This is a genomic window from Natrarchaeobius chitinivorans, from assembly GCF_003841505.1.
GTDB lineage: Archaea > Halobacteriota > Halobacteria > Halobacteriales > Natrialbaceae > Natrarchaeobius > Natrarchaeobius chitinivorans.
The window spans coordinates 169521-501894 of record NZ_REGA01000001.1 but is presented as its reverse complement, the minus strand read 5'-3'; the positions used below and the strand labels follow the sequence as shown (position 1 = coordinate 501894).

The 332374-nt window shown below is 63.6% G+C and carries 315 protein-coding genes, 4 tRNA genes and 2 pseudogenes; 171 read left to right on the top strand and 150 right to left on the bottom strand.

The window, feature by feature from the left end:
* Nucleotides 1-165: pseudogene (locus EA473_RS02400) on the bottom strand (IS4 family transposase); the annotation flags it as partial.
* A gap of 149 nt (nt 166-314) precedes the next feature.
* On the opposite strand from EA473_RS02400, the gene EA473_RS02395 reads away from it, so the two are divergent.
* Together EA473_RS02395 and EA473_RS02390 are read left to right on the top strand one after the other, a co-directional pair.
* Nucleotides 315-659 carry a hypothetical protein gene (locus tag EA473_RS02395; RefSeq protein ID WP_124194054.1) on the top strand — a complete coding sequence of 115 codons (345 nt, stop codon included), beginning with the start codon at nt 315-317 and terminating at the stop codon, nt 657-659.
* 322 nt (nt 660-981) lie between these two features.
* Nucleotides 982-1287 carry a nickel-binding protein gene (locus tag EA473_RS02390; protein WP_124194053.1) on the top strand — a complete coding sequence of 102 codons (306 nt, stop codon included), beginning with the start codon at nt 982-984 and terminating at the stop codon, nt 1285-1287.
* Between the two features lie 329 nt (nt 1288-1616).
* Here the strand turns inward: EA473_RS02390 and EA473_RS22085 are convergent, their stop codons facing one another.
* The gene (locus EA473_RS22085; RefSeq protein WP_165875180.1) at nt 1617-1790 is read right to left on the bottom strand and encodes a hypothetical protein; all 174 of its coding nucleotides are present in this window, start codon (nt 1788-1790) and stop codon (nt 1617-1619) included.
* Between the two features lie 154 nt (nt 1791-1944).
* Between EA473_RS22085 and EA473_RS02385 the strand changes: the two genes are divergently transcribed.
* Both EA473_RS02385 and EA473_RS02380 read left to right on the top strand, forming a co-directional pair.
* Nucleotides 1945-2973, top strand: a complete 1029-nt coding sequence (locus EA473_RS02385) for an LLM class flavin-dependent oxidoreductase (RefSeq protein ID WP_124194052.1) — start codon at nt 1945-1947, stop codon at nt 2971-2973.
* 157 nt (nt 2974-3130) lie between these two features.
* Nucleotides 3131-3619: a PUA domain-containing protein gene (locus EA473_RS02380; RefSeq protein WP_124194051.1), complete on the top strand. Its 489-nt coding sequence runs from the start codon at nt 3131-3133 to the stop codon at nt 3617-3619.
* A gap of 27 nt (nt 3620-3646) precedes the next feature.
* Here the strand turns inward: EA473_RS02380 and EA473_RS22080 are convergent, their stop codons facing one another.
* Nucleotides 3647-3787, bottom strand: a complete 141-nt coding sequence (locus tag EA473_RS22080) for a hypothetical protein (protein ID WP_165875179.1) — start codon at nt 3785-3787, stop codon at nt 3647-3649.
* Nucleotides 3788-3964: 177 nt separating this feature from the next.
* On the opposite strand from EA473_RS22080, the gene EA473_RS22975 reads away from it, so the two are divergent.
* From EA473_RS22975 to EA473_RS02370, 3 genes are read left to right on the top strand one after another with little or no spacing between them, the layout of a single operon-like run.
* Nucleotides 3965-4090 (top strand): hypothetical protein, encoded by a 126-nt coding sequence (locus EA473_RS22975; protein ID WP_279387607.1) that lies wholly within the window; start codon nt 3965-3967, stop codon nt 4088-4090.
* 27 nt (nt 4091-4117) lie between these two features.
* Nucleotides 4118-4498 (top strand): nascent polypeptide-associated complex protein, encoded by a 381-nt coding sequence (locus EA473_RS02375; RefSeq protein ID WP_124194050.1) that lies wholly within the window; start codon nt 4118-4120, stop codon nt 4496-4498.
* Nucleotides 4499-4503: 5 nt separating this feature from the next.
* Nucleotides 4504-5358, top strand: a complete 855-nt coding sequence (locus tag EA473_RS02370) for a methyltransferase domain-containing protein (protein ID WP_124194049.1) — start codon at nt 4504-4506, stop codon at nt 5356-5358.
* A gap of 47 nt (nt 5359-5405) precedes the next feature.
* Here EA473_RS02370 and EA473_RS02365 read toward each other — a convergent pair whose 3' ends face one another.
* Nucleotides 5406-5858 carry a DUF1467 domain-containing protein gene (locus EA473_RS02365; protein WP_124194048.1) on the bottom strand — a complete coding sequence of 151 codons (453 nt, stop codon included), beginning with the start codon at nt 5856-5858 and terminating at the stop codon, nt 5406-5408.
* Between the two features lie 234 nt (nt 5859-6092).
* Between EA473_RS02365 and EA473_RS02360 the strand changes: the two genes are divergently transcribed.
* Nucleotides 6093-6506 carry a hypothetical protein gene (locus tag EA473_RS02360; protein WP_124194047.1) on the top strand — a complete coding sequence of 138 codons (414 nt, stop codon included), beginning with the start codon at nt 6093-6095 and terminating at the stop codon, nt 6504-6506.
* 96 nt (nt 6507-6602) lie between these two features.
* Here the strand turns inward: EA473_RS02360 and EA473_RS02355 are convergent, their stop codons facing one another.
* Nucleotides 6603-7400 carry a mechanosensitive ion channel family protein gene (locus EA473_RS02355; RefSeq protein ID WP_124194046.1) on the bottom strand — a complete coding sequence of 266 codons (798 nt, stop codon included), beginning with the start codon at nt 7398-7400 and terminating at the stop codon, nt 6603-6605.
* Nucleotides 7401-7957: 557 nt separating this feature from the next.
* Nucleotides 7958-8353: a DUF2267 domain-containing protein gene (locus EA473_RS02350; RefSeq protein WP_124194045.1), complete on the bottom strand. Its 396-nt coding sequence runs from the start codon at nt 8351-8353 to the stop codon at nt 7958-7960.
* 245 nt (nt 8354-8598) lie between these two features.
* Between EA473_RS02350 and EA473_RS02345 the strand changes: the two genes are divergently transcribed.
* Nucleotides 8599-10185, top strand: coding sequence for a succinic semialdehyde dehydrogenase (locus EA473_RS02345; RefSeq protein WP_124194044.1), 1587 nt, complete (start codon nt 8599-8601; stop codon nt 10183-10185).
* Entirely contained in the window at nt 10173-11285 is a 1113-nt protein-coding gene (locus EA473_RS02340; protein WP_124194043.1) for an SDR family oxidoreductase, read from the top strand. Before EA473_RS02345 ends, EA473_RS02340 begins: the two co-directional genes overlap by 13 nt.
* 123 nt (nt 11286-11408) lie before the next feature.
* Here the strand turns inward: EA473_RS02340 and EA473_RS02335 are convergent, their stop codons facing one another.
* From EA473_RS02335 to EA473_RS02315, 5 genes are all read right to left on the bottom strand, one after another.
* Nucleotides 11409-13265: an ATP-binding protein gene (locus EA473_RS02335; protein ID WP_243645172.1), complete on the bottom strand. Its 1857-nt coding sequence runs from the start codon at nt 13263-13265 to the stop codon at nt 11409-11411.
* A gap of 260 nt (nt 13266-13525) precedes the next feature.
* Nucleotides 13526-13897, bottom strand: coding sequence for a DUF7344 domain-containing protein (locus EA473_RS02330; protein ID WP_243645171.1), 372 nt, complete (start codon nt 13895-13897; stop codon nt 13526-13528).
* Between the two features lie 160 nt (nt 13898-14057).
* Nucleotides 14058-14717, bottom strand: coding sequence for a helix-turn-helix domain-containing protein (locus EA473_RS02325; protein ID WP_124194041.1), 660 nt, complete (start codon nt 14715-14717; stop codon nt 14058-14060).
* A 446-nt stretch (nt 14718-15163) separates the two neighbouring features.
* Nucleotides 15164-15472 carry a transcription factor S gene (locus EA473_RS02320; RefSeq protein WP_124194040.1) on the bottom strand — a complete coding sequence of 103 codons (309 nt, stop codon included), beginning with the start codon at nt 15470-15472 and terminating at the stop codon, nt 15164-15166.
* Nucleotides 15473-15623: 151 nt separating this feature from the next.
* Nucleotides 15624-15881: a DUF5789 family protein gene (locus EA473_RS02315; protein ID WP_124194039.1), complete on the bottom strand. Its 258-nt coding sequence runs from the start codon at nt 15879-15881 to the stop codon at nt 15624-15626.
* Nucleotides 15882-16026: 145 nt separating this feature from the next.
* Here EA473_RS02315 and EA473_RS02310 point away from each other — a divergent pair, with 145 nt between their 5' ends.
* A complete protein-coding gene (locus tag EA473_RS02310) occupies nt 16027-17310 on the top strand; it encodes an MFS transporter (protein ID WP_124194038.1) in 1284 nt (427 codons plus the stop codon).
* Between the two features lie 240 nt (nt 17311-17550).
* Nucleotides 17551-18054 (top strand): DUF5797 family protein, encoded by a 504-nt coding sequence (locus EA473_RS02305; RefSeq protein ID WP_124194037.1) that lies wholly within the window; start codon nt 17551-17553, stop codon nt 18052-18054.
* Nucleotides 18055-18169: 115 nt separating this feature from the next.
* On the opposite strand, the gene EA473_RS02300 is transcribed toward EA473_RS02305, so the two are convergent.
* The 4 genes from EA473_RS02300 to EA473_RS02285 form a co-directional block, all read right to left on the bottom strand.
* A complete protein-coding gene (locus EA473_RS02300; protein WP_124194036.1) occupies nt 18170-19207 on the bottom strand; it encodes a DUF5787 family protein in 1038 nt (345 codons plus the stop codon).
* Between the two features lie 214 nt (nt 19208-19421).
* A complete protein-coding gene (locus tag EA473_RS02295; RefSeq protein ID WP_124194035.1) occupies nt 19422-20174 on the bottom strand; it encodes a DUF4013 domain-containing protein in 753 nt (250 codons plus the stop codon).
* Nucleotides 20175-20180: 6 nt separating this feature from the next.
* Nucleotides 20181-22073 carry an ATP-binding protein gene (locus EA473_RS02290; protein WP_124194034.1) on the bottom strand — a complete coding sequence of 631 codons (1893 nt, stop codon included), beginning with the start codon at nt 22071-22073 and terminating at the stop codon, nt 20181-20183.
* 201 nt (nt 22074-22274) lie between these two features.
* Complete coding sequence (locus EA473_RS02285; RefSeq protein WP_124194033.1) at nt 22275-22886, bottom strand: DUF7344 domain-containing protein; 612 nt, start codon at nt 22884-22886, stop codon at nt 22275-22277.
* Nucleotides 22887-23148: 262 nt separating this feature from the next.
* Here EA473_RS02285 and EA473_RS02280 point away from each other — a divergent pair, with 262 nt between their 5' ends.
* The gene (locus tag EA473_RS02280) at nt 23149-23493 is read left to right on the top strand and encodes a DUF7113 family protein (RefSeq protein ID WP_124194032.1); all 345 of its coding nucleotides are present in this window, start codon (nt 23149-23151) and stop codon (nt 23491-23493) included.
* A 150-nt stretch (nt 23494-23643) separates the two neighbouring features.
* Here the strand turns inward: EA473_RS02280 and EA473_RS02275 are convergent, their stop codons facing one another.
* Both EA473_RS02275 and EA473_RS02270 read right to left on the bottom strand, forming a co-directional pair.
* Entirely contained in the window at nt 23644-24912 is a 1269-nt protein-coding gene (locus tag EA473_RS02275) for a DNA double-strand break repair nuclease NurA (RefSeq protein ID WP_124194031.1), read from the bottom strand.
* Between the two features lie 56 nt (nt 24913-24968).
* Entirely contained in the window at nt 24969-26663 is a 1695-nt protein-coding gene (locus EA473_RS02270; protein ID WP_124194030.1) for a hypothetical protein, read from the bottom strand.
* 210 nt (nt 26664-26873) lie between these two features.
* Between EA473_RS02270 and gpmI the strand changes: the two genes are divergently transcribed.
* The 5 genes from gpmI to EA473_RS02250 all read left to right on the top strand — a co-directional run bounded on the left by gpmI (nt 26874) and on the right by EA473_RS02250 (nt 34061).
* A complete protein-coding gene (gene gpmI, locus EA473_RS02265; protein ID WP_124194029.1) occupies nt 26874-28448 on the top strand; it encodes a 2,3-bisphosphoglycerate-independent phosphoglycerate mutase in 1575 nt (524 codons plus the stop codon).
* A 244-nt stretch (nt 28449-28692) separates the two neighbouring features.
* On the top strand, nt 28693-30465 hold the full coding sequence (locus tag EA473_RS02260) for a histidine kinase N-terminal 7TM domain-containing protein (RefSeq protein ID WP_124194028.1): 1773 nt from the start codon (nt 28693-28695) through the stop codon (nt 30463-30465).
* A 124-nt stretch (nt 30466-30589) separates the two neighbouring features.
* Nucleotides 30590-30757, top strand: a complete 168-nt coding sequence (locus EA473_RS22075) for a hypothetical protein (RefSeq protein WP_165875178.1) — start codon at nt 30590-30592, stop codon at nt 30755-30757.
* 263 nt (nt 30758-31020) lie between these two features.
* Nucleotides 31021-32718, top strand: coding sequence for a GAF domain-containing sensor histidine kinase (locus EA473_RS02255; protein ID WP_124194027.1), 1698 nt, complete (start codon nt 31021-31023; stop codon nt 32716-32718).
* A gap of 56 nt (nt 32719-32774) precedes the next feature.
* Nucleotides 32775-34061, top strand: a complete 1287-nt coding sequence (locus tag EA473_RS02250; RefSeq protein WP_124194026.1) for an O-acetylhomoserine aminocarboxypropyltransferase/cysteine synthase family protein — start codon at nt 32775-32777, stop codon at nt 34059-34061.
* A gap of 95 nt (nt 34062-34156) precedes the next feature.
* Here EA473_RS02250 and EA473_RS02245 read toward each other — a convergent pair whose 3' ends face one another.
* Nucleotides 34157-34813: a phospholipase D family protein gene (locus EA473_RS02245; protein WP_124194025.1), complete on the bottom strand. Its 657-nt coding sequence runs from the start codon at nt 34811-34813 to the stop codon at nt 34157-34159.
* Between the two features lie 120 nt (nt 34814-34933).
* Entirely contained in the window at nt 34934-35713 is a 780-nt protein-coding gene (locus EA473_RS02240; RefSeq protein ID WP_124194024.1) for an endonuclease/exonuclease/phosphatase family protein, read from the bottom strand.
* Nucleotides 35714-35931: 218 nt separating this feature from the next.
* Here EA473_RS02240 and EA473_RS02235 point away from each other — a divergent pair, with 218 nt between their 5' ends.
* Nucleotides 35932-36321 (top strand): DUF7522 family protein, encoded by a 390-nt coding sequence (locus EA473_RS02235; RefSeq protein ID WP_124194023.1) that lies wholly within the window; start codon nt 35932-35934, stop codon nt 36319-36321.
* Here EA473_RS02235 and EA473_RS22655 read toward each other — a convergent pair.
* The gene (locus tag EA473_RS22655; RefSeq protein WP_124194022.1) at nt 36287-36514 is read right to left on the bottom strand and encodes a hypothetical protein; all 228 of its coding nucleotides are present in this window, start codon (nt 36512-36514) and stop codon (nt 36287-36289) included. The two genes, EA473_RS02235 and EA473_RS22655, sit on opposite strands and share 35 nt — an antisense overlap.
* A 173-nt stretch (nt 36515-36687) precedes the next feature.
* Here EA473_RS22655 and EA473_RS02225 point away from each other — a divergent pair, with 173 nt between their 5' ends.
* Nucleotides 36688-37221, top strand: coding sequence for a DUF5813 family protein (locus EA473_RS02225; RefSeq protein ID WP_124194021.1), 534 nt, complete (start codon nt 36688-36690; stop codon nt 37219-37221).
* A gap of 200 nt (nt 37222-37421) precedes the next feature.
* Here the strand turns inward: EA473_RS02225 and EA473_RS02220 are convergent, their stop codons facing one another.
* Both EA473_RS02220 and EA473_RS02215 read right to left on the bottom strand, forming a co-directional pair.
* Nucleotides 37422-37652, bottom strand: coding sequence for an Lrp/AsnC family transcriptional regulator (locus tag EA473_RS02220; RefSeq protein ID WP_124194020.1), 231 nt, complete (start codon nt 37650-37652; stop codon nt 37422-37424).
* Complete coding sequence (locus EA473_RS02215) at nt 37652-38359, bottom strand: potassium channel family protein (protein ID WP_124194019.1); 708 nt, start codon at nt 38357-38359, stop codon at nt 37652-37654. Before EA473_RS02215 ends, EA473_RS02220 begins: the two co-directional genes overlap by 1 nt.
* Before the next feature lie 110 nt (nt 38360-38469).
* Here EA473_RS02215 and EA473_RS02210 point away from each other — a divergent pair, with 110 nt between their 5' ends.
* Complete coding sequence (locus EA473_RS02210; RefSeq protein WP_124194018.1) at nt 38470-38700, top strand: Lrp/AsnC family transcriptional regulator; 231 nt, start codon at nt 38470-38472, stop codon at nt 38698-38700.
* A gap of 82 nt (nt 38701-38782) precedes the next feature.
* Here EA473_RS02210 and pdhA read toward each other — a convergent pair whose 3' ends face one another.
* Nucleotides 38783-39826: a pyruvate dehydrogenase (acetyl-transferring) E1 component subunit alpha gene (pdhA, locus tag EA473_RS02205; RefSeq protein WP_124194017.1), complete on the bottom strand. Its 1044-nt coding sequence runs from the start codon at nt 39824-39826 to the stop codon at nt 38783-38785.
* A gap of 148 nt (nt 39827-39974) precedes the next feature.
* Nucleotides 39975-40592: a dTMP kinase gene (tmk, locus tag EA473_RS02200; RefSeq protein WP_124194016.1), complete on the bottom strand. Its 618-nt coding sequence runs from the start codon at nt 40590-40592 to the stop codon at nt 39975-39977.
* Between the two features lie 89 nt (nt 40593-40681).
* On the opposite strand from tmk, the gene EA473_RS02195 reads away from it, so the two are divergent.
* From EA473_RS02195 to cofC, 3 genes are all read left to right on the top strand, one after another.
* Nucleotides 40682-41569 carry a complex I NDUFA9 subunit family protein gene (locus EA473_RS02195; protein ID WP_124194015.1) on the top strand — a complete coding sequence of 296 codons (888 nt, stop codon included), beginning with the start codon at nt 40682-40684 and terminating at the stop codon, nt 41567-41569.
* 239 nt (nt 41570-41808) lie between these two features.
* Nucleotides 41809-42987: a tubulin/FtsZ family protein gene (locus tag EA473_RS02190; RefSeq protein ID WP_124194014.1), complete on the top strand. Its 1179-nt coding sequence runs from the start codon at nt 41809-41811 to the stop codon at nt 42985-42987.
* Nucleotides 42988-43334: 347 nt separating this feature from the next.
* Nucleotides 43335-43997 carry a 2-phospho-L-lactate guanylyltransferase gene (cofC, locus tag EA473_RS02185; protein WP_124194013.1) on the top strand — a complete coding sequence of 221 codons (663 nt, stop codon included), beginning with the start codon at nt 43335-43337 and terminating at the stop codon, nt 43995-43997.
* On the opposite strand, the gene EA473_RS02180 is transcribed toward cofC, so the two are convergent.
* The 4 genes from EA473_RS02180 to EA473_RS02165 form a co-directional block, all read right to left on the bottom strand.
* The gene (locus tag EA473_RS02180) at nt 43998-45038 is read right to left on the bottom strand and encodes a dipeptide epimerase (protein ID WP_124194012.1); all 1041 of its coding nucleotides are present in this window, start codon (nt 45036-45038) and stop codon (nt 43998-44000) included.
* Nucleotides 45035-46051, bottom strand: coding sequence for a DUF1611 domain-containing protein (locus EA473_RS02175; protein ID WP_124194011.1), 1017 nt, complete (start codon nt 46049-46051; stop codon nt 45035-45037). Before EA473_RS02175 ends, EA473_RS02180 begins: the two co-directional genes overlap by 4 nt.
* A gap of 76 nt (nt 46052-46127) precedes the next feature.
* Entirely contained in the window at nt 46128-47057 is a 930-nt protein-coding gene (locus tag EA473_RS02170; protein WP_124194010.1) for a Vms1/Ankzf1 family peptidyl-tRNA hydrolase, read from the bottom strand.
* 228 nt (nt 47058-47285) lie between these two features.
* Complete coding sequence (locus EA473_RS02165) at nt 47286-47690, bottom strand: DUF5802 family protein (protein WP_124194009.1); 405 nt, start codon at nt 47688-47690, stop codon at nt 47286-47288.
* A gap of 447 nt (nt 47691-48137) precedes the next feature.
* Between EA473_RS02165 and EA473_RS02160 the strand changes: the two genes are divergently transcribed.
* The 3 genes from EA473_RS02160 to EA473_RS02150 all read left to right on the top strand — a co-directional run bounded on the left by EA473_RS02160 (nt 48138) and on the right by EA473_RS02150 (nt 50503).
* Nucleotides 48138-48887: a hypothetical protein gene (locus EA473_RS02160; RefSeq protein WP_124194008.1), complete on the top strand. Its 750-nt coding sequence runs from the start codon at nt 48138-48140 to the stop codon at nt 48885-48887.
* 229 nt (nt 48888-49116) lie between these two features.
* Nucleotides 49117-49776: a metalloregulator ArsR/SmtB family transcription factor gene (locus EA473_RS02155; protein ID WP_124194007.1), complete on the top strand. Its 660-nt coding sequence runs from the start codon at nt 49117-49119 to the stop codon at nt 49774-49776.
* A gap of 130 nt (nt 49777-49906) precedes the next feature.
* Nucleotides 49907-50503: an HdeD family acid-resistance protein gene (locus EA473_RS02150; RefSeq protein ID WP_124194006.1), complete on the top strand. Its 597-nt coding sequence runs from the start codon at nt 49907-49909 to the stop codon at nt 50501-50503.
* Between the two features lie 73 nt (nt 50504-50576).
* Here EA473_RS02150 and EA473_RS02145 read toward each other — a convergent pair whose 3' ends face one another.
* The 7 genes from EA473_RS02145 to EA473_RS02115 form a co-directional block, all read right to left on the bottom strand.
* On the bottom strand, nt 50577-52253 hold the full coding sequence (locus EA473_RS02145; RefSeq protein WP_243645173.1) for a bacterio-opsin activator domain-containing protein: 1677 nt from the start codon (nt 52251-52253) through the stop codon (nt 50577-50579).
* Between the two features lie 50 nt (nt 52254-52303).
* Entirely contained in the window at nt 52304-52762 is a 459-nt protein-coding gene (locus EA473_RS02140; protein WP_124194004.1) for a response regulator, read from the bottom strand.
* Between the two features lie 336 nt (nt 52763-53098).
* Nucleotides 53099-55471: a DNA polymerase domain-containing protein gene (locus EA473_RS02135; protein ID WP_124194003.1), complete on the bottom strand. Its 2373-nt coding sequence runs from the start codon at nt 55469-55471 to the stop codon at nt 53099-53101.
* On the bottom strand, nt 55472-55831 hold the full coding sequence (locus EA473_RS22650) for a hypothetical protein (RefSeq protein ID WP_243645170.1): 360 nt from the start codon (nt 55829-55831) through the stop codon (nt 55472-55474).
* Nucleotides 55831-56502, bottom strand: coding sequence for a hypothetical protein (locus EA473_RS02125; protein ID WP_124194002.1), 672 nt, complete (start codon nt 56500-56502; stop codon nt 55831-55833). The genes EA473_RS22650 and EA473_RS02125 overlap by 1 nt, the downstream gene beginning before the upstream one ends.
* A 214-nt stretch (nt 56503-56716) precedes the next feature.
* Complete coding sequence (locus tag EA473_RS02120; protein ID WP_124194001.1) at nt 56717-57748, bottom strand: Cdc6/Cdc18 family protein; 1032 nt, start codon at nt 57746-57748, stop codon at nt 56717-56719.
* A gap of 473 nt (nt 57749-58221) precedes the next feature.
* On the bottom strand, nt 58222-59214 hold the full coding sequence (locus tag EA473_RS02115) for a CPBP family intramembrane glutamic endopeptidase (protein WP_124194000.1): 993 nt from the start codon (nt 59212-59214) through the stop codon (nt 58222-58224).
* Between the two features lie 501 nt (nt 59215-59715).
* Between EA473_RS02115 and EA473_RS02110 the strand changes: the two genes are divergently transcribed.
* Complete coding sequence (locus tag EA473_RS02110) at nt 59716-60102, top strand: hypothetical protein (protein WP_124193999.1); 387 nt, start codon at nt 59716-59718, stop codon at nt 60100-60102.
* Nucleotides 60103-60327: 225 nt separating this feature from the next.
* Entirely contained in the window at nt 60328-60594 is a 267-nt protein-coding gene (locus EA473_RS02105; RefSeq protein WP_124193998.1) for a HalOD1 output domain-containing protein, read from the top strand.
* A 270-nt stretch (nt 60595-60864) separates the two neighbouring features.
* Here the strand turns inward: EA473_RS02105 and EA473_RS02100 are convergent, their stop codons facing one another.
* From EA473_RS02100 to EA473_RS02085, 4 genes are all read right to left on the bottom strand, one after another.
* Nucleotides 60865-62199: a metallophosphoesterase gene (locus tag EA473_RS02100; RefSeq protein ID WP_124193997.1), complete on the bottom strand. Its 1335-nt coding sequence runs from the start codon at nt 62197-62199 to the stop codon at nt 60865-60867.
* Nucleotides 62200-62639: 440 nt separating this feature from the next.
* Nucleotides 62640-62712, bottom strand: a tRNA-Pro gene (locus EA473_RS02095).
* A gap of 70 nt (nt 62713-62782) precedes the next feature.
* Complete coding sequence (gene trmY / locus EA473_RS02090) at nt 62783-63376, bottom strand: tRNA (pseudouridine(54)-N(1))-methyltransferase TrmY (protein ID WP_124193996.1); 594 nt, start codon at nt 63374-63376, stop codon at nt 62783-62785.
* Between the two features lie 118 nt (nt 63377-63494).
* Nucleotides 63495-64064: a metal-dependent hydrolase gene (locus EA473_RS02085; RefSeq protein WP_124193995.1), complete on the bottom strand. Its 570-nt coding sequence runs from the start codon at nt 64062-64064 to the stop codon at nt 63495-63497.
* A 98-nt stretch (nt 64065-64162) separates the two neighbouring features.
* Here EA473_RS02085 and EA473_RS02080 point away from each other — a divergent pair, with 98 nt between their 5' ends.
* The gene (locus tag EA473_RS02080) at nt 64163-64345 is read left to right on the top strand and encodes an HVO_A0556 family zinc finger protein (RefSeq protein WP_124193994.1); all 183 of its coding nucleotides are present in this window, start codon (nt 64163-64165) and stop codon (nt 64343-64345) included.
* A gap of 58 nt (nt 64346-64403) precedes the next feature.
* Here EA473_RS02080 and EA473_RS02075 read toward each other — a convergent pair whose 3' ends face one another.
* The 7 genes from EA473_RS02075 to EA473_RS02045 all read right to left on the bottom strand — a co-directional run bounded on the left by EA473_RS02075 (nt 64404) and on the right by EA473_RS02045 (nt 72133).
* A complete protein-coding gene (locus EA473_RS02075; protein WP_124193993.1) occupies nt 64404-65138 on the bottom strand; it encodes a diphthine--ammonia ligase in 735 nt (244 codons plus the stop codon).
* 93 nt (nt 65139-65231) lie between these two features.
* On the bottom strand, nt 65232-66563 hold the full coding sequence (locus EA473_RS02070) for a DUF373 family protein (protein ID WP_124193992.1): 1332 nt from the start codon (nt 66561-66563) through the stop codon (nt 65232-65234).
* A 242-nt stretch (nt 66564-66805) separates the two neighbouring features.
* Entirely contained in the window at nt 66806-67798 is a 993-nt protein-coding gene (gene sppA / locus EA473_RS02065) for a signal peptide peptidase SppA (protein ID WP_124193991.1), read from the bottom strand.
* A 154-nt stretch (nt 67799-67952) separates the two neighbouring features.
* Nucleotides 67953-69182 (bottom strand): RNA-guided endonuclease InsQ/TnpB family protein, encoded by a 1230-nt coding sequence (locus EA473_RS02060; RefSeq protein WP_124193990.1) that lies wholly within the window; start codon nt 69180-69182, stop codon nt 67953-67955.
* Between the two features lie 3 nt (nt 69183-69185).
* Nucleotides 69186-69335, bottom strand: coding sequence for a DUF2080 family transposase-associated protein (locus EA473_RS02055; protein WP_006666493.1), 150 nt, complete (start codon nt 69333-69335; stop codon nt 69186-69188).
* Nucleotides 69336-69664: 329 nt separating this feature from the next.
* The gene (locus EA473_RS02050; RefSeq protein WP_124193989.1) at nt 69665-70546 is read right to left on the bottom strand and encodes a coiled-coil protein; all 882 of its coding nucleotides are present in this window, start codon (nt 70544-70546) and stop codon (nt 69665-69667) included.
* A 504-nt stretch (nt 70547-71050) separates the two neighbouring features.
* Nucleotides 71051-72133, bottom strand: coding sequence for a tubulin/FtsZ family protein (locus EA473_RS02045; protein WP_124193988.1), 1083 nt, complete (start codon nt 72131-72133; stop codon nt 71051-71053).
* Nucleotides 72134-72651: 518 nt separating this feature from the next.
* Between EA473_RS02045 and EA473_RS02040 the strand changes: the two genes are divergently transcribed.
* From EA473_RS02040 to EA473_RS02030, 3 genes are all read left to right on the top strand, one after another.
* Entirely contained in the window at nt 72652-73077 is a 426-nt protein-coding gene (locus EA473_RS02040) for a DUF5791 family protein (protein ID WP_124193987.1), read from the top strand.
* Between the two features lie 68 nt (nt 73078-73145).
* Nucleotides 73146-74030, top strand: coding sequence for an SDR family oxidoreductase (locus EA473_RS02035; protein ID WP_124193986.1), 885 nt, complete (start codon nt 73146-73148; stop codon nt 74028-74030).
* An 84-nt stretch (nt 74031-74114) separates the two neighbouring features.
* The gene (locus EA473_RS02030; protein ID WP_124193985.1) at nt 74115-75311 is read left to right on the top strand and encodes a DHH family phosphoesterase; all 1197 of its coding nucleotides are present in this window, start codon (nt 74115-74117) and stop codon (nt 75309-75311) included.
* Between the two features lie 107 nt (nt 75312-75418).
* Here EA473_RS02030 and EA473_RS22070 read toward each other — a convergent pair whose 3' ends face one another.
* The gene (locus tag EA473_RS22070; RefSeq protein WP_165875177.1) at nt 75419-75589 is read right to left on the bottom strand and encodes an HVO_0758 family zinc finger protein; all 171 of its coding nucleotides are present in this window, start codon (nt 75587-75589) and stop codon (nt 75419-75421) included.
* A 218-nt stretch (nt 75590-75807) separates the two neighbouring features.
* Here EA473_RS22070 and EA473_RS02025 point away from each other — a divergent pair, with 218 nt between their 5' ends.
* The 4 genes from EA473_RS02025 to EA473_RS02010 all read left to right on the top strand — a co-directional run bounded on the left by EA473_RS02025 (nt 75808) and on the right by EA473_RS02010 (nt 79468).
* On the top strand, nt 75808-76923 hold the full coding sequence (locus EA473_RS02025; RefSeq protein ID WP_124193984.1) for a glycosyl transferase family 2: 1116 nt from the start codon (nt 75808-75810) through the stop codon (nt 76921-76923).
* A gap of 51 nt (nt 76924-76974) precedes the next feature.
* On the top strand, nt 76975-77448 hold the full coding sequence (locus EA473_RS02020; protein ID WP_124193983.1) for a DUF7109 family protein: 474 nt from the start codon (nt 76975-76977) through the stop codon (nt 77446-77448).
* A gap of 1 nt (nt 77449) precedes the next feature.
* Nucleotides 77450-78061, top strand: coding sequence for an NUDIX hydrolase (locus tag EA473_RS02015; RefSeq protein WP_124193982.1), 612 nt, complete (start codon nt 77450-77452; stop codon nt 78059-78061).
* A gap of 216 nt (nt 78062-78277) precedes the next feature.
* Nucleotides 78278-79468, top strand: a complete 1191-nt coding sequence (locus EA473_RS02010; protein ID WP_124193981.1) for an NAD(P)/FAD-dependent oxidoreductase — start codon at nt 78278-78280, stop codon at nt 79466-79468.
* A 179-nt stretch (nt 79469-79647) separates the two neighbouring features.
* Here EA473_RS02010 and EA473_RS02005 read toward each other — a convergent pair whose 3' ends face one another.
* Both EA473_RS02005 and EA473_RS22065 read right to left on the bottom strand, forming a co-directional pair.
* The gene (locus EA473_RS02005) at nt 79648-80112 is read right to left on the bottom strand and encodes an Hsp20/alpha crystallin family protein (protein WP_124193980.1); all 465 of its coding nucleotides are present in this window, start codon (nt 80110-80112) and stop codon (nt 79648-79650) included.
* A 343-nt stretch (nt 80113-80455) separates the two neighbouring features.
* Nucleotides 80456-80626, bottom strand: coding sequence for a DUF7559 family protein (locus tag EA473_RS22065; RefSeq protein ID WP_165875176.1), 171 nt, complete (start codon nt 80624-80626; stop codon nt 80456-80458).
* A gap of 111 nt (nt 80627-80737) precedes the next feature.
* On the opposite strand from EA473_RS22065, the gene EA473_RS01995 reads away from it, so the two are divergent.
* Nucleotides 80738-82465 carry a radical SAM protein gene (locus EA473_RS01995; RefSeq protein ID WP_124193979.1) on the top strand — a complete coding sequence of 576 codons (1728 nt, stop codon included), beginning with the start codon at nt 80738-80740 and terminating at the stop codon, nt 82463-82465.
* Between the two features lie 171 nt (nt 82466-82636).
* Entirely contained in the window at nt 82637-83044 is a 408-nt protein-coding gene (locus EA473_RS01990; protein WP_124193978.1) for a TRAM domain-containing protein, read from the top strand.
* Between the two features lie 187 nt (nt 83045-83231).
* Here EA473_RS01990 and EA473_RS01985 read toward each other — a convergent pair whose 3' ends face one another.
* The 5 genes from EA473_RS01985 to EA473_RS01965 form a co-directional block, all read right to left on the bottom strand.
* Nucleotides 83232-83999 carry a heptaprenylglyceryl phosphate synthase gene (locus EA473_RS01985; RefSeq protein WP_124193977.1) on the bottom strand — a complete coding sequence of 256 codons (768 nt, stop codon included), beginning with the start codon at nt 83997-83999 and terminating at the stop codon, nt 83232-83234.
* A gap of 65 nt (nt 84000-84064) precedes the next feature.
* Nucleotides 84065-84787, bottom strand: a complete 723-nt coding sequence (locus tag EA473_RS01980; RefSeq protein WP_124193976.1) for a YkgJ family cysteine cluster protein — start codon at nt 84785-84787, stop codon at nt 84065-84067.
* Between the two features lie 101 nt (nt 84788-84888).
* Nucleotides 84889-85095 carry a hypothetical protein gene (locus tag EA473_RS01975; protein ID WP_124193975.1) on the bottom strand — a complete coding sequence of 69 codons (207 nt, stop codon included), beginning with the start codon at nt 85093-85095 and terminating at the stop codon, nt 84889-84891.
* A gap of 2 nt (nt 85096-85097) precedes the next feature.
* Nucleotides 85098-85889: an Lrp/AsnC family transcriptional regulator gene (locus tag EA473_RS01970; RefSeq protein WP_124193974.1), complete on the bottom strand. Its 792-nt coding sequence runs from the start codon at nt 85887-85889 to the stop codon at nt 85098-85100.
* A 176-nt stretch (nt 85890-86065) separates the two neighbouring features.
* Nucleotides 86066-86521 carry a universal stress protein gene (locus tag EA473_RS01965; protein WP_124193973.1) on the bottom strand — a complete coding sequence of 152 codons (456 nt, stop codon included), beginning with the start codon at nt 86519-86521 and terminating at the stop codon, nt 86066-86068.
* A 206-nt stretch (nt 86522-86727) separates the two neighbouring features.
* On the opposite strand from EA473_RS01965, the gene EA473_RS01960 reads away from it, so the two are divergent.
* Entirely contained in the window at nt 86728-89076 is a 2349-nt protein-coding gene (locus EA473_RS01960; RefSeq protein WP_124193972.1) for an amino acid permease, read from the top strand.
* Nucleotides 89077-89136: 60 nt separating this feature from the next.
* Here EA473_RS01960 and trkA read toward each other — a convergent pair whose 3' ends face one another.
* The 3 genes from trkA to EA473_RS01945 all read right to left on the bottom strand — a co-directional run bounded on the left by trkA (nt 89137) and on the right by EA473_RS01945 (nt 92022).
* Nucleotides 89137-90471, bottom strand: a complete 1335-nt coding sequence (gene trkA / locus EA473_RS01955) for a Trk system potassium transporter TrkA (RefSeq protein WP_124193971.1) — start codon at nt 90469-90471, stop codon at nt 89137-89139.
* Between the two features lie 332 nt (nt 90472-90803).
* Entirely contained in the window at nt 90804-91604 is an 801-nt protein-coding gene (locus EA473_RS01950) for an MBL fold metallo-hydrolase (protein WP_124193970.1), read from the bottom strand.
* A 139-nt stretch (nt 91605-91743) separates the two neighbouring features.
* Nucleotides 91744-92022 carry a MarR family transcriptional regulator gene (locus tag EA473_RS01945; RefSeq protein WP_124193969.1) on the bottom strand — a complete coding sequence of 93 codons (279 nt, stop codon included), beginning with the start codon at nt 92020-92022 and terminating at the stop codon, nt 91744-91746.
* Nucleotides 92023-92288: 266 nt separating this feature from the next.
* Here EA473_RS01945 and EA473_RS01940 point away from each other — a divergent pair, with 266 nt between their 5' ends.
* Both EA473_RS01940 and EA473_RS01935 read left to right on the top strand, forming a co-directional pair.
* Nucleotides 92289-92996: a class I SAM-dependent methyltransferase gene (locus EA473_RS01940; RefSeq protein WP_124193968.1), complete on the top strand. Its 708-nt coding sequence runs from the start codon at nt 92289-92291 to the stop codon at nt 92994-92996.
* Between the two features lie 85 nt (nt 92997-93081).
* Nucleotides 93082-93984, top strand: coding sequence for a glycosyltransferase family 2 protein (locus tag EA473_RS01935; protein ID WP_124193967.1), 903 nt, complete (start codon nt 93082-93084; stop codon nt 93982-93984).
* A gap of 45 nt (nt 93985-94029) precedes the next feature.
* On the opposite strand, the gene EA473_RS01930 is transcribed toward EA473_RS01935, so the two are convergent.
* Both EA473_RS01930 and EA473_RS01925 read right to left on the bottom strand, forming a co-directional pair.
* Complete coding sequence (locus EA473_RS01930; RefSeq protein ID WP_124193966.1) at nt 94030-94992, bottom strand: DUF368 domain-containing protein; 963 nt, start codon at nt 94990-94992, stop codon at nt 94030-94032.
* A gap of 181 nt (nt 94993-95173) precedes the next feature.
* Nucleotides 95174-96007 carry an amidohydrolase family protein gene (locus EA473_RS01925; protein WP_124194081.1) on the bottom strand — a complete coding sequence of 278 codons (834 nt, stop codon included), beginning with the start codon at nt 96005-96007 and terminating at the stop codon, nt 95174-95176.
* Between the two features lie 189 nt (nt 96008-96196).
* Here EA473_RS01925 and thsA point away from each other — a divergent pair, with 189 nt between their 5' ends.
* On the top strand, nt 96197-97738 hold the full coding sequence (gene thsA / locus EA473_RS01920; protein ID WP_124194080.1) for a thermosome subunit alpha: 1542 nt from the start codon (nt 96197-96199) through the stop codon (nt 97736-97738).
* 123 nt (nt 97739-97861) lie between these two features.
* Nucleotides 97862-98227, top strand: a complete 366-nt coding sequence (locus EA473_RS01915; RefSeq protein WP_124193965.1) for a HalOD1 output domain-containing protein — start codon at nt 97862-97864, stop codon at nt 98225-98227.
* A 30-nt stretch (nt 98228-98257) separates the two neighbouring features.
* On the opposite strand, the gene EA473_RS01910 is transcribed toward EA473_RS01915, so the two are convergent.
* On the bottom strand, nt 98258-99103 hold the full coding sequence (locus EA473_RS01910) for an SAM hydrolase/SAM-dependent halogenase family protein (RefSeq protein WP_124193964.1): 846 nt from the start codon (nt 99101-99103) through the stop codon (nt 98258-98260).
* A 253-nt stretch (nt 99104-99356) separates the two neighbouring features.
* Here EA473_RS01910 and EA473_RS01905 point away from each other — a divergent pair.
* Nucleotides 99357-99789, top strand: a pseudogene (locus tag EA473_RS01905) (zinc ribbon domain-containing protein); the annotation flags it as partial.
* Between the two features lie 492 nt (nt 99790-100281).
* Here EA473_RS01905 and EA473_RS01900 read toward each other — a convergent pair.
* Together EA473_RS01900 and EA473_RS01895 are read right to left on the bottom strand one after the other, a co-directional pair.
* The gene (locus tag EA473_RS01900) at nt 100282-101073 is read right to left on the bottom strand and encodes a hypothetical protein (protein WP_124193963.1); all 792 of its coding nucleotides are present in this window, start codon (nt 101071-101073) and stop codon (nt 100282-100284) included.
* 568 nt (nt 101074-101641) lie between these two features.
* Nucleotides 101642-102385 carry a hypothetical protein gene (locus tag EA473_RS01895; protein WP_124193962.1) on the bottom strand — a complete coding sequence of 248 codons (744 nt, stop codon included), beginning with the start codon at nt 102383-102385 and terminating at the stop codon, nt 101642-101644.
* Between the two features lie 374 nt (nt 102386-102759).
* On the opposite strand from EA473_RS01895, the gene EA473_RS01890 reads away from it, so the two are divergent.
* The gene (locus EA473_RS01890; protein ID WP_243645169.1) at nt 102760-103218 is read left to right on the top strand and encodes an ester cyclase; all 459 of its coding nucleotides are present in this window, start codon (nt 102760-102762) and stop codon (nt 103216-103218) included.
* A 218-nt stretch (nt 103219-103436) separates the two neighbouring features.
* Here the strand turns inward: EA473_RS01890 and EA473_RS01885 are convergent, their stop codons facing one another.
* Both EA473_RS01885 and EA473_RS01880 read right to left on the bottom strand, forming a co-directional pair.
* Nucleotides 103437-104849 carry an NAD(P)-binding protein gene (locus EA473_RS01885; RefSeq protein ID WP_124193960.1) on the bottom strand — a complete coding sequence of 471 codons (1413 nt, stop codon included), beginning with the start codon at nt 104847-104849 and terminating at the stop codon, nt 103437-103439.
* Between the two features lie 504 nt (nt 104850-105353).
* On the bottom strand, nt 105354-105872 hold the full coding sequence (locus EA473_RS01880; RefSeq protein ID WP_124193959.1) for a nicotinamide-nucleotide adenylyltransferase: 519 nt from the start codon (nt 105870-105872) through the stop codon (nt 105354-105356).
* A 450-nt stretch (nt 105873-106322) separates the two neighbouring features.
* Between EA473_RS01880 and lonB the strand changes: the two genes are divergently transcribed.
* The 3 genes from lonB (at nt 106323) to EA473_RS01865 (ending at nt 109957) form a co-directional block, all read left to right on the top strand.
* Entirely contained in the window at nt 106323-108530 is a 2208-nt protein-coding gene (gene lonB, locus EA473_RS01875) for an ATP-dependent protease LonB (RefSeq protein WP_124193958.1), read from the top strand.
* A complete protein-coding gene (locus EA473_RS01870) occupies nt 108531-109526 on the top strand; it encodes a CPBP family intramembrane glutamic endopeptidase (RefSeq protein WP_124193957.1) in 996 nt (331 codons plus the stop codon). It begins immediately after the preceding gene.
* Between the two features lie 86 nt (nt 109527-109612).
* Complete coding sequence (locus tag EA473_RS01865) at nt 109613-109957, top strand: hypothetical protein (RefSeq protein WP_124193956.1); 345 nt, start codon at nt 109613-109615, stop codon at nt 109955-109957.
* A gap of 121 nt (nt 109958-110078) precedes the next feature.
* On the opposite strand, the gene EA473_RS01860 is transcribed toward EA473_RS01865, so the two are convergent.
* On the bottom strand, nt 110079-110750 hold the full coding sequence (locus EA473_RS01860; protein ID WP_124193955.1) for an HAD family hydrolase: 672 nt from the start codon (nt 110748-110750) through the stop codon (nt 110079-110081).
* Between the two features lie 278 nt (nt 110751-111028).
* On the opposite strand from EA473_RS01860, the gene EA473_RS01855 reads away from it, so the two are divergent.
* The gene (locus tag EA473_RS01855) at nt 111029-112210 is read left to right on the top strand and encodes a 3-dehydroquinate synthase II (RefSeq protein ID WP_124193954.1); all 1182 of its coding nucleotides are present in this window, start codon (nt 111029-111031) and stop codon (nt 112208-112210) included.
* A 24-nt stretch (nt 112211-112234) separates the two neighbouring features.
* On the opposite strand, the gene EA473_RS01850 is transcribed toward EA473_RS01855, so the two are convergent.
* On the bottom strand, nt 112235-112690 hold the full coding sequence (locus EA473_RS01850; protein WP_124193953.1) for a zinc ribbon domain-containing protein: 456 nt from the start codon (nt 112688-112690) through the stop codon (nt 112235-112237).
* A gap of 279 nt (nt 112691-112969) precedes the next feature.
* Nucleotides 112970-113602, bottom strand: a complete 633-nt coding sequence (locus EA473_RS01840) for a hypothetical protein (protein WP_124193952.1) — start codon at nt 113600-113602, stop codon at nt 112970-112972.
* A gap of 485 nt (nt 113603-114087) precedes the next feature.
* Here EA473_RS01840 and EA473_RS01835 point away from each other — a divergent pair, with 485 nt between their 5' ends.
* Entirely contained in the window at nt 114088-114357 is a 270-nt protein-coding gene (locus tag EA473_RS01835; protein ID WP_124193951.1) for a HalOD1 output domain-containing protein, read from the top strand.
* Between the two features lie 128 nt (nt 114358-114485).
* Here EA473_RS01835 and EA473_RS01830 read toward each other — a convergent pair whose 3' ends face one another.
* On the bottom strand, nt 114486-115166 hold the full coding sequence (locus EA473_RS01830) for a type I 3-dehydroquinate dehydratase (protein ID WP_124193950.1): 681 nt from the start codon (nt 115164-115166) through the stop codon (nt 114486-114488).
* A 75-nt stretch (nt 115167-115241) separates the two neighbouring features.
* Complete coding sequence (locus EA473_RS01825; RefSeq protein ID WP_124193949.1) at nt 115242-116222, bottom strand: transcription initiation factor IIB; 981 nt, start codon at nt 116220-116222, stop codon at nt 115242-115244.
* 218 nt (nt 116223-116440) lie between these two features.
* On the opposite strand from EA473_RS01825, the gene yjjX reads away from it, so the two are divergent.
* Nucleotides 116441-116962, top strand: a complete 522-nt coding sequence (yjjX, locus tag EA473_RS01820) for an inosine/xanthosine triphosphatase (protein ID WP_124193948.1) — start codon at nt 116441-116443, stop codon at nt 116960-116962.
* A 208-nt stretch (nt 116963-117170) separates the two neighbouring features.
* Entirely contained in the window at nt 117171-117404 is a 234-nt protein-coding gene (locus EA473_RS01815; RefSeq protein ID WP_207890134.1) for a DUF7123 family protein, read from the top strand.
* 136 nt (nt 117405-117540) lie between these two features.
* On the opposite strand, the gene EA473_RS01810 is transcribed toward EA473_RS01815, so the two are convergent.
* From EA473_RS01810 to EA473_RS01800, 3 genes are all read right to left on the bottom strand, one after another.
* A complete protein-coding gene (locus EA473_RS01810; RefSeq protein WP_124193947.1) occupies nt 117541-118164 on the bottom strand; it encodes a winged helix-turn-helix transcriptional regulator in 624 nt (207 codons plus the stop codon).
* 83 nt (nt 118165-118247) lie between these two features.
* On the bottom strand, nt 118248-119351 hold the full coding sequence (locus EA473_RS01805) for an SPFH domain-containing protein (protein ID WP_124193946.1): 1104 nt from the start codon (nt 119349-119351) through the stop codon (nt 118248-118250).
* 221 nt (nt 119352-119572) lie between these two features.
* A complete protein-coding gene (locus EA473_RS01800; protein ID WP_124193945.1) occupies nt 119573-120754 on the bottom strand; it encodes an SPFH domain-containing protein in 1182 nt (393 codons plus the stop codon).
* A gap of 209 nt (nt 120755-120963) precedes the next feature.
* Here EA473_RS01800 and proS point away from each other — a divergent pair, with 209 nt between their 5' ends.
* A complete protein-coding gene (gene proS, locus EA473_RS01795) occupies nt 120964-122451 on the top strand; it encodes a proline--tRNA ligase (protein WP_124193944.1) in 1488 nt (495 codons plus the stop codon).
* 594 nt (nt 122452-123045) lie between these two features.
* On the top strand, nt 123046-127647 hold the full coding sequence (gene gltB, locus EA473_RS01790) for a glutamate synthase large subunit (protein WP_124193943.1): 4602 nt from the start codon (nt 123046-123048) through the stop codon (nt 127645-127647).
* Nucleotides 127648-128007: 360 nt separating this feature from the next.
* On the opposite strand, the gene EA473_RS01785 is transcribed toward gltB, so the two are convergent.
* The 3 genes from EA473_RS01785 to EA473_RS01775 form a co-directional block, all read right to left on the bottom strand.
* Nucleotides 128008-129216, bottom strand: a complete 1209-nt coding sequence (locus tag EA473_RS01785) for a hypothetical protein (protein ID WP_124193942.1) — start codon at nt 129214-129216, stop codon at nt 128008-128010.
* 235 nt (nt 129217-129451) lie between these two features.
* Complete coding sequence (locus EA473_RS01780; RefSeq protein WP_124193941.1) at nt 129452-130456, bottom strand: RAD55 family ATPase; 1005 nt, start codon at nt 130454-130456, stop codon at nt 129452-129454.
* Nucleotides 130457-130658: 202 nt separating this feature from the next.
* On the bottom strand, nt 130659-131024 hold the full coding sequence (locus EA473_RS01775; RefSeq protein WP_124193940.1) for a hypothetical protein: 366 nt from the start codon (nt 131022-131024) through the stop codon (nt 130659-130661).
* Nucleotides 131025-131467: 443 nt separating this feature from the next.
* On the opposite strand from EA473_RS01775, the gene EA473_RS01770 reads away from it, so the two are divergent.
* The 4 genes from EA473_RS01770 to EA473_RS01755 are packed head-to-tail and all read left to right on the top strand — an operon-like array spanning nt 131468 to nt 135088.
* Nucleotides 131468-132445, top strand: coding sequence for a PstS family phosphate ABC transporter substrate-binding protein (locus EA473_RS01770; RefSeq protein ID WP_165875175.1), 978 nt, complete (start codon nt 131468-131470; stop codon nt 132443-132445).
* An 8-nt stretch (nt 132446-132453) separates the two neighbouring features.
* A complete protein-coding gene (pstC, locus tag EA473_RS01765; RefSeq protein ID WP_124193939.1) occupies nt 132454-133395 on the top strand; it encodes a phosphate ABC transporter permease subunit PstC in 942 nt (313 codons plus the stop codon).
* Nucleotides 133395-134255, top strand: coding sequence for a PstA family ABC transporter permease (locus EA473_RS01760; RefSeq protein ID WP_124193938.1), 861 nt, complete (start codon nt 133395-133397; stop codon nt 134253-134255). The genes pstC and EA473_RS01760 overlap by 1 nt, the downstream gene beginning before the upstream one ends.
* Nucleotides 134252-135088: a phosphate ABC transporter ATP-binding protein gene (locus EA473_RS01755; RefSeq protein ID WP_124193937.1), complete on the top strand. Its 837-nt coding sequence runs from the start codon at nt 134252-134254 to the stop codon at nt 135086-135088. Before EA473_RS01760 ends, EA473_RS01755 begins: the two co-directional genes overlap by 4 nt.
* Nucleotides 135089-135203: 115 nt before the next feature.
* On the opposite strand, the gene EA473_RS01750 is transcribed toward EA473_RS01755, so the two are convergent.
* Complete coding sequence (locus EA473_RS01750; RefSeq protein ID WP_124193936.1) at nt 135204-136631, bottom strand: hypothetical protein; 1428 nt, start codon at nt 136629-136631, stop codon at nt 135204-135206.
* Nucleotides 136632-136868: 237 nt separating this feature from the next.
* Here EA473_RS01750 and trpB point away from each other — a divergent pair, with 237 nt between their 5' ends.
* Nucleotides 136869-138020, top strand: a complete 1152-nt coding sequence (trpB, locus tag EA473_RS01745; RefSeq protein WP_124193935.1) for a tryptophan synthase subunit beta — start codon at nt 136869-136871, stop codon at nt 138018-138020.
* A gap of 126 nt (nt 138021-138146) precedes the next feature.
* On the opposite strand, the gene EA473_RS01740 is transcribed toward trpB, so the two are convergent.
* The 3 genes from EA473_RS01740 to EA473_RS01730 form a co-directional block, all read right to left on the bottom strand.
* Entirely contained in the window at nt 138147-138554 is a 408-nt protein-coding gene (locus tag EA473_RS01740; protein WP_124193934.1) for an HIT family protein, read from the bottom strand.
* Nucleotides 138555-138637: 83 nt separating this feature from the next.
* A complete protein-coding gene (locus EA473_RS01735; RefSeq protein ID WP_124193933.1) occupies nt 138638-139699 on the bottom strand; it encodes a glycosyltransferase in 1062 nt (353 codons plus the stop codon).
* Nucleotides 139700-139939: 240 nt separating this feature from the next.
* A complete protein-coding gene (locus EA473_RS01730) occupies nt 139940-140821 on the bottom strand; it encodes a hypothetical protein (RefSeq protein WP_124193932.1) in 882 nt (293 codons plus the stop codon).
* A gap of 648 nt (nt 140822-141469) precedes the next feature.
* Here EA473_RS01730 and EA473_RS01725 point away from each other — a divergent pair.
* Both EA473_RS01725 and EA473_RS01720 read left to right on the top strand, forming a co-directional pair.
* Nucleotides 141470-143284, top strand: a complete 1815-nt coding sequence (locus tag EA473_RS01725) for a S9 family peptidase (protein WP_124193931.1) — start codon at nt 141470-141472, stop codon at nt 143282-143284.
* Between the two features lie 25 nt (nt 143285-143309).
* Nucleotides 143310-144335: a lysylphosphatidylglycerol synthase transmembrane domain-containing protein gene (locus EA473_RS01720; protein ID WP_124193930.1), complete on the top strand. Its 1026-nt coding sequence runs from the start codon at nt 143310-143312 to the stop codon at nt 144333-144335.
* Between the two features lie 42 nt (nt 144336-144377).
* On the opposite strand, the gene EA473_RS01715 is transcribed toward EA473_RS01720, so the two are convergent.
* The gene (locus EA473_RS01715; RefSeq protein ID WP_124193929.1) at nt 144378-145439 is read right to left on the bottom strand and encodes an NAD(P)-dependent glycerol-1-phosphate dehydrogenase; all 1062 of its coding nucleotides are present in this window, start codon (nt 145437-145439) and stop codon (nt 144378-144380) included.
* A 195-nt stretch (nt 145440-145634) separates the two neighbouring features.
* On the bottom strand, nt 145635-147320 hold the full coding sequence (locus EA473_RS01710) for an NADH-quinone oxidoreductase subunit D (RefSeq protein WP_124193928.1): 1686 nt from the start codon (nt 147318-147320) through the stop codon (nt 145635-145637).
* Nucleotides 147321-147526: 206 nt separating this feature from the next.
* Here EA473_RS01710 and EA473_RS01705 point away from each other — a divergent pair, with 206 nt between their 5' ends.
* The 5 genes from EA473_RS01705 (at nt 147527) to EA473_RS01690 (ending at nt 151410) form a co-directional block, all read left to right on the top strand.
* Complete coding sequence (locus EA473_RS01705; protein ID WP_124193927.1) at nt 147527-148486, top strand: ABC transporter ATP-binding protein; 960 nt, start codon at nt 147527-147529, stop codon at nt 148484-148486.
* Complete coding sequence (locus tag EA473_RS01700; protein ID WP_124193926.1) at nt 148483-149265, top strand: ABC transporter permease subunit; 783 nt, start codon at nt 148483-148485, stop codon at nt 149263-149265. The genes EA473_RS01705 and EA473_RS01700 overlap by 4 nt, the downstream gene beginning before the upstream one ends.
* A 1-nt stretch (nt 149266) precedes the next feature.
* The gene (locus tag EA473_RS22970) at nt 149267-149395 is read left to right on the top strand and encodes a hypothetical protein (RefSeq protein WP_279387606.1); all 129 of its coding nucleotides are present in this window, start codon (nt 149267-149269) and stop codon (nt 149393-149395) included.
* Nucleotides 149392-150174: an ABC transporter permease gene (locus EA473_RS01695; RefSeq protein WP_124193925.1), complete on the top strand. Its 783-nt coding sequence runs from the start codon at nt 149392-149394 to the stop codon at nt 150172-150174. The genes EA473_RS22970 and EA473_RS01695 overlap by 4 nt, the downstream gene beginning before the upstream one ends.
* 246 nt (nt 150175-150420) lie before the next feature.
* A complete protein-coding gene (locus tag EA473_RS01690) occupies nt 150421-151410 on the top strand; it encodes a hypothetical protein (protein ID WP_124193924.1) in 990 nt (329 codons plus the stop codon).
* 56 nt (nt 151411-151466) lie between these two features.
* Here the strand turns inward: EA473_RS01690 and EA473_RS01685 are convergent, their stop codons facing one another.
* From EA473_RS01685 to EA473_RS01660, 6 genes are all read right to left on the bottom strand, one after another.
* Nucleotides 151467-152549, bottom strand: coding sequence for a hypothetical protein (locus EA473_RS01685; protein WP_124193923.1), 1083 nt, complete (start codon nt 152547-152549; stop codon nt 151467-151469).
* 140 nt (nt 152550-152689) lie between these two features.
* A complete protein-coding gene (locus EA473_RS01680; protein ID WP_124193922.1) occupies nt 152690-153625 on the bottom strand; it encodes a thiamine pyrophosphate-dependent enzyme in 936 nt (311 codons plus the stop codon).
* 2 nt (nt 153626-153627) lie between these two features.
* A complete protein-coding gene (locus EA473_RS01675; RefSeq protein ID WP_124193921.1) occupies nt 153628-155529 on the bottom strand; it encodes a 2-oxoacid:acceptor oxidoreductase subunit alpha in 1902 nt (633 codons plus the stop codon).
* 157 nt (nt 155530-155686) lie between these two features.
* Complete coding sequence (locus EA473_RS01670) at nt 155687-156475, bottom strand: PHP domain-containing protein (protein ID WP_124193920.1); 789 nt, start codon at nt 156473-156475, stop codon at nt 155687-155689.
* A 382-nt stretch (nt 156476-156857) separates the two neighbouring features.
* A complete protein-coding gene (gene aroC / locus EA473_RS01665) occupies nt 156858-158009 on the bottom strand; it encodes a chorismate synthase (RefSeq protein WP_124193919.1) in 1152 nt (383 codons plus the stop codon).
* Between the two features lie 84 nt (nt 158010-158093).
* Nucleotides 158094-159164, bottom strand: coding sequence for a glucose 1-dehydrogenase (locus EA473_RS01660; protein WP_124193918.1), 1071 nt, complete (start codon nt 159162-159164; stop codon nt 158094-158096).
* Between the two features lie 149 nt (nt 159165-159313).
* Here EA473_RS01660 and EA473_RS01655 point away from each other — a divergent pair, with 149 nt between their 5' ends.
* The 8 genes from EA473_RS01655 (at nt 159314) to EA473_RS01620 (ending at nt 165695) form a co-directional block, all read left to right on the top strand.
* The gene (locus EA473_RS01655) at nt 159314-159871 is read left to right on the top strand and encodes a TlpA family protein disulfide reductase (protein WP_124193917.1); all 558 of its coding nucleotides are present in this window, start codon (nt 159314-159316) and stop codon (nt 159869-159871) included.
* A 4-nt stretch (nt 159872-159875) separates the two neighbouring features.
* Complete coding sequence (locus tag EA473_RS01650) at nt 159876-160592, top strand: cytochrome c biogenesis CcdA family protein (protein WP_124193916.1); 717 nt, start codon at nt 159876-159878, stop codon at nt 160590-160592.
* 111 nt (nt 160593-160703) lie between these two features.
* Nucleotides 160704-161936, top strand: a complete 1233-nt coding sequence (locus EA473_RS01645; RefSeq protein ID WP_124193915.1) for a mandelate racemase/muconate lactonizing enzyme family protein — start codon at nt 160704-160706, stop codon at nt 161934-161936.
* A gap of 266 nt (nt 161937-162202) precedes the next feature.
* Nucleotides 162203-162856 (top strand): bifunctional 4-hydroxy-2-oxoglutarate aldolase/2-dehydro-3-deoxy-phosphogluconate aldolase, encoded by a 654-nt coding sequence (locus tag EA473_RS01640; RefSeq protein WP_124193914.1) that lies wholly within the window; start codon nt 162203-162205, stop codon nt 162854-162856.
* Between the two features lie 83 nt (nt 162857-162939).
* A complete protein-coding gene (locus tag EA473_RS01635) occupies nt 162940-163671 on the top strand; it encodes a GNAT family N-acetyltransferase (RefSeq protein WP_124193913.1) in 732 nt (243 codons plus the stop codon).
* Between the two features lie 496 nt (nt 163672-164167).
* Nucleotides 164168-164476, top strand: coding sequence for a hypothetical protein (locus EA473_RS01630; RefSeq protein WP_124193912.1), 309 nt, complete (start codon nt 164168-164170; stop codon nt 164474-164476).
* A gap of 41 nt (nt 164477-164517) precedes the next feature.
* Nucleotides 164518-165177: a helix-turn-helix domain-containing protein gene (locus EA473_RS01625; RefSeq protein WP_124193911.1), complete on the top strand. Its 660-nt coding sequence runs from the start codon at nt 164518-164520 to the stop codon at nt 165175-165177.
* 92 nt (nt 165178-165269) lie between these two features.
* On the top strand, nt 165270-165695 hold the full coding sequence (locus tag EA473_RS01620; RefSeq protein WP_165875174.1) for a response regulator: 426 nt from the start codon (nt 165270-165272) through the stop codon (nt 165693-165695).
* 40 nt (nt 165696-165735) lie between these two features.
* On the opposite strand, the gene EA473_RS01615 is transcribed toward EA473_RS01620, so the two are convergent.
* Entirely contained in the window at nt 165736-166329 is a 594-nt protein-coding gene (locus EA473_RS01615) for a GNAT family N-acetyltransferase (protein ID WP_124193909.1), read from the bottom strand.
* A 413-nt stretch (nt 166330-166742) separates the two neighbouring features.
* Here EA473_RS01615 and EA473_RS01610 point away from each other — a divergent pair, with 413 nt between their 5' ends.
* On the top strand, nt 166743-167318 hold the full coding sequence (locus tag EA473_RS01610) for a cadmium resistance transporter (protein ID WP_124193908.1): 576 nt from the start codon (nt 166743-166745) through the stop codon (nt 167316-167318).
* Nucleotides 167319-167493: 175 nt separating this feature from the next.
* Here EA473_RS01610 and EA473_RS01605 read toward each other — a convergent pair whose 3' ends face one another.
* Nucleotides 167494-167847, bottom strand: a complete 354-nt coding sequence (locus EA473_RS01605; protein WP_124193907.1) for a 4a-hydroxytetrahydrobiopterin dehydratase — start codon at nt 167845-167847, stop codon at nt 167494-167496.
* A gap of 32 nt (nt 167848-167879) precedes the next feature.
* The gene (aroA, locus tag EA473_RS01600) at nt 167880-169169 is read right to left on the bottom strand and encodes a 3-phosphoshikimate 1-carboxyvinyltransferase (RefSeq protein WP_124193906.1); all 1290 of its coding nucleotides are present in this window, start codon (nt 169167-169169) and stop codon (nt 167880-167882) included.
* Nucleotides 169170-169399: 230 nt separating this feature from the next.
* Between aroA and EA473_RS01595 the strand changes: the two genes are divergently transcribed.
* The 3 genes from EA473_RS01595 to EA473_RS01585 all read left to right on the top strand — a co-directional run bounded on the left by EA473_RS01595 (nt 169400) and on the right by EA473_RS01585 (nt 171612).
* The gene (locus EA473_RS01595; protein WP_124193905.1) at nt 169400-169759 is read left to right on the top strand and encodes a MarR family transcriptional regulator; all 360 of its coding nucleotides are present in this window, start codon (nt 169400-169402) and stop codon (nt 169757-169759) included.
* Nucleotides 169756-170097, top strand: a complete 342-nt coding sequence (locus EA473_RS01590; RefSeq protein ID WP_124193904.1) for a PemK-like protein — start codon at nt 169756-169758, stop codon at nt 170095-170097. Before EA473_RS01595 ends, EA473_RS01590 begins: the two co-directional genes overlap by 4 nt.
* A 279-nt stretch (nt 170098-170376) precedes the next feature.
* Nucleotides 170377-171612, top strand: coding sequence for a M24 family metallopeptidase (locus tag EA473_RS01585; protein WP_124193903.1), 1236 nt, complete (start codon nt 170377-170379; stop codon nt 171610-171612).
* 221 nt (nt 171613-171833) lie between these two features.
* Here the strand turns inward: EA473_RS01585 and EA473_RS01580 are convergent, their stop codons facing one another.
* The 4 genes from EA473_RS01580 to EA473_RS01565 all read right to left on the bottom strand — a co-directional run bounded on the left by EA473_RS01580 (nt 171834) and on the right by EA473_RS01565 (nt 175981).
* Complete coding sequence (locus tag EA473_RS01580; RefSeq protein ID WP_124193902.1) at nt 171834-172340, bottom strand: DUF411 domain-containing protein; 507 nt, start codon at nt 172338-172340, stop codon at nt 171834-171836.
* A gap of 475 nt (nt 172341-172815) precedes the next feature.
* On the bottom strand, nt 172816-173376 hold the full coding sequence (locus EA473_RS01575; RefSeq protein WP_124193901.1) for an SHOCT domain-containing protein: 561 nt from the start codon (nt 173374-173376) through the stop codon (nt 172816-172818).
* A 109-nt stretch (nt 173377-173485) separates the two neighbouring features.
* On the bottom strand, nt 173486-175627 hold the full coding sequence (locus EA473_RS01570) for an OB-fold nucleic acid binding domain-containing protein (RefSeq protein WP_124193900.1): 2142 nt from the start codon (nt 175625-175627) through the stop codon (nt 173486-173488).
* Between the two features lie 90 nt (nt 175628-175717).
* On the bottom strand, nt 175718-175981 hold the full coding sequence (locus EA473_RS01565) for a hypothetical protein (protein WP_124193899.1): 264 nt from the start codon (nt 175979-175981) through the stop codon (nt 175718-175720).
* Between the two features lie 196 nt (nt 175982-176177).
* Here EA473_RS01565 and EA473_RS01560 point away from each other — a divergent pair, with 196 nt between their 5' ends.
* Nucleotides 176178-176900: a metal-dependent hydrolase gene (locus tag EA473_RS01560; RefSeq protein WP_124193898.1), complete on the top strand. Its 723-nt coding sequence runs from the start codon at nt 176178-176180 to the stop codon at nt 176898-176900.
* A gap of 114 nt (nt 176901-177014) precedes the next feature.
* Entirely contained in the window at nt 177015-177410 is a 396-nt protein-coding gene (locus EA473_RS01555) for an OsmC family protein (RefSeq protein ID WP_124193897.1), read from the top strand.
* Nucleotides 177411-178228: 818 nt separating this feature from the next.
* Here the strand turns inward: EA473_RS01555 and EA473_RS01550 are convergent.
* Nucleotides 178229-178660: a hypothetical protein gene (locus tag EA473_RS01550; protein WP_124193896.1), complete on the bottom strand. Its 432-nt coding sequence runs from the start codon at nt 178658-178660 to the stop codon at nt 178229-178231.
* 325 nt (nt 178661-178985) lie between these two features.
* Here EA473_RS01550 and EA473_RS01545 point away from each other — a divergent pair, with 325 nt between their 5' ends.
* Complete coding sequence (locus EA473_RS01545; RefSeq protein WP_124193895.1) at nt 178986-179486, top strand: gamma carbonic anhydrase family protein; 501 nt, start codon at nt 178986-178988, stop codon at nt 179484-179486.
* A gap of 311 nt (nt 179487-179797) precedes the next feature.
* Here EA473_RS01545 and EA473_RS01540 read toward each other — a convergent pair whose 3' ends face one another.
* Entirely contained in the window at nt 179798-180208 is a 411-nt protein-coding gene (locus EA473_RS01540; RefSeq protein WP_124193894.1) for a hypothetical protein, read from the bottom strand.
* A gap of 292 nt (nt 180209-180500) precedes the next feature.
* Here EA473_RS01540 and tsaA point away from each other — a divergent pair, with 292 nt between their 5' ends.
* The 5 genes from tsaA (at nt 180501) to EA473_RS01515 (ending at nt 184062) form a co-directional block, all read left to right on the top strand.
* Nucleotides 180501-180992: a tRNA (N6-threonylcarbamoyladenosine(37)-N6)-methyltransferase TrmO gene (gene tsaA / locus EA473_RS01535; protein WP_124193893.1), complete on the top strand. Its 492-nt coding sequence runs from the start codon at nt 180501-180503 to the stop codon at nt 180990-180992.
* Between the two features lie 207 nt (nt 180993-181199).
* A complete protein-coding gene (locus EA473_RS01530) occupies nt 181200-181628 on the top strand; it encodes a hypothetical protein (protein WP_124193892.1) in 429 nt (142 codons plus the stop codon).
* A 258-nt stretch (nt 181629-181886) separates the two neighbouring features.
* Nucleotides 181887-182393 (top strand): GNAT family N-acetyltransferase, encoded by a 507-nt coding sequence (locus tag EA473_RS01525; RefSeq protein WP_124193891.1) that lies wholly within the window; start codon nt 181887-181889, stop codon nt 182391-182393.
* 231 nt (nt 182394-182624) lie between these two features.
* Complete coding sequence (locus tag EA473_RS01520) at nt 182625-183338, top strand: DUF2270 domain-containing protein (RefSeq protein ID WP_124193890.1); 714 nt, start codon at nt 182625-182627, stop codon at nt 183336-183338.
* 280 nt (nt 183339-183618) lie between these two features.
* Complete coding sequence (locus EA473_RS01515; protein WP_124193889.1) at nt 183619-184062, top strand: DUF5799 family protein; 444 nt, start codon at nt 183619-183621, stop codon at nt 184060-184062.
* Between the two features lie 112 nt (nt 184063-184174).
* On the opposite strand, the gene EA473_RS22060 is transcribed toward EA473_RS01515, so the two are convergent.
* On the bottom strand, nt 184175-184318 hold the full coding sequence (locus EA473_RS22060; RefSeq protein WP_165875173.1) for a DUF7557 family protein: 144 nt from the start codon (nt 184316-184318) through the stop codon (nt 184175-184177).
* Between the two features lie 113 nt (nt 184319-184431).
* Between EA473_RS22060 and EA473_RS01505 the strand changes: the two genes are divergently transcribed.
* Nucleotides 184432-184719 (top strand): DUF7545 family protein, encoded by a 288-nt coding sequence (locus EA473_RS01505; RefSeq protein ID WP_124193888.1) that lies wholly within the window; start codon nt 184432-184434, stop codon nt 184717-184719.
* Nucleotides 184720-184731: 12 nt separating this feature from the next.
* On the opposite strand, the gene EA473_RS01500 is transcribed toward EA473_RS01505, so the two are convergent.
* Both EA473_RS01500 and EA473_RS01495 read right to left on the bottom strand, forming a co-directional pair.
* Nucleotides 184732-189177, bottom strand: a complete 4446-nt coding sequence (locus tag EA473_RS01500; RefSeq protein ID WP_124193887.1) for a DUF7282 domain-containing protein — start codon at nt 189175-189177, stop codon at nt 184732-184734.
* On the bottom strand, nt 189178-189384 hold the full coding sequence (locus tag EA473_RS01495; RefSeq protein WP_124193886.1) for a hypothetical protein: 207 nt from the start codon (nt 189382-189384) through the stop codon (nt 189178-189180). It abuts the gene before it with no gap.
* A 291-nt stretch (nt 189385-189675) separates the two neighbouring features.
* Here EA473_RS01495 and EA473_RS01490 point away from each other — a divergent pair, with 291 nt between their 5' ends.
* The 3 genes from EA473_RS01490 to EA473_RS01480 are packed head-to-tail and all read left to right on the top strand — an operon-like array spanning nt 189676 to nt 191678.
* A complete protein-coding gene (locus tag EA473_RS01490; RefSeq protein WP_124193885.1) occupies nt 189676-190263 on the top strand; it encodes a biotin transporter BioY in 588 nt (195 codons plus the stop codon).
* Between the two features lie 12 nt (nt 190264-190275).
* On the top strand, nt 190276-190974 hold the full coding sequence (locus tag EA473_RS01485; RefSeq protein ID WP_124193884.1) for an energy-coupling factor ABC transporter ATP-binding protein: 699 nt from the start codon (nt 190276-190278) through the stop codon (nt 190972-190974).
* The gene (locus EA473_RS01480; RefSeq protein WP_124193883.1) at nt 190974-191678 is read left to right on the top strand and encodes an energy-coupling factor transporter transmembrane component T family protein; all 705 of its coding nucleotides are present in this window, start codon (nt 190974-190976) and stop codon (nt 191676-191678) included. Before EA473_RS01485 ends, EA473_RS01480 begins: the two co-directional genes overlap by 1 nt.
* Nucleotides 191679-191713: 35 nt before the next feature.
* Here the strand turns inward: EA473_RS01480 and EA473_RS01475 are convergent, their stop codons facing one another.
* The 3 genes from EA473_RS01475 to EA473_RS01465 all read right to left on the bottom strand — a co-directional run bounded on the left by EA473_RS01475 (nt 191714) and on the right by EA473_RS01465 (nt 194274).
* On the bottom strand, nt 191714-192460 hold the full coding sequence (locus EA473_RS01475; protein WP_124193882.1) for a CatB-related O-acetyltransferase: 747 nt from the start codon (nt 192458-192460) through the stop codon (nt 191714-191716).
* Nucleotides 192461-193113: 653 nt separating this feature from the next.
* Nucleotides 193114-193187: transfer RNA gene (locus EA473_RS01470), tRNA-Thr, on the bottom strand.
* Between the two features lie 103 nt (nt 193188-193290).
* Complete coding sequence (locus EA473_RS01465) at nt 193291-194274, bottom strand: class I SAM-dependent methyltransferase (protein WP_124193881.1); 984 nt, start codon at nt 194272-194274, stop codon at nt 193291-193293.
* 153 nt (nt 194275-194427) lie between these two features.
* On the opposite strand from EA473_RS01465, the gene EA473_RS01460 reads away from it, so the two are divergent.
* Both EA473_RS01460 and EA473_RS01455 read left to right on the top strand, forming a co-directional pair.
* Nucleotides 194428-194850, top strand: coding sequence for a Rieske (2Fe-2S) protein (locus EA473_RS01460; protein ID WP_124193880.1), 423 nt, complete (start codon nt 194428-194430; stop codon nt 194848-194850).
* Nucleotides 194851-194885: 35 nt separating this feature from the next.
* Nucleotides 194886-195293: a RidA family protein gene (locus tag EA473_RS01455; RefSeq protein ID WP_124193879.1), complete on the top strand. Its 408-nt coding sequence runs from the start codon at nt 194886-194888 to the stop codon at nt 195291-195293.
* A gap of 339 nt (nt 195294-195632) precedes the next feature.
* Here the strand turns inward: EA473_RS01455 and EA473_RS01450 are convergent, their stop codons facing one another.
* From EA473_RS01450 to EA473_RS01435, 4 genes are all read right to left on the bottom strand, one after another.
* Entirely contained in the window at nt 195633-196613 is a 981-nt protein-coding gene (locus EA473_RS01450; RefSeq protein WP_124193878.1) for a metal ABC transporter permease, read from the bottom strand.
* 2 nt (nt 196614-196615) lie between these two features.
* Nucleotides 196616-197368 (bottom strand): metal ABC transporter ATP-binding protein, encoded by a 753-nt coding sequence (locus EA473_RS01445; protein WP_124193877.1) that lies wholly within the window; start codon nt 197366-197368, stop codon nt 196616-196618.
* A gap of 70 nt (nt 197369-197438) precedes the next feature.
* Nucleotides 197439-198446 carry a metal ABC transporter substrate-binding protein gene (locus EA473_RS01440; RefSeq protein ID WP_124193876.1) on the bottom strand — a complete coding sequence of 336 codons (1008 nt, stop codon included), beginning with the start codon at nt 198444-198446 and terminating at the stop codon, nt 197439-197441.
* 63 nt (nt 198447-198509) lie between these two features.
* Complete coding sequence (locus tag EA473_RS01435) at nt 198510-199199, bottom strand: metal-dependent transcriptional regulator (protein ID WP_124193875.1); 690 nt, start codon at nt 199197-199199, stop codon at nt 198510-198512.
* 206 nt (nt 199200-199405) lie between these two features.
* Between EA473_RS01435 and dph5 the strand changes: the two genes are divergently transcribed.
* The 11 genes from dph5 to EA473_RS01380 all read left to right on the top strand — a co-directional run bounded on the left by dph5 (nt 199406) and on the right by EA473_RS01380 (nt 211024).
* A complete protein-coding gene (gene dph5 / locus EA473_RS01430) occupies nt 199406-200194 on the top strand; it encodes a diphthine synthase (RefSeq protein ID WP_124193874.1) in 789 nt (262 codons plus the stop codon).
* 51 nt (nt 200195-200245) lie between these two features.
* Nucleotides 200246-201082 carry an NAD(P)/FAD-dependent oxidoreductase gene (locus EA473_RS01425; protein WP_341538981.1) on the top strand — a complete coding sequence of 279 codons (837 nt, stop codon included), beginning with the start codon at nt 200246-200248 and terminating at the stop codon, nt 201080-201082.
* A gap of 218 nt (nt 201083-201300) precedes the next feature.
* Nucleotides 201301-202461, top strand: a complete 1161-nt coding sequence (coaBC, locus tag EA473_RS01420; protein WP_124193872.1) for a bifunctional phosphopantothenoylcysteine decarboxylase/phosphopantothenate--cysteine ligase CoaBC — start codon at nt 201301-201303, stop codon at nt 202459-202461.
* 157 nt (nt 202462-202618) lie between these two features.
* Entirely contained in the window at nt 202619-203197 is a 579-nt protein-coding gene (locus tag EA473_RS01415; RefSeq protein ID WP_124194076.1) for a DUF7344 domain-containing protein, read from the top strand.
* A 177-nt stretch (nt 203198-203374) separates the two neighbouring features.
* Entirely contained in the window at nt 203375-203944 is a 570-nt protein-coding gene (gene hpt, locus EA473_RS01410; protein ID WP_124193871.1) for a hypoxanthine/guanine phosphoribosyltransferase, read from the top strand.
* A 64-nt stretch (nt 203945-204008) separates the two neighbouring features.
* The gene (locus EA473_RS01405; protein ID WP_124193870.1) at nt 204009-205649 is read left to right on the top strand and encodes an ABC transporter substrate-binding protein; all 1641 of its coding nucleotides are present in this window, start codon (nt 204009-204011) and stop codon (nt 205647-205649) included.
* A gap of 190 nt (nt 205650-205839) precedes the next feature.
* Nucleotides 205840-206793: an ABC transporter permease gene (locus EA473_RS01400; protein WP_124193869.1), complete on the top strand. Its 954-nt coding sequence runs from the start codon at nt 205840-205842 to the stop codon at nt 206791-206793.
* Nucleotides 206790-207920, top strand: a complete 1131-nt coding sequence (locus EA473_RS01395; protein ID WP_124193868.1) for an ABC transporter permease — start codon at nt 206790-206792, stop codon at nt 207918-207920. Before EA473_RS01400 ends, EA473_RS01395 begins: the two co-directional genes overlap by 4 nt.
* Nucleotides 207920-209101, top strand: coding sequence for an ABC transporter ATP-binding protein (locus EA473_RS01390; protein ID WP_124193867.1), 1182 nt, complete (start codon nt 207920-207922; stop codon nt 209099-209101). The genes EA473_RS01395 and EA473_RS01390 overlap by 1 nt, the downstream gene beginning before the upstream one ends.
* Nucleotides 209098-210462, top strand: coding sequence for an ABC transporter ATP-binding protein (locus EA473_RS01385; protein WP_207890133.1), 1365 nt, complete (start codon nt 209098-209100; stop codon nt 210460-210462). Before EA473_RS01390 ends, EA473_RS01385 begins: the two co-directional genes overlap by 4 nt.
* A complete protein-coding gene (locus EA473_RS01380; protein ID WP_243645168.1) occupies nt 210422-211024 on the top strand; it encodes a hypothetical protein in 603 nt (200 codons plus the stop codon). Before EA473_RS01385 ends, EA473_RS01380 begins: the two co-directional genes overlap by 41 nt.
* A 484-nt stretch (nt 211025-211508) precedes the next feature.
* Here EA473_RS01380 and EA473_RS01375 read toward each other — a convergent pair.
* Nucleotides 211509-211583 (bottom strand) — tRNA-Met (locus EA473_RS01375).
* Between the two features lie 66 nt (nt 211584-211649).
* Nucleotides 211650-212096 (bottom strand): GtrA family protein, encoded by a 447-nt coding sequence (locus EA473_RS01370; RefSeq protein WP_124193865.1) that lies wholly within the window; start codon nt 212094-212096, stop codon nt 211650-211652.
* Between the two features lie 151 nt (nt 212097-212247).
* Here EA473_RS01370 and EA473_RS01365 point away from each other — a divergent pair, with 151 nt between their 5' ends.
* From EA473_RS01365 to EA473_RS01350, 4 genes are all read left to right on the top strand, one after another.
* Nucleotides 212248-213081, top strand: a complete 834-nt coding sequence (locus tag EA473_RS01365; RefSeq protein WP_124193864.1) for a DUF7847 domain-containing protein — start codon at nt 212248-212250, stop codon at nt 213079-213081.
* A gap of 131 nt (nt 213082-213212) precedes the next feature.
* Nucleotides 213213-214127, top strand: coding sequence for an aminotransferase class IV (locus tag EA473_RS01360; protein ID WP_124193863.1), 915 nt, complete (start codon nt 213213-213215; stop codon nt 214125-214127).
* 74 nt (nt 214128-214201) lie between these two features.
* Nucleotides 214202-214684, top strand: coding sequence for an Lrp/AsnC family transcriptional regulator (locus EA473_RS01355; protein ID WP_124193862.1), 483 nt, complete (start codon nt 214202-214204; stop codon nt 214682-214684).
* Between the two features lie 906 nt (nt 214685-215590).
* A complete protein-coding gene (locus tag EA473_RS01350) occupies nt 215591-217018 on the top strand; it encodes an MATE family efflux transporter (RefSeq protein WP_394341288.1) in 1428 nt (475 codons plus the stop codon).
* A 177-nt stretch (nt 217019-217195) separates the two neighbouring features.
* Here the strand turns inward: EA473_RS01350 and EA473_RS01345 are convergent, their stop codons facing one another.
* From EA473_RS01345 to EA473_RS01335, 3 genes are all read right to left on the bottom strand, one after another.
* The gene (locus tag EA473_RS01345; protein ID WP_124193860.1) at nt 217196-218329 is read right to left on the bottom strand and encodes a saccharopine dehydrogenase family protein; all 1134 of its coding nucleotides are present in this window, start codon (nt 218327-218329) and stop codon (nt 217196-217198) included.
* A gap of 121 nt (nt 218330-218450) precedes the next feature.
* Entirely contained in the window at nt 218451-218831 is a 381-nt protein-coding gene (locus tag EA473_RS01340; protein ID WP_124193859.1) for a DUF7344 domain-containing protein, read from the bottom strand.
* Nucleotides 218832-219058: 227 nt separating this feature from the next.
* The gene (locus tag EA473_RS01335) at nt 219059-219349 is read right to left on the bottom strand and encodes a transcriptional regulator (RefSeq protein ID WP_124193858.1); all 291 of its coding nucleotides are present in this window, start codon (nt 219347-219349) and stop codon (nt 219059-219061) included.
* A gap of 161 nt (nt 219350-219510) precedes the next feature.
* Between EA473_RS01335 and EA473_RS01330 the strand changes: the two genes are divergently transcribed.
* Both EA473_RS01330 and EA473_RS01325 read left to right on the top strand, forming a co-directional pair.
* The gene (locus tag EA473_RS01330) at nt 219511-220485 is read left to right on the top strand and encodes a sugar phosphate nucleotidyltransferase (protein WP_124193857.1); all 975 of its coding nucleotides are present in this window, start codon (nt 219511-219513) and stop codon (nt 220483-220485) included.
* 97 nt (nt 220486-220582) lie between these two features.
* Nucleotides 220583-221242 carry an NfeD family protein gene (locus EA473_RS01325; RefSeq protein WP_124193856.1) on the top strand — a complete coding sequence of 220 codons (660 nt, stop codon included), beginning with the start codon at nt 220583-220585 and terminating at the stop codon, nt 221240-221242.
* Nucleotides 221243-221430: 188 nt separating this feature from the next.
* Here EA473_RS01325 and thiC read toward each other — a convergent pair whose 3' ends face one another.
* Complete coding sequence (gene thiC, locus EA473_RS01320; RefSeq protein WP_124193855.1) at nt 221431-222873, bottom strand: phosphomethylpyrimidine synthase ThiC; 1443 nt, start codon at nt 222871-222873, stop codon at nt 221431-221433.
* A 164-nt stretch (nt 222874-223037) separates the two neighbouring features.
* Here thiC and EA473_RS01315 point away from each other — a divergent pair, with 164 nt between their 5' ends.
* Nucleotides 223038-223736, top strand: a complete 699-nt coding sequence (locus tag EA473_RS01315; RefSeq protein WP_124193854.1) for a phosphoribosyltransferase — start codon at nt 223038-223040, stop codon at nt 223734-223736.
* An 86-nt stretch (nt 223737-223822) separates the two neighbouring features.
* Here EA473_RS01315 and EA473_RS01310 read toward each other — a convergent pair whose 3' ends face one another.
* Both EA473_RS01310 and EA473_RS01300 read right to left on the bottom strand, forming a co-directional pair.
* On the bottom strand, nt 223823-226570 hold the full coding sequence (locus tag EA473_RS01310; protein WP_243645167.1) for a heavy metal translocating P-type ATPase: 2748 nt from the start codon (nt 226568-226570) through the stop codon (nt 223823-223825).
* A 93-nt stretch (nt 226571-226663) separates the two neighbouring features.
* Nucleotides 226664-228136, bottom strand: coding sequence for an MATE family efflux transporter (locus EA473_RS01300; protein ID WP_124193851.1), 1473 nt, complete (start codon nt 228134-228136; stop codon nt 226664-226666).
* Between the two features lie 158 nt (nt 228137-228294).
* Between EA473_RS01300 and mtnP the strand changes: the two genes are divergently transcribed.
* Complete coding sequence (gene mtnP / locus EA473_RS01295; RefSeq protein ID WP_124193850.1) at nt 228295-229152, top strand: S-methyl-5'-thioadenosine phosphorylase; 858 nt, start codon at nt 228295-228297, stop codon at nt 229150-229152.
* A 171-nt stretch (nt 229153-229323) separates the two neighbouring features.
* On the opposite strand, the gene EA473_RS01290 is transcribed toward mtnP, so the two are convergent.
* Nucleotides 229324-230016 carry a bacterio-opsin activator domain-containing protein gene (locus EA473_RS01290; RefSeq protein ID WP_124193849.1) on the bottom strand — a complete coding sequence of 231 codons (693 nt, stop codon included), beginning with the start codon at nt 230014-230016 and terminating at the stop codon, nt 229324-229326.
* A 159-nt stretch (nt 230017-230175) separates the two neighbouring features.
* Here EA473_RS01290 and EA473_RS01285 point away from each other — a divergent pair, with 159 nt between their 5' ends.
* The 4 genes from EA473_RS01285 (at nt 230176) to EA473_RS01270 (ending at nt 235377) form a co-directional block, all read left to right on the top strand.
* Nucleotides 230176-231075 (top strand): PhzF family phenazine biosynthesis protein, encoded by a 900-nt coding sequence (locus EA473_RS01285; RefSeq protein ID WP_124193848.1) that lies wholly within the window; start codon nt 230176-230178, stop codon nt 231073-231075.
* A 352-nt stretch (nt 231076-231427) separates the two neighbouring features.
* On the top strand, nt 231428-233818 hold the full coding sequence (gene ppsA, locus EA473_RS01280) for a phosphoenolpyruvate synthase (protein ID WP_124193847.1): 2391 nt from the start codon (nt 231428-231430) through the stop codon (nt 233816-233818).
* Between the two features lie 132 nt (nt 233819-233950).
* On the top strand, nt 233951-235036 hold the full coding sequence (mfnA, locus tag EA473_RS01275; RefSeq protein WP_124193846.1) for a tyrosine decarboxylase MfnA: 1086 nt from the start codon (nt 233951-233953) through the stop codon (nt 235034-235036).
* Between the two features lie 5 nt (nt 235037-235041).
* A complete protein-coding gene (locus EA473_RS01270) occupies nt 235042-235377 on the top strand; it encodes a hypothetical protein (protein ID WP_124193845.1) in 336 nt (111 codons plus the stop codon).
* A gap of 411 nt (nt 235378-235788) precedes the next feature.
* Here EA473_RS01270 and EA473_RS01265 read toward each other — a convergent pair whose 3' ends face one another.
* Both EA473_RS01265 and EA473_RS01260 read right to left on the bottom strand, forming a co-directional pair.
* A complete protein-coding gene (locus EA473_RS01265; protein WP_124193844.1) occupies nt 235789-237744 on the bottom strand; it encodes a PAS domain-containing protein in 1956 nt (651 codons plus the stop codon).
* A gap of 195 nt (nt 237745-237939) precedes the next feature.
* Nucleotides 237940-239307, bottom strand: coding sequence for a sodium-dependent transporter (locus EA473_RS01260; RefSeq protein ID WP_124193843.1), 1368 nt, complete (start codon nt 239305-239307; stop codon nt 237940-237942).
* Between the two features lie 410 nt (nt 239308-239717).
* Here EA473_RS01260 and metG point away from each other — a divergent pair, with 410 nt between their 5' ends.
* Nucleotides 239718-241850: a methionine--tRNA ligase gene (metG, locus tag EA473_RS01255; RefSeq protein WP_124193842.1), complete on the top strand. Its 2133-nt coding sequence runs from the start codon at nt 239718-239720 to the stop codon at nt 241848-241850.
* Nucleotides 241851-241941: 91 nt separating this feature from the next.
* On the opposite strand, the gene EA473_RS01250 is transcribed toward metG, so the two are convergent.
* A complete protein-coding gene (locus EA473_RS01250; RefSeq protein ID WP_124193841.1) occupies nt 241942-244200 on the bottom strand; it encodes a serine hydrolase in 2259 nt (752 codons plus the stop codon).
* A 174-nt stretch (nt 244201-244374) separates the two neighbouring features.
* On the opposite strand from EA473_RS01250, the gene EA473_RS01245 reads away from it, so the two are divergent.
* Nucleotides 244375-245436 (top strand): winged helix-turn-helix domain-containing protein, encoded by a 1062-nt coding sequence (locus tag EA473_RS01245; RefSeq protein ID WP_124193840.1) that lies wholly within the window; start codon nt 244375-244377, stop codon nt 245434-245436.
* A gap of 23 nt (nt 245437-245459) precedes the next feature.
* Here the strand turns inward: EA473_RS01245 and EA473_RS01240 are convergent, their stop codons facing one another.
* Nucleotides 245460-245747 carry a GYD domain-containing protein gene (locus EA473_RS01240; protein ID WP_124193839.1) on the bottom strand — a complete coding sequence of 96 codons (288 nt, stop codon included), beginning with the start codon at nt 245745-245747 and terminating at the stop codon, nt 245460-245462.
* A gap of 128 nt (nt 245748-245875) precedes the next feature.
* Between EA473_RS01240 and pyk the strand changes: the two genes are divergently transcribed.
* The 5 genes from pyk to EA473_RS01215 all read left to right on the top strand — a co-directional run bounded on the left by pyk (nt 245876) and on the right by EA473_RS01215 (nt 250769).
* The gene (gene pyk / locus EA473_RS01235) at nt 245876-247624 is read left to right on the top strand and encodes a pyruvate kinase (RefSeq protein ID WP_124193838.1); all 1749 of its coding nucleotides are present in this window, start codon (nt 245876-245878) and stop codon (nt 247622-247624) included.
* Between the two features lie 51 nt (nt 247625-247675).
* On the top strand, nt 247676-248050 hold the full coding sequence (locus EA473_RS01230) for a DUF7312 domain-containing protein (protein ID WP_124193837.1): 375 nt from the start codon (nt 247676-247678) through the stop codon (nt 248048-248050).
* Nucleotides 248051-248165: 115 nt separating this feature from the next.
* On the top strand, nt 248166-248876 hold the full coding sequence (locus EA473_RS01225; RefSeq protein ID WP_124193836.1) for a hypothetical protein: 711 nt from the start codon (nt 248166-248168) through the stop codon (nt 248874-248876).
* 106 nt (nt 248877-248982) lie between these two features.
* Nucleotides 248983-249786, top strand: coding sequence for a shikimate dehydrogenase (locus EA473_RS01220; RefSeq protein ID WP_124194074.1), 804 nt, complete (start codon nt 248983-248985; stop codon nt 249784-249786).
* 293 nt (nt 249787-250079) lie between these two features.
* On the top strand, nt 250080-250769 hold the full coding sequence (locus tag EA473_RS01215) for a helix-hairpin-helix domain-containing protein (RefSeq protein WP_124193835.1): 690 nt from the start codon (nt 250080-250082) through the stop codon (nt 250767-250769).
* Between the two features lie 207 nt (nt 250770-250976).
* On the opposite strand, the gene EA473_RS01210 is transcribed toward EA473_RS01215, so the two are convergent.
* The gene (locus EA473_RS01210; RefSeq protein ID WP_124193834.1) at nt 250977-251243 is read right to left on the bottom strand and encodes an HAH_0734 family protein; all 267 of its coding nucleotides are present in this window, start codon (nt 251241-251243) and stop codon (nt 250977-250979) included.
* 192 nt (nt 251244-251435) lie between these two features.
* Between EA473_RS01210 and EA473_RS01205 the strand changes: the two genes are divergently transcribed.
* From EA473_RS01205 to EA473_RS01185, 5 genes are read left to right on the top strand one after another with little or no spacing between them, the layout of a single operon-like run.
* Nucleotides 251436-251717: a 50S ribosomal protein L44e gene (locus EA473_RS01205; protein WP_124193833.1), complete on the top strand. Its 282-nt coding sequence runs from the start codon at nt 251436-251438 to the stop codon at nt 251715-251717.
* Between the two features lie 5 nt (nt 251718-251722).
* Nucleotides 251723-251896: a 30S ribosomal protein S27e gene (locus tag EA473_RS01200; protein ID WP_124193832.1), complete on the top strand. Its 174-nt coding sequence runs from the start codon at nt 251723-251725 to the stop codon at nt 251894-251896.
* Nucleotides 251893-252693 (top strand): translation initiation factor IF-2 subunit alpha, encoded by an 801-nt coding sequence (locus tag EA473_RS01195; protein WP_124193831.1) that lies wholly within the window; start codon nt 251893-251895, stop codon nt 252691-252693. The genes EA473_RS01200 and EA473_RS01195 overlap by 4 nt, the downstream gene beginning before the upstream one ends.
* A gap of 23 nt (nt 252694-252716) precedes the next feature.
* Nucleotides 252717-252896 carry an RNA-protein complex protein Nop10 gene (locus tag EA473_RS01190; protein WP_124193830.1) on the top strand — a complete coding sequence of 60 codons (180 nt, stop codon included), beginning with the start codon at nt 252717-252719 and terminating at the stop codon, nt 252894-252896.
* A gap of 6 nt (nt 252897-252902) precedes the next feature.
* A complete protein-coding gene (locus tag EA473_RS01185) occupies nt 252903-253679 on the top strand; it encodes a proteasome assembly chaperone family protein (protein WP_124193829.1) in 777 nt (258 codons plus the stop codon).
* A gap of 134 nt (nt 253680-253813) precedes the next feature.
* On the opposite strand, the gene EA473_RS01180 is transcribed toward EA473_RS01185, so the two are convergent.
* On the bottom strand, nt 253814-254593 hold the full coding sequence (locus EA473_RS01180) for a DUF7839 domain-containing protein (RefSeq protein ID WP_124193828.1): 780 nt from the start codon (nt 254591-254593) through the stop codon (nt 253814-253816).
* Between the two features lie 236 nt (nt 254594-254829).
* Between EA473_RS01180 and EA473_RS01175 the strand changes: the two genes are divergently transcribed.
* On the top strand, nt 254830-256074 hold the full coding sequence (locus EA473_RS01175) for a digeranylgeranylglycerophospholipid reductase (RefSeq protein WP_124193827.1): 1245 nt from the start codon (nt 254830-254832) through the stop codon (nt 256072-256074).
* On the opposite strand, the gene EA473_RS01170 is transcribed toward EA473_RS01175, so the two are convergent.
* Together EA473_RS01170 and EA473_RS01165 are read right to left on the bottom strand one after the other, a co-directional pair.
* The gene (locus EA473_RS01170; protein WP_124193826.1) at nt 256071-256667 is read right to left on the bottom strand and encodes a cysteine hydrolase family protein; all 597 of its coding nucleotides are present in this window, start codon (nt 256665-256667) and stop codon (nt 256071-256073) included. The genes EA473_RS01175 and EA473_RS01170 overlap by 4 nt on opposite strands.
* A 425-nt stretch (nt 256668-257092) precedes the next feature.
* A complete protein-coding gene (locus EA473_RS01165) occupies nt 257093-257833 on the bottom strand; it encodes an SDR family NAD(P)-dependent oxidoreductase (protein ID WP_124193825.1) in 741 nt (246 codons plus the stop codon).
* Between the two features lie 236 nt (nt 257834-258069).
* Here EA473_RS01165 and EA473_RS01160 point away from each other — a divergent pair, with 236 nt between their 5' ends.
* The 11 genes from EA473_RS01160 to EA473_RS22055 all read left to right on the top strand — a co-directional run bounded on the left by EA473_RS01160 (nt 258070) and on the right by EA473_RS22055 (nt 267141).
* Entirely contained in the window at nt 258070-258528 is a 459-nt protein-coding gene (locus EA473_RS01160; protein WP_124193824.1) for a universal stress protein, read from the top strand.
* A gap of 126 nt (nt 258529-258654) precedes the next feature.
* The gene (locus EA473_RS01155) at nt 258655-259632 is read left to right on the top strand and encodes an ROK family protein (protein ID WP_124193823.1); all 978 of its coding nucleotides are present in this window, start codon (nt 258655-258657) and stop codon (nt 259630-259632) included.
* Between the two features lie 85 nt (nt 259633-259717).
* The gene (locus tag EA473_RS01150; protein ID WP_124193822.1) at nt 259718-261343 is read left to right on the top strand and encodes an LVIVD repeat-containing protein; all 1626 of its coding nucleotides are present in this window, start codon (nt 259718-259720) and stop codon (nt 261341-261343) included.
* Between the two features lie 54 nt (nt 261344-261397).
* On the top strand, nt 261398-261763 hold the full coding sequence (locus EA473_RS01145; protein ID WP_124193821.1) for a NifU family protein: 366 nt from the start codon (nt 261398-261400) through the stop codon (nt 261761-261763).
* A gap of 272 nt (nt 261764-262035) precedes the next feature.
* Nucleotides 262036-262623, top strand: a complete 588-nt coding sequence (locus EA473_RS01140; RefSeq protein ID WP_124193820.1) for an amino acid-binding protein — start codon at nt 262036-262038, stop codon at nt 262621-262623.
* Nucleotides 262620-263567, top strand: a complete 948-nt coding sequence (locus tag EA473_RS01135) for a homoserine dehydrogenase (RefSeq protein WP_124193819.1) — start codon at nt 262620-262622, stop codon at nt 263565-263567. Before EA473_RS01140 ends, EA473_RS01135 begins: the two co-directional genes overlap by 4 nt.
* A gap of 312 nt (nt 263568-263879) precedes the next feature.
* Nucleotides 263880-265142, top strand: coding sequence for a translation elongation factor EF-1 subunit alpha (gene tuf / locus EA473_RS01130; RefSeq protein ID WP_124193818.1), 1263 nt, complete (start codon nt 263880-263882; stop codon nt 265140-265142).
* Nucleotides 265143-265454 carry a 30S ribosomal protein S10 gene (rpsJ, locus tag EA473_RS01125; protein ID WP_124178671.1) on the top strand — a complete coding sequence of 104 codons (312 nt, stop codon included), beginning with the start codon at nt 265143-265145 and terminating at the stop codon, nt 265452-265454.
* Nucleotides 265455-265656: 202 nt separating this feature from the next.
* Nucleotides 265657-266319: a rhomboid family intramembrane serine protease gene (locus EA473_RS01120; protein ID WP_124193817.1), complete on the top strand. Its 663-nt coding sequence runs from the start codon at nt 265657-265659 to the stop codon at nt 266317-266319.
* Between the two features lie 213 nt (nt 266320-266532).
* Nucleotides 266533-266604: transfer RNA gene (locus EA473_RS01115), tRNA-Ala, on the top strand.
* Nucleotides 266605-266991: 387 nt separating this feature from the next.
* Nucleotides 266992-267141 carry a hypothetical protein gene (locus EA473_RS22055; protein WP_165875172.1) on the top strand — a complete coding sequence of 50 codons (150 nt, stop codon included), beginning with the start codon at nt 266992-266994 and terminating at the stop codon, nt 267139-267141.
* 853 nt (nt 267142-267994) lie between these two features.
* On the opposite strand, the gene EA473_RS01105 is transcribed toward EA473_RS22055, so the two are convergent.
* Both EA473_RS01105 and EA473_RS01100 read right to left on the bottom strand, forming a co-directional pair.
* Nucleotides 267995-268252 carry a hypothetical protein gene (locus EA473_RS01105; RefSeq protein ID WP_124193815.1) on the bottom strand — a complete coding sequence of 86 codons (258 nt, stop codon included), beginning with the start codon at nt 268250-268252 and terminating at the stop codon, nt 267995-267997.
* Nucleotides 268253-268499: 247 nt separating this feature from the next.
* The gene (locus EA473_RS01100; protein WP_124193814.1) at nt 268500-268706 is read right to left on the bottom strand and encodes a hypothetical protein; all 207 of its coding nucleotides are present in this window, start codon (nt 268704-268706) and stop codon (nt 268500-268502) included.
* A gap of 805 nt (nt 268707-269511) precedes the next feature.
* On the opposite strand from EA473_RS01100, the gene EA473_RS01090 reads away from it, so the two are divergent.
* The gene (locus tag EA473_RS01090) at nt 269512-270057 is read left to right on the top strand and encodes a CDP-2,3-bis-(O-geranylgeranyl)-sn-glycerol synthase (protein ID WP_124193812.1); all 546 of its coding nucleotides are present in this window, start codon (nt 269512-269514) and stop codon (nt 270055-270057) included.
* Between the two features lie 147 nt (nt 270058-270204).
* Here EA473_RS01090 and EA473_RS01085 read toward each other — a convergent pair whose 3' ends face one another.
* Nucleotides 270205-272955 (bottom strand): PAS domain-containing protein, encoded by a 2751-nt coding sequence (locus EA473_RS01085; RefSeq protein ID WP_124193811.1) that lies wholly within the window; start codon nt 272953-272955, stop codon nt 270205-270207.
* Nucleotides 272956-273260: 305 nt separating this feature from the next.
* Here EA473_RS01085 and EA473_RS01080 point away from each other — a divergent pair, with 305 nt between their 5' ends.
* From EA473_RS01080 to EA473_RS01065, 4 genes are all read left to right on the top strand, one after another.
* Nucleotides 273261-273782 carry an SRPBCC family protein gene (locus EA473_RS01080; RefSeq protein WP_124193810.1) on the top strand — a complete coding sequence of 174 codons (522 nt, stop codon included), beginning with the start codon at nt 273261-273263 and terminating at the stop codon, nt 273780-273782.
* A 167-nt stretch (nt 273783-273949) separates the two neighbouring features.
* The gene (locus EA473_RS01075; RefSeq protein ID WP_124193809.1) at nt 273950-274258 is read left to right on the top strand and encodes a DUF7518 family protein; all 309 of its coding nucleotides are present in this window, start codon (nt 273950-273952) and stop codon (nt 274256-274258) included.
* Between the two features lie 163 nt (nt 274259-274421).
* Nucleotides 274422-277994: a chromosome segregation protein SMC gene (gene smc, locus EA473_RS01070; protein WP_124193808.1), complete on the top strand. Its 3573-nt coding sequence runs from the start codon at nt 274422-274424 to the stop codon at nt 277992-277994.
* A complete protein-coding gene (locus EA473_RS01065) occupies nt 277987-279057 on the top strand; it encodes a segregation and condensation protein A (RefSeq protein ID WP_124193807.1) in 1071 nt (356 codons plus the stop codon). Before smc ends, EA473_RS01065 begins: the two co-directional genes overlap by 8 nt.
* A 333-nt stretch (nt 279058-279390) precedes the next feature.
* On the opposite strand, the gene EA473_RS01060 is transcribed toward EA473_RS01065, so the two are convergent.
* The 4 genes from EA473_RS01060 to EA473_RS01045 all read right to left on the bottom strand — a co-directional run bounded on the left by EA473_RS01060 (nt 279391) and on the right by EA473_RS01045 (nt 287202).
* Complete coding sequence (locus EA473_RS01060; protein WP_124193806.1) at nt 279391-279936, bottom strand: 8-oxo-dGTP diphosphatase; 546 nt, start codon at nt 279934-279936, stop codon at nt 279391-279393.
* A gap of 106 nt (nt 279937-280042) precedes the next feature.
* Complete coding sequence (locus EA473_RS01055) at nt 280043-283900, bottom strand: UvrD-helicase domain-containing protein (protein ID WP_124193805.1); 3858 nt, start codon at nt 283898-283900, stop codon at nt 280043-280045.
* The gene (locus tag EA473_RS01050) at nt 283893-285014 is read right to left on the bottom strand and encodes a hypothetical protein (protein WP_394341287.1); all 1122 of its coding nucleotides are present in this window, start codon (nt 285012-285014) and stop codon (nt 283893-283895) included. Before EA473_RS01050 ends, EA473_RS01055 begins: the two co-directional genes overlap by 8 nt.
* A complete protein-coding gene (locus EA473_RS01045) occupies nt 285007-287202 on the bottom strand; it encodes a hypothetical protein (RefSeq protein WP_124193804.1) in 2196 nt (731 codons plus the stop codon). Before EA473_RS01045 ends, EA473_RS01050 begins: the two co-directional genes overlap by 8 nt.
* A 129-nt stretch (nt 287203-287331) precedes the next feature.
* Between EA473_RS01045 and EA473_RS01040 the strand changes: the two genes are divergently transcribed.
* The 3 genes from EA473_RS01040 (at nt 287332) to EA473_RS01030 (ending at nt 289879) form a co-directional block, all read left to right on the top strand.
* Nucleotides 287332-287739 carry a CBS domain-containing protein gene (locus EA473_RS01040; protein WP_165875171.1) on the top strand — a complete coding sequence of 136 codons (408 nt, stop codon included), beginning with the start codon at nt 287332-287334 and terminating at the stop codon, nt 287737-287739.
* A gap of 187 nt (nt 287740-287926) precedes the next feature.
* A complete protein-coding gene (locus EA473_RS01035; RefSeq protein ID WP_124193803.1) occupies nt 287927-288280 on the top strand; it encodes a hypothetical protein in 354 nt (117 codons plus the stop codon).
* A 288-nt stretch (nt 288281-288568) separates the two neighbouring features.
* Nucleotides 288569-289879 (top strand): polysaccharide deacetylase family protein, encoded by a 1311-nt coding sequence (locus tag EA473_RS01030; protein WP_124193802.1) that lies wholly within the window; start codon nt 288569-288571, stop codon nt 289877-289879.
* Between the two features lie 109 nt (nt 289880-289988).
* On the opposite strand, the gene EA473_RS01025 is transcribed toward EA473_RS01030, so the two are convergent.
* Complete coding sequence (locus tag EA473_RS01025) at nt 289989-290924, bottom strand: CPBP family intramembrane glutamic endopeptidase (RefSeq protein WP_124193801.1); 936 nt, start codon at nt 290922-290924, stop codon at nt 289989-289991.
* A 206-nt stretch (nt 290925-291130) separates the two neighbouring features.
* Nucleotides 291131-291844 carry an EthD domain-containing protein gene (locus EA473_RS01020; protein ID WP_124193800.1) on the bottom strand — a complete coding sequence of 238 codons (714 nt, stop codon included), beginning with the start codon at nt 291842-291844 and terminating at the stop codon, nt 291131-291133.
* Between the two features lie 100 nt (nt 291845-291944).
* On the opposite strand from EA473_RS01020, the gene EA473_RS01015 reads away from it, so the two are divergent.
* Both EA473_RS01015 and EA473_RS01010 read left to right on the top strand, forming a co-directional pair.
* The gene (locus tag EA473_RS01015) at nt 291945-292910 is read left to right on the top strand and encodes an NAD-dependent epimerase/dehydratase family protein (RefSeq protein ID WP_124193799.1); all 966 of its coding nucleotides are present in this window, start codon (nt 291945-291947) and stop codon (nt 292908-292910) included.
* 149 nt (nt 292911-293059) lie between these two features.
* Nucleotides 293060-294337 carry a M24 family metallopeptidase gene (locus EA473_RS01010; RefSeq protein ID WP_124193798.1) on the top strand — a complete coding sequence of 426 codons (1278 nt, stop codon included), beginning with the start codon at nt 293060-293062 and terminating at the stop codon, nt 294335-294337.
* 175 nt (nt 294338-294512) lie between these two features.
* On the opposite strand, the gene EA473_RS01005 is transcribed toward EA473_RS01010, so the two are convergent.
* Nucleotides 294513-294953, bottom strand: a complete 441-nt coding sequence (locus EA473_RS01005; protein ID WP_124193797.1) for a DUF7522 family protein — start codon at nt 294951-294953, stop codon at nt 294513-294515.
* A 270-nt stretch (nt 294954-295223) separates the two neighbouring features.
* Between EA473_RS01005 and EA473_RS01000 the strand changes: the two genes are divergently transcribed.
* A complete protein-coding gene (locus EA473_RS01000; protein ID WP_124193796.1) occupies nt 295224-296228 on the top strand; it encodes an LLM class flavin-dependent oxidoreductase in 1005 nt (334 codons plus the stop codon).
* A 40-nt stretch (nt 296229-296268) separates the two neighbouring features.
* Here EA473_RS01000 and EA473_RS00995 read toward each other — a convergent pair whose 3' ends face one another.
* From EA473_RS00995 to paaA, 6 genes are all read right to left on the bottom strand, one after another.
* Nucleotides 296269-296658 (bottom strand): PaaI family thioesterase, encoded by a 390-nt coding sequence (locus EA473_RS00995; RefSeq protein WP_124193795.1) that lies wholly within the window; start codon nt 296656-296658, stop codon nt 296269-296271.
* A gap of 212 nt (nt 296659-296870) precedes the next feature.
* Nucleotides 296871-297038 (bottom strand): 1,2-phenylacetyl-CoA epoxidase subunit PaaE, encoded by a 168-nt coding sequence (gene paaE / locus EA473_RS22050; RefSeq protein ID WP_165875170.1) that lies wholly within the window; start codon nt 297036-297038, stop codon nt 296871-296873.
* A 13-nt stretch (nt 297039-297051) separates the two neighbouring features.
* On the bottom strand, nt 297052-297507 hold the full coding sequence (gene paaD / locus EA473_RS00990) for a 1,2-phenylacetyl-CoA epoxidase subunit PaaD (protein WP_124193794.1): 456 nt from the start codon (nt 297505-297507) through the stop codon (nt 297052-297054).
* Nucleotides 297504-298478 (bottom strand): 1,2-phenylacetyl-CoA epoxidase subunit PaaC, encoded by a 975-nt coding sequence (gene paaC, locus EA473_RS00985; RefSeq protein WP_124193793.1) that lies wholly within the window; start codon nt 298476-298478, stop codon nt 297504-297506. Before paaC ends, paaD begins: the two co-directional genes overlap by 4 nt.
* Nucleotides 298478-298795: a 1,2-phenylacetyl-CoA epoxidase subunit PaaB gene (gene paaB / locus EA473_RS00980; RefSeq protein ID WP_124193792.1), complete on the bottom strand. Its 318-nt coding sequence runs from the start codon at nt 298793-298795 to the stop codon at nt 298478-298480. The genes paaC and paaB overlap by 1 nt, the downstream gene beginning before the upstream one ends.
* 2 nt (nt 298796-298797) lie before the next feature.
* Nucleotides 298798-299733 (bottom strand): 1,2-phenylacetyl-CoA epoxidase subunit PaaA, encoded by a 936-nt coding sequence (gene paaA / locus EA473_RS00975; RefSeq protein WP_124193791.1) that lies wholly within the window; start codon nt 299731-299733, stop codon nt 298798-298800.
* Nucleotides 299734-299827: 94 nt separating this feature from the next.
* Here paaA and EA473_RS00970 point away from each other — a divergent pair, with 94 nt between their 5' ends.
* The 4 genes from EA473_RS00970 to EA473_RS00955 all read left to right on the top strand — a co-directional run bounded on the left by EA473_RS00970 (nt 299828) and on the right by EA473_RS00955 (nt 303881).
* Nucleotides 299828-300466: a helix-turn-helix domain-containing protein gene (locus EA473_RS00970; protein ID WP_124194071.1), complete on the top strand. Its 639-nt coding sequence runs from the start codon at nt 299828-299830 to the stop codon at nt 300464-300466.
* A gap of 136 nt (nt 300467-300602) precedes the next feature.
* Nucleotides 300603-301061 carry a MaoC family dehydratase gene (locus tag EA473_RS00965; RefSeq protein ID WP_124193790.1) on the top strand — a complete coding sequence of 153 codons (459 nt, stop codon included), beginning with the start codon at nt 300603-300605 and terminating at the stop codon, nt 301059-301061.
* Nucleotides 301062-301667: 606 nt separating this feature from the next.
* Nucleotides 301668-302195, top strand: coding sequence for an Lrp/AsnC family transcriptional regulator (locus EA473_RS00960; protein ID WP_124194070.1), 528 nt, complete (start codon nt 301668-301670; stop codon nt 302193-302195).
* A 390-nt stretch (nt 302196-302585) separates the two neighbouring features.
* Nucleotides 302586-303881, top strand: a complete 1296-nt coding sequence (locus EA473_RS00955) for an MFS transporter (RefSeq protein WP_124194069.1) — start codon at nt 302586-302588, stop codon at nt 303879-303881.
* A 116-nt stretch (nt 303882-303997) separates the two neighbouring features.
* Here EA473_RS00955 and EA473_RS00950 read toward each other — a convergent pair whose 3' ends face one another.
* Nucleotides 303998-304633 (bottom strand): TetR/AcrR family transcriptional regulator, encoded by a 636-nt coding sequence (locus tag EA473_RS00950; protein WP_124193789.1) that lies wholly within the window; start codon nt 304631-304633, stop codon nt 303998-304000.
* Nucleotides 304634-304727: 94 nt separating this feature from the next.
* Between EA473_RS00950 and EA473_RS00945 the strand changes: the two genes are divergently transcribed.
* The 3 genes from EA473_RS00945 to EA473_RS00935 all read left to right on the top strand — a co-directional run bounded on the left by EA473_RS00945 (nt 304728) and on the right by EA473_RS00935 (nt 307450).
* Nucleotides 304728-305732 (top strand): TIGR04024 family LLM class F420-dependent oxidoreductase, encoded by a 1005-nt coding sequence (locus EA473_RS00945; RefSeq protein ID WP_124193788.1) that lies wholly within the window; start codon nt 304728-304730, stop codon nt 305730-305732.
* A 132-nt stretch (nt 305733-305864) separates the two neighbouring features.
* Nucleotides 305865-306842, top strand: a complete 978-nt coding sequence (locus tag EA473_RS00940; RefSeq protein WP_124194068.1) for an AIR synthase family protein — start codon at nt 305865-305867, stop codon at nt 306840-306842.
* A gap of 215 nt (nt 306843-307057) precedes the next feature.
* On the top strand, nt 307058-307450 hold the full coding sequence (locus tag EA473_RS00935) for a hypothetical protein (RefSeq protein WP_124193787.1): 393 nt from the start codon (nt 307058-307060) through the stop codon (nt 307448-307450).
* Nucleotides 307451-307491: 41 nt separating this feature from the next.
* Here EA473_RS00935 and EA473_RS00930 read toward each other — a convergent pair whose 3' ends face one another.
* Both EA473_RS00930 and EA473_RS00925 read right to left on the bottom strand, forming a co-directional pair.
* Nucleotides 307492-308328, bottom strand: coding sequence for a phosphatase PAP2 family protein (locus tag EA473_RS00930; protein ID WP_124193786.1), 837 nt, complete (start codon nt 308326-308328; stop codon nt 307492-307494).
* A 96-nt stretch (nt 308329-308424) separates the two neighbouring features.
* The gene (locus EA473_RS00925; protein ID WP_124193785.1) at nt 308425-311256 is read right to left on the bottom strand and encodes an AAA domain-containing protein; all 2832 of its coding nucleotides are present in this window, start codon (nt 311254-311256) and stop codon (nt 308425-308427) included.
* Nucleotides 311257-311420: 164 nt separating this feature from the next.
* Between EA473_RS00925 and EA473_RS00920 the strand changes: the two genes are divergently transcribed.
* Nucleotides 311421-311981, top strand: a complete 561-nt coding sequence (locus EA473_RS00920) for an SPW repeat domain-containing protein (RefSeq protein ID WP_124193784.1) — start codon at nt 311421-311423, stop codon at nt 311979-311981.
* A 16-nt stretch (nt 311982-311997) separates the two neighbouring features.
* Here the strand turns inward: EA473_RS00920 and EA473_RS00915 are convergent, their stop codons facing one another.
* Entirely contained in the window at nt 311998-312276 is a 279-nt protein-coding gene (locus EA473_RS00915) for a hypothetical protein (protein ID WP_124193783.1), read from the bottom strand.
* 134 nt (nt 312277-312410) lie between these two features.
* Here EA473_RS00915 and EA473_RS00910 point away from each other — a divergent pair, with 134 nt between their 5' ends.
* The gene (locus tag EA473_RS00910; protein WP_124193782.1) at nt 312411-312962 is read left to right on the top strand and encodes a hypothetical protein; all 552 of its coding nucleotides are present in this window, start codon (nt 312411-312413) and stop codon (nt 312960-312962) included.
* A gap of 289 nt (nt 312963-313251) precedes the next feature.
* Here EA473_RS00910 and EA473_RS00905 read toward each other — a convergent pair whose 3' ends face one another.
* The gene (locus EA473_RS00905) at nt 313252-314376 is read right to left on the bottom strand and encodes an AI-2E family transporter (RefSeq protein ID WP_124193781.1); all 1125 of its coding nucleotides are present in this window, start codon (nt 314374-314376) and stop codon (nt 313252-313254) included.
* 243 nt (nt 314377-314619) lie between these two features.
* On the opposite strand from EA473_RS00905, the gene EA473_RS00900 reads away from it, so the two are divergent.
* The 3 genes from EA473_RS00900 to EA473_RS00890 all read left to right on the top strand — a co-directional run bounded on the left by EA473_RS00900 (nt 314620) and on the right by EA473_RS00890 (nt 316772).
* A complete protein-coding gene (locus EA473_RS00900) occupies nt 314620-315792 on the top strand; it encodes a mechanosensitive ion channel family protein (protein WP_243645166.1) in 1173 nt (390 codons plus the stop codon).
* A gap of 228 nt (nt 315793-316020) precedes the next feature.
* A complete protein-coding gene (locus EA473_RS00895) occupies nt 316021-316467 on the top strand; it encodes a nuclear transport factor 2 family protein (protein WP_124193780.1) in 447 nt (148 codons plus the stop codon).
* Nucleotides 316464-316772 (top strand): hypothetical protein, encoded by a 309-nt coding sequence (locus EA473_RS00890; protein ID WP_124193779.1) that lies wholly within the window; start codon nt 316464-316466, stop codon nt 316770-316772. Before EA473_RS00895 ends, EA473_RS00890 begins: the two co-directional genes overlap by 4 nt.
* A 245-nt stretch (nt 316773-317017) precedes the next feature.
* On the opposite strand, the gene EA473_RS00885 is transcribed toward EA473_RS00890, so the two are convergent.
* Both EA473_RS00885 and EA473_RS00880 read right to left on the bottom strand, forming a co-directional pair.
* Complete coding sequence (locus tag EA473_RS00885) at nt 317018-317980, bottom strand: zinc-dependent metalloprotease (RefSeq protein ID WP_124193778.1); 963 nt, start codon at nt 317978-317980, stop codon at nt 317018-317020.
* A 43-nt stretch (nt 317981-318023) separates the two neighbouring features.
* Complete coding sequence (locus tag EA473_RS00880; protein ID WP_124193777.1) at nt 318024-318338, bottom strand: hypothetical protein; 315 nt, start codon at nt 318336-318338, stop codon at nt 318024-318026.
* A gap of 126 nt (nt 318339-318464) precedes the next feature.
* Between EA473_RS00880 and EA473_RS00875 the strand changes: the two genes are divergently transcribed.
* From EA473_RS00875 to EA473_RS00845, 7 genes are all read left to right on the top strand, one after another.
* A complete protein-coding gene (locus EA473_RS00875) occupies nt 318465-318692 on the top strand; it encodes an LSM domain-containing protein (RefSeq protein WP_124193776.1) in 228 nt (75 codons plus the stop codon).
* Nucleotides 318689-318865, top strand: a complete 177-nt coding sequence (locus EA473_RS00870) for a 50S ribosomal protein L37e (RefSeq protein ID WP_124190840.1) — start codon at nt 318689-318691, stop codon at nt 318863-318865. The genes EA473_RS00875 and EA473_RS00870 overlap by 4 nt, the downstream gene beginning before the upstream one ends.
* A 234-nt stretch (nt 318866-319099) precedes the next feature.
* On the top strand, nt 319100-319798 hold the full coding sequence (locus tag EA473_RS00865; RefSeq protein ID WP_124193775.1) for a DUF4013 domain-containing protein: 699 nt from the start codon (nt 319100-319102) through the stop codon (nt 319796-319798).
* A 73-nt stretch (nt 319799-319871) separates the two neighbouring features.
* Nucleotides 319872-321062 (top strand): threonine synthase, encoded by a 1191-nt coding sequence (locus EA473_RS00860; protein WP_124193774.1) that lies wholly within the window; start codon nt 319872-319874, stop codon nt 321060-321062.
* Between the two features lie 476 nt (nt 321063-321538).
* On the top strand, nt 321539-324967 hold the full coding sequence (locus EA473_RS00855; protein ID WP_124193773.1) for an efflux RND transporter permease subunit: 3429 nt from the start codon (nt 321539-321541) through the stop codon (nt 324965-324967).
* Entirely contained in the window at nt 324964-325716 is a 753-nt protein-coding gene (locus tag EA473_RS00850) for a TrmB family transcriptional regulator (protein ID WP_124193772.1), read from the top strand. The genes EA473_RS00855 and EA473_RS00850 overlap by 4 nt, the downstream gene beginning before the upstream one ends.
* A 98-nt stretch (nt 325717-325814) precedes the next feature.
* Entirely contained in the window at nt 325815-326654 is an 840-nt protein-coding gene (locus EA473_RS00845) for an ABC transporter permease subunit (protein ID WP_124193771.1), read from the top strand.
* Nucleotides 326655-326724: 70 nt separating this feature from the next.
* On the opposite strand, the gene EA473_RS00840 is transcribed toward EA473_RS00845, so the two are convergent.
* Nucleotides 326725-327150 carry a hypothetical protein gene (locus EA473_RS00840; protein ID WP_341538980.1) on the bottom strand — a complete coding sequence of 142 codons (426 nt, stop codon included), beginning with the start codon at nt 327148-327150 and terminating at the stop codon, nt 326725-326727.
* Complete coding sequence (locus EA473_RS00835) at nt 327147-328214, bottom strand: mRNA surveillance protein pelota (protein WP_124193770.1); 1068 nt, start codon at nt 328212-328214, stop codon at nt 327147-327149. Before EA473_RS00835 ends, EA473_RS00840 begins: the two co-directional genes overlap by 4 nt.
* Nucleotides 328215-328450: 236 nt before the next feature.
* Between EA473_RS00835 and EA473_RS00830 the strand changes: the two genes are divergently transcribed.
* Nucleotides 328451-328882, top strand: a complete 432-nt coding sequence (locus tag EA473_RS00830; RefSeq protein ID WP_124193769.1) for a DUF4870 domain-containing protein — start codon at nt 328451-328453, stop codon at nt 328880-328882.
* 6 nt (nt 328883-328888) lie between these two features.
* Here the strand turns inward: EA473_RS00830 and rqcH are convergent, their stop codons facing one another.
* A complete protein-coding gene (gene rqcH, locus EA473_RS00825; RefSeq protein WP_124193768.1) occupies nt 328889-331048 on the bottom strand; it encodes a ribosome rescue protein RqcH in 2160 nt (719 codons plus the stop codon).
* Between the two features lie 189 nt (nt 331049-331237).
* The gene (locus tag EA473_RS00820; RefSeq protein ID WP_124193767.1) at nt 331238-332347 is read right to left on the bottom strand and encodes an OBG GTPase family GTP-binding protein; all 1110 of its coding nucleotides are present in this window, start codon (nt 332345-332347) and stop codon (nt 331238-331240) included.
* Nucleotides 332348-332374 lie beyond the last annotated feature (27 nt).

Genomic DNA, 332374 nt, shown 5'->3' with positions numbered 1-332374 from the left:
AGCGAAGCCGAGTGAAAGCGTGTAAAACAACGCGACGACGTCGAGTTTCCGCTCTCGCTGGATGAGATTCGTTGCGCGAGCACGCTCGCGCAACTCATCAGATGGAAACGCTCTTTGAATTCGGTTCACAACTACTGAGTCCGGTGGTTTGTACACACTTCCCACCGGATTCTCACATTCCTAGTTACTGACGATTCTAGCTTGGCGTCTCTGGATACCCCGATCTGTTAAACTAGAACGGATGGAACGGCTACGTACCTCAGTTCTTAGCTGTTTGTTCTCCTTCAGAAGAAGGTTATGTGGGAGTTCTCGATATGCCTGTAGAGGATGCTATAAATCATTTTGAGGATAAACAGTTCAAGGAATTTTATTTTTCATATCTTCATGCCTATGAGCGTGATGGTGATATCGTCTATGAACAAGGGAACCTCATCCGATTATCCGACGATGGTGACAAGCAACTCCACGTTCGATTGTTTCCATGCGGTGACCAGACAGAAGTTAGGGCTCATTGGGAACCCAGTGCGAAGCACAATCCTGTCGAACATATTGATGGAGGGGATGTTAATCACAGTAAAGGTGAATCGATGATACGTGAAGAATTCGATATTGTCGATAAGCCATTTTCTGGCAATTTATCCATGGATGATAGATGCTGATCTACATTGTTGATACAACCGTGTACAAATAGGTGGTAGACGTCGCGAATTTCATCCAAAAGAAGGGAGATGCGGTGAACAGTATGCACGTGTATTGGCCAACGAGTGTTCTATCCGGTTCAGGTGAAGTACGTAGCATCGTGGCAAACGTAGAGAGCGTATGGGTCATCGACCGGATATGCTACGACAGGTCACCCATCTAATCATACTCAGACAATTGTTCAGGAGATGGGGTTTATGCTACTGGTTCGCATAGTTCATGGGGGTGAATTGCCCGTCGGTCGGGCTACACCACCAAAGATCGGAACAGAGGGGACCTACAATGGCTGAATCCGAGATGGAGGACTTCCTTATCCTCCGAGAGTTAGAGGAACCGATTACCCAAGACGAACTCCAAGCAGTTGATAAGCGATCGACTGCGTGCCGTCGAGAACTCGACGATGAGGGGATGAAAGTGCGTGCAGTCGAGTCGGAGGTCCTGACGGACGAAGACGGAAACGTGACTGGCACACACTGTCACTACAGGGCAGAGAGTGAAGTGGCAGTCCGAGCACACGCGAACCGGGCTGAACTCCCCATCTCGCGTATTGATCGCCCCGGTCGCCCCCTTGGAGGCGACTTCGACTAACCTTTGGCATCGACCAATCCTTCTTTCGGGGTCATCGCAAAGTTACGGAATGATGGACTTATCAATTACGGCGTAAAACAAGTAGCGTCGTTGAACTCACCTTCTGTCTACAGCATACCGCACCTGGTATAGTAACAACTGAAACGAGTTACACACCGATCGCCGATCCGCCTGGCGATCGGGTGTGCAGTGACGTCCAGTGGCCACTATAGCTATCAGTGAGATCAAACGCCGTCCCGCTGCCTACTTGTCCTGTACTGACCGTTCACTACCGAGTTCAAAAGGGCACGTGGCCTATTTTGTGACACGCTCTTGACCGGCTTGCGCAACTAACTCCGCTGGGTGTCCCGTGCGACGCTTGCAAACACCGCGATCGAACCGATCGTCAACGCGGCTCCAGTCAGCAGAGCGACGGTCCGCGACTCGAGCACCGACGATCCGACGAACGTCAGACTGCTGACGAGGAGAAGCCCGATCCCGAGGCCGATCTGCGTGAGGTCCATCTCGAGTGGGTTATACTTCGCCACTCTATATAACGATCATCATTGTGAACGTTCGGCGTCGACGTACGAATCGATCGGTTCGGTCGAGAGCCTCTCTCACCCGTCACCGTTCCGGGAGCCAAACCGTTTTCTCCGACGATCCCCGAGATCGGCCGTGGAGCTTTCCATCGTCGACCTTTCGCCGGTTCCCGAGGGCGGAACTGCGACCGACGCCTACGAGAACACCGTCGAACTCGCCGCCCAGGCCGAACGACTCGGCTACGCTCGAGTCTGGGTAGCCGAACACCACGGAATGGCCGATACCATCGCGGGAACGACGCCAGAAGTGTTGCTCGGGCACCTCGCCGCCGAGACCGACACGATCCGCCTCGGCTCGGGGGCGGTGTTGCTCAACCACTACAGTCCGTTCAAGGTCGCCGAAGCGTTCGGCGCGCTGTCCGCGCTGGCGCCCGGTCGGATCGACGCGGGACTCGGCCGTGCTAACGGATCGCCGGCCGCAGACCGCGCTCTCGGAACCGATCGCCGCGTCCAGAATCCGGACGAAGACCACGCTGAGAAGATCGAAGCCGTCGTGAACCACCTCTACGACGACTACCCCGAGGGCCACGCCTACGCCGACCTCGAGATTCCCCGATCGGGCGCACAGCCACCCGAGCCGTGGGTACTCGGCTCGAGTCCCTCGAGTGCGGAAATCGCGGGCAAACTCGGACTTCGGTACTGCTTCGCGGCGTTCATCCGGCCGCAGTTCGCCACGCACGCGTTCTCGGCGTACCGCGAGCGGTTCCAGCCGTCGCGACTGCCCGGCGGCGTGGACGACCCCGAGGGGATGATCGCGGTGAACGCGGTCTGTGCCGAGACGGACGAGGAGGCGGCGCGGCGGCGCGCGGTGGCCGAGGCGTCGTTCCAGCGGATGCAACGCGGCGTCGTCGGGACCACGCCGACCGTCGAGGAGGCCGTCGACGAACTCGGCGGGGTTCCAGACCCGACGCCCGCCACTCTCGACGCCGACGAGTGGCCGCGGGCGATTTCGGGGAGCCCGGAGACGCTCGCGGGACTGCTCGAGCAACTCGCCGACCGCGTCGGCGTCGACGAGGTGATGATCCAGCACGTCGTCGCCGATCACGACCACGCGCTGCGTTCACACGAGTTGTTGGCCGACGGAGTCGGACTCGAGGGGCGTTGAACGGCCGAGGCTTCGATCCGGGCGAGTCAGCCGGACTGTCGTGGATTTTTATCGCTGATCGCTCGGATGAAGTCGGCGATCACCGCTCCAATGCGACACCAATCCGTATCGAACGGCGGTCGAAGGTCTTTCGACCAGTCGGATCGAACACCGACCGATGACTGACGCTGTCGACGGTGACGCGGATATTTCGACGCTGCGGACGATCGCCGATTACCAGTTCGGTGCCCGTGCGGGCCGGGCGCTGTTCCCACTCGAGGAGTCGCTGACGATCAAACGGACGACGTCCGGCCGTCCCCAGCAGGTCCACTGTACGGGCGGGCGCATCGTCTCGTTCGGCACCGACGGCCAGTTCACGCTTGGTCTCGAGGGCGGCCGTCGACTGTTCGGCGGGTTCGACGACGGGTCCTACCGCGTCGTCGTCGACGACGAGAGCGAACCGTTCGTCCGCGAGGAAAAGAACGTCTTCTCGAAGTTCGTCCTCGCAGCCGACGACGCGATCCGCCCGGGCGACGAGGTGCTCGTCGTCCACGAACGAGGGGAGTTGCTCGCGGTCGGCCGCGCCGAACTCGACGGCGCAGCGATCGAATCCTTCGAGACGGGAATGGCGGTCAACGTGCGCGAAGGTGCCCCTTCCGATCGGTGAAGTACCTCTCCGATCGCCAAAATTCGCTCAGTTGAGGTCGGTCTCTTCCGGCAAGTGATCGACGCCACACGCCTGGATCACCTGTCGGACGTGAAAATCCTTCTCGCTTGGATCGTCGCTCTCCAGTGCTTTCTCGAGGTGATCTTTGCACTGCTCGCTGAGTTTCATCGTTTCAATCCGTTATACTGATTCATATTATAAAAGCGTGGGTAGGATCCACCGCTCATTTCCGTTCGAAATTCCGACTCGAGCGGTCTCGGGGCCTCGCGGCCGAGTCGTCTCGAGCGGTGGACCGACTGTCGGCGTCGTGTCCGTCCGGAACCGTCCTACCGGCACGTAGTCGTCGTGTCCTTCCGTCCCCGTCACTACCGGTGGGTCAACATCTTCGCCGTTTCCGTCTGGGACCGCCACTACCGGAGCGTCGGCGTCCCCGCCGTTCCGTACTCGTCGCTACCGGAGACCGCAGGGTAAAAGGTCGCGGGAGTCGACGTGACGAGTATGTTTGGAGGAGGCGGCGGCGGACTCAACCCGCGCAAGATGGAACAGATGATGCAACAGATGGGTATCGACGTCGACGAAATCGACGCCCAGGAGGTCGTCATCCGGACCGAGGAGTACGACCTCGTCTTCGGCAATCCCGAAGTGACCAAGATGGACGCCCGCGGTCAGGAGACCTACCAGATCATCGGCTCGCCCGAGCAGGTCGAATCGGGAAGTGCCGGCGGCGACGCCGAGACCGAAGCCGACGCCGACGGAGCGATCCCCGACGACGACGTCGAACTCGTCGCGACCCGCGCCGACGTGAGCGAAGACGAGGCCCGCGAGGCGCTCGAGGCAAACGACGGCGATCTCGCCGCCGCGATCGGCGACCTCGAGTAACTCGCGTGACCGACGAGACCGACGCCGAGACGGTCGGAAACGGTGACGGCGACGACGAGTCGACTGGCGGGAGCGCCTCGAGCGAAACCGGGGACGATAGCGACGCCTCGAGCGACGATGAGAGCGATCGCGTTCCGGTTTTGCTCGTTCGCGAGGACCGCGAGTTCCTCGTTCAGCCGGGCGAGGAGATGGGGACCGACCTCGGCGTCCTCGAGGTGCCCGCGGACGTCGAACCGGGCGAGACCGTCGAGACGCATCTCGAGGAAGCGTTTACGGTTCGCAGGCTCCGGGGACCGGACCTGTTTCACCACTTCGAGCGGACGGGCGCGCCGATGGTCCCCCGCGACGTCGGACTGGTAATCGGCGAGACGGGGATCGCTCGCGGCGACCGGGTCCTCGACGCGGGAACCGGGACGGGCGTGCTCGCGGCGTCGATGGCCCGCGCCGGCGCGTCGGTGGTGACCTACGAGCGCGACCCCGAGTTCGCCGACGTCGCCCGCGAGAACATGGCGCTTGGCGGCGTCGAGGACGCGGTCGACGTCCGGACCGGCGACCTCCGAGAGGAACTCGAGTCGCTCGAGCCGTCGTCGTTCGACGTGCTCACGCTCGATACCGGCGACGCGGACGAAGTGATTACGCACGCGCCGGACCTGCTGGTCGACGGCGGTTTCGTCGCAGTCTACAGCCCGTTTATCGAATCGACCCGGGCGGTCGTCGAGGCGGCCCGCGAGGTCGGCCTGTCGAACGTTCGGACCCGCGAGACGATCCAGCGCGAGATGCAGTTCGACGACCGGGGCTCGAGGCCGTCGACGGCTCCCGTCGGGCACACGGGATATCTGACGATCGCTCGGAACGTGTGACGGCTTTTCGTCGTGAGTCGCCGATCACGCCGAATCGAACGCTCCAGTTACTTCTTTCGCCGATCCTCGAGGATGCGGTCTTCGGGAGCGGGCCGGCCCGGGTGAATCCCGTACTCCGCGAACCAGTAGAGTACCGTCACCGAGACTGCAGCGAGCACCGCCGCCCCGGCGACTGCCTCGAGCGCGGTGGTGGCGACGGGTCCGGAGATGGCGTCGGCGGCTTCGACGGCTCGATCGCTCGCGGGTGCGGTCGCGAGGGCGTACGGGAGGAACGCGACGAACGCGAGCGCCCACCACCGTCCTGCGAGCACCCGTAGCGAATCGACCGGTCGATCGCTCACGGAACTGGTCACGCCCACGAGACCGACGGCGATCAACAGGAGCGCCGGAATCGTCCTTACGGACGGAGCAAAACCGTCGTTAACCGCGACACCGAGTGCGACGAACCCGGTGGAAACTGCGGGAAAGAGCGTCGACGATGCGGGAGCGATCTGACGCATATCGATCGTCGGTAGTCAGTGGTCGTACAAAGCTCTCGCGAACGACGAACGGTCGGCTACAGTGACGAAACAGATCGTTGACCTCCCTCGGCGGACAACAAAGGACGTATTACCGATCCCACCGAGGGACGCGTAAGAACGTATGCGGCAGGTCACGACCTCGCTCCCGAACCGGCGCTCGACGATCGGACCGACGATCGACCGGTCGAGTCACTTCGACCCGACGCGGGAGCGATAACGATGTTGCGCCGTCTCTGGAAGCGACACGTTACGGGTCGTCCCGACCAGTACCGGGCGTACGTTTCGTTCCCATCGGCGACGGACGGAACGCTGGTCGCCGACGTCCACGAGCGAGTCGAAGAACTCGAGCACGCCTTCGAGGGCCGACTCGACGTTTACGCTCGATTGCAGGGTATCGCGGTCGTTACGGACCGCGTGCCGGCGGACGAGTTCGACGTAACCGCCTTCGAGGCGATCCTCGATCGAATCGAAGACGCGTACCGGGAGACACACCGGCTCGTGTGCCTCGAGAAGTGGCGATCGATCGACGGACGCCTCGTGCGGTCGTACGTCGTCGTCCCGGTCAAACCCCTCTTCCCGTCCGATCCGTCCGACCGACGCGAGATCGCATCTTCTTCGACCGAGTGATCCGGATTGCAGTCACTGTGTACCGAAGCGACCGGGCGCAGTCCCGCAGTCTTCGGAAATGACGTACAGTAAACCGTATGACTGATCGGACGGCGCTCAGTCGTCTTCGGCGCTCGGTCCGGGTTCGCCTGGCTCTCGACTGGAGCCACGCGACTCGCTGCCACGGCTCGGTTCGCTGCCCGCCTGGCTCTCGGTCGGCGTGACCGTACTGGTCCGGCCCATCCACCGATCGATATTGTCGGCGACGTAGTCCTTTCCACCCCACCCGAAGGCGATCCCGGCACCGATCGCGACGGCGGCCGCCAGTCCCCACGCGAGCGCTCGAGCGAACACGTACAGGATTCCGACGTCGATTCCCATCGTGTCCAGTCCGATGACGATCGCGGTAAAGTAGAGGAACATTCGAGCGCCGTTCGCGAACCACGACGCGTACGCCGTTTCCGCTGCCGCCCGCGTGCGTTCGATGACGTCACCGATGAAGTCGGCGACGACGAACCCGAGAACGATGACGAGCAGGCCCGCGATGAACGCCGGCAGGTACGAGACGGCCGTCGAGACCCACTCCGAGAGGGTCGGAATCGCGAGCGCGTTCGCTGCCGCGAGGATGGCGAGGCCGTAGACGAACCACTTTCCGAGCTTCCCGAACGCACCAGAGACGGCACGTTCGGTTCCGCCGAGAATTCTCCCGAGCGGCGTCTCGAGGACCATTCGATCCAGTTCGACCCCGTCGGCGATCCGACGCACTACCCGCGCGGTGAAACGGCCGACGATCCAGCCGATGAGAAGGATCACGAGCGCTCCGACCAGTCGAGGCAGGAACGTGACCAGTTCGGCAACCGGATCTTGCAGCCATTCGGGAACCTGTACTTGCTGGATGGGTTGGGTTTGCACCATACTATCGTCTTCGTCTTCTCCCGACCATCTATATTATGCAGGATATGGAAGGGATGGAATAAATCCGTACGGTAAAAGAATCAATGAGACGTGTGAATCGTGTATTATCGGGAACTATCGAAAAAGTGAACCGACGAATCCGAAATGTCACCGTCGACGTTCATCGATGGCGGACGGGTGCAAGTCACGTCCGAACGTGGAAGCCGGGTGTCGATAACGATCGATTGAGCGTGACCGCCGGTTTCATAGAGGCGATCCACGTTCGACTCCAGATAGCCATCGGAGTAGTAATCCGGGGAACGTGGCGGTTTTCGGTCACTACCAAAACGGAAACACGGCTGGTCGGCACCCGCGGGAGTCGATCCGCAGACGCGTTTTGCATACGACCGGAACCGTTTCCGGTCGGATCGTACCGGACCTCGACGACCGTCCCGTCGACCGGAAACGAGTCGACGAACTACGCTCGAACGCTCGCGCTTCTCGTCGACGTCTCGATCCTCGAGTGTCTGGTAGCGGAGTGTGAGCGGCCGTCCACGAGAGCGATCACCCGTCCCCAGTCACGGTTCCGCCTCTCGGTCATCGATCAACTCGAACAGTCCCTCGTAGTCCTCGGGGAGTTGTCCCTCGACTTTCTCGACGTTGCCCGGTGGGACCACCTCGGCGACGACGGCCAGCAGTTGCTGAGCGTGGTAGTTGGCGTCAGCGCGATCGACGCCCTCTCGCTCGGCGACCCGATCGAGAAACTCCTCGTAGTCGAAGCGCTGGCCGTGTTCGGCCGCCACGAGATAGCGGTCGATCTCCATCGGCAGCGGGCTCGCGAGGTCCGTCGCCTCCCCTTCCTGGAGGCGTTCACCGAGCGTCGTCAGGACCGCCCGGGTCGCCCGGACGGCGTGTCCGAACTGAGCGTACTCGAGTCGATGCTGTACCTGGCCGACGAATTCCTTGTAGTTCATCGTGTGGTGGGATGTCGACGCCACGGCCGGCGTGTCGTACTCGAGTCCGACCGATCCGTTTGGGCGACCGATACCGGACCCGGTCGGTCACGCCCTCTCGTGGCGCGTGTTCGATCGTCCGGACGATACACGTCCCTGTGCATCGACGTCGCAAATAAAGATGGGCCGAGGTTCCGGTAGTCGAGACCGTCCGGCGCATGGGAACGTCAGGAACCTACAGGACCCTCCGGTTCGATGGGACGGATATGTCACGATCTGCGACCGCATCGACGTTCGACGACGTCGGGCTCTCGGCCGACATGCTCGAGGCGCTCTCGACCCGCGTCGAGACGACCGGCGGCCGCGACGCGATTTCGGTTCGGACACCGGTCACGGACGAGCCGATCGGGACGGTCCCGGCGTGTACGGCTCCGGACGTTGCCGCCGCGGTCGACCGCGCTCGCCGGGCACAGTCGTCGTGGGCGTCCCGGCCCGTCTCCGAGCGGGCCGCGATACTCGAGCGGTTCGGCGACCTCGTCTCCGACCACCGAGACTGGCTACTCGATATCGTCCAGCTCGAGACGGGAAAGGCTCGCCATCACGCTCTCGAGGAGGTCCTCGACGTACCGCTTTCGTGTTCGTACTACGCTACCGACGGGCCGTCGATGCTCGCCGACGAGAGCAGGTCGGGAGCGATCTCACTCGTTTCGGACGCGACCGTCGGCTACGATCCGCTCGGGGTCGTCGGCGTGATCGCTCCGTGGAACTATCCGCTGACGCTCGCGATGGCCGACGCGATTCCGGCGCTGCTCGCCGGCAACGCCGTCGTCTGCAAGCCCGACGAGCGAACACCGTTTATCGCTCTCGCGCTGGCCGACCTGCTGGACGAGGCCGGGGTCCCGGAGGACCTCTTCGGGGTCGTCACCGGTGAGGGACCGACTGTCGGCCCGGCGCTGATCGATGCGGTCGACTACGTCGCGTTCACCGGCAGCACCGAAACCGGACGGGCCGTCGCCGAACGGGTGGGTCGAAACCTGATCGACTGCTCGCTCGAACTCGGCGGCAAGAACCCGATGATCGTCCTCGAGGACGCCGACGTGGAGACCGCCGCCCGCGGTGCGGTCAAAGGGGCCTTTACGAACGCAGGACAGCTCTGTCTCGCTCCCGAGCGGATCTACATCCACGAAAACCGCTACGAGCCGTTTCTCGACGCCTTCGTCGGCGCGACGCGGAAACTCCGTCTCGGCCTTTCGTTCGAGTACGGACCCGACGTCGGTTCGCTGATCGACGGCGACCACCTCGAGGGCGTCAGCGACGACGTGGACGAGGCCGTCGAAGCGGGCGCGTCGGTGCTCTCCGGTGGACGGGCTCGACCCGACGTCGGTCCCTTCTGTTACGAGCCGACGATTTTGACCGACGTCGATCCGGCCGCTCGGATCGCCTCCGAGGAGACGTTCGGCCCCGTCGTCTCCGTCTTCCCCGTCGCCGACGTCGACGAGGCGATCGAACGCGCAAACGACACGCCCTACGGACTCAACGCCAGCGTCTGGTCGTCGGATCGGGCTCGCGGTCGCGACGTCGCTCGCGAGATCGACTGCGGCACCGTTTGCGTCAACGATCCGTACACGGTCGGCTGGGCGGCCGTCGACGCTCCCATGGGTGGAACCGGCGACTCCGGACTCGGACGTCGCCACGGACCGGAAGGGCTTCGGCGTTACGTCGACGCGAAGACGATCGCGACCTCCCGGATCGGCCCCATCGACGCGCCGCCCGGCGTCCCGCCCGGCTGGTACGCCCGCGCCGTGTCGAGGATCACCACTCTCCAGCGACGCCTCTCGAGGTGGCTGCCGTGACCGAACCGGCCGTCTTCTTCACCGGATTCCCGGGGTTTCTAGGCTCGGCGCTGCTCGAGCGCGTCCTCGCTCGCGGCGACGGTCCGGTCGCCTGCCTCGTCCAGCCACCCTATCTCGAGACGGCCCGACGGCGAGCCAGAGAGATCACCGAGGAAGCCGCCAGCGGTACCCGGGCGGACGCCGACCGCGAGGACGCGATCAGGCTTTACGAGGGAGATATCACCGACCCTGATCTGGGACTCGACGACGCCGGCGGACTCGAGTCCATCCGCGAGGTCTACCACCTCGCCGCCGTCTACGATCTCGGCGTCGAGCGAGAACTGGCGGAGGCGGTCAACGTCCGGGGCACCGAACACGTCCTCGAGTTCGCCACGGACCGCGACGTCGAGCGCTTTCACTACGTCAGCACGTGTTACGTCAGCGGCCGTTACGACGGCGTGTTCACGGAAGCGCACCTTCGGGAGGGCCAGTCGTTCAACAACCACTACGAGGAGACGAAATTCCGCGCGGAAGTGGCGGTTCGAGAGCGGATGGCGGCGGGCATGCCCGCGACGGTCTATCGGCCCGCGATCGTGGTCGGCGACAGCCGGACCGGTGAAACCGACAAGTACGACGGGCCCTACTACCTCCTCCAGTCGATCCTCGCTCAACCGTCGTGGCTCTCTGCCACCGTCTCCGTGCCCGGCTCGAGCGACGCGGAACTGAACGTCGTGCCTCGAGATTTCGTCGTCGACGCCATCGCCTACCTCAGCGGCCGCGAGTCGTCCGTCGGCGAGGTCTACCAGCTATGCGATCCGTCACCGCCGTCGGTCCCGCGGTTCGTCGACGCGCTGGTGGACGCGACTGGCCACCGATGCGTAACGCTGACGATCCCGAAACCGCTCGCGCGAACGCTCCTCGATCGTCTCGAGGGGACGCGGGTATCGGTCGAACCGGCGACGATCGACTATCTGGATCACCCGACGCGGTACGCCTGCCCGGCGACGCGACAGGCACTCTCGGGCAGCGGACTCGAGGTCCCACCGTTCGAATCCTACGTCGACCGACTGGTCGGGTACGCCCGCGAGAACCCGGACGTTGGCGGCGAGCCGATGATTTGAGACGGACGTCCCGATGTCACGGCAAACGGGAGAAGGGGCGGGGCCCACCGGTACTGACGAGTCTGGGAAACCCCACAACCAATCGCGCGCGTGAGAGACGGTCGGCATAGTCACCTCGTTTCGCTACTCGTGATCCTGCGTTGTGGGCAGCGTAAACGAGAACGTGGCTCCCTCACCGGGTTCGGACTCGACCCAGATCTCGCCGCCGTGGCGCTCGACGATTCGTTCACAGAGGGCCAACCCGATCCCGGATCCTGGCTGATCGTCGTGCGGATCGAGACGGTGGAAGACGTCGAAAATACGCTCTTGTTCGCTGGGGTCGATGCCGACCCCTTCATCTCGAACCGAGACGGCCCACTCCGTGCCGTTCTTTTCGGCCGACACGTGAACCCGTGGTCTCCCGTCCCCGCTGTATTCGATCGCGTTTTTCACGAGATTCTGGAATACCTGTCGAAGTTGACTCTCGTCGCCTTCAACGCGAGGCAAATCCTCGATACGCACCTCGGCGTCGGTATCTGTTATTCTTGGCTCGAGATCCCTACGTACGTCCGAAGCCACGTCGTCGAGATCGATCCCTTCGAACGGCTCTCCCTGGGATTCGACCCGCGAGTACTCGAGCAATCCATCGATCATCGCGCGCATTCGATCGGCACCGTCGGCGGCGAATTCGAGAAACTCCCGTCCCTCGTCGTCGAGTTCGTCACCGTATCGGGTGTCGATGAGTTGAACGTACGACGAAACCATTCGGAGGGGCTCCTGTAAGTCGTGCGAGGCGGCGTGGGCGAACTGTTCGAGGCGTTCGTTCGACTCCTCGAGTTCTAGCTGGTAGTGGTGGCGCTCGATCGCCTCCGCGAGGACGTTAGAGATGCTCTGGACGAACGTGATGTCCTCCTCGGTGAATTCACGACTGTCAGTATCGTGTGTGCCCAGGATGCCCCACGGCTGGTCGAACGGTCCGATGACGGTGCTGATACCACTCCGGACGTCGTGGCTCGTCAGCAGTTCGGGGCCGGTAAACCGTGTTTCCGTCTCGAAATCTTCGACGACGATCGGCCGATCGTTCGCCAGCGTGTACGCGGCCTGGGACGCTTCTGCGACGGCCGGCTCTGTCGCCTCACCAACTAGCCCTTCCTCCCACCCAACGCCCTGACGGAGCAGGAGTTCCCCGCTCCCTTCATCCAGCTCGAGTACTTTACAGTAGTCGGTGTCGAGCGTGTCCGTCACGCGCCGGGCGGTTTCGAGCATGAGTTCGTCGAGATCGTCGGTTTCGAGGGCGGTCTGACCGAGGTCTGCCACGACCTGTTGTTGATGGGCCCGCTTTGTGAGCTCGCGTTCGCGGTCCATCCGCTCGGTGACGTCTCGGCCGATGCCCGCCAACACCGTCTCGCCGTCCGGGTCGGTGAGCGTCGACGCCGCGAACTCGTACGGGATGGAGGCACCGTCTTTGGTGAGTAACTCCGCTTCGACCTGCACACTCCCCGTTTCGAACCCCTCCTCGATTGCTTCGGCGATCGGGTCGTGATCGTTCTCGCCGAAGAACTCCAGTGCGTGCATCGATGTAATCTCCGAATCTTCGTATCCTGTAACCTCACAGAGACTGTCGTTCCAGCGGTGGAGCGTGCCATCGGTTTCGAGCACGTAGAATACGTCGCGGATCGCGTTCAGGACGTCGTCGGTGTACTCTCGATAGCGCTCGAGTTGCCGGTTGCGAGTTTCGACTTCGTACGTTCGCGTCCTCGCACGTCCGTCGTTGATACCCACAGCAAGGCCCGCAACGCTTGCAAGTGCGGTCAGGATCGGTGGCGCTCTGGTGGACACACTTTCCCCGGGCTGGAGGTGATAGACCACGAGGAGGCAGGCCATTACGCCGAACCCGGCGAGACACCAGCGAGCGATGCGTGGATAGAAGTCGGGATCGATATCGGCACGTGAGAGCCAATACGCACCAGAAACGAGGAGAAAACCCGGCACAGAAATCATCAGAGAGGTGACGAGAGTGGTTACGGTCGGCTGGCCTTGCCCACTCACAACAATCGCTCGTCCGACGGCAAACACGATGAAAAGGGTGCCTAAAAGGCCGATGGCGCGTCTCGCACCAGCAGCGGACAGCAGCCGTCGTCGAGGTAGCATTGCCCTCTTTATGAGGGGATCGGAGTATGAGTCTTGCGATGGGGAGCAATCAACTGCTCTTCAATTGCTACACGTGAAAATAAGCTCGGACCCCAGTGAGCCGAACGAGACTACAACTCGACTGGTGACTCGAGTTCCGGATCGGCTTCGAGGACAGTCGACAGATAAGGCTCCAATTCGTCGAATCGCTCCGTTGGTTCCACCAGTTTCCGGTGCTCATCGTAGGCGATGACCGACGCTTCTTCTAGCGCCGGAATATGTTTGTGATACAACGAGAGGCCAATCTCTGATATTTCGTCTTCAGAACCTGCTGTATCTTCGCGATGATGATCGTGTTTATTGACTGCTTCCACGAGGTCGTTCAGTGGTACCGACCGTTGCTGGTTGGTAAGGACCGCAAGGATGATTCGGCGTTGACGATTTCGACAGAGGTCGAGCACCGTGTCGTACTCGATGAAACGTTCACTCATGACGTTGTTCATAACGAGAGCCGGTTGCTGTTCGTATCGGGACTGCGCTTTCGACTGGACGCGATCCTGATGGGGGACCGACGGCGAGGTACTGACATCGAAGAGGTGTAGTCCCCTGCGTCAAGAAAGGATAATCATAGTCTCAACAACCCTTTTAAGTTATTTTCGAGATTCAGTCAAAGTCTGTCGCACTCGCCAGTAACACCTCGCTGAGAACCTGTTTCGTTCCTCGGCGAATCCGGTCTGACGTGGCCTGTTGTGAGATCTCGAGTTCGTCGGCGAGTTCGTCCAGGCTCACCTGACTCGGCGTATCGAAGTACCCCCTCCGAAGCCCGACGATGAGTGCCTCACGCTGTTCCTGAGAGAGGGCGAATTGCTTGACGCTCTCGGTTCGGTCTGTTTCCGTATACGTTCGAACGATGTGGATCGATATTCCGAGGTCCGTACAGGTGTTGTGAAAGCGTGAGAGCGAATCGTGGTCGGGAAATCGGAGTCGGAAATACCACCTGTCGTCGGCACGCCCTTCTAAAATCGTCCCCTCAGCCTCCGTGATTCCCTGGATAAGGTCGTTGTGTTTTCCGTGCCATTTCACGCGATAGAGCGTGCTATCCTCCACTTTGTCGAGCGCGAGAATGTCATCGACGAACTCGTGTGCAGTCACCTGTTGCTCGAAGGCTTCGAAATCGTCTCCCGTTACCCACAGGAATGGGACGACGGAGTTACCTGTGGGGACGATCCGCTCGAGTTCGATGCGCATCTGAGGCGGCCCGGCCAGTACCTCCCCGAGCATGAACTCTTCGTTCTCGATCGTATATTCGAGGATAACGCTCATCCGGCCGTTACAGGGTAGTCGGGGGTAAGAGTTGGCCTTTCTATCGCTGAATATGTCGATCACTATCCGAGAACGTACTGTCCCAATGGTTTCGTGGCAGTGCTTACAGGTTGAATTACTATGATGTCTATTTCCGTCACTACACTCCCGCTCGCGAATCGGCGGCCAGCACCACCAGTGCTGGCCACTCGAGTAGGGGTGGGAAGAACCGTTTCAGCGACTATGATAACAATTGAACCGATTTATACATTCTCGAGATCAGTCTGGCGAACAGGTGTGAGACGACTTGCAGCGGCTACTAACCGATCCCCATCGTCACAGATCGATCAGAATCCCGCGGGACAGTCGCGCTGTATCTGTCCCACGTCTCATACGCACTGCTGTACCAATGTACCGGCCCGATCGCAACGGGTCGCTGTCCCATCGGTACTGACGTACGGTCCGCGTCAGTTATCGTCTTCTCGCCACTTGTACTCACACTCGGTGCAAATGAAAAACCGCGTCTCGGACTCGTCGGCCGAGCGGATCTGTTGCATGTACCAGTACGCCCGGTCGTTGCCACACTCCGGACAGTGAGCATCGGTTTCGGGCAGCGACGTCTCCTCGGAGGACTCGATAATCTCGCTGGCTTCCTGGTCTTCGGTGAGCGTGTACTGATCCGTATCGCCTTTCGGCTTCGTAAAGCCACAACTTCCACACTCCCAGATGCCGTCGTCGGCTTTCATCATCGAACCGCACTCGTCGCAAAATTCCATCGGTATTCCGCCTACGTCCGCCGAACGACTTAAACGGCCCGTTTACCGTCGCCGTCGTCGACTGCAGCTAGTGGCGTCCCAAGCCAGAACTGATGAGCGAATTACTTCGGTGTGGTCCGATTTCGCTCAGCAGTCGACGCTTGGGAGGGTACTACCCCTCGCCTTCGGATTGGAACGGCTCGCCGACTGCCTCTCTGGGCAACACGTTGTGGAGTTCGGACTCGAGGTCTTCGGCCGACTCGAAGCGGTCGACGTCGCTCCTCTCGACGAGCGAGCCGAGATTTCGTTCTCCATCGGCGAGCAACAGCGTCGTGTCGCTGAATTCGGCCGCCGCTTCCTCGTTGCCAACCGGGTACTCGAGTCGATCGAACGCGGACTCGACTTCGTTGAGTTTGATCTCCGAGGCCATTCGTGGGCGACCGAACGTCGTCAGTCTGCTTGTAACTCGTTGTGGGTTCGACTGAGAGTCACTCGAGCGGACCAACCCGTCCATACTCCCCTGCTGATATTTCGATTCGAAATCCTAATCGGTCCCGACGATTCAGTTAGGACCGATGCGAGACCTCGCTCGTCGGGTCATCGCCCAGTTCGTCGTCGACCGACGAGTGCTCGCGCTCGCGTTCGCACGGATGGCCGACGGCGTGGGCAACTCGTTTCTGATCATCGTCATCCCGCTTTACGTCACCAGCGACGTCGTCGGCGGCGCGACATTCGGCCTCGAGGAGGCGATGATCATCGGGATCATCCTCTCGCTGTTCGGATTTCTCAATAGCAGCTTTCAGCCGTTTACCGGCCGATGGTCGGATCGTCTCGGGAAACGCAAGCGATTCATTCTGATCGGTCTCGGCGGTCTCACGGCCACGAACCTGGCGTACCTGTTCGCGGAGTCGTACCTCTCGCTCGTGGTGATACGCGGCCTGCAGGGGGTCAGCGTGGCGTTTATCGTTCCGACGTCGATCGCGCTCGTCAACGAACTCGCGACGACCCAGGACCGGGGCGGGAACATGGGGGTCTACAACACGTTTCGGCTGCTGGGATTCGGTGCCGGTCCGATCGCGGCGGGTGCCGTGGTCAATCTCGGCCCCTACAGGCTCTCCGGCGTGACGATAAGCGGCTTCGACGCCGCGTTCTCCGTCGCCGCGATCACGGCCGCGCTCAGCTACCTGCTCGTGACCGTCCTGATTACGGACCCGGAGGGGACGAACGCCAACGCGGGTGCCGACCTCTCGATTGATATCCGCGACCCGTCCGGTCGGCACCTGTTCGATCCGATCTTCACGCTCGGCGTCGCCTCGTTTTTCATGGCCGCGACGATCGCGCTGCTCGCGACGATCCAGCCGCAGGTCAACGCCCGACTCGAGCAGGGGGCGACCTGGTTCGGCCTCCAGTTCGCGGCGTTTATCATCGCCCAGATCGCTTTACAGACACCGATCGGACGGGCCTGTGATCGCTACGGCAGGCGGCCGTTCATCGTCGTCGGGATGATTCTGCTGATCCCGACGACGCTCGCACAGGGGTTCGTGACGAGTTCGGAGGCGATGTTCTTCGCCCGACTCGCTCAGGGCATCGCGGGCGCGATGGTGTTCGCACCGTCGCTCGCGCTCGCGGGCGACCTCGCGGGGGAGGGCGAATCGGGCTCGAAGCTGTCGGTACTGACGATGGCCTTTGGCTTCGGGATCGCGATCGGTCCGCTCGCTTCGGGCGCGCTGGTCGGCTACGGCTTCGCCGTCCCGTTCGTCTTCGGGACCGTCCTCGCGGTTCTCGGTGCGATCCTCGTGACCACCCAGATCGAGGAAACCCTCGAGACGGCGTCGAGTCCGATCGCGGGCGACGATTGAGACGGATTACTGTCACTGTGTACCGGCGCACCCGCCGCCCGGGTCGCGGGTGCGCCGGCAACGACGGACAGTAAACCGTATGAGAGGAATCGGTGTAGCGTGTTGTCGGTGATCGCCGACCTCGTCCGAGCGATCTCCGGTACCGATCTCCAACGATCGGTATGAACGAACGCACGATCCGACGCCGCCGGGCGCGCCGGGACGCAACGCAAAAGTACCGGATCCACATACGCTTCGACGATGACTCTCTCGGAGGAGACAAGAGACCGGCTGGCCGACGTGGTGGAGCTACAGCCGACGAAAAACGCCGAGCTACAGGACCGGTGGGGGATGGAAAGCGGCAGCGAGGTACACCAGTATCTGGAGGGGGAACTGAGTGACTACTACTTTCGCGACGACAACAGTCTGATCCGTGCGACCGAGGAGGCGGCGGATCTCGTCGACGTCGAACCGGGAATCGAAGCTGGACCGGACGACGGCGGTGCCCCCTCGAAGATCCGCGTCCCCGAGCGTCAGGCCCAGATCGTCGAGGTCCTCGCCGGACCGGACGAGAAGTCCGAAAGCGTCGTCTCCGTGTTGCACAAACTCAGAGAGCGATTCGACGTCGATCCGGACGCCGAGGACGTTCGATCCGATCTCCAGAGTCTCCGCCGAAAGGACGTCGTCGACGTCGAGTACCGAACCGTTCCCACGTTCCGACTCGCCGTCTCGAGGGAGGAACTCGAGGTCGGCGTCTCCGATTAACCGGCGATAGCCCGGAGTTTCGCGGAATATCCGAAACTTCACAGAAGACCCGAAACTTCGCGGCGATAGTCTCGAACGCCGTGCCGTCGGTTCGTTCTCCCGCAACCAGTCCCGTTCACTGTTCGGGACGGTGCCTGCGCCGGCGATCCTCGAGCAGCTGTCGATACCGCTTCCCGGGCCCGCCCTCGATCGGCCACCCGTTCGTCCGCCAGACGGGCGGCTCCGGCTCGACGTCCGGACAGGAACTCGAGCACTCGGCGGCGGTCTGACACCGTCCCTTCGCGTCGCAGTGGGGGGTCAGCTGGTTTCCCTCCCGCGATTGCAACTGGAAGTGTCGACAGTCGGGGCGCATCGTCTCGAGGAACGATCGCCAGCCGCGTTCGTACGCTCGCTCGGCGATTTCGAGGCGCACGTCGGCTTTCGTTTGTGGATCGACGTACTCGAATCGGGCGGCCGAGGCGTCACGGTCGTTCCCGGCCGGTCGCTCGAGGATCCGCGTTCCCGGCTCGTTCGCCGGAAGCGTTCGAGGGTACCACTCGATCTCGCCGGACAGCGACTCGGGGTCGAGCGCGATCACGCCGGCTTCGATCGGGAGGTCCTCGAGCAACACCGGTTCGACGCGGTCGCCGGTTTTTCGGGTGGCGACCCACACCTCGTCCGCAAGCGCCATCGCGACGTCGTACTCGAGTTGTCCGCCCAGCGCGCGGGCGGCGCTCGCGTCGAGGTCCGGCTTGTTCTCGATGGCGACGATCCGCTCGAGCCAGTCCGGGTAGGTCCACTTTCGTCGGATCTGGATTCGGTTCCCGTCACGTCGCGTCTCGAGGATCCCCCGATCGTCGGCCCGGTGGATCGACTCGCGGACGTACCGCCAGGGATAGCCGGGATGAGGGAGGACGTCCCTGTAGTAGCCCCATTCGGCCGGCGCGTTTCGAACGACGTGCAGGAGGTTCCCGTCGAGACGGTCGGGGCCGAAGTTCGCCCGCTCTCGAAGACCGTCGCGGTCGCACTCGAGGACGAGCGTATCCCAGCGTCGACGTTTCGTCCCGAGTTGGCGTGCGACGAAGACCGTCCGTTCGGCGTCGCTGCCGGCCGGCTCCCACTCCCGTTCGGCCCACCGGCAGGTTCGCAACTCGAATTCGAACTCGCTTGTCACGGCGGTTCCCGTCTCGAATCTTCGGGGGGACGACCAAGTGTACTCCGGTCGAGGGGGGAGGATCCGACGTCCCCACCTTCGGACCTCGAGTCACCACCCGGACCTCGGAGCGTCACCTCATACGGTTTGCTATGACTGATTGCCGGTCGATCGCCCACCGTTCTGCGATCGACCGGTAAAGACTCATAGCAGACCGTATCAGACCTCGGGGTTGCTACGAACGGCCGAACCTGGCGCGGTCGGTGACCGTCGTTCGGTCGGAGTCGGCCGATTCGGGGTTCGTCGCCCGGACGGCGGCGAGACCGATCAGTCGCGCACTGACCACGGCGGCGACGAACGGGATCGCCGGCACCGCGACGATGCCGACGATGGTGAGCAGACAGACGACGGCCACGACCGGCACGACGAGCGGGACCACCTGCAAGACGGCCATCGCGAGGAGGTACTCGCCGCTGGTCACGATCGGTCGCAGCGCCGTCCGGTCGAACGCGGCCCGAACCCGGCCCGTCCTCGCGTAGATCGCCAGTCCGGCCGGGAGGGTGTAGTAGACCACGAACGTAACGCAGGCGAACGCGAGTGCGAGGATTCCCACGAGGACCGCGGCGAGAGCGCTCGTGGACCAGACGAGCGTCTCGCTTCCGGCGACGAACGGGGCCAGCGCGGAGAGGGCGACGGAGCCGACGCCGCCGACTACCAGCGCCAGCACTGCCCCCGCGAGGAGCGGTCCGAGTAGATAGATGACCGCGATCACGACCGCTCGAGCCCCCGTCGTGGCGAGATTCGTCCAGCCCTCGAACGCCGGCGGCTGATCGTCACCCTCGATGGTTCGCTCGAGGATGCGGACGCAATACCCCGCGAGTACGAACGCCGGGAGGACGAACGCGGATGCGACGACGAGCAGGCTCCCGACGAACGCCCGTTCGACGTGGGGACCACGGACGGGATAGCTGATCGCGTCTTCGAGCATCGACTGTCAGTCCCGACCGTGGCGCGTCAGACACTTCGAGAGGCCGATCAGTTCGACGGGTTCGGAGTTGTCCGGCGAGTAGACGACCATCTGTCCTTTCTCCATGTACGGCACTTTCGACTCGAGGTTCGACGGAATGTTGACGCTCTTGATCGCGTCCTCGTCGCCGAGGTTGAGCACGACGGTCGTGTTGATCTGCTTGAAGACGGCGTCGTCGATGTCCTGGGGATCCTGCGTGATGAGAAAGAGGCCGAGCCGTTCCTTGCGACCCTGTTTGGCGGCCTCGGTGAACTTTTTGATGACCTTGCCCGCCTGCACGCTGTCGGCGTCGGTGAGGAAGTTGTGGGCTTCGTCCATCCCGAGAACGAGCGGCGTCTCCTTGATCCGGTCGTAGGTCGGATCGTTCGAGAGTTTCTCGTCGATCAACAGCGAGGAGAGCGCGAGGACGACGGCCTCGGTCGCCCGCGTATCGTTGATGTGGTAGGTCGGGACGACGCTCAGACCGCCGGGACGGACGAACTCGTGGATCAGATCGGTGATCGGCCGCGCGTCCTGATCGAAGACGTGGCCGAATCCGAGGACGCGCCGGCGGACGGCGTCGAAGGTCGCCTCGTGAACCCGTCCGGACTCGTCGAGTTCCTCCCGGAGGGCGGGGTCGTCGAGGAACGTCGTGAACTCGTCGTACGTCGCGCCCGGTCCGTAGTCGTCTCGAAACCGCGGCAGGAGGACGCTGACGAGCGCGCCGTACTGGTTGTCGTTCAGGCCGCTGCCCGCGACCAGCCACGGGTTGTCGTGGACCATCGAGAACGGGATCGTAAACTCGACCTGCTGTGCGCGGTGGTGGCCCGCCGAGTACGTCGCCGACCCGACCTTCGGGACGAACGTCGTCGTCTCGGACACGCCGCCGTGGGCGACGCCCTCCCGCTCGAGTCTGCGGGCGAACTCGTCGTCGAGGTCGGGGTTGTCGTCGTGCATCTGGGCGTACTCGTCCTGGGGGTCGAACTGGACGACCGCGGGGTTCACTTCGCGACCGTCTGCCATCGGGTACGTCCGGTCGTCCGCGAGGAACTGTCGGAGGACGTTCTTCGCGGCATGGGTCTTTCCCGACCCGGTGCCGCCGGCGATCAGCGTGTGGCGGAAGACGAGCGGATCGCCCGAGTCGTAGTCGTCTTTCAGCCGGTAGTCGATCGTCGGCGGCGAGGCTGCGGTCCTGACTTTCTCGCCGCCGACGGAGAGGTGACCGAGGAAGACGCCGTCCTCGGGGATCTTCAGCCCCGTTTTGATCGCCTCGGTGTCGTCAGCGGTCCGGATCACCGTCTGCGGTTTCGGCACCCGGTCGGGCATCCGCCGCTTGAGTTCGCTCTCCGCGCTGTCCGCGGAACGTGGTCCCGCGCTGTTCGGGGAACGTGGTTCCCCGCTGTCTTCGTACAACACCGCGATCGGCTCGAGCGAGGCGACGAACTTGTAGTCGGCTTCCTCGATGCCGTCAGAGCGCATCGCCCGCCTTGCGTGGATCTCGGTCGCGTCGTCGGCGTGGTACTGCTGGGCGTACTCGAGGGCCGTGATTCGGCAGAACAGCGTCTCTCCGTGCGAGTGGCCGTTTGGCCCACCGGCGGCTCCCTCCGTGGGGTAGGGAGCGAGCAGATAGCTTCCGAGTCGGATCGACGACCGGTTTCCACGAGTGACGTACGCTCGCAGTGCGGTATCGTCTTCGTCCTCGGCGATCCGAAGTCCCTGTGAAACGCAAAGTGCGCCGATACCGACGTCCGTTCCATCGGGTTCGACGGCCGTCCGTTCGAACCCGTCGCTCGCACTCGAGTCCCCGTCAGAACTCGAAGACGGCGACGGATCGTCGCCGGAGTCGGCGTTGAACTCGCCGAAGTCGCCCAGATCGGTCATACTCATGCAATCCGACCGGTTCCACAAACACGTTTCCCTCCGGATCGGCCGACCGTTCGACGCGTCGAACGTTCTCGACGCGTTTCACTTTCTCGGGGAGAACGCACGCTCGCGGTCGAGACCACGCTCGTATCGACGGTAGGCTCACAGAGACCGGGGAGAGCCCACGAATTCGGTCGTTGAAGGCGTCTGAAAAGGACGTTACTCGAGGAGAGGACTTTCCTCCGAGAGGGTGACCAGCTCGGATCGGTGGTCGTAGTCGACGACGCCGATATCGTCGAGTGCGGGGAGGTGCCTGTGATGCAGGCTGATCTTCGCCTCCGTGTTGTCGTCCAGGGGAGTCGTTCCGTTGCGCACGAGCGCGGACGCCAGTTGCTTGAGCGAAATCGGGCGATCGCCGTCGTCGAGTTCCCGGAGAATGGAGAGTCGAGTCGGTTCGACGAGGTGGTCGAGCGACTCGCGGTCGTACTCCCCGAGTACCGTTGCAAGCCAGTCCGGACGTACCAGTGACTCGTCGACGAGTTCGACCTCGTCGTCGGTTCGCTCGACGATATCGTACTCGGCGAGCCGCGGGAGGTGATTGTGGACGAGGGTGATTCGGACCTGCTGTCGTGTCTTCCCGGTCGGCCCGTCGAGAGACTCCCTCTCGATCACCTCGGTCGTTAACTCGTCGACTGCCAGCGAACGGTGCTCGTCGAGTATCTCGAGGAGACGGAGACGGCGAGGATGGCGAAGGATCTCGTATCGATCGGGTGGAACGTCGTCGAGGGGTCCCCGATCACCGCTACCAACGGGGTGAACGTCAGAGCTCATTAGATACACACACCAGTGCAACGTGGATAAGCACATTTCCAAAACGATTTGGGTCGGTAATCTGATGACAACTCTCGTAGTCCGCGAATACCGATTCGTGAACCCCTCATTATTGCGATTAATGATTATATTAGAGGGATTGTCGCGGTCACCGACGCCGACGCGGAACTCGGTCGGCGTGCGCGTCGAACGGACTCGATGGTCGACGACTCCTGGGAGCGCGGTCACGACATTTTTGCGTTCGCGCGCCGTACGGGATCGTATGCTCATCGTACGCGGTCTCGCGGGAGGGACCGATCTGACCGGTACACTGTACGAACGGGGTGAGCGAGCACCGTCGTTCCGCGGCGCGCCGGACGAAGATGCCGCGTACGTCTGGGTCTGCGACGAGTTCTACGAGGTCGCAAGCGGTGGGACCGCCCAGATCGTCGACGGCCGAGAGATCAATCTCGCCTTCGAATCGCCGATGCCACGCGGGTTCGACACCCGCAAGCAGGCCCTCGAGCGCGCCAAAGAACACATTCGGACGCAGTTCGCACGGATCGGCATCGACCCGACCGAGGTCGAGTTCGAGGTCGAGAAAGGAAACGCAGAAATGGATTCCTGATACGGATTACTGTAACTGTGTACCGGCGCACCCGCCGCCCGGGTCGCGGGTGCGCCGGCAATGACTTACAGTAAACCGTATGACGACGGTCCCCGCCGGCGACGACCGGCGGCATTTCCGATTGGTTCGGTCGATCCACCGAAACGACGTTCACTCGCCCCAGCGGTGATCGTCGTAACTCCGCCGGTGGGTGGTGTCGAACTGCTGTTCGAGCGTCTCCCGAAGCGAGCGTTTCTCCGACCGGCCGATTCGTGCGAGTTCGTCGGCCTTCTCGACGATCGTTGGCGGCCCGTGAGCGACGGCGACGTCCTGGAGCAACTGCAACGTCAACCGCTCGCGCAGGTCCGGGTCGCGAGTGAACGCGTACGGCGCTTCGATCCGGTAGACGAGATCGTCTCGAGGGTCGTAGACGACGAAGAACGTCACCTCGTAGGCGTCCGGATCGAGGCGGCGCTCGACGCCGAGGGCGTCACCGTCGATCGACAGCGGCCGGTCGACGCCGCCGCGCGACCGGAACCAGTTCGTATACGAGAGTTCGTCCGTCTCGCGCTGCCAGCGTTCGCCCTCGACGTCGTCGACGTACTCGCCGCGTTCGAGCAATCGGGTGAACAGTGCGGTGTCGTCGGCCCACGGAACGCTGACGCCGACGCTCCGATCGCTCTTCAGCGTTCGCGTGACGACCCGCGTCGCGGGGTTTTTGACGAACCCGACGAGCGGAACGCCCCGATCGACGAAGTTCTCGACCAGTCGGACGTAGTTCTCGAGGACCGTCGTCGGCCGTGGATCCTCGAGCAACAGGTCGGCCAGGTCGGGGTGTTGGTCCGTCCAGCGAAGCAACCCGCGAGGGTACAGCGGCCCGTCGAGGACGAGCAGGTCCGTGACGTCCTCGGCGTGATCCAGCGCGTGTTTGCTCTCGGCCAGATACAGCGCGAGCGCGTGGACGACCCCTTCCGCAAAGCGGGGAAGCTGTGGCACCTTCACCGCCCGGCTCCGGCTGTATCCCTCGTCGAACTTCCCCCACGTCTCGTCGACGGACATCGTCTCGTCGTTCGAGTGAACCGTCATCACCGTGGTCCGCGATCGGTGGAGGTCGAGATCGCTCGGGGTCGTACTCATCGCTGCCTGGGCGATGTCGATGACCAGCCCGTTTTTGAACGTCGTCGGGTTGATCGTCCCGGCGTCGAGACCGTGTTGGGTCGGAAACTCGGGATCGCACAACGCCACGTCCTCGCAGTCGACGAGACGGCGCGACTGGTCGTCGACCGGCTCGAGGATCGTCCGTTCTTCCGTCCGAAGCGGGTCGAGAAACTCCGCCCAGACCGTCTCGGCGAACGCCCGGCGGTCGCGCTCGTCGGCACCGTGGTCGATCCGCCTCGCGAGTTGTGCGATGCCGTCGAAGTGGACCGGATCGAGAGTCATGCCCCATCGCTCCCGGCGCACCCGCAAAAATCCAGCGCCATTCCGCGGCGGGCGAGTCACGAACACGAGCGGTTTTCGACGACGACCCGCGTCGTCGGTTCCGGCGTCTCCCCCTCGAGTTCGACCGGCTGGTGCGTGTAGGTCACGTTTACGCTCTCAACGGTCGCGTCGTGTTGGGTCGCTACGCGTTCGCAGGCGTATTCGGCGAACCGATCGTCACGGGCGTCGCTCTCCGCGAGCGTGTTCATGTACCGTCGCCAGCGAAAGTCGGGGATCGTCTCGGCGGCGTCGGGCGGAGGATCCGCCCGCAGTTCCGATCCGGCGAGGACGTCGACCGCCTCGTCCTCCTCGAGGTCGGCCGCGACCGTGTACCAGCCGTAGCTCGCGCTCGGATCGGGAGCGAACATCCCCCACTGGTGTTCTTCAGGATTCACCCCGTCTGCCAGTTCGAGGGCGGGTGTGGATCCGAAGAGGCCGACACACCACACCACGACGACGACGAGGACGAGCCAGCGACCGGCCGACCGAAGGCGTCGACGCACGCGGCGACTCGAGCCTTTCCCTTCCGGTTTCGCCGTCGACGTCTCCTTCGCTCCCTTCGAAAGTCGACCCGCCCCGCTCGAGAGTCTCTCGCGGGACGCCGACCCCGCGAACTCGAACCGGGTCCACGTTCGCGCCGACTCGAGACGGGTCCACGTTCCCACCGACTCGAGGCGGGTCCACGTTCGCGGCGGGAGAAAGAGGATCATCGACGCGGCCAGAAGCGGCGGGAAGAGACCGACGGCCATACTCAGCGCCATTCCGCCGACCGCCGCCAGAAAGACGCTCACGTAGCCGATTCGGAGTCGGTCGCCGAACGCGAACAGCAGCGGCGATCCGGCGAGCAGTCCGAACCAGACGTACGTGCCGACCTCGAGGAGAACCGGCTGGTTCGCGAGGTGGGTGCCGAGCAGGATCGTCAGGTGGTCCTGTCCGAGCGCGTACCGTAACGCGTCGCCGCCGACCCACGTCTCCCCCGCGAACTTGTGCACTGCGTTGTTGAAGAGGACGGTGACGACGTAAACCAGCACGGCTGCCGTCACCGGGGTCGTTGTTCGGCTTTCGACCGGATCGTCGTTCGCGTTCGTCCGGTCGTCATCGTTCGGGTTCGTTCGTTCGTCGTCGCTCGCACCGGCTGTGTCGTCGTCACCCGCGTCCACTGTGTCGACGCTCGAGCTGTTCGCCGGTTCGTCGTCGCTCGAGCCGTTCGTCGGGTCGTCATCGCTCGCGTCCGCTCCACCCGCGCCGATCGCCCACCGGGAGCCGATCGGGAGGAAGATCGAGAGAAACAGCAGTTCTCGAAACAGCCTGTCGGCACCGTTCAGGACGTGTGGGTTTCGCAGGTGGACCGAGACGAGCAGAATAAGCGAGAGGGCCGCCGCGAGTCGGGGACGGTAGCCCGCGATCAGCGCGACCGCGAGTATCGCAGACAGGCCGAACAAAAACGCCTGAAACCACGGTTCGCCCGACAACGAGTGTAGCGAGTAGACGCCGTCCCACCCCGCCCCCTCGAGGTGAACAGCCCGCGGAAGGACGCCGTCGTCGGTGTAGAACGCGACCAGATTTCGGGATCGGTGGACGACGTCGAACAGGAGGACGACTCCGAGCGTAATTCGAAACGTCGCGAGCGCGCGTTGGTCGATACCGACGCGTCGCTCGAGGGTGTCTCGCAGGCGTCTCGACTGGACGGCTGTCGGTAGTGAGGGGGTCATCGGTGGAGGGCGGGGAAGGTCGCGACTGGCCTGGGGTGGGGCTCGTGGAGAGCTGGCGTTTCTCCCGAGTCACCATCGAAGGATAATATGTCTTTTGTATCGACACGTTGGGCTCAACACACTCCGGTTCCGAAGCGAGGGGGCGACTCGAACGCGTTGCATGCAGAAGACAACGATAGGTAATTAGGCGAGGCTGGGTATCCCTCGGGTATGAACGCAGCGCTGGTCGTCCTCGACGGCTGGGGACTCGGAGACGATAGCGAGCGGGACGCGGTCGCGGCGGCCGAGACGCCGAATTTCGATCGCCTCGCCGAATCCGGCGCGGCCGGCCGCCTCGAGGTCGCCGGCCGTCGCGTCGGCCTTCCGGACGGACAGATGGGAAACAGCGAGGTCGGACACCTGAACATCGGGGCCGGGCGAGTCGTCTACCAGGAGTACACTCGGATCTCGGATTCGATCGCAGACGGCTCGTTTCGGGAGAACGACGCAATCAACGCGGCGTTCGACACCGCCCGCGACAACGACGGTCGGGTCCACTTCGTCGGTCTGGTCAGCGACGGTGGCGTTCACTCCGATCACGAACACCTCCACGCGCTGATCGAACTGGCAGCAGACCGCGACGTCGAGGCCGTCACCCACGCGATCACCGACGGCCGGGACACCTCGCCGACCGGGGGACGGGAGTACCTCGAGACGCTCGAGGACGTCGTCGCCGAGAACGGAACGGGAGACGTCGCCACCGTCTCGGGGCGGTACTACGCGATGGATCGTGACCAGAACTGGGACCGAACGAAGCGAGCCTACGACGCCATCGTCGACCGCGAGGCCGAGTTCGCGGCGGCGTCGGCACTCGAGGCGGTCGAGCAGTCCTACGAACGCGAGGTGACTGACGAGTTCGTCGCGCCGACGGCGATCGAGGGCGCGCCCGCACTCGAGGACGGCGACGCGGTCGTCTGGTTCAACTTTCGTTCGGACAGGGCCCGGCAGCTGACCCGGATGCTCGCGGACATCCGTTCGGACGACTGGGCCGACCGCGTCGAGACGAACCCACCGGCGGTCGAGGTCGTGATGATGACCCAGTACGACGAGACGTTCGACCTCCCGATCGCTTACCCGCCCAACCAACCCGAGAACGTCCTCGGAGAGGTGCTCTCGGAGGCGGGCAAGACCCAGCTTCGGATCGCCGAATCCGAGAAGTACGCCCACGTCACCTACTTTTTAAATGGCGGCCGGGAGGTCGAGTTCGACGGCGAGATTCGGAAGATCGTCGAGAGTCCTGACGTGCCGACGTACGACCTGCAACCCGAGATGAGCGCGCCCGAGGTGACCGACGCGGCGATCGACGTAATTCGCTCGGACGATCCCGACGTCCTCGTGCTCAACTACGCCAATCCCGACATGGTCGGACACACCGGCGACTACGAGGCGGCCATCGAAGCCGTCGAGGCCGTCGACGAACAGCTCGGTCGGCTGGTCGAGACACTCGAGGACGCCGGCGCGCACGTCCTGATAACCGCCGATCACGGTAACGCCGACGAGATGGGAACTGAAGACGAGCCCCACACTGCACATACGTACAACGACGTCCCCATCGTCTACCTCGCGCCGGGTACCCGGGAGGGGATAGCGGAGCCTCGAGGCGACGGTACCGCCGGCTGCGACGTGACCGGCGGTGGCCGGTCCGTCCGCGACGGCGGGACGCTCGCCGACGTCGCGCCGACGCTGCTCGAGTTGATCGGCGTCGACCGCCCGCCGGAGATGACCGGCGACCCCCTCCTCGAGTAATACTGCCGGCTCTAACTGTGTCAAGACTCTCGCCACACCGGATCGGCGAGAATCTTGAATGACTTGCAGCCGGTAGTATACCTCCCGCCGAAGCGATCCTGCCCGGGCCCGGTCGCCGATCGAGCCGGTGTCGGTCAGAACCAGTGTCGCTCGAGCGGTCTCGTCTCGCTCGAGCACGTTATTCGAGTCATGTGGTACCGGTGGCCACAACACCAAAGAGTGTGTGCTCAGAGATCCGACTAGTATGCTTCCGTACCCGTGGCCCGTGATCGGCTCGGTGCTTTCGGGAATCGGAACGGTGGTGCTCCTGGGATATCTCTGGAGATACCGTGGGAAGCCGAGTGCCGACTGGTTCTTGCTGACGCTTTTCGCGCAGGCGACGTGGTGTTTCTCGTACGGACTTTCGTTGCTCGTCTTCGATCCCGCGGTGCGCTGGGCGTTCGAAGTGGTGACCTGGATCGCGATGGCGTGGATCGGACTGACGTTTCTGGCGTTCAGCCTCGAGTACACCGGTCGCAGGAACGCCGTCCACACGGTCTGGTTCGGCGTACTGACCGCAGTTCCCGCGGTGACGACGCTGCTCGTCGTGACCAATCCGGCACACGAACTCGTCTGGAGCGGGTTCGCGATCGATCCGGTCTTCGAGGTTGCGACGACCTCCTACGAGTTCGAAACGTGGGCGTACGTTGCGATCGTCGTCGGAATGCTCTATGCCGTCTGGGGAACGTTCTTGCTGTTCGATACGGTCGTCAGCTACGGGCCGCTGTATCGATCGGAGGCACTCGCGGTCGTTCTCAGTACGCTCCCGCCGGGGGTCGCCCTCCTCGTGTGGCTGTTCGAACTGGGCCCCGTCACGCAGCTCAGTCTGGTCCCCATCGCGTTTCTCCCGCACGTCCTGCTGGACGCGTACGCGTTCGTCGGCGGAAACATGTTCACGTACAGTCCGGCCACCCGTCGAACGGCCGAGAAATCCGCGATCGAAGAACTCGAGATCCCGTTCGTCGTGGTCGACACGAACTGTCGTATCGTCGACCTGAACCTGGCTGCTGAACGCGAGTTCGACGTCGCTGCCCCGTCGGTTTTGGGTGACCGGCTCGAATCGACGATCGATCTGGACGTCGAACTGACCGGTGGCGACCGGATCGTCACCGACGACGGAGCCGGCGAGTTCAGGGAACTGGCCGTTTCGACGTCGAAACTCCGCGATTCCTCCGATACTCTCGTCGGATACACCGTGTTGCTCCAGGATATCACCGACCAGCGCCAGCGCGAGCAGCGCCTCGAGATCCTCAACCGGATCCTCCGACACAACTTCCGAAACGACCTCAACGTCGTCGAGGGATACGTGGATATCGCGGCTGAGCGGGCCGACGAGGAGGAACTTAGGGAAGTTCTCGCTCGTGCTCGAGCCGATATTACGAGCGTGATCGCCATGGCCGAGAAGGCCTGGTCGTTCGAACGGGCGCTCGAGGAGGTCGACGAATCGGACACGACAGTCGCCGTGTTCGACGTCTTCGCGGAAATTGCAGCGGACGTCGAAGCGTCGACGGACGGCCGCGTCGAGGTAGCCGTCCCCGAGGACCTCCTCCTGTGGACGCGGCGAGGACTGTTCGTCCAGTTGTTCGAAAACCTGGTGGAGAACGGAATCGAACACGCCGACTGCGAGTCCGCGACGGTCTCCGTCGAGTTCGAGGGGATCGAAGACGACCGACTCGCCGTGTTCTCCGTCGAAGACGACGGCCCGGGTATTCCAGGACACGAACTGGCGGTCATCGAACGCGGCGAGGAGACGGCGCTCGAGCACGGGAGCGGACTCGGACTGTGGCTTGCCACCTGGTGTGTTCGAAGCCTCGGGGGAACGATGGCCTTCGACACCGACGACGGGACGACTGTCACCGTCCGTCTCCCCACCGTCGCCGAACCGATCGGCCCAACGGCAGGGGAGGCTGACGACGATCGGAGGAGGTCGCCACCCCGTAATCGGAGTGAGACCGGCGGCGCTTCGTATTTCGGCTGATACGGACCGTCACAACCCACCGTAGGACGTTCGTGAAGCGTTACGACTGACGGGAGGGGAAGTTCGTAAGCGGCGCTCGACTGCGGACGCTACTATTATGTTCACGGGATCGGAACACGTCGGTATGAGCAACGAAGGTTCACTGATGGCGGACGACGACGAGGAGTTCGTCCGTCGGACCATGTACATCATGATCGTCTGGACGATCGTCGTCGTCCTCGCCGGAGTCGCACTAGTAGTACTTCGAGATCCGTTCGCGGCTATCTTCGGGTTCGCTGGCCTGGCGATATAGCCGTTATCTTTATCGTAAATCAGTCAACGCTTCTTACTATCGCTCGATCCGTTCGATTCGGCACGCGAAAGTCGTCGTCCGGTGACACAGTAGTCGTACTGTCGAGTAGATCGATCGGCGCGCCGTCGCGAGTCGTGGATCGGTACCACCGGTTCGGATCGATCGACTGCGACCGAGCAGTCGGCGACGGTCGGCTGGCGTGATCTCCGGACCGAATGCGTCCGATTTCGCGAGGCCATCTCCCGGTACCACGGAGAGTCAAGATGAGCCGAGAACCTCAGCATCCGAAGTCAGCCGAGTCCGATCGCGACTTCGACGAGTCCGGTACGTCCCGGCGTTCGTTTCGCGTTCTCTCCGTCGGGGCCAGCGAGAGCAGCCGTGACCGGATCGCCGACGAACTCGAGCCGACGTACTGCGTTGGGACCGCAAACTCACCTGCGGGCGTCCGCGATGCGATCGACGACGGCGTCGATTGTCTCGTCACCGCATCCGATCTGGACGCCGAGAGAACGGTCGAGTTACTCGAGTACGTCCGCAACCGTCGTCCTGAGCTCCCGGTCCTCTGCGTCGACTCCTCGTTCGAACCGGTCGTTCTCCGATCCCTGCTCGACGTCGAAATCGCAGAGATCGTCGCCGTCACCGACGCCGATTCGCTTACCGAGACGGACGTCGAACGGCTCCGCGCGCGGATAGACGAGTACTATCACCGGTCGATATCGGACATCAGGGAGACCGTTCTCGATATTTCGCGATCGTTGATGGGAGCTGCGCCCGACGAAACCGACATCGAAATCGAGTGGGGCCTCCAGCTGGTCGGCCGGCAACTCGACGCGGATCGATGTCTCGTGTTCGAGTACGACGGTGATCGCCTCGAGCCGACCCACAACTGGACGCGCGAGGCGGCTCGAACCGACCGAATCGAATCCGTTCCGCCGTCGTCGTTTCCCGGCTTCGAAACGATCTCGAAGTCGTTCGGTCCCTGTGCGGTGCCCGCGACGACCGACGACGACCTGAACCTCGACATCCCCGACGACTTCGTCGGTGATCTCGTCCCATCGCCGGGTCGCCACGAGAGAGACGGCGAAGCAGTCTCCACGTCGCATCCGTACCTTCGGGATCGGAACCTCGAGTCCTTTCTCGCGGTACCGATCGTCGTCGACTGGGAACTGGTCGGTATTCTCGCCATCGAACAGGAGATCAGACGGCCGTGGCCCCGGTCCCTCCGCCAGCAGATACAGACGTTCGCCGAACTCGTCGGCTACACGCTCGACCGAGAGCAGCGTCGTCGCGAACTCGCCAGACAGAACGACCGCCTCGAGCGGTTCGTCTCGGTCGTCAGCCACGACCTCCGGAACCCCATCAACGTCCTCTCCGGCTACGCCGACCTCATCGCGGAGACGGGCAACGTCGAGCACATCGAGGACGTTTCCGTCGCCGCAGATCGCATGGAGACGATGATCGACGACCTCCTGACCCTGGCGCGACAGGGGAACGAACTCGAAGGACGGGAGTCGGTCGATCTCGAGGAGACGGCCAGTCACGCCTGGAACGCCGTGGATACGGCGAACGCCACGCTCGAGATACGCGACCCCGGGACCGTGCAGGGCGATCCCGGTCGGCTCCAGCAGGCGTTCGAGAACCTGTTTCGAAACGCCGTCGAACACGGCGGGAGGCGGGTGACGGTCTCCGTCGTCGGAACTGACGACGGGTTCGCCGTCGAGGACGACGGTCCCGGAATTCCACCCGAACAGCGCAAACGGATTTTTCGGGAGGGGTACACCGGCGGAGACGGCACCGGGCTGGGCCTTTCGATCGTCGAAACCGTCGTCGACGCACACGACTGGTCGATCTCGGTCGAAACGGGCGACGACGGCGGAGCCCGGTTCGCGTTCGTCACCGCTTGCCCCGGACGGGACGGCGCGGACGGACCGGTCGCCAGCCACCGTGGAACCGAGCGCTGATCTCCGCTCGCGCCGTCACGATAACGTTTTACCCCTCCAGACGAGTTGAAACGGGTATGAGCGACGATAGCGACGATCACGAGTTCGCCACCAACAGCATCCACGCCGGTCAGGAAGCCGATCCGACGACCGGTGCCCGAGCGCCACCGCTGTACCAGACGACGTCCTACGAGTTCGAGGACACGGATCACGCCGCCGCCTTATTCGGCCTCGAGGAGTTCGGCAACATCTACTCGCGGATCATGAATCCGACGAACGCGATGTTAGAAGAGCGCATCGCGACGCTCGAGGGCGGCGTCGGCGCGCTCGCGACGTCTTCGGGGATGGCGGCGTTCGATCTGGCGACGTTCATCCTCGCGGACGTCGGCGACAACATCGTCTCCTCGTCGTCGCTGTACGGCGGGACCTACACCTACCTCACCCACACGGTCTCGAAACGCGGCATCGAGACGAAGTTCGTCGACACGCTCGATTACGACGCCTACGCCGAAGCGATCGACGACGACACTGCGTTCGTCCACCTCGAGACGATCGGCAATCCCGCGCTGGTGACGCCGGACATCGAACGGATCGCGGACATCGCCCACGACCACGACGTGCCGCTTTTCGTCGACAACACGTTCGCGACCCCGCACCTCTGCCGACCGCTCGAACACGGCGCGGACCTGGTCTGGAACTCGACGACGAAGTGGATCCACGGCGCGGGTTCGACCGTCGGCGGCGTCCTCGTCGACGGCGGATCGTTCCCGTGGGACGAGGGCGACTATCCCGAGATCACGGAGGCGAACCCGGCGTACCACGGCGTCAACTTCTACGAGACCTTCGGTGAGGCCGCGTTCTCGATCGTCGCCCGCACCCGCGGACTGCGCGACCTCGGCAACCAGCAGTCGCCGTTCGACGCCTGGGTCACCCTCCAGAAACTCGAGTCGCTGCCGCTGCGGATGGAGAAACACTGCGAGAACGCGATGGCCGTCGCCGAATACCTCGAGGGCCACTCGGACGTCTCGTGGGTCAACTACCCCGGACTCGAGAGCCACGAAACCCACGACGAGGCCAGCGAGTACCTCGAGGGCGGCTACGGCGGGATGATCACGTTCGGCCTCGAGGGCGGCTACGACGCCGCAGAGACGGTCTGCAACGAGGTCGACCTCTTCAGCCTCCTGGCAAACGTCGGCGACGCCAAGTCGCTGATCATCCACCCCGGGAGCACCACCCACCAGCAACTCACCGAGGAGGAGAAACTCGCAAGCGGCGTGAGCGACGACCTCGTCCGGATCTCGGTCGGTATCGAGGACGTCGACGACATCATCGCCGACCTCGATCAGGCCATCTCGAAAGCGTGATCGGGTCTCCAATCCCGCACTCGGGACACTGATACGGTCTGCCATGACTCGAGTGGCGGACAGTCGATCGTCGATCGCGGTCGAGAAGACGTCGATCAGACGAATCGAAAGAGCCCCGCGAGGACGAACAGAACCAAGAGTACGGGAACGACTCTGAGTGCGACGTTTCGCACCGGCAGCAGTCGGGCTTTGTTCGACCAGTTGACGAACGAACTCCCGACCTGAACCGGACCGAAGACGTCCCGTCGCCGAAGCGGCTCGGACGACGCGACGAGGTCGCCGGCCCACTCGAGAAACGGCTTCAGGTCCGGGTGGTCGCTCGTCTCCCGGCTCATCTCGAGGCCGAGTTCGACGTTGTATTCGAAGGCGACCTGCGTGATGTTGGCGGAGCCGATGATACACGTCGGCTCCGTACCGTCCCGGAGATAGAGCTTCGCGTGGAGGCCCCGCGATTGCTTGTAGAGGTGTACCTGATTGTAATCGTCGAGCGACCAGAGGTCGTAGGCGATCCGAGACGAGAACTGGTCGGAGGCGGGACCGACGACCGCCACCAGTTCGTTCTCGCGCGATCGTTCGAGAAACGAGACGACGTCGTCCCGTATCGAGAGGTAGCCCTGGTAGGTGAAGTAACCGCTGACGATGTAGATCGTGCCGTCGCCCGCGAACAGATCGGAAAGCGCCTCCTGGGTCGGGCGCTCGGAGTCGTTCGTCCCTACCAGTCGGACCGTCGATTCGCTGGCGATTTCGTTCATTGTTTCACCTCTACCGGCGAAGATATTGAATGACTGGTGTTTCGTTCGCGTGGCCGATTCACCCGAACCGATTCGGTCCGTTCGGTACGGCGGCTTCGAAATATCGCACCCCCGAGGCGATCACCGCCCGGTTTCGAGGACGATCGGCCGGTGGTCGGACAGCTGAACGTCGAGGACGTCACACCGTTCGACGTCGACGCTCGGCGAACAGAGAAATAGGTCGAGCGCTCTCGAGCCGACGAGCAGGTCGTCGAGCGGTCGGGACGGAACCGTCGCGCCAGGGATTCGCGTCTCGAGGTCCGCCCGGTCGGCGAAGCGAGCGAGTTCGTCGGTTCCGTCGTAGGTGTTGAAATCCCCGGTAACGATGACGTTCCGGCCGCCCGCTCGCCTGTCGATCAGGTCCGCGAGCTGGCGGAGTTGTCGTCGCCTGCTCCGCGTGCCGAGCGAGAGGTGGACCACGAACGCGACCGCGTCCGACGCGAGTTCGACCTCGATAACGAGACGTTTTCGTCCGGCCGACAGGTAGTGTGTCGCTGTCGGTTGATTCGAACGCGAGAGGACGCCGTTTCCGAGGTGGCCGAAGAACGGAAGCGAACCGACGAAACCGCCGTCGGTGTACTTGTTCGCCACGTCGCCGCCGTAGGACAGCCCCCGTTCACGGAGGGATTCGAGGAGCGCTCGAAACTGCCCACCTGTCACCGTCCGGTGGGAACCGCGATCGACCTCGAGAAGGGATACCACGTCCGGTCGTTCGCGCTCGATGAGCGCGACCAGTTGCTCGAGTTTCCGCCGTTCGACCTCGCCGTCGCCGAGTACGGAGCCGATCGGTGGCGGCACGTAGCCGCCGAGGACGTTCTGATATCCGAGCAAGTAGCCGGCGTTACACGAGAGGATCTTCATGGGGGTGTGGAGACGGACACATTGCCTCCTCGTTCGCCGGAACTCCGGGATTACCGAATATAAAGATTTTGCTACCGGGGAGATAGCACCGCTGACAGAACGGACGGTCCGGCTGATGACCGAATCGGAACGCGACCGCGTCGTCCCGCGGGTTCGTCGATCCGAACTCTTCGAGAATCTCCCCCGTCGTTAAGGTGGCACGATGCTATCTCTCGAGTATGGCCACAGGCCTCCTCACGTCGGAGCAAGCGGAGCAGATCGTAACGACATGTCGAACGGCGATCGGCGATAGTCTCCGGTCGGTGACGTACTTCACGCGCGACGACTACGAACAGGTGTACCTTCGGAACGACCTCGAGCGCGACGCCGATCTCTCGACGTTCATCGGCCACGAGTGGCGTGGGTTCAAGACGGCTCAAACGGCGTACGAAGGATCGGAACTCGGTGATTACAACTACACGATCAGGGTGTTCGACAACGGATTCTTGATTCGCGTAACGAACGAAAGTGAGGGCGTTTTCGCCACGACGGACGGACTGACGGTCAAAGACTTCGAAGAAGTCGCGACGGCGCTCAACTCGTTTCTCGGAGATCGCGAGGTTCGGTAACCTCCTCGTCGGAACCGGCGTTCGAACTCGACTCTCGCGTTCGGTCTGACGCTGTTTCGTTCGAAACCTCGTCGGATCGTTGAGATACCCGACCCGGTCCCTCTCCGATCGGAAGTCCCGATCCGAGTTCACCGTCGATCCCGAGAAGACGTGCAAAGCGTCGACGTTCCGCGGCGTGTCTGTCGATGGACATGCCGTCGAGAAACGTCGATATCCGTTGTAGTTATGCGGGGCGTTTACATCGGAAACGAACGACTGTGAACGCGAAACGATTCGAAATCGGAACCAACTCCGAGTTCGATCCCGCTTTTCCGGGCTCGGCCCATAGCGCAACACCCTTTTCCCTCACGCCCGTTCGGGACGGTAATGGCTTCCATTCCGACCGCCGTCGAACGCGCACTCGAGGCCCACGACGCGTTCGCTGTGTCGGGCGAGGGCTACGAACTCGAGACGACCGTCTTCGAGACGGCCGTGACCGCGACCGAGACGACGGACGAACGCGACGGCCGATTCACCGTCGTCGTCACCCTCCCGACGCTCGACGCCGCCGTGGCGAACGAGACAGTCGCACCGGTCGTCGAAGACGGCTGGTTCGAAACGCTCGAGCGCCGACTCGCGGACGTCTTCACCGTCGCCCACACGAACGCCCACGAGGATCCGATCGTCGAACGCGACGCGACCGACGTCAGCGTCACCCTCGAGTACGCGTCCTGGAACGCCCGCGAAGGCGTCGAGGACGCCAAGGCGCTCGTCGAGTACGTCGAAGGGACGTTCGCCCAGGGAATCGTGCCCGGGTACGAGTACCGCGGTCCGGCGGCGACACTGCTCGAGAGCGCTCAGAGCCGCGGCCAGCAGGCTGAGGAGGACGGGACCGGTGCCAACGGCGGCATGCCGATGTGAGAGCGAACACGCACGCCGCGTCTCGAGGCCGCGTGGTCCGGGCCGGTTTCGACGACGACTCGGTTCGCGGCGGTGACTTCAGTTTGCGGCGACAACTTCGGTCCGCTGTGACGACGTAGTACCCTCCCAAGCGTCGACTGCTGAGCGAAATCGGACCACACCGCGTGATTTCGCTCACCAGTTCAGGCTTGGGACGCCACTTAGTCCATCGCGATGTAGGTCTGTGTGTCCTCTACGCCGTCGATCCCCTGCATCTGGTTCGCCGCGATTTCCTTTACTTCCGCGGGGGTCTCCACTCGCGCCTTCGCGATGATGTCGACGTCTCCGGCGACGATGTGTGCCGATCGAACGCCGTCGATCCCCTCGATGTCGTCTCGAAGTCGGTCCGCCTCTCCCGTGTTCGCCTTGATCATGACGTACGCTGTAACCATCAGTGGACACCTCCGGCTTCCGACCCGGCGTTTGCGGCCGCCCGCTCGGGAGTTTCGCCGACGAGCAGTTGTCTGACCTCGCTCAGCACGTCGAAGTCCGCCAGCACGACGAGTCGATCGCCGATCTCGAGGGATTCGTCCTCGGAGGGGATCTCGAGCGGACGGTCCTGCTTTCCGAACGCGAGAATCGTCGCGTCGGCCGGCAGTTCCAGTTCACCCATCGTGTAGCCGTTGACGGGTGCCCGATCGGTGACCGTCAGTTCGACGACTTGCAGGTTCGGGGCGACATCGGCGACCGCGCGAATCGTTCCGCCCAGCAGGGCGTTTTTCGCGCCGATCGCGCCGAGGCGTTCGGGGTAGATCACCTCGTCGACCTCCTCGGCGTACTTGCGGTAGATCTCTTCGCGATAGGCTTCGTCGATGCGCATGACCGTCCGGCAGCCGTAGTGTTTGGCGATCATGCAGGCGGTAAAGTTGACGTTCAGATCGCCCGTCAACGCGCCGAGTACGTCCGCGTTCGTGATGCCGGCATCTTCGAGGGCCGACTCTCGAGCGCCGTCGCCCTCGACGACGGGAAACTCCTGGTTGCGGGCGCGTCTGATCGTGGCGTCGTCGCGTTCGATCAGCGTCACCTCGTGGCCTTCGTCGCGCAAGACGCGTGCCGCCCGCAACCCGACCCGTCCTGCGCCGATAATCACGAACCGCATGCCAACCGTTACGCCGCCCCCCATCAATAACCTTGCCCCACTGTACCACACCTGGCGCGTGCGACCGGGCAAAGCCTTTAGTCTTGTCAGGGAGTAACACACCAGCGTCGATGGTTCACGCGTTCATCATGGTGAAAACCGCCGCCGGAAAGTCCGAAGGCCTGCTCGCGGCGATCAGAGACCTCGAGACCGTATCCACCGCCCACATCGTCGCCGGCAACTACGACATCATCGCGGAGGTCGACGCCGAGGAGATGTACGACGTCCTCAAGGCGGTTTCCTCGAACATGCAGGGACTCGAGGGCGTAACCGACACGAAGACCTACATCGCGATGGACTAGTGGCGTTTCAAACGGGCACTGTGAGCGAAATCAACCGGTGTAGTCCGTTTTCGCTCGTCAGCCGTCGCTCGGGTTGGTGCTCTCACTCGAGGTCTTCGACTTCCGTGTCGCCGTCGAACGCCTCGAGTCGGGCTCGTTGTTCCTCGAGACGCGCTGGCAGTTCCTCGTAGACCGGATCGAACACCTCCGCTGGCTCCGGGTCCGGCGTCGCCTCGGCCGTCTCGACGGCGTCGTCGATTTCCGCGGCAGCCTCCTCGTGGATTCGCTCGAGAAACGCGTCCTCGAGAATGCCCTGTTCGCGGAGGTACCGTTCGTACCGCTCGAGGGGATCCGCAGTGCGCCAGTCGGGGAGGGTCCGTTCGTCGGTCCGGTATCTGGATGGATCGTCGCTCGTCGTGTGTGGACCCTGGCGGTAGGTCAGGCTCTCGACGAGGACCGGATCGCCGGCCCGGGCGGACTCGAGGGCGCTCGCGACGACGTCGAACGTCGCGAGCGGATCGTTGCCGTCGACGCGAACGCCCTCGAAGCCGTAGGCGTTTGCTTTCTTTGCGATCGTTTCGCTTGCGGTCTGGCGTTCGCGGGGCAACGAGATCGCCCAGCCGTTGTTCTCACAGAAGAAGACGACGGGGGCGTCGAACACCCCCGCGAAGTTGAGCCCCTCGTGAAAATCACCCTCGGAGGTCGCGCCGTCGCCGAAACAACAGCACACCGCTACGTCGCTTTCCGCGTCGGCCGCGGCCATTCCGATCCCCGTCGCGTGCGGGATCTGCGTCGCGATGGGAACCGCTTGCGGAAACACGTTTAGGTCGTGGTCGGAGCCGAACTCGGGGTGACCCCGGCGGAAGCGAAGGATGTCGGCCATCGGTACGCCGTGGGCGATCTGAAACGCGTTCGACCGGTACGTCGGGACGAGCCAGTCGTCGTCCGCGAGCGCGTGGGCGGCACCGACCTGGGACGCTTCCTGGCCGGCAAACGGCGGATAGCCGCTCATCCAGCCCCGCCGCTGGAGGGCGATCGCTCGCTCGTCGAACAGCCGCGTCCGGACCAGATCCCTGTAGATACCGAGCGCGTCTTCGATCGAAAACCGTGTCTCCTCGAGGTCGCGCTCGCCGACGATGCGGTGCATGCCGGACGAACACTGTCGATCCTGAAATCGGTTGTGCTGACGACAGGTCTCTCGCGTTCGCCCCCTGCCCCGTGATCGTCCCCACGTTCCTCGATCGTCCTCGCCTCCCCCGATCCTCCCTGCCTCTCCTGAATCGTCGTCGACGGTTTTACTCGGCCTCGAGGGCCGTATACACCGCCCCTTCGACGCGCTCGAGCACGTCGTCTGGGTCGCGGGTCGCGTCAATCCGGACGAACCGGTCCGAGTCGCGTTCGATCAGTCGCTCGTAGTTCGCCCGGACGGACTCGAGGTACTCGGCGCGTTCGAACTTGTTCGTCGCTCCCGCTCGAGCGGCGGCCGTCTCGGGATCGACGTCGAGATAGATCGTCAGATCCGGCACGATCGAGATCGGTTCGTGGACGTCGACGACGTACTCGAGCGGGTCCTCGAGCCGTCGCTTCCCTCCCGTGTGACGGTTGCTCCACGCCTCGAGCGTCGCTCCCTGGTATGCAAATCGGGAGTCGGAGTACCGATCCGAGATCACGAGGTCGCCACGCTCCAGGGCGGGTTCGATCACCCGTGAGAGGTGATCGGCGTGATCAGCGGTGTACAGGAAGAGTTCGGCGAGTGGATCGGCGTCGTCGTCCTCGATCGACCGATAGACGGCGTCGCCGTACCACGAGTTCGTCGGTTCTCGCGTGAACGTCGCGTCCGGGAACCGCTCTTCGAGCGCCGCCCGGACCGTCGTCTTGCCGCTACCGTCGAGCCCCTCGAGCGTGACGAGCATGCGCGTACGTCTGCGTGCCGGCTACATGTATCGTGCTGTTCGCAGCCTCGCAGAGAACATATTTGTCGCTCCGCGATCATTCTGTAACTATGAAGGTCCTCGTCGCTGGCGGAACCGGCTTTATCGGATCCAACCTCTGTACCGAACTCGCCGAACGCGGCCACGAGGTGACGGCACTCGCGCGCGACCCCGAGCGTGGAGGCCTTCCCGACGACGTCGAACTCGCGAGCGGGGACGTCACGACCTCCGAGTCGATCGCCGACACCGTCGCCGACCACGACGGCGTCGTCAACCTCGTCGCGCTCTCGCCGCTGTATCAGGCTCCCGACGGCGCACAGGAGCGCGTCCACCTCGGCGGCACGAAGAACCTCGTCCGGGCCGCCGAGGACGGCGATGTGGACCGGTTCGTCCAGATCAGCGCGCTGGGTGCCGATCCGGAAAGCGACATCGATCACATCCGGGCGAAGGGTCGGGCCGAAACGGTCGTTCGGGATTCGGACCTCGAGTGGACGATCGTCAGACCGTCAGTCGTCATCGGCGACGGCTGTGAGTTCGTTCCCTTCACGAAGAAACTGACGACGCCGTACGTGACCGGACTGCCTGGCGGTGGGCGCACTCGCTTTCAGCCGATCTGGATCGGCGACTTCGCGCCGATACTGGCCGACGCCATAACGGACGACGACCACGTCGGCGAGATTTACGAAGTCGGCGGTCCACAGGTCGTAACGCTGGCCGATGCGACGGAACTCGTCTACGAGGCGGAGGGCAAGCCCGTCACGATCCTCCCGATTCCGATGCCCCTCGCGAAACTCGGGCTGACAGTAGCTGATCCCGTTCCGCTCGTTCCGTTCGGAGCCGACCAGGGCCGCTCGCTCGAGATCGATAACACCGTCCGGGACAACGACGTTACCGCATTCGGCGTCGAGGAAGCGGAGTTGACGACGCTCGGGTCGTATCTCGGCGTACCGTCGCGCTGACTGCCCTTCGATTCTGTACTGGGCCCGTTCTCTTCGTCCTCCCCTTGTTCCTCAGCACTCATAATATAAAGAACACGATTCGGCCGGATATCTTATATATTGCCTATATACGTGATCTATTTACAGCCGTGCAGTCGCTCGATTTCGAGTAATCTGGAATTATGAGAGAAATTCACATCATCACAAGACTTATAGTCTTAATCGCACTGGTCCAATCCAACGGAGCCCCCTGACAAACAATGAAGCTGGCGATGATCGGATTCGGACAGGCCGGTGGCAAGATCGTCGATCGATTTCTCGACTACGACGATCGAACGAACAGCGGGATCGTCCGGGCTGCGATCGCGGTTAACTCCGCGAAAGCTGACCTTATGGGTCTCGATCGCATCCCCCAGGACAACCGCGTACTCATCGGGCAGGCCCGCGTCAAGGGCCACGGTGTTGGTGCGGACAACGAACTCGGCGCGGAAATCGCCGAAGAGGACATCGACGAGGTTCAGAACGCGATCGACGCGATTCCGACCCACGAAGTCGACGCGTTCCTGATCGTCGCCGGTATGGGTGGCGGAACGGGCTCCGGTGGCGCTCCGGTGCTCGCAAAACACCTCAAACGGATCTACACGATCCCGGTGTACGGTCTCGGCGTGTTGCCGGGAACGGACGAGGGCGGTATCTACACGCTCAACGCCGCGCGCTCGTTCCAGACGTTCGTCCGCGAGGTCGACAATCTACTCGTCTTCGACAACGACTCGTGGCGACAGACCGGCGAATCCGTCGAGGGCGGATACGACCAGATCAACGAGGAGATCGTTCGTCGGTTCGGCATTCTCTTCGGTGCCGGGGAGGTAACCGGCAACCAGGAGGTGGCAGAGAGCGTCGTCGACTCCTCCGAGATCATCAACACCCTCTCGGGCGGCGGCGTCTCGACGGTCGGATTCGCGAGCGAGAACGTCGAACTCTCGAGTGGCGGCGGCCTTCTCTCTCGATTTACGGCCGACGACGGGGGTGGCGACGACCTCGACGCGGCGAACACGACCAACCGGATCACGAGCCTCGTTCGAAAGGCCGCTCTCGGCCGGCTCACGCTCCCCTGTGAGATAGAAGGGACCGAACGCGCCCTGCTCGTTCTCTCCGGCCCCTCCGAGTACCTGAACAGAAAAGGGATCGAACGCGGGCGCAAGTGGCTCGAAGAGGAAACCGGCAGCATGGAAGTCCGCGGCGGTGACTTTCCGAGAAACGAACCGGAGGTCGCCGCAGCGATCCTGCTTTCGGGCGTCACGAACGTCCCGCGAATCAAGCGTCTGCAGCAGGTCGCGATCGAAGCACAGGACAACATCGACGACATCCAGGCCGAAAGCGAAGAAAACCTCGAGGAACTCGTCGAGGACGACGAGGACGAACTCGAGCCGCTGTTCTGATACGGTCTGGTGTACCGGTTTTCCGGCGAATCGGGGGCGGATCGCGCTCACACGGCGCTGACGAACACCGGCCCTACCGGAGACGACGGACACTGATCCGTCCGAGTACGCAATCGCCTTTCGGCGACTCGTTCGGGTGCGTTCGGCGACTCGTCTGGGTGCTTTCGGGTACCGCCCGTGGCTGCTCGAAGCCGACGACTCGCCCAACGCATTCGTCTCGAGCGAAATGGCGCGAGCCGACGGTTCGGAGTGTCGCGAGCTGAGGGTCCGGAGTGTCGCGAGCCGACGGTCCGGAGTGTTGCGAGCCGACGGCCTTTTGACTGCGTGCGGGTAACCGTCGCCGGAAGATGGAGGTCGTCGTCCCGTTTGCCGCCGAAACGCCGAAAACCCGTCTCGGAGACGTACTCACGAGTTCGGAGCGATCGACGTTCGCTCGAGCGATGCTCGCGGACGTTCTGGCGGCGATCGACGAAACGGGCCACGAGCCTACGGTCCTCTCGACGGCGACGCTTCCGTTCGAGGACGAACTCGCGTCGGTCCCGCCGTCCGCCTCGGTCGCCGTCGATACCCGGTCGTTGACCGACGCGGTCGACGCTCGCCTCCCCGACGAGGGGGACGACCCCGTGGCCGTCGTGATGGCCGATCTGGCGCTCGCGACGCCCGACGCGCTCGAGGCGCTTTTCGCGACCGACGCGGACGTCGCGATCGCACCCGGCCGGGGCGGCGGAACGAATGCACTCGTGGTCGACCACCCCGAATTTCGAGTGGATTACCACGGGATGTCCTATCTCGACCACCGGGCGATCGCTCGGGAGGCGGGCGCATCGCTCGCGGCGGTCGACTCGTTCAGGCTCGGAACCGACGTCGACGAACCCGAAGACCTCGTCGAGGTGCTCGTCCACGGAACGGGTCGCTCGCCGGCCCGTCTTCGGGAGTTCGGCTTCCGTCTCGCCGACGAGAGCGGGCGAGTCGGTGTCGTTCGCGACGGGGAGTCGACGCTGGAGTCGTGATTACTCGGGTACCGCCCCGGTTCCCGGCCGATCGAGCGCCTCGAGATCGATCCGGCCGCCTGGCATCGGAACCCCGTCCACGGGGTCGTCGTCGAGCAAGAGCGCGCCGTCGAGGTCGGCGTAGTCGAGCGCCGGCGCGAGGTGACAGGCCGCCGCGATCGAGGCGTTCGATTCGATCATACAGCCGAGCATGACCTCGAGGCCGTGGGCGCGGGCGGCGTGGATCATCCGCCACGCCTCCCGCAGGCCGCCACACTTCATCAGTTTGAGGTTGGCGACGTCACACCGGTCTGCGATCCGTGGCACGTCCTCGAGCGTGACGCAGGATTCGTCGGCAGCGATCGCAACCGACGAGCGCTCGAAGACGAACTTCAGTCCCTCGGGGTCTCCGGCCGGAACGGGCTGTTCGACGAACGCGAGGTCGTACTCCGCGAGTCGATCGATCGTCTCGACCGCCTCCCGCGGCGTCCACGCCTCGTTCGCGTCGACGAACAGTCGGGCGTCGGGGGCGGCCGACCGGATCGTTCGAACGATCTCGACGTCGCGATCGGTTCCGAGTTTGACCTTCAACGTCCCGTAGCCCGCCTCGACCGCGTCGGCGGTCTTCTCGCGCATCGTCTCCGTGTCGTCGAGTCCGATGGTGTAGGAGGATTCCAGGGTTGCAGACGGGTCGAGTCCCCAGTAGCGGTACAGCGGAACGTCGAGTCGCTTCGCCTCGAGGTCGTGCAGCGCGATGCTGACGGCCGTCCGCGCTGCCGGATTTCGGCCGATCGTCTCGCGCATTCGCCACTCGATTCGAGCGAGTTGGGCCGGGTCGCCGACGTCTTCGACGACCGCGAGCAGGTCCGGCAGAACCGCCTCGACCGTCGCCGCGGTTTCGCCGTAGTGTGATGCGGGCCCTGCCGCGCCGACTCCAACCGTGCCGTCGTCGTCTTCGATCCGTACGATGACGACCTCCGTTTCGGCCGTCGTCCCCCGCGAGATCGTAAACGGACGCTCGAGCGGAAGCGACCGCCGCTCGATGGACGTCTCGAGGCTCATAGCAGGACCTCGAGGACGTCTTCGGTTCCAGCGCGGATCACGTCCGTCGCCGGTGCGTCGAGGTCCTCGGCGTACGATTCGACGGCCGCGCGCGCCGACTCGTCCTCGAGTCCGGCGGTGTTGAGCGCGCCGGCGACGACGGTCCCCTCACAGATCGGCTGAGCCAGACGATCGTAGAGGTCGACACAGGTCGAAATCGGCGGAATCGGGAACGACTCGTAGCCGTGGATCGCGTCCCGACCGGCGCGGTGACAGAGGACGAGGGCGTCGGGCATCGCCCCGTGGAGGATGCCACAGGTGACCGCCGAGTAGGCGGGGTGGACGATGCTGCCCTGTCCCTCGACGAAGAGGTAATCGTACTCTTGGCCTTTTTCGACGATCATCTCCTCGACCGCCCCCGCGGTGAAGTCGCTGACGACGCGATCGATCGGCGTTCCCCACCCTTCGATCATGATCCCCGTCTGCCCGGTCGGGATCACGGCGGCGTCGTATCCCGCCTCGCGGGCGTCGCGGGCGAGTTCCATCGACACGGTCATCTTGCCGACCGAGCAGTCGGTGCCGACGGTCAACACGACCTCGGCGTCGACCTCGCCGGCGACGCCGTCGCTGACGGTGAGGTCTTCCGGCGGCCGACGGACGTCCCGCAGTTCACAGTCGTTCTCGTCGGCCAACCGGGCGAACTCCTCGTCCTCGGAGAGAAAGTAGTGCAAGCCGGCGATGACGTCGCAGCCGGACTCGAGCGCCGTCCGAACGTCGGTTCGCCAGCTCTCTTCGAAGCCGCCGCCGATGGGGGCGATGCCGATCAGGAGCGCATCGACGTCCGCCGCCTCGAGGTCGTCCATGCCGGCGACGACGGGGGCGTCCTGTACGTCCGAAACGAAGTCGGCGACGCGCCGTCCCGCTTCGGCGCGGTCGAGCACGGCGACGACCTCGTCGTCGGTGTACCGAAGGACGCCGAGGGCCGTCTTCGCCCGGTCGGGAAACCGGTCGTGAGCGAGAATTGCAACGCGCATATCCCCGATATAGTCGGCGCGAACTTATACTGTCGGACGGAACGTTCGCAGGATAGTCGCTCTCGTGGCCCGTCTATCAAAGAACCAGTACCTCCGTCGTCCAGAACGAATCGACGGCGTCCTCGAGCGCGGCGTCGGGAGCGCCGGTCGCGTCGACGGCAGCCGTCGCGTCCGCCTCGACGGTCGACTCCTCGAGGAGGGTATCGACGACGCCTCGCTGTCCGACCAGGTAGAGGGGATCGCCGCCGGAATCGGACGCGCCGTACTCCTCGAGGACTTCCTCACAGCGCTCGAGGTGGTCGTCGATCTGATCGTCGCGGATCCGTTCGAACCGGGCCTGGGAGAAGCCGCCTTTCGAGTGGCTTCCTTTGACGTCGCTCTCGAAGCCGCGGTACTCGACGCGTTCGTCGTCCTCGTAGACGCCGAGGGCGAACAGATCGGCCCGTACCAGCGCCACCGCGTGGCGTCCGCTCGGGAGGAACCACTCGCGGTCGAGGCGGAACCGGTCGTCCCACGTCGGGTCGACGTCGGGACGTATCGGCGGTTTCAGCGCGACCGAGAGGAGTCCGGCGTCGTCGACACAACAGACACACGGCGCGGCGTCGTCGACGAGGGCGATCCGGTCGCCGAGGACGTCCTCGAGGTCGACCTCGAGATCGCGGCTCCGCTCGTCCTCGCCGAGAACGGCGGTCAGCGCACCCTCGGGTCCGGTTCGAACCGACGACAGTCGATCCAGTACGTCCGCGAGTTCGGTCCGCCCGATCCGGTCGCGACGGCGAAACTCGAGTCCGACGTCGTCGTCTTCGAGCCGGTCGAGCTCCCCTTCGAGTTGCGCGATGCGGTCCTCGAGGCGGTTCACCCGCTGTTCGGCCTCCTGTCTCGCCGTCGTCGCCTCCGCGCGCCGGTCGGCTTCGGCCTCGTACCGCTTTTCTAACCGCTCGTTTTCCGCTTCGAGTTCGTCGATCCGTTCTTTGAGCGATGCGCGACCGAGCAACTCGTCGAACATCCGACCGAACACGCGAAGCGGAGCTACTTTTAGATTCCGGGGCTCGCGGGGAAGCGACGGTGCTATAGTAACAACTGAAACGATGTACACACCGATCGCCGATCAGTCTGGCGATCGGGTGTGCAATGACGTTCAGTGGCTACTATAGTGACGTCCCAGGCCTGAACTGGTGAGCGAAATCACGCGGTGTGGTCCGATTTCGCTCAGCAGTCGACGGTTGGGAGGGTACTAGCCTGCGGTTTCGTCGTCGGTCGCCGTCGGATCGTACTCGCCGGAATACGATCCGCCCGGCTGCCAGCCGCCAGCGAACTCGAGCAACTGCCGTGCGCGGTCGCGACGGGCGAGAAACACCTCGCGAAGCGACGGTGGATTCTTGACGTCGGTCTCTTCGAGCATCGATTCCGGCACTGCGAGCGTGTTCGCCGGAACGGCTTCGTCGCCGTGAACCGGGAAGTGCCGGGACTCGAGTTTCATCACGAGCGGTGCGTCGAGCCGTTCGACGCCTTCGCCGGTCGCATACACTTCCTCGTTGATGCGCTCGTGTTGATCACGGTGCATGGCCGCACGGTCCCCGGCGGTGGGGGTCACGTACAGTCGTCCGAGATAGTAGCTGCCAGAGAACACCTCGAACATGCTAGCTAATCACACGGTCTCGAGCGGCATAACTATTTGCGAACAGATTTACAACGAATCGCTATCAACGTCATCGGTGATTCGGGTTTCTAGCTGATCCGATTACAGTACCGATGGGACTGCGCCCCGTCGCCGGTTGGGCCGAGGATGGAACACACCAGATCGTTCGACGGCCTTCGGACGACGAGTCGATGGCACCGATCGATCGAGATCTTTCGATAGTTAACATTCGTGTCCGGCGTCCGCGTTCGTCGGAGTCGGCGTCCGCGTTCACTGGGGGAGTGTTGCTCGTCGTTCGACCGATGTTTAGTGTCGGAGTTCTTCACCGAATAAAACCGAATGAACGGAAAGTAAACGCTTTTGAATACGCTCGAGCCGTAGACCGATTCCGTGAACGGTCCGAACGACTGTTCGCATTTTTAGTGTATTCGGCCTCACGGAGAGCTGATGAGAGCTACTCGGGCCCTCGCCGTCCTCGTTCTCGCCACGGTAGTCGGGCTGACGATTGCACCCGTCGCAGGTGGCGCGGTCGCGAGCTCGCCCGCCGACACCGAGTCGCCATCGAACGAAACCGTCGACTCGGAAGCGAATCACACCGTCTCGTCGTTTATGCAATCGAGCGCCGCTGACACCGCGAACACGGTCGAGTCGGGTCTGTTCGAAACGAAGTACGAACGGGCTAGCGACGACGACAGGGCGACGCTCGTCGACGACCGCGTGGCCGAACTCGAGGTCCGACTCGAGGCGCTCGAGGCCGAACGCGACGAACTCAGCGAGGGGAACGAGACTCTCTCCACGGGAGAGTATCACGCACGGATGGCGAAACTCGCGGTCGAAATAGCGGCACTCGAGCGATCGATCGATCGAACCGTTCCGCGAGCGGCCGACGCTGGCGTGGACCACGACCGACTCGACGGACTTCAGTCGAACGCCACGGATCTCTCGGCATCGAACGTTTCAATGGCTGCGCGTGGCCTGACGGGATACCACGGTCAGTCGCCGGCTCCCGCATCTAACGTCAGTGGCGGCGACGACGTGACGCCACCAGGTCACGACGACGACGCGACGGGGCCCGAACAGGGCGAGAACGCGACGGTGCCCGAACAGGACGCGAACGCGACGGTGCCCGGACAGGGCGAGAACGCGACCGTGGCTGAGCAGAGCGAAAACGCATCAGCACTTGCCGACGGGGAGTAACGGTAGTCCGACGGGAGTACTCTCTGATGCGGATTGCTGTCCCGATGTCCCGCCGAAGCGGCGATGGGATGACGGACGATTCCTCGGTCGGTGATACGGTTTACTGTACGTCATTGCCGGCGCACCCGCCGCCCGGGTTACGGGTGCGCCGGTACACAGGTACAGCAATCCGTATGAGTCGTCGGTCGAGCAGACACGCTTTTCAGCGCCGAAACCATACGCTCGGTCGATGGACTCCGCCGCGTTGTTGGATTTACTGGGAAACGAAAATAGGCGACGGATTCTCCGATTGCTCGCCCGTAAACCGTGTTACGTGACCGAAATTTCGGAGTACCTCGGCGTGAGTCCCAAAGCGGTCATCGAACACCTCCGAAAGCTCGAGGAGGCGGGGCTCATCGAGAGCCGAGTCGACGACCAGCGCCGAAAGTACTTCCACATCGCCAGAAACGTCCGACTCGAGGTCAACGTCTCACCGTACGGGTTCGCGAGCAAGAGCGCCTATCCCGCCAGCAGCAGCTTCGATATCACGACCTGTCGACACCTCTCGCTCGACGTCGCCTGGGAGGACGCCGACGAACTCGACGAGTTGCTCCAGTCACTCGAGAACTTAGAGCAACTCGAGAACGAACTCTCGCTTGCCCAGCGGTGGGTCCAGGGGCGGCTCTGTGACGTCCTCGATCAGATATCCGAGACGGCCGGCGATGGGCCCGAGAGTCGGATCTACGCGGATCTTCTGGCAAGCGTCCGTTCGGAACCCAAATCGGTTGGCGAACTTAGCACCGATATCGGAGCCTCCCGGGAGATCGTCGCGGAGTTGCTCGAGCGGATGGCCGACGAGGGGATCGTCAGACGAACCGAACGCGGCTGGGAGCTGACGTCGGGATCTTAGCGAAACGGAAGAACTCACTCAGATAACTGCTTCTCGAGTACCTAATAAACAGATCTAGTGGACGGACTTACTGTAGTTTCGTATATCGAGTTTAAATCCTTTGCTAGCGTATATTGGTTTGGTGACTCACATGAACTCAGTTACAGCAACCGATGAATCGTACGGATACTCCCTCGAGCGCGGATGGCGAACGCTCGCTATCGCCGGCGGCGTCGTCGGTCTGCTCGGTATACTCGCTATCGCGTTTCCGATGGTGACTGGGCTTTCGGTAACGGTCGGCCTCGGCGTCTTGCTCCTCGTCGGGGGGATCGTCCACGGCGCACACGCGTTTACCGCACGCGGCTGGAGTGGCTCCCTCTGGCAGGCCGCACTCGCCGCGATTTCGATCGTTGCAGGGGTCGCTCTGGTCGTCAACCCGGTCGTCGGGCTCGTGTCGCTTACGGCCCTCGCGATCGCGTACCTGCTGGTCGACGCCGCCGCCGAACTCTGGATGTCGATGCGGATGGACGATCAGCCCGGACGGGCATCGGTCGCCGTCAGCGGCCTCCTCTCGCTGGTCCTCGCCGGCCTTCTCTGGACCGGATTCCCGGCCAATGCCGGCTGGGCGATCGGCGTCCTCGTCGGTGTCGGCCTCTTCGTGACCGGTCTCTCGATGGTCATCGTCGCGTTCACCGGCCGAAGCGCAGCGGAGACGACGTCCGCCGCAACCGAGCCACGAAGTGCGTAATCCGTTTTTTCGACGCTACTGCCGATACAGCGGATACTGACCGCGCTCGAGACCCGGGTGGGAGAGCGGGAAGCTACTCCTCGAACACCGAGTCGAAGAACTTCCGCTCTGCAGTCCGGAGGTGCTGATTGAACGTTGCCGGCGCGATGCCGAGTCGATCCGCGATATCTTCGCCGGTACTCTCTCGAGGCCAGTCGAAGTAGCCGGCGAAGTAGGCCGTCTCGAGTGCCGCCCGCTGTTTGCTGGTGAGTTCGTTCTCGAGTACCGAGGGCGTACTCACGTCGCTTCGGTCGCTCCGTTCTGTCGTACGCTGTGCGAGGTACGTGACGTCGTTGTGATCCTCTTTGATGACCTCGATCATCTGGCGAGTGTCTCTTCCACGCGGCAATTCGACGACGAACCGAAACTCGCCGTTTTCGATCGTCGCCGACTTGACCCGTCCCCCGTGCGTTGCGATCGATTCGAGCAACGACACCGCAGCGGGTGCGACGAGTTCGAACTCGAACCCGTCGCGTCTGGCTGCGAGAAATCGGACCTCACCGATTCCGTCGCTTTCGTCGACCGCTTCGCTGAACGCCTCCTGGGAGACGTCGTGTGCCGACCCGTACGCGAGTAAGGTGTCGTCTCCGCGGATCAACTGTTCGATCTCGACTCGACACGACTGGTCTCCCGAAAGTGCGATCAACGGCTCGGCGAGGTCGTCGATGCGGAACTCGAGTTCGATAACCGAATCGGTCACGAGTGCGTCCCGCCGTTCGATCGCCGTAATGGCGTGAGCGACGACGTCGCCGATCCGGGCGAGGATCGTCGTTTCGGGGCCGGTGAACGCGTTCGGTAACGTCGAATACACGTTCAGAACGCCGTAGACCAGATCTTCGTGAATTATCGGAATCGCGACGGACGACTGGTAGCCGCGGTCTTTCGCCTCCTCGCGCCACGGTTCGTAGTCGGGATCGCTGTGGACGTCGCTCATCACCTGCACGGAGCCGGTTCGAATCGCCGTTCCTGACGGTCCTCGCCCGGAGTGGGAGTTCTCGTCGACCGTAATCTCGACGTCTTCGAGATAACCGTCTTCGACGCCGGCCGCCGCATTCGGAACCACGCGGTCGCTGCCGGGGTTGACGCCGCCTATCCAGGCGAACCGGTAGGCGTCGGGTTCGGCGAGTCGATCACAGACTCGCTGCTCGAGTTCCTCTCGGGTTTCGGTCGTGATTACGGCGTGGGTGATGTCGTGTCCGATCCGGTTCAATCGGTTGAGCGCTTCCAGTTGTTCTCGTTGCTGTCGTCGCTCTCGTTTCTGACGGGCCCGTTCGATCGCGTGATGGATCGTCCGAATCAACAACTCGCTCGTCACCTCGTCTTTGACGAGGAAGTCCTCCGCCCCTCGCTGAATCGCCTGGACGCCGACCTGTTGATCCCGAAGTCCGGTCAACACGACGACCGGCGTCTCGTCGTCCCGGTCGGAAACCGTCTCGAGCGTATGCAGCCCCTCGCTGTCGGGAAGGTTCAGATCGAGTAACACGAGATCGACGGGGTCTGACTCCAGGGTTTCGATCCCGTCCTCGAGGCGGGTTTCTCGGGTCGTCTCCGGTGCCCCGTCGGCGGATTCGTCGATGCTGATACGTTGGGCAAGCTCTTCTGCGTCTTTGAGCATCTCCTCGATTAGCCGGGCATCGCCCGGGTTGTCCTCGATCAGGAGAATCTGGAGGTTCCCGTCCTCGCGATCGACGTCCTGGCTTCGCTCGTGGATGTCTTCGAACCCGTCGATGGATCCTGCCTGGGTATCGGATTCGTTCACGATCACTCGACCTCCGGAGGAAGTCTGACGACCGAAAACCAGAACTGTTCGAACGCTCGGACCGCCTCGATGAATTCGTCGGGATCGACCGGTTTCGTCAGGTAGGCGTTCGCGTGCAGTTCGTAGGATTTGACGATGTCCTCTTCGGCTCGCGAACTCGTCAGGACGATTACCGGAATCGACCGAAGATCCGGATCCTCTTTGAGTTCCTCGAGGACCTCCTCGCCGTCCGTCCGCGGAAGGTTGAGATCGAGCAAGATGAGGTCCGGACGCGGTGCGTCGGCGTACTCTCCTTCTCTGTTGAGAAACTCGAGTGCCTTCGTCCCGTCCGAGACGACGTGGAGGTCGTTTTCGATCCGGCCCTGTTTGAACGCCTCCTCGGTCAGTCGAACGTCTCCCGGGTTGTCCTCGACCAACAGGATCTGTACTCGCTCGGGCGTGGTGTATTCGGACGTGCTCATGAGGTTACTGTCTCAAATTCGATCACGAAACGCCGCTCTGTCAGGTGTCGCTCCGGTAGACATACGTATGTGTGTAGATATCCTGCCAGTGAATCGAGTGCGTCCATGAACCGATTGCCTTTCAAGAATCGGCTAGGAGGCATAAATGTGGTGCCGTACAACTGAATTCGAGACCGTCACTGTTAGTGTTTAGTCTTCTCTGATACGGATTACTGTACCTGTTTACCGGCGCACCCGCGACCCGGACGACGGGTGCGCCGGTACTGATTTACAGTAAACCGTATGAAGACCGGGATTCTCGCCCTCCCGATTCGCGGACCCGGCGGGGTACCGCGCTTACTCCGGCGGAGCATTCCCGAACGACGAGAGCCGAACCGTCGTCCCGTCTCGCAGGTACGACCGGATCCGGCCCCGATCCCAGCCAAGCGGCGAGACGACGCTCTCGCAGGCCCGGATCAGCGCCGTGGCGTACCAGTCGTCGTCGTACGTCGTCGGTTCCTCGAGCGACAGTCGAACGCGCTCGGCACCGGCCGCGTCGTCGTCGGACACGACGTACCGAACGGACTGGCCCGGGGATCGATCGATCCCGTTCGATCGGTAGCGCTCGAGCGCCGCGACGGTGTGCGTTCGCTGGCGATACGCCTCGATCGGTTTCGAAACTCGCTTCGTGATCTCGAGGTCGGACGGATCGACCGACCCCGATCGAAGTTCGCTCAGCCGCCGGCCGAGCACGTCACAGACGGCCTCCGGTTTACGCTCGCGGTCGAGCAGTTCGACGAACTGCCGTTGACACTCCGCGACGAACGGCGGCGTACTCCGCTGGCGACACTCGAGTCCACGAATCTTGTAGCTGCCGCCGTCGCCGCTCGCGGCTTCCGCATCGGTTTTCCCGTCGTCGTCGCTCGCTTGCTTCGCGGCGTCGGCCGTCGTCGCCGATTCACCGGAACCCTCGCGGCGTTTGCCGAAGTACTTCGTGAGCGCGCCCGCCGGTCCGGATCCGATTCCGGACACCGAACCGGGCCCCGAGCGGCCGTTCGTCGTCGGCGCTCGAGTCGCGCCGGAGGCCCTGCCGATCGAGTCGCGCCGCGGGACGAAACAGACCCACTCGTAGCTCCCGTCGCGCTCGAGTTCGATCCCGACGGAGTCGGAAACGTCGGCGGTAACGGTCGAAAGCGGTGTCGGGTCGTCGACCCGTGGCGTCACCCAAAGGCTGTCGACGATCCCGTGAACGATCCGCCAGCCGGCGTCCTCGAGCCGGCGTTTCGCCTCGAGGACGATCTCGCGGGCGTAGGCGTTGATCGCCTCGTGGCACTCGATTCGCCCGAACTTGGCGTTTCGATACCCCTGATAGCCGAAACAGGAGACGAGCACCCACTTGATCGCCCCCGACTCGCCACGAAGCCGAGCGGCTTCGTCGGCCGGCGGATCCTCGGCTAACCGGCGTTTGCGAGTTGCCCGATCGACGAGCAGCGGCTCGAGGACGTCGGGGAGAAAGCCGTCCTCGCCGCAGATCCGGTACTCGAGTTCCGGAACGCAGTGACCGTCGCCGGGCCCGTCGGGCGTCGTGCCCGGTGTGCTGGAGCCGTGGCCGCAGCCACAATCGACCGTCTCCGGGCTGATATTGTGCTCACAGATGATTCGCGGATACAACGACGCGAAGTCGATTTCGTAGACGTTCTCGTGGAATCCGACGTCGGGTGCGAACGTAAAGCCGCCGCGGTCGGCCGCGTGGAGCGTCCGGACGTCGGTGAACCGTTCGGGTTCCCACTTGTTCCACGGCGCGAGAACGTCCCGATCGCGCGCCAGTCGGACCTGTCTCGCCGTCAGTAGCGTTCCGATGCTTCCCCAGGCGGCCTCCTGCAGCGGCCGTCCGGTTCGGTCGATCATATACAACAACCCGTCGAGCCCCGACTGGTGCCACAGGAAGCTGTTCGACCTGTCGACGATCGCCCGACCGGGGACGCGATAGCGCGCGGGCGAGTGTCCCACCTGCCCGTAACTCGCGTAGGTGTTCTCGCCGGCCAACCGCGTCCATCCGGGACGCCGTCCGAGCCGAAACGTTTCCAGACCGTAGTCTTCCGCCCGCGTTTCGAGCAACGGAATCACCCTCGCGTGGCTCACGACGAGAACGTCGGGATCGTCGCGCTCGAGCCGCCGCTGGAGCGTCCGAAGCGTGTCGATTTCGGCCGTCGACCCGTCCTGTGCGTTCTCGAGGGAATCGCCCTCGAGTCGGAGCGCCGAGACGTCGCCGTCGGCCAGTGCCAGCTCCGACAGGGAGATCGAAAGCGTTCGAAGGTCACGACTCGGCGTCGGATCGATCCCCCGATCGAGACAGTACCTGAACCCGGGCGCCAGATCGACGTCGAACAGCCGAAACGTTCCCGGAGCGTGCGTTTCGCGTTCGTGGACCCCCCGAATTTCGCGGGCCAGGGTCCGAACCTCGCCGATGCGCTCGAGATCGATCCGGAGCATTCGACTTCGTTCCTCGACGTGGGCCTCGTGGAGGTCGGTCGCCCACCGTTCGTAGCCGGTCGCGGCCACCTTCGGATCGTCCTCGAGTCGTTCACGGAGATTCGAGAGCGCATCGTGGGGTCCGGAGACGAAGAGTGATGGCGTGTAGTCCTCGACGAGGCGTGACTCGGACCCCGTCTCGGTCAGAGTCCACTCCCGGACGGACCCGCCCTCGAATTCGAGCGTGTACGGGCTCATCTACCGCTCTCCGTCCTCTCCCGTTCGATCGTCGTCCTCGCTGTCCTGTTTCTCCTCTCGAGTGGCTTCTCCCTGTTCGTCATCTCCCCGCTCGAACCTCGGCTCCGATTCGCGACGCCCCTCGCGCTCTTCGCGAAGTCGCCGAAGTTCGATCTCGTGTGCGAGCAACAGCGAGAGCACCAGCGCGCGCTCGGGGCTCGCCGGATTCGCGTACCCCGCCGCGTCGGCGAATTCTCGCGAGCGGTCGAACAGCCGATCGAAGTCGGTCTGGTACGTCCGGCGAAGCGCTCTCCGCATCGGTTCCCACTCCGCCTCCATTCGCCGAATCGCGTCCCGGTACGTCGGGTTCGTCCGCCCCATCAGGAACGCACCTCGAGCAGTCCCCGGTCGTGAGCGACGACCGTCGGATCGAGACGGTCGACAGTTCCACAGAGGTCAGCCCAGTAGGGGATCGTCGTCTGCCAGTGGGCACCGTGATGGTAGCCCTCGGTCACGACGTCGTCGCCACCCCCGACCAGACGGATCCCCTCTCGCGTCCGCACGCACTCGATCGACGTTCCGGCGTAGTCGTCGACCGTCGACGCCCGACGCTCCGCAGCGCTCGTGACCACGACGGGACACTCGAGCACTCGTCCCAGCTCCGCCAGCGTCTCGAGTGTCGACGCGAGCAACTCCTCGCGTTCGTAGTCGGGCACGTCGGGGTCGTGGTAGAGTGTGGCGACGTTCGGCGCGACGATCAGTTCCGTCTCCGGCCCGGCGCTCCGGGTTACCGCTCGAACCAGCGAGTGGTGTTGATAGGCGGTAAATGCCCGCGCGATCCGTAGCCCGGAGAGTGTACGCTGGCTCGAGGCGCAGTCGTACAGCGCGTGGGTCATCGCCGCGTTTCGCGCGTCGATCCAGTACGCCGTCTCTCCTTCGGCTATTTCCGCCGTCCCCTCGAGCCGTTCGCACACGATTTCGTAAATCAGCGGCGACCGTGGCTCGCGCGTCTCGATCAGCGTCAGTCCCTCCTCGAACTCGAGTCGATGCATACCTGAGGGGTCGAGAGACCGATCCATAAGCGACGGCGTCCGATTTCCGATTGTTCCGAAACCAGCCGCCCCACGGCTGATGTCCACCAATTCGGCGAGTTCAGCCCATTCTGCCCTCGGCTCCCGTTTCCGAAACCGGTTCCGATACTCCGGTTCCGACGGCTATCTCCTCGGGACGATCGCCGAGTCGGCGCTCGCCGATATCGGCCAGTTTTCATTCCGCGTCGACGTCGACGTCTGCGTCCTCGTCGACGACGCGATACGTTCGGCCCCGGCGTTTTCCGACGGCTTCGATCAGATCGTAGTGGACCATCTTCGTCAGGTAGTTTCGCAACATCCGCCGCGACTTCGGGCTCTCGACCCGGCGTTCGTACGTCGCGTACAGCTCTCCCGGCTCGATCTCGCCCGCGTCGGCGATGACGTCGTACAGCACCCGCTGATGTTCGATCAACCCCTCGAGCGTCTTTCGCCTGATCGCCGTCCTCGCGGTTGGGATCGCTCGTTTCACACCCTCGTTGCTGATCGACTCGACACCCTGGCGCTCCGCCTCGAGGGCGGACGAGCGAAGGACGCCGATTCCCACGCGGGCGTCGCCCGAGGCCGCGTCGGCGATCGTTCGCAACTGCTCGTCCGTAATCGCGTCCGGCTCGAGGGCCTTCGACGCTCGCTTCTCGAGGATCGCGGCGAGTTCGTCGGTGCCGTATCTGTCGAACCGAACCCGGGTTCCAGCCCGCAGTCGCGAGCGCACCCGGTCGTCGAACCCCGCGAACAGTTCGTCCTCGCGATTGGCGATCAAAACGGGCGAGACGTGGGGGAGCCGGTGGAGGTCGTACAGAGCCGCCGTCTCTTCTAGCTGGTCGGCCTCGTCTAGGATCGCGACGATCGGTTGACCGTCCGCCTTCCGAAGCCGATCGAACAGTTCGTCTTTCGGCGTCGACCGGTGGACGTCCGCCGCCCGCCCGACCGCCTCGAGAATGCTGTAGAGCACCCGGAACCTGGTGTACTCCTGCCAGCAGTTGACGTACGCGACTTCCACCGTCGGCTCCTGTTTGCACAACTGTGCCAGCGTATATCGAGCGATGCAGGTCTTCCCGACTCCCGTCGGTCCCAGCAAAAACGCCGGATCGGGTCGTCGATCGTACACCAGCGGCTCGAGGGTTTCCGAGAGGAGGTTCACCTCGTCGTGGCGATGGACCACCTCACCCGGTACGAAGTCCTCGCGAAGGACGCGCTCGTCGACGATCACGGGTTTCGGTACCGCCTCGAGTACCTTAAGCGCCGCCGGGCCGTTTCCGAAACTTCCGATAGATTTGCTATCGTTGTATGGGGTTTATCAGGCGTGACACGAGCGGGTTCCGGCCGAGCCAGTATCGAAAACGGCGGGGATAGCGGCTCAGTTTCGGTGGTACGCGCACGCGACGAGTAAGAGTACGGACGATTTCAGCTATCTGCCACGCGGTTTTCGTTGCCCACCCCGACCGACCACGACACCGCGCTTTGCACACTTCGGGAGGTCCCGCTCGAGTCGGATTCCGGACCGATCGTGCGCCTCAATAGCCGCGACAGGAAATGAAATCGACCGGACGTGGTCGGGACGTGCAGAGCGAACCCTCTCCGATTAACGCGGGTCGACCAGCACAACACTCGCTCGAGGAACTCGACAGACGACAGACGAAGTGCCGTACCGGTTCGGGGATTTTGGGTCGAGAGGGTGGCGGATTACTCCCGCTCGAGTCGGTACACCCGTTCGGGGATACCGACGCGTCCGTGCCAGTAGTACACCCACGCGAGCAACAACCCCGCGCCGACGACGATCCGGACGGCCCACATCTCCAGCCCGAACGAGACCCCCTCGGCGGGAGCGAACTCCGGAGTCGCTCGCAGGAGCGTGGGGAAGATGAACCCCGCCAGTTCTTCCCGCATGATCGCGACGAACGCGAGACCGCCGAAATGAACCCCCACCGGCATCGCCAGTCGCCCGGTCAACAGGTAGGCGACACCGAAGAGAATTCCGCCGGCTCCGCTGGTGATCAGTCCGCCGATCCCGTGCATGGGAAAGTGAAACGCCCCGAACAGAACCGTGCTGATGAGCAGGGCAGCTCCGACGGCCACCCACACGGATGCCCCTCGAGAACGGATTCCGCGAGCGGTGTGTCGTAACGCGATTTCGCGAAACACCACCTCTTCGAACGCGTTGTTCGCGAGGTAGAACAGCGACCCGGCGGCGAGTGCCGCGACGGCCAGCGGCACCGATTCGATCCCGACGCCGTAGTACCCCGTCTCGAGGGTCAGGTGTCCGCGAGCGCCGAGATACACCATCGCGACCACGGTTGCAACCGCTCCGATCAGCACGCCGCCGAGAAAGTCACGAACCCAGGCGGAGGAATACTCGACGGATCCGCGAAACGCGCGTTGCCGATCGAGCCACGAGACGAGGCGAAACGCGACTGCGGTCGCGAGCGCGATTCCGGCCGTAATCAGCAACAGCGCACCCAGGTTCGCGACGATGGCAGCCGTCCCCTCGAGTTCGGTATCGACCAGTATCTGCAACGGGAGCGGGCCGAAAACGTTGGCGGCGAAATAAAGCGGCGTTGCGACGAGTAGCGGAACGAGGACCCTCCAGGTCGCTCGAAATCTGCTTCCATCGGTCGTATACAGTATGCCGGGTTTCGATTCGAAGACGGACGATAGCCGGTCGAATCGGGACGACATAGGCTGTACTAGTGGTACCGTATTGTTAAACGCAGTGAACTGTCTCTCGAACGGGACCGTCCTGATCGTTCGATGCCATCGGTACCGGCTAATACGCGCCCGACACGCCGATCAATCGTACGATACGATTCCGTGATTTCACTGGGGGACGAACCGACCACAACCGCCGACGCAACCAGCCCCGCCTCGTTCGGTCCGATGGCACGACGGGACACTCGTCGGGCTTTGATCGGGTGATATGTCCCATATAAACCAGATAGTGGTATATCGAATCATCCCGCTTTCGAGACGGTCACGGCGTGGAACGCAACTTCGAAACGTCGGATCAACGCGTTCGTTCGCTCGAGCCGATGCCACCCGATCTCGTTGCACTCGCGTCTTCGAAACGGATGTCGAACTGATTCGTCGTCGTCTTCGAAACGCGTGCCGGACCGATTCGCCGTCCCCGAATGCCGCCGGCGGGGGCGTACTTTCTTGCCGATCGGCGAGTTATCGCCTCGCATGGAAGAACTCTCACTGGGCGTTCCGGAACCGATCCTATCGCGGTTGCCCGAAGACGACGAGACCGCCGCAGTCGACATGCAGGAGGCGGTCGCTGGCTGGGAACGACGGCTCAACGAGGCGATCGCCGACGCCGAGGACGAACAGGAGGCAGCCAGACGCGTCCTCGAGGCGGTCAACCGGTTCGAGGAACGCTATCAGGCGTACGACGACCTCGTCCCGGAACTGCGGGCGTGGGGACAGTCGCCGATTTACGCGCTCACCTGGCGAACGCTGTACGCCGATGTCGTCGCACAGTTGTACGACCACGACGACCTCGGTCCGCGCCTCGAGCGTGAACGGAACGCACGGCTGGTCCAGGACGGGATTCGACTGCAGGATCTGTAGACGTCCAGCGAAACGCCTGGGGGGTGCGACGTTCAGGCTCGATCAGCAGTACGCGAGAGGAGTCGGCGTGCTCGGTCGGCCCTTCGACGCTCGGGATGTCGGCGATTCGGCCGGAAACGAGCCTACTCCGTTCGATCGGCCGAACGGAACCGCGTCTGACGACCGTCGTGCGCACGTCAGAAAAGAATCAGTGGGCTTTTTTTACCGGTTCGTTGGACAGCAGGTATGGGGCCCGGGGAGTCAACGACAGTCACGATCGTTCAGGAAATTTCCGACCGCGACGGAGTTCGTCCGACCGACTTGGAGCCACCACTGTACGAGGTGGTCGATACGGAAGCACTCGACGCGCTATTCCGTTCGTCGGGAGACGATACCGATACCGCAACCGTTCGTCTCGAGTTTACCTACAGGGGCTATACGGTGTCCGTCACCGGTCCACAAGAGGTCGAGATCGAACCGACCCGTCGTTCCGCCGAATCGTCGTCCGACTGATACGGGCAGGGTACGCCGTTTCCGGAGACCGTGACGTCCCGCGGTCTCCGGAAACGTCCCACCAGCCCGAACGAGTGCCAGCGGACGGTCGGTTAGCGAAGCGAGCAGGTCCGCCACACCGCCGTCGACCGCTCGAGAGCAGTTCGCGTTCGAGTCCAGTGTCCGCCGGCTCGAGTGTGGGGCCGGGATGGATTCGATCGTAAGTCGGTCCCGGATTCGATCGTAAGTCGGTCCCGGATTCGCTCGTGAGTCAATCCCGGATTCGGTCGGTCACGCGGTCGTTTTCGGCGATGGTGTTTCCGCTTCGTTTTCCACGACGAGGCGATCAGGAGGGTCGGGGTCAGGTTCTCGGCCGACGGTGAAAAAGCGCTCAGTGCGCGTGAGTTCTTCCGTCGCCGGGCTGGGCTTTGCGATCCGTTCGTACTCCACGGCCACGCCGGCGGATTCGGCGGCGATGCGAACGGCGCCCAACTGGTAGGACGGGTAGAAAACCGGCGGCAGGATACCGATGATGCCGTCCCGTCGATGGAGTCGCTTCAACCACGTTCCGGTGTTGACCAGAACGCCGCCGTCGATCTCCCGTATCGTCGGTCGGTGAGTGTGGCCGTAACAGAAGATCGTCGTCTCCGGCTGCTCGGTAAAGACCTCTCGGGCAGCGTTTTCGTACGGTTCGTCGGGATCGACGGTCAGTTCGGTCTCGAACACGCCGAACCGATCGACGGTTTTCCTGACGTCCCGGCGGATGAAGTACAGCGGAATCCCGACGAGTAACAACAGGCCAGCGACGGTTACGTTGAGTGCAAGGAAGAACCAGGCCGCGGTCCCGGCTCTGCCGAACTGGCCGAGAAACGCTTCCGTCCGGTCGACGGGCATCGCCCAGACGCCCGCCATGTCCAACCCAGCAAGCACTGCGAGGATCGCGCTGACGTTGAACAACAGCAAAAACGGCACCAGCGAGTATCGCAGTACCGGGTTCATCTCCCGGTAGAAGTACTTCGAGAAGAGCCACACCGGCATCCGTTCGGTCGGCGTGACCGCCTGGACGTCTTTCAACCAGTTGTACCGGCCGCGATCCGAGAGCTTTCCCGCTCGACTCGTGACGAGCGTGTTGTAATAGTACCCGAGCGGGGTCGCATGCGGGTTTCCCCAGTCTTCGATCCGGTTGTTCGCGTCCTGCTGGTGGCCGTGCTCGAAGTGAATCGCTTGCTCACCGATCGATCGCGTGATCGACTGGTCCTGGACAAGGTCGACGTTGTACGCAGCGAACCGGTCGACGTACTCGTCGTAGGCCGCCAGTTCGTGGTCGTGATTCCCCGGCAACAACGTGATGTCGACGTTCTCGCCCGTCGCGCGGAACTGTTCGAACAGTTCCGGATAGGTTTCTTCGAGCACGTCGAACTTCTCGACCCCCTCGATCGTGGTAAACTCCCAGAGCCCGAACGCATCACCGTTGATGATCAACTCGGCGTCCTCGTCGATCGTCTCGAGGCGCTCGAGAAAGTCGAGCAACTCGTCGAGAAACTCGACTTCCTCGAGTTGCTCGTCGCCGCCGATGTGGAGGTCGCTGATCACGTAGTAGGCCCGATCGTCGGTATCGGTGGCCATCGTCTCCACAACTCGAGCCCCTCTCAAAAAAGCTGTCTTCTCGTGCTGACGAACCGACGGTCCGACCGTTCGGTAACCGTCTCGATCGTTAGCTCTCGTTCGCTTCGCTCACGAAAACGTGGTTACGGCCACCCGGGGGCCGCATCCGACCGAACGAACGCGGGCAGAGATGGGCCGGCGCGAATTCGAATCGGGCGAGACGGTCGCGCTCACGCGGTTCGTACACTGCGACTCGCTGACTCGAATCGCGCGGCTACACGTACTGCCCGCTCACGGGTTTGTTCGCGGGCAGAAGTGGGCCGGCGCAGATTCGAACACGGGAAGACGGTCGTCCTCGCTTCGCTCTGACGCTGCGACTTCCCTGCTCGAATCTGCTTGGCTGCATTTTCCCACCTCACGGACGACTCGCTGCGCTCGTCGTCGTTGTTCGGTGGGAAAAGTGGGCCGGCGCAGATTCGAACTGCGGTTACGGCCACCCGAAGGCCGAAGGATACCAGGCTACCCCACCGGCCCGCATTCGAATCGTGGCTGTGCGAGATTTTAACGGTTGCGAAACCCGTCATCTGACGAGAACCGGAGGGGGCTACCAGCTCTCGTATCCGTTCGTATCCAGGTAGTGGTGGGCGATCGTGATCGCCTGATCGGCGTGTAGCCGCTCGGGGCCGAGTCGAACCCGTCGGTCGACCGTTTCCTCGAGCGTTCGCCCCTCCTCGTCGGTGAAGTCGCGGTGATCGGAGAGGACGAAGACGGGAGAGCCCAGATCGCCCGCGTCGGTCACCGGTTCGCCGTCCTCGTGTAACTGGACGATCGGACCGTCGTCGACGGCCGCGAGCGTTTCCTCGAGCCCGCGACGATAGACCTCGATGCCGGGACTCGGTTCGGCGGGAAGCGCGCCGATCGCCTCGTCGCGGTGCTCAAGTGCGTTCCGGACGAGTGCGGCGGTACTCCGTTCGTCGGGATTGAGCCGCCGAAGGTCACGACCGTCGAACGTGATCGTGAGTTCGTCCCGGACGACGAGGTGGACGCGGACGTCCTCGCGGATTCCGTGGGAGGTGACGAACGAGGCGGTGATCGACCGACAGAGCGCGTCGAGTCGGCCGGCACCGCCGGCGAGGTCGTCGAGCGAGAAGTCGGGTTCCGTCGGTACCTCGTGGGCGAGGAGTACGAACTGGCGCATATCCGAACGTGGCTGGCAATGCGGTTAGCCCCGACGGTTTGCTCTCTCCGTCTCGAGCCGGCAGGATCACGAGTCGTTCTGTTTCGGCAGTGTCACCGTTCGTCCCGGGCCAGCAGTGTTACCGTTCGTCTCGAGTCGGTTCGCGTGTGCCGCGTTCGATCACCGCGAAGAGGAACTCCGTCCCGGGCGCGCCGTCGCGATACCAGACGTACGCCGCGACGCCGAACAGCCCGAACTGAAACAGTTCGTACGGCCCCATCGCGTAGTAGTGCAAAATCGCCTCGAGAATGCCCCCGACGGGCTCTTCGGGCGGCTGTTCGACCAGCGGCCAGAGGAGGAACTCGGTTCCGGAGAGATCGCCCGTGAGCGCCGAGGGCGGGACGTCGGCGAGGAGGTGTGACAGGTGGCCGAGTACGAACGCGACGCCGGCCTCGCGGGCCTCGAGGCGGACGGTGAGGACGTAGACGGCGGGTATCAGAACGGCCGCGAACAGCAGGGAGTGTCCCAGCGTCCGACCGCCCGGAAGAACGTCGAACGTCCACGCGAGGGGTTTGTCGATCAGGTCGGGAAACTGCGAGCCGACCGCGAGGGCGAGAGCCGGCAGCGCACGCGGTGGCCGATCGAACCGGCGGTGCGTGTAGACGGTGTACAGGAGGTAGGCGACGGCGAGGTGTCCCCAGGGCCACATCCCTCGAGCGTTCTCCGTGGAGTCGGATATATCGATCGCTATTCGACACGGCACAGTCATGCTCAACGGTTACCCCCGACCCAGGCGGGAGTGGTGACATGGCAAAATCACAGCAGTCAAAAGTCGACCGCCAGGGGCGAGGAGTACTCGAGATTCTGGAGGGCCGGTCCTGTCCGTCCTGTCCGGAGGGCGAACTCGAGCGATCGACCTACAAGGACAACAGGGCCGCCGTCTGTGACAGCTGTGGGACGCCCCAGGCCCAGGTATGGGTATCCTCGTGACAGGTCTCCCTCGAGCACCGTACGGAATCCCGTCGGTCACCGCATGGGCGACCGCCGATCACCGCTTGTGGCTCAACTGCGCGTCGGTGACCCGAATCGATCCGCGCGTCCGCTCCCACTCGGTGTCGTACTCGAGGTCGATCCGGCGATCCATGTGCGGGGCGTCGACGACCAGCGTCTCGAACTCGCCGCCTTCACCCAGCACGTGGACACCGTACTCTTCGTTCAACGCCTCGAGTTCCGCGAGGGCGTCGCGATCGAGCGTCCGGCCGAGCCAGGATTCGTCCAGTCCGTGGGCGGCGACCTGAACGAGGACGATCTCGAATCCGGCCTCGAGCATCGACTCGGCGAGCGTTCGCGGCTCTTTTTGCCACAGCGGCGCGAACAGTTCACAGCCGAGACGGTCGCACATGCGCTCGATTCGACTCGTCTGATACTCGCTTTCGACGGCTCCCGCGATGACACCTGCGATTCCGCCGTCGAGTTCCCCGTCGACCGTTTCGAGGGCGGCTTCCAGCGGCTCGAGTTCGGCGTCACCCTGCACGCTCGAATCGGCGGCGGCTCCGGCCTCGAGGTCACCCGGGTCGACGTCGATCAGCTCGATTCCGATGCTCTCGGCGGCGAGTGCGGTGAGTTCCGTCGCGGGGACGTGATACATGTACGAGTCGTCGGTCGGGTGGACGGTGACGAGTCGGCGAACGTCGAGTCCGTTCTCGAGGGCGCGATACAGCGCCCAGGAGGAATCTTTGCCACCCGAAAAGAGGCTCACCCACGCACCGTCTGCGTCGCTCATAGTCGAGGGTGTGCCCACGGGAGTAAATGGGTGACGAGTCGTGGAACCGGGTGAACACACCGTGGGTGTCTCGAGTTGCGAGTGGTGACGCGACTAACTCGAGTCGTGATCCGGGTCGGACGCCGTCTCCGATTCGGACTCCGACTCCACCGAAGGCTCCGGGCCGTCCGTCGAATCGGATCGCGGGTCCGCGCTGTCGACGATTTCGACCCCGGATCCGTCGTCGCCGGCGCTCGTTGCCGGATCTGGGGGGAGGGGGCCACCGTCGGTCACGCCGGATTCTCCGCCGGAACCGTCCGCGAGTTCGGCGTTTCCGTTCGCTCCGCTGAAATACGACGCGAGTCGAGCACCGACGAGGCTGATCACGACTGCGGTGACGACGTACAGCGCCAGCCGCTCACCGCCAGTGATGACGAAGCCTTCGACCGGGAGGGCTCCACCCTCGGGGACGGAGATAGGATCGATGATCCGCTGTTGTTCGAGGAAGTACGCGGAGAATCCACGAACGACCAGCCCGACGGCGACGACGATAAACGGCAGATTGAGAAAGGAACTCCGGATCGGTTCTTCGTCGATCACTTCGTCGAGTAGCCGTCCGGCGCTGGCGGTGAGAGCGGCGACGGCGAGCCACGGAACGCTGTCGAAGGCGAACTGCATCGCCGGGATCAACACGCCCTGCGTGTCCTCGAGATTCGAGACGCCGAGGCCGCCCGCGAACAGTCCGATGAGCGTCAGGCCGGCGGCGGCGACGTAGGTAACGACCGACACCTGCCCGGAGTAAAGCGACTCCCGGACCTGATGGGCCACGCCGGTCATGATCTCGTCGATGCTAAAGCCCTTGTAGAGCAAGAAGAGGCCGATGACGCTCGTGATCGCCGCCGCACCCTCCGCGGGACCCACGACGGTCGCGAGCATCGGGAAGACCAGAAGCGTCAGACCGATCGGAACCAGAACCGTCTGGCGGAGTTCCTCGTCCGCGAGGAACTGTTTGAGGAGGTAGTACGTCGACTCGATGTCCCGGGCCTGCCGGACGACGACCCGATCGACCGAATCGACTCGAACGCGACTCTCGACGACGGGGACCAGTCGTTCGTCTTCCGCGCTGTCGATGACGACGACCGCCGACTCCGGTTCGTACTCCGCGATGAGTTCGTCGAGCTGCCGGGCGACGGCTCTGTCCGCGGAGACCATCGACTCCCGGTCACCCGAGACGACCGCGACGATCGCCTCCTCGTCCTCGTCGCGGAGGTTCTGGGCGACGCGAAGCGTCTCGAGCAGGGAGTTGACTCCCGAGTCCTCCGGATCCGCGAGTCCGATATCGGTTACCAGCGCGCGGACTGCCTCCCAGCCGACGATCGGCGACCGGAGTCCGGTCTCCCGGCCAACATCGTCGGTCCGGTCGAGACAGACGACCAGCGTTGTCACGGTATCCGTTCCTTTCTGTGAGACGATAAAACCACTTACTCGTTCGCCTCGGCTCCGTCTGTGAGATCCACCCTCGCTCGAGCCGTCGGCCCGGCTCCGACGTCGAACGCACCGGTCACTCGAGCGCGTCCATCCCGTGAGAGCCGTTCCCGGTTGCCCTCATACGGTTTACTGTCCGTCAGTTCCGACGTGCCCGCGGTCCGGGAGGCGGGTGTGCCGGTCCATCGGTACACCAATCCGTCTCAGAGTCGGAGACGAAACTCCCGCTGTTCGGCCAGCCCGGCGATGCCGGCTCCGAAGGCGTAGGCGATCCCTCTCGCTCCGGCACCGACGCGAGCCATCAGCGGCCGCTGAGGTTCGAACTCCTCGACTGCCACGTCGTCGGTTCCGAGCCGGTCAGCGAGTTCGTCCTCGATGTCGCGACGAGTGCCCAACTCGTCGACGAGACCCAGTTCGTGAGCGGAGTCACCGAGGTAGATGCGCGCCTCGGTCTCACGGACGAACTCCGGCTCGAGGTCGCGTCCGTCGCTGACGCGTTCGACGAACGTCTCGTAGTAGTCGTCGATCACTCCCTGGAGGTACTCGCGTTCGTCTTCTTCGAGTTCCTTCAGCGGCGTGCCCGCGTCCTTGTACTCGCCTGCGGCGAGTCGCTCGTAGGAGAGGCCGACCTTCTCCGCGAGTTCGCTGGCGTTCACCCGGGAGCCGATGACGCCGATCGAACCGACGATCGATCCCTCGCGCGCCCAGAGTTCGTCACAGCCGCTTGCGATCCAGTAGCCGCCGCTCGCACAGACGTCGGTGGCGTACGCGACCGTCGGCCCGTCGAAGCGCTCGGCCGCGAGCCTGATATCGTCGCTCGGGACGACTTCGCCGCCGGGCGTGTTCAACTTCAACAGGAGCGCACGGACGTTGTCGTCCTCCTCGGCTCGGTCGATCTGTTCGACGATATCGTCGGCGGGCGTCGAGCCCGGACTCGAGGGGAACCGTCCGCCGCCGTCGCGAGTGATCGGCCCCTCGACGGCGACCTCGGCGACGTCGTAGCCGGGAAACAACGATCCGGCGACGTTTCCTGCGATCTTGAGACCGGCGAGCAACACGCCGATCGCGAGGACGACGCCGAACAGGTCCGCAAGCGTCTCCGGATACATGACGAACAGTCCCACACCGACGACGGCGAACAGTACCACCGCCGACAGAACGATCGCGAGTCGACCGACCCCGGTTTTACTGACCATCGATCTCACCTCGAGTCATACCGAACGTTGGACGGCCCGAACTGTTAAAAAGTGCGTTGTCGGCTGTCCGTGCGCGTGGAATCTACCGGGACCGCCCGTCTCGAGTCCCGATAGTTGGGACTCCAGTACCGAACACTGTGACTTCCTCCCCACCCTACTCGCTCACGGCTGACGCCGTTCGCTCCTTGAGGGTGGGGCTTCCTGTTTCCACGACGCGCTTTGCAGGAACCGAATCGGTTCCCGTAGGGAGCGCAGTCTCCGCAGGCGTTGATTCGGGACAGCCCGTCCCTACTTGCTTCAGTCCGCGTACCAAGATGTTGTAGGCCGCATTCCAGTCCCTGTCAGCCGTGAAGCCACAGGAAGGACAGGAGTGTTCGCGGACCCACAGTGGTTTGTTGGCCGAGACACCGCAGGCTGCACACTCTTTTGTCGTTCCGGCTGGATCGACGGCGACGAAGTGCGTGCCTTCGCGTTCGCACTTGTACTCGAGCATCCGGAGGAACGTTCCCCACGCCGCCCCGGCACGGTTGCGGCTGTTCGGCGGGAGTTCCATCAGCCCCTTCGCGTCGAGGTCTTCGACCGCCACGAGGTCGTACTCTCGAGCGTAGTACGCCGAGAGCTTGTGCAGGAAGTCCTGGCGCTTGCGCTTCAGGTCGGCGTAGCGCTTGGCGACGACTCGCTGTTGTTTGCGGGAGTTCTCCGACCCATGCTCTTTCCGAGAGAGTTTCCGTTGCTCGCGTTCCAGCCGTTCGCGTTCGTCCGAGAGGTCAGGACGTTCGACGGCTGTTCCATCGGTGTCGTGGGCGTACTTCAGAATACCCACGTCGATTCCGACACAGTCCTCGAGTGTCTTGGGCTTCGGCGGTGCGTCGTCTTCGGTTTCGATTCCAAGGACGGCGAACCACTCGCCGGTCGGTTCCTGCTTGACGACGACCTCTTTGATCGTGGCGTCGTCGGGAACGTCTCGGTGGTAGACCATCGGAATATCGCCGATTTTTGAAAGAGAGAGTACAGTACGGCCACTCGTGTTGTTGAGTTCGAAGCCGGTTTGACTGTACTTGATCGAGCGATATTCCTGCGGGCCTTTCCACTTGAGTTCGCCGACGCGGTAGCCGTTGTCCTTCCGCGCCTTCAGCGTCGAGAGGTTGTCGTACAGCCGTTGGACGACCTTCTGTAACACCTTGGAGTGGACCCCCTTCAACTCGGTCCACCAGTTCTTGAGGTCGGGAAGGACCGACTGCTCGGAGTAGGCCGACGTGCCGTCCTCGCGGTTGAGTCGGTGCAGGAAGTGGTTGTAGACCTGTCGGCAGGTATCGACAGTCCACGCTAATCGGTCGTCGAGTTCATCGGTCGGATTGAGCCGATACCTGTAGTTGTATCGCATGGTCTACTCGTCTTCGTCGGACGGATCGGTGACGCGGACGACCTTGACGGTGGCACCGCGCCACCGCTTGGGAACAAGTACGTGAGCGCCGTTCCCGGTTGGTTTGACTTCGGCTTCGTGGACTTCGTGGCCTTCGACCTCGTACCGATCCATTACCAATGTTTACACTAGGTAGAAACATAAGGCTACCGATAGCATGGGCCTGCGGGCCTGCTGTAGAGCAGTCCAAGAAACACGTGCGGCGTTGACGAGACGCTCCGCGTCTCGTTCGCACACCAGAAATCGAAGATTTCTGGGGACGCTGTATCCCCTCCCTGCTCGCGCCTTCGGCGCTCGCTGAGGAAGGGGCATTAGCGCCTCGGTTTAGGTAATGGTGACAGTAGACTCGCCCACCGCAACCGCCGTCTGCGGGGCCTGGTGCTGGGACAACGTTCACGCCAGGCCGAAAACTGACGGAAGACGAATCGAAGTGACGACCGCGTCTAGAGCAGTCCCGTCTTCTGGAGTTTCATCAGGTCCTCGGTGTCGAGGGTCTCGCCTTCCTTGAACTTCTGATAAATCTCCTCGGCCTCCTCTTTGGCCTCTTCCTTTTTCTTGTCGCGTTCGGACTTGCGCTCTTCTTCCTCTTCTTTGTCCAGTTCGCGCAGGCGCTTCTGGACGCGCACGAAGTCCTCGTGGTGCTGGTCGGCGGCCTCCTGGGCCTCGACGAAGCTCTCGTGCATCTCGTCGGCCTCGTCGCGGATGTCGTCGGCTTCGCGGTAGGCCTCGATCATCTGGTTGTGATGTTCCTGGGCCTTGTCCGCGAGTTCGGTGACCTTCTGGTGGTGTTTGGACGCTTCCGAGCGGACCTCTTCAGCTTCCTCGACGAGTCCTTCGAGATCCTCGTTCTGGTCGAGTTTCGACTTGCGATCTTCGTACTCCTCCCGTTTCGACTCGATCTTCTCGATGAGCTCTTTTTCCTCCTCGCTCGAGAGGACCTCCGTCTGCTGTTTGAACTCGAGTTGCTCGATTTCGTCCTCGAGTTGCTCGAGGTCTTTGCCCTCGTCGAGTTCCATATCCGACTTGAGCTTCTCGACCTTGTCGAACAGCTCATTGGCCTCCGCGTTGAGCTCGTTTCGCTTGTCCTTGTGTTCCTGGACCTGCTCGTTTAGCTCGTCGCGTTTCTCGCGGTGTTCCTGTGCCTCGTCGACTTTCTCACGCGTCTTCGCGTTGAGATCGTCGCGTTTCGAGGCTCGCTCGGAGGCCATCTGGTTGAGATCGTTTCGTCGATCCCGGAGCTGGCCGGCCATTTTGATGAGCTGTCCTTTCGATTTGTTCGCGAGGTCGTCTTCTGTCAGTTCGATGTTTTTCGATTCGTCTACCATGTGTTAGTCAAACCTCTATGCCATACCCGCACCGGGACGGCGACTGACGGCTGGCGCGTCGGTGAAATATCGGCGCCCAGCGGTCGTCCGTCGAGAGCGTCCGCTCACGATCTGCGAAACCTCGGTGAATAAGATTTCCTGTCATCGATCGTCGAGCGATACGCGCCCCGGTGGCGTTCTGGTACCCGTGAGTACTGTCGCCTGTAATTTAAATGTACCGATCGGAAAAGCCGTGAAAACCGTTAACAGACGGCTCATTGGCCGTGTTGGACACTAACAAGGAGTGGTGGACTGCATATAAAGGTACACGCGACCGAATTAGTTTTCTGCCGGTCTCGAGGCGGTCGGTCGCCGCAACGGGTCCGTGATATCGAAGTCGTTTCCCGTCGTTGCGCTCCCGCTCGCGTATCAGCGGCCAGCACTGGCGGATCAGCGGCCAACACTGGTGGCGTTGGCCGCCTGCGTGCGAGCAAGCGGAGTCGTTTCAACGATTACTAGAGTCGCTCAGAACAGATTTTCGATACGATCGTCGGTGAACTGTTCGACGTTTTCCTCGACGCTGCGCTGTTCTTTCTTGCTCGCCTCGCGGGCGCGTTGCATGAACTCGTCGAGGCGATCGGACCGCTCGGCCCCGCCGAGGAGGACCAGCGCACCGAGACGGTCGCTGTCGATGGGGAAGTCACCCCCGCGAACCTGCATGCTGTCCGTTTCGTCTTCGACCCACCGACGAGCCCGTTCGACCCCTTTTCGGGGGATCCGATCCGGCTGGCCGGCGATGACGAGCAACGCGGCGTCGGCGGACGTTGCGTTCGGCATACTCGCCCCCGTCAGCAGCGCCTGTCTCGCGACACTCATCGCGACCTGAATGTTCTCGCCGCTGTCCTCGGCCGCGAGTTCGCTCGCGTATCCAAGCACCGAGACGCCTCCCGAGCGAAGCGTGTTGATCACCTCACTCGAGTCGACGACGCTCTCGCCGACCCCCTCGGTCGCTTCGCCCGATGCGAACAACAGCCCGATGCGGCGGGCGATCTTGTCGTTTATCGATTCGAAGGCGCTCTCGACGCTCTCTCCCTGTTCGTGCCAGGCGTCGTTGTCGATCAGAAGCGTCGAGTCGGCTTCCCTGAGCAACGTTTTCAGCGAGCGGCCGGCGTTCGCCTGATAGAGCGCTCCTTCGTTGCGTCCCGGCAGAACTCCGATGGCGTAGACCGGTACGTCGTACACCTGTTTCAGGTTGTGAACGAGAACGGGAGCGCCGCCGCTTCCCGTCCCGCCGCCGAGGCCGGCGATCACGAAGATCGCCTCGGAGTGTGAGGTGATTCGTCCATCCAACTGGCCGAGTACCTGCTGGATGTCCGATTGCATGATCTCGGCCCCGAGTTCGTTATCGCCGCCGACACCGTGACCGTTCACACGGTCTGCACCGATCAGCTGCGTATCGACGAACTCGAGGGAGTGGAGGTCTGGTTCTGCGGAGTTGACGGCCAGGGCACCCTGGACGGCATCGAAACCCATGTTCGCGTCGAACCGGGTGAGCCGTTCGGTGACTTTCCCACCGGCCTGACCGACTCCGATCAGGGCGACTTTCATACGACCGTCATACGAGTGAGGCAAGTTGAACGTTCCGATAATCTATCCGTCACGTTCCGCCGAGTGCCGGATCGTGTCATAAATTATTCCAACCATCCACACACTGATCGTACTATCCGCGGTTCTCGCTCGTTTCACTCGCTCACGGGTCACTGCGTTCCCCACTTGCCATTTCGCGGTTCTCGCTCACTTCGTTCGCTCACGGGTCACTGCGTTCCCCGTTCGCTGTTCCGCGGTTCTCGCTCGTTTCACTCGCTCACGGGTCACTTCGTTCCCCGCTCGCTGTTCCGCGGTTCTCGCTCGTTCCACTCGCTCCGAACCGCGTACGCTCCGAACCGCGTGCGCTCCGAACCGCGCTCTCCTCGTGCGATCGGGTGTCCACTGACCTGCAGTGGCTACGATAGCTGACACACGTCTGGTCACAGCGAACCTGTCCGACGGCTCGAGATCCGTCCGACCCGGCGTCCTCCGGACTCGGGATGGTAACTCACTTGAGGACGACCGCTGTCAGTCCCGATATGTTCCACGAACAGCGGACGTCCGTCCCCGGCTCGCCCGGCGAACTGCGAGCGGAGTACGACGCGGACCTCGAGACCGTCCTCGAGCGCCGCGACCCGGCGACGGTCGCCGAGCGGACCGACGTCGACCGCGAAGATGTCGAGGCGCTACAGGCGGGCGAGTCGCCCGACATCTCGCTCGAGGAGGCGGCTGCGATCCAGTCGCTCGCGGACGGGACGGCGGACCCGGAGACCATCGTGACGATGGCCTGTGAACACCTGTTGCTCGGCATGTCGACCGCCGTTCTCGACGTCGACGCAGTCGAGAGCGAACTCGAGATGGATCTGGACGCCAAGGAGATCCAGCAAAAGATCGAGCGCCGCGCGCCGATGTCGTTCGCGGAGTACGTCCACCTCCAGTACGTGATCGTCGACGGGATGCCCTGACTGGCGTCTGCTCGACGTGAGGATGCCGCGAGCGGTGCTATTATGCTCGACGGCCGGCGAATTGCCGTATGGAGATCGCAATTCTGGGCTGTGGATACGTCGGACTCGAGCTGGGCCGACAGCTCGTCGAGCGCGGCCACACCGTAACCGGCGTTCGGCGCTCCGCGGACGGCGTTCGGCGGATCGAGGACGCCGGATTCGACGGGGTCCGGGCGGACGTCACCGACGCGGACGACCTCGCGGCCGTTCCGAATGCCGACGCGATCGTCTTCGCCGCCAGCAGCGGCGGTCGCGGGGCCGACGCCGCGCGCGAGGTGTACGTCGAGGGGCTCCGAACCGCGATCGAATCGTTCGGGGAACGGGAAAACCCGCCCGAACGGCTGATCTACACCTCTTCGACGGGCGTTCACGGCGATCACGACGGCGACTGGGTCGACGAGGAGACGCCGCTCGAGCCGACGACCGAGAAGACGGCGGTGCTCGCGGAGGCCGAACGGATCGCACTCGAGCACCCGCCGGAGTACGGCTTCGACGGAACCGTCGCGCGGTACGCCGGCCTCTACGGGCCCGACCGATACCGCCTCGAGCGGTACCTCGAGGGGCCGGTTACTGAGGGATACCTGAACATGGTTCACCGGGACGACGCCGCCGGAGCGGTCCGCTATCTGCTCGCGGAGGATCTCGCGCGCGCCGAAGCGGTGCAGGTAGTCGACGACGAACCCGTCGACAAGTGGTCGTTCGCCGACTGGCTGGCCGACGAGTGCGGCGTCGAACAGCCGCCAAAGCGGACGAAAGCCGAGCGACTCGCGGACGATCTCTCGGAGGCCGCCAGACGACGACTCCTGACGAGCAAGCGGTGTTCAAACGAGAAACTCCGAGCGCTCGGCTACGAGCCCAGCTATCCGACGTTTCGCGAGGGGTATCGCGACGCGATCGACGACTACGTACGTTGACCGCACCCCGTCGGACGTGGTTCGGACGCCAAAACACATCAAAATCGGGGGAAATTTCATGGGTATTCGATTTGAGTGTCCGATATGGACCATTCGGACGCCCCGGCACATGGTACGCTCGTCGGGGTAGACGTCTCCTCGCTCGAGGGTGTTGTCGAAACTCTTTCATCGCTCGATCCGCTGATTCTCTCTCTTCTGGTCCTCGCCGTCGCCGGTCTGTTGCTCGGGGGGTGGTGGCTCGTAAGTTGGTTCCGCCGTCCGCCCGGCGCTCGTCTCAAGCGCGTGCTGGCCGGCTACGACGAGGTGGCCGTTTTGATGCATCCGAACCCCGATCCCGACGCGATGGCGTGTGCGATGGGAGTCGCTGCGATCGCCGACTCGGTCGACACCGAAACGACGCTGCAATACTCCGGTGAGATTCGACACCAGGAAAACCGCGCGTTCCGGACCGTCCTCGGTCTCGACCTCGAGACCGTCGAATCGAGTTCCGAACTCGCCTCCGAGGCTGTCGTACTGGTCGATCACAACACGCCGCGGGGGTTCACCGGGGCACAGACCGTCGAACCGGTCGCCGTCGTCGACCACCACCCCGGAAACGGAGCGGGGACGAAGTTCACCGACGTTCGGACGGGCTACGGCGCGGCGGCGACGATCGTCGCCGAGTACATCGACGAACTCGGCGCGGTCAAAGAGACCGACGAAGACGACGACGGTGGTGACTTCGTACTCACGTCGGAACTCGCGACCGGCCTTCTGTACGGCATCCTTGCCGACACGAACCACCTGACGAACGGCTGTTCGAACGCCGAGTTCGACGCCAGCGCGTACCTCTTCGATACGATCGACGAGGACCTGCTCGAGCGGATCGCCAACCCGCAGGTCAGCGACGACGTGTTACAGATCAAGGCGACTGCGATCACCGAAAAGCGGGTGGAAGGCCCGTTCGCGATCTGTGACGTCGGCACGATTTCGAACGTCGACGCGATCCCACAGGCCGCGGACGAACTCATGCATCTCGAGGGAGTCACGGCGGTCGTCGTCTACGGCGAAAGCGACGGAACGATTCACCTGTCCGGTCGCTCCCGCGACGACCGGGTCCACATGGGGGAGACACTCAGACACGCGGTCAGCGACATTCCGATGGCGAACGCCGGCGGGCACGCGCGAATGGGCGGCGGTCAGCTCTCGGTCGATCACATGCGGGGGATCGGCCCGTCGAAGGGGGTCGACAAGACCGAGTTCGAAGAACGGCTCTTTTCCGCACTGGCCGGCGAGCGATAAAACGCCACGCCGGCGATACCGGGTCACCGTGACGCCCACGAACGGTTGCACTCTGACTGTCGTCCGTGGACGACCGCGATACGATCGGTCCGTGACGGATTCGGCGACTATCGGATCTCTTTCCACTCGGCGTCGCAATCCGGACAGATCCGAACGGTTTTGATCTCGTTTGGATCGTTCTCAGTCTTCAGGGGCTTTTCGCACTCGCTACAGACGAGGCGATCGTAGGTGTCTTTCTCGAGGTCGCCTTCACGCAGTGCCTTCCGGACTGATTTCATGTTCACCCTGTAGGAAGGTAGGGGAGAAAAAGACCGGGGCTTTCTACCATTCGCCATAGAGGATATCACGACTTCCCGGGTGGGGGATCCCATCGAACGTGTCATACGAATTGCTGTGACGGTTCATCGGGTTAGACAGCAGTCGATACGGCGTCGTGAATCGTCGTCCGGGTTCTCGGACCGTGGTCGTTTTGTCGATCCGGCCGAAATATTCACCGATGGAGTTCGTCCAGGAGCGGATCGCGACGCTCCACGACCTCGGGGAGAGCGGGCCAGCGGGCGGCGCAGACGCCGACCTCGAGCGCGCGATCCGTCGAACGGTCGTCGTCGTTCCGATGACCGACCGCGAGTACGAAAGCCCGGCTGCAAACCGGGTGCTCTCGGAACTCGAGTCGCTCGACCTCGCGGCCGTCCTCGTTCCCGTCCGCGCGGCGGCAGGTCGCATCGATTCAGTTTGCGAGTGGCTCGAGTCGTTCTCGCTGCCGCTGTGGCCGCTGTGGTGTAACTCCCCCGCAGTCGACGGGCTCCTTGAGTCGGCGGGACTCTCGGGGGAACGCGGCAAAGGCCGGGACGTCTGGCTCGCGCTGGGTCCCGCCGCCGACCTCGGCGAGTGGATCGTCGTCCACGACGCCGACGCGCGGAGCTACGATGCCGACCACGTCAGGCGTCTGTTGGCCCCGCTGACGATGGGCTACGAGTTCTCGAAGGGGTACTACGCCCGGGTCGAGGAGGGACGCCTCTACGGTCGTCTGTTCAGACTGCTCTACGAACCACTCGTCGCAGCGCTTTCGGCGGCCCAGGACGCCCCGATCCTCGAGTACCTCGGCGCGTTCCGGTACGCCCTGGCCGGCGAGTTCGCCGCGAGCGCCTCCCTGGCTCGCCGTCTGCGCTCCCCGCGAAGCTGGGGACTTGAGGTCGGGACGCTCGGCGATGCCTTCGATCACGCCGGGTTTTCGGGGACGGCCCAGGTCGATCTCGGTCGACACGTCCACGACCACCGCGTGATCGCCGGCGACGCCGGACTCGAGGGGATGAGCCGCGCGGTCGCCACGGCGCTGTTGCGCGTCGTCGAGGAACGGGGCGTCGATCCGGCGTACGAAACGCTTCCCGACCGGTACCGCGCCGCCGGTGAGAGGCTGCTCGCGCAGTATCGCGCCGACGCGGCGTTCAACGGCCTCGAGTTCGACGAGTCGGACGAACGGGATCAACTCTCCCGCTACGCCGACGCGATCGGCCGACCGGCTCCCGATCGACGACTTCCCCGGTGGACGGACGTGCCGCTGGCCCCCGATGCCGTCCTGGATGCGGGCCGACGGCAGAGTGGCGAGGAGTGACGGCGATCGGCGCTATCAATCTTTATCAGCGGACCGCCCGTTGGGGCGGGTATGAACGCGACCGCCGACGAACTGGCCGGCGTGGTCGATCTCTTCGGCGGGCTCACTCGCCCGGAACTCGAGCGCGCGCTCGAGGAAGCGGCCTTCCGCGCGGACGGACGGTCCGTCGACGACGCGGCTCTCGAGGAAGCGATCGCGGACGCCCTCGACTCGTTCGCGCTCGTGCGATTCGAACGTCCGACCGACGATCGCACGCTGCTCGTCGCCGGCCCGACCGCGTTCCCGTCCGTCCCGGACCACGCCGAGGACGTGCCACACATCCTCGACGTCGACCGACGGCGCCTCGACCGAGCGGCCCTCGGTGAGGCGACGCGCGAGCGGTTCGCCGACGCCGTCGATGCGGCGATCGACCGCGGCGACGAGGACAGACTCGAGCACTTGGTCGACGTCAGTTACGACGTCGAGGCGTGGGCACCCGTCGATCTGACGAGCGACCGCAAGCGACTGACGGAGGAACTCGACTGAGATGTCTCGTTTCGACTTCGATCCCGTCGTCACACACACGCCGACCGAGATCGACGATCAACCACACGACGCGGCCGTTCTCGCACCGGTTATCGACCGGAACGGCGAGGATCACCTCCTGTTTACTCGCCGGGCGGACCACCTCGGCGAGCATCCGGGCCAGATGAGCTTTCCCGGCGGTGGGGCCGAGGCGATCGACGATTCGATCCTCGAGACGGCGTTGCGCGAGGCAAGCGAGGAGATCGGCCTCGCTCCCGAGGAGGCCGAGGTCGTGGGGCAACTGGACGACATCCGAACGGTCACCGAGTACGCCGTCACTCCGTTCGTCGCGCGCGTGCCGGATCGGGAGTACGAACGAGACGGCAACGAAGTCGCCGAGATCGTCGTCCTTGCGCTATCCGAACTGCTCGATCCGTCGAACTACGAGTACGAACGCCGGAGTCATCCCTACTACGGCGACATCGTCGTTCACTACTTCCACGTCGACGGCTACACCGTCTGGGGCGCGACGGGCCGCATTCTCGTCCAGTTGCTCGAGCTTGCGACGGCGTTCGACACGCCGGATCGAATGGACCGTCCGGACACGACTGGGACGGACCATCCCGACGCGTGAGGGCGGACCACCCCGATCAGTGGGGAACGGCCAACACGGGAGTGTCGTGGAAGCGGCCCACTCGGAAGTGAAGTTGAAGCTGACCCCCCTGCATAAGTATGATCCGGACGCACGCACAACTATGATATCAGTCACAGGATCAGTAATGAACTGCCGTCCCGGTCGGAAACAGCCACTCGAGAACCCCTCGCGAGGCGTCTCACTTCGTGGTACCCGATGACTGGCTCCGACCGATCTCCGACGGAACTCGCGGTCGACTCCGACGCGCTTACCGACCGTGGCGAGGATCTGACGGTCGCCGTCGTCGGGGCGGGCGCAGTCGGCGTCACTGCCGCGTACGAACTCGCGCTCGAGGGGGCAGAGGTGACGCTGTACGAGCGAGACACGGTTTCAAGCGGCGCGAGCGGGCGCGCTGCGGGAATCTGTTACGACGCGTTCACGGATTCGTTGGACGCCGAACTCGCCGGCGAGGCGATCGAGCGATTTCGAGCGATTTCGGGCGAGGACACGTTTTCGTTCGTCGAGTGTCCCTACGTCTGGCTGGCTCGCGAGGGTGACGACGACCGGATCGAGACGGTCCGCGAGGGGATCCGACGGATGCAAGAAAACGGTGTCATCGCACTCGAGGTGGGGCCCGACTCGCTGGCCGAACGATTTCCGTCGATTCGGACCGACGACGTCGCCGTCGCGGGGATCGCCGGCGCGGCGGGGTACACCGATCCGGGACGATACACCGCCTGTCTCGCCGCGGCGGCGACCGGTGCCGGGGTCACTCTCGAGACCGAGACGCCGGTCGAGGTCCGGACCGACCCATCGCGGATCGTCACCGAGAGGGGAGACGAACGCGAGGTCGACGCCGTTCTCGTCGCCGCCGGCGCACACACGAAGCGACTGCTCGCCGATGCCGGGATTCCGATCGCGATGAAACCGTACCGGGTGCAGGCGCTCGTGGCTGACAGCGACTTCTCGGAGCCGATCTGTTACGATGCGACGGGCGACTTCTACGTTCGGCCACACCCGGACGGGATCCTCGTCGGCAACGGAACCGAAACGCGGGAAGCCGATCCGGACGAGTACGATCGAGACGCTGATCCGGAGTTTGCCTCCTCGCTGCTCGATCGGCTCACTCACCGCCTCCCAGACGCCGAGTTCGATCTCGAGCGATCCTGGGCGGGTCTCTGTACGGCCACGCCCGATCGAAACCCGCTGGTCGGCGAACTCCGCGAGGGTATCTACGTCGCTACCGGCTTCCAGGGCCAGGGGTTCATGCGCGCGCCAGCGATCGGTGAGCGGGTGGCTCGAGAGATAGTCGACGAGGAGGGGATGGCCGCGTTCGACCCGACGCGATTCGCCGGCGACGAATCGTTCGACGTCACGGAGGGGATGACGTTGACGTTCGAAGAGTAGCCGTTCGTCGCCTTCCTACGACAGGCCGACTCATACGGGTTGTTGTCCCAACGTCCCGGGAGGACCGTGACCTGTTTACGATCGACCGGAACAGGCTCATACGGATTGGTGCAACTGTTTACCGGAGCGACCGGGTCCCGTCCCACGGTCGCTCCGGTACTGACTTGCAGTAAACCGTATCAATCGTCGACGGCAACCTCGTCCGCGTCGGATGAGACGGTGGCGACCGCTGGATCAGCCCTCTCGGAGCCCTCGGTCTCGGTCCCGGAGACGTCCTTCGGAATCTCGATGCGAACCGTTCCGCTCTCGGAGAGCGTCGCCGTCCCGGCGTCCGGATCGACGATCGCGTCCGACGGCAACTCGGCTTCGCCGTCGAGGGCCATTCCGCGACCGGGGAATCGCATCCGATATCCGTCTCGAAACTCACGAAACCGTTCGATTCGAATCTTCACGTTACCATCGAGATACCTCACCTGGACGTCGTCCGGTTCCGTCCCGGGAGCGTCGAAGACGACGAGATACGCGGATTCGCCCTCGAGGACGTCGACGGAAAGCGATCGATAGCGCTGAACGTGGCCGTTCGCGCGACCGATCTGTCGGTAGAGCGCGTCGCCGACCGACGTCCCGATATCCTCGAGGCTCACCCGTGTTCACCTCCGGCGAGGGCGGCTGGGGTCGTCGTTCGGTTATGCCGGCGAGCGAAAGTGGGGCTAGATGCGGGGATCATCGTCGGATGGAGAGCTACGAGGCCCTCCTTCTTATTGGTTTTGATGAATGGAAATAAATGTCTGACGGTGACTACCGACGGTCGCACCGTCTCGAACGGGACGAAGTACTATAGTAGCCACTGAACGTCATTGCACACCCGATCGCCGATCGTCTGGCGATCGGTGTGTACACCGTTTCATACGGATTACTGTAACTGTGTACCGGCGCACCCGCCGCCCGGGTCGCGGGTGCGCCGGCAATGACTTACAGTAAACCGTATCAGTTGTTACTATACAGCTCGACTGGCTCGAGACAGTCGACACCACCACAGACCGGACAGGAAAGCTGTGACACGTCGAAGTCGTCGGGGACGTCGTACGTGTAGTGGTTTTCGAACAGGTCGAGAAAGCAGTCGTCGTCGGTACAGAGAACCTCCTCTGTCGGTGGCATAGCGGACGCGACGGTCGCGAGGCATATCAACGCTGGGCGTCTCCGGCGGATATCTCCGACGTCGATTCGGATGTAGTCACCGTTTTACCCCTCGAGGCGCTACCTCGGGACATGACTGACCCCGAGACGCTGTCGGTGACGATCGTCGACGGCTACGTGGACGAGCCAGCCCACTTCGGGGTGCCGCCGTACGTCTCGACGTATCCCCGATACACGGCGGGAGCGCTCGTGGACGCGGGCGTTCCGCGAGAGGGGATTACGTATCATACGATCGACGGACTTCGCGAGGAACCCGACCGGTGGCAGGACGTCGATACGGCGGATCTCGCGATCTACCTCGGTGGAATGACCGTCCCCGGAAAGTACGTCGGCGGGACGCCCGCCGAACCCGACGAAGTACGAAAGATCGCCTGGACGGCGACCGGGACGACGCTCATGGGCGGCCCCGTCAAGTTCGGCGTCGGCGAGGAAAACGCCGGCGCGACCGAGACCGAGCGACAGGATCTGGATTTCGATTTCGTCGCGAAAGGCGACGTCGAGGCGGCGGTGTACGATCTCGTCGAAAGCGGTCTCGAAGGGTTCAACGATCGGATGCGCGACGTCGAGGAAGTTTCGCGATGGGCGCGCGACGGTGCGTTCGTCGTCGAACACCACCCGAACCACCCCGACTACCTCATCTGCGAACTCGAGACGTCGCGTGGCTGTGCCTACCGGTGTTCGTTCTGTACGGAGCCGCTGTATGGCAATCCGTCGTTTCGACCGCCCGAGACCGTCGTCGACGAGGTCGACGCGCTCGCAGATCACGGCGTCAAACACTTCCGAATCGGCCGGCAGGCCGACATCCTCGCCTACGGCGGCGATGGTGAAGCGCCGAATCCGGCGGCCCTTCGGGAACTGTACGGCGGCATCCGCGAGGTAGCACCCGACCTCGAGACGCTGCATCTGGACAATATGAATCCCATCACGGTCGTCAACTGGCCCGAGAAGAGCCGGGAGGGGATTCGGATCATCGCCGAGCACAACACGGCCGGCGACACTGCTGCGTTCGGCCTCGAGTCCGCGGATCCGGTCGTCCAGGAGGAGAACAACCTGAACGTCAGCGCCGAGGAGTGTTTCGAGGCGGTCAGGATCGTCAACGAGGAGGCTGGCTGGCGACCCGGAGAAGAGCCAGGAACCGGTCCGACGTTCGGCGAGGACGCGACGCGCCGACTGCCGAAGCTATTGCCCGGCATCAACCTGTTGCACGGACTCAAGGGTGAACGCGAGGAGACCTACGAACGGAATCGCGAGTTCCTCCGTCGGGTCTACGACGAGGGCTACCTGCTCCGTCGGGTCAACATCCGACAGGTGATGTCGTTCGCCGGTACGGAGATGTCCGATACGGGAGCCGAGATCGCGAACGATCACAAAGACCTCTTCAAACGGTACAAGCGTCGGGTTCGCGAGGAGATCGACAACCCGATGCTCGAGCGGGTCGCCCCGCCGGGCACCGTCCTTCCGGACGTTCACCTCGAGTACCACCAGGACGGTCGGACCTTCGGGCGGCAACTCGGAACCTACCCGCTGTTGGTCGGGATTCCAGGCGAACGACCGCTCGACGAGACGACCGACGTCGCGATCGTCGATCACGGCTACCGATCCGTCACCGGTGTCCCGTACCCACTCGACCTCAACGACGCATCGATCGACGAACTCACGGCGATCCCGGGAATCGGCGACCGGACCGCCGGCGATATCGTCGTCGGCCGACCGTACGAGTCCGTTTCGGACGCCGATCTCGACCTCGATGTCGACGTATCGCGGTTCGCGACGGTCCGGCGACTCGAGCGGGCGGATTGATACGCACTGGTGGGACCGTAGACGGGTCACGAGCCCACCGAAAACGACGTACGATTGTCCGTCTTGCCGGCTCGAGGGGGCCATCGAGGCCGGACAAATTGTGAAATCGACGTCGTTCGGTCGGTAGTTCTATTACGGAGGGGGATAAGAGAAGATATTGAGGGTATACCTGTGGAAATATCTGAAAAACTCCTGTGTCTGTTCAGTACGGAGGTTTCAGCGGAGGAGGACCGGTACGTCATCGAGGTACCACGTCAAGAGATCGAAACCGGCGACATCGATCCGGAAGAGGTCTACCGCGTCGCACTCATCTCTCGTGCGGAGGAATCTGGCGACGAGACGACGCCATCGACGAAACCCCAGAGTGCGCCGTCGGAACCGCAGCCGCCGGTCGACGTCGGCGAAACGCGCTACGTCGAAATCGAGGACATCGGCAAACAGGGCGACGGAATCGCCCGCGTCGAACGGGGCTACGTCATCATCGTCCCCGGAGCCGAGGTCGGCGAACGCGTCAAGATCGAAGTCACCGAAGTCAAGTCCAACTTCGCGGTCGGCGAAATCATCGAAGAAACGTTTTAGAGCCAACGGGATTTCTCGAGTCCACACGTGAGAACGTCGCGTGGACTCGAGTGATGGTCCCGTCAGAACGGCTGGGTGCACATCGCGCACCCGGAACGAACGTCCGAAAGCGCGACGTATACCGTCGAGCGACCAATCTCGAGTCGGTCACGTCGGTCTCACAACACGCCAACCGATCCGTGAACCGTCACCGATCTGGAATCGTCTCCCGGAACGTCTCGGGATCGTCGTGGAAACAGTCGCCGACGACGACCGCGTCCGCGCCGGCGTCGAGAACCGCGCTCGCTTTCTCACCGCTGTCGATTCCGCCGCCGTACAGCAGCGTCGTCTCCTCGATGTATCTCGACGCGGCTTCGACGTCCCGGGTCCCGCCGTACGTTCCGGAGTACTCGACGTAAAAGACCGGAAAGCCGTAGAACGTCTCCGTCGCGAGCGCCGCGCCGGCGACCTGCTCGGGCGTGTACGTCGTTTCGACGCCCGCACGCGTCGCCGCAGTCGACTCGAGGTTCTGGACGACGTATCCCTCGCCGAATATCTTCGACGCGAGGTCGGAGACGACGTCGACGCCTTTCGATTCGACGAAACCGCCGACGCCCGGAACGCTCGAGCCGGTGATTTCGTCCGGCTTTCGGCCGATTTCGGTAAAGAGGTCGACGTGCTTGCCGACGAAGTGTTCGCGGTCGCCGTTGTAGACGGCCGCCACCGCGAGGGCGTCGACGGCGTCGATCGTCTCCGTCGAGACGTGCGTCGAGCTATTCGGCTCCTGACACACCGGGACGTCCGGCCGATAAGCGTCGATTTCGCGGACCGCCTCGAGCGTGTTGGCCTCCGTAACGCCGTCTGACCCGCCAACGAGGATCAGATCTGTGCCCTCGAGTACCGTGAGATCCGGCGGGAGGTCTTTCGCCGGATCGACTTTCGTCACGTGTGTGACTGTCTCCCAGTCGATCGTCATGGTCGGTGTTCGACGACGGGGCTCAACTTCCTATCGATCCGTGTCGGCAAGCGCCGCATCTCGACTCACGTTCGGTCGACGCCCGTCTCGAGTGGCGTCCCGTCGACCCGTTTCGCCCCTTCGGAGTCGTGGACGACGACCTCGCCCGGATCGGGGTCGGCGGGTTCGTACGCATCGCGGACGGCGATCGCTTCCTCGAGTTCGCGGATCGCTCGCTCTTTTAATGCGGTCGCGAGTTCCTCCGCCTCGTCGCGCTCGATTTCCCGCCCCAGTCCTTCGCACTCGTGGGCGCGGACGACACCCGCTTCGTCGACGGCCTCACCCATCGGCTGGCTGGTTCCCGCGAGCGCCACGCTGAACGGGTAGGTACGACAGATCAGCGGTCGATCCGCGTGGACGGTACAGGCCCCGACGCCCGCGTCGTCTTCCTCGTAAAAGCTGCAATCCCCGCAGCCGTCGGTCTGAAGCGCCCACTCGAAGGTCTCGCCCTCGAGACCGCCAGCGCCCTCGGAGAGTCCGTACGGCATCGGCCGTGCGACGTCCCGCCAGTCGCGGTCGGTCGACGACTCGGACGCCGATTGCGCCTCACTTTCCGGGGATTCGCCGCCCTCGCCGGTGAGTTCACGAACTTCGTCCGGGAAGACGGTCGCGGTGTGTTCGCCGTCGTCTTCGCCGGTACAGCAGGCCCCACAGCGGGTACAATCGAACCCGATCGATTCGATCGAATCGGCGAGGGTGGCGACCGAAAGCGAACGCGCCGTCTCGAGTTCGGCCTCGAGCGATTTCACAGGCGGAGTACCGTCCCCGAGGGCAAAAGGGGGTCGGTCCGTTCGCGGGTACGACGGGTAGTCGCAGCCTTCGCCTACGGTCCCATCGTCTTCGCCTTCGGTTAGCTATCGTCGCTTTCGTCTTCGGTTTCGCCGGTCCCGGTGGGGAACTCGTAGGTCGCGATTTCCGTCGAGTCACAGACCGGACACTGCTCGACGCTCTCTTCGAACTTCGATCCGCAGTGTCGACACTCGTGAAGCACCGCGTCGTCGGTCGGTGCCCCGTCTTCTCGCTGGAGAAATTCTGGAAAGAGTCTATCGACTGGCATCGTTACTCCGTGTGTCGGGACGTGGCCTCGCCGTCCGGAATCTGAAAGCCTTCGAGTGCGGGCTCGTCGGTTCCGTCGGGCGAGAACACCGTCACGACGTCGTGTGGCCGGATCTCGGTGTCGCCGTGTGGCGTGATCACGGCATCGTCGCGTTCGATCGCGACGACCAGCGCTTCCCCCTCCAGCGTTCCGTCCGCCGCGGCCTCCTCGAGCGTGCGCCCGGCGATCGGTGCCTCGTCGTAGACCGTTACCTCGACGATGTCCGCGCCGCCGGTGAGGCTGATGTAGTCGGCGAGCGGCTCGAGTCGACGGCCGTCGGCCGGTCCGTACGGGGTGTACGGAAAGTGGTGTTCGTTCTGGAGGAGAAACTCGTCTTCGATCTCGACGTCTAAGTTCTCGAGTTCGCGCCCGATGCGCCGCAGGTCGGACGTGTCGGTGCCGACGGCGAGCACGTGGAGGTTCATCCGGCCGCCCATCAGTTCGCGGACGTTGATGACGCCCGGAATCGTCCCGATCCGGCGGGCGACGCCCTCGACGTCGCCGAACGGCGCGTGACACAAGAATAGGTTCATCAGCGAGCCGTCGGCGTGCTCGAAGTCGACGGTCGCGTGGTAGCCTTCGATGATGCCGTGTTCCTCGAGTTGTGCGATCCGATTTCGGATCGTCGCCCCGGAGACGCTCACCTCCTCGGCGATCGCCGGAGCCGACGTGTTCCGGGCGTCGGCCATCAGCGCGTAGACGATCCGCCGATCGATCTCGTCGAGCCGATAGCTTCCACCGGTCCCATCGCCCATATCGTGACTGCCGATCCCGGAATATATAGTTGTGGTGCTTCTACTTTCGCAACTGTCGGCCAGGATTTTTCCGGATCGAAAGCGCCGGCGAACAGCGGCTCGCGAGACACAGTGCTCGAGGCGGGTCGAACTTCGGGCCGCTCACAGAAATGCGAAGAGAAAGCCTACGACTTCAGTCACGGGTTACTGACGTCCGGAAGAACGATCACTGGAACTCGATCCGCTCTGACGAGGCGTCTGGTTTTGTTTCCGGTGAGAAGTTGGGCGACTCTGCCACTCGGACGGGGTGTAAACGCGATTGCTGTCGCATCGAACTCCGCCGCAGCCTCGAGGATTTCCTCGATGACGTCCGTTCCGTATCGCAGTTCGGTTTCGATCTCGAACTCGTCGAGAACGTCCTCGGCGACAGCGAACGTTTCGTCGGCCTGATTTTGTCGCGCCTCGAGCGGTGCCTTATCGGGTGCACCACCTCCTTTCTCGATGACGTGGACGAGTTTGATGCGCGCCTCCTCGTCTACGTACTCCGCGAATCCGCGACAGGTGGACTCTGCGTCGTCTTCGTTTGCAACGGGGACGATTACTCGGTCGAGAATCCCGTCGCGTCCTCCACCGGTGTCGTTTTGCTTGTCCATACTCGTTTGTATTCGGTTCAGTCATATAGTCTTAACTGGAGTTTCTAATCAAAAACTACACCCCATTTAATTTCGGATGTCGTAATACAGTCGGAGGTATTATATATAGGACTGCAATATCCGGTCGGTATGAACCGTCGAAGTCACCGGATCGTCCTTCGTCGTGTCCTCACGTGCGACCGCTCCGTCATCGGGGTCGATTCACCGTGACCGGACGAGACGCCGAACTCGCCCGCGATCTCGGATTCCTCGAGGCGTACACGCTCGGCCTGGGGACGATGATCGGCGCGGGAATCTTCGTCCTTCCCGGCATCGTCGCCGAGAGTGCGGGGCCAGCGAGCATGATCTCGTTTTCCATCGGCGGCATCGTCGCGCTGTTAGCGGCGCTTTCGCTGTCGGAACTCGCGACCGGCATGCCGAAAGCAGGCGGGAGCTACTACTACGTCAATCACGCGCTCGGCAGCTTCTTCGGGACGATCATCGGCTTCGGTATGTGGGCCGGGCTGATGTTCGCGACGGCGTTTTACATGCTCGGTTTCGGCCAGTACCTGCTGAATCTCCCCTCCGACGCGGCCGCCGTGATCCTCGCGGGTCTCGTCATGTCGGCCATCCTCGTGGCTATCAACTACCGCGGCGTCAAGGAGACCGGATCGCTGCAAAACGTCATCGTCATCTTTCTCGTCGCGTTGATTCTCGTCTTCATTGCCGTCGGGTTGTTCGCCATCGATCCCGATCTCTTGCGGCCGTTTACGGCCGACGGCGGCTGGCCGGCCGTCGGCGCGACCGCCGGAACCGTCTTCGTCACGTTCATCGGCTTCGAGGTAATCGCGACGAGCGCGGAGGAAATCGAGGATCCCGGACGCAACCTCCCGCTGTCGATGATCGCGGCGGTCGTCACGCCGACGATTCTCTACGTCTTCGTCATGCTCGTAAGCACAGGAACCCTCGAGATACCCACGCTCGCGGACTCCGACGTACCGGTCGCGGACGTCGCGGAGGCGACCGCGGGAATGTTCGGCTCGCTGTCGGTCGGACCGTACGCACTCGAGTTCGCGGCGATCGGTTCGACGATCATGATCGTCGGCGCGGTCCTGGCGACGATCTCCTCGGCGAACGCGTCGATCCTCTCGGCCGCCCGGGTCAACTTCGCGATGGGACGCGATAAGATCCTCACGAACTGGCTCAACGAAATTCACGAGCGGTACCGGACGCCGTACCGCGCGATTCTCGCGACCGGGCTCGTCATCCTGGCGCTCGTCGCGAGTCCGCTCCCGATCGACACGCTCGCGGACGTCGCGAGTTTCATGTTCCTCATCACCTACGCGCTCGTCCACGTCGCCGTGATCGTGCTCCGGCGGGCGGAACCCGACGGCTACGAACCGGACTTTCGAATCCCATCCGGCCTGTACCCGGTCGTTCCAGTGCTCGGTTTTCTCGCCTGTCTCGCCGTCATGGTCCAGATGGGGGAGGCCGATGTCGTCTTCTCGATCGGCGAGTCGACGGTTTCGCTCGCTCCGCTTTCGTGGGTGCAGCTGATCGGACTCGTCATCATCGCCCTCAGCATCGGCTGGTACGTCTTCTACGCGAAGGAGCGAGCGATTTCGACGACCTTGATCGGCGAGGCCGTCGCACCGTCCGAACCCGCGTCGATCGACGAGGACGTCTACCGCGTCGTCGTTCCGGTCTCGAACCCCGAGACCCAGCGCCCCCTCATCAGGTACGCGGCCGCGAGCGCGGCAAGCGTTGCAAGCGGTGACGACGACGTCGAACTCGTCGCAGTCAACGTGATCGAGGTTCCGCCCCAGACGTCGCCGGCACAGATCGAACTCGAGGAGGAGCGAGTCGAACGACAGCGTGACCTCCTCGAGAGCGCTCGCGGCGTCGCCGACGAGCTCGACGTTCCGCTCCGAACGCGGGCGATCGTGGGTCGAAACGCGGGCGTGACGTTGCTGTCGGTACTCGAGGAAGAGTACGCCGACCACGTGTTGCTCGGCTGGCAGGGCGAACGTCGCCGACGGGACGTCCTGTTCGGCTCGACGATCGATCCGCTCCTCGAGCGGGCTCCCTGTGAAGTGACGCTGGTCAAGGACCCGACCGAGTCGCCCGGGGATATCGTCACCCTCGCTGGGAGCGGACCGCACGCACCCGTCTCGGCGCGCCGCGCCGGCGAACTCGGTCGTACGTTCCCGGAGAGTTCGGTGACGCTGCTGAACGTTCAGTCGAAGCCGGAAGACGGCGACGGGGTCGACGTAGAGAGCATCGGCCGGGACACGATCGACGCCGTAGCGACGGACGCCGGACTCGCGCGAGACGACTACGAATCGCAGGTGGTCGTCACCGAGGGGGACGTTCGGGAAGCCCTTCTCGAAGAGATCACGGCGTACGAGACGGTTTGTGTCGGCGCGACGGGAACGAGCACGGTCGCGCAGGCGCTGTACGGATCGATCCCGCAACGAATCGTCACCGAGAGCGACGGAACGGTACTGATGGCCCGCGGCGAACAGCGCACGCCACGGACGTTCAGACAGGCTCTCATCCAGCGCCTCGAGAGATGACGGATTCGGCGACCCGACAGCATCGGGGATAGAAATAACGTGACACAGGAACCAGCGACGTCAGATGGCTGCCGTGACCTCGTCGAGAAGACACGTCTCGGTGAACAGTACGACGTGATCGCCCGGCTGGATTTCGGTCTCCCCCCGCGGGATGACGAACTCCCCCGACCGGGAAATCGCACCGATAACGACGCCGTCCGGAAAGTCCGCCATCGCTTCGGCGATCGTGCGGCCGACGAGTGCACTTCCCGCTTCGATTTCGATCTCGAGCACCTCCGCGAGGTCGTGTTCGAGCATGGCGATCTTCTCGGTCTGATCGGCGCGGGTAAACCGAATGATCTCCTCGGCGGTTTCCTCGCGGGGACTGATCGCGACGTCGACGCCGACGGTTTCGAACAGGTCCGCAAACTCGACCGTATCGATCACCGCAACGGTCCGATCGACGCCGATTTTCCGCGCCAGCAGCGAGACCAGCAGGTTGCGTTCGTCGCTGTCGAGCGCCGCGATCACGATGTCGGCTTCGTCGACGTGTTCGCGCTCGAGAAAGCCCATATCGGTCGCGTCGCTCTCCCAGACGGAGGTGTTCGGAAGCGCTTCGGCGATCTCTCGTGCCCGATCGTGATCTTTCTCGATCAGGTCCGGGTGATAGCCGTGTTCTTCGAAGACCCGGGCGGTCTGGAAGCCGATCTCGCTGCCGCCGATGATGACGACGTCGTCGATCTCTTCGCGCTGTGGCGTGACGATGTCGGTCGCGAACTGTTTGACCGAACTGGTAGAGCCGATGACCACGACGCGATCGGTCGGTTTCATCACCGTGTGCCCGCGCGGAATGATCAGTTCGTCGTCCCGAAAGACCGCGGCGAAGGTGAGCGAATCGTACCGATCGGCGGCCTGGACGGTCTGGTTCGCGATCGGACTCTCCGGGCTGATCTCGAACTCGGCCATCCGGACGAGCCCGCCGATAAACGTGTTCACGTCGTGAGCGCCGGGGAACCCGGAGATACGGAAGATTGCCTCCGCCGTCAGGAGATCCGAACTCACCATGAAGTCGACGCCGTAGGCCTCGCCTGACCCCTGCCAGGTCGTGAGGAACCTGTGGTGTTTGACGCGGGCGATCGTAAACACGTCTCCGACCGTCTTTGCGGTTCCACAGGCGACGATGTTCGTCTCGTCGCCGTCGGTCGACGCGATCAGCAACTCCGCCCGCTCGATTCCGGCCTCTTCGAGGACCGCGAGATCCGTCCCGTCGCCCTGGATAACCATCGCGTCGAGCGAATAGGTGAGCTCGTCTACCGTTTCGCCGTCGCGTTCGACGACGACCACGTCATGGGTCGCCTCGAGATCGGTGGCGATCGAGCGGCCGACTTCGCCCGCCCCGATAATGATCACGCGCATCGACATCCCTCACGATTCATTCCCGTTACGATCACGTACGAACGACGAAATGCGTTACGAAGCAACCTTTCTCCGCACCCGATCGGACGTCGGTCGGTGATGTGGGTAGGCCGACTCGAGGTCGGTTCGGTGCTCGCGGTGTTCGTCAGCGAACTCGAGCGAAACCGGGTTCGGTCGGTACGATCGCTACGAATCGGCGTTCGGAGGGGACCGTAACCGGCAACGATTGGGTCGCTCACTACCGGCCCGCTGCAGTTCGTTCGACGGACCGATCGGGTATGGTGTGGACGTCACCGACCCGGACGCTGTATCGATCGCTTCGGGAGCGGGGGTCACCCTGAACCGGTTCCAGCCGACGTCCTCGCGTGCCGACCGTCCCACTCGAGACGCCCTTCGACGTCGAGTTTCTCGAGGTGGGCGACGGTCGTCGCCCGCGCGAGGTCGCGGACGCCGCTCAGATCCTTCTCGTACGCCGCTTCGAGGATTTCCTCGAGCGTCGTCGCGCCCTCCTCCGTGGCCTCGAGGATCCGGCGCTCGCGCTCGTATCGGTGAGACAGCAGTCGCTCGAGGGTCGCTCGCGGCGTTTCGATGGCAGGACCGTGACCGGGATACAGCGTCGGGGGATCTATCGCCCACAGTCGTCTAACTGACGTTACGTACGCGCGCATATCACCCTCGGGCGATCCCACGACGACGCTGCCGTCCCGGACGGCACAGTCGCCACAGAGGATCGGTCCCTCCCGTCCGGCCTCGAACGAGACGTGATCGGGGGCGTGTCCGGGCGTCTCGAGGACGCGAACGCGCCCGCCGCCGAGTGCGAGCGTGGTTCCCCGAGAGAGGACTCGATCGGGCGATCGACCCGTCGCCTCGCGAAACCGGTCGGTTCGCCCGGCTCTCGCCCAGACGGTCGCGCCCGTCTCGGCGGCGTAGGCTTCGACAGCGCCGACGTGATCCGGATGAGTGTGGCTCACGAGAAGGTGTTCGACCCCGCGTTCGGCGACGAGCGCGTCCAGTTCGTCCGTTCGTGCCCCGGGATCGACGAGCGCCGCGGGACCGTCGCCGAGGAGGTACGCGTTCGTCGTCCCACCCGGTGCGCGGGTCGGAACCCGAACGGGATGGCGAGTGACGTCCATACGCTGGGATGTATACTGCCCGGACAAAACTGTTCGCCGCTCGAGTGTGGTTCGATCGTCCGCGAACGGGGCAACGACCACCGGTAACACGTTAGAACGATCCGTATGACTCGATTACCGGGAGAGCGGATGGCTCCGACTACTGCCTGAGGAAGTAGACCTGCTTGCGCGCGTCGCGAAAGCTGTACCGCGAGCCGACGAGGTCGACGTCCTCGAGACGGTTGAGTGCGTACCGAACGGTCCGATCCGGGAGCAGCGATTCTTCGACGAGTTGTCCCTGCGAGAGCGGTGAATCGGATTCGAGGACCTTGGCCACGAGTTTTGCACTCGGTGGCAACTCGCGGAGACGCTCCCGGTATTCGTCCTCCGGGAGTGGTTCTTCCGCGGCACCGATGCGATCTTTGGGTGTCGTGCTCATACTCGTACTGGCTGGAACCACCGATGGTAAAGCTTCCCTATATGTTGGTACAAACAATCCAGTTTGTATAAGGGGTACATATGTTCTATTAACACAAATGCGAAAGCCGCGTAGGAACCGATCTGGGCCGCGAAGACGGCGATCGATGACCGAGTCGGTGGCTACTCGACATGTGAGGGTCGTGGCGTTCGCCCGAAGCGAGTCCGGATCGCCTCGAGTCGACTCCAGTATCGTTTTATCCTCGCACTCCTGTAGTTGTGGCCAGTGTGAAAGGACAGGAGTGGTACCAGGCCGACGACGTCGCCGAGGAGTACGACGACAAGCGTTTCTCGCGCGGTGGTCAGCTGATCGACCGTCGCGAGAAGGAGGCGGTTCTCGAGGCGATAACCCCCGTCGAGGACCGGAAGATCCTCGAAATCGCCTGTGGTACCGGGCGATTTACGGTGATGATCGCCGAGCAAGGTGCGGACGTCGTCGGACTGGACATCTCGGCGCAGATGTTGCAACAGGGACGATCGAAATCGAAGCGTTCGGAACAGGCGGAATCTCTCGAGTTCCTGCGAGGCGATGCGGGACGGTTACCGTTTCCAGACGATCACTTCGATACGGTCATCGCGATGCGATTTTTCCACCTCGCAGACGACCCGGAGGCGTTCCTGCGAGAGATGCGTCGCGTCTCGCGCGAACAGATCGTCTTCGACACGTTCAACCGATTTAGCGCCCGGAGCGTCTACAACTGGGCGCTGCCGATGGGATCGCGGCTGTACTCGAAAAGCGAGGTCACGACGCTGCTCGCAAAGACCGATCTGACGCTGGTCGACGTCGAGGACGACTTCCTCGTCCCCTACGGTGCGTATCGCTCGATCCCGAACGCGCTTGCATCCCCGATCCGATCGCTCGATACGGCAATCGGTGGTCGTCCGATCACCGACCACTTCGCGTCGGTGTCGTACTGGAACACGCGCCTTCGGTAACCGGCACGCGTGGCTTCTGGGGGGTAGTCCCGTTCGTCGGGGGAACCCGTCTTCTTTTTACGGTTCGGTGAGTTTAGTACATAGCATGGAGCTCTCGGTAGTGGTCTCGACGTTGAACGACCGGGAGCAGTTACTGTCCTGTCTCGACGCACTCTCCGAACGGACGCCGCAGTCGACGGAGGTAATCGTCGTCAACGGCCCCTCTTCGGACGGAACGACCGGAGTGGTCCGCGAACGCTCCGACGTCGACGTTCTCGTCGAGATTTCGGAACGGAACCCGAACGTCTCTCGAAACGCCGGACTCGGGGTCGCTACCGGCGACGCTGTCGCCTTTCTCGACGGCGAGTACACCGTCGAGCCGAGCTGGTACGAGTCTATCGAGCGGTCGCTCGGGGCCGAGTCGGACGTCGTCACCGGCCCGATTACCGGCGAGAAGCCACTCGGTCGCGACCCTCACGCGACCCGAACCGTCGCCGGACGACGCGTCCAGCCGTTCGATGCGGGCAACGTCGCGTTCGATCGGACCGTCCTCTCGGCATTAGACGGCTTCGACGAGTACCTCGAGACCGGCGGCGCACGCGACTGCGCACACCGCGTGGCGGGTCTCGGCTTCGACACCGAATGGACCGCAGAGATGGCCGCCCGGAGCGAGTTCGGGGCGGACGGGGGGACGCCCGAACCCGACTGGGGGGAAGCCTACCGGTCGCTCTCGTACCGACTCGCGAAAAACTACGGGGTGCGGCCGACCCTCCTCGCGCGGACGGGCCTGCGTGCGCTCCGTGACGGAATATCCGGCGCTCGACGGGTCGTCGCCGGCGACGTAACGCCGACGGACTGGTTTTCCGACGGTCTCGCCGTCGTCAGAAACGCCGTCGGTGGTCTCCACGACGGACTGCGCGCACGGTATACCGACCGTTCGGCGCGTCGGAATCCGAACGGCCTGTCGGTCAGACACGACCGGGCGGTCAGGATGTACGACCGACGGTAGCCGGGTACGCTCGGCCGACCCGTCGTCGCTCTCGACTCATACGGATTACTCGGGATCGAATCCGCCGGCGAGCAGATCGAGGGCGAAGAGGACGACCGCACCGACCACCGCCCAGGCGGCCGTGAGGCCGATCACGTCGGCCGTCCAGACGTGAGATTCGGCGATATTGTAAAGCGGTGCGGGGGTCGAGCCCGCGATGAGGCCGACGAGAAAGAGCAGTGTCAGGTCTCGACGCCGCTTCAGGGCCCGTCGGACGACTCTGGCGATCGTCAACAGACCGACGAAGCCACCGACGACGAACAGGACGACGGTCGTTCCCGGCTCGAGAGCGGCGTCGATCGTTCCGCCGCCGGAAACGAGACGGCGGAGGGCCTCGAGGAACGCGGTCAGTTCCGCCGAGAGGAACCTGTACTGTCCGATCAGGATCAGAATCAACGCTCCCGAGACGCCGGGCAAGATCATGGCGCTTATCGCCAGCGCTCCGGAGAGCAAGATCAGACCCGGGCCGCTCCCGGGAAGCTGGATCACGTTGCTCGCGACGAGCAACGCGAGTGCGGTACCGGTCCCAGCCGCGAGGAGGTGCTCGCGCGACGAGAACTCGAGGCTTCGGAAGAGGACGATCGCCGAGGCGGCGATCAGACCGGTGAAAAAGCCGTAGAGGGCGACGGGGTGTGACTCCGCAAGCGCCGTGACGGTGCCCGCGATCAGGGCGACCGCGGTGACCATACCGACGCCGAGGGGCAACAGGAATCCGAGGTCCATCTCGAGGAGCGCTTCCCGCGCTCCGTCTCGACGGTCCGGATCGTATCCACGGAAAACGGCACCGACGCGGCCGGGGGTAAGCGCGGTGATGGCTGCGATGAGTCGTCCGTAAAAGCCGAGCAAGAGGGCGACGGTTCCGCCGGAGACGCCGGGGAGGGCGTCGGCCGTCCCCATACAGAGGCCGTAGCCGTAGATCCGAACCATCTCGAGTCGGTCGGCGGTCCACTGTGCCAGATTATATCCCATGTTCGTCTACTCCTCGTTCGTTCGACGGGTCGGGCCGAGTGAGATGGGCCGTCGGTCTCGGGTGCATATGTACACGTTACGGCGGACTGGTATAAACGACACCGTTCGCTGCACCGTTCGAAAGCTATCGGTTTCGAGGCCGGTTTTCGTGGCTCTCGACCGGCGATTCGGGGGGACTCGATCACTGTCGCAGTTCCGCCTGGGGGGAGAGGGCGTCGACGACCCGGCAGGCGTTCTTCGAGAACGCCCGCCAGAGTTTGTCCTCGGAGACGTCGAGCGTGAGGATCTCCATCAGCGCGACGTCGGGATGGCAGGCGGGTGCGCCGCTGCCGAAGAGGACGCGATCGGGGTGTTCGAGTAACGCTCGCTCGAGCAGGTCGCGGTGTCTGACGAAACTCGTCTCGAGATAACAGTCGTCGTACTCCTCTAGGAGATCGATCATCTCGTTCATCAGCGACCTGTCGAGGGGGTATCCGCCGAAGTGGGCGACGACGACCGGAAACGAGTTGCCAAGCAGGGTATCGGCGAGCGCGGTCGGCGGTGCGTCGACGCCGCCGCGGACGATCAGCGGCAGGTCGACGTCTTCGAGGACCGAAAGCACGTCCTCGTCCGGATAGTCGTCGACCGTCGGGTCGAGAACGAAGCCGTGAAACCGGTCGTCGTACGCGTATCGCTCGACGTCGCCCGGTGTCGTATGAAACTCCTTGCGGCGGCTAACGGCGTTGTGGAGTCGCCCCGCAGTGTTTCGCTCCGGCCGTTTCGTCCCGTTGATTCGGGCGAACGCGACGAACGGCCGGTCGACGCTGTGACGGGCCACACCGTTGTTCGGCGCGACGTAGCTTTTCTCGGCTTCCGCCGGGGGGAAGACGACCGATCTGGTGATTCCTGCCTGATGCATCTCCCGCTCGAGTCTGTCGGGTGAGATAGTCGGCCGGTGTGTCACCCCCTCGTTCCCGCCTGGCGTGAGTCGAGCGTAGACGTCGACGACCCGAAACCCGTGTTCCAGCTCCAGCATCCCATCGACACGTAACGCGTCGATCCATATTGTGCTACCGGCTTCGATTTCGCCCATTCGTGCCGGTCGTTCGCACAGCAATCGCCAGACGGAGTAGCATCGGTAGGGAAACACTTATATAGAAGTGCTGACGACATTGTTAGTGAGGATTCAACGATGGCACAACAGCGTCGCATGGGCGGACAGCCTATGTTCATTCTGAGCGAGGATAGCCAGCGAACGCAGGGCCGAGACGCCCAGTCGTCGAACATCATGGCCGGCAAGGCCGTCGCCGAATCGGTACGGACGACGCTCGGGCCACGGGGAATGGATAAGATGCTCGTCGACTCGGGTGGCGAGGTCGTCATCACGAACGACGGAGCGACCATCTTAAACGAGATGGATATCGAGCATCCTGCGGCCCAGATGATCGTCGAAGTCGCCGAGACCCAGGAAGAAGAAGTCGGCGACGGAACGACGACTGCAGCCGTTATCGCCGGCAATCTTCTCGGCGAGGCCGAGGATCTGATCGAGCAGGACGTCCACGCGACGACGATCGTCGAGGGCTATCACGAGGCCGCAGAGATCGCACTCGAGGCGATCGACGAACAGGTCGGTGAAGCAGACGTCGACGACGAAATCCTGAAACAGGTCGCCGAATCGAGCATGACCGGCAAGGGGACAGGCGGACTCACCGCCGAATCGCTCGCCGAGACGGTCGTCGAAGCCGTCCGACACGTCGACGACGACGGCGTCAACCGGGACAACGTCGGCGTTCACACCCAGATCGGTGCCTCCTCGAACGCGACGGAACTCGTTCCGGGCATCGTCATCGACGAAGAGCCCGCACACGACGAGATGCCAGGTCAGGTCGAGGACGCTTCCATCGCGGTCCTCGACGTCGAACTCGAGGTCCAGACCGGCGACGTCGACGCCGAGTACGCGATCGACTCGATCGATCAGCTGAACGCAGCGATCGACGCCGAAGAGAGCGAACTGCAGGGCTACGCCGAAGCGATCGCCGAGAGCGGGGCCGACGTCGTCTTCACCACCGAAGACGTCGCCGACCGCGTCAGCACGGCCCTCGCCGGCGAGGGTGTTCTCGTCTTCGAGGGGCTCAAAAGCTCCGACGCGAAAGACGTCATCTCCGCGACGGGCGCTCGCCGCGTCGGCGCGCTCGACGACCTCGAGGAAGACGACTTCGGCCACGCCGAGCGCATCCGAATCGAGAACTTCGGCGACGACGATCTCGCGTTCATCGAAGGCGGTGCGGCCGCCGAAGCGGTCACCGTCTTCGTCCGCGGTGGCACCGAACACGTCGTCGACGAACTCGAGCGAGCGATCGGCGACGCGCTGGACGTCGTTGCAACCGCACTCGACTCCGGCGAGGTCGTCCCCGGTGCCGGCGCAACCGAAATCGCGATCGCAGACAGGATCCGCCAGGAAGCGGCCGGAATCGAGGGCCGCAAACAGCTCGCGGTGACGTCGTTCGCCGACGCACTCGACATCGTTCCCCGAACGCTCGCCGCCAACACCGGCCAGGACCCCATCGACTCGCTCGTCGACCTTCGTGCCGCCCACGAGTCCGAGGGCCGTGCTGGTCTGATCACCGACGGTGAGACGGTTACGATCGCCGATCCGTTCGAGTACGGGGTCGTCGATCCCGCCGACGTCAAGCGCGAAGCCGTCGAGAGCGCGACCGAAGCCGCGACGATGATCGTCCGCATCGACGACGTCATCGCCGCCGAGTAAGCGTTCGACGTTCGTTTTTCACCCGCTCGTCGCCGGTCGGTTCTGTCGTCCACTCTGTCCGTCTCACAGCAGTGTCTGTCGGCCAGTAATGTTATATGTTAACACATGTAATTACCGAACGTGATGTCCGGGAAATCACTACCAGATCGGTTGACACCGGTCGACGATACCGCCGGACGGACGGTCTACTACGATGACGACCGGAGAACGTACCACACGTGGTGTGCCGACGACGATTACGAACCGGTCAGCGCCGCGCTGATCGACGCCGTGTCGGTCGTCGTCGACACCGACCCGCTGGAACTGGAGTCACTCTCGAGATGCATCGATCCGGATGCGTTGAACGCGTTGATCGATAGCTGGCGGACCGGGCGATCCGACTCCGGTGACGGTTCGATTACGTTCACGTTCTCCGAGTGTCGCGTGACCGTCTGGGCAGACGGCGAACTCGTAATCGATCCCGGACACGGTCGGCTCACCCGTGCCTGACCTGCGGTGGATGGATCGACGTCACTCGATTCACGATCTCTCGGCCTCGAGATCGACCCGGTCCCCGACTTCGAGGCCGAACGCCTCGTCCCCGCGACCGTGATTGACGTCGAGTTCGACGTAGCCGTGGCTGCCGACGGTCGCGAGTCGGTCGCCCTCGGGGACGGACCCGAACGTCTCGCCGATCGGAACGGCCTCGCCGTTCGCCACGAGTCGCCTCCGGCCGGCGAGGAACTCGCCGGGAACGTTCGTGATCACGTTTCCGAAGCCGTCGACGACGAGGACTTCGCCACGGGCACGGTCGTCGTCGACTGTCGCCTCCGGAAGCCGGCGATCGACGTACTCGGCGGCCGGTTCGAGAAACGGGACCGACTCGAGCGCCCCCGGGTCGGCCTCGTGGACGGCCGCCGCCGCGGGTGCGAACACGTCCCGTCCGTGAAACGTGTTACTCGCGGGGCCGTCGTCGTCGGTTTCGTTGCCCGCGGCTGTGTCTGCTCGACCAGGTCGTCTCGTCTCGCCGGTCGGTTCGACCGACTCGAGTCGGGATTCGTCGATACCGTACGCGTCGATCCCATCGGGGGCGAGACGACGGGCGGCGGGGACGAGGACGCCGTTGTCCGGCCCGACGAGGACGTGGTCGCCGGCGCGGACGACGAGCGCATCGCGGTCGGTTCCGACGCCGGGATCGACGACGACGAGGTGGGTCGCGGGCGGAAAGTACGGGAGTACCTCCCGGAGCCAGAAGGCGGCGGTTCGGACGTCCTGTCTCGGGAAATCGTGTGCGACGTCGACCAGTCGTGTCTCCGTTCGTCGGAGGATGACTCCTTTCATCGCTGCGGGATACGGGGTGTCGAAGTCTGAGGCGAGCGTGATCACGTTCGGCCGTACGGATCGCGTGACCTTACGGTCTGCTGTACGGTATAGTAGCCACTGGAAGTCAATGCACACCTGATCGCACGATGGGTACGCGGTTCGGAGCGTACGGAGTGAGCGAGAACCGCGGAACGACGAGCGGGGAACGAAGTGACCCGTGAGCGACCGAAGGGAGCGAGAACCGCGGAACAGCGAACGGGGAGGAACGACCCGTGAGCTGTGCGACCAGTGTGTGAATTATTCCAGTTGTTACGGAAGGATGAACGAGAAAACGCACAACTTCTGGGCGTTCAAGAAGTTCATCCAGCGTCTCGCGTGTGTCTGTGAGGAGTACGGAATCTCTCTCGAAGCCGAGTCGGAAGCATGGACGAGTCAGACGTGTCCCGAGTGTGGCGACCACGCCGAGACGGTTCGCCACGGAGATACGCTGACGTGCCCATGCGGATTCGAGGGGCATGCCGACCTCACGGCGTTCGCAAGACGCGACGCGTCTTGCGTGCCCACGAGAACCTTCGGTTCTCGGGACGTCAGAGACGTTCCTTCGAGAAAACAGCGATACGGAAGTCAGGCCGATGGCACGGCCCGTGCGATTCGAGTGGGACGACCACGATTGGTCGGGGAAACCACACCCTCACGAAAGTCCCAAAGAAGTGCGCACAAACCCGCAAGTTGCCTCCGTGGGTCGGTAGCCGAACCCCCAACGGAGGAACCCTCGCGCTTTAGCCCGGGAAGGATGTCAATATATCTGCAGTTGGTAGCGCAGTTTTTCATCCAGGACTGAACCTGAAATTGTAATGGACGGTTCGATAACTACGCGTGCCAACCTTTTGCGCTGCGCTCCCTCGCATCCGCTCGGTCGCTCGGCAAAACGTTGATGAAAAGCACTCCTCTCTCCCCTACGGGTCGGTCGTCGGCCCGCTCGCTCCCTTCGGTCGCTCGCGGTGAGTGCATACTGCTCCGCCTGTATGCAGCACGCTCTTTCTGACATCCATTCGGTAGTTCGGTTAGCTGTTGCTGAATAGAAGGCGCGAATGTGACACGGACTGAAAGCTGACCTGAGAAAGTAGCGACCGGTCAACACAGGAGAAGCGGTCTTTGTTCAAATGGGGAATATCATCTTCTCCCAACTCCTACAGTAACGTCCACAACTGATCAGTGGACGAGAACAACTGAGTGAAATCTCAAACAGGATTGATGCTGAAACCGATGATTCCCCACTCCGCATCGAGTTCGCCGTTCCAAGTCATCTCGACGGTTTCGTCGCCGTCGGCCGTGCTGGAAGCCAAGATGTGCCCGTCGCTGTCCATCCCCCCAATCCACTGCTTCGTCTGTTCGGGCCCGGGTTCGGTCGTAACGTCGTCAACGTCTTCGGCACTGACCATCATATCCATCACCGCAGCGTTTTCCGCGCTCGCGACGGTCACGTTCGGATCGCCGTCGCCGCCGTGATCGACAGCTGTCTCGCTGATCGGATCGGTCTGATCGACGTTGCCGAACGTGAGCGCCCCGGCGGCGACCTCACTATCTTCCGCCCACTCGATCGAAACTTCGTAGTCACCGACGGCCGGATCCACGAGGTACCACACGCTCCCGCGGGGATCGTCGTCACCGTCCGCTCGGACATCTGCCAGTTTCTCGAGTTGATCTCCCCCGTAGCTGATCGACTCGACGATTCCATTGTTGCCGTCCGAGTTTCCGGCCGTAACGACAAGCACGCGATTCGGACCGTCTTCGGTTTCGTGATCGAACGACAACGAATCGGCGTCGTCGGTCGCCGTGCTCGCAGATCCGAGAACCGTTACCGCCGTCGGTTCTGCGTTTTCGACGGTAACGTCGGCTTCGTTTGATTTGGTCGCCGCTAAGCCTTCCTCAGGGACGGAGACGCGTAGCATCACCCCTAACGTCCGCGTTCGCGTCTCGCCATCTACTTCAGCTTCGAAGTCCTCAAGACGAATTTCGTCGTGATCAGTCACATCAACCGGGAGGTCCGTTCCGAAGACATCGTGCCAAGTGAGTTCCAGCGACCCACTCGTTGCTGACAGCTGGTACGTATCTTCGGCTAACGTCTCCCACTCAGTCGGCCCTACTGTAGCCCCTCCGTCCCATTCATCCCCGTCATCGGTTCCCCGAACATCGATCTCGAATTCGAGTTCACAGTTGGGATCGTTGAATCCCTCGTAATTCACGAGTAGCGTATCGTCCTCGCGGTCGTCACTGTCGCCAAACCGGATAGCTGTGACGCTTCCATCGGCAGTTTTAATCTGCGCTCCCCGCACGAGCCAGCTTTCTTCCCCGACTGCGACAACTGGTCGACTGGTCGAGAGAATCGCGCCGATCCCAACCGATCCACAAATAAGACCAGCTACTCCCGCGCCAAACGTTCGCCGGGCAATGCCTGTCGATTTGGGGCTCATCCTCTGACTTCCTCAAGCTTCGCAATAACTGGCCTCCCTCGTAACAAGTATGGTGTTAGCTGGATTCTGTCCCCCAATTCCAGTTCAGACGTTAACGTTTCTGATCGGGCACAGAAAGCGGTCATCTTTACTCACTTACTTCTTCATCTGAATCGAGTTCAAAAGTCCCTTGGCCGCCAACCTCGATCTTCGCCGCTTCGTTTGTAACCGTAATCGTGGCTTTAGCTGTCTTGCTATCCCCGAGGGCGTCATCATTCGGTCCGTGATCCCCGTCTTCCTCGTTAATCCATACTTCCACCTCAACCGATAGCTCGCGTTCTCGTGTGTCATCATCTTCATCTTCCGAGAAATCAGCAGTAACGTCAATTTCAGTGTGGTCGTCTACGTCAACCGGTTGGTCTTCCCCGAACACATCCTCCCAAGTGTAGTCGTCCGAGCCGTTCGTGTTGTCGAGGTTGACACCCGGCTCGGCGCTCGCCAGTTGTTCGTAATCGGTCACCGAGGTAACGGTATCGCCGGTCCAATCACCGCCATCCCCTCCGTCGGTTCCTTGAATCAGGATTCGAAAGTTCACATCGTGGTCGTTGTCGTTCAGTCCTGACCATTCGAGGTGCAGTTCATCATCTTCGTCTCCTGTATCCCCGAAGGTCAATTTGTCAACACTCCCGTCGTGGGCGGTGATTTCTGCTCCTTCAGCAGCCCATTCCTCGTGTCCTTCTGAAGCGAGCGCTGGTTGCGAACCAAAGTACGTATATGCTCCTGCTGATCCAAGACCAGCTGTTATGAGTGCTGCTGATCTAATTGCCGACCGTCGTGTCAGTCCCCCGCTTTTTTCATCACTTTCATTGGTTTCTTCTGAACTGAAACCCATACCATGTCTGGTATGTCATATCCTTTAAGTACCCGTCCACAACCTTTCTTTTCGCTTTGTTTACTGTGTGTTATCCCAACCATTATACGAGTGTAAAGTGATGGGAATTTAGATGGTAGCTAAGCGGATCTACTGATTAGTTGGTTTAGGAAATAATGCTCAAGAAGAGTGGGCTCAGCGTGGCGCATCTATTCTCTGAATGTTGCACTCGCTTTCTGCCAGCTACTGGATAGATAGAACGAGACGTGCAAGATACAGGGTGCGTATCGGTCACGTTTTCTCTCGAATTGCCCCCTCGTGTTCACCGTCTGCAGATTTTTCAGCAGATGACGTTACGTTGCCAAGTCACAAAGGGAATTAGGGAGATACAGTCTATGGCAGAATCCTCGACACATGAAACGAACAAAGAGATCGTCTCACGCTGGTGGTCTGAGTACTGGGATAAACTGAACCCCGACATCGTTGACGAACTCGCCGAAGACGGCATCAGGTGGTACTACCCGCTGGTAGGTGAGGTACGAGGGCGTGAGGAAGTCAAGAAACGCATTATTGCATACAAGGAGCGGTTCCCGGAAGGGGGGTTTGAGCTTACCGACGAACTGATCGCCGATGGCGACCGCGTGGTCGCCCTCTGGGAGGGAGGTGGAACGCACACCGGCCGCTCTTGGGAGCTTCCACTAGGCAGCCTCCCTGAGGCTTCCGGTGAGAGGGCACAGTATACGGGCACGACAGTATTCACTGTCCAAGACGGCAAAATCACCGAAGAGTATGGGCAGGCTGACTACCTCGGGGTGATGCAACAGCTCGGTCTCATTGACCCAGAGACCGACTAATGCTGTCCATCTTCGTTTATTTCGATGACGGCGAATTGAGCGAACGACAAGATATGAATACGTTCTCTGATACGGTTTACTGGTACGTCATTGCCGGCGCACCCGCGACCCGGGCGGCAGGTGCGCCGGTACACAGGGACAGTAATCCGTATGAGTCGGTCACGTCATTTCTGATAAAAATCGGATTGTTGGGGACAAGCAGGTCCTCGAAAAACCGTTCAGGCGGTCGAAAGCTCGGCGGGTTCCCAGAGCCGCTCGAGGTTGGAAATCGCCGATTCTTGGTACTCAGCGATCCGCTCGAGGGCGTCCTGCATGCGTGGGTCCTCGAGGTGTTCGTTCATTCCTCGTGTATAGCTGAGTCGACATCTTTGTCGCCAGTCCTCGATGTCGGGTTCTTCCTGCCACGCGACGAGGGCCCGTTGCATGACGAGGGTTTGGCCGACGAACTTCTCCGCGTCGCCGAGCCCGGGGTTGGGCGGGCACAACCGGTTTTTCTCCGCGTCGTCGTTGCGGTTCGCCTCGACGTAGGCAGTGATGGCAGGGCTGAATGGAATGGTTCCGGGAGCTATGATATACTGAATAGTGATCCGGTCGGGGGCGAAGATCGGCCGCGCCGGAGAGGTACCGACACCGGGGGCGGTGCAGTCAACGTGCACGTGCTGTGGGTCGGTAGGCACGGTCCCGTCGTCGAGCACGATGCGGTCGGCCTCTAGACGCTGAACGTATCCGTTGCGGATGACGGTATGGATCCGGCGTAGGTCGTCGCGTTCATCCTGGCTGAGGGTCGCCCCACGTAAGGTTTCGGGTTCGACCTCGGGGTCGAGCGGGATCAGCACCTCGTTGGCTTCGAGTCGTCGGAAAAAGTCGGGGACGTCCTCGGCCTCCGCGGCAGCTTCCGTCCACAGCGAGAACGACTCCATGACTAACGGCACGTGCTCCAGGGGTTCAAAATTGCGCCGGGGGAAGGTCCAGGGGTCGCGGGGTCGAATCCACCGGATATCCTCCGGTGGAACGCCTCGGTTGAGCAGCCAGCCGCAGGTATCCATGGACGTCTTCCCTGCACCGATGACGGTGAACCCGTCGGCTGGGTTGGTGAGGTCGACGAGTTCGTTGGGGGTGACCAGCCGCACGTCCGTATCAACGTCGAACGGCGGTGTGTGGGTCGCGGGGATGGACGATTCCACGTAGGTGGCGTCCACGACCCGGCGCCGGACCTTCACCTCGGTCATCTCTCCGGTCAGCCGCGACTCGAACCGATGGTGGCACCCATCGGGACCGATGTAGTTGGACATGCCGAAAAACCGGACTTGTCCCGGGCCGACCAGGTCCTTCTCGAGCACGCGGCGATAGTAGTCGCAAATCTCCGCGCCGGTCGCCCGCTCGTAGAATCCGGCGTTGGGGCCGACCTCGTCGACCTCGTCGTTGCCGAGTTGCCGCGAGTTGACCCCGTAGACCGCAGACGGATTGTGCAGCCGTACGAACGGATAGGCGTCGTTCCAGTGGCCACCCGGATTCGCCCGCCGGTCTACCATCACGACATTGGCATCGGACTCGTCGATCAACGTGTCCGTAAACGCCATCCCCGACGCCCCGGCACCCACCACCAGGTAATCCGTCTCAAGCGTCTCCACGTCGAACCACCCCGGTTGTCAGACGCTCAGTGCGATCGCTCCCGGAAGAACCCCTCGTGATCTGTCTCTCTTCGGTTTCGAACTGATCACTATCGTCTGTCATTTGTTGGCTGACCTATGCGACATAGCCACATATAGCCACTCTGTGACTGATCTGCAAGAGTTGTGCAATCTGCAGGGGTTGAGTAGGAATTACCTGGTGTGAGCGATTGGTTGGTGAAAAATACGAACCTGAATTTTAGCGTTTGGGAGTGCAATTACTTTCACCGACTACTATAGTAGCCACTGCACGTCATCCCACATCTGATCGCCAGACTGATCGGCGATGGGTGTGTACATCGTTACAGTTGTTACTGTGTCTTTCTGGTGGGACCCCGAACCAGGTGGCGGCCCCGCCGGTAAACCATTATAGCAGTTCGTACAATACCGACCACCCTCGAGTTCGTCGTCGGTACCACCATCCTCGAGTTCGTCGTACCAGCGGACGTCGACGGGCCGATCCGCCTACTCGCCGTTCGAATCCGTCCCGCTGACCATCTGGATGCGTTCGATGCCGTCGATTTCGTCGACGACTTCGACGACCGCCTCGGGGACGAGCGACTCCCAGTCGCCGTCGTTTATCATCCGTTCGCGAACCTCGGCACCCTCGAGGACGTCGCGGTTGAACATCGGCGACTGGCGGATCTCGATGTCGGCTTCCCGAAAGAGCTGGATGACGAGCGGGTTGTTCGAGTAGGCGACGTCGAAGTCCGGGCTCATGCTCTGGACGTGACTCACCCACACCGAGTTTCGCTCGAGGTCTTCGATCGGAACCGCGTACGTGACGAGGTCGGTGTCGACGAGCGATTTAGTGATCATCATGATCCGTTCGCCGGCGGTAAACGGATTTCTGACGGTGTGCGAGTCGTCGGCGCTCCCGATTCCGAGGACGAGCTCGTCGACGTCGTCGGCGATCCGGGAAACCATGTTCCGGTGGCCGTTGTGAAACGGCTGAAACCGACCGATGTAGAACCCCCGTGTCATGTCGAAACCTGGTGGACCGTCACGCTTAAGAGTGGCGAGTCTCGGCCGTGCTGGCCGATCGAACTCCGCGTAGGCAGTTCCTACGGCCCCCGGCTATAGTAACAACTGCACCGATTTCTACACCCATCGACGATCCGTCCGGCGATCAGGTGTGGGATGATGTACAGTGGTTACTATTGGGTCTGTACCCGGTTGGCGTCTCGCGGATACCGGCGCGCGAGGACTCTCCCGGTTTGTGGTCAATTTATTCGACGAGTCTCGAGATTCGACGCCGTCTACCCGCTCGCTGAAATCCCCTGCCCGATCCAGCCGTTCTCCGCTGCCAACCGCCAACTCCCAATCGTCTTTCTCGGGCGCTGTAACTGACGGTTTCACCCACTGACACCTAACTCGGCATGGAGAAAGTATATCAGTGGCAATCCCTTCGAGACAGGTACCGAACAGAGTTCTATGAGCAACGATACGAACGTTGACGATCCTCCCGAAGACGCCCCTGATTCCGCCCCCAAAGAGGACGGAATCGCCGAGCAAGATCGCTCACAGGGACGTCAGGGAGACCGGTTGCCGCCGGAAGAAGAGGACGGCGACCGACGCGAGGATGTCGACGATCTCGAGGATTCGATCGACGAATTCGGGCCGGACCCGGAACCGGATCCGCACGAAGACGGGTCGGCAGACGGCGACGATATCGAGACCGTCGAGGACCTCGGCAGTACAGTCGAGGTCGATCCCGGCGTCGAGGTCGACGAGGAAATCGCCGAGGACGACCTCCTCGGCGGACTGAAAATCGATACGACCGCGGACATCGAAGTCCCCGACCGACTCGTCGATCAGGTCATCGGACAGGACGAAGCGCGAGATATCATCATCAAAGCGGCCAAACAGCGCCGTCACGTCATGATGATCGGTTCGCCCGGAACCGGGAAGTCGATGCTCGCGAAGGCGATGAGCCAGCTCCTCCCCCAGGAGGACCTACAGGACGTCCTCGTCTATCACAATCCTGACGACGGCAACGAGCCGAAAGTGCGGACCGTTCCCGCCGGCAAAGGCGAACAGATCATCGACGCCCACAAGGAGGAAGCCAGAAAGCGCAACCAGATGCGTTCGATCCTGATGTGGATCATCATCGCGATCATCATCGGATACGCGATTCTCGCGAGGAACATTCTCCTGGGCATCCTCGCGGCGGGTATCATCTGGCTTATCTTCCGATACACCTCCCGCGGCACCGATGCGATGGTGCCGAACATGATCGTCGACAACGGCGATCAGCGCACCGCTCCCTTCGAAGACGCCACGGGTGCCCACGCCGGCGCACTGCTTGGCGACGTCCGACACGACCCGTTCCAGTCCGGCGGAATGGAGACGCCGAGTCACGACCGCGTCGAACCGGGGTCGATACACAAATCGAACAAGGGGGTGTTGTTCGTCGACGAGATCAACACGTTAGACGTCCGCACCCAGCAGAAGCTGATGACGGCGATTCAGGAGGGCGAGTTCTCCATCACGGGCCAGTCCGAGCGCTCCTCGGGCGCGATGGTCCAGACCGAACCCGTCCCCTGTGACTTCGTCATGATCGCCGCGGGGAACCTCGATGCGATGGAGAACATGCACCCCGCGCTTCGCTCGCGCATCAAGGGATACGGGTACGAGGTCTACATGGACGACACCATCGAGGACACGCCCGAAATGCGGCGCAAGTACGCGCGCTTCATCGCCCAGGAGGTCGAACGCGACGGCCGACTTCCCCACTTCACCCGGGACGCCGTCGAGGAACTCATCCTCGAGGCAAAGCGCCGCGCAGGTCGGAAGGACCACCTCACGCTCCTGTTCCGTAATCTCGGTGGACTGGTTCGGGTCGCCGGAGACATCGCCCGCGCCGAGGATCGCGAGCACACCACCCGCGACGACGTCCTTCAGGCCAAAGAGCGCTCGCGATCGATCGAACAGCAACTCGCCGACGACTACATCGAACGGCGCAAGGACTACGAGCTGCAGGTCACCAAAGACGGCGTCGAAGGACGGGTCAACGGGCTCGCCGTCATGGGCGAGGACTCCGGGATCATGCTCCCCGTGATGGCCGAAATCGCCCCCGCACAGGGCGGCGGGCAGGTCATCGCGACGGGCAAGCTCAAGGAGATGGCCGAGGAGTCGGTCCAGAACGTCTCCGCGATCATCAAGAAGTTCTCGGACGTCGACCTCTCGGAGAAGGACATCCACATCCAGTTCGTCCAGGCCGGCCAGCAGGGCGTCGACGGCGACTCCGCCTCGATCACCGTGGCGACAGCCGTCATCTCCGCCTTAGAGGACATCCCCGTCGACCAGTCGGTCGCGATGACCGGCTCGCTGTCGGTGCGCGGCGACGTCCTCCCCGTCGGCGGCGTCACTCACAAGATCGAAGCCGCCGCGAAAGCCGGCTGCAGCAGAGTCATCATCCCCAAGGCCAACGAACAGGACGTGATGATAGAAGAGGAGTACGAGGAGATGGTCGAGATCATTCCGTGTTCGAACATCAGCGAGGTACTCGACGTCGCGCTGATGGGAGAGCCACGGAAGGACTCGCTGGTCGACCGCCTCAAGTCGATCACCGAGAGCGCTTTCGACCAGGGACAGGGGGCCGTCGGTTCGGCCAGCGGCTCGAACCCGAGCCCACAATAGATGCCCCAGCCGACGGCGTTCGTCGCGATTGCGGGCGTCGTCCTCGCGCTGTTACTCGTTCTCTCGCATCTCACGCAGTCGGCATTTACCGACGGGGACGGTTCTCTCGAGAACTCGACCGGACCCGCTGATACCGCCGACTCGCAACGACAGCCGAATTCGTTCTTTGCAGACGAACCCTCGAGCGAATCGCTCGAGGAACGGGACGATCGACGGGAGTCGAACGCGGTCACCGAGGAATACGAACCGAACGAGGTCTCCAAAGGGCGCGAACCGAACGACGGCTTCGACGAGTCGGAACAGAGGGGTGGGGAGGCCGACGCCGTCGATCGCACGAGGAAAACCCGAGGCCGATCAGGCACCCAACAAAAGGGCGTCGACCCCTCGGCGATGTCGACCGGAATGGTGCTCGCGAACGTCGCCGTCTCACAGGGGCTGTTCGCGCTCGTGTTGCTCGGGGCGGTCCTCTATACCGGTATTCCGGCCGACTGGCTGGGGATCGAGTTCTCGAGATCGTACCTCGAGACGGGACTCGTGTTGGGGACGGTAGCGGGCGTCGTCCTCTACGTCGGCAACGAACTCGGGGCGGCGTTCGCGACCCGATTCGGGTTCGACCACGACGAAGGGCTGCGGGAGTTGCTCGCACCCGATTCGGTGCGGGGGTGGCTCGTCTTGCTCCTGGTCGTCCTGCCGATCATTGCCGTCTTCGAAGAGTTGCTCTTCCGTGCGGCACTAATCGGCGTCGTATCGGCCGGTTTCGGCGTCTCGCCGTGGGCACTCGCCGTCCTCTCCTCGATCGCGTTCGCCGTCGGTCACGGCGTCCAGGGGACGGTCGGCATCATCGTCACCGGAGTGCTCGGGTTCGTCCTCGCGGCGGTGTTCATCCTCACCGGTAGCTTCCTGGTCGTCGTCGTCGCTCACTACCTCATCAACGCCCTCGAGTTCGTCGTCCACGAGGCCTTCGGCCTCGAGTGGGCCGAACCGCTCGAGCGCTGAGTCGCGACACCCCCAGTAAAGTCCGGTCAGATCTCGAGGCCGACTCGTCTCAGTATCGATAAGGGGGTGGCGGGAGATATCCGCGTATGAGCGGTCTCGAAGACACACCGGAACGAGTGTATCGGGCGATCTTTCTCGGCATCGTCCTCTACTTCGTCCTGTTTGGCTACGCAACGATTGCGAACGACCCGCTGGCCCTTTTCGCCTCGGAGTTCGTCTTCGGGGTCGTCGCCGTCGGCGTCGGAACGGTACTCTTCTTGCAGGCCGACCGATCGGCACCGGCGATCCTCGGTGCGTCGCTCTGTCTCGTCGCCGGGGGCGTACTCCAGTTCGCGCACCTGTTTTCCCGACTCCAGCTGCTCGACGACGCGTCGTCGATCGCCGTCTTCGTCGGCATCGGGCTGTACATCGTGGCGGTCTGGCTCGAGTAGGAATCGGCGCACTCGGACGGGCTGGTGTTGCTATGTTCCGGTCGGTCCCACCCATTGTGGCCACACTGACACCGACCGACACTCTACCAGTTGACACCGGATCAGCTGGCAGTAGACCGGGTCAGACGATCCGCTCGAACGCCTCGAGGGTCGACAGTTCGTACGTCGGCTGGTGATCGCCGCCTCTGCCGCGGCCGGTGTCGATCCACGCCGAATCCAGGCCCATCGCGTTCGCGCCGGCGACGTCCGCGTGCAGCGAGTCGCCGACGTGGATCGTCGTCTCCGGAGTTGCCTCGAGTTCCGAAAGCGCGTACTCGAAGGGAGCGCCGTCTGGTTTCGGGTAGATACCCGCGCTCGGTTCGGTAAACACGCAGACGTCGAAGGCGTCGTCGATGCCGAGTTCGCGGAGCTTCTTGGTCTGGGTCGTCCGCCCGCCGTTCGTGATCAGGCCGACGCGTCCACGCTCGCTCGCGTACTCGAGTGCGGCCGCCGCTCCCGGTCGAAACCGCACCGCGGTCGGATCGCGGATCTCGAGGTACCAGTCGGTGAGGCGAGAGGAGACCGCGGGATCGACGTTGGCACGGGTCGCAACCTCCGAAAAGAGGTGTTCGTAGAACTCGCGATCGGTTTCGGCCGTCGGCAACGCGGGGACTGCCGCCCGCAAGTCCGCGGGCGTACAGAACTGCTCGAGGCCCGCCCGCTTGAACGTCCGCTCGAGCAGGGTCGACGCGTCCTGCGTGGGCTCACACAGGGTGTTGTCGAGGTCGAAACAGACCGCGTCGTATTCGGCCATCTACCGAGTATTGGGAGCGGACGGTTCTCAACGTTTCGCTACCTTCGTGGACCACGCTCCGTCGATATCCGGTCCGGTGCGTTCCAGAATATCGCCGACGATCCGTATCAGTGGGTGGTATACGTGGGGCAGGTACAACACCACACCTTCAGGCCGGAGAGATCGACAATCACTACCGAAATCGTATCCTCACTCACGTTTCTCTCCTCACTATCGGCACAAATTGCCGTTCTATGTGATCCGCCACGTTCAAGCCACTCCCCTTCGACCGTCGAGTTATGAGCCGATCCGTGTGGATAAAAGCCGACGACACCGTCGGCGACTGGGACGACCGCCGCGAGCGGATAACCACCGCGCTCGAGGCGGGTGTAGACTGGGTACTGGTCGACGAGGACGACGTCTCTCGGGTGCGAGAACTCGGGGATATCAACGTCGCGGCGTTTCGGACCGACGGGGACGTGACGCTGGTCGACGACGCCGAAGACGACGGCGATTCCGACGCACAACCCGACGCCATCGTCGTCGGCAAGGACGGGGAAGGCGACGCGACGATCGACATGCCCGAGGACCTCTCGGGGTCCGCCGACCTCTCGACGCTCCGGCGCGACGTCGAACTCGAACGGGGCGCGTACGTTCGCATCCTCGGCAAGGAGTACGAACGATTCGCCGAAACGGCCGCGGAAGTTGCCGACCACACGATCGTCGTCGGGGAAGACTGGACGATCATCCCCCTCGAGAACCTGATCGCCCGGATCGGCGAGGAGACCGACCTCGTCGCGGGCGTGACGAGCGCCGAGGAAGCCAGGACGGCGTTCGAGACGCTCGAGATCGGTACCGACGCGGTGTTGCTGGATTCCGACGACCCCGACGAGATCCGCACCACGGTCGAGGTCCGCGACCAGGCCGAACGCGAATCGCTCGACCTCGAGTACGCGACGGTGCTCGACGTCGAACGCGTCGGCAGCGCGGACCGCGTCTGCGTCGACACCGGCAGCCTCCTCGAGCACGACGAGGGGATGTTGATCGGATCGATGAGTCGTGGGCTCGTGTTCGTCCACGCCGAAACCGCTGAGTCGCCGTACGTCGCCTCGCGGCCGTTCCGGGTCAACGCCGGAGCCGTCCACGCCTACGTTCGAACGCCCGACGGCGGCACGAAGTACCTCTCGGAACTGCAAAGCGGCGACGAGGTTCAGGTCGTCGACACGAACGGAAACACCCGTGAAGCCATCGTCGGCCGGGTGAAAATCGAGAAGCGACCGATGTTTCGCGTCGCCCTCGAGACCGACGACGGCGACCGCGTCGAAACCCTCCTTCAGAACGCGGAGACGATCAAGGTGGCGACCGGTGACGGCCGGAAGGCGGTGACGGACCTCGAGGCCGGCGACGACCTCCTGTTGTACTACGAGGATACGGCCCGGCACTTCGGGGAAGCCGTCGAGGAGAGCATCATCGAGAAGTGACGGCGACCGGTCGACGGCCGGCGTTCAGGGTTTGAGTTCCGCCGCTTGCGCGTCGGTCGACTCCTCGTCAGCCTCGTCCGGTTCGACGGGCTCGAGGCGGGTCGTACACCAGTGACAGAACGTCAGATCGTCGTCGAGTTCCTTTCCGCACTCCGGACAGGTCGGTCCGTCGGCCGACTCGTCGCTCGAGCCGGGGGGGATGCCGAGTGCGCGAAACGCGGAATCGATCGCTGCAAACAGGACGATAAACGAGAGGACGAACTGCCCCATCGTATCGATCTCCTCTGAGACGAGGTCCAGGCTGTCACCGACCGAGTTGACGGCGGTGACCTGATCGACCGACGGGAGAAAGATCACCACGGCGGAGAAGTACAGGCCGGCAAACACCAGGGCTCTGAGCCAGTCCCTGATGAGGGCATGACCTGCACCGGGCAAAAGCACCGAGAGGCCGGCGGCGGCGAGCGCACGAAGCCATGTCATGTGTAGACCCTAGGAGGGCCGACTGGTTAACATTCCGATTCACGACCGAATCGGGCCGCGTTCTCCTCGCTTCCCGCCTCGTTTCTGTTTCGGATGCGATTTATACTGTCACACGGAACTGTTTGCGGTTCGGGCGCTCCACTGTGGTCGTCACCCCGGTGACTGCCGGGAACTAGTGGTCGGCTGTTCGCCGGATTCGCGGTCGACTGCACCCCGAATTTGCGGTCGACTGCTCACTGGATTTACGGCCGGCTGCTCACTGACTGTTGTTCGACGGCGTTAGCAGTCGACCACGGGCTCTCGAACCAGTAGCGACCCACACCGGAGACACTGGACCGATAGCTGACACTCCGTGGATCCGTCCGATTCGTCCCCGTTTCGGCCACCCGCAAGCGATCCGTCGCAGGTCGGACACCGCTCGAGAAACAGCCGGAGTGCGGTCAGTACGAGCCGTCGTTCCCGTTGCTCGAGGGTTTGCCACGTCGGATCGGTTTCACACAGGACGGCCGTCGCCGCCAGGTCCGCAAGAAACGCGCCGTCGGACGGCCAGCACCCGACCTGTTCTCGATCGCAGGTCGCGGCGAAGCCGTCGTCGGTGACTTCGAGCGCGAGCCGATCGGTTCCGCGGTCGAGTCGGTCCGCAAGCTCCTCGAGTCGATTGCCACTCTCACGGATCTCTCGCATTCGGTCGTCCCACGCGCTGTGAAAGGTCGACTCGAGGCTGAGTCCGTCCTCCCCGTTCCCCCGGTCGACGTCGACGACGGCACTGGTCGACCGCAACAGCGTTTCGGCGGCGGATTCGCCCGAATCTGGCATATCCGTGCCGGTCCGTTCGCGCGGCAGTTCGGCATCAGTCCCGGCTGTTCGCCACCCCCGCAGCGACTCGAGGACGGTCGATGCCATCGCGTACATACGGCTCAATCCGGCGGACCGACCCATTGGTATGGAGTCGTTACCGACTGGAACGAGCCGTGAGTGAGCGAAGCGAGCGAGAACCGCGGAACGGTAACGGGGAGAAACGACCTGCGAGCGAACGAGGTAAACGAGAACCAAGTGCGATCGGTGTGTAACTCGTTTCAATTGGTACTGTGATCGCCGTGGCCCTTCGTCTCGTTCGCTACGCCGTCCGTTCGGCCTCTCGTCGATGTTCGATCGGGTCCAAGTCTGGACTGGCGGGCGAACTCGATACGGATTCGGTACGATCGTCGCTCCACCGACGGTTCGGACTCTTCGTGGTGATCGCCACTCGCGTCCTTGGACGAAATCTAATCAAATTTTAAATATATTGAATAGAATATAGGGATCGACGATACACAATGAATTTTATACGGAGGTTCGGTCCAAAGTCCAGAACCATTTTAAGGTAGAATACTGCACGAAGAGTAACGAGGACCATTATGTGTCAGGAAGAGAGAAAGACGCGGAGCGAATACCCGGTCAGTCTCGCCGTAATCGAAGCCGTCGCCGAACGGGACGGTGTCGATCCCGTCTCGCTTCCACCACTGTACGAGTCCATTCCACCCGATGCCCTTGATTCGCTGTTCGATGATCGGTCGACCGATTCGGAGCGAGCACTCGCAGTCGAGTTCGCCTACCACGGGTATACGGTGACGATCACGGACGACGAGGGAGTCAGGATTGTGGAAGCCGACCGAAAGATCGACTGATCCGGAGGCGGTTCCGTATCGCCACTTCGAACCGGGACCGGTTCCGTACCGACACTTCGACCGGTAACGAGTAGCGACACGCGACGACACTCGAGGTGGTCACACGATAGACCAGCGCACACTCGAGCCTACTCGAGGTCCGCGATGAGTCCCGAGAGCGTTTCGAGGTCGTACTGTCCGGGTGCGGTCGCTTCGGCGGGGTCGACGGGCGCGTAGCCGATTTTCGATCCGTAGACGGGTGCAACGGCGCGCGTGTGGCTGCCGGCTTCACCCATCGCCATCGTCGCGACCGCCTCGCCGTCCGCGGCGAGTCGGTGAGTGATCGCCAGCACGGCCAGCGTATCCGCTCGCGTCTCGGCCGTCACGGCGAGCTTTCCGACGTCGGCGCGCTCGCAGGCGTCCGACAGCGTCTCCATCATCTCGATCTCGTCGGGCGTTCCGTCGAAGTCGTGGGCCGACGCGACGACCGAGACGTCCGCGTCGCGTGCCGCGTCGCGGAGACCGTCGGCCGAGTCGGATCGAAGCGACTCGAGTTCGACGTCGATCGCTTCCACCCCTTCGATCTCGAGAGCCTCTTCGAGGACCGCGAGGCGGTCGTCGTCCCCGCCGTCCCACTCGCCGCCTTCCCAGGCGGCGCGGTTCGTCGCCAGAATCGGAAGGTCGCCGTCGTAGGCTCGAAGCGCCTCGAGGGGGTCGTCGGCGAGGTCCATCCGGAACTCCACGGCGTCGGCGTGTTCGCGAGCGGCCGGTTCTTCCGTGAGGTCAGCGGTCGCGGCGGCGAGAACGAACGAGTCGAAATCCAGGGACATTCCTGTCCGTTCCGTACACGGGCATCCGAAAAACGGTATCGCTTCGACGCCCGCCGATCGGGGGAATCCCGACGATCAGGCCATCCCGATGGTTTCCTCGGCCTCGAGCAACTCGTGGTAGCGGTTGCGGATCGTGACTTCGGAGATGTCGGCGACGTCCGAGACGGCGGCCTGGGTAGTCTTCTCGTTGGTCAAAAGCGCCGCGGCGTACACCGCAGCCGCGGCGAGACCGACTGGCGATTTCCCCGAGTGGACGCCCTTTTCCTTGGCGTTCTGGAGGAGACCGCGCGCGCGGTGCTCGGCTTCGTCCGAGAGTTCGAGTCCCGAGGCGAACCGCGGGACGTAGCTTTCGGGATCGGCCGGCTGGACCTCGAGACCGAGTTCGCGGACCACGTAGCGGTAGGTGCGGGCGATCTCGTTTTTCTCGACGCGGGAGACGTCCGCGATTTCGTCGAGCGAGCGGGGAACGCCGGCCTGTCGGGCCGCGGCGTACACACAGGCCGTCGAGACGCCTTCGATCGAGCGGCCGGGCAGCAGGTCCTCGTCGAGCGCGCGCCGGTAGATAACCGAGGCGGTCTCGCGGACGTTGGTCGGCAGGCCAAGCGCCGAGGCCATGCGGTCGATCTCGCCCAGCGCCTGTTTCAGGTTGCGCTCTTTGGAGTCACGGGTCCGGAAGCGCTCGTTCCACTTGCGCAGGCGCTGCATCTTCTCGCGCTGGCGCGATCCCAGTGAGTTGCCGTAGGCGTCCTTGTTGCGCCAGTCGATGTTCGTCGACAGCCCCTTGTCGTGCATCGTGTTCGTCGTGGGCGCGCCGACGCGGGATTTCTCGTTTTTCTCGGCGGCGTCGAACGCTCGCCACTCGGGACCGCGGTCGACCGAATCCTCCTCGACGACGAGCCCACACTCCTCACAGACCGTCTCACCGTGTTCGTCGTCGACGACGAGGTTTCCCGCACATTCGGGGCAGGCGAGGTCGTTTTGCTCGCTTTCGGTTCGTTCGTCGGCCGTTTCGTGTTCGCTACGTCGTACTCTCGTGCTCGTTGGTGCGTTTGTCATACGATGGCATCGGCTCCCCGGACAACTGACCGCAAAAGTCCGGATAGATTCGTTACCTACAGCGTTCATAGACTCAGCGTATAAGGGTTTCGAAATGTGTATCGCTCACCGTCCGAAAGTCGATAATTCGGGTGATCTGGTATGGCACACCAAAACATTCAAGCTGTGTTTCCAGTCCGAACCGGGAACCCCAAGCACAGGGCCGATCAACGACGCGTATGAGGGTTGCCGTCGGCACCACGAATCCAGTCAAACTCGAGGCGGTCGAACGAGCGCTCCAGGATCACACCCCGTCGGTGACGTCGGTCGCCGTCGACTCCGGCGTTTCAGAGCAACCGCGGTCCGTCGCGGAGACGGTGACCGGCGCAAAGAACCGCGCCCGGCGTGCGTTCGACGGAAGCGACGTGGCCTACGGCGTCGGTCTCGAGGGCGGGGTCGCTCGCCCGACGGACGGTTCGGACCTCTTTTTGATCATGTGGGCAGGGGTCACCGACGGGTCGCGTCTCGAAGTAGGCAGTGGCCCGTCTATCCGGCTTCCCGACCGCATCGCGGAGCGACTCGAGACCGGCGAGGAGCTGGGGCCGGTGATGGACGACGTTCTCGGTACCGACGGAATCGCGGAGGCAGACGGTGCGATCGGCGTTCTCACCGATGGGATGACCGACCGCACGCGGGCGCTCGCGCACGCGGTCACCTGCGCGTTCGGTCCGTTTCAGACCGATCAGTACGAACGCCGATGAGAAGCCGACTTCGGTCCCAATCCGTGCTTACCTCCGGTAACAATCACGCTTTCCTGACAGTCGCTGGAGTGGATGTATTAACCGGACGTACCAACTGATCCTTTCCTTCCGATTATTGTCCGATTACTATCGCACAAAACCGCACGACTGCGGTGTATTAACCGCACGTACCAAACCCCCTAAGGGCGTTCCGGTTGTCTTCGAAGATATGAGCACTGCAATGGCCCCCGACCTCACGAGCAAACAGCGCCAGATTCTCCAGTACCTGCAGGAGAACGCCGCGACGAAGACGTACTTCAAGTCCCGGCTCATCGGACAGGAACTCGGGATGACGGCGAAAGAGGTCGGATCGAACATCACCGCACTTCAACAGGGCGAATACGATATCGAGATCGAGAAGTGGGGGTACTCCTCGAGTACGACCTGGAAGGTCAACGTCTAGACGACCCCGGACGGCTCGTTTTCTCGGACTGTTGTTTCGACGATACTCGTCCCGACAGCCGTCGCCGTTCTACAGATCGCTATTCGAGTGAGAGAAAGGCGGGAGAATGGCTACGAGTTCGGTCGTGTAGCGGACGTCACTCGTCGGTATCGTACTCGAGGAACCGATCCGCATTCCGGGCGAGTTCCGTCGACCGCTCCCCGAACGAATCCGCGTGGCGGACGACGAGCAACAGGATCGTCGCTGGCCGTTCGAGCGCGTATCCGTCTTCTCGCGAGAGCAATCCGGCCTCTTCGAGTTCGCCGGCGTACTTGCTGACGGTCGGCGGGGACACCTCGAGGGAGTTCGCGAGGTCGCCCGCAGTCGCGTCGGGATCGAAGAGGAGTTCGATCAGCATTCCCCGCGGAGTCTCCCGGCGGAGGTATCCGAGTGCGTGTTTTTCGAACTCGTCGAAGCGGCCGGCGAGAACGAATCGCTTGTAATCGCCGTCACGGTAGCGTTCGATTACTCCGTGATCCTCGAGACGGCGAAGGTGGTGTTGGGTCTCACCGGTCCCGAGCTGGAGGTCGTCGCGTACTTTCGAGAAGTGGGCACCCGGCGTCGTCGAAAGGTAGCCAGCGATCGCATCGCGTGCGTCGCTCTCGCCCGTGTTGGCTGCTGCCGATTCCGAGAAGCCGGCGAGCGGAGCGCCGGCTCCGAGCGCGGCGAATCGGCGGAGGGTCGCCCGTTTTTCGTCGTCGACCCCGTCGGACGGTGTCATATCCACGTACTGTCCGAAATGAGGTCAATGGTAAAACCGGTTTCGCTCCGTTTCGTTCTTCGGACCCGGAGTGTCTCGATTCCCTACGCGTTCGTCGCAGCGTCGTCGAGGTTTTCGTCGGATTCGACGACCCCCGAGCCGTCCGTCTCGACCGCTCGCACCTCTCCGTCGATCGCGTCGGTCCCCATCTCGGCGTCCTCGAGTTCGCCGACGATTTCGGCGATGTCGTCGAGCCCGATCAGTTCGCGGGTTTCCTCGTCGAACTCGAGGCTCTCGAGCTGGTCGCCGTCTTCTTTGACGTCGCTGCCCGAGAGGTGTTTGCCGTACCGGCCGACCATCGAGGTCAGTTCCTGGGGCATGACGAACGTCGTGGACTCGGACTGACCGATCTCGGTCAGGGCGTCCATCCCCTTGTCGATAACGGCGCGCTCGCCCATCGATTCGGCCGAGCGGGCGCGCAACACGGTCGAAATCGCGTCACCCTGTGCCTCGAGAATCTGGCTCTGTTTTTCACCCTGTGCGCGGATGATCTCACTCTGTTTGTCACCTTCTGCCTTCTCGACGGCGCTGCGGCGTTTCCCCTGGGCCTCGAGGATCATCGCGCGCCGGCGTCGTTCGGCGGAGGTCTGTTTCTCCATCGCCTGCGTTACCTCTCTGGTCGGGTTGACCTCGCGAACCTCGACGCTCTCGACGCGAATCCCCCACTCGTCGGTCGGTCCCTCGAGTTCCCGCCGAATGCGGGTGTTGATCTCCTGGCGTTTGTTCAGCGTATCGTCGAGTTCCATGTCACCGATCACGGCTCGAAGCGTCGTCTGAGCGAGGTTCGAGACGGCCCGTTTGTAGTTGTCGACCTCGAGGAACGCTCGCTTGGCGTCCATCACCTTGATGTAGACGACGGCGTCTGCGGTGACCGGCGAGTTGTCCCGCGTGATCGCTTCCTGGCGCGGCACATCTAGGGTCTGCGTCCGCATGTCGTAGCTGTAGGTTCGAGAGACGAACGGTGGGACGAAGTTGATACCGGGCTCGAGTAGCTTACGGTACTCACCCAGGACCGTAAGCGCCTTCTTCTCGTAGGCGTCGACGATCACGACCGAACTCCAGAGCACGGCGAGAACGACGAGTAACACCAGAACACCGACGACCACTCCGATGACCGTTGTGATAACCAAACCTGCGCCAGGGACCATACTCGCACTCTCATAGCGACGACAATAAATATTCTCTTCTGACACGACCGTAAGAATAGGAACGATCTGCTGGAAGCTGCCAGCGAGACGACGACGACGAACGTCGGCACGCGGGCAGTTTCGAGCGCGGCTGTCGCGTCGCCGGGCCGGTCCCGTCGGCCGGAAATCGGTAGAAAAGGCGAAAACGTAGTCTCCCCTGTCTCGAGGTGAGTCGGGCCGGATCAGTCGTTCGTCGACGCGTCCTCGGTGTCGCCGACCGGCGCGTCGGCACCGCCGTCGGTCTGTCCCTGGAACTCCTGATCCATCTCTTCTATGACTTCGTCCGGATCGGAAATCTTCGCCGGATCTTTGCCCTCCTTGATCGCCTGTGCCTCCTGTTCCATCGCTTCGACGTCCATGTCCGCTTCCTGATCGATTTCGCCGATGATCTCGGCGATGTCGTCCAGCCCGATCAGTTCGCGGGTCTCCTCGTCGAACTCGAGGCTCTCGAGCTGGTCGCCGTCTTCTTTGACGTCGCTGCCCGAGAGGTGTTTGCCGTACCGGCCGACCATCGAGGTCAGTTCCTGGGGCATGACGAACGTCGTGGACTCGGACTGACCGATCTCGGTCAGGGCGTCCATCCCCTTGTCGATAACGGCGCGCTCGCCCATCGATTCGGCCGAGCGGGCGCGCAACACGGTCGAAATCGCGTCACCCTGCGCTTCGAGAATCTGGCTCTGTTTTTCACCCTGTGCGCGGATGATCTCACTCTGTTTGTCACCTTCTGCCTTCTCGACGGCGCTGCGCCGTTCACCCTGGGCCTCGAGGATCATCGCACGGCGTTTCCGCTCCGCGGACGTCTGTTGTTCCATCGCACGCTGGACGTCCTTCGAGGGGTTGACCTCGCGGACTTCGACGCTCTCGACGCGGATTCCCCACTCGTCGGTGGGTTCGTCGAGTTCGGTCCGGATCTTCGCGTTGATCTCCTGGCGTTTGTTCAGGGTGTCGTCGAGTTCCATGTCACCCAGCACGGCTCGAAGCGTCGTCTGGGCGAGATTCGAGACGGCCTTTTTGTAGTTGTCGACCTCGAGGAACGCCTTCTTGGCGTCCATCACCTTGATGTAGACGACGGCGTCTGCGGTGACCGGCGAGTTGTCCCGCGTGATCGCCTCCTGGCGGGGAACGTCTAGGGTCTGCGTCCGCATGTCGAATCGGTAGGTGTTCGAGACGAACGGCGGGACGAAGTTGATACCGGGCTCGAGCAGTTTTCGGTATTCGCCGAAGACGGTCAACGCCCGCTTTTCGTACGCGTCGACGATTTCGACGGCGCTGAGCAACGCGGCGAGAACGACTACGAGGGCAAGTGCACCGAGGAACAGCAGTGCACCCCCCGTCGTCTGCATGGGGATCAGTTCTAGGACCATACCCTGATCTTGTGGCGGTGACGGGAAAAGCGTTCCCTTGTTTGAACGACATATGCGGGAGAGAGTGTCCTCCGTCGAGCGATCTCGAGGATCGACAGATGAGGCTGCCGGGCGACGACCGTAGATCTGCGAGGCGGTTTCGTTTCCCCAGTCGGTGTGACATCCGGCCTTCGCATGGTTTAAGAGCGCGCTGGCTGAGTGTCGAACTAATGAGCGACGAGAGCCAGGAACTCGGCATCACCGAGTCGAAATCGCACAAACCCGGCGAGTGGTACGCCGAAGTGGTCCAGAAAGCCGACATCGCGGATTACGCGCCGATGGGCGGCTTTATCGTCACGAAGCCCCGGGGCTACGCGCTCTGGGAGCGCATCCAGGACGCCCTGGACGGCTGGTTCAAAGAAACCGGCGTCGACAACGTCTACTTCCCGATGTTCATCCCCGAGTCCTTCCTCGAGCGCGAAAAGGACATCGTCGAGGGCTTCGACCCCGAGGTCGCATGGGTGACCCAGGGCGGCCACGACGAACTCGAGGAGCGTCTCGCCGTTCGACCGACGAGCGAGTCGATCATCGCCCCCTTCATGGCCGACTGGACGCGCAGCCACCGGGATCTGCCGTTGCGGATCAACCAGTGGTGTTCGGTCGTCCGGTGGGAAGCGACCGAAACGAAGCCGTTCTTCCGGACCAAGGAGTTCCTCTGGCAGGAAGGCCACACCGCTCACGCGACCAACGAGAGCGCCTGGGAGGAGGTCTGGACCCGCCTCGGTCAGTACGAACGCGTCTTCGAGGACGTCCTCGCGATTCCGGTTCTGCGCGGCAAAAAGCCCGACCACGACAAGTTCCCCGGTGCGAATACGACGACGACCGTCGAGGCGTTGATGCCCGACGGCAAGTCAGTCCAGAGCGCGACGAGTCACCACCTCGGTCAGTCCTTCGCGGAGGCGTTCGACATCACCTTCGCCGACGAGGACGAGGAGGAGCAGACGGCCTACACCACTTCCTGGGGCCTCTCGTGGCGAGCGCTCGGCGCACTCATCATGACTCACTCCGACGACCAGGGACTCGTCTTACCGCCGACGGTCGCGCCCACGCAGGTCGTTATCGTTCCGATCTGGCAGGAGGAGACGAAAGACGACGTCCTCGAGTACGCGGCGGGAATCGCCGACGACCTCGAGGCGGCCGGCTTCCGCGTCGAACTCGACGATCGGGACGAACGGAATCCGGGCTTCAAGTTCAACGAACACGAGCTAAACGGCGTTCCCCTCCGCCTCGAGATCGGGCCTAACGAAGTCGAAGACGAGGAGGTCACGCTCGTCCACCGGCCGGATAACGAGAAGGAAGTCGAGGGGCGAGGCGGCCTCGTCGACGCCGTCGACGATCACCTCGAGACGATCTACGACAAACTGTACGACGCCGCGGCCGAGAACCTCGAGGACAACGTTCGCGAGGCCGACAGCCCGGAGGAGATCATGGGAACGATCGGGAAACACGGCGGTTACGTGAAAGTGCCGTGGTGTGGCGATCAGGCCTGCGAGGAGGTAATCAAGGAGAAAGTCTCGGCGGAGATCGTGATGCAACCGGTCGACGACCAGGGCGGAAGCTCTGCCGGCGTTCCACGACCGCCCGAGGACGACGACGCGGTCTGTGCGATCTGCGGAGATCCGGCGGACGAACTCGCGTACTTCGCGAAATCCTACTAGTAGCGTTCGGTTATCAGTCGACGGGTGGAACGGGACGAAACCGCCCGACCCACTCCGTCGCCACTTCTCACTGACTGTACTCCGGGTTTAGCATCGCGCTGATTATTCACCAAATCCAGTACGGATTCGCCGATTTCGGAAGCCCAACCGTGTGAGGGGTCATCAACCATACCTAATGGTTTAACCCAAGATTGCTTACCAGTGACTCTCCAATCGATACTGTGGTGTTCACGCTACTGGTGAACACTACGTGCCTCTGACACTTCTGTCCCTCACGGGTCGGCTCGAGCCGACCGGTGGGGGGTCGATTCATCCAATAGCTCGCGTGCACCCGTGTAACGGTGCGGACGTTCACTCGCACTCGAGTGACGGTTCCGACGTTCGCCTGTAGCCGAATGACGGTTCCGACACTCGCTCCCCGAGCTGGTTTCCGTCGCTGTCTCCGTGGTCCCTCGAGCGTCGAGAACGACGCTTCGGGCCAACCTGCCGACGAATTAATATCTGACGATGTACCTTATACCTGGTTATATGTGTTTATAATACACTTAGTCATTATGGGGTAACCTCATATATGCGGTCGCGGAATCGAGCCCTATGTCACAGCCACATCGCTCACAGCCTACTGAGCACCAGCGGGGGCTCGCAGACCCCGCGGACGCACGATCGAACTGCGGTGTCGGCGTCGTTATGGACCTCGACGGAGAGACGAGCCACGACGTCGTCGCCGACGGTCTCGAGCTACTCAGCAATCTCGAGCACCGCGGTACCACCGGTGCGGAGAAAGACACCGGCGACGGGGCCGGCATCTTGCTCCAGAAACCCGACTCGTTTTTCGAGGACGTCCTCGAGCGATCGCTTCCGGAGACGTACGCCGTCGGATCGATTTTCTTCCCGCAAGACGACGATTGCCGCGACGTTCTCGTTTCGCTCGTCGAGGAAACCCTCGAGCGGTACGACCTCGACGTCTTCGAGTGGCGGGACGTCCCGACGACCAACGCCGACCTCGGCGAGACGGCCGTCGACTCCGAACCGGACGTCTGGCAAGCGTTCGTCGCGCCCACTGACGACGTCGACGGTGCGGCGTTCGACCGCCGACTGTACGTCGCTCGCCGCGCACTCGAGAACGCCGTCGAGCAACGCGCTCGAGGCCCCTCAGACCGCGACGCTCGCGGAGACGATACCGAAGGAACCGACGTCGACAGCTTCGACCGATTCTACGTCTGCTCGCTCGACTCGAAGACCGTCGTCTACAAGGGGCTGCTCAAGGGGGTCCAGGTACCGAGCTACTATCCGGATCTGACCGACGACCGCGTCGAATCGAACTTCGTGATGGTTCACGAGCGGTTCTCGACGAACACGCTCGGTGCCTGGCACCTCGCACACCCCTACCGCAATATCATCCACAACGGCGAGTTCAACACCATCCAGGGCAACATCAACTGGATGCGGGCTCGGGAGACCGACCTCGAGAGCGAGGTCGTAGACGACATCGACGCCGTCAAGCCGGTGATCAACGATCCGGATCAGTCGGATACCGCAAGCGTTGACAACGCGCTCGAACTCCTGATGCAGGACGGCCGCGACCTCGAACACGCCCTGCGGATGCTCGTCCCCGAGGCCTGGCGGGGCGACGACGCGATGGATCGGGCCAGAAAGGACTGGTACGACTTTCACGCCTCGCTCGTCGAGCCGTGGGACGGCCCCGCGCTCGTCGCGGCGACCGACGGCGAGCGGGTCGGCGCAGTCCTCGACCGCAACGGCCTCCGACCGTGTCGGTACGACGTGACGACCGACAACCGGCTCGTGATGGCGAGCGAAGCCGGCGCGCTCGAGACCCCGCCGGAGGAGATCGAAGAGCGCGGGCGACTTCAGCCCGGCCAGCTGTTCCTGGCGGATCCGAACGAGGGCCGAGTCGTTCCCGACGACGAGATCTTCGAGGACCTCACGGACGACCGCTACGGCGAGTGGGTCGAGGCGGAACAGGTCCGGATCGACGACGTCCTGACGACGGACGACAGTTCGCCACGCGAGCCCGTCTCGGGACTGCGCGATCACCAGACCACGTTCGGCTACACGCACGACGAACTCGAGAACCTCATCGAGCCGATGACTCAGAAGGGGAAAGACCCCGTCGGCTCGATGGGCGACGACACGCCGCTTTCGGTGTTGACCGAGTACAACCGGCCGCTGTTCTCGTACTTCAAGCAGCTGTTCGCCCAGGTCACCAACCCGCCGCTCGATTACATTCGGGAGGAACTCGTCACCTCGATGGAGAGCCGACTGGGCCACCAGCGAAACCTGCTCGACGAGTCGCCGGAACACGCCCGCCAGCTCGTGCTGGACTCGCCGATTCTCACCGACGGGGAACTCGAGGCGATCCGCGACTGTGATGCGAACGGCGTCACCTCCGCGACGATCGACGTTACCTACGAGCCCGAGAGCGAGGAGCCGGGTCCGGATCTCGAGGCGGCGATCGAACGCGTCCGCGACGACGTGGTCGCGGCGATCGAGGTCGGTCACGACGTCATCGTTCTGTCGGATCGCAACGTCGGACCCGATCGAGTCGCGATCCCGAGCCTGCTCGCCACCGGTGGCGTTCACCACCATCTCGTTCGAAACGGGCTGCGAAACCACGTCGGGCTGGTCGTCGAGTCTGCGGACCCGCGTACCGTCCACCACTTCGCGACGCTCGTCGGCTACGGTGCCGGCGCGGTGAACCCGTACCTCGCCTACCAGACGATCGACGACCTCACGGCGGGTCCCGACGGCGCGGATACCGAAGTCGCGATCGACGCCTACGTCGGCGCGCTCGAGGACGGCCTCCTGAAGATCATGGCCAAGATGGGTATCTCGACGGTCGAGAGCTACCAGGGGGCCCAGATCTTCGAGGCCGTCGGACTCGACTCCGACCTCGTCGCAGAGTACTTCGAGGGAACCGAAAATCGGACCGAGGGAATCGGGCTCGCCGAGATCGAAGCCGACGTTCGGGAACGCCACGAGGCGGCGTTCGGCGAAGAGGAGGCCCAACTCGAGCGCCAGGGCGAGTTCGAACACCGGTCCGAGGGGATCCACCACCAGTGGAACCCGGCGACGGTCGGCGCGCTCCAGCAGGCGGTCCGGTCGAACGATTACGACCGCTACGGGGAGTTCGCCGAACAGATCAACGATCAACAGGAGAACCTCCAGACGCTTCGTGGCCTGCTCGAGTTCGACGCCGACCGCGAGCCGATCCCGATCGAGGACGTCGAACCGATCGAGGAAATCGTCCGGCGATTCTCCACCGCGGCGATGTCGCTTGGCTCGCTCTCGCCGGAAGCCCACGAGAACAATTCGATCGCGATGAACCGCATCGGCGGCAAGTCCAACTCCGGTGAAGGCGGCGAGCCACCCGAGCGCTTTGGAACCGAGAGGGAGTGCAACGTCAAGCAAGTCGCCTCGGGGCGGTTCGGCGTCACCTCGACGTACCTCTCGAGTGCGGACGAACTTCAGATCAAGATGGCCCAGGGGTCGAAACCCGGCGAGGGTGGACACCTCCCGGGCGAGAAGGTAAACGAGATGATCGCACACGTGCGCAAGTCGACGCCGGGCGTCGGCCTCATTTCGCCGCCGCCGCTGCACGACATCTACTCGATCGAGGACCTGAAACAGCTGATCTTCGACCTCAAGGCGGCCAACGAGGAGGCCGATATCAACGTCAAACTCGTCTCCGAGGCCGGCATCGGGACGATCGCCGCCGGCGTCGCAAAGGCAAACGCCGACGTGGTCCACATCTCCGGTCACTCCGGCGGAACCGGTGCGTCGCCGCGCACGTCGATCAAGAACGCCGGCCTCCCGTGGGAACTCGGACTGGCCGAAGCCAACCAGATGCTCCGTGCGACCGGGCTCCGGGATCGGATTCGGGTCTCGACCGACGGCGGCATGAAGACGGGTCGGGACGTCGCCGTCGCAGCTTTGCTCGGTGCAGAGGAGTACATCTTCGGGACGGCGTCGCTCGTCGCCGAAGGCTGCGTGATGGCCCGCCAGTGTCACAAGAACACCTGTCCGGTCGGCGTCGCGACCCAGCGCGAGGACCTCCGGAAACGGTTCCCCGGCGAACCCGAACACGTCATCAACTACATGACGTTCATCGCCCAGGAACTGCGCGAGATCATGGCCGAACTCGGCTTCGAGACGGTCGACGAGATGGTCGGCCGCGTCGACGTCCTCTCCCAGCGCGACGACGTTTCCCACCCCAAGGCCCGCAACGTCGACCTTTCGGCGGTGCTCGCCAACCCCGAGGGCGACGTTCGCCGGAAGATCCGCGAGCAAGATCACGAACTCGAGGACCAACTCGATCGCGATCTGATCGAGGCGGCGTCCGACGCCATCGAGAGTCAGGACCCGGTCGCGCTCTCGGCCGACGTGACGAACGTCGATCGGACGGTCGGTGCGATGCTCTCGAACCGCATCACTAGCCGCTACGGCGAACCTGGACTGCCGGCGGATACGATCGCCGTCGATCTCGAGGGGACCGCCGGACAGAGCTTCGGTGCATTCCTCGCAAACGGCGTCTCTCTGCACCTGGATGGTGGCGCAAACGACTACGTCGGCAAGGGGCTGTCAGGCGGGAAGATCACCGTCCGAACGCCCGAGACGGCGTCGTACGATCCGACGGAAAACGTCGCGATCGGGAACGTCGCGCTCTACGGCGCGACCGACGGACAGCTGTACGTCAACGGCGTCGCCGGCGAGCGCTTCGCCGTTCGAAACTCCGGCGCGAAAGCCGTCGTCGAGGGCGTCGGCGACCACGGCTGTGAGTACATGACCGGCGGCGTCGTCGCGGTTCTGGGCGAGACGGGCACGAACTTCGCGGCCGGCATGTCGGGCGGCGTCGCCTACGTCTACGATCCGGACGACGAGTTCGCGCCGAAGGCCAACACCGGGATGGTCTCGCTTCACGAGGAACTCGAGGACGAAGACGAGCGGATGCTCCGCCGACTCGTCGAGAACCACGTCGCCTACACCGGCTCGGATCGCGGCAGCGAACTGCTCGAGAACTGGGCGGAATCCCTCGAGGCGTTCGTGAAGGTCATGCCCGAGGCGTACCACGAAGCGATCACCGAACAGGGATCCGACGACGTTCGCGGCGAACTTCCCGGTCCGGCAGAGACGGAGTTCGACGGCGACTCGACGCGGTTCGCCGCGAGCGACGACTGATACGGTCTGCTATGAGTCTTTACCGGTCGATCGCAGGCCGGTGGGCGATCGACCGGCAATCGGTCATAGCAAACCGTATGATACGGTTTACTGCCACTGTGTACCGGCGCACCCGTCGCCCGGGTCACGGGTGCGCTGGGGATGATTTACAGTAAACCGTATGATACCGGCGGACCACTTGGACCCCTCGAGTACCGACAGCCGACGGCCAGTCACCAACGACTGAAGTCGCGGGCTTCCTCCTCGTATCCCTGTCCGTCGGCTCGATCGTCGATTAGTAGTGGTCGTGGCGGACGTCGTCGTCTCGCCGACGTTCTTCGCCGGCGTAGTCGTCTCGGTCGTGAACGTGGCGTCGGTTGCTCATCTCCTCGTCGCTCTCTCGATCCCTGCCCGTGTCGGGTCGTCGTCCGGCGCGATCGTCTCCTTCGGTCCAGTCACCATGTTCGGCCCGGCGCTCGCCCTGGTGGTGTCTCTGTCCGCCGCCGTGGCGCTCGCCTCGAGCGTAGTCCTCTCGACGACCGCGTTGGGACCGGTCGTCCTGTCGCCGTCGATCCTGTCCTCGCTGCTGCCGACCCTGTCCTCGTTGCTGCTGGTCCAAGCCTCGTTGTTGTGGATCCTGGCCTCGCTGCTGTCGTCCTCGTTCCTGGCGACCGCGTTGCTCTCCTTCGTGCGATCCTCGTCGACTCTGGCCGTGGTCCTGATACCCCTGACTCCGCTGGTGACGGCCGTATGGCGGTTGTCCCTGTTCGAATCCCTCGAACTTCCCTCTATCGTGCCCCTGGTCTCGAGGCTGGCTGCGAAACTGCTGGCCGTGCTGAGGATCTTCTCGGTGTTGGCCGCGTCCTTCCCGTCGCCGTTGTCCTTGCCCCTCTCGTTGCCCTCGTTCGCGCACTTCGCGGTGATTTCCGCCTCGTTGCTGATGTCCGCGTTCACCTCGCGGCTGCTGTCCGCGTTCACCTCGTTGCTGCCGTCCGCGTTCACCTCGCGGCTGCTGTCCGCGTTCGCCTCGTTGCTGCCGTCCGTGGTGTTCGGATTCGCCTCGAGTCCGTCGCTGTTGGCCTCCTCGATCGCCCTGTTGTTGGCGGCGTTCCGATTGTCCCCCCTCTCGTCGATCCCATCCCTGTTCGTCTCGCCGTCCCTGCCCCCGTCGTTTGCCCCGCATCTGCTCGTCTCGGTGCTCCTGGCGGTACTGATCGGACTCTTCGGGTCGGACTCCCGCGTCGAACTGGTCGCGTCGTCCGGCCGTTTCGTACTGCGGCGAGTCGACGTGTCGTTCCCCGCCGCGTTCCTGTCTATCGTGTCCGCCGCGGTGTCGGTCCTGCGAACTCGTCTCGCGGGACTGATGAGGCCGTTCCTGTCGGTGTTCCTGGGATCGTCGACCGCGCTCCTCTCGGAATTGCTGCCCGCTGTCGTCTCGCGGTCTGTCCTGTCGAGCTTCCCCGCCGTACTCGAGGTTTGCCATCTCTCGAGCGTCGGTCTCGAACCCGCTTCGTTGCCGGTCCTGGTCGCGTCGCTCGGAACCGGCTTCCCGTCGCTCTCGGCTCTGTCTCCCGTCGAAACCGCTTTCACCGCGACGTTCCTGTCGATGCTGGTCTTCAGACGGGCCTCGATGTCGCCCGTCGCGTTCCCCGCCGGACGTCTGACGTTCGGTTCTCCGTTCGTGCCTCCGCCGGTTTTCGTTTCTGTCAGTCATAGTAAGGTCGTCCGCTGTAGTAGGCGCTCGAATCGCTGCGAGGCGGCCTATGCCAAACGGATAGTTAAATCCAGAGCGTGAGTGAGCGTGCTCGGTAGCCGAGAGCCGCACCTACCGTCGGCTTCCGTATTGGGACGGTTCGCCATCGACAACGGGTGTCCGTGCGGTATCCGCTGGCGGTACCGATGCGATCAGCCCGCGGGCCGGTTCGTACTCGACGGTGATCCACTGTGGCAGAAATCGGGCCCCGATCAGTTTCCGAACAGCAAGCTGTGAGAGACGCGCCTCCGGCTCGAGGTGATCCGCCAGACGGAGGTCGACGATGCCGTCGACGACGTATTCGTCGTCCGGCACGCTCTCGTTGCCCGTCGCCGATACGCCGGCGAAGATCGGGACGTACCGGGCCTTGCAGACGGTCGCCCGGACGTCTTTGAGGAAGTTGTGGACTAACTGGTCCTGGACGAGCGCGTCGAGTTCGTCGAGCGAGTCGATCACCACGAGTCCCGTCTCGGTCATCTCGAGATCCTCGAGCGTCCCGAGCAGCGTGTTCGCAACTTCCCTGACGTCGCCCGGATCGCTCACGTCGACGATGGCGTCTCCGGCGGCGTCAGAGACGAACTCGGTCCACTCGTTTCGCGCCTCGAGAAAGCCCTCGCGGTCGGCGAGTCTGTGAGTGAAACAGTCGAGAATCCGAACCCGCCCGTCTTCGAGGGCAGGAACGACGTTCCAGTCGTTCTCGAAGAAGCGCTCGAGCGTCGCCGTCGGCGGATTGGCGTAGGAGACGACGGCGATGGACTCACCGCGCTCGAGGGCACGCCAGGCGAGTTCGGTCAGCAACTCGCTCCGTCGAGTCCCTTCCTCGCCGGAGACGAGCACGAACGCGTCCGCGGGCATTCCGTTCGGAACGAGCGAATCGATCGGTTCGACACCCGACGGGACGCGTTTGTACCCCTCGAGATCGGACAGCGTCGAACCGCTCTCCGTGGCTTCAGTACAGCTGGTCGAACAGAACCGGCCGCCGTCGGTCGATATCGGTTCGTCCGGGATCGGGTAGCCACAGTGATCGCACCGAAGTGGGTGGTGGTCGGTCCGACCAGTCGTCTGGTGCCCAGACATATCCGACGATTCTACGGATGGAGAAAAAGAACCCTATTTGCATTCGACGAGACAGTTCATCGGGGAGGCAGGTCGAGATCGGACACGCAGTTGTCCGGGGGCTGATACCGATTGGTGTACCTGTGTACCTGAGACCGCGGGACGGCGCCCGGTCGCTCCGGTAACGACGTACAGTAAGCCGTATGACGTCAGACGGTCCGGATCAGGTGTCGAGGTTCCCCTTCGCGTCCCAGATTGACGTCACCACGTCCACGAACACCGACGCTCGGAGCGGATACCCGTCCCCGTCGGTTTCCTCGAGCGAACAGGCCTCGACGTTCGCGACGAACTCCTCGGTGTACGCCCAGTCGACGAGCGTTTCCCGCACGTCGAACGTGATCGTATCGTCCTCGTCGGTTGCCAGCCAGGCGGCGCCACTCTGCTGGGGTTCGTACTCGATCGTGTACGTCTCGCCGCCGAACAGTTCGATCACCGTCTCCATCGATCCAATCTCGAGTCGCTCGTCGTCGCCTTCCAGATACAGCCACCCGTCGTCCACTGTGGCTCCATAACGCGGCGATTCCGTCATCGGTTCACACTTTTGATCCGGCACAGATATAGTTGACTTCCGGGCCTCGCCTCGAGATGGCGGATTCGCTGTGGCCCAGCCGGGACCGGCGAGGAACCCGCGACGAATTCGAGAGAGTAAACACCGTTGTAGGTAGTGGCAATATTCACCACTCCGGGCGTGAATAGTTTCCTGGCGGAAACTGACGCGTCGATCGGAATACTCTCAGTGAGGGATCACGGTAAACAGTTATTGCGATCGAACCCCCGAGTTCGGACTCCTACTAGTTCGTAACATCGCCCGTCGATGGACCGGCGTTTCACTCGAGACTGTTCGTTCGACGATCGAACGGGGAAAGAGAATTACAAACATGCGCTCGCAACAATTGCCTCATTTGGATTGAATAGCGAAGGATTGCTGGCTGACGAGCGGTTACAACGGTCCGGTTTCTAAAGCAGTTACTGATGGAATTGAACTGTTCGCGTCGCGACGTATTGGGCCTCGTAGGGACTGGTTCTGCGCTCTCTCTGGCCGGCTGTACTGGCGGTTCTGGCGGCAGTAGCACGGTTCGGATCTCCGGCGGCGTCGGCCCGCTGCCGATGGTCGAAGTGTGGGCGGATATGTACGAGGATCGATCGGACGTCGCATTCGACATCTCCGGCGGCGGAACTGGCGTCGGCGTTTCGGACGTCCTCAACGATCAGGTCGACATCGCGATGATGGGGCGAGAGCCCGAACCGGAGGAGATCGATCAGGGACTGTTCGCGGTTCCGATGCTGATCGACACCGTCGTCGCGACGGTCAACGTCGACAACCCGGTCCTCGAGGACCTCCAGGAAAACGGCCTAACTCGCGAGGATCTCGAGGCGATCTTCCTCGACGAGATCACGAACTGGGGCGACGTCGTCGACGCGGACGTCGACGAAGAGATCACCGTCTACGGCCGTTCGGACGCCTCCGCGGCGTACAAACAGTGGGGTGACTTCCTCGCGGGCGAGGGCGACGCGCACACGGAAAACGAACTCGAGGGGCTGGCGGACGCCAATCACAACGGCGACCAGCAGGTCGCCGAGGCCGTCGGATCCAACGAGAACGCCATCTCGCTGAACAACATCAACTACGTCTACGACCTCTCGAGCGGCGAACTCGAGGGCGACATTCGACCGGTGCCACTCGACGTCGACGGAACCGGCCTCTCGGCGGACGAGGACTTCTACGAGACGCGTGAGGAGTTCCTCGCCGCGGTCGAGGACGGAATATACCCCGCGCCGCCGGCCCGGGAGATGTTCCTGGCATCGAACGGACCGTTCGACGAGGATTCCCACGAGTTCGTCGACTGGGTACTCACGGACGGCCAGGAACACGTCCGGGAGAACGGCTACGTCCCGCTCGACGGTGAGACACTCGAACAAGCACAGGATGATCTGGCCGAAGGGCCCTGACCGAAGCGATGGGTGAATCGATGGAATCGCAGGAGTCAAACGCTCGAGGCGGCCGCCTCGGCCGCAGACTGCGGATCGAACGGCTGAGTAGCTACTGGCTCGGTGGAGCCGGATACTTCGCGATCGGGTTGTTCGTCCTGATCGTGATGTCGCTCGTCTACCAGTCGCTGCCGCTTCTCTCTGAGTACTCCGTCGTACAGATGTTGACGTCGTCGAACTGGGATCCTGCACAGAACGAGTTCGGCTTCATGCCGGCGATCGTCGGGACGATCTACGTGACCGCCCTCTCGATGCTCATGGGAACGCCGATCGCGATCCTCGCGGCGATCTACCTCGCCGAGTACGCAGAGGGGCGACTGAAGACGCTCGTCTCGTCGTTTATCGACGTGCTGGCGGCGATCCCCAGCGTCATCTTCGGGCTGGTCGCGCTGATCGTCGTCGTCCCCTTCGTCGGTAATTATCTGGCACCCGCAGTCGGCTCGAGCGCGACCGGCCTCGGGATCTTCACCGTCAGTCTCGTGATGGCGATCGTCGTCACGCCGTTTATGATCTCCCTGTCGGTCGAATCGCTCGAGGCGCTGCCGGACGAACTGCGCGAGACGTCCCTCGGCGTCGGTGCGACGAAGTGGGAGACGATCAAACTCGTCCTGTTGCGTGCCGCGGGTCCGGGTATCTTCTCGGCGATTTTGCTCGGATTCGGTCGCGTCTTCGGAGCGACGATCGTGCCGGCGATGTTGATCGGCGGCCAGACTCACGTTCCGAGTTCGCCGTTCGCGACGGGACAGACGCTGCCGACGCTGATCGTCAACGACTTCGGCGAACTGATGTCGCTGCCGCTGACACAGTCGGCGCTGATCTTCGTCGGACTCATGCTGGTCGTCGTCGTCTGGCTGTTCAACTTCGCGGCGATGCTCGTTCGCCGCCGGCTCCAGCGGAGGTGGCAGTACTGATGGATCGCTACACTGAACAGCGGCTCTTCGGCGCGCTCGCCCGCGCCTCCGCCGCGCTCGTCGTCGCCGTGATGGTGCTCGTCGTCGCGGTGACGATCGTCAGGGGCGGGATCGTCTTCCTCACCGATCCGGCGATCGCGATCACGCCACCTGGGTCCCGATACATGTTGGAGGGCGACGGCGGCTTCCTCCACGCGGTCCTCGGAAGTATCTTCATCGTCGGGCCGGCCACGGTCGTCTCGATGATCCTCGCCGTCTCGACGGCGATCTACCTCCAGAGCGACTACTCGAGCGAACGGTTCTCGGAGGTCGTGAACATGTTCCTGAACGTGCTCTGGGGGACGCCACCGATCGTCTATGGAGTGTTCGTCCTCACGGTGATCATCGCGATCGGTGCCCGGACGAGTCTCTTCTTCGGGATCGTCGCCATCGCGATCTTCCAGTATCCGATCATGACACGGTACACCGACGAGGCGCTCCGATCCGCGCCCGACACGGTCAAGGAGGCGACCTACGGGCTCGGCGCGACCCGGTTCGAAACCGCACTGATGACACTCCGAGCGGCGTTGCCGGGCATCATCGCGGGGATCATCATGGGCTTCGCCCGAGGCGTCGGCGACGCCGCGACGGTCCTGTTTACCGCCGGCCGGAGCACCAACATGCCGGGCGGGCCGTTCGAACCGGCGACGACGCTCCCCGTGCTCATCTTCGATCAGGCGATGTCGTTCAACGCCGAGGTGCGCTCGCACGCGTACGCGGCGTCGTTCGTCCTCATCATCGTCGTGCTGGGCCTGATCGTCGTCTCGAAACTGCTCGCCGGACGCTACGCACGATACACACCAGGAGGTCGACACTCATGACGAACGCTGCACTCACAACGGAGAATCTCGCCGTAACGTACACCGGAAACCGCGAAGTCGAGGCCGTCAAAGGCGTCAGCCTCGAGTTCCCCGAGAACGAACTGACGGCTATCATCGGCCCCTCTGGCTGTGGGAAGTCGACGCTGCTGAAGTCGTTGAATCGGCTTCACGAGATCCAGCCGAACGTCGAGATCACCGGCGACGTCACGCTCGGCGGTCGGTCGGTCTACGACACCGACGAACCCGTCCCGGAACTTCGCAAACGGATCGGATACGTCCCACAGAAACCGACGGCGTTGCCGCTGTCGATCTACGAAAACGTCGCCTACGGGCTGCGGATCCACGGCGAGTGTGAGTCGAAAGCCGAACTCGACGATCGAGTCGAGAGCTACCTGCGAAAGGTCAACCTCTGGGAGGAGGTCGAAGACCGCCTCGACACTCCCGGCGCGGAACTGTCGACCGGGCAGATCCAGCGGCTCTGTCTCGCCCGTTCGCTCGCCGTCGAACCGGACGTGTTGCTGTGTGACGAGGTCACATCCGCACTCGATCCCATCTCAGCCGACCAGGTCGAGAAGACCCTCGAGTCGCTCAAAGCGGAGTACACCATCGTCGCGGTGACTCACAGTATGGATCAGGCGAAGCGACTCGCCGACGAAGTGGTCTTTCTCTATCTCGGGGAACTCGTCGAGGCCAACGACGTCCGGTCGTTCTTCGAGAATCCACAGAACGAACGGACGCGCGAGTTCGTCGACGGATCCCGGCCGGTCGAGGACGACGACGATTCGAATTCTGATTCGGAACCGACGACGGCGTCCGTTTCGCCCGGTCGGTAGGCATCCGTTCGGGCTTTATTCCGCAGTTGACCGTTTCGCCCGGTCGGTAGACCACCGTTTCGCCCGGTCGGTAGACCACCGTTCGACCCCTATTCCGTGGACTCTCCGGAGGATTTTACCCGGTAGACGTCTCGTCCCACTCGAGCCCGTACTCGTCGGCGACCGCTTTCGCGATCGCATCGAATCGGTCGAACGGGAGCGGCGGAAAGTGTGAGTGGCGTGCGTCGATCTCGTCGGGCAAATCCCGGTGGTAGCGGACGTGGGTCTCGACGTCGTACGGGAACTCCCGCGCGTCGACGCCAACGAACCCGTGACCGTCTCGAGCACGGGAGAGGGCGTCCCGCCAGCGATCGATCGACGCCAATCCGGCGGATTCGATACCGTGGGAGAACAGCGTCGCGCGTATCTCGTCGTACGGCTCCGTTTCGTCGAGATAGCGCTCGAGGAACTCGACGTCCGACTCGGTGTTAAACGCCGCCCAGTACGGGACGGAGCCGGTCCGTATCGTCCACCACGGCTCGACCAGCGCGAACGACTGGACGAACAGGCGGTCGACCGACCGACCGCGCTCGGCATACCGTTCCCGGTACCGATCCGCGACGAACGGGCTCAGGTCCCGCGGATCGTCGAATCCCAGCCGGCGGACGTCGTATCCCCGCTCGTCCGCGAACCGGTCGATATCCGCTCGAAGGGCCGGTTCGAACCCCCACTCTGCCTCGGGAATCCGTCCGTCCGGTTCGGGCGAATCCCACTCCCGGATGCCCGCGTTCTGGCGTTCGAGGAAGTCCGCGACCGCTTCGTTCCCGTCGTAGTACGCCTCGGGTTCGAGTCCGCCGAGGCCGCCGACCTGAAAGCTGTGGCGCTCCCCCAGGTCGATCGCCGGCCACTCGTACTCACACTCGAGGGAGACGATCGTTCCGCCAGGTTCGAGCACCGTCTCGAGGAACGACTCGTACGCTTCGCCCAGCGTTCGGGACTTCGTCCGGAAGTACGCCAGCTTCCTGACCATCACCCGATCCTGGTTGGGATCGTGCATCTGGTGGAGCGAGATGTCGGGATTGGCCTCGAGAAACGGTCCCGCGTGGTCGATCCCCCAGCGGGCGTCCTCACGGATGTCGTCGGGACCGACGTCCCGCCGAATGGGGACGAGAAACGTCTGCGGGAGCCACGGCACGCCGAGCAGCGCGGAGAGATACACTGCGGCACCGTTGCTCGAGCCGACGATTACGGCGGGATACCCCCGCTCCGGATACTGGTCGACGACCCACTCGCGGAACCGTTCGACGTCGACGTCCGCGAGTTCGTCGGGGGAGATACCCTCGTTCGCCCCGCCCTGGGCGTATATCGACGTTCGCACGCCTCGAGGGAGGTGATTGAGCCGCGCGCCGAGAGGTACCAGTCGCGGATGGATCATCCCCAGCGCCGGAAACTGTTCACCGTGGAGGTATCGCGACGCCGCCCTGACGAACACGGTCGTCGAGTCGAAGTTCGGCATGGCCGGCGGCGTCGATCGCTCGCCCGCGAGGAGACTCGAAATCCTCATTTCGGTCCCCGGAAGACAGCAGTGGTCGACATCGATCACTCAGCCACGACTGCGTACCACGCACGGTCGGATAATACTGGTCCCCACTCGCGGCCGGAGACGACGGTCTCCCCGCCGATCGCACCCTTCACCGTCTCCGGTAGCGACGCCCAGCGTCTCGCGACCGGAGTCGACGATCGGTCCCCGACCGTGTCTCACAGAACATACTTTACCCTGAAGGCGAAACCCAACGCGCATATGTCCAACGGAGAGTTCGAAGGATACGGTGGGAGACACGTTCCGGAGCCCCTCGAGGAACCTCTCGAGCAACTCGCGACCGCCTACGACGACGTCGCCGCGACCGACGAGTTCGAGACGGCGTTTCGGGACCTGCTCGAGGAGTTCGCCGGCCGGCCGACGCCGCTGTATCACGCGAGCAACCTGAGCGAGCGCTACGGAGCCGACATCTACCTCAAACGCGAGGACCTGCTCCACGGCGGCGCACACAAGATCAACAACTGCCTCGGGCAGGCGCTGCTCGCGAAACGGGCGGGGCGAAACCGCCTCATCGCGGAGACGGGCGCGGGCCAGCACGGCACCGCGACCGCGATGGTCGGCGCGTTACTCGGCCTCGAGACCGAGATCTACATGGGGAAAAAAGACGTCGAACGCCAGGAGATGAACGTCTTCCGGATGCGCCTGATGGGTGCCGACGTCAACGAGGTGACCCGCGGCGGCGAGGGCCTCGCGGACGCCGTCGACGCGGCGCTCGAGGACTTCGCCCAGAACGTCGACGACACGCACTACCTCGTTGGAAGCGTCGTCGGCCCCGATCCGTTCCCCCGAATGGTCCGTGACTTCCAGTCGGTCATCGGCCGGGAGGCCCGGGACCAGATCCTCGAGCGAACGGGCGAGTTGCCCGACGCGGCCGTCGCCTGCGTCGGCGGCGGCTCGAACGCGATCGGCCTCTTTCACGCCTTCCGCGACGACGACGTCGCCTTTTTCGGCGCGGAGGGAGGCGGCGAAGGGGCCGAATCGACCCGCCACGCCGCGCCGCTCGCGAGCGGTACCGACGACGTCATCCACGGCATGAAGACCCGGGTCATCGACGAGGACGTCGACGTCCACTCGGTGTCGGCCGGACTCGACTACCCAGGCGTCGGCCCCGAACACGCCATGTTCCGCGCCGTCGGCCGCTGTGAGTACGCGGGAATCACGGACGAGGAAGCGCTCGCGGCGTTTCGCGAACTGAGCGAGACCGAAGGGATCATTCCGGCCCTCGAGTCCAGCCACGCCATCGCTCGAGCGATCCAGCTCGCCGAGGACGGCGAACACGACACCATTCTCGTGAACCTCTCCGGGCGAGGAGACAAGGACATGGAGACCGCTGCGTCGAAATTCGATCTTTGACACGCTCCGCCTGAGCGAGCACCGGCGACGCTACGCTCTGCGGATTACGTCCGCACTCGAGAACGACTGGCCACGAGAGTCCCGTCTCCGTGACCACGGGTCCGGGCCGCGTTCATCGACCGTGGCTCAAAACTGCGTTCGCACCCGAGAGACGATCTCCGTACGGTCTTCGGGATCGAGACGGTCCCGCGACAGCGACAGTGACACGTCGTCACCCTCGAATCGAGGTACCAGGTGGACGTGTGCGTGGTCGACGGTACCGACCAGGGGACCGCTGGTGTGAAAGAGGCTAAATCCGTCGGGCTCGAGTGCGTCCTCGAGGGCCGCCGAAACGGTTCGAACCGTTCGAAACACCGCTTCCGTCGTCGACGCGTCGCTGGTCAGCAGTTCCTCCTCGTGGACGCGGGGAACGATCAGGCTGTGTCCGGTTGCGGCCGGTCTGCGGTCGAGAAACGCCACCGTTTGCTCGTCTTCGTAGAGGACGTGTTCCCGTTCGTCGGCGGCAACGATTCGACAGAACTCACACTCTTCCATACCCGAACGTTCTCGGGAGCCGATAATAAGTACCCCCGGTGGACGCGCCGACGGCGGCGTTCGGGTCGGAATCCGCGAGTCCCCTACAGAAACCCCGAGGAATCCTGCAGCGCGCGGTAGGCCGTCAGATAGCGGTCGCGTATTCGATCCCTATCGTACTCCGTAAACGTCTCGTCGAAGTCGCGGCGCTCGAGGTCGCCGGCGTCGAGGATAGCGTCGGCCAGCTCCTCCTCGCTCGTGGTTCGAAAGCCCCGGTCCCATCCTTCGACGAGTTCGTGGGCGCTCGATTCGGCGTGGTACTCGACGATACCGATACAACCCGACGCCAGCGCCCACAGCATCTCCGTCGGAAACACGCAGTGTTCGGCGGTCTGAGCGAAAACGTGCGCACCGCGGTAGGCGGCGATTCGCTCCTCGCGGGGGACGGTTCCGGCGAACGTGACGCGATCGTCGATCCGGAGGTCGCTCGCGAGCCGTTCGTACACCGGTCGCTCGGGACCGTCGCCGATGACCGTCGCCTGCCAGTCCCGATCACGAAGTTCGGCCAGTCCGAGAAACAGGCTCTCGAGGTTCGCGTCCGCGTCTAGCTGGCGGGCGTAGATCACGTCGACGGAATCGTCGGGCGACACACTCCGGATGCGATCGACGTCGATCGGATCGGGGACGACGTCTACCACCCTGCTTCCGACGCCGAGTTCGCGGATCCAGGTGGCGACGAGGTGAGAGGGTGCGACGATCCGATCGGCCCACCGGGCGGCCCGGCGGTTCCACCAGGTGTCCTCGATGCCACCTTCGCCGTGCCACTCGAGAAATACCGGGGCCCTCGCGAGTGTTGCGCCCACACTCGCCGAGATCACCTGTTCCGGTGGGAAAGCCCCCGTGTGGACGACGTCGGGGGAAAACGACAAAATCGCACGCGGCAGTCGAGCGAGAAACGACGTCTTCGCCTCGAGATTCGGAACCACGCCGTGGTAGGTAATCTCGTCTCGTTCGAACGTGTCGACGTCCCCTTCCCAGAACCGGGCACAGAACAGGTGAATCTCGTGGCCCTGCTCCCGGAGTAACTCGGCAACCGTCTGTAACCGCCGGTTCGTCTCTGAGTCTCGGTGGTGTACGGTTTCGAACGAGACGAACGCGACGCGCATATGCGACCGGGACGCAACGATGGGATAAAAAGTCACTTCTTTCGGTCAGTTCACCCCAGCCTCGGCCGAGAAAAACCGGATAGCGAGGCTGAGGCGGACTGTTTTCCGGGACAACCCTGGCCCGGCCCCGGTTGGGTCGGCGAACGGTGTGTAACTCGTTTCGGTTGTTGCTATTCCATCCTCGTCGTTTTGTAGCCGTCGTCAGCCGCGTTCACGTTCTCGAGAGCGATATCTTGCCACCTAGTCGTGCTTTTCCGGTTTATCAGGATCGGACGGTTGATTCACGAGTGCGTCCCCCGGGAGTTTGTCGATAATGATCTTCTCGTCAGGTTCGTCTTTCTCGTGCTTCTCTGGTTTTTCGTCAGGTTCGTCTTTCTCGTACTTCTCTGGTTTTTCGGGATCGAGCGGTTGATTCACGAGCGCTTTCCCGGGTAGCTTATCGAGAATAGTTTTCTCGTCGTCTCTATCCACTTTCTTTTCACCATCCACGACTTTTTCGTCGGTCTCGAGTTCGAGTGAGATGACCGTGGTCACAACTTTCTCGTCGGTTTTGTCGTCGTGGACGACGTCGTCGGCGATACCGAGGGTGAGCACGACGTCTTCCGACTCATCGCCACACTCGAGGGTCACCTCGGTGTGATCGATCGAGACGTCCTCACCGTCTCCCGTGGCGGTGAGTTCGTACGTTCCGTCCGTGAGCCCGCCGATCGTCACGTTCTCGTTAGCCGGCAGTTCCGCCGTCAGATTGAACGTGGTCGTCTCTGTTCGCTCGTCTGTGTCGTCGAACTCGACGACACGATCGGTTTGTACCGCGGTCTCGAACGTTCCGTCGCTGTGAATCTCGAGCGAGGAGTGATCACCGGCCCAGTTGATCGCGAGCTCGATGGGGACGTCGTTTGGATTTTCGATCGAGAGGAGATTCGTGCTGTCCTCGCAGTCGGTCGTCACGACGAGCTCGTCGTGGTCCGTCGTCCGGTGTTCCGATGCCCCGACCAACGCACCTGTGGCCGAGATCGTGAGTCCGAATGCCACGCCGATCGTTACGAGTGCAAGTACCCACTTTTTCCCCGGTATTAGGCTCTCTGTACCCCGATCCCTGTCTGCTGATCTGGTGTCTCTCATGGCTCATCCCGCGGAGAACTTCCACGTGACCATTCCCCTTTGTTATGACAGCCACACAGTCCCAGTCGATACCGGTCTATCCCGCTCGAGACACGGCTTCATATCTTCGTTCATTTCTCCCATAACTTTGAGAATAAAGGTCGTGTTGGCCCGATGTAACGGTACTACCATCGATTCTCGACAGGTTATTGCCCCGACTAGTCCGGGAAATCACTGCTAGGAGGGGCGACTGGCCGGCCGCTTGACTCCGGTCGTACGACACGCTGATTCGATCGACTCACATCGGTTATTACTTCGACTGTTCTTCATTTGAAACGAACGAGACTCCATCAGTTTCTCGAGGGTCACCGCCGACCGTCGATCACGAACTTTGGGCCGATCGCGAGCGGTATTCTGTCCTTCCGAAAAACGGTAATGTGGTCGAGAACGCCGGTATTCCGGGGTGACCGCTGTGATACCTTCATCGTCGTCCAGGCATTCACCGTCCGCTGTCGTCGCTTGCAATTCATCGCTGATCACACCGAATTCTCGACGGGCCGAACGACGCGCCCGTTCGACGAACGTCGACGGTAGTCGGCGACCGGCAGCCGTTCGATCGATTCAAACGAAACCCAAACGCCTACCGCCGTCGGCCGTGTGCCCTCCCGCATGGCCAGCTACGATATCGAACGCTATCTCAACGTTCGAAGCGCGTACGGCGTGTCGTTCGGTCCCGAGGGGGAACGGCTCTCGTTTCTGATGGATACGACCGGAACGTCACAGATCTGGACGCTCGAGGCGCCCCGGGAGTGGCCCGAACAACGGACGTTCTTCGACGAACGGGTGACGTTCGCCTCGTGGTCACCCGAACGGCCGGAGTTGATCTTCGGTATGGACGAGGGCGGAAACGAACGGGCACAACTGTTCAGACTGGACGCCGAAACGGGTTCGATCGAGAATCTGACCGCGATGCCCGACGCCAAACACCGGTGGGGCGGCTTCAGTCACGACGGCGATCGATTCGCGTTCACGTCGAACCGGCGCGAGGAGGCAGTTTTCGACGTTTACGTCCAGCACCGCGACGAAACCGGCGACGACGCCCGCCTGGTGTACGAGGGCGACGGCTGGCTCTCGCTGTCGGGGTGGAGCCCCGACGACTCGCGGCTGCTCGTCTCGCAGGCGTACTCGAACTTCGATCAGGACCTGTCCGTTCTCGACCTCGAGTCCGGAGAGATGGACCACCTCACGCCACACGAGGGCGACGTCCGATATCAGAGCGCGAGCTGGGCACCGGACGGCGAGGGCGTCTACCTGATCACCGACGAGGGGGAGGCTGACACGCTCTATCTCGCCTATCTCGACCTCGAGACCGGCGAACTCGAGACCGTCGTGGACGGGTCGGGGTGGAACGTCGATGGAATCGCGCTGGACGACGAAACCGGCCGGTTCGTCTACTCGCGAAACGTCGAGGGGTACACCGAGTTGGCCGTCGGCGAGTTCGACGGGGAGGAGCCGACCGAGTTCGAGACGTTTCCCGAGCCGGACCTGCCGGGCGGCGTCGCCGGCGGCGTGAGTTTCGGTCCCGACGCCGAACGGTTCGCGCTGTCGACCAGCGGCGACACGGTCAACACGAACGTCTTCGTCATGGACGTGGAAACGGGCGAGACCGAGCGGTGGACCGCCGCGCCGACGGCGGGCATTCCCCGGGAGACGTTCGACGAGTCCGAACTGGTCCACGTCGAGAGCTTCGACGGGCTCGAGATTCCCGGATTCGTTACGTTCCCTGACGACGTCGAGGAAGGCGAGACGCCGGTGATCGTCGACATCCACGGCGGTCCGGAGAGCCAGCGCAGGCCATCGTTCTCGAGCGTCAAACAGTACTTCCTCGATCGGGGGTACGCGTACTTCGAACCGAACGTCCGTGGTTCAGCGGGGTATGGCAGCGAGTACGCCGCTCTGGACGACGTCGAAAAGCGGATGGACTCGGTCGCCGATATCGAGGCGTGCGTTGAGTGGCTTCGGGACCATCCGGCCGTCGACCCGGACCGTATCGCCGCCAAGGGCGGTTCGTACGGCGGATTTATGGTACTCGCCGCGCTCACCGAGTACCCGGACCTGTGGGCCGCCGGCATCGACGTGGTCGGGATCGCGAACTTCGTCACTTTCCTCGAGAACACCGGCGACTGGCGACGCGAGTTGCGCGAGGCGGAGTACGGCAGCCTCGAGGACGACCGGGAGTTCCTCGAAGAGATCTCCCCGACGAACAACATCGAGACCATCGACGCGCCGCTTTTCGTCCTTCACGGCGAGAACGACCCGCGGGTTCCAGTCGGCGAGGCCGAACAGATCGCGGATCACGCGGCGGAACAGGGCGTTTCGGTCCAGAAGTTGATCTTCGAGGACGAGGGTCACGGCTTCTCGAAACTCGAGAACCGGATCGAAGCCTACTCCGCGATCGCTGCGTTCCTCGACGAACACGTTTAACCCGGTGATTGTCTTACCGGTCAGTATGCGCTGGCGACGAGCCGTCGGAGGGCTCGCGGTCGCGGTCGCAGTCGTCGCCTTGCTCGCCTTCAGCGTCGGCTGGAACGAGGTTCTCCAGAACGTTCGCGCGGCAAACCCGGTCGCGCTCGCCGTCGCGGTCGGTCTCGGACTCGTGATGCTCGCTCTTCGCGGAGTGCTCATGCGACAGTTGCTCGAGCCGGTCGACGGTGGCGCTCGCGGCGTCGCGTTCGTCTCGGCGTTCCTTTCGGGGTACTTCGCCAGGAGCGCCCTTCCCTGGGGGCGGTCGACGGGAACGCCGATCACGGCGTATCTGCTCTCGAGGAACTCCGAATCGGAGTTCGAGGACAATCTGGCGGCGGTCGCCGCGACGGAGGGGTTCAACCTGATCGGAAGTCTGATCGTCGCCGTCGTCGGCTTCGTGAGCTACGTCGCGCTGACCGGACGGACGCTTGACACCGTCTCGGGCAGCGTCGCGATCGCTGGCGGCGGCGGACTCGTGGCGGCAAGCGTGGTCGCGATCGTCTTCCATCGCGGGGTCGCACGATCCGCGTCGATCCGGGTCGCCGCGTACCTCGAATCCGCGGCCGGCAAACTCCCGCGGATCGACGGTACTCGAGGCGTCCTCACCGGCCGTATCGACGGTTTCTTCCGAACGCTCGAGACGATTCAGGCGTCCCGGCGAACGCTTTCGATCGCGTTGGCGATCACGACGATCGGCTGGATGTTCAACGCGCTCCCGCTTTACGTCAGTCTGCTCGCACTCGGGGTCGACGTCCCCCTCGCACTGGCGTTCGTCTGCGCGCCGCTCGCGTCGTTCGGCGGCGTCGTCCCCCTCCCCGGCGGAAGCGGCGGGATCGAGGTCGTCCTCGCGAGCCTACTCGTCGCGACGGCTGGCGTCTCCGCCGGCGTCGCGACGGCCGCGGCGATCCTTTACCGGCTTACGACCTACTGGACGCACCTCGCGATCGCCGGCTGTGCAGCCGCCGTCTCCGTCGCGGGGACTCGACGGGCGCTGGATCGAGGCGGGTGACTATCCGGTCCGGATTAGCCGATGACGCCGACCCGGTCCGGGTCAGCCGATGACGCCGGTCTTCGTCGCGACGTCTCGAGCCGCGCGTTCGTTCATTCCGTCACCGAGGATCGTGTAGCGGTCCCGGATCTCGTGACAGGTCGTCAGCGCCTCGATAACGGTTTCGTCGTCGATCCCGAGTTCCGCGGCGGTCGTCGGGGCGTCGATGCTGTCGAGGGCGTCGCGGATGTCCCGCCAGAAGCCGCGTTCGCCGCCGTGGAGGTAGGCGGTCATGATCGATCCGACGCCGACCTGGTGGCCGTGCAACGCCGCGTCCGGGGCGAGTCGATCGAGCTGGTGAGAGAAGAGGTGTTCCGCGCCGCTTGCGGGACGCGAGGAGCCGGCGATGCTCATCGCGACCCCCGAGGAAACCAGGGCTTTGGTGACGATCCACGCCGACTCCTCGAGACCGGGGCGGACGAGGTCGGCGTTGTCCACGAGGATTTCGGCGGTCATCTCCGAAAGTGCGGCGGCGTACTCGGAGTACTCGACGTCCTTGAGCCGTTTCGCGAGCCGCCAGTCCATCACGGCCGTGTAGTTCGAGATGATGTCGGCACAGCCGGCTGTCGTCAACTCCCAGGGCGCGTCGGCCAGAATCTCCGTATCCGCAACGACGCCCAGCGGCGGTTCGGCGGCCACGCTGTGGCGAGTGTCGCCGTCGGGAACGGAGCCCCGATTGCTGACGATTCCGTCGTGACTCGCCGCGGTCGGGACAGAGAGAAAGCCCATCTCGAGGTGTTCGCTGGCCATCTTCGCGATGTCGATCGCCTTTCCGCCGCCGACGCCAACGAGGTAGGAGACGTCCTCGTCGTCGGCGGTTTCGATCACGCTCTCGACGGCGTCGAACGTCGCCGATTCGATCGTCACGACGGCGGGATCGACTCCCGAATCCTCGAAGTCGGCTGCGATGGAATCCGTGACGACCGCCCGCGGCGTCGGACTCGTCACGAGCAACGGCCGTCCGTGCAGGTGGATATCGTCGACGACGTCGACGACTGCCGACCGAACGCCGTGGCCGACGACGACGTTTCGCGGCAGACGAATCCACGTCGATTTCTCGAACATAGGTGTTCTGACTCACCCGTGGACCATACGTGTTTTTCCTCCCGGGCGAGACACGCCGACCGGACGAACAGTGCGACGCTCACAGTCACCCCTCTGATCGCACTCTCGGCGGCAGCCATCTCGACCGCCGGTCTCGACGACGGTCCTGCCTGGAAATGTCGCCGACGAAACCGTTTCGAGAGACGCGTTCGAATCCTACCGATCGACGCTTCCGAGGACGATGTCCAGACTGCCCAGCGAGGCGATCAGGTCGGGGACGTACTCCCCCTCGGCCATCTCGGGGAGCGCCGAGAGGTTGTGGAAACACGGGCTACGGATCTTGAACCGGGCCGGCGAGTTCGTGCCGTCCGAGCGAACGTAGATGCCGAGTTCGCCCTTGGCGGACTCGACTGCGCGGTAGGTTTCGACGTCCGCGTCCGGCTTTAGCGTTCGCGGGACGTTGCTCTGGACCGTCCGCTCGTCCTCGGGCCACTCCTCGATCAGGTCGAGGCACTGCTGGACGATCTTGGCTGACTCTTCGACCTCTTCCATCCGGACCAGAACCCGCGAGTGGTTGTCACAGCCGTCGCGTGTGATGACGTCCCAGTCAAGGTGTTCGTAGTAGCCGTAGGGATCGTCGCGCCGGAGGTCGTAGTCGACGCCCGAGCCGCGCGCGACCGGACCGGTACAGCCGTAGGACTTTGCGACCTCCGGCTCGAGAACTCCGGTGTCGACGGTCCGCATCCGGAAGATCTCGTTGCCGACGATGAGGTCGTTGTACTCGTCGATCTTCGCCGGGAGTTCGTCCAGAAAGTCCCGACACTTCTCGATGAATTCCTCGCGCGGTTGCGGGAGGTCCCAGCAAACCCCGCCGAGTCGGAAGTAGTAGAACATCATCCGCTGGCCCGTCAGGTCCTCGAGAATGTCCTGAATCACTTCCCGGTCGCGAAACGCGTACTGGAACGTCGCGGTAAACTCGCCGTAGACGTCGAGTGCGAACGTGCCGAGCGCGAGGAAGTGCCCGAGCATTCGGCCGAGTTCGGTCGCCATCGTCCGGAGGATCTGGGCGTACTCGGGAACCTCGATGTCGGCGATATCCTCGATGGCGCGGGCAACCGCCCACTCGTTCGGCAGGTTCGCCGTGTAATCCCATCGGTTGGAGTAGGGAATGATCTGGTGGCGATAGGTACCCTGCTGGCACATCTGCTCCTCACAGCGGTGGAGGTAGCCGATGTCCGGGTCTACGTCCGCGACGGTTTCACCGTCCAGCGTCGCCTTGAGGTGGAGCACGCCGTGCGTGGCGGGGTGGTGTGGACCGATGTTGAGCAACATCGTCTCGGATTCGGCGTCGTGACGGTCGTCCTGAAGCGGATTCGCGTGCTCGGCGTACCGGACCACCTGCGGTTTATCCTGATCGTACCCCAGCGAGAGGGGGTGGCCCTGCCACGACTCCGGGAGGAGAATCCGGCGCGGATCCGGATGACCTTCGTACTCGATACCCACGAGGTCGTACGCCTCGCGTTCGTGCCAGTCGGCCGTCCGAAACACCGGTTCGGCGGTTTGACAGACCGGATCGTCTTTCGGAAGCTGAACGACGAGCGACACCTCGTGCGTGCGCCGATCGAACTTCGTCAGGTGGAGGATCGACTCGTAGCGGTCTTCGTACTCCTGGGGCGTAATACACGAGAGGTGGTCGAATCCCGCATCGTCCCGAAGCAACTCCAGAACGTCCTGGACCTCGTCCGGGCGGATCACGAACGCCGGTGCGTTCTCGTGGTCGTCCCGGTCGATCACGTATCCCTCGAGGAGCGCCTCGAGTTTCGCTTCGTCGACGCCGTCGTCCCGTCGGTGGTCGTACTCGGGGTCGATGCGTCGTCGTTCGCGCTGTGGTGGTTCGCTCATTGACACCCCTTCAGTACGGACGATCGTCCGCTTCGAGACGCTACAAGTGACGGAGGGATGAACGTTTTTCCAGGTGCGAGAGAGAGTCTCGTCCCGGTGAAGATCGGCGGACGAGAGACGAGTGCCCGGGCGCCGTTCGAGCGTCTGCACTGGCGCATCGAATCGCCGGGCACACGTTTGAAGTAACGGTTTATCGTACTACACCCATGCCAGTCATCCGTATCGACGATCTCACCAAGCGATACGGGGATGTCGCCGCGAACGATCACGTCACGTTCGACGTCGAAGCCGGCGAAATATTCGGGTATCTCGGCCCGAACGGCGCTGGAAAGACGACGACGATACGTCTCTTGCTCGGTCTGATCAAGCCGACGTCCGGAACTGCCGAGGTGCTCGGTGCGGATATTCGCGACCGCCGCGCGCTCACCGAGGTCAAATCCGACGTGGGATACCTGCCGGATACGCTCGGGTTCGAAGAGCGACTGACCGGTCGACGGGTTCTCGATCACTTCGCCCGGATGCGCGGAGACGAACGGCGCGAAGAGTTACTGGAGCTGTTTCGTCCGCCGCTCGACAAACCGATCGAGACGTACTCGTCGGGAAACCGACGAATGCTGGGGATCGTTCAGGCGTTCATGCACGACCCACAGCTGGTCATCATGGACGAACCGACGTCCGGACTGGATCCGCTGAAACAGGATCGACTCCACCTGTTCCTCGAGAAAGAGCGCGACGCCGGGAAGACGATCTTCCTCTCCTCACACGTCCTCAGTGAAGTCCAGCGCGTCTGCGATCGAGTGGGGATTATCCGGGACGGCGAACTCGTCGCCCTAGAGGAGATCGAAACCCTGCTCGGCCGGAGCGGAAAGCGGGTGTGGGTTCACCTGGCTGAACCGGTCGACGAAGAGCGGTTTCGCACCGACGAGATGATCGACCTCGAGGTGACCGACGCCACGGTTCAGTTTACGTACACGGGGGAGGCGAAGACGCTGCTCGAGTACCTCGTCGGGTTCGACGTCGTCGACGTCGAAATCGGGGAACCGCAGTTGGACGACATCTTCAAACACTACTACGGTGACGACGCCACAGTCGACGAGGAATCCGCTGTGACGGGCAAGGACGCCGTTTCGACGGGCGAAGATCGGGTCAGGACGGGGGGAGGATGACCGCCATCCTTCGCAACGAGTCCGGGAAACTGATTCGTAGCTCGCTGTTGTTGACCGGACTGTTCGGCCTGATCTCGGTGTTTCTCTTCGCCGCGTTTCCGGGCTTTGCAGACCAGGCCGAGGTCGTCGAGGAGGCGTTCCCGCCGGTGCTCGCCGGACTGTTCGGTTTCGAAGAGCTTCACACGATCGAGGGATTCGTCGGCGGTTATCTGTTCCCGCTGCTCTGGATCCTCTTCGGCGGCATGTACTTCGCGTACGTCGCTGCCGGATTGATCGTCGGCGACGTTCGGACCCGAAAGATGGATCTCACGCTCTCGAACCCGGTCTCTCGGGAGTCGGTCGTCCTCCAGAAGGTCGCCGCCCTGTGGGTCCCACTGGTCGTGTTGAACGCCGGATTGATTCTCTTCGTCCTCGCAGGCGTGACCGTCCTGGGCGAATCGATCGATCCCATCGCCCTCGGAATGACGCACCTGCTTTCCGTCCCCTACCTGCTGGTCTGTGCCGGGATCGGACTCGTTCTCTCGGTCGTCCTCGATCGCGAGGAAACCGCACAGGCGACGGCACTGGGTCTGGTGTTCGTCCTCTGGCTGATCGACGGGCTCTCACATTTAGATCCCGCCCTCGAGTGGATCCGTGATCTGACGCCGAGTCGGTACTTCGATCCGACGGCGATTCTCGTCCACGAGGAGTACGCGCTCGCCGACGCCGGGATCCTGCTCGTGACGTTTCTCGCCCTCGTGGCTGTCGCCACCGTCATCTTCGTCCGGAGGGATATCTGACATGCAATCCGTCCGCCTCGCGTTCGCCACGCGGTCGATTCGCCGCTCTCTCGCCGAACGCAGCGACTGGAGGGGCGCGAGCGTCGGCCCTCGAGTACCGACGCCGGAAGCCCAGGGGGTGACAGTATGACGGCTATTCTCCGACTCGAGTCGAGAAAACGGCTGCGCGCCTCGATCGTACTGGTCGTCGTGTTCGTCCTGCTCTCGGCGCTTTACTTCTCGATGTTCCCCAGCGTCGAGGAGGAGATGGAGGAACTCGCGGATGCGTTTCCGGACTTTTTCTTCGAACTGTTCGGCATCGAGGCACTGCACACGATCGAGGGTTTCATCGCGGCGGAGATCTACTCGTTCTTCTGGGTCGTCCTCGTCGCCATCTACTTCGCGTACGTCGGCGCGGGCATGATTGCGAAAGACGTTCGGGAACGAAAGATGGATCTCACACTCTCGAACCCGGTTTCTCGCGAGTCGGTCGTCCTGCAGAAGGTCTCCGCCCTCTGGGTTCCGCTGGTCGTGTTGAACACGGCGGTCCCGCTCGTCGTCTACGTCGGCGCGCTCGTCATCGGCGAGTCGTTCGATCCCGTTTCGCTCGCGATGGTCCACCTCCTTTCGATTCCGTACTTGCTGGTCTGTGCCGGGATCGGCCTTCTGGTCTCCGTTCTCGTCGACCGACCGAGAAGCGCCAGAGCGACGGCCATCAGCCTGGTGTTCGTCCTCTGGCTCGTCGATGGCGTCTCGAGGCTCGATCCCGATTTCGAGTGGATCGGTGCGGTAACGCCGAGTCGGTACTACGACGAGACCGCGATCCTCGTCCACGAGGAGTACGCCCTCGCCGACGCCGGACTCCTGCTCGTGACGTTTCTCGTCCTCGTGGCCGTCGCCGCCCTCGTCTTCGCGCGGCGAGATATCTGATCGGTCGGATCCGTTTCGTCACGAGTCTGATCGTCCGAGGCCGTTTCGTCACGAGTCTGATCGTCCGAGTCTGTTTCGTCAGAGTTCGGTGGGCATCGTACGACCTCTTCCTTTCTCTCTTCACGCCACGACAACCGGCGCCGTATCCTTCAGGGGCCCATACCCCCGTCGGTTTCCCACTGGATCGAATAGGAAAAAGCGAACGTAGGCACGGGCTATATCGCCGTCAAACGTGTAAGTGGGGTGATGACACTGGGCCGACGAGAGGTGCTTCAGCTCGCGGGCACAACGGCGATAGCGGGGACCCTCGGCCTCGCGGGCTGTACGACGGCCGATGCACGATCGATGCTCGAGGACGACGATCTCCCGGTGTACAGCCGCTGGCTCACGCTCGAGAACGGCGGCCTCGAGTTCACCCACGTCGACTGGACGAGCCTCGAGGGATACGTCGAGGACGAACTCGAGGAAGTCCAACCGACCGACGAGGAGGCCGTTCCGGCGGAGTACGAGGCGGATCCGATGATCGTACTGCCGTCTGAAGGGCTGCTCTCGGCGTACTTCTTCGTCGGCCTCACCCTCGCACCCTACGGGCTCGGCAGAATCCTCGAGGACGATCTCGAGTCCACCGTCGAGGGACTGCTGTCGACCAACGAGGCGTTCGTCGTGACCGGACCGATCGAACCGGCGGAGATCGACGACCGGCTGACCGACGAACCGGACAGCGAGTTCTTCCGACAGTTCGAACGGACGGACGAGATCGGCGACTACGACGTGTACACGCCGGTCGATGACGACGACGTGGCGATCGCCGTCGGCACGGATGCGCTCGTCGTCGCGATGGGCGACGGCGAGGACGACGATGTGGACGCGGCGGATCCGACGACGGTACTCCAGACGACTATCGCAACGGGGGCGGACGGCGTCGATCGGGCGACGGACGACGAGGAATCCCTCGAGTGGCTCGTCGGAACCGCGAGCGGGGACGTCTCGGTCGGTCAGTACGGCGACCGCGTCGACATCGACGCGGAGTTCGAGGGACTGGACGGAACCGACGGGTTCGTCTCGTCGCTCTCCGTCGAGGACGCGGAAACGTCCACCGGCGAGTTCGCTGCGATCATCGACGACCCGGACGAGCGGACACTCGAGGGGGTACTCGGCGCGTCGGCTGACGAACGGTCGATCGACGTCGATGACGACCGCGTGACTGCGACGGCCACGTGGCGGGAAGTGAGTTGATCCGGTCTCTCGAAGTTGATCCAGCCCATCGAACACGTCCTCCCGTTTCACGACCGCTATCCTCGCCAGTCGTCGGCGTACTCCCTCCAGAGCGCCGCCGCGACGGTAAACTCCGACGCGCTCGCGTAGCCGCGCTTGACGTACGCCTCGCCCGCGAGCGTACACACCTCGAGGAAGTTTCCGTACGGCTCGAGCAGCCGCTCGAGTCGATCCACCTCCCGGCGAGCGCGCTCCTCGAACCCGTACCTGGCGAGACCGATCGCGTACATGAACCCGTTCCAGGGCCAGACGTGGTAGTGGTAGTCGCGGTGCAACAGGAAAAACGGGTGGACCGCAGTGTGGGAGAAAGGGCGTTCCCGCATCCGAATCCCGTACGGCGTCTCGAGTCGCTCGAGGGCGTCGACGACCGACGCCGCCCGGTCGTCCTCGAGCAGGCCGAAGTAAAGCGCAACGACGTTGGCGTCGCAGGCGAGCGTCGACGACCCCCAGTGCTCGTCGAAGTACGTCCCGTTCCAGAGCCGCGAGCGTAGCTTTTCCCTGATGCGATCCGATTCGCCCGTAAACGTCGTTTCGATGCCACGGGCCTCGAGCCGTTCGACCGCGGCCAGCAGCATCGCCGTGTTGTACGCTTCGCGCGGATGGGCGGCCGAATCCCACCACGAGCTTCCGTTCCCGGTGACGAACCCCGAGTCGTCGACGAATTTCCTCCGGTGAAGCGCCGCGAGGTCGGCGACCGCGTCCGGACGCGTCTCGAGTCGTCCTGACTCGGCCAGCAGGACGACGAGTGCCGGGAAGGTGTCGACGCCTTCGGCCGGTGTTGCGGCGTTGTACCCGTCGTGAAAATCGGTGTAGAAGACGTCGGAAAGCCGATCGAGTATCCACTCTCCCGTATCGCCGACCGCCTCGCCGTACCCCGCGTCGGAGAGCCCTCGTGCGCCAAAACAGAGGTCGCGCGGCCAGACGCCCCTGAAGTGACCGCCGGCTTCGAATCCGCGGTCGGCCCGATCGGCGAGGATCGTTTCGGCTGCTCGCTCGAGCGAGCCGAGGTGTCGGTAGCCGTTCCGCCGTCTCTCGACGTAGTGCGAGAGTCGTCGTCCGAGTTCCCGACAGTAGTAGCGGCCGGTCTCGAGGCCACTCATGGAACTGGCTGGGACTCGAGGACGGAAGTATCTCTCGCGGACTTTGGAAACGAGTCTTGCGGACTCTCGGAAAACCAAGTATCTCTCGCGGACTCTCGGAAAACCAAAACCGAACGAACGCGCGGGATCGAACGGCGAGCTTACGTGTGGCGCTCGAGGAGGTCGTAGCTGCGCTCCCACTCGGCGTCGTCGTCGAAGTAGCGCTCGGCGAGCGGATCGTCGGGCATCTCGCCGACGGCTTTCTTCTCCTGGGAGTACGACGGTCGATCTTCGTCGACGTAGTACCGGCCGGTGAGGACGGTTCCCTCGTTGAGGACGTCCTCGGTCTCGCGCATCATCTCGGCCGCCTCGCGCCGATCGGTGACGTCGAAGTCGTAGTCGTCGGACTCCTGGACGTCGATATACGGGACGTACTGACGGGCGTCCTTGTTCCAGGTCGGACACTGGGTGAGGAAGTCGATGTGGGCGAACCCGTCGTGCTCGATCGCTTCCTTGATGATCTCCTTCGCCTGGTTCGGGTTGACCGCGGCCGTGCGAGCGACGTAGCTCGCGCCGGCGTTGAGCGACATCGAGAGCGGTCGAAGCGGCGTCTTCGCGCTCCCCGAGGGCTGGGTCTTGGACTTGTGGCCCTTGGGGCTGGTTGGCGAGGTCTGGCCCTTCGTCAGCCCGAAGATCTCGTTGTTGAACACGATGTAGGTCATGTCGTGGTTCTCCCGGGCGGTGTGGATCCAGTGGTTGCCACCGATGCCGTACCCGTCACCGTCGCCGCCGGCAGCGATGACCTCGAGTTCGGGATTCGCGAGTTTGGCGGCTCGGGCCACGGGCAGCGAGCGGCCGTGGATGGTGTGGAAGCCGTACGTGTCGAGGTAGCTGTTCAGTTTGCCCGAACAGCCGATTCCGGTGACGGTCAGCACTTCTTCGGGGGTCTTGCCGACCTCCGGAAGCGCCTGTTTCAGGGCTTTCAGAACCCCGAAGTCGCCACAGCCTGGACACCAGGTCGGCTGCGGTTCGACACCCGGGGTGAACTCGTCACGATCGATCTCTCGTTGTTCACCGATTGCGTTGAATGCACTCATGGTTAATCACCTGCTGCGGGTTCGATTCGAACCTGTGCGGACGGTTCGCGCTCCTCGTCGGCGAGGTTGATCTCGTAGCCCTCGACGACTTCGGCCGGCTCGAACGGGTTGCCGTTGTACTTGAGCAGGCTCGTCAGCTTGTCGCCGAAGCGGCCGAGTTCGCGCTGGATGTGACCGCGGAACTGGGCGGTTGCGTTCATCTCGACGACCATCGCCTCGTCGACGCTCTCTAAGAACTCGGTGACTTCCGTTTCGGGGAACGGCAGCATATCGGAGACGCTGAGTCCCTTGACCGAGTGGCCCTGTTCGTTCAGCCGAGCGACGGCCTCCTCGACGGCACCCTGGCTCGAGCCCCACGTGACGATGCCGTACTCGGCGTCTTCGTCGCCGAAGTACGTCTGGGTCGACTCGCGTTCGTCGAGTTCCTCGCGGATCGACTCGAGTTTCTCGAGGCGGCGATCCATCTGGAACGTGCGGTTGTCGGGATCCTCTTCGATGTGGCCGACCGGACTGTGTTCGTTACCGGTCGCGAGGTATCGCCCGCCTTTCTGTCCGGGCAGCGACCGCGGTGCGACGCCGTCCTCGGCGTCCTCGTAGTTGAACCGCTTGAACTTCCCGGAGTTGTCGTGTGCGGCTTCTCTGAGTTCTTCTTCGGTCAGCGTCGAGCCGAGATCCGGCGTCGGCTCGCGGTCGAAGAACTCGACGTCGACGTTGGCGTTCTCGCCCGAGAGCTTCTGGTCGTAGATGATGATCGCGGGGATCTGATAATCCCAGGCGATCTCGAAGGCGAGGCGTGTCTGCTCGTAGGCTTCCTCGATGTTGCCGGGCGCGAAGACGACGCGCTGGGAGTCACCCTGACTCGTATAGAGGACGAACTCGAGGTCGGCCTGTTCGGGCTTGGTCGGCATCCCGGTCGATGGACCGGCACGCATGGATTCGACGAGCACGAGCGGCGTCTCGGTCATCTCCGCGAGTCCGAGCGGTTCGCTCATCAGCGCGAATCCGCCACCGGAGGACCCGGACATGGCCTTGACGCCCGCGTGGCTCGCGCCGACGGCGAGCGCTGCGGCGGCGATCTCGTCTTCGACCTGTTCGGAGACGCCGCCCATGTCGGGGAAGTTCTGGCTGAGAATCGTGAACACGTCCGTCCACGGCGTCATCGGGTAGCCGGCGATGAACCGACAGCCGGCGTCGATCGCGCCGTAGGCGATCGCGTTCGAACCCGACAGCAACGCCTGTTCGGTCTCGTGTTCGCCGGTCGGAATGCGCAGATCGTGCTCGCGCTCGATCTCCTCGCCGACCATCTCGTTGGCCTCGTCGAGGATCTCGAGGTTGGCCTCGAGGACGTCGCCGCTCATGGCGTCTTCCATCAGGTCCTCGATGTGCTCGAGGTCCATCTCGAGCAGCGCGGCGGTGATACCGACGCCGGCGGTGTTGCGCATGACCTCCCGGCCGTGTTCTTTCGCGAGTCCCCGGAGATCGACGGGATAAACGTGCCAGCCGTTCTCTTCGGCTCGTTTCTCGAGTTCGAGCTCTGCGACCTCCTCTTCGTCCAGCAGGCCCTCGTCGTAGACGATGACGCCGCCTTCGCGGAGGTCGTCCAGGTTCTCCGAGAGCGGTTTGATCTCCTCGTTGCCGTAGTAGGCTTCTTCCTGCGGGTTCCGGGCGAACGAGTCCCCGAGTGCGAGCAGGAAGTTGTAGCCGTCCCCACGTGACTGTACCTCGTGTTCTGCGGCCCGGATCTCGACGTACGTGTGACCGCCGCGAATCCGCGATGGATAGTGGCGGTGTGTAAATACGTTGAGCCCCGAGCGCATCAGCGCCTTCGCGAAATTCTGACTCGTCGAGTCGATCCCGTCTCCGGAACCGCCTGCGATTCGCCAGATGAGTTCGTCGTCGCTCATAGCTAAATCAGTGGCCAGTGGCCAACCGTACGCGAATTTTGCCCTACCGAACCTAAAGCCTTTGCTATAGATTACCAAGGATCTTTCATGAAGAATGTACGTCCATTTACAATCCGCTATCGCATGTGAACATTAGTTACAAAAACCCGTTTCCTGTTTACTCTTTCGGCCGTTCGAGTCCCGGCGGGGCAACGGGGTCGACACCGTACTCGGCGACGAACTCCCGGAGGAAGTCGGCACGGTCGCCGACTTCGGCCGGGCGATGCGAATCGGTTCCGACAGTTACGGGCACGTCGAACTCTCGAAGCACCTCGAGAAACCGCTCGGAGGGGTGGACGATTTCCTCGTCGGTCAGCGCCCGCCCGGCGTTGATCTCCGGAACCGTCCGCGAGGACGCGAACGCGCTCGCGATCCGGCGGTAGTGGTCGTCCGTCGCTCGGCCGCGCAACGGCGACGTCCGCGCGATGAGATCGACGTGTGCGGCGACGTCGAACAGTTCCGACTCGATCAGCGAGACGAGGGTTTCGACGTAGTCTTCGACGATAGCGTCGAGTTCGTCGTCCGCGAGTTCCACGAAGTTCGACGCCACCTGAACGTTCATCCCCCGTATCTCGTGGACGCTGCCGAGCGCGTAGTCGAACGCCGCCTCCTCGAGAAAGGCCCGGATCTCGGGTTCGTCCCGCGGATCGTAATCCATCTCGACCGCGTCGTAGATCGCGAGACTCGTCTCCTCGCGCAGGCGTTCGATCGCTCGCCGACGTCGCTCGTAGGTAATATCGAGGTTGAACCCGTAGACGCTTCGGACCGTCTCGAGGCGTTCTCGTGGGGAGACGTTGCAGTGGTCGGTGAATCCGATCCCCTCGAGGCCGGCGCTCTCGGCGGAGCGAGCCATCCCCTCGAGAAAGCCCCCGTCGGAGTAGTTCGAGTGGGCGTGGAAATCCTGCATACCCATTCTACGGCCGACAGGCTGTTGGGTGTTGTGCCGATCGAAACCGACACCGCTCCTGCCTGATACGGATTACTGTAACTGTTTACCGGCGCACCCGCCGCCCGGGTCGCGGGTGCGCCGACAATGACTTACAGTAAACCGTATGAAACCGGGGATTGTTCTGATCGATGGCTCGATCACGCCGGGAATGGACTCGTGACCACAGCCTCGAACGGACCGGAACCGCTCAGGGCTGTCAGTAGAACACCGACGAATACGAGAGAGATACCGGACTCGAAAAGCGTTTTCGAAGAAACTGGCACCAACTGACGGGTGCTCTTTCACGAAGGGTAATATCGAGGAATACACCGGACCCCAAACGACTGATACTCCCCTCGAGCTACTCGTTTCGGGGATTACTCGGGTGGTAGTCCGTATCGTACTCGCCGGGCTGGTCGTCGACGCGGTCGGGGTTGATCCGTCCGGACAACAGCATGAAGTCCACGAGCGTGAGCGCGAGCATCGCCTCGACGACGGGGACGCCACGCGGCGGCAGGACGGGGTCGTGGCGACCGATGACCTGTTCCTCTTTGAGTTCGCCGGTCTCCCAGTCGGCAGTCTGCTGGGACTTCGGGATCGACGTCGGCGCGTGGAGGGTAACCTCGCCGTAGATCGGTTCGCCACTCGAGATGCCGCCCTGAATGCCGCCGTGGTCGTTCTCGACCGGGACCGGGTTCCCTTCGGAATCGAACTCCCAGTCGTCGTTTCGCTCCTTGCCGGTCCACTCGGCGGCCTCGGTACCCAGACCGAACTCGAAGGCCGTCGTCGCCGGAACCGCCATCATCGCCTGACCCAGTCTGGCCGAGAGCGAATCGAATCGCGGCGCGCCGAGGCCGACGGGGACGCCGCGGGCCTCGAAGTAGATGCTGCCGCCGATGGAGTCACCTTCGTCCTGGTAGGTCTCGATCAACTCTTGCATCTCCGCGGCGGTTTCGGGGTGGGCACACCGGACGTCGTTTTCCTCCGAGTGTGCGAGCATCTCCTCGAAACTGACTTCGGGAGCCTCGACGTCGCCGATCTGGTTGACGTGGGCCTTGAGTTCGATTCCCTCGAGTGCGAGCAGTTTCTTCGCGATGGCACCCGCGGCCACCCAGTTGACCGTCTCCCGGGCCGAGGAGCGTCCGCCGCCACCCCAGTTTCGCGTGCCGAACTTCGCGGAGTACGTAAAGTCGCCGTGGGACGGGCGGGGTGCAGTAATGAAGGGTTCGTACTTGCCGGATCGGGCGTCCTTGTTCTGGATGACCATCCCGATGGGGGTGCCCGTCGTGTACCCGTCCTGAACGCCGGATTTGATCGACACGTCGTCGGGTTCGCCGCGGCTGGTCGTGATCATCGATTGACCCGGCTTTCGTCGATCGAGGTCCTCCTGTACGTCCTCCTCGGAGAGCTCGAGGCCGGCGGGACACCCCGACACGGTACAGCCCATCGCTTCTCCGTGGCTCTCGCCGAACGTGGTCACCTGAAAGAGGCGACCGAAGCGGTTGCCGTTCATTACCCCGTCATCTGGGACGCGGATACTTATACTGTCGGAGAACGGGCACAGAATACTCGAGCGACGGATGGGTCGCTCGAGATCCTATATCCGATCGAACTCCACGGCCGTCTTCACGACGTCGTCGCCGGTGTCGAACGCCGACTCGAACTCGGAGACGTCGTAGACGCCGGTGACGAGGTCGTCGGTGAACCAGTCCGGGAGCTGGGCTAACGTATCGACCGCGGCCTCGAAGTGACCGCGGTGGGAGTTGACCGAGCCCACGAGCGCCTTGTTGTGGAGGACCATCTCCCGGTGGAGACGTCCACCGTCGACGTCGAACTCCCACGGTTCGGGGACGCCGAGCAGGATGCCGACGCCGTTCGGGGCGAGGACGTCGACCGTTTCGAAGGCGTGTCTGGGGTAGCCGGTCGCTTCGTAGACGATGTCGACGGCTTCGTAGGCCGCTGGAATCTCGGGAACCGGCGTCTCCCGGGAGTCGACGTACGTCGCGCCGAGTTTCTCGACGACGTCGATCGTCGGATCCGGCCGATCGCGGCGGCCGAGACAGTACGTTCGATCGATCTCGAGGACCTCCTCGAACATCGCGAGCGTGAGCAGCCCGAGCGAGCCGTTTCCGAGCACGAGCGCGGAGTCGGGATTCCACTCGAACGCCGATCGGGCGGCGACGGCGTGTTCGATCCCCTTCTCGGAGATGCTGATCGGCTCGACCAGGAACCCGAGCGGTGCGAGGTCGTCCGGAATCGGGACGAGGTACTCCTCGGGACTGGTGAAGTACTCGGCCATGAAGCCGTGAGCGCCGGCGATCCCCCGTTCGACGTATTCGCCGTCCGGTGCCATATCCGGCTCGCCCCGTTCGAAGTACTCGTTGTCCGTCCCGTCGGGCCACCGACGCACCGTCGGAACGACCACCTGACCGACCTCTAAGGCCGTCCCGTTCGGGTCTTCGACGACGCCGACGGCCTCGTGGCCGAGGACGAGTTGGTCTTCGTTCGCCGGCACGTCGCCGTGGTTGCCCGCGATGACTTCGTGGTCGGTTCCGTCGACGCCCACGCGAAGCGTCCGCACGAGCGCTTCGCCGACGTCCGGTTCGGGGCGTGGCCGGTCCACGAGGACGGGTTCGCCAGCCCCTGGTTCGACAGCGATCGCCTTCATACTCGCCGAAAGGGGTCGAGAGCATTAAAGATTTACCCATACTGTAGTAAATATCTGTACGATACTGTCTGGGTGCCGTCCAGGGTAGTCGCCACTCGTCTAGAAAATCAAAGGAAACACTCTTGTAGTGCTGTCAGCAATCCAATCACATGGTCCCCGACCTCCCCCCTTCCAGTCGGACGTTTACCCGCCGTGGTACCCTCGCCCTCGCCGTATCGATCCCGTTTTCGGGCTGTCTCGGAGCCATCTCGAGCGTGATGGGAAATCAGGTTCCTCCGAGCGTTCCCACCGACCTCCGACAGGAGAGCCTCGGGGTCGTCGACGACGAGGGGACGATCGACATCGTCACTGACGCCGACCTCACGCTCGTCTACTTCTTCGCGACGTGGTGTGGACCGTGTGGCCCACAGCGAGAGGAGTTACGCGAGGTCCGTGAGGAGTACGACCCCGAGACGCTGGCGATGCGCGCCGTTTCCCCCGAGGACGACGAACAGGAAGTCGTCGACTACTGGGAAGACCACGAAGTGGAGTATCCGGCCTGTACCGACCCCGACTCGGATATCCATTCCGAGTTCGGCGTCAGCGCCTACCCCTCGCTCGTCCTGGTCGACGGCGACGGCGACGGCGACGTCCGGTGGCACACCTCCGGAACGGCCGACGCCGACGAGATCATCGAACAGGTCGACGACGAACTCGTCGACGAGTAAAACCGTGCTGTCGGATCTCCGCCTCGTGATCGCGTTTACCGCCGGGACAGCGACGTTCTTCGCTCCGTGTGCGTTCCCGATGCTCCCCGGCTACGTCGCCTACTACCTCGGCGGGGACGGGTCCAGTTCGACGCGATCGTCCCTTCGGCGCGGTGCGGTCGTGAGCCTCGTCGCCAGCGCGGGGATGTTCGCGGTGTATCTCGGCCTGGTCGGGATCGCCGTCGCCGTCGGTTCGCAGTATTTCCATCGACTGGTGTTGCTCGGAGCCCTCGTCGGCGTCGCGTTGATCGGTCTCGGCGTCGCGATGATCACCGGTGCCACCCACGGCCGCCTGTTTTCGATGCAACTCCCGGAACGCGAGCGCAGCTACCGCGGGTACTTCGCGTTCGGGGTCGCCTACGCGATCGCTGCAGCCGGCTGTACGGCCCCGTTTTTCATCACCGTCGTCGTCTCGAGTCTGAGCATCGGTCCGGCCGCTGCGGTCCTCACGATCAGTGCGTACGCGAGCGGAATGGTCGTGATGCTCGTCGCGGTGACGCTTCTGACGGCGGTCGGCCACGCCTCCCTGTTTCGGCGAGTGGTCCCCGGGTTCCAGCGCGTGATGCCACCGTGGATGACGCTGGATCGTGCAGGTGGCACGCTGTTGATCGTCGTCGGCGTCGTTCAGCTCTACCTGTTTCTGTTCGAGTACGGCGGGCTCTTCCAGCTCGGACTCGCGTAATCGGTCTCGAGCGACGACGATCACCCATCCGACGGAAACGAGAATATCCGCCGACGACAAATGGGTTTCGGGATAGCAACTATTACCCGCGTTCGAGTAGCCACCTAGGCCATGGGCGTCGATTACTCCACGCTACACGATCCGAACGCCGAGTACACGATGCGTGATCTCTCCGCGGAGACGATGAACGTCACCCGCGAGCGCGGCGGCGGGCGGGACGTCGAGATCACCGACGTTCAGACGACGATGGTCGACGGGAACTTTCCGTGGACACTCGTGCGCATCTACACCGACGCCGGAATCGTCGGCACCGGCGAGGCGTACTGGGGAGCCGGCGCGCCCGAACTCATCGAGCGCATGAAGCCTTTCCTCCAGGGCGAAAACCCGCTCGACATCGACCGGCTGACCGAGCACCTGACCCAGAAGATGTCCGGGGAAGGATCGATCGGCGGCGTCACCGTCACCGCCATCTCCGGCATCGAGATCGCGCTCCACGACCTCGCGGGGAAGATCCTCGACCTTCCCGCCTACCAGCTGATGGGCGGGAAGTACCGCGACGAGGTACGGGTTTACTGTGACTGTCACACCGAGGAGGAAGCCGACCCGATCGCCTGCGCCGAGGAGGCCGAACGCGTCGTCGAGGACCTCGGTTACGACGCGCTCAAGTTCGACCTCGACGTCCCGTCGGGTCACGAGAAAGACCGCGCGAACCGCCACCTCCGGGAGCCGGAGATTGCTCACAAGGTGAGCATCGTCGAGGCCGTCACCGAGGCCGTCGGCCACCGGGCGGACGTCGCCTTCGACTGTCACTGGACGTTCTCCGGTGGCAGCGCGAAGCGCCTCGCCGCGGCGCTCGAGGAGTACGACGTCTGGTGGCTCGAGGACCCGGTTCCCCCGGAGAACCACGACGTCCAGCGCGACGTCACCCAGTCGACGAGCACGCCGATCGCGGCCGGCGAGAACGTCTACCGCAAGCACGGCCAGCGCCGGTTGATCGAGGAGCAGGCCGTCGACATCATCGCACCCGACATGCCGAAGGTCGGCGGCATGCGCGAGACGGCGAAGATCGCCGACAAGGCCGATATGTACTACATGCCGGTGGCGATGCACAACGTCTCCTCGCCGGTGGCGACGATGGCGAGCGCCCACGTCGGCGCGGCGATCCCGAACTCGCTTGCCGTCGAGTACCACTCCTACGAACTCGGCTGGTGGGAGGACCTCGTCGAGGAGGACGTCATCGAGGACGGCTACATCGAGGTCCCCGAGGAGCCGGGACTCGGCGTCACGCTCGACATGGACGCCGTTTCCGAGCACATGATCGACGGCGAGGAGCTATTTGATTGAGCGAATCGACATCGACCCTGCCGAACTCCGTTCGGCGGCGTTCGACTGAGCGCCGAGACCTCGAGGGCCGACCCGCCGACTCGCCGACCCGCCGACTCGACAGTCTGCCGACCCGCGGTTCTTTTTCGTTCGTGAGTAACTTTCTTGCTCCGGGGTGGCGAACCGACGTTCGTGATGACAGATTCAGTTCCGACAGATCGGGCCGCGGCCGTGGAGAGCCGTGCAGGGACGGGAGCAAGCCGGCGAAACGCGAGGGTGACCGCCGTATGACCGGTTCGCGTGCGGTTCGAGAGCGGATCGTCGAGAGCGGCGTCCTCGCCGTCCTGCGCGGAATCGACGAGGACTCGATCGTCCCGGTCGCCAGGGCGATCCACGAGGGCGGCGTCCGTGCACTCGAGGTGACGGCCGACGGGACTCGAGCGGCGGAGAAGATCGCTGCGGTCGACCGCGAGCTGGCGGGAACGGAGACGGTCGTCGGGGCGGGGACCGTCCTCGACGCGGCGTCGGCGCAGTCGGTGATCGACGCCGGCGCGTCGTTCGTCGTCTCCCCGCACGTCGACACCGACGTCATTCGGACCTGCAACCGCCACGGCGCGTTCGTCGCGCCCGGCGTCATGACGCCGACGGAGGCGGTGACCGCGATGGACGCTGGCGCGGACGTTCTCAAGATGTTTCCCGCGAAGACCGTCGGCCCGGCCCACATCGGCGCACTGCAGGGCCCACTCGGCGACGTCGAGATCATCCCGACCGGCGGCGTCTCGCGGGACAACGTCGCGGATTACTTCGACGCCGGAGCGCTCGCTGTCGGTGCCGGCAGCGCGCTCGTCGACTACGAGGCCGTCGACGACGGCGACATGGATCGGGTGCGAGAGAGCGCGGCGTCGTTCGTCGACGCCGTCGAAGACGCTCGAGCGCCGTAGGGAGCCGTTCGACCCCGATTCCGGCGGGACTGTGGTAACTAGTAGCAAGAGTTATTGCGGTCGTCGGGGTGTATCGAACGGACATGCGCGCACCCGAGCGACCGACGTTCGACGACGAAGTGAGCAAGGAGATTTACCAGTACATCGAACGTCACGGCACCGCGGCCCGACACCGGGTCCGCGACGCGGCAGCGGTTTCCCCGGAACAGTTCCAGGACCACCTCGAGCAACTGAAAACGCGGGGCTACCTCGAGGAAGAAGGCGGGACACTTCGCGTCGCACTCGAGGTCGGTTCGATCGAGGAGTACGACACCGACGCGGGGACGGTGACGATCCGACCCGCCCGACACGCGGATTTCGAGGGCCTCGTCGACACGATTCGAGACGTGACCGAGACGGAATCGTACGTCGTGGCCGAAACCGTCGCCGAACAACTGCTGTACGAAGATTCCGTCTCACGGCACACGACCGTCGAATCCCGGGTCTTCTTCGTCGCGACGATGGAGGGCTCCGTCATCGGCTGGACCCACCTCGATCTCCCTCACACCGCGAAGCTCCAGGACACCGCACAGCTTACGGTCGGCGTTCGCCCCGACTACCGCAACGCCGGAATCGGCAGCCGGCTTCTGACCCGCGGCCTCGAGTGGGCCGAAGCCAACGGCTACCGGAAGGTGTACAACAGCGTCCCGGCGATCAACGACACCGCCCTCTCGTTTCTCGAGTCCCACGGCTGGCACACCGAGGGGATCCGCAAGAACCACTACACGATCGACGGCGACCACGTCGACGAAGTGTTGATGGCCTACCGGATTTGAGCGGGAATCGGTGATGCGTCGGGGGGAGCGATATTCGTCACGAACAGTCCTCGCTTCCTTCATCACACACCATCAATTATATTATAACTCATGCCTATCGTCATGGTGAAAACCATCGCGCTCCAGAACACCGGCGCGGGGGCATGCGTATCGAAATCCCCCGGGTGGTAGAGACACCCGAGACGGTGGCTTCCACTGCGGCTTGCAATGGCTGCCATGTTTTCGTTACTGCCACCGAGACAAAAAGGTCTCGCACGACGCCCAGTATCGCCATCGATCAGCCACAGATCCGAAACAGCGGCCGCTCTGCCGCGACTCGAGCCGGCCGACATGACTCGAGTTGGTTCGACTCGCGGTTTCGAACCTGCCGGTTGCAGTACCGCTGGTCGCATTCCCGCTGTCGGGCACAGCGTCACCGGTCACGACCCCGTTGCCGAGCCCAGCGTCACCGGTCGCAACTCCGTCGACGGGGCCGGCGGACGAGCGGAGGCCGCCGATGAGTTCGAGCGACGACCACGCTATCGGGAGCGCCGACGACCTCGCTGATCCAGTCTGCGACCGCTGTGATGATCGGATCCCCGAAGAGCGGGTACTGTACCTCTCGAGTCAGCCCTGTCCCGAACTCGAAGAGCAGGATGCGGCCGTCACGAGGACGTACTGTCCCGACTGCATCGCCGGCATCGGGCTGCTCGAGTTCGCACGGGAGGATCGAACCTGCTCGTCGACGAAATCGGACTGTGGAGTGCTCGAGGGGCGATATTCTATAAGACTGGTTCGGCAGAGTCGTTCGGCCCGGTCACACTGATCGAGGGAGGTTTTTACAGCCAGCGTGACATCGTTCGAGTAATGGCTACTGAAGCGACCTTTACCGTTCCAGCCGATCAGTTCCCCCTCGGAACCGTGTTCGCACAACTGCCGAACGTGACGGTCGAACTGGAGCGACTGATCCCGTCGCGTGACGTGGTTATTCCCTACTTCTGGGTTCGAGGAACGGAAGCTGAGGACATCGAGGGAGAGTTTGCTGACCACCCGGGCGTAAAGCACATCCAACTCGTCGATTCCGTTGAGAATGAGTATCTCCTGCGTGTCGAGTGGTCACTCGAATACGACGACGTGCTGAGTGTGCTGATCGAGGCAGACATCCCGCTCATCAAAGCGACCGGCACGAACCGGCAGTGGACGTTCGACATTCGCGGGGATACTCGAAGCGATGTTGCAACCTTTCACTCCCGGTGTCGAGAGTTGGACATCCCCGTCACGCTGACGGAACTGCACGCACTGACGCCGGTCGAGACTGAAACCGAAGCAGCACTCACTGACACACAGCAAGAAGCGCTGGTACTCGCCTACGAGCGTGGATACTTCGAGTCTCCGCGCGAGGTGACGATGGAAGAACTCGGCGACGAACTGGGTATCTCCCAGCAAGCCATCGCGTCTCGGCTCCGCCGTGGGATGAAACACATCCTCGGGAGTACCCTTCCCGAAACGAAGAAACCGAACCACTAATACTTAAAGAGCATTGTATATACAAAAGTAGATCTGACGGTGTTGCCCGTCCAAGGGGGAGCACATTCAGACGTGTTCTGAGAGAGCAAACCGTGAAAACATCAAACTACTCTGACTCTCTGAGGGGAGTGAACGATCTCCTATTAGTGGAGGATAACCCGGCTGATAGTCGATTCGTCGAAGAGACGGTCAACAATTCCTCACTCGATGTGACAGTCCACAGTGTCTCGACGAGTGCGGCAGGTTTGGATTTCATTCACCAGCAAGGGGAGTACCCGGATGCACCCGAACCCGACCTCGTATTTCTCGACTGGAATCTCCGACGAACGACTGGGAGAGACGTATTGACGGTACTCAAGGATGATTACTCTCATATCCCGGTGGTGATACTAACCGGCTCGAAAACGAAGGTAGGGACTGATCATTTACCCTCGTCGAAGGCGGATTTGGTGAGGGAAAAACCGACCGACCCCGACGGATACATCAAAATCATCCGTTCGGTAGCTCCCAGTCATTGACTCCCTCCGGATAGCTGGTTCGGTAGATACAGACCACCTCTTAGCATTCGATCGATTCGAAATACTCCGCTCGTGAAATCGAGTATCGGTGAACGTCGGCGACGGAATCGGTCGTGGGAAGCCAATTTCGCAGAAGACCGTCGTACTGTCCGTTATATCGTTCGACGTACTTGGTAATCGCTCGACGAGACTTCTCGTTTCCATCGATGCAAGCGGCGGAAACGAGTTCGAGATCGAGTCGGTCGAACGCAACGGAGAGGAGGGCATCGGCTCGCTCACCGGAATACCCGCGTCCCCAAAACCGTTTGTCGAGAAGGATGCCGAGGTTCGCAGACCGTTTCTCCCAGTGGGGATACAGACCTGTCGTTCCGGCGATGACGCCTGCCCCGTCTTCCCCGTCGGTCGGTCGGATCACGTATTTCGCACCCTCGACGTCGTCCCACAATTCTTCAGCTTCGGCGACGTAGTCGTACGTCTCTTTTACCGTCTCGTGTGGCGAGGAATCCCAGTACTCGAACATCTCCTCCGCATCGTCTCCAGCGGAGTAGAGTTCGTGGAGATCGAACACATCGACGGAGTCGTACGAAATTCGCTCGAGACTGAGTCGATCCGTCTCGATACGTTCGGGGAACATACTACATCCTCCACCAGCGGAAGCAATAATTGTGGTATGGGGTTGTGTTATAGTAGCCACTGGAAGCCACTGGACACCTGATTGTACAGGGTGAACGGGGTTCGGAGCGTACGCGGTTCGGAGCGTACGCGGTTCGGAGCGTACGCGGTTCGGAGCGTACGCGGTTCGGAGCGAGTGAAACGAGCGAGAACCGCGGAACAGCGAGCGGGGAACGAAGTGACCCGTGAGCGAGTGAAACGAGCGAGAACCGCGGAACGGCGAGCGGGGAGCGAAGTGATCCGTGAGCTGTACGATGGGTGTGTAAATCGGTCCAGTTGTTACTGCAGTGGCCGTGTTTCGTCGTTGCACTCTCGCTCGAGAATCAGTCGGGAGTCGGCCGAATAATTTTAGGTGATATCATCTTTTCTCGAGCCGTGGAGACACTCTTCGTCGCAGCGGGATTGTTCATCGCAACTAACATCGATATACTGATCGTCGTCACCGCCTTCTGTCTCGATGAGGATTACGCCACCGTTGAAGTGGTAGTTGGCTACTGTACGGGATTTCTTGTCGGACTCTGTGGAGCCGTCTTCGGTGCGTTCGTCGTGACTGGCGTCTTACAGCGGTGGGCGTTCTTACTCGGGGCTGTCCCGGTCGTCCTGGGGCTCTGGGGACTGTTCCGGCTCGAACCCGACCCGGTGGGCGACGAACTACAGGTGATCCCGGGGCCGACGGGTCGGATTTGGGTCGTCACCGTAACGGCGATCGGCCTGAACGGCGAGAATCTAGCGGTCTATATCCCGTTTTTCGTCGGTCTCACATCGGCGGAACTTCTCGCAGTGATACTCGCCTACATCATTGCCGCAGTGATCTTGTTTCTCGTTGCCCTCCTGATCACGCGCCTCACACACGATCTCCCGCATCCAGCTTGGATCGACAGGTGGCTCGTCCCAGCGGTGCTGGTATTCGTCGGTAGTTACGTCATCATCTCTGGATGGATCGCCGTTTGAGTTCCATACCCAAAAAAGGGAAACGGGGTGTCGGATTGTGAAGTGTACCCAACAATTCTAACCCACGACCTGACGCGAATGTACCCTTTCTCTCGTGCTGAGGGTGATCAGTGGACCGGCCGTAATTCACCTGTACCGTCCACTCGAGTGCACGTCGATCGACGATCCGGATCGCTCACTCGGGTGCGTACTCCTCGTGGATTCGATCCATCCGCGCCGCCATGACGAAATCGGTCTTGTGGAGGCCGTCGATTTTGTGCGTCCACATCTCGATGGTCACTTCGCCCCACTCGAGGTGGATATCCGGGTGGTGCCACTCGTCCTCGGCGAGTTCGCCGACGTCGTACGTAAACTCCAGCGCGTCGCGGAAATCCTCGAACGGGTACGTTCCCTCGAGGTGGTGTTCGTCGACGACGGTCCAGATATCGTCGTCGAGTTCCTCGAGATACTCCGAAAACTCCGCTTCGGTAAGCGGTTCGTCCTCGGACGTGCACGCTTTACACTCCTGATCCGCAAGCGATTCGGACATACGTCCCGTTTCGCCTCTGAGCCCTAAAGACGTTACCGACGCTCGAGGCTCGCGCCGAGGCCCTCGAGCACGTCGAAGAAGCCGGGGAAGGAGACGTCGACGTGCTCGGCGCCCGCGATCGTCGTCTCACCGTCGGCGACCAGCCCCGCGAGTGCGAGGGCCATGACGATCCGGTGGTCGCCCCGGCCGTCGACGGCCGCCCCCTCGAGTCGGGAGTCGCCACCGTGGATCGTCAGCGAGTCGCGCTCTTCGGTCGACTCGACGCCCAGCTTCCCGAGTTCCTCGGCCATCGCGCTCACGCGATCGGTCTCCTTGTAGCGGACGTGCTCGGCGTTCGTGATGTGGGTGTCGCCGTCGGCGACAGCGCCGAGGGTCGCGATCGTCGGCAGCAGATCGGGTGTGTCTTCGACCGACACCTCGATCCCCTCGAGCGATCCCGCCGAGACGTCGATCGCACCGGCTTCGCGGTCCCAGTCGACGGTCGCACCCATCCGGTCGACGATCTCGACGATGGCGGTGTCACCCTGTGCGCTCGGCTGTGCGCCCTCGATGCGGACGCCGTTCTCGCCGGCGATCGCGCCCGCCGCGAGCGGATAGGATATCGACGAGAAGTCCCCGGGAACGGCGTACTCGCCGCCGTCGACTCCGTAACGCTGGCCTCCCTCGACCGCGAAGCCGTCGTCGGTCCGACGGGCGTCGACGCCGAAGTCCTCGAGGAGTTCGAGGGTGATGTCGACGTACGGCGCGGATTTGAGCTCCGTCTCGAGCGTGATCTCGATCCCCGATTCGGTCACCGCGCCGGCCATCAACAGGGCCGTGATGTACTGCGAGGAGACGTCGCCGGGTATCGACACCGAATCGCCGGTGATGGGGCCGGTGACGACCAGCGGTGCCCGTCCGTTTCCACGGGTGCTCATCGCGTCACCGCCGAGATCGGCGATCGCCTCGAGCAACGGCCCCTGGGGCCGCGAACGCAGCGACTCGTCGCCGGTGAGCACCGAGGTACCGTCGGCAAGCGCCGCCGCCGCGGTGACCAGACGCATCGTCGTTCCGCTGTTGTCGCAGTCGATGACGGCCGACGGGACGCCCGGCTGGCCGTCGAACCCGTCGATCTCGAGCGCTCCGCCGTTGCGTCGGTCGACGTCACCGCCGAACAGCTCCACCGCCCGGGCGGTCGCGCGCGTGTCTGCGCTCCAGAGCGCGTCCCGGACCGTCGTCCGATCGGCGTAGCCGGCCGCGAGGATCGCTCGGTGGGTGTAACTCTTCGACGGCGGTGCTCGGATCGTCCCCTCGACGCTCGAGGGCGAAATGGTGACGTGCATGGTCGGTCTGTGGAGTGGATTCCCTATACCGGTACCGATCCGGTGGGTGGTGCCGGATCGGGACGGGCTAATACTCTCAGACAGAACTATCGTACTTCCAGCAGCAAGCTCACTGGTGCCTTGAGGCACAAGGCGCGCTCAAAGAGTCAAACCGGCCTTCAGACGTGAGTGTACTCCCCCTGTAACAAACACCCAAAATAGCTATGGGACCACGGAACCAACAGTGATTTATGTCGAGCGGTACCATCGATATCGACGAGTTCGAGAACGCCGACGACGATGAATTCGAGGAACGAAACGACACCGAGCGGATCGTGTTGTTCCTCGATGAGAACGACGACCGGGCGTGGAAGGCGGCGACGATCGCTGACCAACTCGATCTAGATACGGACGCTGTCAGTGCCATCCTCTCGCGACTAAAGGAACGAAATCTTGTACGGCACAAGCGTCCGTACTGGGCGATCACAGACGACGAGGACCGTCTTCGAGCCGCCTACCGACTTCACCAGCACCACCAGACTGCAGACGAACAGTACGGTGAGGAGCATCTCGAGGAGTTGAAAACTGACGAGATGGAGGAAGTGAAGTGACTGCGTTCGATGAACTGGAACGCGGTGATATTATCTGGGGGACCGATCCGCTCTCAGACAAAGGTCGTCCGATGCTCGTTCTGGGAACACCTCGATTCCCGAACCACGGTGTACAGCTGATCACCGTCCTGATCTCCACGAAGACCTACCACGAGGAGTCACTCACGCTCCGCGACGACGACTACAAAGGCGAGTCACTCGGAGAACGGAGTTACGTCCTCCCGTGGTCGCTCGTAACCCTTAACGATGCGTCAGAGGTGGAATTCCATATGACCTCTCTGGTCGACGAACGGACCGAAGACGTGGCCACACAGTTAATCAGCTACATTTCCTCTTGAGCGAACCGTGCTGGCGTCAACGGCGACACCGGGCGATTGAAGCGCAACGTTGGAGCCAAGAACACTTCTTGCCCAGTTCGCACAGTTGGAATACAGTGATTCTAAAATGTGACCGACAGACAGCCGTGATCCTGCGGATTTAATATATCAACTTTCTGATACAGACCCATGTATGATCTGCCCGGGTTTCAAAATGTGAACTTCTACGATAATCCCCATCAGAGGCGAAACCGCCCGGTACCCCCCGTCGTTTTGTGCTCGCCCTGCACACACTCCGGCATGGAGTTTACCGCCGATCTCTCGGCTCTGATCGACGTCCTCGCTTCGGACGACGTCGACGGCTATCTGATCGACGACGATTCGACGGATTCCGACCAGCGATACGTCTCCGGGTTCACGGCACCCGACGCCTACCAGACGCTCGTCACGCCCGACGGCGGGGTTCACCTGCTCGTCTCGGGACTCGAGTACGGTCGTGCCACCGCCGAGTCGAACGCCGATTCGGTGACCCGTCGGGCGAGCTACGACTATCAGGGACTGGCCGCCGAACACGGCCCTCACGAGGGGAAGATCCGCATGCTCGAGTCGTTTCTCGACGACCACGACGTGGGCTCCGTCTCCGTCCCGCGCTCGTTTCCGACCGGGACGGCGGACGGCCTGCGTGACCGGGACGTGTCCGTGTCGGTCGAATCGGAGGGGGTTATCGAGGGGATTCGCGCGACGAAAACCGAGTGGGAGATCGAACGGATCCGGGGCACCCAGCGGGCCAACGAGGTCGCGATGGCGACCGCAGAACGGCTCATCGCGGAGGCCGACGTCGCCGGCAGCCCGGCACGGAGTTCCGCGAGCGCCGATGAGTCGCTCGAGTCGGGCGTCCTCGTCCACGACGGCGAACCGCTCACGAGCGAGCGGGTCAAAGAGGAGATCGAGGTGGCACTCCTCCGCCACGGCTGCGGGTTAGACGAGACGATCGTCGCCTGCGGTGCGGACGGCGCGGATCCCCACGACCGTGGAAGCGGCCCCCTCACGGCCGACGACCTGATCGTGGTCGACATCTTCCCGCGGGACAAGGAGTCGGGCTACTTCGGTGACATGACCCGGACGTTCGCCCGCGGTGATCCCGGCGAGGAGGCGCGGCGACGGTACGAGGTGACCGAGCGAGCCTACGAAGCCGCCCTCGAGGAGGTCGAGGCGGGCGTCACCGGTGCGGACGTCCACGACGCCGTCTGCGACGTCATCGAAGACGCGGGCTACGCGACGTTGCGCACCGATCCGAGCGCGTCGACGGGATTCATCCACAGCACGGGCCACGGCGTCGGTCTCGACGTCCACGAACAGCCGAGCATCTCGCCCGTCGGCGGCGAACTCGAGGCCGGCCACGTGATCACGATCGAACCGGGAATCTACGACCCCGCCGTCGGCGGCGTTCGAATCGAGGATCTGGTGGTCGTCACCGAGGACGGCTACGAGAACCTGACGGAGTACCCCGTCGACCTCGAGCCTGTCTCGCGTTGACATCCTCCCCGCGCTGAAGCGCGAGGTTTTGCGCCTGTTCATCCCATAAGCCGGATCGAGGTCCGTCCCGGTCCGGTGTCGTCCCCGCGGTATCGTCCCTGGATCGATCGTTTCTGTGGGAGACTGACAGTCCGGGCGGCGGCTGTTCGAAGTGAACGTCCCGCCTCCGGACGTCGTCACTCGAGGGTGAACGCTCCACCATTGGACGTCGTCACTCGAGGTTAGATCTCGAGGAACTCGTCGACTTCGCCACTCGCCGTGAAACCGTAGATAGCCAGTGGCTCGTCGCCACGCGGTCCCATCCCCGGCGAGTGATCGGGCATCTCGGGCGCGGCGATGCCGTCGACGGACGAGTCCTCCTCGAACAGGCGTTCGACGGCCTCGAGCGGGACGTGTCCCTCGACGAGATAGTCGCCGAACTCCACGGTATGACAGCTTCGCACCGCCTCCGGAACGCCGAACTCCCCTTTGACTGCCGGTGGGCTCTCGATTTCGACGACCTCGACGCCGATTCCGTGCGCCTCGAGATAGGTAACGTACTCCGAACAACACTCACAAAAGGGGTGGTGGTGCTGGACGACCGAATCGACGGGGAGCGTGCCGGACCACTCCCAGTCCGCGAGATCGCCATCGAGAGTCGGGGATCCGCCACGGAGTCCGCCGAGACAGCCGCTCGTTCCGACCAGTGCGAGCGCCGCCGCCGAACACACCTGTCGCCTCGTCGTCATACCAGCGGATACGGTGTCCGATCCGATATACTATCCGGTCGAGACGGCCTCGTACGGTTTGCGATGACTGATTGCCGGACGATCGCCCACGCTTTCGCGATCGTCCGGTACAGACTCATATAGTAACAACTGGAACTATTTACACACCCATCGCACAGCTCACGGGTCACTGCGTTCCCCGTTCGCTATATCGCGGTTCTCGTTCGTTACACTCACTCCGAACCGCGCTCCTCGCGGGTCACGTCGTTCCCCGCTCGCTGTTCCGCGGTTCTCGCTCGTTCCACTCGCTCACGGGTCGTTCCTCCCCGTTCGCTGTTTCGCGGTTCTCGCTCGTTCCACTCGCTCCGAACCGCGTGCGCTCCGAACCGCGTGCGCTCCGAACCGCGTGCGCTCCGAACCGCGCACGCTCCGAACCTCGCTCTCGTCGTGCGATCAGGTGTGTATTGACTTCCAGTGGCTACTATAGCAGACCGTATCACGTCTCGAACTCGAGATCGCGGTCCTGGTCCCGGTCTCGGTTTCGGTCTCGGTCGTCCCGGTGGTCGTCATCGCTCCGGTCACCGTCCGACCCGCTCCGATCGCGATTCCGCCTGTTCTCCGCGCGGGCGTCACGACGCCAGCGTTCGACGTCCTCTAGGGTCTCGGTCTCGAGCAGTCGCTCGAGTTTCCGTTCGAACTGCTCGTCGGTCAACTCGCCGGCGGCGTACCGATCGCGAAGCGTCTCGAGGGCGTCGGCGTTGTTTTCGGCTCGCCCCCGCTCCGGACCTGGTCGACCGGTCGGCTGCTGTTCGCGGTCGGAGCTCGAGTCCTCCAGTTCGTCCTCGGATTCGCTTTCCCACTCCCACCACTCTTCGCGGTCGGATTCGTCGCCGAACAGGAGCGCGATCAGCGGGACGATCACGATGTATCCCACCAGCAAGAACGGAAGCCACCACCACTGACCGGTGAACAGCCCGACGAGCCAGATCCCGGTGACGATCGTGGCCGTGATTTCCGTGACGTTCTCACGGAACCGGGTCGCGGGGTCGTCGCTCATGTTAGTCAGTACACAGGCCCACCCGAAAGGTGTTTTCACCCGATGGAGCGTCCGCTTTCGACCGTGGTGTCGGAGAACAGGACTGACGCGTCGCGCTCGTCTGCGCGTCTTATGCGAGCAGGTCCGCGAGTGCCTCGAGTGCGGCCTCGCGGACGGCGTCGCGTTCGCCCGGCAGGTACTCGACGTGGCCGTCCGCTCCGCCGACGACGCTGACGCCGGCGTCAGGCACCGCCTCGGCGATCGCGTCGCCCAACTCGCGGACGTTCAGCGAGTCGGCCGCACGGACGTGCAGCTCGTCGTCGCCGACGCCGAGCGTGACCACCGTTTCGGACGCCCGCTGTCGGTGGAGGGCATCGAGCAGGAGCGTCGTCGTCGGGAAGTTGTAGCGGTGGGTGAACGCGCCCGTATCGAGGACGGCGACGGTGATCCCGCCGACGTCTTCGGTCGACAGGTTCTCGCGTGCGGTCTCGAGTTCCGTCTCGAGTTTCGCGCGGAACTGCTCGGAGACGTGGGCCGCGAGTTCGCCGTCACGACTCTCGTCGGCCGCTCCGCCGTCGCCGAACAGGAGGTCGGCGACGAGTTCGCGCTTGTCCTTGTACGACTGGTAGTACGCCTCGAGGGCGACGGCCTCGCGGCGTTCGGAGATCGCGGTCTCGTCGTACCCCGCCTCGGAGGCGAGCTCGAGGTACGATTCGGGCGTGTCCTCCCAGTAGCTGACGGCCGGGAGGTGTTCGAGGTCGTCCCGGACGTCTTCGTTGACGTGGGCTGCGACGTTGGCCGCCAGTGCCGTCGACGTCAGATCGGAGACGTCCGCTCCGTCGAGCGACGGGGCGACCTCGGTGGAGACGGCGTTCGTGACCTCCTCGTCGGCGCGGCTGTCGTCGATAACGATCGCTTCGGCGTCGTACAGCGAGAGGAGGTCGTAGCCGTCGACGGATTCGACGGTCGAACCGGCGTCGACGAGGACCACGAGCGGGAGCTGTTCGCCGTGTCGGTCCCGGGCCTCGAGCATCGTCGTGACGTCGTCGGTCGCGGTGTCCATGCCGTAGACGCGATCGTCGAGCGGCCGTCGCTCGAAGTAGTGATACTCCGCGTCCTCGCGCGTGTGCTTGTCTCGGACCAGCGGCAACACGGCCCGTTCGATCGCCGCGCCGGCGACGTAGCCGTCCGCGGTCGCACAGTGGCGGACGACGACCGGACGCGCTTCGACGACCGCACGCCGAATCGCGGTCGCCGCGTCCTCGATCGAGTCTTCGACCGCGCTCACCGCGTCGTGGTCGGCGAGCGTGTCGATCTCCGCCGGTCGGGCTTCGCGCTCGATCGCGTTCTCGAGGCGTTCGGCGACGGTCTCGGCGTCCTCACCGTCGAGGATCTCGAGCGTCTCGGTTTCGACCTGCAGGTCGCCGTGGTGGCGTTCGACTTCCCCTTCCAGGGCGACGACGTCGTCGACGTCGACGTCGGGGTAGGCTCTGACGCCCGCCTCCTCGAATGCGGCGCACTCGACGGTTGCAGACTCGTCTCGTAGTTCGAACACGGTCGGGCCGCTCGTCTGGCGAACGCCCGTGATCTCGCCTTCGAGTCTGACGACGCTTCCGATCTGGTCGCCGATCGAGTCGATCGTCGCCCGCTTGAGCGCGGGTTCGTCGTCGGATTCTTCGCTGTCGGTCGCTGGGGTGGACGCGGTCGCCGTCTCCGTGGCGACCGAACCGCTTCCGCCGGTGACGGCTTCGGTCGCACTCGGCGTGTCCGGTGACGGCTGATCCGCGGTTTCAGACTCCTGATCGGACTCCGCGCTCTCCGTCGTGTCGTCGTCGGCCGCTGTGGCGTCCGCCTCGGACGCCGACTCGGACGTTCCGCTCTCCTCGTCGAAGGTTTCCGGTCGGAACTCGTCGTCCGCCGTCTCGATCAGTTTGCCGCGGAACTCTCGTTCGCGCTGGCGGATCGACCAGCCGAGGTCGACGTTTCCGTTGTCTCGAACGTCGAGAACTTGGACGAAGACGTCGTCGCCGGGTTCCCACTCGAGGCTCTCGAGTCGTTGGTCTAGTTCGCTTCTGTGCAACAGTCCGGTTACGTGATCTCCGACGTCTACGAAGACGCCGAAGTCGGCATAGCCGTCGACGGTCCCAAGGTAGTACCGCTTGGGGGTAAGTTGCGAGGCTGCAGTTCCACGAAATTCGAAGACAACGTCCTCCTCGTGGCTCTTGCAGATCTCGCCGTCAACGGGTGTGCCACAGATGATGCAGTTACCCATCTATTCGGTTCAAGCAGTTTCGCCCTAAAACGGTTGTCGAAATGCGTCCGCGCTTCGATCTCGCCGAGACCGACTGCGTCGGTCGTCACGTCAGTCGAAAACCGGGGAATCCTCCTCGAGTGCGTCGATATCGTCGGCGATCGTTCGGACGTGTTCGGGAAACAGAGACACCTGAATCTCGTTACCGTCCTCGTCTTCGAAGACGAATTTGACCCGCTTGTCGCCAAATTCGCGAGCCTCCGCCGACTCGACGTCGAACAGTTTGGCCGTCGCGGACTTGTTCTTCGGGCCGACGTTCTTGATCGACCCCTCGTTTAGCTCAACCATGAACTCCTCGAGCGTGAGTGAGAGCATACCTGCCGTTAGGGTCCCGGGTAAAAAACGACACGGCATCGGTGGTGGCAGTCACCGAACGGAACGGAAGGTCGCTGGTTCACTGTCACACCCCATCGTCAGTCCGGACTATCTCAGGCCCTATGGACCGACACACCTCAGTCAGAAAACTGTCACGTCAAATTTAAGGTATCGTCTTCAAAACTGTCATCGTGCTATGGAACTCATCTGGCACGGCCACTCGACGTGGCGCGTCACCGTTGGCGAAACGGAGTTGTTGATCGATCCGTTTTTCGACAACCCGAAAACCGACCTCGAGCCGTCGGACGTCGACGAGCCGGATTACGTCCTTCTGACCCACGGGCACGCAGACCACATCGCCCACGCCGGCGCGTTCGACGGCGCGACGCTGGTCGCGACGCCGGAACTCGTCTCCTACTGCGAGGCGGAGTTCGGCTACGACGATGCCGTCGGCGGGATGGGAATGAACCTCGGCGGCACCGTCGAGTGTGGCGACGCGTACGTCACGATGACCCGCGCCGATCACACGAACGGGATCATGACCGAAAACGATTCGAGCGCCGGTATGCCCGCCGGCTTCGTCATCTCGGACGCTCACCCGACGGACGCGGACGCCGAGTCGACCGCGGTCTACAACGCCGGGGACACCTCGCTGATGAGCGAGATGCGCGACGTCGTCGGGGAGTATCTGGAGCCCGACGCGGCGATCGTTCCGATCGGCGACCACTTCACGATGGGGCCGCGACAGGCCGCGATCGCGGTTGACTGGCTCGACGTCGACCACGCGTTCCCACAACACTACGACACGTTCCCGCCGATCGAACAGGATCCCGAGGAGTTCGCGGATGAGGTCGACGCGACCGGAAGCGACGCGACCGTTCACGCCTTAGCGGCCGACGAACCGTTTAGCCTCGAGTAACGACGACCCCGATTCACGCGGGTACGGGGCTCTTTTTTCGGCCACTTCAGTCGAATTTCGCATCCGCCGGTTCGGAACAACGTTTACGGTACCGGCTGTGGTCGTCAGGAGTGCATGGCGAAAGAAGTCACCACCGTCTCCGAAGAGGGGTTCAGCGCGACCAACGAGATCCGGGATTTCGAGACGACGATCGACTCGAACGGAGAGGACGGCCCCGACACGCTCGAGAGCGTTCTCGCCGCCTACGGCTCCTGTTACGTCCCCGCACTGCGCGTCGGCGGCCAACAGCGCGGCGTCGACGAACTCGGGACGATCGAGATCGAGACGACGGGCGAACTCAACGACGACGACAAACTCGAGTCGATCTCGTTCGACATCCGCGTCGAAGCCGACGTCGACGACGAGACGGGCGACGAGATCGTCGAGCGCGCGTTCGAACTCTGTAAGGTCCACGACGCGCTGAAATCGGATCTCCACGCCGACGTATCGATAGACGGAAACGCCGTCTAAATTCCGGCGCGGCGTTCCGGAGTGGCCTCGAGTCGAACGTGTTCTCCATCCCGATGTGACGCAGCCGTCGAATTCGTCGGTCGACGGCCGTCAGCGTCTGGCGTCGATCTCCACCACCTCGAGCGGCGCGGTTTCGATCGCGACGCGGTAGTCCTCGTGCTCGAACCAGACCGTCACGCCGGTGGCCGCTCGAGTCCGTCACGTCGGTATCCGTTCGAGTCCGTCACGTCAACATCCGTCTCGAGTTGCGAGACCGAGGCGTCGGTATCGACGCTCTCCTATAGCCGCGGGAGCGCCGTACGGTCTCGGCTCACGGGCCGCGACACGAGCGAACACCGGAGCGACGGCTCGAGGTGTCGTGATCGGGGACGAATTCGATAATCGTCGTCTCGAACGCCGATTCGCAGCCGGGGCACGTGATCGTCCCGTCGGTCGTTTCCGTGCGTACGTCGGTGCCACAGTCGCAGTGTATGGTGAGTCGTGTCATGCGTAGCTCCGTCTGGCCCGACGTAGCGGAGCACACCCGACCGCAGAACCGTCCGCTGGTGGCTCGGTGGAACCGAGGCGAGACTGGTTCGGCGACACGTCGGCAGGTCTTTATTTCGCCACCGACAATGGGTGATTGCCTCCGCTACGCGGGGGTCGTTGGAGCCGGAGTTCTTGCCTCCAAGCTAAGCACTCCGGCTCTTGCGCACTTTCAGTGCGCGCCTATATCTTATTCAACCAACGTAAAGAATGTTAGGATACTGATCGTTACCGGTGAGCGGATAGTAGCTAATTACCGGAGAAGAGCACTCTGATCACAGTACAGCGTCAATTCAGTTTCCGTCTATCTGTATCGAAAACTCCTCAGTTGTCGTGTCCGAAGATATCCTCCCGCTCGGTGTAACGCTGACCGCGTACTGGTATTCGCCAGGTGGTGAATCGGACGGAACGTGAATCGGCACTTCCACGGTGACGCTCCAGCGAGTGAACCGCCAGTACCAAACCGGTGGATACGACTCCGCTACCGAGGATGGGCCGGGACTGAGTTCGACATTGTCCAGGTCGAACGTCACGTGGTCTTCGTCCGGCAACTCCTGGAATTTGAGTCCCCGAACGGATCGTGCGTCTACCGAGAGCGTCGTCTCCTCCCCGGGGGAGAGCGTCGGCTCATCGCCAGACACACCCGGTGATCGAACTCGAGCCACACACCCTGAAAGGGACGCTGTCGCACCGATCGAGAGCCCGAGAACCGTTCGGCGTTTCATCTCTGGATATTAGTCTCGGTAGAGAAGTATGTTCTGCAATGTGTTCGGTTGAATCAAACCCCTCGAGAAATCATCTCTGGAACCCGTCGCGACCCCGACGGCGATTACCGGGTAGCCACGGTGAATCCGCCGGACAACGAGACGTCCGCATTCATGGCTGGGCGGGCCAGATCCCAACTCACGCCGGAGACGTAGAAGGGGGCGCGTACCCACGCTCATACGGTTTGCTGTCCCGATGAGGCCCACGCTCGAGGTCGCCCATATCGACCGCGAACGACGCGTCTCGAGAGGTACGTTCAAGACCCTCCTCGGACCAGAACCTGGTATGATACGATCCTTCGATGGGAACGAGCCACGGATAGCCGACTCGGCGTACGTCGACGAAGCGGCGGTCGTCATCGGCGACGTCGTCGTCGAAGACGGGGCGAGCGTCTGGCCGAACACCACCCTTCGCGGCGACCACGGAACGATCGTCGTCGGCGAGCGGGCGAACGTCCAGGACAACGCGGTGCTCCACGACGCGGCCGTCCTCGAGGCGGAGACGACGGTCGGTCACAGCGCGATCGTCCACGCGGCGACCGTCGCCGAGGGAGCGCTGGTCGGGATGAACGCGGTCGTTCTCGACGACGCACACGTCGGCGAGGGAGCCGTCGTCGCGGCCGGCAGCGTCGTCACCGAGGGAACCGAGGTCCCGCCGTCGACGCTCGTCGCCGGAACGCCCGCCGAACCGAAAGGCGAAATCGACGACCCCCGTCTCGAGGAGACCGCCGACGGCTACGCCGAACTGGCGACCCGGTACGCGGAGACGTCGGAACGACTGGACTGATGCGGATTGGTGTTCCCGTGTACCTGAGACCGCGGGACGGCCCCGGTCGCCCCGGAAACGACTGCCAGTAGTCCGGATGAGCCGGGAGACTGTGTGATAGTCGACTCTTCAGTTCGTCTCCGGCTTCGGCCGTCCCGCCTCACGAATCAGCAGTCCGTCGCCGTCTCGTCTCGCGGACCCGCCCCGGCGAACACCCTCGAGAGTCCTCGTCGCCACGCTCGCTGTTCGTCGCGTTCCGCCTCTATAGTAGCCACTGAAAGTCATTGTACACCCGATCGCCAGACGGATCGGCGATCGGTGTGTAAATCGTTTCAGTTGTTACTATCGTACCTCGAGACGGGCCTCGAGTTCGGCGGTAGTTCGGAACGCATCGCTTCGATCTCCGCCCGCATCTCCTCGATCAGGTGTCGCTTCGGCCCGTCGCCGGCGACGGCGTCTTCGAGTATCCCGATACAGGCTGCGAGACGCTCCGTCCGAGAGCGAACGTGAGTGAATTCGGTTTCCTCAAAGAGAGTCGTTCGCTCCCGGTCGACCGATCGTTCCGTCGTCACGTCGGCCGGGTCTTCGGTGGTGGCCTCCAGTCGCCAGTGGTCGACGTTTCGGATGAACTCGTGGTCGAGCGCGTCGACGATCGCCGAGACGGAAACCGACGTCTCGACCACGAGTTCGACGACCGGTACCGACGGATCGATTCCCTCGAGAGTCGGTCGGCTGTTCCACACGTCGAGTGCGTTCCCGGGTTCGTGGGGGAGCAGCGCCTTTCCGTCGTCGGAGCCGACTTCGTCGAACTGGATCCGGACGTAGTACAGTCAACGTTCGTTCCCGTCCGCGTCCGGCGGTGTTCGACCGACCTCTCCCTCGTGGTCTTTTTCCATCCTCTCCACTCTGTTGAGAGAAACTAGTAGGATTTTACGCTCTGTTGAAATCCTTCAACTCTGACACGGACTCCGTGCTGAATACACAGCGCAAGTCGGTCACGACACTGCTTTCATATTCGAGGACTGAGGGAGTAACATGTCTGAAGACCAGTTCCACTACGAGTCAATTGGCGTTATCCGGACGCCTTTCGAATCACCGGACGGAATGCCGATTCAACCGGCCGGATCGGATAACGTAGAGGGTACCGTCGAGGTAGACGAGTCATATGCGGAAGGGTTGCGGGATCTGGACGGGTTTTCTCACTGTATCTTGCTGTATCACTTTCACGCAGGTACTGAAATCGCTTCCTTAGAGGTTGAGCCGTTTCTTGATGAAGAAACAAGAGGAGTCTTTGCTACGCGTGCACCACAACGTCCGAACCAGATTGGCCTCTCTGTTGTCAAGGTTGATTCTGTCACAGATCACGAAGTGATAGTTAGAGGAATTGATGTCGTTGATCAGACGCCGTTGCTGGATATCAAACCGTTCGTTCCTGACTTCGATGTTCCCGATAATGCAGACACGGGCTGGATCAACGCATCGAAGTCAACGATCCAATCGAAGCAGGCTGACGAACGGTTCCTTTGAGAGATTTACCCTCTGAATGTTGAAGGCTACTTCTGACAACAGTTCGGTAGATCGTTGAGTCTCTGCAAGATACAGAACGCGGATTCATCACGCTGTGTCGGTCAGGGCTAACGAAGTCAGCACGTGCTGGTGAGCCAGTATACTCGTCACAATTCGCCGCTTCGACGCACGGAATAACTATTAGACGAGCTAACGGACGTTTATCAGATGAGCACGAACAGCGATCAAAAGCCTCAGAACCGTCCAGTTCCCCTTCGACTGCTGATGGCCTGTTTGCTGTTTCTCGGTATCAGTGCTATCGGTGGTGGTGGTCAATTTCTCTTAAATCCAACCGGAGATATAATCGGTATGCCGGTAGACGTCTTAGCTGGCTCACCGTTTACAGATTTCCTATTGCCGGGGATGATTCTCTTCACCGCTTTGGGACTCTTCCCACTCGCTGTCCTTTACGGCCTCTATACAGAGCGCCGTTGGGCGTGGCCCGCTGCGATTATGGTCGGGATTGCGTTAATCGTCTGGATTGTTGTTCAAGGATTGATCGTGGGCTTCGGGCACTGGCTACAGTGGCTGTATCTTAGCTTAGGATTCGTCCTCATTCTTCTCGCGTTGCTTCCATCAGTGAGGCAGACAGTCTGAAGCGATTCTTCTCTAAGTGTGCTGTATACATCCTCTGTATCGGTCACGCCACTTCTGACAGATTCCGAGTAGTTCGAACAATCCATGCTGAACTCACAGCGCGAGTGTAGTACGAACGGAGGGGTGACTACTGAGGAATGCGCCTCTTCGGAGAGCTACCGGTGATCACCTACTTAGCGAGAGGGTCTTTTGATGATTCTACTGACCAATGAGTGTAGGTGAGTAACAGTTTATCCCCCTGGTGTCAAACGATGGGGCGTGTCTCTGGACGTTCGATGTGCAGTCCCGGACGACGCGGCGGCAATCCGTGAAATTGCTCGTAAGAGCTGGCATGCCGCCTACGACCCGATCCTCGGAGAGGAGACCGTCGCGGAAACGATCAACCAGTGGTACGCACTTGAGAATCTCAAGGCGTCGATTACCGAGTCACATGCTCGTGAGGACGCCGTCTGCCTGACCGCCGAGGAAGCGGACGAACCCGTCGGCTTCGCGCATGCCGGTCCGCACCGCGATCGGCCAGCGATCGCATCGCTGAACCGGATCTACGTCCGTCCCGACCGGTGGGGCGAAGGAATCGGTACGGCGCTGCTCAAGCACGTCCAAGACTCCCTTCGCGGAGAATACGATCGGCTGTGCCTTGCCGTGCTCGCGGACAACGAGGTTGGTGTCTCGTTCTACGAATCGGCCGGCTTCGAACGGATCGGAACCCAGGATAGCGACCTGAAACCGGAGATCGAGGAGTATGTCTATGAGAAACAACTCTGATCCGATCCTATAGTATTATTACGCAGCATCGGCCCTTTCAGTCACTTCATCTGATATGCGCTGAGTCATCTGCTGGCGGAAGCACGATCTAGCTTGGAGCGGCTCACGCGCTTTCGGCTTAGTGTCTATCCCATGCTGCAAGAGGAATACAGTAGTTATTCGACGACCTCGGCGAAACAGTCCCAAGACGACGTGACGGACACTTTTGACCCTTGTCGGTCATGTGAACACATGGCACATGGAGAGGATGATGACTTCGAACCCGAGGGGCGACACGAGCGGGAGGTGGCCGCCGAACTTGCCGATCAGCGCGCCGAGTTCGTCGGCCTCATGCAGCACTTCTACCGCGGTGAACTCGGTCGGACGACCGACTGGCGGGCACGAATCGACCGAACGACCAACTGGGCGGTCGGGCTCACGGCGACATTGATTACGTGGGCGTTCTCGGCGGCCGACCGACCTCATTACATTATCATCGGAAGTCTCGCCGCCGTAACGATATTTCTCTATATCGAGACGCGGCGGTACCGGATCTACGATATCTGGCGTTCCCGAGTCCGACTCGTCGAGGAAAACGTCTTTGCTAACGCGGCCGACCCGGAGGGGGTCGTCCACGAGCAGTGGCGTGAGCTCCTCGCCGATGACCTTCGACGACCGACTCTCAAGGTTCCGTTCCTCGAAGCGCTCTCGCGACGGCTCAGGCGCGTGTATTTTCCGCTAATGACGATCATCGTTACCTCGTGGGGATTCCGCATCGCCATTTTTTCGCCCGACGACGTTGACGCGTGGGAAGCCGCGACGATAGATCCCGTTCCCGGGACTCTCGTGGTCGCCGCCGTGAGTTTGTTCTACCTCGCGATGTTCGGGATAACCGTATGGCCGGCCGAGCGACTGGCGATGGGCGAAAAACGAGAGCCTCCGGAACACGTGAGCTGGCGTGAGTAAGGATTCAACCAGGTCGCATACTCGTCTACCCCATTTGGTTCGTTCGGAAGCCAACGATTCAGCCATCAAAACTCCAAATCGGGTACCGATGTAATTCCTCGTGCTACCTCGAATGCTGAGTACATGCTCTGTATGCAGCACGACGCGTGAAAACTGTCACTTCTTGAGGATTTCAACAGAGCCGGATTTTACTATATTTTTGTCATTTATGGGCTGGTCGAACGCCGCCGACTCCCGACGAGGGGAAACTCTGATACGCACACCGTCCCTACCGCCCGATATGAGCAAATCGTCGTGGACCGACCGGATCGTCGGCGAGCGGATGACGGTCGATCAGGAGTTTTCCTCGCGGATCCAGGGATCGGAGTTCTCGAACCAGCAGTGGAGCCTGATCATGACCGCGACCGAATTCGAGATCGAGCATCCGGACGATCCCGAGCGGGCGCGGATCGTCGCCAACACGGACAAGGTCGAGCAGATCCTCCCCGAACTCGAGAACGTCGACGCCCGGATGGGGCCGGGAGGCGGCGCACAGTCGGGATCCTCGGGTGGGATTTTCGATTCGATCAAGGGGTCGCTCGGACTCGGTGGCGGGGACGACCACGCGGAAAAACGCGACGCCGCCGAACGCCTCACCCAGGAGTACGCCGACGAGTTACAGTCGCACCTCGAGTCGAAGGGACGCTGGAGTTCGGTCCGGGAGTCGGTCAGCGAGCAGGAGTGACCGGGATACCACAGACTGACAGCGGTCCGTCATACGGATTGCTGTAACGATTTACCGGCGCAACCGCCGCCTGGGTCGCGGTTGCGCCGGAAATGACTTACAGTAAACCGTATCAGTCCCCGGCCCGAAAGAGCGTGTACTCGCTCGTTTCGTAGATGTTGATGAGCTCGGTGATCAGTTCGTCGTAGGATTCGTCCTCGATTTTGAGCGCGTCCAGCCGTTCGATCGTTTCCTCCTCGAGTTCGACGGTTGGCATGGGAATCCGTACGTCTTCTACCAGTAAAAACGCCAGGCCCCGGTAATTCGGGGTCGGCCCGGAACCCGTCGCAAGCCACAGCATCTTTACGGTGGCTTCCCGACCGTAGGGGTATGTCCGACGACGTAGACACGATTACGTTCTCGATCGAATCCGAAGACGGCTCCGACGAGATTACGGTTCCTTCGGGCCTCGTCGACCTCGTTTCGGAAGGTGACCAGACCGACGCCGAGACGGTCGGCGACGTCGTTCTCCTCTCGTTCGCCAGTCGCGCACACCACCTCGTCCACCACGGGGACGGCGCGGACGACGACCTCGAGGCACAGGAGGCGCGCGTGATGGACCTCTTCGAGGAACGCTTCGGCGTGACGTTCGGCGAGGCGACCGGTCACCAGCACTGACGCGACCTCCTGTCAGCCGACACCGGCACCGACAGACCCCTGAATAGCGGCGTCTGTTTCACCATTTCCGGCTTCTTCACTCGCCTCCGTTTCGGCCCCCTCATTCGGCTCCGTTTCGCCTCCCCCGCTCCCCTCTGCTTCGTCTCCCTCACTCGCCTCTGTTTCGTCTCCCTCGTCCGGGTTCACTTCAGTTTCCGCCGCGTTCGCGGAATCGTCTTCCGTCCCCGTACCGTCCCCGGTCCCGGCCTCGTCCCCGGTTTCGGGTGTCTCGAGCGGATCGTCATCGTCCTGATCGGCGGACGGTCCATCTCCGTCCCCTCCGGCGTCGTCGAACGTCTGAGGTTGTGAATCCCCGATCGCGTCGGTTCCGTCTGCCGCGTCGTCCGTCACTGTCTCGTCGATCGAGTCACCGTCCGTTTCCACACTTCCGGTCGTTTCGCCGTCGGTCTCGGTATCGCCAGCCGCCGAGATAGTTGTCGCCAACTCGCTCCCGTCGACCGCGACCGAGTGCGTCGATTCACCCTCGGGGAGCGTCGAGGCGAACGTCACGACCGTCGATTCCTCGCCCTCGAGTTCGATCGTCGCGTCGGCGATCGGTTGGTCGTTTACCGCGTACGTCGCGACGGCCGTTCCCTCGAGGTCGCCCTCGTTTTCGATCGTCGCGTCGACCTCCACCGTCTCGCCGGGTTCGGCAGTTTCGGGGGCCGACAGATCGCTCACGACGAACGCGGCGGGTTCACCAGCCGGTTCGATCGTCACGGCGATCTCGGCGGACTCGTCATCGCTCGAGACCGTGGCCGTGTACTCGCCGGGTTCGACGTCGACGGTCTCGTACTCGAGAGCGACCGTCTCGACGTCGCCGGGTTCGAGCGACACCGTCGCGGCGTCGACGACGACCTCGTCGACCGCGAGTTCGACTTCCTGGGTTCCGTCGGCGTCGCCGGCGTTGGCTACCTCCGCGACGACCTCGAGCGTCTCACCCTCCTCGACGGGCGAGTTCGTCTCGACGATCGAGACACCGAAGAACGGTTCGCCGGGGTCGATCTCGCCCGCGGCGTCCGTCTCGGCGGTGGGCCACTCTTCCTCGTCGTAGTCGTAGAACCCCATCCCGGCTCGCCAGACGAGTCGTTCGTCGTCGTCCGCCGGCGTCCACTCGACGGTGAACTCGCCGCCGTCGGCCGACAGTTCCTCGGGGGGTTCGTCGTCGGTCGTTCCCTCGAGGAACTCGCTGTCGACGATCAGGTCGGCGTCGTTGGGGTTTTCGTACTCGAAGGTCACGTCGATCGCGTCGTCGGTCGGCGTCGTCTCCGCCACGTCGAGATCCGGCAGGTCGGGTCTGACCTGTTCGAGACAATCCGCGGCATCCGGATTCGGATAGTCGATTTCGCCGGGGATTGCCTCGGGCGAACTGATTCCCGTGATCGCCGCGCCGAACTCGCCGGGTGGAACCTCGACCGTCGCCCCGTCGTCGGTTTCTGTGATCTCGTACTCCTCGCCGACCTCGAAGACGATCGTCCCCTCGAGCGGGGCGTCGACGTCGTCGCCGACGGTGATCGCGTACTCGCCCATCGTGTTCCCGAAGCCGCTCGACTCGTAGAAACCGGTCGCCACGATGACGGTGTCGCCGTCCTCGAAGGAGCCGGTCACGTTCGCTTCGAAACAGTCGACGAACTCGACGTCGAACTCGGGCGGGACGTCCTCGACGGTGTACTCGATCGTCTCGCTCTCGAGGACCGGCGCGTCGTCGACGTCGACGCTCTCGAGGGGTGTCACGGGGACGTCATCGAGCGATTCAGATTCGCCGACGGCGACAGTATCGGACGCGACGGATGCGTCGATGTCGCCGGAGAGCGTCTCGAGGCCCGGGTTCTCCGTGAATTCCGAGTTCGCGTCGTCACCCCCGAGGTCGGCAAGCGAAACGACGGCCACCTCGACGGTCGCGTCCTCCTCGAGCGGCGGGTCGATTCCGATGCTCTCGTTCTCGACGACCTCGTTCGCCTCGAACGGGACGCTTTCGCCGCGTATCTCGCCGTCCTCGTCGGTGACGATGATCGCGAACGGAACGTCCGCGCTCGCCTGCTCGACGACGACCGCCTCGCCGCTGCCGTCCTGATCGCTAATCGCGAGGGTCGCGTCGGCGTCGTCCGGCGGCGCGTCCACGACCGTGTACTCGATCGATTCGCTCGCGAGTACCTCGTCGTCCGCGACCGATCGTACGGAGACGTCGACGGTCGCGTTCTCCTCGAGCGCCGGCTCGAGGTCGAGTTCGAGCGGTTCGACCGGTTCGCCGGCGTCGAACGAGTCGCTGTCGACCCGCTCGCCGTCGTACTCGGCCGCGACGACGTACTCGACCGACGCGTTCGCCTCGTCGACGACGAGGGTTTCCCCGTCGCCTTCCTGATCGGATACCGAGAGGGACGCTTCGTCTTCAGTCGGCTCCTCGACCGTCACGAACGCGGCGTCGAGGACCGGCCCTCCGCCGTCTGCGACGTACGGTTCGTCCTCCGCGCCGTCGGTTTCGCCGTACTGGAACGTCTCGTCGCCGGTCGTGTCGTGGTGGACGACCGCGACGAGCGGTCCGCTTTCGGCGAGCGGGTCCGCGAGTTCGATCTCGAGGTCCTCGTGGTCGCCGGACTCGAGGTAACTCGAGACGCCGATCACGCCATCGGGATCCGCGTCGACGTCCATCCCGTCGTAGATCGCCACGAACCCGCCTTCCGAGAGCTCCACGTCGTCCACGACGACGCTCTCTCCGTCGGATTCTTGATCGGAGAACGTGATCGTCGCCGTCCCCTCGAGTTCGTCGATCTCCTCGACCTTCTGGACGACTTCGACTTCGACGAACTGGACGAGTTGCGTCTCGTCGTCGGTGTCCTCCGAGACCGCGTAGGCTGTCGTGTCAGCCGCAGTCTCCTGGGACAGCACCTGTAGCTGGGTGATGCTGACGCGCTGGTACTGGATTGCTCTGGCCGTCTCCTGGGCGGCGCTTCGAGACGCCACCTGGAGCTGTGTGACCGTCGCCTCCTGGTGCTGTGCGAGCGTTCCGCTCGAGGTACCGCTCGCGAGGGCCTGAACCTGCGTGACGTCGACGACCTGCTTCTGGAGGACCGCACCTTCACCGGCCCCGCGTGCAGCGGCCTGAATCTGTTCGACCTCGACGACCTGGTACTGGATCGCCGACTCGACCACGCCTTTCGAGGCCCCGGTCGCGGCGTACTGGATCTGCGTGATCGAGATCTCCTGATGCTGGACGAGAGTCCCGCCCGCAGCCCCGTCAGCAGCCGCCTGAATCTGTTCGACCGTCGCCTCCTGACTCTGGACGATCGCCCCCTTCGCGGCACCGAACGAAGCTTCCTGGATCATCGTGATCGAGATCCGCTGAACCTGTTCGATTCGAACCGACTGGACCTGCTTCAGTGACCCTTTCCCCGCCCCGCGTGCGGCGGCCTGGGTCTGTTCGACCGTCACCGTCTGCTTCTGGACGAGCGCGCCTTTCGCCGCGCCCTTCGCCGCTTTCTGAACCTGCTTTATGTCTACCCGCTGGTGTTGTTCGATCTCGATCACCTGCTCTTGCTCGAGGACGGCCTCGGTGCTCCCTTCGAGCGCACCGGCCGACGCGCCCGCCGCCGCGTGGCGGACGTGCTCGAGGGTTATCTCCTGGCGTTGCTCGACGGTGATCCGCTGATACTGGTCGAGGACGCCGTAGGCCGCACCCTGGGCGGCTTCCTGGATCTTCGGCGTTCGATCGATCCCCTTCTCGCCGGCCTCGCTCGCGGCACCGGCCGCTGCGCCGTACGTCGCGACCTGTATCTGCTCGACGGTCACGCGCTGTTTCTGGGCGAGCGCGCCGTGGGCCGCGCCCCAGCTCGCACTCTGCATCTGGCTCGCCTCGACCGTCTGGTACTGCGAGAGCGCGCCGCCGGTCGCTCCGGCGACCGCCGACTGCATCCCTTCGGCCTCGACCGCCTGGGCCTGCATCAGCGAGCCGTGAACCGCACCCGCGGTCGCCCGCTGAACCTGTTCGATTTCGGCTTCCTGGTGCTGGACGACGGCGTCGGTGGCTGCCTCGACCGCGGTCGCGCGCTGCTCCTGGCTCACCTCGACGCCCTGTGACTGGGCGAGTTCGATCCCCTCGTCGACGCCGTCTTCGACGGCGGTCTCGTGTTCCTGAGAGATCGACAGTTCGGCACTCGAGCCGGATTCGGCCGCCGCCATCGAGACGAGTTCGACGCCGGGCCCAGCCTGAACGCCTCCCGAATCGGTCGAACCAGCGGCGTCGTTAGCCGTGTCGACCGACTCGAGGAGATCGCCCCCTCCCTCGAGCGCCGAGGCCTCCTCGCCGGTTTCGGACCCCTCGAGAACGCTGCCGAGACCGCCGCCGAGCAGCGGGAGGGCGACGATGCTGGTTACCATGACGGCTGCGACGACCACCACTCCAAGACCCGCACGCGAGGGCATTTACCGACCCCCCTCGGCGGCCAGCCGTCCCTTCACGAATCGACTCCCTGCGACGGCCAGACGCCCCTTCGCGACGGCCGATCCGCGCCTGACCCGTTCGTCGGTCTCGCCACTCGAGTACCGATCCGCACCATCCGTTCCGGCCCACCGATACCATCCCGTCGATCGATTCCCCTGCGTTCCGAACCACGCACTGGCGATGTACATCCGTCTCACGTGAGCGGATCGAATTCGCGTATAAACGGCCCGGTCGTTCCAGTTAGCTCCTCGAGACAATCGCGTCTTACTCGAGAACGCATCCGAGACCTGCGGACGAGTGGCCTCTCACCGGGGCTATCGCCCGCTTCTCGAACTGTCGGCGTCGACGGACCGTCATCGAAATCGAAAGGAATTCGTGGTTTCGAACGATTCTTGCCCCCGAATTCGGGGCCGATTTCGTTTCCCCTCTCCATCCTCGTAAACCACAACCTTAATTTTGGTTTACGGGAGACGGAGCGTATGGAAACGCATCGAGAGTCGGTCGATCCCGTCGCCGACGATGTCGTCCGGTCGTTCGCTCGAGCTGCGATACTCGCGGCCCTGTTAGGAGCGACCGCACCCGTTTCGATTCCGATACCGATCTCCCCGGTACCGATCACACTTCAGGTTCTGTTCGTCTTCCTCGCGGGACTCTATCTCGGGCCGGTCTGGGGGCCCTTCTCGGTCCTGTTGTATCTCACCGCCGGTGCGGTCGGTCTCCCGGTGTTCGCAGAGATGAAAAGCGGGATCGGAATTCTGTTCGGCCAGACCGGGGGCTACCTCTGGGGGTACGTGGTTGCGGCGTGGCTGATCGGAGTTATGGTCCACCGCGGAACCGAGCTACGCGACCCCGCCGAGCAACCCCTTCCGATCGTCGTCGTCGCGCTCGTCGCATCGATGGTCGTCATCTACGGGATGGGCGTCGGCTACATGGCCTGGCTGCTCGAACTCGAACTCCTGGAGGCGGTCGCCATGGGGATGGTTCCGTTCCTCGTTGGCGACCTGCTCAAGATGGTCGCGGCGGTCGCTATCGTCAAGAGCAAACGGATTACACAGGTCCGGCCGTAATCCCGAGCGACGATGATCGAATTCCGATCCGTCTCGTACGCCTTCGAGGACGTTCCGGTCCTCTCCGATCTCTCGCTGTCGATCGACGACGGCGAGTTCGTCGTCCTCGCCGGAGCCAACGGCAGCGGGAAGACGACGCTGTTGCGCCACTGCAACGGACTGCTCTCGCCCGACGAGGGATCGGTCCTCGTCGACGGCCGACCGGTCGAGGCTGATCTGATCGCGGCCCGCTCGAGCGTCGGCATGGTCTTTCAACACCCCCGGGACCAGTTCGTCGCTGCCACCGTCGGCGCGGACATCGCGTTCGGCCCCGAAAACCTCGGCTTACCGCGCGAGGAGATCGACCGCCGAGTCGCGGTCGCCCTCGAGGCGGTAAACATGGGCGGCCGCGGCGACGATCGGATCGCGACGCTCTCGGGCGGCGAGCAGGCGCGGATCGCGATCGCCGGTGCGCTCGCGATGGAACCCACTCATCTCGTTCTCGACGAGCCGTTTACCGGACTCGACGACCCGGCTCGCCGATCCGTGCTGGACCGCCTCGAGTCGCTGTCTCCGGAGGGAACCGGCGTCGTGCTCGCGACCCACGACCTCCGAGACGTCCTCGAGATGGCCGATCGCGTGATCGCCATGCGGGACGGCCGTATCGTCGCGGACGAGCCGCCAGAGCGGGCACGTGACGGACTCGCGGACGTCGCGGTCCGGGTTCCCTGATGCTCTCGTACGAACCCGACGAGACGATCGCCCACCGGCTCGATCCGCGCTCGAAGCTCGCGGTCCAGATCGGGTTCGCGGCGACCGCACTCGCACACACGAGTCTGCCCGCCCTGGTCGTTCTCAGTGCCGTCACCGGAGTCGTGCTCGCCGCGGCACGCGTTCGGCTCCTCGAGACGCTGTACGCCTACCGGTTCGCGCTCGTGGTCCTCGCTATCGCGCCTCTGGTCGCAGCCGTGACGTTCGGGTCGCCCTGGATCGACGTCGAGGACGGACTCACCTCCCTGCGGGCCAGCTATCGGGTCCTCCTCATTCTCCTCGTCAGCGCGGCCTACGTGCGCTCGACGCCGGTTCGTCACTCTCGGAGCGCGATCCAGCGGACGATCCCGGGCAAGCCGGGACAGATGCTCGGTATCGGCGTCGCGCTCGTCTTTCGATTCTTGCCCGTCCTCCGGGGCGACCTCCGTACCATCCGCGAAGCCATGGCCGTCAGACTCGGAACCGAACGAGGGGCACTCGAGCGGCTGAGCACGATCGGACTGTTGGGCCTGACGCGAGCGTTCGAGCGAGCCGATCGGCTCAGTCTCGCCCTGCAGGCACGGTGTTTCGCGTGGAACCCGACGCTCCCGCCGCTGTCGTTCTCGAGGGTGGATTACCCGATTCTCGCGTTCGCGGTCGTCCTGGCGCTGTCGGCGCTGCTCTGATCGCAGGCTCCGGATTCGGGATTCGCCTGGCGCCGCTACAGCGTGGCCGATGGCTGCACTATCGGTTCTCGGTTTCCTGTCTCGTCCTCGGATCCGACGACCGGAACGTCTTCTGGCTCTCGCAGTTCGCGCTCGAAGAACTCCTTGTTCGCTCGGATCGTCTCCTCGTCCCACTCCCACCACGCGAGCGAGCGGAGTTTCTCCCGCACGTCCTCGGGAAATCGCCACTTGATCCGCTCGGCGGGGACGCCAGCGACGATCGAGTACGGTTCGACGTCGTCGGTGACGATCGATCCCGCGCCGACGATAGCGCCGTCGCCGATCGTTACGCCTGAAAGGATCGTCGCCCGGGTGCCGATCCAGACGTCGTTTCCGACCTCGATCGGCCCAGCGGACGTCGGCGGGAGGTCGCTCTCGAGGAGTTCGTCGTAGAGGCGGATCTGCATCGCTGGCTTCGTCGTCTCGTGGTTCGTCTCCTGGAACGTACACCGTCTGGCGATCGCACAGTACCGCCCGACGTCGACATCGCCGACGAGATCGCAGTTCGGTTCGAGGTTGGTCCCCCGCCCGACGGAGACGTCTCCGTTGAGTACACACCCCCGGCTCAGTCGCGTCCGCGGACCGAGATCCACCGCGCCACGGAGCAGACATCCCTTCGAAATCCGGGCCGACGGCGCGATCTCGAGCGCCATCGAGTCGGAGAACCGACCGACCAGTTCGTACGCCGCCGGCGGATAGCCGAGGACCGAAAGCGAACGTTCCAGGACGGTCTCGAGGGTCACTGTATCGCAGGGGTCGACATCGTCCCAGATATAGTTCATTGAACCGAGGTGAACTGTCGACGAAACCGGACGATCAAAGGGGACGAATACTCGTTTCGACGATTCCGTCCTCGCGGATAAGGTCGCCATATTTCGGCGGATCTGAGACTGCTTTGGGCAGTATGGTCTGGTTTCTCGGACGACCCGCTTTGGACGGACGGCGGGTTCTACGAAAATGGATAGAAACGAGGGGGGAACAGGTCCCTCGTCGATCGCTTCCCCAGCCGCGGGCTATTCTTGGGGGGTGGGGTGATGGAATGGCAAGCGGGTGGGGGCTGCCGCCAGACGAAATCGCCTGGATGGGCAAATTATAGTTATTGGCAATATCTAATAATTCTTTGGAATGAGGCGTAACGTGTTCGACCCTCTCAGTTGTGGAGGCGGTGTGTACGACGACGGTATCGGTCGATTCAGTCTCGGTACGTTGCCAGGCAATACGGCGGCGGTGGCTCGAGGCAAGGCTCGGAGGAACAGCCGTGGCGGGATTTGAACCACGGGGAGAGAGCTTTGAGCCATGTCCGGAGGGATTTGAACACGGTCGGAGCACGCTCCTCCCTGATTCAAATCCTCCACGGCTTGCTTCGCTCCTCACGTGACGTTCGTCGCAGAAGGCAAGCCGGTGGAGGGATTTGAACCCTCGACCTAATCCTTACGAAGGATTCGCTCTGCCAGTCTGAGCTACACCGGCGCGGTGTACTTCATCATACGCTCGATATCGGGGATAAGGGTTGCGAATCGTCGCGGTCGTGTGAACGGGTTCCGTGGCTCGACGCATCACGAACTCGAGTCGATTACGGCCGCTCGAGTCGGACGTCGAGACAGACGTTGAGTTCGTGGGGGGCGTACGACCGGACCGTTCGTTCGGTCTCGACGGTGACCTCGTAGGCGGGTTCGGCTGCCTCGCGGATCGCGCGTTCACCCGGTCCGAACGGATCGTCCTCGTGCTGGATGTCGTGGTAGTGGAGCAAACAGTCGTCCCCTGCGACCGTGACGGCCGACTCGAGGAATTCGTCGGCGCTGTGGGGGAGGTTCATCACGACCCGATCGGCCCACCCCTCGTAGTCGGGGGCGACGGTCCGGACGTCGCCGTGGACGGCGGTGACGCGATCGGAGACGCCGTTTCGACGAGCGTTCTCGCGGAGGTAGTCGATCGCGTCGGCGTTGACGTCGACACCGACGCACTCCGCGCCTCGCTTCGCGAACGGGATCGCGAACGGACCGACGCCGGCGAACATGTCGAACGCGTGCTCGCCGTCCTCGATCTGCTGGGCGACCCGGTGGCGTTCGGTCGCGAGCCGCGGCGAGAAGTAAACCGACGCCAGGTCGAGCGCGAACTCACAGCCGTACTCCCGGTGGACGACCTCGGTGTTTTCCCCCGCGAGGACGTCCCAGTCGCGAACCCGCGTCTCACCTTTCACCTTCGAAGCTTTGTTCAACACCGTATCGACCGGCAGATCCGACTCGAGAACCGCGTCGGCGATTTTCCGCGCCCGCCCCTCGTCGTCCTCGTCGAGCAACACCGCCCGTCCCAGGCGCTCGTAGGACGGGTCGAACCCGAGGAGATCGGCGGGCGTCGTCTGCGTTTCGCGCTCGACGCCGCTGCGGGTTACGACCTCGAGGTCGCTCGCGACTGCCGCCGGATCGACGACGGGAATGTAGAGACTCCCGTCCTCGACGTCAATCTCGTAGTCGTCGTCGATCAGGTCCGCATCCGCAAGCTCGCGGCGCGTGCGCTCCCCCCGCTCGCGGGCCACGCGGACGAACGGCACTTCCATACCCGTCCTCGCCGCCGGGGGGCCGTAACGCTGACGTTTCGGGGCTCGAGGTCACGTCCGTTGGAGAATCGCGCCGGACAGGGCGACCGGTATCCTCCGTACGGCCCGGGCCCGTGACGAAGGGCTTTCGGTGATTCGGTCGGAGATGCCGATATGGGTGTTCGAATGCGACTCACGACGGTGGAGACGGTACACGAGGAGGGGTCGTGGCTGTTTACGGTTCGCGATCAGTACGGCGCGGACGAAGAGGTGGTCCTCGTCCCCTGTGAGGACGGCGTCGAAGCGTGGATCAACCGCTGTACGCACGAGTCCCAGCGGCTCGACACGGGACGAGGGGCGGCGATGCGCGACGGACAGATCATCTGCCCGAAACACGGCTCGATGTTCGACTCGTGTACCGGCTACTGTGACAACGGCGAGGCGGCCGAGACGACGCTGCCGTCGGTCGACGTCACCGTCGAGGACGGAACGGTCTACCTGACCGACGACGAGGTTAGCTACCTCCGGGACGGTGGTATCGACGAGGACGAAGACGAAGACGGCGGCCCGTCCTCGACGTCGCATCTCTCGTTTTGAGTTGGCTTTCCGCCGTTTGCCCAACTCGTTGGCGCATGGAACGTCGAACCGTCTCGAGCGCCACCGAGTGGGAAGCGAAAGTCGGCTACTCGAGAGCCGTCCGCGTCGGATCGCAGGTTCACGTCGCGGGCACGACCGCGACCGACGAAAGCGGCGACGTCGTGGGCGTCGACGACCCGTACACACAGACGCAGCGGGCACTCGAGATCGTCGCGGACGCGCTCGAGGACGCCGGCGCGGGGACCGAGGACGTCGTCCGCACCCGGCTCTACGTCACGGACATCGACGACTGGGCGGAGATTGGCGAGGCACACGGGGAGGTGTTCGGCGACGTCCGCCCGGCCGCGAGCATGGTTCAGGTCGAACGGCTCGTCGATTCCGATCATCTGGTCGAAATAGAGGCGACGGCGGTCGTCGACGGCGATCCCGCAGGCACGACCTGACATCGAACGCGGGGTCGCCTTCGAGTGATCGCGAAGACGAGAGCGTCGACTGACCACGAACGCTCCCGACGTTTCGAGGAACTCATCCGGGTTGCGATGTTCCTCGGGGTGGAACACGAGTCGATTCCACACCCCGGCCATCCCGGGGTGCGATCGATGCTACGACGAGCCAACACTTAAATTTGGCTGACCAACACTATACTTTAGATAAGTCTAATCCATGGGCTCAGTCTCCGGTCCCGATGGAACTCACGATGGGATACCGCGAGCGGATCGATTCGAAGCACTCGAGGGTGGGGACCTCGGGATGGCGGGATCCTAGACGAACGTGAGGGCACGTCACCGACCGAGAAGGAACGAGACGACGAGTGCCAAGAGGTAGAAGACGATCGCGACGAGGATAATCATCGCGCCGGTCGCAATGTCGCCCCAGTACGAGAGGAAGATGCCGCCGAAGACGGCGATCTGACCGAGCAGGACCGAGAGCAAGAGACCACGGTTGAAGCTGTCCGTCAGCTGCATCGCGGCTGCGACCGGGATGACGAGCATCCCGGCGACGAGGATCGCGCCCAGAATCTGCATCGCGGCGACCACGACGAGGGCGGTCAGAACGATCAACAGCGTATCGTAGAACGGAACGTTGATCCGTGCCAGTCGCGCGGCCTCCCGGTCGAAGGTGATGAACAATAGCTGCTTGTGCGTGAGTGCGATCGTGCCGACGACCAGCAGCGTCAGCCCGACCATCAACTGCACGTTCTCGAAGGGCACGAACAGGATGTCGCCGAAGAGGTAGCTCTCGACCGTCGCGTGGAACGTCACGCCGTAGGAGATGACGGCGATTCCAAGCGCGAAGCCGCCGGTGAGCATGATGGCGATCGGAATGTCGGCGTAGCCGTCGGTCTTGACCGCGACGTACTGCATCGCGAGCGCCGCGATCGTCGCGACGACCAGGGCGAACGCGAGCGGGTAATCGAACCGCGGAACCGTCGCACCGACGAACAGCCCGATCGCGACGCCGCCGAAAGCGGTGTGTGCGAGTGCCTCGCCGATCAGGGCCATCTGTCGATTCACGAGGTAGGCACCGACGACCGGGGCGGTGATCCCGATCAAGATACCAGCGGTAAACCCGCGCTGGAGGAACCCGCTACAGACCAACCACGTGTCGACGGTGGTACAGGCCGCCCCCCAAAACGTGTCGTAGACGGTGGGAAAGACGCCGAAGATGAACGCGCCCGCGACGACCGCCATCGCGACGAGGCTGGCGACCACGGCGAACTCCTCGCGAGCCAGTAGCCGCTGACCGACCGACTCGGCGCTCATCGTCAGTCACCCGCGACGGCACCAGCCGAGCTGACGACCCGCGCCGAACTGTAGACCCGCTCGAGTACTCCGCTCTCGAGGAATCGTTCAGTTTCACAGTGTTCGTACAGTTCACAGTCGAGACACGCCATCGTATCGGCGTGTTCGGCGACGACGCCGATATCGTGTTCGATCAGGACGATCGTGATTCCGCTCCCATTGAGGTCGTCAAGCAGGTCGTAGAATCGATCGACGGAGGCGGCGTCGACGCCGACGGTCGGTTCGTCGAGCGCGAGCAGATCGGCTTCGGAAGCGAGCGCTCGAGCGATGTACGCGCGCTGTTTTTGTCCGCCGGAAAGCTGGCTGATCCGCCGGCCTGCGAGATGATCGATGTCGACCCGGGCGAGCGAATCGTCGATGATCTCGTGATCGTCGGCGCTCAACCTGCGCAGTCCGGCGTGTGGGTACCGGCCCATTTCGACGACTTCGCGGACGGTGACGGGCATCATCGAGTCCGCCTCCGACGACTGCTGTGAAACGTAGCCGAGACGGGCTCCGTCGTCGAACTTCGAGGCCGGCGTGCCGAAGAGTTCGACGGTTCCGGTATCGGGCGTTCGGAGTCCCAGCATGATCTTCAACAGGGTCGTCTTTCCCGATCCGTTCGGGCCGATCAAGCCGAGAAATTCGCCTTCGTCGACCGAGAGCGAGACGTCCTTTATTGCGGGTCGATGGTCGTACGAGAAATTCACGTCCTCGAGAGCGATTGCGGTGGTCATACGTAATCAGTATGGAGGGCACATAGTTCAATCTTTGTTCGTGCTACACTCGTTATTTGACTGGGCTAATTCACTCCGTCTGGAGGGCTTCCTCCAACGTCGGGAAGTTCACCTCGCGGTAGTGATCGATGTACCCCCAGTCCTGTTCGTCGTACTCCGGAAGCTGTGTTTCGACGGGCGAGATCGGTAGCACGTCGGCGTCGGTTTCTGCAGCGATCGATTCGGCCAGGTTGTCGGGTTCTCCGACGTCGTAGAGGACGTGCTCGAGATCGTGCTCGGCCATGACGTTCTCGATCTCCTCGACGTCGCGAGCGGAGGCCTCGTCGTCGGGTGACGTCCCGACCGGCGAGTGAATGTCGAGTCCGTATCGGCGGTGCCACCACTGGAACGAATCGTGCGTCCCGATGATCAACTCGTTTACCGTCGCACGCTCGACGATCTCCTCGAAATCCTCGTGGAGTGTTTGCAACTCGTCGTTGAACGCGTCGGCGTTTGCCTCGTAGTCGTCGGCGTTGTCCGGATCGTACGCCGCGAGTTCGTCCGCGATGTTGTCGACCATCGACTGACACTCGACGGGGTCCATCCAGACGTGCTCGTCGTTGTCCTCCGCCGGACTGTCGAAGAATTCGATCCCCTCTGCGGCCTCGATCACGTGGACGTCGTCGTTCGACTCGAGTTCCGAGGCGGCGTCGTCCTGCCAACTGGCGAAGTCTCGGAGATAGATGAACACGTCCGACCCCTCGATGTCCGAGACGATTCCCGGACCGGGGTCGAACTCGTGGCCGTGTTCGCCGATCGGAACGAGGTCGACGACGTCCACGTGTTCGCCGGTGACGTTCCGCGTAAGGTCCCACAGGGCGAAAAAACCGGTCGAGATCGTGTAGCCTTCGTCGCCGGTATTCGCGTCGTCTGTACCGGTATCCGTTCCGTCGTCGGCTCCGTTCACCGGTTCGTCGCTACCGTTCTGTGGGTCGTCACTCATACAGCCGGCCATGCCAGCGACGAGTCCGCTCGCGCCGACTAACGCCTTCCGTCTCGTGAGCTTATACCGTTTCGTATCGGTCGTATCGCTTGTCATCAGGAGACCTTTGTCGTAGCTAAATGAAGTACCTTACGATACTACAAATTGAGTTAGATTAGTCTAAATATGAGTGCCGTCGGAATCCATTACTGACGTCCCACGGACGAGACGGGCCACGTCGTCCGGTAACGAAACCGAATCGTCGTGCCCGGGCGGACGCACCGTTATCATACCGAACGGGGCGACCGACTCGATGGTAAGTTCGGTCTCGGGAACGACCTGACGACTCGAGAGGTACTCGAGGAGCTCCTCGTCACGGTCGTCGACCTCCAGGACGACGACGGTCTCACCCTCGTCGAACGCGGACAGTTTCTCACCCCGCGGGCGCTCGGGCACGTCGAGCGACGAGGTCGGGATCGGTGCGCCGTGGGGGTCGGTCGTGGGGTCGCCCAGTTCGTCGGCCAGACACGCCGCGAACCTGTCACTGATGTGGTGTTCCAGCCGATCCGCTTCGTCGTGGACGTCGCTCAATCGGTAGCCGAACTCGGCTGTCAGATACGTCTCGAGCAGCCGGTGGTTGCGGACGAGGCGAAGGGCGACCCGTTCGCCCTCTTCGCTTAACACCGCGCCGTTGTACTTCTCGTACTCGACGAATCCGTTCGATTCGAGAGTCGAGAACATGCTCGTCGCCGTGGGTGCGGTTACGCCGAGGTAGTCCGCAATCTGTGAGGTCCGCACTCGAGCGCCATTGTACTCGGTCTGTAGCTCGTAGATCGCCTTGAGATAATCCTCGATGACGGTACTTGGCATTAGAATTAGATTAGGCTAATCAATAATATTGTTTGGGATAATCCAAGGTTCGGCAGTCGTCAGCGCCAGCGGGTCGACGAGAGAGAGCTATCGAGAGTCATCGTCGATCGCGAGCGCCACGATCGAACGCGCTCACGGTCGACGGGCTGTATCGGCCGGGCGCGAGGATACACAATCTTATAACCGCGCTACCGACTACGGCGAGTATGCTCACGTTTATCGGTCTCGGACTCTACGACGAGCGGTCGATCACCGTCGAGGGTCAGGAGGCCCTTCGGAACGCCGACCGGGCGTACGCCGAGTTCTACACCAGCGAGTTGATCGGGACGACCGTCGCCGACCTCGAGTCACACCACGACGTCGAGATAGAGGTCCGCGATCGCGCCGGGGTCGAACAGCGGCCGGACGACGTTCTCGAGGCCGCGGCGAGCGAGGACGTCGCCTTCCTGACTGCCGGCGATACGATGATCTCGACGACGCACGTCGATCTGCGCCTGCGGGCCCACGAGCGCGGGATCGACACGCGGGTGATCCACGGCGTCACCGCACAGACGGCGACGAGTTCCCTGACCGGACTCCAGAACTATCGGTTCGGGAAAGCGACGACGCTGCCGTTCCCCTACGCTCACGGCGCCGATGGTCTTCCGGCCAGCGTCACCGATACGATCGACGACAACCGGGCCGACGGGCTTCACACGGTCGTCTACCTCGACATCAAGGTCGGCCACGAGCGAGCCGAGGAGGACGAGTACATGACCGCCGACGTCGGTGCGGCGTTACTCGCCGACGCGTATCCGGACCTCGTCGGCGTCGTCGTCGCTCGAGCGGGGAGTCCGGATCCGCTCGTCGAGGCGGGAACGATGTCCGACCTCGCCGACCGCGAGTTCGGCGACCCGCTTCACTTGCTCGTGGTGCCCGGCGACTGTCACCACCTCGAGGCCGACGCGTTAGTCGAACTCGCCGGGGCGGATCGGGCGGCGCTCGACGTGGTCTAGTCCCCTCCCACGCAACCAGACTCCCCGCCACGGTCGGCTCCGGAAGATGCGGTGTCGAGACATTCGAACGGGAACGACTGCGGTCGTCTTTCTCTCCGAAACGTCCGAAAGGGAATGTGTTCTATAGGAGGCGGACGAAGCCTCCGACCGATGAGAGACGTCTGCATCGTCGGCGGGGGCGTTTCCGGCCTCGCCGCGTCGATCTTCACCGCTCGAGCGGGACTGGACACGCTGGTCGTCGACGGCGGGGAGTCGATCCTCGCGCGTAACGCCAGCCTCGAGAACTACCCCGGCTTTCCGGACGGCGTCGACGCGCGCCGGTACCTGCAACTGGTCCGCGAGCAGGCCCGGAACGCGGGCGCAACGTTCGAACTCGGCCGGGTGACGAGCGTCGAACCGAGAGACGAGGACGACCTCGAGGCGGGATTCGTCCTCGAGACGGAGGTCGGCGATCCGCTCGAGGCCCGGCGGGTGATCGCGGCGTCGTGGTCGGACAGCGAGTATCTCGTCCCGCTGGACGTCGGCCGAACCCAGCGCGGGAGCAAACACTTCGTCGCGGTCGACGACGCCGGGCGGACGGCCGTCGACGGCGTCTACGCCGCGGGTCGGATCGCGGGCGAACCCCACCAGACGATCGTCGCTGCCGGCCACGGGGCGAAAGTCGGCCTCGCTGCGATCCACGACTCCGAGGTCAACTTCTATCACGACTGGGTCGTTCCAGAGGGCTATTTCACCGGTCGCGGGCGCGACGTGCCGCCGGGCTGTGAAGAGATCGACGACGAGCAACGGCGGCGACGCGACGACCGGGCGCGGGAGACGATCCTCGAGGCCTTCTCGGAGCCGCTCGAGGAGGTGCCGACGATGCATCCGAGCGTCGATGAGGACTGATACGGATTACTGTAACTGTTTACCGGCGCACCCGCGACCTGGGCGACGGGTGCGCCGGTAATGATTTACAGTAAACCGTATGATACGGTTTGCCGGTGGCCGGGACGAACTCACCGACGGCGCACCGACCACCACCCGACGAGCAAACCGAGAGCGCCGCCGTCTCGGACGGGATCGGCTCGCTACGCTTAACACGTCGCCGCGAGAACGTCGAACGAATGCTCGAGGGAGACAACGTCGCACTCGGGGTGACGGGATCGATCGCCGCCGTCAAGACGGTCGAACTCGCCCACGAGTTGCGACGACGGGGTGCCGACGTTCGCGCGGTAATGACCGAGGGCGCGCGCGGGATCGTTCATCCGTGGGCGCTCGAGTTCGCGACCGACGCGGATGTCGTCACGGAGATCACTGGCAGCGTCGAACACGTAGATCTCTGCGGGTACGACGGCTGGGCGGACGTTTTCCTGATCGCGCCGGCGACCGCGAACACGGTCGGCAAGATCGCCGGTGCGGTCGACGACACTCCCGTCACGACGTGTGCGACGACGGCACTCGGTTCCGGGACGCCGCTCGTGATCGCCCCCGCGATGCACGAACCGATGTACGACCACCCCGGCGTGCTCCGTGCCATCGAGATGGTCGAGGAGTGGGGCGTCGCGTTCGCCGATCCCCGGATCGAGGAGGGGAAGGCGAAGATCGCGAGCGAGGACGCGATCGTCTGCGAGACGGCACGCGCCGCCGGCGACCGGCCGCTCGAGGGACGCCACGTCGTCGTCACGGCCGGGTCGACGAGCGAGGCGATCGATCCCATTCGCGTGCTGACGAACCGGTCGTCGGGACGGATGGGGCGGGCGGTCGCCCGCTCGTGTTACGTACGCGGTGGCGACGTCACCCTCGTCCACGACGGAGACGAGGTGCCGTACGCCGACGTCCGAACGGTCGAAACTGCAGCCGAGATGCTCGAGGAGACACGCGTCGCCTGTGAAGACGCCGACGTCCTCGTCTCCGCGGCGGCGATCGGCGATTACACGGTCGAGACGAGTCCGGAGAAGATCCGGTCGGGACGCGAACTGACGCTCGAACTCGAGCCTACTCCAAAACTCATCGACGAGATCCGTGACGATCGGCCGGCCCTCCCGATCGTCGGGTTCAAAGCCGAGACCGGCGAGGACGAAGAGTCGATGATCGAGCGAGCGCGGGAGACGCTCGAACGCGTCGACCTCGCGTTCGTCGTCGCAAACGACGCGAGCGTGATGGGCGACGACCGGACGCGGGCGCTGTTGGTTCACGCTGCCGACGTCGCCCGCTACGAGGGAACGAAAGCGGGTCTCGGCGACGAAATCGCCGACTCTATCGCGGTCCTGTCGAACGGGTCCTGATCAGTCGCCTGGAGGACAGGAGAACTATATAGGTGGCGTTCATGCCACGGAATAATGGATGTACGGCCGGACACGCGGTCGGGTTCGAGGCGAGCGAGAGAGGTGAGTTGGGGTGGCCCAAAAGCATCGCAGTAAGACTCGAACCACCGCTGGCGAAATCGACGAGACCGAACGCGGGGATGGAACAGCCGGGGATCTACCGAAAGGCGAAATCTTCGAAGTACTGCGCAACCAGCGCCGACGCTACGTCCTCCACTATCTGAAACAGGACGACCGCCCCGTCGAACTCGGCGACCTCGCCCAGCAGGTCGCCGCCTGGGAGTACGAGACGACGCTCGAGGACGTGACGCCCGAGCAGCGAAAACGGGTCTATACGACGCTACAGCAGACCCACCTTCCGAAGATGGACGAGGTCGGAATCCTGACGTTCGACTCCGACGGCGTCATCGAGGCGACTGATCGGACGCGAGACATCAGCGTCTATCTCGAGATCGTTCCGGGCCACGAGTTCGCCTGGCGGGAACTGTATCTCTCGCTCGGCGCGATCGGCTGTGCGCTGGTCGCCGCACTCTGGCTCGAGATCTATCCGCTGACGGTGCTGTCCGATCTAACGTGGACGGCGATCTTCGCCGTCACGATCACCGCGACGGCGGCCGCACACATCTATCACGAGCGGCACATGCGGCTCGGACACGGCGAACAACCGCCGGAACTCAGCTACGGATCGGACGATTGAGCCCGCTACGGGGATCGGACGATTGAGCCCGCTACGGGGATCGGACGATCGAGCCCGCAGCGAACCGGACAATCCATTCGAGTGACAGTTGACGAACGGACGGACGTCGTCCGAGAATCTGCTGGTGCGTCTCGAGCGGATCGTCAGGTTTTACTCCGATACTGACCGACCTGCGACATGGATCAGTTGAAGCGGTCGCTTCTCGAGGCCCCGATCGTCGAGAAAAACGGCTATCACTACTTCGTCCATCCGATCAGCGATGGCGTCCCCAAACTGGACCCGACGCTGTTGCGGGAGGTCGTCATTCGAATCATCCGAAAGGCGAAACTCGAGCAGGTCGATCGGATCGTTACCCCGGCGGCGATGGGGATCCACATCTCGACCGCGGTGTCGCTGATGACCGACATCCCTCTCACCGTGATCCGCAAGCGCCAGTACGGTCTCGAGGGCGAGGTCGCGATCGCCCAGGAGACGGGCTACTCCGAGAACGAGATGTACATCAACGACGTTCACGAGGGAGAACGCGTCCTCGTGCTCGACGACGTGCTTTCGACCGGCGGAACGCTCGCCTCCGTCCTCGACGCACTTGACGAGATCGGGGCCGAGGTCGTCGATACGGTCGCCGTCATCAAGAAGGTCGGCGGCGAGAACAAAGTGGAAGACGCCGGCTACCACGTCAAAACCCTGATAAACGTCGACGTCGTCGACGGCGAGGTCGTCATCGTCGACGAAGCGGGCGACGGTTGATCCGATCTGCGATCCGCTCGAGTGAAACGATTCATATACCGCCAGCCTAACAGACATCGTAGTAATGGGTGTCTGGAAGGGAAGCGGCGAGCGTGTTGGAAGACGGACGTTTCTCGGTGCGGTCGGTGTTTCGGGGGCGATCGGATTCGCCGGCTGTCTCTCCGAAAACGGCAGTGAAGGGGGCGAGACTGCGGATCAGGCGGTCGAAAACTCCGCGGAGGCGCTGATCCGAAACGGATTCGAAGCCGCGGGGATCGATCCGCCGTTCGAGACTACGATCTACGCGAACGCCGAAAACGACGAGCGAATCCGCTGGGCACAACTCGTTCAGTACGAACTGAACGAGACGGACCTGTTCGACGTCGGGTTCGAGCAACTCGAGTGGGGAACCTACGAGCAACTCCTGTTGAATATGGCGGAAAACGAGGAGAACTGCCTGGTTACGCTCGATCTCAGCGGCGGGTGGGATCCCCATATCTACGTCAACTCGCTCTTTCACTCGGCCCACCGGGCACCGAACGGGTTCAACTTCAACCACTACGCGGACGAACGGACCGACGAACTGATCGACTCCGCGGTCGCAGAATCCGACCGCGAGCAGCGCGTCGAGACCTACGGGGCCCTTCAGGAACGACTCGCTCAGCAGGTCCCGATATCGATCGTCCGCTCCGGCGAGGAGGCGACCGTCTATCGGCAAGAGAGGATCGACGACTGGCGTCAGTACCCGCTTCCCGGAAGCGAGTACGACCCGGTGTATGCCCCATACGGCGGTGAGTTCCTCGAGACGGAAGACGAAACGACCGAGCTCGTCGGAGATGCCGTCGCGACCGTCTCGAACACCGATCCAGTCCGAATGAACGACACCACCTCGAACATGGCGACGAGCCTGATCTACGAGGGGTTGCTCGCGGTCGATTTCGACGGAACTCCCCGTCCGCTTCTGGCCACCGACTGGGAGCAACTCGACGCGACGACGTACCGGTTCGACCTCAGGGAGGGCGTCGAGTTTCACAACGGCGAGACGTTCACGGCGGATCACGTTCGTGCCTCGTTCGGCCGGTACGAGGGCTCGCCCCGCGAACCCGACGTCTACGACTGGTACGACGGAGTCGACGTGATCGACGACACCGAACTCGAGGTCCACCTCACCGGCGAGTACGGCCCGTTCGAGACGAGCGTCGGCGTCCCGATCGTCCCGCTTGCCGCAGGCGACGGCGAAATCGATCTCGCGGACGAACCTGTCGGGACCGGGCCGTATCGGTTCGACGAGCACGCCGAGGGCGAGTACTGGCGACTCCGCCGCTTCGACGACCACTGGTTCGACGGGGACGACGCCGTCCCTGCCCAGCCCACGGTCGAGACGATAACGATGCGCATAATTTCCAGGCCGGCGGCCAGACGGGCCGCGCTCGAGGCGGACGAACTCGACCTCTCGGTCGGACTCTCGGCCGACGACGTCGCCGACCTCGACGGCGATCCGGAGTACGGCGTCGAACGGGCGGCGACCGGTTCGTTCGACTTCTTGATCTATCCCCAGTACCTCGAACCGTTCGACGACGTCGACGTTCGTCGCGGAATCGATCGCTTGCTTCCACGGCAGACGATCGTGGAGGAGGTGTACGCCGGACAGGGCACCGTCGCGTACACGCCGATTCCGCCGCTTCTCTCTGAATTTTCGATCGAGGGAGGCGACCCCGGCGTGTGACCGACGTCGACTCCGGAGCCGCGACTGGGCGGGAAGGAATCGTTAAGTTACGAACATTCGTACTGTTCGCTGATCGAACCGGTTTCTGTGCCGGGACGAACGTGCGGACGAACGACCTCCTCGAAGATCGTTCCCCGACCGTCCGATTTCCAGACCGGCGTTGCAAGAGGCCGTCTCCACCCCCGAACTGATGTCGATCGTTCGATACACACTCAGACGTGCGCTGACGTCCGTGCCGGTACTGATCGGTGCGACGGCGCTCACGTTCGGGCTCGTCCACCTCGCCCCCGGTGACCCGATCGACGTTCTGGTCGGGTTCGACCACGTCGACCCCGCGACCAGGGCCTCACTGCGCGCCGAGTACAACCTCGATCGACCGCTCTGGCAGCAGTACCTCCTCTGGGTTCGGGACGTCGCGACCCTCGAGTTCGGCGAGTCGCCGATCACCGGCCGTGACGTCGGCCCCACCGTCGCCGGTCGACTTCCGCACACGATCGCACTCGGTGTCTCCGCCTGGCTCCTCTCGCTGGCGATCGGAATTCCCGCCGGGATCGTCGCGGCGGTCGACGATGGGGGTCCGGCGGACGAGGTGAGCCGGATCGGCGCGCTCGTCGGTATCGCCACGCCGAACTTCTGGCTCGGACTGGTCCTGTTGTTCGTCTTCGGGGTCCAGCTGGGTTGGGTCCGGGTTACGCCGCCCGACGCTCCCCTCGCGAGTCTCGAGATGGCGTGGTTCATGGTCTTACCGACGATCACGCTCGCAACCGCACTCGCCGCCGTCGTCACCCGACTGATGCGGTCGTCGATGCGTCGCGAACTCGAACGGGAGTACGTCCGTGGCGCTCGAGCGCGCGGACTACGCGAACGGACGGTGCTCCTGAAACACGCCCTGCGAAACTCCCTGACGGCGGTGGTCACCGTCGCCGGTCTGCAGATCGCTCTCTTGCTCGACGGCGCAGTCGTCGTCGAGCAGGTGTTCTCCTGGCCCGGCATGGGACAACTCCTGGTCGAATCGATCTCGCGCCGGGACTTTCCGGTCGTCCAGGCGGTGGTGTTGCTGATCGCCGTCGCGACGATCGTCGCGAACCTGCTCGTCGACCTCGCCTACGCAGTGATCGACCCCCGAATTCGACACGACCGATGACAGACCGAGAACCGACTACACGGCGCGGCCGCATTCGAATCGAGGGCTTCGACGAGCACGCAACAGCCACAAACACCGACCACGTGCAGTCCAATAGATCCGATCTCGACGCCGTTTCCGACCGTCGCGACGAACTCGACCGACGGACGACGGTAGATCGACTCCCGACCGGCGGCCGATCGACTCGAGGAGGGCGGAACCTCGATTCGGGTGTGGGAAACAAAACCGGCCTCGAGGCGTCGTGGGGTCGGTTTCGATCGAACCGGACGGCGTTGTTCGGTCTCGCCATCGTCGCCGCCCTGTCGGTACTCGCGCTCTTCGCCCGCCCGCTCGAGTTCTCGGCGATGGGGTATACGCTCACCGTCCAGCCGTTCTCGCTCGCGCCGTACGATCCGAGCGAACTGTACGTCGGGCCGTCGAACGCCGGCCCCTCGCTGGCACACCCGTTCGGAACCGACTGGGCCGGCCGCGACCTGTTCTCTCGGGTCCTCGTCGGCGGGCGATACAGCCTGAGCATCGGCGCGCTCGCGGTGACACTCGCGCTCTGTATCGGCATCCCCCTGGGCGCGATCGCGGGCTATTTCGGCGGCTGGATCGACGAGACGATCATGCGGCTGGTCGATACGCTGTACGCGTTCCCGTTTCTCGTCCTGGCGATCGCCATCGTCGCGATTCTCGGCCCCGGCTACTGGAACCTCATCGTCGCCCTCGTCGTCACCGGGTGGCTCACGTACGCCCGCTTGCTCCGGGGCGAGGTGCTCTCGATCGTCGAAACCGACTACGTCGAGGCGTCGAAGGCACTCGGGACGCCCCACAGAACGATCATCGGTCGCCACGTCGTCCCCAACGCGATCGGGCCGGTGATCGTTCAGGCGACGCTCAACGTCGGTTCCGTCGTCCTCGCGGCCGCGGCGCTCGGGTTCCTCGGCCTCGGTCTCGAGGCGGGGACCGCCGAGTGGGGAACGATGCTCGCACGCGGCCGATCGTCGCTCCTCCAGGGACACTGGCACGTCACCGTCTTCCCCGGGATGGCGATCTTCCTGTTCGTGCTGGCGATTAACCTCGTCGGCGATGGGGTCACCGACGCGCTCGATCCTCGACGCGAAACCGGCCGGAGGGATCGGTGATGGCGCTGCTCGAGGTCGACGATCTGACCGTCCAGTTTTACACCGAAGACGGCGTCGTCCGCGCCGTCGACGGGTTCAGCTACGAGATCGAACGCGGCGAGACGTTCGCCATCGTCGGCGAGAGCGGTGCCGGAAAGAGCGTCGCCAGCCTCTCGCTGTTGCGGTTGATCGAACGACCCGGTGAGATCGTCGACGGCGAGATCCGCTTTCGCGGACGGGACGTACTCGGTTTCTCACAGGACGAACTCCGACAGTTCCGCGGAAACGACGCCGCGATCGCGTTTCAAAACCCCGAGGCGATGCTCGATCCGGTGTACACGGTCGGCGAGCAGATCGTCGAAACGATGCGCGCACACGACATCGCGACGGGAGAAGCCGCCCGAGATCGTGCGATATCCCTGCTCGAGCGTGTCGACATCGCCGACCCCGAGTCGGCGTACACCGACTACCCGCACGAACTCTCGGGCGGGATGGCCCAGCGGGCCGTCATCGCCACGGCGCTGTCGTGCGATCCCGATCTGTTGATCCTCGACGAGCCCACCACCGGTCTCGACGTCACGATCCAGGCCCAGCTCCTCGAGACCCTCACAGACCTCGCGGAGACGTTCGACACCGCGATCCAGCTGGTTACCCACGACCTCGGCGTCGTCGCCGACTGCTGTGATCGAGCGCTGGTCATGTACGCCGGGCGCGCAGTCGAGCGGGCCCCGGTCGAGGAACTGTTCTACGATCCCTCACATCCGTACACGGCCGGGTTACTGGCGTCGATTCCGCGTATCGGGGACGGTCGCGACCGGCTGCCGGCGGTTCCCGGCAGTCCCCCGGATCTCGTCCAGGTGCCGACGGGCTGTCGATTCCACCCGCGGTGTCCGTACGCCGAAGACGTCTGTGCGACCCGCGACCCCAAACTCGTCGAACTCGAGACCGGAAACCCCGTCCCCGATGGCCGGCGACCCGACCACGCGAGCGCCTGTCACGAGCATACCGGTAATCTCGAGGGCGGACTCGACTACGAGGTCCGGATCGTCGACGACCGCGGAAACGACAGCACGGACTCGAGCGGTCAGGATGGTGCCGTATCGGACGGACTGGATGGAGCCGAATCGGATGGACAGACTGACGACGAAACCGCCCCTGACGATCCGGAAACTGGCGGAGATCACGGAGAGCGATCGCGATGACCGACGCCCCGCTCGTTCGGGTTGAGGGCCTTGAGAAACGGTATACGACGTCCGACGGGCTCCTCGAGCGATTGCTCGGCACCGGGCAGACGGTCCGGGCCGTCGACGGCGTCGACCTCGAGATCCGCGAGGGGGAGACGGTCGGGCTCGTCGGCGAAAGCGGCTGCGGAAAGACCACGCTCGCCCGTCTACTCGTCGGACTCGACGAGCCGAGTGCCGGCACGGTTGCCCATCGGGGTATCGACCCCTCCGAGCGCTCCCGACGCGAGCGCCGACGGCTACGAACGACCGTCCAGTACGTCTTCCAGAACCCGTCGACGAGTCTGAATCCGCGGCTTCCGGTCGCGGACCTCGTCGGCGAACCGCTCGCAGTCCACGACGTCGTCCCGCCGGGACGGCGCGACGAGCGGATCGGCGAACTGCTCGAAACCGTCGGCCTCGAGGCGTCCCACGCGAACCGCTATCCGCACGAGTTCTCCGGCGGCCAGCGCCAGCGGATCGCCATCGCTCGCGCCCTCGCGGTCGAACCGGAGTTGCTCGTCCTCGACGAGCCCGTCTCGGCGCTCGACGCCTCGGTTCAGGCCCGCGTTCTCAACCTGCTCGCGGATCTTCAGGCGGAGTTCGACCTCTCGTATCTCGTCGTGAGCCACGACCTCTCTGTCGTCGAACACGTCGCCGACCGGATCGCCGTCATGTACCTCGGACGGATCGTCGACTGTGGGACGCCAGCACAGCTGTTCGATGGCGGCGCACACCCCTACACCGAGGCGTTGCTGTCGGCGATTCCCGAACCGGACCCCCTCTGGGAGGGCGAGCGCATCGTCCTCGAGGGGGACGTTCCGTCGGCGATCGACCCACCGTCGGGGTGTCGGTTTCACACCCGCTGTCAGAAACTGATCCCGCCGGCGGGGTACGACCTCGATAGCGACACCACTCGTGGACTGGTGGCGCTTCGTGCGGACCTCGAGGACCTGGCCGCCGGCGAGGCGTCTGCGGGCGGCCCCCTCGAGGCGCTTCGGCCGTCGTCCGCCGAACGCGAGACCTCCGGCGAACCCGCGGAGACCGCGTCGGTCAGACGAACCTACGATCTCCCGTCGACGCTGTCGGATCCGGACGCCGAAGCCGAGTTATCGGGTGCACTCGAGGCTCTCGCGGCGGGAGCCGTCGAAGAGGCGAGGTCGCGACTCGAAGCGGCGTTCGAAACGCCGTGTGAGAGCCGCCGGCCCGAACTGCGCCCGGTGAACGAGGCGGGCTCCGCTCGGCGTCGGATCGCCTGTCACCGGTTCGACGATCGATTCGAGCGCCGACTCGAGGCGGGAGATGACAACCGAGCACCGGATTCGAACGAGCGTCGGCGGTGATCGGAGTCGCTTTCCGTCTGGCCCGTCGAGACTCCGCTCGATGCGGCGGATCTACGAATCGCGGGCGCTCGAGCGCTCCGCTGACGAGCCGTTCGTCCCGTCGACGAACGGGGACGAGCGGAGTCCGCGGACGATCGACTGGGACGCGTTCAGCCACGCGTTCGTGCCGTCGGCGCTTCGAAACCGGGCAATCTCCGTCTCCGTCACGACCGACCGCGACGTCTACGCGCTCGAGGAACCCGTTCGTCTCACCGTCGAGTTCCACAACCGACTGCCGTTTCCGATCCGTCTGCGAACCGATTCGCCGAACGTCTGGACGTGGTCCGTCGACGGATTCGCGGCCGCGTCCTGCGTTTCTCGAGGCGTCCCCGATCGCCCGTCGACGTTTTCGTTCGCCCGCAACGAACGCAAGCGCTTTCGCCGTACCTGGTCCCAGCGTCTCCGGATCAGCGAGACGGAGTGGGAAGGGGTCGGCCCCGGTCACTACACCGTCAGCGCAGGCGTCAGCCGGGAAGACGCCCGGGGATTGACCGACCGAACGACGATCGAAATCCGCGAGTGATCCGGTCTACTGTAACGATCTACCGGCGGGACAGCGATCCGTCCGCGGTCCCACCGGCAACGACTTGGAATAGTTCGTACGAGCCGGCCTCGAGTAGTTCGCGTCGAAATGGAGTGGGAGGTAGATTTGAACAACTCCCGAGAACCTGCGCTGCGCGCAGAACCTCGGTATCGTTCGAATCAACTCGTCGTATTTTCGACGCTCACGCACTCGTCGCTTCGCTCCTCGAGTAGTTCGCGTCGAAATGGAGTGGGAGGTAGATTTGAACAACGCGAAGACCGCTCGCGGTCTTCTCTCGTTCAAATCCACCACCGTGCTATACTCGCCGCTCGCGAGCTTGCTCGCGGCAAAAGTATAGCGGGAGGTAGATTTGAACCACGGTCTCAACGAGTTGCTCCCTGATTCAAATCTACCACCGTCCTTTTTCACGGATTCTGGACTCACTCGTCGCTACGCTCCTCGATCGTATTGAATCCGTGAAAAGTAGCGGGAGGTAGATTTGAACTACCGGTCTGCGGGTTATGAGCCCGCCGGAATCTCCTGGCTATCCCATCCCGCTACTTTCTCGTAACCGAGTACACTAGTTAAGGGTTGTGATTCGGGTACAGTGTGGGGGTTCGTCCCGCTAGTCACGGTGTACCTTCCAGGTGTAGAGACTTTCACAGGTGTAGTTGACGAAAAAGCCGATTACGAGACCGACCAGGTTCGCGGCCAGATACCAGACGTCGAATCCGTACACCAGAATCGTCAACACCGACAGCGTGACCAGAAACCCGGCGAATCGAACCGCGTTCGAGCGAACGAACCGTTTTCCGAGCGCTCGAACCCCCTTCCGTCCGTGACTGGCGAACGTCCATCGCTCGTTGACGACGAAGATGACGACGATCGATAGCTCCCACGAGATCACTTTCGCGAGAAACGGCTCGAGGGACGCGAATTCGACCAGCAACACGAGAACTACGTTGTCGACCGTCGCACCGACGAGACCGACGCTCGCAAACTGGGTGAACCGGGCGGTCGATAGCAACGCCCGGGTCCGCATCTGGACGGCCTCGAGGACGGAATCGAACATCGTGTCCGTACGTTGGGACGAACCATCCGGTCGTGCAAAAGCGTGCTGCCTCCGGGTCGGATCGACGGCGGCGAACGGCGAACTCGCGACCGCGTGTTCCGGGCCGGAGAATACGCGGTGCGTATTTATCAGTTCTCTCGAAATTGTTGCTATGGCTGTACTTCGCTCGCTCAAGCAGACGCCCGGACGTCTCCTCGAGCAACCGATCCTGTTCGTCCCCATTGTCGCTCTCGGGCTCCTCCAGACACCCCAACTGTTCACTCAGACGCTCGACCCGATCGTTTCGTCGGTCGTCTCTCTCGGTTTCACCGGCCTCATGCTGTTCGTGATGCCGTTTTTCGTCGCCGGACTCGTTGGGATGGCGAACGACGTTGCGACCGGAAATCGAACCTCCGTCGGTCGATTTCTCGAGTGCGGAAAGACGTACTACGCGTCGGCGTTCGGCGGCTACCTGGTGGTATTCGGGATCAGCATCGTACTCGGATTCGCGATCGGAATCGCGTTCCTCCTCGGCGTCCTGACCTTCGTTTTGCTGGGCGGTGGAGCGGTTGCGGCCGCCGCTGCCGTCCTGATCGTCGGTGTGGGGGTCCTCGCCTATCTGGCGGTGATGGCTCTCTTCCAGTTTTTCGGCCACGCGGTCGTCATCGACGATGCCCGCGCGTTCGACAGCATCAAGCGGAGCGTCGACGTCGTCAGAGCGAACGTCCTGAAAGTGTTCGGCTACTATCTGGTCGTCCTCTTCGGTAGCGGGGTAGTCGGCGGGCTGTACGGCGGGATGATTCTCTGGCTGTTCCCGCCGGCGACCGCCGGACAACCGGCTCCGGCCCCGGATCTCGGTTCTGCGCTCACCGCCGTGAGCGTCGGAACGTTGTTGACGACCGTCGCGGGCGGCCTCTTTCTGGTCTTCTCCGTGCTATTCTATCGGTCGATTACCGGTTTGGACAAGGGAGAGACGCCGGGATCGGGGTCGACGATCCACCTGTAAAACCGCAATACTGTTAGGATTCGGTTCCGACTCGAGTCGTGTGACCGATCGACGATACGACGTGAGCCTCGAGTCGCCACGAACCGCTGGCGGTCCGGCCAACACGGCCGGATCCGTGGAGGATCGAATCCGTGACCGCTGACCGACTCTATCACGTCGACGGCGACCTCGTTCCCGCCGCCGAGGCGACAGTCAGCGTCGACGACCGGGGCTTTCGCTACGGAGACGCCGCCTTCGAAACCATGCGAGCGTACGGCGGAACCATTTTCGACTGGTCGGCCCACGTCGACCGCCTCGAGCGAACGTGTGCGACGCTTTCGCTCGACCACGGCATCTCCGCGGACGACCTCCGAGGTCGGATCGACGAGACGCTCGCGGCGAACGATCTCGACGACGCGTACGTTCGACTGTCGATCACGCGGGGGGTACAGCCGGGAACGCTGACGCCTCGCCCGGACGTCGACCCGACGGTCGTGATATACGTCAGGCCGCTCCCTCGAGGCGGGACCGACGGGACGCCGGTCTGGGACGAACCGGCGACCGTCCGATCGGTCGAGACGCGACGAATCCCCGACGAGGCGGTTCCGGCCAGCGCGAAGACTCACAACTATTTAAACGGGATACTGGCGCGGACCGAACTCGAGGCCCCGGCGGACGATGGAGAACGCGACGCCGTCGCCGACGCCGCACTGATGGTAGACGTCGACGGAACCGTCGCCGAGTGCGCCACGAGTAACCTGTTTTTCGTCCGGGAGGGGACGCTCCGGACGCCGTCGACCGACGGCCCCGTCCTCCCGGGGATAACACGCGATATCGTCCTCGAGTTGGCCGCCGAAACCGGGACGCCGGTTCGAGAGGGAAAATACGACCTCGCGGACGTACTCGAGGCCGACGAGGCATTTCTGACGAACCGTACCTGGGAAATCCGACCGATTGCGACGCTCGACGGGGTCGACGTCGGCGGCGGTCCCATCACGGGCAGGCTCTCGAGGCGGTACGACGAACGCGTCGAAACGAGGTGTTACGGAGACGGAGATCCGGCGTAGGTCTGCACGATCGGTATGAACCGTCGGTGTTCGAAAGCCCCGCCCATATTCGAACGACCACCCAAGGGCCGCCGATGGAGTCAGTCGAACTCGACGACGTGGATCGTGGAATCCTGCACATGCTCCAGAAAAACGCCAGAGACGTGACCGCTTCCGAGATGGCCGAGCGCGTGAGCGTCTCCTCAAGTACCGTTCGGAACCGGATCGAACGTCTCGAGGACAGCGGTGTCATCCGGGGCTACCATCCAGAACTGGACTACGAACAGGCTCAGTATCAACTCCAGATGGTGGTCATCTGTCGTGCTCCGGTTGGAAAACGATCCGATTTCGTCGACGCTGCGATAGATATCGACGGCGTCGTCACCGTCCGCGAGATGCTCACCGGAACCGACAACGTCCACGTGGAGGCAGTGGGCGTCGACTCCGACGCCATCGACAGAACGACCGAACGCCTCACCGACATCGGACTCGAGATACAGTCCGTCAACCTCGTCAAGAAGATGCACGTCCAGCCGTTCGATCACTTCGGGAACGACATCGTCAACGGGGACGACTGATACGGATTCCTGTAACGATTTATCGGTGTAACCGCGACCCCGGGGTCGGTTACGCGGGAAATAACGTACAGTAAACCGTATCACACGGTTTACTGTCCAGGTGGTCGACCGCCCGGTCTGGCAACCACCGGAGCGAGACGGCGATCCATCACTCGTCGAACCTGTGGATTCCCGAACGCCCGCCGGAGTGTGCTGTGGAAAGCGCAATCACTTGGGCTGTGGAAGACGCAGATTCTATCCTTCGTCGGCCCCTCTTCTGGAGTACGGTTGCGGATTTCGGAACGGGGTGTGTGTCCATGAAACAGAACCAAGATAGACCGAAGGTGGCCGCGAGGTGTGAACACTGCGGGTCGGTGTACGCGGCGTGGATACTGCCGGACGAGTCAGTACACCTGATCGGTCGAAAAGACGGATGTGAGTGCGGTCACTCGTCGTTTCTACCGATCGACGACGAAAGCTGAACGACTTCGTCGACACGTTGACTGATACGGATTGGTGTAACTGTATACCGGAGCGACCGCGGGACGGAGCCCGGTCACTCCGCTAATGACGTACAGTAACCCGCATGACGGTCCAATCGACGCGTTGCTCGTGGAATCGGATCCGGAATCGAGCCGAAAACGCTCGAACGATAGCACCGAGGACGTCACACCCAGTCGCTGCTCCTCCGTTTCGCTTCGCCGTCGGACCCTCGAGTGACGCAACCGCCACGAACCGACAGTTGATCTCCTCCCGCGTCTAAAGACGGGAGTATGCGCTCGTACTATGTATCACGTCGACTGACGGGCCGGTCCCGTCGGTGTCTTCCGTGGATTCGAAGGCGGTTAGGCGGTCCGGTCGGTGTCAATTCGATTCCGAAGCCAGTTCGTCGCGGCTTCCGGCTTCAACAGCTTCAAGCGCCGAGGTGTGGGATTTCGGCCCGTGCTCTCCGGAGGACGACGACGGGTCGTACGCGTCTGGCGGCGGATCTTTGGCCTCTCCTGGCCGGTGATGGTCGAGCAGATACTCCGGACGTTGATGCGGACGACGGATGTCGCCGTCACCGGGCTGTTTTCCCCCGCGGCGGTCGCCGCGGTCGGGTTGGCCGATCTGTACGCCCGACTGCCACTGCGTATCGGACTCGGACTTGGCAGCGGCGTCATCGCGCTCTCGAGTCAGGACACCGGAAGCGGGGAGACCGCGAACCGCAACGAGGCGATCACGCAGGCAGTGATACTCGGTGCGCTCGCGGGGATACCGTTCGTCCTCTTCGGGCTGGTCTTCGGCCAGGGCGCGATCCGGCTGCTGGGTGCCGAATGGGAGGTAGCCCGAATGGGCGGCATTTACCTCGCGATAATCTTCGCGACGAGTCCGGCGCGCCACGTCGCGCTCGTGGCCTCGCGGTCCGTCCAGGGGGCGGGAGACACGCGGACGCCGATGTACGTCAACGCGGTCTCGAACGCGCTCAACATCGCCGGAACGATCGTCCTCGGCCTCGGGATCGGTCCGGTCCCCCAGTTCGGGATCGTCGGCGTCGGACTCGCGACGGCGTTCGGGAACGTCTTCTCCGCGCTCGCACTCGTGGCGGCCATTCGGAGCCCGTACACTCCGGTCGATTTCGCCCGTCCACATCAGTGGACGATCACGAAACAGCTGCTCGCGATCAGCGCCCCGCGAATTCTCGAGGGAATGTTGACATTTGTCATGGAGTTTCCGTTCAACGCGATACTCCTGCTTTTCGGAACGGAGGTTAACGCCGCCTACCAGATCGGTCGGCGCGTCTACCAGCAGATCACCGCGCCGCTGTCCCGGGGGTATCGAACCGGGACGAGCATCGTCGTCGGCCAGGCCCTCGGTGACGGCGACCCCGGTGGAGCGCGGTACAACGGCTGGGCTGCGGCCGGTCTCGGACTTCTAACGGTCGGGTCGCTCGGCGCCGTTCTCTTCGTCGGTGCCGAGTGGCTCGTCACCTTCTTCACCGACGATCCCGAGACGCTACGTTACGCCGGCGGGTTCGCTCGAGCGTACGCCGTTGCCGCGCCGTTTACCGCCCTGTACGTGGTTCTCGCGGGTGCACTCACCAGTGGCAGCGACACCCGGACGCCCCTCGTCGGTCGGGTTACCGGGATGTTCGTCGGGATGCTCGGCGTCTCGTACGTGGTCGGCGTCCGGGCCGGGTACGGCGTCCCGGCGGTGTACGCGTCGATCGTCGTCTACTACCTGTGGGCGACGATTTACGTCGCGGTCGGGTTCCACCGTGGCGCGTGGATCGAACGAACGCGGGACATGATGGACGAGCGGGAAAGTACACCCGACGGTGACCGGACGAGCGAGGACGGATACAGTGACAACTGATACGGATTACTGTACCTGTGTACCGGCGCACCCGCGACCCGGGCGGCGGGTGCGCCGGCAATGACTTACAATAAACCGTATGAAACGAGTTACACACCGATCGCCAGACGGATCGGCTATCGGGTGTGAACTGACGTTCAGTGGTTACTCCAATCCGCCGGCGTCTTGGAGTGGCGGTCACGGCTCCGTGTCACCAGACGACCGATCCGGTTCGCTGCCCTCGTCGAACCCCTCGAGGAGTTCCCGGTCGACCCCGTCGAACTCGAGGACGAAGTCGGGGCCGAACGCGGCGGCGGGCGTCTGAAATCCCGGCGGGATGCGTTCCCGATCGGTTCGGTTTCGCCCCTCGAGGACGCGTTCGGCCGCCGCAGCCGCGGTTTCGGCAGTGAGGTCGTACACGTTCGGCGTCTCCAGTCGAGCGCTCGCTCGTCGGCCGCCGTCGGCTGCCGACTCGTCGACCACTTCGCCCCAGACGACGATCCGATCCTCACTGCGTCGTCGTTCACCGGGTCCGTCGATGGCGATGTCGATCAGACGCTTCGCTGCGGTCTCGATTGGCGGGATCGCGAGCAACCCGGCAAGCGAGTCGGCAGCCGACAGCGCCCTGGCCGCCAGCGGATGCATCGCGGCGTACACCTCGACCGACTCGAGATCGGTGTTCCACGCTGCGGTGACGACGTCTCCGAGCGGAATCGTCACGGCGTGTTCGGGGCCGTGACCGAAGTCGATTTCACGGCTTCGAAACGCCGCCGGAACGTTGACGAGTCGTCCGTTTCGACGCACGACCCCGCCGTCACCGGCGAGTTCGAGCAGCGTTCGTGCGGTTCCACGCGAAGGCAGGCCTTCTGCCTTGATGCCCAGTGTGAGACGGTCACTCGAGGGGAGCTGTTCGCGAAGAAATGCCGCCAGACAGTCCGTCGGGACGACGTCGAATCCGACGCCCGGTAACAGCGTGATTCCGGCGGTTCTGGCATCCCCGTCGCGTTGCCGGAGTCGTTCGAACACGGGAACCTCACCGGTAACGTCGAGATAGTCCGTTCCCGTCTCGAGGCAGGCTTCGACGATCGGATCGACCGTATCGACGAACGGCCCCGCACAGTTCAAAACCGCGTCGAAACGTTCGACGTGAGAACGGAGATCGGGCGATTTCAGATCGAAGGCCTTCCCGTCGAGGCCGAGTCCGTCGGCCTGTCGCGTCACCTTCTTCTCGTTCCGACCGGCGACAACCGGCGTGATCCCGCGGCGTATGGCTTCTCGGACGACTAACCTGCCGGTGTAGCCGTACGCGCCGTAGATCAGAAGGGACCCCATAGCTCCCGTTGGGTACTCGCCCGGTTAAAGTTCCGTCAGACGGATTGCTGTACCGGTTTACCGGCGCAACCGCCGCCCGAACCGTGGGTGTGCCGGCGATGACTGTGTATAGTAAACCGTCTCAGACGTCGAAGGAGGTCTCCGAGATCTCCGCAGGTGAAACCAGATCGCGTTCCTGATCGTACTCGAGCAATCCGGCGTCGACCAGCCGCGGAAGGTGGTCGTGATAGAGTGAGATGTAGACGTCCGCGACGTGTTCTGCGGACAGTTCCGGAACCGAGACGCCCGTCTCGCGAACGGCGACTTCCTCGGCGGCGTCGGGCAGCGTCAGCGGCTCCTCGTAGGTCCGCATGACTCGAAGGAACACCCGACGGCGGCTGTTTGCGAGGAGTTCCAGTGACGTGTCGATCGCCTCGGGCGCGTTTTCTCGGCTCTCGAGCCAGTCGAGAACCGCGAGCACGAACTCCGCACAGTTGAACTCCGGGTGGGGGGTGGAAGTCATTCGTATCTTCCTCTCGAGACGACAGGTGGCGAAGGCCGGAAACGGAACCGGGATCGCCGATCGTCGGTGGGACACGAGCGACAGCTACCTGATCGTTCGAGAGATCCTACCGGTTCGTCGGCACCTGGGTAAATATTAGTATCGAATCGAGCGGAGGGAGGCCGATTCGAATGACTGTCACGAGTCGGTGACTGTTTCGCCGGCCGTTGCGTGTCGTCTGCGGCCGACTACTCGATGGTGAACGTCGGCTCGGCGATCGACTCGCTCTTACAGGACGGACACCGGGATGGCAGGTTGAGCAGCTGATCGAACTCGTCGAACCCGCAGTCGCGACACGTCGGCGGGGCGACGAGTAACTGTTCGTCGCGTTCCTCGATCGACCGCGCGACGTGTTCGACGTGGTCGACGACGGCGTGGGGAACGAGGTCGACTTCCGCGGCGAGTTCACTCGGTGTCGCCGGCTTCTCGCGCAACGCATCGGCGAGTCGCTGGCGCGTCGTTTCGTCGGCTTCGCGCATACCGGGAAAGACGTGAGACACACCTTTACGACTTTCCAGTTTTGCCGAGACGGATCACCGTACCGGTGTGACCGCAGACGGTCGCGATTGTACAGAAAACAGCTCACAGCGGGCCGTATGAAAGGGGAAGTAACTTACCTCCAGCTCGCAAACCGATGGGTATGAAGGCAGTCGTCCTTGCGGGCGGATATGCAACCCGACTGTGGCCGATAACGAAACATCGGCCCAAGATGTTCCTCCCGATCGGCGACTCGACCGTCGTCGACCGTATCTTTGCGGAACTCGAGGCGGACGACCGGGTCGAGGAGGTCTACGTCAGCACGAACGAACGGTTCGCCTCCGAGTTCGAGACACATCTCGCGAACAGCGAGTTCGACAAACCCCAGCTGTCGGTCGAGGAGACGACCGAAGAAGACGACAAGTTCGGCGTGGTCGGCGCGCTCGCCCAGTTGATCGACCGCGAGGGGATAGACGACGACCTGCTCGTGATCGCCGGGGACAACCTCATCAGCTTCTCGGTATCGGACTTTCTCGACTACTTCACACGGAAAGAGGCACCGACGCTCGCCGCGTACGACGTCGGCTCCCGCGAGAAGGCGAAATCGTACGGACTGGTCGAACTCGAGGACGAGCGCGTCGTCGACTTCCAGGAGAAACCCGACGATCCGAAGAGTACGCTCGTTTCGATCGCCTGCTATGCGTTTCCGGCGGATGCGCTTTCCTTGCTGCCGACGTATCTCGAGGACGGAAACAATCCGGACGAACCCGGCTGGTTCGTCCAGTGGCTCCAGAACCGCGAACAGACCTACGCGTACACGTTCGAGGGCGCGTGGTTCGACATCGGAACGCCCGAGAGCTATCTCGACGCCGTCGCCTGGCACCTCGACGGGGAGTCGATCGTCGCCGATTCGGCCGTCCTCGAGAACACGACGATCGGCGAGAACGTCCACGTGATGACAGACGCCACCCTCGAGGACACCCACCTCGACCACGCGGTGATCTTTCCGGAGGCGACAGTGCGAAACGGGGACATCAGGCGATCGATCATCGACGAAGAAACGCGACTCGAGAACCTCGATCTCGCGGGAGCGCTCATCGGGGCGCACACGACGATCACGAACGGGCCTCGTAGTTGACGACGGACCGATCGAATCGTCACCACGACGGACCGATCGAATCGTCACCGGTGGTTGGCGCAATAAACATTTAACGGGCGGAGCCCTAACCCCAACTATGCTCGAGGTTCTCCTCGGAAACATGCCTCTGGTCCTCCTGTCGGTGGGACTCGTACTGATGGCGCTAGAGGCCCTCTCGCCCGGTGCACACCTGATCGTCGTCGGAGTCGCTCTCGTCGGGGCCGGACTGATCGGGGTCCTCTTCCCGCCTGCGGCTGACATACTCATCCTCGCGGGGTTGACCCTCCTCATCGGGCTCGCCGCGACGTACGTCTACCGCGAGTTCGACTTCTACGGCGGCAAAGGAACCGCCCAGACGAAAGACTCGGGATCGCTCGCCGGGGCGACCGGATACGTCACCGAGACCATCACGACTCGAGACGGCGAGGTCAAACTCGACGAAGGTGGGTTCGCACCGTATTACAGCGCACGAACGACGAGCGGTACGATCGAGGAAGGAGAGGAGATTATCGTTCTCGATCCGGGCGGCGGGAACGTACTCACGGTCGAGTCCCTCGGCGCAATCGGGGAAGACGATATCGACCGTGCCCTCGCGGAAGGGTCCCTGACGGAGTCAGAATCGGGATCTGCCGAGGAGTCCCAGTCGGGATCCAGCCCCGGTGGAACTGAAAGCGCCGACCCGGCCTCGAGCGAGCGAGACGAACCGGACGAAGCGGAGGCGACGGAGGCTGAACGGGAAACGGAGAAATCGGGATAACGGGGCGTTTTCGCCTTTTTTGTCGGACTGCTGGCAGTCATACCACTGGAACCGCGGCAGTTGGGACCGCGGCAGTCGAGGTCACATACACGGTACGGCAATCCGTCTCATACGGTTTGCTATGGCTGATTGCCGGTCGATCGCCCACCGTTCTGCGATCGACCGGTAAAGACTCATAGCAGACCGTATCAATCGTCGCTCGCTCCCTCGAGAGCCGACTCGCCGTCAGAGTCCGGTTCCGGCGTCGAAGGCGAGTCGTGCGTGCCGACTGGGGGGAGGTTCACCTCCGAAGCGGGCGAGGACTCGAGGTCTGTCTTCGTCTCGAGACGGGTCATCTCGCCGCCCTCGACGTCGCGTGCATCCTGGTCGATCCGCATCGAACAGAAGTCGACGCCGCACATCGAGCAAAACCGAGCCTCCTTGTAGTTGTCTCCAGGGAGGGTCTGATCGTGATACTCGCGGGCGCGGTCGGGGTCGAGCGCGAGGCGGAACTGCTCGCGCCAGTCGAACTCGTATCGGGCCTCCGAGAGCGCGTCGTCCCAGTCTCGAGCGCCGGAGCGCTCGTTCGCGACGTCGCCGGCGTGGGCGGCGATCCGGTAGGCTGCGAGGCCGTCGCGAACGTCTTCCTCTTCGGGGAGGCCGAGGTGCTCTTTCGGGGTAACGTAACAGAGCATCGCCGCGCCGGCCTGGGCGGCCATCGCGGCACCGATCGAGCTCGTGATATGGTCGTAGCCGGGCGCGATATCGGTCACGAGCGGACCGAGCACGTAAAACGGCGCGCCGTCACAGACCGCTTGCTGGCGCTCGACGTTCTCCGCGACTCTGTGCATCGGAACGTGGCCGGGGCCTTCGACCATCACCTGGACGTCGTGGTCCCACGCACGACGCGTCAACTCCCCGAGCGTGTCGAGTTCGGCGTACTGGGCCTCGTCGCAGGCGTCGGCCAGCGATCCCGGACGGAGGCTGTCGCCCAGGCTGAACGTCACGTCGTGGGCGGCGAAGATCTCACAGATTTCGTCGTAGACCTGAAACAGCGGGTTCTGCTCGCCGCGCTCTTCCATCCACTTCGCCACGATCGATCCGCCCCGAGAGACGATGCCGGTTTTGCGGCCGTCGGTCAACGGCAGGTGTTCCGCGAGGATGCCCGCGTGGATCGTCATGTAGTCGACGCCCTGCTCGGCTTGCTTCTCGATGACCTCGAGCAGCAGGTCCGTGGTGATCTCTTCGGGACGCTCCGCCCGCTTGACGGCCTCGTAAAGCGGCACCGTTCCGACCGGCACCGGAGAGTGTTCGAGGTGCGTCTCCCGTATCTCGTCTAGGTCGCTTCCCGTGCCGAGATCCATCACCGTGTCCGCGCCGTAGTGGACCGCCGTGTGAAGCTTCTCGAGTTCCGTCTCGAGGTCGCTGGTCGTCTCGCTGTTGCCGATGTTGGCGTTGACCTTCGTCGCGAACTCCCGGCCGATGATCATCGGATCCAGCGCGTCGTGGTTCCGATTTGCCGGGATCACGGCCTGTCCGTCGGCGACCTGCTCGCGGACGAACTCCGGATCGCGGTTTTCGCGTTCCGCGACGCGTTTCATCTCTTCGGTGACCGTTCCCGCTCGAGCGGCTGTAATCTGCGTGTTCGCCATCGATAACTAGGTTGTATTACTCAATTATAAATAAGTGGGTGATGCACACAGCGTGCGGACCGCAGCCACGACCGGCGATCAGAAACCCCACCGAGCGGGGCCGACGCGCGTTTCAGCCCACTTATGAGGATCGCCTCCGACTCTCTCGAGTAGGTGGTCACCAGATGTCCGATCTACCGGAGGACTTCGATTGCACGATCACGAACTGGGAGTACATATACGGCCTCTGCCGTGACGTCAGCGACGCAGTCCGACGTGACGAGTTCGAACCCGACGTCATCGTCGCCCTCGCTCGAGGCGGCTGGTTCGCGGGCCGATGCCTCTGTGATTTCCTCGGAATGGACGACCTGACGAGTCTGAAGATGGAACACTACGTCGGCACGGCCGAGAAAACCGGCGAGCCCACGGTACGGTATCCGATGCCCGAAGGTAGCGTCGAGGGGAAAGACGTCCTCATCATCGACGACATCGCCGACACCGGCGGATCGATCGAGCGCGCCTACGAGTACGTCGACGACCGCGATGCCGGCGAGGTTCGCACCGCGACGCTGCAGTTGCTCCAGACCAGCGAGTTCGAACCCGACTACGTCGGCGAGCGACTCGAGGACTGGGCCTGGATCGTCTACCCCTGGAACTTCATCGAGGACATGATCGACCTGATCTCCGGCGCGATGGACCGAGCCGACCAGGAGACGTTTACGCCCGACGAAATTCGTCACTTCCTCGCGGAGTACCACAGCATCGAGCGCATCGAGATGGAAATCGCCCAGCCGAACCGAGTTCCCGAGGTGCTCGCGGAGATGGAACGCCGCGACGTCATCGAGACCCGCGGGCCCGGCGAGTGGGCGCTGCTCGAGAGCTGATACGGACGACGTCGACCACAGCCGGTGATCGGGACGCCCCGGTACCGACGACCTGACCGTCCTGGCCCGAGCAGCGACCGATCCGGTCACTCGTCGACGAGCGGTCGGGATGCGTTGGCCGCGACGAGAATCGCACTCGCCGACGCGGCTGCCGTCGCGAACAGCGGGTTCAACAGACCGGCGACCGCGATCGGGATCACCAGCGCGTTGTACACGAGGCCCAGCCCCAGATTCTGTCGAAGCCGTCCGCGAGCAGCGGTCGCCAGCCGGAACGCTCGTTCGATCGCCAGGAGGTTCTCGTCGGGGATCGCGATATCGGCTGCGTCGGACGCGAGCGCGGTCCCACCGCCCAGAGAGATGCCGAGGTCTGCCTCCGCGAGCGCGGGAGCGTCGTTCGTCCCGTCGCCGACCATCGCCACCCGACCGTCGGCTTTCAACCGCCGAATCGCGGCGGTTTTCCCGTCCGGCGGGACGGCCGCGAACGCGTGCTCGACGCCGGGATGGTCGGTAAACTCCTCGGATGCGGATTCCGTGTCGCCGGTCAAGACGACCACGTCGATTCCGCTCTCGTCGAGTTTCGAAACCGTCTCCGCCCAGTTCGATCTCGGTTCGTCGCCGACCACGACGACGCCCTCGGCGCGTCCGTCGCGGCCGACGACGACCGGCAGACGGCCGTCTGCAACCGCCCGACCGACGCGGTCCTCGAGGGCCGAACCGAGATGCCAATCCCGATCCCGGAAGAGATCCGGGTGGCCGACGAGGAGTCGCTCGCCGTCGACGGTTCCTTCGACCCCGGTCGCGTGACTCCGGAAGTCACAGACAGGTGACTGATCCTGTATCGTGACCGATTCCGACTGTGGCTCGGGTTCTCCGGTTCCCGACTGGTTCTCGGCCTCTCCCGACCGACGGTCCGCACGCGTCGGGTCGTCGACCGCACGTTCCTCGCCCCGAATCGGTGCGTCGCTTTCGTCACTGCCGAACGCCGACGCGAACGCTCTCGCCACAGGGTGAGAGGCCCGTCGCTCGAGCGTTGCCGCCGCCTCTAGCAGATCCTCGGGGGCGTCTGCCTCGAGGACGGTCATCTCGCCGGTCGTGAGCGTTCCGGTCTTGTCGAAGACGACGACGTCGACCTCGCGGAGCCGCTCGAAGACCGTTTCGTCGAAAACGACGATCCCCCGTTCTACCGCCTGCCCGACGCTCGCGGCGACGGATACTGGCGTCGCGAATCCCAGCGTCCACGGACTCGTGGCGACGATCGCCAGGAGGAGGGCCGTCACGACGCCGGTGGCGTCCGCGCCCTGCCAGTACCGGACGCCACCGGCGGCGATCGCGACCCCGAGAACGAGCGGCGCGAGTCGTTTCGCGATCACCTCGGCGTGGCGGGTCACCCCGTGATTCGCGCTCTGGACGTTCCAGACGGTTTCTGTGAGCCGGTCGATGCGGCTGGTCGGCTCGGGCCCGACGTCGACGACGGCGCTCCCGTTCGTCACGATCGAGCCGCCGACGATCTCCTGGCCCGGCTCCTTCGAGATCGGCAACGATTCTCCGGTTACGATCGCCTCGTCGACCGTACACGGCCCCTCGAGCAAGACGCCGTCGACCGGAACGCGCGCTCCCTCCCGGACGAGAACCCGGTCGCCGCTTTCGAGGTCTGCGGTGGAAACCGACCTCGTTTCCCCGCCTGCCTCGAGGGTCAGGGCCGAATCGACCTGCGAGAACGTTAGATCGGAGAGTCGATCCACCGCGCGGCGCTTGATCGTCGATTCGGCGAAGACGGCGGCCATGACCAGCGCGGCGACCACGATGGTCAGGTCGTAGTAGACGTCGATCCGACCGAGAGCGAGCGAAATCGTTCCGTACGCGTACGCGCCGACGATCGTGAGCGTGGCGAGCAGGTGCGTGTTCGGCCGTCTGAGTGTCAGGCCGACGTACGCCCCCCGCAAGAGCGGATAGCCGGTCAGGTAGAGGACGATGCCGGTGAGGACGAACAGGACGGGAAGGAACAGCGCACCGTCGAGGGTCGCGAACGCGTTCTGGTAGTGGGCCAACACGCCTCGACTCGAGTACGAGGCGAGGTAGACCGGGTAGAAAACGGCGGCGTAGGGAACGAGGAGGAAGGTTCCGAAGACGATTCCCGCGATGTACCGTATCTCGAGCATGTCGTCGCTGCGTCGCTTTCGGATGCCGCTCATCTCGCGAGCGCGTCGGGTTCCGCCCGCCGCTTCGTCTTCTGCGTCCGCTTTCTCGCGGCGATAGGCGGTGTACCCCAGCCGACTCAGCGCACCCTCGAGGTCGGCCGCCGAGATCCGTGCCGGATCGTGGTCGACGCGAACGGCCTCGGCGACGTAACTCGCCTCGGCGCGCTCGACGCCGTCACACCCTTCGGCGACCGATTCGAGGAACGTCTCGCAGGTCGCCGAGTACATCCCGTCGATCCGGAGGAAGGTCCGGGCGAGCGGATCGTCCGCTGCGCACTCGGACCCACGGCCGAGTTCCGCCAGGCGATCGCCCGATCCGCGGCCGGAGACGGCGTCACCCTCGTGTCCGTCCGAACGCGATCGGTCGTCGACTGCGGGTCGTTCGGGGAGCGCTTCGTCGACGTCGCGACAGCCGGTCGAGCAAAAGGCGTCACCGGTTCTCGACTCATACTGTCGGACAGAACTATTTGAAGATCGGTCGCTTTCCTGCGGCCGTCTCCGAAGGCGACGGCCGCGAATTCGCGATCGACTTCTCACTGACTTCTGTCCGACAGTATCACTCACGACTCCGGTTTCGGCGATCGGCGCTCGACACAGCGCACACCGCTTGCCCGTCGATCGTCGCTCGCTCGACACACTCTCAATGCGCACTCGAGTGCATTAACCGTAGCTGTGGCCCGCTCGAGGGCGGATCGTCGTGCGGGAGCGCTCGAGGCAGGAACCGGCGGTCTACTCCGCGACCGATTCGCCGTTGCTCGCGGCCGGCGGCCCGTCAGCTTCGGTTTCGGAGTCGTCGGTTTCACCGTCGAAATCCTCGACGAGCGCTTCCTTCCACGTGCCGCGGGTGAACCAGGCGGTAGCGGCGATCGCGCCGACGATATCGCCGAGGACGACGCCCGCCCAGATGCCGGTCGTCCCCCAGCCCGCGACGAAGATCAGGTAGTACGTCACGGGAATCCGGACGATCCACAGCCCGAAGACGGCGAAGACGAGCGCGGTCTTCGTGTTCCCCGCGCCGCGGAACGCGCCGAGGATCACCTGCATGACGCCCATGAAGACGAACGCGAACGCGGCGAACTGGAGGTAGGTGACGCCGTAGTCGATCGTCGCCGCCCGTCCTTCAGCTTCCGCCGTAAGGAACACGGAGACGAACGGCTCCGGAAAGAGAAACGCCATCGCTCCCGCAACGGCCATGATTCCGGCGATGACGGCCGCGCCGATCCACGTCGCGGACTCCGCCCGGTCGGCCCTGTCGGCCCCGAGGTTCTGCCCGACGATCGAGTCCATCGCCTGTCCCATCCCCATCGCCGGCAGGAACGCAAGCGAGATGAGCCGGTTGCCGAGGCCGTAGGCCGCGACGACCGCCGGCGGAAACGTCACGACGATCGCCGTCATCGCGACCATCGCCAGCGCCGTCATCGACTGCTCGAGTGCCGTCGGCACGCCGAGTCGAGTGATCTCGGAGACGTACTCGAGTCGCGGCACGAGGTGGCTCGCTTCGATGTCCGGCCCCACGTCGGTGTAATAGAGGATGTACAAGCCGAGGCCCGTCGCGACCGCTCTCGAGATGACGGTCGCGACCGCCGCGCCGGCGACCTCGAGGCGGGGGAGTGGGCCGACGCCGAAGATGAGCAGCGGATCGATCGCGAGGTTGATGATTACGCTGACGACCATCACGCGCATCGGCGCGCGAGTGTTGCCGTAGCCTCGCATGAGCGAGACGAAGACGAAAAAGCCGAAGACGAACGGCAATCCGAGGAAGAACACCCGGAGGTAGTCGGCCGCAAGCGGAACGATCGTGGCTTCGGTTTCGGCATCGGTCGGGAGGGCCGCGAGCATCGGATCGGTCGCGAGGTAGCCGACGATCCCGAGTGCGATCGCGACCAGCGAGATAAACGAGAGCGTCTGGCCGGCGATCATCCCACCCTCGCCGCTTTCGGCTCCCGTATGTTGTGCGACGAGGATCGATCCCGCAGTCGTAAACCCGGCACCGATCGCGATCAGCAGGAACAAAAGCGGGAACGCGAGGCTGATCGCACCCACCGCACTGGGCGAGAGCGCGCCCAGCCAGAACGTGTCGCCGACGTTGTAGGCGACCTGCAACAGCTGGATGACCACGAGCGGCCAGGCCAGCTTGAACATCGGCCGAACGAGAGACCCCTCGGTGAGATCGCTCTCGGCCGGCTCCGAACCGGAGGACATACTCGCTCAGTACAACTGCGTACACTTCATGGCTCGTGAACTGTGGTATCACCGATCATTCTCGAGCGGTAGCGGTTCGGGTCTCGAGCCACCGCGGTCGAGCACCGCAGTGCGAACGAACCCGACCGTTTACGTCGCCGGTTGACACACCTACCGGTATGACGATCGGAGTCATCGGCGGCAGCGGTATCTACGAGGCACTGCCACTCGAGAACACCCGAACGGAGGACGTCTCGACGCCGTACGGCGAGCCAAGCGAGTCAGTTACCCTGGGCGAACTCGCGGGACGCGAGGTGGCGTTCCTGCCGCGCCACGGCGCTGATCACCAGCATACGCCGACCGACGCCTCCTACCGGGCGAACATCTACGCGCTCAAATCGGTCGGCGTCGACCGGGTCATCTCGACCAACGCGGTCGGCAGCCTCCGCGAGGATCTGCCGCCGCGGACGCTCGTCGTCCCCGACCAGATCTTCGATCGGACGAAACACCGCTCGCCCACGTTCTTCGGGGACGGTATGGTCGTCCACATGGGCTTTGCCGACCCGTACTGTCCGGAGATGGTCCACCACCTGGCGAGCGCGGCCGAAGACGCCGTAGACGACACCGTGGTCGAACGCGGCGGCACTTACGTCTGTATCGAGGGTCCCCAGTTCTCGACGAAAGCCGAAAGCGAGTTCTATCGATCGCAAGGATGGGACGTCGTCGGGATGACCACCATTCCCGAGGCCAAACTCGCCCGCGAGGCCGAGTTGAGTTACGCCACGGTCACCGGAATCACCGACTACGACGTCTGGAAAGAAGACAGCGAGGTCTCCCTCCAGGAAGTCCTCGAAAACGCCGCGGCCAACCAGGACGCGATCAATGCGGTGATCGAACGCGCCATCCGGACGATACCGGAAGACTTCGAAAGCGAGGCCTGGAGCGCACTCGAGGGGACGATCAACACGCCCACCGAGGCCATCCCGGAGGAGACTCGCGAGCGCGTGGAACTGCTGGCCGGCGAGTATCTGGAGTGAACGCAACGTCCCTTCGAGGGAACGTCACGGTACCGAGAAACTCGTCTCGCCTGCGGCGGTATCAGAGGACTGGTCTCGCCTGCTGCGGTATCAGAGGACTGGTCTCGCCTGCTGCGGTACCAGGGGAGTTCGTCTCGTCCCTGTATCAATTGTTACTGTAACATGCCCCCGTCACTTGGTGAATATCACCGACAGCAACTTCCGCTCGGCCGATCGCAGGTGTTCGTAGAACGTCGGCGGCGTGACGTCCATCTCGTCGGCGAGTTGCTCGCCCGTCGTTTCGCGGGGCCACTCGTAGAACCCGTTCATGTACGCCAGAAGGAGCGCCTCGTGTTGTCGGGGAGTGAGCAGATCGATAACTGACTCGTAGAGTTCTTGCTGGTGAAACAGGGGTACGGAGTACTCTTTCTGGCGGCGAGCGACGATTTCCACCGGGGGATACGCCTCCTGAAACTGCGCAATGACGTCCGACGCGGAGTGAATCGACGGAATCTCGGCGACGATGCGCACAGTCCCGTCGCGACTGCTCAACTCCGTCGGAATCGCCCCCGCGTCGGTCAGGCTCGTCGTGAAAAACTCGCCGTCTTCGCCGATTTGAAATTCGACGATGACTTCGTCGTCGCTACTGCTTACCACTCGAACGTCGATTTCGTCGTACTCCTCGACCACCTCGAGGACCGATTCCGGGGTCGTTCCGGTGACACGGTGAAAGACGGTGTACGCGCCGTGGCTCCTGGGGAGGATCTGTACGAGTTCTGCGGTACAGCCCGTCGTTTCGGTCAATTCGACCAGTAGGTACTGGGGATGGGAGATCTCGAACTCGACCTCGACGACCGTGCTTTCCGAACCGGGTTCGTGACCCATGCCAACATATTACATATTGGGGTCGAGGGGCATACATGTTGGCGCAGAATTGTAAGGGTTGATAATTATGTATGCGGATAGCGGTTCTCGAGCGCGTCGGTTGTCGTCCCCGATCGGTGGCATGAAAAGAGCGAAGAGCGTTCCGTCTCAATACCCGATATGAGTACGATCCGGATCGCGCAGGTCGACGCGTTCACCGACGAGCCGTGTACCGGAAATCCAGCCGGAGTCGTTCCCGACGCGGACGGCCTCTCCGCGAGTCAGATGCAGGCGATCGCGAACGAGATGGCCGTCAGCGAAACCGCGTTCCTCCGCTCGAGCGACGACGACGACCGCCGGATTCGGTATTTTACGCCGAGTCAGGAGGTCGACCTCTGTGGACACGCGACGATCGGCTCGTTCGCCTACCTCTCCGAGGCTGGTCTCGATCCGGGGACGACGTCGCTCGAGACGAACGTGGGCGTCCTCGAGGTGGATCTCGAGGCGGACGGAACGGTCTGGATGACACAGGACGCACCGAAGATCCGTGAGGTCGACCTCGAGTACGCCCGGGTCGCCGACGCGCTGGGCGTCGACCGGGCCGCCCTCGAAGGGGCGAGCGCGGACCTCCCGCTTGCGGTGTCTTCGACTGGGTTGCCGTTCCTGATCGTTCCGATCACGTACCTCTCCGACGTCGGCGGTGCGCGCCCGGATATGGCCGCGATCGAGGAAGTAACCGATTCCGTCGACGCCACCGGGATCTACCTCTTTTCGTTCGACGCGCTCGAGGGGGAGTCGACGCTCCACGGCCGGATGTTCGCACCCGGAGCGGGCGTTCCCGAAGATCCGGTTACGGGAACGGCGAGCGGTGCGGTCGGTGCGTATCTCGATCACTTCGGCGCGTTCGACGGCGACGTGCCGGCAGAGATGCGACTCGAGCAGGGCCACTACGTCGACCGACCGGGTATCGCACGGGTACGCCTCGATTCCGGAGTGAGAGTCGGGGGCCGAGGCGTCACCGTTCTCGATGGGACGCTTACCGTGCCAGCAGACGAGGAGGACGACATTCTCGAGGCCTGATACGGTTTACTGTACGTCAGTACCGGCGCACCCGCGATCGGGCGGCGGGTGGGCCGGTAAATCGTTACAGCAATCCGTATGACACGGTTTACTGCAGGTGGTTCTGGTTCGATCGCAACGACATGGGAACGGTGTCGACACACGTCTCTAGCAGTCTACCCCACTCTCTAGCAGAACTCACACCGTAGACGGTCGAAAACCCATCGCGTATTACCATCGCTCGTTTCGATACGAAACGCTCTCGAGGGGCGAAAATCGCCATTTCGGCGACAACCTCATTCGGATGTGAGTTGTGATTCTTGGGGTCCGTTCGCAACCTTCTTTATCCACTCTCATGACCACCCAGATAGAGATGGCTGTACTCTGGCTGGACGAGATCAGTGCCGGCGACCTCGAGACGGTCGGTGGCAAAGGTGCCTCCCTGGGTGAACTTACTGGTGCGGGTCTGCCCGTCCCGCCGGGATTCGTCGTGACCGCCGGAACCTATCGGTCGTTCATCGAGGAAGCCGGCATCGACGACGAACTCTTCGACGCCGTCGACGTCGACGCGGACGATTCGGCGTCTCTCGCCGAAGCCGCCGACCGCGCACAGGAACTGATCACCGAAACGCCGTTTCCCGACGACTTGCGCGAGGAAATCCTGGCCGCCTACCACGAGGTGGGGTCCGACGGTGCGGACGCCGCGGAAGAACCAGCGGATGGGGACGACGGCGGAGCGTTCGTGGCAGTCCGCTCGTCGGCGACCGCAGAGGACCTCCCGGACGCCTCTTTTGCGGGCCAGCAGGAGACGTTTCTCAACGTGACCGAAGACCGGTTGCTCGAGCGCGTTCGCGAGTGCTGGGCGTCGTTGTTTACCCAGCGAGCGATCTACTACCGCGAGGAACAGGGCTTCGATCACTCCACGGTCAACATCGCAGTCGTCGTCCAGCAGATGGTCGATGCCGACAAGTCCGGCGTCATGTTCACCAGCCACCCCTCGACGGGGGAACCGACGATGATCATCGAGGCCGCCTGGGGGCTGGGCGAAGCCGTCGTCTCCGGCGCCGTTTCCCCCGACAACTACGTCGTTTCCCGGGAGGACGGATCCACCGACGTCACGGTCGCCGAGAAGAAAGTGATGCACGTCAAAGACGAGTCGACGGGCGAAACCGTCGAGCGCGAGGTCCCATCCGAAAGACGCGACGAACGCGTCATCTCCGAGGGGGAAATCGAGTCGCTCGTCGAACTCGGCGAGCGCGTCGAAACCCACTACGGCGAACCACAGGACGTCGAGTGGGCGATGGTCGACGGCGAAGTTTTCATGCTCCAGTCGCGTCCGATCACCACGATCGACGAAACCGATCGGAGCGAAGGCACTGGAATCGATCCGATCGACGGCGCTGGAGATCCAACGGCGGGCGTCACCGACGGAAGCGGAGCCCTCAAAGGCGACGCGGAAACCGGCGCATCGGGATCTAACGGCGACTCCGGCACGACCCTCGTCGACGGGCTCGGCTCGAGTCCCGGCATCGTCAGCGGGCCGGCGAAGATCGTCCGAAAGCTCGACGATCTCGCGAAGATCAGCGAGGGAGACGTCATCGTGACCGAGATGACGATGCCCGACATGGTTCCCGCGATGAAACGCGCCACGGGAATCATCACCGACGAAGGCGGAATGACCAGCCACGCCGCGATCGTCTCCCGCGAACTCGGCGTCCCTGCCATCGTCGGCACGACCAACGCCACGTCCGTCCTCGAGGACGGACAGGTCGTAACGCTAGACGGCGAGCGCGGTGCCGTCCTCGAGGGTGCGGAGGTCGAACCGGAAGAAGAGACCGAACCCGTCGAGGAGGTCCGGCCGCAGTCGCCGGTCAAACCGATGACCGCGACCGAGGTGAAAGTCAACGTCTCGATTCCCGAAGCCGCCGAGCGGGCGGCCGCGACCGGGGCCGACGGCGTCGGCTTGCTTCGGACCGAACACATGATTCTCTCGTTGAATCAGACGCCCGAGAAGTTCATCGAGGAAAACGGCACGGACGCCTACACGAACGAACTGGTCGAGGGGATCCGCAGCGTCGCCGACGAGTTCTACCCTCGACCCGTTCGCGTCCGAACGCTCGACGCGCCGACCGACGAGTTCCGCCAACTCGAGGGCGGTGAGAACGAGCCGAACGAACACAATCCGATGCTCGGCTACCGCGGAATTCGGCGCTCGCTCGACCGAACCGACGTCTTCGCCCACGAACTCGAGGCGTTCCGCCGGCTGTACGACCTGGGCTACGACAACGTCGAGATCATGTTCCCGCTGGTCAACGACGCGGAAGACGTCTACCAGGCCAAACGCCAGATGAGCGAAGCCGGCATCGATCCCGCTAAGCGCAAGTGGGGCGTCATGATCGAGACGCCGGCGTCGGCGCTGTGTGTCGAGGAGATGGCAACGACGGGAATCGACTTCGCCTCCTTCGGAACCAACGACCTCACCCAGTACACGCTGGCGGTCGATCGGAACAACGAGAACGTCGCCGACCGGTTCGACGAACTCCACCCGGGCGTCCTGCGACTCATCGGCGACGTCATCGAGACGTGTCGCGAACACGACGTCGACACGAGCATCTGCGGTCAGGCCGGCTCGAAACCCGACATGGTCCAGTTCCTGGTCAACGAAGGGATCAGTTCGATCTCCGCCAACATCGACGCCGTCCGCGACGTCCAACACGAGGTCAAGCGCGTCGAGCAGAAGCTGCTGCTCGAGTCGGTTCGCTGATCGGCGGTTCTTCGCGCGGAGCCGGTCGTTTCCCGTCCGTCGCATCCGGCCGCGCGACCGGTGTGCTACGGGCGGCGTTGCCCGCCTCGCGTAAACGCAACGCATAAACGGCCGACCGTCAACACACGTGATATGCAGATCGAGCCGCAGGCGTTCGACCGGGTGCTCTCGTCGATGTGTACGGAACCCCACCCGGTGGCGCGCGAGGCGGCCGAACGATTTCTCGCGACCAATCCCGGCGATCCGGGAACGTATCCCACCGTCGCGACACTCGAGGACGAAGCGATCGAGCGCCTCGGCGAGATCGTCGGATTGGACGACCCTGCGGGCTACGTCGCGAGCGGCGGCACGGAGGCGAACGTCCAGGCCGTCCGGATCGCCCGCGAACGGGCCACAGGCCCCGATCCCAACGTCGTCGTCCCCGAATCGGGTCACTTCAGTTTTCAGAAGGCCGCAGAGCTTCTAGACGTCGAGTTGCGGATCGTCCCGACGAACGACCACCACCGGGCGAGCCTCGAGGCCGTCCGCGCCGCCGCAGACGACGAGACGGCGCTGATCGTCGGCGTCGCGGGGTCGACCGAGTACGGCCGCGTCGATCCGATCCCGGAACTTGGAGTGATTGCCCGCGAGGTCGATGCAATGCTCCACGTCGACGCCGCCTGGGGCGGATTCGTCCTGCCGTTTACCGACTACGAGTGGCACTTCGGCCACGCACCGGTCGACACGATGGCGATCGATCCGCACAAGATGGGCCAGGCCGCGATTCCGTCCGGCGGGTTGGTCGTTCGCTCATCGGAGTTGCTCGACGAACTCGCCGTCGACACGCCGTATCTCGAGTCCACGTCGCAGGCGACGCTCACCGGCACCCGGTCGGGCGCGGGCGTCGCGAGCGCCGTCGCCGCGATGGAGGAGCTGTGGCCCGCGGGCTACCGGAGCCAGTACGTTCGCTCCCAGAACAACGCCGAGTGGCTCGCCGACGCCCTCGAGAAGCGGGGGTACGAGGTCGTCGAGCCGACGCTTCCGCTCGTCGCGGCCGACGTTCCGCAGTCGACGTTCGAGGCGCTGCGTGCGAAGGGGTGGCGCATCTCCAGGACCGCCGCCGGCGAACTTCGAATCGTCTGCATGCCACACGTCACCCGGGCGATGCTCGCGTCGTTCGTCGGCGACCTCGATCGGCTCGAGGTCCGCGCGAGCGTCCCGGTCGCGAGCGACGACTGATCGCGATGGCGATCGATCGCATCGACGCCGTCGCGTTCGTCGGCCTCCTCGTCCTCGCGGCGGCCTCGCGGGCGCTCGAGGTCCTCGTCGTCGCGGCGGCGATGGGCGGCTTTCTGCTCTCGATTTCGGTCTGGCGGCTCTACGGCGGCCGCCCCTGGGAGTCGCTGGGGTGGCTCTCGTGGGTCGGCGCGGCGGTGACGATCGTTCTCGATCCCGGCGGACTCGCCTTCCTGGTCGCGTTCGGCGGATTCGGACTGGTCGGCGGCTGTCTCCTCGCCGGCGGCCGTCTGGGCTTCTTTCCGGACGTCTGGAGCGTCGAGGAGTCGCCGATCGAGGAGTGACGACAGTGCGACCTGATCGTCTCGGACGCGCTGGTCGGCCGACGCTCGCTTTACACGAGCCCGCACACCGACGTCTGGTGGACGTCTCCACGTCGTTTCGTCCCACTTCGAACAGTTTGTCGAAACTCATTTTTCGCCGAACTGAAGCGCTACGCCCCGGGTAACTCTCTCGTTCGTCTGCAGGACGGACACGACACAGGCGGAAGGGACAAAACCCCGATCGAATCAGGACGCTGATCGAATCATGGACCAGATAACGCGGGCGCACGCTCGATGAACTCGTCGGATGCTCCGCGTCCTCGAGTCCCCGCTCAGCCGAATCCGCCGGCTGTGACTGCCTGCGTAGACGTCGGAATCGGCGTGGTAGACGTAGCGGATGGATGCACCACGAGTGGGTTCATCTGGTTTGGTTCAGGTCGGTTGCTCGTGGTCGTGTGCTGGAGGGAGCGTGAACGAGAAGGTCGACCCCTCACCGGGTTCGGACTCGAGCCAGATCTCACCGCCGTGGCGCTCGACGATCCGTCGACAGAGCGCCAGTCCGATGCCCGTTCCTTCGGACTCGTCGTGACTGTGAAGTCGTTGAAACACCTCGAAGACGCGGTCGGTCTCGTCCGGGTCGATGCCGACCCCCTCGTCGTGAATCGAGACGCGCCACCTCGATCCGTCCCGCTCGGCCGAAACGGTAACCCGGGGCGGTTCGTCGCCGCTGTATTCGATCGCATTCGACAGTACGTTCTGGAACACCTGTCTGAGCTGTCCCCTGTCTCCGCTGATCTGTGGGAGCGAGTCTGCCTCTATACGGGCGTCGGAGCGCTCGATCTGCAACTGGAGGTCGGTGCGTACGTCGTCGAGCACCTCGTTCAGTTCGACGGGTTCGAACGGATCGCCCTGCGTTTCGACGCGAGCGTACTCGAGCAGCCCGTCGATCATCTCCCTCATTCGCTCGGCACCGTCGACCGCGTAGTCGATGAACTCTCCGGCGTCCTCGTCGAGTTCGTCGCCGTAGCGTCGCTCGAGCAACTGGAGATAGCTCGTGACCATCCGCAGTGGCTCCTGGAGGTCGTGGCTGGCAGCGTACGCGAACTGTTCGAGGCGTTCGTTCGATTCCTCGAGTTTCCGTTTGTACTCGTTTCGCTCGGTGACGTCCCGGAGCACCCCGACCCGCTTCTCACCACTGCCGTCGTCCAGAATGACGAACCGGTTCTCGACCGTTCGGGTCTCGTTCGGGCCAGCCGCTATCGTCTCCTCGAACGACGGAGGGTCATCCGGCGTTGCACGCTTCCACTGTTCGGCTTCGGTGGACGCGAACTCGTCGCCGAACACCGTCGAGGCGTGTTGGCCCCGCAACTCCGCTCGTGAAAACGGGGTCAGATCGGCAAACGACTCGTTGACGAGTTCGAACCGTCGCTCCTCGTCGAGGACGTAGATACCATCGTGAGCCGTTTCGACGACCGTTTCGTACCGTTCGAGTTGCCGTTCTCGCTCGAACCGGTCGGTGACGTCTTCAGTGGCGAACACGACACTGTCGATCTCTCCGCGGTCGTCGTAGACCGGTGCTCCGTTGACGGAGATCCAGACGCGCTCCCCGTCCGGACGAGACACGCCACTGATATGGTTGAAGATCGGTTCACCGGACTCCACAATTTGCGGGAAGGGCTTTTCCTCGTCCGGGAGGGGGTCACCGTCGCCGTCGACTTCGTTCCAGTCGGAATCGTCGAAGCTGAGAGCGTTGATCTGATCTTTGCTCCTCCCGTAGATCTCCTCGGCACGGTCGTTGGCGAACTGCATCTCGCCGTCGCTGTCGACGATCCTGATGCCGACCGGGCTCGTGTCGACGATCGTTTTGGAGCGGGCCAGTTCTCGTTCACGTCGCTTTCGGTCAGTGATGTCGCGGGAGTAGACTGACAGGCCCGACTCTGAGGGATAGATGGTGTTGAGAAACCACCTGTCCCACGGAGGATAGTAGTCTTCGAAGGTCACGGACTCTTGGGTTTCGAGCGCTTCGTACAGCGCGCTCTCGAACGTCTCCGTGAGATTCTGGTTACGAATGTCCATCCCAATTACGTCCTCATCCACTCCCAGAAGATCTGCTGCGTGATCGTTCAGATACCGAAAGCGGAGTTCTTTGTCGAGGGCGAAAAAGCTGTCCGAGATTCGATCGAAGATCTCGCCGATGTCGCTTTCTACCGCATTCCTCTCCCGTCCCTTCGTAAACGCCTGTCCGTCCGTGGATGGCTGCCACCACACCCGTCCGTTTCCCCCGACGTTCTTAGTTTCGAGCCGGTCGTGATCGACGAGGCGCTCGAGGCGCTCGTAGGTACTCCGGCGGCCGAGGTCGAGTTGGTCGGCGACCTCGGTCGTCGTCATGGGTGGCCCTCCCGCTTCGAAGAGAGCAAGGGTCTCTCGAAGCACGTCCGTCAACTGTGAGCTGGTCACTACTTCAGTTACTGACGATACCGACGGATAAACTCTCCGCCGTTGGAGTCTAACTCCGTGAAAGATGTGCGCTGTATCGTCCGGGTTAGAACGTCCCGGACCCGTTCTTATCCAGCGCTCGAGACGTTAGAGATCGGCCAGCCACTCGCTGAACGGCCCGGTCAGGAACTCGACGTAGTCGAGAATTCCGAGGACGAGGGCGACGATCAGGACGAGGACGACGAGGGTCCTGGCCAGCCAGATCCACGCCGATCCGTACCAGCCGAGATCGCCGATCCCGCGCTCGAGTTCCGCGATCGCGAGATCGGAGAGAAACCAGCTGACCAGGACGACCAGCAAGAGCCCGCCGAGGACCAGCAGGATCTGGTCGGCAAAGAGGTCGAACAGATCGAGCAGGACGAGGTCGTACGCAGACGGGATGCCCAGCACGAACAGCCCCCCGCCGACGACGACCGCAGCCGTCGGTCGGTTCACGTCGCGCTCGTCGACGACGTAGGAGACGACGACCTCCATCAGGCTGATCGCACTCGAGAGGGCGGCGATGGCGACGGTTCCGAAGAACACCGCACCGATCAGCCAGCCAAGGGTGAGATCGCCGAAGGCGGCAGCCAGCGAGACGAAGATGGCTCCGGCACCGGGGTCGGCCGGGTCGACGCCCGCGGTAAAGAGCACCGGGAAGACGATCAGTCCGGTGACGAACGCGATCGCGGTGTCGAAGCCGATGACGATCGCGCCGTCTTCGGCGAGGTTGCGATTCTCGCCGAGGTAGGATGCGTAGGTGATCATCACGCCCATCCCGAGCGAGAGGGTGAAAAACGCCTGTCCGGCGGCGGCGGGGAGGATGCTCGTCCAGTTCGCGGCGATGACGCTCCACTCGGGGGCGAGGTAGTACGCGTACGCCTCGCTTGCCCCCTCGAGGGTGGCTGCGTAGATCGCCAGCCCGATCGTGATGAGGATGATCGCGGGGACCATCACCTTCACCGCGAGTTCGATGCCGCGTTTGATGCCGGCACCGACGATGACGATCACCGCGAGCATGAACACGGCGTGGAGTGCGATCGCGTCGAGCCCGCTCGCCAGGGTGACGAACTGGGCTTCGGCTTCGCCCGCGTCGGCGATGTAGCCGTCTTGCAGCCCGAGGATCGTGTATCGTATGGTCCAGCCGGCGACGACGCTGTAATACGAGAGAATCACGAAGCCCGTCGCGACGAAGATCCAGCCGACGTATCGCCACGCGCCGCTGCCGATCTCTCTGAGCGCCCCGACCGGATTGCGCTCGGTGTAGCGGCCGACGACGAACTCGACGAGCATCGCGGGAAAACCGACCGCGACGATGAACATGAGGTACATCACGAGGAAGGCCGCACCGCCTTCCTGTCCGACCTGAAACGGGAACCGCCAGATGTTGCCCAGCCCGACCGCGCTGCCGACGGCCGCGAAGATGAATCCGATTCGCGTCGCCCATTGCTCGCGCGGAACCTCGACGGAACTCATAGCCGGCGGATCCACGTCGCGTGACAAAACACCACACAACTGTCCGCTCGAGTAATCGTCGTTTTCGAGGGGTAGTCCGACGATACATCGGCAAACCGGGCCTCGAGACGGTCGAAATCACGGTTCCGTATCGACTCGAGCGGGCGTGTCACTGTCCGTGGAAATGGTCGGATATACGGACTGCTGTAACTGTTTACCGCCACACCCGGTGAGCGGGTCCCGGGTGTGGCGGTAATGACTTACAGCAGACCGTATACACGGCGTGGTCCGCCGGAAGCCGCGGTGGCAAGCCTCGAGGCGACCCCGAACGACCGCGGCCGTTCTCCAGCGGGGAAAACCCGTTCGATCACACCGTTCCCGTGCGATCGAAAACCGGCGGGTTTTACGCCCGCCAGCGAGAGAGTACGGATATGAGCACCGACGAGTTTCCGACGGACCGCCCCGCGGTCGTGACCTGTGGGTTGCCCTACGCCAACGGCGACCTCCACATCGGTCACCTCCGGGGGTACATCGGCGCGGACGCGTTCAGCCGGGCGCTCGAGACGCTCGGACAGGAGACGGCGTACGTTTGTGGCTCGGACATGCACGGCACCCCGGTCGCCGTCAACGCCGAACAGGAAGGCGTCGATCCCGCGGAGTTCGCACTCGACTGGCACCGCCAGTACGAGGAGACGTTCCCCCAGTTCAACGTCGAGTTCGACAACTACGGCCACACTCACGACGAGACCAACACGGAGCTAACCCAGGATATCGTCCGGACGTTAGACGAGGAGGGATACGTCTACGAAAAGGAGATCCAGGTCGCGTACGATCCCGACGCCGACCAGTACCTCCCCGACCGCTACGTCGAGGGGACCTGCCCCTACTGCGGCGAAAAGGCCCGCGGCGACGAGTGCGACGAGGGCTGTCAGCGCCACCTGGAGCCCGGCGAGGTCGAGGATCCGGTGAGTTCGATCACGGGTAATCCGGCCGAGTACCGCGAGCGAGCCCACAAGTTCTTCGAGGTTTCCGCGTTCGAAGAGTATCTCACCGACTTTCTCGACGGCCTCGAGGGGACTTCGAACGCGCGAAATCAACCGCGACAGTGGATCGAAGACGGCCTACAGGACTGGTGTATCACCCGTGATATGGACTGGGGAATCGATTACCCCGGCGACGCAGGCGGTGACACCGAGGAAACCCTCGTCCTCTACGTCTGGGTGGACGCCCCCATCGAGTACATCTCCTCGACGAAGCAGTATACGGAGCGAGTGGGGGCCGACGAGTACGACTGGGAACGGGTCTGGACGGAAGAGGGCGAGATCGTCCACGTCATCGGTCGGGACATCATCCAGCACCACACCATCTTCTGGCCCGCCATGCTCGAGGGAGCGGGCTACAACGCCCCGCGAGCCGTCGCCGCGACGGGCTTTATCACGATCAACGGCAAGGGGCTCTCGACGAGCCGGAACCGCGCGATCTGGGCGAACGAGTACCTCGAGGAGGGCTTTCACCCCGACCTGCTGCGGTACTACCTGACGACGACCGGGGGCCTCCAGCAGGACGTCGACTTCTCGTGGGACGCCTTCCAGGAGAAGGTCAACGGCGAACTCGTCGGCACCGTCGGTAACTTCTGGTACCGCTCCCTGCTGTTTGCCTACCGGAACTACGAGGGAACGCCCGAGGAAGACGTCTCCGAGGAGGTGCACGAGCGTATCGAGGGTGCCATCGGTGACGTCCGCGAGAGCGTCAACGAGTACGATCTCCGGGGCATCGGTCAGGCCGCAACCCGACTCGCACAGTTCGGCAACGAGTACATCCAGCGAAACGAGCCCTGGAAGCTCACCGACGACGACCCCGAGCGAGCCGCACAGGTCATCCGCGACTGCGTCCAGATCGCAAAGGCCGTCGCCGTCTTGCTCGAGCCGATCACTCCCGACAAGTCCCAGCGGCTGTGGGAACAGATCGGCGAGGAGGGCGACGTCGCGAACGTCCACCTGGAGGACGCCCTCGAAGCGCCGCCGCGAAACTTCGGGGAGCCCGGCGAACTCTTCGAGAAGATCGAAGACGACCGCGTCGCCGAACTGAACGAAAAACTCGCAGAGCGCGTCGCGGCGGCGGGCGACGGCGAATCGGATGCGGGTGAGGAGGAAACCGAAAGCGACGACACCGATGCGGACGAAACCGCGACCATGACGGAGTCGGAATCCGAACCGGAGACGGACGACCTCGAGCCGTTGCTCGAGGAGCGCATCGGTTTCGAGGAGTTCCAGGACGTAGACATCCGCGTCGGGCGGATCGAAACCGCGGACGGAATCGAGGGCGCGGACGACCTCGCACGCCTCGAGGTCGACATCGGCTTCGAGACGCGCCAGGTCGTCGCGGGAATCAAGCAACTCCACGACCTCGAGACGCTGCCGGGTGAGAAGTGTATCCTGCTCGCGAACATGGAACCCGCCGAGTTGTTCGGCGTCGAGTCCAACGGGATGATCCTCGCGGCGGGCGAGGAAGCCGACCTGCTGACGACCCACGGCGACGCCACGGTCGGCGAGAAAGTGAAGTAGAGCGCGGCCGTCCGCTCGAGTCGCGATTGCGGTGTCCGATTTCTCGGCAACTCGAAATTCGACTCGCGAGAGCAACGACAGCCGGATCCGGTCAGAACGGGACCCGCAGGAAGTTCCAGTACGAAAGCAGCCAGCAGAACCCGATCGCGCTCGCGACGACGATCGTGTAGTGGATCCGCGAGAGCCGTCCCCAGTAGCCCTCTCGCCAGGCGACGACGGCGTAGCCGGCGGCCGCGAGCGTTCCGGCAGCGCCGAGAAGCGCGAGCACCGAGATGAACTCGTACGCGAGCGGCGGTCGGCTCAGTAACGTGTACGGGTAGAGAACCAGAAGCACCAGCAGACCGACGACGAAGCCGAACAGAGAGACGATCGAACCGCCGGCGAGCCACCGCGCACGCGATGGTCCCGTCGCCGGGACCACCGACGAGACCAGCCGGGAGTCGTCGGAATCGACGGTTTCGTCGGTCGATGCCGTCTCCCCTCCGGAAGCTACGGTCTGTCGATCCGTCTCCGTCCCGTTCTCGAGGGAGTCCGCGGCTTGCTCGCTCGAGTCGGCTGCGCTCTCCCTCGAGTCCGGCGTCGCTCCGGCCGGGGAACCGTCCGAATCGTCCTCGGCTCCGGCCGTCTCCGTCGATTCCTGGCCGGCGTCCTCGCTCGAGTCGCTTCCACCGAACCGTCGCCACCCCCACGCGAGGGGCCAGACGGCGAGTCCGGAGACCATGCCGAGCGTCGTCGCGCTCGCGACGCCGCCGTGGAACGCGAGCGATTCGTGACGCGAAATCCGCTCGTACGCGTGGAAGCCGAGAAAGAGGTGCGTGATCTCGCCGTCGACCTCCCGGAACGCCAGCGTGTCGGTCCCGTCGACGTCCTCGAAGACGAGGGGATCTCGCTCGACCCATCGCTCCGGCCCGCCGCCGAAGTCGGTGACGAGGTAGCCGTCGTCGTCGACGGAGACGTCGACCGTCCCCGCCTGAAGCGTCGACGAGAGCCGTGCGTGGCTCGATTCCGCGATCCGAACGCCGCGGTAGGTCCCCTCGAGCGCTCCCGCTCGTTCGGGCGGTCCGTCCGGCGTGACGTCGCCGTTCGACCCCGCTCCCGATTCGTCGGCCCGTTCGGGGGCGTACTCGTCGAAGAACGCCTCGAGGAACTCGGCGTTCGCGGACATGCCGGTGTTGGTGTTGGCCACGAAGAACACGCCGAGATCGTACTCGGGAACGAAAACGAGGTAGCTGACGAACGATCCGGGGATCGCGCCGTCGTGTTCGAGCGTCCGAACGCCGTTTCGCTCGTTTTCGACCAGCCCGAACGCGCTTCCATCGAGGGCGTCGTGGTGTGAGAACCACTGCTCGTGCATTGTAGCGACCGACTCCGACTCGAGGATCCGGTCGCCGTCGGTGGGTTCGCCCTCACCGAGGGCTCCGCCCTCGAGGTGGGCGCGAACGAATCGGGCCATATCGGCCGCGGTCGCCGTCGCCCCGCCTGCTGGGCCGATCTCCACGAACAGCTCCGGAACCGCCTGAACGTTGCCGCCGAACGCGGTGTATCCGCTCGAGCGGTCCGCGTCGTAGCCGCCGGGAACCGGCTGTTCGAACGTGGCCGTCTCCATTCCGAGCGGGTCGAAGACGCGTTCCTCGACGTACTCTTCGAAACTCGTGTCGGCGACGTCGGCGACCACCTGCCCCGCGAGCGCCGTCCCGTAGTTCGAGTACGACGCGACCTCGCCCGGCGGTCGGACCCGTTCGGGCTGTTCGTCCGCCAGAACGTCGGGCAACGGACGCACGTCGTCGGCATCCGTAACCCACGTTCCGCGAAACCGTTCCTCGAAGCCGGCGGTGTGGGTCGCGAGGTGCGAGACGGTGATCGGCTCGTCGTACGTTTCGGGAATCGAGACGGACTCGAGGTACGTTCGAACGTCCTCGTCCGGATCGATTCGGCCGTCTTCGATCAGTTGCATCAGCACGGTCCAGACGATCGGTTTCGAGACCGACGCGAGCCGAAACCCCGTCCCTTCTGGATCGACGAGCGTTCCCTCGTCGGCGTCGGCCTCGCCGTATCCCGCCAGGTGCTCGGTCGACCCGTCGTGGACGACCGCGACCGACGCGCCGACGACGTCGTGGGTCTCGAGGAGCTCGCCCATCCGCTCGTCGACGAACGATTCGAGCCCCTCGAGGTCGATATCGGGCGGGGGCGACGCGTCGATTCTGCCGGTCTCCGTGCCGGCGGCGTTCGTCTCGGCCGGTCGTGTGGCTGGCTCGGTCCGTCCGCCCGCAGGAAGGCCGCCGGCCAGCGTCGCGGTTCCGAGGAGGGCAGATCCGGCGAGGAGCCGTCGTCGGGAGAGTCCGTTAGACATCGATAGTGGTTATCGATTCTCGAGGGGACGACATATGTATTTGGAGCAATGATTTTCTCCCGACCGGAACCGATCGACGGTCAGTGATACGGTTTACTGTAAGTCATTGCCGGCGCACCCGCGACCCGGGCGGCGGGTGCGCCGGTACACAGTTACAGTAATCCGTATGAGACGATGTCGAAGCCAGATGGAGCGTCCGACCGGAGCGCGACCGACCGGCCCGCCGAGCCGTTCAAATCCCTCGGAAACGAGACGCGCCTCGAGATCCTTCGCGTCCTGTACGAACGAACCCGTGGCTCCGGCTCCTGGGAGTCAGCGGTTTCGTACTCGGATCTCCGCGAGGCCGTCGGCGTTCGTGACAAGGGCAACTTTAACTACCACTTGCGCCAACTCGACGGCCAGTTCGTCGAGGACGCCGACGGAACGGGAGACGATTCCGGCGGGTATCAGCTGACGTTCGCCGGGTTCGAGATCGCCACGGTGATCGACATGGACGCCTGGCGCTCTCACGAGCCCCGCGGTCCGGTGGCACTCGAAATCGGGGCGGACGGTGGAGTCGACAGAGCGGATGAGGGCGAAACGGACGACGATAGCATCGACGGGGGTGGCGAAACCGAAGGAGACGACAGCGGGGTCGACGGCGGGGGAGCCACCGACGAGCACGAACCCGAACCGCTTACGGCGGTCTACGAGGACAGCGTCGTGGAGCTTCGACGCGGGGACGACACGCTGTACGCTCACGCGCTCCGGCCGGCCGGCGCGGCCGACCGGGGGATGGAGATGGACGCGTTACTCGAGGTCGCTTCGACCCTGTGGCGACAGACGATCGAGTCCATCCTCGAGGGGATCTGTCCGTACTGTCACGCCACGGCCGAGCGATCGCTCGAGCCCGAAGACGTGGGACACTGGACGCACTCGTTTACTGCAAGCTGTTCGAACTGCGGATCGCTGGGTGGCTCACACGTCGGCGTCGTCCTCCTGGTGCATCCGGCCGCCGTCTCGTTTTGCTGGGATCACAGCATCGACGTCACCGATCGGCGGTTCTGGACGCTGCCGTTCGTCGACGACGGGATCGTCACCGTCGCCGACGAGGAGCCACGGCGTCTCCGTCTCGCCGTCGAACTCGACGGCGACCGCCTCGAGGCGCTGGTGGACGATTCGGTAACCGTCACCGACACCGTTCGTCACGGAGCGGCTAACGAACGGCGTGGGGGCGCGGGCGGGATGGGGCGTTAAGTCCGTGGCGGAGTCGGCGGCTCTCAGATCTCGTCGACCAGTTGCGAGAACTCGTCCGTATCGACGATCGCCATCGTCTGGCCCTCGAGGCCGTGGCGACGAAGCGTCAGCGCGGACTTGAACGCGGCCTCGCGGTCGTCGGCCTCGAAGACGATGAGGAAGTCGTGCTCGCCGAGGATCGCGTAGGACTCCTTGAGGGTCGCGCTGTGCTGGTCGAACTCGGTCCTGATTTCTCCCCAGATTGACGCCAGTTCCTGAGCGTTCTGGACGTTCCGGTCGTCGATCGTGATGAGGGAGGCATATGTTGGCATAAATCCAGTGGACGGGAGACGGACGGAAAACGGTTGGCGTGGCAGGGGAATGGGAGCGGGAACCGCCCGAAAACGGGTCCGATACCGAGTAAGTCACCTTTTTGCCCGTGCTCGCGCTACCCCGACCCATGAGAAACGCAAAGATCGTCTGTACGCTGGGTCCGGCGTCGAACGATCGGCGGACGATACGGGAACTCGCGGACGCCGGGATGTCCGTCGCGCGTCTGAACGCGAGCCACGGCAGCCCGGCGGACAGGGCCGAACTCGTCGACCGGGTCCGTGCCGTCGACGAAAATCGGGACGATCCCGTCGCCGTCATGCTCGACCTCCAGGGGCCGGAGATCCGGACGGCACCGCTTCCGGACGGTGAGACGGTCACGGTCGAAACCGGAAGTCGGGTCCGGTTCGTCGAGGACGATACGGTAACCGGGGAGACGATCGGCGTCTCGTTGCCGATCGGCCCGGTCGAGGAAGGCGACCGTATCCTCCTCGACGACGGGCTCATCGAAACGACCGTCCTCGAGCACGAGGGAGATGCGGTCCGGGCGCGCGTCGAAACCGGCGGCGAACTCGGGAGTCGAAAGGGAGTCAACGTGCCGGGAGTCGACCTCGATCTGGACATCGTCACCGAGAAAGACCGCGAGGACCTCGAGTTGGCCGTCGAGAAGGACGCAGACTTCGTCGCCGCGAGTTTCGTTCGCGACGCGGAGGACGTCTACGAAGTCAGTGAAGTTCTGGAAGAACTCGGCGCGGAGATTCCGATCGTCTCGAAGATCGAACGCGCCGGTGCCGTCGAGAATCTGGACGAAATCATCGAAGCCTCCTACGGAATCATGGTCGCTCGCGGCGACCTCGGCGTCGAGTGTCCGATGGAGGACGTTCCCATGATCCAGAAACGGATCATCCGGAAGTGTCGCGGGGCCGGATTGCCGGTCATCACGGCGACGGAGATGCTCGACTCGATGGTACACGCCCGCCGACCCACCCGTGCGGAGGCGTCGGACGTGGCGAACGCCGTCCTCGACGGCACGGACGCGGTCATGCTGTCGGCCGAGACCGCGATCGGCGACCACCCCGTCGCCGTCGTCGACGCGATGGACAGCATCGTCAGCGAGGTCGAACACTCCGAGGAGTACGACGAACTACTCGAGCAACGGGTGCCGACGGCGGGGGAAGCGCGAACGGACGCGCTCGCCCGCTCGGCACGCTTTCTGGCTCGAGACATCGGGGCGGACGCGATCGTCGCGGCGACCGAGTCCGGCTACACCGCGTTGAAGACGGCGAAGTACCGACCGGGCGTCCCGGTGGTCGCCTCGACGCAGAGTCACGAGATCAGGCGACGGCTCGCCCTCTCGTGGGGTGTGACGCCGCTTTACGCCCGGGTCTCCGACCAGGGGGCCGACGCCGTCGTGGAAAAGGCCGTCCAGTCGGCGCTCGATGCGGGGGTCGCCGAGAGCGGCGACACCGTCGTCGTCCTCTGCGGAATGATGACCGAACTCGAGGGAGCGAACACGACGAACATGCTGAAGGTCCACGTCGCCGCGGAGGCGTTGACGACCGGTCGCGTCGTCGTCGACGGGCGTGCGACCGGCCCCCTCGCAGTGTCGACGGACGGCGACCTCGCAGACGTTCCCGACGGTGCGATCCTCGTGCTTCCCGCGGAGTTCGACGCGGAGTTCGACGGCGACCTCGAAAAACTCGCCGGCATCGTCGACGCCCAACGGGGAATGACGGGATATCCGGCGCTCGTCGCGCGGGAGATGGGAATTCCGATGATAAGCGGTGCGGACGTTTCGCCCGCCGCTGACGGGACTGCGGTAACCCTCGACGCCGAACGAGGCGTCGTCTACGGCGGCGATATCGGCGATCGACGGTGACGGCGGGGACGTGACCGCGGTTTTTTGAGCGCTGATCCACTACGCACTCGCATGGCAGACGACGCGTCCGGAACGGACGACGACGCGGGAACGCGAGAACCCGTCCGATCGCCGGACGTCTCCAGTGACGAGACCGGTACCGACCCCCGAAGCGAACGCGATTCGATCGGATTGGGCGCTGGGTCGACCGACGGCGCCGGCGAAGCCGACGCCGACCGGGAGCGTATCCCGATCGACCTCTCCGGAGACCGGTACCCGGACCCGGACGAATCCGACGACGACGCCGACGACGATCGCTACGTTCCAGAACCCAGTTCGACCCCGATCGAGACTGGCGATCCCTCGCTCGAGAACGCCCTGTTCGTCGTGTTGGGTGCGGTGGCGATGATCCTCGTCATCGTTCGCGTGATCTCCCTTCCGTTCTAATTTTTCCGAACGTGTCGTCTTTCGGCCCGTCTGGATTCCGTCGCTCGACGTTCGAGGGTCGTCCGTTCGGTCGACACAGCTATACGCACGCCGTGTGATATGTTGGGACGAAAGCATGAGTACGGTCCAGTCGGTTCTCGATCGACGCGCCGACGGGATTCCCTACGAGGACCTCGCTCTGGCCTTCCGCGAGTTCGACCGCTGGACCGGCGACGACCCGCGGCTGCTCGTCGCCGAAGCCGCGGCTGCGACGACAGGGCAGCGGTTCGTCGGCGGAATCGAGCCCGCCGTTTCCCGCTTTCGCGAGACGTTCGTCGAGACCGGACGGATCGATTCGTTCGCCGACGTCGCGGCGCTCGACATCGCAGACGAGGACCTGGTGTCGGCGCTGGGCGCACGTCGAAAGCGCCACGTTTTGCTCGAGGTCGCGTCCGTCCTCTCGAATCGGCCGGAAGACGACGACCTCGCCGCCCTTCGGGGTTGGGCCGCCGAGGCGGATCAGTACCGACACGAGGAGGACCCCGTTGGATCGATCTCCGGCGTCGGCCCCTCGAGCTTTCAGTTGCTCAGACAGCTTGCGGGCGTCGACGCGGTGACGCCCGACCGGACGGTCGTTCGACTCCTCGAAGCGATCGGATCGGAACTCGAGACGTCGCCGCTCGAGACGGCTACCGACCGCCTGACGATCGCCTCCTGTGAGTGGCTGGCCCTCGAGTCGACGTATCGCCCCCTCGAGATCGATCGCATCGCCTGGTGGACGTTCACCGACGAGGACGAGCGGCGGGCGGAACTCGACGCGAGCGGTCTCGTCGGCGTTCTTCCCTGACCGGACTGCCGTTCCGATGTGCCGGCCCGACCCCGGACGGTCACCGGTGTACTCGCCGAAGTCAAACCGATTATAGTCGTGCCGTCCGGAGGAGCAGACGATGGCTATGGACGTCTTCGGTCTGATCGGAAACCCCGTCGGTCACTCGCTGTCGCCGCCGATGCACGAGGCGGCCTACGACGAACTGGGACTCGAGGCGCGGTACGTGACGTTCGAACCGGACCCAGACGACGTCGGGCGGGCGATCGACGGCGCGGACGCACTCGGCGTCACCGGGTTGAACGTGACGATTCCGTTCAAACGGGACGCACTCGAGATCGTCGAACCGGACGAGTTGGCCGCCCGAATCGGCGCGGTCAACACGATCGATTTCACGGGGCCGGACGCGCCGACGGGACACAACACCGATGCGGCGGGCGTCCTGCGCGCGCTCCGCGACCACGACGTCTCTCTCGAGGACGCACGCGCGGTTGTCGTCGGCGCAGGAGGTGCCGGACGGGCGGTCGCCTTCGGCCTCGCCGACGCGGGAGCGACCGTCTCGATCGCCAACCGAACCGAATCGAGCGCTCACGACCTCGCGGCGGAGGTTCCCGGAGCGACGGGGTACGGACTCGACGCGCTCGAGACGTTGCTCGCCGACGCCGACGTGCTGGTCAACGCGACGAGCGTCGGGATGGAAGAGGACGCGACGCCGGTTCCGGCCGACGCCCTTCACGGCGACCTCGCCGTACTGGACGCGGTCTACCGTCCCCTCGAGACCCGATTACTACGCGACGCCGCGGACGCCGGGGCGACGACGGTCGACGGCGCGTGGATGTTACTCTACCAGGGGGTCGAGGCGTTCGAACTCTGGACGGGCGAGGTCGCGCCGGTCGACGCGATGAACGAGGCGCTTCGATCCCGGCTGTAGCCGAGCTGTGGTCCTCGCGGAGCGACCGTGGAGTAATGCGGTTTGCGATAGTAACAACTGGAACAATTTATACTGTCAGACAGAACTATTTGAAGATCGGGCGCGCTACTGCGGCCGTCCCCAAGGGTGACGGCCGCGAATCCGCGACCGACTTCGCACTGACTTCTGTCCGACAGTATTACACACCCATCGCACAGCAGTCGTGCAATCAGTTGTCCAGTGACGTTCGGTTGCTACTACAACGTGTATCGTATTGGACGAATTTAAGTGCAAGAGACGTGTATCTCGGAACAATGGGAATCCTCCAAACGTTGAAATCACTGCTGGGGCTCGGGGATTCGAACGCCGGGCAACAGGACACCCGAGAGGTCGGGGTAACGGTCGAACGCGAGCGCTCGAGTGGGGACGAGAGATCGGAGGGGGCCGCTCTCGAGGAGTCGGCGTCGGCCGACGAAGAACCCGCCGCTGCGGGCACCACAGCGTCGGGATCGACCGACTCGATGGTCGATCCGCCGGACGAACCCGACGAGGCGGCGGAGCCAGCCGAAGCGGCCGGGCCAACGGAGACCGACGCATCGCCCACCGAAGGGAAGACACCGGACGAGGAGCCGTCACCACCGGACTCTGACACGACGATGGTCTCGCCGGAATCGTCTCCGGCCTCGAGCGACGAGAGCAGTGACTCGCGTGCGGACGACGAGTCGGATGCCGACGACGAGCACGAGTTGGAGACGGTCGACGACGAATCGGGTGCCGACGACGAATCCGAAGCGGAGACAGCCGACGACGAAAACGGAGACGCGCAGGCCGATCCCGTCGATTCGATCAAAGGGATCGGCCCCGCCTACGCCGATCGTCTCGCCGGAGCCGACGTCGAAACCGTCGCGGATCTCGCCGGAGCCGACCCGGCGGACCTATCAGAGCGCACCGACATCTCCGAAAAACGACTCCAGGGGTGGATCGACCGGGCGAAAGTCCGGTGACGACGGGGCCAGACGGTCGCTGTACTGAATCACTCCGAACCGTATCAGACGGTTTGGTTGTCGCGTTTTACCGGTGATCGCCCGGGCGGGATCGGCGAACTGGTCACAAACGACAACGGCCCTATCATGCGGATTGCTGTCACTGTGTACCGGGGCGACCGGGCGCAGTCCTGCGGTCGCTTCGGTAACGACGTACAGTAAACCGTATCAGAGCGTAAGGTCGGCTTTCGCTCGCAGGACGTCGACCTCCTCGGCGCCGACGTGGTCGACCTCGAGGAAGTGCGGAATGTAATCCCGGCGTTCGTACGCCTCGTACTCCGACTCCTCGCCGACGGTACACCACAACTGGACCTCCTCGGGTCCGTTCCACTCGCCGTTTCGATTGATGCCGAAACAGACCACCTCCTCGTCGTCGTACTCGATGATCGCGCCCGCCCGGATGCCGGGGTCCCCGTAGATGATGAGCTGCTTCATACGCCTGGGTTCACACGAGAGTGGATTAAACGCTTCGAACGCCCTGGCGGTATCGGCCCCTCGGGACCCACGGGTGCCCGGACGGAGTTCCCTCCAGGGCCCACGAGTTCGTTTCCGGTCGACCGTCGGGGACGGCGACGAACCAAACGGGTTTTAAACGGCGCTATCTTAGCCCTCCGCAAGTGAGATAATATGCAGATGCCACGCCGCTTCAATACGTACTGTCCGCACTGTCACGAACACCACGAACACGAAGTCGAGAAGGTCCGAACGGGCCGCTCCTCGGGTATGAAATGGGACGCTCGCCGAACCCGACGGAACACGGCCGTCATCGGCAACGCCGGTCGCTTCTCGAAGGTCCCCGGTGGCGACAAGCCGACCAAGAAAACCGACCTCAAGTACCGCTGCAGCGAGTGTGGCAAGGCCCACCTCCGCGAGGGATGGCGAACCGGCCGACTCGAGTTCCAGGAGTGATTTCAATGGCAGGAAACTTCTACAGCGTCCGTTGCGGTGACTGCGAGAACGAACAGACCGTCTTCGGCAAGGCCTCGACGGAGGTCGCCTGCGCCGTCTGCGGAACGACGCTTGCGCGACCGACCGGCGGCAAAGCCGAGATCGAACACGAGATCCTCGAGACCGTCGAGTCACGATGAAATACAGCGGCTGGCCCGATCCCGGCGAACTCGTCGTCGGCAAGATCGACGAGATCGAGGACTTCGGCGTCTTCGTCGATCTCGAGGAGTACGAAGACAAACGTGGTCTGATCCACATCTCCGAAGTCGCGAGCGGCTGGATCAAGAACGTCCGCGATCACGTCCGTGAGGGCCAGATCGCCGTCTGCAAGGTGTTAGACGTCGATGAAAGCCACGAACAGATCGACCTCTCGCTCAAAGACGTCAACGACCACCAGCGCTCGGAGAAGATCCAGCAGTGGAAAAACGAGCAAAAGGCCGACAACTGGATGGATCTTGCCGTCGGCGAGGAGATCGACGACGAAGACTACACCGCGATCGCAAACGAACTGATCGGCGTACACGGAAGTCTCTACGACGGCTTCAAGCAGTCCGCGATCCACGGCGAGGAGGCGCTTTCGGACACCAACCTCTCGGACGACGAGATCGACGCGATCGTCGAAACCGCCCGCGAGAACGTCTCAGTGCCGTACGTCAACGTCACGGGCTACGTCGACCTCGAGAACCCCTCCCCGTCCGGCGTCGACGGCATCCGCGAGGCACTCGAGGCTGCGGAAGGAAACGGCGACATCCCCGACGAAGTCGACCTCGAGGTCAGCTACGTCGGCGCGCCCGAGTACCGGATCAAGGTCAAAGCACCGAACTACAAGACCGCCGAAGCCCAGTTAGAGGAGAGCGCCCGGCGAGCGGTCGTCGCCATCGAAGGTCACGACGGCGACGGCGAGTTCCACCGCGAACGACGAACCGACGACGAGTAACGTCCGACATCGACTCTCGAGCAATGAAATCCGACATCCGGGTGTGTTCGGCATGGCGCGAGCATCACGACCGCCCGGTCTACAGTCTTTCTTCGGAGTGTCCGGACTGCGGTAGCGAGACCGAAAACAGCGCTCCGGCCCCGTTCGACCCGAACGATCCGTACGGCGAGTACCGACGCGCTCTTAAACGTCGCAGTCGCTGATACGGTATGGACGAACTCGAGATCGACGTAGTCGCCGAGGTCGACCTGGACGACCCCGTACTCATCGAAGGACTACCGGGTGTCGGCCACGTCGGAAAACTCGCGGTCGATCACGTCCTCGAGGAACTCGAGGCCGAGAGCGCGCTCGTTCGTCGCGTCTATTCCCGGGAATTTCCGCCGCAGGTGAGCATCGAGGAGGGCGTCTCCGAACTAACCTGTACGGAGATATACGCCGTTTCCGTCCCCGAGGGGCGCGATCTGCTCCTGTTGACGGGCGACCACCAGGCGCAGACGAACGGCGGACACTACGTGTTGACCGACGCCTTTCTCGACATCGCCGAGGAGTTCGGCGCATCGGAGTTGTACGCTCTGGGGGGCGTCCCGACCGGGGAACTGATCGACGAGTACGCCGTCGTCGGCGCGGTCAACCACGAGTCGCTCCTCGAACCGCTCGAGGACGCCGGCGTCGAGTTCCGCGAGGACGAACCGGCCGGCGGCATCGTCGGCGTCTCCGGACTCCTGCTCGGACTCGGCGAACGTCGCGGCTTCGACGCGGCCTGCCTGATGGGCGAGACCAGCGGCTATCTCGTCGACCCGAAAAGCGCCCGCGCGGTACTCGAGGTACTCGAGGCGCTCCTCGAGTTCGAACTCGACTACGAGTCACTCGACGAACGCGCCGGCGAGATGGAAGACGTCATCGGCAAGATCCAGGAGATGGAACAGCAACAACAGCAACAGCAGATGGACGTGCCGACCGACGACGACCTGCGGTACATCGGGTAAAAAGCACTTTCAGTTCGACGTTTTCCCCGGCATTCCTGCGCCCTTTTCCGCTCGGTTGGCGTCCGTCGGGTAGTTCACATCGAACCGCTACGGTCCAGTAGACAGCGGCCGCCCTGCCGAACTCCGAGTTCGGCCTACCCCTCGAGTACTTCGTAGGGGACGTCGGCGTCGCGAAGCACGTCGGTGACGCGCCCGACGGCGTCGGTCGTGACGACCGCGGTCACCTCGAGACCGTGTTCGGCGGCGTCGGCGGCGACTTCTCCGACGGCGAATCTGACGTCGGGTTCCGTCTCGGCCCGCCTGCAGGCGACGATTGCCTCGACGCCCGTCGCGGCGACGAGGTCCGCGCCGGAACAGGCCTCCGCGACGACGTCGTCGGCGATCGCCCGACTGCCGCCGGTTCGAACGCTTGGCACCTGGAAAACGGTGACCGTTCCCGGCTCGAGTTCCATGACGCCCTCGAAGCTGGTGACGCCGACGTCGGTGCCGGCCTCGGCGTCCGTCGTCGCGATCCCCGTCGCGGGCCCCGCTTCGCCGGGTGTCGCGTGCAGGAGTCCGTTCTCGACGGAGAGCGAGACGGTCTCTCCCTCCTCGAGATCGTCGGTCGCGATGTAGGCGTCCTCGCTCATCGCGTCGAGGACGTCACCGGTGACGTGATCGGCGAACCGGCGGACGTCGTCGGCGGCCCGAAAGAGCCAGTCGACGCCCTCTCGAGTGACGCGGTATCGCGACCGCCCTTCCTTCTCGACGAGCCCCTCGTCGACGAGTTCGCGGATGTACTCGCTGACCGCCTGGCTCGTGACGCCGACTTCCTCGGCGATCTCCCCCTGGCTGACGGCGGGCTGGCGCTCGGCGATCTGGACGAGAATCCGAAATCGCGTCGCAGCCCGCTTGTTGTCGAGGACGTCGACCATACCCCCACGTTTTCACGACGGGGGCAAAAAGGTATCCGGTCGAACGCGCCCCGGCGGAAGGCAACGCAAAGAATCATGGGTCGGCCGGCCGTTCGATCCGATATCGCGCGGCCGAGGGTGTGCTCGGTTGGTTGGGTCTGGGACAGGGCGGAAACAACGCGACACGTGTAAGAATAGTATCCAATTCGCGACGACGACTGAACAAACTCATTAGGGTTCGATACAGTCTCGAGTTTATGAACGACCGCTACGACGTGGTGATCGCCGGGGCGGGGCCGGCAGGTGCCCAGTGTGCGCGTGACCTCGCGGCTAGAGGGTACGACGTCGTCGTCCTCGAGACGGAGTCCGAAGACGAGTTCCCGCGACAGAGCAACAAATCGACCGCAGGGACGTTCCCGTCGATGATGGCTTCGTTCGGGATTCCCGACGACGTCGTCATGCAGTACACGGACAGCGTCGTCCTCGAGTCGCCGACCGACTACTACGTGCGCGAACAGCCGGGTGCGGTACTCGAGTTCGCCGATTTCAAACGGTTTCTGGTCGCGGACGGGACGGAAGACGGCGCGGAGTATCGGTTCGATTCGCGCGTGACCGCGCCGATCACCGAGGGTGGCGAGATCGTCGGCGTCAGGTACAACGGCGACGAGGAAGTGTACGGCGAGATCGTTATCGACGCGACGGGGCCGGCCGCTCCGCTGGCGAAGAAACTCGGCGTCGTCGATCTGAAACGCGAAAATCACGCCATCGGCATCGAGTACGAGTTCGAAGGGATCGACATCGACCGGCCGGGATTCGCCGATCTGCGCGATGCGATGATGCTTCGGCTGGACCACGAAATCGCACCCGGCGGCTACTCGTGGATCTTCCATACGGGAGAAGACACCGCCAAGGTCGGCCTCTGTTACATTCAAAACGACATCCACACGCGATACGCCCGCGAGAGTTTCACCATCGACGACTACCTCGAGCACTGGCTCGAGACCGATCCCCGACTCCGGGACGCACGGCGACTCGAGGGGAAACAACACCGCGGTTCGGCACACATCCAGTTACCGGGACGGATGCACACCGACCGATTCATGGCCATCGGCGACACCGTCCCGACGGTCGACCCGCTCTGGGGCGAAGGGATCAACAAGTGTATGCAGTCGGGTCGGATGGCGGCCGCGGCGGCCGACAGCTGTCTGAAACACGGTGATCTCGAGCCGACCGCCGAGAATCTCGAGGTGTACGACACCCTCTGGCATCGCGAGGTCGCGCCGAACGTCAAAAAGCGGCTGTGGATGACGAAGCTCCTCTACCTCGCGGAGAACGACCGGTACGACCGGCTCATGCAGGATCTGAACCGCGCTGACGACGACACGCTGGCGAAGGCCAACCGGGGCGATTTCCTCTCCATCGCGAAAATTCTCGAGTTGGGCGATCTGCCGTTGCTTTCGCGTCTCGCCCGCTGGGAACTCGGACTGGGCGGATTGGATTAACCTCCGTTCGGTTGCGTATCGAGGATCTCGGCCGCCCGCTTGATCGTCGCGAACTCCCCCTCGAGCTGGGCGAGTGCCGTTCGGTGGATCGTCTCGGCGTCGAACCGTTCCCCGTCGTAGCGTCGGTCGAACGTCGCGGTCGCGTCGGCGACGACGATCACGTCGAACCCCCGGTTCTCCGCCATGCGGGCGGTCGTCGAGACGCAGTGGTCGGTCGTCAACCCCACGAGAACCACCGTTTCGTAGTTTCGATCGCGGAGCCACGCCTCGAGGTCGGTGTCGACGAACGCGCCGTTGACCGACTTGACGAACACCGGTTCGTCCTCGAGCGGTTCGAACTCCGATTTGAACGCGAATCCAGGTCTGTCGCTTCGAAGCGGCGATCCCGGCTCTGTCGAGTCGTGGCGGACGTGGACGACGGGTCGATCGGTTTCACGCCAGCGCGAGAGTACCGTCGCGGCCCGCCGCTCGGCGTCAGGGTTGTTTCGCGTCCCCCACGACTGATCGTCGAACCCACACTGGAAGTCGATCAGGACCAATGCGGCGGTTTCGAGCCTCGGATCCGGATCGAAACCGGTCTTCACTCCGGTCATCGCTCTCGAGAAGGGCGAGCCATCCGATCGCGCCCCTTCACCGAACCCACCTTCGGGGCGTTCGTGGGGAGAACCCACCGACGTGGACGCTTACGATCGAATACTGCGTAGTGTCCGGGGCCAGTCATTGCGTGTTAGTTGCTATTCGAACCGGGGTATGATTAGGTTTTCTTTGCAGTTGCCTTTCGCCGCCGAGGGCTCGAGACGAAGGTGTCCGGTCAGGGGGATATACTGTCAGACAGAACTATTCGACGATCGGTCGCCCTCCTGGGGCTGTCTCCAGGCGACGGCCGCGAATTCGCGACCGACGTCTCATTGACTGCTGTCCGACTATAGTGACAACTGAAACGATGTACACACCGATCGCCGATCCGTCCCGCGATCGGGTGTGCAATGACGTTCAGTGGCTACTATAGCAACCCGTATCAGACTTTCTCCGGAAGCCATCCACCGTCGACGTCGATGTTTTCGCCGCTTACGTACTCGTTTTCGGGATCGAGGAAGAAAAACAGCGGTCGGATCAGGTCGTCGTAGTTCGCGGGCCGACCGCGTGGTAACTCCGCCGGAAACGCCGCCGAGTTCTCGACGACGTACGGCGAAATCGCGTTGACAGTGATGCCGTCGTCGCTCGTATCGGCCGCGAGCATCCGGGTGAACATCAAGACCCCGGCTTTCGCGACGAAATAGGGGAAGTTCTTGGGGCTGACCAGCCCTTTCTCCGAGGACGCGTACCCGACGTTGACGATCCGGGCGTACTCCGCTTCGCGCATCCCTCCCAGTGCCCGCTTCGAACAGAGGTACGTCCCGTTGAAGTTCGTCTCGAGCACCCGATTCCACCGTTCGAACTCGAGGTCGTCCCAGCGCTCCGGTGCGAAATCGCCGACGTTGTTCACGAGCACGTCGACCGAACCCAGTTCCGATTCCACGGCAGCGAAGATTTCGTCGACGCTGTCGGGATCGGTCACGTCGCCCTGAACCGTCGTCGTCTCGGTCGCACCGCGCGCGCTCGCCTCGGCGGCGACCTCGCGGGCCTCCTCGGCGCTCGTGTGGTAGTGGACGGCCGTCTTCGCTCCGCAATCGGCCGTCGCCAGCAGGAATTCGCGACCGATACCCCTCGCGCTCCCGGTAACGAGTACCGTCCGTCCGTCGAGGTCGGGTCCGTCCATACCCCTCCGTTAGAGACCGCGTGGAAAAATCGCTCGAAACGAGCAATCGATACGCGCTGTCGGTCCGATTTGCCGGTACGTCCGGGGACGGGTCACGTTGACCCGGCCTGGTCGGGTCGTCCCAGTCGGGTTTGATTGTACCGGCCCTGGTTTTCACCGTCCGTTCGCGGGACTGATCTCTGTATCCCGTCGAAAAAAGTCCGGAATTTAAGTAGATCCCCGGCGATACCCGAGGTATGACACTCGAGACAGTGCTGCTCGCGGTCGGGCCCGGCGATACGGAGCGAAGCGACGAACTGGCCGAAGCCGTCGTCGAAGTCGCGAAACCGGCAGATGCGACGGTCGTCCTCACCCACGTGTTCACGCAATCGGAGTACGACGACGTCCTCTCTCGCCTCGAGTTCGACGTCGGCCACGACGAGATCGATCCGGACGAAGTCGCAGCGCGTCACTCGACGATTCGCGACCTCCGGAGCGTCCTCGACGAACACGACGTCGAATACCGGATTCAGGGGGCGGTCGGCGAACACGGGCCGGCGATCGTCGACACCGCGACCGACGTCGGTGCAGACCGCGTCGTCGTCGGCGGGCGGCGACGATCCCCGACCGGGAAGGCAGTCTTCGGATCGACCGCACAGGAGGTACTGCTTTCGGCACCGTGTCCGGTGACCTTCGTCCGGGGAGACGAATCGTAGCCGGATTCCGTCGACAGCGGTTCGTTTCGACTGGCAGGGCGAAGGTCGAACTCGTATCCGACCCCCATCGCGTTCGTAGGTCCGATATGTGTAGTTAAGTGCGCTGGCGGCCCTGTTTCAGATAGCATGGTCTACTACGCCGGCGTCGATCTCGGTGCGACCAACGTTCGGGCCGCCATCGCGAAACGCGACGGGACGACGATCGGAACGAGCCACGGCGCGACGCCCCGTGGTCCGACGGGAATCGACGTAACCGAAGGTGTCCTCGAGACGATTCGCGCGGCGTGTCTCGAGGCCGACGTCGACCCCGAAGAAATCGACGCCGCGGGGATCGGATCGGTCGGCCCGCTCGACCTCGCGGAGGGGGCCGTGGTCGATCCCGCGAACCTCCCGGATTCGATCGATCGGATTCCGCTTACCGGCCCAGTCGAGAAACTGATCGACGACGACGAGGTCTACCTCCACAACGATACGAACGCGGGCGTCATCGGCGAGCGCTTTCACGCGAAGCGCAACCCGGACGACATGGTCTACATCACGATCTCCTCGGGAATCGGCGCGGGCGTCTGCTGTGACGGCCACATCATGGACGGCTGGGACGGCAACGTCGGCGAGGTCGGTCACTGCGTCGTCGACCCCCGCGGACGGCTGACCTGTGGCTGCGGTCGGGACGGCCACTGGGAAGCCTACTGTTCGGGGAACGGAATCCCCGGATACACCCGGCTCCTCGCCGAGGACGATCCGACGATTTCGACCCAGCTCCCGCTCGAGGAACCCGAGTTCACCGCGAAAGACGTCTTCGAACTGGCCGGCGAGGACGATCTCGCGGATTACGTGATCGACCAGTTGGCCCACTGGAACGCCATCGGCGTCGCCAACGTGATCCACTCGTTCGCCCCGATCGTGATCTCTTTCGGCGGAGCCGTTGCCCTGTACAACGAGGAACTCGTCGTCGAACCCTTGCGCGAGCGCATTCCGGAGATGATCATGGCGAACGTTCCGGAAATCCGCGTCACCGACCAGGGCGACGACGTCGTCCTCGAGGGTGCACTCGCCAGCGCCATGACGGAAGGGACCGGTGACCGCCGGCGATTCGACGGCTAATCGGTCTCGCTCGACTCTCTCGTCTCGAGGTGCACTCGGTGGCGAGGTCCCAACGGTATTTGGCCGTTCGGTCCGTTGGTGATGTATGCAGCGGAGACAGTTCCTGAAACGGGGTTTCGTACTCCCGGTCGCCCTGTCGGTCCCGCAGTCCGCCTCGGCGTCGTCCGCGTCACCTTCCTCGTCCGCGTCACCTTCCTTTCCAGCCACACGTCACCCCGATTCGGAGGAGTACGAACCGCTCGGCCGCGTCCCGCTCGAGGGGGCGGCCGAAGCCGTCGTCGGCGACGATGGTGACACCGTCTACGTCGCTGCGACGACCGGTTTCGCGACCGTCGACGTGAGCGATCCCACCGATCCGACGGTTCTCGCCGACGAACACGGCCTCTCCGTCGACGGCGAGTCACTGCTCCAGATCCTCGACGTCAAAGTCGACGGCGATCTGTTGATCGTCCCCGGTCCGGCAAACCGGAGTTCCGACTCGCTCTTTCACGGATTCCTCCGGTACGACGTGAGCGATCCCGCCGATCCCGAACTCGTCGGCGAGCCATACGAGACGGGATATCACATCCACAACTGCTACCTCGATGGCGATCTGCTGTACGTCGTCCAGAACGATCCCGAGGAGAATCCCCTCGTCGTCTTCGACGTCGGTGGCGACGACGCCGCCGAGATCGGTCGCTGGTCGCTGCTCGATCACGAACCCGGCTGGGCTGACGTCGACTGGCTGGCGCGATACCTCCACGACGTTTACGTCCACGACGACGTCGCGTACCTCGCTCACTGGAACGCCGGCACCTACCTGCTCGACGTGAGCGACCCATCCGATCCCGAGTACATCTCGCACGTCGCCGACACCGACCTCGAGGAACAGCGGGGGATCGACGACGAGGACGCGCGACTCGGATTGCCCGGCAACGACCACTACGCGGCTGTCGACGAGACGGGCGACCTGCTCGCCGTCGGCAGGGAAGCGTGGGCGACCGGCGGTGACGAGCCGGACGGTCCGGGCGGCATCGACCTCTACGACGTGAGCGACCCGGCCGATCCCGCGTTTCGGGCGTCCATCGCGGCTCCGCGGGCGGCGGACGAGCGATACTACGGGCCGCTGTGGACGACGGCGCACAATTTCGAGCTTCGCGACGGGGAACTGTACGCGGCGTGGTACCAGGGCGGGGTCACGATCCACGACGTGAGCGAGCCGTCCGAGCCGGTCGAACTCGCCTCGTGGCGCGACCCCGAGACGGCGGGCTTCTGGACCGCCCGCGTCGCCGACCCCGGCGAGGTCTTCGTCGCGAGCAGTACGGAGGCCATCCCACACGGCGAGACCGACGGGGCACTCTACACGTTCCCGATCCGAGCCGGCGAGCAGCCGGATCAGCCGTCGCTCACCGACCTCGCAGAACTCGACCTCGAGCCCGCACGGGAAACCGACGAGAACGACGACGCGGGAGACGACGACGCCGAGGACGACGACGAGACCGCGGACGGCGAACCGAACGGATCCGAACGTGACGACGGATCTGCCGACGGCACGTCTTCCGCGTCCAGCGACGACGGCTCGAGCGCGGTCGACCCCATCCCTGGGTTCACCGCACCCGCCGGGGCGGCGGGCGTCGGCGGTGGCGTCGCCCTCCTCGAGGGAGTTCGCCGGCGTCGGAAGACACGCGAAACCGACGGGGGAGAGATCAGCGACGATCAGGATCGTTCCTGATGATTTCGGCCGAACGACGGAACCTATTCCCCGCTCGAGTCCCTAGGGCGACCAATGACCGAAACCGACGCCGATCGGACGCTCCGAGAGCGGGTCGAAACGTGGCTCAGTCGGGAGATGCCGATCATCCAGATGCACGGGGGGACGAGTGCGGTTCGCGAGGCAGATCCGGACACCGGCGAGGTGATCATCGAACTCGGTGGCGGCTGCAAGGGGTGTTCGGTCAGCGACATCACGACGAGCAACATCGAAGCGGAACTGCTCACGTGGTCGGAGGTGGACGACGTCACCGTTCGCGTTCCCGACGCCCGCGAGAGCCTCGGCGGCCCGGACCAGGCGGAATCGATCATGGGTATCGACCGCACCGAAGGCGGTCGCGGCGACTGGGGGTCGTCGAACCCGGGCAAAGATCACCTTTGATGCGGATTTCCCTCCCGCCCTCCCGGCGGGACCGGGACCGGTTCGCACTCGTCCGGCACCGACGGACGGCAGGCTGGCTGAAGGAGACCACCACGACTCCCGATTTCGAGTCCCATCGTCTCGGCCGTGGTCCGTCCCGGGAGACGCGATCCGGTGTGCTGGGCGTTGACACGGGCGGACAGTTTTGGGAACGCCTATATGCTTTTACGCGTCAATTGCGGAGTCGTACACAATGACGACGCGTAGACGCCCGAGCGAAGGTGGTGACGACGATGGTTGACGACCCCGAACAGACCGTCGGTGAGTCGGCCGAAAGCGACGAGAACGAGCCGGAGACGGACGGTGGCGTCCGTGCCTACACCGTCCGCCTCGAACTCGTCGACGAACCCGGGGAGCTACTCAGAGCCCTCGACCCGATCTCGAACAACGGTGGTAACCTCCTCAGCATCCACCACGAGCGCGGCAACAAGACGCCCCGCGGACACATCCCGGTCGAGGTGGACCTCGAGAGTCCGCCGGATCGACTCGACGACATCGTCGGCGCACTCCGCGATGCGGGCGTCAACGTCATCCAGGCCGGTGCCGACCACTACGGCGAGGAGATCAGCGTCGTTCTGGTCGGCCAGCTCGTCCGAAACGACCTCTCGAATACGCTCTCGCGGATCGAAACCGAGGTCGGAGCCGCCGTCCGCGATCTCTCGCTTACCGCTCCCGACGGGACCGAAGCGATCTCGAGCGCCCGGGTTCGACTCGCGGTCGACTCCGGTCGATCCGAGGAGGCCCTCGAGACGATCCGGACGATCGGTTCGGACAAGGACCTCACCGTCGTCGAACCGCTGCTGGGAGGTGAGACGGCGTGAAACTCGCTATCCTCGGTGCCGGTGCCGTCGGCCAGTCGGTCGCCGACCTCGCCGGCGAGTACGGCCACGAAGTCGTCGCGATCTCCGACTCGAGCGGTGCGGCCGTCGATCCGGACGGAATCGACGTCGAACGAACGCTCGAGCGAAAAGCCGGCGGCGACCCTGTCGGCACCGACGGAGTCGACGACGTCTTCGAGAGCGACTACGACGTCCTCGTCGAGGCGACGCCGACGACGCTCGGGGACGCAGAACCCGGATTCACGCACGTCGAACGCGCACTCGAGGACGACCGCCACGTCGTCCTGGCGAACAAGGGTCCCGTCGCCGAACGGTACGACGAACTGCGAGCGCTCGAGGCCGATAGTCGGGGCTCGGTGCGGTTCGAGGCGACCGTCGGTGGCGCGATCCCGGTGCTTTCGACTATCGAAGACGCGACACCGCAGGCCGTGACGGCCGTCCGCGGCGTGTTGAACGGAACCGCAAACTTCATCCTCACCCGGATGGCCGCGGAGGGTCTCGACTACGAACACGTGCTGGCGGAGGCCCAGGATCTGGGCGTCGCGGAGGCCGACCCCACGTTCGACGTCGACGGTACCGACGCCGCGCTCAAGTTCGTCATCCTCGCGAACGTCCTCGCAGACGGCGGATTCTCGCTTTCGGACGCGACGGTCGAAGGCATTCAGGACATCCCCGGCAGCGCGCTCGATCTGGCCGCCGAGGACGGCCGAACGATCCGTCTCATCGGCGAGGCCACTCGCGAGAGCGTCCGCGTCAGTCCGCGTCTCGTCCCCGAAAACGGCGCGCTCGCGGTCACCGGCACCCGAAACATCGTCCAGATCGAGACCCGCCACGCCGGGTCGCTCGCCTCGAGCGGGCGCGGTGCGGGCGGTCCCGAAACCGCGACGGCGGTGCTGTCCGACGTCGGCCGGCTGCCCGAACTGTAACGTATCCCAACTGATTTCGCTCCGGTCGCAGTTCGCCGGAGACTCGACGACGCTTCTTCCGCTCGAGGCGCTCGTAGCGATAGTACCAACTGCACCGATTTACACACCGGTCGCCGAACTGTCCCGCGATCGGGTGTGCAATGACGTTCAGTAGCTACTATAGCGGACCGAAGCGAGCGCCCGACGAAAGCGTGTGCATGAGACACAAACCGCAAGCAGGCGTCGGGTTCGACTGAATACGCTTTCGAAATGGTTTTAACCGCAACGGGCGAACAAGACCGATATAAGCGCCTCTGCGCGTGAGCTACAACAATGAGCGACCAACACCAGAACCTGGCCATTATCGGCCACGTCGACCACGGGAAGAGTACGCTCGTGGGACGCCTCCTCTACGAGACGGGGAGCGTACCAGAGCACGTCATCGAACAGCACCGCGAAGAAGCCGAGGAGAAGGGCAAAGGTGGCTTCGAGTTCGCCTACGTCATGGACAACCTCGCCGAAGAGCGAGAGCGTGGTGTCACCATCGACATCGCCCACCAGGAGTTCTCCACCGACGAGTACGACTTCACCATCGTCGACTGTCCTGGCCACCGTGACTTCGTCAAGAACATGATCACTGGCGCGAGCCAGGCCGACAACGCCGTCCTCGTCGTCGCCGCAGACGACGGCGTCGCACCCCAGACCCAGGAACACGTTTTCCTGGCCCGCACCCTGGGTATCGACGAACTCATCATCGGCATCAACAAGATGGACGTCGTCGACTACAAGGAAGACACCTACAACGACGTCGTCGACGAAGTCACCCAGCTGCTCAACCAGGTCCAGTTCAACACGGACGACGCCGAGTTCATCCCGATCTCCGCGTTCGAAGGCGACAACATCGCCGAGGCCTCCGACAACACCCCCTGGTACGACGGCAACATCCTGCTCGACGCGCTCAACGCGCTTCCCGAGCCCGAGCCGCCGACGGACGCGCCGCTTCGGCTCCCGATCCAGGACGTGTACACCATCTCCGGTATCGGTACCGTCCCCGTCGGACGTATCGAGACCGGTATCATGAACGTCGGCGACAACGTCTCCTTCCAGCCCAGCGACGTGGGCGGCGAAGTGAAGACGATCGAGATGCACCACGAGGAAGTGCCGAAAGCCGAACCCGGCGACAACGTCGGATTCAACGTCCGCGGCATCGGCAAGGACGACATCCGCCGCGGTGACGTCTGTGGTCCGGCGGACGACCCACCGAGCGTCGCCGAGACGTTCCAGGCACAGGTCGTCGTCATGCAGCACCCGTCCGTGATCACGGCCGGATACACCCCGGTTTTCCACGCCCACACGGCACAGGTCGCCTGTACGATCGAGTCCATCGACAAGAAGATGGATCCCGCAAGCGGCGAGGTTGCAGAGGAGAACCCCGACTTCATCCAGTCGGGTGACGCTGCTGTGGTCACCATCCGACCGCAAAAGCCACTCAGCATCGAGCCGTCCAGCGAGATCCCAGAACTCGGGAGCTTCGCCATCCGCGACATGGGTCAGACCATCGCGGCCGGCAAGGTCCTCAGCGTCGACGAGAAATAAATGCAGCAAGCACGCGTTCGACTCGCGGGCACGAGTCCAGACGACCTAGACGACATCTGCGACGACGTCCGCGAGATCGCGAACAACACCGGCGTCAACCTCAGCGGTCCGATCCCGCTGCCGACGAAGACCCTCGAGGTCCCGACCCGGAAGTCGCCCGATGGCGAGGGTACCGCCACGTGGGAGCACTGGGAGATGCGCGTCCACAAACGCCTGATCGATCTGGACGCCGACGAACGCGCACTCCGACAGCTCATGCGCATACAGGTGCCCAACGACGTTTCCATCGAGATCGTTCTCGAGGACAACTAGATTCCGGTTTTCTCGATTTTCTCGACGCCGTTTCGAACCAACCGCTGTCCAGAATTGCCGGTGCGTACCGACCCGGTACGGTAATCGTCGGTCAGTGACGACACCGATCGTTGCGGGTCCCGGCCGTGCGCGCGCCTCGAGGGCCTATCACGCGGTGAGCCGACGGCGCAGACTTTTTGCGCTCGGCATCGGAGTGTCCCGTATGTCGAATCGGTCGTGGTCGGAATCGGGTGCTGGAGCAGAGCCGGGGTCGAGGTCCGACGACGACGGCTCCACCAGCCCGCTCTTCGAGATTCTGGTCGTCTTCGTCGTCGTCTACGTACTCCAGGGGATCTTCGCACTCGCGGGCGTGATGACCGGGCTGTTCGTCCTCACGCCGCCGCTTGCGACCAACCCCTGGACCATCGTCACGAGCGTCTACGCCCACGCCGGGGTCTGGCACCTCCTCTCGAACAGTCTCGCGTTGATCGTCTTCGGCTGGCCGATCGCTCGAGCGACGACGCGACTCCGATTTCACACGTTCTTTCTGTTTACCGGGGCTCTCGCCGGCGTCTCCCAGATCGTTCTGACGGGGTTCGCGGCGTCCGCTCCCGGAATACCGGTGGCCGCCTCGCCCGGCGTCCTCGGAGCCAGCGGCGCCGTGTTCGCACTGCTTGGCTACCTGATCGCCTCCAACCGGCTGTCGGCCGGGCTGGCCTCGTTCGTCGACGTTCCGCGCTGGCTTGTGATCCTCGTTTTCGTCGCACTCGCAGCCGCGGTCACGATCGCGACCGCCGCACCGGGGGTCGCCCTCGTCGCACACTTCACCGGGTTTCTCGTCGGGCTGATCGCGGGACGCACTCGAGTGTTGAACGTCGGCCCGTGATCTCGACGCAGTCGCTGTTCGATCGGTCGACCTCGAGTCACTTGCCCCCGGTCGGACGCGGTCTCGAGGGGTTCATACGGTTTACTGTCCGTCATTGCCGGCGCACTCGCGACCCGGGCGGCGAGTGCGCCGGGACAGTGGTACAGTAATCCGTATCACACACCGTTGTCGAAACACAAGCTACAAATAGAAACCCGGGTTAGAAACGGTCGAGGGCTCGTAGATCAGTGGTAGATCGCTTCCTTCGCAAGGAAGAGGCCCCGGGTTCAAATCCCGGCGAGTCCACTTCTTCACGTCGCTTCGCTCGTTCAGCCGTGGACTCGCCGAACATCGCAAACGCTTCGCGTTTGCTCAATCCCGGCGAGTCCATTCGAGACAAAGCCAGCCTCGAGGGTGTCGAAATCGACGTCCTCGACTGGTTCTTTCGGACATTTGTTTGTTGCCCGATTGGAAATCGCCGACGGAACGATAATCCGGTGGCGGGACCCGAATATCTGCCGTTCAGCGGGGCGTCCTACGACAAAGACGAGGTTCGCAAACGGTGTTCGACGCGATCGCGACCCGAGTCGGTACCTTCGACATCGACACCTCGCTCACGGTCACGCTGACGACGAATAGCGTCCTATTGGCGTCACCAGCGGGCTTTTCGAATCAGCACCTGTCTGGTCGAGTATGAGTCTCACGACCGACGACTTCGCCGAGTTATGGGTGTGTGCCCGACGACGGGGTTCACTCGGTGACGTGCTCGAGGGGCTGGCAGGAGACGTCGATGCAGGGTCCGTCACGGCGCTCCGCGACGTCCGTGAGCGAATATGTGATTGATTTTCGATCGAATGGCATCGTCCAGCGGTTACGCGGGACACTGAGCCGCCCGGAACTACCGTCCCTGCACCCAACGAATTGATGACGCCAATAGTATAACTGAAACGGTGTACTGACCGGCAAATTAGAAGTCCGCACTAGTACCCTCCCAAGCGTCGACTGACGAGCGAAATCGGACCACACCGCAGGATTTCGCTCATCAGTTCAGGCTTGGGACGCCACTATAGTAACAACTGAAACGAGTTACACACCGATCGCCGATCCGTCCCGCGATCGGGTGTAATGACTTTCAGTGGCTACTATAGGAGAATCTCGGGGGTACGCTACACGCGTATTTTTGACCGCCTTCTTATGAAGTTGCTTCTACTTGCTTTCGAAATGTACTAAAAACAACAGGGATACGTGGATCTATGACCACTACACAATTCCAAGAGCATATTACAACACCATCAGGGCTGGTCGCACTGTTGATCGCACTGACAGGCGTCAGTTTTGCCGTTTTCCTTCCCGGAGTTAGTGTGGTTCTGATGGTTCTACTCTTGCTCGTCAATCTGTGGCTGCTGTATCTTGTATACAGACTGGTTGTTGCAGTAGAGGAACTCGCATATCAGTCCTAACCGTTCAGAACTTGACCTGTACTTGTCGATCACTGCCCAAGAAGATGGCCTCTCAGTCTGTGCCACTTTCGCGTCTCGAGTTCAGCACACACTTGACGAACAACCCGGTTCCTGTCAGAAATGCCGCGATCGACTCAGAGCGTGACTGTCTCACGAATCTGTGAATCCGACGCAACAGCGTCGGCGGGAGACTATGACACATCGGACACCGCCAGGCCATATCAGCGCCAGCACCGCTACAACGCCAGGGAAAGCACCGCGAGAATCACCTGCAAAAACGCGAAGATCACGAGGACCCCGGTGAGTCGCCGCGACCACGTCCGGAAGATATCGATACTCTCTCGCAGGTCCTCGAGTTCGCAGATCAATCGCTGGTTCACCAGGAGTTCCATCTCGGTCGTTTTTCGGTGACGCAGTTCCTCGGTTTTGGACGGCGACAACTCCTCGATCTCGTCACGTTTCGCCTGAATGTCTCGATCGGACGGACAGTCCATGGTGATTCGTGTGTTCGCCCGGATCATAACGGGTGTGGCGCTCGACGCGGGCCGTTCGACCGACAATCAGTCATCGCTAACCGTATCGTACGGACTGTCGTACGTCCTTCCGGTGGGAACGAGAGCCGCCTGTGACCGCCGGTAAATCGGTCCAATAGACCGTCTCATACGGTTTACTGTACGTCATTTCCGGCGCACCCGCGACCCTGGCGGCGGGTGCACCGGGCCACAGTTCCAGTACTCCACGTCAATCGGCGGCTCCAGAGAGTTTACACGAGTTCGTCGACGACTTTCGGTTCTCGAGGACGACGTCGAGAGCTTCGGCTGGGTCGTCTTTGACGAGCAGGAACTGTGCCAGCAGTTTTCCCTCGGGAGTAACGAGATCGCGCTCGAGGTACTCCTCGACCAATTCTTTCATCATTCGGTCCATATCAATATTGTCGGTACCTGTCATAGCGTACCTCAGAATTATCGAACACCACCATATATCCATCGGAAAGATCCATTGGTGATTTATTTTTGAATTGATACGTGGCCGGGAGAACGGCGTCATCGCCGGTCGCATTCCGGGCTCGACGAATCACCCGGGCTGGTACGCTGAATACGCAGACGGACAGACCGACGGATGTCGAACGAGGCGACCGTGGCCTGCCGGAATCAACTGATCAGTGCCGGAAAATCACGGACAACGGATCCGACCGGGCGAAAAGCGCGAAACGAGAGCGATGATTCTCCTGTTCGAGGTGGTCACTCTTTGTTCCGATCGTTGGCCGCTGGATCTGTGCCGGATTCGTCGATAGAACAGAAGTCGGTCGATCCACAACTGCAATTATCGCTCCCGATCGGCTGGACGTCTCCAGACGGCCACTGTCGGGCTGCATACACAGAACCGCAGGTTACGCATTTCGCTAGCACTCTACTAACGTCGTCCCTGTTTGCCATGCCTAACCGAGTTAACGGAATCAACTCCGAATAAAACTTCCTATTCCAAATATGTCACATACCCTCTATGTGGGGCCGGTTGCAGAACAGACGCCGAAATACGCCTCGAGTGCTCCCTTGCTCCGGATTTGGTCACCAGCCACCATCCGGATTTGTCACCCGTAGCAATGGATATGTCGCACCTGGAACGAGGATCGATGACGACGAATCTCGAGCGATCGAAGCGATTCACCGCGACTCGTCTTCCCCGAGACGGGGATGGAGGTGACCGATGGAAACCACCTTCGGTTAAGACGCGCCGGTTCGTTCCGACGAATATGGCAGTGCTCGAGACAGTCGTGATCGCGTTCTGGGCGATGTTGCCGGCGTACGTTCCGAACAACGCCGCGGTGCTCGCTGGCGGGGGGCGGCCGATCGACGGCGGTCGAAACTGGGGTGACAAACGGATACTCGGCGACGGGAAGACCTGGCGCGGGACGGCGGCGGGAATTCTCGCTGGAGTCGCACTCGCTGGCGTCCTGACGGTTCTCGCCCCGGAAGTGAGTTCCGCAACCGGAATCGACGTTCCGACGTTCGTCCCCGGTGCGGCGATCGGTCTCGCCGCCGGGGCGATGCTCGGCGACATCCTCGCGTCGTTTCTCAAGCGACGGACGGGTCGCCAGCGCGGTGCGATGTTTCCCGGTCTCGATCAACTCGACTTCGTCGTCGTCTCGCTTCCGCTGACCGCCCTGCTGGCCACCGAGTGGTTCTTCGAGGTGTTCACCTGGGGCGTGATCGCCGTCGTCGTCGTCCTCACGCCGATTCTGCACGTCACGACGAACGTCGCCGCGTACAAACTCGGGTTGAAGAACGAACCCTGGTAGCGAGTTCTCGAGACCGGAGCCGTACGGTCAGTTCCTCGTCAGACAGTCTGCTGTCAGTCATTTCCGGTGGGACTGTGACCCGAAAGTGGTCCCGCGGTACATCATCACAGCAAACTGCATCGGGCGCTCGGACCGGAGTCGTCTCGCTTATTCGTCGGAACTGGTCGAGTGGCGTCCGTCGGATGCTGCGGTGTCGGCTCGACTCGAGGGGCTCTCGTGTGCGTTCCCCTCGGAAGACGCTCCGAGAACGTCGACGTCGGTGAACTCGAACCGTGCGCCGCCGTCCGGTCCCTCGGTGAGACGAAGCGACCAGCCGTGATCGGTCGCGGCTTGCTCGACTATCTGTAGTCCGAGGCCGGTTCCCGTCTGGGCGGTCGTGTACCCGGTTTCGAACACCCGATCGCGCTTTTCGGACGGGATCCCAGGTCCGTCGTCTTCGACGGCGAACCCACCGTCGACGTCTCTGATCGTCACCGACACGTCGCCACCGACGTGATCGACCGAATTCCGGACGAGGTTTTCGAGTATCTGTTTGAGACGAGTCCGGTCGGCGCTGACGGTGCGGTTCGTCTCGACGTTCAACGTCGCGTTCGGCGTTTCGACCGTCTCCCAGCAGCGGTTGATCACCGTCGAGAGGCGGATCGGTTCGGGTTCGATCGCGGTACTCCCTTCCCGCGCCAGCGTGAGCAGATCGTCGACCAGCGTTTCGATCCGGTCAAGGGCGGCAGCCGCCTCTTCGAGGTGTTTGCTATCGCGGTTCGTTCTGGCGAGTTCGAGGTGGCCCTCCGCGACGTTCAACGGATTTCGCAGGTCGTGAGAAACCACGCTCGCGAACGACGCCAGCCGGTCGTTCGACTGCTCGAGTTCGCGCGTCGCCCGCTTGCGCTCGAGTTCGTAGCTCATCCACTTGTTCATCAGACGGACGATCATCTGCTCGCCGTCCGTAAACTCCTCGCGGGAGTCTTCCGCCCCGAAACACAGCGTTCCGTACAGGTCGCCGTCCACCTGTACCCGTCCACCGATGTAACAGCCCAGTTCGAACGGTTCGTCCGTCGGTTCGCCGCTGGACCCGTTTGCAGTCGCGTCCGCAACCACCATCGTATCGTCCGCGTCGATCGTCGCGCGACAGAACGCCTGCGAGAGCGGCCTCGATTCGCCCGGCTTGAGGCGGTCGTGTGGATCGCGTGCTTCGACGATCGTCTGGGTTCCTCCCTCCCCGGCGTCCCGGTCGATCTCCGCGAGAAAGGCGTACGGGAGATCGAGGTGCTCGCTTCCCCGCCCGAGCAGTCGCGAGATTTTCCCCTCGAGCGATAGCTCCACGTCGGTCGTCACGTCGTACAACTGGTGGAGGAACTCGAGCAGCGTTTTTCGGTCTCGTTGCTGTCGTTTTCGTTCGGTGATGTCCCGGCTGTTGATGACGATTCCATCGACGACCGGATCGGCGAGCTGATTGGTTCCGTGAACCTCGAGCCAGCGCCACTCCCCGTCGGCGGTTCGAAACCGCGCTTCCTCGCGTTCGGAGGCACCCGGTTCTTCGAGGAGCGCTTCGAACGCCGCGAGCAGATTCGGCCGGTCGTCGGGATGGACCTTGCCGAACGCATCCGCGCCGATCAGGTCCCCTCGGTCGTATCCAAGCGTCCGATCGACCGACGGGCTGTGATACTCGATCGTCCCGTCGACGTCGACCACCGTGACGACGTCCGTCGACTCCTCGAGAAACGCCTGGTGGCGTTGTAACTCGCGTTCGGTCCGTTTTCGATCGGTGATGTCGGTCAGCGCACCCGTGAACGTGATCGGATTTCCGTCGGCGTCGCAGTCGACGTGTCCTCTCGCGAGCATCCATCGGTACTCGTCGTCGGTGTTTCGAACGCGGTACTCCTGTTCGTACTCCCCGCAGGCGTCGACTGTCGCCTCGATCGCCGTCTCGATTCGTTCGCGGTCGTCGTCGTGGATCGACGAGACGGCGCGTTCGACCGGGACGCCCTCCTGCATGGCGTCGGGATCGACGTCGAACGTCCGTGCGAACTCCGGTCCGGCGACGAGCCTGTTTTCCGGGATGTTCCACTCCCACGTCCCGACGGCTCCGGCCTCCGTTGCGGTCTCTAACTGGATTTTCGCCTCCCGAAGCGTCCGTTCCCGTCGTTTCTGCTCGGTGACGTCGGTCACGAACCCGGCGACGCGGACGACGGTTCCGTCGTCGTCGAACATCGGTTCGCCGCGGACCCTGACCCACCGATCGAACGCCTGCGTTTCGTCGACTCGGAACTCGATTTCGACTGGTTCACCGCCCGAAATCGCCGCCATCGCCTCCCGAACGTCGTCGCGGTCGTCGGGGTGAATCCCGTTCAGGAAGTCGGCGGGGTTCTCCCGAAGGGCCTCGACGGGCCGGCCCCAGAGATCAGCGTACGCGGAGTTGATGAACTCGAGTTCCTCCCAGTCCGACGAGAAGACGAACAGAATTCGATCGGTGGTCTCGGCCAGTTCGGCCAGCCACCGTTCGGATCGTTTCGCCCGAAACTGTTCGGCCGCGTTCGCGATTCTGTTCGCGAGCAGTTCGTACTGGTCGCTGTCGCCCGTCCGCCGGAGGTAATCGGTCGCTCCGTGGGAGACCGCCTTGCTGGCGACCGTCTCGCTTCCGCGAGTGGGAAAGAGGATAAACGGGAGATCCGGATATCGGTCGCGAACGTCCTCGAGAAAGTCGATCCCGTTTCGGTCGCCGATCTCGTAACTGGAGACGACGCAGTCCACGTCGTCGTCCTCGAGGGAGTCAAGTCCCTCGGTCGCGCTCGTCGCCGTCTCGACGGCGAATCGGTCGTTTTCCCGGGCGATGTGCGTCGCCGTCTGGACTGCAGACTCCGAATCGGTGTCGACGTGTAAAATGGAAACGGAGTCTATCATCTCGATAAATTCGGCGCGTTGTTCCCCATTCCGGTTCGACCCTATAGACTTCTTCGGTAGTTCATCGGATTCGAATCCGTGTATTGGGGATAGAAGTGCTGCCAGCGGTGTTTTCCGACGGCTGTAAGGGAGGGCAATTCGAGCGGACTGTCCTCGAAACTCGTTCCCTCCGCCGTCGAAAGCCGTCACGGCGACGAGGTAGTACCGACTGCCACTATCTATAGTAACAACTGATACGATTCACACACTGACGTCCAGTGCCTCCGATAGCAACCCTTACTTTCGCCGATTTCCTTACGACCGACGTGGACAGAATTCTCCTCAGTACCGTCGCTCACCGCCCGCCGGAGGAGGTCTTTCCGTACGTTCGGTCGTTTACGGACTACCCCCGCTACACGGACCACCTGACCGACGTTCGGGTCGACGGGGACGGCGACGTCGGCTCGGTTTACGATCTGCATCTCGCCTGGTGGAAGCTCACCTACACGGCCAACTCGAAGGTGACGTCGATCACGCCGCCGAACTCACTCGAGTGGCGATTGGTCGAAGACGTCGACGCTCGGGGCGAGTGGCGCGTCGAACCCGAACCGGAGGCCGCCCCGGCCGGCGAGGAGACGGCCAGTCGAATCTTCTTCGAGGCCGTCTACGACCCGTACTCGGCGGACAAAAACGCGATTTCGCTCCCGCGGTTCGTCTCGCTGGACTGGGTGGTCGACCGGGTCACGCCGCGATTGCTCTCGGAAGCCGAACTCGTCGTCGAGCGACTGGTCGAGGATATCGAGGGACAGCGCCGCGACGTGGAGTTGACGGTCCACGAAGTCCCGTAACCGAACGCGTCTCCGTGATCGCGTCGTCGTCACGAGGTCGATTTTCCGGTGGGACTGCTGGCCGTCGCCACTGTGACTACCCATATCCGATCGCTCCCGCCCGATTTGCCAGTACAGCTAGCTGTGTCTGACGTACGTTTATGTGTCAGGCTACGTCCCTAGGGAATATGTCGAACAACCGTGTCGAGCAACTCGAATCGACGGTCGCGGAACTCGAGTCGACGGTGGACGGACTGACGAGCGAACTCATCGAGGCGAAAGAGCGCATTCGCGTTCTCGAGGCGGAACTCGATACGGAGACGCCGACTCGCGTTCCGAACCGACGAGGCGACGAGTCGGGCGAGTCCGACGACGGGGCGGGTACCAGCGAGGCCGAACCCGACGACGTCGCGGAGGCGACGGCCGAGGCGGACGCCGACGGAGTGGCCGGTGACGAAGCGGAAGACTCAGGTAGCGACGACATAATCGTCGCATAACTGGACCGTCGCGGCGCGAACCGACACCAGTCCGGTATGCCAATCGATTCGTACGGTCACCGCCAGCCGTTCGGTGTCCCAAGCGATTCCACACGGTCACCGCCAGCCGGTTTCGCGACCGCCGACACGCCACGGACGTCCCGACGGAGGCCTCGAGAAGAGAATGTACATCAAAGCAGTCGTTCTGGACAACTTCAAGAGCTTCGGCCGGAAGACCAAGATTCCGTTCTACGAGGACTTTACGGTCGTCACCGGCCCGAACGGCTCCGGGAAGTCGAACATCATCGACGCCGTCCTCTTCGCGCTCGGACTGGCCAGAACGCGTGGCATCCGCGCCGAGAAACTGACCGACCTCATCTACAACCCCGGACACGAGGACGGCTCGTCGACCGGCGGTCCGCGGGAGGCGGTCGTCGAAGTCGTTCTGGACAACGAAGACGGCACGCTCGACCGCTCGCAGGTCGTCAACGCCGCGGGCAGCGACGATGTCGGCGACGTCGAGGAGATTCGGATCCGTCGCCGGGTCAAAGAGACCGAGGACAACTACTACTCCTACTACTATCTGAACGACCGATCGGTGAACCTCTCGGACATCCAGGACCTGCTCGCACAGGCCGGTGTCACGCCCGAGGGGTACAACGTCGTCATGCAGGGCGACGTCACCGAGATCATCAACATGACGCCCCACGCCCGGCGGGGGATCATCGACGAGATCGCGGGCGTCGCCGAATTCGACGCGAAAAAAGAAGACGCATTCGAGGAACTCGAGGTCGTCGAGGAACGAATCGACGAGGCCGAACTCCGGATCGGGGAGAAACGCGATCGGCTCGGTCAACTCGAGGACGAGCGCCGAACTGCGATGCGATACCGCAGGCTTCGCCGCGAGAAAGAGGAGTACGAGGGCTACCGGAAGGCCAGCGAACTCGAGGAGAAACGCGAGGACCTCACGGCTGCGACCGATCGGGTCGAGAGCCTCGAGGACGACCTCGCCGAGCGCAGGCGGGAACTCGACGAACGGCAGGGAAAACTCGTCCGCCTGCAGGAGGACCTCGAGGACCTGAACGCGGAGATCGAACGGAAAGGCGAGGACGAGCAGCTTCGGATCAAAAGCGAGATCGAGGAGATCAAAGGCGAGATCTCCCGGCTCGAGGATCGGATCGAGGCCAGCGAGGAGCAGATCGAGGAGGCCGAGGCCAACCGCCGCGAGGCGTTCGTCCAGATCGACCGGAAACAGGAGGAGATCGCCGACCTCGACGAGGAGATCCGCGAACACAAACTCGAGAAAGCCTCGATCAAAACCGAGATACAAAAACGGGAGGCCGAACGCGACGATCTGGAAGCCGAGATCGACTCCGTCGACACCGAGTTCGACGAACTCAAGGCCGAACTCGCGGACCGAAAGGACGACCTCGAGGAGGCCAAAACCGCGAAGAACGACCTCCAGCGCGAGCAGGATCGGCTGCTGGACGAGGCTCGCCGTCGCTCGAACGCCATCAGCGAGAACGAAGACACCATCGAGCGTCGCCGCGAGGAGATTCCCGAACTCGAGAGCGAGCGAGGTGATCTCGAACGGGAACTCGAAAAGGCAGAGAAGAACCGCCGGAGCATCGCGGACGTCGTCGACGACCTGAAAGACGAGAAGCGCCGACTGCAGTCCGACGTCGACGACCTCGACGACGAGATCCAGGCGAAACAACAGGAGTACGCCGAACTCGAGGCGAACGCCGGCGAGAGCGGGGACTCCTCGTTCGGGCGGGCGGTGACGACGATTCTCAACTCGGGGATCGACGGCGTCCACGGCGCGGTCGCCCAGCTCGGGACGGTGTCGGGCGAGTACGCGATCGCCTGTGAAACCGCCGCGGGCGGTCGTCTCGCGAACGTCGTCGTCGACGACGACGTCATCGGCCAGCAGTGTATCGACCACCTCAAATCGCGCAACGCGGGCCGGGCGACGTTTCTGCCGCTTACGGACATGCGCGAACGCGGATTGCCGAACGCGCCGACGGATCAGGGCGTCGTCGGCTTCGCGTACGACCTCGTCGACTTCGACGATCAGTACGCCGGCGTCTTCTCGTACGTTCTCGGTGACACCCTGGTCGTCGAGGACCTGGAGACCGCCCGGGCGTACATGGGTGAGTACCGGATGGTCACGCTCGACGGCGACCTCGTCGAGAAAAGCGGCGCGATGACCGGCGGCTCCGGCAGCGGCTCCCGGTACTCCTTTACCGGCGGGGGCGAGGGACAACTCGAGCGCGTCGCCACACAGATCACCGAGTTACAGGACGAACGTGCGTCCGTGCGCGAGGAGCTACGGGACGTCGACGGACGCCTCGACGACGCTCGCGATCGAAAGACCGACGCCGCCGACGAGGTTCGATCGATCGAAACCGAGATCGAGAAACTCGACGACCGCCGCGAGTCGGTCGAAGGCGAGATCGAGGACCTCGAGTCGGAACTCGAGGAGCTCCGCGAGGAGCGTGAGTCCGTCGACGAGCGGATGAACGAGATTTCCGGGCGAATCGACGACCGGACGGCGGCGATCGAGGAGATCGAAGCCGACATCGCGGACCTCGAGGCGGAACTCGCGGACTCGAAGATTCCGGAGTTGACCGCCGAGATCGAACGACTCGCCTCCGAGATCGACGAGCGCGAGCAGCGAATCGACGACATCGACGCGAAACTCAACGAACTCGGCCTCGAGAAGGAGTACGCCGAGGACGCGATCGACGACCTCCACGACGACATCGAGGCGGCCCAGAACCGCACCGCCGAACACGAAGAGCGCATCGAGGAGTGTGAAGCGACGATCGCGGAGAAACGCGAGACGCTCGAGGACAAACACGAAGCGGTCGCGGACCTCGAGGAGGAACTCACCGAGTTGAAGGCCACACGGAGCGATCTGAAGGAAGATCTCGCCGAGGCCAGGACGGCCCGCGACGCCCAGCAAGAGCGGGTGAACACACTCGAGAGCAAACTCGAGGACAAACGCGAGCGCGTCGAGAGCCTCGAGTGGGAGATCGAAAGCCTCGAAGCGGAGGTCAGCGAGTACGACCCCGAGGACGTGCCGGATCACGACACCGTCCTCGAGATGATCGAGTTGCTCGAGGCGGATATGGAGGCGATGGAGCCGGTCAACATGCTCGCGATCGACGAGTACGACGAGGTTCGCTCGGATCTCGAGGACCTCGAGGAGGGACGGGACACCTTGGTCGAGGAGGCCGAGGGGATCCGCGACCGGATCGAGCAGTACGAATCACAGAAGAAACGGACGTTCATGGACGCCTACGAGGCGATCTCGAGTCACTTCACGGAGATCTTCGAGAAGCTCTCGGAGGGGACCGGAACCCTCCACTTAGAAGACGAGGCGGATCCCTTCGAGGGTGGGCTGACGATGAAAGCCCAGCCCGGGGACAAGCCGATCCAGCGTCTCGACGCGATGTCCGGCGGAGAGAAGTCGTTGACCGCGCTCGCCTTTATCTTCGCGATCCAGCGGCACAACCCGGCTCCGTTCTACGCGCTCGACGAGGTCGACGCGTTCCTCGACGCGGTCAACGCCGAGCGAATCGGCGAGATGGTCGAAGAGTTGGCCGACGAGGCGCAGTTCGTCGTCGTCTCACACCGCTCGGCGATGCTCGATCGATCCCAGCGGGCGATCGGTGTGACGATGCAACAGGACAACGTGAGCGCGGTGACCGGAATCGATCTGAGTAGCGAGGAGGTGCCTGCTGATGACTAGGGAGTCACCACACGAGTCCGAACGCTCGAGCGGAGAACCCGATCGGTCACGCGAGGAATTCTATCGCGAGGTTCGAACCGACGGCGGTGACGACATCCCGTTGAATATCGCCGGTCACGAGGACAGGGAGCCCCCTGACGGCGGCTCCGAGAAGTCGAGCGACGACGATGGGACCGTCCTCGAGTTCTCGGAATCCCCTGTCGGGGACGAGGCCGACGCGACTGTAGACGAGACGAGCGAAGTGGAGGCGGAGGAGGACGAGGAGGTCGAGCCGGTCGAACTGCTGGTTCAACTCGCCAAAGACGGCGAGATCGATCCGTGGGATATCGACGTCGTCCGGGTGACGGACAAGTTCCTCGAGGCGTTAGACGACGCGGATCTGCGGACGTCGGGTCGGGCGCTGTTCTACGCGAGCGTCCTCTTGCGGATGAAAAGCGACGAGCTGTTCGCGCCCGACGAGCCCGACGAGGAGGAGCTGCCGCCGTGGGAGGCCCCGTTCGCCGACGACGACTCGATGGCCGACGACGGGGGCGACCACCCGCCGGGATTCGACCCCATCGAGAGCCTCGAGACGGAGATGGAACGCCGCCTCGAGCGAAAGCAGGCCCGCGGGAAGCCGGAGACGCTCGACGAACTGGTGCGCGAACTCAGAAGCGCCGAGCGTGGTACCTGGTGGAAGGAATCCCGGAGTTACGATACGAGCGACTCGCCGCGAGGGTACGACCGGGGCGTCCAGGAGCTTTCGTACCACGCCGAAGACCAGTTCCGGGTCGACGACGAACCGACCAGCGACGACGTGACGCACACGACCCACGAGGAGGACATCGAGACGGTGATCGACGACGTCGAGGCCGTCCTCGAGGAGCAATACGAGAACGGCCGATCGGAGGTTCTGTACGCCGAAATCGACGAGATCGGCGGCTCGCGCGTGATGACCTACCTCGCGTTGTTGTTTCTCGCCCACCGCGGCCGGATCGAACTCGAGCAGGACGAACTGTTCGGCGACCTCTGGATTCAACGGGCGACACTCGAGGCGGAGCCCGAAGAGGCGGTCGCGGACTGATACGGATTACTGTAACTGTGTACCGGAGCGACCGGGCGCTGTCCCGCGGTCGCTCCGGTAACGACTTCCAGTAAACCGTATGAGACGGTTTACTGTCCGCCTTGGTAGATAAGGCCGTGTGAAACCCATCCAGAGCGGGCCCACTGAGTCTATCCCCCTATACTTCGATTTTCGAAGTAATGGGTGTGGTGGCAACGCACCGGACGGTTTCCCGGCTTTCTCCTCGAGTGCCGTCTTCCCTTTCGAGTGCCGTCTTCCCCCTCGAGTCCCCGGCTCAACCGATACCGACGGGTAGAACCTGAGGTTTCGAGAGAGTGCGGACGAATCGCCCGGTTACCGCTCGCGTACGACCTCGACGTCCCACTCGAGGTCGTGGTCGACGAACGCGGCTTCGTCCAGCGGCTCGCCGCCTTCGAATCGGAACTCGCCGGCGACCGTCCGGCCCTCGAGGACGCCGGGGAGCCAGAGGCGGTCGTCGTCCCACATCCGGTCGTACGGAACGTCGTCGATCGGAACCCACTCGGGGCGGGCCTCGGGGGACGGTCTCGGCTCGCCCTCGAACGTCGCGGTCCGGTAGACGTGACAGAACGTGTGACCCTCGCCGTCGAGCAGGAAGGTCAACTCGCCCGCTTTCTCGAGGTCGGCCGGCTGAATTTCGAGGCCGACTTCCTCTCGTGTCTCCCTGATCGCACACTCACGGGGCGTCTCGCCGTCCTCGAGTTTGCCGCCGGGTCCGTTGTACCACCCCTCGCCGAGCCCGCGGCGTTTCTCGATCAGGAGCACCTCTGTCGGGGACGTCCCTCCATCGCGTGAGCCGGCCCGCTCGTCGCCGGTGTCGGCTCCGTCGCGGAGCGGAAAACACAGCGTCGCCTCGATCATACGGATCCGTTCGTCCCCTCCCGGATAAATGCACCTCGAGATCGATTCCGACGAGAGCCGACCGATCGGGGCGACACCCCCTCTGGCGATCAGCTTCGCGATGGGGTCAGTGGCTACTGTACTCCGCTGGCCCACAGCCAAGCGACCGGTGGGGACAGAACCGGCAGTGCTCGCCGGGCGAGGTGTCCTCGTAGGACGGATCGTCCACTCCCTCGAGCGTCTCGCGGACGGTCGACCACGGCGGCAGATCGTCGGGATCGAAGAGGTCGACGGCGGGGCCGGGGTCGCCGACGTGGACGTAGCCCGCAGCCGCTATCGGCCGCTCGAACCGGGCGTTGCAGGCTCGCGCGTACAGCGTCAGCTGGGTCGCGTCGTCGACGCCGATCCGTTCGGCGCTCGTTTTGTAATCGAGGACGACGAGGTCGCCGGCGGAGCCACCGATAGCCGCGTCATCCCCGATCACGCCGCCGTCCGGTGGGAGCCGGCGGATCGAGTCGACGTAGCCGACCACGTCGCCGGCGACCTCGGAGACGTCCGCGAGCGAGAACGGATACTCGGCGGCGACCGCCTCCCAGTCGGCGATCGGTCGATCGATTCCGGAGACGCTCGCTTCGAAAAACCGGTCGATACAGGCGAGGATCGGCTCACGGTGGCCCGTGAGGCCGCGGGCCGTGAGCTGTCGGATCGCCGCTTCGCGCCACTCCTCGCGGCCGCGATAGCCCCTGTAGAACGCCTCCTCCGCGACGGCGTGGAAGATCGTCCCGACGAGGCGCTGGCTCGTCTCGCCCCCCTCGAGCGAATCCGGTCGGTCCGGCTCGTCCACCGAGGGCGGTTCCGACCGATTCGGCCCCGTTGCCTCGAGCGGATCGTCGATCGCCCGCACGACGTGATCGAGGTAGTGTTTTCGAGAACAGGTGTCGTGGGTCTCCATCGCGGTGTAGCTGTGACGTAACGCGGCGGGAAGCTGGTTCGGGGTCGAAAGCGACTGGACCGGGAATCTGGTCGTCTCCGTCGTCAGCGCCGAGAGGTGGCGTCCGACCGGCGTTCGAATCGCCCGGTCGGAATCGTCTCCCTCGAGCGCGATCGCGTCCGCAGCGTCCGCCGCGGGCAACAGCGTTCCGTCCCGTACCAGCCCCCCGAGGCGGTGGACCGTTTCGATCGCGTCCGACGTCTCGAGGGGTTCGATCGGCCGGTCGGCGTAGTAGGTAATCGTCCCTGGCGTCGCGTCGGCCGATCGGGCGATTTCCTCGGTGCGATCGGCGACGGTGTCGGGATACGTCTCGCGAACTCGCTCGAAGCTGTCGATCAGCGTCGACCAGAGGTCCATTCGCTTCCCGGCGACGGACCACTCGACGTCGTCGGCGAGACACTGCTGGGCCGTCGAGACGCCGAGTTCGTCCTCGCTTCCGTCGTAGTCGTAGCCGGAGCCGAAGACGAACAGGTGGTTCTCGGCGCGGGTGAGCGCGACGTGGACCACCCGCCACTCCTCGGCGACGGTATCCGCGGTGAGATCGGCCAAAAGCGGCGACTCCTCTCCTTCGAGGGCGGCGGCGAGCAGTCGGTAGCGAGCGCGGCGGGCGTGGTCGGTTTCGACGCACCACTCCTCGTCCGAGAGAAACGGGACGAGGACGGTGTCGAACTCGAGCCCCTTGGCCTGATGGACCGTCATCACGTCGACGCGATCGCTCGATCGGGTGCCGCGGGTCCGGTCGGATTCGCCCCCGCGCAGCGTTCGCTCGAGCGCGTCGACGAACGCTTCGGACAGCGAATGGATCGCGGCGTCGGCTTCCGTCCGCTCCGCGAAGCGTTCCAGCCGGTCGAACTCCGTCCGCTCCTCGTCGGTCAGGAACCACTCGAGTCGGGTCAGTTCCCGAAACCGGCGGACGAACCCCGACAGCGGATAGACGCTTCTGGTTCGCTCGAGTTCGGCCAGGTGCTCGCGGGCCCGTTCGAGACGCGCCGGCCGCTCGAGCGCCTCGAGGTCGACCTCGAAGACGGCGTCGTAAAGCGTCGTCTCCGCGCGCTGTACCGTCGCGAGGTCGTCCTCGGAGAGCCGGTACCGGTACACCAACACCCGCCGGAGGTGCGCGTCGGCGTCAGGGTCGACGAGAACCCTGAGATACGACAGCACCGTCCGTACTCCGGGGGGGATCTCGCCGCGGGGCGATCCCGAAATCTCGTAGGGGATCTGTCGGTCCCCGAGCGCGTCGGCGACGGCCTGTGCCTGACGGTTCGTTCGGACGATCACCGCGAGGTCAGCCAGCGATCGTTGCGGGACGGTGGCGCTTTCGCCGTTGAGAAGCCGGGAGACCGTCGTCGATACCTGTTCGGCGGTCGAGTGCTCGAGTTCGTCGCTCTCGACTTTGACGACCCGGTCGGCTGGCGTCTCGCCGACGTGATCGGATCCGACCTCGGCGTACGTGCCGGGCTCTCGACCGTCCTCGCGGAGCGTCTTCGAGGACTGGGGGCCGTACGAACAGTGATTCGTCAGATCGAGGATCTCCTGGCGCGAGCGGAAGTTGAGTTCCAGTTCGATCGACTCGTGGTCGTCGTAGACCCCTGCGAGGCGATCGAGGCCCTCGCGGTCGGTCCCGCGCCAGCCGTAGATGGCCTGATCCTTATCGCCGATCGCGAGCAGATCGGGTCGGTCCGGCCCGTCCGTGAGCGCGGCGATCAGCGAGAACTGGGTCTCGTCCGTATCCTGAAACTCGTCGCAGTACACCTGCTCCCACTGGCCGGTGATCTCCGCGGCGACCGCCTCCTGCGTTGGGTCGTCCTCGGACCCGACAAACGCGGTTCCGGGGCCGGTTTCGCCGCCGACCAGTGCGGTCGCGGTCCGCACCAGTTCGTCGAAATCGAGCGCCCGTTCCGCCGCCAGCAGTTCGTGATAGTCCGCGTAGACGTCCGCGTAGTGGCGGGCGAGTCGGAGAAACTCCACGTAGTGTTTCAGCCGCCCGAACGGACTCTGCTCGAGGCGGCCGGTCGCCGTCCGCCAGATCTCGTTGGCGAACAGCGCACGGGGGAGCTGTTTCGTCGTGGGTTCCTCGAGCGATAGCGTCTCGATCGTGTTTGTCACACACCGCTGGAGCACCCGGAGGTAGCGGTCCACGTCGCGAACGACGTCGTCGTCGCGAAACTCCGCCGGCGCTTCGGCGATTTTCTCGCGACAGAACGAGATGAGTTTGCCGTACTCGACCAGCGATTCGCGGGCGGCCTCGAGGTGGACCTCCTCGTTGAAGTACCGGAGCGCCTCGTTGTCGAAGGTGAGTTCCTCCTCGGCCCGGCGCTCGAGCCAGAGGACGAACTCGGTCAACAACTCGAGCGTCCGGACGTCCGGGAGCGTCTCGCGAAGCGTCTCGGGCGCGATGTCCTCCTGGCTCATCGCCCGGATGAACCGATCGACCGACTCGACGACGTCGGTCGACGACCCGTCGCCGTGGGTGGCGGAGGCGAAGTCGTACTCGTTTTCGGCGAGGAGCCGGCCGACCAGCCGCCGCCGGTTTCGCTCGGTGACCACCTCGAACTCCGGTGAGTACCCGAGGTAGTAGGCGTACTCGCGGACCAGCCGGTAGCAAAACGAGTGGTACGTGTGTACGTCGATCGCCGCCGCCGTCTCGGGATCGAGCCGCTCGGCCACCGCGTCCCGGATGCTTCCGGCGGCCTCGTTCGCGAACGTCAGGACGAGCACGTCGTCCGGATCGACGTCCCCGCGTTCGATCGTCCGCTCGATGCGCATGAGCATCGTCGTCGTCTTTCCGGTTCCCGCGCCGGCGTCGACGGAGAGACAGGCCGCCCGGCTGTCGATGACGTCTCTCTGGCTCCCCTTCGGCTCGAGCGGCGTCCGCTCGCCGTTCGCCGAACTTCCGTTCTGGCTTTCACCCGTCGAATCGTCCCGCCGGTCCGTGCCCGTCGAACCGTTTTGACGATCTTCACCCGTCGAATCGTTCCGCCGATCTTCACCCATCGAATCGCACCTCCGCCGCGATTCGCTCCTCACAGCAGACCGCGTACGCACACTCGGGACAGGCCTCCCCCCTGATCTGTTCCCACCGATCGCCCGGATCGAACGCACCCTCCACGAGGCGGCCAACGACCGCCTCGAGGCGGCTGTCGACCGTCTCGTTTCGGTGCTCGTGGGTCAGCCCGTACGTGTGGTGGTCGACGTAGACGTCGGTGAGGTCGGCGATCTCGAGGCTCGTCTCGACGGATTCGCTCACCCAGTTGACCGACGTCTTCGACCGATCCGCGAGCGGAACCTGCACGTACCGACACGTCTTCCCTCCGAGGTCGAGCCGATCCCGAAGCGTTCGAAGGCCGTCGAGGACGACCGCCGTCTCGAGCAGCGCCGCGACGGGGGCGGGATCGTAGACGTCGGCCGCGGGATCGAAGTGGTCCGTAAAGCGTTCGGCGACGTCGCCGTCCCACTCGGATCGATACCGGAGTGGGCCGAGCGGGGCGAGGGTGGGAACGAACCGGACCCCGACGACCGACGGCCCGTCGCGGAATACGTAGTCGACCTCGGCTTCGACCGTGACGGATTCGGGAGCGAGCACCCGGTTCGACGGCCCCGGTTCGACTCCCCGTTTCTCTCCCGACTGCGGAACGGTCACCGTCCTCGACACCGGAAGCGACGGTCCGACGATCTCGTCGACAGGTAGACTCCCCGAAGTCGTTCGCTCGATACCGCCTGCGTGGTCGAGTCCGACGCGGTCGACGTACGCCCGAAGCGTCGCCTCGAGGACCTGGCGTTCGTGTCGTCGCTGGGCCCGAGAGTGAAATCGCTCGTCGTGATCGTCCCACAGCGACGACAGCGTCGACAGCGCCGTCTCGAGGAGTCCATCACGGTCGGTCTCTCCACTCGCCAACGCCGTACAGATGGCGCGTCTGAGGAGGTCGACCCGGTCGTCGGTCGGCCCGTCGTCGCTCCCATCGAGGGCGTAGACCGAAGCGAACTCGTACCGGCGCGGACAGCGAAGGTACGTCTCGATTCCGTTATGAGTGAGCTCGATCGCGTCGCCCCCGTCGGCTTCGTCGAGCCGTCGGCCGGTTCCCGGTCCGTCGCGTCCGCGGTCAGTCACGCCGAATCACCTCGCCGGCGGCGAACTCGAACTGCGATCGGATCGCCTCCGCGAGGGCGGGGTCGAGATCACCCTCCTCGAGGACGAGCGCGATCTCCTCGAACAGCGCTTCGGTCTCGGCGAGATCCGCCTCGCCACCGGTACTCGCCTCGCGGATCACGCGCTCGAGTTCGCCGCGGGGTTGGTCCAGTAACGCCTCGATGGCGTTCGTCTCCCCGTGGATGGCCGCACCGGTCCGATTGTCGACGTCCTCGAGGACGAGGCCTGGCGTCGAGTCGATCAGTTTCAGGAACCGCGACTCGTCGTAGGTTCGCCGGAGGCCGCCGGATCCTCGTTCGTACGAACAGCAATAGAGGGCGCTCCGGGCCGCTCGGGCCGCGAGCGCGAGCCGTCGTCTGGATCGCTGTGCGTGATACGTCTCGAAGGGGGAGGCGAGATCGTCTCCCGGATCGACCGGTGCGAACGTCGACGCGACCGCAGACGGTTCGGGGTCAGTGACCGCCGGGTACGTCGCCATCTCCCGCAGCCACGCGGACGGGAACAGCTGGGTGAGAAACTGTTCGCCCGGATACGCTTCGTCGATCAGATCGAGCACGAACACCGCCTCCCGCGAGTCGTCTTTGAGGTCGTCGACGGAACGGACTGCCACGCCGCCGGTCGGCGTACGTGTTTCGACCGCGTGGACGTACGGCGCGTCGTACTGGATCGTTCGCCGGAGCATCCGGCGAAGCCCCTGCCAGTCCGGTCCGACGAGGTCCGTCTCCTCGACGAAGCGAGCGATCTCGAGCACCCGCCGAATCCCGTCGTACTGTTCGCGGGCGTCGACCCACTCCTCGCTCGCGGCGATTCGGCCTTTGAGATCGGTCAGACGGATCCACCGCGCGATCGAGCGGGAGACGCTCGCGCCGGCACACTCCTCGAGCAGCGCCGGCGAGAATTCCTCGACGCGGGCGCGTAGGCGCTCGATCGCCGCGTCCCGGTCCCGGTCCGATCCGTGCTCGCCGTGGCTCGGGCCGCTTCGCTCCCGGTCACACTGGACCGTCACGAACGCGTAGAGCTCGTTTACCGCCGGATCTTCGGCCAGCGACGGCGTCCCGATCGTCGCGGTCGGAATGCCGGCCTCGCGAAGGAGTCGCCGCGTCTCGGGGACGCGTTCGATCCGCGGAAGGCCGATCGCGAACTCGTCGTACCGCCAGCCGTGGCGGTCACGGAGCGCCTGAATTTCCGTCGCCACCGCTTTCGCCTGCTCCCGTGCGGTCCGCGTTCGTATTCGCTTCGCGTGACTCGTCCCCGCAGTCGGTCCCTCGCCGGTCGCGAGAAATCGGACGATCCCGCCGTGGGGTCGATCGGCGGCGGGTCGGTCACGCTCTCCGGCGTTTCCCTCGAGCGTCTCGATCGTGAGCCCCGGGCCCACGAGGTTTTCGATTCGTCCAGGTTCGACCCGGGTCCGTTCGACGCTTGCGTGGCGCTCGCCGAGACACACCAGTTCCGCGCCGTCGGAGATCGCCGCGAGATACCGGCGGTCGAGCCGTCTGTACTCCTCGAACTCGATCGCGAGGACGGCGTCGATGGAGTCGGTCACGCGCGTTCGGAGGCCGTCCGCGTCGTCCTCGAGCAACTCGACCGCCCGCGGAATTACGTCCGCCCGCTCGACGTATCCGCGACTCGCGAGTTCCTCGTGAAACCGGTCGTTGATCGCGTACAGAAAGGCGAGACACTCGTGTGGCGACTCCCCCAGATCCTCGAGGTCGGCGAGAGTAATCCGCTGGCGCGTGGCCTCGAGCAGCAGCTGTCCGACGTCGCGGACGAAGCTCTCGTGGGCCGCTGCGCGCTCGAGGTACGGGGGAACTTCTCGGCTCATCCCCTCGATTACGAGCGAGATGAGTTCGATCCGTTCTTCGTATTCGAGGCGATCGAGCGTCGGGTCGAACTCCTCGAGGACCTTCGAGGCGTGTTCGGGCACCGATTCCACCCGCGGAGAGCGTGGCGTCTCGGTCGTTTCGCTGCTGTCGGCGACTCGGGCGGCGATGCGCTCGAGTCCGGTGGGATGGCGTTTTACCACGAGCACGTTTCGTGGACCGTACGCCGACGCGAGCGCAGCGTACTCGGTGGCTACCGTCTCGAAGCGGGCGGCACTCGGTCCCGGGAGGAGTTTGCACGTCCCCTCGAGGGCGGGGGTGGCGGGCATCGATGATACGTCACCTGTATGTCCGAATTACTATTTAAATGTGGCCGGACGGTCTCCAGCCCTGTCAGGACTGTAACCAGATTCGGCCGGTTCGACAATCCTTATACTGTGCAAGTGAAATAATACTGTATGCAAGATATTTTCGTCGCACGGATCATGTCGACGTCCCTGCAGACGGTCACCCCGGATACGCTGGTCGAAGACGCGGGACAGTTGATGCTCGAAAACAACGTCGGATCGGTGATCGTCGTCGACGGCGACGGTCACCTCGAAGGTATCCTGACGACGACCGACTTCGTCAACATCGTCGCCCAGAGTGAGCCCAAAGCCGAGACGACCGTATCGCGGTATATGACCACAGACGTCATCACGGCGTCCGCCCAGGACAGCCTCCGAGACGTCGCCGACCTGATGATCGACCACGGATTCAAACACGTTCCCGTCGTCGACGACGAGGAGGGCGTGATCGGGATCATCTCGACGACCGATCTCGCATCGTATCTCTCCCGAGTTCAGACGCCGAGCCCCGAGGAGTGAGCCGATTTGTACGGACTGTTGTGAGTCGTTCCGGCAGGATCGCGCCCCGTCCCTACCCACCGACAGATCGGGACAGGAGTCCGTCTCAACCCGCACAACGCGTCTGGTGCGATTCGGCCCCCTTTTCACTGGTGTCGTACTGAACGCTGACGGTCATGGTAATCAGGTCGCTACGACCGACTCGAGTATGACCGATCGGCCGCCATCACCGCCCTCCGTCTCTCCTGTGATTCCGACCGAACCGACGGACGACGACCGCGTCGTCGCGACGACCGAACAGCTCACGACGAGCCTCGAGCGGGCACTCGACTGTCGACTCGCCGACGACGAACTCGAGGAACTGCTCGTCGAACTGGACCGCCGCGGCTACGTCGAGTGGGTGACGGTCACGCGAACCGGCGAGTACGTCTGGGATCTCACCGAGTCCCCGGAGCGGATCGCCGACGCCATCGCCGAAGCCGCCGTCGAACGGCTGGCGTCGTGGCTCGAGGCGTCTCCGGACGACGGATCGCGAGCGAGCCACGAGCGTTCCTCGCGATAGCGGACTCCGTGTCCGTTTTTCGCTCGTCCAATCGATATCGTCTCCCCTCTCGAGTCCATCGTCGGACGACTGGAAGTCGTGGAGTAAACCCACGTGTACACCCAGTATACCGTCAGTTGTGGGAGATTTATGCTCGCGTCTCGGTGGCGGATCGCGGGAGTGTGGAGGTATGGGCCGGTTGTCACGGCCACCGCAGTTCGCCCATCTGACCGACCCGGAGGGCAACGGTTGATTTCGCGAGTACGGCGTCGAATTACAATGGCCGTGACGGTAGACCGTACACCCGCAATGAACCGACGAAAGTACCTCGCTGCGGCCGCGGCGACTGCGGCACTCGCCGGCTGTCTGGGCGGCGACGAGAGCGATACCGAACCGACGGACGACGACCCCGAAGACGACGCGGACGACGACCCCGAAGACGACGCGGACGACGACCCCGAAGACGACGCGGACGACACCGAACCCGAGGAAGAAACGGAAGACGAAGACGAAGACGAGGACGAGGAGATCGAACAGGTCGACGACTTCGAAGACCTCGACCGGTGGGAGGTCGTCGTCGGCTCGCTCACCGCGGACGAAGAGCGATCTTACACCGGATCCCAGTCCGCCCTTCTCGAGGCCGAAGCCGAAGAGGAAGGCGTGAGGATCGTTAGGGAACTCGACGAGCCCCGCGACTTCTCGGAGATGCGACCCGGCGTAGCGATGGCGTCGTCGGCGACAGCGGCACCGATCATCCAGCTCGCCGACAGCGACGGCGATCGGATCGACTTCCGCCAGCAGGTCCATTCGGATACGCCACTGACCCGAAGTTCGTTCGGAATCGCGAACGTCGACGGCGACCCTAACCTGACCGACATCACCGAAATCCAGATCATTCGGTGGACCGGCGAGGAGTACGAAACCCAGCTCTGGGTCGACGACCTCCACTTCGTTCCCGCACCCGAGCAGGGCACGGTCTTGCTCCAGTTCGACGGCGGCCACGAAACCGATTACACGGACGCTCTGCCCGTCCTCGAGGAGTACGACTACCAGGCGACCTCGTTCGTCACTACGGGCCGACTCCGCGAGGAGGAAGACCACGACGGCGATCGACTCACCCACGACCAGCTTGCGGAACTCGACGACGCCGGCTGGACGATCGCCAGCCACTCGGCTCACGGGAGCAACCTCGCGAGTCCGCCCGAGGATCGGGAGCAGGAAGACGAGATCAGCGACGCGAGAGCGTGGCTCGAGGACAACGGCTACGAGGACGGAGCCGACTACTTCTCGTACCCCCAGAACAAGTACAACGGCGAGACGCTCGAACTCGTCGAGGAACACCACGAACTCGGATTCGCTGGCCGCTTCCCCTCGCAAGGGTACGCCGCCAACCCTGCCCTCTGTTCCCGGGTGATAAACCCCGACGCCGACGAGGCTCGAGCGGCGCTCGAAACGACGTCCGAGTGGGGCGGCATCACCGCGATCGTCTTCTACGAACTCGACGCAGAGTCGCTGTCCGCGCTCGAGGCGACCGCGGAGTATCTAGACGGAAGCGACGAACTCGAGGTGATCGGTCCCGACGAGATGGCAGCGGAATACGTCATCGAAAGTGGTCGGTGAACGACGATGCGCGTCCGAACGGATGGCCGTCGTCCGTTCGGCATAGTACCGACTGCACCGATTACACACCCATCGCCGATCCGTCCCGCGATCGGGTGTGCAGTGACGTTCAGTGGCTATCATAACTGACCCCACGTGTGTCGTCGTTGCCGTCCGTCCTACGTTCGGTCCAGACGGGCATCGCGTCGGTCTCGAACGCCCACCGACGATACACCAGAACGGCAAGGGCGATGAGACCGAGATAGCTCACAACATACAGTGCCATCGCCCACCGTGGCCACCCAGCAACGTCGAAAAAGAGAATTCCCGCCGTGCCCGGCATGTTTCCAGCGGCGTGGACGATGATGGGAACGGAGAGATTTTGGGTAAACTCGTAGAGAAGGCCGAAGCCGATGCCGTTGACGAAGAGCAACAGGAGGTATCCCGAGCCGCTCATGGTTCCTGGCGGGCCGTCAGTTAGCACGCGTGGAACGTGATACGCCGAGAAAAGTACGCTCGCACCGACGATGCCGGCGATGGCTCGAATCCGGGGATCACCGGGACACAGAGCGATCAGCCTGTTCTGGAGATAACCGCGGAAGACGACTTCCTCGACGAGGCCGGCGACGACGAGCATAAAGGCGAACGTGAAGACCGCTCCTACCGGTGAAACAGTCCACTGATAGCCGAGCGTTTCCGGCGCTCCCGAAGCGATGGCGATTCCGATACCGGCCACGTTGAGCGCGAGAAAGTACCCCCCAACGAGGACGGTAGCCGGAACCAACAGCCGAGGCTCGAGACCGATGCGTGCGAGGGACACACCCTCGAGACGAAGCGTCGCGACGGCCAGACCGAACAGTACGAGCGAGAGGACGACTGAACCGGCGTGGACGTCCACCACCGGAATCGCCGGTCCGAACTCCCAGACGTAATCGGCGTACCGGTCTGCGATTACGAGGACACTTCCGAGGACGAGAAATGCGAGGAGCAATCGGGTCTCACCGTGAAACGTGAGTCGACGACGCGAAACGCGGGACCCCCTCTTTCCGCGAGTTGTCTCGACCATAGCTGATCGAAGTAGCTGAGAATTGTGACCGACGGACTATTAGCACTTTCAATATATGCGTTAGTTCTCGGTCGGAAGTATCTGTACAGCCTTTCCGCGGCTCTTCGCTAGGCATCGATCGAGTGGTACCTGTCTGTGAAGTGACGGAATCCGCCCGAATACGGCGAAGAGAGTGTCACCCTTCTCGAGCGATCGACCGCGTCCGTCTATCCGCCTTCGATGAGGTGCGTTCGGCCGATGAATCGCGGTCGGTCGTCGACCGCGAGGAAATTGTCGACGTCCCGTCTCGCTTCCCTGGCTTTGCCTTTCTCGGGGTCGTAATCCCGAGATCCCTCGCTCCCGAGCGCGTCGTACAGTTTCTCGAGGTCCTCGAAGTAGAGTTCGGCGACGCCGTCGAACTCCGCGGCGTCGGGATCCGTCGGGAGAACGGTGGTGTACCGGACGACACCCTCGATTTCCCGGGCGATCGGGGTGTGGTGGTTCTGCCAGTAGTCGAGAAACTCCTCGTGAGACATCCCATCCTGACGGACGAGAAACGCCGAATGCTTGTACAGGCCGTCGGTCTCTCCGTCGACGTCGTCGCGTTGAACGACCTCTTCGCCGATGAACCGCGGGCGTTCGTCGACCGCGAGGAAGTCGTCGACGTCCCGCCTCGCTTCCCTGGCCTTCCCTCTCTCGGGATCGTAATCCCGTGATCCCGGGCTCCCGAGTGCATCGTGAAGTGACTCGAGGTCCTCGAAGGAGAGTTCGGCGACGCCGTCGAACTCGGCGTTGCCGGGATCGGTCGGCACTACCTGCTCGTACCGGACGACACCCTCGATTTCGCGAGCGATGGGCGCGTGCTGGGTCTGCCAGTGCTCGAGGAACTCCTCGTGGGACATCCCCTCCCGTCGGACGAGGGGAGCCACGTGCTTGTACATACGAGCGTCGTACTTCATCCGTCCCAATAAATCGTGAGGGACGTTCGCGAGGGGAGAACGACCACGGACGTATACGTGACCGGCCGATGTAGGACGGCTCATGAGCGACGAGACGACCGTACTGGTAACCGGCGGAACCGGGTTCATCGGCTCCTACGTCGTACGCGACTTGCTCGAGTCCGGCCACGACGTCGTGGCCTACGACCGCTCGACGGAGACGAGCATCCTCGAGAAACTGGGCGTCGCCGACGGCGTCGAGGTTCGACGCGGCGACGTCTCGGAGCCGACGGACGTGATCCGGGCGATCAGGGAGACCGGCGCGACCCGCGTCGTCCACCTCGCCGCACTGCTGACGACGAGCGCACGCGAGAACCCGCGGGCGGCGGCGGACGTGAACGTGATGGGGACGAACGCGGTCTTCGAGGCGGCCCGAATCCTCGACGATCAGGTCGAACGCGTCGCCTGGGCCTCCTCGGCGGCGGTGTACGCGCCGCCGGCGAACTACGACGCCGAGTGGATAGACGAGGACGGCCTCGTCTACCCGGAGACGCTCTACGGCGCGACCAAGGAGTACAACGAGCATCAGGCGCGCGTCTACCACGAGGAGTACGACGTCGATCACGTCGGGCTTCGGCCGACGGTCGCCTACGGCCCGTATCGGGAAACCGGCGGTTCGGCGTTTCTCGCGAACGTCGTCGAGAAACCCGCCCTCGGCGAACCCTATCGCGTCGAGTACGGCGACCAGGCGATCGACTGGCAACACGTCGAGGATATCGCCCAGGCGTTTCGGAAAGCGGCGTTTACCCCCACGAGCGATCTGAGCCGGCGCGTCTACAACGTCCGTGGCGTGCTCGCGACGGTCCGGGAGGCCGCCGAAACCGTCGAGCGGATCGTCCCCGACGCCGAGATCGACGTCTCCGACGAGGGCGAACTCCCGTGGACCCAGAACCTCGACATGACGACGGCCAACGCTGATCTCGGTTACGAACCCGAGTACGACCTCGAGTCCGGCTTTCGATCGTACATAAACGTGCTTCGGAGGGACGCGGGCCTCGAGCCCGTCTGATACGGTTTACTGTCCGTCAGTTCCGGCGCACCCGCCGCCCGGGTCGCGGGTGCGCCGGTACGTCGGTACAGCAATCCGTGTGAACGGTCCGCTCTCGTCGCCCTCGAGCGGCGCTACCTTTTATTCGGCCGGCCGTGGTCGACACGACCATGACGGGTTACGAGCGCGGCTTCATGGAGGGAACCCGCGGCACCCAGGCCGTCGACTGGGAACAGCGAATCGACACCCGACGGCTCCGTCGGGAGCGCACGGAACGGGCGCTCGAGCGTCTCGAGGAGACGGATCTCGGCGCGGTGTTGCTCGTCTCCGATCCGAACATCCGATACGTGACGGGGCTGGCGATGACGGGCGGCAGCGGCGCGGACCACTACACCGTGCTCACCGAGGAGGGAGATATCGTCCACTGGGATACCGCCGACCACGCGAGCGACCAGCGGGCGAACTGTCCGTGGCTCGAGGACGTCCGCTACGCCTGTCCGGGGCTCGGAAACGTCCCGCGGGCGTCGGGGAGTGCGTCCGCTCGCGAGTTCCTGCTTTCGACGATGGCCGAAACCGTCGACGAGGCGCTCGAGGAGTACGGGGTCGCCGACGAAACGCTCGGCCTCGACGTCGACAGTCCCGCGCTCGTCGCCGCGCTCGAGGAGCGCGGACTCGAGGTCGACGTCTCGACGGCCCGATCGGCGATGGAATCGGCTCGGGCGATAAAGACGGACGACGAGATCGAGTGTCTGCGGATGGTCGCGGCGATCTGCGAGGCGGGCTTCCAGCGGATCGCCGAGGAGACGAAGCCGGGGAAACGGGAAACCGAGGTGTGGGGCGAGGCGGTTTCGGAGCTGTGGCGACACGGCGCGTTCGTCGGCGGCGGCTACCTGACGTCGGGACCGAACACGTGGCCGAAACATCAGGCGAACAGTACAGACCGGGTGATCCGACCGGGCGACCTCGTCTACGCCGATTTCTACAACGTCGGTTACCTGGGGTATCGATCCTGTTACTATCGTACGTTTTCGGTCGGAGAGCCGACCGAGGAGCAACGCGAGGCGTACCGGACAGCCCGTGACAACCTCTACGACGTCCTCGAGCGGATCGAACCCGGCGCGACCACCGACGAGATCGCCCGCGGGTTCCCCGACATGGACGGCGAGCACGCGGAGTACTACGACGCCGACGAACACTGGCAGTTGACGACCAACCATTGGGCCCACGGCCTCGGCCTCCAGTTGTACGAAGTGCCGCTCGTCTGGCGCGGGCTCTCGCTCGATCACCCGATCGAGATCGAGGAGGGGATGACGATGGCCGTCGAGACCCAGGAACCGGCCGGAAGGCAGGGCGTCCGCGTCGAGGAGATGGTCGTCGTCCGCGAAGACGGCGTCGAGATCCTGAGCCAGTGGCCGGTCGAGGAGATCACCGTCCTCGAGTACCAGTGAACTACCCTCCTCCGACGACGTGACTTGCAGCCACCGAACAGTGCCAACAGCAGCCGCAGTCTGCTCGGATATCTTTCGGAAGGACGCGAACCTGACCGTATCGTGCGCCTGCACCGGCGTCGAGGCCGCGTTCGACGGGTCTCCCGACCGCTGCGTTGCGGACGAAAGATCGCGTTCACTCGCCCTCGACCGACTCGTCCGCGAGCAGGCGCCTGACGGCGGTCGCAGCGTCTTCGAACGCGTTCAGATCCATACTGTCGGTCGTCATGATCGTTCCCACGTCGCCTTCGAGCACTCTCACGACGAAGCCGTCCGTATGAAACCGGACGGTGAACTCGTACGGTCCGATTCCCGTCTCGTCCCCCTGGTGACCGATCGCGGTCCTGACGGGCACCTCCGCGAATCCGACCCGCTCGAGCTCGACCAGTTGCTCCTTGGCCGTTCGGGCGGCCTCCATCGACTCGTAGAGGTTCTGGCGAAGGTAGAGCACGTCGAACGCCGACGGCGTAAAATACACGACGCTTCGGAGTGTGTCACCGAGGCTGGTGCGTGCGGCACTCACGAGACCGGACGCTCCGTCGTCACTGATCGTCGTTGTGTGTGTCTCTGTACTCATCGAACACTGTGAAGTGCTATACCGTATCAAAGGTTTCGCCTACAGGGACACGGCCAACCCATACGAGAGCCGTATACCACCACGCAACAGTCGTGTGGAGGCTGTGTCCCACCCTGCCCGCTTACGTCCTCCACTACGTTTGCTCCTCGAGGGCGGGCGCGTAGCGCCCTCTTTTCAGCTAACGCCGTGGGTGATATCGATCGCAGTCCGCGACTGCGAGCCGAGCGAGACGGACCAACAACTAAGGCGGTCACCGTGAACGTCGGGAGTATGCGACTCGGGACGGGACTGTTCACCGCCCAGCGAGGACCCGACGACGACCGCGAGTCGAGCGCCCGGTACGAGGAACTGCTGGCGCTGACTCGCGAAATCGAGGCCGCCGGTCTCGACAGCGCGTGGGTCTCCGAGCACCACTTCGAGGACGACGAGTACCTCTCCGGAACGTTTCCTGCTCTGGGTGCGATGGCCGCCGCGACCGACGATATCGAGATCGGTCCCTGCGTCGCACTCGGGCCGCTTTACGATCCGATCCACCTCGCCGAGGACGCGGCGACGGTCGACCTGCTCTCGAGCGACCGACTCACGCTCGGGCTCGCGATCGGTTCGAACCCCCGGGAGTTCGACGTCTTCGGCGTGCCCCGTGACGAACGAGCGGATCGACTCGAGGACCTGATCCCGTTTCTCCGGGCAGCCTGGAGCGACGGCCCGATCGAGTACGAGTCGGCGTTTCACGACGTTCCAGCGGACGTCTCGATCACGCCGACGCCGGTCGACGGCTCGGTTCCGATCGTCCTCGGCGGCGCGGCGAAGCCGGCGGTACGGCGGGCGGCTCGCGTCGCAGACGGCTGGTGTGCGCCCTCGTCGCTGTCGCTCGAGGGCGTCCGAAAACGCGTCGAAGACATCCGGGCCGTTCGCGATCGAGAGAACCACGAGGGCGAGTTCTCGATCTACGTTCTCAAACACGGCTGGGTCGGCGACTCCCGCGAGGCGGCCTGGGAGACGATGCGCGAGGGGTATTTCTCCATCCAGCGCCGGTACGCCGAAATCTTCTCGGGCGAGACCGTCGAGGAACTCGAGCCCGAGCGCAAACGCGAGCTGAAATCGCAGGCGATCTTCGGTACCCCCTCGGACGTAAGCGAGCAGCTACGGGAGTACCGCGACGCGATCGGCGACGACGTCCACGTTATCCTCCGCACCTACTATCCGGGCCTCGAGACCGACGAGATGGTCGATTGCGTTCACCGACTCGGCGACGACGTCACACCGACGCTCTGATCACCGCGTCGACCGGATCGGCCGGCTCACGGACCGTCCGTCACTCTCCGGTCTTGTAGACCCCTCGAGCGTCTGCGACGAGCGCGTCGTCGTCTGCGGCGTACACCTCGACGTCGACGACGCCCACGTCGCTTCCCCGACGAACGACGTCAGCCTCGGCGTAGAGGTCTCCGGTCCCCGCGTCGAGGTAGTCGATGCGCATGTCGATCGTCGGCACCGGCTGCTCGACGAGCGAAACCAGCGCCGCGCCGCCGACGGTGTCCGCGAGCGTGAACGTGACGCCGCCGTGGGCCATCAGCCGTTCCTCGTTCCAGGACAGTTCCTCGCTCATCTCGAGGTGACCCTCGGCGTGTCCGTCCGCACACTCGGTGATCTCGATCCCGAGCAGCGACGCGAAGGGCATTCCCTCGAAGAAGGCTTCGACGTCCATGGGCGGCGGGTTCTACGGCCAGAGATAAAGTCGGTGGGGCGTCCCGGGTCGATCGCTCGAGCATGTGGTTTCCGGTCCAACCGCTCGAGCACGTGGTTTCCGGTCCAACCGCTCGAGCACGTGGTTTCCGGTCCGACAACTCGAGCACGTGGTTTCCGGTTCAACCGCTCGAGCGGCGGGACCTCGCCTCCTGCCACGCGTTGGATCGTCGCTCACCCGAACCGTTCGAACGGTTGTTCACAGCCGTTGCAGTAGTGCATCGAGCGACAGAGCGACGGCCCTTTCGGGTGTTCGCGGACGGTGTCCGTCGATCCGCAGTATGGACACTCCACACCGCCGTCCTCGCCGCCGGTTTCGACGCTCGGATCGGTTCGTTTCATCGGCTCGTTCGTTTCATACGCTCAATCCGAACGCACGCAGGTCCGCTTTCCCCGATTCGGTGACCATCTCGACCGTCCATTCGGGACTCCAGACGAGGCGGACGTCGACGTCCTCGACGCCCTCGACGGCCGCGACGGACTCCGCAACCTCGTCGGTGAGCATCTCCCGGGCGGGACAGCCCGAGTACGTCAGCGTCATCTCGACGGTCGCGGCTCCGCCGTCGACGTCGACGCCGTAGATCAGTCCGAGGTCGACGACGCTGATCGGCATCTCGGGGTCCTCGACGCTGGAGAGGGCGTCCCACACGTCGGCTTCGAGACCGGTCGCGCCGTCGCCCGTCGCGGGACACTCTTCGGTATCCCGGCCCTCGCGGTACTCGGTGTAGGCACACGGCGTCGTTTCTCGGTCCGACCCACGAACTGACTCGGAGCCGCCGTCGGTTCCGGCCTCCGACGAACGCCGGGTCATCGATCCGGGTCCTCCCTGATTTTCGCCGCGTCGGAGCGCTCGAGTTCGCGGTAGGTGTGTGTCAGGTCGTCGTAGAGATCGAACCACGCGTCGGTGTGCGTACCGTCCCGACCGAGTTGGGTCGGCAGCGATTCGACGGTGACCGCGTACTCGACACCCTCGCCGATCGTCGATTCGTCGATCGGAACGTCCAGATCGAGTGACTCGAGGAACGGAACGACGATTGACAGCCACTCCTCGCCGAGTTCCTCGAGCGTGGCGGTTCGAAGACCGAAGTCGACGATGTCGCCTTCCACGGCAGCGGCGGCGTCGGCGTCCGATCGATCGCCGCTCGTCTCGTCCGTGTTCCGTTCGATCTCGTTCGAGCCGCTTGCTTCCCGTGTCGGTATGGCGGTTTCGACGGGAGGTGTGGCCGACTCGAACAGCGTCAGCGCGTGGGGGAAGAGTCGGTCGAGCGCGTCCTGGAGCCGGTCGCGGCCCTCCTCACCCTCGGCGAGTCGCTCGAGCCAGTTCCGTGCGTGCTCGAGGTGGTACTCCTCCTCGCTTCGGATCTTGCCGACGCGGTCGGCGATCGGCGGGTACGCGGAGTCCTCGAGGGCCTCGAGACGGAGGTCCTCGGCGGCGTCGTAGAGGTACGACCGAAGGACTGCGTCGGCCCAGTCGCCCTCCGCAAACGGCAGTTCGACGAGCGTGCTGTGGCGAAAGTCGGCCGGATCGCGCTCGTAGACCAGATCGCGTTCGTCGACGTCGAGGTCCGCGAGGACGTCGTACCACAGTCGGGCGTGGCCGAGTTCGTCCTGGGCGTTGTTCGCGAGCGCGAGATCGGACTCGAGGCTGGGCGCGCGGACCTGCCACTCGGTGTAGCGTTCGGCCAGTACGAACTCGTCGTCGCCGAGGCGTTTCACCAGCGTCTCGAGCGCTCTGCGTTCGCGGGCGGAGAAATCGGTCGGGTTCTCGAGTGGTGAACTCATCAGTCGTCACCCCGTCCTTGCTCGGCGTCGGCCTGTTCGCTCTCGGATTCGACGACTTCGCTGGCGTCGGCCCCGGTCGTCCTGTAGGTGGTCGCCCACCGGTAGCTCTTGTCGGTCGTCCCGCCGAACGCGACGTCGTCTCCGGTGATCTCCCCGACCTCGTCTCGCGGGACGACCCAGAGGCTGTTCGTCGGCTTGCGCCGGCCGTGCTGGACGGCGGCGAACTGCTTTGCCATCTCGCGGTCGGGTGCGTGGACGTTTCCGCAGTGGGTGTGATACTCGCCCGCTTGCTCCTGTCGAAACACTTCCCAGATCATGGTCAGTCCGCCGCCCGCGGCGCGTGGCCGCGTGCGATCGTCTCGTCGATCGTCTCTCGAACCCACTGGACAGCCTCCTGGGCGGCTCGCCGTCCGCCGATCTGGTCCCGGCCGGGTTCGTACTCGTTTTTCGCGATGGCGAAGAACTCGTCCCAGTCCAGATCACCCTCTTCGACCTCGTAGGTGCCGTCGTCGCGCTCGCGGATGCGGGGTTCGTCGGGAATCTCGAGGCCGTAGTTTCTCGCTTTCGGGATGTACTGGTCGAGAAACGCGTTGCGAAGCTCGTCGTTCGACTTCTGTTTGAGCCCGACCGAGGCGGCGAAGTCGTGGTGGGTGCTGTCGTCGTCCGTCGGCCCGAAAAACTGGATGATCCGCGGCCACCACTTCTCGAAGGCTTCCTGGGTCAGCTGCCGTTCCTTGCGCGAGCCGGTCATGAGTTCCTGGAGGATGTCTTCGCCGTGTTTGACGTGGAACCCCTCCTCGAAGCAGACCTTGTCCATGGCGTGGGCGTAGGGCTCCCAACTCGTCCGCCGGAGCGTCGCCTGTCGGCGCATCGCCGCTCCGTCGACGAAAAAGGCGATCATCGGCGTCTCGACCCACGACTCCATCGGGTAGTGAAAGCAGTTGAGGAACTTTCCGTCGCCGTTTGCGAGATCCGCGAGCATCTGCTCGCGGCTCTTGACGCCGAGTGACTCGGCGGCGCGGTAGAGCAACTGACCGTGGCCGATTTCGTCCTGTACCTTCGCGGAGAACGCCAGTTTGCGATCGATACTCGGTGCCTGGCGGATGAACGGCCGTTCCAGATACGCGCCCATAATTTCGCTGTTGGCGTGGAACTCGATCATCCGCGTTGCCGCTTCCCGGTACTCCTGGGGGAGGTCGTCCGCCGGACTGAACGCTCGTGGTCCGGCCCGATCTTTGACTGTTTCGAGATCCATCCGTCTAATCGACCGGTCCACAGGGCGTTCCTTAGCCGTTGACCGCTATATAACGGGGTTTTAAATGATTTTACGTGGCAGAAACGGTCGGTTCATGATCGAGGAGTGTCTCGCGGTCGAGTTCCGGGTTCGCGAGGACGACTGCCCGCTCGCGCAGGCGAGTCGAGCGGTCGGCGTCGAGATCGACGCGGAGCCACCCCAGCGACGAAGCGACAGCTACGATCTGCTGGAGTTCCGGTCGGTCAGATCCGAGGCGCTCACGGATCGACTGGACGACGACGATCGGATCTCGCACCTGTACGTCTCCCGGACCGGCGAGCGCTCCCGGTATCGCTGTCTCTCGAAACATCCGTGCGTCGTCCGGACGCTGATCGACGGGGGACTCATCGTGGAGACGCTTCGATACCGGGCGGATGGGACGACGATCTCCGGCGCGGTCGTCGGGCGGGACGTTCTCGAGGGAGTCATGGAAGCGGCCGGCGAGACCGTCGGAGTGACCCTCGAGCGGATCTATCCCCGCCAGTCCGACGCTGAAGAGCCACCGAACCAGCGGTGGGATCTGACGCCGGCCCAGGAGGAGTGTCTTCGAACCGCCCTCGAGATGGGGTACTTCACGATCCCGCGGGAGACGACGTCCGAAGCGGTCGCCGACGAACTGGGGATCAGCAAGTCTGCGTTTCTCGAGCGGTTGCGTCGGGGTGAACAGGTGCTGTTTGAACGGATTTTTCGGTAGGGGTTCGCCGTCGGCGATGCTCGGGCCCGACAGTACAAACCGTATGAGACGGTCACCGGCCGGTGCGTCCCCTCGGGTTCCTCTCGCGGCGACGAGGGGCGATAGTATATTTATCCCACACGTTGGGTGCGTCGGTATGGCCTACAGTTACGAGCCACACCATTTCGAGGACTTCGAGGTCGGCCAGGAGTTCGAGAGCGTCGGGCGTACCGTCACCGAAGCCGACTTCGTCGCCCACTCGGCGCTGAGCGGCGACTGGACGGAGTTACACACGAACGCCGAGTACGCCGAGGACGGCCCGTTCGGCGAACGGATCGCCCACGGTCCGATGACCTTCGTCGTCGCGACGGGGTTCGTCTACCGCTGTGGCATCGTCGAACGCACGGCCTACGCCTTCCTCGGGATGAACTACATGGACCTCCCGAACCCGGTTTACATCGGCGACACGCTCTCACTCGAGATGACCGTCACCGAAACGAACGACGTGGACCACGACGACGCGGGAATCGTCGTCCTCGACACCGAGATGACGAATCAGGACGACACCGTCGTCTTCGAGGGAGACATGAAGTTCCTCATCCAGCGTGCTGGGTGAGGCGCTCGGAGAGTATCGACCGTCGTCTCGAGGCCGGGTTCTGATACTGCCGGACAGAACTCTGTGAGGGTCGATCACGCTACTGCGGTCGTCTCCGTGGGTGACGGCCACCAATCGCAGCCGACTTCTCACTGACTGCTGTCCGACAGTGCAAAAACCGTCGTCCCACCCGCATACGCTTCCGATCTCCCATCTGTGGACGAAAAATACCCCAAACGATCTTAATAGTGGAAACGAGAGACACAGTACCGGCATCGAAAACGAGGGGGACGATACCGAAAGCCTGCGGTGATGAGTGATGCGGATCGCTGTACCGATATCCCGGCGCACCCGCGACCCGGGCGGCGGATGCGCCGGAACTGGCGTACAGTAACCCGAATGAACCGAAGCGACGGGGGACGGCCGCGGGTAGGTCGAGAAACTCGAGATCGATCACGAGACGACGGGGAGCGGGAACGGCCGTCTCACGGGCTCCTTCGGGGGCCTCGAGCCGTCGTCCGTCGCCCGAAGGTTTCCTCGGGTCTCGCCGCAAGCTCGAACGGCTACCTCGAGTACCGCCTGCCGAACCGAACGCGTAATTATGCACTCGACGACAGTTTCGAACACATGAACGACGACGCACCGAACTGGGAGTTCAAAGACCGGGATATCGCGATTCTCTGTGAGCTCTCGAACGATCCGCAGCTGTCCTCTCGAGAGTTGACGGACGTTCTGGCGGAGACCTACGACATCGACGTCTCGCACGTCACCGTCAGCGAGTCGATCCGACGGATGCGCGACGAGGGCGTGTTCCGGGAGGCGATTATTCCGAACGAGGAGTACTACACGTTCGCGCTCTTCGAGTTCAAGTTCAATCCCGAGCACTTCGCCGACAACTGGCGCGACGCGATGGAGACGATCCGGGAGGACAAACACACCCTCTTTTTCTTCCTCTCGGACGGCGAGTATCAGTGGAAGGCCGTGATGATGTTTCGGAGCCACGAACAGATCTCGCGGTGGATTCACGAGTACTACAAAGACCACGGCAAAGTCATCGCCAACGTTCGCAACACGGTCGTCCACAACGTCCTCAAGTTCCAGACCGATCCACAGATTTACGAGGATCTGCGGGAGACGGCCACGGAAAACCGATAGTCGCCCGCAGAGCGGTTCCCATTCCGGTCGAGCACCGATCAGTGTCGGCCGTTTCTCGTCCGGAGTTCCGTACCGAGGTCCCGGCACACTCGCCGCCTGGGTCGCAGATGCGCCGGAACTGGCGTACAGTAAGCCGTCTCAGCAGCTCTGCGTGACGGTCCATCCAGCATCCATTCATCCATCCGTGCATACATCTATCCAAAACCCTTTTCACCGGAGTTGACTGACTGGTTAGCTAGATGCGTTTCACCGCCACGAACGGAGACGCCCCTTCCACGACAGCCACGTCTCCGATCCCACAGAGCCAGGCCCGACAGCCGTCGGTCATCCTGGCAGGAGGGCGATAGCATGGGCTCGAGGTTCGCTGCAGTCGGCCGTCGACTCTCCCGGATGGGCGGCGGAGATCCGGGAACGTACGTGGTCGTCGGTGCGGTCATCCTGAGTACGTTCTTCGTCGGATTCGGCGGCGGCGTGATCTTCCCGATTCTCCCGAACCTGGGTGAGTTGCTCGGAATTACGCCGTTCGTCGTGGGACTGATCCTCAGCGCAAATCGTTTCTCCCGGCTGTTCGCGAACGCCCCGGCCGGCGTCATCGTCGATCGAATCGGAACGAGAACGCCGTTCATCGTCGGTATGGTCATCCAGACCGTCGCCACGTTCGGCTACGTCGTCGCCGTGGTCGCCGCCCGTCCGGAACTGTGGTTTCTCCCCAACCTGCCAGAAGGGTGGTTTCTCGGCTCGAGGCTCATCTGGGGCGTCGGGAGCGCGTTCGTCTTCGCGACGGCGTACACGATCGCCGCGGACGTCAGCGACGGCGGCTCGAGGGGTGCGAATATGGGGCTCATCAGGGGCGGAATCCTCTTTGGCTTCCCGAGCGGTGTCGTCATCGGCGGGCTCATAAGCGAATTCGCGGGAACCGTCGCAGCGTTCGTCGTCGCGACGGTGTTCGCGGCCGTCGCAAGCGTCGTCGCTTACGCGACTATCCCGGAGACGCACGTCGACGGCGACGAGCACCGGTCGGTCACCCCGTGGGACATCGACGTCAGCGTTCCGGCGCTGACGGTCGGATTCGTGAACTTCGCCGTGTTGTTCGCGTACATCGGTGCGCTGTTCGCGACGCTGGTCCTCTTTCTCGATCGAAACGAACTCGGCGTCTTCGGCTTCGGCCCGCAGGCTTCGTCGGGTATATTCATGGCGGTGACCGTGATCGCCGCCGGGGCGTTCATGTTCATCGGCGGGCACGTGAGCGATCGGCGGGGATCGCGCGTTCCGACGCTCGTCACCTTCCTGGGGACGACGTTCGTGGGGTTCGTCCTGCTCGCGATGGCCGACTCGGTAGCCACGCTCACGGTCGCCTGTCTGTTCATCGGTGCCGGACAGGGCGGGACCAGCGGTCCGCTGATGGCGCTGCTCGCCGATCTCACTCCCGACGAGCGGATGGGACGGGCGGTCGGAACGAACAACGTTCTCGGCGACGTCGGCGGCGGACTCGGCCCGCTCGTCTCGCTTCCGCTGATCGAACTCGTCGGGTTCGGTCCGATCTACGTCGCCTGTGCGACGTTGCCGGTCCTCGCCGGCGTTATCCTGCTTGGCGGCGTGCATCGAGAAACGGGGCAGTTCCTCCCGAACGTCGATTTCGGCGAGGAGGAATCACGAGGCGATTGCCTGCCGGACCACGCCGACTGATACGAATTGCTGTCATCATTTGCCGGTGGGACTACACCCACACCGGATCTGCAGGAAATCGGCACGAGAGACCATATTACATTCCAATTCGCCGTATTACGCCCGGTTCGATCCGATCATCCACTCGATGTGTCGACGTCCGCCTCGGGCCGGCAGAGCCAGCCGTAGACGATTTCCTCGAGACTCTCTTTGGTCGCCTCCGCGATGTCGTCGCGTTGGAGGGTTACCTGATAGACCCGTGCGCCGTTGAGGCTGATGAACAACAGGTGTGCTGCCAGTTCGGGGTCGACGTCTCGGAACAGGCCTTGCTCGATTCCGTCTTCGACCGTCGCGACGAACATCGCCTCGACCGTCTCGTAGTTTTGCGAGAGCTGTCGGCGGAACTCCTCGTCGAAGGGGGCCTGAGTACGGATCTCTAGCAGCGCGGTCATCAGCTCCCAGTGGTCGAACTCGCCGCGTTCCGGGGGACCGAACAGCAACGTATCGATCAGGGTCAGCAGTCTCTCGTCCGGTGGCGCGTCCTCGTCGACGGCGATGTTCCGTTCGAACGCCTCGAGTAAGTACTCGAGGAAGGCGACGAGAAGCGCATCCTTGGTGTCGTAGTGGTAGTGGATGACGCCTTTCGTCTTGTCGAGTTCGTCGGCGATCGACTGCATCGTCAGGTTGGCGTATCCGTGTTCACACAGCGCCCGGTAGGTGGCTCGCATGATCGCCTCCTGCGTGTCGTCGCTCCCGTCGCTTCCAGTCACCATTCACTCTGTCTCTCGTAAAATACCGGCAAAAGCGTTTGGATACGGTTTGGTCGACATTGAAATAGCTCCGACTGGCAGTATCAGACGTTCACCGATGACCGACAGAGAGATCCACCTTCCCGTCGCTGCCCAGCCCTCGACCGACTCGCTCGTCTCGTACGCCCGACGGGCCGAAGACGGAGGGTACGGCTGCGCGTGGCTCCCCGAGACGTGGGGTCGCGACGCGGTTACCGTCCTGACAGCGATGGCCGAACGCACCGACGGCATCGATCTGGGCTCGAGCATTCTCAACGCCTACTCCCGGTCGCCGGCCCTGCTGGGACAAACCGCGGCGACCCTCCAGGAGGTTTCGGACGGTCGGTTCCGCCTCGGGATCGGTCCGAGCGGGCCCGCCGTCGTCGAGAACTGGCACGGGATCGAGTACGGCAATCCGCTCCGACGAACCCGCGAAACCGTCGAGGTCGTCCGCCGCGTCCTCTCCGGCGACCCAGTCGAGTACGACGGGGAGACGTTCTCGCTGTCCGGGTTCCGACTGCGCTGTGACCCGCCCGAACCGACGCCGCCGATCGAGGTGACCGGGATGGGGCCCAAGGCCGTCGAACTCGCCGGCCGCTTCGCCGACGGCTGGCACGGCATCCTGTTCTCGCCCGACGGCGTCCGCGACCGACTCGAGGACGTCGAACGCGGTGCCGACCTCGGCGCTCGTGATCCGGACGAGGTGCGGGTCACGATCGGCGTCACCTGCTGTGCGCTCTCGGATCCGGCGCGAGCGCGCGAACTCGCTCGCCAGCACACGGCCTTCTACGTCGGCGGCATGGGCACGTTCTACCGCGATTCGCTCGTTCGACAGGGGTACGAGGAGGCCGAACGGATCCACGAGGCCTGGCAGGCCGGCGACCGCGAGGCCGCCCTCGAGACGATCTCCGAGGATCTCCTCGACGACCTCTGTGCTGCCGGCGATCCCGAGACGGCACGCGAGCGCCTCGAAGCGTTCGAGGAGATAGACGGGGTCGACGCGGTCGCGGTCAGTTTCCCCCGCGGCGCGACCGAGGCGGAGATCGAGGAGACGATGGACGCGCTCGCACCCGACGAGGGGTAACGCGTCGGGGACGACGATAGTCGGACCCATCCGCGGCGATTCGACGTGACTCGAGTCGTCGCTGGGAGAAGCGAACCCGCGAGCGTCTCGAACGCCGACAGCTACAAGCCGACGATCGCCCCAGTTCGGTGTATGCCCGGCAAGGTGTCTCCGGAGGAGTTGCTCGCCCACGTATTCGATCGATCGGGTCGTATCGACGACGAGACGGTTTTACAGGGACCGGCCGACGGGGAAGACGCCGCCGCGATCGACTGGCCCGGCGGCGACCTCGTCGTCAGTTCCGATCCGATCTCGCTGGCCGCCTCCCAGGTCGGAACCCTCGGGGTCGCCGTCGCCTGTAACGACGTCGCCGCGTCGGGAGCCGATCCGCGGTGGCTGACGGTCGTAGTGATGCTCCCCGGCGAAGACGCGTCGTTCGAAACGATCGCGGCCGATCTGGACGAAGCCGCCGCGGACGTCGGCGCGACGATCGTCGGCGGCCACTCCGAGTACGTCGATCAACTCGAGCGCCCGCTCGTCTCGCTGACGGCGATGGGTGCGACCGAGTCGTTCGTCCCCACCGGCGGTGCGGAACCCGGCGACGAGGTCGTCCTGACGAAAGCCGCCGGAATCGAGGGAACGGCGATCCTCGCGACGGACTTCGGCGCGGATCTCGACGTCGACGACGCGGTGTGCGAGCGAGCCGAACGCTATTTCGAGGAGATCAGCGTCGTCCCCGACGCGCGGATCGTCCGCGAGTACGCGACCGCGATGCACGATCCGACCGAGGGCGGGGTCGCGGCCGGACTGGTCGAACTCGCGCGTGCCTCCGGCGTTCGACTCGAGGTCGACCGCGAGGCGGTCCCGATCCGTGAGGAGACCGAGACGCTGTGTGCCGCGGCGGGCGTCGACCCGCTGCGGATCTTCGGCTCCGGCGCGTTGCTCGCGACCGTTCCCGGCGGGACGTCCGACGCGTGTCTCGACGCGCTCGAGGAGGTGGGGCTCGAGGCCGCCGTGATCGGGACCGTCCACGAAGGCGATCCCGAACTCGTCCTCGATGGGGAGGTGATCGCCGATGCCGTGGCGGACGACCTCTACCCGCTGTGGGAGTCAGCGGACGCAGACGGGTGAGGCGGTGTGCTGTCCGTCAGTACCGGTGACTGTAGTCGCGTCCCGGTTCCACCGGGAGTCATCTGGATTTCTGTCCCGGTGAACCGCCAACCCCGCGACTCGAGCGGCGGGTGCGCCGAAGTGGTCTTCACGTAAAGCGTATCAGAGCAACAATCCGCACACGTTACAACCAAAGGATATTTCTACTGGCATTACAGAATCTCTCGGGAGGAGTTATGTCTACAGCACGCTCCCGGGCACAGACCGTCTGGGACGCCGTCTACGAACGGGTCGGGGAGGATCTTCGCGTCGTAATCCGGTATCAACCGATGGACTGGGGGTCCGTCATGCGCGACGACGTCCGCGAGCAGTACAGCCGAACCGAAACGCAGGCGCTCGTCGACCGAACGATCGTCGATCAGTTGAGCTATCGACGACAGGAAAACGCGTTCGACGCGGGAACGTTGAACGCGATCGCGCGTATCTTCGAGGAGGCGTGGATCGTCTCCTGTCCCGACTCGGTCGGACAGAAGTCGGGACTGCTCGTCTCGATCGAGCGCAACGGCGACACCGCGACGCTATCGGACGTCGAGTGGTGTATCGACTTCCTCGAGGACGAACCGGAATAGATCAGCCGGCGGATTCGTCGCCACCCAGCCGACCCGGATCGTTACGTCGCCGTCGCCGGCAGTCGCTCGAGCGGGATCCGACCGACGACACCCGGAACGAGCAGGACCCACGCGGACAGGAGTGCGTACAGCCCTACGAGAACGAACGGAGACGAAACCACCCCTTCGGTCATCCGAACGGCGACGAGGCCGCACAGACCGATAGCGACGAGGACTCCGGCCTCGAATCGCGAGCGGACCGGCGACCTGTCGACGCCCCGGACCGTCGCGGCCAGCCCGCCGATCGACCCACCGAACGCCAGGAGGGCGTCGCCGCTCGCGCCAGTCACGACGATGGCGACGACTCCGAGGGGGAGCGCGATCGCGAACCCGACCCGCGGATCGTCGCGGGTGGCATAGCCCACGATGGCGAGGAAGCCGACGCCGAGTGCGATCCCCGCGAGGACGTCACCGAGGTAGTGGACACCGAGAAACACCCGGGAGAGCGACACCGCCGCGACGACGACGGCGAGTGCGAGTACGGCCCGCGGGTCGCGAACCCGGTCGTACGCCGCGACCAGCCCCCCGTAGACGACGACCGACGCGAACGCGTGACCGCTCGGGAACCCGAAGCCGTCGATCTCGAGCGGGACGAGGAGTGCGGCCGACGGCGGCCGCGGCAGGCCCAACGCCGCCTTGACCGCAACGACGAATCCAATCCCGGCCACCGCGTAACTGATCACGAGCGCGTTTCGCCGGCGACTCGAGAGCCAGAACAGGACGGCGAGCAGGACCATCGGAACCGTCGTCCCGCCGAGTTCGGTCACCGCCAGGACCAGTTCGGCGTACTCGGCAGGGAACGCCTCGCGAAGGGCGGCGCTTTCGTCTTCCAGACGCATTCGTTGTCAGCTTCGTCTCGATGGGGTCCTCCTAACAGTTTCGTTCGAGTACCAACTGCAACGATAGTGGCCACTGCGCTGTCTCCGACCGTGGCGTTATCGTCGCGCCCACTCGAGCATCCGCCTGTAGACCGGGTCTGACTCGAGCGCGTTCGAGTCGCCGACCAGGACGAGCGCTCGCTTCGGCCGCGTGAGCGCGACGTTGATCCGGCGGTAGTCCTCGAAGATCGGCCCCTCGAGCGATCCCGTCGCGGTAAAGGAGACGACGATGACTTCCTGACTCGAGCCCTGAAAGCGGTCGACGGTGTCGACCGTGACGTCCTCGGGAACGCGATTCGAGATCGTGGACACCTGCGCCCGGAACGGCGCGATGACGCCGATCTTCGAGCGCTCGAGGCCGGCGTCCTCGTACGTTTGGACGAGGTCCGCGATCCGTTCGGCCTCCTCGTCGTCGGTGTACTGGCCGTCGTCACCCTCGACGTCGACGAACGCCACCGGGTCCCGCAGCGATTCGGGGAGCGCGTCGCGGGAGACGTCCGCGAGGTCGTCGAGCGTTCGACCGGCGACCGCCGGCGTCGCGGGCCGGAGCTGACCGTCGTAGAACTCCCGGGAGGCGAACGCCTGGATGCGCTGGTTCATCCGGTACTGGCGATCGAGCATGACGCCGGCGTCGGGGTATCGGTCGACGAGTCGTTCGAACAGCGACCGCGTGAGGTCGTTTTCCGCCCGGACGACCGGGGGAAGCTGTTCGTGATCGCCGACGAGGACGAACCGGCCGGCGAGATTGGCCGCCGCGTACGTCCCCGGCTCGGTGAGCTGTGCGGCCTCGTCGACCAGCGCGACGTCGAACGCCTGCTCTTTCATCACCCGCGAGCCGCAGGTCGCCGTCGTCGCCGCGACGACCTGCGCGTCGCCCAGTTCGGCAACCCGGTCCGCCGGATCTCCCGCCCGCTCGAGGCGGTACGGTTCCATGTCCTCACGGACGCCGCTTTCCGAACCGACGCGAACGACGTCGACGGCTTCGCCGTCCCCGTTTCGGTTCGTTTGGGACGCACCGCCGACTTCGCCGCCGTCCTCGAGTTGCTCGAGCAGCGCCTCGAGCGCGTTGTCGACGGCGCGGTTGGTAAAGGCAGACAGCAGGACGCGTTCGCCGCGGTCGACCATCGCGCGGATCGCGCGAGCGATCGTGTAGGTCTTTCCGGTTCCCGGCGGGCCGTGGATCAGCGCACAGTCGTTCGCGCCGACGGCCGTCCGCACCGCCTCGTTCTGTGCGTCGTTGTTATCGATGAACTCCTCGTCCGAGAGGTCGAACTCGGGTTCGGCGCGCCCAAACAGCACGTCCTTGCGACGCTCGTCGCCTTTCAGCAGGCAGTCGTGAAGCGCGACGAGCAGCCGATCGGTCGTCAGTTCGGAGGGGTAGACGTCCAGCCTGGTGACCTCGACGGGCTCGTCCGCGGTCAGGAGGACGTCGTCGTCTCGCGGGCGTTGCCCGCTCGAGGCGTCCGCCGAGCGTGGCTCCGTGCCCCCGATTCGCTCGATTCGGGCCAGTTCCGCGTTCCCGCGAACCGGATGCCCGTCGCTCGCGAGCACCAGGTCACCCTCCCGGAGCTTCGAGGTCCCCCCACCCGTCCGTCTCGCTCTGAGTTCCCATCGGCCGCCCTCGAGGGGGCGTTTCTCGACGAACTCGAGGTCGATCAGCGCCCGGTCGTCGTCGGCTCGTTCCTCGGCGTCTTGCTCCCAGAGCTTCGCGTACTCGCGGTGGACCTCCCGGCGTTCCTCCTCGATCGCCCGGTAGAACCGATCGAAGTACTCGCGTTCCTCGGCGGGGAGCGCCTGCCCGATCTGTCCCGCTTTCGACTCCTGGTCGAGTCGCCCCGAGACCACCATGCAGGTGTCCTGCTCGAAACAGTATTCACACTTCGCGTCGGCCTCGTAGCCCGTCGGCACGTCCCCCGAACGCTCCATCGCCGCGATTTCGTTTCGCAGCCGGACGACGAACTTCAACAGACCGTCACCCATCGCAAAGTCCTTCGCCGGCGTGAGGTCGCCGGTCTCCTCGTTGCGATCCAGCGCCGAGTTCTTCGTGTAGAGCAGCGTCCCGGTGTCGACGTCGCCGCCGTGTTCCTCGAGCAAGAGCGCGTAGCAGGCGGCCTGGACTTTGTCCTTAAATCGGGGTTCTTTCTTCAGGTTCTTCCCCGTCTTCAACTCGACCGGTGCGCCCCGGCGAACGGCGTCCGCCCGCCCGCGGATGCCGAACGTCTCGCTGATGAGCAGTTGCTCCGAACGCCAGCTGTCCGCTTCGGTCAACCGTCCCTGTTCGAGCCAGCCCTCGATGGCGGCGGCGTTCTCGCGGACGTCCTCGGCGACGCTTTCGGGCGTCTCACCGAGCAAACCGAGTTCGAGCCCCCGCTCTTCGACGCGGGCGTCGATCGATTCCTCGAGGTCCCGTCCCCGGAGCAAGTCGCCGAACACCTCGTGGACGAGCGTCCCCTTCACGACCGGGTAGTTAAGCGGCACCCCCGAGAGCTTGTTCAGGTAGTACAGACGTGGACACTCCACCCAGTTTCTGATCGACGTCACGTTCACCAGAAAGCCCGGCTCGACGACGACGTAGGAGTCGCCCGTCGTGGCGTACTGGACCTCGCCGCGGTACTCCTCGGATTTGGCGTCGGTCACCAGCAGTTCCATCCCCGGCTCGAGGAGTCGGGCGGACTCGGTCCACTTGTTCCACAGCGTTACCGTCGTTACGTTCCTCCCGTCTCCGTCGCTTCCGACGTCTCGGCCGTTTCCGGTATTTCCACCGTTTCCACGGTCTCGGCCGTCCTCGTCGTCGAGTCGAAGCGGTACCTCCGCGAGGTCGCTCTCGCCGTAACTCGTCGATACCGACCGAACCTCGATGTCGCCCGCGACGGTTCCGCGTACGTTCACGCCTGTCCGTCACGGACCGGACGGTGAAAAACGCTATCGGTCGCGATCTCCGCGCGATCGCCGCAACACGGATCGAGTAATCACATATTTCCTCCGTTTTCGCACGGATACGATCGAAACGGTCGCGGCCCCTTAAAAGTGAACGAGATGAACCGACGGTTACTATGAACGATTCGAACGACGATCGCCGCGACCGAGGGGCCCCGGACGCCGACACCGGGGGCGACCCGGGCGCGGGGAACGAGCGGCCAAACGCCGTCGACGAGATCGACTCCGGGACAGGGGCCGGCGACCGCCCCGACGATGGCCACGATCCGCGTGATCCCTCCACGCAGGTCGCAAACGAGGAACGACGCCGCGATACGCCGATCATCAGCGCGGTCATCGCCGCCATCGGTGCGTGGGTCGCCATCTCGGTGTTGCTCTTCGACGTCGGCGAGGCGTCACTGTGGAACAACGTCCTCGTCGGTGCGATCGTCTTCCTCGCCGCCGGCTACAACGTCTACCGAATTCAAAACGACATCCCGATAAGCGTCGGCGTCTCCTCGCTTCTCGCGGTGCTGGGGATCTGGTTGATCGTCTCCGCTGCACTGCTCGGAATGCTCGGCAGCCTGTTCTGGAGCACGCTCGCCTCCGGGCTTCTCGTCGCCGGCCTCGCGGGCTACAACGCCTACGAGGCTCGAGAGGCGCGGACGGTCGCAACCGAACCCGAGACGGGGACGTAACGTCGCAGTCGCTCGATCACTCCGCGCCGATCCGCGTCTCGACGTCGGCCTCCGACTCGATCGTCGCCTCGAGGCGCCGGAGCCGAAGTTCGGCGGCGTGGTGGCCGGTCGCAACGGCCGCAAACCCGATCATTACCGCGGCGAAACCGATCGCTACGGCGGGTGAAACGCCGTTAACGTAGCTATTGAGCAGTTGTCCGGCCGCCAGAGCGACGGGGCCGAGTACGAGCAGGCTACTCTTGACCGGTGCGGCGCGAAACAGTTCGACGACCGAGAACGTTCCTCCGGTGGGCATGGGAAATAGTGGGTTACACGTTCTGTCGGGGGAGTCACCGTATCCCTTTTGGTTCATACGGACCGTTCGAATCGGATCGTTCTCCGTTCCGTTCGATCGATACGTTCTTTCTCCCCGACTTCCAATCCCGACGTATGCGGATTCGCGAGTGGCAGGACGTACTCGAGGACGTCACCGACCGGGACGTCGATCCCGAGGGTTGGCGAGCCGTCGCCGGCGACCGCGCTGGCGGCGTCGGCGAGGACATGTACCTCGCGCATCCACGGGCCGGCGTCTTCTTCCTGAAAACGTACGCGAAAAACCCGTACCAGGTTCGCGGCGTCGGGACGCACGTCGCACGAAAGCTCGACGACGAGATCGGCAGCTTCCTTCCGCGGGAGGATTCGGGCGGCCGCTTTGCCGTCCAGTCGCCGCCCGAAGACGAGGAACACGCCGAGAGCGTCGCCAAACGTCTTCAGACCGTCGTCGAGACCCACGCCGACGCGCCGACGCGGCCGCAGGACTTCTTCGACGACGTGATGGAGGCCGTAGAGAGCCCGGCGTTCGGCCCGGTGGAGTACGACCAGTACGACCGGCCTGACGAACTCGAGCACCTCTCCGAGCAGTTCGAGGAGGCCGACGAACTGCTGAACGCCGAACTCGAGGACTTGATCGAGACGGACGAAGTCGACCGCGGGTTCATGTAACGGGGCCGGCCCACAGCTATCCATACGGTCTCTGGTAACAACTGCGCCGATTGACACACTCCTCGCTGGTCAGTCTGACGAGCAGGTGTGGAATGACGTGCAGTGGTTCCCGTAGATGTACCGGTGGGACTGCGACCTCACTGCGGTCCCACTGACGTTGACTGCCAATAGTCCGTCTCATACGGATTGCTGTAACGATTTACCGGCGCACCCGCGACCCGGGCGGCGGGTACGCCGGTAATGATTTACAGTAAACCGTATCAGGCCGCGGAATCACGGGTTCAAGCAGCTACTTTCGAGAGGCTCGAGTCGTCCGTGAAACCTCACTCGAGCGCGGAGTCGCGGTCCCGTCGTCGACGCCGGGAGAATCGCCACTCGTGTCCAGTTCCGGCTGTGCTGACGATCGGTACTCCTGTCTGAACGTTTCGAGGATCGCGACGACGATACCGATCAGGATCGGGCCGACGAACAGCCCCACGAAGCCGAGCGTGTACACGCCGCCGAAGACGCCGACGAGAATCACCGCGGGGTTCAGCCTCGCTCGTTTGTCGATCACGATCGGCCTGACGTAGTAATCGATGAAGCTCACGACCGTGATGCCATACAGGGTGAGAAAAATCGCCGACCCCGTCTCGTCGATGAGAAACAGGTAACTCGCGGCAGGGGCCCAGATCACGAACACGCCGATCAGCGGCAAGAACGCGAGGACCATCATCACGATCGTCCAGAACACGACGTTCGAAATACCGGCCAAATAGAGGCCGAGACCGGCAACCAGCGCCTGGACCACGGCGGCGAAGGCGTGACCGACGACGGCCCCCCACGTCGTTCGATCGATCTGATCGACCAGCGTCGCGCTGACCCCGGGGGAGAGCGGACTCGCATCCGTGAGCCACGCGACGAGCGCCGGCCCGTCGAGCAACAGGTAAAACACCAGAAAGAGGACGAGCGCGACGCCGAGGGAGACGTGCAACGAGAGTTCGATCAGGTGTGAGACGTCGTGGAAGAACACGGAGAACAGGAATTCGGTCAGCTGTCCGGCCGTCTCCTGAATGTCGACGTCTACGCCGGCGATCTCTGCGAGTTTCCGTTCGATCAGGGCAGTCTGCAGGTCGGTTTCCCCCCGGGAGATCAACCGGAGGTCCTCGAGAAAGGCCGTCAGAATGTACAGTATCGGGATTATCAACACCACGAAACTCGCGAGAATCAGCGTGACCGCGGACACGATCTCCGCGACTCGAGTGGACGGCAGACGTCGCTGTACGGATTCGCGTAGCTGGAGGTGTAACGGAAACAGGACGTACGCGAGGAGGAGAGCCAGCAGAACGTACTCGAGAAACGGGCGAACGATGACGAACACCGAGAACGTGACGATCGCCAGTAAAACGTAGAGAAATAGTTTTTCACGATCCATAGACGTACTTCTTACCTAGTCTGTACGAGTATGAATACACTCCGGTGAATTGAGACGGCTCTTTTATACGGAATACTGTACGTCGTCTCCGGAGCGACTGGGCGCCGTCTTGCGGTCGCTCCGGTACACAGTTACAGAAATCCGTATATCGGACCACACGGGACGGTCTGCTGTCGAAGGCGGGACCCGTCCCCTGCTGTTGCCACGGCCGCCCTTTTTCGCTCGCCGACGGAAGGTCAGGCAGTGTCCGTTTACCCGTCGCGTTACGCGTCCAGAATCATCGAATCGGAACTCGTCGGTCGAATCGTCGGACTGGGAGTCGGCGGCCGATCGCACGAATCAGTAGCCGGCGGTCGGTCGCTCGAACCTGTCTCCGCCGACCGAAGCGCCCGGATGGCGGTCACGGATTTCGTCGGTACGCTCGAGATGACGTGGCTGCTCGCCGGAATCGCGATCCTCGTCGCGTGGTACGGCTCGAAGCTGCTGGCCGATCGGCTTCGACCGCGCCTCGAGCGGCGAGCCCTTCGACCGACGACCGCCAACGCGGTGTTGTTGGCCGGCCGGATCGCGATCGTCTGCTACGCGTTCGTCCCCTTCGCCGGGCTCCTCGGTTTTCGCCCGCAGAACGTCCTGCTCTCGTTTACCGTCCTCTCGCTCGTCGTCGGTGCGGTGCTCGCGCCGATCGGGCGCAGCTACGTCAGCGGGCTGTTCATCCTGTTCAACCGACCCTACGAGGTCGGCGATATGATCGAACTCGCCGACCGCGAAGAGCGGGGGTACGTCGACGACATCACGCTCGGCTATACGCGTGTGTTCACGCTCGAGAACTCGTTTCTCGTGATTCCGAACGAGACGATGCGCGAGCGCGACGTCCGTAACTGTTCGGCGGAGGACGAACGGAGCAGGCTCTCGATCGAGGTCTGTGTCACCTACGAGGGCGACCTCGAGCAGGCCTGCGAACTCCTCGAGCGGTCGGCTCGCCGGGTCGACGGCGTCATCGAGGGCGGGCCGCCGATCAGGGTGGGCCAGTCGCGGTTTCCGGCGCGCCCGACGGCGTTCGTCAGGGAGTTCGCCGATCACGGCATCTCGATCGATCTCAAACTCTGGCTCGAGGAGCCGTACCTCCCGCTGAAAGTTCGATCGGCGGTCCAGCGCAACGCCTGGAACGCGTTTCGGGACGCCGACGTCGAAATCGCGTACCCGCACACCCACCACGTCTTCGACGAGACGAGCGGGCGGGCGCGAGTTGCGTTCGATTCGCCCGACGGGGAATCGCTCGAGCCTGAAGTCGGGGACGACGCGCTCGATCGCAACCGCCGAATCGAATCCGAGTCAGCCGACCGTTCGTCGGCCGACCGGAGACCGAAACCTGGCGAGGCGATCGACCACGGGGAGGGACCGACCGACTCCGCATGAACGGTTGTCGTCGACTGCCGGGAGTGGGTCGCTGTCGTTGGTTGTCGGAAGGGCCTCGCTGTCGTCGGATGCCGGAATGGCGTCACTGTCGTCGGATGCCGGAATGACGTCACTGTCGTCGGATGCCGGGAGTTCGTCCCTTTCGTCGATTGCCGGGTGCCATCGATCGGGCGGCATGCACTCGCGTCCGATGCGTCTTTGGGGTCGCCCGCCGGAGAGTACCGTACGATGACCGCACACGCCGAGGACACCGTCCACGCCTACTACGACGCGCTTCGGAACGGCGATCCGCTCGAGTCGTACTTCCGGCCGGCCGGTTCGACGGTCAAGTTCGGGATCGGCGAGGCGCTGTTCGGCTACGACGACGTAGCCGAGGCGCTTCGCTCCCAGACGGAGACGACCGCGGACTGGACCGTCGAGAGCCACCACCTCGTCGTCGGCGAGCGCGATCGGTTCGCAACGTTCGCCGACGAGGTGACGATGGCATGGACGGACGTCGAGAGCGAGACGGAGCATCGATTCGACACGCGCTGGAGCGGAACGCTCGTTCGCGAGTCACCCTCGGACTCGAGCGACGGCCAGCCGACGCCCGCCTCGAGTGCGATGGCGAGCGAGCGAACGACCGCGGACTGGCAGTTCGCGACGATGCACGTAAGCGTCGCCGACAAGGTATGAGGCGAGACGGCCGGCGGGCCGGGAGCGAGCGAACCCGATCGTCCGACCGATCGAAGGGAGTCGATCGAACGCGGAGAAACGATCGCTCGAGACGCCCTCAACTCGGCGGAGTAGGCGACGGCGTCGGCCGGATGAGCGTCGGGTTCGTCTTGCTGGTCAGCCTCTCCGGTGCGACGATGGCGCTCCAGGGTGGCGGCGGGTACGCCATCGTCGGACTGTCGGCGCTGGGCGGCTGTCTGGTCGGGACGGCGCTGTGGTGGTACCTCCGGCGCGTCGCTCGAGAGTTTCGTCACTCGAAGTTGTAAGCACTCACACACAGCTGTCCGTGCCCACCTGTGGCTGTCCGTCTCAGCCGCAGCTGTCCGTGCCCACCTGTGGTTGTCCGTCTCAGCCGCAGCTGTCCGTGCTCACCTGTGGCTGTCCGTCTCAGCCGCAGCTGTCCGTGCCCACCTGTGGTTGTCCGTCTCAGCCGCAGCTGTCCGTGCTCACCTGTGGCTGTCCGTCTCAGCCGCAGCTGTCCGTGCCCACCTGTGGTTGTCCAGTCGGCCTGTCAGCGGTCGATCCGGCGCAGCCACAGCCCCGGCGAGTCGAGTTCGTCCTGGGTCGGCAGGTTCTCGGGTCGCTCCCAGACGCGACTCGCAGTCTCGAGGTCGCTCGCGGTGACGACGCTCTCGAAGAAGTTCTTCCCGCGCTCGTACTGGCGCTGTTTGAGTCCGAGTCCGAGCAGCCGTCGGAACAGCCGCTGGAGGGGGCCTCGGCCCTGCCGTCGCGCGTCGAGTTTCCGTCGGAGGTCCTCGTACTCGTCGTCGAAGGCGTGGTCCATCAGGAGTTCGGCGTACCCCTCGACGACGGTCATCGCGGCGTCGAGTTCCCGGAACGCGTCGCGGTCGAACGACCCCGCCGAGAGGGCGGCGATGCCGTCTTCCATGCGCCGCTCGAGGTGCGTCGAGAGCCACGGGGCCGCGCCGAACTCCGCCGCGTGGGTTACCTCGTGAAACGCGATCCAGCGTCTGAACCGGTCGGGATCGACCTCGAGCGTGTCGGCCGCGTTGAGGATGTTCGGCCGGACGAAATAGAGCGCGTGGTCGTCCTCCGGCGTGTCGGCGAGCAACAGCGGGTCGTACTGACCGAGGACGTTCCGTCCGAGAAAGCCGAGCAAGACGGCCATCGTCCCCGTGTTGATCGTCCGGGCGATACCGGGAAAGACGTCGGTGTGGGCCTCGAGTGCGCCCATCACGCGCTCGAAGGTCTCGACGTTGGCGTCGATCCAGTGGTGACGGTTCTGGATCTCGATGGTGTCGGGGACGTCGAACTCGGCACCGGAAACCGTTCGAACGGCCGCACGAGCATCCCGGACGTCACGCGCGTAGGCGTCGGCCTCGCCGGGCTCGAGTGCGATCGATCCGGGATCCGTCGCCGCCTTCGCGGCTTCTGCGGCGGATCGCCAGTCGATCGCGTCGTCGCCGGATCCGGACGCCCCGGCGACGGCACGAGCGCTACGATAGAGGTTCACAGGAATGGGTACGACTGTCGAACGCAAAAGCGTTCGGCTCAGTTTAGTTGACGATAACGTCCGGCTGTTCTTCGTCCTCCAGGTCGGGTTCGTCGTCACCGCGGAACTTTTTCGCGGCGGCGGCGATCCCGACGAGCACAGCGAGGGCGACCAGCGCGCCGATCGCACTCTTCCCGCCGGGACCACTGCTGTCGTCGTCGGCTGCCTCGTCGGATTCCTCGTCGAACTCGACTTCGGTCTCGAGGTCGGAGGCTTCCGTCTTCTCCCCGAACGGGAGCGCTTCGCCGATTTCGCGCGGACCGAACTGGGTGTCGCCGTCTAGATGCAACTCGATGAAGGTGAATTTTCGTTCTCCCATATCGTCGTGGACGACGACCGTCCACTTAGCCGTTTGGTCGATTCGTCGAACCGTTCGGTCGAGGTGACTCGCCTCGAGTACGACGGGACCGGTACGATTAAGTAGTCGTCACCTGCGGTCTTTCGTATGAGTGGACGACCGCTCGACGTCCTCGAGGCGTCGCTTGGCGAACGCGTGACGGTACGACTCAAAAGCGGCGACGAATACGTCGGCGATCTCGCCGGCTACGATCAGCACATGAACCTCGTGCTCGACGACGCCGCGATTCCCGCCGATGAAGCCGCGTCGGACGACGAGCCGATCGAAGACACAACCATTATACGCGGCGACAACGTCGTTTCGATAACTCCATGACTGGTGCAGGAACCCCGAGCCAAGGAAAGAAGAACAAGACGACACACGTCAAGTGTCGTCGCTGCGGAGAGAAGTCCTACCACGTAAAGAAGAAGGAATGCTCGTCGTGTGGCTTCGGCACGTCCGCCAAGCGTCGCGACTACGAGTGGCAGTCGAAAGCCGGCGACCACTGATATCGACGTATTCTCTGCGGTTTGATATACCCTCGAGCGTCGCGTCTCGAGGCCGTACACGCGTGAGATTACGTCCACTCCTAATTCTGATACCACTGTTGAAGTACGATCGGAATGTGAGTTTGAGGGGCTGAAAAGGCAGGATTTCCGGTATATGGAGAGGGCTATATAGTTGTCGGTAGTATAATACGTTGGCCAGGCCGCGAGCAACTGCAGACGGCCGAGGTGTAACCGATGCTAACCGAATCAATAATCTATCTGAAAGACAGCGAGGACGCGTGGAAGACCAGCATCATCGGGGGAGTGCTCCTGCTGTTTGCCTTTCTGGTGATCCCCCTCTTTCTCGTCTGGGGGTACGTCGTCCGCGTACTGGACCGGACCGCACGCGGCGACGACGAGGCTCCGACGTTCGACGACTGGGGCGAGTTGACCGTCGAGGGCGCGAAGGCGTTCGTGATCCTCCTCGCGTACTCGCTGGTCCCGATCGTCGTCGGCGCGTTCGCCGCGGGGGGTGTCGTACTCGTCGCCAGCGGCGATCCCGGTGTGTTCGGCGTCGCCGTCGTGATCGCGGTCGGACTGCTCGCGCTCGCGGCCGCCCTGCTGACGGCGTACGTCGTTCCGGCCGCGCTCGCACAGTTCGCCGCGGAACGGCGAATCGCCGCAGGGTTCGACTTCGCGGCGCTTCGCCCCGTCCTCCGAAGCGCAACCTACGCAACGAACTGGCTGCTGGCACTCGGCATCGTGATCGTCGGCTCGTTCGTCTCGGGCATCCTCGGCTCGATTCCGTTCGTCGGTGCCGTCCTCGGCGCGATCGTCGCGTTCTACGCGCTGGTCGCGGCCTACTACGTGATCGGTCACGCGTGGCTCGATCTCCACCCGATCGCCGTCGAGGGATCGAACGGGGAGTCGACGAGCGACCGACCCGCAGCGTGACCGCGTCCGTTCGACGCATTTTCCGGCCGAGAGCGATGAACAACCATTAGTCCGGGGCCACGAACGGTTCGGTATGGAGACGACTGACGCCTTTCTCGGCCTCGAGTGTGTCGACTGCGGGGCCAACGTGGACGCCGATCGGATCGGTCGGTGTCCCGACTGTGACGGGCTTCTCGAGGCGACGTACGACTACGACGCGATCGATCTGGATCGGGCCGCCCTCGAGTCGCGTCCGCTGGATTCGATGTGGCGCTACGAGGACCTGTTGCCGGTCGCCCGCGAAGCGGCCGTGACGATGGACGAGGGGGCGACGCCGCTGGTCGAGTGCCCCGCGCTGGCGGCGGAACTCGGCGTCGGACGACTACTGATCAAAGACGAGGGCCGGAATCCGACGGGAACGATTCGGGATCGGGGCCAGTCGATGGCGGTAACAGCCGTTGTGGAAAGCGGTGGAACCGACGTCGCGCTCGCGTCGACCGGCAACGGCGGGCAGTCGGCCGCGGCCTACGCCGGCCGTGCGGGCCTCGAGTCACACGTGTATCTCCCCGCACGCTCGGGCTTTTCGAACAAGGCGATGGTGAACGTCCACGGCGGCGACATGAACGTCGTCGGCGGGCGATACGACGACGCCGTCGACGCCTTCGAGGAGGGAATAGCCGAACACGACGACTGGGAGCCACTCCAGACGTTCGTCACGCCGTACCGCCACGAGGGCGAGAAGACTACCACGTACGAGATCCTCGAGCAACTCGAGTGGGCGGTGCCCGACGCGATCGTCTACCCGACCGGGAGCGGTACCGGGCTTGTCGGCGGCTCCAGGGCGGTGACCGAGTTGCAAACGCTCGGCCTCGTCGACGAGCGCCCCTCGCTGTACGCCGCCCAGGCCGACGGCTGTGCGCCGATCGTCGACGCGTTCGAGTCGGGAGCCGACGACACCGAACCTGTCGAGACGCCCGATACGATCTGTGGCGGGATCGAAGTTCCCGATCCGATCGCAGGTTCGCGGGTGCTCGAGGCGATCCGGAAGACCGACGGCGGCGCGGTTGCGGCCGGCGACCAGGACGTCCTCGAGGCTGCGGTCACGGTTGCCAAACACGAGGGTCTCGAGATGACGCCGAGTGCTGGGGCCGCGGCCGCCGGCGCGTGGGAACTCGCCGAGCGCGGCGAGTTCGACGGCGACGAGACGGTCGTCCTCGTCAACGCCGCGACCGGGAGCAAGGAGGCCGACGTGTTGCGGAGCTACCTGATGAGTCAGGGCGTGTGATACGGTTTACTGTACGTCGTTGCCGGCGCACCCGCGACCCGGACGGTGGGTGCGCCGGTAAACAGGTACAGTAGTCCGTATCAGACTCTCGGAGGGAGTACTCGAGGTCGACCTCCGGCCGGCAGTATCAGTCCTGCTCACCGCCTCCCCTCACCAGCCTCTGCGGATCACTGCGTTCTGCGCCGTCCTTCGCACAGGGGTAGCGACGACGTCTCGTAGTGCTCGCCGCCGTCGCCAGCGCGCGCTGATGGATCGGAGACCCGTATCGAGTCATATGAAAATCAGATATCGAACACTATAATTGGGAGCCAGCATCGAACGACATTCGGCGTCTTGGGGCAGTGGGCTGTGTATCAGGAGGCGTGACGTTCACTAAATTGTAGCTCTGCAAACACGTATAAGCGGCCGTGTTTTTAGGATCGTAACAACAGCATGGTTCTTCGACGTACGGACGCCGGTTCGGTGGAGGCGATCGAATGAATCCGGTCGAACGTATCTCCGACCTCGTCACGTCTCACTCCCGTATCGTTCTCGTTGCGCTCCTGCTTACGACTGCACTGATCGGCACGGGGATGTCGATGGTCGACGACGACTCCTCGCTCGAGCAGTTCGAGAGCGACTCACCCGAGGGCGATGCGATGGAGGAGATCGACGAACGGTTCGGCGTCGACGACGAGGAGGGGACGACCAGCGTCCAGGTAATCACCCGCGGTGACGGCGAGAACGTTCTCACGAGAGAATCGTTGCTCGAGTCTCTGGAGTTCCAGGAGGAGATCAGGGCGAACGAATCGGTCAACGAGACGCTCGTCGAGGACGACGCGATCACCGGCGTCGAGAACGTCGTCGCGATCACGGCGATCACGAACGAGCAGATCGACGAACTCGAGGAACTGGGCGACGACCTCGAGGAACGCGAGACGGAGTTGAACGAGACGAGCGAGGAACTCGAGGAACGTGGCGAAGAGCTCGAGGAACGTGGTGAGGAACTCGAGGAACGCGAGGCGGAGTTGAACGAGACGAGCGACCGACTCGAGGACGGCATCGACGCGTCGATCCGCATCCAGCGCGAGTACGAGGAACTGGCGGCAACCTACGACGAGGACGACCCCGAGTACCAGGAGGGTGCGGCCGAACTCGAGGCGGAGTTCGACGCCACGATCGAGGAAGCGACCGCGGGCCTCGACGACGAACAGGCCGCGGAGTACGAGGAACTGGCCCAGCAGGCGCGGGCGATCGAGTCTGATCGGTTCGCGATCGAGCAGACGACCGACGACCCCGAGGCGGATCCGGAGTATCAGGAACTCACCGACGCGCTGGAGGACGTCTACCTCGGCGCGACGATGGGCGTTCTCGAAGACGAGTACGAGCAACTCGAGGCCGAGAGCGAGCAACTCGAGGAAGACAGCGAGCAACTCGAAGAGGATAGCGAGCGACTCGAAGAAGAGTACGAACAACTGGGGGAAGACGCCGAAGAACTCGAGGAGATGCAAGCCGACCTCGAGGACGACGACGGACCGACGCTCGACGAACAGATCGAGACGCTCTCGGAGATCGACGACGAGGAGTTCGAGGAGGCTCTCGAGGACGCGCTGTCGGACGACGACGAAGACCAGGGTGGGGCTCTCGCGTTCATGCCATCGGACTACGAGCCCGGTTCGACCGAGGCGGACGCGCGAATGACGTTCGTCACCCAGGGAATCGGCGACGGTGACGTGGAGATGGGTGCGGTCGACGAGGCGGTCCTCGATGCCCAACTCGATCTGCGCGACCTCGCGGCCGATCACGATCACGATCAGATCGTCTTCGGCGTCGGCGTCATTACCGACGAGATCGACCGCTCGATGGCAGACAGTCTGGCGATCGTCGGTCCGCTCGCGCTCGCGTTCGTCGTCGCTGCACTCCTGGTCGCTTACCGCGATCCGCTCGATATCGTCCTCGGTGTCGTCGGCATCGTCACGGTGCTCGTCTGGACGTTCGGCTTCATGGGCTGGGCGGACATCTCGTTCAACCAGATGATGATCGCGATTCCGGTCCTGTTGATCGGGCTCTCGATCGACTACGCGATCCACGTCTTCATGCGCTATCGGGAGCACCGCGAGACGCCACGGGCCTCGGACGAGAGAACGGGGAGTGAAGCGGCCCGTGAGCGCCCCGAAACGGCCGATCACTCAGTCACCGACTCGAGTTCGATCCGCGGATCGATGGCCGTCGCGCTCGCGGGCGTCGGCATTGCGCTCGTCTGGGTGACCGCGACGACCGCGATCGGGTTTCTCGCGAACCTGATCAGCCCGATCGCCCCGATTCGGGAGTTCGGCGTCGTGAGCGCGTTCGGCATCCTCGCCGCGCTGATCGTCTTCGGCGGCTTGATCCCGGCTGCGAAAGTCGAGATCGACACGATCCTCGAGGCCCGCGGCTTCGATCGCCACAGGCGGGCATTTGGAACCGGCGGCGGGCGGTTGGGGGACGTCCTCTCGGTCGGTGCGACCGCGGCCAGGCGGGCCCCGCTGGTCTTGTTACTCGTCGTTTTGCTCGTGACCGCCGGCGGGGTCTACGGCGCGAGTCAGGTCGACACCAGCTTCGACGAGGAGGACTTCCTCGCGGAGAGCCCGCCCGCGTGGACGGAGTCGCTCCCGAGTTCGATGGCACCCGGCGAGTATCAGGCCTCGGCGGACCTCGATTTCGTCAACGAGAACTTCCAGCGTGACGACCTGCAGGCCCAGATCTTGGTCGAGGGCGACGTTGCCGATGGGGACGTACTCGAACGCCTCGAGACGGCCCAGAACGAGGCCGCCGACAGCGAGGTCGCGTACACGCTTGCAAGCGGCGAAGCCGACGTCGACGGGCCGTTGACCGTGATGGAAGACGTTGCCGCCCAGAACGAGTCGTTCAACGAATCGTTCGAGGCCGCGGATACGACGGGTGACGGGGTCCCCGACGAGAACGTCACGGAACTGTACGACGAACTGTTCGAGGTCAACGAGGAGGAAGCGAGTCAGGTTCTCCACCGGAACGACGACGGTACGTACGATACGGCTCGGCTGATCGTCGCCGTCCGGGGCGATGCGCCGTTCGACGAGACGACCGAAGAGATGCGCGCCATCGCGGCGACGATCGACGACGAAGGGGCGGGAGGCGACCGCGGGTTCGCCGACGACGGGAACGACGATACGGACGACGGAACGGGTGTCGCTGCCAGCGGGGGCGGCGTCAGCGCCATCGCTACGGGTGATCCGATCGTCAATCACATCGTCGAGCAGGACCTGCTCGACACCGTCCTCCAGAGCTTGCTGATCACGCTCGTCGCGGTGTTCGTGTTCCTGTCGGCGGCCTACCGACTCACCGGCAACAGTGCGACTCTCGGCGTCGTGACGCTACTGCCGGTCGCCTTCGCCGTCAGCTGGATTCTCGGCACGATGTATCTCATCGGAATGCCGTTTAACGTCCTCACTGGGATGATTACCAGCCTCACCATCGGGCTCGGTGTCGCCTACAGCATCCACGTCAGCGCCCGCTACACCCTGGAACTCGAGCGCCAGGGTAACGTCTGGGCGGCCCTCGAGACGACGGTCACCGGTACCGGAGGGGCACTGCTCGGCAGCGCGGCGACCACCGTCGGCGGCTTCGGGACGCTGGCGTTTGCCGTCCTTCCGGTCCTTCGACAGTTCGGCATCATTACGGGCTTGACGATTACGTACGCGTTTCTGGCGAGCGTCGTCGTTCTTCCGACGCTGCTGGTCCTCTGGACGCGCTACCTCGGACCCGACGTCTCCTTCGACACGCGGCCGGTTCGCCGACCCACGCCGCCGGCGGCGAGCGACGGGGGGACCTCGACGGATCCCGACGCCGAGACGACCAGGGACACCCGCAGAACGTCCGATTCCGGTGCAGGGGGTGAGGACGAGTGAGCGTCGACGAACCCGAGGCGGTCGAGGCGTTCGAACGACTCGGCCTCACCAGTTACGAGGCCAAGGTGTTCATCGCGCTCCACCGACTCGGCTCCGGGACCGCGCGGGACGTCGCGCGAATCGCCGATGTCCCCCGATCGCAGGTCTACAGCGTCGCCGAAAGTCTCGAGGGCAGGGGACTGCTCGAGATCCAGCAGTCGAGTCCGATCAGATATCGACCGGTGGACGTCGACGAGGCCCAGGACATTCTCCGGGACCGATTCGAGAGCGAGCGCGAGCGTGCGTTCGATTACGTCGACCGGGTCAGACAGGAGTCGACCGGCGAGGAGACCCAGGAGGACATCTGGACGGTTCGCGGTCGGGACCGGGTCGACGACCGGGTCGTCGATCTCCTCTCGAGTGCCAAGGGTCGCATCGTCTTCGGGACGCGCTTGCCGGAACTGGTCACCGAGCCGATCGAGCGAACGCTCGAGTGTGCGGTGGAATCGGACGTCGAGGTCCTCGCCGTGAGCAGAACGGATGCGGTCCGGGAGCAACTGGGATCTCTCGAGGGCGTCCAGACCGATTCGCCGCCGAGTCACCACGGCGAGGACCACAGGTCGGGGCGGATCGTCATGGTCGACGACGACGGAATTCTGTTGAGTGTCATCGACGACGACGGCAGCGAGACCGCGATCTGGAGTTCCGGGTCGCTGTTCGCCTCGGTCCTGATCCAGTTGATCGAGGCCAGCACCCAAACGCCGTCGTGACCTGTTCGATCGATACACTGATTGGGGAATTGACCTATTGTATGATAGGTCCCAGCGAAGATGACTGCCCTCGAACGTTCAGCCCGCGGTGAGGACGGATGAGTCTCGCGACGAGAATCGCACGGAACGAAATCGTTGGCCTCGCTCGCTCGAGGTCGACGTGGATCGCGACCGCACTTTTCGCGATCGTCGTGTTGGTGATGTGGGTTCCCTGGATGGGGTCGCCACACCTTCGGACGGACGATCGGCCGCTCTTGCTCGCTATTGGAGAGGTCGAACTCTGGTTGCCCCTGTTCGCGGTCGCTCTCGGCACGCTCGCCATCTCCGGGTCGACCTCGAGACGGACCGACGACCGGAACGGATCGTTCCTCGAGATCACTCTCGGCGCGCTCCTCGGCCGAGGAGCCGTCCTCGGGATCGCCTCGACGGTCGTCGTCGGCCTGCTGGCGGCTCTCGTCGTCGGTCAACTCGGGACGATACGTCCGACGTCGCTGTTCGGCGGTCTCGCCGCAGCGATACTGCTCGGCCTCGCCTGGTTGAGTCCGACCGTGATTGCCTCGAGGATCTGTACGACGAGGCGGCGCGCTCTCGCCTTGCTTCTCGGACTCTACGTCTCCTTTCGGCTCCTCTGGCAGACGACGGTCGTCGCGTTCGTCTCGTTCGTCCTCACCGGACGAACGACTCCCGACCTCGAGGAACCGTTCTTGCTCGCGAGTCTCGAGGAGCCGACCTGGTATCTGTACGTGAGCCGGCTGAATCCGTTCGACGCGTTCTCGGGCGCGCTCTATTACGTTCCGCGGGCCATCGAGCCCCTTTTCGGCGGCTCGACGACCCTGCCGCACCTCCCGAACCTGTTCGGACTCGGAACGTTGCTCGCGTGGGCGGTCGTTCCGGTCGCCGTTGTGTTCCTGTGGCAGTCTCGAGACCGCGGCGCGTGAGGCGGATTGTTGTAGCGGTTTCCCGGTGATCGGTGACCGCGTCGAGTCCGTCCGCGAACGGCGAGTCGACTCACCTGACGGCGACGATCGCTCGAACGTTGTTGACGACCGCATAGATTCCGACGGCGCTGATCGCCGCCGGGAAGAGAACCCGAAATTCGAATCCGCCGAGCGCGACGTATCCAGCATAACAGAACCCGAACAGGGCAGCCTTGAACAGCCCGAATCGGACGGCCGAGGGTGGATCCCCGAGCAACAGGCGTGCACCCGAATTTCCTTCCTCGAGTTCGTCGTAGCGCAATCCCACTATCGTCGTCGCGAGGTCACCGACGCCGTAAGTGAGCACCGCCAGGGTCCACAGCATCCCTTCCCACGGAATCGGCGTCCACGGGTCCAGTCCCTCCAGAACCGGAGTCCACAGGTCCAGAACACCCAGGATCGGCGTCCACGTGACCAGCGTCCACGAGATCGGGCCGCCCGGACCCGCCGGACTCATTCGAGTCGGTACCGCAACAGGGCCGCGATCCCGCCGAGATTCGAGAGCTGCTGGCCCGGGGGAAACTCGCTCGAGAACACCGTCACGTCGCCGCCTTTCTGCTCGGTCGTGCGGACGATGTCGTCGACGTCGACGGCCCACTCGCCGTCCGGTCCGCGCTCTTTCCGCAGTCGGTCGTCGAGTATCAACAGGTCCTCGATCGCACCGTACTCGGCGGCCGTTCGAACCTCGTCCGGCCCGTAGGCGGCTTTGGCACCCTCCGCGATTCGGCGCGTGAGTTCGTCGATCCGTTCGGCCTCGCTCTCGATGCGCGTCTCCTGTTGGACGTCCGCGACCGCGCCGCGTTTGAGCACCTCGTGGACGCCCCGGTCGCCAACGCTCGCCGTATCGACCATCGTGAGCAACTCGGCGACGTCGGGTTCGTTCTTCTCGAGGTACTTCTGGGCGTCCTGTTTCGTAAAGCCGGGTCCGGCGAGGATAATCGCGTCGACCTCGAGGCGTTTGAGTACGTCGCCGAGTTCGGCGAACAGCTCCGAACGCTCGCGGGCGTACTCCCCTTTCCCGGTCGGTCCGGTGATCGTCGCGCGCTCTTCGGTGCCGTACTGGGCGACCGTATGGACGTGGGCCTGTCCTTCCTCGACGGTCGCGATGGCGACGTCGGGGTTTTCCGTCGCCTCTTCGGCCTCCTCGAGGCGTGCCTCCTGATCCGGTTTGAAGCGCTTCTCGATCGAAATCTCGTCTCGCTCCTCGACGTTTACGGTGTGATGGAAGCCGAGTTGATCCTCTCGCGAGCAGGCGACGATCTCCCCACCTACGCGGAGACGGTTCGCGAACTTGTGGAACTCGACGTCGTCGACGGCGATGGCGACCCACATGTGCTCGCGCTCGCCGCCCGTATCGCGCATCTGTTCGTCGTTTCGCTGGATACGCCGGGTCGTATCCCCCGCGACGCGGTCGCCGGGCTCGAGGACGAACTGCAGGTGCCAAAGGTCGTCGACGCTCTCGGGCACCACGGTGACCCGTTCGCGCCCACCCTCGAGTCGCTCCCGGTCTTTGATCTGCATACGTCACCTCCGTGGAGGCGACAAAAAGGTGCTCTCATTCGTCCGCCCCCTGTCACTGCCCGTGACCGTCGACAGCGGATCCGCGACGGACCGGACTGATCGGAGTTTTCTCCCGGAGACCTAACTGGGAAAAGTACATTAACTCTACCTGGACTATTTACTGTACTGATGTCATAGTATATAATTGTATTCCAAAACATTGAATTAGGAACGGGAGAATTTCGAATCAGATACTCATGGCAACGAAAAGCGCGTCTTCAGTCGAGTCCGCAGCGTCGACCGAAACCAGCCTCGGTCCGGACGGGAACGTCATCGCGATGCTCTCGTATTTCTTTGCACCGATCGGGGGACTTCTCGTGTACTTGCTCGAGGAGGACAACGGGTTCGCCCGGTATCACGCCGCTCAGAGCATCGTGTTCGGCCTGACGGTGATCGTGATTTATGCGGTCTTCTGGATCGGGATGCTGGTCCTCGGAATGTTGATGGGATCGGTCCCGGTTATCGGATTTCTGTTAGAGATGCTGGTAGCGCTTTTCGACATCCTGATATCGCTCGCCCTGTGGCTCGCGGTATTCCTCGTTTGGTTGTACCTCGTCGTCAAGGCCTACCAGGGTGAGGCGGCTTCCCTGCCGATTATCAGTTCGCTCGCACAGAAACACCTCCTATAGTGGCGTCTACTCCTCTGCGATCCGGCTTCCGCCCGGCGGCATGAAGTGCTGGATCCGGTCCGGGCTCGCGATCTTTCGGACGAACGACTCGTCCGCGAATCGTTCCCGGAACTGTCGATACAGTCGCTTCGCCGCGTCGGCCTGTGCGTACCGACCGGGCTCGAGTTCGATCACAGTCGCCGCCTGATCCGTGACCGCCGACGGCGGGCCGCCGATCACGCGGGTGTAGGGTTCACACTGGATCCCGACCGCGACGCCGACCGGCGTGTCGTCGTAGTAGGTTCGATCGCCGCGGATCGCGAACCCGCCTTTCTCGAGGTACTCGCCGCTTTCGGGCGTCTTGGTGACCTGGCCGGAGTCGACCGCGTAGACGTCGCCCGCGTACCGGCCGTCTTTCCAGACCGACGAGTACGATACTGCAAACTGGGCAGCCTCCTCGATACTGGTTTCGGGCAGTTCGATCTCCGAGGAGGACGCCTCGCTCGGATCGGTCGCCTTCAACACGGTAACGGGGCCGCCGTGGGCCTGCGTGTGCAGGACTTTGTCACCCGGCTCGAGGTACTTCTTCACCAACTCCTCGTTCTGGTCTGCGTTACGACCGCCGATGACGAGGTAGCCGTCGCTGGTGTGAAACCATCGGAACCGGTCGAACCACGGTTCGTTCTCGCGAATCGGGACCGAGGGCTCGGACAGCCAGTCCCGGTCGTCGTCTTCGTCCGCTGTTTCGTCCTCATCGTCGTCCCCGTCGTCGGCTTCCCACCGGTCGCGGCGGCGTTTGGCGTCCTCGAGGTCCTCGCGGGTGTCCTCGATCGCCGCCAGCGCCCCCTCCTTTTTCTCGGCGATGCGCTTGGCCTCGGTGTAGAGCCGATCGGCGTTCTGTTCCAGGCCGTCGCGGGCGACGAGGTCGATGCGCTTGCCGTCGAGTTCGATCGTGACGACGCCCTCGCTGCCGTCGACGTCGACGACCGCTTCGGCGGCCTCGATATCCCGCTCTCTGCCTTCCTCGAACCGCTGTTCGATCTCGTCCCACGGTCGATCCTGTCTGCGTGCCTCCTGAACCGTCGACAGAATATCGTCGACCAGCCCGTACTCGGCGTACAGCAACTCCGCCTTTTGGCGCGTGGCGTCGGCTTCCTCTTCGAACCCTTCGATTGCGCCCTCCTGTTGCTCGATGATCCGCTCGTACTTCGCGACCTCCGCTTCGAAATCCGGGCGCTGGTCCGTCGGGTCCGGCTCTTCCTCGTCGGCGAGTTCGAGTCGGAAGAAGTAGTCGTCGAGCGCGGACAGGAACGTGTCGTAGGGCTCGGCCGCGAGTTCGGCGTGTTCCTCGAGCGGGAACGGGGTGACGTCGACGACGCGGCCGGCGTTCGAATCGGTGCCTTCGTTCGCCTCTCCGTCGGCGTCTCCCTCGTCGCCGCCTTCGATGTAGAGCCGCGGGTCGAAGTTGCGATTGCGAACGTCGAGTGCGAGACGCTCGATGGCCTCGTAGAGTCGCTCGTAGACCTCCTCGTCGGCGTCGTCGATATCCATCGTCTTCTCGACGCCGGCGCGGGTACAGACCTCTTCGCCGTAGAGTCCGCCGAAGTTGAGCTGGGTCGCGAGCGTCCGGACGACGTCCGTATCGGAGTCGTCCATCTCGCGTTCGAACGCCTCGCGGGAGACGGTGAGCGGATTCGTCCGCGTGTCCGGAAACTCGTAGCGCGAGCCGGGAACGACGGTTCGTGACTTCAGCCGGACGGTCTCGAGGCAGTCGATCACCTCGTACTCGCCGTCGGTGACGGCGACGTTGCCCTGGCCGAACAGTTCGACGATGATCCGCGTGAGTCCGTCCTCGCGCTCGAAGACGAACTCGAGGATGCGGTCGAACTCGTACTGTGATGCACCGACAAAATCTGCACCCGACAGTCGGTTCCGGAGCATCATCGCGAACTGCGGCGGCCGGCCCGGGGCGTCGGGCACCCGCTCGGGGGAGACGGTGTGTGCTCGTTTGGTTTCGCCGACCTCGAGTACCAACTCGAGGCGTCCGCGGTCGAAATCGCGCATCTTCAGGCGGACGAGATCGTCGCCGTAGAGGTAGGCCTTGTCGACTTTCGCCCCCTCGTAGGTGCCCAGTTCCCCGACGAGGGCGGCGAGGTCGACGCTCGTAAGCTCCCGCTTTGGATCCATACCACTACCTGCCCGGCGCTGTCAAAAAGACGTGTCGCTCCGACCCCGCGAGAACGGCGGCCGCCCGCGGCGACCGGCTGGAATCCGTCCGGGCATCGGCGTCTCGGATCGGACGCGACGAAACGAGTCGATGAGCGTCATCGACACAACGGGCCGATGAGCGTCACCGATGCAACGGGCCGATGAGCGTCACCGACGCAAAATAAGCTTCAGCACGTCCTCGTCCTCGAGGACGTGATCCGTGCCGACCTGCTGTTCGTCGTGAGTCGCGCTGGGGCCGGTAACGCGGGCGAAGCGAAACCGCTCTTCCATCTCGCCGCCGAGTTTTTCGATCGCATCGCCGACGGTGGTCCCTTCCTCGATGACCAGCGGTTCATCCCAGTCGATGCCCCGGCCCGGCTTGTTCATGTAGACCCGAATGAGACCCAGGCCGTCCCAGATCCGATCTTTGAGCGCCTCGAGGCCTCTCTCCGCTTCGGCGCTGATGAACGTCACTTCTTCGGGGTCGAGATCGCGCTCGCGCAACTGCTCGTCGACCGTCTCCTTGTAGTCGGGCTCGATCAGGTCGACCTTGTTGACGCAGGTGATCGAGGGGATGTACTCGCGGTTTTCCATCAGGCCGTCGATCAGTCGATCGATGGTGACGGCCTCCTGGAGGTTCAACACGGCGTTGACGTAGCCGTGTTCGCGGAGGACGTCTGATATCGTCTCCTCGTCTAAGTCCTGTTCGGTGCTCGAGGTGATCTTGATGCCGTCTTTGATCTTCGGTCGGACCGTCACCCGCGGCGGCTCCTGGTCGACGCGGATGTTGATGTCGTACAGCTCCTCCTGAAGCCGATCGTACTGATCGATCTCGAACACCGAGAGGACGAAGACGATCAGGTCGGCGTTTCGGACGACGGCGAGGACCTGCTGGCCGTCTCCCCGACCGGTGGCCGCCCCCTCGATGAGCCCCGGGACGTCGAGCATCTGGATGTTCGCCCCGCGGTGTTTGAGCATCCCCGGGTTGACGTCGAGTGTGGTGAACTCGTAGGAGCCGGTTTCGCTCTCGGCGTTCGTCAGCGAGTTCAAAAGTGAGGACTTACCGACGCTCGGAAAGCCGACGAGTGCGACGGTCGCGTCACCGTGTTTCTCGACCGAGTAGCCGGTCCCGCCGCCGGCGGAGCTACGGTTCTCGAGTTTCTCTTTTTTCTCCGCGAGCTTCGACTTCAGCCGGCCGATGTGTGCCTCAGTCGACTTGTTGTAGGGCGTATTGGCGATCTCTTCTTCGATTTCCTCGATCTCCTCCTTGAGCCCCATTTGTCTGTACCCAGCCGCCGGTCCGGA

Bases quoted from the DNA above. Each gene is read 5' to 3' on its own strand.
- EA473_RS02395 (WP_124194054.1), top strand. From the start codon at position 315: ATGCCTGTAGAGGATGCTATAAATCATTTTGAGGATAAACAGTTCAAG.
- EA473_RS02390 (WP_124194053.1), top strand. From the start codon at position 982: ATGGCTGAATCCGAGATGGAGGACTTCCTTATCCTCCGAGAGTTAGAG.
- EA473_RS22085 (WP_165875180.1), bottom strand. From the start codon at position 1,790: ATGGACCTCACGCAGATCGGCCTCGGGATCGGGCTTCTCCTCGTCAGC.
- EA473_RS02380 (WP_124194051.1), top strand. From the start codon at position 3,131: ATGACTGACGCTGTCGACGGTGACGCGGATATTTCGACGCTGCGGACG.
- EA473_RS22080 (WP_165875179.1), bottom strand. From the start codon at position 3,787: ATGAAACTCAGCGAGCAGTGCAAAGATCACCTCGAGAAAGCACTGGAG.
- EA473_RS02375 (WP_124194050.1), top strand. From the start codon at position 4,118: ATGTTTGGAGGAGGCGGCGGCGGACTCAACCCGCGCAAGATGGAACAG.
- EA473_RS02365 (WP_124194048.1), bottom strand. From the start codon at position 5,858: ATGCGTCAGATCGCTCCCGCATCGTCGACGCTCTTTCCCGCAGTTTCC.
- EA473_RS02355 (WP_124194046.1), bottom strand. From the start codon at position 7,400: ATGGTGCAAACCCAACCCATCCAGCAAGTACAGGTTCCCGAATGGCTG.
- EA473_RS02350 (WP_124194045.1), bottom strand. From the start codon at position 8,353: ATGAACTACAAGGAATTCGTCGGCCAGGTACAGCATCGACTCGAGTAC.
- EA473_RS02345 (WP_124194044.1), top strand. From the start codon at position 8,599: ATGTCACGATCTGCGACCGCATCGACGTTCGACGACGTCGGGCTCTCG.
- EA473_RS02335 (WP_243645172.1), bottom strand. From the start codon at position 13,265: ATGATTTCTGTGCCGGGTTTTCTCCTCGTTTCTGGTGCGTATTGGCTC.
- EA473_RS02330 (WP_243645171.1), bottom strand. From the start codon at position 13,897: ATGAACAACGTCATGAGTGAACGTTTCATCGAGTACGACACGGTGCTC.
- EA473_RS02325 (WP_124194041.1), bottom strand. From the start codon at position 14,717: ATGAGCGTTATCCTCGAATATACGATCGAGAACGAAGAGTTCATGCTC.
- EA473_RS02320 (WP_124194040.1), bottom strand. From the start codon at position 15,472: ATGGAATTTTGCGACGAGTGCGGTTCGATGATGAAAGCCGACGACGGC.
- EA473_RS02315 (WP_124194039.1), bottom strand. From the start codon at position 15,881: ATGGCCTCGGAGATCAAACTCAACGAAGTCGAGTCCGCGTTCGATCGA.
- EA473_RS02310 (WP_124194038.1), top strand. From the start codon at position 16,027: ATGCGAGACCTCGCTCGTCGGGTCATCGCCCAGTTCGTCGTCGACCGA.
- EA473_RS02305 (WP_124194037.1), top strand. From the start codon at position 17,551: ATGACTCTCTCGGAGGAGACAAGAGACCGGCTGGCCGACGTGGTGGAG.
- EA473_RS02295 (WP_124194035.1), bottom strand. From the start codon at position 20,174: ATGCTCGAAGACGCGATCAGCTATCCCGTCCGTGGTCCCCACGTCGAA.
- EA473_RS02290 (WP_124194034.1), bottom strand. From the start codon at position 22,073: ATGACCGATCTGGGCGACTTCGGCGAGTTCAACGCCGACTCCGGCGAC.
- EA473_RS02285 (WP_124194033.1), bottom strand. From the start codon at position 22,886: ATGAGCTCTGACGTTCACCCCGTTGGTAGCGGTGATCGGGGACCCCTC.
- EA473_RS02280 (WP_124194032.1), top strand. From the start codon at position 23,149: ATGCTCATCGTACGCGGTCTCGCGGGAGGGACCGATCTGACCGGTACA.
- EA473_RS02275 (WP_124194031.1), bottom strand. From the start codon at position 24,912: ATGACTCTCGATCCGGTCCACTTCGACGGCATCGCACAACTCGCGAGG.
- EA473_RS02270 (WP_124194030.1), bottom strand. From the start codon at position 26,663: ATGACCCCCTCACTACCGACAGCCGTCCAGTCGAGACGCCTGCGAGAC.
- gpmI (WP_124194029.1), top strand. From the start codon at position 26,874: ATGAACGCAGCGCTGGTCGTCCTCGACGGCTGGGGACTCGGAGACGAT.
- EA473_RS02260 (WP_124194028.1), top strand. From the start codon at position 28,693: ATGCTTCCGTACCCGTGGCCCGTGATCGGCTCGGTGCTTTCGGGAATC.
- EA473_RS22075 (WP_165875178.1), top strand. From the start codon at position 30,590: ATGAGCAACGAAGGTTCACTGATGGCGGACGACGACGAGGAGTTCGTC.
- EA473_RS02255 (WP_124194027.1), top strand. From the start codon at position 31,021: ATGAGCCGAGAACCTCAGCATCCGAAGTCAGCCGAGTCCGATCGCGAC.
- EA473_RS02250 (WP_124194026.1), top strand. From the start codon at position 32,775: ATGAGCGACGATAGCGACGATCACGAGTTCGCCACCAACAGCATCCAC.
- EA473_RS02245 (WP_124194025.1), bottom strand. From the start codon at position 34,813: ATGAACGAAATCGCCAGCGAATCGACGGTCCGACTGGTAGGGACGAAC.
- EA473_RS02240 (WP_124194024.1), bottom strand. From the start codon at position 35,713: ATGAAGATCCTCTCGTGTAACGCCGGCTACTTGCTCGGATATCAGAAC.
- EA473_RS02235 (WP_124194023.1), top strand. From the start codon at position 35,932: ATGGCCACAGGCCTCCTCACGTCGGAGCAAGCGGAGCAGATCGTAACG.
- EA473_RS22655 (WP_124194022.1), bottom strand. From the start codon at position 36,514: ATGTCCATCGACAGACACGCCGCGGAACGTCGACGCTTTGCACGTCTT.
- EA473_RS02225 (WP_124194021.1), top strand. From the start codon at position 36,688: ATGGCTTCCATTCCGACCGCCGTCGAACGCGCACTCGAGGCCCACGAC.
- EA473_RS02220 (WP_124194020.1), bottom strand. From the start codon at position 37,652: ATGGTTACAGCGTACGTCATGATCAAGGCGAACACGGGAGAGGCGGAC.
- EA473_RS02215 (WP_124194019.1), bottom strand. From the start codon at position 38,359: ATGCGGTTCGTGATTATCGGCGCAGGACGGGTCGGGTTGCGGGCGGCA.
- EA473_RS02210 (WP_124194018.1), top strand. From the start codon at position 38,470: ATGGTTCACGCGTTCATCATGGTGAAAACCGCCGCCGGAAAGTCCGAA.
- pdhA (WP_124194017.1), bottom strand. From the start codon at position 39,826: ATGCACCGCATCGTCGGCGAGCGCGACCTCGAGGAGACACGGTTTTCG.
- tmk (WP_124194016.1), bottom strand. From the start codon at position 40,592: ATGCTCGTCACGCTCGAGGGGCTCGACGGTAGCGGCAAGACGACGGTC.
- EA473_RS02195 (WP_124194015.1), top strand. From the start codon at position 40,682: ATGAAGGTCCTCGTCGCTGGCGGAACCGGCTTTATCGGATCCAACCTC.
- EA473_RS02190 (WP_124194014.1), top strand. From the start codon at position 41,809: ATGAAGCTGGCGATGATCGGATTCGGACAGGCCGGTGGCAAGATCGTC.
- cofC (WP_124194013.1), top strand. From the start codon at position 43,335: ATGGAGGTCGTCGTCCCGTTTGCCGCCGAAACGCCGAAAACCCGTCTC.
- EA473_RS02180 (WP_124194012.1), bottom strand. From the start codon at position 45,038: ATGAGCCTCGAGACGTCCATCGAGCGGCGGTCGCTTCCGCTCGAGCGT.
- EA473_RS02175 (WP_124194011.1), bottom strand. From the start codon at position 46,051: ATGCGCGTTGCAATTCTCGCTCACGACCGGTTTCCCGACCGGGCGAAG.
- EA473_RS02170 (WP_124194010.1), bottom strand. From the start codon at position 47,057: ATGTTCGACGAGTTGCTCGGTCGCGCATCGCTCAAAGAACGGATCGAC.
- EA473_RS02165 (WP_124194009.1), bottom strand. From the start codon at position 47,690: ATGTTCGAGGTGTTCTCTGGCAGCTACTATCTCGGACGACTGTACGTG.
- EA473_RS02160 (WP_124194008.1), top strand. From the start codon at position 48,138: ATGAGAGCTACTCGGGCCCTCGCCGTCCTCGTTCTCGCCACGGTAGTC.
- EA473_RS02155 (WP_124194007.1), top strand. From the start codon at position 49,117: ATGGACTCCGCCGCGTTGTTGGATTTACTGGGAAACGAAAATAGGCGA.
- EA473_RS02150 (WP_124194006.1), top strand. From the start codon at position 49,907: ATGAACTCAGTTACAGCAACCGATGAATCGTACGGATACTCCCTCGAG.
- EA473_RS02140 (WP_124194004.1), bottom strand. From the start codon at position 52,762: ATGAGCACGTCCGAATACACCACGCCCGAGCGAGTACAGATCCTGTTG.
- EA473_RS02135 (WP_124194003.1), bottom strand. From the start codon at position 55,471: ATGAGCCCGTACACGCTCGAATTCGAGGGCGGGTCCGTCCGGGAGTGG.
- EA473_RS22650 (WP_243645170.1), bottom strand. From the start codon at position 55,831: ATGGGGCGGACGAACCCGACGTACCGGGACGCGATTCGGCGAATGGAG.
- EA473_RS02125 (WP_124194002.1), bottom strand. From the start codon at position 56,502: ATGCATCGACTCGAGTTCGAGGAGGGACTGACGCTGATCGAGACGCGC.
- EA473_RS02115 (WP_124194000.1), bottom strand. From the start codon at position 59,214: ATGTCGTCCCGATTCGACCGGCTATCGTCCGTCTTCGAATCGAAACCC.
- EA473_RS02110 (WP_124193999.1), top strand. From the start codon at position 59,716: ATGGAAGAACTCTCACTGGGCGTTCCGGAACCGATCCTATCGCGGTTG.
- EA473_RS02105 (WP_124193998.1), top strand. From the start codon at position 60,328: ATGGGGCCCGGGGAGTCAACGACAGTCACGATCGTTCAGGAAATTTCC.
- EA473_RS02100 (WP_124193997.1), bottom strand. From the start codon at position 62,199: ATGGCCACCGATACCGACGATCGGGCCTACTACGTGATCAGCGACCTC.
- trmY (WP_124193996.1), bottom strand. From the start codon at position 63,376: ATGCGCCAGTTCGTACTCCTCGCCCACGAGGTACCGACGGAACCCGAC.
- EA473_RS02085 (WP_124193995.1), bottom strand. From the start codon at position 64,064: ATGTGGCCCTGGGGACACCTCGCCGTCGCCTACCTCCTGTACACCGTC.
- EA473_RS02080 (WP_124193994.1), top strand. From the start codon at position 64,163: ATGGCAAAATCACAGCAGTCAAAAGTCGACCGCCAGGGGCGAGGAGTA.
- EA473_RS02075 (WP_124193993.1), bottom strand. From the start codon at position 65,138: ATGAGCGACGCAGACGGTGCGTGGGTGAGCCTCTTTTCGGGTGGCAAA.
- sppA (WP_124193991.1), bottom strand. From the start codon at position 67,798: ATGGTCAGTAAAACCGGGGTCGGTCGACTCGCGATCGTTCTGTCGGCG.
- EA473_RS02060 (WP_124193990.1), bottom strand. From the start codon at position 69,182: ATGCGATACAACTACAGGTATCGGCTCAATCCGACCGATGAACTCGAC.
- EA473_RS02055 (WP_006666493.1), bottom strand. From the start codon at position 69,335: ATGGATCGGTACGAGGTCGAAGGCCACGAAGTCCACGAAGCCGAAGTC.
- EA473_RS02050 (WP_124193989.1), bottom strand. From the start codon at position 70,546: ATGGTAGACGAATCGAAAAACATCGAACTGACAGAAGACGACCTCGCG.
- EA473_RS02045 (WP_124193988.1), bottom strand. From the start codon at position 72,133: ATGAAAGTCGCCCTGATCGGAGTCGGTCAGGCCGGTGGGAAAGTCACC.
- EA473_RS02040 (WP_124193987.1), top strand. From the start codon at position 72,652: ATGTTCCACGAACAGCGGACGTCCGTCCCCGGCTCGCCCGGCGAACTG.
- EA473_RS02035 (WP_124193986.1), top strand. From the start codon at position 73,146: ATGGAGATCGCAATTCTGGGCTGTGGATACGTCGGACTCGAGCTGGGC.
- EA473_RS02030 (WP_124193985.1), top strand. From the start codon at position 74,115: ATGGACCATTCGGACGCCCCGGCACATGGTACGCTCGTCGGGGTAGAC.
- EA473_RS22070 (WP_165875177.1), bottom strand. From the start codon at position 75,589: ATGAAATCAGTCCGGAAGGCACTGCGTGAAGGCGACCTCGAGAAAGAC.
- EA473_RS02025 (WP_124193984.1), top strand. From the start codon at position 75,808: ATGGAGTTCGTCCAGGAGCGGATCGCGACGCTCCACGACCTCGGGGAG.
- EA473_RS02020 (WP_124193983.1), top strand. From the start codon at position 76,975: ATGAACGCGACCGCCGACGAACTGGCCGGCGTGGTCGATCTCTTCGGC.
- EA473_RS02015 (WP_124193982.1), top strand. From the start codon at position 77,450: ATGTCTCGTTTCGACTTCGATCCCGTCGTCACACACACGCCGACCGAG.
- EA473_RS02010 (WP_124193981.1), top strand. From the start codon at position 78,278: ATGACTGGCTCCGACCGATCTCCGACGGAACTCGCGGTCGACTCCGAC.
- EA473_RS22065 (WP_165875176.1), bottom strand. From the start codon at position 80,626: ATGCCACCGACAGAGGAGGTTCTCTGTACCGACGACGACTGCTTTCTC.
- EA473_RS01995 (WP_124193979.1), top strand. From the start codon at position 80,738: ATGACTGACCCCGAGACGCTGTCGGTGACGATCGTCGACGGCTACGTG.
- EA473_RS01985 (WP_124193977.1), bottom strand. From the start codon at position 83,999: ATGACGATCGACTGGGAGACAGTCACACACGTGACGAAAGTCGATCCG.
- EA473_RS01975 (WP_124193975.1), bottom strand. From the start codon at position 85,095: ATGCCAGTCGATAGACTCTTTCCAGAATTTCTCCAGCGAGAAGACGGG.
- EA473_RS01970 (WP_124193974.1), bottom strand. From the start codon at position 85,889: ATGGGCGATGGGACCGGTGGAAGCTATCGGCTCGACGAGATCGATCGG.
- EA473_RS01965 (WP_124193973.1), bottom strand. From the start codon at position 86,521: ATGGACAAGCAAAACGACACCGGTGGAGGACGCGACGGGATTCTCGAC.
- trkA (WP_124193971.1), bottom strand. From the start codon at position 90,471: ATGCGCGTGATCATTATCGGGGCGGGCGAAGTCGGCCGCTCGATCGCC.
- EA473_RS01950 (WP_124193970.1), bottom strand. From the start codon at position 91,604: ATGGACGTCACTCGCCATCCCGTTCGGGTTCCGACCCGCGCACCGGGT.
- EA473_RS01945 (WP_124193969.1), bottom strand. From the start codon at position 92,022: ATGAGCACGACACCCAAAGATCGCATCGGTGCCGCGGAAGAACCACTC.
- EA473_RS01935 (WP_124193967.1), top strand. From the start codon at position 93,082: ATGGAGCTCTCGGTAGTGGTCTCGACGTTGAACGACCGGGAGCAGTTA.
- EA473_RS01930 (WP_124193966.1), bottom strand. From the start codon at position 94,992: ATGGGATATAATCTGGCACAGTGGACCGCCGACCGACTCGAGATGGTT.
- EA473_RS01925 (WP_124194081.1), bottom strand. From the start codon at position 96,007: ATGCTGGAGCTGGAACACGGGTTTCGGGTCGTCGACGTCTACGCTCGA.
- thsA (WP_124194080.1), top strand. From the start codon at position 96,197: ATGTTCATTCTGAGCGAGGATAGCCAGCGAACGCAGGGCCGAGACGCC.
- EA473_RS01915 (WP_124193965.1), top strand. From the start codon at position 97,862: ATGTCCGGGAAATCACTACCAGATCGGTTGACACCGGTCGACGATACC.
- EA473_RS01895 (WP_124193962.1), bottom strand. From the start codon at position 102,385: ATGGGTTTCAGTTCAGAAGAAACCAATGAAAGTGATGAAAAAAGCGGG.
- EA473_RS01890 (WP_243645169.1), top strand. From the start codon at position 102,760: ATGGCAGAATCCTCGACACATGAAACGAACAAAGAGATCGTCTCACGC.
- EA473_RS01880 (WP_124193959.1), bottom strand. From the start codon at position 105,872: ATGACACGGGGGTTCTACATCGGTCGGTTTCAGCCGTTTCACAACGGC.
- lonB (WP_124193958.1), top strand. From the start codon at position 106,323: ATGAGCAACGATACGAACGTTGACGATCCTCCCGAAGACGCCCCTGAT.
- EA473_RS01870 (WP_124193957.1), top strand. From the start codon at position 108,531: ATGCCCCAGCCGACGGCGTTCGTCGCGATTGCGGGCGTCGTCCTCGCG.
- EA473_RS01865 (WP_124193956.1), top strand. From the start codon at position 109,613: ATGAGCGGTCTCGAAGACACACCGGAACGAGTGTATCGGGCGATCTTT.
- EA473_RS01860 (WP_124193955.1), bottom strand. From the start codon at position 110,750: ATGGCCGAATACGACGCGGTCTGTTTCGACCTCGACAACACCCTGTGT.
- EA473_RS01855 (WP_124193954.1), top strand. From the start codon at position 111,029: ATGAGCCGATCCGTGTGGATAAAAGCCGACGACACCGTCGGCGACTGG.
- EA473_RS01850 (WP_124193953.1), bottom strand. From the start codon at position 112,690: ATGACATGGCTTCGTGCGCTCGCCGCCGCCGGCCTCTCGGTGCTTTTG.
- EA473_RS01840 (WP_124193952.1), bottom strand. From the start codon at position 113,602: ATGTACGCGATGGCATCGACCGTCCTCGAGTCGCTGCGGGGGTGGCGA.
- EA473_RS01835 (WP_124193951.1), top strand. From the start codon at position 114,088: ATGTGTCAGGAAGAGAGAAAGACGCGGAGCGAATACCCGGTCAGTCTC.
- EA473_RS01830 (WP_124193950.1), bottom strand. From the start codon at position 115,166: ATGTCCCTGGATTTCGACTCGTTCGTTCTCGCCGCCGCGACCGCTGAC.
- EA473_RS01825 (WP_124193949.1), bottom strand. From the start codon at position 116,222: ATGACAAACGCACCAACGAGCACGAGAGTACGACGTAGCGAACACGAA.
- yjjX (WP_124193948.1), top strand. From the start codon at position 116,441: ATGAGGGTTGCCGTCGGCACCACGAATCCAGTCAAACTCGAGGCGGTC.
- EA473_RS01815 (WP_207890134.1), top strand. From the start codon at position 117,171: ATGAGCACTGCAATGGCCCCCGACCTCACGAGCAAACAGCGCCAGATT.
- EA473_RS01810 (WP_124193947.1), bottom strand. From the start codon at position 118,164: ATGACACCGTCCGACGGGGTCGACGACGAAAAACGGGCGACCCTCCGC.
- EA473_RS01805 (WP_124193946.1), bottom strand. From the start codon at position 119,351: ATGGTCCCTGGCGCAGGTTTGGTTATCACAACGGTCATCGGAGTGGTC.
- EA473_RS01800 (WP_124193945.1), bottom strand. From the start codon at position 120,754: ATGGTCCTAGAACTGATCCCCATGCAGACGACGGGGGGTGCACTGCTG.
- proS (WP_124193944.1), top strand. From the start codon at position 120,964: ATGAGCGACGAGAGCCAGGAACTCGGCATCACCGAGTCGAAATCGCAC.
- gltB (WP_124193943.1), top strand. From the start codon at position 123,046: ATGTCACAGCCACATCGCTCACAGCCTACTGAGCACCAGCGGGGGCTC.
- EA473_RS01780 (WP_124193941.1), bottom strand. From the start codon at position 130,456: ATGTCTGGGCACCAGACGACTGGTCGGACCGACCACCACCCACTTCGG.
- EA473_RS01775 (WP_124193940.1), bottom strand. From the start codon at position 131,024: ATGACGGAATCGCCGCGTTATGGAGCCACAGTGGACGACGGGTGGCTG.
- EA473_RS01770 (WP_165875175.1), top strand. From the start codon at position 131,468: ATGGAATTGAACTGTTCGCGTCGCGACGTATTGGGCCTCGTAGGGACT.
- pstC (WP_124193939.1), top strand. From the start codon at position 132,454: ATGGGTGAATCGATGGAATCGCAGGAGTCAAACGCTCGAGGCGGCCGC.
- EA473_RS01760 (WP_124193938.1), top strand. From the start codon at position 133,395: ATGGATCGCTACACTGAACAGCGGCTCTTCGGCGCGCTCGCCCGCGCC.
- EA473_RS01755 (WP_124193937.1), top strand. From the start codon at position 134,252: ATGACGAACGCTGCACTCACAACGGAGAATCTCGCCGTAACGTACACC.
- EA473_RS01750 (WP_124193936.1), bottom strand. From the start codon at position 136,631: ATGAGGATTTCGAGTCTCCTCGCGGGCGAGCGATCGACGCCGCCGGCC.
- trpB (WP_124193935.1), top strand. From the start codon at position 136,869: ATGTCCAACGGAGAGTTCGAAGGATACGGTGGGAGACACGTTCCGGAG.
- EA473_RS01740 (WP_124193934.1), bottom strand. From the start codon at position 138,554: ATGGAAGAGTGTGAGTTCTGTCGAATCGTTGCCGCCGACGAACGGGAA.
- EA473_RS01735 (WP_124193933.1), bottom strand. From the start codon at position 139,699: ATGCGCGTCGCGTTCGTCTCGTTCGAAACCGTACACCACCGAGACTCA.
- EA473_RS01730 (WP_124193932.1), bottom strand. From the start codon at position 140,821: ATGAGAGACACCAGATCAGCAGACAGGGATCGGGGTACAGAGAGCCTA.
- EA473_RS01725 (WP_124193931.1), top strand. From the start codon at position 141,470: ATGGCCAGCTACGATATCGAACGCTATCTCAACGTTCGAAGCGCGTAC.
- EA473_RS01720 (WP_124193930.1), top strand. From the start codon at position 143,310: ATGCGCTGGCGACGAGCCGTCGGAGGGCTCGCGGTCGCGGTCGCAGTC.
- EA473_RS01715 (WP_124193929.1), bottom strand. From the start codon at position 145,439: ATGTTCGAGAAATCGACGTGGATTCGTCTGCCGCGAAACGTCGTCGTC.
- EA473_RS01710 (WP_124193928.1), bottom strand. From the start codon at position 147,320: ATGAGCGAACCACCACAGCGCGAACGACGACGCATCGACCCCGAGTAC.
- EA473_RS01705 (WP_124193927.1), top strand. From the start codon at position 147,527: ATGCCAGTCATCCGTATCGACGATCTCACCAAGCGATACGGGGATGTC.
- EA473_RS01700 (WP_124193926.1), top strand. From the start codon at position 148,483: ATGACCGCCATCCTTCGCAACGAGTCCGGGAAACTGATTCGTAGCTCG.
- EA473_RS22970 (WP_279387606.1), top strand. From the start codon at position 149,267: ATGCAATCCGTCCGCCTCGCGTTCGCCACGCGGTCGATTCGCCGCTCT.
- EA473_RS01695 (WP_124193925.1), top strand. From the start codon at position 149,392: ATGACGGCTATTCTCCGACTCGAGTCGAGAAAACGGCTGCGCGCCTCG.
- EA473_RS01690 (WP_124193924.1), top strand. From the start codon at position 150,421: ATGACACTGGGCCGACGAGAGGTGCTTCAGCTCGCGGGCACAACGGCG.
- EA473_RS01685 (WP_124193923.1), bottom strand. From the start codon at position 152,549: ATGAGTGGCCTCGAGACCGGCCGCTACTACTGTCGGGAACTCGGACGA.
- EA473_RS01680 (WP_124193922.1), bottom strand. From the start codon at position 153,625: ATGAGTGCATTCAACGCAATCGGTGAACAACGAGAGATCGATCGTGAC.
- EA473_RS01675 (WP_124193921.1), bottom strand. From the start codon at position 155,529: ATGAGCGACGACGAACTCATCTGGCGAATCGCAGGCGGTTCCGGAGAC.
- EA473_RS01670 (WP_124193920.1), bottom strand. From the start codon at position 156,475: ATGCAGGATTTCCACGCCCACTCGAACTACTCCGACGGGGGCTTTCTC.
- aroC (WP_124193919.1), bottom strand. From the start codon at position 158,009: ATGAACGGCAACCGCTTCGGTCGCCTCTTTCAGGTGACCACGTTCGGC.
- EA473_RS01660 (WP_124193918.1), bottom strand. From the start codon at position 159,164: ATGAAGGCGATCGCTGTCGAACCAGGGGCTGGCGAACCCGTCCTCGTG.
- EA473_RS01655 (WP_124193917.1), top strand. From the start codon at position 159,314: ATGGTCCCCGACCTCCCCCCTTCCAGTCGGACGTTTACCCGCCGTGGT.
- EA473_RS01645 (WP_124193915.1), top strand. From the start codon at position 160,704: ATGGGCGTCGATTACTCCACGCTACACGATCCGAACGCCGAGTACACG.
- EA473_RS01640 (WP_124193914.1), top strand. From the start codon at position 162,203: ATGACCGGTTCGCGTGCGGTTCGAGAGCGGATCGTCGAGAGCGGCGTC.
- EA473_RS01635 (WP_124193913.1), top strand. From the start codon at position 162,940: ATGCGCGCACCCGAGCGACCGACGTTCGACGACGAAGTGAGCAAGGAG.
- EA473_RS01630 (WP_124193912.1), top strand. From the start codon at position 164,168: ATGAGTTCGAGCGACGACCACGCTATCGGGAGCGCCGACGACCTCGCT.
- EA473_RS01625 (WP_124193911.1), top strand. From the start codon at position 164,518: ATGGCTACTGAAGCGACCTTTACCGTTCCAGCCGATCAGTTCCCCCTC.
- EA473_RS01615 (WP_124193909.1), bottom strand. From the start codon at position 166,329: ATGTTCCCCGAACGTATCGAGACGGATCGACTCAGTCTCGAGCGAATT.
- EA473_RS01605 (WP_124193907.1), bottom strand. From the start codon at position 167,847: ATGTCCGAATCGCTTGCGGATCAGGAGTGTAAAGCGTGCACGTCCGAG.
- aroA (WP_124193906.1), bottom strand. From the start codon at position 169,169: ATGCACGTCACCATTTCGCCCTCGAGCGTCGAGGGGACGATCCGAGCA.
- EA473_RS01595 (WP_124193905.1), top strand. From the start codon at position 169,400: ATGTCGAGCGGTACCATCGATATCGACGAGTTCGAGAACGCCGACGAC.
- EA473_RS01585 (WP_124193903.1), top strand. From the start codon at position 170,377: ATGGAGTTTACCGCCGATCTCTCGGCTCTGATCGACGTCCTCGCTTCG.
- EA473_RS01580 (WP_124193902.1), bottom strand. From the start codon at position 172,340: ATGACGACGAGGCGACAGGTGTGTTCGGCGGCGGCGCTCGCACTGGTC.
- EA473_RS01575 (WP_124193901.1), bottom strand. From the start codon at position 173,376: ATGAGCGACGACCCCGCGACCCGGTTCCGTGAGAACGTCACGGAAATC.
- EA473_RS01570 (WP_124193900.1), bottom strand. From the start codon at position 175,627: ATGGGTAACTGCATCATCTGTGGCACACCCGTTGACGGCGAGATCTGC.
- EA473_RS01565 (WP_124193899.1), bottom strand. From the start codon at position 175,981: ATGCTCTCACTCACGCTCGAGGAGTTCATGGTTGAGCTAAACGAGGGG.
- EA473_RS01560 (WP_124193898.1), top strand. From the start codon at position 176,178: ATGGAACTCATCTGGCACGGCCACTCGACGTGGCGCGTCACCGTTGGC.
- EA473_RS01555 (WP_124193897.1), top strand. From the start codon at position 177,015: ATGGCGAAAGAAGTCACCACCGTCTCCGAAGAGGGGTTCAGCGCGACC.
- EA473_RS01550 (WP_124193896.1), bottom strand. From the start codon at position 178,660: ATGAAACGCCGAACGGTTCTCGGGCTCTCGATCGGTGCGACAGCGTCC.
- EA473_RS01545 (WP_124193895.1), top strand. From the start codon at position 178,986: ATGATACGATCCTTCGATGGGAACGAGCCACGGATAGCCGACTCGGCG.
- tsaA (WP_124193893.1), top strand. From the start codon at position 180,501: ATGTCTGAAGACCAGTTCCACTACGAGTCAATTGGCGTTATCCGGACG.
- EA473_RS01530 (WP_124193892.1), top strand. From the start codon at position 181,200: ATGAGCACGAACAGCGATCAAAAGCCTCAGAACCGTCCAGTTCCCCTT.
- EA473_RS01520 (WP_124193890.1), top strand. From the start codon at position 182,625: ATGGCACATGGAGAGGATGATGACTTCGAACCCGAGGGGCGACACGAG.
- EA473_RS01515 (WP_124193889.1), top strand. From the start codon at position 183,619: ATGAGCAAATCGTCGTGGACCGACCGGATCGTCGGCGAGCGGATGACG.
- EA473_RS22060 (WP_165875173.1), bottom strand. From the start codon at position 184,318: ATGCCAACCGTCGAACTCGAGGAGGAAACGATCGAACGGCTGGACGCG.
- EA473_RS01505 (WP_124193888.1), top strand. From the start codon at position 184,432: ATGTCCGACGACGTAGACACGATTACGTTCTCGATCGAATCCGAAGAC.
- EA473_RS01500 (WP_124193887.1), bottom strand. From the start codon at position 189,177: ATGCCCTCGCGTGCGGGTCTTGGAGTGGTGGTCGTCGCAGCCGTCATG.
- EA473_RS01495 (WP_124193886.1), bottom strand. From the start codon at position 189,384: ATGTACATCGCCAGTGCGTGGTTCGGAACGCAGGGGAATCGATCGACG.
- EA473_RS01490 (WP_124193885.1), top strand. From the start codon at position 189,676: ATGGAAACGCATCGAGAGTCGGTCGATCCCGTCGCCGACGATGTCGTC.
- EA473_RS01485 (WP_124193884.1), top strand. From the start codon at position 190,276: ATGATCGAATTCCGATCCGTCTCGTACGCCTTCGAGGACGTTCCGGTC.
- EA473_RS01480 (WP_124193883.1), top strand. From the start codon at position 190,974: ATGCTCTCGTACGAACCCGACGAGACGATCGCCCACCGGCTCGATCCG.
- EA473_RS01465 (WP_124193881.1), bottom strand. From the start codon at position 194,274: ATGGAAGTGCCGTTCGTCCGCGTGGCCCGCGAGCGGGGGGAGCGCACG.
- EA473_RS01460 (WP_124193880.1), top strand. From the start codon at position 194,428: ATGGGTGTTCGAATGCGACTCACGACGGTGGAGACGGTACACGAGGAG.
- EA473_RS01455 (WP_124193879.1), top strand. From the start codon at position 194,886: ATGGAACGTCGAACCGTCTCGAGCGCCACCGAGTGGGAAGCGAAAGTC.
- EA473_RS01450 (WP_124193878.1), bottom strand. From the start codon at position 196,613: ATGAGCGCCGAGTCGGTCGGTCAGCGGCTACTGGCTCGCGAGGAGTTC.
- EA473_RS01445 (WP_124193877.1), bottom strand. From the start codon at position 197,368: ATGACCACCGCAATCGCTCTCGAGGACGTGAATTTCTCGTACGACCAT.
- EA473_RS01440 (WP_124193876.1), bottom strand. From the start codon at position 198,446: ATGACAAGCGATACGACCGATACGAAACGGTATAAGCTCACGAGACGG.
- EA473_RS01435 (WP_124193875.1), bottom strand. From the start codon at position 199,199: ATGCCAAGTACCGTCATCGAGGATTATCTCAAGGCGATCTACGAGCTA.
- dph5 (WP_124193874.1), top strand. From the start codon at position 199,406: ATGCTCACGTTTATCGGTCTCGGACTCTACGACGAGCGGTCGATCACC.
- coaBC (WP_124193872.1), top strand. From the start codon at position 201,301: ATGCTCGAGGGAGACAACGTCGCACTCGGGGTGACGGGATCGATCGCC.
- hpt (WP_124193871.1), top strand. From the start codon at position 203,375: ATGGATCAGTTGAAGCGGTCGCTTCTCGAGGCCCCGATCGTCGAGAAA.
- EA473_RS01405 (WP_124193870.1), top strand. From the start codon at position 204,009: ATGGGTGTCTGGAAGGGAAGCGGCGAGCGTGTTGGAAGACGGACGTTT.
- EA473_RS01400 (WP_124193869.1), top strand. From the start codon at position 205,840: ATGTCGATCGTTCGATACACACTCAGACGTGCGCTGACGTCCGTGCCG.
- EA473_RS01395 (WP_124193868.1), top strand. From the start codon at position 206,790: ATGACAGACCGAGAACCGACTACACGGCGCGGCCGCATTCGAATCGAG.
- EA473_RS01390 (WP_124193867.1), top strand. From the start codon at position 207,920: ATGGCGCTGCTCGAGGTCGACGATCTGACCGTCCAGTTTTACACCGAA.
- EA473_RS01385 (WP_207890133.1), top strand. From the start codon at position 209,098: ATGACCGACGCCCCGCTCGTTCGGGTTGAGGGCCTTGAGAAACGGTAT.
- EA473_RS01380 (WP_243645168.1), top strand. From the start codon at position 210,422: ATGACAACCGAGCACCGGATTCGAACGAGCGTCGGCGGTGATCGGAGT.
- EA473_RS01370 (WP_124193865.1), bottom strand. From the start codon at position 212,096: ATGTTCGATTCCGTCCTCGAGGCCGTCCAGATGCGGACCCGGGCGTTG.
- EA473_RS01365 (WP_124193864.1), top strand. From the start codon at position 212,248: ATGGCTGTACTTCGCTCGCTCAAGCAGACGCCCGGACGTCTCCTCGAG.
- EA473_RS01355 (WP_124193862.1), top strand. From the start codon at position 214,202: ATGGAGTCAGTCGAACTCGACGACGTGGATCGTGGAATCCTGCACATG.
- EA473_RS01345 (WP_124193860.1), bottom strand. From the start codon at position 218,329: ATGGGGTCCCTTCTGATCTACGGCGCGTACGGCTACACCGGCAGGTTA.
- EA473_RS01340 (WP_124193859.1), bottom strand. From the start codon at position 218,831: ATGACTTCCACCCCCCACCCGGAGTTCAACTGTGCGGAGTTCGTGCTC.
- EA473_RS01335 (WP_124193858.1), bottom strand. From the start codon at position 219,349: ATGCGCGAAGCCGACGAAACGACGCGCCAGCGACTCGCCGATGCGTTG.
- EA473_RS01330 (WP_124193857.1), top strand. From the start codon at position 219,511: ATGAAGGCAGTCGTCCTTGCGGGCGGATATGCAACCCGACTGTGGCCG.
- EA473_RS01325 (WP_124193856.1), top strand. From the start codon at position 220,583: ATGCTCGAGGTTCTCCTCGGAAACATGCCTCTGGTCCTCCTGTCGGTG.
- thiC (WP_124193855.1), bottom strand. From the start codon at position 222,873: ATGGCGAACACGCAGATTACAGCCGCTCGAGCGGGAACGGTCACCGAA.
- EA473_RS01315 (WP_124193854.1), top strand. From the start codon at position 223,038: ATGTCCGATCTACCGGAGGACTTCGATTGCACGATCACGAACTGGGAG.
- EA473_RS01300 (WP_124193851.1), bottom strand. From the start codon at position 228,136: ATGTCCTCCGGTTCGGAGCCGGCCGAGAGCGATCTCACCGAGGGGTCT.
- mtnP (WP_124193850.1), top strand. From the start codon at position 228,295: ATGACGATCGGAGTCATCGGCGGCAGCGGTATCTACGAGGCACTGCCA.
- EA473_RS01290 (WP_124193849.1), bottom strand. From the start codon at position 230,016: ATGGGTCACGAACCCGGTTCGGAAAGCACGGTCGTCGAGGTCGAGTTC.
- EA473_RS01285 (WP_124193848.1), top strand. From the start codon at position 230,176: ATGAGTACGATCCGGATCGCGCAGGTCGACGCGTTCACCGACGAGCCG.
- ppsA (WP_124193847.1), top strand. From the start codon at position 231,428: ATGGCTGTACTCTGGCTGGACGAGATCAGTGCCGGCGACCTCGAGACG.
- mfnA (WP_124193846.1), top strand. From the start codon at position 233,951: ATGCAGATCGAGCCGCAGGCGTTCGACCGGGTGCTCTCGTCGATGTGT.
- EA473_RS01270 (WP_124193845.1), top strand. From the start codon at position 235,042: ATGGCGATCGATCGCATCGACGCCGTCGCGTTCGTCGGCCTCCTCGTC.
- EA473_RS01265 (WP_124193844.1), bottom strand. From the start codon at position 237,744: ATGACGACGACCGAGGTCGCCGACCAACTCGACCTCGGCCGCCGGAGT.
- EA473_RS01260 (WP_124193843.1), bottom strand. From the start codon at position 239,307: ATGAGTTCCGTCGAGGTTCCGCGCGAGCAATGGGCGACGCGAATCGGA.
- metG (WP_124193842.1), top strand. From the start codon at position 239,718: ATGAGCACCGACGAGTTTCCGACGGACCGCCCCGCGGTCGTGACCTGT.
- EA473_RS01250 (WP_124193841.1), bottom strand. From the start codon at position 244,200: ATGTCTAACGGACTCTCCCGACGACGGCTCCTCGCCGGATCTGCCCTC.
- EA473_RS01245 (WP_124193840.1), top strand. From the start codon at position 244,375: ATGTCGAAGCCAGATGGAGCGTCCGACCGGAGCGCGACCGACCGGCCC.
- EA473_RS01240 (WP_124193839.1), bottom strand. From the start codon at position 245,747: ATGCCAACATATGCCTCCCTCATCACGATCGACGACCGGAACGTCCAG.
- pyk (WP_124193838.1), top strand. From the start codon at position 245,876: ATGAGAAACGCAAAGATCGTCTGTACGCTGGGTCCGGCGTCGAACGAT.
- EA473_RS01230 (WP_124193837.1), top strand. From the start codon at position 247,676: ATGGCAGACGACGCGTCCGGAACGGACGACGACGCGGGAACGCGAGAA.
- EA473_RS01225 (WP_124193836.1), top strand. From the start codon at position 248,166: ATGAGTACGGTCCAGTCGGTTCTCGATCGACGCGCCGACGGGATTCCC.
- EA473_RS01220 (WP_124194074.1), top strand. From the start codon at position 248,983: ATGGACGTCTTCGGTCTGATCGGAAACCCCGTCGGTCACTCGCTGTCG.
- EA473_RS01215 (WP_124193835.1), top strand. From the start codon at position 250,080: ATGGGAATCCTCCAAACGTTGAAATCACTGCTGGGGCTCGGGGATTCG.
- EA473_RS01210 (WP_124193834.1), bottom strand. From the start codon at position 251,243: ATGAAGCAGCTCATCATCTACGGGGACCCCGGCATCCGGGCGGGCGCG.
- EA473_RS01205 (WP_124193833.1), top strand. From the start codon at position 251,436: ATGCAGATGCCACGCCGCTTCAATACGTACTGTCCGCACTGTCACGAA.
- EA473_RS01200 (WP_124193832.1), top strand. From the start codon at position 251,723: ATGGCAGGAAACTTCTACAGCGTCCGTTGCGGTGACTGCGAGAACGAA.
- EA473_RS01195 (WP_124193831.1), top strand. From the start codon at position 251,893: ATGAAATACAGCGGCTGGCCCGATCCCGGCGAACTCGTCGTCGGCAAG.
- EA473_RS01190 (WP_124193830.1), top strand. From the start codon at position 252,717: ATGAAATCCGACATCCGGGTGTGTTCGGCATGGCGCGAGCATCACGAC.
- EA473_RS01185 (WP_124193829.1), top strand. From the start codon at position 252,903: ATGGACGAACTCGAGATCGACGTAGTCGCCGAGGTCGACCTGGACGAC.
- EA473_RS01180 (WP_124193828.1), bottom strand. From the start codon at position 254,593: ATGGTCGACGTCCTCGACAACAAGCGGGCTGCGACGCGATTTCGGATT.
- EA473_RS01175 (WP_124193827.1), top strand. From the start codon at position 254,830: ATGAACGACCGCTACGACGTGGTGATCGCCGGGGCGGGGCCGGCAGGT.
- EA473_RS01170 (WP_124193826.1), bottom strand. From the start codon at position 256,667: ATGACCGGAGTGAAGACCGGTTTCGATCCGGATCCGAGGCTCGAAACC.
- EA473_RS01165 (WP_124193825.1), bottom strand. From the start codon at position 257,833: ATGGACGGACCCGACCTCGACGGACGGACGGTACTCGTTACCGGGAGC.
- EA473_RS01160 (WP_124193824.1), top strand. From the start codon at position 258,070: ATGACACTCGAGACAGTGCTGCTCGCGGTCGGGCCCGGCGATACGGAG.
- EA473_RS01155 (WP_124193823.1), top strand. From the start codon at position 258,655: ATGGTCTACTACGCCGGCGTCGATCTCGGTGCGACCAACGTTCGGGCC.
- EA473_RS01150 (WP_124193822.1), top strand. From the start codon at position 259,718: ATGCAGCGGAGACAGTTCCTGAAACGGGGTTTCGTACTCCCGGTCGCC.
- EA473_RS01145 (WP_124193821.1), top strand. From the start codon at position 261,398: ATGACCGAAACCGACGCCGATCGGACGCTCCGAGAGCGGGTCGAAACG.
- EA473_RS01140 (WP_124193820.1), top strand. From the start codon at position 262,036: ATGGTTGACGACCCCGAACAGACCGTCGGTGAGTCGGCCGAAAGCGAC.
- tuf (WP_124193818.1), top strand. From the start codon at position 263,880: ATGAGCGACCAACACCAGAACCTGGCCATTATCGGCCACGTCGACCAC.
- rpsJ (WP_124178671.1), top strand. From the start codon at position 265,143: ATGCAGCAAGCACGCGTTCGACTCGCGGGCACGAGTCCAGACGACCTA.
- EA473_RS01120 (WP_124193817.1), top strand. From the start codon at position 265,657: ATGTCGAATCGGTCGTGGTCGGAATCGGGTGCTGGAGCAGAGCCGGGG.
- EA473_RS22055 (WP_165875172.1), top strand. From the start codon at position 266,992: ATGAGTCTCACGACCGACGACTTCGCCGAGTTATGGGTGTGTGCCCGA.
- EA473_RS01105 (WP_124193815.1), bottom strand. From the start codon at position 268,252: ATGGACTGTCCGTCCGATCGAGACATTCAGGCGAAACGTGACGAGATC.
- EA473_RS01100 (WP_124193814.1), bottom strand. From the start codon at position 268,706: ATGACAGGTACCGACAATATTGATATGGACCGAATGATGAAAGAATTG.
- EA473_RS01090 (WP_124193812.1), top strand. From the start codon at position 269,512: ATGGCAGTGCTCGAGACAGTCGTGATCGCGTTCTGGGCGATGTTGCCG.
- EA473_RS01085 (WP_124193811.1), bottom strand. From the start codon at position 272,955: ATGATAGACTCCGTTTCCATTTTACACGTCGACACCGATTCGGAGTCT.
- EA473_RS01075 (WP_124193809.1), top strand. From the start codon at position 273,950: ATGTCGAACAACCGTGTCGAGCAACTCGAATCGACGGTCGCGGAACTC.
- smc (WP_124193808.1), top strand. From the start codon at position 274,422: ATGTACATCAAAGCAGTCGTTCTGGACAACTTCAAGAGCTTCGGCCGG.
- EA473_RS01065 (WP_124193807.1), top strand. From the start codon at position 277,987: ATGACTAGGGAGTCACCACACGAGTCCGAACGCTCGAGCGGAGAACCC.
- EA473_RS01060 (WP_124193806.1), bottom strand. From the start codon at position 279,936: ATGATCGAGGCGACGCTGTGTTTTCCGCTCCGCGACGGAGCCGACACC.
- EA473_RS01055 (WP_124193805.1), bottom strand. From the start codon at position 283,900: ATGGGTGAAGATCGGCGGAACGATTCGACGGGTGAAGATCGTCAAAAC.
- EA473_RS01045 (WP_124193804.1), bottom strand. From the start codon at position 287,202: ATGCCCGCCACCCCCGCCCTCGAGGGGACGTGCAAACTCCTCCCGGGA.
- EA473_RS01040 (WP_165875171.1), top strand. From the start codon at position 287,332: ATGCAAGATATTTTCGTCGCACGGATCATGTCGACGTCCCTGCAGACG.
- EA473_RS01035 (WP_124193803.1), top strand. From the start codon at position 287,927: ATGACCGATCGGCCGCCATCACCGCCCTCCGTCTCTCCTGTGATTCCG.
- EA473_RS01030 (WP_124193802.1), top strand. From the start codon at position 288,569: ATGAACCGACGAAAGTACCTCGCTGCGGCCGCGGCGACTGCGGCACTC.
- EA473_RS01025 (WP_124193801.1), bottom strand. From the start codon at position 290,924: ATGGTCGAGACAACTCGCGGAAAGAGGGGGTCCCGCGTTTCGCGTCGT.
- EA473_RS01020 (WP_124193800.1), bottom strand. From the start codon at position 291,844: ATGTACAAGCACGTGGCTCCCCTCGTCCGACGGGAGGGGATGTCCCAC.
- EA473_RS01015 (WP_124193799.1), top strand. From the start codon at position 291,945: ATGAGCGACGAGACGACCGTACTGGTAACCGGCGGAACCGGGTTCATC.
- EA473_RS01010 (WP_124193798.1), top strand. From the start codon at position 293,060: ATGACGGGTTACGAGCGCGGCTTCATGGAGGGAACCCGCGGCACCCAG.
- EA473_RS01005 (WP_124193797.1), bottom strand. From the start codon at position 294,953: ATGAGTACAGAGACACACACAACGACGATCAGTGACGACGGAGCGTCC.
- EA473_RS01000 (WP_124193796.1), top strand. From the start codon at position 295,224: ATGCGACTCGGGACGGGACTGTTCACCGCCCAGCGAGGACCCGACGAC.
- EA473_RS00995 (WP_124193795.1), bottom strand. From the start codon at position 296,658: ATGGACGTCGAAGCCTTCTTCGAGGGAATGCCCTTCGCGTCGCTGCTC.
- paaE (WP_165875170.1), bottom strand. From the start codon at position 297,038: ATGAAACGAACCGATCCGAGCGTCGAAACCGGCGGCGAGGACGGCGGT.
- paaD (WP_124193794.1), bottom strand. From the start codon at position 297,507: ATGACCCGGCGTTCGTCGGAGGCCGGAACCGACGGCGGCTCCGAGTCA.
- paaC (WP_124193793.1), bottom strand. From the start codon at position 298,478: ATGAGTTCACCACTCGAGAACCCGACCGATTTCTCCGCCCGCGAACGC.
- paaB (WP_124193792.1), bottom strand. From the start codon at position 298,795: ATGATCTGGGAAGTGTTTCGACAGGAGCAAGCGGGCGAGTATCACACC.
- paaA (WP_124193791.1), bottom strand. From the start codon at position 299,733: ATGGATCTCGAAACAGTCAAAGATCGGGCCGGACCACGAGCGTTCAGT.
- EA473_RS00970 (WP_124194071.1), top strand. From the start codon at position 299,828: ATGATCGAGGAGTGTCTCGCGGTCGAGTTCCGGGTTCGCGAGGACGAC.
- EA473_RS00965 (WP_124193790.1), top strand. From the start codon at position 300,603: ATGGCCTACAGTTACGAGCCACACCATTTCGAGGACTTCGAGGTCGGC.
- EA473_RS00960 (WP_124194070.1), top strand. From the start codon at position 301,668: ATGAACGACGACGCACCGAACTGGGAGTTCAAAGACCGGGATATCGCG.
- EA473_RS00955 (WP_124194069.1), top strand. From the start codon at position 302,586: ATGGGCGGCGGAGATCCGGGAACGTACGTGGTCGTCGGTGCGGTCATC.
- EA473_RS00950 (WP_124193789.1), bottom strand. From the start codon at position 304,633: ATGGTGACTGGAAGCGACGGGAGCGACGACACGCAGGAGGCGATCATG.
- EA473_RS00945 (WP_124193788.1), top strand. From the start codon at position 304,728: ATGACCGACAGAGAGATCCACCTTCCCGTCGCTGCCCAGCCCTCGACC.
- EA473_RS00940 (WP_124194068.1), top strand. From the start codon at position 305,865: ATGCCCGGCAAGGTGTCTCCGGAGGAGTTGCTCGCCCACGTATTCGAT.
- EA473_RS00935 (WP_124193787.1), top strand. From the start codon at position 307,058: ATGTCTACAGCACGCTCCCGGGCACAGACCGTCTGGGACGCCGTCTAC.
- EA473_RS00930 (WP_124193786.1), bottom strand. From the start codon at position 308,328: ATGCGTCTGGAAGACGAAAGCGCCGCCCTTCGCGAGGCGTTCCCTGCC.
- EA473_RS00920 (WP_124193784.1), top strand. From the start codon at position 311,421: ATGAACGATTCGAACGACGATCGCCGCGACCGAGGGGCCCCGGACGCC.
- EA473_RS00915 (WP_124193783.1), bottom strand. From the start codon at position 312,276: ATGCCCACCGGAGGAACGTTCTCGGTCGTCGAACTGTTTCGCGCCGCA.
- EA473_RS00910 (WP_124193782.1), top strand. From the start codon at position 312,411: ATGCGGATTCGCGAGTGGCAGGACGTACTCGAGGACGTCACCGACCGG.
- EA473_RS00905 (WP_124193781.1), bottom strand. From the start codon at position 314,376: ATGGATCGTGAAAAACTATTTCTCTACGTTTTACTGGCGATCGTCACG.
- EA473_RS00895 (WP_124193780.1), top strand. From the start codon at position 316,021: ATGACCGCACACGCCGAGGACACCGTCCACGCCTACTACGACGCGCTT.
- EA473_RS00890 (WP_124193779.1), top strand. From the start codon at position 316,464: ATGAGGCGAGACGGCCGGCGGGCCGGGAGCGAGCGAACCCGATCGTCC.
- EA473_RS00880 (WP_124193777.1), bottom strand. From the start codon at position 318,338: ATGGGAGAACGAAAATTCACCTTCATCGAGTTGCATCTAGACGGCGAC.
- EA473_RS00875 (WP_124193776.1), top strand. From the start codon at position 318,465: ATGAGTGGACGACCGCTCGACGTCCTCGAGGCGTCGCTTGGCGAACGC.
- EA473_RS00870 (WP_124190840.1), top strand. From the start codon at position 318,689: ATGACTGGTGCAGGAACCCCGAGCCAAGGAAAGAAGAACAAGACGACA.
- EA473_RS00865 (WP_124193775.1), top strand. From the start codon at position 319,100: ATGCTAACCGAATCAATAATCTATCTGAAAGACAGCGAGGACGCGTGG.
- EA473_RS00860 (WP_124193774.1), top strand. From the start codon at position 319,872: ATGGAGACGACTGACGCCTTTCTCGGCCTCGAGTGTGTCGACTGCGGG.
- EA473_RS00855 (WP_124193773.1), top strand. From the start codon at position 321,539: ATGAATCCGGTCGAACGTATCTCCGACCTCGTCACGTCTCACTCCCGT.
- EA473_RS00845 (WP_124193771.1), top strand. From the start codon at position 325,815: ATGAGTCTCGCGACGAGAATCGCACGGAACGAAATCGTTGGCCTCGCT.
- EA473_RS00840 (WP_341538980.1), bottom strand. From the start codon at position 327,150: ATGAGTCCGGCGGGTCCGGGCGGCCCGATCTCGTGGACGCTGGTCACG.
- EA473_RS00835 (WP_124193770.1), bottom strand. From the start codon at position 328,214: ATGCAGATCAAAGACCGGGAGCGACTCGAGGGTGGGCGCGAACGGGTC.
- EA473_RS00830 (WP_124193769.1), top strand. From the start codon at position 328,451: ATGGCAACGAAAAGCGCGTCTTCAGTCGAGTCCGCAGCGTCGACCGAA.
- rqcH (WP_124193768.1), bottom strand. From the start codon at position 331,048: ATGGATCCAAAGCGGGAGCTTACGAGCGTCGACCTCGCCGCCCTCGTC.
- EA473_RS00820 (WP_124193767.1), bottom strand. From the start codon at position 332,347: ATGGGGCTCAAGGAGGAGATCGAGGAAATCGAAGAAGAGATCGCCAAT.